Source organism: Burkholderia sp. KL41 (assembly GCF_057005415.2).
Genome location: NZ_CM174447.1, coordinates 2,347,555 through 2,805,601 on the forward strand (window position 1 = coordinate 2,347,555; position 458,047 = coordinate 2,805,601).

The 458,047-nt window shown below is 66.7% G+C and carries 397 protein-coding genes, 2 tRNA genes, 2 pseudogenes and 1 riboswitch (2 of these 402 running past the window's edge); of the genes and pseudogenes, 149 read left to right on the forward strand and 252 right to left on the reverse strand.

Translation table 11 applies throughout. The annotated features are described in order from the left end of the window. Window positions 1-2,913: the 5' portion of an ABC transporter ATP-binding protein/permease gene (locus PQB87_RS27910; protein WP_111942105.1), read on the reverse strand. Its footprint begins 627 nt before the window's first position; the window shows 2,913 of its 3,540 coding nt (coding positions 1-2,913); it begins with the start codon at window positions 2,911-2,913; the stop codon falls past the left edge of the window. A 119-nt stretch (window positions 2,914-3,032) separates the two neighbouring features. On the opposite strand from PQB87_RS27910, the gene PQB87_RS27915 reads away from it, so the two are divergent. Continuing rightward, window positions 3,033-3,986: a LysR family transcriptional regulator gene (locus PQB87_RS27915; RefSeq protein WP_059683083.1), complete on the forward strand. Its 954-nt coding sequence runs from the start codon at window positions 3,033-3,035 to the stop codon at window positions 3,984-3,986. Between the two features lie 42 nt (window positions 3,987-4,028). Here the strand turns inward: PQB87_RS27915 and PQB87_RS27920 are convergent, their stop codons facing one another. Continuing rightward, window positions 4,029-4,400 (reverse strand): MAPEG family protein, encoded by a 372-nt coding sequence (locus tag PQB87_RS27920; RefSeq protein WP_060085073.1) that lies wholly within the window; start codon window positions 4,398-4,400, stop codon window positions 4,029-4,031. 301 nt (window positions 4,401-4,701) lie between these two features. Between PQB87_RS27920 and alr the strand changes: the two genes are divergently transcribed. After that, on the forward strand, window positions 4,702-5,823 hold the full coding sequence (gene alr, locus PQB87_RS27925) for an alanine racemase (RefSeq protein ID WP_059623299.1): 1,122 nt from the start codon (window positions 4,702-4,704) through the stop codon (window positions 5,821-5,823). Between the two features lie 151 nt (window positions 5,824-5,974). On the opposite strand, the gene PQB87_RS27930 is transcribed toward alr, so the two are convergent. Further along, window positions 5,975-6,769, reverse strand: a complete 795-nt coding sequence (locus PQB87_RS27930) for an enoyl-CoA hydratase (RefSeq protein ID WP_059683810.1) — start codon at window positions 6,767-6,769, stop codon at window positions 5,975-5,977. Window positions 6,770-6,953: 184 nt separating this feature from the next. Then, window positions 6,954-8,375 (reverse strand): MFS transporter, encoded by a 1,422-nt coding sequence (locus tag PQB87_RS27935; protein ID WP_111942109.1) that lies wholly within the window; start codon window positions 8,373-8,375, stop codon window positions 6,954-6,956. 133 nt (window positions 8,376-8,508) lie between these two features. Here PQB87_RS27935 and PQB87_RS27940 point away from each other — a divergent pair, with 133 nt between their 5' ends. Next, window positions 8,509-9,390, forward strand: coding sequence for a LysR family transcriptional regulator (locus PQB87_RS27940; RefSeq protein ID WP_111942111.1), 882 nt, complete (start codon window positions 8,509-8,511; stop codon window positions 9,388-9,390). 16 nt (window positions 9,391-9,406) lie between these two features. Here the strand turns inward: PQB87_RS27940 and PQB87_RS27945 are convergent, their stop codons facing one another. The 10 genes from PQB87_RS27945 to PQB87_RS27990 form a co-directional block, all read right to left on the reverse strand. After that, entirely contained in the window at window positions 9,407-9,556 is a 150-nt protein-coding gene (locus PQB87_RS27945) for a hypothetical protein (RefSeq protein WP_226215729.1), read from the reverse strand. A gap of 71 nt (window positions 9,557-9,627) precedes the next feature. Then, complete coding sequence (locus PQB87_RS27950) at window positions 9,628-9,993, reverse strand: response regulator (protein ID WP_011355572.1); 366 nt, start codon at window positions 9,991-9,993, stop codon at window positions 9,628-9,630. A 35-nt stretch (window positions 9,994-10,028) separates the two neighbouring features. Beyond that, a complete protein-coding gene (locus tag PQB87_RS27955; protein WP_059683073.1) occupies window positions 10,029-10,988 on the reverse strand; it encodes a chemotaxis protein CheX in 960 nt (319 codons plus the stop codon). 32 nt (window positions 10,989-11,020) lie between these two features. Continuing rightward, window positions 11,021-11,602, reverse strand: a complete 582-nt coding sequence (locus tag PQB87_RS27960) for a hypothetical protein (RefSeq protein WP_111942113.1) — start codon at window positions 11,600-11,602, stop codon at window positions 11,021-11,023. Next, entirely contained in the window at window positions 11,599-12,339 is a 741-nt protein-coding gene (locus PQB87_RS27965) for a methyl-accepting chemotaxis protein (protein ID WP_407646452.1), read from the reverse strand. The genes PQB87_RS27960 and PQB87_RS27965 overlap by 4 nt, the downstream gene beginning before the upstream one ends. A 10-nt stretch (window positions 12,340-12,349) precedes the next feature. Further along, a complete protein-coding gene (locus tag PQB87_RS27970; protein WP_059485126.1) occupies window positions 12,350-14,722 on the reverse strand; it encodes an ATP-binding protein in 2,373 nt (790 codons plus the stop codon). A gap of 452 nt (window positions 14,723-15,174) precedes the next feature. Further along, complete coding sequence (locus PQB87_RS27975; protein ID WP_059683067.1) at window positions 15,175-16,905, reverse strand: cation acetate symporter; 1,731 nt, start codon at window positions 16,903-16,905, stop codon at window positions 15,175-15,177. Further along, a complete protein-coding gene (locus PQB87_RS27980; protein ID WP_059683065.1) occupies window positions 16,902-17,210 on the reverse strand; it encodes a DUF485 domain-containing protein in 309 nt (102 codons plus the stop codon). Before PQB87_RS27980 ends, PQB87_RS27975 begins: the two co-directional genes overlap by 4 nt. A gap of 224 nt (window positions 17,211-17,434) precedes the next feature. Beyond that, window positions 17,435-17,836, reverse strand: a complete 402-nt coding sequence (locus PQB87_RS27985; RefSeq protein WP_489243007.1) for a type II toxin-antitoxin system VapC family toxin — start codon at window positions 17,834-17,836, stop codon at window positions 17,435-17,437. Beyond that, the gene (locus PQB87_RS27990; protein ID WP_048025990.1) at window positions 17,833-18,075 is read right to left on the reverse strand and encodes an antitoxin; all 243 of its coding nucleotides are present in this window, start codon (window positions 18,073-18,075) and stop codon (window positions 17,833-17,835) included. Before PQB87_RS27990 ends, PQB87_RS27985 begins: the two co-directional genes overlap by 4 nt. A 260-nt stretch (window positions 18,076-18,335) precedes the next feature. Between PQB87_RS27990 and PQB87_RS27995 the strand changes: the two genes are divergently transcribed. After that, the gene (locus PQB87_RS27995) at window positions 18,336-19,019 is read left to right on the forward strand and encodes an alpha/beta hydrolase (protein WP_226215733.1); all 684 of its coding nucleotides are present in this window, start codon (window positions 18,336-18,338) and stop codon (window positions 19,017-19,019) included. Window positions 19,020-19,069: 50 nt separating this feature from the next. Here the strand turns inward: PQB87_RS27995 and PQB87_RS28000 are convergent, their stop codons facing one another. Both PQB87_RS28000 and PQB87_RS28005 read right to left on the reverse strand, forming a co-directional pair. Beyond that, window positions 19,070-20,581, reverse strand: a complete 1,512-nt coding sequence (locus tag PQB87_RS28000) for an amino acid permease (protein ID WP_489243008.1) — start codon at window positions 20,579-20,581, stop codon at window positions 19,070-19,072. A 106-nt stretch (window positions 20,582-20,687) separates the two neighbouring features. After that, on the reverse strand, window positions 20,688-22,094 hold the full coding sequence (locus PQB87_RS28005) for an aspartate ammonia-lyase (RefSeq protein WP_027791265.1): 1,407 nt from the start codon (window positions 22,092-22,094) through the stop codon (window positions 20,688-20,690). A gap of 141 nt (window positions 22,095-22,235) precedes the next feature. Between PQB87_RS28005 and PQB87_RS28010 the strand changes: the two genes are divergently transcribed. Continuing rightward, window positions 22,236-23,210: a LysR family transcriptional regulator gene (locus PQB87_RS28010; protein WP_027791264.1), complete on the forward strand. Its 975-nt coding sequence runs from the start codon at window positions 22,236-22,238 to the stop codon at window positions 23,208-23,210. A gap of 101 nt (window positions 23,211-23,311) precedes the next feature. On the opposite strand, the gene PQB87_RS28015 is transcribed toward PQB87_RS28010, so the two are convergent. Beyond that, window positions 23,312-24,376, reverse strand: coding sequence for an asparaginase (locus PQB87_RS28015; RefSeq protein ID WP_489243009.1), 1,065 nt, complete (start codon window positions 24,374-24,376; stop codon window positions 23,312-23,314). Between the two features lie 322 nt (window positions 24,377-24,698). Between PQB87_RS28015 and PQB87_RS28020 the strand changes: the two genes are divergently transcribed. Continuing rightward, window positions 24,699-26,939: a TonB-dependent receptor gene (locus tag PQB87_RS28020; protein WP_489243011.1), complete on the forward strand. Its 2,241-nt coding sequence runs from the start codon at window positions 24,699-24,701 to the stop codon at window positions 26,937-26,939. Between the two features lie 45 nt (window positions 26,940-26,984). Here PQB87_RS28020 and phnY read toward each other — a convergent pair whose 3' ends face one another. Beyond that, a complete protein-coding gene (phnY, locus tag PQB87_RS28025) occupies window positions 26,985-28,439 on the reverse strand; it encodes a phosphonoacetaldehyde dehydrogenase (RefSeq protein ID WP_489243012.1) in 1,455 nt (484 codons plus the stop codon). A gap of 59 nt (window positions 28,440-28,498) precedes the next feature. Next, a complete protein-coding gene (locus PQB87_RS28030) occupies window positions 28,499-28,837 on the reverse strand; it encodes a GNAT family N-acetyltransferase (RefSeq protein WP_060065685.1) in 339 nt (112 codons plus the stop codon). Between the two features lie 270 nt (window positions 28,838-29,107). On the opposite strand from PQB87_RS28030, the gene pdxR (PQB87_RS28035) reads away from it, so the two are divergent. The 6 genes from pdxR (PQB87_RS28035) (at window position 29,108) to PQB87_RS28060 (ending at window position 38,742) form a co-directional block, all read left to right on the forward strand. Continuing rightward, window positions 29,108-30,634 carry a MocR-like pyridoxine biosynthesis transcription factor PdxR gene (pdxR, locus tag PQB87_RS28035; protein ID WP_489243013.1) on the forward strand — a complete coding sequence of 509 codons (1,527 nt, stop codon included), beginning with the start codon at window positions 29,108-29,110 and terminating at the stop codon, window positions 30,632-30,634. Between the two features lie 525 nt (window positions 30,635-31,159). Beyond that, on the forward strand, window positions 31,160-34,054 hold the full coding sequence (locus PQB87_RS28040; protein ID WP_489243014.1) for a GH92 family glycosyl hydrolase: 2,895 nt from the start codon (window positions 31,160-31,162) through the stop codon (window positions 34,052-34,054). A 375-nt stretch (window positions 34,055-34,429) separates the two neighbouring features. Beyond that, the gene (locus tag PQB87_RS28045) at window positions 34,430-34,828 is read left to right on the forward strand and encodes a nuclear transport factor 2 family protein (RefSeq protein WP_059684225.1); all 399 of its coding nucleotides are present in this window, start codon (window positions 34,430-34,432) and stop codon (window positions 34,826-34,828) included. 160 nt (window positions 34,829-34,988) lie between these two features. Next, the gene (gene xsc, locus PQB87_RS28050) at window positions 34,989-36,806 is read left to right on the forward strand and encodes a sulfoacetaldehyde acetyltransferase (protein WP_021157638.1); all 1,818 of its coding nucleotides are present in this window, start codon (window positions 34,989-34,991) and stop codon (window positions 36,804-36,806) included. Between the two features lie 137 nt (window positions 36,807-36,943). Beyond that, window positions 36,944-37,978: a phosphate acetyltransferase gene (gene pta / locus PQB87_RS28055; RefSeq protein WP_489243015.1), complete on the forward strand. Its 1,035-nt coding sequence runs from the start codon at window positions 36,944-36,946 to the stop codon at window positions 37,976-37,978. Beyond that, window positions 37,975-38,742: a sulfite exporter TauE/SafE family protein gene (locus PQB87_RS28060; RefSeq protein ID WP_027791255.1), complete on the forward strand. Its 768-nt coding sequence runs from the start codon at window positions 37,975-37,977 to the stop codon at window positions 38,740-38,742. Before pta ends, PQB87_RS28060 begins: the two co-directional genes overlap by 4 nt. Window positions 38,743-38,818: 76 nt before the next feature. Here PQB87_RS28060 and PQB87_RS28065 read toward each other — a convergent pair whose 3' ends face one another. Together PQB87_RS28065 and PQB87_RS28070 are read right to left on the reverse strand one after the other, a co-directional pair. Further along, window positions 38,819-40,540, reverse strand: coding sequence for a cobaltochelatase CobT-related protein (locus PQB87_RS28065; protein WP_489243016.1), 1,722 nt, complete (start codon window positions 40,538-40,540; stop codon window positions 38,819-38,821). Beyond that, the gene (locus tag PQB87_RS28070; protein WP_489243017.1) at window positions 40,537-41,529 is read right to left on the reverse strand and encodes an AAA family ATPase; all 993 of its coding nucleotides are present in this window, start codon (window positions 41,527-41,529) and stop codon (window positions 40,537-40,539) included. Before PQB87_RS28070 ends, PQB87_RS28065 begins: the two co-directional genes overlap by 4 nt. Before the next feature lie 210 nt (window positions 41,530-41,739). On the opposite strand from PQB87_RS28070, the gene PQB87_RS28075 reads away from it, so the two are divergent. Further along, window positions 41,740-42,492 (forward strand): IclR family transcriptional regulator, encoded by a 753-nt coding sequence (locus PQB87_RS28075; RefSeq protein WP_489243018.1) that lies wholly within the window; start codon window positions 41,740-41,742, stop codon window positions 42,490-42,492. Between the two features lie 26 nt (window positions 42,493-42,518). Here the strand turns inward: PQB87_RS28075 and PQB87_RS28080 are convergent, their stop codons facing one another. From PQB87_RS28080 to PQB87_RS28110, 7 genes are all read right to left on the reverse strand, one after another. Further along, window positions 42,519-43,466 carry a dimethyl sulfoxide reductase anchor subunit family protein gene (locus tag PQB87_RS28080; RefSeq protein ID WP_059684232.1) on the reverse strand — a complete coding sequence of 316 codons (948 nt, stop codon included), beginning with the start codon at window positions 43,464-43,466 and terminating at the stop codon, window positions 42,519-42,521. Between the two features lie 37 nt (window positions 43,467-43,503). Further along, entirely contained in the window at window positions 43,504-44,250 is a 747-nt protein-coding gene (locus PQB87_RS28085) for a 4Fe-4S dicluster domain-containing protein (RefSeq protein WP_489243020.1), read from the reverse strand. 16 nt (window positions 44,251-44,266) lie between these two features. Beyond that, window positions 44,267-47,203 (reverse strand): molybdopterin oxidoreductase family protein, encoded by a 2,937-nt coding sequence (locus tag PQB87_RS28090; RefSeq protein ID WP_489243021.1) that lies wholly within the window; start codon window positions 47,201-47,203, stop codon window positions 44,267-44,269. 223 nt (window positions 47,204-47,426) lie between these two features. After that, window positions 47,427-48,851 carry an amino acid permease gene (locus tag PQB87_RS28095; RefSeq protein ID WP_027791249.1) on the reverse strand — a complete coding sequence of 475 codons (1,425 nt, stop codon included), beginning with the start codon at window positions 48,849-48,851 and terminating at the stop codon, window positions 47,427-47,429. Between the two features lie 188 nt (window positions 48,852-49,039). After that, window positions 49,040-50,455 carry an NAD(P)/FAD-dependent oxidoreductase gene (locus tag PQB87_RS28100; RefSeq protein WP_021157628.1) on the reverse strand — a complete coding sequence of 472 codons (1,416 nt, stop codon included), beginning with the start codon at window positions 50,453-50,455 and terminating at the stop codon, window positions 49,040-49,042. Between the two features lie 502 nt (window positions 50,456-50,957). Next, window positions 50,958-52,262, reverse strand: coding sequence for an MFS transporter (locus PQB87_RS28105; protein ID WP_111942141.1), 1,305 nt, complete (start codon window positions 52,260-52,262; stop codon window positions 50,958-50,960). A 128-nt stretch (window positions 52,263-52,390) separates the two neighbouring features. Continuing rightward, entirely contained in the window at window positions 52,391-54,046 is a 1,656-nt protein-coding gene (locus PQB87_RS28110; protein WP_489243023.1) for a GMC family oxidoreductase, read from the reverse strand. A gap of 189 nt (window positions 54,047-54,235) precedes the next feature. Here PQB87_RS28110 and PQB87_RS28115 point away from each other — a divergent pair, with 189 nt between their 5' ends. Further along, complete coding sequence (locus PQB87_RS28115) at window positions 54,236-55,060, forward strand: IclR family transcriptional regulator (RefSeq protein ID WP_027791246.1); 825 nt, start codon at window positions 54,236-54,238, stop codon at window positions 55,058-55,060. Between the two features lie 327 nt (window positions 55,061-55,387). On the opposite strand, the gene PQB87_RS28120 is transcribed toward PQB87_RS28115, so the two are convergent. The 4 genes from PQB87_RS28120 to PQB87_RS28135 form a co-directional block, all read right to left on the reverse strand. Beyond that, complete coding sequence (locus PQB87_RS28120) at window positions 55,388-55,711, reverse strand: hypothetical protein (RefSeq protein WP_124475747.1); 324 nt, start codon at window positions 55,709-55,711, stop codon at window positions 55,388-55,390. Window positions 55,712-55,826: 115 nt separating this feature from the next. After that, window positions 55,827-56,849 (reverse strand): DUF2891 domain-containing protein, encoded by a 1,023-nt coding sequence (locus tag PQB87_RS28125; RefSeq protein ID WP_059684689.1) that lies wholly within the window; start codon window positions 56,847-56,849, stop codon window positions 55,827-55,829. Window positions 56,850-56,868: 19 nt separating this feature from the next. Then, window positions 56,869-57,819 (reverse strand): DUF979 domain-containing protein, encoded by a 951-nt coding sequence (locus tag PQB87_RS28130; RefSeq protein ID WP_059684242.1) that lies wholly within the window; start codon window positions 57,817-57,819, stop codon window positions 56,869-56,871. Next, window positions 57,816-58,505: a DUF969 domain-containing protein gene (locus PQB87_RS28135; RefSeq protein ID WP_021157620.1), complete on the reverse strand. Its 690-nt coding sequence runs from the start codon at window positions 58,503-58,505 to the stop codon at window positions 57,816-57,818. Before PQB87_RS28135 ends, PQB87_RS28130 begins: the two co-directional genes overlap by 4 nt. Before the next feature lie 338 nt (window positions 58,506-58,843). On the opposite strand from PQB87_RS28135, the gene PQB87_RS28140 reads away from it, so the two are divergent. Then, window positions 58,844-59,068, forward strand: coding sequence for a hypothetical protein (locus PQB87_RS28140; protein ID WP_027791241.1), 225 nt, complete (start codon window positions 58,844-58,846; stop codon window positions 59,066-59,068). Between the two features lie 57 nt (window positions 59,069-59,125). Here the strand turns inward: PQB87_RS28140 and PQB87_RS28145 are convergent, their stop codons facing one another. Continuing rightward, complete coding sequence (locus PQB87_RS28145; RefSeq protein ID WP_059684244.1) at window positions 59,126-59,554, reverse strand: hypothetical protein; 429 nt, start codon at window positions 59,552-59,554, stop codon at window positions 59,126-59,128. Between the two features lie 338 nt (window positions 59,555-59,892). Here PQB87_RS28145 and PQB87_RS28150 point away from each other — a divergent pair, with 338 nt between their 5' ends. Both PQB87_RS28150 and PQB87_RS28155 read left to right on the forward strand, forming a co-directional pair. After that, complete coding sequence (locus tag PQB87_RS28150; RefSeq protein ID WP_027791239.1) at window positions 59,893-60,897, forward strand: chemotaxis response regulator protein-glutamate methylesterase; 1,005 nt, start codon at window positions 59,893-59,895, stop codon at window positions 60,895-60,897. Between the two features lie 55 nt (window positions 60,898-60,952). Continuing rightward, window positions 60,953-62,020: a response regulator gene (locus PQB87_RS28155; protein ID WP_059684246.1), complete on the forward strand. Its 1,068-nt coding sequence runs from the start codon at window positions 60,953-60,955 to the stop codon at window positions 62,018-62,020. A gap of 41 nt (window positions 62,021-62,061) precedes the next feature. Here PQB87_RS28155 and PQB87_RS28160 read toward each other — a convergent pair whose 3' ends face one another. Both PQB87_RS28160 and PQB87_RS28165 read right to left on the reverse strand, forming a co-directional pair. Then, a complete protein-coding gene (locus PQB87_RS28160; RefSeq protein WP_059684248.1) occupies window positions 62,062-64,311 on the reverse strand; it encodes a putative bifunctional diguanylate cyclase/phosphodiesterase in 2,250 nt (749 codons plus the stop codon). 593 nt (window positions 64,312-64,904) lie between these two features. Further along, window positions 64,905-65,798 (reverse strand): LysR substrate-binding domain-containing protein, encoded by an 894-nt coding sequence (locus PQB87_RS28165; RefSeq protein WP_060314603.1) that lies wholly within the window; start codon window positions 65,796-65,798, stop codon window positions 64,905-64,907. 200 nt (window positions 65,799-65,998) lie between these two features. Between PQB87_RS28165 and PQB87_RS28170 the strand changes: the two genes are divergently transcribed. The 3 genes from PQB87_RS28170 (at window position 65,999) to PQB87_RS28180 (ending at window position 68,630) form a co-directional block, all read left to right on the forward strand. After that, entirely contained in the window at window positions 65,999-66,637 is a 639-nt protein-coding gene (locus PQB87_RS28170) for a hydrolase (protein WP_489243024.1), read from the forward strand. Between the two features lie 204 nt (window positions 66,638-66,841). Continuing rightward, window positions 66,842-67,564: a haloacid dehalogenase type II gene (locus tag PQB87_RS28175; protein ID WP_489243025.1), complete on the forward strand. Its 723-nt coding sequence runs from the start codon at window positions 66,842-66,844 to the stop codon at window positions 67,562-67,564. Between the two features lie 124 nt (window positions 67,565-67,688). Further along, window positions 67,689-68,630 carry a hypothetical protein gene (locus tag PQB87_RS28180; protein WP_489243026.1) on the forward strand — a complete coding sequence of 314 codons (942 nt, stop codon included), beginning with the start codon at window positions 67,689-67,691 and terminating at the stop codon, window positions 68,628-68,630. Window positions 68,631-68,668: 38 nt separating this feature from the next. Here PQB87_RS28180 and PQB87_RS28185 read toward each other — a convergent pair whose 3' ends face one another. The 3 genes from PQB87_RS28185 to PQB87_RS28195 all read right to left on the reverse strand — a co-directional run bounded on the left by PQB87_RS28185 (window position 68,669) and on the right by PQB87_RS28195 (window position 71,067). Beyond that, window positions 68,669-69,166: an SRPBCC family protein gene (locus PQB87_RS28185; protein ID WP_059484229.1), complete on the reverse strand. Its 498-nt coding sequence runs from the start codon at window positions 69,164-69,166 to the stop codon at window positions 68,669-68,671. 59 nt (window positions 69,167-69,225) lie between these two features. Further along, window positions 69,226-70,017 (reverse strand): uracil permease, encoded by a 792-nt coding sequence (locus PQB87_RS28190; RefSeq protein WP_153489755.1) that lies wholly within the window; start codon window positions 70,015-70,017, stop codon window positions 69,226-69,228. Window positions 70,018-70,107: 90 nt separating this feature from the next. Next, window positions 70,108-71,067 (reverse strand): LysR family transcriptional regulator, encoded by a 960-nt coding sequence (locus PQB87_RS28195; RefSeq protein WP_027791230.1) that lies wholly within the window; start codon window positions 71,065-71,067, stop codon window positions 70,108-70,110. A gap of 157 nt (window positions 71,068-71,224) precedes the next feature. On the opposite strand from PQB87_RS28195, the gene PQB87_RS28200 reads away from it, so the two are divergent. The 3 genes from PQB87_RS28200 (at window position 71,225) to mmsB (ending at window position 75,091) form a co-directional block, all read left to right on the forward strand. Further along, window positions 71,225-72,544, forward strand: a complete 1,320-nt coding sequence (locus PQB87_RS28200; protein WP_021163346.1) for an MFS transporter — start codon at window positions 71,225-71,227, stop codon at window positions 72,542-72,544. A gap of 115 nt (window positions 72,545-72,659) precedes the next feature. Next, on the forward strand, window positions 72,660-74,186 hold the full coding sequence (locus tag PQB87_RS28205; RefSeq protein WP_489243027.1) for a CoA-acylating methylmalonate-semialdehyde dehydrogenase: 1,527 nt from the start codon (window positions 72,660-72,662) through the stop codon (window positions 74,184-74,186). Window positions 74,187-74,200: 14 nt separating this feature from the next. After that, entirely contained in the window at window positions 74,201-75,091 is an 891-nt protein-coding gene (gene mmsB, locus PQB87_RS28210; RefSeq protein ID WP_059495028.1) for a 3-hydroxyisobutyrate dehydrogenase, read from the forward strand. A 121-nt stretch (window positions 75,092-75,212) separates the two neighbouring features. Here mmsB and PQB87_RS28215 read toward each other — a convergent pair whose 3' ends face one another. Continuing rightward, window positions 75,213-75,545 (reverse strand): hypothetical protein, encoded by a 333-nt coding sequence (locus PQB87_RS28215; protein WP_111942161.1) that lies wholly within the window; start codon window positions 75,543-75,545, stop codon window positions 75,213-75,215. A 511-nt stretch (window positions 75,546-76,056) separates the two neighbouring features. Here PQB87_RS28215 and PQB87_RS28220 point away from each other — a divergent pair. Then, a complete protein-coding gene (locus PQB87_RS28220; RefSeq protein ID WP_060065639.1) occupies window positions 76,057-76,821 on the forward strand; it encodes a DUF4397 domain-containing protein in 765 nt (254 codons plus the stop codon). 94 nt (window positions 76,822-76,915) lie between these two features. On the opposite strand, the gene PQB87_RS28225 is transcribed toward PQB87_RS28220, so the two are convergent. Beyond that, window positions 76,916-77,473, reverse strand: coding sequence for a DUF3005 domain-containing protein (locus PQB87_RS28225; protein WP_153489759.1), 558 nt, complete (start codon window positions 77,471-77,473; stop codon window positions 76,916-76,918). A 185-nt stretch (window positions 77,474-77,658) separates the two neighbouring features. Here PQB87_RS28225 and PQB87_RS28230 point away from each other — a divergent pair, with 185 nt between their 5' ends. From PQB87_RS28230 to PQB87_RS28245, 4 genes are all read left to right on the forward strand, one after another. Continuing rightward, complete coding sequence (locus PQB87_RS28230) at window positions 77,659-77,946, forward strand: hypothetical protein (protein WP_489243028.1); 288 nt, start codon at window positions 77,659-77,661, stop codon at window positions 77,944-77,946. A 238-nt stretch (window positions 77,947-78,184) separates the two neighbouring features. Beyond that, window positions 78,185-79,735, forward strand: coding sequence for an NCS1 family nucleobase:cation symporter-1 (locus tag PQB87_RS28235; protein ID WP_489243029.1), 1,551 nt, complete (start codon window positions 78,185-78,187; stop codon window positions 79,733-79,735). 22 nt (window positions 79,736-79,757) lie between these two features. Then, window positions 79,758-80,486: an aspartate/glutamate racemase family protein gene (locus PQB87_RS28240; RefSeq protein ID WP_048025762.1), complete on the forward strand. Its 729-nt coding sequence runs from the start codon at window positions 79,758-79,760 to the stop codon at window positions 80,484-80,486. A gap of 61 nt (window positions 80,487-80,547) precedes the next feature. Continuing rightward, window positions 80,548-81,891, forward strand: a complete 1,344-nt coding sequence (locus PQB87_RS28245) for a LysR family transcriptional regulator (RefSeq protein WP_489243030.1) — start codon at window positions 80,548-80,550, stop codon at window positions 81,889-81,891. Between the two features lie 61 nt (window positions 81,892-81,952). On the opposite strand, the gene PQB87_RS28250 is transcribed toward PQB87_RS28245, so the two are convergent. Beyond that, complete coding sequence (locus tag PQB87_RS28250) at window positions 81,953-83,524, reverse strand: MFS transporter (RefSeq protein WP_175863164.1); 1,572 nt, start codon at window positions 83,522-83,524, stop codon at window positions 81,953-81,955. 100 nt (window positions 83,525-83,624) lie between these two features. Between PQB87_RS28250 and PQB87_RS28255 the strand changes: the two genes are divergently transcribed. From PQB87_RS28255 to PQB87_RS28275, 5 genes are all read left to right on the forward strand, one after another. Beyond that, on the forward strand, window positions 83,625-84,515 hold the full coding sequence (locus PQB87_RS28255; protein ID WP_060085037.1) for a LysR family transcriptional regulator: 891 nt from the start codon (window positions 83,625-83,627) through the stop codon (window positions 84,513-84,515). Continuing rightward, a complete protein-coding gene (locus PQB87_RS28260) occupies window positions 84,512-84,772 on the forward strand; it encodes a hypothetical protein (protein WP_489243031.1) in 261 nt (86 codons plus the stop codon). The genes PQB87_RS28255 and PQB87_RS28260 overlap by 4 nt, the downstream gene beginning before the upstream one ends. Window positions 84,773-84,789: 17 nt before the next feature. Next, window positions 84,790-85,776 carry an ABC transporter substrate-binding protein gene (locus tag PQB87_RS28265; RefSeq protein ID WP_060072326.1) on the forward strand — a complete coding sequence of 329 codons (987 nt, stop codon included), beginning with the start codon at window positions 84,790-84,792 and terminating at the stop codon, window positions 85,774-85,776. Window positions 85,777-86,065: 289 nt separating this feature from the next. Beyond that, window positions 86,066-87,145 carry a glycosyltransferase family 2 protein gene (locus PQB87_RS28270; protein ID WP_489243032.1) on the forward strand — a complete coding sequence of 360 codons (1,080 nt, stop codon included), beginning with the start codon at window positions 86,066-86,068 and terminating at the stop codon, window positions 87,143-87,145. Window positions 87,146-87,160: 15 nt separating this feature from the next. Beyond that, window positions 87,161-88,414 (forward strand): glycosyltransferase family 87 protein, encoded by a 1,254-nt coding sequence (locus tag PQB87_RS28275; protein ID WP_489243033.1) that lies wholly within the window; start codon window positions 87,161-87,163, stop codon window positions 88,412-88,414. Here the strand turns inward: PQB87_RS28275 and PQB87_RS28280 are convergent. The 13 genes from PQB87_RS28280 to PQB87_RS28340 all read right to left on the reverse strand — a co-directional run bounded on the left by PQB87_RS28280 (window position 88,387) and on the right by PQB87_RS28340 (window position 99,687). Then, window positions 88,387-89,427 (reverse strand): TadG family pilus assembly protein, encoded by a 1,041-nt coding sequence (locus tag PQB87_RS28280; protein WP_027791213.1) that lies wholly within the window; start codon window positions 89,425-89,427, stop codon window positions 88,387-88,389. The two genes, PQB87_RS28275 and PQB87_RS28280, sit on opposite strands and share 28 nt — an antisense overlap. Beyond that, complete coding sequence (locus tag PQB87_RS28285) at window positions 89,420-89,848, reverse strand: TadE/TadG family type IV pilus assembly protein (protein ID WP_021162502.1); 429 nt, start codon at window positions 89,846-89,848, stop codon at window positions 89,420-89,422. Before PQB87_RS28285 ends, PQB87_RS28280 begins: the two co-directional genes overlap by 8 nt. Continuing rightward, window positions 89,845-90,726: a tetratricopeptide repeat protein gene (locus PQB87_RS28290; RefSeq protein WP_489243034.1), complete on the reverse strand. Its 882-nt coding sequence runs from the start codon at window positions 90,724-90,726 to the stop codon at window positions 89,845-89,847. The genes PQB87_RS28285 and PQB87_RS28290 overlap by 4 nt, the downstream gene beginning before the upstream one ends. Further along, window positions 90,723-91,667, reverse strand: a complete 945-nt coding sequence (locus PQB87_RS28295; RefSeq protein ID WP_489243035.1) for a type II secretion system F family protein — start codon at window positions 91,665-91,667, stop codon at window positions 90,723-90,725. Before PQB87_RS28295 ends, PQB87_RS28290 begins: the two co-directional genes overlap by 4 nt. Further along, entirely contained in the window at window positions 91,664-92,641 is a 978-nt protein-coding gene (locus PQB87_RS28300) for a type II secretion system F family protein (RefSeq protein WP_489243036.1), read from the reverse strand. The genes PQB87_RS28295 and PQB87_RS28300 overlap by 4 nt, the downstream gene beginning before the upstream one ends. Continuing rightward, complete coding sequence (locus tag PQB87_RS28305; RefSeq protein WP_489243037.1) at window positions 92,638-94,062, reverse strand: TadA family conjugal transfer-associated ATPase; 1,425 nt, start codon at window positions 94,060-94,062, stop codon at window positions 92,638-92,640. Before PQB87_RS28305 ends, PQB87_RS28300 begins: the two co-directional genes overlap by 4 nt. Beyond that, window positions 94,059-95,282 carry a CpaE/TadZ family protein gene (locus tag PQB87_RS28310; RefSeq protein ID WP_113047815.1) on the reverse strand — a complete coding sequence of 408 codons (1,224 nt, stop codon included), beginning with the start codon at window positions 95,280-95,282 and terminating at the stop codon, window positions 94,059-94,061. Before PQB87_RS28310 ends, PQB87_RS28305 begins: the two co-directional genes overlap by 4 nt. 21 nt (window positions 95,283-95,303) lie before the next feature. Next, entirely contained in the window at window positions 95,304-95,684 is a 381-nt protein-coding gene (locus PQB87_RS28315; RefSeq protein ID WP_021164087.1) for a CpaD family pilus assembly lipoprotein, read from the reverse strand. A 15-nt stretch (window positions 95,685-95,699) separates the two neighbouring features. Further along, entirely contained in the window at window positions 95,700-97,082 is a 1,383-nt protein-coding gene (locus tag PQB87_RS28320; RefSeq protein WP_021164088.1) for a type II and III secretion system protein family protein, read from the reverse strand. Window positions 97,083-97,136: 54 nt separating this feature from the next. Next, the gene (gene cpaB, locus PQB87_RS28325) at window positions 97,137-98,156 is read right to left on the reverse strand and encodes a Flp pilus assembly protein CpaB (protein ID WP_489243039.1); all 1,020 of its coding nucleotides are present in this window, start codon (window positions 98,154-98,156) and stop codon (window positions 97,137-97,139) included. Window positions 98,157-98,176: 20 nt separating this feature from the next. Further along, complete coding sequence (locus PQB87_RS28330; protein ID WP_059684281.1) at window positions 98,177-98,650, reverse strand: A24 family peptidase; 474 nt, start codon at window positions 98,648-98,650, stop codon at window positions 98,177-98,179. A gap of 90 nt (window positions 98,651-98,740) precedes the next feature. Continuing rightward, window positions 98,741-98,923, reverse strand: a complete 183-nt coding sequence (locus PQB87_RS28335; protein WP_021162901.1) for a Flp family type IVb pilin — start codon at window positions 98,921-98,923, stop codon at window positions 98,741-98,743. Between the two features lie 371 nt (window positions 98,924-99,294). Further along, entirely contained in the window at window positions 99,295-99,687 is a 393-nt protein-coding gene (locus PQB87_RS28340; protein WP_489243040.1) for a hypothetical protein, read from the reverse strand. 99 nt (window positions 99,688-99,786) lie between these two features. On the opposite strand from PQB87_RS28340, the gene PQB87_RS28345 reads away from it, so the two are divergent. From PQB87_RS28345 to PQB87_RS28370, 6 genes are all read left to right on the forward strand, one after another. Further along, window positions 99,787-100,854 carry an ABC transporter substrate-binding protein gene (locus tag PQB87_RS28345; protein WP_489243041.1) on the forward strand — a complete coding sequence of 356 codons (1,068 nt, stop codon included), beginning with the start codon at window positions 99,787-99,789 and terminating at the stop codon, window positions 100,852-100,854. A gap of 14 nt (window positions 100,855-100,868) precedes the next feature. Then, the gene (locus tag PQB87_RS28350; protein ID WP_489243042.1) at window positions 100,869-101,720 is read left to right on the forward strand and encodes an ABC transporter permease; all 852 of its coding nucleotides are present in this window, start codon (window positions 100,869-100,871) and stop codon (window positions 101,718-101,720) included. Between the two features lie 39 nt (window positions 101,721-101,759). Beyond that, window positions 101,760-102,578, forward strand: a complete 819-nt coding sequence (locus PQB87_RS28355; protein WP_489243043.1) for an ABC transporter permease — start codon at window positions 101,760-101,762, stop codon at window positions 102,576-102,578. 33 nt (window positions 102,579-102,611) lie between these two features. Continuing rightward, a complete protein-coding gene (locus tag PQB87_RS28360; RefSeq protein WP_111943633.1) occupies window positions 102,612-103,457 on the forward strand; it encodes an ABC transporter ATP-binding protein in 846 nt (281 codons plus the stop codon). 148 nt (window positions 103,458-103,605) lie between these two features. Further along, window positions 103,606-104,559 (forward strand): TauD/TfdA dioxygenase family protein, encoded by a 954-nt coding sequence (locus tag PQB87_RS28365; protein ID WP_226215790.1) that lies wholly within the window; start codon window positions 103,606-103,608, stop codon window positions 104,557-104,559. A gap of 156 nt (window positions 104,560-104,715) precedes the next feature. Beyond that, window positions 104,716-105,663: a TauD/TfdA dioxygenase family protein gene (locus tag PQB87_RS28370; protein WP_021162895.1), complete on the forward strand. Its 948-nt coding sequence runs from the start codon at window positions 104,716-104,718 to the stop codon at window positions 105,661-105,663. A 90-nt stretch (window positions 105,664-105,753) separates the two neighbouring features. Here PQB87_RS28370 and PQB87_RS28375 read toward each other — a convergent pair whose 3' ends face one another. After that, window positions 105,754-107,415, reverse strand: coding sequence for an ABC transporter substrate-binding protein (locus PQB87_RS28375; protein ID WP_489243044.1), 1,662 nt, complete (start codon window positions 107,413-107,415; stop codon window positions 105,754-105,756). 265 nt (window positions 107,416-107,680) lie between these two features. On the opposite strand from PQB87_RS28375, the gene PQB87_RS28380 reads away from it, so the two are divergent. After that, window positions 107,681-108,088: a DUF427 domain-containing protein gene (locus PQB87_RS28380; protein ID WP_048026487.1), complete on the forward strand. Its 408-nt coding sequence runs from the start codon at window positions 107,681-107,683 to the stop codon at window positions 108,086-108,088. Between the two features lie 439 nt (window positions 108,089-108,527). After that, the gene (locus PQB87_RS28385; protein WP_489243045.1) at window positions 108,528-109,520 is read left to right on the forward strand and encodes a sulfonate ABC transporter substrate-binding protein; all 993 of its coding nucleotides are present in this window, start codon (window positions 108,528-108,530) and stop codon (window positions 109,518-109,520) included. Window positions 109,521-109,559: 39 nt separating this feature from the next. Here PQB87_RS28385 and PQB87_RS28390 read toward each other — a convergent pair whose 3' ends face one another. Then, on the reverse strand, window positions 109,560-110,144 hold the full coding sequence (locus PQB87_RS28390; RefSeq protein WP_489243046.1) for a putative glycolipid-binding domain-containing protein: 585 nt from the start codon (window positions 110,142-110,144) through the stop codon (window positions 109,560-109,562). Window positions 110,145-110,318: 174 nt separating this feature from the next. On the opposite strand from PQB87_RS28390, the gene PQB87_RS28395 reads away from it, so the two are divergent. Next, window positions 110,319-111,227 (forward strand): LysR family transcriptional regulator, encoded by a 909-nt coding sequence (locus PQB87_RS28395; protein ID WP_301860492.1) that lies wholly within the window; start codon window positions 110,319-110,321, stop codon window positions 111,225-111,227. A gap of 15 nt (window positions 111,228-111,242) precedes the next feature. On the opposite strand, the gene potE is transcribed toward PQB87_RS28395, so the two are convergent. Continuing rightward, complete coding sequence (gene potE, locus PQB87_RS28400) at window positions 111,243-112,628, reverse strand: putrescine-ornithine antiporter (protein WP_489243047.1); 1,386 nt, start codon at window positions 112,626-112,628, stop codon at window positions 111,243-111,245. Window positions 112,629-112,714: 86 nt separating this feature from the next. Next, window positions 112,715-115,015 carry an Orn/Lys/Arg family decarboxylase gene (locus PQB87_RS28405; protein ID WP_059684297.1) on the reverse strand — a complete coding sequence of 767 codons (2,301 nt, stop codon included), beginning with the start codon at window positions 115,013-115,015 and terminating at the stop codon, window positions 112,715-112,717. Between the two features lie 516 nt (window positions 115,016-115,531). Here PQB87_RS28405 and PQB87_RS28410 point away from each other — a divergent pair. Continuing rightward, window positions 115,532-117,712, forward strand: coding sequence for an ornithine decarboxylase (locus tag PQB87_RS28410; protein WP_181523113.1), 2,181 nt, complete (start codon window positions 115,532-115,534; stop codon window positions 117,710-117,712). A 100-nt stretch (window positions 117,713-117,812) separates the two neighbouring features. On the opposite strand, the gene PQB87_RS28415 is transcribed toward PQB87_RS28410, so the two are convergent. The 3 genes from PQB87_RS28415 to PQB87_RS28425 all read right to left on the reverse strand — a co-directional run bounded on the left by PQB87_RS28415 (window position 117,813) and on the right by PQB87_RS28425 (window position 120,261). Further along, on the reverse strand, window positions 117,813-118,970 hold the full coding sequence (locus PQB87_RS28415; protein ID WP_060279550.1) for an iron-containing alcohol dehydrogenase: 1,158 nt from the start codon (window positions 118,968-118,970) through the stop codon (window positions 117,813-117,815). Next, window positions 118,970-119,302: a putative quinol monooxygenase gene (locus PQB87_RS28420; protein WP_048026491.1), complete on the reverse strand. Its 333-nt coding sequence runs from the start codon at window positions 119,300-119,302 to the stop codon at window positions 118,970-118,972. The genes PQB87_RS28415 and PQB87_RS28420 overlap by 1 nt, the downstream gene beginning before the upstream one ends. 242 nt (window positions 119,303-119,544) lie before the next feature. Further along, on the reverse strand, window positions 119,545-120,261 hold the full coding sequence (locus PQB87_RS28425) for an SDR family oxidoreductase (protein WP_489243048.1): 717 nt from the start codon (window positions 120,259-120,261) through the stop codon (window positions 119,545-119,547). A gap of 133 nt (window positions 120,262-120,394) precedes the next feature. Here PQB87_RS28425 and PQB87_RS28430 point away from each other — a divergent pair, with 133 nt between their 5' ends. Continuing rightward, entirely contained in the window at window positions 120,395-121,399 is a 1,005-nt protein-coding gene (locus PQB87_RS28430; RefSeq protein WP_489243049.1) for a LysR family transcriptional regulator, read from the forward strand. An 8-nt stretch (window positions 121,400-121,407) separates the two neighbouring features. On the opposite strand, the gene PQB87_RS28435 is transcribed toward PQB87_RS28430, so the two are convergent. Then, the gene (locus PQB87_RS28435) at window positions 121,408-122,145 is read right to left on the reverse strand and encodes an SDR family oxidoreductase (RefSeq protein ID WP_060065567.1); all 738 of its coding nucleotides are present in this window, start codon (window positions 122,143-122,145) and stop codon (window positions 121,408-121,410) included. Window positions 122,146-122,248: 103 nt separating this feature from the next. Between PQB87_RS28435 and PQB87_RS28440 the strand changes: the two genes are divergently transcribed. The 3 genes from PQB87_RS28440 to PQB87_RS28450 all read left to right on the forward strand — a co-directional run bounded on the left by PQB87_RS28440 (window position 122,249) and on the right by PQB87_RS28450 (window position 125,626). Further along, complete coding sequence (locus tag PQB87_RS28440; protein WP_489243050.1) at window positions 122,249-123,205, forward strand: LysR family transcriptional regulator; 957 nt, start codon at window positions 122,249-122,251, stop codon at window positions 123,203-123,205. Between the two features lie 151 nt (window positions 123,206-123,356). Continuing rightward, on the forward strand, window positions 123,357-124,745 hold the full coding sequence (locus PQB87_RS28445; RefSeq protein ID WP_489243051.1) for a nucleobase:cation symporter-2 family protein: 1,389 nt from the start codon (window positions 123,357-123,359) through the stop codon (window positions 124,743-124,745). 455 nt (window positions 124,746-125,200) lie between these two features. Next, entirely contained in the window at window positions 125,201-125,626 is a 426-nt protein-coding gene (locus PQB87_RS28450; RefSeq protein WP_489243052.1) for an NUDIX hydrolase, read from the forward strand. Window positions 125,627-125,702: 76 nt separating this feature from the next. On the opposite strand, the gene PQB87_RS28455 is transcribed toward PQB87_RS28450, so the two are convergent. Then, the gene (locus PQB87_RS28455) at window positions 125,703-125,915 is read right to left on the reverse strand and encodes a hypothetical protein (RefSeq protein WP_059684698.1); all 213 of its coding nucleotides are present in this window, start codon (window positions 125,913-125,915) and stop codon (window positions 125,703-125,705) included. Between the two features lie 388 nt (window positions 125,916-126,303). On the opposite strand from PQB87_RS28455, the gene PQB87_RS28460 reads away from it, so the two are divergent. From PQB87_RS28460 to PQB87_RS28485, 6 genes are all read left to right on the forward strand, one after another. After that, a complete protein-coding gene (locus tag PQB87_RS28460) occupies window positions 126,304-127,284 on the forward strand; it encodes an AraC family transcriptional regulator (protein ID WP_230945299.1) in 981 nt (326 codons plus the stop codon). A 91-nt stretch (window positions 127,285-127,375) separates the two neighbouring features. Next, window positions 127,376-127,942 (forward strand): carboxymuconolactone decarboxylase family protein, encoded by a 567-nt coding sequence (locus PQB87_RS28465; protein ID WP_059684700.1) that lies wholly within the window; start codon window positions 127,376-127,378, stop codon window positions 127,940-127,942. After that, window positions 127,939-129,018, forward strand: a complete 1,080-nt coding sequence (locus PQB87_RS28470; RefSeq protein ID WP_059684314.1) for an acyl-CoA dehydrogenase family protein — start codon at window positions 127,939-127,941, stop codon at window positions 129,016-129,018. The genes PQB87_RS28465 and PQB87_RS28470 overlap by 4 nt, the downstream gene beginning before the upstream one ends. Then, window positions 129,015-129,779 carry an ABC transporter ATP-binding protein gene (locus tag PQB87_RS28475; protein ID WP_489243053.1) on the forward strand — a complete coding sequence of 255 codons (765 nt, stop codon included), beginning with the start codon at window positions 129,015-129,017 and terminating at the stop codon, window positions 129,777-129,779. Before PQB87_RS28470 ends, PQB87_RS28475 begins: the two co-directional genes overlap by 4 nt. A gap of 28 nt (window positions 129,780-129,807) precedes the next feature. Continuing rightward, complete coding sequence (locus tag PQB87_RS28480; protein ID WP_489243054.1) at window positions 129,808-130,998, forward strand: ABC transporter substrate-binding protein; 1,191 nt, start codon at window positions 129,808-129,810, stop codon at window positions 130,996-130,998. Next, window positions 130,970-131,818 carry an ABC transporter permease gene (locus PQB87_RS28485; protein WP_502291554.1) on the forward strand — a complete coding sequence of 283 codons (849 nt, stop codon included), beginning with the start codon at window positions 130,970-130,972 and terminating at the stop codon, window positions 131,816-131,818. Before PQB87_RS28480 ends, PQB87_RS28485 begins: the two co-directional genes overlap by 29 nt. Before the next feature lie 27 nt (window positions 131,819-131,845). Here the strand turns inward: PQB87_RS28485 and PQB87_RS28490 are convergent. From PQB87_RS28490 to fdnG, 7 genes are all read right to left on the reverse strand, one after another. Continuing rightward, window positions 131,846-131,941: transfer RNA gene (locus tag PQB87_RS28490), tRNA-Sec, on the reverse strand. Window positions 131,942-131,973: 32 nt separating this feature from the next. Further along, the gene (gene selB, locus PQB87_RS28495) at window positions 131,974-133,899 is read right to left on the reverse strand and encodes a selenocysteine-specific translation elongation factor (RefSeq protein WP_226147080.1); all 1,926 of its coding nucleotides are present in this window, start codon (window positions 133,897-133,899) and stop codon (window positions 131,974-131,976) included. Beyond that, window positions 133,896-135,335, reverse strand: a complete 1,440-nt coding sequence (gene selA, locus PQB87_RS28500) for an L-seryl-tRNA(Sec) selenium transferase (protein WP_489243056.1) — start codon at window positions 135,333-135,335, stop codon at window positions 133,896-133,898. Before selA ends, selB begins: the two co-directional genes overlap by 4 nt. Before the next feature lie 73 nt (window positions 135,336-135,408). Further along, window positions 135,409-136,344, reverse strand: a complete 936-nt coding sequence (gene fdhE, locus PQB87_RS28505; protein ID WP_174413210.1) for a formate dehydrogenase accessory protein FdhE — start codon at window positions 136,342-136,344, stop codon at window positions 135,409-135,411. Between the two features lie 108 nt (window positions 136,345-136,452). Then, window positions 136,453-137,079, reverse strand: coding sequence for a formate dehydrogenase subunit gamma (locus tag PQB87_RS28510; RefSeq protein WP_021162866.1), 627 nt, complete (start codon window positions 137,077-137,079; stop codon window positions 136,453-136,455). Continuing rightward, complete coding sequence (fdxH, locus tag PQB87_RS28515) at window positions 137,076-137,990, reverse strand: formate dehydrogenase subunit beta (RefSeq protein ID WP_060286045.1); 915 nt, start codon at window positions 137,988-137,990, stop codon at window positions 137,076-137,078. The genes PQB87_RS28510 and fdxH overlap by 4 nt, the downstream gene beginning before the upstream one ends. Before the next feature lie 10 nt (window positions 137,991-138,000). Beyond that, complete coding sequence (gene fdnG / locus PQB87_RS28520; RefSeq protein ID WP_153489787.1) at window positions 138,001-141,072, reverse strand: formate dehydrogenase-N subunit alpha; 3,072 nt, start codon at window positions 141,070-141,072, stop codon at window positions 138,001-138,003. A gap of 142 nt (window positions 141,073-141,214) precedes the next feature. On the opposite strand from fdnG, the gene PQB87_RS28525 reads away from it, so the two are divergent. The 3 genes from PQB87_RS28525 to PQB87_RS28535 all read left to right on the forward strand — a co-directional run bounded on the left by PQB87_RS28525 (window position 141,215) and on the right by PQB87_RS28535 (window position 144,592). Then, the gene (locus PQB87_RS28525; protein ID WP_124545689.1) at window positions 141,215-142,147 is read left to right on the forward strand and encodes a YihY/virulence factor BrkB family protein; all 933 of its coding nucleotides are present in this window, start codon (window positions 141,215-141,217) and stop codon (window positions 142,145-142,147) included. A gap of 403 nt (window positions 142,148-142,550) precedes the next feature. Next, a complete protein-coding gene (locus PQB87_RS28530; protein WP_059684331.1) occupies window positions 142,551-143,714 on the forward strand; it encodes a porin in 1,164 nt (387 codons plus the stop codon). Window positions 143,715-144,118: 404 nt separating this feature from the next. Next, window positions 144,119-144,592 carry a VOC family protein gene (locus tag PQB87_RS28535; protein ID WP_174413211.1) on the forward strand — a complete coding sequence of 158 codons (474 nt, stop codon included), beginning with the start codon at window positions 144,119-144,121 and terminating at the stop codon, window positions 144,590-144,592. Window positions 144,593-144,720: 128 nt separating this feature from the next. On the opposite strand, the gene PQB87_RS28540 is transcribed toward PQB87_RS28535, so the two are convergent. Together PQB87_RS28540 and PQB87_RS28545 are read right to left on the reverse strand one after the other, a co-directional pair. After that, window positions 144,721-145,533 (reverse strand): AadA family aminoglycoside 3''-O-nucleotidyltransferase, encoded by an 813-nt coding sequence (locus PQB87_RS28540; protein WP_489243057.1) that lies wholly within the window; start codon window positions 145,531-145,533, stop codon window positions 144,721-144,723. A 281-nt stretch (window positions 145,534-145,814) separates the two neighbouring features. Next, window positions 145,815-146,264 (reverse strand): HU family DNA-binding protein, encoded by a 450-nt coding sequence (locus PQB87_RS28545; RefSeq protein WP_011355701.1) that lies wholly within the window; start codon window positions 146,262-146,264, stop codon window positions 145,815-145,817. Between the two features lie 257 nt (window positions 146,265-146,521). Between PQB87_RS28545 and PQB87_RS28550 the strand changes: the two genes are divergently transcribed. Next, complete coding sequence (locus tag PQB87_RS28550) at window positions 146,522-147,640, forward strand: acyltransferase family protein (RefSeq protein WP_059484268.1); 1,119 nt, start codon at window positions 146,522-146,524, stop codon at window positions 147,638-147,640. A gap of 399 nt (window positions 147,641-148,039) precedes the next feature. Here PQB87_RS28550 and galU read toward each other — a convergent pair whose 3' ends face one another. Further along, entirely contained in the window at window positions 148,040-148,927 is an 888-nt protein-coding gene (galU, locus tag PQB87_RS28555) for a UTP--glucose-1-phosphate uridylyltransferase GalU (protein ID WP_021162860.1), read from the reverse strand. A gap of 230 nt (window positions 148,928-149,157) precedes the next feature. Further along, window positions 149,158-149,301: a hypothetical protein gene (locus PQB87_RS28560; RefSeq protein ID WP_006479318.1), complete on the reverse strand. Its 144-nt coding sequence runs from the start codon at window positions 149,299-149,301 to the stop codon at window positions 149,158-149,160. Window positions 149,302-149,518: 217 nt separating this feature from the next. Between PQB87_RS28560 and PQB87_RS28565 the strand changes: the two genes are divergently transcribed. Next, the gene (locus PQB87_RS28565) at window positions 149,519-150,694 is read left to right on the forward strand and encodes an acyltransferase family protein (protein WP_233342799.1); all 1,176 of its coding nucleotides are present in this window, start codon (window positions 149,519-149,521) and stop codon (window positions 150,692-150,694) included. A gap of 561 nt (window positions 150,695-151,255) precedes the next feature. Here the strand turns inward: PQB87_RS28565 and PQB87_RS28570 are convergent. Genes PQB87_RS28570 through PQB87_RS28580 form a run of 3 tightly spaced genes read right to left on the reverse strand, consistent with a single transcriptional unit; the run spans window position 151,256 to window position 157,418 of the window. Continuing rightward, complete coding sequence (locus tag PQB87_RS28570; protein WP_489243058.1) at window positions 151,256-153,736, reverse strand: glycosyltransferase family 4 protein; 2,481 nt, start codon at window positions 153,734-153,736, stop codon at window positions 151,256-151,258. Further along, entirely contained in the window at window positions 153,733-155,199 is a 1,467-nt protein-coding gene (locus PQB87_RS28575) for a flippase (RefSeq protein WP_060065527.1), read from the reverse strand. The genes PQB87_RS28570 and PQB87_RS28575 overlap by 4 nt, the downstream gene beginning before the upstream one ends. Before the next feature lie 26 nt (window positions 155,200-155,225). Further along, complete coding sequence (locus PQB87_RS28580; RefSeq protein WP_489244298.1) at window positions 155,226-157,418, reverse strand: NHL repeat-containing protein; 2,193 nt, start codon at window positions 157,416-157,418, stop codon at window positions 155,226-155,228. A 488-nt stretch (window positions 157,419-157,906) separates the two neighbouring features. Between PQB87_RS28580 and PQB87_RS28585 the strand changes: the two genes are divergently transcribed. From PQB87_RS28585 to PQB87_RS28595, 3 genes and pseudogenes are all read left to right on the forward strand, one after another. Next, on the forward strand, window positions 157,907-158,971 hold the full coding sequence (locus PQB87_RS28585; protein WP_059493468.1) for an acyltransferase family protein: 1,065 nt from the start codon (window positions 157,907-157,909) through the stop codon (window positions 158,969-158,971). Window positions 158,972-159,007: 36 nt separating this feature from the next. Next, the gene (gene gmd / locus PQB87_RS28590) at window positions 159,008-160,054 is read left to right on the forward strand and encodes a GDP-mannose 4,6-dehydratase (protein ID WP_489243059.1); all 1,047 of its coding nucleotides are present in this window, start codon (window positions 159,008-159,010) and stop codon (window positions 160,052-160,054) included. Beyond that, window positions 160,041-160,988, forward strand: a pseudogene (locus tag PQB87_RS28595) (NAD-dependent epimerase/dehydratase family protein); the annotation flags it as partial. The gene gmd and the pseudogene PQB87_RS28595, both read left to right, overlap by 14 nt. Window positions 160,989-161,117: 129 nt before the next feature. Here PQB87_RS28595 and PQB87_RS28600 read toward each other — a convergent pair. The 13 genes from PQB87_RS28600 to PQB87_RS28660 all read right to left on the reverse strand — a co-directional run bounded on the left by PQB87_RS28600 (window position 161,118) and on the right by PQB87_RS28660 (window position 175,291). Then, window positions 161,118-162,308, reverse strand: a complete 1,191-nt coding sequence (locus PQB87_RS28600) for an O-succinylhomoserine sulfhydrylase (protein WP_060065521.1) — start codon at window positions 162,306-162,308, stop codon at window positions 161,118-161,120. 247 nt (window positions 162,309-162,555) lie between these two features. Continuing rightward, window positions 162,556-164,088, reverse strand: coding sequence for an amidophosphoribosyltransferase (purF, locus tag PQB87_RS28605; protein WP_021158732.1), 1,533 nt, complete (start codon window positions 164,086-164,088; stop codon window positions 162,556-162,558). A gap of 51 nt (window positions 164,089-164,139) precedes the next feature. Next, window positions 164,140-164,634, reverse strand: a complete 495-nt coding sequence (locus tag PQB87_RS28610; protein ID WP_006491262.1) for a CvpA family protein — start codon at window positions 164,632-164,634, stop codon at window positions 164,140-164,142. Window positions 164,635-164,640: 6 nt separating this feature from the next. After that, a complete protein-coding gene (locus PQB87_RS28615) occupies window positions 164,641-165,477 on the reverse strand; it encodes an SPOR domain-containing protein (RefSeq protein WP_301860551.1) in 837 nt (278 codons plus the stop codon). A gap of 29 nt (window positions 165,478-165,506) precedes the next feature. Then, a complete protein-coding gene (gene folC, locus PQB87_RS28620) occupies window positions 165,507-166,817 on the reverse strand; it encodes a bifunctional tetrahydrofolate synthase/dihydrofolate synthase (protein ID WP_021158730.1) in 1,311 nt (436 codons plus the stop codon). Window positions 166,818-166,917: 100 nt separating this feature from the next. Beyond that, window positions 166,918-167,790, reverse strand: a complete 873-nt coding sequence (accD, locus tag PQB87_RS28625) for an acetyl-CoA carboxylase, carboxyltransferase subunit beta (protein ID WP_021158729.1) — start codon at window positions 167,788-167,790, stop codon at window positions 166,918-166,920. Window positions 167,791-167,854: 64 nt separating this feature from the next. Beyond that, window positions 167,855-168,670, reverse strand: a complete 816-nt coding sequence (gene trpA / locus PQB87_RS28630; protein WP_027791147.1) for a tryptophan synthase subunit alpha — start codon at window positions 168,668-168,670, stop codon at window positions 167,855-167,857. 40 nt (window positions 168,671-168,710) lie between these two features. After that, window positions 168,711-169,562: a DNA-methyltransferase gene (locus PQB87_RS28635; protein WP_027791146.1), complete on the reverse strand. Its 852-nt coding sequence runs from the start codon at window positions 169,560-169,562 to the stop codon at window positions 168,711-168,713. Between the two features lie 9 nt (window positions 169,563-169,571). Then, window positions 169,572-170,765: a tryptophan synthase subunit beta gene (gene trpB / locus PQB87_RS28640; RefSeq protein ID WP_027791145.1), complete on the reverse strand. Its 1,194-nt coding sequence runs from the start codon at window positions 170,763-170,765 to the stop codon at window positions 169,572-169,574. Between the two features lie 55 nt (window positions 170,766-170,820). Then, window positions 170,821-171,522: a phosphoribosylanthranilate isomerase gene (locus PQB87_RS28645; protein ID WP_059684347.1), complete on the reverse strand. Its 702-nt coding sequence runs from the start codon at window positions 171,520-171,522 to the stop codon at window positions 170,821-170,823. After that, window positions 171,519-172,331 carry a tRNA pseudouridine(38-40) synthase TruA gene (truA, locus tag PQB87_RS28650; RefSeq protein ID WP_027791143.1) on the reverse strand — a complete coding sequence of 271 codons (813 nt, stop codon included), beginning with the start codon at window positions 172,329-172,331 and terminating at the stop codon, window positions 171,519-171,521. The genes PQB87_RS28645 and truA overlap by 4 nt, the downstream gene beginning before the upstream one ends. Beyond that, window positions 172,331-174,484, reverse strand: coding sequence for a motility hub landmark protein FimV (locus PQB87_RS28655; RefSeq protein ID WP_489243060.1), 2,154 nt, complete (start codon window positions 174,482-174,484; stop codon window positions 172,331-172,333). Before PQB87_RS28655 ends, truA begins: the two co-directional genes overlap by 1 nt. A gap of 621 nt (window positions 174,485-175,105) precedes the next feature. Continuing rightward, the gene (locus tag PQB87_RS28660; RefSeq protein ID WP_146756376.1) at window positions 175,106-175,291 is read right to left on the reverse strand and encodes a hypothetical protein; all 186 of its coding nucleotides are present in this window, start codon (window positions 175,289-175,291) and stop codon (window positions 175,106-175,108) included. A gap of 38 nt (window positions 175,292-175,329) precedes the next feature. Between PQB87_RS28660 and flgE the strand changes: the two genes are divergently transcribed. Then, complete coding sequence (gene flgE / locus PQB87_RS28665) at window positions 175,330-176,574, forward strand: flagellar hook protein FlgE (protein WP_431208540.1); 1,245 nt, start codon at window positions 175,330-175,332, stop codon at window positions 176,572-176,574. A 105-nt stretch (window positions 176,575-176,679) separates the two neighbouring features. On the opposite strand, the gene asd is transcribed toward flgE, so the two are convergent. The 9 genes from asd to PQB87_RS28710 all read right to left on the reverse strand — a co-directional run bounded on the left by asd (window position 176,680) and on the right by PQB87_RS28710 (window position 183,578). Next, window positions 176,680-177,801 (reverse strand): aspartate-semialdehyde dehydrogenase, encoded by a 1,122-nt coding sequence (asd, locus tag PQB87_RS28670; RefSeq protein ID WP_027791140.1) that lies wholly within the window; start codon window positions 177,799-177,801, stop codon window positions 176,680-176,682. Window positions 177,802-177,882: 81 nt separating this feature from the next. After that, the gene (locus PQB87_RS28675; RefSeq protein WP_021158720.1) at window positions 177,883-178,002 is read right to left on the reverse strand and encodes a hypothetical protein; all 120 of its coding nucleotides are present in this window, start codon (window positions 178,000-178,002) and stop codon (window positions 177,883-177,885) included. A gap of 98 nt (window positions 178,003-178,100) precedes the next feature. Then, window positions 178,101-179,168, reverse strand: coding sequence for a 3-isopropylmalate dehydrogenase (gene leuB / locus PQB87_RS28680; RefSeq protein WP_021158719.1), 1,068 nt, complete (start codon window positions 179,166-179,168; stop codon window positions 178,101-178,103). A gap of 76 nt (window positions 179,169-179,244) precedes the next feature. Beyond that, entirely contained in the window at window positions 179,245-179,895 is a 651-nt protein-coding gene (gene leuD / locus PQB87_RS28685; protein WP_027782620.1) for a 3-isopropylmalate dehydratase small subunit, read from the reverse strand. A 68-nt stretch (window positions 179,896-179,963) separates the two neighbouring features. Next, window positions 179,964-180,110, reverse strand: coding sequence for an entericidin A/B family lipoprotein (locus tag PQB87_RS28690; protein WP_027791137.1), 147 nt, complete (start codon window positions 180,108-180,110; stop codon window positions 179,964-179,966). 3 nt (window positions 180,111-180,113) lie between these two features. Further along, window positions 180,114-181,523, reverse strand: a complete 1,410-nt coding sequence (gene leuC / locus PQB87_RS28695) for a 3-isopropylmalate dehydratase large subunit (protein WP_021158716.1) — start codon at window positions 181,521-181,523, stop codon at window positions 180,114-180,116. Window positions 181,524-181,727: 204 nt separating this feature from the next. Beyond that, window positions 181,728-181,904: a hypothetical protein gene (locus PQB87_RS28700; RefSeq protein ID WP_489243061.1), complete on the reverse strand. Its 177-nt coding sequence runs from the start codon at window positions 181,902-181,904 to the stop codon at window positions 181,728-181,730. 56 nt (window positions 181,905-181,960) lie between these two features. Further along, the gene (locus PQB87_RS28705) at window positions 181,961-182,722 is read right to left on the reverse strand and encodes a Tat pathway signal protein (RefSeq protein ID WP_489244300.1); all 762 of its coding nucleotides are present in this window, start codon (window positions 182,720-182,722) and stop codon (window positions 181,961-181,963) included. A 34-nt stretch (window positions 182,723-182,756) separates the two neighbouring features. Further along, window positions 182,757-183,578: a hypothetical protein gene (locus tag PQB87_RS28710; protein WP_174413221.1), complete on the reverse strand. Its 822-nt coding sequence runs from the start codon at window positions 183,576-183,578 to the stop codon at window positions 182,757-182,759. A 389-nt stretch (window positions 183,579-183,967) separates the two neighbouring features. Between PQB87_RS28710 and PQB87_RS28715 the strand changes: the two genes are divergently transcribed. Beyond that, window positions 183,968-184,291, forward strand: a complete 324-nt coding sequence (locus PQB87_RS28715) for a cupin domain-containing protein (RefSeq protein WP_059622071.1) — start codon at window positions 183,968-183,970, stop codon at window positions 184,289-184,291. Window positions 184,292-184,423: 132 nt separating this feature from the next. Continuing rightward, window positions 184,424-185,149, forward strand: coding sequence for a glutathione S-transferase (locus PQB87_RS28720; protein WP_489243062.1), 726 nt, complete (start codon window positions 184,424-184,426; stop codon window positions 185,147-185,149). A gap of 48 nt (window positions 185,150-185,197) precedes the next feature. Here the strand turns inward: PQB87_RS28720 and PQB87_RS28725 are convergent, their stop codons facing one another. Further along, the gene (locus tag PQB87_RS28725) at window positions 185,198-185,596 is read right to left on the reverse strand and encodes a hypothetical protein (RefSeq protein WP_027791131.1); all 399 of its coding nucleotides are present in this window, start codon (window positions 185,594-185,596) and stop codon (window positions 185,198-185,200) included. 15 nt (window positions 185,597-185,611) lie between these two features. Beyond that, complete coding sequence (locus tag PQB87_RS28730; protein WP_489243063.1) at window positions 185,612-186,997, reverse strand: MFS transporter; 1,386 nt, start codon at window positions 186,995-186,997, stop codon at window positions 185,612-185,614. Between the two features lie 200 nt (window positions 186,998-187,197). Between PQB87_RS28730 and PQB87_RS28735 the strand changes: the two genes are divergently transcribed. Continuing rightward, complete coding sequence (locus tag PQB87_RS28735; RefSeq protein ID WP_489243064.1) at window positions 187,198-188,112, forward strand: LysR family transcriptional regulator; 915 nt, start codon at window positions 187,198-187,200, stop codon at window positions 188,110-188,112. Between the two features lie 110 nt (window positions 188,113-188,222). Here PQB87_RS28735 and PQB87_RS28740 read toward each other — a convergent pair whose 3' ends face one another. The 5 genes from PQB87_RS28740 to PQB87_RS28760 form a co-directional block, all read right to left on the reverse strand. Continuing rightward, complete coding sequence (locus PQB87_RS28740; RefSeq protein WP_027791128.1) at window positions 188,223-189,755, reverse strand: amino acid permease; 1,533 nt, start codon at window positions 189,753-189,755, stop codon at window positions 188,223-188,225. Window positions 189,756-189,857: 102 nt separating this feature from the next. Next, complete coding sequence (locus tag PQB87_RS28745; RefSeq protein ID WP_059684359.1) at window positions 189,858-190,322, reverse strand: Lrp/AsnC family transcriptional regulator; 465 nt, start codon at window positions 190,320-190,322, stop codon at window positions 189,858-189,860. 98 nt (window positions 190,323-190,420) lie between these two features. Then, window positions 190,421-191,179, reverse strand: a complete 759-nt coding sequence (locus PQB87_RS28750; RefSeq protein ID WP_059684708.1) for a dimethylarginine dimethylaminohydrolase family protein — start codon at window positions 191,177-191,179, stop codon at window positions 190,421-190,423. 207 nt (window positions 191,180-191,386) lie between these two features. Continuing rightward, window positions 191,387-192,637: a DUF1479 domain-containing protein gene (locus tag PQB87_RS28755; RefSeq protein ID WP_489243065.1), complete on the reverse strand. Its 1,251-nt coding sequence runs from the start codon at window positions 192,635-192,637 to the stop codon at window positions 191,387-191,389. Between the two features lie 110 nt (window positions 192,638-192,747). Next, window positions 192,748-193,137, reverse strand: coding sequence for a VOC family protein (locus PQB87_RS28760; protein ID WP_021158706.1), 390 nt, complete (start codon window positions 193,135-193,137; stop codon window positions 192,748-192,750). 72 nt (window positions 193,138-193,209) lie between these two features. Between PQB87_RS28760 and PQB87_RS28765 the strand changes: the two genes are divergently transcribed. Then, a complete protein-coding gene (locus PQB87_RS28765; RefSeq protein ID WP_060065489.1) occupies window positions 193,210-194,175 on the forward strand; it encodes a helix-turn-helix domain-containing protein in 966 nt (321 codons plus the stop codon). 90 nt (window positions 194,176-194,265) lie between these two features. Here the strand turns inward: PQB87_RS28765 and gltA are convergent, their stop codons facing one another. The 7 genes from gltA to PQB87_RS28800 all read right to left on the reverse strand — a co-directional run bounded on the left by gltA (window position 194,266) and on the right by PQB87_RS28800 (window position 200,206). Continuing rightward, on the reverse strand, window positions 194,266-195,567 hold the full coding sequence (gltA, locus tag PQB87_RS28770) for a citrate synthase (RefSeq protein ID WP_011355741.1): 1,302 nt from the start codon (window positions 195,565-195,567) through the stop codon (window positions 194,266-194,268). Window positions 195,568-195,633: 66 nt separating this feature from the next. Continuing rightward, the gene (locus PQB87_RS28775; protein ID WP_011548107.1) at window positions 195,634-195,906 is read right to left on the reverse strand and encodes an FAD assembly factor SdhE; all 273 of its coding nucleotides are present in this window, start codon (window positions 195,904-195,906) and stop codon (window positions 195,634-195,636) included. A 12-nt stretch (window positions 195,907-195,918) separates the two neighbouring features. Then, window positions 195,919-196,620 (reverse strand): succinate dehydrogenase iron-sulfur subunit, encoded by a 702-nt coding sequence (locus PQB87_RS28780; protein WP_006479352.1) that lies wholly within the window; start codon window positions 196,618-196,620, stop codon window positions 195,919-195,921. 21 nt (window positions 196,621-196,641) lie between these two features. Further along, on the reverse strand, window positions 196,642-198,417 hold the full coding sequence (gene sdhA / locus PQB87_RS28785) for a succinate dehydrogenase flavoprotein subunit (protein ID WP_059684364.1): 1,776 nt from the start codon (window positions 198,415-198,417) through the stop codon (window positions 196,642-196,644). A gap of 3 nt (window positions 198,418-198,420) precedes the next feature. Then, window positions 198,421-198,789 carry a succinate dehydrogenase, hydrophobic membrane anchor protein gene (gene sdhD / locus PQB87_RS28790; protein ID WP_011355745.1) on the reverse strand — a complete coding sequence of 123 codons (369 nt, stop codon included), beginning with the start codon at window positions 198,787-198,789 and terminating at the stop codon, window positions 198,421-198,423. Between the two features lie 4 nt (window positions 198,790-198,793). Next, window positions 198,794-199,210 carry a succinate dehydrogenase, cytochrome b556 subunit gene (gene sdhC, locus PQB87_RS28795; RefSeq protein WP_021158703.1) on the reverse strand — a complete coding sequence of 139 codons (417 nt, stop codon included), beginning with the start codon at window positions 199,208-199,210 and terminating at the stop codon, window positions 198,794-198,796. A 171-nt stretch (window positions 199,211-199,381) separates the two neighbouring features. Continuing rightward, window positions 199,382-200,206, reverse strand: coding sequence for a GntR family transcriptional regulator (locus PQB87_RS28800; RefSeq protein WP_034196031.1), 825 nt, complete (start codon window positions 200,204-200,206; stop codon window positions 199,382-199,384). A gap of 288 nt (window positions 200,207-200,494) precedes the next feature. On the opposite strand from PQB87_RS28800, the gene PQB87_RS28805 reads away from it, so the two are divergent. The 5 genes from PQB87_RS28805 (at window position 200,495) to acnA (ending at window position 207,665) form a co-directional block, all read left to right on the forward strand. Further along, a complete protein-coding gene (locus PQB87_RS28805; protein ID WP_027791119.1) occupies window positions 200,495-201,481 on the forward strand; it encodes a malate dehydrogenase in 987 nt (328 codons plus the stop codon). A gap of 187 nt (window positions 201,482-201,668) precedes the next feature. After that, complete coding sequence (locus tag PQB87_RS28810; protein ID WP_489243066.1) at window positions 201,669-202,676, forward strand: HpcH/HpaI aldolase/citrate lyase family protein; 1,008 nt, start codon at window positions 201,669-201,671, stop codon at window positions 202,674-202,676. A gap of 229 nt (window positions 202,677-202,905) precedes the next feature. Then, window positions 202,906-203,421: a hypothetical protein gene (locus tag PQB87_RS28815; protein ID WP_027791117.1), complete on the forward strand. Its 516-nt coding sequence runs from the start codon at window positions 202,906-202,908 to the stop codon at window positions 203,419-203,421. A 22-nt stretch (window positions 203,422-203,443) separates the two neighbouring features. Beyond that, window positions 203,444-204,895, forward strand: coding sequence for a bifunctional 2-methylcitrate dehydratase/aconitate hydratase (locus PQB87_RS28820; protein ID WP_233342783.1), 1,452 nt, complete (start codon window positions 203,444-203,446; stop codon window positions 204,893-204,895). 52 nt (window positions 204,896-204,947) lie between these two features. Next, window positions 204,948-207,665 carry an aconitate hydratase AcnA gene (acnA, locus tag PQB87_RS28825; RefSeq protein WP_060065483.1) on the forward strand — a complete coding sequence of 906 codons (2,718 nt, stop codon included), beginning with the start codon at window positions 204,948-204,950 and terminating at the stop codon, window positions 207,663-207,665. Window positions 207,666-207,790: 125 nt separating this feature from the next. Here acnA and PQB87_RS28830 read toward each other — a convergent pair whose 3' ends face one another. The 3 genes from PQB87_RS28830 to PQB87_RS28840 are packed head-to-tail and all read right to left on the reverse strand — an operon-like array spanning window position 207,791 to window position 208,973. Further along, a complete protein-coding gene (locus PQB87_RS28830; RefSeq protein ID WP_059684371.1) occupies window positions 207,791-208,222 on the reverse strand; it encodes a DUF1801 domain-containing protein in 432 nt (143 codons plus the stop codon). After that, complete coding sequence (locus PQB87_RS28835; protein WP_233342781.1) at window positions 208,219-208,650, reverse strand: SRPBCC family protein; 432 nt, start codon at window positions 208,648-208,650, stop codon at window positions 208,219-208,221. The genes PQB87_RS28830 and PQB87_RS28835 overlap by 4 nt, the downstream gene beginning before the upstream one ends. Beyond that, a complete protein-coding gene (locus PQB87_RS28840; RefSeq protein WP_060065474.1) occupies window positions 208,650-208,973 on the reverse strand; it encodes an ArsR/SmtB family transcription factor in 324 nt (107 codons plus the stop codon). Before PQB87_RS28840 ends, PQB87_RS28835 begins: the two co-directional genes overlap by 1 nt. 646 nt (window positions 208,974-209,619) lie before the next feature. Here PQB87_RS28840 and PQB87_RS28845 point away from each other — a divergent pair. Further along, window positions 209,620-211,353 carry a S53 family peptidase gene (locus PQB87_RS28845; RefSeq protein WP_111942456.1) on the forward strand — a complete coding sequence of 578 codons (1,734 nt, stop codon included), beginning with the start codon at window positions 209,620-209,622 and terminating at the stop codon, window positions 211,351-211,353. A gap of 64 nt (window positions 211,354-211,417) precedes the next feature. On the opposite strand, the gene PQB87_RS28850 is transcribed toward PQB87_RS28845, so the two are convergent. From PQB87_RS28850 to PQB87_RS28870, 5 genes are all read right to left on the reverse strand, one after another. Further along, window positions 211,418-212,836, reverse strand: a complete 1,419-nt coding sequence (locus PQB87_RS28850) for an MFS transporter (RefSeq protein WP_081064675.1) — start codon at window positions 212,834-212,836, stop codon at window positions 211,418-211,420. Window positions 212,837-213,056: 220 nt separating this feature from the next. Beyond that, window positions 213,057-213,893: an ABC transporter permease gene (locus tag PQB87_RS28855; RefSeq protein ID WP_027791109.1), complete on the reverse strand. Its 837-nt coding sequence runs from the start codon at window positions 213,891-213,893 to the stop codon at window positions 213,057-213,059. A 37-nt stretch (window positions 213,894-213,930) separates the two neighbouring features. Then, the gene (locus PQB87_RS28860) at window positions 213,931-215,187 is read right to left on the reverse strand and encodes an ABC transporter permease (RefSeq protein WP_489244302.1); all 1,257 of its coding nucleotides are present in this window, start codon (window positions 215,185-215,187) and stop codon (window positions 213,931-213,933) included. 111 nt (window positions 215,188-215,298) lie between these two features. Next, on the reverse strand, window positions 215,299-216,345 hold the full coding sequence (locus PQB87_RS28865; RefSeq protein WP_021158689.1) for an ABC transporter substrate-binding protein: 1,047 nt from the start codon (window positions 216,343-216,345) through the stop codon (window positions 215,299-215,301). Between the two features lie 77 nt (window positions 216,346-216,422). Then, window positions 216,423-217,529 carry an ABC transporter ATP-binding protein gene (locus PQB87_RS28870; protein ID WP_027791107.1) on the reverse strand — a complete coding sequence of 369 codons (1,107 nt, stop codon included), beginning with the start codon at window positions 217,527-217,529 and terminating at the stop codon, window positions 216,423-216,425. Between the two features lie 108 nt (window positions 217,530-217,637). Here PQB87_RS28870 and pdxR (PQB87_RS28875) point away from each other — a divergent pair, with 108 nt between their 5' ends. Then, on the forward strand, window positions 217,638-219,161 hold the full coding sequence (pdxR, locus tag PQB87_RS28875; RefSeq protein WP_027791106.1) for a MocR-like pyridoxine biosynthesis transcription factor PdxR: 1,524 nt from the start codon (window positions 217,638-217,640) through the stop codon (window positions 219,159-219,161). 36 nt (window positions 219,162-219,197) lie between these two features. Here pdxR (PQB87_RS28875) and PQB87_RS28880 read toward each other — a convergent pair whose 3' ends face one another. The 5 genes from PQB87_RS28880 to PQB87_RS28900 all read right to left on the reverse strand — a co-directional run bounded on the left by PQB87_RS28880 (window position 219,198) and on the right by PQB87_RS28900 (window position 224,839). Beyond that, complete coding sequence (locus tag PQB87_RS28880; RefSeq protein ID WP_489243067.1) at window positions 219,198-220,232, reverse strand: lipase secretion chaperone; 1,035 nt, start codon at window positions 220,230-220,232, stop codon at window positions 219,198-219,200. Between the two features lie 3 nt (window positions 220,233-220,235). Further along, on the reverse strand, window positions 220,236-221,330 hold the full coding sequence (locus PQB87_RS28885) for a triacylglycerol lipase (protein WP_060155452.1): 1,095 nt from the start codon (window positions 221,328-221,330) through the stop codon (window positions 220,236-220,238). Window positions 221,331-221,558: 228 nt separating this feature from the next. Continuing rightward, complete coding sequence (locus PQB87_RS28890) at window positions 221,559-223,691, reverse strand: TonB-dependent copper receptor (RefSeq protein WP_060065465.1); 2,133 nt, start codon at window positions 223,689-223,691, stop codon at window positions 221,559-221,561. Between the two features lie 83 nt (window positions 223,692-223,774). Then, window positions 223,775-224,143, reverse strand: a complete 369-nt coding sequence (locus PQB87_RS28895; protein ID WP_489243068.1) for a DUF2946 domain-containing protein — start codon at window positions 224,141-224,143, stop codon at window positions 223,775-223,777. Between the two features lie 159 nt (window positions 224,144-224,302). Continuing rightward, window positions 224,303-224,839 carry a cytochrome b gene (locus PQB87_RS28900; protein ID WP_059684386.1) on the reverse strand — a complete coding sequence of 179 codons (537 nt, stop codon included), beginning with the start codon at window positions 224,837-224,839 and terminating at the stop codon, window positions 224,303-224,305. 230 nt (window positions 224,840-225,069) lie between these two features. Here PQB87_RS28900 and PQB87_RS28905 point away from each other — a divergent pair, with 230 nt between their 5' ends. Further along, on the forward strand, window positions 225,070-225,708 hold the full coding sequence (locus PQB87_RS28905) for a Pr6Pr family membrane protein (RefSeq protein ID WP_027791100.1): 639 nt from the start codon (window positions 225,070-225,072) through the stop codon (window positions 225,706-225,708). Window positions 225,709-225,765: 57 nt separating this feature from the next. Here PQB87_RS28905 and PQB87_RS28910 read toward each other — a convergent pair whose 3' ends face one another. Continuing rightward, complete coding sequence (locus PQB87_RS28910; RefSeq protein ID WP_233342774.1) at window positions 225,766-226,500, reverse strand: peptidoglycan DD-metalloendopeptidase family protein; 735 nt, start codon at window positions 226,498-226,500, stop codon at window positions 225,766-225,768. Between the two features lie 412 nt (window positions 226,501-226,912). Between PQB87_RS28910 and PQB87_RS28915 the strand changes: the two genes are divergently transcribed. Further along, a complete protein-coding gene (locus PQB87_RS28915) occupies window positions 226,913-227,233 on the forward strand; it encodes a hypothetical protein (protein ID WP_021160881.1) in 321 nt (106 codons plus the stop codon). A 128-nt stretch (window positions 227,234-227,361) separates the two neighbouring features. Here the strand turns inward: PQB87_RS28915 and PQB87_RS28920 are convergent, their stop codons facing one another. The 4 genes from PQB87_RS28920 to PQB87_RS28935 all read right to left on the reverse strand — a co-directional run bounded on the left by PQB87_RS28920 (window position 227,362) and on the right by PQB87_RS28935 (window position 230,951). Next, entirely contained in the window at window positions 227,362-227,706 is a 345-nt protein-coding gene (locus tag PQB87_RS28920) for a DUF4148 domain-containing protein (protein WP_021160880.1), read from the reverse strand. 200 nt (window positions 227,707-227,906) lie between these two features. Next, complete coding sequence (gene gnd / locus PQB87_RS28925) at window positions 227,907-229,319, reverse strand: NADP-dependent phosphogluconate dehydrogenase (protein WP_021160879.1); 1,413 nt, start codon at window positions 229,317-229,319, stop codon at window positions 227,907-227,909. Window positions 229,320-229,416: 97 nt separating this feature from the next. Beyond that, entirely contained in the window at window positions 229,417-230,058 is a 642-nt protein-coding gene (locus PQB87_RS28930; RefSeq protein WP_111942470.1) for a DUF938 domain-containing protein, read from the reverse strand. Further along, window positions 230,055-230,951: an NAD-dependent protein deacetylase gene (locus PQB87_RS28935; protein WP_489243069.1), complete on the reverse strand. Its 897-nt coding sequence runs from the start codon at window positions 230,949-230,951 to the stop codon at window positions 230,055-230,057. The genes PQB87_RS28930 and PQB87_RS28935 overlap by 4 nt, the downstream gene beginning before the upstream one ends. A 1,080-nt stretch (window positions 230,952-232,031) precedes the next feature. Here PQB87_RS28935 and PQB87_RS28940 point away from each other — a divergent pair. Further along, window positions 232,032-232,763, forward strand: a complete 732-nt coding sequence (locus tag PQB87_RS28940; protein WP_489243070.1) for a GNAT family N-acetyltransferase — start codon at window positions 232,032-232,034, stop codon at window positions 232,761-232,763. Window positions 232,764-232,784: 21 nt separating this feature from the next. Here PQB87_RS28940 and PQB87_RS28945 read toward each other — a convergent pair whose 3' ends face one another. Beyond that, window positions 232,785-233,183 carry a lysozyme inhibitor LprI family protein gene (locus tag PQB87_RS28945; protein ID WP_489243071.1) on the reverse strand — a complete coding sequence of 133 codons (399 nt, stop codon included), beginning with the start codon at window positions 233,181-233,183 and terminating at the stop codon, window positions 232,785-232,787. A 198-nt stretch (window positions 233,184-233,381) separates the two neighbouring features. On the opposite strand from PQB87_RS28945, the gene PQB87_RS28950 reads away from it, so the two are divergent. Together PQB87_RS28950 and PQB87_RS28955 are read left to right on the forward strand one after the other, a co-directional pair. Next, window positions 233,382-234,341 carry an LLM class oxidoreductase gene (locus PQB87_RS28950; protein ID WP_489243072.1) on the forward strand — a complete coding sequence of 320 codons (960 nt, stop codon included), beginning with the start codon at window positions 233,382-233,384 and terminating at the stop codon, window positions 234,339-234,341. Window positions 234,342-234,629: 288 nt separating this feature from the next. Continuing rightward, window positions 234,630-237,125, forward strand: coding sequence for a mechanosensitive ion channel family protein (locus PQB87_RS28955; protein WP_489243073.1), 2,496 nt, complete (start codon window positions 234,630-234,632; stop codon window positions 237,123-237,125). A 28-nt stretch (window positions 237,126-237,153) separates the two neighbouring features. Here PQB87_RS28955 and PQB87_RS28960 read toward each other — a convergent pair whose 3' ends face one another. Further along, window positions 237,154-237,993, reverse strand: a complete 840-nt coding sequence (locus PQB87_RS28960; RefSeq protein ID WP_489243074.1) for a CerR family C-terminal domain-containing protein — start codon at window positions 237,991-237,993, stop codon at window positions 237,154-237,156. 92 nt (window positions 237,994-238,085) lie between these two features. Between PQB87_RS28960 and PQB87_RS28965 the strand changes: the two genes are divergently transcribed. The 3 genes from PQB87_RS28965 to PQB87_RS28975 are packed head-to-tail and all read left to right on the forward strand — an operon-like array spanning window position 238,086 to window position 242,299. Next, window positions 238,086-239,219, forward strand: a complete 1,134-nt coding sequence (locus tag PQB87_RS28965; RefSeq protein WP_489243075.1) for an HlyD family secretion protein — start codon at window positions 238,086-238,088, stop codon at window positions 239,217-239,219. Next, a complete protein-coding gene (locus tag PQB87_RS28970) occupies window positions 239,212-240,798 on the forward strand; it encodes an MDR family MFS transporter (protein WP_059521446.1) in 1,587 nt (528 codons plus the stop codon). The genes PQB87_RS28965 and PQB87_RS28970 overlap by 8 nt, the downstream gene beginning before the upstream one ends. 13 nt (window positions 240,799-240,811) lie before the next feature. After that, the gene (locus PQB87_RS28975; RefSeq protein WP_153489824.1) at window positions 240,812-242,299 is read left to right on the forward strand and encodes an efflux transporter outer membrane subunit; all 1,488 of its coding nucleotides are present in this window, start codon (window positions 240,812-240,814) and stop codon (window positions 242,297-242,299) included. Between the two features lie 115 nt (window positions 242,300-242,414). Here the strand turns inward: PQB87_RS28975 and PQB87_RS28980 are convergent. Continuing rightward, window positions 242,415-242,534: pseudogene (locus PQB87_RS28980) on the reverse strand (APH(3') family aminoglycoside O-phosphotransferase); the annotation flags it as partial. A 668-nt stretch (window positions 242,535-243,202) separates the two neighbouring features. Here PQB87_RS28980 and PQB87_RS28985 point away from each other — a divergent pair. Then, on the forward strand, window positions 243,203-245,035 hold the full coding sequence (locus PQB87_RS28985) for a S53 family peptidase (RefSeq protein WP_059684404.1): 1,833 nt from the start codon (window positions 243,203-243,205) through the stop codon (window positions 245,033-245,035). Window positions 245,036-245,408: 373 nt separating this feature from the next. Here the strand turns inward: PQB87_RS28985 and PQB87_RS28990 are convergent, their stop codons facing one another. Continuing rightward, a complete protein-coding gene (locus PQB87_RS28990) occupies window positions 245,409-246,059 on the reverse strand; it encodes a pyridoxamine 5'-phosphate oxidase family protein (protein ID WP_301860616.1) in 651 nt (216 codons plus the stop codon). Between the two features lie 314 nt (window positions 246,060-246,373). On the opposite strand from PQB87_RS28990, the gene pdxR (PQB87_RS28995) reads away from it, so the two are divergent. Then, entirely contained in the window at window positions 246,374-247,840 is a 1,467-nt protein-coding gene (pdxR, locus tag PQB87_RS28995) for a MocR-like pyridoxine biosynthesis transcription factor PdxR (RefSeq protein ID WP_301860618.1), read from the forward strand. 22 nt (window positions 247,841-247,862) lie between these two features. On the opposite strand, the gene PQB87_RS29000 is transcribed toward pdxR (PQB87_RS28995), so the two are convergent. Beyond that, complete coding sequence (locus tag PQB87_RS29000; protein ID WP_175829215.1) at window positions 247,863-249,413, reverse strand: phospholipase D family protein; 1,551 nt, start codon at window positions 249,411-249,413, stop codon at window positions 247,863-247,865. A gap of 504 nt (window positions 249,414-249,917) precedes the next feature. Here PQB87_RS29000 and PQB87_RS29005 point away from each other — a divergent pair. The 3 genes from PQB87_RS29005 to PQB87_RS29015 all read left to right on the forward strand — a co-directional run bounded on the left by PQB87_RS29005 (window position 249,918) and on the right by PQB87_RS29015 (window position 251,451). Then, window positions 249,918-250,253, forward strand: coding sequence for a hypothetical protein (locus PQB87_RS29005; RefSeq protein ID WP_208218294.1), 336 nt, complete (start codon window positions 249,918-249,920; stop codon window positions 250,251-250,253). 40 nt (window positions 250,254-250,293) lie between these two features. After that, entirely contained in the window at window positions 250,294-250,464 is a 171-nt protein-coding gene (locus PQB87_RS29010; protein WP_489244303.1) for a hypothetical protein, read from the forward strand. Between the two features lie 498 nt (window positions 250,465-250,962). Next, window positions 250,963-251,451 (forward strand): hypothetical protein, encoded by a 489-nt coding sequence (locus tag PQB87_RS29015; protein ID WP_489243076.1) that lies wholly within the window; start codon window positions 250,963-250,965, stop codon window positions 251,449-251,451. On the opposite strand, the gene PQB87_RS29020 is transcribed toward PQB87_RS29015, so the two are convergent. The 5 genes from PQB87_RS29020 to proA all read right to left on the reverse strand — a co-directional run bounded on the left by PQB87_RS29020 (window position 251,448) and on the right by proA (window position 267,632). Beyond that, the gene (locus PQB87_RS29020; protein WP_489243077.1) at window positions 251,448-252,407 is read right to left on the reverse strand and encodes a hypothetical protein; all 960 of its coding nucleotides are present in this window, start codon (window positions 252,405-252,407) and stop codon (window positions 251,448-251,450) included. The two genes, PQB87_RS29015 and PQB87_RS29020, sit on opposite strands and share 4 nt — an antisense overlap. A gap of 808 nt (window positions 252,408-253,215) precedes the next feature. After that, window positions 253,216-256,506 carry a DEAD/DEAH box helicase gene (locus PQB87_RS29025; protein WP_489243078.1) on the reverse strand — a complete coding sequence of 1,097 codons (3,291 nt, stop codon included), beginning with the start codon at window positions 256,504-256,506 and terminating at the stop codon, window positions 253,216-253,218. A gap of 69 nt (window positions 256,507-256,575) precedes the next feature. Further along, entirely contained in the window at window positions 256,576-258,900 is a 2,325-nt protein-coding gene (locus PQB87_RS29030; protein WP_489243079.1) for an ATP-binding protein, read from the reverse strand. Window positions 258,901-259,014: 114 nt separating this feature from the next. Next, window positions 259,015-260,727, reverse strand: a complete 1,713-nt coding sequence (locus tag PQB87_RS29035; RefSeq protein WP_059905057.1) for an Ivy family c-type lysozyme inhibitor — start codon at window positions 260,725-260,727, stop codon at window positions 259,015-259,017. Between the two features lie 305 nt (window positions 260,728-261,032). Then, window positions 261,033-267,632: an anti-phage protein ProA gene (proA, locus tag PQB87_RS29040; RefSeq protein WP_489243080.1), complete on the reverse strand. Its 6,600-nt coding sequence runs from the start codon at window positions 267,630-267,632 to the stop codon at window positions 261,033-261,035. A gap of 1,190 nt (window positions 267,633-268,822) precedes the next feature. Here proA and PQB87_RS29045 point away from each other — a divergent pair. Further along, a complete protein-coding gene (locus tag PQB87_RS29045; protein ID WP_155630077.1) occupies window positions 268,823-269,047 on the forward strand; it encodes a hypothetical protein in 225 nt (74 codons plus the stop codon). Between the two features lie 62 nt (window positions 269,048-269,109). Here the strand turns inward: PQB87_RS29045 and PQB87_RS29050 are convergent. The 6 genes from PQB87_RS29050 to PQB87_RS29075 all read right to left on the reverse strand — a co-directional run bounded on the left by PQB87_RS29050 (window position 269,110) and on the right by PQB87_RS29075 (window position 275,963). After that, window positions 269,110-269,188: transfer RNA gene (locus PQB87_RS29050), tRNA-Ile, on the reverse strand. A 129-nt stretch (window positions 269,189-269,317) separates the two neighbouring features. Further along, window positions 269,318-271,738, reverse strand: coding sequence for an RNA polymerase sigma factor RpoD (gene rpoD, locus PQB87_RS29055; RefSeq protein WP_027791084.1), 2,421 nt, complete (start codon window positions 271,736-271,738; stop codon window positions 269,318-269,320). Window positions 271,739-271,826: 88 nt separating this feature from the next. Continuing rightward, window positions 271,827-273,704 carry a DNA primase gene (gene dnaG, locus PQB87_RS29060; RefSeq protein ID WP_059694334.1) on the reverse strand — a complete coding sequence of 626 codons (1,878 nt, stop codon included), beginning with the start codon at window positions 273,702-273,704 and terminating at the stop codon, window positions 271,827-271,829. 70 nt (window positions 273,705-273,774) lie between these two features. Then, window positions 273,775-274,221 (reverse strand): GatB/YqeY domain-containing protein, encoded by a 447-nt coding sequence (locus PQB87_RS29065; protein WP_021160855.1) that lies wholly within the window; start codon window positions 274,219-274,221, stop codon window positions 273,775-273,777. A 202-nt stretch (window positions 274,222-274,423) separates the two neighbouring features. Beyond that, window positions 274,424-274,636 (reverse strand): 30S ribosomal protein S21, encoded by a 213-nt coding sequence (rpsU, locus tag PQB87_RS29070; protein WP_006479415.1) that lies wholly within the window; start codon window positions 274,634-274,636, stop codon window positions 274,424-274,426. Window positions 274,637-274,742: 106 nt separating this feature from the next. Further along, window positions 274,743-275,963, reverse strand: a complete 1,221-nt coding sequence (locus tag PQB87_RS29075; RefSeq protein ID WP_489243081.1) for a BaiN/RdsA family NAD(P)/FAD-dependent oxidoreductase — start codon at window positions 275,961-275,963, stop codon at window positions 274,743-274,745. A gap of 130 nt (window positions 275,964-276,093) precedes the next feature. Here PQB87_RS29075 and tsaD point away from each other — a divergent pair, with 130 nt between their 5' ends. Further along, window positions 276,094-277,134 (forward strand): tRNA (adenosine(37)-N6)-threonylcarbamoyltransferase complex transferase subunit TsaD, encoded by a 1,041-nt coding sequence (gene tsaD / locus PQB87_RS29080; protein ID WP_042975834.1) that lies wholly within the window; start codon window positions 276,094-276,096, stop codon window positions 277,132-277,134. Between the two features lie 91 nt (window positions 277,135-277,225). Here the strand turns inward: tsaD and folE2 are convergent, their stop codons facing one another. The 4 genes from folE2 to PQB87_RS29100 form a co-directional block, all read right to left on the reverse strand. Next, window positions 277,226-278,035: a GTP cyclohydrolase FolE2 gene (gene folE2, locus PQB87_RS29085; RefSeq protein WP_021160853.1), complete on the reverse strand. Its 810-nt coding sequence runs from the start codon at window positions 278,033-278,035 to the stop codon at window positions 277,226-277,228. Between the two features lie 154 nt (window positions 278,036-278,189). Next, window positions 278,190-280,094, reverse strand: a complete 1,905-nt coding sequence (dxs, locus tag PQB87_RS29090) for a 1-deoxy-D-xylulose-5-phosphate synthase (RefSeq protein WP_021160852.1) — start codon at window positions 280,092-280,094, stop codon at window positions 278,190-278,192. 81 nt (window positions 280,095-280,175) lie between these two features. Further along, on the reverse strand, window positions 280,176-281,060 hold the full coding sequence (locus PQB87_RS29095; protein WP_489243082.1) for a polyprenyl synthetase family protein: 885 nt from the start codon (window positions 281,058-281,060) through the stop codon (window positions 280,176-280,178). Beyond that, window positions 281,057-281,350 (reverse strand): exodeoxyribonuclease VII small subunit, encoded by a 294-nt coding sequence (locus PQB87_RS29100; protein ID WP_059684416.1) that lies wholly within the window; start codon window positions 281,348-281,350, stop codon window positions 281,057-281,059. Before PQB87_RS29100 ends, PQB87_RS29095 begins: the two co-directional genes overlap by 4 nt. 270 nt (window positions 281,351-281,620) lie before the next feature. On the opposite strand from PQB87_RS29100, the gene PQB87_RS29105 reads away from it, so the two are divergent. Beyond that, window positions 281,621-282,727: an aromatic ring-hydroxylating oxygenase subunit alpha gene (locus tag PQB87_RS29105; protein WP_059684418.1), complete on the forward strand. Its 1,107-nt coding sequence runs from the start codon at window positions 281,621-281,623 to the stop codon at window positions 282,725-282,727. Window positions 282,728-282,844: 117 nt separating this feature from the next. Beyond that, entirely contained in the window at window positions 282,845-283,714 is an 870-nt protein-coding gene (locus tag PQB87_RS29110) for a sulfurtransferase (protein ID WP_059693931.1), read from the forward strand. A 43-nt stretch (window positions 283,715-283,757) separates the two neighbouring features. Here the strand turns inward: PQB87_RS29110 and PQB87_RS29115 are convergent, their stop codons facing one another. The 3 genes from PQB87_RS29115 to polA all read right to left on the reverse strand — a co-directional run bounded on the left by PQB87_RS29115 (window position 283,758) and on the right by polA (window position 289,406). Beyond that, window positions 283,758-284,633, reverse strand: coding sequence for a dienelactone hydrolase family protein (locus PQB87_RS29115; protein WP_021160848.1), 876 nt, complete (start codon window positions 284,631-284,633; stop codon window positions 283,758-283,760). A gap of 414 nt (window positions 284,634-285,047) precedes the next feature. After that, a complete protein-coding gene (locus PQB87_RS29120) occupies window positions 285,048-286,382 on the reverse strand; it encodes an NAD(P)/FAD-dependent oxidoreductase (protein WP_111942494.1) in 1,335 nt (444 codons plus the stop codon). A 270-nt stretch (window positions 286,383-286,652) separates the two neighbouring features. Next, the gene (gene polA, locus PQB87_RS29125) at window positions 286,653-289,406 is read right to left on the reverse strand and encodes a DNA polymerase I (protein WP_111942496.1); all 2,754 of its coding nucleotides are present in this window, start codon (window positions 289,404-289,406) and stop codon (window positions 286,653-286,655) included. Window position 289,407: 1 nt separating this feature from the next. Here polA and PQB87_RS29130 point away from each other — a divergent pair, with 1 nt between their 5' ends. From PQB87_RS29130 to PQB87_RS29145, 4 genes are all read left to right on the forward strand, one after another. Continuing rightward, window positions 289,408-290,166 carry an LOG family protein gene (locus tag PQB87_RS29130; RefSeq protein ID WP_048022163.1) on the forward strand — a complete coding sequence of 253 codons (759 nt, stop codon included), beginning with the start codon at window positions 289,408-289,410 and terminating at the stop codon, window positions 290,164-290,166. 391 nt (window positions 290,167-290,557) lie between these two features. Further along, window positions 290,558-290,866, forward strand: coding sequence for a hypothetical protein (locus tag PQB87_RS29135; RefSeq protein WP_489243083.1), 309 nt, complete (start codon window positions 290,558-290,560; stop codon window positions 290,864-290,866). A 230-nt stretch (window positions 290,867-291,096) separates the two neighbouring features. Continuing rightward, the gene (locus PQB87_RS29140) at window positions 291,097-292,089 is read left to right on the forward strand and encodes a GlxA family transcriptional regulator (protein WP_027791071.1); all 993 of its coding nucleotides are present in this window, start codon (window positions 291,097-291,099) and stop codon (window positions 292,087-292,089) included. Between the two features lie 149 nt (window positions 292,090-292,238). Continuing rightward, complete coding sequence (locus PQB87_RS29145; RefSeq protein ID WP_222155728.1) at window positions 292,239-292,802, forward strand: tautomerase family protein; 564 nt, start codon at window positions 292,239-292,241, stop codon at window positions 292,800-292,802. Window positions 292,803-293,412: 610 nt separating this feature from the next. Here PQB87_RS29145 and PQB87_RS29150 read toward each other — a convergent pair. Continuing rightward, window positions 293,413-294,939: an AMP nucleosidase gene (locus tag PQB87_RS29150; RefSeq protein WP_059684712.1), complete on the reverse strand. Its 1,527-nt coding sequence runs from the start codon at window positions 294,937-294,939 to the stop codon at window positions 293,413-293,415. Window positions 294,940-295,068: 129 nt separating this feature from the next. Between PQB87_RS29150 and PQB87_RS29155 the strand changes: the two genes are divergently transcribed. The 5 genes from PQB87_RS29155 to PQB87_RS29175 all read left to right on the forward strand — a co-directional run bounded on the left by PQB87_RS29155 (window position 295,069) and on the right by PQB87_RS29175 (window position 298,572). After that, the gene (locus tag PQB87_RS29155) at window positions 295,069-295,464 is read left to right on the forward strand and encodes a hypothetical protein (protein WP_021160838.1); all 396 of its coding nucleotides are present in this window, start codon (window positions 295,069-295,071) and stop codon (window positions 295,462-295,464) included. Window positions 295,465-295,564: 100 nt separating this feature from the next. After that, window positions 295,565-296,563 (forward strand): homoserine kinase, encoded by a 999-nt coding sequence (locus PQB87_RS29160; RefSeq protein WP_059684430.1) that lies wholly within the window; start codon window positions 295,565-295,567, stop codon window positions 296,561-296,563. Next, a complete protein-coding gene (locus PQB87_RS29165; protein ID WP_059684431.1) occupies window positions 296,554-297,363 on the forward strand; it encodes a BPSS1780 family membrane protein in 810 nt (269 codons plus the stop codon). Before PQB87_RS29160 ends, PQB87_RS29165 begins: the two co-directional genes overlap by 10 nt. 180 nt (window positions 297,364-297,543) lie before the next feature. After that, window positions 297,544-297,996, forward strand: a complete 453-nt coding sequence (locus tag PQB87_RS29170) for a MarR family winged helix-turn-helix transcriptional regulator (protein ID WP_027791066.1) — start codon at window positions 297,544-297,546, stop codon at window positions 297,994-297,996. Between the two features lie 156 nt (window positions 297,997-298,152). Next, the gene (locus PQB87_RS29175; protein ID WP_027791065.1) at window positions 298,153-298,572 is read left to right on the forward strand and encodes an organic hydroperoxide resistance protein; all 420 of its coding nucleotides are present in this window, start codon (window positions 298,153-298,155) and stop codon (window positions 298,570-298,572) included. A gap of 113 nt (window positions 298,573-298,685) precedes the next feature. Here the strand turns inward: PQB87_RS29175 and PQB87_RS29180 are convergent, their stop codons facing one another. Together PQB87_RS29180 and PQB87_RS29185 are read right to left on the reverse strand one after the other, a co-directional pair. Further along, on the reverse strand, window positions 298,686-298,862 hold the full coding sequence (locus PQB87_RS29180) for a DUF3563 family protein (RefSeq protein ID WP_021156289.1): 177 nt from the start codon (window positions 298,860-298,862) through the stop codon (window positions 298,686-298,688). Window positions 298,863-298,943: 81 nt separating this feature from the next. Beyond that, window positions 298,944-300,053 (reverse strand): extracellular catalytic domain type 1 short-chain-length polyhydroxyalkanoate depolymerase, encoded by a 1,110-nt coding sequence (locus tag PQB87_RS29185; protein WP_111939198.1) that lies wholly within the window; start codon window positions 300,051-300,053, stop codon window positions 298,944-298,946. A 248-nt stretch (window positions 300,054-300,301) separates the two neighbouring features. Between PQB87_RS29185 and PQB87_RS29190 the strand changes: the two genes are divergently transcribed. From PQB87_RS29190 to PQB87_RS29205, 4 genes are all read left to right on the forward strand, one after another. Next, complete coding sequence (locus PQB87_RS29190) at window positions 300,302-301,000, forward strand: phosphatase PAP2 family protein (protein ID WP_021156291.1); 699 nt, start codon at window positions 300,302-300,304, stop codon at window positions 300,998-301,000. A gap of 130 nt (window positions 301,001-301,130) precedes the next feature. Then, window positions 301,131-301,928 (forward strand): molybdate ABC transporter substrate-binding protein, encoded by a 798-nt coding sequence (gene modA / locus PQB87_RS29195; protein WP_048022276.1) that lies wholly within the window; start codon window positions 301,131-301,133, stop codon window positions 301,926-301,928. A 10-nt stretch (window positions 301,929-301,938) separates the two neighbouring features. Then, a complete protein-coding gene (gene modB / locus PQB87_RS29200; RefSeq protein WP_489243084.1) occupies window positions 301,939-302,616 on the forward strand; it encodes a molybdate ABC transporter permease subunit in 678 nt (225 codons plus the stop codon). A gap of 55 nt (window positions 302,617-302,671) precedes the next feature. Further along, window positions 302,672-303,373: a sulfate/molybdate ABC transporter ATP-binding protein gene (locus PQB87_RS29205; RefSeq protein ID WP_059684434.1), complete on the forward strand. Its 702-nt coding sequence runs from the start codon at window positions 302,672-302,674 to the stop codon at window positions 303,371-303,373. A 175-nt stretch (window positions 303,374-303,548) separates the two neighbouring features. Here the strand turns inward: PQB87_RS29205 and PQB87_RS29210 are convergent, their stop codons facing one another. From PQB87_RS29210 to PQB87_RS29220, 3 genes are all read right to left on the reverse strand, one after another. After that, entirely contained in the window at window positions 303,549-304,385 is an 837-nt protein-coding gene (locus tag PQB87_RS29210) for a TOBE domain-containing protein (protein WP_060274895.1), read from the reverse strand. Between the two features lie 76 nt (window positions 304,386-304,461). Then, the gene (locus PQB87_RS29215) at window positions 304,462-306,081 is read right to left on the reverse strand and encodes a CHAD domain-containing protein (RefSeq protein WP_489243085.1); all 1,620 of its coding nucleotides are present in this window, start codon (window positions 306,079-306,081) and stop codon (window positions 304,462-304,464) included. A gap of 129 nt (window positions 306,082-306,210) precedes the next feature. Continuing rightward, entirely contained in the window at window positions 306,211-306,594 is a 384-nt protein-coding gene (locus PQB87_RS29220; RefSeq protein WP_059684439.1) for a tautomerase family protein, read from the reverse strand. Between the two features lie 118 nt (window positions 306,595-306,712). Here PQB87_RS29220 and PQB87_RS29225 point away from each other — a divergent pair, with 118 nt between their 5' ends. The 5 genes from PQB87_RS29225 to PQB87_RS29245 all read left to right on the forward strand — a co-directional run bounded on the left by PQB87_RS29225 (window position 306,713) and on the right by PQB87_RS29245 (window position 311,418). Further along, the gene (locus PQB87_RS29225; RefSeq protein ID WP_021156298.1) at window positions 306,713-307,570 is read left to right on the forward strand and encodes a LysR family transcriptional regulator; all 858 of its coding nucleotides are present in this window, start codon (window positions 306,713-306,715) and stop codon (window positions 307,568-307,570) included. 41 nt (window positions 307,571-307,611) lie between these two features. Next, complete coding sequence (locus tag PQB87_RS29230; RefSeq protein WP_059684441.1) at window positions 307,612-308,535, forward strand: DMT family transporter; 924 nt, start codon at window positions 307,612-307,614, stop codon at window positions 308,533-308,535. 67 nt (window positions 308,536-308,602) lie between these two features. Continuing rightward, complete coding sequence (locus PQB87_RS29235; RefSeq protein ID WP_489243086.1) at window positions 308,603-309,382, forward strand: sensor histidine kinase; 780 nt, start codon at window positions 308,603-308,605, stop codon at window positions 309,380-309,382. Window positions 309,383-309,458: 76 nt separating this feature from the next. Continuing rightward, window positions 309,459-310,802, forward strand: coding sequence for a hemolysin family protein (locus tag PQB87_RS29240; RefSeq protein ID WP_059684444.1), 1,344 nt, complete (start codon window positions 309,459-309,461; stop codon window positions 310,800-310,802). Window positions 310,803-310,833: 31 nt separating this feature from the next. Continuing rightward, window positions 310,834-311,418: a thiamine phosphate synthase gene (locus PQB87_RS29245; RefSeq protein ID WP_489243087.1), complete on the forward strand. Its 585-nt coding sequence runs from the start codon at window positions 310,834-310,836 to the stop codon at window positions 311,416-311,418. Between the two features lie 70 nt (window positions 311,419-311,488). On the opposite strand, the gene PQB87_RS29250 is transcribed toward PQB87_RS29245, so the two are convergent. After that, window positions 311,489-313,141 (reverse strand): DUF3459 domain-containing protein, encoded by a 1,653-nt coding sequence (locus PQB87_RS29250; RefSeq protein WP_489244304.1) that lies wholly within the window; start codon window positions 313,139-313,141, stop codon window positions 311,489-311,491. Between the two features lie 305 nt (window positions 313,142-313,446). On the opposite strand from PQB87_RS29250, the gene PQB87_RS29255 reads away from it, so the two are divergent. Both PQB87_RS29255 and PQB87_RS29260 read left to right on the forward strand, forming a co-directional pair. Continuing rightward, window positions 313,447-314,154 (forward strand): class I SAM-dependent methyltransferase, encoded by a 708-nt coding sequence (locus tag PQB87_RS29255; RefSeq protein WP_489243088.1) that lies wholly within the window; start codon window positions 313,447-313,449, stop codon window positions 314,152-314,154. 153 nt (window positions 314,155-314,307) lie between these two features. Then, the gene (locus PQB87_RS29260; RefSeq protein WP_489243089.1) at window positions 314,308-314,976 is read left to right on the forward strand and encodes a glutathione S-transferase; all 669 of its coding nucleotides are present in this window, start codon (window positions 314,308-314,310) and stop codon (window positions 314,974-314,976) included. A gap of 24 nt (window positions 314,977-315,000) precedes the next feature. On the opposite strand, the gene PQB87_RS29265 is transcribed toward PQB87_RS29260, so the two are convergent. Further along, window positions 315,001-315,654, reverse strand: coding sequence for a DUF1345 domain-containing protein (locus PQB87_RS29265; RefSeq protein WP_111939188.1), 654 nt, complete (start codon window positions 315,652-315,654; stop codon window positions 315,001-315,003). Between the two features lie 137 nt (window positions 315,655-315,791). Here PQB87_RS29265 and PQB87_RS29270 point away from each other — a divergent pair, with 137 nt between their 5' ends. Further along, a complete protein-coding gene (locus tag PQB87_RS29270) occupies window positions 315,792-316,523 on the forward strand; it encodes a metallophosphoesterase (protein WP_042972649.1) in 732 nt (243 codons plus the stop codon). Window positions 316,524-316,571: 48 nt separating this feature from the next. Here PQB87_RS29270 and PQB87_RS29275 read toward each other — a convergent pair whose 3' ends face one another. Both PQB87_RS29275 and PQB87_RS29280 read right to left on the reverse strand, forming a co-directional pair. Then, window positions 316,572-317,267 carry an RES family NAD+ phosphorylase gene (locus tag PQB87_RS29275; RefSeq protein ID WP_027791046.1) on the reverse strand — a complete coding sequence of 232 codons (696 nt, stop codon included), beginning with the start codon at window positions 317,265-317,267 and terminating at the stop codon, window positions 316,572-316,574. A 2-nt stretch (window positions 317,268-317,269) separates the two neighbouring features. Further along, a complete protein-coding gene (locus PQB87_RS29280) occupies window positions 317,270-317,689 on the reverse strand; it encodes an MbcA/ParS/Xre antitoxin family protein (RefSeq protein WP_042972651.1) in 420 nt (139 codons plus the stop codon). A gap of 233 nt (window positions 317,690-317,922) precedes the next feature. Between PQB87_RS29280 and PQB87_RS29285 the strand changes: the two genes are divergently transcribed. Both PQB87_RS29285 and PQB87_RS29290 read left to right on the forward strand, forming a co-directional pair. After that, a complete protein-coding gene (locus tag PQB87_RS29285; RefSeq protein WP_021156310.1) occupies window positions 317,923-318,705 on the forward strand; it encodes an ABC transporter substrate-binding protein in 783 nt (260 codons plus the stop codon). Between the two features lie 1,132 nt (window positions 318,706-319,837). After that, window positions 319,838-320,224, forward strand: a complete 387-nt coding sequence (locus PQB87_RS29290; protein WP_153489848.1) for a GtrA family protein — start codon at window positions 319,838-319,840, stop codon at window positions 320,222-320,224. 28 nt (window positions 320,225-320,252) lie between these two features. Here PQB87_RS29290 and PQB87_RS29295 read toward each other — a convergent pair whose 3' ends face one another. After that, a complete protein-coding gene (locus tag PQB87_RS29295; RefSeq protein WP_059684457.1) occupies window positions 320,253-321,734 on the reverse strand; it encodes a sigma-54 dependent transcriptional regulator in 1,482 nt (493 codons plus the stop codon). A 453-nt stretch (window positions 321,735-322,187) separates the two neighbouring features. Further along, a complete protein-coding gene (locus PQB87_RS29300; protein ID WP_301860657.1) occupies window positions 322,188-323,105 on the reverse strand; it encodes a metal-dependent hydrolase in 918 nt (305 codons plus the stop codon). A gap of 581 nt (window positions 323,106-323,686) precedes the next feature. On the opposite strand from PQB87_RS29300, the gene PQB87_RS29305 reads away from it, so the two are divergent. The 3 genes from PQB87_RS29305 to PQB87_RS29315 all read left to right on the forward strand — a co-directional run bounded on the left by PQB87_RS29305 (window position 323,687) and on the right by PQB87_RS29315 (window position 326,603). After that, complete coding sequence (locus PQB87_RS29305; protein ID WP_027791040.1) at window positions 323,687-324,028, forward strand: FKBP-type peptidyl-prolyl cis-trans isomerase; 342 nt, start codon at window positions 323,687-323,689, stop codon at window positions 324,026-324,028. Between the two features lie 35 nt (window positions 324,029-324,063). Beyond that, complete coding sequence (locus PQB87_RS29310) at window positions 324,064-324,837, forward strand: AraC family transcriptional regulator (RefSeq protein ID WP_111939186.1); 774 nt, start codon at window positions 324,064-324,066, stop codon at window positions 324,835-324,837. 317 nt (window positions 324,838-325,154) lie between these two features. After that, window positions 325,155-326,603, forward strand: a complete 1,449-nt coding sequence (locus tag PQB87_RS29315) for an MFS transporter (RefSeq protein WP_489243090.1) — start codon at window positions 325,155-325,157, stop codon at window positions 326,601-326,603. 10 nt (window positions 326,604-326,613) lie between these two features. Here the strand turns inward: PQB87_RS29315 and PQB87_RS29320 are convergent, their stop codons facing one another. After that, on the reverse strand, window positions 326,614-327,549 hold the full coding sequence (locus tag PQB87_RS29320; protein ID WP_489243091.1) for a hypothetical protein: 936 nt from the start codon (window positions 327,547-327,549) through the stop codon (window positions 326,614-326,616). Between the two features lie 68 nt (window positions 327,550-327,617). Beyond that, window positions 327,618-328,088, reverse strand: a complete 471-nt coding sequence (locus PQB87_RS29325; RefSeq protein ID WP_489243092.1) for a winged helix-turn-helix transcriptional regulator — start codon at window positions 328,086-328,088, stop codon at window positions 327,618-327,620. A 153-nt stretch (window positions 328,089-328,241) separates the two neighbouring features. On the opposite strand from PQB87_RS29325, the gene PQB87_RS29330 reads away from it, so the two are divergent. Next, window positions 328,242-329,477 (forward strand): MFS transporter, encoded by a 1,236-nt coding sequence (locus PQB87_RS29330; RefSeq protein WP_489243093.1) that lies wholly within the window; start codon window positions 328,242-328,244, stop codon window positions 329,475-329,477. A gap of 264 nt (window positions 329,478-329,741) precedes the next feature. Here the strand turns inward: PQB87_RS29330 and PQB87_RS29335 are convergent, their stop codons facing one another. The 10 genes from PQB87_RS29335 to PQB87_RS29380 form a co-directional block, all read right to left on the reverse strand. After that, window positions 329,742-330,908, reverse strand: a complete 1,167-nt coding sequence (locus tag PQB87_RS29335; RefSeq protein WP_113047016.1) for a glycosyltransferase family 4 protein — start codon at window positions 330,906-330,908, stop codon at window positions 329,742-329,744. Continuing rightward, on the reverse strand, window positions 330,908-332,092 hold the full coding sequence (locus PQB87_RS29340) for a glycosyltransferase family 4 protein (protein ID WP_048022243.1): 1,185 nt from the start codon (window positions 332,090-332,092) through the stop codon (window positions 330,908-330,910). Before PQB87_RS29340 ends, PQB87_RS29335 begins: the two co-directional genes overlap by 1 nt. After that, window positions 332,089-333,555, reverse strand: a complete 1,467-nt coding sequence (locus tag PQB87_RS29345; RefSeq protein ID WP_048022241.1) for an O-antigen ligase family protein — start codon at window positions 333,553-333,555, stop codon at window positions 332,089-332,091. Before PQB87_RS29345 ends, PQB87_RS29340 begins: the two co-directional genes overlap by 4 nt. Before the next feature lie 10 nt (window positions 333,556-333,565). Continuing rightward, complete coding sequence (locus tag PQB87_RS29350; protein WP_489243094.1) at window positions 333,566-334,702, reverse strand: glycosyltransferase family 4 protein; 1,137 nt, start codon at window positions 334,700-334,702, stop codon at window positions 333,566-333,568. Between the two features lie 49 nt (window positions 334,703-334,751). Then, window positions 334,752-335,711: a glycosyltransferase family 2 protein gene (locus PQB87_RS29355; protein ID WP_059684468.1), complete on the reverse strand. Its 960-nt coding sequence runs from the start codon at window positions 335,709-335,711 to the stop codon at window positions 334,752-334,754. A gap of 64 nt (window positions 335,712-335,775) precedes the next feature. After that, window positions 335,776-338,001 (reverse strand): polysaccharide biosynthesis tyrosine autokinase, encoded by a 2,226-nt coding sequence (locus PQB87_RS29360; RefSeq protein ID WP_059684470.1) that lies wholly within the window; start codon window positions 337,999-338,001, stop codon window positions 335,776-335,778. A 50-nt stretch (window positions 338,002-338,051) separates the two neighbouring features. Then, window positions 338,052-339,230: a polysaccharide biosynthesis/export family protein gene (locus PQB87_RS29365; RefSeq protein ID WP_059684471.1), complete on the reverse strand. Its 1,179-nt coding sequence runs from the start codon at window positions 339,228-339,230 to the stop codon at window positions 338,052-338,054. Next, complete coding sequence (locus PQB87_RS29370; RefSeq protein ID WP_027791027.1) at window positions 339,224-339,667, reverse strand: low molecular weight protein-tyrosine-phosphatase; 444 nt, start codon at window positions 339,665-339,667, stop codon at window positions 339,224-339,226. The genes PQB87_RS29365 and PQB87_RS29370 overlap by 7 nt, the downstream gene beginning before the upstream one ends. Window positions 339,668-339,697: 30 nt before the next feature. After that, the gene (locus PQB87_RS29375) at window positions 339,698-341,110 is read right to left on the reverse strand and encodes a UDP-glucose dehydrogenase family protein (RefSeq protein ID WP_059684473.1); all 1,413 of its coding nucleotides are present in this window, start codon (window positions 341,108-341,110) and stop codon (window positions 339,698-339,700) included. A gap of 73 nt (window positions 341,111-341,183) precedes the next feature. Beyond that, entirely contained in the window at window positions 341,184-342,557 is a 1,374-nt protein-coding gene (locus PQB87_RS29380) for an undecaprenyl-phosphate glucose phosphotransferase (protein ID WP_027791025.1), read from the reverse strand. 428 nt (window positions 342,558-342,985) lie between these two features. On the opposite strand from PQB87_RS29380, the gene PQB87_RS29385 reads away from it, so the two are divergent. Beyond that, the gene (locus PQB87_RS29385) at window positions 342,986-344,512 is read left to right on the forward strand and encodes a mannose-1-phosphate guanylyltransferase/mannose-6-phosphate isomerase (RefSeq protein ID WP_111939180.1); all 1,527 of its coding nucleotides are present in this window, start codon (window positions 342,986-342,988) and stop codon (window positions 344,510-344,512) included. 126 nt (window positions 344,513-344,638) lie between these two features. On the opposite strand, the gene PQB87_RS29390 is transcribed toward PQB87_RS29385, so the two are convergent. The 8 genes from PQB87_RS29390 to PQB87_RS29425 all read right to left on the reverse strand — a co-directional run bounded on the left by PQB87_RS29390 (window position 344,639) and on the right by PQB87_RS29425 (window position 351,898). Beyond that, the gene (locus PQB87_RS29390; protein WP_059684474.1) at window positions 344,639-345,580 is read right to left on the reverse strand and encodes a DUF6566 family protein; all 942 of its coding nucleotides are present in this window, start codon (window positions 345,578-345,580) and stop codon (window positions 344,639-344,641) included. A 744-nt stretch (window positions 345,581-346,324) separates the two neighbouring features. Further along, window positions 346,325-346,906, reverse strand: coding sequence for a DUF3501 family protein (locus PQB87_RS29395; RefSeq protein ID WP_174413263.1), 582 nt, complete (start codon window positions 346,904-346,906; stop codon window positions 346,325-346,327). Between the two features lie 31 nt (window positions 346,907-346,937). After that, on the reverse strand, window positions 346,938-348,275 hold the full coding sequence (locus PQB87_RS29400; protein WP_027791021.1) for a heterodisulfide reductase-related iron-sulfur binding cluster: 1,338 nt from the start codon (window positions 348,273-348,275) through the stop codon (window positions 346,938-346,940). Between the two features lie 119 nt (window positions 348,276-348,394). Continuing rightward, complete coding sequence (locus tag PQB87_RS29405; protein WP_027791020.1) at window positions 348,395-348,817, reverse strand: rubrerythrin family protein; 423 nt, start codon at window positions 348,815-348,817, stop codon at window positions 348,395-348,397. Window positions 348,818-349,282: 465 nt separating this feature from the next. Continuing rightward, the gene (locus PQB87_RS29410) at window positions 349,283-350,551 is read right to left on the reverse strand and encodes an RNA polymerase sigma factor (protein ID WP_489243095.1); all 1,269 of its coding nucleotides are present in this window, start codon (window positions 350,549-350,551) and stop codon (window positions 349,283-349,285) included. Continuing rightward, complete coding sequence (locus PQB87_RS29415) at window positions 350,548-350,964, reverse strand: VOC family protein (protein ID WP_021164038.1); 417 nt, start codon at window positions 350,962-350,964, stop codon at window positions 350,548-350,550. The genes PQB87_RS29410 and PQB87_RS29415 overlap by 4 nt, the downstream gene beginning before the upstream one ends. Window positions 350,965-350,999: 35 nt before the next feature. Beyond that, window positions 351,000-351,419, reverse strand: coding sequence for a YciI family protein (locus PQB87_RS29420; RefSeq protein WP_027791017.1), 420 nt, complete (start codon window positions 351,417-351,419; stop codon window positions 351,000-351,002). Window positions 351,420-351,544: 125 nt separating this feature from the next. After that, window positions 351,545-351,898 (reverse strand): YciI family protein, encoded by a 354-nt coding sequence (locus PQB87_RS29425; RefSeq protein WP_021164040.1) that lies wholly within the window; start codon window positions 351,896-351,898, stop codon window positions 351,545-351,547. Between the two features lie 204 nt (window positions 351,899-352,102). Between PQB87_RS29425 and PQB87_RS29430 the strand changes: the two genes are divergently transcribed. From PQB87_RS29430 to PQB87_RS29445, 4 genes are all read left to right on the forward strand, one after another. Further along, entirely contained in the window at window positions 352,103-353,986 is a 1,884-nt protein-coding gene (locus PQB87_RS29430; RefSeq protein ID WP_489243096.1) for an ExeM/NucH family extracellular endonuclease, read from the forward strand. Window positions 353,987-354,271: 285 nt separating this feature from the next. Beyond that, window positions 354,272-354,658: an ElaB/YgaM/YqjD family protein gene (locus PQB87_RS29435; protein WP_021157600.1), complete on the forward strand. Its 387-nt coding sequence runs from the start codon at window positions 354,272-354,274 to the stop codon at window positions 354,656-354,658. 64 nt (window positions 354,659-354,722) lie between these two features. Further along, a complete protein-coding gene (locus PQB87_RS29440) occupies window positions 354,723-355,307 on the forward strand; it encodes a BPSL1445 family SYLF domain-containing lipoprotein (RefSeq protein ID WP_021157601.1) in 585 nt (194 codons plus the stop codon). A 250-nt stretch (window positions 355,308-355,557) separates the two neighbouring features. Further along, window positions 355,558-356,610 (forward strand): AI-2E family transporter, encoded by a 1,053-nt coding sequence (locus tag PQB87_RS29445; protein ID WP_027791014.1) that lies wholly within the window; start codon window positions 355,558-355,560, stop codon window positions 356,608-356,610. A 43-nt stretch (window positions 356,611-356,653) separates the two neighbouring features. On the opposite strand, the gene PQB87_RS29450 is transcribed toward PQB87_RS29445, so the two are convergent. The 6 genes from PQB87_RS29450 to PQB87_RS29475 all read right to left on the reverse strand — a co-directional run bounded on the left by PQB87_RS29450 (window position 356,654) and on the right by PQB87_RS29475 (window position 362,666). Further along, the gene (locus PQB87_RS29450) at window positions 356,654-357,169 is read right to left on the reverse strand and encodes a thioesterase (RefSeq protein ID WP_174413266.1); all 516 of its coding nucleotides are present in this window, start codon (window positions 357,167-357,169) and stop codon (window positions 356,654-356,656) included. A 207-nt stretch (window positions 357,170-357,376) separates the two neighbouring features. Continuing rightward, entirely contained in the window at window positions 357,377-358,393 is a 1,017-nt protein-coding gene (locus tag PQB87_RS29455) for an NADP-dependent oxidoreductase (protein ID WP_021157603.1), read from the reverse strand. A gap of 37 nt (window positions 358,394-358,430) precedes the next feature. Beyond that, a complete protein-coding gene (locus PQB87_RS29460) occupies window positions 358,431-359,219 on the reverse strand; it encodes an SDR family oxidoreductase (RefSeq protein WP_027791012.1) in 789 nt (262 codons plus the stop codon). Window positions 359,220-359,676: 457 nt separating this feature from the next. Further along, window positions 359,677-360,267, reverse strand: coding sequence for a phosphatase PAP2 family protein (locus PQB87_RS29465; RefSeq protein WP_489243097.1), 591 nt, complete (start codon window positions 360,265-360,267; stop codon window positions 359,677-359,679). An 81-nt stretch (window positions 360,268-360,348) separates the two neighbouring features. Then, entirely contained in the window at window positions 360,349-361,665 is a 1,317-nt protein-coding gene (locus tag PQB87_RS29470) for an Nramp family divalent metal transporter (protein WP_027791010.1), read from the reverse strand. Continuing rightward, window positions 361,614-362,666 carry a helix-turn-helix domain-containing protein gene (locus PQB87_RS29475; protein ID WP_059684485.1) on the reverse strand — a complete coding sequence of 351 codons (1,053 nt, stop codon included), beginning with the start codon at window positions 362,664-362,666 and terminating at the stop codon, window positions 361,614-361,616. The genes PQB87_RS29470 and PQB87_RS29475 overlap by 52 nt, the downstream gene beginning before the upstream one ends. Window positions 362,667-363,164: 498 nt before the next feature. Here PQB87_RS29475 and PQB87_RS29480 point away from each other — a divergent pair, with 498 nt between their 5' ends. Continuing rightward, window positions 363,165-364,088, forward strand: coding sequence for a LysR family transcriptional regulator (locus tag PQB87_RS29480; RefSeq protein ID WP_233342748.1), 924 nt, complete (start codon window positions 363,165-363,167; stop codon window positions 364,086-364,088). A gap of 215 nt (window positions 364,089-364,303) precedes the next feature. Next, window positions 364,304-364,705 carry an OsmC family protein gene (locus PQB87_RS29485; protein WP_413141804.1) on the forward strand — a complete coding sequence of 134 codons (402 nt, stop codon included), beginning with the start codon at window positions 364,304-364,306 and terminating at the stop codon, window positions 364,703-364,705. Window positions 364,706-364,810: 105 nt separating this feature from the next. Here the strand turns inward: PQB87_RS29485 and PQB87_RS29490 are convergent, their stop codons facing one another. Continuing rightward, the gene (locus PQB87_RS29490) at window positions 364,811-365,692 is read right to left on the reverse strand and encodes a Dyp-type peroxidase (RefSeq protein WP_021157611.1); all 882 of its coding nucleotides are present in this window, start codon (window positions 365,690-365,692) and stop codon (window positions 364,811-364,813) included. Window positions 365,693-366,181: 489 nt separating this feature from the next. Between PQB87_RS29490 and PQB87_RS29495 the strand changes: the two genes are divergently transcribed. Next, the gene (locus PQB87_RS29495) at window positions 366,182-368,044 is read left to right on the forward strand and encodes an ABC transporter ATP-binding protein (RefSeq protein ID WP_489243098.1); all 1,863 of its coding nucleotides are present in this window, start codon (window positions 366,182-366,184) and stop codon (window positions 368,042-368,044) included. A 208-nt stretch (window positions 368,045-368,252) separates the two neighbouring features. After that, window positions 368,253-368,966: a riboflavin synthase gene (locus tag PQB87_RS29500; RefSeq protein WP_048022213.1), complete on the forward strand. Its 714-nt coding sequence runs from the start codon at window positions 368,253-368,255 to the stop codon at window positions 368,964-368,966. Between the two features lie 14 nt (window positions 368,967-368,980). On the opposite strand, the gene PQB87_RS29505 is transcribed toward PQB87_RS29500, so the two are convergent. From PQB87_RS29505 to PQB87_RS29565, 13 genes are all read right to left on the reverse strand, one after another. After that, window positions 368,981-369,559, reverse strand: coding sequence for a hypothetical protein (locus PQB87_RS29505; protein WP_489243099.1), 579 nt, complete (start codon window positions 369,557-369,559; stop codon window positions 368,981-368,983). Then, the gene (locus PQB87_RS29510) at window positions 369,556-370,194 is read right to left on the reverse strand and encodes a shikimate kinase (RefSeq protein ID WP_301860688.1); all 639 of its coding nucleotides are present in this window, start codon (window positions 370,192-370,194) and stop codon (window positions 369,556-369,558) included. Before PQB87_RS29510 ends, PQB87_RS29505 begins: the two co-directional genes overlap by 4 nt. A gap of 43 nt (window positions 370,195-370,237) precedes the next feature. After that, window positions 370,238-371,479, reverse strand: coding sequence for a voltage-gated chloride channel family protein (locus PQB87_RS29515; protein ID WP_489243100.1), 1,242 nt, complete (start codon window positions 371,477-371,479; stop codon window positions 370,238-370,240). 79 nt (window positions 371,480-371,558) lie between these two features. Then, window positions 371,559-371,662: riboswitch (Fluoride riboswitch) on the reverse strand. A 97-nt stretch (window positions 371,663-371,759) separates the two neighbouring features. Then, a complete protein-coding gene (locus PQB87_RS29520; RefSeq protein ID WP_059684503.1) occupies window positions 371,760-372,779 on the reverse strand; it encodes a chemotaxis response regulator protein-glutamate methylesterase in 1,020 nt (339 codons plus the stop codon). Next, window positions 372,776-375,085, reverse strand: coding sequence for a hybrid sensor histidine kinase/response regulator (locus PQB87_RS29525; RefSeq protein WP_059484111.1), 2,310 nt, complete (start codon window positions 375,083-375,085; stop codon window positions 372,776-372,778). The genes PQB87_RS29520 and PQB87_RS29525 overlap by 4 nt, the downstream gene beginning before the upstream one ends. Next, complete coding sequence (locus tag PQB87_RS29530) at window positions 375,082-375,798, reverse strand: chemotaxis protein CheW (RefSeq protein ID WP_153489864.1); 717 nt, start codon at window positions 375,796-375,798, stop codon at window positions 375,082-375,084. The genes PQB87_RS29525 and PQB87_RS29530 overlap by 4 nt, the downstream gene beginning before the upstream one ends. Window positions 375,799-375,844: 46 nt before the next feature. Next, window positions 375,845-377,266 carry a CheR family methyltransferase gene (locus tag PQB87_RS29535; RefSeq protein ID WP_233342743.1) on the reverse strand — a complete coding sequence of 474 codons (1,422 nt, stop codon included), beginning with the start codon at window positions 377,264-377,266 and terminating at the stop codon, window positions 375,845-375,847. Continuing rightward, a complete protein-coding gene (locus tag PQB87_RS29540) occupies window positions 377,263-377,778 on the reverse strand; it encodes a chemotaxis protein CheW (RefSeq protein WP_059684507.1) in 516 nt (171 codons plus the stop codon). Before PQB87_RS29540 ends, PQB87_RS29535 begins: the two co-directional genes overlap by 4 nt. Beyond that, window positions 377,775-379,451 carry a methyl-accepting chemotaxis protein gene (locus tag PQB87_RS29545; protein WP_489243101.1) on the reverse strand — a complete coding sequence of 559 codons (1,677 nt, stop codon included), beginning with the start codon at window positions 379,449-379,451 and terminating at the stop codon, window positions 377,775-377,777. Before PQB87_RS29545 ends, PQB87_RS29540 begins: the two co-directional genes overlap by 4 nt. A 123-nt stretch (window positions 379,452-379,574) precedes the next feature. Then, the gene (locus PQB87_RS29550; protein WP_059684508.1) at window positions 379,575-380,708 is read right to left on the reverse strand and encodes a hybrid sensor histidine kinase/response regulator; all 1,134 of its coding nucleotides are present in this window, start codon (window positions 380,706-380,708) and stop codon (window positions 379,575-379,577) included. Between the two features lie 481 nt (window positions 380,709-381,189). Beyond that, entirely contained in the window at window positions 381,190-382,773 is a 1,584-nt protein-coding gene (locus PQB87_RS29555; protein ID WP_059684515.1) for a Na+/H+ antiporter, read from the reverse strand. A gap of 252 nt (window positions 382,774-383,025) precedes the next feature. After that, window positions 383,026-384,459 carry an aldehyde dehydrogenase family protein gene (locus tag PQB87_RS29560; RefSeq protein ID WP_060194943.1) on the reverse strand — a complete coding sequence of 478 codons (1,434 nt, stop codon included), beginning with the start codon at window positions 384,457-384,459 and terminating at the stop codon, window positions 383,026-383,028. A 29-nt stretch (window positions 384,460-384,488) separates the two neighbouring features. Next, on the reverse strand, window positions 384,489-386,129 hold the full coding sequence (locus tag PQB87_RS29565; protein ID WP_027790992.1) for an acetolactate synthase large subunit: 1,641 nt from the start codon (window positions 386,127-386,129) through the stop codon (window positions 384,489-384,491). A 360-nt stretch (window positions 386,130-386,489) separates the two neighbouring features. Here PQB87_RS29565 and PQB87_RS29570 point away from each other — a divergent pair, with 360 nt between their 5' ends. Beyond that, a complete protein-coding gene (locus PQB87_RS29570) occupies window positions 386,490-386,807 on the forward strand; it encodes a type II toxin-antitoxin system RelE/ParE family toxin (protein ID WP_021157289.1) in 318 nt (105 codons plus the stop codon). A gap of 3 nt (window positions 386,808-386,810) precedes the next feature. Then, complete coding sequence (locus tag PQB87_RS29575) at window positions 386,811-387,110, forward strand: addiction module antidote protein (protein ID WP_021157290.1); 300 nt, start codon at window positions 386,811-386,813, stop codon at window positions 387,108-387,110. Between the two features lie 56 nt (window positions 387,111-387,166). On the opposite strand, the gene PQB87_RS29580 is transcribed toward PQB87_RS29575, so the two are convergent. From PQB87_RS29580 to andAc, 5 genes are all read right to left on the reverse strand, one after another. Next, window positions 387,167-388,453, reverse strand: coding sequence for a DUF445 domain-containing protein (locus tag PQB87_RS29580; protein WP_060065763.1), 1,287 nt, complete (start codon window positions 388,451-388,453; stop codon window positions 387,167-387,169). A 211-nt stretch (window positions 388,454-388,664) separates the two neighbouring features. Beyond that, window positions 388,665-389,885 carry an anthranilate 1,2-dioxygenase system ferredoxin--NAD(+) reductase gene (andAa, locus tag PQB87_RS29585; RefSeq protein ID WP_489243102.1) on the reverse strand — a complete coding sequence of 407 codons (1,221 nt, stop codon included), beginning with the start codon at window positions 389,883-389,885 and terminating at the stop codon, window positions 388,665-388,667. After that, the gene (gene andAb / locus PQB87_RS29590; RefSeq protein ID WP_006479527.1) at window positions 389,875-390,201 is read right to left on the reverse strand and encodes an anthranilate 1,2-dioxygenase ferredoxin subunit AndAb; all 327 of its coding nucleotides are present in this window, start codon (window positions 390,199-390,201) and stop codon (window positions 389,875-389,877) included. Before andAb ends, andAa begins: the two co-directional genes overlap by 11 nt. Before the next feature lie 20 nt (window positions 390,202-390,221). Next, the gene (gene andAd / locus PQB87_RS29595; protein WP_059684523.1) at window positions 390,222-390,707 is read right to left on the reverse strand and encodes an anthranilate 1,2-dioxygenase small subunit AndAd; all 486 of its coding nucleotides are present in this window, start codon (window positions 390,705-390,707) and stop codon (window positions 390,222-390,224) included. A 17-nt stretch (window positions 390,708-390,724) separates the two neighbouring features. Continuing rightward, a complete protein-coding gene (gene andAc, locus PQB87_RS29600) occupies window positions 390,725-391,996 on the reverse strand; it encodes an anthranilate 1,2-dioxygenase large subunit AndAc (RefSeq protein ID WP_059694307.1) in 1,272 nt (423 codons plus the stop codon). Between the two features lie 212 nt (window positions 391,997-392,208). On the opposite strand from andAc, the gene andR reads away from it, so the two are divergent. Beyond that, complete coding sequence (andR, locus tag PQB87_RS29605) at window positions 392,209-393,168, forward strand: anthranilate 1,2-dioxygenase regulatory protein AndR (RefSeq protein ID WP_059684525.1); 960 nt, start codon at window positions 392,209-392,211, stop codon at window positions 393,166-393,168. Between the two features lie 195 nt (window positions 393,169-393,363). On the opposite strand, the gene PQB87_RS29610 is transcribed toward andR, so the two are convergent. Further along, window positions 393,364-394,254: a LysR family transcriptional regulator gene (locus PQB87_RS29610; RefSeq protein WP_021157296.1), complete on the reverse strand. Its 891-nt coding sequence runs from the start codon at window positions 394,252-394,254 to the stop codon at window positions 393,364-393,366. Window positions 394,255-394,345: 91 nt separating this feature from the next. Between PQB87_RS29610 and PQB87_RS29615 the strand changes: the two genes are divergently transcribed. Genes PQB87_RS29615 through catC form a run of 3 tightly spaced genes read left to right on the forward strand, consistent with a single transcriptional unit; the run spans window position 394,346 to window position 396,748 of the window. Continuing rightward, the gene (locus PQB87_RS29615; RefSeq protein ID WP_489243103.1) at window positions 394,346-395,479 is read left to right on the forward strand and encodes a muconate/chloromuconate family cycloisomerase; all 1,134 of its coding nucleotides are present in this window, start codon (window positions 394,346-394,348) and stop codon (window positions 395,477-395,479) included. Window positions 395,480-395,511: 32 nt separating this feature from the next. Next, window positions 395,512-396,414, forward strand: a complete 903-nt coding sequence (gene catA, locus PQB87_RS29620) for a catechol 1,2-dioxygenase (protein WP_048022403.1) — start codon at window positions 395,512-395,514, stop codon at window positions 396,412-396,414. 43 nt (window positions 396,415-396,457) lie between these two features. Next, a complete protein-coding gene (gene catC, locus PQB87_RS29625) occupies window positions 396,458-396,748 on the forward strand; it encodes a muconolactone Delta-isomerase (RefSeq protein ID WP_489243104.1) in 291 nt (96 codons plus the stop codon). A gap of 108 nt (window positions 396,749-396,856) precedes the next feature. On the opposite strand, the gene tssJ is transcribed toward catC, so the two are convergent. The 13 genes from tssJ to tssB form a co-directional block, all read right to left on the reverse strand. Next, window positions 396,857-397,390 carry a type VI secretion system lipoprotein TssJ gene (gene tssJ, locus PQB87_RS29630; protein ID WP_111939165.1) on the reverse strand — a complete coding sequence of 178 codons (534 nt, stop codon included), beginning with the start codon at window positions 397,388-397,390 and terminating at the stop codon, window positions 396,857-396,859. 13 nt (window positions 397,391-397,403) lie between these two features. Then, a complete protein-coding gene (gene tssG / locus PQB87_RS29635) occupies window positions 397,404-398,528 on the reverse strand; it encodes a type VI secretion system baseplate subunit TssG (RefSeq protein WP_111939218.1) in 1,125 nt (374 codons plus the stop codon). Next, entirely contained in the window at window positions 398,525-400,339 is a 1,815-nt protein-coding gene (gene tssF, locus PQB87_RS29640) for a type VI secretion system baseplate subunit TssF (RefSeq protein ID WP_111939164.1), read from the reverse strand. The genes tssG and tssF overlap by 4 nt, the downstream gene beginning before the upstream one ends. 9 nt (window positions 400,340-400,348) lie before the next feature. Continuing rightward, complete coding sequence (gene tssA, locus PQB87_RS29645) at window positions 400,349-401,932, reverse strand: type VI secretion system protein TssA (RefSeq protein WP_111939163.1); 1,584 nt, start codon at window positions 401,930-401,932, stop codon at window positions 400,349-400,351. A gap of 8 nt (window positions 401,933-401,940) precedes the next feature. Then, window positions 401,941-405,747 carry an ImcF-related family protein gene (locus tag PQB87_RS29650; protein ID WP_233342739.1) on the reverse strand — a complete coding sequence of 1,269 codons (3,807 nt, stop codon included), beginning with the start codon at window positions 405,745-405,747 and terminating at the stop codon, window positions 401,941-401,943. Further along, window positions 405,744-406,982, reverse strand: a complete 1,239-nt coding sequence (locus tag PQB87_RS29655) for a KPHS_23130 family T6SS system protein (protein WP_502063509.1) — start codon at window positions 406,980-406,982, stop codon at window positions 405,744-405,746. Before PQB87_RS29655 ends, PQB87_RS29650 begins: the two co-directional genes overlap by 4 nt. Window positions 406,983-406,985: 3 nt before the next feature. Further along, window positions 406,986-407,243, reverse strand: a complete 258-nt coding sequence (locus PQB87_RS29660; RefSeq protein ID WP_233342737.1) for a PAAR domain-containing protein — start codon at window positions 407,241-407,243, stop codon at window positions 406,986-406,988. A gap of 29 nt (window positions 407,244-407,272) precedes the next feature. Further along, window positions 407,273-407,929, reverse strand: coding sequence for a hypothetical protein (locus tag PQB87_RS29665; protein ID WP_233342736.1), 657 nt, complete (start codon window positions 407,927-407,929; stop codon window positions 407,273-407,275). A 214-nt stretch (window positions 407,930-408,143) separates the two neighbouring features. Continuing rightward, a complete protein-coding gene (locus PQB87_RS29670; protein ID WP_233342735.1) occupies window positions 408,144-408,692 on the reverse strand; it encodes a hypothetical protein in 549 nt (182 codons plus the stop codon). Next, complete coding sequence (locus tag PQB87_RS29675) at window positions 408,689-411,319, reverse strand: glycoside hydrolase family 19 protein (RefSeq protein WP_489243105.1); 2,631 nt, start codon at window positions 411,317-411,319, stop codon at window positions 408,689-408,691. The genes PQB87_RS29670 and PQB87_RS29675 overlap by 4 nt, the downstream gene beginning before the upstream one ends. An 8-nt stretch (window positions 411,320-411,327) precedes the next feature. Beyond that, complete coding sequence (locus tag PQB87_RS29680; protein WP_153489877.1) at window positions 411,328-413,667, reverse strand: type VI secretion system Vgr family protein; 2,340 nt, start codon at window positions 413,665-413,667, stop codon at window positions 411,328-411,330. A gap of 80 nt (window positions 413,668-413,747) precedes the next feature. Further along, on the reverse strand, window positions 413,748-415,298 hold the full coding sequence (gene tssC, locus PQB87_RS29685) for a type VI secretion system contractile sheath large subunit (protein WP_111939157.1): 1,551 nt from the start codon (window positions 415,296-415,298) through the stop codon (window positions 413,748-413,750). Between the two features lie 73 nt (window positions 415,299-415,371). Then, complete coding sequence (gene tssB / locus PQB87_RS29690; RefSeq protein ID WP_034185094.1) at window positions 415,372-415,884, reverse strand: type VI secretion system contractile sheath small subunit; 513 nt, start codon at window positions 415,882-415,884, stop codon at window positions 415,372-415,374. Window positions 415,885-416,459: 575 nt separating this feature from the next. Between tssB and tssK the strand changes: the two genes are divergently transcribed. From tssK to tssE, 6 genes are all read left to right on the forward strand, one after another. Further along, complete coding sequence (tssK, locus tag PQB87_RS29695; protein WP_489243106.1) at window positions 416,460-417,809, forward strand: type VI secretion system baseplate subunit TssK; 1,350 nt, start codon at window positions 416,460-416,462, stop codon at window positions 417,807-417,809. Then, on the forward strand, window positions 417,809-418,564 hold the full coding sequence (locus PQB87_RS29700; RefSeq protein ID WP_175829253.1) for a DotU family type IV/VI secretion system protein: 756 nt from the start codon (window positions 417,809-417,811) through the stop codon (window positions 418,562-418,564). Before tssK ends, PQB87_RS29700 begins: the two co-directional genes overlap by 1 nt. Further along, a complete protein-coding gene (locus tag PQB87_RS29705; RefSeq protein WP_489243107.1) occupies window positions 418,474-420,324 on the forward strand; it encodes an OmpA family protein in 1,851 nt (616 codons plus the stop codon). Before PQB87_RS29700 ends, PQB87_RS29705 begins: the two co-directional genes overlap by 91 nt. A gap of 94 nt (window positions 420,325-420,418) precedes the next feature. Further along, the gene (locus PQB87_RS29710; protein ID WP_006479553.1) at window positions 420,419-420,904 is read left to right on the forward strand and encodes an Hcp family type VI secretion system effector; all 486 of its coding nucleotides are present in this window, start codon (window positions 420,419-420,421) and stop codon (window positions 420,902-420,904) included. Between the two features lie 139 nt (window positions 420,905-421,043). Next, on the forward strand, window positions 421,044-423,758 hold the full coding sequence (tssH, locus tag PQB87_RS29715) for a type VI secretion system ATPase TssH (protein ID WP_489243108.1): 2,715 nt from the start codon (window positions 421,044-421,046) through the stop codon (window positions 423,756-423,758). Continuing rightward, complete coding sequence (tssE, locus tag PQB87_RS29720; protein ID WP_111939217.1) at window positions 423,755-424,177, forward strand: type VI secretion system baseplate subunit TssE; 423 nt, start codon at window positions 423,755-423,757, stop codon at window positions 424,175-424,177. The genes tssH and tssE overlap by 4 nt, the downstream gene beginning before the upstream one ends. A 10-nt stretch (window positions 424,178-424,187) precedes the next feature. On the opposite strand, the gene PQB87_RS29725 is transcribed toward tssE, so the two are convergent. Continuing rightward, complete coding sequence (locus tag PQB87_RS29725) at window positions 424,188-424,973, reverse strand: NAD(P)H-dependent oxidoreductase (RefSeq protein WP_489243109.1); 786 nt, start codon at window positions 424,971-424,973, stop codon at window positions 424,188-424,190. 86 nt (window positions 424,974-425,059) lie between these two features. On the opposite strand from PQB87_RS29725, the gene PQB87_RS29730 reads away from it, so the two are divergent. Then, window positions 425,060-425,953 carry a LysR family transcriptional regulator gene (locus PQB87_RS29730; RefSeq protein WP_489243110.1) on the forward strand — a complete coding sequence of 298 codons (894 nt, stop codon included), beginning with the start codon at window positions 425,060-425,062 and terminating at the stop codon, window positions 425,951-425,953. Window positions 425,954-426,091: 138 nt separating this feature from the next. Then, window positions 426,092-426,502 carry a DUF2471 family protein gene (locus PQB87_RS29735; RefSeq protein WP_059684533.1) on the forward strand — a complete coding sequence of 137 codons (411 nt, stop codon included), beginning with the start codon at window positions 426,092-426,094 and terminating at the stop codon, window positions 426,500-426,502. A 24-nt stretch (window positions 426,503-426,526) separates the two neighbouring features. Here PQB87_RS29735 and PQB87_RS29740 read toward each other — a convergent pair whose 3' ends face one another. Then, a complete protein-coding gene (locus PQB87_RS29740; RefSeq protein ID WP_489243111.1) occupies window positions 426,527-428,560 on the reverse strand; it encodes an oxidoreductase in 2,034 nt (677 codons plus the stop codon). Window positions 428,561-428,635: 75 nt separating this feature from the next. Here PQB87_RS29740 and PQB87_RS29745 point away from each other — a divergent pair, with 75 nt between their 5' ends. The 3 genes from PQB87_RS29745 to PQB87_RS29755 all read left to right on the forward strand — a co-directional run bounded on the left by PQB87_RS29745 (window position 428,636) and on the right by PQB87_RS29755 (window position 430,960). Continuing rightward, window positions 428,636-429,718, forward strand: coding sequence for an AraC family transcriptional regulator (locus tag PQB87_RS29745; protein ID WP_489243112.1), 1,083 nt, complete (start codon window positions 428,636-428,638; stop codon window positions 429,716-429,718). Between the two features lie 97 nt (window positions 429,719-429,815). Further along, window positions 429,816-430,361, forward strand: a complete 546-nt coding sequence (locus PQB87_RS29750) for a hypothetical protein (protein WP_489243113.1) — start codon at window positions 429,816-429,818, stop codon at window positions 430,359-430,361. Window positions 430,362-430,372: 11 nt separating this feature from the next. Continuing rightward, window positions 430,373-430,960, forward strand: coding sequence for a hypothetical protein (locus PQB87_RS29755; RefSeq protein ID WP_489243114.1), 588 nt, complete (start codon window positions 430,373-430,375; stop codon window positions 430,958-430,960). 20 nt (window positions 430,961-430,980) lie between these two features. On the opposite strand, the gene PQB87_RS29760 is transcribed toward PQB87_RS29755, so the two are convergent. The 3 genes from PQB87_RS29760 to PQB87_RS29770 form a co-directional block, all read right to left on the reverse strand. Further along, on the reverse strand, window positions 430,981-431,430 hold the full coding sequence (locus PQB87_RS29760) for an aconitase X swivel domain-containing protein (protein WP_060065303.1): 450 nt from the start codon (window positions 431,428-431,430) through the stop codon (window positions 430,981-430,983). After that, window positions 431,423-432,670: an aconitase X gene (locus tag PQB87_RS29765; protein ID WP_489243115.1), complete on the reverse strand. Its 1,248-nt coding sequence runs from the start codon at window positions 432,668-432,670 to the stop codon at window positions 431,423-431,425. Before PQB87_RS29765 ends, PQB87_RS29760 begins: the two co-directional genes overlap by 8 nt. Window positions 432,671-432,855: 185 nt before the next feature. After that, window positions 432,856-433,284, reverse strand: a complete 429-nt coding sequence (locus tag PQB87_RS29770) for a MarR family winged helix-turn-helix transcriptional regulator (RefSeq protein ID WP_027790974.1) — start codon at window positions 433,282-433,284, stop codon at window positions 432,856-432,858. Between the two features lie 91 nt (window positions 433,285-433,375). Between PQB87_RS29770 and PQB87_RS29775 the strand changes: the two genes are divergently transcribed. The 5 genes from PQB87_RS29775 (at window position 433,376) to PQB87_RS29795 (ending at window position 439,039) form a co-directional block, all read left to right on the forward strand. Further along, a complete protein-coding gene (locus PQB87_RS29775) occupies window positions 433,376-434,296 on the forward strand; it encodes a LysR family transcriptional regulator (protein ID WP_060065297.1) in 921 nt (306 codons plus the stop codon). A gap of 107 nt (window positions 434,297-434,403) precedes the next feature. Beyond that, window positions 434,404-434,835, forward strand: coding sequence for a MarR family winged helix-turn-helix transcriptional regulator (locus PQB87_RS29780; RefSeq protein WP_060065294.1), 432 nt, complete (start codon window positions 434,404-434,406; stop codon window positions 434,833-434,835). 68 nt (window positions 434,836-434,903) lie between these two features. After that, window positions 434,904-435,998 (forward strand): HlyD family secretion protein, encoded by a 1,095-nt coding sequence (locus PQB87_RS29785; RefSeq protein ID WP_059684546.1) that lies wholly within the window; start codon window positions 434,904-434,906, stop codon window positions 435,996-435,998. A gap of 13 nt (window positions 435,999-436,011) precedes the next feature. Continuing rightward, complete coding sequence (locus PQB87_RS29790; protein ID WP_027790970.1) at window positions 436,012-437,586, forward strand: DHA2 family efflux MFS transporter permease subunit; 1,575 nt, start codon at window positions 436,012-436,014, stop codon at window positions 437,584-437,586. Window positions 437,587-437,602: 16 nt separating this feature from the next. Then, on the forward strand, window positions 437,603-439,039 hold the full coding sequence (locus PQB87_RS29795; protein WP_489243116.1) for an efflux transporter outer membrane subunit: 1,437 nt from the start codon (window positions 437,603-437,605) through the stop codon (window positions 439,037-439,039). A gap of 50 nt (window positions 439,040-439,089) precedes the next feature. Here PQB87_RS29795 and PQB87_RS29800 read toward each other — a convergent pair whose 3' ends face one another. From PQB87_RS29800 to PQB87_RS29860, 13 genes are all read right to left on the reverse strand, one after another. Then, entirely contained in the window at window positions 439,090-439,272 is a 183-nt protein-coding gene (locus PQB87_RS29800) for a hypothetical protein (RefSeq protein WP_059649134.1), read from the reverse strand. Window positions 439,273-439,279: 7 nt separating this feature from the next. Beyond that, entirely contained in the window at window positions 439,280-439,903 is a 624-nt protein-coding gene (locus tag PQB87_RS29805) for a LysE family transporter (RefSeq protein WP_059484131.1), read from the reverse strand. A gap of 147 nt (window positions 439,904-440,050) precedes the next feature. Beyond that, entirely contained in the window at window positions 440,051-440,683 is a 633-nt protein-coding gene (gene yfcF, locus PQB87_RS29810; RefSeq protein ID WP_081062657.1) for a glutathione transferase, read from the reverse strand. A 144-nt stretch (window positions 440,684-440,827) separates the two neighbouring features. Next, a complete protein-coding gene (locus PQB87_RS29815; protein ID WP_059684556.1) occupies window positions 440,828-441,238 on the reverse strand; it encodes a TIGR02594 family protein in 411 nt (136 codons plus the stop codon). Between the two features lie 319 nt (window positions 441,239-441,557). Beyond that, window positions 441,558-441,782, reverse strand: a complete 225-nt coding sequence (locus tag PQB87_RS29820) for a hypothetical protein (RefSeq protein ID WP_021157316.1) — start codon at window positions 441,780-441,782, stop codon at window positions 441,558-441,560. Window positions 441,783-442,062: 280 nt separating this feature from the next. Further along, window positions 442,063-442,266, reverse strand: a complete 204-nt coding sequence (locus PQB87_RS29825) for a cold-shock protein (RefSeq protein ID WP_027790965.1) — start codon at window positions 442,264-442,266, stop codon at window positions 442,063-442,065. A 267-nt stretch (window positions 442,267-442,533) separates the two neighbouring features. Further along, window positions 442,534-442,989, reverse strand: coding sequence for a GNAT family N-acetyltransferase (locus tag PQB87_RS29830; RefSeq protein WP_489243117.1), 456 nt, complete (start codon window positions 442,987-442,989; stop codon window positions 442,534-442,536). Between the two features lie 181 nt (window positions 442,990-443,170). After that, entirely contained in the window at window positions 443,171-443,959 is a 789-nt protein-coding gene (locus tag PQB87_RS29835; protein ID WP_489243118.1) for a hypothetical protein, read from the reverse strand. 104 nt (window positions 443,960-444,063) lie between these two features. Continuing rightward, entirely contained in the window at window positions 444,064-445,926 is a 1,863-nt protein-coding gene (locus PQB87_RS29840; RefSeq protein ID WP_059649136.1) for a methyl-accepting chemotaxis protein, read from the reverse strand. A 158-nt stretch (window positions 445,927-446,084) separates the two neighbouring features. Further along, entirely contained in the window at window positions 446,085-446,756 is a 672-nt protein-coding gene (locus tag PQB87_RS29845) for an OmpA/MotB family protein (RefSeq protein WP_489243119.1), read from the reverse strand. 39 nt (window positions 446,757-446,795) lie between these two features. Further along, the gene (locus tag PQB87_RS29850; RefSeq protein WP_027790960.1) at window positions 446,796-447,560 is read right to left on the reverse strand and encodes a flagellar motor protein; all 765 of its coding nucleotides are present in this window, start codon (window positions 447,558-447,560) and stop codon (window positions 446,796-446,798) included. Between the two features lie 14 nt (window positions 447,561-447,574). Continuing rightward, entirely contained in the window at window positions 447,575-448,819 is a 1,245-nt protein-coding gene (locus tag PQB87_RS29855; protein ID WP_069254294.1) for a Crp/Fnr family transcriptional regulator, read from the reverse strand. A 237-nt stretch (window positions 448,820-449,056) separates the two neighbouring features. Then, a complete protein-coding gene (locus PQB87_RS29860) occupies window positions 449,057-449,719 on the reverse strand; it encodes a glutathione S-transferase family protein (protein ID WP_174413670.1) in 663 nt (220 codons plus the stop codon). 288 nt (window positions 449,720-450,007) lie between these two features. On the opposite strand from PQB87_RS29860, the gene PQB87_RS29865 reads away from it, so the two are divergent. Continuing rightward, on the forward strand, window positions 450,008-451,372 hold the full coding sequence (locus PQB87_RS29865) for a polyhydroxyalkanoate depolymerase (RefSeq protein WP_059684581.1): 1,365 nt from the start codon (window positions 450,008-450,010) through the stop codon (window positions 451,370-451,372). 106 nt (window positions 451,373-451,478) lie between these two features. Here the strand turns inward: PQB87_RS29865 and PQB87_RS29870 are convergent, their stop codons facing one another. The 9 genes from PQB87_RS29870 to PQB87_RS29910 all read right to left on the reverse strand — a co-directional run. Next, the gene (locus tag PQB87_RS29870; protein WP_489243120.1) at window positions 451,479-451,946 is read right to left on the reverse strand and encodes a DUF3761 domain-containing protein; all 468 of its coding nucleotides are present in this window, start codon (window positions 451,944-451,946) and stop codon (window positions 451,479-451,481) included. Window positions 451,947-452,007: 61 nt separating this feature from the next. Then, entirely contained in the window at window positions 452,008-452,145 is a 138-nt protein-coding gene (locus PQB87_RS29875) for an HHHH-motif protein (RefSeq protein WP_021157327.1), read from the reverse strand. Window positions 452,146-452,476: 331 nt separating this feature from the next. Further along, a complete protein-coding gene (locus PQB87_RS29880; protein WP_060083365.1) occupies window positions 452,477-452,911 on the reverse strand; it encodes a cupin domain-containing protein in 435 nt (144 codons plus the stop codon). Window positions 452,912-452,985: 74 nt separating this feature from the next. After that, window positions 452,986-453,753, reverse strand: coding sequence for an ABC transporter ATP-binding protein (locus PQB87_RS29885; protein WP_042973307.1), 768 nt, complete (start codon window positions 453,751-453,753; stop codon window positions 452,986-452,988). 43 nt (window positions 453,754-453,796) lie between these two features. Then, window positions 453,797-454,510, reverse strand: a complete 714-nt coding sequence (locus PQB87_RS29890; RefSeq protein WP_111939136.1) for an ABC transporter permease — start codon at window positions 454,508-454,510, stop codon at window positions 453,797-453,799. Continuing rightward, complete coding sequence (locus PQB87_RS29895; protein WP_027790953.1) at window positions 454,507-455,196, reverse strand: ABC transporter permease; 690 nt, start codon at window positions 455,194-455,196, stop codon at window positions 454,507-454,509. Before PQB87_RS29895 ends, PQB87_RS29890 begins: the two co-directional genes overlap by 4 nt. Before the next feature lie 175 nt (window positions 455,197-455,371). Continuing rightward, window positions 455,372-456,145 carry an ABC transporter substrate-binding protein gene (locus PQB87_RS29900; protein ID WP_174413668.1) on the reverse strand — a complete coding sequence of 258 codons (774 nt, stop codon included), beginning with the start codon at window positions 456,143-456,145 and terminating at the stop codon, window positions 455,372-455,374. A gap of 300 nt (window positions 456,146-456,445) precedes the next feature. Further along, entirely contained in the window at window positions 456,446-457,198 is a 753-nt protein-coding gene (locus tag PQB87_RS29905) for a response regulator (protein WP_021157331.1), read from the reverse strand. Continuing rightward, window positions 457,195-458,047 carry the 3' end of a DUF4118 domain-containing protein gene (locus PQB87_RS29910; protein WP_489243121.1) on the reverse strand. The gene runs 854 nt beyond the window's last position, so the window shows 853 of its 1,707 coding nt (coding positions 855-1,707); its start codon lies beyond the right edge, outside the window; it ends in the stop codon at window positions 457,195-457,197. Before PQB87_RS29910 ends, PQB87_RS29905 begins: the two co-directional genes overlap by 4 nt.

Genomic DNA, 458,047 nt, shown 5'->3' on the forward strand with positions numbered 1-458,047 from the left:
GCCGACCAGCGCGACCGTGCTGCCGGGCGCCATCTCGAAGCTCACGCGGTCGAGCGCGGGCACGCTGCGGCCCGGGTACGTGAAGGACGTCGCCTCGAAGCGCACCGCCGGATCGGCGGGCAGCGCATGCGTGCCGTCCGTCACCGGCACGGGCTCCTTCTCCAGCGCGCGCAGGCGGCGCGTCGACGCGATCGTGTCGGCGAGCTGGCGCGCGACCTGGCCGATTTCGGCAACCGGCATGAAGGCGGCCACCGCGACCAGCACCAGCAGCGGCAACGACTCGCGCGGAACCCAGCCGCGCGCGCACAGCAGCGCGCCGAGCGCCGCGACGACCAGCCCGCCGAGCCCGCTCGCGACTTCCAGGGCGGCGCTCTGCGTCGACAGGTCGTCGAGCAGCCTGGCGCGTTGCTTCCGGTACGCATCGACTTCGGCCACGAACGCTTCGCGCCGACGCGCGACGGCCTGGAACGCGGTCAGCTCCGCGAGCCCCTGGATCGTCTCGGTCAGGTGCGCGCCGAGCTGGCCGAGCGCTTCGCGCGCGCCGGTGCCGAGCCGGTCGACCTCACGCCGCGCCAGCACCGGTGCAAGCCCGGCCCACAACAGGAACGGCAGCAGCGCGAGCGCGAGCGGCCACGCGACCGACGCGAGCAGCACCAGCACGGCGGCCGGCACGAGCACCGCGACGAACGCGGGCGCCAGCGTATGCGCATAGAAATACTCGACGGTCTCGACGTCCTGCGTCGCGAGCGACACGAGATCGCCGGAACGGCGGCGCAGCAGCCCGGCCGGTGCGAGGCGTTCGAGCGTCGCGAACAGCGCGATGCGCATTTCCGCGAGCAGCCGGTACGCCATGTCGTGCGCGAGCCACGATTCGAGCCAGTGCAGCACGGCCGCCACCGGCGCGATCACGAGCAGCGCCGTGACGAGCGCCGGGCTCACATGGCCGCCCGGTACCGCACCGACCACCAGCGCGCCGATCACGCCGACGCCGATGAACGCGAGCACGCGGCCGATCCCGAACAGCACCGTCAGCACGACCTTGCCCGTCCACGGCCGCACGAACCGCAGCAGCGTCCGCAGCGTTTCCGGCCAGCCGATCTCCGCCGCATCGTCGTTCAGCGGCCGCACTTGCGGGCCGGACGACGCGCGCGCGGTCGCGCCGGCCGTCGTCGCCACGCCGGCCGATTCGGCGACCGCTTCCAGTTGCGGCCCCATCAGCCGGCGATACGGGCCGTCACGCGCGATCAGCGCCGCGTGCGTGCCCTCGTCGACCACCTGCCCCTGGTCGAGCACCAGGATGCGGTCGGCGCCGATCACGCTGGACAGCCGGTGCGCGAGCACGAGCGTGGTCCGCCCGCGCGTGAGCCGGTCGAGTGCCTGCTGGATCAACGCTTCGTTCTCCGCGTCGACCGACGACAGCGCCTCGTCGAGCAGCAGGATCGGTGCGTCGCGCAGCAGCGCGCGGGCAATCGCGAGGCGCTGGCGCTGGCCGCCCGACAGCATGAGCCCGCGTTCGCCGATGCGCGTCGCATAACCGTCCGGCAGCGCCGAGATGAAATCGTGCGCGTTGGCCGCACGCGCGGCGGCAATCATGTCCGCGTCGCTCGCGTCGGGGCGGCCGAGCCGCAGGTTGTCGGCGACGCTGCCGTCGAACAGCGTCGCATCCTGCGCGACGACCGCGATCATCTCGCGCACCTGGCCGGCATCGAGCGTCCGCACGTCGCGGCCGCCGATGCGGACCGCGCCGCCCTGCGCATCGTGCTGGCGCAGCAGCAGGCGCACGATGGTCGATTTGCCCGCGCCGCTCGGCCCGACGATGGCGACCGTCTCGCCTTCGCGAACCGAGAAGCTCAGCGCCGCATGCGCGTCGGCGCGACGCCCCGGATACGCGAAGCTGACGGCGTCGAACGCGATCTCCGGCCGCAGGCCCTGCACGCGCGGCGCATCGGTGGAAGGCGTGTGGCTCCGCGCGTCGAGCAGCGCGTGGATCGCATTCGCCGCCGACTGGCCGATCATCCCCTGATGCAACACCGAACGCAGGTCGCGCAGCGGCCGGAAGATCTCGCTGCCGGCCATCAGCACGATCAGCAGCGCCTCGAGGCTCATGTCGCCGTGCCGCACGCGCCACGCGCCGACCGCGATCGCGGCGGCCGCGCCGAGGCCGGTGCCGAGATCGGTGAAAAGCCGCGTCAGCAGGCCGAGCGCGAGCACCCAGAACGTGCTGTCGGACAGCGCGCGCGCCTTCGCGGCCAGCTTCGCGCCGAACGCCGTGCCTTGCCCGAACGCCTTCAGCGTCGGCAGGCCTTGCACCGCGTCGAGAAACTCCTCGCCGAACGCCTTGAACGCGGCCGAGCGCGCGAGCGCCGCGCGCTTGTCGGCACGATGCACGAGTTGCGGCAGCGCGAGCGTGACGAGCGCCGCGACCAGCAGGATGGCGGCCGTCGGCACGTCCCACCACGCGAGCACCGCGAAGATCATCACCGGCGCGCAGGCGGCGATCACGAGCTGCGGCAGGTAGGTGCCGAAAAAGGTCTGCAGCTGCTCGACGCCGTCGACGACGGCCAGCATCACGCCGCCCGTGCGTTCGCCGCTGAACCATGCGGGGCCGAGCGCCGCGATCCGGTCGAACAGCCGCGCGCGCAGCGTGGCCTGCACGCGCCCGGCCGTGTGCTGCGCGAGCACCGTGCGGCGATGGTCGAGCCACGCGCGCAGCAGCACGCAGGCCGCCGTTGCAACGACGGCTTCGCCGATGCTGCGCGCCGGCGCGCCGGAAAAGACCAGCGCCAGCACGCGGCCGAGGAACACGAAGCGCAGGATCCCGACACCCATCGCGAGCAGTCCGAGCGCGACGGCCGCGGCGACCCGCCAGCGCAGTCCCGCCATCATTGCCCATAGTCGTCGGTCGAAATACATGAAGCCCTCCGGTAGTGTCTGGTTGCATTTTTTCTTGACCGGATCGAGGCTACCCGCGCCGCCTGCGCGCGGCAAAAGATGATTTTTCAACGGGTGTTGAGTCAACTACAATACCCGGCATGTCGCACCTCCCTCCCCTCAGCGCGTTGCGGGCTTTCGAGGCGGCCGTCCGCCTCGGCGGGTTCGCGCGCGCGGCGGTCGAGCTGAACGTGTCGACGAGCGCGGTCAGCCACCAGATTCGCGCGCTCGAGGAATCGCTCGGCGCGCGGCTGCTCGAACGCAGCACGGGGCTCGGCGGCATCGGTCTCACGCCGGCCGGCGAGCGCCTGCTGCCGGCCGTCAGCGATGCGCTGTCGCGCCTCACCGATGCCTGCGCCGAGATTCGCGGCACCGCGCAACGGCTCACCGTCTCCGCCAACGCGCCGTTTTCGGCAATGTGGCTCGCACGGCGCCTCGCGGAATTCTCGTCGCTTCATCCCGACACGCCGCTGCACGCCGTCGTGCTCGACGACGAACCGGATTTCGCGCGCAGCGGCGTCGATCTGGCGATCGTGCACGTGCCCGCGCACCGGCTGCGGGACGACGACGACGTGCTGATCCGGGAGACGGTGTTCCCGGTGTGCAGCCCCGAGCTGTTTCCGTACGCATCGGGGCACGTGTGCCGCTCTCGGCTGCTGCAGGAGATGCACGAGGACAGCCCCGAGATCGACTGGCACAACTGGGCATCGGAATTCGGCTTGCCGGACGACTTCGAGACGAAGATCGTCCGTTACAGCAGTTTCAGCCAGGTGATCGGCGCGGCGGTCGGCGGCGCGGGCATCGCGCTCGGCCGCGTGCCGCTGATCGAGCCCGAACTGCGCAGCGGGCGCCTGGTGCCGCTGGTGCCGGGCCTCGCACGCGATGCGTCATGGCGCTTCGTGCTGCGTCGCAACCCGTCCGCGCGGCACCGGCTGCTCGATCCGTTGATCGCGTTCCTGCGTCGCGAAGCCGAAGCCGCGCCACCCGCCACGCTCGCGAAGATCGTTGCGCCCGCATCCAACGACAGTCACGCGCGCGGCGCGGGCGGCGCCTGACGGGCCGGCACACGAAGCCGGCCTCGCCTTGCCAGCCGGCGCCTACGGCGCAGCGAAGAACAACGCGACCACGCACGCCATCCCGCCGAACCACACGAGCGAACGCAGCGACGCCCAGTTCAGCAGGTACATCAGCATATAGACGATCCGGATCGCGACGAACGCCATCGCGAGCTGGTCGACGCGATGCACGTTCGCGCCGTTGTGCCATGCCACCACCAGCGCGGCCGTGAACAGCGCGAGCGCCTCCCATGCGTTCTGGTGCGCGGCCTGCGCCCGCGCGCGCCAGCCTTCGAGCTTCGCCAGGTAGTCGCGCGGCGCGCGGTTGTCGTAACCCTTGCGGGCCTTCGCGAGAAACGTCATCGTGAACGGCAACAGCGCGACGATGAACAGGCACAGCTGGGACGTCGTCATCAAAAGTCTCCTCCTTTATCGTTACATTGATCAATGACAAGATCGCCGAGAGCTTAGCATTGCGTCATGCCGTTCGCGCACCGGTTTTCTAGACGGGAGACTCGGCTGCGCGGCGTGTCGACAGCCGCGCCCAGCCGGGACGAACACAAAAATTTCCACCAAATCGTCGACAAATACGTTAATTAAAACTGGTCGAACACCAATAAGATAGCGCTCAACACTGGCCCGGCGTGTTTTCGCGCCGGACTGCCGAACCCACGCCGCCGCGCGCGCCCAACGACATCCGATCCGAGACATCGCCATGCCCCGCCCCATCGTCGCCCATATCCGCCCTGACGCCATCCGCCACAACCTCGACTTCATCCGCCGCACCGCCGCGCAATCGCGCGTGTGGGCCGTCGTCAAGGCCGACGCATACGGCCACGGCATCGAGCGGATCTATCCGGGCCTCGCCGCCGCCGACGGCATCGCGCTGCTCGACCTCGACGAAGCCGTGCGCGTGCGCGAACTCGGCTGGGACAAGCCCGTGCTGCTGCTCGAAGGGATCTTCGAGCCGGCCGACGTCGAGCTGGCCGACCGTCACCGGCTGACGGTGTCCGTGCACTGCGACGAACAGCTCGACCTGCTGATCGCGGCAAAGCCGCGGCAGCCGATCGACATTCAGCTCAAGATGAACTCCGGGATGAACCGCCTCGGCTACCGGCCCGACGTTTTCCGCGCGGCGTGGGAGCGCGCGGCCGGCGCGCCGTCGATCGGCAAGATCACGCTGATGATGCATTTCGCGAACGCCGACGAAGGCCAGGCCGACTGGCAGCTCGAACAGTTCGATGCGGCCACGGCGGGGATTCCCGGCGAACGCTCGACGTCGAACTCGGCGGCCGTGCTGTGGCATCCGCATGCGCACCGCGACTGGGTGCGGCCCGGCACGATCCTGTACGGTGCATCGCCGACGGGTGCGTCGCGGGATATCGCCGACACGCCGCTGATGCCCGCGATGACGCTGACGAGCAAGATCATCGGCGTGCAGACGCTCGCGCCGGAAGAAACCGTCGGCTACGGCCGCCGCTTCACGGCCGACCGGCCGATGCGGATCGGCGTCGTCGCGTGCGGTTATGCGGACGGCTATCCGCGCCACGCGCCGACCGGCACGCCGATCGCGGTGGACGGCGTGATGACGCGCGTCGTCGGCCGCGTGTCGATGGACATGCTGACCGTCGACCTGACGCCGTGCCCGGACGCGGGCATCGGGTCGAGCGTCGAGCTGTGGGGCGACCAGGTGAAGGTGGACGACGTGGCGGAAGCCAGCGGCACGATCGGCTACGAGCTGATGTGCGCGCTCGCGCGCCGCGTGCCGGTCGTGATCGTGCCGCCCGGTGCGTCGAGCGAACAGCCGGCGCTGCGGACCGGAAGCTACGGGCGCTGAAACGGGTCGCCGCGGCGGCGCGCGGCCGCGCGCTACGCCGCAAGTGCCGCTTCGGTTGCGGGCTGCCTCGGGCAGCCCGTTTGTTTTCCGGTGTACGGGACAGGCCCGGGTTACGGCCCTTCCGCGCCGTTCGCCGGCCTTCGCCGTCGCACTACGAACGCCACGTCGGCTTGCGCTTCTCGAGGAACGCGTCGATCCCTTCGCCCGCATCCTCTTCCATCATGTTGCGCGCCATCACGTCGCCCGCATACGCATAGGCTTCGTCGAGCGGCAGCTCGCGCTGGCGATAGAACATCTGCTTGCCGTAGCGTACCGCGGCCGGGCTCTTCGCGACGATCTCGGCAACCTTGCGTGCGACGGCCGCGTCGAGCGCGTCTTCGGGCACGGCCTCGTTGACGAGCCCCCACGCGGCGGCCGTCGCCGCATCGACGAAACGCCCGGTCACGAGCATGTCGAACGCGCGCTTCGCCGTGACGTTGCGGCTCAACGCAACGGCCGGCGTCGAACAGAACAGCCCGACGTTGATGCCCGACACCGCGAAGCGCGCGGTATCGGCCGCGATGGCCAGATCGCACGCGGCGACGAGCTGGCAACCGGCTGCCGTCGCGATGCCGTGCACGCGTGCGATCACCGGCACCGGCAACGCGCGCATCGCGAGCATCACGCGGCTGCACTGCGCGAACAGCGTGCGGTAGTAATCGAGCTCGGGCGTGCCGCGCATCTGCCGCAGGTCGTGGCCCGCGCAGAACGCCCGGCCTTCGGCGGCCAGCACGACGCAGCGCACGTGCGGATCGGCCGCCAGCGTATCGAACGCATCGTGCAGGCTCGCGAGCATCGCCTCGGATAACGCGTTGAATTGCTGCGGGCGATTCAGTCGCAGCGTGACGACGCCGTCGTGCGCGTCGCGCAACAGGATCGGCTCGGCAGTCTCTTGATCGGGTTCCATGATGATTCGCTCGACGGGGTTCGGCAGGGTTCGGCACGGCACGAACGGGCGGCAAGCTCGCACGCCCGTTCGCGGCATACCGCTGAAATGGTCCTCCACATTCCGTGCGACGTCCAGTCGCGCGGACGCGCGTGCATGCGCAGTAGCCGGCATGCCGCCGTGCAACAACCCGGCGACTCGCGCGTCAACCGCGCCGTTGCACGGCCCTCGCCGTGCCTGCCGTCCGCGCGGCAAGAGCGGCCGTCGCATAGGCGATACAACCGACCGCCGCGATCGCCCATAGGGCGGCGGTCGGATTCGGCAACAGTATCGTCGCGGCGCTGGCGATGGCCACACCGAACAGGCTGCCTGCCTGTCTCGCCGCATTGAGGAACCCCGACGCCACGCCCGCCGCGTCCGCGGGCACCTGTTCGAGTACGGTCGCGATCATCGGCGCCACGGACAGCGCGGTCCCGGTGCCGAACGCGGCCATCGCCGCCCAGGCCACCGGCCACGGCGCACGCAGCGTCAACGCGGCCGCGAGTGCCGGCATGGCCAGCGCCGCCATCCCGAGACCGTTCGCCATCAGCCGGACCGGATGGACACGGCCATGCAATTTTCCAGACAGCAGATTGCCGAGCGACAGGCTCAGCGCGAACGGCAACAGCGTCAGCCCCGTCTGCCGCGCGCTCATGCCGAAGCGCCCGTGCAGGTACAGGCTCAGGACGAACAGCAGGCCGAAGTACCCGACATAAACGAGGCTGCCCATCAGGTTCATCGCGACGAAGGTGCGATTGCGAAACCACGCCAGCGGAACCATCGGATCGCGAGCACGCCGTTCGATGATGACCAGCGCGCCGGCGGCAAGACCGGCGACCAGCAGCGCGCCCCGGACTTCCGCCGCACCCGGGCCGCGCGTCGGCAGTTCGATCACGGCAAAACACAGCGCACCGAGCGCGATCGCACCGACACACTGGCCGGCCCAATCGAAGTGGCGCGCATGCCGCGCGACCGACGCCCGAACGAGCACGGCCGCCCCGGCAAGAGCGACCGCGCCGGTCGGCACATTGATCAGGAATGCGCTGCGCCAGCCGAAATCGTCCACGAGGACGCCACCCAGCACCGGGCCCACGGCCACCGCGACCGACGCGATGCCCGCCCATACCGCAATCGCCCGCGCCCGCTCGGCAGGCACGTCGAAGGTGCTGCGCACGACCGCCAGCGACGCGGGTAAAAAGAGCGCGGCGCCCATGCCCTGCACGAATCGCGCGGCCACGAGGACGGCCACGGACGGCGCGAAGCCGCATCCGGCCGATGCCGCGACGAACAGCGCCAGCCCCGCGAGATAGACGTGTTTGGCACCGAACCGGTCGGACAGCGCGCCGCCCGCGAGAATCAGCGTGGCGAAACTGAGCGTATACGCGTCGACGATCCACGCGAGCGCCGCGACCGTCGCACCGAGATTCGCGCGCATCGCGGGCAGCGCAACGTTGACGATCGTCGTATCGAGTACCGCCATGAACATGCCGATCGCGACGAGCGCAAGCGTGAAGCGGCGTTCGCGGGCCGTCGGGCGGCATGCTGTCGTGATGGATACGGGAAGGGAAACGGGATGGCAATCGGGCATGAAACCTCCAGGCAGATCCCGGGAGTCTAGAAACGGCACGCGATGCAGAAAAGTGATAATTTCGCATTTGCCTGATGCAGATATGCATCTCCACTCCTCGCCGCCGCCCTGCCCGACGACACTGCCGACCCGTATGAACTGGGACAACACCCGCTTCTTCCTGGCCCTTGCGCGCACCGGCACGCTTCGCGGCGCCGCGGCGCAACTGAACGTCGATCAGGCGACGGTGGGGCGTCGGATCGCCGCGCTCGAAGACGAACTCTCGGCCCGCCTGTTTCTCCGAACCCCGACCCTCTATGTGCTGACGACCGCGGGCGAAGCGCTGCTCGAACCCGCCGAAACGATGGAACGGGCGTCGCTCACCATCGAGCGACGCGTGATGGGGCTCGACGAGCAGCTTGCCGGGTCGGTGCGCATCGCCACGACCGACTCGCTCGGCAAGCGTTTCGTGATTCCCGCCATCGCCAGCTTGCGGCGCAGGCACGCCGGCATCGACGTCGTGTGCGTGACATCGGCCGAAATCGCCAATCTCACGCGCCGCGAAGCGGATCTCGCGATTCGCACGTTGCGGCCGGAATCGCCGGACCTGATCGTCAGGCGGCTCGGGCATCTCGAAACGGGCATCTACGCATCGCGCCGCTACCTGGCCGAGCGTGGCGAACCGGTCGCAGGCGGTGCGTTCGAAGGACACGATCTGGTGATGTACCAGCAGCCGGTGGTGCCGACGATGTGGGATGCCCTGTGCGGCGAACCGACGTCGCGCGGCCGCGTGATGTTCCAGACATCGTCGACGATGATGCTGGTCGAGGCCGCGCTTGCGGGGCTCGGCATCGCGGAGCTGCCGTGCTTCCGCGCCGAAGCCGAGCCGGAACTGGTGCGCCTCATGCCCCGACGATGCAATCATTTCGACGTGTGGCTCGTCGCGCATGCCGATCTCTACAAGACCGCACGCGTGCAGGCGGTGATCGAAGCCGTCGTCGACGAATTCGCGAGCGCCGCGCCGGACGCCCGGTAACGAACGGGGGACCGCTTCAGCGCGCGACCGGGAGCCGCCCGCTGCGCCACGCGCGCACGCCCGACCGCAGATGCCCGACGCCACCGAGGAAAAAGACGGCACCCATGACGCCAATGGCCAGCACACCGCCCCGGATCGCGCCGAACGTATTCATCCGCGCAGTCATCGCGGGCGTCTCCGGTGCGGAGCGGACCTCGACCGCCGCACCGTCCTGCAAGCTGACGTCGCCGACGCGCGTCAGCCCGCGAGCTTCTTCAACGCGTCGAGCACCGCGTCGCCCTTGAACGGCTTCACGATCCAACCCTTCACGCCGGCGGCCTTGCCGCGCTCCTTCATCGCCGGGCTGCTTTCGGTCGTCAGCATCACGACGTTGACCGTCGAATTCGCCAGTTCGCCGCGGATCTTCTCGACCATCGTCAGGCCGTCCATGTTCGGCATGTTCACGTCGCTGATCACGAGGCGCACGCCGGGCGTCGCCTTGAGCTTCGCGAGCCCGTCCTTGCCGTCGACGGCCGTCGCGACGTCGAGCCCGTGATTGCGCAGGAAACCCGCGACCTCGTCGCGCACCGTGCCCGAATCGTCGACCACCAGAATCTTTGCCATGCTGTATTCCCCTTTCCTTGTTGCGACTTCAACATTCAAAACAGTTCGAGTTCACCCGATTCGACCATCGGCCCCACGTCCTGCACCGATTCGCGGAAATCCTCCGGCGACCAGCTCAGGCTGAACACGAAGCGCTGGTCGATGCAGACGGCGCGCCCCGATGCCGGGTCGGTCATCCGGTACTTGAAGCAGAGCTGCGGGCAGTCGCCGCCGAACGAGATGAACTTCTGCTTGTGATTGACAACGAGCGGCACCTGCACCGGATGGCGCGCCAGCGCCTCGGCGTCGCCGAGATAGCGGTTCTTGAACGCGCCCCACACGAGATTGGTGAGCTCGCCGAGCACGCTGTTCACGTCGCGGAAATCCGGCGCGCGGCCGGCGTCGCGCGTGCCGCCGAGCATGTCGAGCAGCGGCTGCTCGCTCGTCTGCAGCAGCATGTAGCCGCGGCACCACGCGCTTTCGAGCGCGATCAGGCTGAACACTTCGCCGAAGATGATCTGGTCGCGCACGATGCACGGCGTTTCGTGCTCGATCGTCATGCCCGGGAACAGGCCGTCGATGCGCGCCTCGGTGATCTCCGAGATGCCGCGCACGAGCGCGTTCGGGTAATCGCGGCCGAACAGGTATTCGTCGATCGCGCGCTTGAGCGGCGTCATGTCGTCCGCGACGTAGGCCGCACACGCGACGCGCGCGAGCGCCTCCGGCAACCCGTCGCGCGACGCATGCGAGTCGCGGCGCAGGATGATCGGCAGCTCGGGGCGCAGCGCATCGATCTGCGTCGCGATGATCGCGCTCTCGGCCGGCGAGCCGCCGTAATCCTCGGCCAGCAGGATCGCGCCGAGGTCGATGTTCGAGCGCAGCACCTTCAGCAGCCGGTTGCGCCGCACGGTCAGGCCGACCAGGTTGTGCTCGTCGCAGAAACGCTTGATCGCGTCGGCGTGCGCGCGACTGTCGTCCAGCACGAGCACCTTGCTGACGGGTTGGTCTACGGTCATCTCAAGGTTTCCTAATGGTCGGTCAGGGTCGGTCAGAACAGTTCGAGCTCGCCGCCGGTTTCCATCACGGCCGTTTCCGGCACATGGAAATCGACCGGCGCGTTCGCGCATACGCACAGCGTCGCGCCGACCCGCACGTCGCCGTCGAGCGTCAGGTCGTAAGCGGCCACGTGATCGGGCGAAAGCGCGCCCAGGTAATCGATGCTCGATCCGCTCAGCAGATAAGGCGTCGACATCCCCAGGTCGGGAAACGGGGCGGTCAGCGCCTGGTTGATCGCACCGCAGCACAGGTTCGCGACCTCCATGAACGCTTCGGGCAGCGGCCGCTGGCTGCCGGTGCCCGCGGTCGCGCCGGCGAAATGGCGGCGCGTCGCATCGTCGTCGCTGAAGCGCAGCGCGAGCAGCAGGCGGAAATGCAGCGCCGAGATCGTCAGCGCCGCGACGTGCTCGGGCACCTTCTGCTTCGCGCGCGACTTCGCGTGCGCGTGATCGTGCCCGTCATGCGCCGCGCCGGCGGACGGCCGGATGTCGCACGCACCGCCGGATGCGAGCCGCGTGCGCGCCGCATCGAAGAATATCCGCTCGAAACCGGCTTTCGCCTGCGCGCTGATCACGCCGCGCCTCCGTCGATCCGCGCGTGCAGTTGCCCGGCCAGCGCCTCGACGGTCGCCAGCGCGGCCGTGATCATCTTGCCGCCGGCCTGGATGTCCTGGAACGTCGCGGCCGTCACGAGATCGTTGCGGTTCAGGCTGTCGCGATAGCTGTTCGACAGCTGCTGCGAGCGCGCGGCCAGCCCGCGCACCTCGCTCGCGACGATCGAGAAGCCGCGCCCGGCCGTGCCGGCGCGCGCCGCCTCGATCGACGCGTTCAGCGACACGATCGACACGTGCGCGACGATCGCCGACAGTTCCTGGTTCTTCGTGCGCATGTCCTGGTTCTGCGTGGTCAGCGAGATCATCTGCTCGTGCCAGCGCTCGAAGGTGCCGGCGAGCCCGCGCAGGCGCGCGGCTTCGTCGGCGATCTTCTGCGCGTGCTGCGCCAGCGCGGCGCGATCGGCCGACATGGCCTGCAGCGCGTCACGCTGCGTGCCGGCCGCGGAAGTCTCGCGTGCCAGCGCATCCTCGAGCTGCGCCTCGCGGTGCGCCCATGCGTCGGCCGCCTCCGCGTGCGCGGCCGCCGCCTGTTCGGCACGCTCGCCGGCCGCGTCGAGCGCACCGCGCAACGCATGCGCATCGCGCTCCAGCGCCGCAACGAGCCGCTTGCGCATCACGCGAAATACGATCGCCGCCACGATTGCGACGACTGCGCCGCCCGCCAGCGCGGCGGCCATCTGGATCATCCACGCCTGCACGATCACTTCGTCACTCCACTGCGCCGACGTCCGCGCTGCGCGCGCGCTCGTGAGCGGCACCGTCCGCCGCGAAGCGGGCCGGCAACGACACGATCGTTTCGAATGCACGATACGGCGCGCCGACACGATCGTCGGTGAAGCGCAGCGCGATATCGCCACCGTCGCGCTTCAGGAAGTTGCGCACCGCGTCCATGCCGACGCCGCGCCCCGACACTTCGGTCACGGCACTCGCGGTCGAGAAGCCCGGGCGGAAGATCAGCTCGGCCACCGCGTCGTCGGACAGCGCCGCGTCGTGGTCGGCATCGATCCAGCCACGCTCGCGCGCGATGCCGCGAATCCGGTCGAGCGCGAGGCCGCGGCCGTCGTCGCTCAGCACGAACCACAGCTCGCCGCCGCCCACGCCGACCGCGATGTCGATCGTGCCGGATGCCGCCTTGCCGGCCGCGCGCCGTTCGTCGGACGATTCGATCCCGTGGTCGATCGCGTTGCGCAGCAGGTGCATGAACACGTTCTTCAGCGTCGCGACGATTTCGCTGCGCACGCGCTGGCCGTGGCTGTCGATATGCACGACGGGCGCCGGCTTGCCGAGTTCGGCGGCGAGCGACGGCAGCGACTCGATCACGCCGCCGAGCGCATCGCCGATCCCCTGCGTGCCGAGCTGGCTCAGCATGCGGCGTACGGCATCGCGTGCCGCGTGCCAGTCGGCCGCGTTCGCCGGATCGGCGCCGTCGAGCACGCGCAGGCTCTCGCTGATATGCGCGCGCTCGACCATCAGGAAGTCGGCGCCGCCCTGCACCGCGTCACCGCTGCGGCCCAACGTGACCGCGTTGATCGTCGCGTAGTGCTCGACGGCCTCGCGCACGCGCGCGAGATCGTCCATCAGCGCGTCGCGGTTCCACTCGGGGCCGCCGTCCGCGCGGCGCAGCGAGTCGTACGCCTGCTCCGCTTCGTGGACGATGTTCGTCAGGTGCTGGAGGCTGTACGTGCGTGCATTGCCCTTGATCGTGTGCATGTTGCGGAACAGCGCCGCGACGATCGAGTGATCGGCGCGCTCGTGCTGGCGGATCATCCGCTCGTTCTCGCTGAGGAAACCCTTCGCGCTGTGCACGAAGTCGTGGAACTTGTCCTGGCTGATCGACAGGATCTCGCCGATCATCTCGAGGCGGCGCTGCTGCTCGCCGGCCTGCGCGGTCAGCTCGCGGATCTCGGTCACGTCGCGCACGCACAGCATCAGGCGCACCACCGTGTCGGTCTCGTCGGTGATCGCCGACCAGCTCAGGTCGAGCCACTTCTCGCGGCCGTCCGGCATCCGCTTCGCGACTTCATTCACCAGCAGGTGCTCGTTGAACTCGAAGTTCATGCTGTCTTCGCCGAGGCACGCATGCACGGCCGCGTCGACCTGCGAACGCGCGTCGGCACCGATCGCCGAATCGTCGAACACGAGCGCCATCAGGTCGCGGCCGGCGATGTCGCTCGTCTCGAAGATGGTCTCGAGGTACGCCGAATACTCGGCATGCACGACGCCGCCTTCGACGACGGTCAGGATCCCCTGCTGCATGTTCTGCAGCATCGCCTGGATGTCCGCCGTCTTCTGCTTGAGCTGCGCGGCGTTCTCCTGGATCTTCTCGATCATCCCGTTGAACGCGACGATCGAGTGGCCGATTTCGTCCATCCGGCCCACCGGCACGCGGCGCGTGAAATCCTGGCTCGCCGCGATCTCGCTCATCGCCGTCTGCATCCCGATCAGCGGGCGCGTGATCTGGCGATACAGCAGCAAGCCGAGCGCGGTCAGCAGCACGATCACCGTGCCGGCGACGCCCGCGATCGCGGTCGCCGTCGTCGAGAGCATCCCGTTCAGCGCGCTGATCGCGACGTCCTTCTGGCGGTTCTTCTCGACGCGCAGCGTGTCGACGATGCTTTCGAGTTCGTCGCGATACTGCGCGACGTTCGCGAACAGGTACGCCTGCGCCATCTCCGGCTTGCCGTCGGCCTTCATCTTCACGGTGTCGTCGATCGCCGCGAAATAGTTCGCGGCGCTGTCCTTCGCCTGCGACACGAGCCCGACCTGCGCCTGGCCGACCGCCGACTTCGCCTGCACGTCGAGTGCGGCGCGCAGCGCGGCCTGCTTCGCCTTCAGCTCGTCGCGCGCCTGGGCGGCGGTATTCGCGTCGGGCGCGTAGACGAGCGTCATCGTCGCGATCTGGATGTTCTTCACATCGGCGACGAGATCGGCCGACGCGAGCGCGCTCGGCACGATTCCCTGGGTGACCTGACGCACCTCGGACGCGCTCTTGCGCGTCTGGTACACGGCATAGATGCCGATCGCGGACAGCGCGAAGAACGTCAGGACGACTAGCAGCGTAATGCGATGACGGATGGTCATGAGTACAGCTCCCCGCAGCGATCCGGCTTCGATCGCCGTTTGGTCTATTGAAAGAATGTGAGCGCCGAATTATCGGGGATGGTGTATGACGCTCCGATGACCGGAAATCAATCGTTCATTGATAAAAATGCAATGAATAATTGTGGCGAAAGAACCCTAAAGTATTGCCGGGATCTGCCGTTAACCCTCTGCCTCAAGGCTTCTGGCGGTGCCTGTGCGTGACCGGAAATCCGGGATTCGGATATTTTGTTTTTATTTATTCGATCCGCGAATTGACCGCTAAATGGATTTCGCAAAACGTTTGCGAATTATCGGCGAATCCGGTTGAATGCGCGATTTTTTATTGCCGGTGAATCATTGGACGGACGGATGAAAACGATACCGCCCGCGCCGGGGCCGACGATGCGATGAACTGCATCGTCGGCCGCGAGGCGGGCGTGACCGGCGGCCGGTCAGTGGCTGCTGGCGCGGGTCGCCCCCAGGCCCGTTTCCGAGCGCACCTGCTGCGCGGCGAACGCGCCCTTCTCCGACCGTGCGCGCGCGCTCGAGTCAAGCACCGAGAACAGCCACACGCCCACGAAGCCGATGGTCATCGAGAACAGCGCGGGCGACGTGTACGGGAACCACGCCGAACCCTTCGGATAACCAAGCGTTGCCTCCCACACCGACGGCGACACGATGGTCAGCCCCACCGACGAGACCAGCCCCAGGAACCCGCCGATGACCGCGCCGCGCGTGGTGCATCCCTTCCACATCATCGACAGGAACAGCACCGGGAAGTTGGCTGACGCCGCCACGGCAAAGGCCAGCGACACCATGAACGCGACGTTCTGCTTCTCGAACGCGATGCCCAACAGCACGGCGATCACGCCGAGCACCAGCGTCGTGATGCGCGACACCTTCAGCTCGTCGGCGCTGTCGGCCTTGCCGTTCTTGAAGACGGTCGCATAAAGATCGTGCGACACCGCGGAGGCGCCGGACAGCGTGAGCCCGGCGACCACCGCCAGGATCGTCGCGAAGGCCACGGCCGAGATGAAGCCGTAGAACACGTCGCCGCCCACCGTCTTGGCCACCAGCACCGCGGCCATGTTGGCCGTGCCCGCGCCGCCCTTGATCACGCCCTTGGCCACGTCGGACAGTTCCGGATTGGTCAGCACCAGCGTGATCGCGCCGAAGCCGATGATGAAGATCAGCACGTAGAAATAGCCGATCCAGGTGGTGGCCCAGAACACCGACTTGCGCGCTTCCTTCGCATCCGGCACCGTGAAGAAGCGCATCAGGATGTGCGGCAGGCCGGCGGTGCCGAACATCAGCGCCATGCCGAACGAGATGGCCGAGACCGGATCCTTGATGAACCCGCCCGGCGACATGACCGACAGCCCGATACGGGTCGCGTCGTCCGTCGATTTGCCGGCATTCGCGGCAATCGCGGTCTTGACCTCCACGGCATGGGCGAACAACGCCTCCGGGCTGAAGCCGTACTGCGCGAGCACCATGATCGCCATGAACGTCACGCCCGCGAGCAGCAGGCACGCCTTGATGATCTGCACCCAGGTGGTCGCGGTCATGCCGCCGAACAGCACGTAGACCATCATCAGCGCGCCGACGATCACGACAGCCACCCAGTAGTCGAGACCGAACAGCAGCTTGATGAGCTGCCCCGCGCCCACCATCTGCGCGATCAGGTAGAACGCCACCACCACCAGCGTGCCGACCGCGGCGAAACTGCGGATCGGCCCCTGCTCGAAGCGGTAGCCCGCGACGTCGGCGAAGGTGAACTTGCCGAGGTTGCGCAGCCGCTCGGCCATCAGGAACGTGATGACCGGCCAGCCGACCAGAAAGCCGATCGAATAGATCAGGCCGTCGTAACCCGACGTCATCACTGCTGCGGAAATGCCGAGGAAGGAGGCGGCCGACATGTAGTCGCCCGAAATCGCCAGCCCGTTCTGGAACCCGGTGATGCCGCCGCCGGCCGTATAGAAATCCGCGGCGGAACGCGTGCGGGAAGCCGCCCACTTGGTGATCCAAAGCGTCCCTGCCACGAACAGCGCGAACAGGACGATGGCCGTGGTGTTGGTCGCCTGCTTGGCGGTCTGCCCGACATCGCCGCCGCCCGCGACGGCCACGCCGCACGCGCTCGCGGCCAGCAGCGCAACCAGCATCGTCGAAAGTGTCTTCTTCATTGGGCGACGTCCTGCAGGATGTCCTGCGTCAGTTGGTCGTATTCGTTGTTCGCGCGGCGCACGTAGATGCCGGTGATGACGACGGTGAACACGATCACCGCCATGCCGATCGGCACGCCGACACTCGTCACGCCGGTGCTCACGGGCTTCGCGAGAAACGACTTGTCGAATGCGATCAATGCGATGTAGCCGTAGTAGACGATCAGCATCAGCACGGTCAGGAAGATGCCGAGCGTATTGCGCCGTCGCTTGAGCTGCGCATACTTCGGATGCGCTTCGATTTTTTTCACCAACCCATCATGCATCGCCTGTCTCCTGGTTTGCTTTTTGAATGAGTTCGGCGATTCTGAATAGCGAAGCTGACTGCGTGCTTACTCGATCTTGCGTGCGCGGCATTCCGGGCACTATGGTTTTCCCTAGCGGGTTCGGGCGTGGTGGCGGCAGGGTTCGCGCACGCGAGCGCGTGGCGAGACGGTTTCAGTTCAGCGGAGTCCGCTCCGGTCGCGGCATGACCGCAAGGCGGTCAGGGTCAGCTCGCGCCTGCGAGCCAATCCTCGACCTGCAGCCGCGGGACGCGCTCGAATTCCCGGATGTCATGCGTGATCAGCACCAGTTGCCGCGCGCGAGCCTGCCCTGCGATCAATGCGTCATAAGGGCCCATCGGCGTACCAGCCGCGATCAGATGTGCGCGAATTTCGCCGGCATGCTGCGCATCCTCGACATCGAACGATACGACCTCAAACTGAAGCGCCTCGACACGCGCCACGTTCGCGGCCACTCGCTGGCTTTTGTAGGCGCCGTAATAGAGTTCATGCGCGACGATCGCCGGTATCCCGAAATCGCCCGGCTGATGCGACCGCAGTCGGGACAGGATGGCCGGCTCGCCCTTGAGAATGGCGATCACCGCGTTGGTATCCAGCAGGAACTTCATTCGAATACGTCCAGATCCGGCCGCTCCTGCGCGGAGGGCTGCGTGGTCGCGGCAGCCTCGAAGTCGGCGTCGACCGGCCCGATCAGCGGCGTCAGCCATGCCCAGTCCTGCGGCACTGGCTCGAGAACGACCGACGATCCGTGGCGGCGAATCCTGACCTCGGCCGTGTCGAAACGGAAATCCTTCGGCAACCGGACGGCCTGCGATCCGCCATGCTTGAAGATCTTGGCAATGTCCATCTTCGCGCCCCTTACGTATCTACAAAATGTATCTATTTTAGCAACTGTACGTGAGGATAACGAGTCGGCCGATCGGCCTGTTGCCGGTGGATGCTTCGGTATTCAGGCCACACCAGGCGCCGCGATGACGGTGATTTGTCCCCGACATGATCCAACGCCGAATTCATTCCCGTCAGGAAACAATCAATCGCTCGCCGACGGTTCACCCGCCCGCCCGTACGCTCTAGACTGTCGCATCGTTCCCTTTCCGGATTCACGCAATGACCGACGTCCTGCCGCTGACCACCGATCCCGAGTCGGGCCTCCAATACCGGCTGCGCCCGGCCGCCGGCCGCCCCGTTGCCCGCCTGTTGCTGCTGCATGGCGTCGGCGGCAACGAAACCAACCTGCTGAACCTGGCCGGCATCATCGATTCGCGGATCGAGATCGCGTTCCTGCGCGCCCCGCTCACGTTCGGGCCCGGCCAGCACGCATGGTTTCCGGTGCGCTTCGGCCCGAGCGGCCCCGAAATCGACGCGGCCCGCGCGGACGAAAGCCGCATTCAGCTGATCACGCTGCTGCGTGCCTTCCGCGCCCGCGACGGCGCGGATTCCGCATTGCCGACCGTGATCGCCGGCTTCAGCCAGGGCGGCATCATGAGCGCGGGCGTCGGCCTCACGTCGCCGGAGGATGTCGCCGCCTTCGCGGTGCTGTGCGGGCGCATCCTGCCCGAAATCGATCCGCTGATCGCGCCGCGCGATGCGCTTCGCCCGCTCCATGCGCTGATCGTGCACGGCCGCTTCGACGACAAGCTGCCCGTCGCGTGGGCCGACACCGCCGACGCGAAACTCACGTCGCTCGGCGTCGCGCACGATACGCGGCTGTACGAAGCCGGCCACGAACTGACTGCGGAGATGGCCGGCGATTTCGGCCGATGGGTCGGCGAACGCGCCGGCTTGAACTGACCACACCGGCGCGCCGGGCGCGACCGCACCGGCGCACCCGGCGTGTCCCGTCAGGCGCCCCGCGCCGGATCGGCGACGGCACCCGTGGCCACGGACGCACGCGCATTCGCCGCCTGCTCTCGCGCGGCACCGCGCTTCGCCAGCTTCCAGCCCACCACGAGTGCGAGCACGACGACCGGAATCATCGCGATGGTCCACGTGCCGCCCGGATAGTCGAACGCCATCAGCACCAGCACGCCGACGAGGAAGGCCAGCGTGAGCCACGACGTGAACGGCGCGCCGGGCATCCGGAACGACACCGCCTTCAGCTCGCCGCGATCGACCGCGCGGCGGAACAGGATCTGGCACATGACGATGAAGCCCCAGGTCGTGATGATCCCGAGCGACGCCATGTTCAGCACGATCTCGAACGCCTGCGCCGGCACGATGTAGTTCAACGGCACGCCGATCGCGTTGATCGCGACCGTGATCAGGATCCCGCCGTACGGCACGCCGCGTGCGTTCATCCGCGACACGAAGCGCGGCGCCGATCCGCCCATCGCCAGCGAGCGCAGCACGCGCCCGGTCGAATAGAGGCCGGAGTTCAGGCTCGACAGCGCGGCGGTCAGCACCACGACGTTCATCACGGTGCCGACGTACGGCACGCCGAGCTTGCTGAAGAACGTCACGAACGGGCTTTCGTGCGAGCTGTATGCCGTCCACGGCAGCAGCATCGTCAACAGCACGACGGAGCCGACATAGAACAGCGCAATACGCCACATCACGCTGTTGATGGCTTTCGGCAGGACCTTGCGCGCATCGGCCGTCTCGCCCGCCGCGACGCCGACGAGCTCGATGCTCGCATACGCGAACACCACGCCCTGCACGATCAGCACGGCCGGCAGGAGCCCGTGCGGAAAGATCCCGCCGTGATCCGCGACCAGGTGAAGCCCCGGCATCTGCCCGGCGACCGGATGGCCGCTCGCGAGAAACACCGCGCCGACCGCGAGGAACACCGCGAGCGTCCCCACCTTGACGAGCGAGAACCAGAACTCCATCTCGCCGAACACCTTCACGCCGATCATGTTCATCACCGACACGATCCCGAGCGCACCGAGCGCGAAGACCCACTGCGGCACGTCCGTGAACACGGCCCAGTACTTCATGTAGATCGCGACCGCCGTGATGTCGACGATGCCGGTCGTCGCCCAGTTCAGGTAGTACATCCAGCCCGCGACGAACGATGCGCGCTCGCCCATGAACTCCCGCGCGTACGACACGAAGCTGCCGCTGGTCGGCCGGTGCATCACCAGCTCGCCGAGCGCGCGCATGATCAGGAAGGCGAACACGCCGCAGACGAGATACACGAGCGCGAGCGCGGGCCCCGCGCTCTGAAGGCGTCCACCCGCACCGAGAAAGAGGCCGGTGCCGATCGCACCGCCCATCGCGATCATCTGCACGTGCCGCGGCTTCAACTGCTTCGCGTAACCTGCTTCGTGCGACGCGAACATCGCGTCGGGGTCGGCATGACGGGAATCCGCGCCGCCGGCCGGACCGGCCGGGCGCTCGCTGCTGTGGTTCATCGTGAGTCTCCGTAGTTTCTTGATGTGTCGCGCCCCGCGCGGGGGCGCTGATGAAATGACGGCCCGCCTGGCGCTCAACGCGCGCGCCGGCGGCCTTCAGCCGGCGTCAAAGCACGCGCGGCCGGATCAGCGCTTCGGGCTGAAGCGCTTCGTCGACCTGCGCATCGGTCATCCACTGGCGTTCGAGTACGACCTCGCGAATCGACTTGCCGGTTGCGTGCGCTTCGGCCGCCACGGCGGTCGCGCGCTTGTAGCCGATGTACGGATTCAGCGCGGTCGCGAGCGCGACCGAGCGCTCCATCGTTTCGCGCAGCCGCTCGGGGTTCGCGGTGATCCCGCTCACGCAGCGCTGCGCCAGCGTCGTGCAGGCGGCCGTCAGGTGGCTGAAGCTGCGGAACAGCGCGCTGGCGATCACCGGCTCGAATGCGTTGAGCTGAAGCTGCCCGGCCTCGGCGGCGAAGGTCACGGTCAGGTCGTTGCCGAACACCTCGAACGCGACCTGGTTGACGACTTCCGGGATCACCGGATTCACCTTGCCGGGCATGATCGACGAGCCGGCCTGCACCGGCGGCAGGTTGATCTCGCCGAACCCCGCACGCGGGCCGCTCGACAGCAGCCGCAGGTCGTTGCAGATCTTCGACAGCTTCACGGCGATCCGCTTGAGCACGCCCGAGACCTGCACGAACGCGCCGCAATCCTGGGTCGCCTCGATCAGGTTCGGCGCGGTGCTCAGGTCGAGCCCGGTAATGCGCCGCAGCGCCGCCAGCGCCTTCTCCGCGTACTGCGGATGCGCGGTGATGCCCGTGCCGATCGCGGTCGCGCCGAGGTTGATCTCGCGAATCAGCCAGCCGGCTTCCTGCAGGCGTGCAATGTCTTCCGTCAGCATCACCGCGTAGGTCGAGAATTCCTGGCCGAGCGTCATCGGCACCGCGTCCTGCAATTGCGTGCGGCCGAGCTTCAGCAGGCCGGCGAACGCGTCGGCCCGCTCCGCGAACGCATCGCGCAGGCGCGCCATCGCTTCGAGCAGGTGCTCGAGCGCGAAGCAGGTCGCGACGCGGATCGCGGTCGGATAGACGTCGTTGGTGCTCTGCGCGAGATTGACGTGTTCGTTCGGATGCAGGTATTCGTACTGCCCGCGCGCGTGCCCCATGAGTTCGAGCGCGCGGTTGCAGATCACCTCGTTCGCGTTCATGTTGGTCGACGTGCCGGCCCCGCCCTGGATCACGTCGACGACGAACTGGTCGTGCAGGCGCCCTTCGCGAATCTCGACGCACGCGGCGGCGATCGCATCGCGGTACGGTCGCGGCAGCAGCCCGAGCTCGCAGTTCGCGTCGGCCGCGGCCTCCTTCACGGCGGCGAGCGCCATCACGAGGTACGGCAGCGACGCGATGGTGCGGCCCGAAATGTCGAAGTTCTCTTTCGCGCGCAGCGTATGGACGCCGTAATATGCGTCGTCCGGAATACTTCGTTTGCCTAAAAGATCCGCTTCGACGCGGAAGCCGTTTTCTGTCATCGTGCCCTCCTGGATGTCTCGTACCGCTCGCCGTTCGCCGCTTCCCGACGCGACGGGTTCGCATTCTATGCCTTTGCAAAAACAAGCTCGCTTATGTATTATCGAAAGCGGTTTTGCGTGGGACGCAACAGCGAGAATCGAATGAAAAAAGGCGCGAGAGAAACCGGCATCGATCACATGGGCGCGATGCGCGCGTTCGTGAGAGTGGTCGAAACAGGGAGTTTTTCGGCGGTCGCGAAGGAGATGCACGTGTCGACGTCGACGGTCGCGCGCAAGGTCACGGCGATCGAGGAGGCACTCGGCGTCGCGCTGCTGCACCGCTCGACGCACAGCGTCACGCTGACCGAGGCCGGCCACATCTACCTGGAACGCGCCGTCACGTTGATCGCCGATCTCGACGACACGCTGCGTGTCGTCGCCGAGCTGAATGCGCAGCCGAGCGGCCCGCTGAAGCTCACCGCGCCGGTTGCGTTCGGCCGCCGCCATCTCGCCCCGCTGGTCGCGCCGTTTCTCGCGCGCTACCCGACGATCCAGCTCGACGTGCGGCTCACCGACAACCACAACGACCTCGTGGCCGGCGGCTTCGACCTCGACATTCACGAAGGCGAGAACTACCTGGACAACCTCGTCGTCCACCGCCTGTCGCGCAACGACAGCATCCTGTGCGCGACGCCCGGCTATCTCGACCGCTGCGGGCGCCCGTCCACGCCGGACGACCTCAAGCAACACAACTGCCTGCGCTACGTGCACCCCGAAGGCGATCCGCGCTGGGAGCTCGTGAACGGCGACGCGCATCACAGCCTGCTGCCGGCCGGCAACCTCGTCACCGACCATTCGGAGCTGCTGCTCGAAGCGACCTGCGCGGGGCTCGGCATCGCGGAGTTCGAGATCTGGCTGGTGCGCGACCTGCTCGCGAGCGGGCGGCTCGAAGCCGTGCTGCCGCGCTACCGGCTGCTGAACCGGCTGACGGGCGAATACATCTACATCGCGTATCTGGCGAACCGGCGCAGCTCGGCGAAGCTGCGCGTCCTGAAGGACTTTCTCGCGGAACACCTCGCGCACATCGGCGAGCTGTCGGCGCTGGAGCTGGGGAAGATTCGCGGCGCGCGCACGTAGCGCCTGCGCCCGCGTTCATGCCCGCGCCGGCCGGCAGGCATGGGTCCGCCGCCGCGCACGGCCCGGGGCGCGGGCCGGCGGCAGCGGCGCATCCGCGCCGGTCAGGCCGGCTGCAATTCGAACGGGAACGTGGCGTGCCCGATCTCGACGCCCTGAGTGTTGCGCATCGGCGGCCGATGGAAAGCGGCCAGTTGCGCGCGCTGCCCGGCCGTGCCGATCTGCAGCCGCTCGAGGAGTTCGCTGACGACCATGTAGAGCACGTCGAGATTGCCGTCCTCGATCTTCACCGAGATGCCGAGCGCGCCATCGGCGCCCAGCTGCCGCGTGCGCGCCGACGCACGCACGCCGATCCCGTAGCACGCATCGGCGCCGAGCTTGCCGACCACCTGCCCGTCGAACGCTTTCATCAGCACCGTGCAATAGCGCCCGTCGCCGGCCACCAGTTCCGGATACGCGGTCATCGCACGATGAATCCGCGCCAGCGCGCGCACGCGATCGCTGATTGCGTCACCGCCCGCCTCCACCGTATCCACCCCGTCGGCCAGCGATGCGTACAGGCGCGCCAGCCGGTCCAGCGGAAACGCCGGCGTCGGCAGGTTGCACCCGTCGATCGCCCAGCCCACTTCGTCGTCGCGCAGCCCGCACGCATCGGCCATCACCTGTTTCACGCGCACCTGCATCGGATGCTCGGGCAGATGGTAATCGGCGATCGCGGCGCCGATCGCCTGCGCGCCGGCCAGCATCCCGACATGCTTGCCCGAACAGTTGCTGCATACGCCGGTCGGCGTGTAGTCGCGCTTGATCCACGCACGGTACACCGCGTCGGACAACGGCGGATGGCCGCCGCAACGCAAGTCCGATTCCTGCGCGGCGACTTTTGCGAGCATCGCGCGCGTGCGTTCGATATGCCGGTCCTCGCTGCTGTGCGACGCGCACATCAGCGCGATGTCCGCATCGTCGAAGCCGAAGCGCTCGGGCGCACCCGTCTCGATCACCGACAGCGCCTGGGCCGGCTTCGCCGCCGACCGCGCGAGCGTCATCCGGAACGGATCGCCGAACCGGGCCAGCAGCCTGCCGCGTGCGTCGACCACCGCCACATCGGCGACATGCGTGTTCTCGATCGCCTTGCCGCGGTACGTGACGACTGCTGCGCGTTGGGTGTCCATCTTATGTTGTCTCCATGCTCGGGGCCTGCTTGCCGGGGCCCATCCAACCGGTACGGCAGTGTAGCGAGTCGCCGCGCCACGCGCCGGCCCGGCCATGGAAAGCGGTGTTGCATATGACGCAAAGGCGATCGCGCCCCCACGAAGACCTGACCGAATTAGTACAAAAACCATTCAATCGTTTACAGAATTAGTACCAATCCGTACAATTGCGACCGCAAACGCGAATCATACGCATTTACATTGACGTTTTCCGATGTTCCGCACTGCCCGGCCTGCATCGAGAAGACGCGCCCGCTCACCGAACCTTCTGCTGCCTCTCGATATGCCCGCCCAGTTCAAGACGAGGCCTCGCGCCCTCGTGTCGACGCTGACCTGCTCCGTGTTCCTGACCCCGCTGCTCGCCTCCGCCGAAACGGTACCCTCTCCCACGCCCGCCGCCGACCAGCCGGCCCCGTCCGCCGACGTGCAGGTGACGCTGCCGACGATCACGATCCAGTCGTCCGCGCCGTCGGACATGCAGGTGAAGCAATCGCCGTCGTACAAGTTCACCGCGCCGCTGCTCGATACGCCGCGCTCGGTCACCGTGATCCCCGAGCAACTGATCAAGGAAAAGAACGTCACGTCGTTCGCGGACGCGCTGCGCTCGGTACCGGGCATCACGTTCCTCGGCGGCGATGCGGCCGCGAACCCGTCGGCCGACCGCCCGGTGATCCGCGGCTTCGAATCGCGCAACTCGATCTTCGTGGACGGGATGCGCGACTCGGGGCTGCAGAACCGCGAAACGTTCGCGGTCGAGCAGATCAGCGTGATCAAGGGCCCCGATTCGGTCTATGCGGGCCGCGGCTCGGTGGGCGGCAGCATCGACATCGTCACGAAGACGCCGAAGAACGACGATTTCATCAACAGCAGCATCGGCTTCGGCACCGACGGCTACAAGCGCGCGACGGTCGACGCGAACCGCAAGATCAACGACACGACGGCCGTGCGCCTGAACGTGATGGGTCACGACGCGAACCAGGCCGGCCGCAACGACGTGTACAACAAGCGCTGGGGTGTCGCGCCGTCGATCGTGTTCGGGCTGAACACGCCGACCACGGTCACGGTCAGCTATTACCACATGAACTCGTACGACATGCCGGACTTCAGCGTGCCGTTCCGCGCGTCGGGCGGCACGCCGGTGCCGACCGATCGCGGGCAGTTCTTCGGATTGAACACGCGCGACTACCGCTACGGGCAGACCGACACCGCCGAAGTGCGCGTCGAGCACAAGCTCAACGACGACTGGAAGCTGAAGAACACGACGATGTTCGGCCGCTCGACGCTCGATTACGTCGCGACGAACCCGCAGATCCTCGCGTCGAACCCGAACATGCTGAGCCTGCAGGCAAAGAGCGGCAAGTACGCGCTCAACGGCTTCTCGAACCAGACCGAGGTGACCGGCAGCGCGAGCCTGTTCGGCATGAAGCACACGATGACGGCCGGCGTCGAGTTCAGCCATGAACAGGCGCGCTACGAGGGCTACCTCGTGTCGGATTCGGCCGGTCACAACATCCGCTCGGGCGGCCCGTGCTCGGTGGCCGGCAACTGCACGCCGCTCGCGGGCGGCTGGAACCCGAACATGCCGTGGACCGGCAGCATCGTGCTGAACGGCGACAAGGGCTTCCCCGGCGCGACGACGAACACGCGCACCGACACCGTGTCGGCGTACATCTTCGATACCGTGAAGCTGTCCGAGCGCTGGCAGTTCAACACGGGGCTGCGCTTCGACCGCTACGACACGACCGGCAAGCAGGCCGGCGTCGCCGACCTGTCGAACACGTCGAACCTGTTCAGCTACCAGTTCGGCCTCGTGTTCAAGCCGGTGAGCAACGTGAGCCTGTATGCGTCGTACGGCACGTCGTCGAACCCGCCGGGATCGAACGGCGGCCTCGGCGGCGGCACCGACCAGATCACCGCGACGAACCAGGACCTCGCGCCGGAGCGCTCGCGCAACATCGAGATCGGCGCGAAGTGGGACGTGCTGCGGGATCAACTGTCGCTGACGTCGGCGCTGTTCCAGACCGAGAAGACCAATGCGCGCGTGAGCGACGGCCTCGGTCACACGGTCAACGCGGGCAAGCAGCGCGTGCGCGGTTTCGAATTCGGCTTCGCGGGCAACATGACGCCGAAGTGGCACGTGTTCGGCGGCTACTCGTACCTGAACGCGATCACGACCGACGCGGGCCCCGGCAGCCCGGGCGCATCGGGCCTGCCGATGGTGATGGTGCCGAAGCACAACTTCACGCTGTGGACGAGCTACGACGTGATGCCGAAGCTCACGTTCGGCGCCGGTGCGACGGTGATGAGCCAGACCTATGCGTCGGTATCCGCGACGACGAAGAAATGGACGCCCGGCTACGCGCGCTTCGACGCGGCCGCCACCTGGCGCGTGAACAAGACGATGGACGTCCAGCTGAACGTGCAGAACCTGTTCGACAAGAAGTATTACGCGAGCGCGTACCCGATCTACGCGACCTGGGCGCCGGGCCGTTCGGCGATGGTCACGCTCAACTTCTATCAGTAACGCGGTCGGCGGCGGGAGGGCGTGGTACGCCCCTCCTCGCCGCGCTCACCACGGCAGCGAATACGTCTTCACGTTCGTGAAGCTCTTCATCGCTTCCTGCACGCCTTCCTTGTACCCCAGCCCCGAGTCCTTCACGCCGCCGAACGGCGTCAGCTCGAGCCGGTAGCCCGGCACTTCGCGCACGTTCACGCTGCCGACTTCCAGCTCGGTGATGAAGCGCGTGATGTGATCGAAGCGGTTCGTGCACACCGACGACGACAGCGCATAGTCGGTGCTGTTCGACATCCTGATCGCTTCGTCGATGTCGCGGAAACGCATGATCGGCGACACGGGCCCGAACGTCTCGTATTTCACGAGCGGCATGTCGGGCGTCACGCGATCGATCACCGTCGGCGAATACAGCGCGCCGTCGCGCACGTTGCCGACCAGCAGCCGCGCCCCGCGCGCGATCGCGTCGTTCACCTGCTGCTCGCAGACCTTCGCGGCCGCTTCGTCGATCACCGTACCCATGTCCACCGACGAATCGGCCGGATTGCCGTACGACCACGCACGCGTTTTTTCGACGACCAGCTCCGTAAAGCGATCGGCCACCGACTCGTGCACGAGCATCCGCTTGATCGCCGTGCAGCGCTGCCCCGAGTTCCTGTACGAACCCGATACCGCGAGCGTGCTCGCTTCGTCGAGATCGGCGTCTTCCATCACGATGATCGGATCGTTGCCGCCGAGTTCGAGCACCGCGCGCCGGTAGCCCATCCGCGCCGCGATCGACTTGCCGATCGATACGCCGCCCGTGAACGTGATGAGGTCGATCGCCGGGTTCGTGATCAGCTCGTCGGCGATCTCCTTCGGGTCGCCCGTGAGCACCTGCAGCATCTGCGGCGGCAGGCCCGCTTCGTACAGGATGTCCGCGAACAGGTAGCACGACAGCGGCACCTTCTCGGACGGCTTCACGACGATCCGGTTGTTGGTCGCGATCGACGGCACGATCTTGTGCGCAACCTGGTTCATCGGGTGGTTGAATGGCGTGATCGCTGAAATCACGCCGAGCAGCGGATCGCGCTGCGTGTACACGCGGCGCTTCTTGCCGTGCGGGGTCAGGTCGCACGAGAAGATCTGCCCGTCGTCCTTCAGCACTTCGCCGGCGCCGAACGTCAGCACGTCGGCCACGCGGCCCGCCTCGTATGTCGAATCCTTGATGCACAGCCCGGCCTCGGCGGTGATCAGCGCCGCGATCTCCGCCGTGCGCGCACGCACGATGTCGGCCGCGCGGCGCAGGATCGCCGCGCGATCGTGGCGCGTGAGCGCCGGCCGGTATGCACGCGCGGCCGCGAACGCGCGCCGCACGTCGTCGAGCGTCGCCTTCGGCACGGTGCCGACCAGCGCACCGTCGTACGGGTTGCGCACTTCGATCACCGCGTCGCGCCACACGCGCTGCCCGTCGATGCGCAACGCTTCGTGCCGCACGTCGGAAGCGGGAATCGGCTTCAGGACCGTGCTCATGTCGTCTCCGTTGTCGTGATGCGTGATCGTGGCCACGCTAGCGGGTGCCGCGGCGCGCACTAGCGCACCACGACCAGCCCTTCGTATTCGAGGCAGCGGCACAACGTCGCCCATGCCGGCGAGTCGGGCCACTCACGCGCGCCGGTGTCGATGCGGATCGGCCGTCCGAATTCGCGCGATGCACACGCCAGCAGCGTGTGCGCGATGCCGCTGCGCCGATAGGCGGGTTCCACGTACAACCGCGCAAGCGACGGCGATCGCGCGGCACCGCCGCCGTCGTCGATGCCGAGTTCGCCGATCGCCTCGTCGTCGCGATACGCGACCGCCGTCGCGCGCGTGTCGTCGAACACGATGCGGATCACGCGCTCGCAGCGATCCCTGAACACGACGACGTGCATGGCCGCCTCCCTTCGCATCACGATGCGGGCGAACGCGATGCGCGCACGCCCCCCCGCGCCCACGTACCGGGGAGTTATCCGGATCGTCCAGGGGCGACGAGTTGAGTATCGTCTTGCCACGTCGGCGCGCAGTAGTGCCAGACGACACCTTTCATTGAGTCCACATCCGCGGCGCGACGCGCGTATTCTCGCGAAACCGCGCCTCTCGCGGGCCACGCGCACCCCAACGCGCACCGCCTCGCGTTCCCCGTACCGATCACAGGAGGAAGCATGCCGAGTCGTACCCCGACCGCCCTATGGGCCCAGCAGTTCCGGCGGTCGTCGGCGTCGAGCCTGCAGGACCAGATCCGGCGGATGCTCGTGGCCGCGATCCTCGACGGCCAGCTCGCCCCCGATGCCGCGCTGCCGTCGAGCCGCGAGCTCGCCGACCAGCTCGGCGTCGCGCGCAACACCGTCGTGCTCGCGTACCAGATGCTCGTCGAGGAGGGCTACCTGATCTCGCGCGAACGCAGCGGGCACTTCGTGAACCCGAAGATGCTCGAGGGCGTACCCGGCTTCGCGGCGGCCAAATCCGGCGAGAAACCGCACGGCAACGACGACACGCCGGGCCGCCCCGCATGGGAGAAGCGCATCGCGCATCCGCCGTCGAGGCAGCGCAACATCGTGAAGCCAGCGAACTGGCAGCACTACGAATTTCCGTTCATCTACGGGCAATTCGACCAGTCGCTGTTTCCGACCAACGACTGGCGCGAATGCTGCCTGAAGGCGCTGTCGGTGATGGAGATCCGCAACTGGGCGCCCGACCTGATCGAGCGCGACGACGAATCGCTGATCCAGCAGATCCGCACGCGCGTGCTGCCGCGGCGCGGCGTGTTCGCGATGCCGGACGAGATCGTCGTCACGAACGGCTGCCAGCAGGCGCTGTACCTGATCGCGGACCTGCTGTGCGGCAAGCACACGACGGTCGGCTTCGAGAATCCCGGCTATCCCGACGCGCGCAACATCTTCGAGAACCGCAACGCGCGGCTGCTGCCGCTGCCCGTCGACGGCCACGGGATCGCGCCCGATGCGCTCGCCGATACGCTGGCGCGCTGCGACTACGTGTACGTGACGCCGAGCCACCAGTGCCCGACCACCGCGACGATGCCGGTCGAGCGCCGCCGCGCGCTGCTCGACTGCGCGCGGCAGCACGATTTCGTGATCATCGAGGACGACTACGAGAGCGAGAACACGTTCTCCGGCACGCCGCATCCGGCATTGAAGAGCCTCGACACGGCCGACCGCGTGATCTACGTCGGCAGCCTGTCGAAGACGTTCGCGCCGGGGCTGCGGCTCGGCTACGTGGTCGGGCCGCGCGAGCTGATCCGCGAGTTGCGCGCGCTGCGGCGGCTGATGGTGCGCCATCCGGTCGCGTATATCCAGCGTGCGTTCGCAACCTTTCTCGCGCTCGGTCATCACGACGCGCTGCTGCGCCGGCTCGCGCATGCATACAGCGAGCGCTCGCAGGCGCTGATGGCCGCGCTCGATGCGCATCTGCCGGAAGCGCGTCATGTGCGTGTGACGGGCGGTGCGTCGTGCTGGGTCGAGGGGCCGCCGTGGCTCGATGCCACGCGCCTCGCGACCGACGCGCAGGCGGCCGGCATCCTCATCGAGCCGGGCGGCGTGTTCTTCATGGACGATACGGGCGACGCGCGACGCTGCTTCCGGATGGGGTTCTCCGCGATTCCGCTCGAGCGGATCGAGCCGGGCGTGCGGGCGCTGGCGCAGTGCGTGCGGGCGCAAAAGCCGGGCACCTGACCGGATGCGGAGAGGCGTCGCGCCACCGATTGCGTGATCGCCCTCGCCCCTCGTGCACAATCACGCATCCGGAAACGATCCCGGCTTTCGTTGCGCGGCAAGCATGTCGCCGGTGTCGCGCGCGTCGCTCCCGTGCGACGCGCGCAGGTGCCGATCGTAACGATCGATCGGGTTGCGCTGCCGGGCTGCAGGCTGCCTTCGGGTAGAGGTCGCGTTCACGTGCGCACGCAACGTGCGCCGCCCCCGATCGGCACGTTGTTTCTCGCCTTGTCGTAGAACCCTGCATTCGCCACGCGCTCGCCGAATCCGTTGCACCCGCCGATACCGTTCCACTGCCTGCCCGTCGTTTCCACTCGTTTAGTAAATCTAATAAAAACATTACAAATCCGTTATTCGGATTGACAGCGAATTCATACGAATCCTAGTGTTACGACGCATCACGACTGCAACAACCCACAGCGATCCCGTGATTCGATCGTCGGGATCGTCAAGGCAAAAAGGCATCTCCGACTGGAGGGGACGATCATGAGTCGATTCACGACGCTCGCGGCGTTGCTGGCCGCGGCGTGCGCATTGAGCGGGTGCGGAGGCGGTGACGGCAGCGATGGAACGGCGGCGTCGATACTGGCCGCACATCCGGCGGAATCGTCGGCCGGTGCGGCCGACACGACCAACCTCGACGACAACCGCAGCCTGTCGTTGACGCAGTATGTCGACCCGCTGATCGGCACGCTCGCGAGCAATTCGCCGAACCCGGTGCCGGCGGGACAGGCCGGCAGCGTCGTGCCGGCCGCCGGGCTGCCGTCGGGCATGGTGCAATGGGCGCCCGACACCAACACCACGCCGGCGCCGAACGACAGCAAGGAACCGAACTCGCCGGCCGGCTATTACTACGACCTCCATTCGATCCAGGGTTTCAGCGTCACGCACATGCCGGGTGCCGGCTGCAGCGGCAACAACGGTGAATTCCCGGTCATGCCGACCACCGACGCGACGCAGCTCGTTCCGACCTTCAGTCATGCGAATGAAACGGCCCGGCCCGGCTACTACTCGGTCTTGCTCGATTCACAGATCAAGGTGGAACTGACCGCCACCCTGCGCACCGGCTTCGGCAGGTTCACCTACCCGGCCGGAAAACCCGCGCTGCTGGTACTCGACGCGACGCGCACCAATACGAAGACCTCGACCACCGGCGCGATTACGCAGGTTTCCGGCAGCGCCCTCTCGGGCAGCACGATCGGCGGCGGCTTCTGCGGCAACTCGGTGCCGGTACCCGTCTACTTCTATGCCGCGTTCGACCAGGCGTTCACGTCGGCGTCGATCTCGCACGGCGTGGCGCAGCTCGGCTTCCGTCCCGGCCAGGCGGTCAGGATGAAGATCGGCATTTCGTACGTCAGCGTCGCCAATGCAAAGGCCAACCTCGACGCGGAAAATCGCGGCTGGGACTTCGAGGGCGTGCGCACGCAGGCAGACAGAATCTGGAACGACCGCCTCAACGCGATCCGCGTGGCGGGCGGGACGCTCGACGCGAAGAAGAAGTTCTACACGGCGCTCTATCACGCGCTGTGGGCGCCCAGCATCTTCAGCGACGCGAACGGCCAGTACATCGGCTTCGACAATACCGTGCACCAGCTCGCCAAAGGCCAGAACGCGCAGTATTCGTCGTTCTCGGGCTGGGACATCTACCGTTCGCTGATCCAGCTCAAGTCGATCCTCGCGCCGTCCGAAACCAGCGACATGATCCAGTCGCTGGTCAACGACGCCGATCAGTGCGGCGCGATTCCGCACTGGGTCAACGACAACGTCGAGGACGGCGTGATGCCGGGCGATGCCGGTTCGCTGATCGTTTCGAGCGCCTACGCATTCGGCGCGCGGCGCTTCGATACGCGCTCCGCGCTGCAGCACATGGTGAAGATGGCGAACATCCCCGGCACTGCCTGCAACAACGTGACCACCAACGGCGGCCGCGCGAGCTACCTGCAGGGCGGCTACATCACCGGCGGCGAGTGGGGGCAGGCTTCGTCGACGCTCGAATACACGAGCAGCGACTTCGCGATCTCGCGCTTCGCCGGCGCACTCGGCGATACCGCCACGCAGCGCATGCTGCTGAGCCGCTCGGCCTACTGGCAGAACCTGCTCAATACCGCGCTGACGCCGCCGCTGATCGCGGCGCGGCAATCGAACGGCGCGTGGATACCCGAAACGCCGGGCAGCGGCGACAACTACGTGGAGGGCAATGCCGAACAGTACACGTGGATGGTGCCGTACGACGCGGCGGGCCTGTTCGCGCAGCTCGGCGGCAACACGGCCGTGACGTCGCGGCTCGACCAGTTCTTCACGGTGCTCAATGCCGGCCTGAGCCTGCCGAATTTCTACATGGGCAACGAGCCGACCTTCGAGGTGCCGTGGCTTTACAACTGGGCCGCGCAACCGTCGGGCACGCAGCGCGTGGTGCAGCAGATCATGGCCAGCGCGTTCGGCACCGGCCCCGACGGCTTGCCGGGCAACGACGACCTCGGCGCCGTGTCGGGCTGGTACGTGTGGGGCGCGCTGGGCCTGTACCCGCAGATCCCCGGCGTCGCGGGCCTGGCGATCGGCAGCCCGCAGTTCCCGCAGATCGACGTGCGACTCGGCAACGGCCACACCTGGCGGATCCGTGCCGCAGGCGCGCCGGCCTCGAGCTACGTGCAGTCGCTGTCGATCAACGGTCGTGCCCACCCTGCCGCATGGGTCGCCTATGACGACATCGCCAATGGTGCGACGCTGCACTTCGCGATGGGCAGCGCACCGTCCCGATGGGGCGCCCAGGCACAGCCGCCGTCGTTCGGCGTACCGGTGGCGCTCAACACGGCCGACAGCTACAACAACCGCGGCTTCAGCATGGACGGTGCGACCAATACCGACGGTCAGGGCGCGGACTTCGACGGCAGCCTGTTCAGCTACTCGGTCAATGCGCTCGGCGCGGCGGGCGTGCAGCCCGGCAAGCCGTTCGCGGTGGCCGGCGCCACCGTGACGGTGGCGGGCGGGCCGCTCTCGCTCGACAACACCGTGACCGTCGGACAGACCGTGATGCTGCCGCCGGGATCGGCCGGCACCGGCGTCGTGGTGCTCGGTTCGTCCAACAACGGCCCGAGCAGCGGGATCGCGCAACTGAACTTCGCGGACGGGTCGAGTCAGGCCGTCACGCTGGCCTTCGACGACTGGACCCTGAACGGCGGCAGCGCGAGCCCACGCTCGACGGTGGCCGTCACGATGGCCTATCGCAATGCCGGCAACGGCCAGCAGGACAACGTCAAGACCTACATCTTCGCGCAGAAGATTCCGGTGCCGCCCGGCAAGGTGGTGACGAGTATCGTGCTGCCGCGGCAGGTCAGCGCCGGCAAGATGCACGTGTTCGGTATCGGCATGACGGCATCGTGATGCCCGCATGACCGGCGGGGGCGGCACATCGCGCGCGACGATGTGCCCCCCCGCCTCCTCCCGCTTGCCCGCGTCGCGGGTCCCGCCCCGATGGCGGCCGAAGCCCTCGTCCGCCATTTTCCGTGCACGCCGCGCTCGCCGACCTCGTTCGCCGTCGCGTCGTGCGAGACGGCACGACACCGGTTCAAGCCGTGCGTCCCGCCACGTCGGGAGGCCCGTGAACGCGCGAACGTGCCCGGCATCTGCCGCTGGCCCAACCGAATCCCCCGAACTGGCGCTACCGCCAGAAACGAGCGCTCACTAACGTGTCGATACCGCGTGCCGCATGCGCGCCAGCGCCTTGCGCACCGCCCACCATTCGACAGGAGACACGTTATGTCCGATACGCTCACCGCCCCCGTCACGGCCGCCACGCTCGCGGCGTTTTCCGACGCATTCAACCGGCATGACGCGCATGCGCTGATGGGCTTCATGACCGAGGACTGCGTATTCGACGCAGCCGGCGGCCCCGACATCCACGGCACGCGCTTCGTCGGCCGCGATGCCGTGCGCGCCGCGTTCGAAGCCGTGTTCAAGACCTTCCCCGACGCGCACTGGGGCCGCGGCCGCCACTACGTGACCGGCGAGCGCGGCGTGTCCGAGTGGGTGTTCACCGGCACGCACGCCGAAGGCTGGCGCATCGAGGCCGAAGGCTGCGACCTGTTCGAATTCCGCGACGGGCTGATCGCCGTCAAGCGTGCGTTCCGCAAGGAACGGCCGAAGCAGCCGGCCTGAGCGCACCACTCGGGGCCACCGTACCCGCGCGCATTTTGAAACGAATCATTTCATTTCATTCCACATTTCCCCGCAGCAGATGGAATGACTTGACCGGCTTTTCCCGGCAAATAGCATCTGGAACAAGACGTTCCGTTAATTGAACAATCGGAGACAACCCATGAGCGAACAATCCACTTCCCTGCGTGCATCGGCCAGCGGTCCGCAGGACATGACGCCGTCCGAAGCCTTCGTCGAAACCCTCGCGGCCAACGGCGTGACCGACATGTTCGGCATCATGGGCTCCGCGTTCATGGACGCGATGGACATCTTCGCGCCCGCCGGCATCCGCCTGATCCCGGTCGTGCACGAACAGGGCGCGGGCCACATGGCCGACGGTTATGCACGCGTGTCGGGCCGCCACGGCGTCGTGATCGGCCAGAACGGCCCCGGCATCAGCAATTGCGTGACGGCGATCGCCGCCGCGTACTGGGCACACAGCCCGGTCGTGATCGTCACGCCGGAAGCCGGCACGATGGGCATCGGCCTCGGCGGTTTCCAGGAAGCGAACCAGCTGCCGATGTTCCAGGAATTCACGAAGTACCAGGGCCACGTCACGCACCCGGCGCGGATGGCCGAATTCACCGCGCGCTGCTTCGACCGCGCGCAGGCCGAGATGGGCCCGACGCAACTGAACATCCCGCGCGACTACTTCTACGGCAAGGTCAAGGTCGAGATTCCGCAACCGCGCCGGCTCGATCGCGGCGCCGGCGGCGAACAGAGCCTCGACGATGCGGCCGCGCTGATCGCGCAGGCGAAGTTCCCGGTGATCATCTCGGGCGGCGGCGTCGTGATGGCCGATGCGATCGAGGAATGCAAGGCGCTCGCCGAACGGCTCGGCGCACCGGTCGTCAACAGCTACCTGCACAACGACTCGTTCCCGGCGAACCATCCGCTGTGGTGCGGCCCGCTCGGTTACCAGGGCTCGAAGGCCGCGATGAAACTGCTGTCGCGCGCGGACGTCGTGATCGCGCTCGGCTCGCGCCTCGGGCCGTTCGGCACGCTGCCGCAGCACGGGATGGACTACTGGCCGAAGGACGCGAAGATCATCCAGATCGACGCGGACCACAAGATGCTCGGCCTTGTGAAGAAGATCTCGGTCGGCATCTGCGGCGATGCGAAGGCGGCAGCCATCGCGCTCACGCAACGCCTCGAGGGCCGCACGCTCGCGTGCGACGGCTCGCGCGGCGATCGCGCCGACCAGATCGCGACCGAAAAGGCCGCGTGGGAAAAGGAACTCGACGACTGGACGCACGAGCGCGACGCATACAGCCTCGACATGATCGAGGAGCAGAAGCACGAGAAGCCGTTCAGCGGCGGCCAGTACCTGCATCCGCGCCAGGTGCTCCGCGAGCTCGAGAAGGCGATGCCCGAGGACGTGATGGTGTCGACCGACATCGGCAACATCAACTCGGTCGCGAACAGCTACCTGCGCTTCAACAAGCCGCGCAGCTTCTTCGCGGCGATGAGCTGGGGCAACTGCGGTTATGCGTTCCCGACGATCATCGGCGCGAAGGTCGCCGCACCGCATCGTCCGGCCGTGTCGTATGCGGGCGACGGCGCGTGGGGCATGAGCCTGATGGAAACGATGACCTGCGTGCGCCACAACATCCCGGTCACGGCCGTCGTGTTCCACAACCGCCAGTGGGGCGCGGAGAAGAAGAACCAGGTCGACTTCTACAACCGCCGCTTCGTCGCGGGCGAACTCGACAACCAGAGCTTCGCGGCGATCGCGCGCGCGATGGGCGCCGAAGGGATCACGGTCGACCGCCTCGAGGACGTCGGCCCCGCGCTCAAGCGCGCGATCGACATGCAGATGAACGAAGGCAAGACCACGATCATCGAGATCATGTGCACGCGTGAACTCGGCGATCCGTTCCGCCGCGATGCGCTGTCGAAGCCGGTTCGCATGCTCGACAAATACAAGGACTACGTGTGAGCCCGCGTCGCTGACGCAACCGCTTCAGGCCACGCGCATCGCCGCGCGGCCTGAACCCGGCCGGACGCCGTGCCCCGTGCGGGCCGCCGCATCCGGCCGTTTTTCCTTCCCGTTTTCCATTCCTCAGCGAGCGAACGATGAAAGCCCTCGACCGCATCCTCGAATCCGCGCGCCGCGCGCCGATGCGCATCGCGCTGTGCGAAGCGGACGATCCGCGCGTGCTGCACGCCGCCGCGCGCGCGACGCGCGACGGCATCGCGCGCATCGTGCTCGTCGGCAACCGTGCGGCCATCCACGCGGCAGCCGCGTGCGACGCGATCGATCTCGACGGCATGACGCTCGTCGATCCGGCCGACGCCCCGCAACACGATGCGTATGCCGACGCGCTGCATGCGCTGCGCGCCAAAAAAGGCATGACCGCCGACGCAGCGCGCGACGCGGTGCGCGATCCGTTGACGTACGCCAACCTGATGGTGCGGCTCGGCGATGCGGACGGCTCGGTCGCGGGCGCCGTGCATGCGACGGCCGACGTCGTGCGCGCGGCGATCCAGCTGATCGGCGTGGACCCGGCGTTCCGGATCGTGTCGAGCTTCTTCCTGATGATGCTGTGCGAACCGTTCCACACGATCAAGGGCGGGCTGATCTTCTCCGACTGCGCGCTCGTCGTCGATCCGGATGCCGGCCAGCTCGCCGAAATCGCGATGGCCGCCGCCGACAGCGCACAAGCGCTGCTCGGCGAGGCGCCGCGCGTCGCGATGCTGTCGTTCTCGACGAGCGGCAGCGCGCATCATGCGGCCGTCGACAAGGTGACGGCCGCGACCGCGCAGGTGCGCGAACGGCGCCCCACCCTCGCGATCGACGGCGACGTGCAGCTCGACGCGGCGATCGTCGCGGAGATCGCCGAGCGCAAGATCGCGCACTCTCAGGTGGGCGGCCATGCGAACGTGCTCGTGTTCCCGAGCCTCGAGGCCGGCAACATCGGCTACAAACTCGCCGAACGGATCGGCCGCGCGAAGGCCGTCGGGCCGCTGCTGCAGGGGCTGCGCCGGCCCGCGAACGACCTGTCGCGCGGCTGCGGCGCCGACGACGTGTATCACGTGATCGCGGCGACCACCGTGCAGGCGCAGGCGGCCGCGCGACGCGCCGCGACCGGCGAGGCCGCGCACGCATGACGGCCGACAAACTGGCGATCCTGATCGCGGTGATCGGCGCCGGCAGCTATTTCCAGACCGTCACCGGCTTCGGGCTCGGGATGATCGTGATGGGCGCGACGAGCGGCTTCGGGCTGGCGCCGCTCGCCACCGTCGCCACGCTGATGAGCGTCGTGTCGCTCGCGAACGGCGCGGCCGCGCTGCCGGGCCGGCTGCATCACATCGACTGGCGCGCGGTCGGCGCGGCGACGCTCGGCATCCTGCCGTCGGTGGTCGCGGGCGTGCTGCTGCTCGAATGCCTGAGCCGCTCGGCGGCCGACCTGCTGCAACTGATCCTCGGCGCGGTCGTGCTGTACGGCGGCCTGAGCGCGGCGCTGCGCCCGACGCCGCTCACGGCGCGCTCGGACAACCGCAGCTTCTTCGTCAGCGGCCTGTTCGGCGGGCTGCTGAGCGGCATGTTCGGCGTGTCGGGGCCACCGCTGATCTTCCAGTTCTACCGGCAGCCGTTGACGCTCGTGCAGATCCGCTGCGCGCTGATCGTGCTGTTCACGACGACCTCGGCCACGCGTGTGCTGTACAGCGCTTGCGAAGGCCAGATCGATCGCGACATCTGGCTGCTGGCCGCGATCGCGACGCCGGTCGTGATGCTGACGACGGTCGCCGCGCGCCACTATCCGCCGCCGCTGTCGCCGGTCGCGCTGCGCCGGCTCGCGTTCGGCGTGCTGATGGCGATCGGCATCGGGCTGATCGCGACGTCGCTGCCGCCGCTGCTGCGCGGCGTGTAGCGCCGCGCGGCGCTTGCCGCACCGAACCCTCCGACGCGCGGCATTCGCGCCGCGATGCGCACGCACAGTACTCGCTTCACCGCCGCGCGCCGATCCAGCGCGCGATTTCGACGAGCCGCTTCATGTCCGGCACCGACGCAAGATCGATCGCGAGCCGGTGCCGGTAGTACGGGCCGAGATCGAGCCCGACGCCGAGCCCGAGGACGTCGACGCGGCCGGCCGCCTCCTGGCGCGCGACCACCTGCTTCAGGTGATTGTCGAGGTAGAACGGATCGTTCGCGAGCGCCGTCGCGCCGTCCATCGGGCTGCCATCCGAGATCACGACGAGGATCTTGCGCGCCTCCGGCCGCGCCACGAGCCGCGCACATGCCCATTCGACCGCTTCGCCGTCGACGCCCTCGCGGAACAGGTCTGCCTTGAACAGCGCGGCGATGCCCGTGCGCGCATGCCGCCAGCGCGTATCCGCGTCCTTGAACACCAGGTGGCCGGTTTCGTTGAGCCGGCCCGGATGGCGCGGCTTGCCGCGCGCGAGCCAGTCCTGCCGCGCGCGGCCGCCGTTCCAGGCGAGCGTCGTGAAGCCGAGCACTTCGGTGGCGAGGCCGGCGGCATCGCCGGCGCGGGCCAGCGTGTCGACCATCAGCGCGACGCCGTCGATCCACGTCTTCATCGATCCCGAGCAGTCGATCAGGAGCGCGAGCGCGCAGTCCGCATGCGGCCGCACGCGTTCGAGCCGGAACAACCGCCGTTCGGCCGGCGAGCTGACGAGCTGCGCGAGCCGGCGGCCGTCGAGGCGGCCGTGCTCCTCGCCGAACGACCAGCCGTCGGCTTGCGGCACGACGAGCGCCGCGCGCAGCACCCGTGCGAGCCGCGTGACGTTGATCCGCTGCGCGGCGACCTGGCCGTCGAGCCGGTCGCGATACTCGCGCAGCAGTGCCGCGCGGATCTGCGCGGCCGGCCGGAGTTCGCGGTCGTAACGCGTCGTGTACGCGCGATAGACCGCATCGCCGCCATGCAGCACGACGCTGTCGCCCGTTTCCACGAGCGCCGGCAGGTCGATGCCCGTGTCGTCGAAATCGACCCATAACGAGAAATTCGTCAGCGCATCGTCCTGCTCACGTGCGTCTTCCGATGCCGTTTCGACGACGGCCGCGCGCGCGTCGCGGATCATCGCCGCAATCCGGCGCGCGAGCGTCAGCGCATGTTCCGCGAATGCGCGCTGATCGTGCCGGCAGCGCTTGAGCCCCGCGAGCGGCACGCCGATCTCCGGCACGATCGCCGCGCGCGATGCTTCGATCAGGTCTTCCGTTTCTTCGAGCACCGGCCAGCCGGTCAGCCGCGACCATGCGATCTGCACGACCGTGTACACGAGGATCCCCACATGCGTATCGGCCTGCCCCGACCGGTGAAACGCGCGCGACCAGGTTTCGAAACGATGGCGCAGGTTCTGCACGACGCCGCGCATCGCGGGTGGCGCGAGCGACTCGCAGCGCAGTTGCTCGAGCATTTCGAACAGCACGCGTTCGACCGGATCGTCGCCGGACAACACGCGATGCAGGCCGGCATCCGAATGCAGGATGCGCAACGCGGCGCCGTCGGCCGCGCCGCGCCACGACGCGAGATCGTCGTCGGCGGCCTGCGCGCGCAGGTGCGGCGCGTGGATCGGCAGCGGCCGCAGGTCGCGGCACACGCGGCCCGCACGGTAATGCAGCGCCGCATCGCGTGTCAGCGCACGCACGGTCGACGCGCCCAGCGCTTCGCGTGCCGACGCGCGGCGCGCGGCGTCGCGATCGGCGCTCACCGCCCGGCTCCCGGCGCGCCGCCGCCGCCGGCGCGCGACGCAACCGCCAGTTCCTCGCCGAAGCAGCGCTGGTAATACTCGGCGACGACGGGCCGTTCGGCGTCGTCGCATTTGTTCAGGAACGTGAGCCGGAACGCGAGCGCCGGATCGCGGAAAATCCGGCAGTTCTCGGCCCAGTTGATCACCGTGCGCGGCGACATCAGCGTGGACAAATCGCCGGTCGCGAAGCCGTTGCGCGTCAGCTCCGCGAGGCTCACCATCGATTCGAGCAGCGGGCGGCCGGCTTCGTCGGCGAGTTCGGGCACGCGCGCACGCACGATGCCGATCTCCTCGTCGCGCGGCAGATAGTCGAGCGTGGCGACCACGTTCCAGCGATCCATCTGCGCATGGTTGAGCATCTGCGTACCGTGATACAGCCCGTTCAGGTTGCCGAGCCCGACCGTGTTGGCGGTGGCGAACAGCCGGAACGACGGATGCGGATGGATCACGCGGTTCTGGTCGAGCAGCGTGAACTTGCCGTCGCGTTCGAGAATCCGCTGGATCACGAACATCACGTCGGGCCGCCCCGCATCGTATTCGTCGAAGATCAGCGCGACGGGCCGCTGCAGCGCCCACGGCACGATGCCTTCCTGGAACTCGGTCACCTGCACGTCGTCGCGCACGACGATCGCATCCTTGCCGACGAGGTCGAGGCGGCTGATGTGGCCGTCGAGGTTCACGCGCACGCACGGCCAGTTCAGCCTCGCCGCGACCTGTTCGATATGCGTCGACTTGCCGGTGCCGTGCATCCCCTGCACGAGCACGCGGCGGTTGCACGCGAAGCCGGCGAGGATCGCGAGCGTGACGTCCGGGTTGAAACGGTACGCGTCGTCGATATCGGGCACGTGGTCGTCGCGCGCGCTGAACGCGGGCACCATCAGGTCCGAATCGAACCCGAACCGTTCGCGGACCGACACCATGCAGTCCGGCTTGTTCGTCACCCCTTCCATTGCGTTGCGCTCCTGTCGTTGCCTGTCTTTGTCGGTGTTTGTCGGTGTTTTCGTGTCGCTACCTGATGCGCGGGCGTCGATCCTTGTTTACGGAACGATTCGTCCCATCGCCGGCAATCCGTGCCGGCTTGCCGCACCCGCCGCCCCGCGCGGCCGGCCTGTCGGGCCGTTCGGTACAATGGCCGCAGTCCAGTTTCCGGAACGCCTGCCATGCTGCCCGCGGATACGCCCACGCTGCGCGCCTTCGCGCTGCTCGAACATCTCGTCCAGGCCGGCGATGCCGTGTCGCTCGCCGATCTCGTGCGCGAGGTCGATATCCCGAAGGCGTCGCTGCACCGGATGCTCGCGTCGCTCGAAGCCGGCGGCCTCGTGATCCGCGAGCCGGGCCGCAAGAACGCGTATGCGATCGGCCCGCGCCTCGCCCGGCTCGGCACCGGCGTGATGCTGCATGCGGGCGCGCGCCGGCTGCGCCACGCGATCCTCGAACGGCTCGTCGCCGATCTCGGCGAAACCTGCAACCTCACCGCGCTGCACGACACGGAAGTCGTCTATCTCGACCGCGTCGAAGCCGACTGGCCGCTGCGGCTCGACCTGAAGCCCGGCTCGCGCGTGCCCGCGCATTGCAGCGCCAGCGGCAAGCTGCTGCTCGCGCTGCTGCCGCGCGACGAGCGCGCCGCGCTGGTGCGCGCGCTGGCGCTGCCGCGCTACACGCCGAATACGATCTCCGATCCCGAACTGCTCGAAGCCGAACTCGACCGCACCGCGCACAAGGGCGTCGCGATCGACAACGAGGAATTCGTCGCGGGCATCGCGTGCATCGCGGCACCGGTCGTCGGCGACGACGGCACGTGCATCGCCGCGGTCGCCGTGCATGCGCCCGTGTCGCGCGCACCGCTGTCGCGGCTGCTCGACTGCGTGCCGCGCCTGCAGGAAGCGGCCGGCGCGCTCGCGGCGACCTTCTAGCGCCGCGCGGCGGCACGCGCGCAACGTCATGACGCGCGCTGGTAGTAGATGTTCTGCGGATGCCGCGCATCCGCGAAGAAGAACCAGCGTTCCGCGACCAGCCCCGCATACTGGATCACGAATGCCGCGCCGAGCACGACGGCCGCCGCGACCGACGTCGGCGCGAGCGCACCCGCGCCGGTCAGCACGAACGGCACCGCGAATGCGCCGGTCAGGAAGCCGGCCTTCACCGCACGCAGCGTGCCGTTGCCCTGCCCGTGAAAGAACTCCCGCGTATTGAACGCGCTGGCCGTGAAACCGCGCGACTTCTGTTCGACCTTCTCGTGGCGAATGCCGGTCGCGCTCTGCACGGTCGACTTCGGCCGCAGCCGCGCATTGCGCGCGAGCGACGCCAGCCGTGCGACGCAGCCCGCGAGCGTCAGCACGCACGCGGCCGCCGCGAGCCGGCCGACCAGCGCCGGCGCGAGCCACGCGGCGCAAGCCGTCGCCAGCGTGCAGCCCGACGCGCAGCCGAGCAGCACGAAGTTCACGAGCGTCAACGGGCTCGCCCATTCCTGCAGGAAACGCAGGCACGCGTAGATCATCGCGGTACACACGAACAGCGCGACGCTCGCGAGCGCGCCGGCCGCGCCGATCAGCAACGTGCCGGGCCAGCCGAACAGGTGGGCCACGCCATACGCGAACGCGCACGCGAGAAACACCGGCAGCGCGATGCATTCGCGCGACAGCCACGACGTGCGCCACATCGCGATCGCGCGCCACGCGCGTTCGGGGTGGCCGAGATGGAAGAACGACGCGAACAGGCCGAGCACGCCGAGCGCGACCGACAGCGCGGCGCCCGTCACGTAGAACGCGGCGGCCACGTCGACGCCGGCCAGGCGCGCGAGCGCCTCGACGCTCACGAGCGTCAACAGCAAACCCTGTGCGGCGCCGCACAGCGTGGTGAGGAAAACGACCGAAAAGGCTGGGCGCATGGAAACTCCGTCTGGTTCTGGATGAAAAGCGCGGGGCTCAGCGCTGCGTCGCGAGCGACACGAGATCGACGTCGCCACGCGCCGCGCGGGCTTCGAACGAGTCGCTCTCGTCGCGGCCGGTCGACCCGCTGCCGCATCCGCCGCCGCTGCCGCATGCGCACGACGCTTCGGTCTTCACGCGCGGCAGGTAATGGTTCGACGGCCGCGTGCCCCATTCGGGCATCAACGCATAACCGCCGCGCTCGCGGATCGCGCGCGACACGTCCGACTCCGGATCGTGCACGTCGCCGAACAGCCGCGCCGACGTCGGGCACGCGAGCACGCACGCGGGTTTCCGGTCGCGTTCGGGCAGTGCGTCGTTGTCGATGCGGTCCGCGCACAGCGTGCACTTCGTCATCTCCTTGCGGCCTTCGTCGAGTTCGCGCGCGCCGTACGGGCACGCCCACGCGCAGTACTTGCAGCCGATGCACTTGTCGTAGTCGACCAGCACGATCCCGTCCGACTTGCGCTTGTAGCTCGCGCCGGTCGGACAGACGGGCACGCACGGCGGATCCTCGCAATGCAGGCACGACTTCGGGAAATGGATCGTGTCGGTCATCGGGAACACGCCCGCTTCGTACATCTGCACGCGGTTGAAGAACGTGCCGGACGGATCGTCGTCGTACGGGCGCAGATCGGCGAGACTGCCGGCTTCGCCCGACGTGTTCCATTCCTTGCAGCTCGTCACGCAGGCATGGCAGCCGACGCACACGTTCAGGTCGATGACGAGGGCCATCTGGGTCATGGTCGTGCTCCTTCGATCAACGGTCGTCAGGTTTCGGGCCGGCGGAAGTCGCGCGCCGCAGCCGCGCGGCGAATGCGCCGGTGCCCGCGAAATACGCCTGCACGCGCTGCAGCACGCGTGGCGTGCCGGGCAGCGCCGGCATCGGCGCGAACTGCGGCAGCGTGGTCGCCGCATCCGCTTCGGCCGGATAGATCCGCACCTGCACGTCGTACCAGCCGGCCTGCCCGGTGATCGGATCGGAGTTCGACATCCGCGCGCCGTCACGCGCCGCATCCGGCAGCTCGTCGGTGATCACGTGGTTCAGCAGGAAACCGCGCTGCGACTCCCCCGCCTGCGGCCCGAGATTCCACGCGCCGGCCGCCTTGCCGATCGCGTTCCACGTCCACACGGTGCCGGGCTCCACGGCCTCGCTGTAGCGTGCGCGGCAACGCACCTTGCCCCACGGCGATTCGACGTAGATCCACGCGCCGTCGTCGATCTGCTGCGCGGCGGCCGTCACGGGGTTCACGAACAGATGGTTCTCGCCGTGGATCTGCCGCAGCCACGCGTTCTGCGAATCCCACGAGTGGTACATCGCCATCGGCCGCTGCGTGATCGCCGCGAGCGGATAGCGGCCCGCGTCGGTCAACCCGCTTTCGAGCGACCGGTGCCAGAACGGCAGCGGATCGAAATAACGCGCGATGCGTTCGCGCAGATGGTCGGGCGGCTGGCGGCCCGACGTGCAGCCCTGCGCGGCGAGCCGGAATTTCTGCATCACGTCCGAGTAGAGCTGGATCACGATCGGCACGCCGAACTTGCGCATCCCGTTTTCGACCGCCCACTGCATGTAAGGCCCGTTGCAGTTGCGCATGTACTGCAGCGGCTCCGGCAACCGGTGGTGGTACACGCAGTTGTTCTCCGCGTAACGCTTCCACTGGTCGGGGTTCGGCTCGCCGACGACGGCCTTGTCGCCGTCCTTGCCGCGCCAGCCGATCAGGAAGCCGGTGCCCGAATCCGGGGCGGTCTGGAAGTTGATGACGAAATCCGGATAGTCGCGGTACTTGCGCTGCCCGTCCGCCGTCGTGAAGGCCGGAAACTTCAGCCGGCTCGCGAGCTCGATCAGCACCTCCTGGAACGGCTTGCACTCGCCGGTCGGCGGCACGACGGGCACGCGCACCGAGTCGACCGGGCCGTCGAATTCGGAGATCGGCCGGTCGAGCACCGACATCACGTCATGCCGTTCGAGGTAGGTGGTGTCGGGCAGGATCAGGTCGGCGAACGCCGTCATCTCCGACGCGAACGCATCGCACACGACCAGGAACGGGATCCGGTATTCGCCGTCGTCGCGCTTGTCGACCAGCATCTTGCGCACTTCCGTCGTGTTCATCGACGAATTCCACGCCATGTTGGCCATGAAGATCAGCAACGTATCGATCGGATAGGGATCGCCGCGCCACGCATTGGTGATCACCGAATGCATGAGCCCGTGCACCGCGAGCGGGTATTCCCAGGAGAACGCCTTGTCCAGCCGCGCGGGCGTGCCGTCCGGATGCACGAACAGGTCCTCGGGGCCGGCGGGCCAGCCGAGCGGGCCGGTCGCAAGCGGCGTGTTCGGCCTGATCTGGCCGGGATCGTTCGGCGGTTTCGCCGACGGCGGCACCGCGCGCGGATACGGCGCCTTGTGCCGGAAGCCGCCCGGCCGGTCGATCGTGCCGAGCAGCGACATCAGCACCGCGAGCGCGCGGATCGTCTGGAAGCCGTTCGAATGGGCGGCGAGCCCGCGCATCGCATGGAACGCGATCGGCACGCCCTTCACCGTCGCGTGTTCCTTGCCCCACGAATCGGTCCAGCGCACCGGCAGCTCGATCGCATGCTCGCGCGCGACCGTCTCCATCTCGCGGGCGAGGCGGCGGATCGTGTCGGCCGCGATGCCGGTGATGTCGGCCGCCCACTCGGGCGTGCAGCCGGCCACCTGCTCGCGCAGCAGCGTGAACGACGGCGCGACGGGCGTACCGTCGTCGAGCGTGTAGCGGCCGTCGAGCGCCGGTTCGGCGCCTTCCGTATGATGCAGCACCGCGCGGTTCGTCTTCGTGTCCCACCACATCCGGTTCTGCGGATACAGCGCGTTGACTTCCGGCGCACCGGCGTCCCGCACGAACAACCCGAACGTGTCGGCGCCGTCGCGCTGGTCGACCAGCTCGGCCGCGTTCGTGAAGCGCGACACGAATTCGAGGTCGAAGGCGTCGCGCGCGATCAGCTCGTGCATCAGCGCCATGAACAGCGCGCCGTCGGTGCCGGGGCGAATCGGAATCCATTCGTCGGCGATCGCCGCGTAGCCGGTGCGCACCGGATTGATCGCGATGAAGCGGCCGCCCGCGCGCTTGAACTTGCCGAGCGCGATCTTCAGCGGATTCGAATGGTGGTCTTCCGCGGTGCCGATCATGAAGAACAGCTTCGCGTGGTCGAGATCGGGCCCGCCGAATTCCCAGAACGAGCCGCCGATCGTGTAGATCATCCCGGCCGCCATGTTTGCCGAACAGAACCCGCCATGCGCCGCATAGTTCGGCGTACCGAACTGTTTCGCGAACAGGCCGGTGAGCGCCTGCATCTGGTCGCGGCCGGTGAACAGCGCGAACCGCTTCGGGTCGGTCGCGCGCAGGTGTGAGAGGCGCTTTTCGAGCACGTCGAACGCGACGTCCCACGACACCGGCTCGAACTGCGCGTCGCCGCGCTCGGCGCCCGGCTTGCGCATCAGCGGCTGCGTGAGCCGCGCGGGCGAATACTGCTTCATGATCCCCGACGAACCTTTCGCGCAGATGACGCCCTGGTTCAGCGGATGCTTCGGATTGCCGTCGATATAACGCACCTCGCCGTCGCGCAGGTGCACGCGGATGCCGCAGCGGCACGCGCACATGTAGCACGTCGTCGTCTTGATTTCGGCCTGTTCGTCGCGCTCGCGTGCCCGATGTTCCATCGTCTGTCCTCGTTCGCGGATGAGGGCGCCCCCCGCGGGGCACGCCCGTGAATCGATTCGTCCATGCTAGTCGCGCCGGCCGCCGACATAAAGTCGCATCCGCCGATCGGTTCTATCGCGCGGCCCGATAGTTGGCCCCACGATCCATCGGGCCGCCGCCGGCGCCCCATGCGCAAAGACCCGGCTTGCGTGCCGGGCCTTCGACGTCAAGCGTTACCGGGCATTACCGCGGCGGATACGCGAGCAGTTCGCTGTCGTCGAGATGCTCGCGGCGGCTGCGGCGCGTGAGCCCGTAAGCGACGACCAGCACGGCGAGGCTTGCGACGCCGAGCCACAGCGGCTTGCGCTGATCCGGGATGAACGCCATCGCGACGAGGATGCCGACCATGCCGACGATCGCGACCCAGGTGAGGTACGGATACGCCCACATCCTGACGCGCAGCTTGCTCGCGGCCACCGGGTCGAGACGCTTGCGCAGGCGCAGTTGCGAGAACGCGATCAGCACGTACACGAACAGCGCGACGGTGCCGTACGAGTTGACGAGGAACGCGAACACGGTATCGGGCGACACGTACGACATCACGACCGACACGTAGCCGAACACCGTGCCGAGCAGGATCGCGCGCACCGGCACGCCGCGCTTGTTGACCTTCGCGAGTGCGGCCGGCGCATCGCCGTGGCGGGTCAGTGCAAACAGCATCCGCGACGCCGCATAGAGGCCCGAGTTGAGCGCGGACAGCACGGCCGTCAGCACGATCGCGTTCATCACGTTGGCGGCGGCCGGCAGGCCCATCACTTCGAGCGCGCTGACGTACGGCGTGGCCATCTGATGCGAATTCCACGGCACCAGCGCGACGACGAGCGCGACCGAGCCGACGTAGAACACCAGCACGCGGGTGATCACCGAATTGGTGGCCTTCGCGACGGCTTTCGCGGGCTCCTTGGCCTCGGCCGCCGCGATCGTGACGATCTCGGCGCCGAAGTAGAAGCCGGTGGCCGCGACCGCCCCGCTCATCACCGGCCCGATGCCGAGCGGCATGAAGCCGCCGTGGCCGAGCAGCGTCGGCAGCACGGAAGTCGTGTGCATCGACGCGGGCCACAGGCCGAGCACGTAGAGGCCACCGAGGAACAGGAACACGATGATCGCGCCGACCTTGATCGACGAGAACCAGAATTCGAACTCGCCGTAGCTGCCGACCGAGATCAGGTTCGTGAGCGTCAGCACGACCAGCAGCGCGAGGCTGATGATCCACGCCGGTGTGTCGGGCAGCCAGAACTGGATCAGCTTGGCGCCGGCGACCGCTTCGAGCGCGACGACGATCACCCAGAAATACCAGTACATCCAGCCGGTGAGGAAACCCGCCATCTTGCCGGGCCCGCGCCAGTTGCCGAACGCGAGCCGCGCGTATTCGTAGAACGAGCCGACGGCCGGCATCGCGCAGGCCATCTCGCCGAGCATCCGCATCACGAGCACGACCAGCCCGCCCGTGATCAGGAACGACAGGATCGCGGCCGGCCCGGTCTGCTGAATCACCACGCCGCTGCCGACGAACAGCCCGGCACCGATCACGCCGCCAAGCGCGATCATCGTCATGTGGCGCTGCTTGAGCCCACACTTCAGGTCACTCTGGTTCATCGAGGGTTGCATGTCTTCTCCATATCCAGTTGTCCGGACGCCGCCCGCGCCACCGTCGGGTGAACGCGGGCGCCGCCGGCGACGGCGCGTACAGGGGCGCCTGCAGCCCCGGCCGCACGGATTTCCGTTGCTTTTCTTGTGTTGGACAGCCCGGCGCGCGTTGCATCACACCGGGCGATGTGCACTGCCTTCAGGGCTTTTCAGGGCTTTTCGTCGTTCCTGAAGTACGACAGGTAGAGCATCCGCTGCCCGATGCGCCGGAACGGCGCGAACGGGTGGCCGGGCAGCGGCGACGTGAAGATCGGCAGCGTCTGGCGTGCGCCCTTCCCCGCGATCTGCTCGGCGAGCCGGCGGCCGGCCTGCTGCGAATACGACACGCCGTTGCCGCCGTAACCGAGCGCGTAGTACACCGACTGGCGCGGATCGGGCTGGCACACGCGCGGCATCATGTCGTGGCTCACGTCGACCCAGCCCCACCACGAATAATCGATCTGCACGCCGCGCAGCGCGGGAAACTTGCGCGCCATCCCTTCCTTCAGCAATTCGACATGGCGCGGGTTCGGTGCATCGTCGCCGGTGATCGCGCTGCGGCTGCCGATCTGCAGACGGCGATCGGGCAGGAAACGGTAGTAGAAGCGCAGCGTACGCGTATCGGTCAGCACCTGCGTCGTGCGGAAATTGCACGCGTCGATTTCCGCGTCGGTGAGCGGGCGCGTGACCATCGAATTCGACAGGATCGGCATCACCTTGCTGCGCAGCGACGGATGCAGCGTCTGCGCCGTGTACGCACCGGTCGCGATGCCGACCGCGCGGGCCCGCACGACGCCGCCGGGTGTGCGCAGGTGGTGCACGCCGTCGATCGTCTCGAAGCCGAGCACGGGGCTGCTCGTATGCACCTTCGCGCCGGCTGCGCGCGCGAGGCGCAGGTAGCCGAACGCGAGCTTCAGCGCATGGATGCCGATGCCTTCCGGCTCGTGCAGCGCGCCGGCCGCCTCGTGGTCGTTGATGAATTCACGGCGGAAGGTTTCCGCGCTCAGCAGTTCGGACGGGTAGCCGAACACGTCCTTCCACACCTTCGCCTCGGCCGCGAGCTTCGCCATGATGCGCGGACGGTGCGCGATCAGGAAATGGCCGCCCGGCTGCGGATCGCAGTCGATTTCCGACACGAGCGACTTGAAGTGTTCGAAGCCTTCGAGGATCTCGTCGTGCATCTTCAGCGCGACGTCCTTGCCCCAGCGCTCGATCCACTGCGAGCGCGACAGCCGGCCCGACGCGTTCTGCCCCTGCCCGCCGTTGCGGCTGCTGCAGCCCCAGCTGGTGCGGTTGGCTTCGAGCACGACGGCCTTGATGCCATGGTCCCGCGCGAGGCACAGCGCGGTCGCGAGGCCCGTGTAGCCCGCGCCGATGATCGCGACGTCGACGTCGAGATCGCGCGTGACGGGGCCGTCGTCGGGCGGCGGGTTGCCGGCCGTCGCGACCCAGTAGGTCGGCGCGTACTGCTTGCCGCAACCTGGCCCCGGCGACACGAGCGGATCGTAGGTCGGGTCGTAACGCGTATCGTTCGACCGGCCGCCGGCGAAGCCGCTCGCGGTGCGTTCGATGGAAGGGGTCGACATGGTCAGACCTCCGATGCGGGCTTGCCTGCCGCGCCGCAACGGGCGCGCGAGGCGATTCGACTGACTGATGCGGGGCGTACGCTCGCCGGGCGGGCGAATGCTGCCGACTGCCTGTTGGTCATGCCTGTCTCCTGATCGTTCTCTTCGGGTCGATCGTGTGCAGATGCTTCAATGCGGCGATCTGTCGAGGAAAGTGTAGGCAGGCCGTTTTTTGGCAGGTAGGGCCAGTGGGCCGGATTCGCTTGGACCAGCGTACGAGGGTGTCGAACGGCGGGGAATGGCGGTGAATGGCGGGCGGGCGGCGGCAGTCGCGGCGCGGGCTCTCCCCCGGACAATCGGGAGCCCGAACGGCGGGCAGCAGCGGACGAGCGGTTGGCGGCAACGATCAGCGACGCGGGCGCGGACACGCGCGCGGGCGCGGCGCCGACCGCTGATCGACGACCGACGACCGCCCCGTCGAAACAGCCCCGCACCCCGCCCGCTCCATCCGCCCCGCCCGCCGTCACATCGCGCGCACCGCGACCTCGGCCACGCCGCCACGCTTCTCGATCGCCCGCGCGGACACGATCGACAGGAGTGCAGACAACATCACGTACACCCCGACGAGCCATGGCGCACCGCCGTTCACGCGCAGCAACGCGGTCGCGACGATCGGCGTCAGGCCGCTCGCGAAGATGCCCGACACCTGGTACACGAACGAAATGCCCGTGTACCGCACGTTCGCGTCGAACAGCTCCGCGAACAGCGCGGCCTCCGGCCCGTATGCCATTGCATAGAAGATCCCGAACGGGATCACCAGCGCGAGCCATACGGCGAGCAGGTTCGACGATTGCGTCTGCAGCAGCCAGAACGCGGGCAGCACCGACAGCCCGCACAGCGTCGCGCCCCACCGGTACACGCGCGCTCGGCCGAGCCGGTCGGACAGGCTGCCGAACACGGGGATGAACCCGCACATCACGACCGCCGCGCTCATCACGCCGAGCAGCGCATCGCCGCGCGAGATCGACAGGTTGCGCGTCATGTAGCCGATCGAGAACACCGCGAACACGTTGAAGAACACGCCGTCGATATAGCGCGCGCCCATCCCGAGCAGGATCGCCTGCCGGTAGTTGCCGAGCAGTTCGACCACCGGCAGCTTCGTATCGCGCCGCTGGCGCTTGAGCGCGACGAATTCGGGCGTATCGGCCACCCGCGTGCGGATGTAGAAGCCGACCGCGACGAGCAGCAGCGACGCCGCGAACGCCACGCGCCAGCCCCACGCGAGGAACGCGGCGTCCGGCAACACGCGCGACAGCGCCGCGACCACGCCGGCCGCGAGACACAGCCCGATGGCGAGCCCGATCTGCGGCAGGCTCGCGTACAGCCCGCGCCGGTGCGGCGGCGCATATTCGTATGCCATCAGCACCGCGCCGCCCCACTCGCCGCCGAGGCCGATGCCCTGCAGCACGCGCAGCGTCAGCAGCAGCACCGGCGCCCACATGCCGATCTGCGCGTAGGTCGGCAGGAACGCGACGCCGGCCGTCGACACGCCCATGATCAGCATCGTCAGGATCAACGCGGACTTGCGCCCGACACGGTCGCCGAGATGGCCGAACAACAAGCCGCCGAGCGGCCGCGTGACGAAGCCGACCGCGAACGTCGCATACGCGAGCATCGTCGACACGAACGCGTCGCCGGCCGGAAAGAACTGCTTGTCGAACACGATGCCGGCGACCACGCCGTACAGGAAAAAGTCGTACCACTCGACGGTCGCGCCGATCACGCTGGCCGCGGCCACGCGTCGGACGACCCGGGAATCGATTGCCATGCGAGCTTCTCCAAGTAAGGATGCGCCGCAACCTGCCCCGACGCCGTACCGGCGGGGGCATCGATGAACGCGCGGCGGCCGTCCGGGCGCAGGCGCACGGGCCACGCGGGGAAATGCGTGGCGAGGCGCTACGCGACGGCCTCGGCGGCCGGCGCGACGCTGCGGCCGCGATCGGCGGCGCGCGCGTCCTCGAGGATCATGTCGGACGCCTTCTCGGCGACCATCACGATCGGCACGTTGGTATTGCCCGATACGAGGGTCGGCATGATCGAGCAGTCGACCACGCGCAGCCCGCGCGTGCCGTACACGCGCAGCCGCTCGTCGACGACCGCGAGCGGATCGCTCGCGACGCCCATTTTCGCCGTACCGGACGGATGAAAGATCGTCTGCCCGTATTCCCGGCAGAACTCGAGCAGTTCGTCGTCCGTCTGCGCGTCCGCGCCCGGCCGCACCTCGCGCTTCATCAGCGGCGCCATCGGCTCGGTGGCCGCGACGCGTCGCGCGAAGCGCACGCCGGCCACCGTCGTGCGGCGGTCGCGCCCGGTATCGAGATAGTTCGGCTGGATCGAAGGCGCGTCGCGCGCATCGTCAGTGCGGATTCGCACGGTGCCGCGCGATTCGGGCCGCAGCTGGCAGATCGAATACGTGCAGCCGGGAAACGGATGCACGCTGCCGCCCGCCGAATCCGCCGACAGCGTCGAGAAATGGAACTGGATGTCGGGCGTCGCCGATTCGTCCGGCAGCGCACGGCAGAACATCCCGCCCTGGTTGATGCCGATCGCGAGCGGGCCGCCGCGGAACAGCGCCCACTGCAGCCCCATCTTCGCGCGGCCGACCCACGAATGCAGTTCGTCGTTGGTCGTGATCGGCTTCGTCACTTCATAGATCAGACGAATCTGCAGATGATCCTGCAGGTTCTCGCCGACGCCCGCCCGATCGGCGACGACCGGAATCCCGTGCCGCCCCAGCAGCGCGGCCGGCCCGACGCCCGACACCTGCAGCAGTTGCGGCGACTGCAGCGCGCCGGCCGCGAGGATCACCTCGCGCAGCGCACGCACGTCGTGAACCTTGCCGTGCCGGACGTACCGCACGCCGGACGCCTGCGTGCCGTCGAACAGCACCTTCAGCGCCTGCGCATCGGTTTCGACATGCAGGTTCGGCCGCCCGCGCGCGGGCTTCAGGTAGGCCACCGCCGTCGAGCAGCGCAGCCCGTTGCGCGTGGTGAGCTGGTAGTAGCCCACGCCTTCCTGGTCGCCCGTGTTGAAATCGTCGACGGTGCGCACGCCGAGCCGGTTCGACGCGGCGACGAACGCATCGACGAGTTCGTGCCGCTGCCGGATCGCGGAAGCCCACAGCGGGCCGCCGGTGCCGCGCGTCGGCCCTTCGCCGAGCGTGTTGTGTTCGAGCTTGCGGAAATACGGCAGGCACTCGCGCCAGCTCCAGCCGCGATTGCCGAGCGCGGCCCAGTGATCGTAGTCCTGCTGCTGCCCGCGCACGTAGATCAGCCCGTTGATCGAGCTGCAGCCGCCGAGCGTGCGGCCGCGCGGCCAGTACAGGCGGCGGTTGTGCATGTTCGGATCGGGATCGGTGTGGAAGCCCCAGTTGTACACGGGGTGGAACATCGTCTTGCCGTAGCCGATCGGCACGTGGATCCACATATAGCTGTCGGCGGGGCCGGCTTCCAGCAGGCACACCGTATGGCGGCCGCCGTCGGACAGCCGGTTGGCGAGGACGCAACCGGCCGATCCCGCGCCGACCACGACATAGTCGAAGCTGCGTGTCATTCCGTGTCTCCGTTCCGGGGTTTTGAAAAAATCCGGTATGTTTCGTCCAAATTTATTGAGCACACGGAACACGTACAAGGCGATTTATTGTCCACGCGGCGAATGTGGTACAAAAACCGTTCAATTCGTTTCATTTCCATCGCACACACACCATCCCGGGACGCACGCCGATCCCGACGGAGGAGACACATGCGCGAACCTGCCCCCGCGCTGCCCGACGGCGCGCCCGCCGACGACGCGCGCGTGCTGCGCGCCCTCGCCGTGCTCGAAGCGCTCGCGTCGGCCGGCCAGCCGTACACGCTGTCGCAGCTCGCCGCGCGGCTGCATATCCCGAAGGCGACGCTGCTGCGGCTGATCGAGTCGCTGGAGGCGCGCGGCTACGTGATCCACATGCCCGACTCGCGCGGCCACGACCGCGGCATCGCGCTCGGCCCGCGCGCCGCGCAGTTCGCGCTCGCGGCGCTGTCGAACAACACCTTCACGCGCGGTTGCCGCTCGGTGCTGCGCGCGCTCGTCGACGTGCTCGGCGAAACCTGCAACCTCACCGCGCTCGACGGCGACACGGTGCTGTACGTCGAACGTGTCGAGACGACCGAGCCGCTGCGGCTCGAGATGCGGCCCGGCATGCGCGTGCCGCTGCACTGCACGGCGAGCGGCAAGCTGTTCCTGTCGCAGATGAATGCGCTGGAGCGCAACGCGATGCTCGCGCGGCTCACGCTGAAGAAGATGACTTACCGGACGCTGACCGATGCGCAACTGCTCGCGGCCGAGCTCGACCGGCTCGCCGCGCGCGGCGTCGGCATCGACAACGAGGAATTCGTGCGCGGGATGGTGGCCGTCGCAGTGCCGGTGAAGGATGCAGCGAGCGGCCGCGTGCTTGCGGCGCTCGCCGTGCATGCGCCGACCGCGCGCGCGACGCTCAACGATTTGCTGGAGAACGTGCCGAAAATGCGCGACGCGGCAACGAGGCTCGCCCCGCTGCTACAGGCGGCCGATGGCGCACCGGCGGGATGAAGCGGCCGCGCGCGGTCATGCGGTCATGCGGTCATGCGGTCATGCGGTCATGCGGTCGTGCGGTCATGCGGTCGTGCGGTCGTGCGGTCGTGCGGTCGTGCGGTCGTGCGGTCGTGCGGTCATGCGGTCATGCGGTCGTGCGGTCGTGCGGTCGTGCGGTCGTGCGGTCGTGCGGTCGTGCGGTCACTCGGTCACGCCGTCACGCATTCACGCATTCACGCATTCACGCATTCACGCATTCACGCATTCACGCATTCACGCATTCACGCATTCACGCATTCACGCATTCACGCATTCACGCATTCACGCATTCACGCATTCAAGCATTCAAACGAGGTGATAACGCAGCCAGAAAGTTTCGCGGCACGCGTTGTCGAACGTGATCCGCGTCGGGCCGATCGGCTGCGCATCGGGATGGCGAAGCACGTCGTAGTCGATCCAGCACTCGGCGCACAGCAGGTCGGACGGCGCGCGGTCCTGCTCGACCGAGCGGCGCACGATCGCGCCGTTGTCGAAGCGGTATTCGGTTTCGTCGCGCGTGACCTCGACGTCGTCGTCGGTCCAGCGGTCGTGCGACGTGACATGCGACACGATCGACACCGGGCCCGCGAGCCCGTGGATCGCGGCGACGTAGGAAATGAGCTTGTCCATGGCGAGGCGGCGAACGGAAGGATGGCCGCCTCGCGCAACATGGATGGCACGAGGCGGCCCGAGCGGCGAGTATAGCCGCGCACCGATGACCTTGCCGCCCGTGGGGTTTCGCGCGCTACGCCTCCAGCGCGAGCAACGCGAACGTCGCGAGCCAGTGCTCGCCCATGTAGTCGCCGGCCACGTGCGCGAGCGCGCTCGCGAGGTGCCGGTCGGCCGCATCGAGCAGCTTCGCGCGCCGCGCGTCGCCTTCCGGCAGCGCGCCGGCGAGCGCGCGCTGGCACCACGCGCGGCTCAGGTTCAGCCCGTCGAGGTGGGCGATCTTGCCGTCGCTGCGATCGCTGACCGTCGCCGGCTCGAACAGCGTCGCCGGCTCGCCGCGCGCGAGATCGGGCAGGAAGCGCGCGAACCAGCCGTCGAATTCGGCGGCCGGCAGCACGCGCCGCATCAGTTCGGCCTCCATCAGCGCGGGCGACAGGAATTCGTCGCCCGACGGCTCCCACGCCTGGCACGCGACGTCGTTCAGGTGCCAGCGCTTCGCGGTATCGACGATCAGCGCCGCGAGCCCGTCGCGCTGCGTGTCGCGCGCGAAGTCGAGCGTGAGCGCCAGCGCGAACGCGGTGTTGAAGTGCGTGCCGACGCGCAGCGGATAGGTCGCTTTCGGCAGGAAGGTCTCGAAGCGCGACACGAACAGGTCGGTGAGCGGTGCCAACGTCTTCGCCCAGCGCGCGGCCTGCGGCAGCGCGCCCCTCAGCGCGAGCCGCTCGAGCTGCGCGGCGAGCGCGAGCAGCCACGCCCAGCCGTAAGGCCGCTCGAAGCCGCTGTTGTGCGGCAGCGCGAGGTACGCCCGCTCGCCGGCGACGTTCGCATCGGTGAAGTGCGCATCGACGATCGCGACGATGCGTTCGGCCTCCGGCAAGGCCGGGTAGCGCTCGAGCACGCGCAGCACGAGCCAGTAGCCGTGCACGCACGAGTGCCAGTCGTAGCTGCCGTAGAAGATCGGGTGCAGCGCGCGCGGCCCCTGCACGTCTCGCGGGCCGGCGAGCGAATGCGTGAGCTTGTTCGGATATTCGCGGGTCAGGTGCGCGAGCGCGAGCGACGCGAACTTCGACGCGAGTTCGGGGGTGAGTCGGTCGGTCATGAGGATCTCGTCCATCGAGTCAGAAGCGGAATGCGAACGCATACATCAGCAGCGTGTTCACGGCGAGCAGCAGCACGGCGGTCGGCCACTGCGCCTTGATCACGCCGTTCTTGTCCTTCAGTTCGAGCAGCGCCGCCGGCACGATGTTGAAGTTCGCGGCCATCGGCGTCATCAGCGTACCGCAGAAGCCGCTCAGCATCCCGATCGCGCCGACGATCGCCGGGTTGCCGTGGAACTGGTGGACGATCAGCGGCAGGCCGATGCCGGCCGTCATCACGGGGAACGCGGCGAAGCCGTTGCCCATGATCATCGTGAACAGCGCCATGCCGACCGTATAGGCCGCGACCACCGCGAACGGCGAATCGATCGGCACCCACTCCTTCACGAGCCCCGACACCACCCCGCCGACACCCGCGACCGCGAACAGCGCGCCGAGCGCCGCGAGCATCTGCGGCAGGATCGCGGCCCAGCCGACCGCATCCATCGTATGGCGTGCCTCCCTCACCGCATGCACCGGCGAATCGCGCAGCATCGCGAGCGCGACGACGAACGCGACGAGCGTGCCGAGCACGAGCGAGATCAGCGTCACGCTTTTCTGGTCGACGAACGGCACCCCCTTCAGCGCGAACGTCCCGATCAGCGTGACGACCGGAATCAGCAGCGCGGGCAGGAACAGCCGGTTGCCGAAACGCTGCGCGAGCGTCTCGCGGCGCACGGCCGCGGCTTCCCCGGCTTCGTCGGACTTGCCGCGCCCGAGCTTGCCCGAGCCGGCGAGCACCGCGAGCGCGATCGCGAGGCAGCCCGTCACGAAGTGCGGCAGCAGCGCGCCGAACAGGAACGTGACTGCGTAGATCGCCCAGAACGCGAAATTGACGACGCGGCGCGGGTTCGTGCGGTCCGTCAGGTTGAAGCACGCGAACGCGGCGAACATCAGCCCCGCGAGCGTGTACAGCGATTCGAGGCCGATCATCGCGCGCCCTCCTGCTTCACCAGGCCGAAGCCGCGCGTGAGCCGGCGGTCGAGCAGCGCGAGGCGCGTGCAGTGGATCAGCAGCGCGGCGATCGCGGTCGGGATCGCCCACACCGACAGGTGCAGTGGTTCGATGGAAATCCCGTTCTGTTCGAGAAAGCCCTTGATCAGCAGGATCGACTGGATCGCGATGAAGATGTCCTCGCCGAAGAACACGGCGACGTTGTCGACGCCCGACGCATGCGCGCGGATCTGCTGCCGCACCGCTTCGGGCAGCTCGCCGTGCCGGTTGACCGCGGCGGCCTCGGCCATCGGCGCGATCAGCGGACGCACCATCTGCGCATGGCCGCCGAGCGACGTGAGGCCGAGCGCGGCCGTCGCCTGGCGCAGCACGAAGTACAGCATCAGCACGCGGCCCGTGGTGGCCGCCTGCACACGCGAGATCATCCGCTTCGCCTGCTCCTTGAGCCCGTTGCGCTCGAGCAGCGCGATCACCGGCAGCGTCAGCCAGATGAGCCCCATGTAGCGGTTTTCGGTGAACGCCTTGCCGAACGCGCTGACGATGTCGACGAGATTCAGCCCGCCCGCCAGCCCCGTCGCGAGCCCCGCGATCGTGACCACCAGCAGCGCATTGAAGCGCAGCGCAAAACCGATCACGACGATCGGCACCCCAATCAGCACCAGCATTGCTCCTCCTTGTATCGGACGCGCGGCGCCTCGGCAACGCGCCGCCTGCCCGGTTTGGACCGGGCTCTGACGGCGCAATCTAGCACGAGACTTTATCGATAAAAAGTCGACAATTTGCTGCTTCGGGTAAACGTTGAAGTGTGCGGACACCGTGCCCGGGCCATGTGTCGGCGATGTTTCATCCGAGGAATCGGTGGCGGGCCGGCCGGCGCGGACGCACCGGTCGCGGCACGCGCGTGGCCGCCCCGGAGGGCGGCGTGCGACGGGCCGCCGCGCGTGGCGGAGCCCCGGTGCGCCGACTAAACTGGAAAGCATCGGCAACGGAAGGGAGAGCCGCCATGATTGACGTATTCCAGACCATCGGCAGCCGCGCGTTCTCCGCTCATCTGGCGAAGGACGGGATGGTGACGCTGATGGAGCAACGCCATGAGGTCGATCGCGTGACGCTCGCGACCGCGTATGCCGCGCTCGTCGAGGAAGCCGAGCAGGAAGACGACCTGCTCGACGCGACGGTCGAAGGCATGATGCGCGCGCTGATCCAGGGGTACGCGCGCAGCCATTGACGGCGCGGCCGGTTTCCTCCGGCGCCCGCCGAAGCGGACCACGGGCCTGCGCGGGCGCTACGCGGCCGGCGTCCCGGCGCCCATGTCGAACCACCGGCCCGCGCGCAGTTGCCGGTAGTCGGCCTGCGTGAAGATCCTCAGCAGGTTCGCGACCGCGCCGTTGCTGGCGCGGTCGAGTGCCGTCATGAAGGCTTCGACTTCGTCGCGGCCGGCAAACAGGATCGTGCGGAAGTAGCGTTCGCGCTCCGCGTCGGACAGGTTCGTCGCGCTCAGCTGGTATGGATGATGAAGCGCCGCGAACAGGAAGTAGTAGCGCTCGGCGTCGTCGCGCAGCACGCGCACCGCGTCGGGATCGACCGGGAAATCGCGGTGGAACGACGCATGTCCGCTCTCGATGTAGATCCGGTACAGCAGCCGGCCGTCATGCTCGGTCACGATCGGCGCCCACGGGTCGCGGCTGACGAGTACGGTGTCGGGCACGGCCATCCTGGATTCTCCCCGTCTTTTTCTTCGAAGCCGCCACGGTAACATGCCGGCTTCCGCGGCCTGCCGTGCCGAAACCGCACGACCGTGCACGCACGCGCGGGATGGCCCGATTCCGCCGCCCGCCGCACAGCCATAGAGGAAACGCACTGAATCGGCGCAATGCGCAAATTTTTCGATTGCCGCCGCCCGCGCCGCATGACAGCATTCGGGGCGTCGCCAACCGAAAAGAATGCCGTGCCGTCCGGCCGCCGATGCCGTCCGGCGGCGCCGAACAGGCCCCCTCCTTCCATGAACCCGGCCCACCCCCAGCATCACGAACCGACCGGAGAATTCCGCTTGTGAACATCGGCATCGTCAACGACCTCCCGCTTGCCGTCGAGGCGATGCGCCGCGCGATCGCGCGACGGCCCGAGCACCGCGTGCTGTGGGTCGCGACCGACGGCGCGCAAGCCGTCGAACTATGCGCCACGCAGCCGCCCGACGTCGTGCTGATGGACCTGATCATGCCGAAATTCGACGGGATCGAAGCGACGCGGCGGATCATGCGATCCGAACGACCGTGCGCGATCCTGATCGTGACGAGCTGCATCGGCGCGAATGCGTGGCGCGTGTTCGAGGCGATGGGCGCCGGCGCGCTCGACGCGGTCGATACGCCGCGGCTCGGCGACGGCTCGGCCGGCGACACGACCCGGCTGCTGCTCGCGAAGATCGACCAGATCGGCCGCCTGCTCGACGCGCCCGGCGGCTCGCGCCTCGCCGGCACGCCCCCGCGCACCGGCGGCGGACCGCTGATCGCGATCGGCGCATCGGCCGGCGGCCCCGGCGCGCTCGCGTCGGTCCTCGGCGGCCTGCCGGCCGATTTCAACGCACCGATCGTGATCGTGCAGCACGTCGACCGCGCGTTCGCCGAAGGCATGGCGCAATGGCTCGACGGCCAGACGTCGCTCGCCGTGCGCGTCGCGCGCGAAGGCGACCGCCCGCAGCCGGGCGTCGCGCTGCTCGCCGCGACCGACGACCACCTGCGCATCACGCGCGCCGGCACGCTCGAATACACGCGCGAGCCGGCCGCCACGCCGTATCGCCCGTCGGTCGACGTGTTCTTCAACAGCCTGACCGAGCACTGGCCCGGCCGCGTGATCGGCGTGCTGCTCACGGGGATGGGCCGCGACGGCGCGATCGGCCTAAAGGCGCTGCGGATGAAGGGCTACCATACGATCGCGCAGGACGAGGCGACGAGCGCCGTCTACGGCATGCCGAAGGCGGCCGCGACGCTCGGCGCGGCGCGCGCGATCCTGCCGCTCGGACGCATCGCGGGCGAGCTGGCGGCGCTCGCGCGGATCTGAGCCCGATGAACACGTGCAACACCCATGCCTGCCCTCGCAACAACCCGCATCGACCATGAGCATTGACCCGACTCACCCGCCAGGCGGCCCCTACGTGCCGCCCGCCGACGTGCCGGCGATGGTGCTGCTGGTCGACGACCAGACGATCGTCGCGGAAGCCGTGCGGCGCGCGCTCGTCGACGAGGAAGGCATCGATTTCCACTATTGCCCGCGTTCGGACGACGCGATGGCCACCGCGATCGAGACGCGGCCGACCGTGATCCTGCAGGACCTCGTGATGCCCGGCATCGACGGGCTGAGCCTCGTGAAGGCGTACCGGACGAATCCGGCGACGCGCGACGTGCCGATCATCGTGCTGTCGACGCAGGAAGAGCCCGTGATCAAGAGCGCCGCCTTCGCGGCCGGCGCGAACGACTACCTCGTGAAGCTGCCCGACCGCATCGAGCTCGTCGCGCGCGTGCGCTACCACTCGCGCTCGTACATGAACCTGCTGCAGCGCGACGAGGCCTATCGCGCGCTGCGGCAATCGCAGCAGCAGTTGCTCGAAGCCAATCTCGAGCTGCGGCGCCTCACGCATTCGGACGGCCTCACCGGGCTGTCGAACCGGCGCTATCTCGACGAATACCTCGCCGCCGAATGGCGGCGCGGCACGCGCGAGCGCAGCGAGCTGTCGCTGCTGATGATCGACGTCGACAATTTCAAGCTGTACAACGACACGTACGGCCACGTGTCGGGCGACAGCGTGCTCAAGCAGATCGCGTCGACCATCGAGCGCTGTCTCGGCCAGTCGGGGGATCTCGCCGCGCGTTTCGGCGGCGAGGAATTCGCGGTCGTGATGCCGGCCACGTCGCCGGGTGCCGCGCGGCTGCTCGGCGAGAAGATCCGCCTCGCGATCGAGGCGCTGCGGCTACGGCATGCGCATTCGTCGACGGGCAACACCGTGACGATCAGCATCGGCGGCGCGACCATCGTGCCGACGCCCGGCCTGCCGACGACCGTGCTGATCGAAGCGGCCGACCGCGCGCTCTATCGCGCGAAGCACGAGGGCAAGAACCGCGTCGAGATCGACGCGACGCCGACCCCGCCCGTCCCCGGCGGCTTCGGTGCGCCGCGCGCCGACTGAACGCTGAACGCTGAACGCCGAACGCCGGCCCGGCGCCTCGCTCACGCGGCGCCGAACCGGCGCGCGTAGTCGCTCGGGTCCAGCGGGCGGCTGAACAGGTAGCCCTGCTGCATGTCGCAGCCGATCTGCTGCAGGAACCACGACTGCGCCTGCGTCTCGACCCCTTCGGCCGTGACCTTCATCCCGAGCGAATGCGCCATCGCGACGACGGCCTGCGTGATCGCCACCGAATCGTGATGATCGGGCACGCCCGACACGAACGAGCGGTCGACCTTCAGGTTGTGCAGCGGAAAGCGCTTCAGGTACGCGAGCGACGAATAGCCGGTGCCGAAATCGTCGACCGAGATGCGCACGTTCATGTCCGTGAGCGCCTCGAGCATCGGCAGCACGGTGTCCGTGTCGTTCATCAGCAGTCCTTCTGTAATCTCGAGCTCGAGCGCGGACGGATCGAGCCGCGTCTGCGCGAGGCAGCGACCGACCGACTCGACGAGGCCTTCGTGGAACTGCCGCGGCGACAGGTTGACGGCCAGCACCAGGTCGGGCGCGATCGTGCGGCGCCATTCCGCCGCCTGCCGGCACGCGGTTTCGAGCACCCACTGGCCGATCGCGACGATCTGCCCCGTATCTTCCGCGACCGGAATGAACTCCGCCGGCGACATCGGCCCGAGCTCGGGGCTCGTCCAGCGCAGCAGCGCCTCGGCGCCGACGGTGCGGCCGCTGCGCGCGTCGACGACGGGCTGATACGCGAGCCGCAGCATGTCCGACGCGAGCGCGCGCCGCAGCGACTGCTCGATCGCGAAGCGGCGCTGCAGCCGCAGGTTGAGCTGCGCGGTAAAAAACGTGAAGTGGTTGCGGCCGCGCTGCTTCGCGTCGTACATCGCGGAATCGGCGTTGCGCATCAACGTGACGGCATCGTCGCCGTCGCGCGGCGCGACGCTGATCCCGATCGATACGCCGAGCCAGTATTCGTTGTTCGCGATCGCGAACGGCTTCGCGATCGCGTCGATCACCTCGCGCGCGAGCACCGCGAGCCGGTCGGGATCGTCGCAGTCGTCGACGAGGATCACGAACTCGTCGCCGCCGACGCGCGTGAGCGCATGCTGCCCGCCTCCGCATGCCGCGAGCCGCGCCGCGACGCTGCGCAGCAGCGCGTCGCCCGCGTCGTGGCCGGCCGTGTCGTTGACCTTCTTGAAGCCGACGAGATCGATGAACAGGATCGCGACGCGCGCGGGCCCGCCCGCCGCATCGTGGCCGCCGAACAGCTCGCGCATGCGGTCGCCGAGCCAGCGGCGGTTGTAGAGGCCCGTCAGCGCATCGCGCGTCGCCAGGTAGCGCAGCTGCTGCTGCGCTTCGCGCACGGGGCCGATGTCGTTGAATGAAACGAGCACCGAGTCGGCCTGCGTTTCGCCCGGCTTCACGATCGGCACCGCGTTGCCGCGCACCCAGATGGTGTCGCCGTCCGCCAGGCCGAAACCGACCGTGTAGTCGAGCATCGGCGTGGCCGTTTCGAGCGCGCGCCGGCTCGGCCAGTCGTCGGGCGCGATCGGCGTGCCGTCCTCGCGCAGCTTGCGCAGGATCACCGTCGACAGCCTGCGGCCGACGAGGTCGCCCTTCACGCGCATCATCCGGTTCGCACTCGGGTTGCTCGCGACCACGACGCCATCGCGCGACACGACGAGGATCCCTTCGTTCAGGCTGTTCACCACGAGCCGGTGATGTTCCTCGCTGCGCGCGAGCTGTCGCGCGATCCGGTCCTGGTGCACCGCGAGGCCGACGCTGTTGCCGATGTCGCGCAGCAGTTCGGTTTCCTCATCGCTCGGCCGGCGCGGCATGCGGTGATAGACGGCGAACGCGCCCAGCACGGCGCCCGCGTCGTCGAGGAACGGCACCGACCAGCACGCGCGCAGGCCCAGCGGCAGCGCAACCGCACGATAGTCGGCCCACAGGGGATCGGTTTCGATATCCTCGACGACGACCATCCGGCGCAGGTACATCGCCGTGCCGCACGAGCCGGCCACCGGCCCGATCGACGCGCCTTCGATCGCCGCGCTGTACTGTCCGGGCAGCGACGGCGCGGCGCCGACGTGCACGTGCACGCCGTCGATATCGAGCAGCAGGATCGTGCACGACGCACCGTCGCCGAGCAAAGCCTCGGCGCGCCGGCAGACTTCGACGAGCAGCTCCGGCAGCGGTGTGTTGCGCGTGATCAGCCTCAGCACGCTTTGCTCGGACGCGAGCACTTCCGCCGCGAGCCCGAGACTGTAACGAGAACTTTGCGGTTCGGTATTCAAGATGAATCCTGCCGTCTGTCCGATCGGGTCTGATGCGCCCGATTCGTTTTCGATCCTTCGTGCCGTTTTTCGCTCCGGGTATACGCCGATGCCCGGTGCGCCCCGTATTGCACGCGGTGCCAACGCGCGCCGAAATACATTTAACACCAATCCGTGGCAACCCGGGCGTCCATGCGCATCAGGGGTTACACGCGGTCGATGCGGCATGGGCGGCCGGCAGTCGGTCCGCCGGAAGACCTGCGCGCGGCGCGACCGCTCCGGGCAAGGCCGTGCGCCATGCGGGCCGCGTTCGAAAGCCATTCGTCAGCTTGCGGCGGCGCCCCGGCTCCGTTCGCGTTCGATCGTCCGCGCCGGGATCCGTGCGCGTGATCGCCTTTGATGCGTTGGTCGCGGCCGTGACCGCCATGCTCCAGGCGCCGCGCTCGGCGCCGATGCGTCGGGCGTCGGGCGTCGGGCGTCGGGCGTCGGGCGTCGGGCGTCGGGCATCTGGCATCTGGCATCTGGCATCTGGCATCTGGCATCGGGCATCGGGCATCGGGCATCGAGCCCGCACACGCGCCGGCCCAGCTTGCAGCGCGGCGCCGGTGCGAGCGTCAATCCTTCCGGATGTGTTCGGCCAGGAAATCGATCAGCAGCCGCACGCGCGGCAGCAGCCCGCGCCGCGACGGAAACACCGCGTGCACCACGCCGCCCTTCGGCGCCCAGCCGGGCAGCACGTCGACCAGCGTGCCGTCGCGCAGGTCGTCCTCGACGACCATGCACGGCAGCTGCACGATGCCGACGCCGTGAATCGCCGCATCGCGCAATGCGTGCATGTCGTCCGTGACGAAGCGCGGATGATGGCGCAGCTGCGCGTGCTCGCCGTTCGGCCCGACCAGCTGCCACACGTGATGCCGCGCCGGCCCCCAGTCGAGACTCGGCGCGCCGGCCAGCCCGGCCGGGTCCGACAGCGGCGCGCGCCCGTCCAGCCAGTGCGGCGCGGCCACCAGCCGCTGCGGGCTGTCGGCGAGCACGCGCATCACGAGATCGCTGTCCTCCAGCGGCGGGAAGCGCACCCGCAGCGCGAGGTCGAACCCTTCGCTCAGCAGGTCGACGCGGCGGTTCGTCGCCTCGAGATGCACCTGCACCTGCGGATGAATCGCCATGAAGCGCGCGACCAGTTCGCTCACGCGATATTCGAGCAGCGCGGTCGGGCAACTGACGCGGACGATGCCGCGCGGCTCCGCATGCCGGCGCTCGATCACCTCGCGCGCGGCGTCGGCCTCGACCAGCACCGCGAGGCAGCGCTCATGGAATTCGCGTCCGGTTTCCGTGACGGTGAAATGACGCGTCGTCCGCTGCAGCAGCCGCACGTCGTACTTCGCTTCCAGCGCGGCGATGCGCCGGCTCAGTGTCGATTTCGGCACGTCCAGCGCGCGCCCGGCCTGCGTGAACCCGCCGTGTTCGACCACCTTCACGAAATAGTAGAGGTCGTTCAGGTCATCCATGATTGTTCCACCCATAGAACACTGACGGCATTTTAAGGGACTGGAACGCCGGTTGTTGCACGCCTAGCATCCTGTTTCAGCGTGGATCGAGCGTGTCGCGGCAGCCGGGAATTCTCTCGACCGGCTCTTTCGCCCGACCCGACGGTTCACTAGACTTGGATTTACCCCCCTCACTTCCCGCATCGTCACTGGAGGCAACCATGGCAAGCGAACCGGTTCGCGACCCCGCGAACGACCACCTGCTCACCCCGCAGAACGCGGCGTTCATCGTCATCGATTACCAGCCGGTCCAGGTGAACTCCATCGCGTCGATGGATCGCCAGCTGCTGATCAACAACATCGTCGGCGCGTCGAAGGCGGCCGTCGCGTACAACCTGCCGATCGTCCACTCGACCGTGAACGTGAAGACGGGCCTGAACAAGCCGCCGATCCCGCAGCTGCGCGCGGCGCTCGAAGGTTATCCGACCTACGACCGCACCAGCATCAACTCGTGGGAAGACGTCGAATTCCGCAAGGCCGTCGAAGCGACCGGCCGCAAGAAACTGATCATGACCGCGCTGTGGACCGAAGCGTGCCTGACCTTCCCGGCGCTCGACGCGCTGAAGGCCGGTTACGAGGTGTACGTGGTCGTCGATGCGGTCGGCGGCACGTCGGTCGCCGCGCACGAAGCCGCGCTGCGCCGCATCGAGCAGGCCGGCGGCCAGATGATCAGCGTCGCGCAGCTGTTCTGCGAACTGCAGCGCGACTGGGCGCGCAGCGCCACCGTGCCGGCGTTCGTCAACCTGTTCATCGAAACCGGCGGCACCGCGGGCATCCAGTTCTCGTACGACAAGAGCTGACCGGCACGGCACGCGCGGCGGCCGGCGTGTCCGGCCGTCGGCGCGCGCCGCTGCCCTGCTTCTCCGTTCCGGCGCGGCCGGACTGCATCGCGGCAGGCAGGCCGCGTTTTCGTATCCGTGATTCAATGTCGATGGCTCCGGCGCCGCGCATCGCGCGCGGCACGGCGATGTGCACCCTCATCGATTGACCTTCACAGGATCACCATGACGAACCCTGCCGAAATCAAGGCGCTCGTTTTCGATGTCTTCGGAACGATCGTCGACTGGAGAAGCGGCGTCGCACGCGGCGCCGCCGCGTTCCTCGATCGCCATGCACCCGCACTCGACCCGCTCGAATTCGCCGATGCGTGGCGGGCCGAATATTCGCCGTCGATGGAAGAAATCCGCAGCGGGCGCCGCCGCTACGTGCGGCTCGACGTCCTGCACCGCGAGAACCTCGTGCGCACGCTCGACCGCTACGGAATCGTCGACGTGCCCGACGCCGACATCGACGCGCTCAACCTCGCGTGGCACAGCCTCGACCCGTGGCCCGATGCCGTCGCGGCGCTGCAGCGGCTGAAGCGACGCTTCATCATCGCGCCGCTGTCGAACGGCAACATCCGGCTGATGGTCGACATCGCGAAACGCGCGGGGCTGCCGTGGGATGCGATCCTCGGCGCGGAAGTCGTGCGCGCGTACAAGCCGTCGCCGCAGGTGTACAGCGATACCGTCGAGATTCTCGGCATCGAGCCGGCCGAGCTGTGCCTGGTCGCCGCGCACAACGGCGATCTCGCGGCCGCACGCCGGCAGGGGCTGTCGACCGCGTTCGTGCTGCGGCCGACCGAACACGGGCCCGGCCAGACGACCGACCTGCGAGCCGTTGATCAGTGGGACTTCGACGTCAAGGACCTGAACGAACTCGCGGACCGGCTGGGCTGCCCGGGTTGAAGGCCTCCGGGTCAAGGCGCGCGAGCGTGGCACTGGCGGCCGCGATGCGGGGCCGGTGGCACGGCGCGTCAAGCAGGACAAACGCGCCGACAGACGACTGGTAGACTCCGCAAACCCTGTCCCATTGCAGCCGCCTGCCCTTATGTCGTCACCCCTGCGTCTTGTCGAAGGCAAACTGACCGCGATGCGCTTTCTCGAGCGCCCCGACCAGGGCAGTGCCGGCAGCCGTCAGGTGCCGCCCGTCGACCCCGAAGCCCGCAAGAAGTCGCTCGGCTACTGGTTCACGCACACCCTGGTGCCGATCCTCGCGGCACTCACCGGCAACGAGGCCGCGGCCAATGCCCTGGTGTTTCAGCAAGCCGACGAGGATCTCGTCCTGGCCGAGTTGAACGCGGCGGCCGACAAGGTCGAGCATCCGGCGACGTGGTCGTACGCGAACCTGCGCGAAACCAGGACCTTCGCGTCGGCAAACGCGTTCGTGACCGTGGGGAAGAACGGCAGGATCCTGTTCGCGAAGCTACCGGTGGAAATCGAAATCGGCGGCGGGTCGTACCGCGGTTTCCTCGGCGGGCAGTGCTTCGACGTCGGCGACGACGTGGTTGCCGTGGTCGATCGCCGTGGCCGCCTGTTCGCGCTGTCGTCGCCGGACCGGCGCCGCACGGTCATGGATCACACGTGCAGCGACACGGGGCTGGCCGGCCTGACGCACGACATCTGGCTGGCGTGGAAATGGATGTTCATCGGCATGAACTGCTTTGTCATCCCGATCATGATCCTGCTGCTCTGGACCGGCGACGATGGCTTTTCCGACCTGGGTGCCGACCTGGCCATGCTGCTGGGCGGGCCGGCCGCGATCGGCGTCATGCTCGCGCTGCTCCTGGGCGTACGGTTGTCGTGGGCCGACTGGCTGCCGGCGTGGCGCACGTCGGGCATCCTGAAGGCGCTGGGCCGCCCGGATCTGTGCACGGTCGATTTCCTGGCTACGCGCACCGAGGCCGAACGCAACGGCGAGGTGCGCGACACGGATGTCGGGCAAATCTATTACGCGCCCGCGCCCAAGGCCTAGGGACTGTTCACGCCAATAACAACGGGCTTGCGCTGGCCCTAGCGCACCGCCTCCATCGCACCCGCCCGCCCCTGCGCCGCCATCGCGAGACGCCGCCAGTTGCGGGCCGCATACCGGTGCGCCTGCTGCAACGCGAGCCACAACCCGATCTGCCGCACCGGCCTGAAGAGGCCACGCGCGCTGAACACGGTGCGCCGTTCGACGCGCGTCCTGCCGCCTTCCACCGGTGTCAGCGTGAATTCGTCCTCAAGCAGGCCGACCCAGTCGCGACACCACACCGTCGACGCCACCATCCGGTAACGCAGCCGGCGATGCTCGTCGAGCACGAGGATGCGCTGGTCGATGGTGCCGCGATCGGTCGTGCACTGCCGCGTGTTGCCGACGGCCGGCACGCCTTCGAGCACGCGGCAGCTGACCGGCTTCGGCACGCCGAGGCGGAACAGCAACGGCCGCGTGTCGTCCATCCGGGCATGGAGGAAATGCGGCCAGACATGCTCGGGCCGGCAATCGAACGTCCACTGCGAATGAATTTCCACGACCGTCTCCTGGCGGTTGCCGGTGCGGGCATGATGACACAACCGCCCCGCCGCATTCGTCACTTCACGACCGCCCGCCACGCGGTTCGCGCGTAGATGAGCAGCAACGGCAGCAGCGCCAGCGCGAACAGCACGCCAAGCGCCAGCACCCACACCGGCCACTGTTCAGGATTCCCCCGCACCCAGTAGCGGTACGGCACGCTCAGGAACCCGATTTCCATCAGCAGCGCGCCGAGCGGCACGAGCGCGTTCATCACCGCGGCCACGCCGAATCGGGCCGCACCGTCGATGTTCTTCCCCGCACCGTACGCCGCGATCAGGTAGACGAAATACCCGATGATCGCGACCATCAGCGCGCCGCCGGCCAGCAGGCCGACACTGCGCACACTGCGTTCATGCAACTGGGTGGCCCCGGCCGGCAACACGACATCGATCTTCTCGCCGATCTCCGGCACGCCGCCGGATCGGATGTTGCCCGGCAGCACGACCCGCTCGCCATCCGGCATCACGGCTTCCAGGATCGACGTGTACTTGATGCACCGATATCGTTCGGTGCGCCCGCTGCTGTCGCGCCGCTCGCAGGTGTCCCACTCGGACTGGTAGGACACGACGGTCGCCTCGTATTTCGGCGACACGGCCAGTGCGTAGAGTTCGTCGCCGATCCAGTACGCGAACGGGAAAAACAGCGACACCAGGCAAAAGCACACGAGCCACCAGAAGGCGACCGCGCCGCCCGCCCCGCGCTTGCCGCCGGTCTGTCGGCGCACCATGCGCGACGCGAGCCAGTATGCGGCCACGCCGAATACCGCCACACAGACCACGAACACCTTGCCCGCCTGCGTCAACGCCATCTGCATTTCCCCCGATAACCGGCCGGATCTTCGTCGGCCATTTTTCCAATTCCGCTCAACTCGTTTGTCACCACCGCGCCCGCCATTCCGTCAGGCCGGCTCGCCGACGAATCTCAGCGTCCCCGATTCGCCCGACAGCAGCGCGCGATTCGCGTCCGCCGCCGCGCGCAGGTAATCCCACAGCGCGGTCACGCGCCGCAGCTTGCGCAGATCCTCGCGGCACGTCAGCCAGAAGCACCGCGTAACGACCACGTCGTCCGGCAGCACGGGCACCAGCGCCGGCTGCGTGGCCGCCATGAAGCACGGCAGGATCGCGAGCCCGCCGCCCTGCAGCGCCGCGAAATACTGCGCGATCACGCTCGTCGTGCGCAGCCCGGCCGTCGCGCCCGGCACCGCCCGGTCGAGGTACAGCAGCTCGTTGCTGAACGCGAGATCGTCGACATAGCTGATGAACGCGTGCTCCGCGAGATCGTCGGTACAGGTGATCGGTGGATGGTTCGCGAGATAGTCGCGCGTCGCGTAGAGCCGCAACTGGTAATCGCACAGCTTCGTGACCACGTAAGGCCCGCGCTCGGGCCGCTCGAGCGTGATCGCAAGGTCCGCCTCGCGCTTGGGCAGGTTGACGAAATGCGGCACCGGCAGCAGGTCGACCGTCACGTGCGGATGCTCGGCGCGAAACTGCGCGAGCTGCGGCGCGAGGAAAAAGCACCCGAACCCTTCGGTCGACCCGATCCGCACATGGCCCGACAGCGCCTCGCCCGTATTCGCGACCTGGTCGCACGCGGACTGCACGGTCGTCTCCATCGCATCCGCATACGCGACGAGCCGCTGGCCTTCGGCCGTCAGCGTGAAGCCGCCGGAGCGCGACTTGTCGAACAGCAGCGTGCCCATCGCCGCCTCGAGCGCACGGATGCGCCGCGCGACGGTCGTGTAGTCGACCCCCAGCCGCTTGGCGGCGCCGCTCGCCCGCTGCGTGCGCGCGACTTCAAGGAAAAAACGCAGGTCGTCCCAGTTCAGGTTGCCGGAAACCGGCTCGGTGGCATGTCGCATCGGCAAGGGAAAAAGGGGCTGGAGTCTCCGGGCCGGCCGTCGATATGCATAAATGCACATCCAACCGGTTTCTTTATCGGTACATGATGAATCTGCGCATAACTATACTCGACCGTGACCTGCGGACCACGAGCCGCGGCACCACCACGGAGACACCATGCAGACGCGATCCACCCTCGATGAGCATGCGACAGTCGCGGCACCTGCGCCCGAGCGCACCGCGAAGCACCACCTGCTGGCCGGCTGGGCCAGCATGGCCGGCACCACGATCGAGTGGTACGACTTCTTCCTCTACGGCACGGCCGCCGCGCTCGTGTTCAACCGCATCTTCTTCCCGTCGCTGGACCCCGTCGTCGGCACGCTCGCCGCGTTCGGCACGTTCGCGGTCGGCTTCATCGGGCGGCCGATGGGCGGCATCGTGTTCGGCCACTTCGGCGACCGCATCGGCCGCAAGTCGATGCTGATGATCACGCTGCTGCTGATGGGCGTGCCGAGCATGATCATCGGGCTGATCCCGTCGTACGACAGCATCGGCTACTGGGCCGCCGCGCTGCTGATCGGGATGCGGTTCCTGCAGGGGATGGCGGTGGGCGGCGAATGGGGCGGCGCGGTGCTGATGGCCGTCGAACACGCGCCGAAGGGCCGCAAGGGGCTGTTCGGCAGCCTGCCGCAGACGGGCGTCGGGCTCGGCCTGATCCTGTCGTCGGTCGCGATGGCCGCGGTGGCCGCGCTGCCGGAAGCCGACATGCTGTCGTGGGGCTGGCGCGTGCCGTTCCTCGCGAGCATCGCGCTCGTCGGCCTCGGCTGGTTCATCCGCGCGAAGGTGCCCGAGTCGCCCGACTTCGAGAAGATGCAGCGCCAGGGCAAGGCCGAGAAGTCGCCGGTGACGGCCGCGCTGCGCCGCCATCCGCGCGAGGTGCTGACGATCGTCGGCGCACGCGCCGCCGAGAACACCTGGTTCTACATGGTCGTCACGTTCGCGCTCGCCTACGCGACGCAGCAGCTGCATCTGCCGAAGGCCGAGATGCTGCACGCGATCACGGCCGGCGCCGCGCTGTCGCTCGTCACGATGCCGCTGTGCGGCCATCTCAGCGACCGCATCGGCCAGCGCCGGATGTTCGCGATCGGCCTCGTGCTGATGTGCGCGTTCGCCGCGCCGTTCTTCCTGATGCTCGGCACGCAGCAAACGTCGACCGCATGGTGGGCGATCGTGCTCGGCCTCGGCGTCGTGTTCCCGATTCTCTATGCGCCGGAATCGCTGCTGTTCGCGCAGCAGTTCCCGGCGGAGATCCGCTACAGCGGCATCTCGCTGTCGGTGCAGCTGGCCGGCGTGATCGGCGGCGGCTTCGCGCCGATGATCGCGACGTCGCTGCTCAAGGCCGGCGGCGGCCAGCCGCATTACGTGATCGCTTACCTCGTCGGCTTCGGCGTGTTCGCGCTCGTGTGTACCGCGTTGATGCGGCCGGCGCGCGCGTGAGCACGCCGCCGGCATCCGATCGATTTCAGTTCGTCCTGCCGTCAGCCGTGCGCGCATGCGCGGCGGCGGATACGGGCCGCCTTGTTTGTCATCACCCCGTTTCCCGGAGAGTTCCATGAACGCCGCAGTTCCCCAGACCACCCTCGCCCTGCCCACCGCCAAGCTGCTGATCGACGGCGCATTCGTCGAATCGCAAAGCGCCGAATGGGGCGACATCGTCAACCCCGCGACGCAGGAAGTGATCGGCCGCGTGCCGTATGCGACGCTCGACGAGGTCGACGCCGCGATCGCGTCCGCGCAGCGCGCGTTCCAGACGTGGAAGACGACGCCGATCGGCGCGCGCCTGCGCATCATGCTGAAGTTCCAGGATCTCGTGCGCCGCAATCTCGAACGGATCGCGCACACGCTGACGGCCGAGCAGGGCAAGACGCTGCCCGATGCGCAGGGCGACATCTTCCGCGGCCTCGAAGTGGTCGAGCACGCGTGCTCGATCGGCACGCTGCAGCAAGGCGAATTCGCGGAGAACGTGGCGGGCGGCGTCGATACCTACACGCTGCGCCAGCCGATCGGCGTGTGCGCGGGCATCACGCCGTTCAACTTCCCCGGGATGATCCCGCTGTGGATGTTCCCGATGGCGATCGTCTGCGGCAACACGTTCGTGCTGAAGCCGTCGGAGCAGGACCCGCTGTCGACGATGCAGCTCGTCGAGCTCGCGATCGAGGCCGGCGTGCCGCAAGGCGTGCTGAACGTCGTGCACGGCGGCAAGACGGTGGTCGACCGCCTCTGCACGCACCCGGACATCAAGGCGATCTCGTTCGTCGGCTCGACGCGCGTCGGCACGCACGTGTACAACCTCGGCAGCCAGCACGGCAAGCGCGTGCAGTCGATGATGGGCGCGAAGAACCACGCGGTCGTATTGCCCGACGCGCACCGCGAGCAGACGATCAACGCACTCGTCGGCGCGGGCTTCGGCGCGGCCGGCCAGCGCTGCATGGCGACGTCGGTCGTCGTGCTGGTCGGCGCGGCGCGCGACTGGCTGCCCGAGCTCGTCGAGAAGGCGAAGGCGCTGAAGGTCAACGCGGGCCACGAACCGGGTACCGATGTCGGGCCGGTCGTGTCGAAGGCCGCGCATGCGCGCATCACCGCGCTGATCGACGAAGGCGTGAAGGCCGGCGCGAAGCTCGAACTCGACGGCCGCGACGTGAAGGTGGCCGGCTACGAGCAGGGCAACTTCGTCGGCCCGACGATCTTCTCGGGTGTGACGACCGACATGTCGATCTATACGGAAGAAATCTTCGGGCCGGTGGTGGTCGTGCTCGAAGCCGACACGCTCGACGACGCAATCGCGCTCGTCAACCGCAACCCGATGGGCAACGGCGTGGGGCTGTTCACGCAGAGCGGCGCGGCGGCACGCAAGTTCCAGAGCGAGATCGACATCGGCCAGGTCGGCATCAACATCCCGATTCCGGTGCCGGTGCCCTACTTCAGCTTCACGGGTTCGCGCGGCTCGAAGCTCGGCGACCTCGGCCCGTACGGCAAGCAGGTCGTGCAGTTCTACACGCAGACGAAGACGGTCACCGCGCGCTGGTTCGACGACGACGCGACGGCCGGCGGCGTGAACACGACGATCGCGCTGCGTTGAGTGAGGGCCTGCACATGGAAATTGCATTCATCGGACTCGGCAACATGGGCGGCCCCATGGCCGCCAACCTGCTGAAAGCCGGCCACGCGCTGACGGTGTTCGACCTCGACGCGCACGCAGTCGACGTCGCGGTGCGCGCCGGCGCAACCGCCGCCGGCTCGCCGCGCGAAGCGGCCGCGCGCGGCGCGGTCGTGATCACGATGCTGCCGGCCGCGCAACACGTGCGCGCGGTCTATCTCGGCGACGACGGCGTACTGGCCGGCGCGCACGCCGGCGCAACGCTGATCGACTGCAGCACGATCGATCCCGGCACCGTGCGCGCCGTGGCCGACGCCGCCGCGCAGCGCGGCTTCCCGCTCGCCGACGCCCCCGTGTCGGGCGGCACCGGCGGCGCGCAGGCCGGCACGCTGACCTTCATGGTCGGCGCGGACGCCGCGCTGTTCGAGCGCATCCGCCCCGTGCTGCTCGACATGGGCAAGAACGTCGTGCATTGCGGCGGCACGGGCACCGGGCAGATCGCGAAGATCTGCAACAACCTGCTGCTCGGGATCTCGATGATGGGCGTCTCGGAAGCGATGGCGCTCGGCGCCGCGCTCGGCATCGATCCGTCCGTGCTGGCCGGCATCATCAATACGTCGACCGGCCGCTGCTGGAGCTCGGACACGTACAACCCGTATCCGGGCGTGAGCGACACCGCGCCGGCCGCGCGCGGCTACGCGGGCGGATTCGCGGCGAACCTGATGCTGAAGGATCTCGGGCTCGCGACCGAAGCGGCACGGAGCGCGCACCAGCCGGTGTGGATGGGCGCACTCGCGCAGCAGCTCTATCAGTCGATGAGCCAGCAGGGGCTCGGCACGCTCGATTTCTCCGCGTGCGTCAAGCTGTACGAGGCGCAGCCGGCGTAACCGCCGCAGCCGACGCCGGACGTGCGCCGACCCGCGATGTGCCTGTATGGCCTCGCGGGTCGCTTTGCATCGGGGAGAAGAAAGGAAAACGCAGGCGGCGGCGTGCGACGCCGCCGGTCGTTCAACCGCGCGGATTCGACGCCGTCTCGAAGGTCGGATGGCACTCGAACGCGAGTTCGGAGCGCGCGCCGACACGGCTGCCGCTGGTCAGCGCCTCCTGCTTCAGGCTGGCGCGCATGCCGCGCTGCGTGCAGTAGTTGGTGGCTTCGTCGACGGCCTTCGTATGGGCGTCGGCCCACGTCGTCGATACGCCGACCGTGCGCGTCGTCACGGTAAATACGTTCGGGTTCGACGTCGCGGTCACGTCGGAAGCGGTCGAACACGCGGCGAGCAAGCATGCAGTAGCCGCGACGGTCAACCATCGCAGGGTTCGAAAGGAAACTGGAGTGGACATGGGGGGCAAGCGCACGTACTTCGACGTGCATTGAGCAACATAGGCGACAGTATGCCTGCTCGATCGCCGGAGATCATGCCCCTTTCGGTGAACACATTGTTTCGAATGGTTAAACGATGACGGGTGCAGGCAAGATTTACAGCCCTCGCCGGCGGCCGGCTTCGGCCGACAGGTAGTTTCGCCCTGCCCGCACGCCGTTGCGGGCGCACTGGGCGGCGCGACGGCCGGGGCGAGCTCTGGCGGCCGGGTCGGCGCCGACGCGTCCCCGCGCCCGGCCCCTGCGACACCGCCCTTTTTACAACCCGCGCGTGCCCTCTCTCTCACACCTGACCGGCCCCGCCCCGCACCCGGCCGCCCGGCGCCCCGTCGTCAGACAGGCACATCGCTTGCGCCATCCACGCGCCCGCCGATCCGGCGGACAACATCCTTCCCGCAACCGGCGTTGCTCGCCACGCGACCTTCGCGGGGCGATCCCGCATCGCAAACAGGTTCCCCTGAACGAGAGGACAACATGAAATCAATACGAACGATAGCGGCCCTGTGCTCCATCGTTTCCGTGCTCGCGGCATGTGGCGGCGACGGCAACGACGTCGGCACCGAGCTCGGCATCTCGAAGCCGCAGGCGCGCTTCATCAACGCGGTGCCGGCCGGCCCGAACCTCGACTACTACCTGAACGCCAAGGTCGACCAGTCGGGTGTCGCGTACAAGGGCGTGACGCGCTATCACGACGTCGACTCGGGCACGCAGACCGCGAGCTACGACATCTCGGGCACGACCTCGACCATCGCGTCGCAATCGTTCAGCGCGGCGAACGGCCATCACTACACGACGATCGCGCTGCCGAGCACGACGTCGCTGATCTCCGTGATCGACGATCCGTACGACAAGGGCCTGCTGTCGGACAAGGCGCGCGTGCGCAGCTTCAATGCGTCGCCGAACGCGCAGAACATCGACATGTACGTCGTCCCGCCCGGCACCGACATCACGACGCAAAGCCCGACGCTCGCGGGCGCGGCCTACCAGAACGCGGTGCCGGCCACGACGCAGGATTCGATCTACCTGAACGGCGGCAGCTACCAGGTGATCGTCACGACGGCCGGCAGCAAGACGCCGATCCTCAAGACCGCGCCGGTCACCATCAACAACAACGCCGACTGGCTGCTGCTGACGATTCCGTCAGGCGGAGTCGGCGACGTGACGCCGAACGATATCCACGTGCTGGTTGCGCAAGGCAACGACGCCGATACGTCCGCGCAGGAACTCGGGCCGCAGTAACGGCCGAACACGGCGGCGGCGATCGTGGCGGCCGGTGCGCGTGCACCGGCCGCCCCACGCCGGGTACCGGTATCCGGCGGTATCAGCGGCGGTATCAGTCGATCCGCTCGAGGCAGATCACGTGCTCGGCGCGCGTACCGTCGCCGTGCTCGACGTCGACATCGCCGACATGCCGCACGCGCCAGCCCGGCCGCGTCGCGATCTGCGGCATGTTGCCGCCCGGCCGGCTCTCGATCCCGCCGAGCCCCTCGTCGGGCGTATCGACCGCATCGTCGAGCGACGCGTTCGAGTAGATCACGTTGTCCTGCAGCTCCGACGCGCCGGTGCGCGCCTCCATGCCCTTGCCGTCGACGTCGACCGTGTTGTCGGTCATCGCCATGTTCGCGTTGTCGAGCGTGACGATCCGGCCGGCCGCGCGACGCACGGGATCGCCGCTGTCGACCGCATGCGCGCCGACGTCGATGGGCGGCAGACCGGTCGGCGTTTTCGCCGCGACCGCCTCCGGCGTCAGCGGCCGCTTCACCGCCTCGGCGACCTCGGCGGCCTGGGTCGCCGCGTCGGGCATGTCGCCGGCTGCCGGGGTCTTCACCGGACTCTTCGCGATCTGTTCCTGCTGCTGTTGCGGGGTTGGATTCGATTCCGCGTTCTGCATCGCACCTCCTGTTCCGGACGGCGTGCGCCGGCGTGATGCCGGCGCCGGTCCGGGAATCGCTACAACGGTCCTTGCAAATCTTTCACGCGCAGGGACGGCACGCACGCGCGGCCTGCGGCGCCCGTGCCGCATGGGCATGCCGCACGACAGCGCACGGGCGACGAACCGGCGCACGCCGCGTGCACGTGCGCCGCCCGCCTGATGCCGGTCAGCCGCCGCTTGCGCCCGCCGGCGCGGAAGCCGCGCCCGGCATGCTTGCCGCGCCGCCCGTGGTCCCGCTGTCGGCCGCACCGCTGCCCGGCGTGCCCGACGGCGCGGCGGACGGCGGCGCGGTGGACGGCGCCGGCGACATGCCGCCCGTGGCGCTGGTGTCCGAACTCGCACCGGTACCGGTGTCGCTCTTTTTCTGGCAACCCGCACCCGCCGCCAGGCCGGCGATCAGGATGCCGGCGAAGACGGCTCGCGATACGTGACGAAGGGAATATCGCTGCATGACACCTCCGCTGATGTCGGTGGATGGAACCCTTCGGCGCGCAATCCCCGTGCCTCGCCATCGATCCCTCGCATTCATTTTTCAAATGGCGCCCAGCCGAATATTTAATTTCCCATCACCGTGCCGGCCACCCATACTCGCGAACAAATCCGAGACATAACGTCCACGGCGGCCGGGCCGTCGCAGCGTATACGCGCTGCCGGTTTCGCGCCCCGCACATGGAAGGAGACAACGGCGTGCAACTGGAAGCCACCCACCGCCCGGGCATCGTGCCCGGCGCGGTCGACGCATCGCATCGAACCGATTCGGCCGCGCGCGACCCCGCGCTGAGCCCGCGGCTGCACAACCCCGACCTCGCGCCCACCAAGGCCGAGGGGCGGACGTGGGGCCGCTACAGCATCTTTGCGCTGTGGACCAACGACGTGCACAACATCGCGAACTACTCGTTCGCAATCGGGCTGTTCGCGCTCGGCCTGTCGGGCTGGCAGATGCTCGCGTCGCTCGCGATCGGCGCGGTGCTCGTCTACTGCTTCATGAACCTCACCGGCTACATGGGCCAGAAGACCGGCGTGCCGTTTCCGGTGATCAGCCGGATGAGCTTCGGCATCTACGGCGCGCTGCTGCCCGCGATGATCCGCGCGGTGATCGCGATCGCATGGTTCGGCATCCAGACCTATCTCGCGTCCGTCGTGCTGCGCGTGCTGCTCACCGCGATCTGGCCGGGCCTCGCCGCGTTCGACCAGGACGCGATCTTCGGGCTGTCGACGCTCGGCTGGGTCACGTTCGTCGCGATCTGGCTCGTGCAGATCGGCATCCTCACGTACGGGATGGAAATGGTCCGCAAGTACGAGGGGCTCGCCGGCCCGGTGATCCTCGTCACGACGCTGTCGCTCGCCGCGTGGATGTTCAGCCGCACGGGCGGCCATCTCGCGATGTCGATCGGCAAGCCGCTGACCGGCCTGAAGATGTGGACGGAGATCTTCGCGGGCGGCTCGCTGTGGCTCGCGATCTACGGCACGCTGGTGCTCAACTTCTGCGATTTCGCGCGCTCGTCGCCGAGCGCGAAGACGGTGCGGCTCGGCAACTTCTGGGGCCTGCCGGTCAACATCCTCGTGTTCGCGACGATCAGCTTCGTGCTCGCGGGCGCGCAGTTCAAGCTGAACGGCCACATCATCCACAGCCCGACGGAAATCATCGCGACGGTGCCGAACAAGCTGTTCCTCGTGCTCGGCTGCCTCGCGTTCCTGATCGTCACGGTCGCCGTGAACATCATGGCGAACTTCGTCGCGCCGGCCTTCGTGCTGACGAGCCTCGCGCCGCACCGTCTGTCGTTCCGCCGCGCGGGCCTGATCAGCGCGACGGTCGCCGTGCTGATCCTGCCGTGGAACCTGTACAACAGCCCGATCGTGATCGTCTATTTCCTGTCCGGCCTCGGCGCGCTGCTCGGCCCGCTGTACGGGATCATCACGGTCGACTACTGGCTCGTGCGCAAGCAGCGCGTGAACGTGCCCGACCTCTATACCGAAGCGCCGACCGGCGCCTACTTCTACACGCGCGGCGTGAACCGCAAGGCCCTTGCGGCGCTCCTGCCGTCCGCGCTGATCTCGATCACGCTCGCCGTCGTGCCGGCCTTCAGCGCAATGACGCCGTTCTCGTGGCTGCTCGGCGCGGCCATCGCGGGCAGCGTGTACTGGCTGCTGGCCGATCGCAAACGGCAATACGAGGAGCGCTCGGGCGAACCCATCGCGGTCGCCTGCGCGCAACACTGAACACACGCATACGGAGTCAGCAATGAGGATCCTGGTAGTCAACGTCAACACGACCGAGTCGATCACCGACGCGATCGCCGCGCAGGCGCAGGCCGCCGCGTCGCCGGGCACGGAGATCGTCGGGCTGACGCCGCGCTTCGGCGCGGAGTCGGTCGAAGGCAACTTCGAGAGCTACCTCGCGGCGATCGCCGTGATGGATCGCGTGCTGAGCTATGACGAGCCGTATGACGCGGTGATCCAGGCCGGCTACGGCGAACACGGCCGCGAAGGCCTGCAGGAACTGCTGACGGTGCCCGTCGTCGACATCACCGAAGCGGCCGCGAGCGTCGCGATGCTGCTCGGCCATCGCTACTCGGTCGTCACGACGCTCGACCGCACGGTGCCGCTGATCGAGGATCGCCTGAAGCTCGCAGGGCTCGACGCGCGCTGCGCGTCGGTGCGTGCAAGCGGCCTCGCGGTGCTCGAACTCGAGGAGAACCCGGCGCGCGCGATCGAGTCGATCGTCGGCCAGGCGCAGCGCGCGGTGAAGGACGATCACGCGGAAGTGATCTGCCTCGGTTGCGGCGGAATGGCCGGCCTCGACCGGCAGATCGAGGAATGCACGGGCGTGCCGGTCGTCGACGGCGTATCGGCCGCGGTCGCGCTCGCCGAGTCGCTGGTGCGCCTGAAGCTGAAGACGTCGAAGGTCCGCACGTACGCACCGCCGCGCCCGAAGCGGATCGTCGGCTGGCCGGGCACCTTCGCGAAATGATGCGCCGCCGGCCGGCTGCAGCGTCGCGCTCGGGCATCGTGCCGCCGGGAGGCGTATCGGCATGCGGGACACGCTAGAACCGGACGCACTGCCCCGCCGCGCATCCGACGCCGCGGGCGCGCTCGACGTGCTCGATGCGCGGCTGATGCGCATCCTGCTCGTGCTGCTCACCGAGCGCACCGTGTCGCGCGCGGCCGTGCGGCTGAACATGTCGCAGCCGGCGACGAGCGCCGCGCTCAAGCGCCTGCGCACGCTGCTCGGCGATCCGTTGCTGGTGCGCAGCCGCTACGGGATGGTGCCGACCGAGTTCGGCGCGCGGCTGATCGAACCGCTGCGCAACGCGCTGCGCGTGATCGACTTCATCCGCATCCAGCAGCCGACGTTCGACGCGCGCACGTCGGTGCGCACCTACCGGATCGGCTGCCCCGACTACCTGAACGTGCTGTTCGTGCCGAAGCTCGTCGCGCTGTTCCGCGAACGCGCGCCGAACGCGCAACTCGTGTTCCATCCGCTCGGCGACGGCTTCGACGACGAGCGCGCGCTGGCCGACGGCGAACTCGACGTCGTGATCGACAATCGCCCGGCGCGCTCGTCACGGTTCCGGCAGGACGACCTGTTCGACGATCGCGTCGTATGCCTGATGCGCGCGACGCATCCGCTCGCGCGGCACGGCGCGATGACGGCCGCCGATTTTGCCGACGCGCCGCAGCTGTGCCCGACACCGTCGTGGCTCGAGGCGTCCGGCGCGATCGACCGGCAGCTCGAACGCGTGGGCCTGCAGCGGCGGATCGTCGTCACGCTGCCCCACTTCGAACTTGCCGCGCATGCGCTCGTGCGCACCGACATGCTCCTGACCACCACGTACCGGCTCGCGCGGCATTACGCGAAGCTGCTGCCGCTCGCCGCCGTCGCGCTGCCGGCGGAGCCGCCGGACATCGTGTACCGGATGACGTGGAACGAATCGGGCGCGTGCGTGGACGGCGTGCGCTGGCTGCGCGGGCTGATCGCGGAAGCGACACGGGCGTGGCTCGACGCCGAGGCGATGCTGCCGGCGGTTGCCGCGGTTCCCGCCGGCGCAGTTGCGGACGTAGGGAACAGCGTGCCGGCCGCGGCCGATATGTCCGATATGTCCGATATGTCCGATATGTCCGATATGTCCGATATGTCCGATATGTCCGATATGTCCGATATGTCCGATATGTCCGATACACCCGATACACCCGATACATCCGATACAGCCGATACAGCCGATACACCCGCTACGGCCGATGCACCCGCTACGGCCGCTGCGCCCGACCCGGTTCGACGCACGCGCCGCAGGCAGGCGACGCATTGCCGTGCATCGCACCCGCCGCGCGTCGCCCATGCGGCACGCATCCACCGTCACGCGACGAAGTCGCATTGACCGGCGCGACCGACAGGCGCGACAACGCGCCGCTCCATACGTCACACACCTTCACGCACCGTCACGCACCATCGCGCATCGGTTGCGCAAGCAGCTTGCATGCAACGACGGCCACGACGAGCGCGAGCACGCCGCTCACCGTCAGCGCGTCGGCAAACCCGCTCGCGAACGCGACGGGCGCCGCCTTCGCGAGCGCGCCAGCAGCCGACGGCGGCACACGCTCGAGCGCCCGCGCCAGGTCGCCGGCCAGCAGGCTCGACATGAACGGCGCATCGGCGAACGCGCGCAGGCCGGGCGCGGCGGACAGCAGCCGGTCGAGCCGCGCCTGCGTGCTCGCGGCCAGCACCGCGCCGAGCACGCCGACGGCCGTCACGATCGCCGAGAAGCGCGTCGTCGTGCTGATGCCCGACGCCATGCCGGTGCGGTTCGACGGCACGCACGCCATGATCGCCTTCTGCGTGTCGCCGTTCATGATGCCCGCGCCGCAGCCCGTCACGAACATGCCGATCGCGACGAGCCGGTAGTCGCCAGCGGCCGTCAGCGCCGCGGTCGCGAGGTTGCCCGCGCCGATCAGCGCGAGCCCGCCCGCCAGCACGCCGCCGGACGACACGCGCGCGGCCAGCGCCGCGCCGAGCGACGGCCCGGCGATCATCGCGAACGCGAACGGCAGCATCCCGAGCCCCGCGTCGATCGCCGACATCCCGAACGCGTTCTGCAGGTACAGCGGCAGGAACGTCATCATCACCTGCGCGCACGCCGCATAACCGAACATCGCGAGCACGGCGCCGACGAAGCGCGGCTGGCGGAACAGCGCGAGATCGATCATCGGCCGCGCCTGCCAGCGCTCCGCGCCGACGAACGCCGCGAACAGCGCGGCGGCGAGCGCGAGCCGGCCGAGCGTCGCGGCCGACAGCCAGCCGTGCGACGGTGCGCCGATCAGGGCCGCGATCGCGCACGCGAGCGCCGCGCCGAACAACAGGCTGCCGGCCGCATCCACGCGCTTCGCGTGCGGATCGCGCGACTCGTCGATCGCGACGCGCGCGCCGGCCGCGAGCAGCATGCAGACGGGCAGGTTCAGCAGGAACACCCAGCGCCACCCGATCCATTGCGTGATCGCGCCGCCGACGAGCGGCGCGACGGCCGTCGCGATCCCCATGCACATGCCCCAGATCGCCCACGCGCGCGCCCGTTCGCGCCCCTCCGGAAAGCGGTTCGCGATCACGGCGAGCGCGGCCGTCAGCAACAGCGCGGCGCCGCCGCCCTTCACCGCGCGCGCGGCGATCAGCCAGCCGGCCGACGGCGCGACGCCGCAGCCGAGCGAAGCGAGAAAGAACAGCGCGAGCCCCGCGCCGAGCATCCGCTTGCGCCCGAAGCGGTCGGCGAGCCCGCCGGCCGGCAGCAGGCAGGCGGCGAACGCGGTCATGTACGCGCTCACGACCCATTCGATATCGGCAAAGCTCGCGTGGAAACTGCGCGCGATGCTCGGCAGCGACACGGCGACGACGTTCGTGTCGAGCACGATCAGCGAGCAGGTCGCGGACGCGACGGCGAGCGTCGCGGCGGCGGGCATGCGGCCGCCCGTGCGCGGGGCGGCCGCCGCGCCCGCGCGCGACGCCGGTGAAGACTGGGACATCGGACACTCCGGAACAGGTTGAACGAACCGTATGCTAGGCTTGCCCGGTATTGCCCGTCATTGACACTCAGACGCTTTTTTATTGACGAAAACTGCAATCATGGATCGGCTCGAATTCCGTCACGTGCGCGCGTTCCTGAGCGTCGCGCAGCACCTGCACTTCGCCCGCGCGGCCGAGGCGCTCGACATGGCGCCGCCCGCGCTCACGCGGCAGATCCAGGAGGCCGAACGCGTGCTCGGCGTGCGCCTCTTTCACCGGTCGCGCCGCGCGGTCACGCTGAGCGCGGCCGGCGAGGCCTATCTCGCCGAAGCGCGCGCCGCGGTCGAACACCTGCAGCGCGGCCGCGAACTCGCGGCGCTGGCCGAGCGCGGCGAGCTCGGCCGGATCGAGATCGGCTACGTGTCGTCGGCCGTCTATTCAGGCACGCTGCAGCGCACGGTCGGCGCGTTTCGCGACGCGCACCCGCGCATCGAGCTGAACCTGCGCGAAGTGCCGATGGACGACGTCGCGAACCAGCTCGACACCGGCCGCCTCGACCTCGCGTACGTCCGCCCGCCGCTGCCGCTGCCCGGCGGCCTGCGGATCGTCACGCTGCAGCGCGACGTGTTCGTCGCGGCCGTGCCGGCCGGGTCGCGCTACGCGTCGATGGCCGCCGTTCGCGCGGCCGACCTCGCCGACGCGCGCTTCGCGGTGCCCGAACAGGAGCGCGGCACGCTCGAAGTCGCGCGCCGCGGCCGCTTCGCGCCGCTGGTCGCCGCCCGCCCGGGCGGCTTGCTCGCGGTGCTCGCATGCGTGTCCGTGAACGGCTGGGTCGCGGTGATTCCCGATGCGCTCGCCGGCTGCGTGTCGCTGCCGGGTGTCGTGTACCGGCCGATCGCCGGCAAGCCGATCACGTCGGAACTCGCGCTCGCGCACCGGCGCTTCGAAAAGGCGCCGGCGGTGCGCGCGTTCCTGCGGACGGTTCCGTCGGCCGCGCAAGACGCTGGATGAAACGCCCGCGTGCGGCGATGGCGGTGGCGGTGGCGGCGGTGGCGGCGGTGGCGGCGGTGGCGGCAGTGGCGGCAGTGGCGGCAGTGGCGGCAGTGGCGGCGATGGCGGCGACGGCGATGGCGGCGATGGCGGCGATAGCGGCAACGGCGGCCAGGCCGGCCGCCGCGGCGCGAATATGCATTGCACGATTCGATGTTTGTCGGCTGGAAACCGATTCCGTAACCTGCCCGGCAACCGCGCCGCCTGCGCGCGGGTAACCGAGGACACTCCGCCGATGAACCCAACCTCCGCCCCGCCGCGCCGCCGCGTGCTGCAGCGTCTTGTCGCCCTCGCCGCCGCGCCGCTCGCCGGCGGCGTCGCACTGCCCGCCCATGCGGCGGGTGCCGACCCGTCGGGCGTCACGCTCGTGCTCGGCGACCAGGCCGGCGGCCTGCGCGCGCTCGCCGAAGCCGCGCGCGTGCTCGACGGCACGCCTTACCGGTTCCGCTGGGCCAACTTCCAGGGTGCCGCGCCGCTGTTCGAGGCGCAGCGCGCGGGGGCGATCGATCTCGCGCCGGCCGGCGACCTGCCCGTGCTGACGGCCGCGCTCGGCGATCCGTCGTTGCGGATCGTCGCGACGCGCGTCGGCTCGGCGACATCGCTCGGCATCGTCGTCCAGCCCGATTCGCCGGTCCGCACCGTCGCCGACCTGAAAGGACAGACCGTCGTGGTGTCGTCCGCGCGCGGCAGCATTTCGCAGTACCAGCTGTACGGCGCGCTGCGCGAACACGGCCTCGCGCCGCGTGACGTCGACGTGCGCTTCGTGCTGCCCGTCGACGCGTTCGCCGCGTTCGAGGCGAAGCGGATCGGCATCTGGGCGACGTTCGACCCGTACTACGGGCATGCGGTACGACGCGGCGCGCGCGTCGTCCGTGACGGCAGCGGCATCAATTCCGGGTTGGCGTTCCTCACGTCGCCGGTCGAAACGCTCGACGATCGCGCGAAGCGCGCGGCGCTCGCGGACGTGCTGGCGCGGCTCGCCCGCGCGGGCCAGTGGGCGCTCGCGCATCCCGCCGACTACGCGACCGTCTATGCGTCGCTCACGCGCCTGCCGCCCGACGCAGCCACCGACATCGCGCGCCGGGCCGCGCTCGCACAGCGCAGCCTCAGCGGTGCCGACATCGACGTGCTGCAGCGTGTCGCCGACCGCGCGGCGGCCGACGCGATCCTGCCGCGGCGCGTCGACGTCGCCTCGATCGCGATCCGCAACGTGTCCGCCTGAACGGTGACGCGCGTGGCGGCGTTCAGCGTTCAGCGCGGCCGCGGCATGTCGAGCGGCGCGCCTGTCAGATCCCGGACTTGCATGCCCGTCATCGTCGTTATCGAATCGACATGCTGACCGTTGCATCCGCGGCGGTAGCGGTTCCCGAGCCCCCCACCGCGCCCCCATCAATTCGTGTTACGAATCCCCGATTCCTGCCTACAATGATCAGAACGCCTGTCGTCCGGCCTGCAGCGGACGACGACCTGATCCATACGGCGCAGCACGAGCCGGATCTCTCGGGGGACGTATGTCCGCGCACGCCAGAAGGCCGCTGGTATCGCTCGTCGTACCGTTCCACGACGAGGCGGAAACAATCGACGCATTCTTTGCGGCAACGCTGCCCATCCTCGAATCGGTCGATACGATCCGTTTCGAGATCGTCTGCATCAACGACGGCAGCCGCGACGACACGCTGGACAGGCTGATCGACGTCGCGGCCGGCGACCCGCGCGTGCGCATCGTCGATCTCACACGGCGCTTCGGCAAGGAGGCCGCGCTCACCGCCGGCATCGACGAAGCCGCCGGCACCGCCGTGATCCTGATCGATGCCGACCTGCAGGACCCGCCCGCTCTGATCCCCGCGATGGTCGAACGCTGGCTCGCCGGCGCCGAGGTCGTCGCCGCGAAGCGCACCGACCGCATGTGCGACCCACTGATGCAGCGCGTGGCCGCCGCGCTCTACTACCGCGTCCACAACCGCCTCTCCGAAGTCGGGATGCCCGAGAACGTCGGCGATTTCCGGCTGATGGACCGCCAGGTCGTCGACGCGCTGCGCGCGCTGCCCGAGCGGCGGCGTTTCATGAAAGGCCTGTTCGCATGGGTCGGCTATCGCACCGAGATCATCGAATACACGCGTGCACCACGCAGCGGCGGCCGCTCGAAATTCTCCGGATGGCGGCGCTGGAACTTCGCGCTCGAAGGCATCACGAGCTTCAGCACCGTGCCGCTGCGCGTATGGACCTACATCGGCCTCGCGTTCGCCGCCCTCTCGTTCATCTACGGCGCCTTCATCGTCATGCGCACGCTGCTGTTCGGTAACCCCGTGCACGGCTACGCGTCCCTCATCTCCGTGATGCTGTTCGTCGGCGGCATCCAGCTGATCGGTATCGGCGTCATCGGCGAATACCTCGGCCGCATCTATCACGAGTCGAAGCAGCGCCCCGTCTATCTCGTCCGGCGCCGTTACCGCGCGCAGCGGGACGCCGCCGCGCATCCTGCGTCGAAGCTGCTGCAGTTCCCGCTCAAGCGCACGCACGCGGCCCGCCGCCGGACGCCGCTCCCCTCGACTGCCGCCGGCCACGGTGCGCGCAAAGTCTCCGTCAAGTAACCGCGTACACGCCGCATGGATCTCCCCCGGGACACGACGCGATCGGCGGGCCATCCCGTCCGCGCATGGCTGACACCGCGGCGCGTCGTTGCGTACAGCGTGGTCGCGCTCGCGTGCTACGCGCTGTTCGCCGCGATCTGGGTATCCGTCGTCCGTCATGCGCCGGCCACCGCCCCGTCGCGCCCGGGCCCCGACTACGCGGTGTTCTGGACGGCGTCGTACGTGATGCTGCATGGCTCGCCATGGCAAGCGTACGATGTGCCGACCTTCACACGGCTGGCCGCCGACCTGTTCCCGCAGTTCCGCCGCGAAGACCTCGTCGCGTGGCTGTACCCGCCCACCAACCTGCTGCTCGTGACGCCGCTCGCGCTGCTGCCTTATGCAATCGGCTATCCGCTGTTCGTCGCGTTCGGTGTCGCCGTGTTCGGTTTCGCCGCATCGCGCGTATCGGGCCTCGGCGCGATTCCTGGCGCTGCGCGCGTCGGCGGGTTCGCGCTGGTCGCCGCCCCGTGCGTGTTCGTCACCGGGATGTTCGGGCAAAACGCGTTCCTGACCGCGTCGTGCGCGGCGCTGGCCGTCTGCTGGGCGGACCGCCGGCCGATGTGGGCCGGCCTCTGCATCGGCCTGCTGTCGGCCAAGCCGCAACTGGCGCTGCTGTTCCCGTTCGTGCTGGTCGCCACGCGCGCATGGCGCACGATCGCGTGGGCCGCGCTCGCCACCACCGCGTTCGCCGCATTGAGCGTCCTCGTCTGCGGCGTCGAGTCGCTCCATCGGTTCGTCGCCGGCACCGCGCTCGCGCGGTCGCTCCTCCTCGAGCAAGGTGTCGTGTTCTGGCTCGCGTCGCCGGCGCCGTTCGCCGCCTTCCGGCTCGCGGGCCTGACGCCCGGGCTCGCGTATGCCGCGCAGGCGTGCATCGCGGCGCTGGCGATCGCAGCCGCCTGCATCGTGTGGACCCGTTCGCGCGACCTCCGCATGCGTGCCGCCGTGCTGGCGGTCGCGACGCTCGCGGCGAACCCTTACGTGTGGCACTACGAGCTCGCGTGGCTCGGCATCGCGATCGCGTGCATGCTGGCGACCGGCTGGCAGGACGGCTGGCTGCGCGGCGAGCAGGCCGCGATCGCGCTCATGTGGCTGCTGCCGATCGTCGAATACCTGAACCCGTGGCTGCAATGGCCGCAGATCGGCCCGGCCGTGACGCTGTTCGCGCTCCTCGTCCTGCTGCGCCGCGCCGGCCCGCGTGCTCACAACGCGAGCCGCGGCGGCACGTAGACGCCGTAGTACGGCCCGACGCCGGTCCCTGAGCCCGACATCTTCACGCCGGCGACGAAGTGGCCCTGGATGTACTTGTACGTGCCGCCGAGCGACACATCGACATGGAACGGCGCGAACGCGACGATCGGCACGGTGGTGCTGGTCGCGGTCTGCGTGACGACCGGCAGCACCACCGTCGTGCCGACCGGCACCGACGTATAGAGCGTCGCCTTCACGCCGGTCGCGAGATTGATGCTGTCGCCGATGTTGAGCGCCGTCGGGTTGCCGGTCGCCATCAGGTTGCCCATCGTCGTCGTGTCGGTCGCGGTCGACTGGAACGAGGTCCACTGCCCGCCCATGCAGAGCAGGCCGTAGACCTGGCCGTTCGTGATCGAGAACTCGTACGGCTGGCCGGTCAGCGGATTGATCAGCGGCTGGTTGGTCGCGGCGTTCCAGTACAGGTTGTACACGCACTGGTCGATCGCAACCGGAAACAACGCGCCGGCCGCCACCCCGCCCGGCGCCGCCAGCACCGCCACCGCGGTCGCGCTGCCGGAGGCGCCGGGAATCCCCAGCAGCCCGCCGAGCAGCAGCGGAATCGAGCCGCCGTTCACGCCGGGCGCGCGCGACACGGTGACCTGCACCGCCGGCACGTCGTAGGTGCCGGGCGTGATGGTCGTCGGCTGCATCGACGCGGGATTGCGCGTCACGTTCCAGTATCCGGTGGTCACCGTGCCGGTCGACAGCGCCGCACCGGCCGCCGAGTTCCGCGCGATCACGCCGTTCGCCGCCGGCGCGGCCTGCGACCAGTTCACCGCGCCGCCGCTCGGCGACATCATCGCATCGGCCCCCGCGAGCGCGGCCGCATCGGCCGCGTTCTGCAACTGGTTGTTCACCGTGACCACCCACGCGATGTCGATCGCCAGTGCGCCGAACGACAGCAGCGGAATCAGGAACATCAGGAAGAACAGCGCGACCGAACCGCGCTGCCGCGCGGGGCCGGCGGGTTGCGTTGCGCGCACGTCATTCATAGAGCATCACCGAAGTCGCCGAAACCGTCACCGGGCCGGTGAGCGCGCTGAACGCCGAACCCAGCACGAGCCCCGTATACGTGTAGGTCACGGTCACCGTCAGCGCGGTGCCCGACGTCGTGCCGTTCGCCTGCGTCACGGTCACCGCCGGGGTGGTCGCGGTGCCGCCGGTGATCAGGCTGTTCTGCATCGCGTTCTGCGCGATGCCCGCGATCTGCGTCGTGGTCAGCATCGGCACGCGCAGCACGACACCGGCCCGCGCCGCCTCGCGGCTCGCGTTCGTGATGACAGCCTTGTCGCACAGGATCAGGCTCGTGTCGATGATGCCGATCAGCACCATCAGCAGGAACGGCAGCATCAGCACGAATTCGAGAGACACGACGCCGCGCGCGCGGCGGGCGCCGGTCGCCCCGCGTGTCATTTTGCGGCCCCCGCACCCGGCGGCGCGGCGCCCGGCTCCAGCGCCGCGCCGGACATCGGCGGCGCGGCACCGGCACCGGCACCACCTGCACTGCCGCCGCCCCCGCGCGACGCGAGCCGCGCGCGCACCGCCTGGTAGAAGCGCAGGTTGTCGGCCACCGCCGACGCGGGCAAATCCGCGGACAGCAGCTTCTTCGCCGAATCGGTATTGCCGAGCACGCCGTACGCGAACGCGAGGTTCTGGCGCGCCTGCCACGGCGCGGACGGCAGCCCGGCGACGTCGAGCAGCACGTTCACGCCCTCGCGCGGCCGGTTGCTCAGCACGAGCGACAGCCCGAGGTCGACGCGCAGCCCCTGCGCGTCCGGGTGCGCGCGCAGCGCGTCGCGATAGACGACCTGCGCATCCGCATGACGCCCCTGCAGGTCGAGCACGGTGCCGAGCCCTTCCGCCGCGAGCGGATGGTTCGGCTGCGCGGCCAGCAGGTCGCGATAGCGCTGCGCGGCTTCGTCGAGACGCCGCTGCCGCAACGCGACGCGCGCGAGCCCGAGCCGCGGGCCGAGCTCCGCGGGCGCCTGCCGCTGCGCCTCGTCGTAGAGAATCCGCGCGCGCTCCAGGTCGCCCGCGCGATAGTTGACGTCGCCGAGCCCCAGGCGCGCCGCGAGCGATTCGGGATGCTTCGCGAGCACCTTCTCGTACAGCGTCGATGCGAGATCGACGTTGCCGCCGGCAAGCGCGCTGTCCGCGATGCGCAGCTCGGCCTGCGGGTCGTCGCTCTTGTGCGACAGCACCGGCCGCGTCTGGATGCCCGGCGCGCAGCCGCCGGCCAGCACCGGCAGCACGGCCGCGAACGCGAACGCGCGTATGACGGATCGTGTCATCTGAATACCTCGAGCAGGCGAATCGCCGCCGGGCCCGCCGCGATCAGGCACACCGTCGGCAGGATGAACAGCATCATCGGCAACGTGATCTTCGGCGCCAGCTTCGCGGCCCGTTCCTCGAGCGCGACGATCTGCTCGGTGCGCTCGGTGCGCGACAGGGTGCGCAGCGCCTGCGTGATAGGCGTGCCGAAGCGCTGCGACTGCGTGAGCGTCGTCGCGAGCGACCGCGCCGACGTGAAATCGACGCGCGTCGCGAAATGCGCGAGCGTCGCGGACACGTCGCCGCTCAGCGTGAGCTCGTCCGCGCACACCGTCAGCTCGTCGGCGAGCGGCGGGCAGATGCGCGACAGTTCGTGTGCGACGCGCCGGATGCCCGACGCGAGGCTGTTGCCGGCCATCGTGCAGATCACCAGCAGGTCGAGCGCGTCCGGAAAGCACGCAGCGATGAGCCGCCGCCGCCGCCGGATCATCGCGCCGAGCACGTATTCCGGCACGATCACGCCGACCACGAACGCGGCGACCATCGCCAGCGCCCGGATCACGAAGTATTCGCCGAAGCGCGGAATCAGCGGGCTGAACACGATCGCGCCGCATGCGAACAGCACGCCGCAGCTCAGCTTGATCCCGATCATCGACGACACCGCGCGACGCTCGCGAAAGCCCGCGCGCGTCAGCTGCAGGCCGAGCTTCACGCGCTGCATCGGGTCGAGCACCGGCAACCGTTCGCCCAGCTGCGCGAGCCGGCGCGTCAGGTCCTGGCGAACGCCGCCCGGCTGCAGCCACCCCGTCACGGGTGCCGGCGAGTGCTGCCCGGCAGCCTGCCGCACACGCGCGGCGATCCGCTGGCGGGTGCCGCCGCCGGGTCTGCCGAGCGCCGCCGCGACACAGGCGAGCAACAGCAGCAATTCGAAGCCGCGGGCGGCCAGTATCGACATCGTCATCGCGCGGTATCCAGTTTCGAGATCTTGCGGATCACCAGCAGGCCGACCGTCAGCAACCCGGCCGCGATCGTCAGCATCGTGTGCCCCGCGTGCGTCGAGAACAGCAGCATCACGTAGTCGCGGTTCACGAGGAACAGCGCGCCGATCATCACGAACGGCACCGCCGAAATGATGTTCGTCGTGATGCGCCCCTCGGCGGTCAGCGCGCGGGTCTTCAGGCGGATGTCGCGGCGCGTGCGGATAATGCTCGACAGCTCGTCGAGCGTTTCGCCGAGGCTGCCGCCGGTCTCGCGCTGCAGCAGCAGGTAGACGGTGAAGAACGAGAAGTCCGCGATCATCAGCCGGTCGGCGGCCTGCGTCAGCACGTCCTTGAGATCCGCGCCGACGCGCAGGCTGTCGCCCATCGAACGGAACGTCGCGCGCACCGGCTCGGCCGCGCCGTCGCCGACCATGCTGATCGCCTGCGTGACCGGAATCCCCGCGCGCACGGCCCGCACGATCACGTCGATCGCGTCCGGGAACGCTTCGAGAAAGCGCACCCGGAAGCGGTCGACCAGCGCGCGGTAGCTGGCGCGCATCGCGACCAGCGGCAACCCGACATAGATCAGCGGACGCAGGAAGTCCGGCGGCCCGATCAGCTTCACCGCGACGATCGCCGCGATCGCACCGGCGATCGTGCTCGCGACGACGATCCTCACCCCGCCCTTGCCGCCTACCGCGCGCACCCGCGTCACGCGGCGTTGCAGCCATGCGCGCAAGCGGCCTTGCCGGCGCTCGAGGTTGAACAGCGCGACGCCGGGCACGGCGGACGCATGCCCGGCGTGCCCGGCGAGCGACGGCGACAGCTTGCGCATCCGTGCGCGGATGCGCTGCGCCGGGTGATGGCTCGCGCGATCGAACAGCGACGACAGCACGAGCCCGATCGCGAGGATCGTCACGAACCCGCCCACCGCGAACAGGTCGGCGGCCCTCATTGCCGGAAGACCTCGGCGAGCGCATCCTCGACGCCGTAATACGCGGCACGCGCCGCGAATCCCGGCCGCAACGGCGATGCCTCGAACACGCCCTTCACCGAATCGCGCGTCGTGTCGCCTTCCTGGCGGAACACGAACAGGTCCTGCGTGATGACCACCTCGCCTTCCATCCCGACGATCTCGGTGATCCGCGTCACGCGCCGCACCCCGTCGCGCATCCGCTCGATCTGCACGAACAGGTGCACGGCGCTCGCGATCTGGCGGCGGATCGACAGCAGCTGCAGGTTCGCGTTCGCCATCATCACCATGCTCTCGAGCCGACTGATCGCGTCGCGCGGCGAATTCGCGTGAATCGTCGTCATCGAGCCGTCGTGCCCCGTGTTCATCGCCTGGAGCACGTCGAACGCCTCGGGGCCGCGAATCTCGCCGAGGATGATGCGGTCGGGCCGCATCCGCAGCGCGTTGCGCACGAGATCGCGCTGCGAGATCCCGCCGAGCCCCTCGGTATTTTCCGGGCGGGTCTCGAGGCTCACGACGTGCGGCTGCAGCAACTGCAGCTCGGCGGCATCCTCGATCGTCACGATCCGTTCGTGCTGCTCGATATGCTGCGACAGCGCGTTGAGCAGCGTCGTCTTGCCCGAGCCGGTGCCGCCCGAGATCACGATGTTCAGCCGGCACGCGCACGCGACCTTCAGCACCTGCAGCATCGGATGCGAGATGTTGCCCTGCTGCGCCATCCGCGCGAGCGTGATGTCGCGCTTCGCGAACTTGCGGATCGAGATCGACGGGCCGCGCATCGCGATCGGCGGTAGCACGACGTTCACGCGGCTGCCGTCGGCGAGCCGCGCATCGACCATCGGGCTGCTCTCGTCGACGCGCCGCCCCACCGCCGCCGCGATCCGCTGCGCGACGCTCGCCACGTGCGCGTCGTCGCGGAACTTCAGCGACGTGAGCTCGAGCCGGCCCGCGCGCTCGACGTACACCTGGTCGGGCCCGTTGACGAGGATGTCGGTGACCGTGTCGTCGGCCAGCAGCGGCTCGATCGGCCCGACGCCGAACATGTCGTTCAGGATCGCATCGACGATCAGCACCTGCTCGCCGGCCGTGATCTTCAGGCGCTCGCGCTCGACCGTGTGCGCGGCCACCTGCTCGATGCCCGCGCGCACCTCGTCGCGCGTCTTCATCAGCGCCGCCGACATGTTCATCGACGTGAACACCGCGTGGCGGATCGCGTCGAACTTGCTCGACCGGATCAGCGCCTCGTGGGTATCGGCCGCCACGGGGGCCCGGGCCGATGCCGACGCGGGCGCAGGTGCTTCCGCCGGCGCCGGCGCCGGCGCCGGTGCCGGCTCGTGCGCCACGGCGGGCGTCGCGGCCGGCACGGGGTTCGCCGGCGGCCGGTTGCGGGTACCGAACGTCACGATCCCTTCCTCCACTTGACGAGCCGCGCATACCACGGCTCGGCGACGGCCATCGGCTCGCCGGTGATGCCGTTCGCGAGCTGCCGGATCTGATCCACGAAGCCGTGCCGCTTCGCGCCGTCGATCGGCTCGCCGAGATTCTCGGCGACGGCGAGCGTCTGCGGCTCGTGCGGCAGTTCGTGCAGCGGCGCGCCGCCGAACGCCTCCTCGAAATCGACCGGCTCGACCCGGCCCGCGACGGGCGCGAGCGGGTTGTTCAGCACCATCGACAGCAGCCGCTCGCCGGGCAGTTCCCGCACGAAACGCACGAGCCGCGCAGCCTCGTATGCGGCATGCACCGAGCGGTCGACCACGACATGGACGAGATCGGACGCGACGAGCGCGTCCTCGAGCAGCTTGCCGGCGCCGCTCCCGACGTCGAACAGCACGTAGTGGAAGCGGTCCTTCAGCATGTCGACCAGGCGCGCGACGGCCTCGTCGCCCACCGGGGCGTCGGCGCCATACGCCAGCTCGGCGGACAGCACGTGCAGCCGGTCGCCCTTCGTGACGAACATGCGCTCGAACAACGCGTCATCGGGGCGCTGGCCCATGTTCAGCAGTTCGATCAGCCCGTTGTTGCTGGACAGCCCGAACATCGAGTTCGCGCCGCCGCCATGCAGGTTCAGGTCGACATAGGCCACGCGGCGGCGCTTCTCGCCCGCCAGGAAGCGCGCGAGGCTCACCGTGATCGTGGTCGCGCCGACGCCGCCGCGGGCGCCGACGAAGCTGACGACCTTGCCGGTACGCGCCTGGACGACCGATTCCGTGGCCGTCAGCGCGCGCCGCATCAACTCGACGGTCAGCGGCTTGACGATGTAGTCCTGCACGCCGATGCCGAGCAGGTTGCGAAACAGCCCGACGTCGTTCTGCGTGCCGATCGCGATGACGCGCACCGACGGGTCGCACACGTCGGCGAGCCGCACCAGGTCCGACACCGGCAGCACCGAATCCGACACGTCGATGACCAGCTGGCGCGGCGAACGCTCGTACTGCTGCAGCAGCCGGATCGCATCGTCGCAGGTGCCCGCCTGCAGATGGGTGCGCGTGATCGACAGCTCCTGCGCGACGCGGCGTATCACGTCCTCGCTGCCCGGATCGGCGACGACCGCGACGAGATCGGCCGCTCCCGCGGACGCGGCGCGCCGGGTGTGCTGGCGATCGAGGAGGTTCATGGGCGGCATCGTGATGGCATCCGGGTCGGTTCAATGGCCGGGCGAGCCGGTCGTCAGCGTCTTGCCGGGCGTCGGCTGCTTCACGCGATCCTCGACGTAGCGGCGCACCGCGTCGGCCGCGGCCTGCGCGTCCGCGCCGCCGTAAGGCACGGGCGCGACGAGATCCTCCGGCCGCGCGAGCATCGCCGCGAGGTTCGAGTAGGTGGCGCAGCCGAACGGCACACCGGGCCGCGCGTAACCCGCGTCGACGAGATGCGACGGCTGCATCAGCGTCGCGCAATCGGGCGGCACCGCGCGCGCGCCGTCGAAGCCGATCGTCCGCGCATCGGGCAGGTTGACCGGCGGCGGCGCCGACAGGCAGCCCGCGAGCCCCAGCGGCAGCAGTGCGGCAACGATCGATCGGGTTCGCATGGGCGCGCCTCCGGTTCAGTACACGAAGCCCGCGGCGCCGACGAGGCGCGGCGTATCGCCCGACAGCAGGTCGAGCCCCAGGTTGCGCTGCACCGCGAACTCCAGGTCGCTGCTCGGCCGCGCGACCGTGTCGATCGCCTGCTCGAGCTGGCCGGGCCCGGCCGGCTGCACGATGTACGGCGTGACGATGACGACCACCTCGGTCTTGTTGTCCTGGAAGTTCTTCGACGAAAACAGCCGGCCGATGATCGGCAGCCGGCCGAGCCCCGGGATCTGCGACACGGTATCGGCCGTCTGGCTCTGCAGCAGCCCGCCGATCGCGAAGCTCTGCCCGCTCGACAGCTCGACCGTCGTCTCGACGCGCCGCACCGTGAGCCCCGGCACCTTGACGCCGCCGGTCGTCACGCTGTTGTTCGCATCGACCTCGCTCACTTCCGGCCGCACCTTCAGGCTGATCCGGTTGTCGGCGAGCACGGTCGGCGTGAAATCGAGCGACACGCCGAACGGCTTGAACTCGACCGTGATCGCGCCGGTCGACGAGCCGGCCTGCGCGACCGGGATCGGAATCTCGCCGCCCGCGAGGAAGCTCGCGGTCTCGCCGGACATCGCGGTGAGGTTCGGCTCGGCGAGCATCGTGATCAGGCCCTCCTGGTCGAGTGCGTCGAGCACCACGTCGATCGACCAGCGCCCCGCGCGGAACCCGCCGAGCACCGAGAACGCGCCCGTCGGCGACAGGTTGAACAGGCTGGTCGTCGGATCGAACAGCGTGCGCCCGTTGAACAGCCCGCCGACGAAGTTGCCGGCCCCGCCCAGCGAGCTCCAGTTGATGCCGAGCTGCTGCGTGATGTTGCGGCTCACCTCCGTCACCCGCACGCGCAGGTTCACCTGGATCGGGCGCGACAGCGTGAGCCGGTTGACGATCTTTTCCTTGTCGTGCAGGTACGGCGTGAGCGACTGCATCACGGCGTCGGCGTCGGCCGCGCTCGGCACCTTGCCCGACACCATCAGCGAGCCCGGCGCACCGGACACCGACAGCTTCAGTTGCGGAAAGCGGCTGTCGAGCACGCCCTGCAGCGACGCCGTGTCGACCTGCACGATCACCGTCTTGCGCAGGATCGGACGATGGTTCGCGCCGAGCGCGATCAGCGTGGTCGTGCCCGCCTTCTTGCCGAACACGAATACGGTACGCGGCGACGGCACCTGGATGTCCGCGATGGCGGGATCGGCGACGAACATCGCGGTCGCGGGCTCGGGCAGCGACAGCAGTTCCCCCTTGCCGGTCGCGATCGACAGCGCCGCGCCCGCGTCCGGCGCGCGCGCGACCTGCGCGGCGGCGCCCCCGGACGCGATGCCGCAGGCCAGGCCCAGGAAAGCGATCCAACGAACCATGCGCACCATGCGTGTTCCCGTCAAATGCCGGCCGCCGGACGGACGGCCCGAATCGTCAATCCGTCACTGCACCGTCGCCCCCGGCTGCTGCGCACCCGCCTGCGCCGCGACATTGGCACCGCCCGGAACCGCGGGCATCGCCGGCCACGACGGCAGCCCGGACGGCAGCGGCGGCAGGCCCGGCGTGCCGGTTCCGCCGCCGTGCGATCCGTCGTCGACCGACGAACCGCGATAGATCACGACCGCGTTGTTCCGCCACGCCGGCCGCGCGCCCGCATCCGGCCCGGCGGACGGCTCGCGTGCGGTCTCGCGCGCCGCGCGCGACACGTCGCCGGCCCACACCGGCTGGGTATCGGCCTCCTGCTCGTCGCCCCCCGCCGGCTGCCGCCGGTCGCTCGTCGCGAAGCTGCGCAGCGCGAGCGACAGCGAGCCGAGGCGGGTCGCCACCAGCACGACCTGCGCGGTGCGCGGCGCGACCTCGAGCGTGACCGTGCGCGCACGCGCCGTCGCGTCCGGCGCGCTCGCGGGCGCCTTCGCGCGCTGGAAGTCGGAACCGACCGCGAGCACGCGCGCGCGCCGCACCACCGTCTCCGCTTCGAACGTGCCCGGCGACGTCGCCGAGCCGCCGATCTGCTGCGTCAGCAACACGTCGACGAAGTCGCCCGGCTGGATCAGCCCCGCGTTGCCCGACACGTCGTCGACCGGCACCGAGATCGCGCGCATGCCGGGTTGCAGCGCGGCCGCGAGAAAATCCGGCGCGCCGGCCGGAATCACGTTCTCGACGCGAATCGGCGCGCCCGCGCCCACGTGATTGCGCAGCAGCGCGCCCTTCAGGTCCGCGCCCGGCTGCGACTCGACGAACGCGCCGGCCGGCACCTGCGCGCGCGGCATGCGTTTCCACGCGAGATCGTTGTCGCGCAGCAGCAGCCCTTCCGGCAGGTCGGCGGCGGCGACCCGCACGCGCGCCTGATCCGTTTCGGCGGGCACCGACGGCGTCGACGCGGCGACGTACAGTTCGCGCAGGATGAACGCACCGATGCCGGCGGCAACGACGAGCACGGCCATTCTCAGCGGTTTGGGCATGGCGGCGTGCGTCCCCCGGGCTAGGTAAGCGAAACCGTGTGTGGAAACGACGCCCAGACGGCCAGCGTGCCGCCGAGCGCGAGCGCCACGCCGTACGGCACGCCGCGCGCGTCGATCGCGTGCACCGGCGTGGCACGCCGCGACCGCGATACCAGCAACGCGACGCCGCACAGCGCACCGCCCGCGCCGACACTCGCCAGCACCGGAAACACCAGCGCCGGGCCGGCCCACAGGCATACCGCCGCAGCGAGCTTGACGTCGCCTCCGCCGATCCAGCCCGCGTGACGCATCGCGCCGAACAGCAGCAGCATCGCCGTGCCGATCGCGACATGCCCGGCCAGCGGTGCGAAGCCGTCGCACGCGAGCGCCGCCGCGACGAAATACAGCGCCGCGAACGCGAGCACCACGCGATTGGACAGCCGCCGGTCGCGCAGATCCTGCGCGGCGAGCGAGGCCAGCAAGACCGTGGCCACCGACTGCACGAGCGTGAGCATGGGAGAGCCGTCCGTCGACACGCACCGGCCGCGGACACGTTCTACCGCTGCGGATCCCGGTGTTCGTCGGTGGCGCGCGGGTTCAGCGGATCAGATCAGGCTCGTCACCTTGTTGATCAGCGTCGTGAATATGCTCGGCAAGCCGCCGCTGGTGCTGCTGAGGATCACGCCGACCGCCGCCAGCGCGACCACGACGATGCCGGCCAGCACTGCGTATTCGAGCGAGCTGACGCCGCGTTCGTCACGCAGCAGGGACTTGACGTATTGCAGCATGGCAACCTCCGAGTAACGGGTCGGTGACCGACCGTTGAACGCAAAGACGCACCCTTGCTCCGGCGGTTGCGCAGGACATTCGCCCATTGCGATGCGTGCGGGCGCCCCTGGCACTGGGTCGTTCGCATCCCCCGGAATACTCTCGATCACGACAACACGCGGCGTGCAACGATGACTTCGACCGTTGCGTGCCCGCATCCCTGGTGCGGTCTTCCCGCACGATGCAACCGCGCTGATTCGTCTAGGGTATAGACAATTTTTCAGGCGAATTCAAATGATTTAGCGTCGGAGTGCATTTATGGATTTCATGCTGCAACGATGAAAGCCATATCACTCATTTGCCTTCATTTTTCTCGCGGCATTTCGCATGGTTAACCTATCTGAACAGGCATTGCCACTGTTGCGGCGCATGATTTTCCGACCGGCCGCCGAACCGTTTCCATTCGATTTATCGGCATGCCGGATCGATCGACAGTGGCTCGTTTCTCCTTATCCGGCCTGACTTCCCGGCAAAATTGACCGGCCCGCATCGCATTTCCCCGATTACCGGCCTCCGTCTTTCCGCCCGGATTCGTCCAGCGATCCTTACGCGAATCCACCCACGTCGCCATTGCGATTTTCAAATCGACGATTGCCCGATTCGACATCCGGCCGCAATCGACATGATGGGAATCCTGAATGAATCTCCAATGCATGTGAATACGGTTCTCCGCCGCAAAGAACGGAACGCGCGGCGCGGCAACCCGCAAGGCGGCGATAAGCATAGTTCAAATCGTTTCTTGTCCGGCCCCGGCACGTCATCGAGAATGCCCCGACGGGCTGCGGCCCTGCCTTGTTCCTCAACGTTCCGGACCCGTCGATTCATGCTTCCACTGCGCCTGCTGCGATCGCTGCTCATTGCGTCCCTCATTGCGTTGCCGGCCGCCGCCGCGCACGCCGACAAGCCCGCCACCATCCGCATCGGCGTCGCCCAGCAAGGCGCCGGCGATCCGCCGACGTTCGGCGGCTCGAGCGCCGCCACCGCGCAGTTGCAGCAACAGGTCGAAAAGGAGTTCGCGGCAGACGGCATCAAGGTGGAATGGCTGTTCTTCAAGGGCGCGGGGCCTGCCGTCAACGAGGCGATCGCCAACAAGGCGCTCGACTTCGCGTACCAGGGCGACCTGCCCGCCGTGCTCGCGCGTACGAACGGGATCAAGACGCGCCTGCTGCTCGCCGCGAGCGTGCGCTCGGGCGTCAAGATCGCGGTGCCGCCCGACTCCACGATCCGCTCGATCAAGGACCTGAAGGACCGCCGCGTGTCGATCTTCCGCGGCACCAACCTGCAGCTCGTCGCCGACAACGCACTCGCGAAAAACGGCCTCGGCGAACGCGACCTGCGCGTGATCAACCTCGATTCCGCGAGCTCGCTCGCCGCGCTCGCGTCGAAAGGCATCGACGCGTCGGTGGGCGACTACCAGCTGTACAAGCTGCGCGACGCGGGGCTCGCGAAGATCATCTACGAATCACAGAACGACGGCCCGCAGTTCACGCGTCAGACCCACCTGCTCGTGCTCGACGATTTCGAGCGCGCGCATCCGGACATCGTGCAGCGTGTCGTCACCGCGATCGTCAAGAGCGCGCAATGGTCGTCCGACGAGGCGAACCGCGATGCGCTGTTCAAGCTGTGGGCGAAGAGCGGCGTGCCGGTTTCGTCGTGGCAGGCCGACTATGCGAACCAGCGCCTGAAGGACCGGTTGTCGCCGCTGATCGATCCGTTCTTCGTCGCGCGCTACAAGTCCGTCGCGCAGGATGCGCTCGCGTTGAAACTGATTCGCCAGCCGGTCAACGTCGACGGCTGGTTCGAGCCGAAGTATCTCGACAACGCGCTGCGCACGCTGAAGCTCGAAAACTACTGGCAACGATACGACGCGGCCGGCAAGCCCCTTTCCTGACCCGGACTTTCCCGATGAGCGACACCGCGTTTTCCGTCCCGTCATCCGACACTCGCACGCCCGCCGCGCTCGCCGCGCAGCCGCACCCGGCGGCGCACGTGAAACGATGGTCGTGGCGGCTCGCGCCATGGCTGCTGCCCGCGCTGCTGTTCGCGCTGTGGAGCGTCGGCAGCGCGCGCGGCTGGATCGCGCCGCAGATCCTGCCGCCGCCGGAACGCGTGTTCGACGCGCTCGCGGATCTCGCGACGAGCGGCGATCTCGTGCGTCACACGCTGATCAGCCTGCAGCGCGTGCTGGTCGGGTTCGCCGCCGGCACGCTGCTCGGCTTCGCGACCGGCGTCGCGCTGGGCCTGTCGCGCACGCTGGAAGCCTACGTGCTGCCGAGCTTCAACGCGCTCGTGCAGATTCCGGTGCTCGGCTGGTTGCCGTTCCTGCTGCTGCTCGTCGGCGTCGGCGAACCGCTCAAGTACCTGCTGATCGCGCATGCGGCGCTCGTTCCCGTCACGCTGAGCACGCTGCAAGGGTTTCGCCAGACACCGCCCGCGCTCGACGAAGTCGCCCGCGTATTCGGCTACACGCGCCGCCAGCGCATCGTGCACGTCGTGCTGCCCGCCGCGATCCCGACGCTCGCGACCGGCGTGCGGCTCGCGTTCACGAAGTCGTGGCTCGCGCTCGTCGTCGTGGAGCTCGTCGCGTCGTCCGAAGGGCTCGGCTACCTGATCGTGTACGGGCGGCAACTGTTCCAGCTCGATCTCGTGATGGCCGCCGTGATCGTCGTCGGGGCGGTCGGCCTGCTGATCAACCGGCTGCTCGACGCGCTCGAGGCGCGCCTGCGCCGCGGCGTGCCGTCCGCCTTCCAGGGCTGAGCCACACACCATGCCCGCGCAACCGAAGGAGATTCTCCCGTGACGCATTCCGCTTCGCCGGACGCCGCACCGCCGGCCGTCACGGCCGCCCGCCGCCTGCGTGCGCCCGACTGGCGCGGCTTCGTCCTGCCGCTCGTCGCGCTCGCGCTGTGGTGGGCCATCGCATCCGCGCACCTCGTGAACAGCGGCCTGCTCGTCGGCCCGGCCGACGTGTTGCGCACCGCATGGGCGCAAGCCACGAGCGGCGCGCTCGGCCGCGCGCTGTCCGCGTCGCTCGCGCGCGAAGCCTGCGGTTTCGCGATCGGCGCGGCCGGCGGGCTGCTGCTCGGCACCGCGCTCGGGTTGTCGCGCCTCGCCGCGCGGATGGTCGGCCCGAGCTTCGACACGTTCAAGCAGATCTCGCTGTTCGCGTGGATTCCGCTGATTTCCGTATGGTTCGGCCTCGGCGACGTCGCCAAGGTCGTGTTCCTGTCGCTCGCCGCGCTGCTGCCCGTTGCCGCGCACACCTGCGACGGCATTCATGCGGTGCCGCGCGCGTATGTCGACGTCGCCCGCGCGCTGCGCTACTCGCGGCTCCAGCTCGTGCGCCACGTGATCCTGCCGGCGGCGCTGCCGTCGATCTTCACCGGGCTGTATCTCGGCCTGATCTATTCGTGGCTCGCGACGCTCGGCGCCGAATACCTGCTGGTCGCCGGCAGCGGGATCGGCAACACGCTGATCGACGGCAGCGAGCAGTTCCGGATGGATCTCGTGCTGTTCGGGATCATCGTCGTCGGCGTGACCGGCTGGGCCCTGAACGCGGTCGCACGCGCGATCGAGCGCAAGGTGCTGGCCCGGCGCGGCGACCTGCCGCGCTGATCGCCCTTCCTTTCCCCCTTCCTCAGACCCGCCATGACGACCCTCGCCTCCGATTCGCTCGACATCCTCCACGTGAGCAAGCACTACGCGCAACGCGGCGCCGCGCTCGCCGTGCTCGACGACGTGTCGCTGCACGTGCGCGCCGGCGAGTTCGTCACGGTCGTCGGCGCGAGCGGCTGCGGCAAGTCGACGCTGCTGCGCCTGATCGCCGGGCTCGACACCGACTACGCGGGCGAGATCCGTGCCGGTGCCGAGCGCGTCCGCGACACGTCGCTGCAGCGCGGGATCGTGTTCCAGGATCACCGGCTGTTCCCGTGGCTGACCGTCGCGCAGAACATCGAGGCCGCGCTGCGCAACGCGCCGCTCGACGCGGCCGCGAAGCGCCGCGCGGTCGCCGATCACGTCGCGCTCGTCGGGCTGAACGGCTTCGAGCATGCGTATCCGAACCAGTTGTCGGGCGGGATGGCGCAGCGCGTCGCGATCGCACGCGGCCTCGTGAACCGCCCGCGCGTGCTGCTGCTCGACGAGCCGTTCGGCGCGCTCGACGCGCAGACGCGCGCGCGGATGCAGAACGAGCTGCTGCGCATCTGGGAACAGGAGCGCATCACGATGATCCTCGTCACGCACGACGTCGACGAAGCCGTGTATCTCGGCGACCGTGTCGTGACGATGGCGCCGCGCCCCGGCCGCATCGAGCGCATCGTCGACGTCGCGCTGCCGCGCCCGCGCCGGCGCGATTCACCGGAATTCGCACGGCTGCGCGACACCGTGCTCGCCGGTTTCGACGACGGCGAACCGCCGGGCGACGATCACCCGCGCGGCAAGCGTATCGACCCGCCGCGCCCGCACCGGATCGGCGAATGGCGGCTTGCGTGGTAGCACGCATGGCGCTTCGATTTGCTCAGCACGACGACGCATATCGATCGTCGCCGCGCGCACGCTAAGGTTGTGACGATTCATCGGTTCCGGTTGCGCACGGTCCCTGCTTGAATGGAGACTCGACCGACCCGACTCCAGGAGACTCCCGATGTCCGAAGTCCAGCACGCCGCTCACCCGTCTTCGCATGCTTCGCACGCCGCGCCGCGCACGGCCGCCCCCCCGCTCCAGCTTCGCCAGGTCGCCGGCCGGATCGGCGCCGAGATCGCCGGCGTGCGGCTGTCGGGCACGCTCGACGACGCGACGTTCGACGCGATCCAGGCCGCGCTGCTGCGCCACAAGGTGCTGTTCTTCCGTGGCCAGCACCACCTCGACGACACCGCGCAGGAAGCGTTCGCACGCCGCTTCGGCGAGACCGTCGCCCACCCGACCGTGCCGTCCGTCGACGGCAGCGCGCACCTGCTCGAACTCGATTCCGCACACGGCGCGCGCGCCAATTCGTGGCACACCGACGTGACGTTCGTCGATGCGTACCCGAAGGTCTCGATCCTGCGCGCGGTCGTGATTCCGCCGTTCGGCGGCGATACCGTGTGGGCCAACACGGCCGCCGCCTACGCGAACCTGCCCGACCCGCTGCGCGCGCTCGCCGACACGCTGTGGGCGCTGCATACCAATGCATACGACTACGCGTCGACGCACGTGCACGCCGACGCTGCGCAACTGAAGCGCTACCGCGAAGTGTTCACGTCGACCGTCTACGAAACCGAGCACCCGGTCGTGCGCGTCCATCCGGAAACCGGCGAACGCACGCTCGTGCTCGGGCATTTCGTGCAGCGGCTCAAGGGGCTGTCGGCACAGGATTCCGCGCACCTGCTGCAGGTATTCCACGAACATGTGACGCGTCTCGAGAACACCGTGCGCTGGAACTGGCAGGAAGGCGACGTCGCGATCTGGGACAACCGCGCGACGCAGCACTACGCGATCAACGACTACGGCGATGCGCGCCGTGTCGTGCGCCGCGCGACCGTGCACGGCGACGTGCCGGTCGGCATCGACGGCCGCCGGAGCGTCGTGCTGAAGGGGCCGGGCGCGACGCTGCAATAACGCCCGCGTCACGCGGCGGCGCCGTTCCGTGCGCGCCGCCGCACCTGCCTCCTCCGCCACCGGACACCCGACCATGCCCATCCCGCCACCGGACCGACGCACGCACGCGCAACGATGTCGGCCCCGCACCCCGTTCACTTCCGCCAGGAGCGTCGCATGAGCGCCTTACTCGAACCCGCCGCCGAGCCAATCGACGTGATCCCGCTGTCCGCCCATATCGGGGCGGAAATACGCGGCGTCGACCTCACGCAACCGTTGACCACGCCGCAGATCTCGGCGATTCGCGCCGCGCTGCTGAAATGGCGCGTCATCTTCTTCCGCGAGCAGTTCCTCACGCACGAGCAGCACGTCGCGTTCTCCGCGCAGTTCGGCGAGCCGACTGTCGGCCACCCGGTGTTCGGGCACGTCGACGGGCATCCCGCCGTGTACTCGATCGCGAAGCACCGCAAGGCAACCCGCTTCGAAGGCGAACCGGTGCGCCGCCCGTGGACCGGCTGGCACACCGACGTGACGGCCGCCGTGAACCCGCCGTGGGCGTCGATCCTGCGCGGCGTGACGATCCCGCCTTACGGCGGCGACACGCACTGGACCAACCTCGTGCGCGCGTACGAAACGCTGTCCGCGCCGCTGCGCGGCTTCGTCGACGGCCTGCGCGGCCTTCATCGCTTCACGCCGCCGGCCGGCGCGCGCGCAACCGATGCGTTCGACGACGCGGTCGAACGCCGCCCGCTCGTGACCGAACATCCGCTCGTGCGCGTGCACCCGGAGACCGGCGAACGCGCGCTGTACGTGAGCCCGAGCTTCCTGAAATCGATCGTCGGACTGACGCCGCGCGAGAGCCAGGCCCTGCTCGAACTGCTGTGGGAACACGTGACGCGGCCCGAATTCACGATCCGCTTCAAGTGGGAGCCGCGCAGCATTGCGTTCTGGGACAACCGCGCGACCGCCCACCTCGCGCCGGTCGACATCTTCGATCTCGACTTCGACCGCCAGCTCTATCGCACGACGCTCACCGGCGACGTGCCGGTCGGCCCCGACGGCCGGCCGTCGGTCGCGCTCGAAGGCTCGCCGGTCGAGGCCGCGGCGGCGATCGCGCTCAACTGAACCGGCGGCAGCCGGCGCACCGGCTTTTCCGTCACTTCCGTCACGTCATGCCGATGAATGCGCGGGCCGCGCGTGTGCGCGGCCCGTCCGTCAATCCAGCCAGACCCCGTCGAAGCGGTGCCCGCCGAGCGGCGAGAACGTCAGCCCGTGCACGCGCTTGGACACGGGCAGCGACACGATCGACGTCGCGATCGGCGTGAACGGCACCTGGTCCTTGAACACGACCTGCGCCTGTTCGTACAGCGCCGTGCGTTTCGCGACGTCCGCATTGGAACGCGCGGCGTCCACCAGCCGTTCGAAATCCTGGTTGCACCATTTCGCGAGATTGCTGCCGTGCACCGCGTCGCAACCGAGCAGCGTGCCGAGCCAGTTGTCGGGATCGCCGTTGTCGCCCGACCAGCCGTACAGGATCGCGTCGTGCTGCCCTTCGAGCTTCGCGCGGCGGTTGTATTCGCCCCATTCGTAGCTGACGATCTTCGCGCGCACGCCGATCTTCGCCCAGTCCTGCTGGATCAACTGCGCCATCAGTTGCGCATTCGGGTTGTACGGGCGCTGCACGGGCATCGCCCACAGCGTGAGGTCGAAGCCGTTCGGGAAACCGGCCTGCGCGAGCAGCGCCTTCGCGGCCGCCGGATCGCGCGGCGCATCCCTCAGGCGCGGGTTGTACGACCATTGCGCGGGCGGCATCGGGTTCGTCGCGATCTTCGCGTCGCCGTTGAACACGGTCTTCACGATCGCCGACTTGTCGATCGCGATGTCGAGCGCGCGCCGCACGTCGACGCGATCGAGCGGCGCATGCTGCGTGTTGTACGCGACGAAGCCGACGTTGAAACCCATTCCCGAGAACAACGACAGCTTCGGGTCGCGCCGCACCGTGTCGAGGTCGGCCGGCCGCGGGAACACCGACACCTGGCATTCGCCGGACACCAGCTTCTGCAGGCGCGCGGCCGGATCGGGCGTGATCGCGAACACGAGACGGGCGAGCTTCACGTCGTCCGGCTTCCAGTAGTCCGGATTCGCGTCGTAGCGGATCAGCGCGTCCTTCTGGTACGTGCGCAGCAGGAACGGCCCCGTGCCGACCGGGAACTGGTTGATGTCGGCCTCGCGGTGACGCGCCGCGAGCTGCGACGCGTACTCGGCCGACAGGATCGACGCGAACGCCATCGCGAGATTGCGCACGAACACGACGTCGGGCGTCTTCAGCACGAAGCGCACCGTGTAGTCGTCGACCTTGTCGATGCGTTCGATGTTGCGGTCGAAACCGAGATCGCTGAAATACGGGAAGCTGACCGGATAGGCCTTGCGGAACGGATCGTCCCGATCGAGCATCCGGCGGAACGTGAACACGACATCGTCGGCCTGGAACGGCCGCGTCGGCTTGAACCACGCGGTCGTCTGGAACTTCACGCCGCGCCGCAAATGGAACGTGATCGTGCGCTGGTCGGGCGACACGTCCCAGCTCGTCGCGAGCGACGGTTCGAGATCGAGCGTGCCGCGCTTGAACTGCACGAGCCCGTTGTAGATCGTGAACGTGCTCGCGTCGAAATCGGTGCTCGTCGTGTGCTGGCCCGGATCGAAGCCGGCCGGGCTGCCTTCGGTGCAGTACACGAGCGTCTTGCCGGCGGGCGCGGCAAGCGCCTGCGTGGCCGCGCCGGCGAGCAGCAGCGACGCCGCGATGCAGCGCAGGGCCGTCGCGGCGCGCGGCGGTTTCCGCACGCGAGGCGCGGCGGGCGAAACGAAAGAGGTCTTCATGGTGGCGGAATCGGTGGCTGTCATGCAGATGACGACGGCCGATCTTCGCGCGTCGCCCGCCGATCGCTTACCAATTAATTTCGCGTTGCTTATCGCTGGATCGGCATCCCGCCGCCGCGGCACGGGGATGTCCGTGCGAGCGTCGGGCACGTGGCCCGCGCGGTCTCTTCCGGCCCCGTGCAGGTTCGTCGAAATGGGCGCATCGTATCGGCTGGCCAACGCCGGCGCGCATCCCGTCGCGCCGCCGATTCCAGGAGGACACACCATGCCTGTCAGCCCCGATACGCCTGCTCGCCCGGTGAAGACGCCGGGCCCCGATCACCCGATCACGATCGAATCGCACCCGCGGCGGGTCGTGGTCAAGGCGGCCGGCCGGATCGTCGCCGACACGCGCCGTGCGCTGGCGCTGCGCGAAGCCGCCTACCCGGCCGTGCTCTACATCCCGCGCGAGGACGCCGACCTGACGCTGCTGCTGCGCACCGATCACGCGACCTACTGCCCGTACAAGGGCGACTGCGCGTACTACTCGATCCCGGTCGGCGGCGAACGCGCGGTCAATGCCGTCTGGACCTACGAGGCGCCCTATCCGGCCGTCGACGCGATCCGCGGGCATCTCGCGTTCTATCCGGATCGCGTCGATTCGATCGAGGAAAGCCCGACCGGCTCCGATTGAGCGTCGCGGCAGCGGTTCAGGCAGCGGCTCGTCGAACGCCGGGCGGCCACGCGTGTGAGGCGGCGATTTTTCCGGGGCGGCCTGCCATGCCGCGCCGTTCCGGCCGGGTTTTGGCCGGGTTTTGGCCGGGTTTTGGCCGGGTTTTGGCCGGGTTTTGGCCGCGTTTTGGCCGCGTTTTGGCCGCGCTTTGGCTCGTCGCTGCGCGTTCCGGCTCGTCCCGGCGGGTTTTTGCACCGATCGCCGGAGCGAACGCCCGCAACGCGTCCACCGCTGATTTGCATATGCGCATTCGTTGGTTGGCCGCCGGTGCAGGCGGACGTATCGTCACGAGTCCGGCGCGGGCCGGCCCGTGGCGTGCAGCGCCCGCATCCAGCCCCGCCCTGCGCCGACCGCGTCGCCTTTCGCGCGCGGCCCGCTCCTTCGCCCGCAGGACGCCTCGATGAACGACACACCGCACGCAGACGTTGAACCGACACCGGCGAACCCGCATCGCCGCCAGTGGCTGCAAGGCGCGGCCGCCGGGCTGGCCGGGCTCGCACTCGGCCCGCTCGCCGGCCTGCCCGCGCACGCGCAAGACAGCGGCACGCGGCTGCGCGTCGGCTTCCAGAAATACGGCAACTTCGTCGTGCTCAAGGCACGCGGCACGCTGGAAAAGCGGCTCGCGAGCCAGGGCGTCACGGTGCAATGGCTCGAATTTCCGGCCGGCCCGCAGTTGCTCGAGGGCCTGAACGCCGGCGCGATCGACGTCGGCACGGTCGGCGAGACGCCACCGATCTTCGCGCAGGCGGGCGGCGTCGATTTCGTCTACATCGGCAACGAGCCGCCCGCGCCGCAGGGCGAGGCGATCGTCGTGCTGCCCGATTCGCCGATCCGCAACGTCGCGCATCTGCGCGGCAAGAAGGTGGCGTTCAACAAAGGCTCGAACGTCCACTACCTGCTCGTGAAGGCACTCGAACACGCGGGCCTGACGTATGCCGACATCCAGCCGATCTACCTGACGCCCGCCGACGCGCGCGCCGCGTTCGTGCAGCGCAACGTCGATGCGTGGGTGATCTGGGATCCGTACCTGGCCGCCGCCGAGCGGCAGATCGGCGCGCGCGTGATCGCGAACGGCGAAGGGCTCGTGCGCAATACGCAGTACTACCTCGCCGCACGAAAATACGCGGCCGCTCATCCGCAGGTGCTGCGCGCGCTGCTCGACGAAGTCGACGCGGTCGACCGCTGGGCACGCGACCATGTGGCGGAAGTCGCCGCGCAACTGTCGCCGCTCGTCGGCCTCGACGCGACGACGCTCGAAGTCGCGCTCAAGCGCGCCGGTTATGGCGTGCAGCCGATCAGCGACGCGACGCTCGCGTATCAGCAGAACATCGCCGACGCGTTCAGCGCGCTGAAGCTGATTCCCGGCAAGCTGTCGGTGGCCAGCGCACGCTGATGCACTGCCGCCGCCGGCGCACGATGCGGCCCGCGTGCGTCAGCGCGCGGGAGCCGCGCCGATGCGTCGCCATTCGTCGTAGTCGGTGACGAGGCCCGCTTCGTCGACCGCGAAATCGGCCGCATACGTGCCGCTTTCGTAGCGGTACACGTGTTCCGCCGTGCGGGTATAACGCTGCTCGCCGCGCACGAACTCGAATTCGGGGAAGCGCAGCCACGCGGTATGGATCACGGCCGCCTCGCCGACGGCCAGCCCGAGCCGCCGGATCGGCAACGTGTTCGTCGACGGGCTGAAACCGAGATCGATATCGGTCGCGCCCGCGAGCGCCGGTACGTCGACGCCGTCGATCGTCCAGCGCCCTGCGTCGCACGCGATATCCCGCTGCCGTGGCGGCTGCGTGCCGCCCCACTGCGTGATGCGTGCCGCGCGCGTGAGCCAGTCGGCGCTGCACGAGATCGCGTAATCGACACGAAACGGCGCGCCGTCGATCGCGCCCGACACCGACCCCGACAGGCCGACTCCCGTTCGCGACTCGACGAGCCTGCACCATTCGGCCGCCTGCCAGGTCTGCACGATCTGCCATGCGACGCAGCGCGTGCGCACCGCTTCATCCTGTTGCGTCATGTCGTCGTCTCCAGTCGATCGCACGGAAGCCGATTGTCGCCCATCGCACCGGCGAACACACGCGGCTTGCGCAACCGATGGTCAGTATCGGGTCGCTCCACACCTGCATTCAGCCGTGCTTTGGTACCATCCGTCGATCGGCATCAACCGGAACCGGACAAGGGGCGCGACTTCATGGATTTGCTGGCGACGATGCGCATCTACGTCAGGGTCGTCGAGCGCGGCACGATGTCCGGCGCGGCGCGCGATCTCGACATGGGCCAGCCGGCCGTCAGCGAGCGCATCGAACGGCTCGAGAAGCATCTCGGCACACGGCTCCTGATGCGCAGTGCGCGCACCCTCGTGTGCACGGAAGAAGGCCGGATCTTCTACGACCGCAGCAAGGCGCTGCTCGAAGCGGCCGACGACGCGGTCGCTTCGGTCTCGAAGACGGAAACCGCGCTCGACGGCACGATCCGGCTCGCGGCGCCGCAATGCTTCGGCGAGGTCGTACTGCCGGGCGTGCTGATGCATGTCCGCACCGCGTATCCGGGCCTGCACATCGATCTGGTCCTGAACGACGACATCGTCGATCCGGTCACGGAAGGCGTCGACATCTCGATCCGCGTCGGACAGCTCGGCGACGGCGGGTTCGTCGCGCACGCGGTCGGCGCGGTAGGCCGCCGGCTCGTCGCCGCGCCGTCGTATCTCGACCGGTGCGGCCCGATCGACACGGCGGCCGATCTGGCGAACCATCCGTTCATCCGCGTGAAAGGCGTCTTCGCGAGCGAACGGCTGCCCGTGCAGCAAGACGGCGGCCCGCTCGAATACGCGCGCATCCGCACGATCATGACGACGAGCCACTGGCGGCCGATGTTCGACACGATCGCGGCGGGCGGCGGCATCGGCGTGGTCCAGCACCCGGCCTGCGCCGACGCGCTCGCGGCCGGCACGCTCGTCGAGCTCCTGCCGCGCTACACGATTCCCGACTTCGCGCTCAACGTGCTCGTCCACGCGCAGCGGCCGCTGCCGCCGCGCGTGCGGGCCGTCGTCGATCTGCTGAAGCAGGACATCCCGCCGCTGCTGGCCCGCGCCGCCCGCTGACGACGGCGGCCGCCGTCAAGCCTGCAGCGACTTCCCCGGCTCCTTCACGTGCGCGTCGACTTCCATCTGGTAGAAGCGCGCGCTGACGAAACCGAACAGCGTCCAGCCCAGGAACACGCACAGGCCGCCGAGCATCAGCGCCTGCTCGCCCGAGCTGAACAGCGCATAGAAGCTGTACGCGGTAGCCACCATCGCGATCACGTTCGTCAGCAGCGCCTTCGCCGGCGGCACCTTCGCGACCTTCTGGATCGTGATCAGCGCGGCCATCGACATCACGTAAGGCACGAGGTTCGTGACGACGGCCAGATCGACGATCTTCTGGAACTGGCTGCTCAGTTCCGGGCTGATCGTCATCAGCGCGAGCGCGACCTGCGCGACGAGCAGGATCACCATCCCGACGATCGGCGTGCCGGTGCGGGTCGCCTTCGCGAACACCGGCAGGAAATAACCGACGTCCGCCGAACTCTTGAACACCTGCGCGACCGTGAACTGCCAGCCGAGCAGCGAGCCGATGCACGCGATCACCATCAGCGCGGTGACGATCGTGCCGACCGTCGGCGTGAACATCGTCGCGAACGCGATGCCGAACGGCGCGTTCGACTTCGCGAGGATCGCGTTGGGCACGATCCCCGCGATCACGTTGGTCGACACGATGTAGAAGATCGCCGACGCGATCGTGCCGCCGAGTACGGCGACCGGCACGTTGCGCTCCGGATTCTCGACCGCGTCCGAGTTCGCACACGCGGATTCGAGCCCGAGGAACGCCCACAGCGTCACCGCGATCGAGCTGCTGACGGCCGGCCCGAACGGCAGGTTGTTCGGATTCCACGCGGCGCCCCAGGTCGCGCCGCTGAACCAGAACCAGCCGATCAGCGACACGGCGACGACCGGAATGATCACGCCCCACACAGTCACCGCGCCGATCCGGCCGGTGATGCGCGAGCCGCCGAAGTTCGCGACCGTCGTCAGCACGAGCAGGAAGATCGTCCACAGGCACGTCTGCAGCGGCGACAGCGTCGCGTCGAACAGCACGGTGCCGTAGCCGACTGCCGTCACGCCGATCGCGACGTTGGCGATCACCAGCGACAGCCCGTACGTGTAGTTCGCCATGTAGTTGCCGGCCTTGCCGAATGCGTATTCCGCGTAGCCGCCCATCCCGCCCGGCTTGCGGCTCAGCATTCCGCAGCGCGCGAACGCATAGGCCAGCGCGAGCGAGCCGCCGGCCGTGACGATCCACGACAGCAGCGAGATCGTGCCGACCTGCGCGAGCTTCGACGGCAGCAGGATGATGCCGGAGCCCATCATGTTGACCGCCGTGAGGATGGTCAGCTGCCAGACGTTCATCCGGTTCTTCGGCGCGGCCGCCGTGGCCGCGTCGGACATGCGCGCTGCGTTTTCCATGATGTCGATCCTTCGATGTGAGGCCGCCGCGCGGCCGGTCGCCTGCTCGCGTGTTCGCGTGTTGACCCGCTCGCCCGGCCGGATGCTCAGGCCGTCAGGCAGTACACGCGGTACGTGCCGTCCTCGACTTCCACGCCGTGGGTGTCGTGCGCGAAACCCGGGAAGCGCCGGTCATACGCCTCGAGCGCCTTCAGGTAACCGAGCACCGGGCCGCCGGCCGGCCCCGCGTTCTCGCCGGGCATCAGCAGCGGAATGCCCGGCGGATACGGCACGACGCCGGTGGCGACCGTGCGTCCGGCCAGCTCCTCGAGCGTGACCTGCTCGACACGGCCCTGCACCAGATGCTCGTACGCGCGCACCGGGCTCATCTCCGGCTTCGGCAGGATCGAGAAGGCTTCCGACATCAGCCGCGTCGTGCCGAGCTGCTCCATCGCCGCGAACATCGTGTCGGCCAGGTCCTTCAGCCCCATGCCCGCATAGCGCGAACCATGCGCCTTCGCGAGCGACGGAATCGCCATGTCGAGCGGCAGGTTCGCGTCGTAGTCGCGCTTGAAGTCGCACAGCGCGCTGACGAGCGAGCCCCACTTGCCTTTCGTGATGCCGATCGAGAACAGGAACAGGATCGTGAAGTCGGTCGTCTTCTCGACGACGATCCCGCGCGCATCGAGATACGCGGTCAGAACGCTCGCCGGAATGCCGACCGGCATCAGGCCGCCGGCCGGCGCGACACCCGGCGTGACGATCGACACCTTGATCGGATCGAGCATGCAGTAGCCGTCCTCGATGTTGCCGAAGCCGTGCCATTGCGCGCCGGGGCGCAGCACCCAGCACGACGGATCGCTCGCGAGCAGCTCGGGCGGCGCATCGTGGAACGGGAGCGTGCGGCCCGTGCGCGTCTCGAGCACGGTGTCGGGCTGCCAGCATTCGAAGAACCAGTCGCCTTTCGCGCCGAACTCGCTGTTCATCCGCGCGATCATCTGCCGGAACGCGACGGCCTCCTCGATCGACTCGTGCGTGAGCGCCGCGCCGCCGGGGCCGTCCATCATCGCGGCCGCGACGTCGTTCGACGCGATGATCGCGTAGTTCGGCGACGTCGACGCGTGCATCATGAATGTTTCGTTGAACTGGCCATGCGGGATCGGGTTGCGGCCGTCGCGCACGTGGATGTACGACGCCTGCGACAGCGCGGTCAGCAGCTTGTGCGTCGACTGCGTCGCGAACACCGTCGGGCGGTCCGCATGGTGGTCGCGCGGGTCGCCGTGCATCGCGTGGCGATCGCGGTAGAGCGGATTGAAACGCGCGTAGCCATACCAGGCCTCGTCGAAATGCAATCGATCGACGCTCGCGCCGAGCAGTTCCTCGACGCGCGCGACGTTGTAGCACAGGCCGTCATACGTCGAGTTGGTGACGATCGCATGCTTCGGCTGACGATCGGCGAGCCCTGCCGTGAGCGGGTTCGACGCGATCGCCTCGCGGATCGCCGTCTGCGTCAGGCGCTCGGACGCGATCGGCCCGATGATCCCGTAGCGGTTGCGCGTCGGCACGAGGTAGGTCGGGATCGCGCCCGACATCGTCATCGCGTGTTCGGCCGACTTGTGGCAGTTGCGGTCGCACAGCGCGATCTGGTCGCGGCTCACGCTCGCCATCAGGATGATGCGGTTCGACGTCGACGAGCCGTTCGTCACGTGATACGTGCGATGCGCGCCGAACACGCGTGCCGCGTAGCGCTCGCTCTCGCCGATCGGCCCCGAGTGGTCGAGCAGCGAACCGAGCTCGCCGACCGAGATCGACAGGTCGGAACGGAACAGCGCTTCGCCGAAGTACTCGAAGAACGCGCGGCCCACCGGCGATTTCAGGAAACCCGTGCCGCCCGTGTGGCCGGGTGTATGCCATGAGTATTCATAGACGCGCGAGAATTTCGCGAGCGCGCCGAACATCGGCGGCAGCACGGTGGCGCGATAGCGTTCGATCGCCGCATGGATGCGCCCGCCGATGAAGTCGGCGGTATCTTCGAGCAGCCACACGAAATCGTCGACCTGGCCCATCACCGCGGACGGCACCGTCGATGCGACGCTGCGGTCGGCCAGCAGGAAGATCGGCACCTTGCCGTTGCGATGGCGGACCGCGTCGACCACGGCCTCGGACGGCCCGTGGCCGTCCACGCCGAGATCCCAGTCGAGCAGCACGCACTGGATCGACGGATCGGAACGGATCAGCATGATCGCATCGTCGGCCGAGGTTGCCGTGAGCACGTCGATGTCGCGCTGCGCGAGCTCCGCGCTCAGCGTGCGGACCGCGCGCCCGGTCGCCGTTTCCTGCGTGATCTCGTCGTCGACCAGAAGCGCGCGCATGCCGAGACGACGAATGCCACCGACGGACGTATTCATGTTGTTGCCCTCGTTGTTCCGATGCTTCGTTAGTGTGATCCGTCTCACGAGCACGCGGACAGCAGGCCACGGGCCGCGGCGTGAGACGCTCGCCAATCCGGTTTGATTCGCCATCCAATTCGGAGCCGACTATGCCATAGATGCCTTTTGATGAAAAGCAGACGATTCGGTGAAACTGTCGGCCATTTTCAAATCGCATTTCACGCCCGGTTCATTTTGATGTGCATTGCAACACGCGCATTCCCGGTGATTCGATTGTTTTCATCCGGCAACCGGATCGGCGATTCCGGTCGATTGAATTCGCACGGTTTTGTTGCTACGATCGGCTGCGCCGTGCGTTGACCGGCGTCGGCTGTGCCGCGCCGCGCAAGGCTTCTCCGCACGGCGCGCCGTGCGTCATTCGGCATTCAGCATTCGCGGGAGCATTTCAATCGGCTGCGGCGCGTGCCGGATTATGCGGATTACGCGCCCATGCGAATGCGGCTCCCGTTTCAGCACATTTACGGGAGAATTCGCGTGAGCCTGTTGAAAATCGCAGTCGAGCCGGCGCTGATCGGCGCCTTCCTCACCACGCATGAACAGGTCGATGTCTATCAGACCGATTTCACGAATATCGCGGCAATCGTGGTCGGAATCGATTCGGCGCAACAGGTGCTGAAAACCGTCGAACGAACCGGGTTCGCGATTCCGTTCTTCGTCGCGGTCGAGCCCGGCCAGGAAGTGCCGCCGTCGGTCCTGCCGAGCGCGAGCGGCGTGATCCAGCTCCGTCATGGCGGCCGCCACTACTACGGCCGGCAGATCTCCGCCGCCGCCGACATCTACAGCGAGAGCCTGCTGCCGCCGTTCTTCAAGGTGATGCGCGAATACGTGCAGCGCGGCTATGTGGAGTTCGACTGCCCCGGCCACCAGGGCGGCCAGTTCTTCTCGAATCATCCGCTCGGCCGGATGTTCTTCGACTTCTTCGGCGAGACGATCTTTCGCGCCGACCTCTGCAACGCGGATGTCCGGCTCGGCGACCTGCTGATCCACGAAGGCCCCGCGCTGGAAGCGCAGCGCAATGCCGCGCGGATCTACAACGCGGACAAGACGTATTTCGTGCTGAACGGCACGTCGACGTCGAACAAGGTCGTCACGAGCGCACTGCTCGCCCCCGACGATCTCGTGCTGTTCGACCGCAACAACCACAAGTCGGTGCATCTCGGCGCGCTCGTGCTGTCGGGCGCGCGCCCGGTCTACCTCGAAACCGCGCGCAACGCGTGGGGCCTCATCGGCGGCGTCGACAGCGCGGCGCTCGACGAGGCGCGCATTCGCGACGCGATCCGCGACGTCGCGCCGGAGCGCGCCGACCGGCCGCGCCCGTTCCGGCTCGCGGTGATCCAGCTCGGCACCTACGACGGCACGATCTACAACGCGCGCGAGATCGTCGACCGGATCGGGCATCTGTGCGACTACATCCTGTTCGATTCGGCGTGGGTCGGCTACGAGCAGTTCATCCCGATGATGCAGGACTGCTCGCCGCTGATGCTCGCGCTCGGCCCCGACGATCCCGGCATCTTCGTCACGCAGTCGGTGCACAAGCAGCAGGCCGGCTTCTCGCAGACGTCGCAGATCCACAAGAAGGACAGCCACATCGAAGGCCAGAAACGCTTCTGCGATCACCGGCGCTTCAACAACGCGTACATGATCCATGCGTCGACGAGCCCGTTCTATCCGATGTTCGCGGCGCTCGACGTCAACGCGCAGATGCACGCGGGCCCGGCCGGCAAGCGCCTGTGGCGCGACTGCGTCGCGCACGGCGTCGACGCGCGCAAGCTGCTGCTCAAGACCTGCCGCCAGATCCGTCCGTTCGTGCCGCAGAACGTCGACGGCCGCCCGTGGGCCGACTACCCGACCGAGCAGATCGTCGACGACCTGCGCTTCTTCCGCTTCCACCCGGCCGACACCTGGCACGGCTTCGAGGGTTATGCGGACGACCAGTATTTCGTCGACCCGTGCAAGCTGCTGCTGACGACACCCGGCATCGATCGCGACACGCACGAGTACGCGCCGTTCGGCGCGCCGGCGCCGATCCTCGCGCGCTATCTGCGCGAGCACGGCGTCGTGCCCGAGAAGGCCGACCTGTACACGATCCTATTCCTGCTCACGCCGTCGGAAAGCTTCGGCAAGCTGCAGCACCTGGTCGCGCACCTCGCGCAGTTCGAACGGCATCTCGACCAGGACACGCCGCTGCGCGAAGCGATTCCGTCGCTGTGCGAAGCGTATCCGGAGCTGTACGGCAACATGCGCCTGCGGCAGCTGTGCCAGCGGATGCACGACTTCTACCGCAGCCACGACATGAAGCATCTGCAGAAGCTGATGTTCCGGCGCGCGCGATTTCCGAAGCAGGCGATGCTGCCGCAGGCCGCGAACGCCGAGCTGATCCGCAACAACGTCGAACTCGTCACGCTCGATCGCATCGAAGGCCGGATCGCGACGGAAGGCGCGTTGCCCTATCCGCCCGGCATCTTCTGCGTGGTGCCCGGCGAAGTCTGGGGCGGCCCGGCGCTCGACTACTTCCGCGCGCTCGAAGCCGGGATCAACGCGCTGCCGGGTTTCGAGCCGGAGATCCAGGGCGTCTATCTGCAAACGCAGCCGGACGGCACGAAACAGGCGTCGGCGTACGTGGTGGCGGCCGGCGCCGACGCGTCGAGCGCATAACCCGGCGGGCAGTGCGGCAGCTGTGCTTCGGGACTGCCGGACGGAGCGGGCATCGTGACGTGAATGCATTGCGGGCGGCGCGACGCGCACGCCCGCCCCGTCACCACGCCTGCCGGTAAATCTCGAGCGCGTCGGCCTCCGTCACCTCGCGCGGATTGTTCACGAGCAGGCGCGTCTGCAGCATCGCGTCCGATGCCATCCTCGGCAGGTCGGCCTCGCCGATACCGACCTCGCGCAGCGTGCGCGGAATGCCCGTCGCGGCGATCAGCCGGTCGATCTCGCCGATCAGCGCGTGCGTACGCGCTTCGTCGCTGCCCGTCGCCGACGGCGCGACGATCGCCGCGAGTTCCGCATACAGCGGTGCGGCGGCCGGTGCGTTGAAACGCAGCACGTGCGGCAGCACGAGCGCATTCGACAGCCCGTGCGGCACATGGAAGATCCCGCCGACCGGATAGGCCAGCGCGTGCACGGCCGCAACCGGCGCATTCGCGAACGCCTGCCCCGCGAACATCGCGCCGACCAGCATCGCCTCGCGCGCGTGGCGGTCGTGGCCGTCGTCGCACGCCGCGAGCAGGTTGCGTGACAGCAGCGTCAGCGCGTGCACGGCCAGCATGTCGGACACCGGGTTCTTCAGCCGCGCGGACGTGTAGGCCTCGATCGCATGCACCATCGCGTCGATGCCCGTCGCGGCCGTCGCCGCGCGCGGCAGGCCGAGCGTCAGTTCGGCGTCGAGGATCGCGACATCGGCGAACAGGTGCGGCGACACGACGCCCATCTTGCGTGCCTCGCCGACCGTGACGATCGACACGGCCGTCACTTCGGAGCCCGTGCCGGCCGTCGTCGGCATCTGCACGAGCGGCAGCCGCGCGCTCGTGACCTTGTCGACGCCGTACATGTCGGCCAGCGCCTGCTGCCCCGTCGCGAGCACCGCGATCAGCTTCGCGACGTCCATCGACGATCCGCCGCCCAGGCCGAGCACGATCTCGGCATCGGCCGCGACGGCCCGCTCGGTCGCGTCCAGCACCACGTGCTCGGGCGGATCGGCGATCACGTCGTCGATCACGGTGACCTGCCAGCCGTGCGCGGCGAGGCTCTCCAGCGCCGGCGCGAGCACGCCGCTGCGATGCAGGAACGCATCGGTGACGACGCACAGCCGCACGAGCGCCGGAAAGCGTTCACGCAACAACGCGCCGAGCCGGCGCGCGGCGCCGAATTCGACGACCTGCGTCGGCACGGTGCGGAATTGAAACGGGTTCATCAGGCACCTCCCGGCGACGTCGCCGTGCCGGTGTCCGGCTGCACCATGAAGCGCAACACGTCGCGGCGATCGAGCAACGGAAAGATCGCGCCGACACCGATCCGCTGGAAATGCGGCGTGTCCCGATGCACGTCGAGGCCGTCCGCGTAGCGGTAGCGTTCGAGGATCACGATGTGGTCGGGGTCCTCCGCCGACCGGAAATACGCGTAGTCGAGGTTCTGCGGCTCGGTGCGCGTCGCCGGCGCGAGTTCCGCGAGCAGTTCGAGCACGCGGTCGCCGTTGCCGGGTTTGGCGAAGAAATGCGCGATGACCTGCAGGTAGGGTTCGTTCATGTTGCGCTCCGTGTTCGACTGGGGGCCGTCACGACGGGGACGCACACGATGCGCGGCGAACCGGGGGATTCGAACGCGACGGCGCAACGCCGTGTCACTGGCTTGTCGTCGCATTGTATTGAATCCGCACGGTCTTCGCAGAGCCGGCATCGGGCCGCAAAAGGCCCGGCGAATCCCGTGCCCCGTTCACGGCACGGCGGATCGCAACGGGCCGCCACCCGCGCGCTGCATCGCCGCGACGATTACCACGGCACCGTCCGCCCCAGATAGTCGAGATACTCGAGCCCCGGGCGCGCCCGCTTGGCGACCAGCACGTCGACGAGGCTCGGCACGCTTTCCTCGATCGTCAGGCGCGCATCCGGCCCGCCCAGCTCCGTGCGGACCCAGCCGGGTGCCATCAGCACCATCGCACGCCGCGTATCGGCCTGGCGCGCCGCGAAGCTGCGCATGAACTGGTTCAGCGCGGCCTTGCTGCCGCGATAGACCTCGCGCATCCCGCTGACGTTGTTCGCGACGCTGCCCTGCCCCGACGACATCGCACCGATCAGGCCGTCCGCGGTCACGCGATCCTGCAGCGTCTCGATCACGCGCATCGGCGCCAGCGCATTCGTGACCATCACGCGCACGAACTCGTCGGTCGTCACTTCGCCGATCGTTTCGGTCGGCTCGTTCGTCGTTCCCGCATTCACGAACAGCATGTCGAAGCGCCGGCCCGACAGCCGCTCGCGCAGCGCCGCCAGTTGCGCCGGCTCGCAGATGTCGAGCGTCTCGATGTCGAGCCGGCCGTCGAACCGGTCGGCAAGATCGTGCAGCCGCGTGCGCCCCGCGCCTTCCCGCACGGTGCCCGTGACGCTCCAGCCCTTGCTCAGGAATTGCTCCGCCATCGCGAGCCCGAGGCCGCGCGAGGCCGCGACGAGCAGGATCGTCGGTGCGTTTTTACTCGATACAGTCGATTGCATGGTGTCCGCCTTTGCCGGGTTGCGTCATGCAGCCACTATAGGTGTGCATCACGACAGGCACCAGACGCACCCGACTCAAAGCATAGTTGCACCGAACGCCATGTCATGTCGTGCCGTGGCGTATCCTGTCGCCATGGAAGACATCGACCTGAACCTCGTCACCGCGCTCGACGTGCTGCTGTCGGAAGGCAGCGTGACCGGCGCCGCGCGCCGGCTCGGCCTGAGCACGTCCGCGATGAGCCGCACGCTCACGCGGCTGCGGATGTCCACCGGCGATCAGCTGCTCGTGCGCGCCGGGCGCAAGCTCGTGCCGACGCCGCACGCAGCCGCGTTGCGCGACCGCGTGCACGCGATCGCAACCGATGCGCGCGCGGTGCTGCGGCCGGCGACGGCCGACGTGGATCTGGCGACGCACGCGTCCACGTTCACCATCCGCGCGGCCGCATCGTTCATGGAAATGCTGTCCGGCCCGGTGGTCGCCGCACTCGGCGAAATCGCGCCGCAGGTGCGCATCCGCTTCGTCCCGAAACCCGACCGCGATCCGCAAGCGCTGCGCGACGGCGCCGTCGATCTGGAAATCGGCAAACGCGGCGACGATGCCCCCGAACTGCACACACGCATGCTGTTTCACGACTGGCACGTCGCGGTGGCACGCGCCGGGCATCCGCTGTTCGCATCGGGCAGGATCACGCCCGCGCGTTATGCGGCCTGCCGTCACGTGATCGCGTCGCAGCTCGGCGATTTCGGCGGGCCGGCCGACGACCCGGCCGACAGGGCCGGCCAGGGCGACACCGTGCACGTCGTCGTACCGGGCTACCCCGATGCGATGCGTGTCGCGGCCAGCACCGACCTGATCGCGCTCGTGCCGCGCTCGAGCCTCGGCAACGCGTTCTCGCCGGGGCTCACGGACGCCCTCGGGCTGCGCAGCTTCGAGATCCCGGTGCGCCTGCCCGGGATCCTCGTTTCCGCGCTGTGGCATCCGCGCATGCACGGCGACCCCGTGCATCGCCGCCTGCGCGATGCGGTCATCGCCGTCTGCCAGCGCGCGTATCCGGATTCCCGCACACCGCACACATCGCACACATCGCACACATCACGCCCGCCGGCGCGCCGCACCGGCCCGCGCGCCGCAGGCTGACACGCAGTTCAGACCAGCCGGCCGCCGCCGTCGATGTGCAGGATCTCGCCATTCATGAAGCCGTTGCCCAGCAGGAACGCGATCGCCTCCCCCACTTCATCGGCGCGCCCGACCCGGCCGCCGGGCAAAGCCGACGCCGCACCCGCGAGAATCGTGTCGCGCGCTTCCGCGCCGAACGCGTCGTACAGCGGCGTCTCGACGAAGCCGGGCGCGACGACGTTCACGCGAACCGGCTTCAGTTCCAGCGCGAGCGACTGCGCCAGCGCCTCGACGCCACGCACGGCGGCGGCTATGACGGACGTGCCGTGCGCGGCCGGACGATCCGACAGTTGTCCGCCGGTCAGCACGATCGAGCCGGTCGCCGGCATCAGCGGCAACGCGGCCCGGATCGCGTAGACCGGCCCGGCGATACGTTCCTGCAGCGCGGCGAGCAGGTGATCGGGATCGGTCTCGTTCAGCTTGCCCGCAATGAACCGGCCGGCCGTGACGACCAGGTGATCGACGCGCGTGAGCGAGTCGAATACGGCCTGCACCGCCTGCCGGTCCGCGATGTCGGCCACCGCGATGCGCGCGCCGCCGATCGCTTGCGCGGCGGCCTCGAGCTTCGCGCGGGTCCGGCCGACCAACGTGACGCTCGCGCCTTTCGCCTTCGCGGCGGCCGCGGCCTCGAGGCCGATTCCGGAGCTTCCGCCGAATACCACGACGTGCGCACCGTCCAGTGCCGAAGATTGCGTTGCCTCGTTCATGTCGACTCCTCGTCAGGGATTGAAGGTTCGCGAACGTTAGGTCATTCTCCATTGCGCAGGAACGTGGGAGACTTGAATAAGGTTCATTCCCAAAAGGAATAAGATGGAATCGCTGCGATCCATGCGCGTGTTCGTCCGCGCCATCGAGCTCGGCAATTTCTCGGCGGTCGCGCGCGAGGAAGACACCGGCCAGCCGACGATCAGCAAGATCGTCGCCGCGTTCGAAAAGGAACTGGGCGTCCGCCTGCTCGAACGCTCGACCACAAGCCTCGCGCCCACCGACGAAGGCCGCCGGTTCTACGACCGCTGCAAGCGCGTGATCGACGAATACGCGAGCGCGGTGGCCGAGGTGCGCGGGCAAACGGTGCGGCCGGTCGGCAAGCTGGTCGTCAATGCGCCGCTGGGGCTGGGCGAGCTAAGGCTGAATGCGCTCGTGCTCGAATTCCTCGCCGCATGGCCGGAGATCGAGGTCGAGCTGCAATTGACCGACCGTGTGATCGACTTGGTCGAAGAAGGCGTCGATGTCGCCATCCGCCTCGGCCACCTGCTGCCGCCGGATGCCGTGGCGCGCCCCATCGCATCGTCGCCCCGCCTGCTGGTCGCCACGCCGAAGTACGTCGCGCAGGCACCGAGGCTCCGCCGGCCGGAAGACCTGGCGCGGCACGAGTACGTCGGCTACGCACGCGCGGACATCGGCAACGAACTGGCATTCGCCCGCGGCGACGAGCAGGTCGCCGTTCCGGTGCGCGGCCGGTATCGCGTAAACAGCTCGATGGCGCTGCGGGAATGCTTTCTCGCCGGGAACTCGGTGGGCAGCGGGCCGGCGTGGCTGGTTCAGGACCTGATCGACAGCGGGCAACTCGTCCGGTTGCTGCCGAAGTGGGACATGGTGCCGCCGCATGCGCTGCACCTCGTGTATGCGTCGCGCCGGTATCTGCCGCTCAGGACCCGCACGTTCCTGCAGTTCATGGAGCAGCGGATTCCCGGGCTGCCCGGGTTCCATGCGACGACCGCCGCGACCGCCAACCCGGCCGCGCGCGCATCGCGGCAGCCCCGCTGACCGGCGGGCGTCGCGGTCACGGCCGGCCCGGGTGCCGATCCGCCACCGTTTTCCCGATCCGCCGGATTCCCGCTATTGCGGCGCCCCCGGCGGCGGCGGCAGGCCGTTCGGCTAAAATGCCGCACTTTCCACCTTGTCCGGCCCGCTCGCCATGCAACCCGCCTCCTCCGCCCAACCCGCCGCCCATGGCGCCGACGCCGCAGATGCGGCCCGCGACCTCGTCTACGGCCCGAACGACCGGCCGGCGCCGATGGTCGCCTTCGTCGCAGCGCTGCAGCACCTGCTGGCGATCATCGTGCCGATCGTCACGCCCGGCCTGCTGATCTGCCAGGCGCTCGGCGTGTCCAGCCGCGATACGACCCTCATCGTGTCGATGTCGCTGGTGATTTCCGGCATCGCCACCTTCGTCCAGTGCAAGCGCTTCGGCCCGCTGGGCGCCGGCCTGCTGATCGTCCAGGGCACGAGCTTCAACTTCGTCGGCCCGCTGATCGCCGGCGGCAGCCTGATGGTCAAGCAAGGCACGCCGGTCGAAACCGTGATGGCCGCGATCTTCGGCGTCGTGATTGCGGGGTCGTTCGTCGAAATGGGCGTGTCGCGCATCCTGCCGTTCGTGAAGCGCCTGATCACGCCGCTCGTCACCGGCATCGTCGTGCTGCTGATCGGCCTCACGCTGATCAAGGTCGGCCTCATCAGCATGGGCGGGGGCTTCGGCGCGATGGCCAACGGCACCTTCGCGAGCGCGGAGAACCTGACGCTGTCGGGCCTCGTGCTCGGCACGATCATCCTGCTGAACCGCGTGCCGATCGTGTGGGTGCGCAGCACCGCGCTCGTCATCGCACTCGTCATCGGTTATCTCGCGGCCGCGTTCCTCGGCCGCCTCGACTTCACCGGCATGCACCAGGCCGCGCTGTTCCAGGTCCCGACGCCGCTGCACTTCGGCATCGGCTTCTCGTGGTCGCTGTTCGTGCCGATGCTGATCATCTACCTCGTCACGTCGCTCGAAGCGATCGGCGACGTCACGGCCACCAGCAAGATCTCGAACGAGCCGGTCGAAGGCCCGGTGTGGATGCAGCGGATCAAGGGCGGCGTGCTCGTCAACGGCGCGAACTCGCTGCTGGCCGGTGTGTTCAATACGTTTCCGAGCTCGGTGTTCGCGCAGAACAACGGCGTGATCCAGATCACCGGCGTCGCCAGCCGCCACGTCGGCATCTGGATCGCGGGGATGCTCGTGGTGCTCGGCCTGTTCCCGGTCGTCGCCGGCGTGCTGCAGGCCGTGCCGGAACCCGTGCTCGGCGGCGCGGCGATGGTGATGTTCGGCGCGGTGGCCGCATCGGGCATCAACATCCTCGCGGGCGTCCACCTCGATCGCCGCGCGCTGCTGATCATCGCGGTGTCGCTCGCGCTCGGCCTCGGCGTGTCGCAAGTGCCGGACATCCTCAACAGCCTGCCGCACGCGCTGAAGAACGTGCTGGAATCGGGCGTGGCGACGGGCGGCATCTGCGCGCTCGTGATGAACTGGTTCCTGCCGGAAAAGAAGTAAGCGGATGATCCGCACGACGCGCGGTGCGCCTGACGGGCCGCACCGTGTGTCGTACCGGCCGGCACCCGCGGCGCCCGGTGCGGGCAACGCGATCGGCGTATCGCCAACCGGCCGACTCCGCTCGCGCCACCCGTTGCCCCGATTCCACGCTGCGCCGCGTCGCGCCTGGAACCGCCCGTCCGCTATCGCCGGCATCACCGGTTCCCGCACGAACGCGGCATCGGACAATTGCAGCAGCGTACGCACGACAGCCGCCACGTCGTGAACCGGCACCAGCGCGCCATCGCAAGGGCGTCCGGCGCGGCACACGCCACACGTCACACGCCACGAGACGCGCACGCCGAACTGCGCTTTCGACGCGCCCCGGGGTTATCGACCCCGTGTGGGCGGCGATCAAAGGTCAAACCCGGTCACGCCGCCTTGGCCGATCGATTTGTGCTGGTTAGAATCACGACATGCCCCGAGCCCCCGCCCCCGACAACGCCCCCGAGACGCCCGCCGTCCCCGTCAAGGAACGCGCGACCGTCGTCTGCTACCGCGGTGAACGAGTCCTGCTCGTCGCCCGCGCGGCGTCGCGCTGGGCCCTTCCCGGCGGCACGATCAAGCGCGGGGAATCGCCGCTCGAAGCCGCGCATCGCGAGTTGTCCGAAGAAACCGGCATAACCGGCCAGACTCTCGTCTATTCGATGCAGTTCACCGGGCTCGCAAAGATCCATCATGTGTTCTTCGCGGAAGTCGGTCTGGACCAGACGCCGCAAGCGAACAACGAGATCGAGAAATGCAAGTGGTTTCCGATCGACGGCGTCGACGGATTGCGCGCAAGCATTCCGACGAAGCGAATCGTCGAACTCGTCCATCAACACGAAATCCGCAAGGCGTAGCGCGCGACAGACGAGAGCATGCGTCGGCCGGCGGCCGGATCGAGTCGCTGGTCGTGAACCCGCGACGCACGACCGCTCAGTGCATGCGCTTCCTGCGCAATTCGCGCGTGGAATAGACGACGACGAAGATGCCCAGCATCGCGGCACCGGACGCCATGAAGTCGTTTGCGCTACCCGAACCGTGCAGGGACGTCGGGAATATGCCGAGACTCAATCCTGCGGCCGCGAGAAGCAATCCTGCAGCCACGCCCCAGATCGGCCCGGCGGTCTTGTCGATTTTATTTTTCATGCAGCACCCGTCTACAGTCATTACCTGAACGGTATCGGCCAAGCACGCCGCGTCTACCTTCAGTGATTCCACTATAGCCCGGAAAAAAATCATTGAAGCTTTAGTGCTTCTACCGATCAAGTTTTATCGATCGCGGCCGCCCGGGCGGGCTGTTGTGAACGATGCCGCTCCGGATTGCAGTCCCGGTGTTCCGGGAACGTGCCCGGTATCGCCGACGTCGGCATGCACACCTCCGCGAGTGGCCGGAATGGATCGGCAATCCGGCTCGGCCGAGCCGGCGCCGGCCACCGAAGAACGCATATGCCGCACGCCCATATGCATTCCACGATCGCTTGTTTTACCGCACAACGTCGCGGCGCTAAGCTCGGAACCCGCCGTCGACTTCCCAATGGCTTCCCCGCCTCCGCCCACCATGCCGAACTCCGCCGAACAGGCCGCCGACTGGCTGCTCTCCGGACTCGAACTGCGCAGCACGCTGTTTCACGTGGGCCGGTATTGCGGCGTCTATCGCGCATCGACGGCCGGCCATCAGCGCGCGAGCTTCCACCTCGTGCTCGAAGGCGCATGCTGGTTGCACCTGCCCGCCCGGAACGGCCGTGCCGCGCACAGCACGCGCCTCGTCGCCGGCGACGCGGTGTTCCTGATGCACGACATGACGCATTGCCTGACGCCCGACGCGGTTGCGCCGTCCGACGACGAATACACGGTACGGATCGGCACGATGACGCCGCTTGCCGAGCCTGCGTCGTCACCGGGCGACGTCGCGCTGGCATGCGGTTTCTTCGAGTTTCGTTCCGATCTCGGCGACGCGATCGCCGGCCTGTTGCCCGACCACCTCCTGGCGCGCCACGACGACGCGAAGCTGGCGGGCGCACGCACGCTGTTCGACCTGATCCGCACCGAAGCGGCGCGTGCCCAGGATGCACCGTCGCCGCTCGTCAATCGTCTGACGGATGCGCTGTTCTTCTATGCACTGCGTGCCGTCGCGAGCAGCGACGATTTTGCGCCGGGCCTGTGGTCGGTCATGCGGCGCGCCGAATTTACGCCGCTCGTCGGCGCGATCATCGAGAAACCCGGCGACGACTGGACCACGCACACGATGGCCGCGTTTTGCCACATGTCCCGCGCGCGCTTCTGCAAGCAGTTCGCGCAGGCATGCGGACAGCCGCCTGCGCAGTTCCTTGCGCTGCTGCGCATGAAGGTCGCGGCCGAGATGCTGCGGCAGGGAGCATCCACGCTCAGCACGGCCGAGCATGTCGGCTATCAGTCGGAATCCGCCTTTGCGCAGGCATTCAAGCGCGTCACCGGCCTGCCGCCCGGCACCTGCCGCCGCGCCCCGGAGCGCACCGGCGCGACACCCGTGCATTGACGCGAGACAAACGCGCATGAAACAGAGACGGCCGCGCATTGCCGGCTCGACCGGCGCCGCCAACAATGACGGCTTTCCGATCGAGGATGCCATGAGCCGCCTGCCCCTCCAAACCGTCGAAAGCGCGCCCGAAGCCAGCCGCCCGTTTCTCCAGAAGTCGCAAGCCGCCAACGGCTTCCTGCCGAATCTTGTAGCCGCACTCGCCAATGCACCGGTTGCGCTCGAAACGTACCTGACCGTCGGTGAAATCAATTCACGCAGCGGCCTCACGCTGGCCGAGCGCGAAATCGTGCAGATCACCGCCGCCGCCGTTCATGGCTGCGGTTTCTGCGTGGCCGGCCATACGGCGGTCGCGCTGAAGAAGGCGCAATTGCCCGCCGCGCTCGTCGACGAGGTCCGCGCCCAGCGCCCGCTGTCCGACGCGCGCCTCGAGGCGGTCGCCACGTTCACGCGCGACGTGATCGCGACGCGCGGCGCCGTGTCCGACGAAGCGCTCGCCGCGTTCAAGGCGGCCGGCTACAGCGATGCCGGCGCGCTTGAAGTGGTACTCGGCGTGAGCCTCGCGACGCTTTGCAACTTCGCGAACAACCTGGCGCGCAACGAACTGAATCCGCAGCTCGAAGCGTATCGCTGGGAGCCGACGGCGCGCGCAGCATGACCGCGCCGGCGAGCTCCGATGCGTTCGACGCATGGCTCGAGGCCAATGCCGACGCGCTCGACGTCGACCCGTCGCGTGCGGCGGACATCCTGCCGCAGCTGGTGCGCTCGCGCACCGTCGCCGTCGGTGTGCCGGAGGTCATGGGCGGCACGGGCGGCACGATCGCGGACGCGATCGACACGGTGGCCGCCGTCGCGCAACGCTCGTTGACGGCCGCATTCGTGCTGTGGGGACATCGCACCTTCATCGAATACGTACTGCAGAGCGACAACGACGCGCTGCGTGCGCGCTGGCTGACGCCGCTGCTCGACGGCGAAGTGGCGGGCGCCACCGGTCTTTCGAACGCGATGAAGTATCTGTCCGACATCGAGCCGTTGCAGATGCACGCGGCCCGCAGCGGCGACGCGTTCGTGCTGAACGGCAGCCTGCCGTGGATCACGAACCTGCGGCGCGAAGGCTTCATCGCCGCCGCCGCGTTCGATCACGACGACGGTACGCCGCCGTCCGTCTTCGCGATTCCGCATGACGCGCGGGGCGTCGAGCGCAGCGACGATCTCGACCTGATCGGCCTGCGCGCGAGCAATACGGCCGCGCTGCGCGTGAGCGATACCGTCCTCGACGAATCGTACCGCCTCGCGGCCGACGCACCGGCCTGGCTCGCGCGCGTGCGCCCGGCGTTTCTCGGCTTGCAATGCGGGATGTCGATCGGGCTGGCGCGGCGCGCGTTGCTGGCCACGCTGGATGCCAGCGAGCCGTCGCGCGCGTCGATCGGCGCGGAAATTCGTGAACTCGAAACGACGCTCGCCGATCAGGCCGCGCAGTTGAAGCGCGGCGTGATCGACGGCACCTTCCTCCACGCGCCCGCGACGATGTTCGAACTGCGCATCGCGCTCGTCGAGACCGTCTCGCAGGCGGTCTCGCTCGAAGTGCAAGCCACCGGAGGGCGCGGCTATCTGCGCGGCCAGAGCGGCAGCGCGCGGCGCGTGCGCGAAGCGTCGTTCATCCCGATCGTGACGCCGAGCCTCGTGCAGTTGAAATCGCAGCTCGCGCGGCATCGACGGGCGGCGGCAGCATGACGCAAGGCGCGCACATCGTCGCGAACGGCGTCACGTTGCGGTACGGATCGCGCAGCGTGCTGAACGGCGTCGACCTGTCGGTTGCGCCCGGCGAACTCGTTGCGCTGCTCGGGCCGAGCGGTTGCGGGAAGTCGTCGCTGCTGCGGGCCATCGCCGGCCTGACGCGAACCGCATCCGGCACGATTCGCGTCGATGGCGAGCCCGTCGACGGCCCGCGCCCGGAGGTCGCCCTCGCGTTTCAGGACCCCTGCCTGCTGCCGTGGCTCACGGTCGAGCGGAACGTGGGATTCGGGCTGACCTTCGCGCGTCAACCGCACCTGACACGTGCAGACCGCAAGGAACGCGTGACGAGCGCATTGGCCGCCGTCGGGCTCGACCATGCACGGCACGCGCTGCCTTCGCAGTTGTCGGGCGGCATGGCACAGCGCGCGGCGCTGGCGCGCTGCCTGGCGCGGGCGCCGCGCGCGCTGCTGCTCGACGAACCGTTCGGCGCGCTCGACGAAGTGACCCGCGCCGACATGCAGCAGCTCCTGATTGCCGCGGTGAGCAACACCGGCGCGTCCGCGCTTCTGGTCACGCACGATATCGACGAAGCGCTGCTCGTCGCCGATCGGATCGTGCTGCTCGGCAGGCGCGGCACGCTGGTCGGACGCTGGACCGTCGAACTGCCGCAGCCGCGGCACACGCAAGTGCGCTCGCTCGGCGAGCTGCGCATCTCCATTCTCCAGGCGCTGCAGAACTCGATTTCAGCAGCCGCCTGAATCCGGCCGATACCAGCGGGGAATCCTCATGTGCAACGTACCGATGTCACGACGCGAATGGCTGAAGCTCGCGTCGCTCTTTACCGTCGCGGGCGCGGCGCCGCTGCTGAAAGCATCCGGCGCACGCGCGGCAGCCGATCCGAATGCGCCCGTGCGCATCGGCTACCTGCCGATCACCGATGCGGCGCCGCTGCTCGTCGCACACAACAACGGCTACTTCGACGCGGCCGGCATCCAGGCGGAGAAGCCGACGCTGCTGCGAAGCTGGGCGCAGCTGGTCGAGGCGTTTCTGTCGGGACAGGTCAACGTCGTGCATCTGCTGTCGCCGATGACCGTGTGGGCGCGCTATGGCAGCAAGGCGCCCGCGAAGGTCGTCGCATGGAATCACGTGAACGGCTCTGCGCTGACGGTTGCGCCCGACGTGAACACCGTGGCAGACCTCGGTGGCAAGACGGTTGCGGTGCCGTTCTGGTATTCGGTGCACAACGTCGTGCTGCAGGACCTGCTGCGCGCGCAGGGTCTCGCGCCCGGACTCAAACAGTCGGGGCAGCCGGGGCCGAAGGAAGTCAACCTGGTCGTGATGGCGCCGTCCGACATGCCGCCCGCACTGGCGTCGAAAAAGATCGCGGGATATATCGTCGCCGAGCCGTTCAACGCGGCCGCCGAGCAGCTGAACATCGGCAAGATTCTCCGCTTCACGGGCGACGTGTGGCGCAACCACGCGTGCTGCGTGATCTTCATGCACGAGCAGGACCTGACGCAACGCGCGGCGTGGTCGCAGAAGGTCGTCGATGCGATCGTCAACGCCCAGCTGTGGACGCGCGCCCATCCGCAAGAGGCGGCCAGGCTGCTGTCGAAGGAAGGCCCGAACCGCTACACGCCGCATCCTTCGCAACTGCTCGCACGCGTGCTCGCGCCGCAAGCCGCCGATCAGGGGCGCTATCTCGGCGATCGCGCGATCCAGCACGCGAACTGGGGCGTGAAGCGCATCGACTTCCAGCCGTATCCATATCCGAGCTATACGGAAGAACTCGTGCGCCGGTTGAAAACGACCCAGGTGGAAGGCGCGAGCCAGTTCCTCGCGTCGCTCGATCCGAAACGGGTCGCCAGCGACCTGGTCGACGACCGGTTCGTGAAGAAGAGCATCGAAGCGCTGGGTGGCTTGTCGGCGTTCGGCCAGGAAGGCGGTTATGCACGCAAGGAGACGATCGTTGTCTAGCGTGCTCGTTCGGGAAACGTCGGCGGCGGCGCGGCGTCCGGTGCCCGCGTCCACGCATTGGCGCAGCATCGTGCTGGGCGGTGCGGGGCTGGCGGCCGCCCTGGCGCTGTGGTGGCTCGCCGTCACGCTGCTCGCGGGCCACAACGCGATGGCCGCGCAGTTCGCGCCGCAGCGTGCGTTCGAAGCGCTGCCGTCGCTCGTCGCCGAGGACCAGCTGCTCGTGCATGTGGCGACCAGCCTCAGGCGCATCGCCGTCGGGCTGGCGTGGGCGCTCGTGGTCGGCGTGCCGTTGGGATTCGCGATCGGCCGTCTGCGCTGGCTCGAACGGACGCTGTCGCCGACGCTGCAGTTTCTTCGCATGATCTCGCCGCTTTCGTGGATGCCGCTTGCGGTGATGTCGCTCGGCGTCGGCGATCGCGCGGTGTATTTCCTGCTCGCTTTCGCCGCGGTGTGGCCGCTGGTGATGAGCACCGCATCGGGTGTCGCGCATCTCGACCGGCGCTGGGTCCAGCTTGGCGAAAGCCTTGCCGCCACGCGCGCGGAAATGCTCTGGCACATCTACGTGCCGGGTATCGCCGCGCATGTGCTCACCGGCGTGCGCCTCGCGATCGGCATCTTATGGATCGTGCTGGTCCCGGCGGAAATGCTCGGCGTGAGCGCGGGGCTCGGCTACCTGATTCTCGACACGCGCGACCGGCTCGCGTATTCGGAGCTGACGGCCGTGATCCTCGTGATCGGCATGCTCGGTTTCCTGCTCGATCTGGCCGCGCGCGCAGTCGCGGCCCGGCTGTCGAGCGATATGTCGGGGGGTGATCGGTAGATTCCGGAGAGTCGGGGATGCGTTGAGTGGCGGAAGGCAGCAGGAGTCGAACCTACCCGGGAGTGTCTGACACCCCCAACTGGATTTGAAGTCCAGCCGTACCACCGGATACGAATGCCTTCCGTCGTGGGAAAAAAACAAAGAACAACGAGCGCCTACGCCTGAATACCCGCCCAACCGCTGTCAGGCCGCAGGAAGTGAAGATCGCGGTGGAAGCGAGTATACCCAACCCGGTCGAAGAACTCGAGAATCTGGATCGCACGCTTGCGGCCGAGCCCCGTCGCGTCGCGGAACGTCGCGGCATCGAGCCCGCCGTCGCGCGACGGCGCGAGATGCGCAACCAGTTCCGCGAGTTCGCGCACGACGTCCGCGTGATAGAACAGGTCGCGCACGACCTGGTGCACGTCGCCGCGCCGTGCGAGCTTGCGCAGCACGGTACGCACCGCGTCCTCGGCCGCCCCCGTGTCGCGGGCCAGGTCGCGCACCCACGGCGGATCGAAGCGCCCCGCATGAATCAGCGGCAGCAGTTGCTGCGCCAGCGCTTCCTCGCGCGGCTCGAGGCTCACCGAATGCGACGGCAGGTGCAGCCACGGCCCGCTTCGCGCCACTTCGCCGCCGGTCACCAGCGCATCGACGAGCGCGCGCCACAGCGCATCGCCGGCGAGCGGCGCCGCCATCCGCCGCAGCCGCGCGGCGTCGAGCCCCTGCTCGTCGGGCATGCGCTCGTGATACGCGCGCAGCGTATCGATCGCCCGCGTCTGCAGCGCACGCCAGTGCGCATGCGCAATCACCGCTCCGTCATTCGACGCGGCGTCGCGCTGCCCGATCGCCAGCGCGTCATCCGGCAAAACCAGCGCGTTCGGCGCAAAACCCGTCAGATGCGTGAGCATCGCGCGCGGGACGCCGAGCGGCGCCTGCGCGAGCAGCGCATCGAGACGCCCTGCGTCGAGCCATTCGGCCAGCGCGTCGAGCCACGCGCGGCGCTGGGGCGTACGACGCTTGCGCGCCGGCCCGAACGGGTCGAGCACGCGGCCGCCGCCGACCGTGCGCGTCGCCTGCGGATTGCGGACGATGAAGCGGTCGCCCGGCAACGCAAACACCGGTTCGTCGAATACCAGTTGCACGCGCATCCGCTGGCCGGCCGCAAGCGTATCGCCGTCGAGCAGCGCGACATGCGCGACGCGATGCAGCGTGCCGAGATGCACGTGCAGCGGTGCCCAGTGCGTGAGCGTCAGCCCCGCATCCGCGAGCAGCGTCAGTTCGACGTCGAGACGCGGCGACGTCGCGACGAGCCGCGCATCGGCCACGGTATCGCCGCGCTCGACATCGGCCTTGTCGACCCCGGCCAGGTTCAGTGCGCAACGCTCGCCCGCGCGGCCGGCCTCGACCGGCCGGTTCTGCGCATGGATGCTGCGCACGCGCGCCGCGCCGCCCGTGCGCACGATCGCGAGCGTATCGCCGGTCGCGACGCGGCCCGCGAACGCGGTGCCCGTCACGACGGTGCCCTGCCCCGAGAGCGTAAACACACGATCGACCGCGAGCCGGAACAGCCCGTCGTCGCGGCGTGCGCGCCACGCGATCGCCGCGTCGGCCAGGTGACGCTTCAACGCGGCGACACCCGGATCGTCCACGGCCGTCGCCCGCGTTTCGAAGATCGGCACGCCGGCCAGCGTCGAATCGTTCAGCCACGCGGCGATCTCGTCGCGCACCTCGGCCACGCGCGCGGCGTCGACGCGATCGCACTTCGTCAGCGCGACGGCGCCATGCGTGACGCCGAGCAGTTGCAGGATCGCGAGATGCTCGCGCGTCTGCGGCATCACACCGTCGTCGGCGGCAATCACGAGCAGCGCGAAGTCGATACCGCATGCGCCGGCCGCCATCGTGTGAATCAGCTTCTCGTGGCCCGGCACGTCGATCAGGCCGAGCACGTCGCCGTTGTCGAGCGGCGTATACGCATAACCGAGTTCGATCGAGATGCCGCGCGCCTTCTCTTCCTTCAGGCGGTCGGTATCGACGCCCGTCAGCGCGCGCACCAGCGTCGTCTTGCCGTGGTCGATGTGTCCGGCGGTACCGACGATCATGCAGCGGGCCCCGCGAGCGGCACGCATTGCGCGATGAACGCCGCCTCGTCGGCCGCTTCGAGGCAGCGCAGGTCGAGCCGCAGCGCGTTGTCGGCCACGCGGCCGATCACCGGGCGCGGCCATTCGCGAAGCTGCTTCTCGAGCTGCGCGAGCGCGCGGCCGCCGCGCTTGCCGTCCGCCGTGCGCACGACGAGCCCGGCGCTCGGCAACTGGTCGACCGGCAGCGCACCGCTGCCGATCTGGCTGAACATCGGCTCGACCGCTACGTCGAAACCGCCGCCGAGCGCGGCCTGCAGCGCCGGACGCACGCGTTCGGCGGCCTCGGCGATCTCGCCGTGCGGGCGCGTCAGCAGGCGCAGTGTCGTGAGCCGGTCGCGCAGGAACTCGGGGGACTGGTAGAGGCGCAGCACGGGTTCGAGCGCCGCGAGCGTCAGCTTGCCGACGCGCAGTGCGCGCTTGAGCGGATGTTTCTTGATCTTCGCGATCAGCGCGCGATCGCCGACGATCAGGCCGGCCTGCGGCCCGCCAAGCAGCTTGTCGCCGCTGAACGTGACAACGTTTGCGCCGGCGGCGACGGTTTCCTGCACGGTCGTCTCGTGCGGCAGGCCCCATTGCGTCAGGTCGGCGAGCGTGCCGCTGCCGAGATCGACGGCGACCGGCAGCCCGTGCTCGCGCGCGAGCGGCGCGAGTTCGGCGAGCGACGTCTCCTTCGTGAAGCCGCTGATCGCGTAGTTGCTGCAGTGCACCTTCATCAGCAGCGCGGTGCGCGGGCCGATTGCCTCCGCGTAGTCGCGCAGATGGGTGCGGTTGGTCGTGCCGACTTCGCGCAGCCTGGCGCCTGCGCGGCTCATGATGTCGGGGATGCGGAATGCGCCGCCGATCTCGACCAGCTCGCCGCGCGACACGACGACTTCCCGCTTCGTCGCCAGCGCCGACAGCGCCAGCAGCACGGCCGCCGCGTTGTTGTTGACGACGGTCGCGGCTTCCGCGCCCGTCAGTTCGCACAGCAGATCGTCGATCAGGTCGTCGCGATCGCCGCGGCGGCCCGTGGCGAGGTCGAATTCGAGGTTGACGGGGCGCGTGAGCGCGTCGACCACCGCGCGCACCGCGTCGTCGGGCAACAGCGCGCGCCCGAGGTTCGTGTGCAGCACGGTGCCGGTCAGGTTGAACACGGTGCGCACCGCGCCCGTGCTCTGCGCGGCCAGCGCGCGCGCGACGGCCGCGGCGATGCGCGGTTCGTCGAGCGGTTCGGCCCCCGCCGGATCGTGCTGCGCGGCGGTACGCCAGCGTTCGAGCTCCGCGCGCACGGCGTTCAGCACGCGCGTGCGGCCGTAGTCGGCGAGCAGCGGTTGCAGCGGCGCCGACGACAGCACGCGCTCGACCGACGGCACACGCGCCAGCACGGCATTCAGTTCATTCAAACCGGGTTCGGTCACGTCGTGGTGGCTCCAGTCTCATGCTTCGCAGTCGGCCGGCGCCGGCGCTCGCGCGCCGCCCCGGCCGATGTCGTCAATCCGCTTCCTGCGCGACGTCCGGCCACAGCAGCGGGTTCGGCGAACTGCGCTGGTAACCGGCCTCGTTCATCAGCAGGTCGAGCGTGAGGCTCGCGAGATCGTCCGCCAGCGGCTCGAACTCGTAGTCCTTGTCCTGATAACCGATCTTGCGATAGGTCTTGCACTCGTCGCACGATTCGGCCTTGACGGCTTCGCTGCCGCCCTCGATCCCGTGATACGCGATGCCTTTCGTCGAATCGCAGTGCGAGCACTTCGTGCGCACCATGTGCCACTCGGTCGTGCACAGCCCGCACTGCAGGAAACGGTAGCCCTGGTACTGCCCGCCGACCCGCACGACGCTCGCGACCGGGTGCGTGCCGCACACGGGGCACAGCCCCGGCTGGTCGAGGTACGGGACGTCGGCCGGCGCAACGCAGCTTGCGAGATCCGTCCAGACGACCTGCAGCGCGGCCATCAGGAACGGCGCGGTGGCCGGATCGACTTCGGCGAAGCGCAGTGCGAGGATCGCGTCGGCCTGCGCGTCGAGTTCGGCGGGCGCCATCAGGCGCAGCCGGTCGAGCAGCTTCGCGAGCTGCGGGTTGACGAGCCCGGCACCTTCGACGCGGTCGAGCAGTTCGTACAGCACGGCACGCCATTGCGGGTTGCGCTCGCCGTCGAGCGCCGGTATGAGCGGCATCGAATGCTGCTGTGCAAGCGCGATCGCTTCCTTCGACGGCAGCGGCAGTTCCAGCGTCTGCAGCGTCGCGTGCTGCGCATCGGCGACGGTGGCCATCAGCCGCAGGTAGCCGCTGATCGGGTTCAGGTCGGCCAGCTTGCGCAGCCGCGCGGCGCGCGCCGAGAACGCGGTGGCGCGCTCCGGCAGGCGAAAGCGCGGGATGGCCGAATGATCGAGTGTCGATATCTCGGTCGGTTCGAGGATGCGTTGTGTCACAAAAATGTCTTCCAAATAAACAAGCGCCGACGCATCGGCGCTTTCGGCAGTTCCAGCGAAGGAACGGAACGCCCCGCCGTGGCCGGCGAGCCGCCCCGCCCCGGTGCGTTATTTCACGCTTTCACGGAACCACTTCGGGTGATGCTTGCGAGCCCAGCCCAGCGTGACGGTGCCGCGCACCATCGCGCCGATCGAGCCCTTCACCCACAACGCCGCGTAAATGTGCACGATGATGCTCGCGATCAGCACGAAGGCCGCCACGGCATGCACGACAGCGGCCGCGCGGATCACCCCGATCGGGAAGTAGAACGAGAAGTAACGCCGCCAGATCACGACTCCCGACAGCAGGAGCAGCAACAGGCACGCCACCAGCGTGAAGAATAGCAGCTTCTGCCCGGCGTTATAGCGCCCGACGGGCGGCAGCTTGTCTTCCTGGTTGGTCAGCACGTCGCCGATCTGCTTCAGCCATTGGCGATCGTCCGCGTCGAGCGCATTGTGGTGCCAGAAACGCACGACCAGGATCGCGAACGACACGAACATCACGAGGCCGACGAACGGATGCAGGATCCGCGTCCACTGGCCGCCGCCGAACAGCGCGGTCAGCCAGAACATCGACGGATGAAACAGCGCGAGGCCGGACAACGCGAGCAGCACGAACGTGATCGCGGTGATCCAGTGGTTCGTGCGCTCGTTCGGCGTGTAGCGGACGATCAGGTTGGGGTCGTCGTGGTTCATTTCGCGTCCTCCTTGATGCGTCGCGCTTCGTCGCGCGCGGCCGATTCTTCCTCGTCGCTCACCTCGTTCGGACCGACCCGGACGTAGTGGAAGAACCCGGCAAGCGCGGTCAGCGCGATGCCGGCCACCGCGAGCGGTTTCGCAATGCCCTTCCACAGCTTCACCATCGGGCTGATCGACGGGTTGTCGGGCAGCCCGTGGTACAGCGACGGTTTATCGGCATGGTGCAGCACGTACATCACGTGCGTGCCGCCGACGCCCTGCGGGTCGTACAGCCCCGCATGCTCGAAGCCGCGCTCCTTCAGGTCCTCGATCCGCTCGGCCGCGTGCTGCTTCATGTCCTCCTTGGTGCCGAACACGATCGCGCCCGTCGGGCAGGTCTTCACGCAGGCCGGTTCCTGGCCGACCGCGACGCGGTCGGAACAGAGCGTGCACTTGTACGCGCGATGATCCTTCTTCGAGATCCGCGGAACGTTGAACGGGCAGCCGGTCACGCAATAGCCGCAACCGATGCAGTTCTCCTCGTGGAAATCGACGATTCCGTTGTTGTACTGCACGATCGCGCCCGGCGACGGGCACGCCTTCAGGCAGCCCGGATCCTCGCAGTGCATGCAGCCGTCCTTGCGGATCAGCCACTCGAGGTCGCCCGCCGGGTTCTCGTATTCGGCGAACCGCATCACCGTCCACGAGTGCTCGGAGAGGTCGGCCGGGTTGTCGTACACGCCGACGTTGGTGCCGACCTCGTCGCGCAGGTCGTTCCACTCCATGCATGCCGTCTGACATGCCTTGCAGCCGATGCACTTCGATACGTCGATCAGCTTCGCGACGCTCCCGGTCACCGGTTCGCGCACCGTGGGCGGTGGCGTCGTGGTGGCCGAGACGCGCTTGATATCCAGCGATTGCAATGCCATCTCTTTCCCCTTACGCCTTTTCGACCTTCACCAGGAACGACTTGAATTCCGGTGTATAGGAGTTGCCGTCACCCACGGACGGAGTCAGGGTATTCGCGAGATAGCCGGGCTTCGTCAGACCCTTGAAGCCCCAGTGCAACGGGACACCGACCGTCTGGACCTTCTTGCCGTCGACCATCAGCGGCTTGATCCGCTTCGTGACGAGGGCGACCGCGATGATGTAGCCGCGCTTGGACGACACCTTCACGCGCTCGCCATGCGCGACGCCGACTTCCTTCGCGAGGTCTTCGCCGATCTCGACGAATTGCTCGGGCTGGATGATCGCGTTCAGCCGTGCATGCTTGGTCCAGTAGTGGAAATGCTCGGTCAGCCGGTACGTGGTCGCCGCGTGCGGGAACTCCGGTGCCTGGCCGAACGACGCCCGGTCGTCCGGGAACACGCGGGCGGCCGGGTTGTTCAGCGCCAGCGGGTTGTTCGGGTGCAGCGGGTTCGTGCCGATCGGCGTTTCGAACGGCTCGTAGTGCTCGGGGAACGGGCCTTCGTTCATCCCCGCACGCGCGAAGAAGCGCGCGACACCTTCCGGATTCATGATGAACGGCCCCATCCCGTTTTCGGGTGGTTCGTCCGCCTTGAAATCGGGGATGTCGGCGCCCTTCCACGCGCTGCCGTTCCAGCCGATCAGCTTGCGGGTCGGGTCGAACGGCTTGCCGCTCACGTCGCACGATGCGCGGTTGTACAGGATCCGCCGGTTCGCCGGCCAGGCCCACGCCCAGTTCAGCGTCTGGCCGATGCCGGTCGGATCGGAGTTGTCGCGCCGCCCCATCTGGTTGCCGGCCTGCGTCCAGGCTCCGCAGAAGATCCAGCAGCCGCTCGCGGTCGTGCCGTCGTCCTTCAGCTGCGCGAACGCGGCCAGCTGCTCGCCTTTCTTCACGAGCGTCTTGGCCGGATCCTTCGGATCGGGCTGGTCGGCGAGCGCCTTCCCGTTGAATTCCATCGCGAGTTCTTCGGGCGTCGGGCTTTCCGGGTTCGCGTACGGCCAGGTCAGGTTGACGATCGGGTCCGGATACTTGCCGCCGTCCGTCTGGTACATCTTGCGCATGCGCAGGAACAGCCCCGACATGATCTCGAGGTCGCTACGCGCTTCGCCCGGCGGCTCCGCGCCCTTCCAGTGCCATTGCAGCACGCGGCTCGAACTCACGAGCGAACCGTTTTCCTCCGCAAAACACGTGGTGGGCAGACGGAACACCTCGGTCTGGATCTTCGACGCGTCGACGTCGTTGTAGTCGCCGTGATGCTTCCAGAACTCGGACGTCTCGGTCGCGAGCGGATCCATGATCACGAGCCACTTGAGCTTCGCGAGCCCTGCCGCCGTCTTCACCTTCGACGGCGCCGCCGCGAGCGGGTTGAAGCCCTGGCAGATGTAGCCGTTCATCTTGCCGGCATTCATCAGCTCGATCGCCTGCAGCAGGTCGTACTGCTTGTCCAGCTTCGGCAGGTAATCGTAGGCCCAGTTGTTCTCGGCGGTCGCCGCGTCGCCCCACCAGGACTTCATGAAGCTGACGTGGAAGGCCTTGTAGTTCTTCCAGTAGCTCAGCTGGTTCGGCCGCAGCGGCTGCTGCACGCGCTTCTTGATGTAGCCGTCGAAATCCTGCTCGGCCTGCATCGGCAGCGTCATGTAGCCCGGCAGCAGGTTCGACATCAGCCCGAGGTCGGTCAACCCCTGGATGTTCGAGTGGCCGCGCAGCGCGTTCATCCCGCCGCCGGCGATGCCGATGTTGCCGAGCAGCAGCTGCACCATCGCGCCGGTGCGGATGATCTGCGCGCCGATCGAGTGGTGCGTCCAGCCGAGCGCGTACAGCACCGTGCCGGCGCGGCCGGGAACGGCGGTGGTCGCGAGCATCTCGCACACCTTCAGGAACTTCTCCTTCGGCGTGCCGCAGACCTGCTGGACCATGTCCTGCGTATAGCGCGCGTAGTGCTGCTTCAGCAGGTTGTACACGCAACGCGGGTGCTGCAGCGTCGGGTCGACCTTCACGAAGCCGTCGTCGCCGCGCTCGTAGTCCCAGCTCGACTTGTCCGGGTACGCGTGTTTCTCCGCGTCGTAGCCGGAATAGATGCCGTCGTTGAACGCGAAATCCTCGCGCACGATGAACGAGAAGTCCGTGTAGTTCTTCACGTACTCATGCTGGATCTTGTCGTTCGTCAGCAGATAGTTGATCACACCGCCCAGGAAGACGATGTCGGTGCCGGTGCGGATCGGCGCGTAGTAGTCGGCCACCGAGGCCGTACGCGTAAAGCGCGGGTCGACGACGATCAGCCGCGCCTTGCGGTGCGCCTTCGCCTCCGTTACCCACTTGAAACCGCACGGATGGGCCTCGGCTGCATTGCCGCCCATCACGAGAATCACGTCCGCGTTCTTGATGTCGACCCAATGGTTCGTCATCGCTCCACGGCCAAACGTCGGGGCAAGACCTGCCACCGTCGGGCCATGTCAGACACGCGCCTGATTGTCGAATGCGAGCATCCCGAGACTGCGGACCGTCTTGTGCGTCAGGTAGCCGACCTCGTTGCTGCCCGCCGACGCGGCCAGCATGCCGGTCGTCAGCCAGCGGTTGACCTTCGCACCGTCCTCCGCCGTCTCGACGAAGTTCGCGTCGCGGTCGGCCTTCATCAGCTTCGCGATCCGGTCGAGCGCGTCGTTCCACGAGATCGGTTCCCACTTGTCCGAGCCGGGCGCGCGATACTCGGGGTGCGTCAGGCGGTTCGGGCTGTGGATGAAGTCGATCAGGCTCGCGCCCTTCGGGCACAGCGTGCCGCGATTGACGGGATGGTCGGGATCGCCTTCGATGTGGATGATGCTCGGCTGCGCGTTCTTCGCGCCGTCTCCGAGGCTGTACATCAGGATGCCGCAACCCACTGAACAGTAAGGACAGGTGTTGCGCGTTTCGACGGTGCGCGCCAGCTTGTACTGTCGGACTTCGGCGAGCGCTTCGGACGGAGAGAAGCCCATCAGGGCTAGACTCGATCCGGCAAGCGACGTAGCCGTCACCTTCAGGAACTGGCGCCGGGACATTTGGAGCATGGCTGGTCTCGGCGTTATTGTGGGGGTGAGGAAACTGAAAGGAATTATAGACAGTTCGCGCAACTATGTTCGAATCTTCGGATCAATACTGAATTGTCTGATTACCAACGATGATCCGCGTTCCGCGCGCCACCGAACCGTCATGAAACGACAGATCACCTCCGAAGCCACCCGTCTCGCGCAACAACAGGCCAACTGGGCCCTCACGGCGTTCAAGCGCTTCTCGGCCGACCGTTGCTCCGCGATGGCCGCGGGCATTGCATTCTTCTCCGCGTTCTCGCTCGCGCCGATGCTCGTGATGGTGATTGCCGTGGCCGGCTGGTTCTACGGCGACGACGCCGCGCGCGGCCAGGTGTTCGAACAGGCGCACCAGCTGATCGGCGACGACGCGGCGGCCAGCATCCAGACGATCGTGCAGAACGCGCACCGCGCGGGCGAGCGCGGCGGCCTCGCCACCCTGATCTCGTTCGCCGCGCTGGCCATCGGCGCGTCGGCCACCTTCGCGTCGCTCAGCGCCGCGCTCAGCGTGATCTGGCCGGCCACCGAGAACCGCTGGTCGAGCATGCTCGGGCTCGTGCGCGTGCGGCTGATCTCGTTCGGGCTCGTGCTCGGCGTCGCGTTCCTGCTGATCGTGTCGCTCGTGCTCGACACCGCGATCACGTTCGTCGGCACCTGGCTGCTGGGCAATTCGCCGTACGTGGTCGTCACGAACCTCGTGCAGTTCTTCGTCGGCATCGCCGTGCTCGCGGCCGCGTTCGCATCGCTGATGAAGTTCCTGCCCGATGCGCGCGTCGCGTGGCGCGACGCCGCGATCGGCGGCATCGTGTCCGCGATCCTGTTCTCGGGCGGCAAGAAACTGTTCGCGCTGTACCTCGCGCACGCGGGCACCGCCAGTGCATTCGGCGCGGCCGGATCGTTCGCGGTCCTGCTGATGTGGCTGTACTTCTCGGCGATCGTGCTGCTGCTCGGCGCGGAGTTCGCGGCGGCCCGCGGCAACGCGCATCGTCTCGCCGGTACCGCACCGGCCGTGTCCGCTCAAGCCGACCGGCCCGTCGATCGCATGCGCGACGACTAATTCACGCTGTTAGCAACGTCGCGGCGCGACCCCGCACACCCGTCTGCCCTCCTGCAACCAGGCAGTCCGCCGCGCATTCGCGTGACGTTGATACGTTCTTTGCATGCCCCGGCTTCGTTGCCGCAACCGCAAACGTTTGCAGGCATCCATTTCTGTCCGCCAACGGGCCGAAACAGGCTGCCTGCCGCAATGCGCGTCAACTTTTGAAACAATCGCGCCGCAGCAAATGTCAACTATTTCAAAAATGGGAACAGTCGTTGATGTGCTTGATATATATGGACTTTTTCGCGCTGTTACCTTTTCGAGACACTTTATTTTTTAGGCTTTCTTGCGTCTACGGCACTGAGCTATTCTCCAATCCGCAACAAATAACGATGAATCACTTGCGTGGAGAAACTCAACGATGAAGAAACTTGCTCTCTCGACCCTCTCGCTCGCCCTGCTGGGCGCCGCCGGCGCTGCTCAGGCACAGTCGAGCGTGACGCTGTACGGCGTGATCGACACGTCGATCACCTATGTTCACGGTAACGCAGGTCAAGGCAACAATTCGTGGTCGATGGGTAGCGGCAACCTGCAAGGCAGCCGTTTCGGCCTGAAGGGTTCCGAGGACCTCGGTGGCGGCCTGAAGGCGATCTTCCAGTTGGAAAACGGCTTCAACTCGGCATCGGGCGCACTGGGCCAGGGTGGCCGCATGTTCGGCCGCCAGGCATTCGTCGGCCTGCAGAGCGACCAGTACGGTACGGTCACGCTCGGCCGCCAGTATGACCCGCTCGTCGACCTGGTCCAGGCAGTCACGGCAGACAACTATTTCGGCAGCGTGTTCGCCACGCCGGGCGACGTCGACAACAACGACAACAGCCTGCGCGTCAGCAACGCAGTGAAGTACACGTCGCCGGTCTGGGCAGGCCTGCAGGTCGAAGCGATGTACGCATTCGGCGGTGTTGCAGGTTCGACCGGCAAGGGTCAGACGTGGGCAGCAGCAGCAGCGTACAACAACGGCCCGCTCGGCCTGGCTGCCGGCTACTTCCACGCGAACAACGCATCGGCACTCAGCGCCACCGGCACGCGTAGCGGCTGGGCCGGCTCGTCGGACGCGATCTTCGACGGCGATTCGGGCACGACCTTCATCAACAACGCGTTCACGTCGTCGACGTCGATCGGCATCGCGCAAGTGGCTGGCCAGTACGCATTCGGCCCGGTGACGGTCGGCGCCGGTTACAGCAACGCGCAATACAAGGCAGACGGCAACTCGGCGTTCGGCACGAACCAGAAGTACAACACGGGTCGCGCGTTCGTCACGTATCAGGCATCGGCACCGCTGCTGCTCGGCCTCGGCTACATCTACACGAAGGGCAACGGCGACAACAACGGCAAGTACCATCAGGTTTCGCTGGGCGCCGATTACTCGCTGTCGAAGCGCACGGACATCTACCTGGTTGGTGCGTATCAGCACGCAAGCGGCAAGAACGCGGACGGCACCGATGCGCAAGCGTCGATCGGCTCGTACGGTATCGCCGGCAAGAGCTCGCAAGAGCTGGTCGCACTCGGCCTGCGCCACAAGTTCTAAAAACGACGTACCCGGCGTGCATGGCGTCTCCGACGCCTTGCCGCCGAACTGGAAAGCCAGTCCCCGGTTTCGGCCGCGGCTGGCTTTTTTTTCGTCCGTTGCCGGTTGGTCTGCACGGCCCGCACGGCCTGCACGGGCCGACGGCCGATGCACGGGTACCCCACCCGCTCGTCACCCGGCCGGCAGCGGCGCCTGACGGCCGCAACGCGCCGGAAACGCGGTTTCCTGATGCCGGGCTCGCTCGCCATGGGTGCGCCGGACGACTACCATCCGCACTGTCGTGCCACGACCCCGGAGCGACGGCCGTTCGCCCCGGCGTGTCGATTTCGAAGGCCTTCATCCGTCGTACAGAGGTCGGCACGCGATTTGCGCCCCGGCCAATCCATACAGACAGGAGATTCGCCATGACGATTCAGAAGATCACGCCGTTCCTCTGGTACGCGGCGGAAGCCGAAGAAGCCGCCACCTTCTATGCAGGCATCTTTCCGGATTCGCGCATCGTGCGCGTCACGGCGGTGCCCGGCACCGACGGCACGCGGATGGTCGAGTTCGAGCTGTTCGGGCAGCCGTTCTTCGCGATGAGCCACCCGCGCACCGACACGTTCAACCACGCGATCTCGCTGCTGGTCAGCTGCGCCGACCAGGCGGAACTCGACCGCTACTGGAACGCCCTGCTCGACAACGGCGGCACGGCCGACGCCTGCGGCTGGCTGCGAGACCGCTACGGCGTCTCGTGGCAGATCGTTCCGGAAGCGCTGATCCCGATGATGTCCGACCGCGACACCGTCAAGGCCACGCGCGTGGCCGCCGCGATGATGCAGATGGTCAAGCTCGACGACGCCGTGCTGAAGGCCGCTTTTGCCGGTACGGCCGGCTGACGATGCACATCGCATAAGCGCGTGCGAATGATGCGCCGGGTCGCCGGACAGGCGTCCGGCTCGACGGCAAACGCGTGCGACAGCGTCGCAAACGCCCGTGATCCTCGTCGGTCCCGCACGCAAGCCGGCTACGTTCGCGGCATCTGCGGCGACGTCGACAGCATCGATTCGACCGTTCGCCGCGCGTAGCCGATGAATGCGGCGAGGGGTTCGCCCGACAGGATCGCCGTGCCTTCCTCGCCGCCTAGATAGGCGGCGCGCGCCGCCGCTACAACCGGACGGTACGTTTCCGGCAGACGCTCCAGCGCCCATGTCGCGGCGACGTCCTTGGGCGCGATCCTGCCGGTCGCGGCGCTGTACCAGATGCGCGCGAGCGCGAGCACCACGTTGCACTCATCGCCGCGCCAGCCCGGTTCGGCATGCCACTGCGCGACGGTCGCCAGCAACGCGGCGACAAAATCCCCCGCGGGCACCGGCTCGAGCAACGCAGCAGCCGGCGGACCAACCAGCGCGACACTGTGCTGCCGCACCTTCGTCAACAGGATCGCCAGATCGTGATCGACGAGCGCCGGCTCGACGATGCCGGCTTCGAGATCGTGACGCAGCCACTCGCCGAACTGCAGTTCGCGCCGCGCCGGATGACGCCACGGCACGATTTCGTCGTGCGCGACGACGGTCACTTCCAGTGCGCGCATGCCACCTGCGCGGCCGGGCGGCGTCGACACGGCGAGCAGGCCGAGCATCAGCGCACGCCGCGTCGGCTCGTCGGGCCGGGCCGACACCGTCGCCAGCAGGTCGATGTCGCTGCGCGGTTTCAGTCCGCCGTCGAGCGCCGAGCCGAACAGGTGGATCGCGTTCAGCGTCGCGCCGAGATGCCGCTCGATCGTGTCGCATGCGGCGGCGACCTGCGCCGCGATTTCGTCGGGAATGGTTTCAGTCACGATGCGCGTGTCTCGCGACGCGTACGCAACAGCCGCAATCGGCGCGGCGAGCGCGAGCCCGTGTGAGTGGATCGCCGTTCGTCATGGCGCATGCACGACACGGCGTCGAGCGTGCATCACGCGTCGAAACGGACTTTCCGCCATTTCGCTTCTGCACTTCTGCACTTCTTCGCGGCCGCGCGCTTTGCGCAGCGCAATAAAAATCCCCGCACGCTTTCGCGTACGGGGATCGTCGGACTTCGCAACGGCTGCCGAATGCATTCGGCAGCCGCCGCGCGGCATTACGCTGCCGCGTCCTTCAGCTTCTTCAGCGCACGTGCCTTCACGCGCACGCTGGCCGGCTTCGCCGGGAACCAACGCTCTTCGCCCGTGAACGGATCCTTGCCGAAGCGCTTCTTCTTCGCCGGCACGACTTGTGCCGTGATCTTCAGCAGACCCGGCAGCGTGAACTCGCCCGCGCCCTTCTTGTGGACCGAGCCGAGCACGACGTTCTCGAGTGCGACGAGCACTGCCTTGACCGCCTTCACTTCGACAGCTGCGCGCTCAGCGATGTGCGTTGCGAGCGATGCCTTCGTGAACTTGTCCTTCAGCGGCGTCGGAGCGGCCGGTGCCGCCTTCGCGACAACCTTCTTTGCCACTACTTTCTTCGCGGGCGCAGCCTTTTTGGCAGCCACTTTCTTGGTGGCGGGTGCGGCAGCCTTCTTGGCCACCTTTTTTGCGGAAGTCGCCATGTTTCTCCTACCAGGTGTGGTCGTTGGATACACGAAGCGTGCAACGCGCGCGCTTCAACGCCGGATTCTACAAGCGCCGTGACGCTTCGTGCAGTACTTTTGTGCGTTTTCGCGGGGTTTCCCGCAGGTTTTTTTGCATGCGGGCGGTTTCATCGACGCTCCAGCATCAAAAAACGCCTTCACGTATGCATCCGAACGCGAATTACGTTCGATATTTGCGCACCTATACTGGGCTCGCTCAATGCCCGGATGCCTCCATGCGCGAAGCCCGATACGTCAAAGGACTCGACGGCCTGCGAGCCCTCGCCGTCATCCTCGTTTTCCTGTCCCACAAGGGCCACGTCCTTGCCGTCGACGTCGGCAAGCTTGGCGTGTGGACGTTTTTCCTCATCAGCGGATTCCTGATCGTCGGCGAGCTGCATCGCAATCGCCAGGCGGTCGAATGCGGCACCATGACGCGCCGCCATGCGCTCGCACTGTTCCTCGCGAAGCGCGCGCTGCGGATCTTTCCCGTCTATTACCTGCTGCTCGCCGCGCTCGCGATCGCGCACGCGCTGTTCTACCAGCGCGGCGTCAATCTCGGGCTCGCGTGGCACGCGGTGTTCCTGTCGAATTACTGGATCGGCGTCGTGAAGGACGGCTGGCCGGGCTCCACGTCGCACTTCTGGAGCCTCGCGGTTGAACAGCAGTTCTATCTGATCGCACCGCTCGCGCTGCTCGCGGTGCCGGCCGCGCGACACGTCGCGCTCGGCATCGCGGCCGTCGTGCTGTGCGCGCTCGCGCATCTCGCGCTCTACCTGTGCGACGCGTCGCCGGTGCTGATCTACGCATTTTCCCCGTGGAATTTCGCGCTGATCGCGCTCGGCGGCGTCGGCGCGATGGCGCTTGCCGGACGCGGCGCGGCCGCCGTGCGCCGCGTGCCGCCCGGCTGGCTCGGCGCGGCCGGCGTCGTGTTCTTCCTCGTGCTGCCCGCATGCACGGCACTCCCCGACGCGATCGCGGGGCTCGCGGATCTCGGCCTGTCCGCGTCGCTCGGCGCGCTGCTGCTGTGGATCGTCAGCGAACCCGAGCATCCGGTCGTGGCGCTGCTCGACTGGGCGCCGCTCGTCTATCTCGGCACGATCAGCTACGGCTTCTACCTGTTCCACAACCTGATTCCGACGCGCTTCGGCGTGCTGCCCGCACACTTCGCGCACGGGGCAATACCGGAAATCGTCCGCGAAACGCTGCCCGAGATGCTGCAGTTCGCGCTCGCCGTGCTGCTCGCGCACCTGTCCTGGCGCTACCTCGAAAAGCGGCTGCTCGACTTCAAAAAGCCGGTCGCCGCGATGCTGGCCCGGCGGTTCGTCGCACAGCCGGGCACGTCGGCACGTTGAACGCCGCACCGATACGGATACGATCGAACGGGAAAACCGCGATTCGGGCCACACCCGGAAGCCGACACCTGGCCAGCGTGGCGTGGCGCCCCGTCATCGACCGGCACCGGCAGAACCGCTGCGGCACCGAACATCGACGTGCAGCGCGCAATCGAATCGCGACAGAGGCCGCACGGTCGCCCGCCGCGGCACCGGTTTCAGGCGTGACGCCCATGCTTGCCCGAGCGCCCGGCTCCGCACGCGGCAACGCTCGCGCGGCAAACCCGCCACCGCACTCACGTCGACGGTGCGCACCGGAATCACGCATCCGCTCGCCCGTATACGCAAAAAAGCCCCGGCGCGCGAGCGGCCGGGGCCAACGGAACAACCACCACCTGAAACAACGGAGCGCGAGGCTGCTTAGGCGACAGCAGCCAGCGCGGGCAAGCAGGTACGCAGGTAGGCCTCGAATTCGCGGCTCACTTCCGGATGCTGGAGCGCGAGCTCGACGGTGGCCTTGAGATAGCCGATCTTGCTGCCGCAGTCGAAGCGCGTGCCGTAGTAGCGATACGCGAGCACCTGCTCGTTCGCGAGCAGCGACTGGACCGCGTCGGTCAGTTGCAGCTCGCCGCCGGCGCCCGGCTTGAGCTTGCGCAGGTGATCGAAAATCGTCGGCATGAACACGTAGCGGCCGACCACGCCGAGATTCGACGGCGCATCCTCGGGCGCGGGCTTCTCGATGATGCCCGACAGCTTGATGATGTCCTCCTCCCATTCGCGGCCTTCGACGACGCCGTACGAACGGCTGTCGTCGCGCGCGATCGTCTCGACCCCGATCACCGAGCTGTGATAGTGGTCGAACACGTCGACGAGCTGCTTCAGCACCGGCTGTTCGCCGTGCAGCAGGTCGTCGGCGAGAATCACCGCGAACGGCTCGCCGTGCACCAGCTTCTCCGCGCACAGCACCGCGTGGCCGAGGCCGAGCGCTTCCGGCTGGCGCACGTAGAAGCAGTTGACGTGGCTCGGCTTGATGCCGCGCACGAGCTCGAGCAGCTTTTCCTTGCCGCGCGCCTCGAGCTCGGCCTCGATCTCGTACGACTTGTCGAAGTGATCCTCGATCGCGCGCTTGCTGCGCCCGGTGACGAAGATCATCTCGGTGATACCGGCGTTGATCGCTTCCTCGACCGCGTACTGGATCAGTGGCTTGTCGACGACGGGCAGCATTTCCTTCGGGCTCGCCTTCGTTGCCGGGAGGAACCGCGTGCCGAGACCGGCAACGGGGAACACGGCCTTGGTGACTTTCAACATGTTCGCATCCTGATTGCGTTGACTGCGCCGCGTCGACCAGCGACCCGGCGCGATTGTGTTCCGAACGGCATATCGAGAATCGACGGTACTGCCAATTCGACTCCGCTCATTATCGATATGGACTGATTGCCCAATGATTCCGGAAAAAATATAATCCTTTCAACCCGGTCGATATTGCCGAACCGAGTGCCGAGGCAGAAACAAATTACCGATTTTCCAGATACAAATTCTTACGATTCGAATTCCTCGATATAGGGCACGCCGCCCCGTTCGAGCCCCGGGCGAATCGGTTCGTTCTTCAGCGCCTCGCGGTACGCCGACAGCACGGCCATGACCAGCAGTACTGCAGCGCTCGCGATCCAATGCATGTCCATCTTGCCGCTCCTTGCATCAATCAACTGGAGCTTCAAACTATCAGAAAAAAATCGGTAAATAATTGACCCGCCTCGCGGAACCGCTTTCCGAACGCGATAAACCCATGATGTGGAATACCGATATTTCCCGGTGAGATTTTTTTATTCATTGATCGAATTCTTGCGCATTACGATTGGATGAAACTTCCCGTCCATCCGTCGCAAGGAATCGAATCGCATGCAAGCTTTCAGCGGATCGTCTCTGACCGCGCCGCCCGTCGCCGACCACAAGGAACACGTGATCGACGCGATGCGCGGCTTCGCGGCGCTGCTCGTCGCCTATTTCCACTGCCGGCAGGTCGTCTGGGTCGGCATGCAGAGCTTCCATCACGCTTACGGCCATGCGCTCAACCCGGGCGCGATCGCCGGCTACCTGACCTTTCCGTTCGCGTGGGGCTCCGCCGGCGTGCCGATCTTCTTCGTGATCAGCGGCTACTGCATCCACCGCAACGCGGCGCTCAAGCTCGCGGCCGATCCCGCGTACCGGCTCGACGCGCCGAACTTCTGGATGCGCCGGTTCGCGCGCATCTACCCGGTGCTGCTCGCCGCGCTGCTGTTCACGCTCGCGCTCGACTCGGTCAGCCTGCAGATCGAGCCCGTCAGCCACAAGATCCGCGACGTCGGCCTCGTCGCGTTCCTCGTGAACCTGTTCTCGCTGCAGGGCGTCGCCGGCTACACGTACGGGTCGAACGGCGCGCTGTGGACGCTGTCGCTCGAAGTGCAGTTCTACGCGATCTACCCGCTGCTGTTCGCGGTACGCCGGCGCATCGGCATGCCGGCGGTCGTGGCCGCGGTCGCGCTCGTCAACGTCGCGTCGGCGTGGCTGCTCGAACGGCACGACCTGCAGTTCTTCACGTCGTACTGGCTGTCCTGGACGATCGGCGCGTGGATCGCCGACGTGCGCGCGCAGTCGCCGCGCGACGCGGCCGCCGCGCCGTCGCGCGCGTGGTACGGCGCGGCCGCCGTGCTGCTGGCCGCCGGCTGCGGCGCGTTCCATTTCGGCCAGTACGGCGCGTTCCAGCTCTGGTCGGCCGGCTTCGCGTGCTTCCTGTACCGCGCGCTCGCCCGCCCGCCGCGCACCACGCCGCCGCTGCGCGTGCTGAGCTGGTTCGGCGATTTCAGCTATTCGCTGTACCTGATTCACCTGCCGCTGTTCGTCTGCCTCGGCTCGGTGCTGTTCCATTCCGAACTGCAGTTGTCGATCTGGCCGTCGTTCGCGTTCATGGCCGCCGCGATCCCGGTCGCGTACCTGTTCTACCGGATGTTCGAACGGCCCGCGATGACGTGGTCGGCCAGCTTCAAGCCGTCCCGCCCCGCCCGCGTCGTCGCGACGGCGCCCGAACGGGCCGCCTGACCCGGCCGGCCCGGGTTTCCGAGCCCCCGCGTGGCGCCCCGCCGTGCGGGGGCTTTATCGTGGCCTGAGCGCGTCGGCACGCCGGGTTGACCGGATGGGCAGGCCTCCGGCGTCGGGCCGCGCCACGACCCGCCTGGGCCGTCCTCGGCCTGCTTTCGCTGCGCGGGATGCCTTGGGCACCGTCTTCTCGGGTCGTCTTCTCGGGTCGTCTTCTCGGGTCGTCTTCTCGGGTCGTCTTCTCGGGTCGTCTTCTCGGGTCGTCTTCTCGGGTCGTCTTCTCGGGTCGCCTTCTCGGGTCGCCTTCTCACGCCGCCTACTCGCGCTTACTTCTCGCGCTTACTTCTCACGCTGCCTTCTCGCGCCGCCCTCTCACGTCGCCTTACCCCGCCGCCGTCTCGCATCGCCCGCCGCTCGCCCAACGGCGATCGTGCAAGCACGCGCCCGCCACGCTACACATCGCCCTGCCCGCCACTCGCCCGACCAGGCTCCCGCGCGGAAAAGCAAAGCCCCCACGCAGCGCATTGCCGCATGAGGGCTGGTTCCCGGGGCGACTCGCGCCGGCTACTGTTTTTTCGCGTTCGCGGCCTTCGCCGTGTCCGCGAGAATCTTCTCGACCCGCTCCACGTAGGTTTCGGTGCCGAACCGGCGCACCGCCGTCGCCCGCCCGCTCGCGACGAGCCGCTCGCGCAGCGCCCCGTCGCGCTTCAGCGTATCCAGCGCCCCGGCCAGCGCGGCCGCATCGCCCGGCGTGCAGAGCAGCCCGTTGTCGCCGTCCTCGATGATCTCGACGACGCCGCCCGCGCGGGCCGCGACAACCGGCCGGCGCGCGAGCATCCCCTCGACGATCACGCGCCCGAACGGCTCGGGCGTGATCGACGTATGCGCGACGACGTCGACCGCCGTCATGCACGCGGCCACGTCGCGCTGGAACCCGAGGAAATGCACGCGCTCGCCCATCCCGTGCCGGGCGACGAATTCGTGCAGTTGCGCCGCGTATTCGTCCTCGCCGAACAGCGGTGCGCCAACCAGCACCACGTGCATGTCGGGATGCCGTGCGGCGGCCTCCAGCAGCACGTGCTGCCCCTTCCAGTGCGCGAGGCGGCTGAACGAGCCGACGAGCCATGCGTGCTCGGGCAACCCCAGCCGCGCGCGCAGCGCGGCCTGGCTGACACCTTCCAGCGCATCGAACGGCTCGGCCGAAATGCCGTTGAACACGACGTCGACGTGCTGCGGCGTGAAGCCCGTCAGCGCGCGGAACGCCTGCGCGGACGCGTCGGAGTTCGCGATCACGCGCGTGACGCCGAGCCGCGCGCAGTACTTGATCGCCAGCAACTGCTTGCTGCCGAAATGGTCGGTGCTGACGATGTCGCGCAGGTGCCACACCACCGGCTTGCGCGCGAGCCGCCCGGCCAGCGCGGCGACCACCATCGCGCGCTGCGTGTTCGCGTAGATCACCTCGGCGCGGCGCGCCCGCCGCGCCACATCGCGCACGAGCCGCACGAGCTGCTTCACCGCGCCGACCGACACGCCGCCCTGCTTGCGCACGCCCGCGAGCGCGCCCTGGTCGACCACGTCGACGCGCGCGCCGATCTCGTCGAGCGCCGCACGGAACGGGCCGTCGTCGAACAGCAGCACGTCGGCGTTCGCGCGCATGTGCTTCATGATCTCGAGCAGCGACAGCTCGGCGCCGCCAAGCACGCCGCTCTGGTCGAGCACGAGTGTCGCCGGGCCGCGCGCGGCCGGCAGCGGCGCGACGGCCGTACCGCGCTGCGCGGTCGAGCCGGGCAGCGCGGCTTCCACGTAGTCGAGAAAGCGCCGCCGGAACGTATCGGCGGAAAAACGCTCCGCGTTCGCACGGCATGCGTCCGGCGTGAAGCGCTGCGGCGCGCGCTCGAAATCGTCGACGGCCGCGACGATCGCGTGCGGCGTCTGTTCGTCGAAGAAGAGCCCGGTCGGATTCCGGTTCGACTGCGGGTCGAGCACGGTTTCGAGCGCGCCGCCCTTGCCGTAGGCGATCACGGGCGTGCCGCACGCCTGCGCCTCGACGACCGAGATCCCGAAATCCTCCTCGGCCGCGAACACGAACGCCTTCGCGCGCCGCATCCGGTCGTGCAGTACCGCGAACGGCTGGTAGCCCATGATCTCGACGTTCGGGCCGGCTTTCGCGCGGATCTTCTGCATCTCGGGGCCGTCGCCGATCACGACGAGCTTGCGCTCGGGCGTCTTCGAGAATGCCTCGACGATCAGGTCGATCTTCTTGTAAGGCACCATTCGCGACGCGGTCAGGTAGAAATCGTCCTTCTCCGCGTTCAGCGAAAACGCGTCGACGTCGACCGGCGGGAAGATCACCGCCGCGTCGCGGTGGTAGACCTTCCTGATGCGCCGCGCGATGAACGCGGAGTTCGCGACGAAACCGTCCACCGCGTTCGCGGTGCGCGTATCCCAGTTGCGGATGTAGTGCAGGATCATCCGCGCGAGCAGCGATTTCGGCCCGCGCGTGAGGTTCGACTGTTCCAGGTACTGGTGCTGCAGGTCCCACGCATAGCGGATCGGCGAATGCACGTAGCTGATGTGCATCTGGTCCGGCCCCGTCAGCACGCCCTTCGCGACCGCGTGGCTGCTCGATATCACCAGGTCGTACTCCGACACGTCGAGCTGCTCGATCGCGAGCGGCATCAGCGGCAGGTAGCTGCGGTACTTGGTGCGCGCGAACGGCAGCTTCTGGATGAACGACGTCGTCACCGGCTTGCCGCGCACGAACGCTCGGTCGTCGAGGAAGTCGACGAGGCTGAACAGGTCGGCGTCGGGAAAACACGCAACGATCTGTTCGAGCACGCGCTCGGCGCCCGCGTAGGTCACGAGCCAGTCGTGGACGATTGCCACGCGCAGTGCGCGCGACGGTTGCCGCGCGCTGGCGCGCTCGGCCGGCACGGGCCGGCGCAGTGCGGCGACATCGCCGGCTTCGGCCGCGGCGGCATCGGCCGCGGCGGCATCGGCCGTGGCGAGATTCAACAAGGCGTGTTCCGCCAGATCGCGATTCATGCTGTTCTCCTCGCATTGAGACGGACAAACAGGTCACGCACGAGCGCGCGCAGCCCCGGCGTCATCGTGAGCGACCACGCGACGTTCAGCAGCAGCACGACCGCGCACATGCCGATCGACTCGACGAGCCCCGGCCATGCCTGCGCCAGAAACAGGCTCGCCAGCAGGAACGCGAGGTGCGCGAGCATGTCGAGCACGATCGCGCGCATCCGGATCGCCGACAGGTACAGCAGCACGCCGTAGTCGACGAACGCGCGCGCCGCGACGACCACCGCCGCGCCGATCAGCCCGAAGTGATGGATACCGAACCACAGGCCGCCGACGAAGAACGGCATCTGGACGAGCCCGGCAAAGGCCGCGCGGGACGGATTGACCTGCGACTGGATCAGGATGCGCGTGACGCTCGCCTGGCCGACGAGCCACACGCTGATCACCAGCACGCGGCCGACCGGCGCCGAATGCGCGGCGAGATCCGCGCCGACCCACAGCGTGAGGAACGGCGCGAGCGCGAAGATCGCGACGATGCCGACCGGCGTGAACACGCCGTTGAGGAATTCGAGCGACTGGCGCGCGAGCGTGTCCGCGTGATCGCGGCCGACCGCCGACAGGCGCGGGAACAGCGTGCGCACGAGCGCGTTCGGCAGCATGTTCAGGCGCGTGACGAGGTTCTGCGGCACCGTGTAGTAAGTGACGAACTTCGCGCCCATGCCGGCGCCGAGCATCACGCGGTCGAGCGTGTCGGCGATCATGCTCGTCGTGCTCGCGATCAGCATCCAGCCGCCGAAATTGAACAGCCCTTTCGCGGTGCCCCATTGCGGCGGATCGATGCGCCGGATCCCGAGCACCTTGATGCTGGCATGGCCGAGCATCACCGCCGCGATCAGGCGCGCGACGACCGCCGCGGCGAGCACCGTCTGCAGGTTCGGCGCGATCCACCACGCGGCGCCGAGCGGCAGCAGCTGGAACAGGAACGTGCCGATCGTCTGGTTCGTGTTGAACACGCCGAAACGTTCGGCGCCGTTGATCGCGCCGGCGAACACCCACGACACGTTCGCCAGCGGAATCGCGAGCGCGAGCCACGGCAGCGCGAGATACACCTCGTGCTGCATCGCCGCCGACACCTTCGTGAAGTAAGCGGTGTAGACGAACGCGCCGAAATAGATCAGCAGCCCGCCCACGATGCCGGTGCCGAGGTTCAGCCAGAACGCGCTCCAGAACACGCGCGCGCTTTCGTCGTCGTTGCCGCTCGCGAGCGCCTTCGAGATGTGGTTCTGCGCGGCCATGCTCATCCCGAGATCGAGGATCCCGAAATAGCCGATCAGCGTCCACACGAGGCTGACGACGCCATAACGTTCGACGCCGAGCGCGTGGATATACGCGGGCACCGTCACCAGCGACACGAAGGTCGGCAGGATCAGCCCGATGAAGTTGATCGAAACGTTCTTGAGTATGCCTTTGTCCATGCTTCTGCCTTGTGTGACGTCGTCCGTCACGGTTTCCAGCGATACATCAGCACCTTGCCGCGCGCGTCTTCCTCGACGAACACGAGGTACTCGCCGTTCTCGCGCCGGAACGCACTGATGCCGAACGGCACGTCGACCCAGCCGGATGCCTTGCCGACTTCGGCGCCCGGGCTCATCACGCCCACTTCCTTGCCGGTTTCCTTGTCGTACACGTGGATCTTGCCGACCGGCTCCACCCCGAACAGGTAGCGGCCCTCGGCCGTGATCCCGATCAGGTCGAAGATCGGCTTCGCGTCGAGCTGCCACGGCAGCGCGACCTGGTAGCGCACGACCGGCGAGCCCGTCGACCACTTGTCGAAGCGGACCAGCACACGGCCCACTTCCTTGTTGATGCCCGGCTGCGGCGGCGCGTCGGCCGTGTAACCGGTCACGTACAGCGTGTCCGTCTGCGCGTCGTAGATCGAGCGGCGCAGCTGCGTGAACGGCTGCGGCATCGGATAGGTCGTGACCTTGTCGTACGAGTAGATCGGGTTGCCGGCCTTGTCGACGCCGCCGTACTGGAAGCGGTGGATGCCGCGCACGTCGCTCGTGCGCCAGATGTCGCCCTTCGTGTCGACCCACCAGCCCCAGCCGCCCGCCTTCGCCTTGCCGGTGGTATTGATCTCGAACTCGTCGGCATCGAGCCGGCCGTTGCCGTTCGCGTCGCGCCACAGCCAGTCGCCGCCCGGCGGCTTGTTCGGCACGTTGTCGACCGGCCGCGCGCGGCCCGCGATCAAACCGGACGGAATCGCGACTTCGCCGTCGCGCTTCGCGTCGAAGCGGTAGATCTTCAGGTGATCGGCGTACATGTCCGTCAGGTACAGGAACGTGCGGCCGTCAAGGCGCCGCGCGATCGGCATGCCGGGCCACTGGTCCGTATGGAACACGGGGTCGTCGGGATACTTGAAGCGGTTCGACAGGAAGCCGACGTATTTCCAGTCCTGGCCCGGCGGCTTCGACAGGTCGAGCTCGAAGCGCTTGTTGCCCGTGTACACGCTGTTCGGCCGCGCCGGGTCGAGCCATGCGCCGTCGACGAACAGCAGCCCCTGCACCTGCCAGCGCAGCTTGCCGTCCGGCGAGTAGCTTTCGAGCACGGCGCCGAGCCCCGCACCGATCGTGTCGTGACGCGGCCCGATGCCGTTCATCGACACGTAGATGTTGCCCGTCCGGTCGACACCGACCCCCGTCAGCCCGTTGAAACGCTGCGGCCCGGGCCGGCCCGGCACCGGGCCCGCGAAGATGCCGCCGCGCTCGCCGAGCGTGCCCGACTGCGCATAACCCTTGCCGCCTTTCGAGAAGATCAGGATCTGCTGGCGCGGCCCGTTGTCCGCGACGAGCACGCGCCCTTTCGCGTCGACTGCCACGTCCACCGCGTCGGTGCCTTCCGGCAGCGCGGGGGCGTCGTCGAGCTTGCGGCCGTCGGCGCGCACGTGCGCGAGGTGCGCGGGCCCCTTGATCGTGTCCGTGAGCAGCCACAACGTGCCGTCGCCCGCGAGCGCGATGCGGCCCGGCTCGTGCGCGTTCCACGTGCCCTTCTGCTGCATCGTCTCCGCGTCGTACACGTCCACCGCGTCGCGCGTCGGATTCGTCGCGAACAGCGTCTTGTCGTCGGCCGCGAGGCCGCCGACTTCCGCCTTCTGCTCGCCCGTTTCCGAGCGCGCGGGCGCCGCCACCTCGTTCATCATCATGAAGCTCGCGGCCATCCGCGCGCGGCCGGCATCGGCACGCCCGCCAGGAGCCACCTGCGGCGCCGCGCGGAACGGCGCCGGCTGCTTCATGTCGCCGATCGTGCGGCGCGAGATGCCGAACCACTGCTTGCCCTTGTCCGGCCAGATGCCGGGCGACTGCAGGTGGCCGCGCTCGTTGCCGACACCGATCGCGACGTACGCATATTTGCTGTTCACGGCGATCGCGCTGCCGCCGAGGTTGCCCCAGCCGTGCGTGCCGCCGGCGAAGCCGAGCATCTTCCCGTCCTGGTAGACGCTCGCTTCGGCGCCGCTCTCGTCCCATGGCGCATTCGTATACACCTTGCCTTCAGGCGTCACCGCGATCGCGCGGATGTCGATCTGCGTCCAGCTGCCGTCGCCATAGCCGAACGTATTGCCGATCCACGACGTCGTCGCGGGCAACACCGTTTCGGCCGGTACGGCGCTCGTCAGCAGCGTCGCGCATACCGTCATGCCTACCAGAATCAGACGTCGCAATGCGCTTCTCCAGACTTGATGCAAGAGCGACCGGCACCGCTGCCGGCGCACCCTGTCGCTAAATGGGTTTCAAACGTCGCGATGCAGGTTACAAGTAAAAATAATCACAAGAAATTTGGAAATATTTGGGGATGTTTCCGCCTGAAATATCGAACCGGAACAGACGCGCAAAGACACCCGAAAACGGCAATTACGACCGTGTTTCGCTTTCCGGTCTGTAGAAAATGCCGCTTTTCACCGCCTGGCGGGGCCTCCCGGGCGGCGACCGTTCATCCCTCGACCGAAATAACCGGCATTTGAATGTTTGTCGTCGGATAAATGACGCGCGTTTTTTTGCCGATTTCTTTTCCCTAGAATCGATTTCGATTCGATATTTCATTTAATGGCATGCATTACGTTCACGTTTACGCATCGGATGTGCGACCCGCCCCGGCTCAGGCCGCGCGTCTCGAAGGAGCGGCGCGATGACGGGCCTCTCGCGACCCGCGGCCCCCACGCCGCCGCAACACGGCCGCATCGTGCAGCTCGACGGGCTGCGCGCGATCGCGGTGGGCGCCGTGTTCCTGCAGCACGCGCTGAAGGCGCCGCTGTGGATGGGTGTCGACCTGTTTTTCGTGCTGAGCGGCCTGCTGATCACCGGCATCCTGCTCGATCGCAAGGCGCGCGGGCAGTCGTACTTCAGCCACTTCTACGCACGCCGCGTGCGCCGCATCCTGCCGCCGTACGTGTTGCTGCTGGTGGTGTCGACGATCCTGTTCGGTGCGGGCTGGCTGCCGCACTGGCCGTGGTTCGCGTTCTTCTCGACCAACATCGGGCTGTCGCTCGGCAGCATCGGCCACGACAGCCTGAACGTACTGTGGTCGCTCGCGGTCGAGGAGCAGTTCTACATCTTCTGGCCGTTCGTCGTGCTGTGGTGCTCGGAGCGCGCGCTGCTGTGGGTCGCCGCCGCGCTGATCGTCGCGGCCCCCGTGCTGCGCGCGATCGCGACGCCGTGGTTCGACTCGTTCTGGCCGATCTACTACCTGACGCCGTTCCGGATGGACCTGCTCGCCGCCGGCGCGCTGCTCGCGATCGTGCTGCGCCGCGACCGGCGCGCGCTCGAACCGTTCTATCCGCTCGCGATCGTCGGCGCGCTCGTGTCGCTCGCGATCCTCGGCTGGCTGCACCTGTCGTTCCCGCGTTTCCGCGCCGCGAACACGCCGCTGTCGAACGCCGCGCTCTACAGCATCTCGCTGCTGCTGTGCACGTCGATCGTCGTGATCGCGCTGCGCGGCCGCGGCCTCGTGCAGCGCGTGCTGACGAACCCGATGCTCGTCTACGTGGGCACCGTCAGCTACACCGTGTACCTGATCCACCTCAGCGTGCTGTACGCGCTGTGGCCGCTGCACCTGAACCGCTTCGTCACGGCCGCGCTGGCGCTCGCGATCACGCTCGCGTACGCGACCCTGAGCTGGTACGGCTTCGAACGGCGCCTGACGCGCGGCCCGGCACGCCGCGCGCTGCCGGCCGCCGCCGGCACGACCGCCTGATTCTCTCCGTTCAACGATTTCGACAAGGACAACGCCATGACCCAAACTCGCAGAAAAGCCATCATCACGGGAATTACGGGACAGGACGGCGCCTACCTGACCAAGCTACTGCTCGACAAGGGCTACGAGGTGACGGGGACCTACCGCCGCACCAGCTCGGTCAACCTGTGGCGCATCGCCGAGCTCGGTGTCAACGCGCACCCGAACCTTACGCTCGTCGAGCACGACCTGACGGACGCCGGCTCGAGCATGCGCCTGGTGGAACGCACTCAGGCCGACGAACTGTACAATTTGGCCGCCCAAAGCTTCGTCGGGGTTTCGTTCGAGCAGCCGTCCACGACCGCCGACGTCACTGGCATCGGCCCACTGCACCTGCTCGAGGCGATTCGTCTCGTGAGCCCGAAGACCCGCTTCTACCAGGCATCGACGTCCGAGATGTTTGGCAAGGTACAGTCGATTCCGCAGACGGAAGCGACCTCGTTCTATCCGCGCAGCCCGTACGGTGTCGCGAAGTTGTTCGCGCACTGGATGACGGTGAACTACCGCGAGTCGTACGGCCTGTTCGGCAGCAGCGGCATCCTGTTCAATCACGAATCGCCGCTGCGCGGCCGCGAGTTCGTCACGCGCAAGATCACTGACACGATCGCGAAGATCAAGCTCGGCAAGGCGACCCGCCTCGAGCTCGGCAACCTCGACGCGAAGCGCGACTGGGGTTTTGCACTTGAATATGTCGAAGGCATGTGGCGCATGCTGCAGGCCGACGAACCCGACACCTACGTGCTCGCGACCAACCGCACCGAGACCGTGCGCGATTTCGTACGGATGGCGTTCGCGGCGGCCGGCTACCAGATCGAATGGACCGGCAAGGGCGAACAGGAGCGCGGCCTCGATGTGGCGACGGGCAACGTGCTCGTCGAAGTGAATCCGAAGTTCTATCGTCCCGCTGAAGTCGACCTGCTGATCGGCTGCGCGGACAAGGCCAAAAGCAAGCTCGGCTGGGCGCCGAAGACGACGCTCGAACAGCTTTGCCAGATGATGGTCGAGGCAGATCTGACGCGGAATCAACACCATGACACGTTCTGATACCGAGCACACCCGGCGCCGTGCATTCGTCACGGGCCTGACGGGCTTCACCGGCCGCTATATGGTGCAACACCTCGAGGCGGCCGGCTACGACATCTGGGGCACGGTCGCACCGGGCTCGCCACCGTCGGACGATCCGATGTTCGTGAACTGCACGCTGTTGCCCGTCGACCTGCTCGACGCGGATGCGGTACGCGCGGCCGCGGCCGACGCGCGCCCCGATGCAGTCGTGCATCTCGCCGCGCGCGCGCATGTCACCCAGGACGATCCGGCGCAAACCTACGCGGTCAACGTTGTCGGCACGCGCAACCTGCTGGCCGCGCTCGCGGGACTCGACCGCCGCCCGTCGGCCGTGCTGCTCGCCAGCAGCGCGAATATCTACGGCAACTCGACAGCGGGCGTGCTCGACGAAAGCGTCCCGCCCGACCCCGCGAACGACTACGCGATCAGCAAGCTCGCGATGGAATATGCTGCAAAGCTGTGGGCCGACCGGCTGCCGATCGTGATCGCACGGCCGTTCAACTACACGGGCGTCGGTCAGAGCGACTCGTATCTGCTTCCGAAGCTCGTCGCGCACTACGCACGCAACGAACCGCGCATCTCGCTCGGCAATCTGGACGTACGCCGCGATTTCTCCGATGTGCGCGATGTGACGGCCGCTTACGTACGGCTGATCGAAACCGCGCCTGCCGGCGAGATACTCAATGTCTGTTCGGAGCGCGCGTATTCGCTGAAGGAAGTGCTGGCGATGCTGTCGCGCATCGCCGGATACGTGATCGACGTAACGATCGATCCGCGCTTCGTGCGGCCCAACGAGGTGAAGAGCCTGAGCGGATCACGCGACAAGCTGCGGCGCGCAGTAGGTGAGCTACCGGTCACGCCGCTCGACGAAACGCTGCGATGGATGGTGAGTGCGATGCGGGACGACACACCGCCGCCCGCCCGCCCGCTGAACGGGTCGCGCACGCGCGACGGTGTGCGCCGGGACTACGCCGCTGAAGGCGACAGTTCATCGTCGCCGGCGCGCCCGGTCGCATCGCTATGAGGGCGCCTGGCGCCCCGCTCAGCCTTCCAGCCCGCGCGCGAGATCCTTGCGCAGGTCGCCCGCATCCTCGAGGCCCACCGACAGGCGGATCAGCCCTTCGCTGATCCCCGCTGCCGCGCGCGCCTCCGGCGTGATGCGGCCATGCGTGGTGGTCGCCGGATGTGTAATGGTCGTACGCGTGTCGCCGAGGTTGCCGGTGATCGAGATCAGCTTCGTGTTGTCGATCACGCGCCAGGCATTCGCACGCTGCTGTTCGGGCGTGTCGCCCTTCAGCTCGAACGACAGGATCGCCCCGCCCGCCTTCTGCTGACGCTTCGCGAGCTCGTGCTGCGGGTGCGATTCGAGGCCCGGATGAAACACGCGCGCGACGGCCGGATGCGAATCGAGCCAGCGCGCGATCTCCAGCGCGTTCGCCGATTGCTTCTCGACGCGCAGCGACAGCGTCTCCATCCCCTTCAGCAGCACCCACGCGTTGAACGCCGACAGCGTCGGGCCCGCGCTGCGCACGAACGGGAACACCTTGCCCATGATGAATTCCTTCGAGCCGACCAGCGCGCCGCCGAGCACGCGGCCCTGGCCGTCGAGGAATTTCGTCGCCGAGTGCATCACGACATCCGCGCCGAGCTTCAGCGGCTGCTGCAGCACCGGGCTGCAGAAACAGTTGTCGACGACGAACAACGCATTCGATGCCTTCGCGATCTTGCCGATCGCCTCGATGTCGGCGAGTTCGGTCAGCGGGTTCGACGGCGTCTCGAGGAAGAACATCTTCGTTTCCGGACGCACGGCGTCCTTCCACGCGTTCAGGTCGGTCGGGTCGACGAAGGTCGTCGTGATCCCGAACTTGTTGAAGATCTGCGAGAACATTCCGAGCGTCGAGCCGAACAGGCTGCGCGAGCTGACGAGGTGGTCGCCGGCCTGCAGCGCGGCCATCACGACCGACATGATCGCGGCCATCCCGGAGGCCGTCGCGATGCACGCCTCGCCGCCTTCGAGCGCCGCGAGACGATCCTGGAACATCGTGACGGTCGGGTTCGTGAAGCGCGAATAGGTGAAGTAGTCTTCCGAATTCGCGAAGCGCTCGGCCGCGTCGGCCGCGCTCTGGAAGCAGAAGCTCGACGTGAGGAACAGCGCTTCCGAGTGCTCGTTGAAGTCGCTGCGCAGCGTGCCCGCGCGCACGGCAAGCGTGTCGAAGTTGAGGGAGTCGTCCATGTTCCGTTTTCCGTATCCGATGGCCACGCGCGTCGCGCAGGCCAGATCAAAACCAGGCCAAAAAACAAAAAGCCCGCTATGCGTCGGCATCAGCGGGCTTCGGTGCGGTACGACAGCGATCGACTCGGGCCGGTTGCCACCGGCCTTCGCTTTAGCTGTTTTGGGAAGTCGCCCCGCGTCCGCAAGCTGATATCAAATCGACGCAAGGCCACATCCTATCACGCCTCGATAAAAGCGTGCGCCGGTGTCACTCGACCGACAGTTGCAGGTTCATCTGCGAACGCTCGGTGTCGCCGGCCGTATCGCGATCGGCCTGCGACGCCGGCGTGAGGCGCGCGCGCTCGATCGCATCGAGATACTCGGGCGTCACGTCGCCGGTGATGTAGTTGCCGTCGAAGCACGACGCCTCGAAGCGTTCGAGCTTCGGGTTGATGTCGCGCACCGCGCGGCGCAGGTCGTCGACGTCCTGGTAGATCAGGTGGTCGGCGCCGATGATCTTCGCGACGTCTTCGTCGGTGCGGCCGTGTGCGACGAGCTCGCCGCGCGTCGGCATGTCGATGCCGTACACGTTCGGGAACTTCACGGGCGGCGCGGCCGACGCGAAGATCACCGACTTCGCGCCCGCGTCGCGCGCCATCTGCACGATTTCATGCGAGGTCGTGCCGCGCACGATCGAATCATCGACGATCAGCACGTTCTTGTCCTTGAACTCGATGCTCATCGCATTGAGCTTCTGGCGCACCGACTTCTTGCGCACGGCCTGCCCCGGCATGATGAAGGTGCGGCCGACGTAGCGGTTCTTGAAGAAGCCTTCGCGGTACTCGACGCCGAGCTTCGCGGCGACCTGCATCGCGGCCGGGCGCGACGAATCGGGAATCGGCATCACGACGTCGATCGGCACGTTCGGCAGTTCGCGCTTGATCTTCTCGGCGAGATAGTCGCCCATGCGCAGCCGCACGTTGTAGACCGGCACGCCGTCGAGGCACGAATCCGGACGCGCGAGGTACACGTATTCGAACATGCACGGGTTCAGCGTCGGGTTCTCCGCGCACTGCTGGCTGTGGAAGTTGCCGGCCTTGTCGATGAAGATCGCTTCGCCCGGCTCCAGGTCGCGCACGAATTCAAAACCGATGCCTTCGACCGCGACCGACTCCGACGCGACCATCCATTCGGTGCCGTGCTCGGTCTCGAGCTTGCCGATGCAGAGCGGGCGGATGCCGAACGGGTCGCGGAACGCGAGCAGGCCGTAGCCGGCGATCAGCGACACGATCGCATACGAACCCTGCAGGCGGCGATGCACGCCCGAGACGGCCTTGAACACCGAAGCCGGATCGAGCTCGAGGCCCGTGGTCGACAGTTGCAGCTCGTGCGCGAACACGTTGAGCAGCACTTCGCTGTCGGAATTGGTGTTGATGTGCCGGCGGTCGATCCGGAACATCTCGTCCTTCAGTTGCTGCCAGTTCGTCAGGTTGCCGTTGTGCGCGAGGATGATCCCGAACGGCGCGTTCACGTAGAACGGCTGCGCCTCGGCTTCGCTCGACGCCGAACCGGCCGTCGGGTAGCGCACCTGGCCGATGCCGTAGGTGCCGGGCAGGCTGCGCATGTTGCGCGTGCGGAACACGTCGCGCACCATGCCGTTCGCCTTGTACATGTGGAAATTGCTGCCGTCCGCCGTCGCAATGCCCGCCGCGTCCTGACCGCGATGCTGCAGCAGCAGCAGGCTGTCATAGATCAGCTGGTTGACCGGGGATTGGGAAATAACGCCTACGATGCCGCACATGGCATGTCCTTCAGAATGACAAAATCGGTTCCGTCCTGCCCAGCCGCGTCGTCACACGCGTACGTACTGGGCCATGCCGTCGGGCAGGAGCTGCTTCAGCTCGTGCACGCCCTGTTCGGCGAAAGGACGCAATAGCGCATTGCGCCAGAAATCCTGTTTGGGCAGTTCGGTCAGCCCGGCCGCCGCGACCAGCAGCACCACCAGCACACAGCCGCGGACGAGCCCGAACATCATGCCCAGCGAGCGGTCGACGCCGCCCAGGCCACTGGCCTGCGCGATCCGCGACAGCAGCGCGTTCGCGACGCCGGCGACCAGCACCACACCGATCACGACCAACGCGAAGGCGATCACCCACTGCGTCAGCGCACCGCCCGGCCAGTTCGCCGGAATATACGGTACGACCAATCCGACGTAGCGGCCCGCGATCACGATCGCCGCGATCCAGCCGATCAGCCCGAAAATCTCGGACACGAAGCCGCGCCACGCACCACGCAGCGCCGACAACACGATCACCGCCAATACAGCGTAGTCGAAAGCCGTCAGCATCGTGCGTTACTGCGTCAGACCGGCTTCGCGCACCTTCGCGATCGCGGCGGAAGCCGCCGCGCGATCCGCGAACGGGCCTGCACGCAACAGTGTAGCCGTGCTGCCATCCGACTGCTTGCGATGCTCGACATATGCGGGCACGCCCGCCGATTTCAACTTGGTGGCCCACGAACGGGCCGTCGCGTCGTCCTTGAACGACCCGAGCTGCACCGCGAAGCGCGCACCGGCCGGCGACGACGGCGACGACGCGTCGCCGCTGTCCGGGCTCGCGGCGTCGGCCTTCGCGACGGCCGCGGGTGCGGGTGCGGGTGCGGGCTTCGGCGCAGCCGGCTTCGCCGCGGGCGCAGCCGGTTTCGGCGGCGTCACGCTCGCCGTGGTCGTGGTATCGGGTTTCGCGGCCGGCTTGGCGGCATCCTTCGGCGCGGGCGCCGGTGCGGCCGCAACGGCCGTGTCGGATGCCGGCGGTTCGTCATGCGCGACGCCGGCCTGCACGTCGGACACATCGTCGTCGCGCGGCGCGACCGCCTGGTGCGCGGGCCGGTTCGGGATGTCGATCGCGATGTCGTCCGTCACAGGCTTCGGGTGCGAATCGAGCACCATCGGCAGCACGATCACCGCGGCGACGACGAGCGCGATCGCGCCGACGAGGCGACGGCGCGCACGTTGCTTTTCTGGAAGGGTCGGATCGAGGAGCAGTGCGTCCGATTCCGGACGCTCGGTGCGGCGCGAGCGTCGCTCGACGCGTTCAGTGCGCTCCGTGCGCACGTTCCGGGAGGCCCCGGTGCGACCGCCGCGCCGCGGGGGCGCGTCGTCGTCTTTCTTGCCGAACGAGAAAATTCCCATGAATGGCTGAGTCCGAAACTGCCCGTCAGTCAGTGTTGCTGCGATTTACGGTAGGCCAGCACGCCGGCAACCGTATGGAAACTGCCGAAAACCACGATTCTATCATTCTCGGATGCTCTTTTTAGTGCATCGCGAAACGCTTCGGCGGGCGACGTGTAACGCGTGACGCTCGAATCGGGCCCCTCCTCCACGCCGGCCTTGCGCAGCGCGGCTTCGAGCTGCTCGGCGGTGGCCGCACGCGGCAGCGGCAGGTCGGTCACGCACCAGTGGTCGATCTCGCCCTTCAGGTGCTGCAGCACGCCGTCGATGTCCTTGTCGTGCATCGCGCCGAACACCGCGTACGTGTACGGGAAGAAACCCATGTTGCCGAGGTTCTGCTCGAGCACGGCCGATGCATGCGGGTTGTGCGCGACGTCGAGCACGATCGCGGGCTTGCCGGGCAGCACCTGGAAGCGCCCCGGCAGCTCGACGTTCGCGAGGCCGAGCCGGATGTCCTGCGCCGACACCGGCAGCACCGGGCGCAGCGCCTCGAGCGCGGCAAGCGCGGCCGATGCATTGATCAGCTGATTCGCGCCGCGCAGCGCCGGATACGCCAGCGCCGGATAGCGCTTCTCGCGACCGAGGTAGCTCCACTGCTGGCGCTCCGCGCCCGCCTGCGCCTCGTAGCGGAAATCGCGGCCGACGAGCCACAGGTCGGCGCCGATCGCTTCCGCGTGGTCGATCAGCGTTTGCGGCGCGGCCGGATCGCCGCAGATCGCCGGCTTGCCGGCACGGAAGATCCCGGCCTTCTCGAACGCGATCTTCTCGCGCGTGTCGCCGAGGTATTCGGTGTGGTCGATGTCGATGCTCGTGACGATCGCGCAATCGGTATCGATGATGTTGACCGCGTCGAGCCGGCCGCCGAGGCCGACTTCGAGGATCACCGCGTCCAGTCCGCGCGACGCGAACAGGTGCAGGATCGCGAGCGTCGTGAATTCGAAGTACGTGAGCGACACGGGCTCGGGCAACGACGTGCGCGCGGCTTCGACGGCCTCGAAGTGCGGCAGCAGTTCGTCATCGGTGACGTTCTGCCCGTTCACGCGCGCGCGCTCGTTGAATTCGAGCAGGTGCGGCGACGTGTGGCAGCCGACCTTGTAGCCCGCGCGCACGAGGATCGTCTCGAGGAACGCGCAGGTCGAGCCCTTGCCGTTCGTGCCGCCGACGGTAATGACGGGGCACGCGAATTCGAGCTGCAGCGCCGCCTTGACCTGCCCGATGCGGGTCAGGCCCATGTCGATGCCGACCGGGTGCGCGCGTTCGAGATGCGAAAGCCACGCGTCGAGAGTGGGAAAAGTGCTCATCGGTTCAAATCTGGATCGGTACCGCCACTACGCCAAAAAACGAAGCGCGTCGCCTGACGCGGAAGCCAGGCGACGCGCAGAGTTCACAACCTTGCGCCGGTCAAGCCAGCGCGTCGGCCGGCTGTCGCTGCAGCAGCGCGAGCAGTTGCGCGATCTCGTCGCGCATCTTGCGACGGTCGACGATCATGTCGATCGCGCCCGTCTTGATCAGGAATTCGGCGCGCTGGAAGCCTTCCGGGAGCTTCTCGCGGACCGTCTGCTCGATCACGCGCGGGCCGGCGAAGCCGATCAGCGCCTTCGGTTCGGCGATCACGACGTCGCCGAGGAATGCAAAGCTCGCCGACACGCCGCCCATCGTCGGGTCGGTCAGCACCGAAATGAACGGCAGCTTCGCTTCGGCCAGCTTGGTCAGCATCGCGGTGGTTTTCGCCATCTGCATCAGCGACAGCAGGCTTTCCTGCATCCGTGCACCGCCCGACGCGGTGAAGCAGATGAACGGCACCTGCTGTTCGAGCGCGTTCTGCGCGCCGCGTGCGAAGCGCTCGCCGACCACCGAGCCCATCGAGCCGCCCATGAACGAGAACTCGAAGCAGGCCGCGACCACCGGCAGCGTGTGGATCGCACCGCCCATCACGACCATCGCGTCGGTCTCGCCCGTGTCGTCCATCGCTTCCTTCAGACGATCGGGGTACTTGCGGCTGTCCTTGAACTTGAGCGTGTCGACCGGCACGACTTCCTGACCGATTTCATAACGGCCTTCCGGATCGAGCAGCCCGTCGAGGCGCTCACGCGCGCCGATGCGCATGTGGTGATCGCATTTCGGGCAGACGTGCAGGTTCGCGTCCACGTCGTTGCGGTACAGCACGGCCTCGCAGGACGGGCACTTGACCCACAGGCCTTCCGGAATGCCCTTGCGGCTTTTCGGGTCGGTCTGCTTGATCTTCGGCGGCAACAGTTTGTCGAGCCAGCTCATCGTATGGTTTCCTGTTCCGTGGCGGGCCGGGCCGACCGGCCCGTTCCCGCTTCCTGTGTTGTATTTATCGCGCCGTCTTGCCCGCGCCGTCCAGGGCGGCGCGCAGCTCGGCAATGAAAGTCTTCAGCGCGGCGGCGGCACCCTCCGGCGCAGCGCTTTCGAGCAGCTGCACGAGGCGGCTGCCGATCACGACCGCGTCCGACACCTCGGCCACCGCGCGCGCCGTTTCGGCGTCGCGGATACCGAAGCCGACGCCGACCGGAACCGGCACGCGCGACTTGATGGCCGGGATTTTACCCGCAATGCTCGAAACATCCAGATTTCCTGCGCCGGTCACGCCCTTGAGCGACACGTAATACACGTAGCCGCTCGCGATCTTGCCGACGTCGGCGATACGTTCGTCGGTCGACGTGGGCGCGAGCAGGAAGATCGGATCGATCTGCGCGGCGCGCATTTTCTCGGCGAACACACCCGCCTCTTCCGGCGGATAGTCGACGACGAGCACGCCGTCGACACCGGCCGCCTGCGCTTCGGCCGCGAACGCGTCGACGCCCATCCGCTCGATCGGGTTCGCATAACCCATCAGCACGACGGGCGTTTTGGGGTCGGTTTCGCGAAAGCGCTTCACGTCGGCGAGCACGCTTTTCAGCGTGACGCCGCGCGCGAGCGCGCGTTCCGACGAGCGCTGGATCACGGGGCCGTCGGCCATCGGGTCCGAGAACGGCACGCCGAGTTCGATCACGTCCGCGCCGCCTTCGGCGAGCGCGTGCATGAATTCGACGGTTTTCGCGGGATCGGGATCGCCGGCCGTGATGAACGGGATCAGGCCCTTACGGCCTTGTTCGGCGAGCGCGGCGAAGGTTTGCTGAATACGGGACATGGCAATTTTCCTCAATGCTTCGGCGAGGCGGCGGCGCGATTCACGCGCACGCCGGCGCAGCGAGCGCGCTCACGCGCTCGTGCGCGATCGCACAATAGCTTTCGTTGATCTCGTAGCCGACGAAGTCGCGCCCCTGCCGTGCGCAGGCCACCGCGGTCGTGCCGCTGCCCATGAACGGATCGAGCACGCGGCCGCCCGGCGGGCAGCTTGCGAGCACCATCCGCTCGATGATTTCCAGCGGCTTCTGGGTCGGATGGTCGACGCGCTCCGCGTGCTGCCGGTGCAGGCGCGAGACCGACCAGACGTCCTTCGGGTTGTAGCCCATCTCCAGCCACTTGCTGCCTTCGAACAGCTTGCGCGAGCGGGCCTTCTTCGTGTCGGCGTCGTACGGGATGCGGACCGGATCGAGATCGAAGTAATACGCCCTGGAAACCGCGAAAAAGCCGATGTTGTCGTGCACCGACGTGAAACGGCGCGTCGTGCCGCCCATGCTCGGCACGCGCCGGTCCCAGATGATCTCGTTGACCATCGTGAGCTGCGTCTTCAGGAAACTGAAGATTTCCGGCGCGTACTGCCACGTGCAGAAGATGTACATCGACCCGCTCGGCTTCAGCTTCGGAATCGCGAGCTCGAGCCACTCGCGCGTCCACGCGAGAAAGTCGTCGCCCGAACGCTTGTCCGAGTCGTTGCCGTAGTCCTTGCCGAGCCCGTACGGCGGATCGGCGACGATCAGGTCGATCGACGCGTCCGGCAGGTGCGCGGCATCGGTCAGGAAATCGCGGTTGTGCAGTTCGATCCCGGACGGCAGCGCGCGCGGCACGGCGGCGGCGGGCTGAACCGCCCCCGCCTCGCTCGCGGCACCGCCGCCCGGTTCTTCGATCAGGTCACGCATCGGTCGGGGTCAGAGCTCGATGCCCGATCGCTCGGCGACCGTGTGCATGTCCTTGTCGCCGCGGCCCGACAGGTTGACGAGCAGGATCTTGTCCTTCGGCAACGTCGGCGCGAGCTTCACGCCATACGCGATCGCGTGGCTCGACTCGAGCGCGGGAATGATCCCCTCGATCCGGCAGCAGTCGTGGAACGCCTTCAGCGCTTCCTCGTCGGTAATGCCGACGTACTGTGCGCGGCCGCTGTCCTTCAGCCATGCGTGCTCGGGGCCGACGCCCGGATAGTCGAGGCCCGCCGACACCGAATGCGTCTCGATGATCTGGCCGTTGTCGTCCTGCAGCAGGTAGGTACGGTTGCCGTGCAGCACGCCCGGGCTGCCGGCGATCAGCGACGCCGCGTGATGACCCGTGTCGAGGCCGTCGCCGGCCGCTTCGACGCCGATCAGCTGCACCGATGTGTCGTCGATGTACGGATAGAAGATGCCCATCGCGTTCGAGCCGCCGCCGACGCAGGCGATCACCGCGTCCGGCTGCCGGCCCGCGAGCTCGGGCATCTGCACCTTGCACTCGTCGCCGATCACGCGCTGGAAGTCGCGCACCATCATCGGGTACGGGTGCGGGCCCGCGACCGTGCCGATGATGTAGAACGTGCTTTCGATGTTCGTGACCCAGTCGCGCATCGCTTCGTTCAGCGCGTCCTTCAGCGTGCGCGAACCCGATTCGACCGGCACGACCGTCGCGCCAAGCAGCTTCATCCGGTAGACGTTCGCGGCCTGGCGGCGCACGTCTTCCGAGCCCATGTAGACGACGCACTCCATCCCGAAGCGGGCGCAGATCGTCGCGGTCGCGACGCCGTGCTGGCCGGCGCCCGTCTCGGCGATCACGCGCTTCTTGCCCATGCGCTTCGCGAGCAGCGCCTGGCCGATCACGTTGTTGATCTTGTGCGCGCCCGTGTGGTTCAGGTCTTCGCGCTTCAGGTAGATCTGCGCGCCGCCGAGCGTCTCGCTCCAGCGCTGCGCGTGATAGATCGGCGACGGGCGGCCGACGAAATGCTTCAGCTCGCGCTCGAATTCGGCGACGAAATCGGGATCGTTCTGGAATTTTTCATACGCCGCGCGCAGTTCGTCCAGCGCGTGAATCAGCGTCTCGGCGACGAACACGCCGCCATACGGGCCGAAGTGGCCGCGGTCATCAGGAAGGTTGTACATGGTGTCTCTCTCGATCGGTCGGGGCGCCCCGCTTTCGGGGCCGCGCCGGCTTGCATCACCCGGCGTCCGCTTCGCGCACCGCGCGTACGAACGCCGCCATCCGGGCGTGATCCTTCACGCCCTTCGCGCCCTCCACTTCGATGCCACTCGAGACATCGACAGCAAACGGGCGCAACTGGCGAATCGCATCACCGACGTTTTGCGCGCTCAAGCCACCACTCAAAACGGCCCGATGCGCGAGCTCTGCGGGAATAAGAGACCAATCGAAGACCTTGCCGCTACCGCCGTAATCCGGCACCAGGGTGTCGAACAGGAGGCCGCGCGCTTTCGAATAATGAAGTGCCGATTCTACCAAATCGGCCGGCTGCGTCGAGGGGCCGACGCGCACCGCGCGCAACCACGGCAGGCGTGCCGCGCGGCCGAGGGCATCGCACTGCGCGGGCGACTCGTCGCCATGGAACTGCAGCAGCGTGAGCGGCACGTCGCGCACGACGGCCTCGATCTCGGCTTCGGTCGCATTCACGAACAGCCCGACCACCGACACGAACGGCGGCGCGAGGCGCGCCAGCTCGGCCGCCTGCGCGATCGTCACCGCGCGCGGGCTCTTCGGGTAGAACACGAGACCGATCGCGTCGGCGCCGAGCGCCGCCGCGTGCAGCACGTCCTCGGGGCGCGACAGCCCGCACAGCTTGATGCGCGTGCGCGGCGGGAGGCCGGCCGCGGCGGGAGTCGAAGGAGACACGGCGTGATCCGTCATGGTTGAGGGTCCAGGTCGGCCCAGACGCTGCTCCACGGCACGCTGCCGAGCTGCGCGGGCGGGACGGCGAATTCCGCCGGGTAGCCGACGTGGGCGAGGTACAGCCCGTCGGCCATGAACGTGGGCGCGGCGAGATTGCGGTCGCGCCCGGCCAGCACGTCGGCAAGCCAGTCGGCCGGATAGCGGCCGCGGCCGACCGCGACGAGGCAGCCCATCAGGTTGCGCACCATGTGGTGCAGGAACGCGTTGGCGCGGAACCGGAAATGAATGAAATGGCCCACGCGCCGCACGTCGATCTGGTACAGGTGTTTGACCGGCGTCTTCGACTGGCATTCCGACGACCGGAACGACGAGAAGTCGTGCTCGCCGATCAGGTGCGCGGCGGCGGCGCGCATCGCGTCGTCGTCGAGCGGCGTGTGGATCCAGCCCGCGCGCCCCGCCAGCATCGGCGAGCGCACGGGATGCACGTACAGCGCGTAGTAATAGGTGCGCTCGAACGCCGAGAAACGCGCGTGAAACGTCTCCGGCATCGGCTTCGCCCATTGCACCGCCACGGTCGGCGGCAGGAACGCGTTGGTCCCGCGCACCCACGAGAACACCTCGCGATCGAGGTCGGTATCGAAATGCACGACCTGCCCGAGCCCGTGCACGCCCGTGTCGGTCCGCCCGGCCACCGTCGTATGCAGCGGCACGCGCGCGAACTCGGCCAGCGCGTGCTCGAGCCGGTCCTGCACCGTCTTGCCGTGCGGCTGCGCCTGCCAGCCGCAGAACGCCGCGCCGTCGTACTGAATGCCGAGCGCGATCCGCATCACGCCTCGTCCGCCAGTTTCGCGAGCAGCGCCCGCGCATCGTCGCGCGTCGCGGTGTCGTTCGCGTCGACCACTTCCTGCAGCAGCGTCCGTGCGCCGGACAGGTCGCCCAGCTCGACGTATTCGGTCGCGAGGTCGAGCTTGTTGCGCGCGATGCGGGCAAGTTCGCCCGGCGTCAGCGCCGGCAACGCGGCGCCCGGCGTCGACGGAAGATCCAGATCGAAGTCGAGCTTCAACGCGCCGAACTGCGCGCCGCCGAGCGGCGGCAGCGACGACGTCGCGAACGGGCTGCCCGCCTGGCCGGCAGGCGTCGCCGCGTCCGGATCCCAATCGAACTCGTCGTCCTGATCGGCCGGATGTGCGGGGGCCGGATCGATCGCGCCAATCGGAAGGCGCGGGTCGGCTTGACCGTTAGTTGCGACTTTATCGGTGTCGGACTGCCCTGCTCGCGCCAGAGACTCATCCGTCGCCAGCGACGGCTCGTCCTGCGTGCGCGGCGGCAGCGGCATGTCGAGACTGTTGAGCGCGCTGATCGCGTTCTGCATCAGCGCCGCGTGCTGCGTTTCGGCGGCCGCGGGTGCGATCGGCGTCTCGGCAGGCTGCTCCGCAGGCTTCTCGGCAGCGATCTTCTCTACCGGCTCGGCATCGTGCGGAGCCGGAGCCGCCTCGCTCGCGGTCGGCACTGCGGCGTGCACGGCCGGCAATTCGGGCTGCTCGTCATGCGGCTGCACCACTTCCGGCGCCGGCGACACATCCGTGTCAGGCGTCTCGACCGTCTCCGCCGCTGCGGCAGTGGCCGCGGCAAGGCTCAAGTCGGAAGCCGCGTCGCGTGCAACCGGCATCTCGGGCCGGATCGGCAGTTCCGGCTCGACGGACGGCGCGGCTTCGGCTTCTGCCGCCGCAGCCGCGGACCCGCCCGCGACGACCGCAGCAGCCGTCGCGCTCGTACCCGCATCACCCGTTTCTTCCGCGCGCCGGCCCTTCCGGCGCTTGCGCCACGCAAAACCCGCGGCGAGGACGATCACGGCCGCACCGGCCACCGCGGCCGGACGCCAGTCCATCTGCCCGGTACTGTGCGCAGGTGCAGCCACCGGCGCGGCCGGTTGCGCGGGCGCCGATACCGATGCCGGCTGCGCTGCGCTGGCAGCAACGCCGGACGCGGTTTCACCTGCCGTCGGCACGGCAGCGGACGCGCCCGTTTCGTTCGCGGCCGGACGCGGCGCAACAGGTGCCGGCACGGGTGCCGGCGTGACCTCGTTCGTCGTGGCCGGCTTGCCGATGCCGTGCTTCTGCAGCTCCATCAGCACGCGGTTCTTCAGCGCCAGCAGTTGCTGCAGGCTCGACGGCCGCGGCTGCGACGCGCCCGTGGCAGGCGCCGCGCCGGCCGGTTCGTTCATGCCAGAAACCTGGCTGCCCGCAACAGGCGGAAGCGCGGCACCGCTCGCGGACGACGGCACCGACTGGATCGCGCCGCTCCACACATGCGGACCGCTTGCACCGGCAACGGGCGCCGCCGGCTGCATGCTTTCGACGGCCGATGCGCCGTGTGCCGCAGAAGCGCCGAGCGATGCCGCCGCACCGGCGGCCGTCGCGACACTCGCGCCGCTCACCGGAGCCGCATGCACGGCCGGCGCCACCGGCGCGGATGGCACGGTCGCCGCCGGGGTCGACCCCGGATGCGGCGCCGACGCACCATGCTGCGCGACCGCCGTGCCGCCGGATGCCGCGGCGGGCGCGGACGCTGCCGCCGTACCCGATGTGCCGGATGCAGCGGATGCACCGGATGCACCGGCCGGCACGAGTGCCGCGCCTGTCGCATCGAGCGCCGGCACGGTCAGCGTCGCACCGACTTTCAGGCGGCTCGCGTCGTGCTTCATGAACGCCTGCGGATTGGCGTCGAACAGCGCGCGGCCGGCGCGCGCGAGCACACCGGGATCGCGCGACTGCGTGGCCGCTTTCGCGATGTCGTTCAGCGACTGGCCGGGCTGGACCGTCACGGTAAGCGGCACTGCACCGCCGGCGGCGGACGCCGGCAGTTCGCCGGTGCCGGCCGCCCAGGCCGATGCGGTTGCGCCGAGCGCCAGGATCGCCAGCGCGCCACGCACGGCGCGCGACAGACGGGACTGACGCGGAAACAAGGAAATTCGGGACATCGTTGGCTCTATCGCCGCGCGCGGGCGCGGCTCGGATTCGCGGTTGAAAGCGTCAATAAAGTTGCCGCAGAAATGCAAAAGCGTCGCGTTGAACGCGACGCTTTCGGCGGGTCTGTGCGTCGTAACCGCGTAGTTTACTTCACGTGATCGGGTTCGGGCCGAATTCGTCGCCGATGGGTGCAACCGGCCGCGTTCGCGCGTCCGCGCACCCGCCGGCCGGGCCGCTGGAATGCCCGGGTTCACACGGTGCGACCAGCGTTCCCGATCGATCGGAAGCGCACCTCCCTCGACTGAAAAACGCCCGGCCGCATCCCGTCCCGAACGAATGGCGCGCCCCTTGCCGCTCACCCGGCGGCCTGCCCACTCCAGGGCTCGATGCCGCGCCACGACCGCAAAATCGGGCACGTTTGCTCAATAAATCGCGCCACCTGCCGTTAATGGATTAACAATCTCCAATAAAAAAATCCCGCCGATCACCCAATCCATTCAAATAAATTTCAATTGATCGATAAGAGGCCAATTCCCCTCTCTTATCGTCGAATTGGACATTTCCATCCCCAACCCCCCCGCCGTACAAGGCTTCCAAGCCTCACCCCCGTTTCATTTCTCATACGAAATCAATCATTTCGACAGCAATTCAATTACATTACACAAAATTACACAGATCGAATAATTGCCGTCGTTACGATCGTCTTCAAACAAGAATCGGCGCAGTTCGACCATCGCGCACGCACCTGCCGGAAAGGCAGGCACGCGCCCGGCCGGGCTGACATCGTGAGGTGCCAGGGAGGCATCGCGCAGTCGCACGACTGCATCTACTTACCAGCTCGTTACGGGGATCGAACATGGGCTATCAGCAGGGTTTGAGCGGGTTGGCCGGCGCGGCGAACCATCTCGACGTGATCGGCAACAACATCGCGAACGCAAACACGGTCGGCTTCAAGCAGGGGCGCGCGAACTTCGCCGACATGTACGCGAATTCGGTCGCGACGTCGACCAACACGCAGATCGGCATCGGCACGCGGCTCGCGTCGGTGCAGCAACAATTCGGCCAGGGGACGATCAACACGACGAAGTCGTCGCTCGACATCGCGATCAACGGCAACGGCTTCTTCCAGATGTCGAACAACGGCGTGACGACGTACTCGCGTGACGGCGTATTCCACCGCGACAAGAGCGGCGCCATCGTCGATTCGCAAAACCGCAACCTGATGGGCTATGCGGCAGGCCCGGGCGGCGCGATCAATACCGCGGCGACCGTGCCGCTGCAGGCGCCGACCAACAACATCGCCCCGCAGGCGACGACGAAGATCACCGGCCAGTTCAACCTGAATTCGCAGGACAAGGTGCCGGCCAAGACGCCGTTCAACCCGGGCGACAACACGACGTACAACTACAATTCGTCAATCCAGGTGTACGACACGCTCGGCGGCTCGCAGCAGGTGTCGATGTACTTCACGAAGAACGCGGCCGGCACCTGGCAGGCCTACGCGGGCGTGCAGGGCCAGACGCCGACGAATCTCGGCACCGTCACGTTCGACACATCGGGCCGGATCACCTCGACGACGTCGGCCGCCACCGGCCAGCCGACGCCGAGCCTCGGTCAGTTCGCGTTTTCGATCCCCAACGCGTCGGGCGGCGCCAATCCGCAGAACCTGACGCTCGACCTGGGCGGCACGACGCAGTTCGGCGGAAAGAGCGGCGTGACCAACCTCGCACAAGACGGCTTCGCGAGCGGCACGCTGACGACGTTCTCGATCGGCACCGACGGCAAGCTGACCGGCAACTACTCGAACGGCCAGAGCGCGGTGCTCGGCCTGATCGCGCTCGCGAACTTCAACAACCCGAACGGGCTCGAGAACATTGGCGGCAATCAGTATGTGGAAACCGCCGCGTCGGGCGTGCCGCAGATCTCCGCGCCGGGCAGCACGAACCACGGCACGCTGCAGGGAAGTGCGCTGGAAAACTCGAACGTCGACCTGACGAGCGAGCTCGTGAACCTGATCAAGGCGCAGCGCGATTACCAGGCCAATGCGCAGACGATCAAGACCCAGCAGACCGTCGACCAGACGCTGCTGAACATGCGCTGACGCGCACATGAAAAACGCGCCGCGCCGGCCTTGATATCGTCAAGGCCGGCGCGGCGCGCCATCTTGTGCAACGCGGCCCGCGCATCGCGGGCCGGACACACGAGCTTACTTGTCGAGCAGGATGCGCAGCATGCGGCGCAGCGGCTCGGCCGCACCCCACAGCAGCTGGTCGCCGACCGTGAACGCCGACAGGTATTCGCCGCCCATCGCGAGCTTGCGCAGGCGGCCGACCGGCACCGTCAGCGTGCCCGTGACGTTCGCCGGCGACAGGTCGCGCATCGACGCTTCACGCTCGTTCGGCACGACCTTCACCCAGTCGTTCGCCGACGCGAGGATGCCGTTGATCTCGTCGAGCGGCACGTCCTTGTTCAGCTTGATCGTCAGTGCCTGCGAGTGGCAGCGCATTGCGCCGATCCGCACGCACAGGCCGTCGACCGGGATCGAACCCGGCTCGCCCATCGCCGGCTTGCCGAGGATCTTGTTGGTTTCCGCGCCGCCCTTCCACTCTTCCTTCGACATCCCGTTACCGAGATCCTTGTCGATCCACGGGATCAGCGAGCCGGCGAGCGGCACGCCGAAGTTGCTGGTCGGCATCGCGTCGCTGTTCATTGCGGCCAGCACACGGCGGTCGATGTCGAGGATCGCGGATGCCGGATCGGCGAGCTGCTCCTTCACCGCGCCGTTCAGCGTGCCCATCTGCGACAGCAGTTCGCGCATGTTCTGCGCGCCCGCGCCCGATGCGGCCTGGTAGGTCATCGCCGTCATCCAGTCGACGAGGTTCTCGCGGAACAGGCCGCCGAGCGCCATCAGCATCAGGCTGACCGTGCAGTTGCCGCCGATGAAGTTCTTCGTGCCCTTGACGAGCGCATCCTTGATCACGTCGAGGTTGACCGGATCGAGGATGATGACCGCGTCGTCCTTCATCCGCAGCGACGATGCCGCATCGATCCAGTAGCCGTTCCAGCCTGCCGCGCGCAGCTTCGGGAACACGTCGTTCGTGTAGTCGCCGCCCTGGCACGTGATGATCACGTCGCACTTCTTCAGCTCGTCGACGTTGGTGGCGTCCTTGAGCGTAGTCTCGTTTTTCGCGAACGACGGCGCTTTGCCGCCCGTGTTGCTGGTGCTGAAAAACACCGGTTCGATCAGGTCGAAATCGCCCTCTTCCTGCATGCGCTGCATCAGGACGCTGCCGACCATGCCGCGCCAACCTACGAGACCTACGTTCATGACTAACCCTTTGATGGAGCTTCCCCGCCATTTCCGTCCCCGGTGTGACCGCGCGGGGAAAGAGGCGGGCACGACGGACGATCAGCGTTTAATGATCGTTTTCGTGGTAATGGTTTTCGTGATGACGATGGCGCGCGCACCCGCACGGGCAATGTTGCCGTGGAGTTTCAAGACCGGGGAGATCAGGGAAATTTGCGCCATCGTTCGAGTCTACACAAAGCCGGTTGCCCGCACAACGGCCAACCGCGCGCGAACCGGCCGATTTCGCGGCCCGTTCGCGCCCTTTCTACTTGCTTGCGTTACAGCGCCGCGACCACCGCGTCGCCCATCGCCGTCGTGCCGACCTGCTTGCCGCCCGGCGTCGCGATATCGCCCGTGCGGTAGCCCTGTTCGAGCACCGTTTTCACCGCGCGCTCGATGCGATCGGCCTGCTCCGCACGATTCAGCGAGTAACGCAGCATCATCGCGGCCGACAGGATCGTCGCGAGCGGGTTCGCGATGCCCTTGCCCGCGATGTCCGGCGCCGAACCGTGCGACGGTTCGTACAGGCCCTTGTTGTTCTTGTCGAGCGACGCCGACGGCAGCATGCCGATCGAGCCCGTCAGCATCGACGCTTCATCCGACAGGATGTCGCCGAACATGTTGCCGGTGACGATCACGTCGAACTGCTTCGGCGCCTTCGCGAGCTGCATCGCCGCGTTGTCGACGTACATGTGCGACAGCTCGACGTCCGCGTACTCCTTCGACACGTCGATCATGATGTCGCGCCAGAACTGCGACGTTTCGAGCACGTTCGCCTTGTCGACCGACAGCAGCTTCTTCGCGCGCTTGCGGGCCGCCTGGAACGCGACGTGCGCGATGCGGCGCACTTCCGGTTCCGAATAGCGCATCGTGTCGAAGCCTTCGCGTTCGCCCGCGAACAGGCCGTCCGGTGCGGCACGCACGCCGCGCGGCTGGCCGAAGTAGATGTCGCCGTTCAGTTCGCGCACGATCAGGATGTCGAGGCCCGCGACCAGCTCGGGTTTCAGTGGCGACGCATCGACGAGCTGCGGGTAGCAGATCGCCGGGCGGAAGTTCGCGAACAGCTCGAGATGCTTGCGCAGCCCGAGGATCGCCTGCTCGGGGCGCAGCGCGCGTTCGAGCGAGTCGTACTTCCAGTCGCCCACGGCGCCGAACAGGATCGCGTCGGCTTCCTTCGCGAGCGCCAGCGTCGCGTCCGGCAGCGGATGACCGCTTGCCTCGTAGCCCGCGCCGCCGACCGGCGCCTGTTCGAGTTCGAACTTCTCGTCGAGTGCGTTCAGCACCTTCACCGCTTCATTGACGATTTCCGGACCGATGCCGTCGCCGGGCAGCACTGCAATCTTCATGCGAAATTCCTGACTGGATAGGTTTTATGAGGCAGGCCGGCGAGCGCGCCGCCGGCACGCCCGCCCGAAAGGCACGTCAGCCGACCAGCTTGGTATTGAGCCACGGCTGCTTCACGAGGCGCTCGGCCTCGAACTGGCGAATCTTGTCCGCGTGGCGCAGCGTGAGGCCGATGTCGTCGAAGCCGTTCAGCAGGCAGTACTTGCGGAACGCGGCGATCTCGAACGGATATTCGCGGCCGTCGCCCGCACGCACGACCTGCGCGTCGAGGTCGATCGTCAGTTGAAAACCGTTGAACGCAGCCGTCTCGTTGAACAGGTGATCGACCTGCTGCTCGGTCAGCACGATCGGCAGCAGCCCGTTCTTGTAGCAGTTGTTGAAGAAGATGTCCGCGAAGCTCGGCGCGATGATCGCGCGGAAACCGTACTGCTGCAGTGCCCACGGCGCGTGCTCGCGCGAGCTGCCGCAGCCGAAGTTCTTGCGCGCGAGCAGCACGGATGCACCCTGGTAGCGCGGCTGGTTCAGCACGAAGTCGGGATTCAGCGGACGCTTCGAGTTGTCCTGGCCCGGCTCGCCGTGATCGAGGTAACGCCATTCGTCGAACGCGTTCGGACCGAAGCCCGTGCGCTTGATCGACTTCAGGAACTGCTTCGGGATGATCGCGTCGGTGTCGACGTTCTCGCGATCGAGCGGCGCCACGACGCCGGTATGTACTGTGAATTTTTCCATGATCCGTCTATCCGGTTGGAGGGCCGGCGTTCAGCCGGCGCACATCGACAAATTCTCGGCGGGAATCGTCACTCCGCGGCGCGCTTCAGCGCATTGCCGGCGGCGTTGACGTCCTGCCCGAAGCCCTGGACGGTATTGCAGCCCGCGAGACCGAAACCCAGCCCCGCGAGCGCCAGCGCGGCAACCAGCCGCGTGATGACCTTCGATGCCGTCATGCGTTACCCCAGCTTGCGAATGTCGACGAAGTGACCTTCGATCGCCGCGGCCGCCGCCATCGCGGGGCTCACGAGGTGCGTGCGACCGCCCGCGCCCTGCCGGCCTTCGAAGTTGCGGTTCGACGTCGACGCGCAGCGCTCGCCCGGATCCAGCCGGTCGGCGTTCATCGCGAGGCACATCGAGCAGCCCGGCTCGCGCCATTCGAAACCGGCATCCGTGAACACCTTGTCGAGCCCTTCGCGCTCGGCCTGCGCCTTCACGAGGCCCGAGCCCGGCACGACCATCGCGAGCCGCACGTTCGACGCGACGCGACGGTTCAGCTTCTTCACGACGTACGCGGCTGCACGGATGTCCTCGATGCGCGCGTTCGTGCACGAACCGATGAAGATCTTGTCGACCTTGATCGACTCGATCGGCGTGTTCGGCTCGAGCGCCATGTAGGCCAGCGCGCGCTCCATCGCGTCGCGCTTGACCGGATCCTTCTCGCGTTCGGGATCGGGCACGCGACCGTCGATCGACGTGACCATTTCCGGCGACGTGCCCCACGTGACCTGCGGCACGATCTCGGCCGCGTTCAGCTCGACCACGCGATCGAACTGCGCGCCTTCGTCCGACTTGAACTGACGCCAGTATTCGACGGCCTGATCCCATTCTGCGCCGGTCGGCACGAACGGACGGCCCTTCAGGTAATCGATGGTCGTGTCGTCCACCGCGACCATGCCCGCGCGCGCGCCGGCTTCGATCGCCATGTTGCAGACGGTCATGCGGCCTTCCATCGTCAGCGCGCGGATCGTCGAGCCGCCGAATTCGATCGCGTAGCCCGTGCCGCCGGCCGTGCCGATCTTGCCGATGATCGCGAGCACGATGTCCTTCGCGGTACAGCCGCGCGGCAGCGCACCCTCGACCTTCACGAGCATGTTCTTGCTCTTCTTCTGCAGCAGGGTTTGCGTGGCGAGCACGTGCTCGACTTCCGACGTGCCGATGCCGTGTGCGAGCGCGCCGAACGCACCGTGCGTCGACGTATGCGAATCGCCGCACACGATCGTCATGCCCGGCAGCGTCGCGCCCTGCTCCGGCCCGATGATGTGGACGATGCCCTGGCGCACGTCGTTCATCTTGAACTGCGTGATGCCGAACGCATCGCAGTTCGCGTCGAGCGTGTCGACCTGCAGCTTCGAGACGGGATCGGCAATGCCGTGGCTGCGATCGGTGGTCGGCACGTTGTGGTCCGATACGGCCAGGTTCGCGCTGATGCGCCACACCGGACGCTGCGCGATCTTCAGCCCTTCGAATGCCTGCGGGCTCGTGACTTCATGCAGCAGCTGACGGTCGATGTAGAGCAAAGTCGTGCCGTCTTCCTCGGTGTGGACCACGTGGGTGTTCCACAGTTTGTCGTAGAGAGTCTGTGCCATGGGTATGCGGGGTCGTTGTGACTACAAGCCTTGCGGATGCGGTCGATTATGCCACGCAGAACGCGTCACGGCGCGGGCCGCACGCGAAAAAACCCATTAAAAACAGTGGTTTGGCTGGTAGTGCCAATACCTGTATCGGCATTACCCGGCAAATGCGGACGCGCACGGCGCGGCGGCGGTTGCAGCCGTCGCGTGGGGTGCGTGTCACGGCGACACGCGCCGGCCGGCTGCCTTCGCGGGGTCGGTATCGCGCTGCACGCAGAAGCGCTGCGCGTCCTCCGGCGAGTGGAAGCGGCCGTTGCGGAACAACACCCTTCGCTGCGACGTGCCGTGCAGCGAAGGCGTCTTGAACGGCCGGTAGCTCGCGATTGCGCCGCACACCGGACGCCCGGAACGTGAAGCCGTTCGGCAGCGGATGCCGCGAGTGCCCCGCAGCGTCAGCCGTTCGGGTATTCGCGGGTGATCAGGTCGAGCCGCAGCATCCCGAGTTGCACGCCAACGTTGCTCAGCAGGTAAAGATCGCGGCGGCGCAAGGCCGGCATCTGCGCGGACGCGTCGTAGAGCGACGGCAGCGTCAGGCCCGCCGGCACCGCGGCCTGCATCCCCGCGGCATTCGACACGCGCACGGCAATCGACGCCTGATCCGAATGCGTGACGACACCGACGTTGCCGAGTGCCGACGCCGAGCCGGCCTGCCTGACGATCGCGGTTACGACGCCGTCGGGCGTCGGTATCGGGCTGCCGGCGGCCGGCGCCGGTGTCGCGATCGACGTCACGCCGGCCGTCAGCCCGTATTTCGACGCGAGCACGCTCGCGACTTCCTGCTGCGCAAAGATCCGCGCGGCAACCTTCTGGCGCAGCAGGAACACGGCGTCGGCAATCGCCTCGTTCACGGGGCCGGGCACGGGCGCGGCGCCGGACGACGGCGCGGCGCGACTGCCGAAGCCGAATGCGGCAATCGTGTTGATGGCCGTGGCCTGGACGGTCGGCGGCGTCCACGAGAAAAACGTCTCGAACAGGTAACCGGCCTCGTCGGCGGCGGCTGCGCGGTCGTTCAGTTCGTTCGTCAGCTTGCCGAGCATCTGGCGTTGCAGTTCGGCATCTGAAACGGGAGCGTCGCCGGCGAAGCCCGGCGTGCTGGCGGCACCGGTCGCGGCAAGCGCGGCAGCGGAAGCGAGGAAATGGCGGCGGGTCTGCATGGTCATCGGAATCGGGAGGGAAAAAGAAAGTGCGTCAGCCCTTCGGGAACGCCTGCATCGTCGCGCCGACCGCGCGGGCGAGCATCTGCGCATACATGTCGTGCACGAGGTACAGGCTGCGGTTGCGCGTCCACGGCTGGCCCGACTGCGGGTCGTAGCGCGTCGGCAACGGCACCTCGGCAACCGCGGCCGCCTTCATGCCCGCCTGCTGCGAGGTCTGGATGCAGCGCTTCGCGTGATCCCGATGGCCGACCACCGCGACGCTGCCCATCGCTGCCGCGCCGCCCGCGCGCGACACGGCCTCGGCGGCCACCCCGGCCGTGCTGAGGTACACGATCGTGCCGTCGCTCGCGATCACGGGCTCGATCGACGACAGCACGTCGGCGCCCATCCCGTATTTCGACACGAGAAAACGGGCGATCTCCCACTGCGCGTAGACCTTGACCGGCTTCAGTTGCCGAATGCGGTAGACGGCGTCCGCGAGCGCTTCGTTGACGGGCCCCGGATCGGGCAGCGCGGACTGGTTGACGCCCGTGCTCGACGTATTGCCGCTCGCCGCGTTGGGGCGATTGCCGAAGCTGTACGCGACGATCGCGCCGGCCTGGGCCGCCGGCATCGTCGGCAGGTCCCAGGCAAACCCGACGTCGGTCAGCGCCGGCTGGATCGCGCCGACCGTCGCGGCATCGCCGAGCTGCGCATTCAGCTTCGCGGACATCTGCGCGGCCAGCGCGGCGTCGGTAACGGGCATCGACGTGACGTCGTCGCCGCCGCATGCGCTCAGCAGCGGCACCGCCGCGACGGCCGGCGCGGCGGCCAGGAATTTTCTGCGTGAAGAAGCCAGCGGATTCAGTTTCATGAGAAATACGAAATGATGCGAATGACGTCGACGCGATACCTCGGCGTCGCATTCACGGTCACGGGAAATCGCAATCGGGCGAGTCGCGCAAGTGGCGACGGACGGCAGTACCGCAGCGCGGACCGAATCGCCGCGCTTCCGTCGATTGACGAGCCCGGATCGTAGTCGGCGTTTGTTAAATTGCGGTGAAGCTCGCGAGCCAATACGCGCAATCTCGTCGTCGTTTCGCGGATGGATGCCTGCGTTTCACATAGGGTGAGCGCCTGCGCGATTCGTTCCACGGATGGCGATCATGCGCCCCGCGCTCCGCGCGACTTCCCCGCATGACGCGCTACGATGGCGCAACGCACATGGGCAATCCCCACGACCCGGACCCGGAGTACACGACGATGAAGCTCGGCCTGAACGAATCGCTCGCCCGTCTCGACGAAGCAGGCACGCTGTTCACGACGCTGTTTCGCCACGGCACGCTCGACGTCGAGCTGTACCGGCCGCGCATCGAGGACAAGCAGAAGCCGCACACGCGCGACGAGGTCTACGTGATCGCCACCGGCACGTCGCACTTCGTCGTCGACGGACGCGAATGCGCGGTCGCGGCCGGTGACGTGCTGTTCGTCCCGGCACACGCCGACCACCGCTTCACCGGCTTCTCCGGCGACTTCTCGACCTGGGTGTTCTTCTACGGCCCCGAAGGCGGCGAACGCGGCGCGTAGCGCGCGATCGCGATGCGCGGCACTTTTCCCGCGATCGCCTAGACTGTCTATTCGCAGCGGGCGGCGCGCGATGCGCGGCCGCCCGATCGTCACGATGCCGGTGGCGGCCGCTTCAACGAACGGGAAAACAGCATGCGATACGAACTGTATTACTGGCCCGAGATCCAGGGCCGAGGCGAATATGTGCGGCTCGCGCTCGAAGCGGCGGCAGCCGACTACGTCGACGTCGCGCGCGAATCGGGGCGCGGCATGGGAGTGCCGGCGATGATGCGCATGATGGACAGCGCGAAGGCGGAATGCGTGCCGTTTGCGCCACCGTTCCTGAAAGCCGGCGACCTGGTGGTCGGGCAGACCGCGAACATCCTGCTGTTTCTCGGCGCGCGGCTCGGGCTCGCGCCGGACGACGAAGCCGGCCGGCTGTGGGTGCACCAGCTTCAGTTGACCGTGGCCGATTTCGTCACCGAGATCCACGACACGCACCATCCGATCGCAAGCGGCCTCTACTACGAGGACCAGCAGGCGGAAGCCGCCGAGCGCGCAGCCGATTTCCTCGAGAACCGGCTGCCGAAATTCCTCGGTTATTTCGAGCGCCTACTCGGCCAGAACCCGCACAAGAGCGGCTACATCGCCGGCCACGCACTCAGCTACGCGGACCTGTCGATGTTCCAGTTGATCGAGGGGCTGCGTTACGCGTTTCCGAAAGCGATGAAGCGCGCGGAGCGGAAAATCGCGGCGCTGGTCGCGCTGCACGACCGCGTCGCAGAGCATCCGCCGGTGGCGCGTTATCTCGCGTCGGAACGGCGCATCCCGTTCAACGACATGGGCATCTTCCGGCACTATCCGGAGCTGGACAAGTAACGCCGGCACCGCATCCGCGCCGCTTCAGGCAGGGCGCCGATGCCCCGCTCACGCGACGACCGGCGTCTCGTGCAAATGGCGCCACACGATCAGCCCGTCCGCCTCGCGCCGGAACACGACCGTCGAGCGCCGCACCGTGCGCTGCCCTTGCGCGTCGGTCTGCGTCTCGCGATAGCCGATCGTCGCGCCATCGGACCACACGGCAAGCCCGCGCAACTCGTCAATGTCGATCACCAGCCCGGGGCGCGCGCCGTGCCCGTGTGAAAACAGCGCATCGATGCCCGCGTAATCGAGCACCGTGCCCGACATCGTGATCATCGAAAATCCCGGCGAAAAGCGCGCCATCAGCGTCGCGAGCCGCTCGGGGCCGGCACGGCCGGACAACCAGCACGCGATGTCGGCAACGGTGTCGACGACTTCCTTGAAATACGGGTTCGGCAAATTCATAAGGCTCTCAGGTTCTCACGAGTGGGATGAAACGGGTTGCGCGACCGGCGCACGGTGTGCGGGAAGCCGCGCAATCAGGCCCAGCGGCAGCAACGTCAGCACGACCGCCAGCCCGAAGCACCAGCGGTACGGCGCGAGCGACGGCCCGTTCGCGTCGAACGCCAGCAATGCATTGAGTGCGCTGCCGAGCACGGCCACGCCGACGCAGAAGCTCAACTGGCGGTTGATGTTCCACAGCGCGCTCGCGTCGCCCATCCGGTCGGCAGGCACATCGACGAACGCCGCGCTTTGCGACGTGCTCGTGCACAGGCTCGCGCCGAACCCCATCGCCGCGAATGCCGCGATCCGCATGGCTTCGACGCCGGCCCAGGGCGTCGCGAGCAGTGCGATACCGACGCAATCGATCGCGATGCCGCCCGCGAACAAGGGTTTCGCGCCGTGGCGCGCGAAGCAGCGGCGCGTGGTCGCGATCGCGAAGCACGCCGCGATCGCCCACGGCAGCATCAGCGCGCCGGCATGCGCGGCGCTCAATCCGAGCGCGTTCTGCAGATAGAGCGACGCGACGAGGTTGACGCCCGTGAAGATGCCCGGCACGCACAGATAGACCACCACGCCGGTTCGCAGCAGCGGCTGGGCGAGCAGGCGCAGGTCGACGACCGGCGACCGGGCGCGACGCGCATGCGCCGCATAGCCCGCACCCGCCGCGCTCGCGACGGCCAGCATCGCGAGCGGGAATGCCGCGCCGCCGGGCTGCCCCGCGGCGGTCAGCCCGAGCAGCAGCGCGACGAGCGTGACCGCACTCAGGCCGAGCCCCGGCCAGTCGAGCCGCGGCGGCCGGTCGCGCGCGCCGTCGCGCGGCAGCCATACGAACGCGAGCGCGCAGGTCGCGGCCGCGATCGGCAACATCGCGAAGAAGATCGCGCGCCACGAACCGCGATCGACGATCGCCCCGCCGATCGCCGGCGACAACGCCGGCACGAGCAGCGCGACCATCATCACGACGGACGTGAGCCGCGCCCGCGCCTGCGGCGGATACGCGCGATAGGCCATCGTCTGCCCGACCGGAATCAGCAGCCCGCCGCCGAGCCCCTGGACCAGCCGCCACGCGAGCAGCGTCTCGATCGACGGCGACGCGCCGACGCCGGCACTGCCGAGCCCGAACAGCAGCAGCGATGCCGCGAACACGCACCGCTCGCCGCAACGGCGCGCGAGCCACGTGCCGAACGGAATCACGACGGTCAGGCCGAGCACGTACATGTTGCCGACCCACGCAAGCTGCGCGACCGACGCATGCAGCTCGCGCTGCAGCGCCGGATACGCGGCGTTCAGCATGAACATGTTCGCGAGGTCGATCGCGAAGCCGAGCAGGTAGACGGCGGCGATTCTGGAACGGTCTGACATGGCGGCGGGAACATCACGAAACGCCGCAGTGTAGAAGCCGGCACGCGTATCGGTAAGCGGCCGGATGCGACGAGTCCCGTCGCAATTTTTTGACAATCGGATCACGCCGCCCCGACGCCGTAGCGCCGTAACGCCGTGCGGCCGCACATTCGGGTACCCTTCGAGCGATCCAACACCCAGACAGGACCCACGCCCCAACCATGGTGAGCCTCGATCGTTTCGCCGTTTTCCGTGCCGTGGTCGAAGCCGGTTCGTTCACGGCCGCCGCCACCGCACTGAACCAGGCGCGGGCGGCCCTCAGTTTCAACGTGAAGCAGCTCGAAGCCGAGCTCGGCGTCACGCTGCTCACACGCACGACCCGGCGTGTCGAGCTGACCGACGCCGGCGAGCGCTTCTACCAGCGCTGCCTGCGCGTGCTCGACGAAGCCGAAGGCGCGATCGACGAGGTGCGCGGCGAGCACGGCGGGATGCAGGGCATGCTGCGCGTGACGTCGACCGTCGAGTATGCGGCGCGCGTCCTCGCACCGATGCTGCATGCGTTCACCGCGCAGCATCCCGCGTTACGCGTGCGGCTCGAAACGCATACGTCGCAGGCCGATCTCGTGCGCGACCGCTTCGACGTCGCGATCCGGCTCGGACGCCACGAGCACTTTCGCGACCTGCCCTATCGCGGCGTCTGCCTCGCCACCTACGACGTACTCGCCGTGATGGCGCCTGACCTGCCGGCGAAGGCCGGACACCCGAAACCGGCGTCGCCCGACGACCTCGCCCGCCTGCCGCAGCTCGGCCACAGCCGGCTCGAGCGAATCGCCGAATGGACGCTCACCGATCGCGCGGGCAACGAACATGCGTTTCGACCGGCCGCGAAGCCTCGCGTCGTCGTCGACAACGCATCGGTGTTGAGTGAACTCGCGCGCCAGGGCAGCGGCGTCGCGCTGCTGCCCGAATGGCTCGTGCGCGACGATCTCGAAAGCGGCACGCTGGTCGATGCGCTGCCCGCGTACCGGTTTCCGCAGCAGAACGTCTACGCGCTGTACGTCGCGACGCGGCACGTGCCGCAGAAAGTGCGCGCGTGGGTGGACTTCATGAAGGCACGGTTGCAGCACGCGCACTGAGCGCGGTTTGCGCGCGCCGCCGCGCGCGGGCCGTCGTTGCGGAGCCGGCCGTCCGATACGACCGGCTTCCGTTGCCGCGCTATCGACACCGCGCCTTCAATACCGACAAGTCAGTGCGGGTGCCCGTGCTGCGTGGCCGCCGCATCGACGGCCTCGACCGAGCGCGTCAGCCACGGCCCGATGTCCATCTCCTCGTAGCGCACGAGCCGGCTCTTGCGCGCCCGGCGATATGCCCACCAGATCGCGACGAACAGCGGAATCCACACGTAGATCGACAGCACTTCCATCCAGTCGATGCGGGCCGCGAAGAACGCCTGGTAATCCTGCCCGAGCGAGATCACGATGCAGATCGCGATCGCGAACAGCGGCCCGAACGGAAACCATTTCGCGCGGTACGGCAGCTGATCGAGCCGGTAGCCCTGCTTCAGGAACCCCTTGCGGAACCGGTAATGGCAGACCGCGATGCCGAGCCACGCGATGAAGCCCGTGATGCCGACCGTGTTCAGCAGCCACAGATAGATGCTCTGGTTGTTGGTCAACGACGTGAGGAAGCACAGCCCGCCGACGGCCATCGTCGCGTACAGCGCGTTGCGCGGCACGCCGCCCGGCGACAGCGTCGCGAACATCGCCGGCGCACGCCCTTCCGCCGCGAGGTTGTACAGCATCCGCGTCGCCGCGTAGGTGCCGGAGTTGCCGGCCGACAGCACGGCCGTCAGGATCACGAGGTTCATGGCGCCGGCGGCGAGCCGGAAACCCGCATGGCTGAACACCAGCGTGAACGGGCTCACGCCGATGTCCGTCACGTCGCTCTTCAGCAGGTTCGGGTCCGTGTACGGCACCAGCAGGCCGATCACGAAGATCGCGAACACGTAGAACAGCATGATCCGCCAGAAAATCTGCTTCACCGCGCGCGGGATCGTCTTGCGCGGATTCTCCGATTCGCCGGCGGTGATCCCGACCAGCTCGGTACCGAGAAACGAGAATCCCGCGATCAGCGCGACGCTCATCATCGCGTGCACGCCGCCGACAAACGGCGCGTCGCCGGTCGTGAAGTTGCGCAAGCCGACCGGATGCCCGTTCCCGATCAGGCCGGCGGCGATCAGCAGCCCGGCCGCGATGAACGCGACCACGGTCACGACCTTGATCAGCGAGAACCAGTATTCCGATTCGCCGAAACCGCGCACCGACAGCGTATTCAGCAGGAAGATCAGCACGAGGAAGCCCGCGCCCCACCAGATGCCGGGTATGGTCGGAAACCAGTAGCGCATCACGATCTGCGCGGCGACCAGCTCGATCGCGATCGTCACGGCCCAGCTGTACCAGTAGGTCCAGCCGAGCGCGACGCCGAAGCCTTCGTCGACGTACTTCTCGCCGTAGATCGCAAACGACCCCGACACCGGCATCAGCGCGGCCATCTCGCCGAGGCCCGTGACGACGAAGTACACCATCAGCCCGATCGCGATATACGCGGCGATCGCACCGCCCGGCCCCGCCTGCGCGACCGACGCACCCGACGCGACGAACAGCCCCGTGCCGATCGAGCCGCCGATCGCGATCATCGCGATGTGGCGGCCCTGCAGACGGCGCTTCAGCGTCGTTCCCGACGGCGCGGCCGTCTCCACTGCCGCTTGCATAGCATCCATAGTGTTCACCCTGATTGGATTCGGGCCGGACAATTTGATTCGGAATACAAATCGTCAGGCCCGGTCATTCGCGTCGAAACCGGCCCTTCCCGGCCGGCCGCATCACACGACGGTGCGCTTGATCGCCTGCAGTTCGGCCGTCGTCACGATCTTCTCGATCCGGAATCGCGGGCTTTCCAGCCACACGTTCGCGATCCGCCGGTACTCGTCGAGATCCTCGCACGCGAGCCGCACGAGAAAATCGAACGTGCCGCTCACGAGCCAGCAATCGAGCACGGCCGGATTCGCACGCATCTCGTCTTCGAACGGCGCCTGCGAACGCCCGTGGTCGGCCAGCACGATCTGCGCGATCACGACGATCGGCTTGGTCGCGCGCGGCGCCTTGATCACCGCACGGTAGCCCTCGATCACGCCGAGCGCCTCGAGCCGCTCCACGCGCGCCTGGCACGGCCGCGGCGTGAGGTTCACGAGCTCCGACAGCTTCCGGTAGGAAATGCGCCCGTCGGTACGCAGGATGTCGAGGATCCGGAGATCGATCTTGTCGAGCTGCATCTTCTTGTCGGTCATCCGCGTTCGCTCCGGTCGGGTCGTGGCTGGTGCGCGGAACGTCTCCTGTTCCGCGCGGGGGCCACATTATCCGGCCGAAGCGGCCGCGCGCCAATCGGCTAGAACCGCAGCGACAGGCAGGTCAGGCCGCCGTCCATCTTGCGGAACTCGCTCGTATCGATCACGTGCAGCGGCAGCCCGAGCGACGCGATCGCGTCGTGCACGCGCGGGTAGCCGGCCGGCGTGATCAGCGTGCCGTTCACGCGCAGCGTGTTGCCCGCGTATTCGTCGGCGGCCGAGATCGCGATCCGGCGATAGTCGGCGAATGCCGGATGCGCGGCCAGCGCTTCGGTCACGAGCAGCGTGTCGTCGCCGAGCGCGTTGACGACCGACTTCAGATGCAGGCCGGCACCCACCGGAACCGCGACGACCGAATAGCCGTAGCGCGACACGAGCGATTCGAACGCGGCGATGCCTTCGGCGTCGGTACGGCCCGTCAGGCCGATGTAGAAGCGCTTGCCGACCAGCATCACGTCGCCGCCGTCGAGACGGCCGTCCTGCATCGGCAGCAGGTCGCGATGCGCGGCGAGCACCGCTTCGATATGCGCCGTCTCGCCGCGCCGGGCGGGCGCACCGGGGCGCGTGATCACCGCGAATTCCGGCGTCACGACCGCGACGTCCTCGACGAAGTGCGAATCGGGAAACGCGTCCAGCGGCGGCAGTTCGGTCAGCTCGACGCCCAGCGTACGCAGCGCGTCGCAGTATGCGTGGAACTGCGTGAGCGTCTTGTCGTAGTCGGGCGCGCCGAGCGCGGCAGTGGTCAGGCCCGCGCCACAGGACGGCGCGGGGCGGCGAACGATCGCTTGCGTGAATTGCATCGACTCCTCCATGGTCAGCGCCACACCCGTGCGGCACACGGGGCGGCTGCGTTGTGTCCGGACCATTATCGGAAGCCAAATTGCGCAATTCGCGTCGATTTCGGCTGCGCCGACAGCCGATTGCGTCGAATTGCGCGCAGCCCGCAGCGGATTCGGCAGACGGCCGTTCACCGCGTGGCGAACGGCCGCTTTCCCGTGCGACGCGGGCTAAGCGCCCGGCCCGAACCCCATCTGCGAACGGCCGAGCGCCGAGAGATCGCCCTCCCCGCCCCGTCCGTCGAATTCGACCTCGAAATGGTCGGCCGGGAAATCGGGCGGGCTCTCGCCGCGCAGGAACGCGGCCCGCTGGCGCAGCAGGTACGCGTCGTTCTTCGCGCAACCGGGCGCGGCCGCGATGTACATCACGTTGCTGTCGCCGCTGCCGCGGTGCGCATCCTCGACCGCGTGCACGACGTCGCCATGCCAGAACACCGCGTCGCCCGGCTCCATGTGCGGGATCGGCACCAGCGCATCGAGCAACAGTGCGTGCCATTCAGGCCGGATCGACAGCGCGCGACCCGGACGCGCGCCGCACAGGTCGTCGTCGGCGACATCGTCCTGCAGCGCGCGCAGCACGACATAGGCCATCGCGTTCGCAACCGGGATCAACTGCAGCGTGCCGTCGCCCGGCCCCTGCGGCGTGAGCGCGGTCCAGCCCTGGAACGTGCGGAACATCGAGCACACGGCCGGCGACGGAATCTCCTCGACGTCCGGACGGAACGCCGCATCGAACGGGTCGTAATCACGCCAGCGGCCGGCCAGCACGTGACGGTAGACCTGGCGGAAGTTCGCGCCGAGCCAGCGTTCGACGGAACCGCCGTCGACATGCGGCGACAGCCCGAGCGACGTCGAGCCGGGCGGGCGGCGGCGAATCCGGTCCGCATAGGCCGGCACCTGGTCGGGGTCGAAGTGCGTACGCCCGCCGTCGGCGTGCCGCCACAGGCGGTTCAGGAACACGCGCGCCTGCGTCAGCGCCGGCGACTGGCGCGCAGCCACCTGCGGCTTCGACCAATAAACGCCGTAGATCTGCGGCTTGCCCGACGCAAGGTTGCCGAAATAGCGGTCCTCGGCGCGCGCATCGAGCCGCTCGGCGAAGCGGTTCGCGCCAAGGTAAGCGCCGATCTCGTCGTTCCAGTCGCGCGCCTGCCGCGCATCGAATACGCGACGGATCACGACCGCGCCATGCGTGCGGATCGCTGCGACCACGCGCAGATCGACGGTCCCGCCCGCGATGTCCGCGAACGGCACCACCGGAATCACGTCGTGGCCATGCGCATGCGCGCGGTGGATCGCGTCGACCTGCCGCGCGATGTCGCCCTCCAGCTCGCGGAATGTGGCCGCATAACCGGGCAGGTCGGCGCGCAGCCGCTTTTTCGCGTCGCGAATCGCGGCTGGCAAATCGTCAATCGTCAGTTGCATCGTGGTCTCCTCGCTGACAGGTGTCGTGATGTGCCGTCAGCGTACGGCCGGCGCGCAGCCGAGATCACCGTTATCCGGCCAACTATCGATACAATCCTGACAACCCTGGATCACTCGGGACGATGGCAGACCACGCACAGCTTGTTGCCGTCCGGATCGCGGAAATAGGCGCCGTAGTAATCGCGGTGATAGTCCGGCCGCAGGCCCGGCGGCCCTTCGCAGGTGCCGCCGTGGCGCAGCGCGAGCGCGTGGCAGCGATCGACGTGCGCGCGCGTCGGCGCAACGAACGCGATCGTGTGGCCGTTGCCCGGTTCGGGCGCGCGGCCGTCGAGCGGCTGGCCGAAGAAGAACAGCGGCCGGTCGGCGTCGGCCGGCATCCAGCCCGACCAGCCGTCCGGCTCGCGGAATTTCAGGCGCAGCCCGAGTTCCGCGAACAGCGGCGCGTAGAAATCGTAGGCGCGCGCTGTGTCGCTGACGCCCACGCAAACATGTGAAAACATGGCACTGCTCCGTCGTGACGATCGCCCTCGATCATGCCATGGCGCGATGCCCGCCCTCTCCCGGAGGCCGCGATGAAACCGCAGTACGAACACGTGACGTTCGCCCCCGGCTGTTCGATCCGTGTCTATCACCGCCAACTCGCGCGCATTCCGTTCGAATGGCATCGCCATCCCGAGTACGAACTGACGCTGACGCTCAACAGCCGCGGCCGGCGCTTCATCGGCGATCACGTCGCGCACTATGCGGACGACGACCTGGTGCTCGTGCCGCCCAACCTGCCGCATACCTGGTCGTCGAACGCACGCATCGATCGCGATGCGCCCGAGGTCGCGGTCGTCATCTGGTTCGACGGCGACTGGGCGCGGCGGCTGGCCGACTGTTGCCCCGAATACGCGCCGCTGCGTTCGCTGCTGCGGCGTGCCGCACCGGGCCTGCGCTTCGACACGGACACAGCCCGCGCGATGCGGGCACGGTTGCCGCACTTGCTCGATCCGTCGCCGCGCACCAGGCTCGCGGCCGCGCTCGACACGCTCGCCGATCTCGCGGAAGCCGGCGGCGAGCCGCTCGCCACCGCGCACGCGTACGACCGGACCGAACGCACGACACCGCACGCCGATACGGCCGCCCCCGAAGCCGAGCGCCTCGACCGCGTGCTCGACGCGATCGACCGGCACTTCCACGAACCGCTGCGCATCGACGCGCTCGCCGCCGCTGCGCATATGTCCGAACGCACGCTGCAGCGCCTGTTCGTCCGGCATCTCGGCGAAAGCGTCGGGCGCTACGTGCAGCGGCTGCGGCTCGCGCACGCGTGCCGCCATCTCGTCGGCACCGACTGGCCGATCGCGACCGTGGCCGCGCGCTGCGGCATTCCGAACGCCGCGAACTTCAACCGCCAGTTCCTTGCCGCACGCGGGATGACGCCCGGCGCCTACCGGCAGTTCTTCGTGCGGCACGGCCACGCGCCCGATGACGACGCGCCCGCACTCGACACACGCCCGCCGTCGCTGGAGCATCGCGCCGATCCGGCGCGCAAATGAAAACACCCCGACGGGATGACCCGTCGGGGTGTCGTGGCGTTGCGATTGCCCGACGCGAGCGACCTGCCGGCCGTTCGCGCCACACACGGCTTAACGTGCGTTGAGCGGCTTCGCTTCGCGCGGCGTGTCGCCGATGAACAGCTGACGCGGACGGCCGATCTTCTGCTCCGGATCGCCGATCATTTCGTTCCACTGTGCGATCCAGCCGACCGTACGTGCCATCGCGAAGATACACGTGAACATCGACGTCGGGATGCCCAGCGCGCGCTGAACGATGCCCGAGTAGAAGTCGACGTTCGGGTACAGCTTGCGCGACACGAAGTATTCGTCTTCCAGCGCGATCTTCTCGAGCTGCATCGCGAGCTTGAACAGCGGGTCGTCGTGCAGGCCCAGTTCGTTCAGCACTTCGTAGCACGTTTCGCGCATCAGCTTCGCACGCGGGTCGTAGTTCTTGTACACGCGGTGACCGAAGCCCATCAGCTTCACGCCCGAATTCTTGTCCTTCACCTGCTTGATGAATTCGGGGATGTTGTCCGGCGAACCGATCTGCTCGAGCATGTTCAGCGCGGCTTCGTTCGCACCACCGTGCGCCGGGCCCCACAGACACGCGATACCGGCCGCGATACATGCGAACGGGTTCGCGCCCGACGAGCCGGCCAGGCGGACGGTCGACGTCGATGCGTTCTGCTCGTGGTCGGCGTGCAGGATCAGGATGCGGTCGAGTGCACGGACGAGCACGTCGTTGACCTTGTACTCTTCGCACGGGTTCGAGAACATCATGTGCATGAAGTTCGCGCTGTACGACAGCGAGTTCTTCGGATACACGAACGGCTGGCCGATGCTGTACTTGTAAGCCATCGCGACGAGCGTCGGCAGCTTCGCGATCATGCGGATCGCCGACACTTCACGGTGACGCGGATCGTTGATGTCGAGCGAGTCGTGGTAGAACGCCGACAGCGCGCCGACTGCAGCGACCAGGATCGCCATCGGGTGCGCGTCGCGGCGGAAGCCACGGAAGAAGAAGTGCATCTGCTCGTGCACCATCGTGTGCTTCGTGACGGTGTCGACGAATTCCTTCTTCTGCGCTGCGTTCGGCAGTTCACCCTTCAGCAGCAGGTAGCAGCTTTCGAGGAAGTCCGCGTTTTGCGCGAGGTTGTCGATCGGGTAGCCGCGGTACAGCAGCTCGCCCTTGTCGCCGTCGATGTACGTGATCGCCGAATTACAAGCTGCCGTCGACATGAAACCCGGGTCGTACGTGAACTTGCCGGTCTGGCCGTACAGCTTGCGGATGTCGATCACGTCCGGGCCCATCGTGCCCTTGTAGATCGGCAGTTCGACGCTCGGCGAGTTGTCGCTGAACGATAGCGTGGCTTTAACATCAGACGGAGTCATGGCACATCCTCAATCGAAATAAAGAAACGGGATTCGATAACGGGCACAACGTGTCACACCTTGGCGTTACACGTTGCGCAGCATCTCCAACAGCCGGTGAATATCCGGGCTGTCTAGGTCGCCTTCTGGTTCCTTGCGCGCGAGGAGCAAGTCCATCAGGTCGTTGTCGCTCAGATCGAGCAGGCGCGACAACGCGCCTACGTCTGCATCGGTGAGGTCATGCTCGTATCTGCCGAAGAAACGCTCGAATACGATGTCGTTTTCCAGCAGACCCCGCCGCGCGCGCCAGCGAAGGCGCGCGCGACGGTGCGGGTCGGATTGATGCGAATCGTCGCTCATTGCAGCCCGGCCTTAAACCGCGCGGCGAACCATCAGTTCCTTGATCTTGCCGATCGCCTTCGTCGGGTTCAGGCCCTTCGGGCAAACGTCGACGCAGTTCATGATCGTGTGGCAACGGAACAGACGGTACGGGTCTTCCAGGTTGTCGAGACGCTCGCCGGTAGCGGTGTCGCGGCTGTCCGCGATGAAGCGGTAAGCCTGCAGCAGGCCGGCCGGGCCGACGAACTTGTCCGGGTTCCACCAGAAGCTCGGGCACGACGTCGAGCAGCTCGCGCACAGAATGCACTCGTACACGCCGTCGAGCTCGTCGCGCTCTTCCGGCGACTGGAGGCGTTCCTTCTCCGGCGGCGGCGCGTCGTTGATCAGGTACGGCTTGATCGAGTGGTACTGGTTGAAGAAGTGCGTCATGTCGACGATCAGGTCGCGCACGACGGGCAGGCCCGGCAGCGGGCGCAGCACGATCTTCTGCGGCAGGTCGTTCAGGTTCGTCAGGCACGCGAGACCGTTCTTGCCGTTGATGTTCATCGCGTCCGAACCGCACACGCCTTCACGGCACGAACGGCGGAACGACAGCGTCTCGTCCAGTGCCTTCAGCTTCACCAGTGCGTCGAGCAGCATGCGCTCATGCTGGATCTCGAGCTCGTACGTCTGCATGCGCGGCGCTGCGTCCTTGTCCGGATCGTAGCGATAGACTTCAAAAATGCGTTTTGCCATTTCGGATTCCTTTGACTCGGCTTAGAACGTGCGCGGCTTCGGCGGCACGGAGTCGACCGTCAGCGGCTTCATTTGAACCGGCTTGTAGTCGAGGCGATCGCCTTCGCTGTACCACAGCGTATGGCGCAGCCAGTTCTCGTCGTCGCGGTGTTCGTAGTCGCTGTGTGCGTGCGCGCCACGGCTTTCCTTGCGCGCTTCCGCCGACACCATCGTGGCGCGGGCCACTTCGATCAGGTTCTCCAGCTCGAGCGCTTCGACGCGCGCGGTGTTGAACACCTTCGACTTGTCCTTCAGGTGGATGTTTTCCACGCGCGCCTTCAGGCCGGCCATCTGGTCGACGCCTTCCTTCAGCAGCTCCGACGTGCGGAACACGCCTGCGTGCTTCTGCATCGTCGAACGGATGTCGTTCGCGACGTCCTGCGTGTATTCGCCCGAGGTCGACTTGTCAAGCTTCGCCAGGCGCGCCAGCGAGAATTCGCCTGCATCGGCCGGCAGCGGCTTGTGTTCCTTCTGGTTCTTCACGTGCTCGACGATGTGGTTGCCGGCCGCACGGCCGAACACCACGAGGTCCAGCAGCGAGTTCGTGCCGAGGCGGTTCGCGCCGTGCACGGACACGCACGAGCATTCGCCCACTGCGTAGAAGCCGTTGACCGGATCCTTGTGACCGCGCGACGTGCCGACGACCTGGCCGTGGATGTTGGTCGGGATGCCGCCCATCTGGTAGTGGATCGTCGGGACGACCGGGATCGGTTCCTTGATCGCGTCGACGTTCGCGAACTTCAGCGCGATTTCGCGGATCGACGGCAGACGCTTCATGATCGTCTCGGCGCCGATGTGCGACAGGTCGAGCAGCACGTGATCCTTGTTCGGACCCACGCCGCGGCCTTCCTTGATTTCCTGGTCCATCGAACGCGACACGAAGTCACGCGGCGCCAGATCCTTCAGCGTCGGTGCGTAGCGTTCCATGAAGCGCTCGCCGTTCGCGTTGCGCAGGATACCGCCTTCGCCACGCACGCCTTCGGTGATCAGCACGCCCGCGCCGGCCACGCCGGTCGGGTGGAACTGCCAGAACTCCATGTCCTGCAGCGCGATGCCCGAACGCGCGGCCATGCCGAGGCCGTCGCCGGTGTTGATGAACGCGTTGGTCGATGCCGCGAAGATCCGGCCTGCGCCGCCCGTCGCGAACAGCGTCGTCTTGCCTTCCATGATGTAGACGTCGCCCGTCTCCATCTCGAGGGCCGTCACGCCGAGCACGTCGCCTTCCGCGTCGCGGATCAGGTCGAGCGCCATCCATTCGACGAAGAACTGCGTCTTCGCTTCGACGTTCTGCTGGTACAGCGTGTGCAGCAGCGCGTGACCGGTACGGTCGGCGGCCGCGCAAGCGCGCTGGACCGGCTTCTCGCCGTAGTTCGCGGTGTGGCCGCCGAACGGGCGCTGGTAGATCGTGCCGTCCGCGTTGCGGTCGAACGGCATGCCGAAGTGTTCGAGTTCGTACACGACGTTCGGCGCTTCACGGCACATGAACTCGATCGCGTCCTGGTCGCCGAGCCAGTCGGAGCCCTTGATCGTGTCGTAGAAGTGGAAGTGCCAGTTGTCTTCGCTCATGTTGCCGAGCGACGCACCGATACCGCCCTGCGCGGCCACCGTGTGCGAACGCGTCGGGAACACCTTCGACAGCACGCCGACCGACAGGCCCGCGCGCGACAGTTGCAGCGCTGCGCGCAAGCCGGAGCCGCCCGCGCCGACGATCACGACGTCAAACTTGCGGCGCGGGAGATTAGTTTTGATTGCAGCCATTCTTTACACTCTCCAGAGAATCTGCGCGGCGTAGCCCGCACATGCGAGCAGCCAGACGATGGTCAGCGATTGCAGCAGCAGGCGCACACCGACGGGCTTCACGTAGTCCATCCAGATGTCGCGCACGCCGACCCATGCGTGGTAGAAGAGGGAAAGCAGCATCACGAAGGTCGCGAGCTTCATCCATTGCGCGGCGAAGATCGATGCCCAGCCTTCGTACGAGAAATCGTGCGCGCCGAAGAACAGGACGAGCAGAATGACCGTGTAGACCGCCATGATCGTGGCGGTGATGCGCTGCGCAAGCCAGTCGCGCAGGCCGTAATGTGCGCCGACGACGAGGCGCTTCGAGCCGATTCGGTTATTGGCTGCCATTTTCTTAGAATGCTCCGAACAGTTTGAGTGCCATGGCGATCGTCAGGGCGATCGAGACGACAAAGACGACGACTGCCGTCCGCTTGCCGCCTTCCTTCGTGACGGCGTCGTGGTTGACGTCCATCAGCAGGTGGCGAATGCCGGCGCAGAAATGGTGGAAGAAGGCCCACGACAGTGCGAGGACGATCAGCTTGACGATGATGTTGGAGAGGAAAGCCTTGAAGACTTCGAAGCTGAGCTCGGACGTGAGGCTCTGGTCGAAGAGGAACAGCAGGAACGGCAGGAACAAGAACAGCAGCGCGCCGCTGACTCGATGGAGAATCGACAATATCGCTGCCAGCGGCATGCGATATTTCATCGTGATATCGGCGAATCCGATGTTCCGGTATTCCGGCCTCGGCTTTCTTACTGCATCAGTCATGCTAGACCCCTACTATGTTGTCACACTAATCCGCGATTTTAGCGCCTTTTTATATCGCGCTGCAGCGAAAGTCTGCTCTGGATAGTTGCGCGAACTAGAACAAAAGGCGGCCCGAAACGTGCTTCGCGAGCGTGGGAAACGCGAACGCACTCGGCTTGAGCCGAAACTCCGTCAACTCAAGTCATTCTGATAGTAGTACCCGGTTGTGACATACCAGCCGCGACGCACCTCCACCGGCCGGTCACCATATGTATAGGACACGCGCTCGACAGACAGCAACGGAAAACCCGCCGGCACGTGCAGCAGGTCGGCCACCGCCGGCTCCGCCGCCACCGCGCGGATCTTCTCCGTCGCGCGGATCATCCGCGTGCCGAACTCCGTCTCGAACATCGCGTAGAGCGGCCCCTTGTACTCGCTCAGCCGCTCGAACGTGAGCCCGCGGAACATCGCGCCCGGCAGCCAGATCTCGTCGAGCACCGTCACTTCGTTCTCGAACTCCAGCAGGCGGCGCACCTGCACGACCGGATCGGCCGGCTTCAGGTCGAGCTGCCGCGCGATCTCGGCCGGCGCGCGCAGGCGCCGGCATTCGAGCAGGCGGCTCACGTGCGGATGCTCGGCACCGTCGTCGGCCAGCAGGCGCAGGAAGCGGAACTGCGCGCGATCTTCATTGTGCGTCGCAACAAAAGTACCCTTGCCCTGCCGCCGGACCACGAGGTTTTCCGCGGCCAGTTCGTCGATCGCCTTGCGGACGGTGCCCTGGCTGACCTTGTAGCGGGCAGCGAGCTCCACCTCGCTCGGGATGATCTCGCCCGGCTTCCATTCACCGGATTCGAGACTTTGCGTGATCAATGACTTAATCTGCTGGTATAACGGGCTGAACGTCGGCGACGGCGGCGCCGCAGGCGAAGGTGCGGGATCGCTCGCGCCCGGCTGCCCTGGGCCGCCTGCGCCGGTCTGATTCGCGGTATTCGCCTGGTTCGATGTCATGGCGCGCATTTCATCACAAACCGCACTTTTTCGTCCACTCAATTTCCGCAAAACATCTGTCTTATATAAGACATATGATACCGTTTGACTTTGCGCGTGACGGCTCCTACACTCCCGGTCGAGCAAGGGTTCGCGGGTGCAAAAGCGCGTCCCCGGCTACGTGCCACGGCCGTCTCCAGGTTCACCGCGTCTGCCATCGCGAGTCCTCCGCCCTGCTTCAATGCAACGCTACGCACAACGCGCATAGAATGGCGTTTTCGCTAGCGTCCAACGCTTCACCCGTCCTGGAGATTTTCAATGGCTAAGCCCGCAAAGCGCGTTGCCGTCACCGGCGCCGCAGGTCAAATCGCTTACTCCCTGCTGTTCCGCATCGCGAACGGCGACCTGCTCGGCAAGGACCAGCCGGTCATCCTGCAACTGCTCGACCTCCCGCAAGCCCAAGCCGCCGTCAAAGGCGTCGTGATGGAACTCGACGATTGCGCGTTCCCGCTGCTGGCGGGCGTCGTGATCACCGACGATCCGAAGGTCGCATTCAAGGATGCCGACGTCGCACTGCTGGTCGGCGCACGTCCGCGCTCGAAGGGCATGGAGCGCAAGGACCTGCTGTCGGCGAACGCCGAAATCTTCACGGTTCAGGGCGCTGCGCTGAACGAAGTCGCCAGCCGTGACGTGAAGGTGCTGGTCGTCGGCAACCCGGCGAACACGAACGCGTACATCGCGATGAAGTCGGCGCCGGATCTGCCGAAGAAGAACTTCACGGCGATGCTGCGCCTCGACCACAACCGCGCGCTGTCGCAGCTCGCAGCGAAGTCGGGCAAGCCGGTCGCATCGATCGAGAAGCTCGCCGTGTGGGGCAACCACTCGCCGACGATGTACCCCGACTTCCGCTTCGCGACCGCCGAAGGCGAATCGCTGCTGAAGCTGATCAACGACGACGTGTGGAACCGCGACACGTTCATCCCGACCGTCGGCAAGCGCGGCGCGGCGATCATCGAAGCGCGCGGCCTGTCGTCGGCAGCGTCGGCAGCCAACGCGGCGATCGACCACGTGCGTGACTGGGTCCTCGGCACGAACGGCAAGTGGGTCACGATGGGCATCCCGTCGGACGGCTCGTACGGCATCCCCGAAGACATCATCTACGGCGTGCCGGTCGTGTGCGAAAACGGCGAGTACAAGCGCATCGAAGGCCTGGAAATCGACGCGTTCTCGCGCGAGAAGATGGACGGCACGCTGGCCGAGCTGCTCGAAGAGCGCGATGGCGTTGCCCACCTGCTGAAGAACTAAGCATCACGTGCCTTTGCCGGGCGGCTCTCGGGCCGCCCGGTTCCGGCCCGGGCCGGCGCCAGCCGCCGGCCCTGCCGAACGATCCGATCCGCGCCCGTTTTGCCGCCCCGCGCCCGCCGCGCACCGGCCCAGAACGCGCCCGAATCCGATTTTCTCCACGTTGACCCGCTTCCCTGACGTAGACGAGATGGCTGCGCTCACTCCTGCACAAGTGCTGTACGACGGGGCGTCCCCGCCCGCGGTCCTGCCCTGTTGCGATCACTACGCGGGCAGCGAAAAGCTGATGCGCAAGTCGCTCGCGCTGCAGGCCGAAACGGGCCCCGTGTTCGACATCACGCTCGACTGCGAAGACGGCGCGGCCGTCGGCCAGGAAGCCGCGCACGCGGCACTCGTCGCCGACATGCTCGGCAGCGACGAAAACCGCTTCGGCCGCGTCGGCGTCCGCATCCACGACTTTTCCCATCCGCACTGGCGCGACGACGTGCGCATCGTGCTGCGCGCGTCGCGCGCCCCCGCCTACATCACGCTCCCGAAGATCGCGAGTGCCGCCGACGCAGCCGAAATGACCGCGTTCATCGAAGGCACGCGCCGCGAGCTCGGCATCGCGCAGCCGATCCCGGTCGACGTGCTGGTCGAGACGCACGGCGCGCTCGCGCAGGCGGCCGCCCTCGCCGCGCTGCCGACGGTCGGCACGCTGAGCTTCGGGCTGATGGATTTCGTCTCCGCGCACCATGGCGCGATTCCCGATGCCGCGATGCGCTCGCCCGGCCAGTTCGAGCACCCGCTCGTGCGCCGCGCGAAGCTGGAAATCGCCGCGGCCTGCCACGCGCACGGCAAGACGCCGTCGCACAACGTGACGACCGAGGTGCGCGACATGAGCATCGTCGCCGCCGATGCACGCCGCGCGCGCGACGAATTCGCCTTCACGCGGATGTGGAGCATCCACCCCGCGCAGATCCGCCCGATCGTCGACGCATTCGCGCCGCGTACCGACGAGGTCGCGCTGGCCGCCGAGATCCTGCTGGCCGCGCAGGCCGCCGACTGGGGGCCGACACGCCACGGTGATACGCTGCACGATCGCGCGAGCTACCGGTATTACTGGTCGGTGCTGCGTCGCGCGCGGGCCACCGGCCAGCCCGTACCGGCCGAGGCTGCGCCGCTGTTCGGCCCGGCCGCCGCGGGCAGCGCGCCGTAAGCGCGCGGCGCCGGCCGATACACGAGTTTCATGCATTCGACGACCCGCGAACCGGATAGAGGTTTGCGAAACGACAAAAAACGTAACGGAGCCCGAAAACCTGATATGTACGCGGCCAAATAGGTGAAAATAGCGGCCGCTGCGCGCTTTCGGGGCGCGTGCAGTTTCAAACCGGCCGGCAATTCGATTGCCGGCCCTTGTCAACTGATTATCGAAAGGTTCTGACTCCATGAAGAAACTCCTGATCGCTACCGCCATCGGCGCCTTGTCCGCCACGATGCTGGTGTCGGCTCCGAGCGCGTTTGCCCAGGGTACGACCACGACGACCGCGAAGAAGGCAACGGCCAAGCGCCCGGCGCCGGCCAAGCGCATCATCCCGCGCAGCAAGAAGGCACAGGCACGCGCCGCAGCCAAGGTCGATCCGGTACCGGACGGCGCGGTCAAGTGGTCCTGCAAGGAAGGTCTGTCGTTCGACCTCGCCGGTGACATGAAGCGCGACCAGGTGGTCACGGTTCACTGGGCGAAGAAGAACTACAAGCTGCCGCGTCAGGCCACGACGACGGGCGCGGACACGTTCTACGATCCGGCAGCAGGCTTCAAGCTGATCGTGATCCCGACCAAGGCGATGCTGTTCTCCGACGCAAACGGCGGCGAGCGCCTCGCGGACGAATGCGTGACGCCGGAAATGGCACAAGGCACGCCGGCACCGACGCAGTCGAACGAGCTGAAGCCGGCAACGAACTAAGCGCGTTCCCATCGGCCCCTCGATGTCCGCCCCGATCTCCAACGTCCGCCCTGCTCCGGATACGGTACTCGTCGATATCGTCGACTACGTGCTGAATGCCGGCATCGACAGCGCGCTCGCGCTGGAGACGGCGCGTCATTGCCTGATCGACACGCTCGGATGCGGACTCGAGGCGCTGTCCTACCCTGCCTGCACCAAGCTGCTCGGCCCCGTCGTGCCCGGCACGATCGTGCCGAACGGCGCGAAGGTGCCCGGCACGTCCTTCCAGCTCGATCCCGTCCAGGCCGCGTTCGGCATCGGCGCGATGATCCGCTGGCTGGACTTCAACGACACCTGGCTCGCCGCCGAATGGGGCCATCCGTCCGACAATCTCGGCGGCATCCTGGCAACGGCCGACTGGCTCTCCCGCACGGCCGTCGCGGCCGGCAGGAAGCCGCTCACGATGCGCGACGTGCTGGTCGCGATGATCCAGGCCCACGAGATCCAGGGCTGCCTCGCACTCGAGAATTCGTTCAATGCGGTCGGGCTCGACCACGTGCTGCTCGTGAAGGTCGCATCGACGGCCGTCGTCGGCCGGCTGCTCGGGCTCACGCGCGACGAGCTGATCAACGCGGTGTCCAACGCGTTCGTCGACGGCCAGGCGCTGCGCACCTACCGCCACGCGCCGAACACGGGCTCGCGCAAATCATGGGCGGCTGGCGACGCGACCTCCCGCGCGGTGCGCCTCGCGCTGATCGCGAAAACGGGTGAAATGGGCTACCCGTCGGCACTCACCGCAAAGACCTGGGGCTTCTACGACGTGCTGTTCGACGGCAAGCCGTTCCGCTTCCAGCGCCCGTACGGCACGTACGTGATGGAAAACGTGCTGTTCAAGATCGCGTTCCCTGCCGAGTTCCACGCGCAAACGGCCGCCGAGGCCGCGCTGCAGCTGCATGCGCAGCTCGCCGCCGCGGGCCGCACGACCGACGACATCAGCCGGATCACGATCCGCACGCATGCGGCCGCGATCCGCATCATCGACAAGCAGGGCCCGCTCGCCAATCCGGCCGACCGCGACCACTGCATCCAGTACATGGTCGCCGTGCCGCTGCTGTTCGGCCGGCTGACCGCGGCCGATTACGAAGACTCGGCCGCCACCGATCCCCGCATCGACGCGCTGCGCGCGAAAACCGCGTGCGTCGAGGATCCGCAGTTCACGAAGGATTACCACGACCCGGACAAGCGCTCGATCGCGAATGCACTGACGATCGAGTTCACGGACGGGTCGAAGCTTGCCGAGGTGGCGGTCGAATACCCGCTCGGCCATCGGCGGCGGCGTGCGGAAGGCATCCCGCTCCTGGTCGAGAAGTTCAGGACCAACCTTGCCCGCCGCTTCCCGGCAAAGCAGCAACAAGCGATTCTCGACGTGTCGCTGGACCAGGCAAAGCTCGAAGCGATGCCGGTCGATGAGTACGTCGACTTGTATGTGATATAGCCGTCAGATACAGGACTGTTTGTTTCCTAGCCTTAAACCCAGGAAAATCACCATGGCCCACAATCTCCACAAGACCCTCAAGGAATTCGACAGCGGTTCCGGCAAAGGCAAGTTCTACTCGCTGCCGCAGCTCGGCAAGGAACTGAAGACGAAGATCGAACGCCTCCCGGTGTCGATCCGTATCGTGCTCGAGTCCGTGCTGCGCAACTACGACGGCAAGAAGATCACCGAAGAGCACATCGAGCAGCTCGCGAACTGGAAGCCGACCGCGAAGCGCGTCGACGAGATTCCGTTCGTGGTGTCGCGCGTCGTGCTGCAGGACTTCACGGGCGTGCCGCTGCTCGCGGACATCGCGGCCATGCGCGGCGTCGCGGAGCGTACGGGCAAGAACCCGAAGAAGATCGAGCCGCTGGTTCCGGTCGATCTCGTCGTCGACCACTCGGTCCAGATCGACTACTTCCGCCAGAAGGACGCGCTCGACCTGAACATGAAACTGGAATTCCAGCGCAACAACGAGCGCTACCAGTTCATGAAGTGGGGCATGCAGGCATTCGACACGTTCAAGGTCGTGCCGCCGGGCGTCGGCATCGTCCACCAGGTGAACCTCGAATACCTCGCACGCGGCGTCCACAAGAAGGCGGACGGCGGCGACACCGTGTACTACCCGGATACCCTCGTCGGCACGGACAGCCACACGACGATGATCAACGGCATCGGCGTGGTCGGCTGGGGCGTGGGCGGCATCGAGGCGGAAGCCGGCATGCTCGGCCAGCCGGTGTACTTCCTGACGCCGGACGTCGTCGGCGTCGAGCTGAAGGGCAAGCTGCGCGAAGGCGTGACGGCCACCGACCTGGTGCTGACGATCACCGAAATGCTGCGCAAGGAGAAGGTCGTCGGCAAGTTCGTCGAGTTCTTCGGCGAAGGCACGAAGTCGCTGTCGCTGCCGGATCGCGCGACGATCGGCAACATGGCGCCGGAATACGGCGCGACGATGGGCTTCTTCCCGGTCGACGAAAAGACGATCGACTACTTCGAAGGCACGGGCCGCACGAAGGCGGAAATCGCCGCGTTCGAAAACTACTTCAAGGCGCAGAAGCTGTTCGGCATCCCGAAGGCCGGCGACATCGACTACACGAAGGTCGTGACGCTGGACCTGACGACGGTCGCCCCGTCGCTGGCCGGCCCGAAGCGCCCGCAGGACCGCATCGAGATCGGCAACGTCAAGTCGACGTTCACCGACCTGTTCTCGAAGCCGGTCGCGGAAAACGGCTTCGCAAAGAAGGCGGACGACCTCGGCACGCAGTACACGACGAGCAACGGCGTCGACGTGAAGAACGGCGACATCCTGATCGCCGCGATCACGTCGTGCACGAACACGTCGAACCCGAGCGTGCTGCTGGCCGCCGGCCTGCTCGCGAAGAAGGCGGTCGAGGCCGGCCTCACGGTCGATCCGAAGATCAAGACCTCGCTCGCGCCGGGATCGCGCATCGTCACCGAGTACCTGACGAAGACGGGCCTGCTGCCCTACCTGTCGAAGCTCGGTTTCGAAGTCGCGGCGTATGGCTGCACGACCTGTATCGGCAACGCGGGCGACCTGACGCCGGAGCTGAACGAAGCGATCACGAAGAACGACATCGTCGCGGCAGCCGTGCTGTCGGGCAACCGTAACTTCGAAGCGCGTATCCACCCGAACATCCGCGCGAACTTCCTCGCGTCGCCGCCGCTCGTCGTCGCTTACGCGATCGCCGGCAACATCACGCGCGACCTGATGACCGAGCCGGTCGGCAAGGGCAAGGGCGGCCGTGACATCTACCTCGGCGACATCTGGCCGACGAGCGACGAAATCCACGCGCTGCTCAAGTTCGCGCTCGATCCGAAGAAGTTCGAGGACAACTACTCGAAGCTGACCAAGAAGGGCGACCTCTGGAGCAAGATCGAGGGCGAATCGGGCCAGGTCTACGACTGGCCGAAGTCGACCTACATCGCCGAGCCGCCGTTCTTCGGCAGCGACTTCTCGATGGAGCCGGCTGCATCGATCCCGACGGTCAAGGGCGCACGCGCACTGGGCATCTTCGGTGACTCGGTCACGACCGACCACATCAGCCCGGCAGGCTCGATCAAGGAAGACTCGCCCGCGGGCAAGTGGCTGAAGGAAAACGGCGTGCAGAAGGCCGACTTCAACAGCTACGGCTCGCGCCGCGGCAACCACGACGTGATGATGCGCGGTACGTTCGCGAACGTCCGGATCAAGAACCTGATGATCCCGGCGAAGGCGGACGGCACGCGCGTCGAAGGCGGCCTGACGATCCACCAGCCGAGCGGCGAACAGCAGTCGATCTACGACGCGGCGATGCAGTACGTCGGCGCCGATACGCCGACCGTCGTGTTCGCGGGCGAAGAATACGGCACGGGCTCGTCGCGCGACTGGGCCGCGAAGGGCACGCAGCTGCTCGGCGTGAAGGCCGTGATCGCGCGCAGCTTCGAGCGTATCCACCGCTCGAACCTGGTCGGCATGGGCGTGCTGCCGCTGCAGTTCAAGGGCTCGGACAGCGTCCAGTCGCTCGGCATCACCGGCGACGAGACGTTCGACATCGAAGGCCTCGGCGACGACTTCAAGCCGCAGCAGGACGTCACGCTCGTGATCAACCGCAAGAACGGCGAAACGCAGCGCGTGCAGGTCCTGCTGCGCATCGATACGCCGATCGAAGTCGACTACTACAAGCACGGCGGTATCCTGCCGTTCGTGCTGCGCTCGCTGCTCGCAGCGTAAGCGCCCTGCCTTTTGCAGGTGCCGCAGCCGCCTCGCGGCGGTTGCGGCCGATTTGGATGCCCGACCTCGTGTCGGGCTTTTTTTTGCCTGCGCGCGTTACGCAATGTTGCCGATTGTCAGGCTCGTCACGCCGCCTTGTCGCCGCGCGCCTTTGCGCCCGCTCCTCGTGCGTTCTTCTTCAAGTGGGTGCGGTTGTATTCGATCGCCGCGCGCACGAGATTCTTCAACGCCCGCTTGTCGAGCCGGTCGCCTTCGAAGAAGTCGATCGCGCGTCGCGCATTGCCGTCGAGGCCGTCGTTGAACAGCTTGTCGGGATCGGGCAACTGCGCGCCGTGCATGAAGGTCAGCTTCACCTTGCCCTTGTGCGCGTTCGCCACCGCGATCATCCCGTCGCACGACCATACGGGGCTGCCCATCCACTTCCATTCCTCGACGATGCCCGCTTGCGCGGCGAGGATCGTCTGGCGCAGGTCGGCGAAGGTCTTGCCGCGCCAGTCGGCGATGCCGGCGATCAGCGCGTCGATGCGCTCCGACGGCGTGAGGTCGGTCGTGCTCATGCGCGAGCCTCCGTGCCTTCGTCGGGACGCGCCAGCGCCTGTTCGAGCGCATCGAGGAACCGCACCCAGCCGTGCTGCGCACCGCGGTATGCCTGCTCCTGGTCCGTGCGGAAGCCGACCTGCTCCATCCGCAGGTGCGTGCCGGCCGGCGTCGGCGTAAGCGTCCACGTGACGACGCTTTCGAGGCCGTACGCGGCCCACGTATAGGACAGCACGCGCGGCGGCTCGATCGTCAGGACCTTGCAGTCGACCGAGCCCCAGTCGGCGCGGAAGCTGAAGGCGCGGCCCGCGACGGGTTCGAAATCGCTTTTCATCAGCCACGCCTCGATCAGGTGCGGTTGCGTGAGCGCGCGCCAGATCTTCTCCGGCGGATGCGGCAGCTCGCGGTCGACGACGACGGAACGCGTTTCGGTGGTTGTCTGGTTCATTACTGGTCGATCCTTTTCAGAAGATCTTCGAGGGCGTCGAACCGGTTCCGCCAGAAACCTGCCATCTGGCTCGTCCAGTCGATCAGCGGGGCCAGCGCTTGCGGCTGTGCGCTGTAGTGCGTCTGCCGGCCTTCGTGACGGTCGTTCACGAGCCCGGCCTGCTTCAGGACACCGAGATGCTTCGACACGGCCGGCTGCGAGACGCCCGCATGGGCCGTCAGCGCGGCAACCGTCAGCTCGCCGTCCGCGCACAGCCGCTCGAACAGCGCGCGGCGGGTGGGATCGGCAAGGGTTCTGAAAAGCATGTCGTGTGTGTTCTGCATGTCGTTCAAAATTCATAACTCGCTGGTTATGGATTGAAGGATAGCCGCCGATCGATGCGCGTCAAGGCGGAATTTCACGGGCCGCGTCGTGCAATCCGGTGCGGGTCTGCCGCCCACCCACCGGCGCGCACCCGCGCCCGGATTCGAGCGTTTCCTCTAATCCGCATGGGCGACACGCGATCCGAAAGCCGCCTGCAAGACTGCCCGACGCGCTGTTCCACAGTTCGGGAAACGTTTGCGTTCGACCGGCCCCGTTCTTGTGCACGCGCGAATCCGTTCCTGCCGCATCGCTTCGTTTGACCACATAGTGCGACGCGACATGCGAAAACGACCGATCGCGTGCCACGCGTTCACGCGTCGATCCACTCCGCGATCGCGCACGTTCCGGCGCGGCGACGAGCGACTCGTGCGTGCGAACGTCGCGCTTTGCCGCGCCGTCGTGCCGCGAACCGGTTCCGTTCGCCACGCCCACGATCGCCTGCGCATACGACGCTGCGCGTGCACGCCCACACCCCGATGTCAGAACTGACAGCTATGGAAACTGGCAGCTACCTGAACGGTAGCGACGCCCTACGCTCGTCACCGCTCGCGACCCCACAAGGGTCGAGGGCTCCAGCAACGTCGTCTCTCCTAAAAAGGACTCCCGATGAAAAGGAACGCCTGGTTTGCCCTGCCCCTGCCGTCGCCCCGCCGCCTTGCGTGCGTGGCCCCCCTCGTGTTCGCTGCCGCTGCGGCGCATGCGGCGACGGACTGGGTCGATACCCATACGAAGGCCTTTCTGACCGGCCCGCAGTTGATGGCGCGCAGTGCGGCGCCGTCGCTCGAACTCGCGGCCGGCGAAACGACCGACGTCGTCGTCAGCCTGAAGCTGCGCAATGCCGCGCAGCTCAAGCAACTGGCGCGCGACGTGAACCGGCCCGGCAGCGCGCATTACCGCCAGTACCTCACGCACGAGCAGTTCCTCGCCAACTACGCGCCAACCGATGCGCAGGTGAAGTCGGTCGTCGACTATCTGCACAAGAGCGGCTTCGTGAACGTCGAGGTCGCACCGAACCGGTTGCTGGTGTCCGCACGCGGCACGGCCGGCACCGTGAAGACCGCATTCAACACGTCGCTCGTGCACTTCGAATACGCGGGCCGCTCGGGCTTCGCCAACACGTCGACCGCGCAGGTGCCGCGCGCGCTCGGCGACGTCGTCGGCTCGGTGCTCGGGCTGCAGAGCGTCGCACACGCGCGGCCGCTGCTGCGCATCGGCAACGTGTCGAAGCCGCAGGCGCTCGCGGCCGGCACGGCGACCGGCCATTATCCGAAGGAATTCCCGGGCCTCTACAACGCGACCGGCGTACCGACCGCAGCCGGTGTCACCGTCGGCATCATCACGATCGGCGGTGTGTCGCAGACGCTGCAGGACCTGAAGCAGTTCACGTCGAGCAACGGATACGGCACGGTCTCGACGCAGACCGTCAAGACCAACGGCTCGGGCGGCAGCTACACCGACGACCAGGACGGCCAGGGCGAATGGGATCTCGACAGCCAGTCGATCGTCGGCTCGGCCGGCGGCCAGGTCGGCAAGCTCGTGTTCTACATGGCGGACCTCAACGCCAGCGGCAACACGGGGCTCACGCAGGCGTTCAACCGCGCGGTGTCGGACAACACCGCGAAGGTGATCAACGTGTCGCTCGGCTGGTGCGAAACCGACGCAAACGCGGACGGCACGCTCGACGCCGAGGAACAGATCTTCACGACGGCAGCGGCGCAAGGCCAGACCTTCTCGGTGTCGTCGGGCGACGAAGGCGTGTACGAGTGCAACAACCGCGGCTATCCGGACGGCTCGAACTACACGGTGTCGTGGCCGGCTTCGTCGCCGCACGTGCTCGCGATCGGCGGCACGACGCTCTACACGACGTCGTCGGGTGCGTTCTCGAACGAGACGGTGTGGAACGAAGGGCTCGACGACAACGGCAAGCTGTGGGCAACGGGCGGCGGCGTCAGCACGATCCTGCCCGCACCGTCGTGGCAGTCGGGCAGCAACCGCCAGTTGCCGGACGTGTCGTTCGACGCCGCGCAAAGCACCGGCGCGTACATCTACAACTACGGCCAGTTGCAGCAGATCGGCGGCACGAGCCTCGCCGCGCCGATCTTCACGGGCCTCTGGGCACGCCTGCTCGCGGCGAACGGCACGGGCCTCGGCTTCCCGGCCGGCAATTTCTATGCGGACATTCCGTCGCGTCCGTCGCTCGTGCGCTACGACGTCGTGTCGGGGAACAACGGCTATCAGGGGTATGGTTATAACGCAGGCACCGGCTGGGATTACCCGACCGGCTTCGGCAGCCTGAACATCGCGAACCTCAACCAGCTGATCAAGTCGGGCGGGTTCTGAGCGACGCTTGAAGGCCGGTGCGCGGTGGCTGGTTGCCGCGCGCCGGCTCGTGACTTGCCCTTGCCTATTCCGCCGCGCGCTCGCTCACGCGCTCGGACGCCGCCGCCACGCCGGCCCGATGCGACGGCGCAAAGAGCCGCAACCCGCTCGCGACACTCGCCGCCCCGGCGAACCCCGCACCGAGCATCAAAGCAAGCGTCGGCCCGTGGCGCCCCGCGATCCCGAACGACAGCGCGACGAGCGCCGCGCCCGTCGCCTGCCCGATCAGCCGCGCGGTCGCGATGATCCCGCTCGCGCCGCCGCTGCGCTCGGGCGGCGCGCTCGACATCAGCGCCTTCAGGTTCGGCGACTGGAAGAAACCGAAGCCCGCGCCGCACAGCATCATCCTCCAGCCGATGTCGATCACGCCCGGCGCCGCCGGCAACGCGGCGAGCGACACCATGCCCGCGCTCAGCAACGCAAGACCGATCGCGCCGAGCAGGCCCGGCGGATAACGATCCGACAACCGCCCCGCGATCGGCGCGGCAAGCGCGACGATCGCCGACCACGGCGTCATCAGGAACCCCGTCTCGACCGCGTTGCGATGCAGGACGGTTTCGAAATAGAACGGCAGCGACACGAACGCGAGCCCCTGCGCGGCGAACGCGCACACGGCGGTCAGCGCGGACAGCGTGAACACCGGCCGGCGAAACAGGTCGACCGGCAGCATCGGCGCCGGGTGCCCGGTCTGGCGGCGAATCAGCAGCCAGCCGAATGCGAGCGCGACCGCGGCCGACGCGAACACGATCGAAAGCGGCCCGCGCTGCGCGAATTCGCCGAGCGCGAAGATCAGCGACGCGAACGTGATCACGTTGAACAATGCGGCGACCGGATCGAATACGTGCTTGCCGCGCGCCGTCTGCGGCAGCGACGGAATCGCCACGGCCAGCGCGAACACGCCGAGCGGCACGTTCACCGCGAACAGCCACGGCCACGCGGCGACCGACAGGATCAGCGACGCGATGGTCGGCCCCACCGCGAACGACACGCCGACGACGAGCGCGTTGAAGCCGACGCCGCGCCCGAGCCGGTGCGCGGGGAACAGGCCGCGGATCAGCGCGACGTTGACGCTCATGATCGCGCTCGCGCCGAAGCCCTGCACGATCCGCGCGGCCGTCAGCATCGGCAGCGTCGACGCGAGCGAGCAGCCGAGCGACGCGAGCGTGAACACCGCGAGCCCGGCGATATACACGCGCTTGTGGCCGACGATGTCGCCGAGCGACGCGAACGGCAGCAGCGTCGCGACCATCGCGAGCTGGTATGCGTTGATGATCCATACGGACGCGGCCGGCGACGCATGCAGGTCGGCGGCGATCGCGGGCAGCGCGGTGTTCGCGATCGCGGTGTCGAGCGTCGCGAGCGCGACGGCCAGCAGCACGGCGGACATCGCGCGCCAGTTGACGGCCGGCTCATGCGCGCCGGCGGGGGTAGCGAATTCGGACAAGATAACGCTCGGCTGACGAGCGACGCGTGGCGCCGCGTCGCGGATTGGACTCGCGGCGGCGTTCCGGTCGCACCGCACGGAACGCGCGCCGCCGCGCCCCGTATTGTTGCAGAGCCGCATCGAACGTGCAGGCGGCCGCTTCGTCAGTCAGCGAAATGAAAGCAATGCGTGGCCACGCATGACACGTGGCGACTCGGGTGCCGGGGGCAAGCCCGCCCGCTCAGCTCACCGCGCGCCGCGCATTGCGTCCGCGCAGCCATTCGAGCGCAAGCAGCAGGCTCGTCGAGAAGATGATCAGGATCGTGGCGAGCGCGGCGATCGTCGGGCTGATGTTCTCGCGGATGCCCGTGAACATCTGGCGCGGCAGCGTGGTCTGGTCCGCGCCGGCGAGGAACAGCGTGACGACGACTTCGTCGAACGACGTCGCGAACGCGAACAGCGCACCCGACATCACACCCGGTGCGATCACCGGCAGCGTCACGCGGAAGAAGGTCGACACCGGATTCGCGCCGAGCGACAGGCTCGCGCGCACGAGGTTCTGGTTGAAGCCCTGCAGCGTCGCCGCGACCGTCGTCACGACGAACGGCACGCCAAGCGCCGCGTGCGCGGCGATCAGCCCCGTGTAGGTGTTCGCGAGCCCGAGCGGCGCGAAAAACAAATACATGCCGACGCCGACCACGACGACCGGCACGATCATCGGCGACAGCAGCACGGCCATCAGCAGCCCCTTGCCGCGGAAGTCGGCCTTCGTGAGACCGATCGCGGCGAGCGTGCCGAGCACCGTCGCGACGACGGTCGCCGACGGCGCGACGATGAAGCTGTTCTTCGCGGCCATCCGCCACTCGTCCGACGCGATCAGGTTCTCGTACCAGCGCATCGAGAAGCCCGGAATCGGATAGACGAGGAACGTGCTCGACGAAAACGACAGCGGCACGATCGCGAGCACCGGCAGGATCAGGTACAGCAGCGTCAGCACGACGAGCACGCGCAGCGCGACGTACCACGCGCGCTCGACGAACGACATGTGCGGCGCGAACAGCGGCCTGGCGAGTTTCATGGTCGGATTCCCCTTTCCGTTTCGTTGTGCGCGGCGCTCAGCCGAGGCTCACGTTCGTGCGCGTGAAGCGCCCGTACACCGCGTACAGCACCAGCGTCGCCGCGAGCAGCAGCCCGCCGAGCGCGCACGCCATGCCCCAGTTGATCGTCACGTTCGTGAAGTACGCGACGTAGTAGCTCACCATCTGGTCGTTCGGCCCGCCGAGCAGCGCGGGCGTGATGTAGTAGCCGATCGCGAGGATGAACACCAGCAGCGCGCCCGCGCCGACGCCCGGGTAGGTCTGCGGCACGTACACGCGCCAGAACGCGGCGAACGGATGGCTGCCGAGCGACACGGCTGCGCGCTGGTAGGTCGGCGGAATCGACTTCATCACGCTGTAGAGCGGCAGGATCATGAACGGCAGCAGGATGTGGGTCATCGAGATGTACACGCCGACGCGGTTGAACAGCAGCGTCAGCGGATGCGAGATCAGCCCGCTGCCGATCAGCGCCTTGTTGACGAGCCCTTCGCTCTGCAGCAGCACGATCCACGCGGCGACGCGCACCAGCACCGACGTCCAGAACGGAATCAGCACGAGGATCATCACGAGGTTCGCGCGGCGCTCCGACAGCGTCGAGATCCAGTACGCGAGCGGATAGCCGAGCAGCAGCGCGAACAGCGTGACGGCAACGCCGATCACGAACGTGCGGCCGAAGATCGCCAGATAGATCGACTGGTCCGGATCGGCCTGCACGATGTGGCCGAAGCCGTCCTGCTTGTGGTCGAGCGCGGCGAGCAGGTAGAACGGCGACACGGTGCTGCCGTTCTTCGCGATCGACTGCCAGTACGCGACGTCGCCCCAGCGCGCATCGAGGTCGATCAGTTTCACACGCGTCTGCGCGGGCGTCAGTGCCGCGTCGTTGTCGCCCTTCAGCGGCATCGCACGCGCCGTCTTCGCGACGAGCGAGCGATAGCCGGGAATCTCGGTGTTCAGGCGCCGCGCGAGCGCACCCATCGCCTCGCTGTCGGCCACCTTCGTCATGTCGGCCGCGAGCGCGACATACGCGGCATCGGCCGGCGGTGCCTTGCGGTCCCAGCCCGACAGCGCGGCGACCGTGCCCGGCAACGCGGTCGCGATCTCCGGGTTCTGCACCGCGCGCGTGAGCAGCGTGCCGATCGGCACGACGAAAATCAGCAGCAGGAAAATCGCGAGCGGGGCGACCAGCAACAGCGCCATCGTGCGCTTGCGGGCTTCGGCGGCCTTCAGCTCGCGCTTGAGCGCGGCGGTCGACGGCGAGGAAGACGCGATCGTCATCGTATTCAACGTTTCTCTCCGGCCGGGGACGATCCGGCGGAAGGCCGCGCGACGCGATCGACGCGCCGCGCGGCAGGTTGCATCAGGGCACCTTTCAGGATGCCTGACCGGTTACTTCGTCGCCCATGCGGCGAAACGCTGCTCGAGCTCGTCGCTGTGGTCGGTCCAGAAGCCGATGTCTTCCAGCACGGCGTTCTTGCCGTTGGCCGGCGAGTTCGGCAGGTTCGCGAGCGTCTTCGCGTCGAGCGACTTGATCGCCGCGATGTTCGCAGGGCCGTACGCGATGTGCTGCGCATAGCCTTGCTGCGGCTTCGGCGTCAGCGTGTACGCGATGTACTGCTCGGCCAGCGCCTTGTTCGGCGAGCCCTTCGGAATCGCCCAGTAGTCGAGGTCGTAGATGCTGCCGTTCCACACGACCTTCAGGTTCTTGCCTTCCTTCTGCGCGGCGTCGATGCGGCCGTTGTACGCGGTCGACATCACGACGTCGCCGGCGACGAGGAACTGCGGCGGCTGCGCGCCCGCTTCCCACCACTGGATATACGGCTTCAGCTCGTCGAGCTTCTTGAACGCGCGATCCTGGCCGGCCTTCGTGCCGAGCACCTTGTAGACGTCCTTCGGCGCGACGCCGTCGGCCATCAGCGCGAATTCGAGGTTGTAGCGCGCGCCCTTGCGCATGCCGCGCTTGCCGGGGAATTTCTTCACGTTCCAGAAATCGGCCCAGCCGGTCGGGGCCGACTTCAGCTTGTCCGCGTTGTACGACAGCGCCGTCGACCACACGAAGAAGCCGACACCGCACACCTGCGGCGATTCCGGAATCAGGTCGGATTTCTTCGCGATCTTCGACCAGTCGAGCTTCTCGTACAGCCCTTCGTCGCAGCCGCGATTCAGGTCGCCCGACTCGACTTCGACCACGTCCCAGTTGACGTGCTTCGCCTCGACCATCGCCTTCACTTTCGCCTGCTCGCCGTTGTATTCGACGGCGGTGACCTTGTTGCCGGTCGCCTTCTCGAACGGCTGGTTGAACGCGGCCTTCTGCGCGTCGCCGTTCGCGCCGCCGAAGTTGACGACCGTGAGTTCGGCAGCCGATGCCGATACGCCGACGACGGCGAGCGCGAGTGCCAGCGCGGTACGACGCGCGGTAATGCTTGCTCGGTTCATGGTGGTTCCTCTCCTCTCGTGGTGGAAGTGGGCAGTTGTTGTTGACGACGTACAGCGGAAAATCGGGAAAACCCTGCTCAAGCGAACACGCGCAGGTGTTCGGGTGCGAACGCGAGCGCGACCGGCGCGCCGGGCGAGAACGCGTCGAGCGCGCCGGTGCCGAGCGGCACCTTCACGAAGCACTCGTCCTGGCCCGGCAGCGCGCAGCGCATGCGCACGTGATCGCCGAAATAGATGAGGCTGCGCGCCTCGCCGCTCAACCGGTTGGCGGCCGCGCCGTTCGCGTGCCCGTTCGCGCCGTGCGGGGCGAGGCTCATGCGTTCGGGGCGGATGCACGCGACGGCCGGCGCGCCCTCGGCCGCATCGCCGATGCGGCGGCCGACGAGCTGCGTGCCGTCGTCGAGCCGGAATTCGCAGAATTCGCCGTCGACGCGCGCGATGGTGCCGCGCAGCCGGTTGCTGTCGCCGATGAAGTTCGCGACGAATTCGTTGCACGGCGACTCGTACAGGCGGTCGACGGTGTCGAGCTGCTGCACGATGCCCTTGTCGAACACGGCGACGCGATCGGACATCGTCAGCGCCTCGCCCTGGTCGTGCGTCACGTACACGAAGGTCACGCCGAGCTTTTCGTGCAGCGCCTTCAGTTCGTACTGCATGTGCTCGCGCAGCTGCTTGTCGAGCGCGCCGAGCGGCTCGTCCATCAGCACCAGCTTCGGCTCGAACACGAGCGCGCGCGCCAGCGCGATGCGCTGCTGCTGGCCACCCGACAGTTGCGCCGGGTAACGTTTCGCGAAGCGCTCCATCTGCACCATCTTCAGCGCATGCGCGACGCGTTCCGCACGCTCGGCGGCCGGCAGCTTGCGCACGGTCAGCGGATACGCGACGTTCTGCTCGACCGTCAGGTGCGGAAACAGCGCGTAGTTCTGGAACACCATGCCGATGTTGCGCTTGTGCGGCGGCACGTTGTTCAGCAGTTCGCCGTCGAGACGGATCTCGCCGCCGGTCGGGAATTCGAAGCCGGCCAGCATCATCAGGCAGGTCGTCTTGCCGGAGCCCGACGGCCCGAGCAGCGTCAGGAATTCCCCGCGGTGGATATCGAGGTCGAGCGATTTGACCACCAGCGTTTCGCCGTCGTAGGTCTTCCGCACGCCGCGAAAGCTGACGATCACATCATCGGACTTCATCGTGGCTGTCCCCTTGCTTCGCGACAATTGATTTTGAGATGCGAGCCACTATACGGCGCCCACGGTTCTACAATAGGGAACCATTTCAATATTACTAGTAGGACCACTTTGGATACCGTGATCCTCGCCGACTGGCTCTCCGCCCGTCTCGACCGTAGCTCGCCCGAGCCGATGTACCGGCAGTTGCTGCAGCTGATGCAGCAGGCCATCCTGACCGGAGAATTGGGGCCAGGAACCAAGCTGCCGAGTTCACGCACGCTCGCGGCCGACCTGTCGATCGCGCGCAATACCGTGCTGCACGTGTACGACCAGCTGACCGCCGAAGGCTACGTGCTGACGACCACCGGCAGCGGCACCTATGTGGCCGACACGCGGCCGGATGCCGCCGCGATCCACGTGCCGGGCGCCGCGCCGCCGCCGTCGAGCGCCGATGCGGCGCCGCAGCCGGACGCGCAGGGCGGCCTGTCGATGCGCGGCCGGCAACTGATCGAGCATGCGGGGGTATCGCGACGCCAATGGGGCGCGTTCATGCCGGGCGTGCCGGACGTGTCGGAGTTCCCGAGCCGGACGTGGAGCCGCCTGCAGGCGCGGCTGTGGAAGGAAGCGAACCCCGAGCTGCTGACCTATGCGCCGGGCGGCGGCTACCGGCCGCTGCGGCGCGCGCTCGCCGATTACCTGCGCGTCGCGCGCTCGGTCAAGTGCTCGCCGGACCAGGTGATCATCACGACGGGCATCCACCAGTCGATCGATCTCGCGGTGCGGCTGCTGTCCGACATCGGCGATCGCGCGTGGGTCGAGGAACCGTGCTACTGGGGTGTGCGAAGCGTATTGCAGGCGGCGGGCCTCACGCTGACGCCGGTGCCGGTCGACCAGGAAGGGCTCGACCCGCGCGCCAGCGACATGCAGCATCCGCCCCGGCTCGTGCTCGTCACGCCGTCGCACCAGTACCCGCTCGGGATGGTGATGAGCCTCGCACGGCGCCGGATGCTGCTCGAATACGCGCGGCAGCACCGCTGCTGGATCATCGAGGACGACTACGACAGCGAGTTCCGCTACGGCAGCCGCCCGCTCGCGTCGCTGCAGGGGCTCGACGACGGCGGCCGCGTGATCTACGTCGGCAGCCTCGGCAAGATGCTGTTCCCGGGGCTGCGGATGGGCTACATGGTCGTGCCCGAGCATCTGGTCGACACGTTCCGCACCGGCTTGTCGGAACTGTACCGCGAGGGCCAGTTGATGCAGCAGGCCGTGCTCGCCGAATTCATCATGGACGGCCACCTGACTTCGCACGTCAGACGGATGCGCACGCTGTACGGCGAGCGTCGGCAGCTGATGATCGACGCGATCCGCGCGCGCTTCGGCGACGCGCTGCCCGTGATGGGCGACGAGGCCGGCCTGCATCTCGTGCTCGGCCTGCCCGACGCCTGCGACGACCGCGCGGTCACGCAGAGCGCGTTCGATGCGGGCGTGATCGTGCGCCCGCTCACCAGCTACTACAGCAACCTCGATACCGCGCGGCGCGGCCTGTTGCTCGGTTATGCGTGCGTCGCGCACGAAGGCATCCGGCCGGCATTCGACACGCTCGCGAATACCATCGAACAACACCTGCCTCGCGATCTCACGCGCGCGGCATAACGACCGTCATGCGCCGCGCCGCCAGCGCCGCCCGTGTTACTGCGCGCTGCCCGCCCCGCGGTCGAGCGACGCCGCGCGCACGGCTTCGCCGGGCTTCGTGAACACGCGCTGCCGCAGCGCGGCGATCTGCGCGTCGCGATCCTGCGGCGACAGGCCGGCCGACTCGATCTGCGCACGCTGCGCCGCATAGTCCGCGTAGCGGCTCTGCCACGATGCGTCGTCCTGCTGCATCTGCGCGACGCGCGCGGCCGCTTCGGGGCCGAGCGTCTGCGTCAGTTGTGCGCGCATCGCATCGGGCGTTGCCCCGCTCTTCTGCAATTGCGCGATCTGGTCGATCGCCGCGCGCTGCCGGTCGACGCGCTGCTGCGCGGCGCGTTCGTCGGCCGGCATCTGCTGTTCGAGCGCCGCGAGCCGTTCGGCCTTCTGCGCATCCGTCAGCGCGGGGTCCTGCGCGATCTTCAGCCGCGCGAGGTCGTAGCGCTGCCGCCATTGCTCCGCTCCGAAGAACGGCTGGCTCCAGTCGCCGAGCGTGCGGTACGCGATCGACGCGCGCTGGTCGAGCGCGAGCTGCAATGCACCCAGGTCCGACTTGTCGACGGTGCCGGCATCGCGCAGTTTCGCGAGTGCGTCGAGATACGCGCGATACCGGTGCCACACGTCGAGCGCCTCGGCCTGCGCAACGGTCCCGTCGAGCTGTGCGGCAATCTCGCGCACGACGAACGCATCGAGCCCGGCCGCACTCAGGTCGCTCTGCGCGGTCAGGCAGTAGTCGAAGAAATCCCGCACCGCGCGCGCCTTCGCGAGATGGCCGCCCGCATCGAGCGGCAAGCGGGGCGCGCTGGAGCCGGCGAGCGACGGCGGCAGGTCCGTGCTTGCCGGCACGGCGGCCTGCGGCAGTGCGGCAGCCGGTCCGCGTGCCGCCGACGCATCCGGCGGCTCGCCGGATGCGCCCGTCCCGCCATGCCGGCCCGCGCCGCTCCACATCGCCACGCCGGCAATCGCCGCCAGCCCCACGACACCATAGACCACGGCGCGGCGCGCCAGCGGCGCGCGTCCTCCTCGTGCCGTCATCGATTACACGCCCGCCAGCTTCAGCCGGTTCGCATGCGTGCGGATCACCGCGACCGGATCTTCCGCATACGCGCCGCGCACGCCGAGCAGCTGGTTGATCTCGTCGAGGTGGTTCCACTTGTAGCTCGTGCTCAGCACCTTGCCGTACAGCGCACTGCACTTCGACACGAGCCCGTCGTTCTGCCCGGAGCCGCGGTTGATCATCACCGTGCCGGTGCCGAACAGCGCGAGCGTCGACAGGTCGAGCACGTTCGCCGGATCGACGAGCGGAAGCGTGCTCGTGTCCGTCGCACCCGTGACGCCGAACACGGAGAGCGTCGGCTGGATCGCCGTGCCGGCCCACGAATACAGCAGGTGCGTGTTGCCGCCGACGGTTTCGGTCGGCGCCCCGGTTTGGCAACTGCCCGGCGCACCCAGGCCCGCGCTCGGATAGTTCTGGTTGTACGTGGCGGCCCGTGCGGTGGTCAGCGTCTGCAGTGCGGCGAGCGCGTCCTGGTTGGTGTTGTGGCTGCTGCTCGTCAGGATTCCGAACACATTGACGAACGCGGCGATCACCGATGACGAAAGCCCGGTCGGATCGTACGCCAGCACGTTCTGCACGAAGTCGGCGAATTCGGAGCCGCGATGCGGCGTGCCGATCGTCGTCACCGACGCAACGAGATCGGGCGCGACGGCAGCAACATAGCGCGACGAGAGGCCGCCCTGGCTGTGGCCGACGAGATTGACCTTGGTCGCCCCCGTCGCCGCGAGCACCGTCTTCACGTAAGCGAGCAACTGTTCGCCGCGCCCGTTCGGGCCGTCGTCGCTCTGGAAACCCGACAGGTTCGCGACGTAGACGGTCGCACCGTTCTGTTGCAGGTCCTCCTGGATGCCGTACCAATACTCGAGCACGCCGGCGTACTTGTCGGTACCCGAGAGCCCGTGCACGAGGATGATCGGGTAACGCGTCGCCGCGTAGCCATCGGCGGGCGCGGTCGCCGCCATTGCCGCGTGCGTCGTCGCGAGCGTCATCACCGCGGTCGTCCCCGCGAACGGCGCGATGCTCATCGCGCATGCCACTGCCCCTGCCACCACCCTGGAACGCATCGTCCTGGCCATGCATGTTCTCCTGATTATTGTGCTGCCGGTGCGAATGAAGCCGGATCGACACACACCCTGCATCGCGAACGTCGCGCGCACCGTGTGCGTCGAATGCGGGAGTGAATCACGACTCGTGAACGTTTGCGCCCTGACTAGACACGGTTCTCTAATCGGTTGACGCGCCCCGCCCGTTCAGGCGGGGCCGCGTTCATGCGTGCGCATGCTGCAACGCACACGCGTGATGCGTTACAGCTTCGCGCTCACGCGCACCCAGGCGGTCCGGCCCGGCTCCATCACCGGCGAGTTCGCCGGATAGCCGAAGCCCGCGTTGCCGGCGAGGTTCAGGTGCTCGGTATAGGCCTTGTTCAGCACGTTGTCGACGCCCACCGATACCTGCACGGTCTTGCTCACGTTGTACTGCGTATGCAGCGAGAGCACGCCGAATCCGGCGCTCGGGCCGAAGTCCTTGCCGACCACGTTGCCCTCGTTCAGTGCATAACGATGCTGCGGCGCAACGATGCGCCACAGGCCCCCTGCCGACCACGCACCACGCGTGTATTCGAGCCCGATGCGTGCCTCGAGCGGCGGCATCTGCGGCAGCGGATCGCCGCTTGCCACGTTGCGCCCCCACGCATACGCGAGCGACGTCTCGACGCGCAGCGGCGCAACCGGCCGCCACGACACGCCCGCCTCGCCGCCCATGATCTGCGCATTGACGTTGGTCGCCTGCGTGGTCGGGCCCATCATGCCGGCCGAATAGTTGAACAGGATGAAGTCCTGCACGTAGCCCGCGTAGGCCGACACCCATGCATCGAGCCGGTCGCTCTTGTATTGCGCGCCGATGTCGAGCTGCGTGGTCTTCTCCGGCTGCACCGCCGAAAACGCGTTGACCGAACCGGCCGGCCCGCGCTTCGCGGAGAACAGCTCCCAGTAATCGGGATAACGCTCCGTATGGCCGATCCCCGCGTACCACGTGACGGGCAGCGAGGCGAGATCGCGTTCGTAGCGGATGAAGCCGCTCGGCAGCACGCGCGTGCGATCGTCGTCGAAGGTCGGATTCGGCTTGCTCTTCATCATGCCGCTCGTCGTCGCGCGCTTGTCGCGTGCGCTCGCATAGTCGGCGCGCACGCCGCCGATCACGCGCGACACTTCGCTCGCGTACCACGTCAGTTCGCCGAACACGCCCGCGTTCCACATCGTCGCCTGCGCATCCCACGGCTGGTCGCCGTAGTTCTGCCGCCCCATCGCCGAGCGCGAGTCGAGCCGGTTCGATTGCGCATCCACGCCCGTCACGAGCTTGAAGTCGCCGGCGAAACGGAACGTCGCGGCTGCGCGCGCGCCGACCGTGCGACGCCGCACTTCCGACGCCATCCGCATCGGCATGCTGCTGGTCGGGTCGGGTTGCCGCAACGTGTAGTTGTCCATCACGTGATCGGCTTCGTTGTAGTACACGCGCGCCTCGATCCGGTCGAGCACGTCGCCGATGTGCTTCTTGTCGAACGACAGGCCGAACGTCTCGCGGCGGAAATGCGCGCCGTCCATTCCGCGCCCCGCGTAGCGCGCATAGCCGTCGCCGGTGCCGGCGGTCAGCTCGACGCGCGTGTGGTCGTCCGGCGTCCAGCCGAGCGCCGCATCGGCGTTCCATTTGTCCCACTGCGACGGCACGGTGTTGCCGTTGCCGTCCTTGTAGTCCTGCGAATGCGCGTGGTTCGCGGTCACGCGGCCATAGACATCCGGCGTGCCGGCCGTCACGTCGATGTTCTGGTCGTTGCGGCCGAACGACCCGCCGACCAGGCTGCCCTCGAAGCGCATGCCGGGCTTGTCGAATCGCGGCGTCACGCGCTCGAACAGCACGGTGCCGGCCGATGCGCCGGGGCCGTACAGCACGGTCTGCGGCCCCTTCAGGACGGTGACCTTGTCATAGCTTTCCGGTGCGATATACGACGTCGGCGCATCCATCCGGCCCGGGCATGCGCCGAGCGTCGACATCCCGTTCGCCAGGATGTTCAGCCGCGAGCCGAACATCCCGCGCAGCACGAGGTCGCCGTTGGTGCCGCCGCTGCGGATCGACGTGAAGCCGGGGATCGTCTTCAGGTAATCCGCGCCGTCGCTGGCGGGCAGCGGCTGGCGCGGGGTCTTCGGATCCGTGACGACGACGAGCGGCGTCGTCAGCGGCGATGCGACGACTTCGATGGCCGGCAGCGGCGCGGCCGTATCGTCGGCCGGCGCGCCGGCCGCGCGCGCCGTTTCGGCTGCCGCTGCGCTCGCGGCCAGTGCGCCGGCCGCGAGCGCGGGAACGGTGAGTTTCAGCACGCGCGGCATGCGCCGCGCACAGGCATTGCGCGACGCCCGCGGCGCACGCAACTGGAAAATGGTCATGATCGAAAGCCCGAGTGACGCCCTCCGCACGGCCTCGACGGGTCGCACGGATATCGGCGGTGAAAAGAACGGAAAACAGCGCGTCAGGCGCGCTCGGGCGGTGCGCGCGGGTACGCGCGCGGATAGCGGTCGGTGCGCGCCGCGACGGCAGGCGGCGCGACGGCGGAGACGGAAACGACGGGAACGGAAGCGAGTGCCGCGACGGCAGGCCCGCCGATCGCGGGACTGTGCGCGAAGAAACCGCAGTAGCCGCACGCATCGAGATGCAACGCGTGATCGTGCATGCGGCCTGCATCGGGTGACCGATGCGCGCCATGCTCTGCACTGCAGACAATTGCGTCGGGCGTGGCCGTCTGCGCGACGCGCCACTGCGACACCAGCGGCGCCGCGATCGCGAACCAGATCGCGAGCACGCCAAGCCAGGCGGTCAGGTGACGATGTCGGTGCAGCATGCGCGGCGCAGAGTAAGCGGAATGTAAAAACAGCCGAGATGTTACAGAATGTTTAACGCGCTGACCAGCGCAGATGGCGGTAAACGGACCGGGGGCGCATGGTTGTCAACACAACCATGCGCCCCCGCCTGCTGCATGCTTCCGGAACGAACGTGCCGCTCAGGGCGCCATGCGCCGCAGTACGTCGTCGCGCCGGATGAAATGATGGTAGAGCGCGGCCAGCGCGTGCAATCCGATCACGAAATAGAACGCGTTGCCGATCAACTCGTGCGCTTCCTTGATCGTCGGCCGCAGCGCCTTGTCGGGGCCGAACAGCGTGAACGACACGCCGAGCCAGTCGAGCGACACCGGCTTTCCGCCCAGGTTGATCATCATGATGCCGAGCAGCGGCTGCGCGATGATGAATACGTAGAGCGCGAGATGCGCGAGCTTCGAGAGCCAGCGCAGCAGCGCCGTTTGCGGAATGGCCTCGGGCACGCGGCTGACGACTCGCCACAGCACGCGCAGCACCGACAGCACGAGCACGAGCGAGCCTGCGGTAAGGTGCACGTTCATCCAGAACACCCGGCTGTCGCTGCCTTTCGGCCCGCGGATCTCGATGGCCAGGTAGGCCAGCGCCACCAGCGCGAACACGGCCCAGTGGAAGAAGATCGCGGGCGAGCTGTAGCGCGTCTGTTTCGCGAGGATGTTTCTCATGCTTCGTCTCGTGTTGTATGCGGGGATGGGCGCATGCCGCAATCGGCTCGGCAGCCCGGCAAAGCTGCCACGATTGTAGCCGCACGTGCGTCCGGTTTTGTGCGGCAAGGTCAAATATCGGACGAATCGTCAGCGCACGCGCCGCGCGGGCCGTCATATGGAAAATCCGCATCGCGCCCGTAAACGGCTGTGGCACGATGAAGCTTTGGTGTCGACGTTGCGCGCGCATCATGAGCAAGGCGTTCTTCGTTGCGGCCTATCGGCTGACCGCCGCGTTGCTCGCGGTGTCGACGACGTTGCACAGCATCGCCGGCTACTGGGGCATGCCTGCATTCGAGCTCGGCAACTTTCTCAGCTACTTCACGCAACTGAGCAGCCTCTACGCGGCCGCGATGCTCGCCGCCGGGCTCTGGCGCATCGCCCGCCCCGGCTCGGCTCGCTACGAATCGATGCGCGGCGCCGCGGTGCTGTACGTCCTGATCACCGCGATCGTCTACGAGCTCCTGCTCGCACGGCTCGATGCGCTGCGCCACGTCACGCCGGCGTTCAACAACTGGGTACTGCACCGGATCGTGCCGCTCGTCGTGCTGTGCGACTGGCTGTACGTGGAGCCGCGCCTGCCGATCCCGCGGCGCAGCGCGTTCGCGTGGCTCGCCTTTCCGGTCGTCTATCTCGGCTATACGCTCGTGCGCGGCGCGCTGGAGAACTGGTATCCCTACCCGTTCGTCGATCCGCGGCCGCATGGCTACCTGCCGGTCGCGATCCAGTGTTCGCTGATCGCGATCGGCGCGGCGGCGCTCGCACTGGGCATTCGCTGGCTCGGCAATCACGCGAGACAGTCGGGCGCGGTGACGCTCGGGAAAGGATGAAGGCGGGAAACGCCGGAACGTGTGCGCCGCCCGGCGCACACGGGGTGAGGCGGGCCGTCAGCCGCCGTTGCGCGGCAGGAAGTTGATCGGATCGACGACCTTGCCGTTCTGGCGCACTTCGAACTCGAACGTCGAACGGCCGCTCGCGTCGGTGCCCATTTCGGCGACCGGCTGGCCCTGGCGCACCGCGTCGCCTTCGTTGACCAGCAGTTTGCCGTTGTGTCCGTAGGCCGTGATGAGCCCGTTCTCATGCTTCAGGATCACGAGCGGGCCGTAGGCCTTGACGCCGGACCCCGCATAAACCACGCGTCCGGCCGCCGCGGCCCGCACCGAATGGTCGGGGCCGGACGCCGCGATCACGATGCCGCGCGTCCTGCCGGCCGCGAACGGCGTCGCCACGACACCGGTGGCCGGCCAGGCGAGCGAGCCCGGCTGCGCGGCCGCCGAGGGCGGCTGCCCGAGCGACGTCGCCGCAGGCGGCGGCGCGACGCGCAGCACCTGCCCGGGATACACGGCATCGGTCGGCGCCATGTGGTTCCAGCTGGCCACGTCCTGCACGCGCTGCCCGTACGCGTTCGCGACGCCCGCGAGCGTATCGCCCGGATTCACGCGGTAATAGCCGGCGATCACGCCCGGCGTCGCGGCCGACGCGGGTGCCGACTGGCGCGCCGGCTGCCAGCTGTCGGTCCACGGCGTCATCGTGCAACCCGTCAGCGCGATGGCCGCGGCAACGAGTGCCGCCTGCGGCAGCCAGCGCGTCGGCGCATCGTGGATGGGAATAGTTTCTCTCAAGGGTCCTCCCGGATTTGCGTCGTTGCGCCGCCCACCGCCCCCCGGCGCGCGACGCACGATGTCCGGCCGAAGGGCCGGACCAATCAGTATCCGACCGCTCTCGCGGCCGTCAGTTTCCACAGCGGAACATCGGCGCGATGGGCTCACCGGCCCCTTTTTCGCGCCGTTCCGATCGGCAAAGATACCATTTGTGGCGGTCAAGGCCGCGACCGATGCCTGATCCGGCAACAATCTTGCGGTGCCGCAGCAGCGAGCCGGCCGCCTGCGAGCCCCGCCGGGCGGGCCTGCCGCGGATCTTCCGCACGCCTCGCCACCCGCGCCTGCCGTATCGATCCCGTCACATTCTCCCCTTCGATCGCCACCTATACTCGGTGATGCACTGCGCGATCCAACGACAACGAGGAGCATGACAATGAACAACGCGACGTTTCTTTCCGTGCAGCTCAACGCCGACGATTTCTCCGGCTCCAGCGGCCTGGTCGAATTGCTCAACCGGCACCTGCTGTTCGCGACCGACGTCGCCGAGGCGGCCGATGCGCTCGTCCAGCTGGCGAGCGTCGCGCACATGACCGGCGCCACGCGCCACAGCGTCGAGCTGCCGGTCCTCGCGATCGAGCGGCTGCGCGACGCGCTCGACACGCTGAGCGGCTACGACGAAACGTGGCTGCAGGTGCTGGAACCGGCGGAAGCGCTGTTCCGGGATATCGGGCGCGGCAGGCGCCCGCTGCACTGAACCGACGGTCGGCGCGATACGCGCCACCAATGAAAACAGCCCGTCGTTCCGCTATCCGGAACGACGGGCTGTTCGTACTTCAGGGGATGGATCAGGCCGCCAACGCGGCCGCACCGACCGAACCCCCATTAACGGCCCTTGTAGATCGGCGCGTCGTCAGCGATGCGCTTGACTTGCCAGCCGGTCTTGGCCTTGGCCGGTGCGCCGGATTCCTGCGCGGCAGCCGGTTGTGCGCCATAGCCGGTCGTGTCGGCAGCGGCAACGTTCTGTTGCGGGTTCAGGCGGGCTTCAGCGGCCTGAATGCTTTCCGGGTAGTTCGTACGGTCGCTGCCCAGCTTGTAGCCGGCCTGTTGGACGGCGACCAGATCGGCCTTCACCTGTGCACGGGTGACGGGCGCATTCTGTTGGGCGAACGAGACGGCGGGAACGGCGAGAACGGCAGCTGCGGCGAACGTTGCGATCAGCGATTTCATGATTACCTCCGGGATTTTTTTGCTCCGCCGCACACACCATGTCTGCAGCGATGGAACAAAGTTTAGTCCCGGGAACACCTAGGGAAAACCATGAAAGAACGAAAACACTGTTTCCCCGGAGCCAACAATGTCGGCATCCGGGATAGAAAAACCCTATTCAAAGAATAGATTTTCGCAACAATGCCGCCCCCGCCGGCCGGTCAGGACCAGTTCGCGTGGAAGCTGCCCGGCTTGTCGGTGCGCTCGAACGTGTGCGCGCCGAAGAAGTCGCGCTGCGCCTGCACGAGGTTCGCCGGCAGCCGCTCAGAGCGATAGCTGTCGAAGTACGCGACGGCCGACGCGAACGCCGGTACCGGCACGCCTGCCTTCACCGCGGCCACCACGACGTCGCGCAGCGACGCCTGGTAATTCGCGGCGATGTCCTTGAAGTACGGATCGAGCAGCAGGTTCGCGAGCGCCGGATCCTTCGCGTACGCGTCCGTGATCTTCTGCAGGAAGCGCGCGCGGATGATGCAACCGGCGCGGAAGATCTTCGCGATCGTCCCGAGATCGAGGTTCCAGCCGTATTCTTCGGATGCCGTGCGCAGTTGCGCGAAGCCCTGCGCGTACGAGATCACCTTGCTCAGGTACAGCGCGCGGCGCACCGCTTCGACGAACGCGGCGCGATCGCCGTCGAACGGCGCGGCGGCCGGGCCCGACAGGATCTTGCTGGCCGCGACACGCTCCGTCTTCAGCGACGACAGCACGCGCGCGAACACCGACTCGGTGATGAGCGGCAGCGGCACGCCGAGATCCAGCGCGTTCTGGCTCGTCCACTTGCCGGTGCCCTTCTGCGCGGCGCGATCGAGGATCACGTCGACGAGGTGCTTGCCGGTCTCTTCGTCCTTCTTGCCGAAGATCTTCGACGTGATCTCGATCAGGTAGCTGTCGAGTTCGCCCTGGTTCCATTCGGTGTACACCGCGCCGAGTTCGTCGTTGGTCAGGCCCGCGACGTCCTTCAGCACCGAGTAGCTTTCGGCGATCAGCTGCATGTCGCCGTATTCGATGCCGTTGTGGACCATCTTCACGTAGTGGCCCGCACCGTCCGGGCCCATGTAGGCGACGCACGGCTCGCCGTCCGACGGCGCCTTCGCGGCGATCTGCTTGAGGATCGGCTCGACGAGGTCGTACGCGTCACGCTGGCCGCCAGGCATGATCGACGGGCCGCGCAGCGCGCCCTCTTCGCCGCCCGACACGCCGGTACCGATGAAGTGCAGGCCCGATTGCGCGAGTTCCTGGTTGCGGCGGATCGTGTCGGTGAAATGCGTGTTGCCGCCGTCGATCAGCACATCGCCCTTCTCGAGCAGCGGCTTGAGCGATGCGATCGTCGCATCGGTCGCTTCGCCGGCCTTCACCATCATCAGGATCCGGCGCGGCGTTTCGAGCGACGCGACGAATTCCTCGAGCGTATAGGTCGGCACCAGGTTGCGGCCGGGGAATTCGGCGATCAGTTCGTCGGTTTTCTCGCGGCTGCGGTTGTACACAGACACCGCGTAACCGCGGCTCTCGATATTGAGTGCGAGATTGCGGCCCATCACCGCGAGCCCGATCACACCGATTGCTTGTTTGCCCATTAGTCAATTCTCCGGAAAAAACGGGGCGCGACCCGAACCGGGTCGCGCGCACAGGCGAAAGGATAGTGGAAACCCGGCGGCGATGCGCGCTTGCGTGTCACTGCTCCGCGTGCGGCAGCCGCCGGAACACGACGCTCAGGTTGTTCGCCGGCATCTCGACCACCTCGATGCAGTCGAGCCCGCGATCGAGGCCGAGCGCGACGACGGTTTCGAGATCGCGCACGCCCCACGACGGGTCGCGGCTGCGCAATTGCAGGTCGAATGCCTCGTTCGACGGCGCCGTGTGCCGGCCCTCGCGGCGATACGGCCCGTACAGGAACAGCACGCCGCCCGGCCGCAGCAGGCGCGACGCGCCCGCGAACAGCGCGTCGGTGCAGGCCCAGGGCGAGATGTGGATCATGTTGATGCAGACGATCGCGTCGAGCGCGTCGACCGGCCACGACGCGTCGCGCACGTCGAACGCCAGCGGCCCGGCAACGTTCGCGAGGCCCGCATGGGCAACCCACGCGGCGATCGAGCGGCGCGCCTGCGCATCGGGATCGCTCGGTTGCCAGTGCAGGCCCGGCAGCGCCTGTGCGAAGTGGACGACGTGCTGGCCCGTGCCGCTCGCGATTTCGAGCACGCGGCCGCTCGCCGGCAACACGCGGCGCAAGACGTCGAGGATCGGCCCGCGATTGCGTTCGGCTGCCGGCGCCGACAGCCGCGCGGACGGATCGGGCGAAGCGGTCGGATCGATCACGATGCGTGCTCCGGTGCGTGGCCCCCGAGGCCCAGCCGCGCGGTGAGTGCGTCGAGCGCGGGTGCGCAGCGCGCCTCGACCTTCAGCGTCAGGATCGGATCGGCGCGCGTATGGCCGAGATTGAGCGCAGCGACCGGCTTGTGCTGCGCCTGCGCCCACACGCAGAAGCGGTAGCCGGAATACACCATCAGCGACGAGCCGACGACGAGCAGCGCATCGGCCGCATCGAGCGCCTGCGACGCGAGCGCCACGCGCTCGCGCGGCACGTTTTCGCCGAAGAACACGACCGCCGGCTTCAGCAGCCCGCCGCACGCGGGGCACTCCGGGATGCGGAACGTGTCGAGCGCCGCCCATTCGAGATGCGCGTCGCCGTCCGCGGCAGGCTCGGCCTGCGCGCCCAGCAGCTCGGGATTATCGGCCTCGAGCATGACCTGGATCGTCGCGCGCGCATGATGCGCGCCGCAGTCGAGACACGTGACGCCGTCGATGCCGCCGTGCAGCTCGATCACGTCGCCGCTGCCCGCGCGCTGGTGCAGGCCGTCGACGTTCTGCGTGACGAGACGCTCGATCCGCCCCGCGCTGCCGAGCCGCGCCAGCGCAACGTGCGACCCGTTCGGCTGCGCGCGGCCGACGACGGGCCAGCCGATCATGCTGCGCGCCCAGTAACGCCGCCGCGCGGCATCGGAGCCGAGGAATTCATGGAGCTGAATCGGCGGCGAGCGCATCCACTGGCCGTTGCGGTCGCGATAGCCGGGAATGCCGGAGTCGGTGCTGATGCCCGCGCCGGTCAGTACCAGCAGGCGCGGATGACGTTCGACGAACGTCTGCAGCGCATCGAGGGCGGCCGGATCGATGCCGGCGGTCGAGGGGTCGTGCAGGGCTGTGTCGTTCATGTTGGCAATGCGTGATCGGGTGCGCCGGCAAGCCGTGCGCCCGCACGGGCAGCCAGGCACGCCAGCACATGATACAGAACGCCGCGCGATCGGGCCGATGGCCCGCGTCGCAAACCGGCGCACAAAAAAAGACGCCCATCCGCCACTCGGCGATGGGCGCTTCAACAATTGATCCATCGGGGTAGTGGATCAACTGACAGCACAATTTCGCGGCGCCCGCCATGCCGCGGCCGGCGAACGCTTCCCCTGGACTGCACGTATTCCGCGGTGCCGGACACATCGATGCGCTGCCGGCTTTCCGGTGCGATCCGGTTCGGGCCCGTCGCGCCGACGCGAGACACGGCGCACGAACACCTGCGCCGCGCGACGACTCGCGTTGCGCGCGCCAGCATGACGATCCGGGTTCCGGGCCGGGCCATCCACAGATAATCGAAGTTCGTCCCCGACGGCCGACCGGCACCAGTCGGCCTCGTGCGTCACACCTGCACGTCGTCGTTCAGAACAAACCCGATTGCTCGGATGGAACGGAAAGCCGCGCGCTCACGTCGCCTCGATCAACGGCGAAGCGAATACCCAGGCAGGTCGGCGATTCATGTTTGCAACACGCCATGTTGCGATTCGGTCTGTTTTCATTCTCTTGTCCCCGTCTCCGATACGTCCGACCCACTGAAGCGATCGCCGGACCGACTGCGTCCGCGACCGCGCTCACGGCCCGTACAGATATGCAAGGAGCGCACCATGCTTCACGCCGCAAGGCCGCGCGGGCCACAGCGGGGCCATCGCGGCGAATTGCGCACCGGCAAGCAGCGCGAACGTTTCGAAACTGAAACGCGTGCCGGATCCGCGACCGTCGGCCAGGCATGCCGCGATGCCGTCATGCCGTCATGCCGTCATGCCGTCATGCCGTCATGCCGCGCCGGCACGGCCCGCGCCGATGTCGTGTCGTTGCATCCGCGCGCGATTGCCGACCGGCTTACAATCGCCCCACAGTGCCGCTTGCGCACGAACGAACGCGCAGGCCCGCCCCGGCCTGCTTCACGCAACTCGCCGCCACCTGACGGGAGCCCCCCTGCCCGACCTATGCCTGACTCACACGACTGGCTGGATATCGACTACCGGACGCTGTTCCGGCTGCATCCGGATCGCCGGATCGAACGCGAGAACGATCCGGACTGCTCGCCCGGGCCCCGCTTCTGGCTCGGCAGATGCGCGGAACGCAACCTGGCGGGCGTACGCGCCGACGTGCCCTTTCCTGTCGCAGAACAACTGGCGCGCCTGGCCGACAGCGAAACGCCGTCGGCGGACTTCACGCAGCCCGCGCATCTCGAACGCTATCTGTCGCTGCTCGCTCCCGTTCCGCACTGGAACATCGGCCTCGTCTACGCGCTGCCGCACGCACTCGGTTTCGACACCGGCGCACACGTCGAACTGATCGACGGCGACAGCGACGCGGGCCGGCATCTGCTGCACGCACTGTCGACGCGCGGGATGCCCGAAGGCCTGTTCTCGATGGGGTTTCAAGGCGCCGCCGATCTGTGGGCGCCGTGGTGCGCGGCCGTCGTCGACGGAGAAGTCGCCTCGGTCGCATTCGCCGCGCGGCTGTCCGAAGTCGGTGCCGAGCTCGGTCTCGCGACGGCCCCTGCATTCCGGGGGCGCGGCCTCGCGGCCGCCGTGACCGCCGCGTGGTCGCGGCTGCCGTCGCTTCGAACCCGCACGCTGTTCTACAGCACCGACAGCGACAACCGCGCGTCACGACGCGTGGCGTCGCGCCTCAGCCTCACGCTGCGCGGCACGACGCTGCGGGTGGCATAGCGCCGGGGCCTGCGCGACACCTCAACGAAAGGCCTCGATGACCTTGACGCGGCGTTCGGTTTCGCCGACGAAGCAACTGTCAACCTCCACGAGCCCGAGCGTACCGCCGGCATCGGGCTGCCGCGATTCGGCGCAGGCGGCATCCCGCGCCTTGAGCCAGCGGCGCTCGTCGTCGCGCAACCGCGCCTTGCCCTGTGCATCCAGGCTCGCCATCTTCGTCTTGTAGACGGCATTCAACCGTCGGTCGGCCTCGTCGTATTTCAGCCGCAGGCAATTGCGGATGTCGGCCGTATAGCCCGTTTCCTCGGCGGTCTTGCAGATAGCGGTGCGCTGCGCATCGTCCGCGCGTGCGTCGGACGCAACCGTGAAAAGCACCGCGCTCGCCGCCAGACCGATCACCGCGTGTTGAAGCGTATTCATCCGGATTCGCCGTTCTCAATGATCGAAGGCACCGATTATGCCCGGCCCGCTGCCCGCATGGCTCTCGTTACCTCGACGTCAGCGGTCACGCCCGATCGGGCGCTGCGGATGCCGTGCCGCGCAGCCGGCGCGCAAACACGCTAGCATTCGGACACGCAACGTCGCGCGCCCGCTTTGCCCCGCCTCCAAGGACCCGACATGACCACGCCCGCCCCTGCCCGCCCCGACGTCGCGCATCGCGTCTTTTCGGCCGGGCAGTTGTCGATCGGCCTCACGTTGCCGCTGCTTCGCACCGGCCATGTCGTCGCCGACTTCGACGAGCAACTCGAACTCGCGGCGCTGGCCGACACGCTCGGCTTTCGCGCGCTGTGGATTCGCGACGTGCCGCTGAACAGCGCCGACTATCCCGACCCGGTCGGCCACCTCGACCCGTGGGTCCTGCTCGGCGCACTGGCGTCACGCACGCGCCGGATTGCACTCGCCAGCGGCGCGATCGTGCTGCCGCTGCGCCATCCGCTGCATATCGCGAAAGGCGCGCTGTCGGTCGCGACGCTGTCGGGCGGACGCTTCATCCTCGGGCTCGGCTCCGGCGACCGGCCGCCCGAATATGCGGCGTTCGGCGTCGACGCGGAAACGCGCCGCGACCGGTACCGCGCGCACTGGGACGTCGTCGCGGCCGCGCTCGGCGTGCCATCGCGCGTGCTGCCCGACGAAGCGCCGCCCGATGCGCCCGACTTCACGCTGCTGCCTCGCGGCGCCGACGCGGTGCCGATGCTGGCGGTCGGCTCGGGCGGGCAAAGCGTCGACTGGATCGCGCGTCACTCGATCGGCTGGATGACGTACCACCGCGATCCGGACACGCAGCGCGCACGCTATTCGATGTGGCGGGCGGCGGTTGAAAGGCTCGCGTCGCCGGCCTTTCGCGCGTTCGGCGTGTCGATGCGCGTCGACCTCGTCACGGATCCCGATGCGCCGGCCACCGCATTGCCGCTCGGTTATGCAACCGGACGCCACGCATTGATCGACATCCTGCGGGACATGCGCGCGGCAGGCACGCATCACGTCACGCTGAATCCGGGCTCGGACCGGCCCGTGCGCGACGTCATCGAAGAAATCGCGGAACACGTCCTGCCGGTTTTTCACAACGGGGAAGCGTGATTTGGCAGGATTCCGGATGAATTCGGCGCGATGCGCGCGGCGCTCGCCGTTGCCCGCAAGCGGGCATTACACGCCGGCAATCGAGTCGCCTCACCTTCCCTGCCTCACCTTCCCTGCCTCAGCCACATGACCGCGGAAACGCGCCGCAAACGGCCGCGCCGCGTCGTGCATGCCCGATTCGAATGATCGTCGACGGAACTATTCGGTTCCGGGCGCGATCATGTTAACTTCCCGTCCATCGTTCAGCCCGGCGGGCCGCGCGCCGATGCGCGCCCGCATGCCCACTCCATGCGACATATCCTCCTCGGCTGGCTGCTTGCCGCCGTCGTCACGGCCGCTCACGCGGCCGCTCCCGCTCCGGCCGCCGCGTCGGCCGCTTCCGGCACCGCGCCCGCGCTGACGCCGCAACAGGCTCGGCAGGCACTCGACGTGCTCGAAAATCCCCGCGATCGCGCGCAGGTCGAAACGACGCTGCGTGCGATCGCGGCCGTCGGCGCGCTGAGCGCACCCGCGGTCGTGGCAAGCGATGCGGCGGCGGCCAGCGGCGCACCAGCTGCCGCGGCCCCGGGCGCGCTCACGTCGAACGGGCTCGCGTCGATGCTCGTCCGGCAGGGATCGCGCTGGGCCACCGAAATCGGCGGCGCGCTGAAGGAGTCGCTGCACTCGCTGCTCGATGTCGGCTCGGTCGGAAGCTGGTGGCACGACAGGCTGGTGCGAGCCGACGAGCGCGCGGATCTCGCGCACGCGTTCTGGATCATCGTCGCCGTGCTCGTGCCCGCGCTCTTCGTCGAATGGTTGGCAAAGCGGCTGTTGCGACGTGCGCTGGCCGCAGTGGCCGCACGGCGTGCCGACACGTCGCGCCGCACCGCGCCGGACTCCGCCACGCCCGATGACGACGACGCACCGCCGGACACCCTCGCCAAACCCGACACCGCCGATCCCGCCGATGCCCCTGACACCGCCCCCGCATCGTCACCAGGCCGAGGCCACGCGCGCCGCCACACCACGCTGCTGCACCGGATGCCGCGCGCGCTCGTCAGCCTCGCGTTGCGGGCCGTGCCGCTGCTCGTGTTCGTCGGTGTCGCGAGCCTGACGATGTCCGCGATCGGAGAGACGGGCATCCCGATCGAATCCGCGCTCGAAGCGCTGATCGACATCTACGTGATCTGCCGGCTCGTCACGATCGTCAGCCGGCTGCTCTTCCAGCCCGATGCGCGGCAATTGCGGTTGCTGCACATCAGCGATGCGTGGGCCGATTTCGCGCAACGCTCGATCGCGCGAATCGTGATCGTGGTCGGCGCCTGCACGGCCGCTGTCGAGATCGCCGCGAGCTTCGGGCTCAGCGAGGCCGGTCATGTCGCCCTGCTGAAAGCCGTCGCGCTCGTCGGGCACCTGATGGTGTCGGCGCTGATCCTGCGGTGCCGCCAGCCGGTCGCCGCGCGGATCCGCGCGGCCGGCGACGACCGTGCGTCCTTCGAGATGGTCGCGAATGCGCTCGCGGACGCGTGGGCCCCCGTGTCGGTATTCATCGTGATGGCGCTGTGGTTCGTGTGGGCGCTCGACGTCCACAACGGCTACCGCGTGCTGATCACGCTCGGCGGCCGCTCGATCGCCGTGATGATCGGCATGCGGATGGTCTCGATCGTCGTGTTCGGCGCGCTCGCGCGACTGTTCCAGGGCCGCGACGAAGACCGCACGCTCGTCCACCTGCACGCGTACCGCTACTACCCGCTGCTGCGCCAGATCGTGTCGGGCGCGATCGGCATCGTGACCGTCGTGTTGCTGCTGCAGATCTGGGGCGTGCCGATCTTCCGCGCGTTCGAAACCGGCACCATCGGCCACCGCCTCGCGTCGGCGCTGGTGACGATCGCGATCGCGGCCATCGTCGCGCTCCTCGTGTGGGAAGCCGCGAACATCGCGATCGAGCGCCGCCTTCAACGATGGACACGCGAAGGCAATCTCGTGCGCGCGGCGCGACTGCGCACGCTGCTGCCGATGTTGCGCTCGCTGCTGTTCGTGATGATCGCGCTCGTCGTCGTGCTGACGGGCCTCAGCCAGCTCGGCGTGAACGTCGGCCCGCTGCTTGCCGGCGCGAGCATCTTCGGTGTCGCGCTCGGCTTCGGCTCGCAGAAGCTCGTGCAGGATTTCATCACCGGGATCTTCCTGCTGATGGAAAACGCGATGCAGGTCGGCGACTGGGTCACGCTCGCCGGCGTGTCGGGTACGGTCGAGTACCTGTCGATCCGCACCGTGCGACTGCGCGCGGGCGACGGGTCGCTGTACACGATCCCGTTCAGCTCCGTGACGACCGTCAACAACACGAATCGCGGGCTCGGCAACGCCGCCGTCAAGATCAGTATTGCCTACGGCGAGGATATCGATCGCGCGATCGCGACGCTGAAGGAGATCGGCGCGGCGTTGCGCGACGATCCGAAATACCGCGACGGCATCCTGTCGGACTTCAGCTACTGGGGGATCGACCAGGTCGACGGCGCGGCACTCGCGCTGGCCGGACAGATGCAATGCACGGACGCGACGCGCTGGAGCGTGCAGCGTGAATTCAACCGGCGGATCGCGGAGACGTTCCGCGAACGCGGCATCCGGATCGCCGATCCGCAGCGCAGCGTCGTCGCCTATGCGGACGGATCGTGGCCTGTCGTCGAAGGCGAAAACGGCGGCAATGGCGACAATGGCGGCGACGGTGACAACAGCGGCAACGGCCATGCTGCAGAACCGGCGGCCCGGCCGCCGTCGCCCGCCGAACCGGAGCGCAAGCCGGGTTGACCGGCCCGGGGGCGATGCCGCCCCGCGCTCAACGCGCGGCGGGCTTGTTCACGCGCCGCGTGCTTTTCGCGACGGACGCCGATGCCCCCGCCTTCGCCTTGGCCGCACGTTTCGCCGCCGCGCCCTGCCCGCGCTTCGCGCCGGCTTCCGGATCGGCAGCCGATACGTCGCGCTGCGCATGCCATTGCTCGAGCAGCAGGCGTGTCTGGTCGGCGATCGTGTCGACCAGCAATGCCGCGCGCTCGCCCTCGAACGCCTCCCATTCGAGCAACTGCAGCGCCGAACGCTGCGCGATGTGGAACACCGTGATCTGCCCGAACAGGCTCAGCGCGCGCAATCGGGTGACGGGATCGTTGGCCGGCCGGCCCGAGATACGGCCGATCAGTTCGGCGCTCACGTCGTTGAGCGGCTTGCGCATGCGCTTCATCAGGATCTCGCTCGCGCTCGCCGGCTCCTGGCCGCCTTGCTCGCGTGCGAAGAACATCCGCTGGTTCATCGTCTTCGGCGCGGTGAACATCCGGTCCGACAGCGCGCGCAGCAGCCCGATGAACGCGTCGATCAGCACGTCGACGTCCGCGTCCGCATCGAGCATCGCCCTCGCATGGCCGACCGACGGTGCGAACACTTCCCTGCCGTTCTCCGCGATCGCCTCGACGCACGCGCGGTACACGCCCTCCTTGTTCTCGAAGTAGTACTGGAGCGCCGGCGCGTTCACGCCGGCCATCGCGGCGATCTCGCGTGTCGATGCACCCGCGAACCCGCGCTCGCCGAACAGTTCGATCGCCGCCTCGATGATCCGCTGGCGCGTTTCGTCGCCGCGGGCGTAGCCGCCCGCCGACGTCCGGCGCAGCTTCTTCGCTTCGTTCATGCCTTCCCCGTCATTCGATCGATCGATATTCTACTTGACACAATTTTATCAACTGGAATAATTCTTCCACTTGGAATAAATTGGACACCGGAATGTCGACGCCGCAAGACCCGCCACTGCAAGCAGATCATCAGGAAAACGGAACAACACCGCGAAACGGAAGCAAATCCGGAAACGGATCGAAACGGCGCATCCTGCTCGTCGTCGCCGTGCTCGCGGCGATCGGCGGCGCCGTCTGGCTCGGCCGCTGGTGGACGGTCGGCCGTTTTATCGAAAGTACCAACGACGCGTACCTGCAGGCGGACAGCATGACTGCCGCGCCGAAGGTCGCCGGCTACGTGACCGATGTGTATGTCCGCGACAACCAGGCCGTGAAGGCCGGCGATCCGCTCGTGCGACTCGACGTCCGCCAGTACCAGGTTGCGCTCGCGCAATCGCTTGCGACCGTCGATGCGCGCCGCGCGGATATCGCACGCGCCGAGGCCGACATCAGCCAGCAGCGTGCGAATCTCGAACAGGCCGACGCGCAGGCGAAGGTGTCGCGGATCAATGCGCAGCACGCCGGCGACGAATACGCGCGTTATGCGCCACTCGCGGCGACCGGTGCGGAGACGCACGAACGTGTGGCAGACCTGAAGAGCACGCGCGATCAGGCGGTCGCGACGCTCGCCGCGAACAATGCGTCGATCGCGGCCGCACGCACGCAGATCGCGTCGTTCACCGCCCAGCTCCAGCAGGCGCGCGCGCAGCTCGAAGCCGCGCAGGCCAGTGCCGCACAGGCCCAGCTCGACCTCGACAACACGATCGTGCGCAGCACCCTCGCCGGCCGCGTCGGCGATCGCACGGTGCGCGTCGGTCAATACGTGCAGCCCGGCACGCGCCTGCTGACCGTGGTGCCCGTCGATTCGATCTACCTCGTCGCGAACTTCAAGGAAACGCAGATCGGCAACATGCGTATCGGCCAGCCGGTCGAACTGCACGTCGACGCATTGCCGGACGGTGCGCTGTCCGGCGTCGTCGACAGCTTCGCACCCGGCACCGGCGCGCAGTTCGCCCTCCTGCCGCCCGAGAATGCGACCGGCAACTTCACGAAGATCGTCCAGCGCGTGCCGGTGCGCATCCGCCTCGCCGCGAACGCCCGCGCGCAGCGCATGCTGCTGCCGGGGCTGTCGGTGACGGTCGACGTCGATACGCGCTCGGCCCGCGACGAGTCGCATCATGGCTGAACCGTCCGCCACGATGCCCGCGCCGCCGCATGAAGGCCGTGCGAGCGTGACCGACTGGATCGCGGTCGCGGCCGGCGCGCTCGGCGCGCTGATGGCGACGCTCGACATCTCGATCACGAATTCCGCGCTGCCGCAGATCCAGGGTGAAATCGGCGCGACCGGCACCGAAGGCACGTGGATCTCGACCGGCTACCTGATGTCGGAGATCGTGATGATCCCGCTCGCCGCGTGGCTCACGCGCGTGTTCGGGCTGCGCAATTTCCTGCTGACGAATTCCGCGCTGTTCATCGCGTTCTCGATGATGTGCGGCTGGTCGCATTCGCTGCCGATGATGATCGCCGGCCGGATCGGCCAGGGCTTCACCGGCGGCGCGCTGATCCCGACCGCGCAGACCATCATCCGCACGCGGCTGCCGCTGTCTCAGTTGCCGGTCGGCATGACGCTGTTCGGCCTGATCGTGCTGCTCGGGCCGCTGTTCGGCCCGGTGCTCGGCGGCTGGCTCGCGGAAAACGTGAACTGGAGCTGGTGCTTTTTCCTGAACCTGCCGGTGTGCCTGCTGTTGATGGGGCTGCTGTGGTTCGGGCTGCCGTCCGACCGTCCGCAATGGAGCACGTTCTTCAACGCGGACTGGCTCGGGATCGCCGGCCTCGCGATCGGGCTGAGCTCGCTCACCGTCGTGCTCGAGGAAGGCCAGCGCGAACGCTGGTTCGAATCGCAGATGATCGTCACATTGAGCCTGGTGTCGCTCGCCGGGATGATCCTGATCGCGCTGTCGCAACGCTTCGCGAAGCGGCCGATCATGCGGCTGTCGCTGATGCGCAACCCGCGCTACGCGAGCGTGATCGTGATCGTGTCCGCGGTCGGTGCCGGCCTGTACGGCGTGTCCTACCTGCTGCCGCAGTTCCTCGCGATCGTCGCCGGCTACAACGCGGAACAGGCGGGCGCAATCATGCTGCTGTCGGGGCTGCCGGCCTTTCTCGTGATGCCGATCCTGCCGCGCCTGCTCGGCAAGGTCGATTTCCGCATCCTCGTGATCTCCGGGCTGCTGCTGTTCTGCCTGAGCTGCATGCTCGACATCAGCCTGACCGCGCAGAGCGTCGGCCACGACTTCGTCTGGTCGCAACTGATTCGCGGCGTCGCGCAGATGCTCGCGATGATGCCGCTCAACCAGGCATCGATGGCGGCCGTCGCACGCGAAGACTCCGGCGATGCAGCCGGGCTCTACAACATGGCACGCAACCTCGGCGGCTCGATCGGGCTCGCGATCATCGGCACCGTGATCGACCGGCGCACGACCTTCCATACGGCCGCGCTGCGCGAATCGGTGACGGCGAACTCGCTGATCGGGCAGGACCGGCTGTCGGCCTACGCGGCCAACTGGTTCGCACACACCGGCGATCTCGCGTATTCGAACATGCGCGCGCTCGGACAGCTGGCGCAGCAGATCCAGGTCCAGGCCGTCGTGATGACCTATTCCGAAACCTTCTATCTGCTGGGCCTTGCACTGCTCGCCTGCGTGCCGCTCGCGCTGCTGCTGAGAACGCCGCGCGGGCCGCAGCCGATGTCGTCGGGCCACTGAACCGTCTTACGCGATGAAACCCTTCTCCCTGCCCCGCCGCCCCGTGCTCACGCTGTGTGCGGCCGCGTGCCTGCTCGCCGGCTGCACGGTCGGCCCCGACTACCGCGGCGCGCCCGCCGCACCGGATGCGCCGATCTTCGTGCGCGCGCCGGCCTCCGGTGTCGACACCGCCGCGCCCGCGCCAAGCGCGTGGTGGCACGCGCTCGACGATCGCCAGCTCGACGACCTGATCACTGCGGCGCTCGCGTACAACCCCGATCTGCACGCTGCGCAGGCACGCTTGCGCGCATCGCGCGCGCAGCTCTCGCAACAGCGCGCGGCGCAGTTGCCGAAATCGTCCGCCACCGTCGCCGCCATCCGCATGCGCGAGCCGGACGTCGGCGCACTCGGTTCGCTGCTGCCGTCGAACGACTCGAACCAGTCGGGCAGTGCATCGCCGTCGCTGGGCGGCTCGGGTCCGCTGCAGCTCTATTCGGCAGGCTTCGACGCAACCTGGGAAATCGACCTGTTCGGCGGTACGCGCCGGGCGGTCGAAGCCGCGTCCGCGCAAGCGGAAGCAGTCGACGCCGATCTCGCCGACACGCAGGTGTCGATCGCGGCAGAAGTCGCGAACGCGTATGTCGACCTCCGCGATCAGCAGCAGCGGCTTGCGCTGTCGCGACGCACCGCCGAGTTGCAGCAGAAGATGCTCGAACTCACGCAGCAGCGCCGCGCGCGCGGCGTCGCGGCCGATACCGACATCGAACGCCTGACGACACAGGTCGAGAACACGCGAGCCTCGCTGATCCCGCTCGACGCGCAGGTGACGGAATCGCTCGACCGGCTCGCGATCCTGACGGGGCGCGCGCCGGGTGCGCTCGACGCGACGCTGACGACACCGGCCGCGCCGCTGCCGACGCTGCCCGGCAGCGTCGCGATCGGCGATCCGGCCACGCTGCTGAAGCAGCGCCCCGACATTCGCGCGGCCGAGCGCCGGCTCGCATCGAGCAATGCGCAGATCGGCGAGCATGTCGCCGATTACTTCCCGAAGGTGACGCTGCTCGGCGATCTCGGCTTCAGCGCGACGGACCCGGGCCACCTGCTCCGCAAGCAGAACTTCACGTGGGTCGGCGCGCCGTATCTGCAATGGAACATTCTCGACTTCGGGCGCACGCGTGGCGCGGTGCGCGCGGCCGAAGCATCGCGCGACGAAGCGGAAGCGAACTATCAGAAGGCGGTGCTCGGTGCGTTGCAGGATGCCAACACGGCATTGCAGCGCTACGGACACCAGCGCGAGCACGTCGTTGCGCTCACCAGGGTTCAAACCTCCGCCGTGCATTCGCGATCGCTGATGGATGAACGCTATCGCGCGGGCGTCGCATCGATGATCGACCTGCTCGATACGCAACGCGAAGCGCTTTCCGCGCAACAGAACGTGATCGCCGGGCAGGCCGAACTGATCAAGGACTACGTGTCGGTGCAGAAGAGCCTCGGGCTCGGGTGGCAGGCGGGCGCGGGTTGACGGTGAGTCGAGCGGTGCCGTGCGGCCGGGTTTGTCGCGGCTGCAACCGCATCGACAACAGCGATGCGCGGAACAGAAAAACCGTTTCGCGCGCCGCCCGTGACCACCCGATGAATCAGAAAAACTCGTCGAGCAGCCGGTAGAAAGCGATCCGGCCCGGATCGGGCTGCCCGATTCCGTACCGGCCGAAGAAAGGCGCGCCCCATTCACTGCCGAGATCGGCTTCGATATCTCGCCTCGGCGATTCGAGTCGCGCCTCGAACACGGTCGACGCAGTCGCGCCAATTACGCATCGAACCGGAAACGATCGGCGAACCGCATTCAGCATTACTTTCTTCGTTGGCGTCGAATATTACAAATTACTGCCAATATTTTCAAAAACATTGCATTTATTCGCTTTAAATTTGTTTCATATAACCAAAAAAAGTTTGACACCCCGCTTTCGTTCTTGATACCGTCCGATGCAAGCAATCTGACAAATTGCTCACTGCGCAATCGCTTCCGCTCCACGTTTTTTTCGTTTCCGCCGCACCGAAGTGCCAGCCGCCGGCCGTATCGTTCGCGCGCCGGCCATGCGACATCCCGATGCATTTCATTGGACAACTGCCATCCGGCAGCGGGCCGAAGGATCGAATCAAATGAGCAGGACAACGAAACTGTTGCTCTAGCAATCCCGCCCGCGCCCAGTCCGCGCGACTGCGCCGTATCGCGACGCAGCCCTCTCGCTACCGCATTTTCCGAATTTCGCCCCCCGAGAAAAAACACCTTTCCGGATCGGGCGAAAGGCCCTGTCGCGTCCGCGCCATCCGCACGCATGCGACAGAAATCGGCGGTGCACGATCCGCACCGCTGTCGACCGTTGTTGTTCGTGCCGTTCGATGTTCAACCGGAGGGGTAATTCAAATGAATCAGGTTGCAGACAAGAATCAAAAGCACAATCGCTTCATCAAGCTCGCCTTCGCCGCCGCGGCAGCCGCATCGTTCGGCATCGCGACCGTCCACGCCGCGCCCGCGGCCGGCTGGACGGAAACGCGCACCAAGGGCTTCCTGCCGCTCGTGCAGCAGAGCGAAGCCGGTACGGCCGGCGCGCCTGCCGCAAGCACGGCCGCCGCTGCCACGGCAGCCATCGAGATGGCACCCGGCGAATCGGTGGACATCGTGCTCGGGCTGAACCTGCGCAACGAAGCACAGCTCGACCAATACCTGCACGACCTGCATACGCCCGGCTCGCCGCACTACCGGCAGTTCCTCACGCCGGCGCAGTTCGCCGCGCAATATGCGCCGACCGACCAGCAGGTCGCCTCGGTCGTCGCGCACCTGCGCAAGGAAGGCTTCGTGAACATCGTGGTCGCACCGAACCGCCTGCTGGTATCGGCGTCCGGCACCGCGGCGACCATCAAGTCCGCGTTCCGCACGACGCTCAAGCGCTTCACGCGCAACGGCCGCAGCGTTTATGCGAATACCGACGCCGCGCAGGTGCCGAACGCGATCGGCGGCGTCGTGGGCGCGGTGCTGGGCCTGCAGAACGTCGAACTGATGCACACGGGCGCGGGCAGCAAGCCGCAAGGCAACACCAGCAACCTGACGATTCCGGCCGGCGCATCGGCGGTGCCGCACAACCCGACCGAGTTCTCGTCGATCTACGGCGGCAACGGTACGCCGACGGCCTCGCAGACCACCGTCGGCATCATCTCCGAAGGCGACCTGTCGCAGACGGTGAGCGACCTCAACACGTTCGCCGCAAACAACAGCCTCGGCACGATCAGCAGCAGCATCGTGAAGACGGGCCCGTCCGGCAGCTCGTACACCGACACCGACGGCACCGTCGAATGGAACCTCGACAGCCAGTCGATCGTCGGCGCGGCCGGCGGCAGCGTGAAGCAGGTCGTGTTCTACGTCGCACCGTCGATGACGCTCACGGCGATCACCGCCGCGTACAACAAGGCCGTGACCGACAACGTCGCGAAGGTAATCAACGTGTCGCTCGGCGTGTGCGAATCGTCCGCGAACAGCACCGGCTCGCAGGCAACCGACGACACCATCTTCAAGCAGGCGATCGCGCAAGGGCAAACCTTCTCGGTATCCGCCGGCGACCACGGTGCATACGAATGCGCGGGCGGCACGCCGTCGCGCTCGACCTACACGGTGAGCGAGCCGGCAACGTCGCCTTACGTGATCGCAGTAGGCGGCACGACGCTGTTCACCAATACGTCGACCAACGCTTACAACAGCGAGATCGTCTGGAACGATCCGAGCTGGCAGCCGGGCACCGTGTGGTCGACGGGCGGCGGGTACAGCAAGTACGAAGCCGCGCCGTCGTGGCAATCGTCGAGCCTCACGGGATCGACCAAGCGCGCGCTGCCCGACGTCGGCTTCGATGCCGACCTGCGCACCGGCGCGATTCTCGTCGTGAACGGCCAGACGTCCGACACGCTGTGGGGCTCGGGCTACCTGAACAACGAAGGCGGCACGAGCCTCGCCGCGCCGATCTTCACGGGCATCTGGGCGCGGCTGCAGTCCGCGAACAACAATGCGCTCGGGTTCCCCGCGTCGAGCCTCTACAAGTACTTCCCGAGCAACGCGGCGCTGCTGCACGATGTCACGTCCGGCAACAACGGCAGCGGCACCTACGGCTACAAGGCGAAGGCCGGCTGGGACGCGACGACGGGCTTCGGCAGCGTGAACATCTCGAAGCTGAACGCGTTCATCCAGAGCACGCCGGATTTCGCGCGCTGATGGACCGATGACTGCCCCGGTTCCGCGTACGCTCCTGAGCGCACGTCTGGAACCGGATGTGGTCGTTCAAATAACCCGCGAGGGCTGCCAGGCCGTCGCGGGTTTTTTTGCGTTCCGCGCGTTCTCGCGGGCAGCAGCCGGTGCGACGACGCATTCGTCGACCTTGAAATCGTTGCGCACGCACCTTTCATGTTCATTACCCGAGCATGAGCATCGCACCGAGTGAAACGCACCCCGTCACGGCAGCGCGGTATTCACGCTGCCTGCCGGCGAAACGCGCGTCGTGCCGCCATGCGACGCGAGCACGCCCCATACGCCGTACCCCGCCGTACCACGCCGACTTCCGCGAAGCCGCGCGGCCTTGCCGCACAACTCACTCGGCCCAGTTCCGGACGTAGTCCGGCACCGGCATGTTGCCGTCGGCATGAACCGGTGCGCCGCGCGTCGTCTTCAGCGGCAGGACTCCCGTCCAGACAGCAAGCGTAAGATCTTCATCCTTGTCGGAAGGCAGCGAATCGCTGACTTTCACCGCCGCTTCCGCAAGCGCAATCCGCAGCACGCTGGTCGCATTGATTTCCTTCTCGTTGCCGGGCCGCGCGTCATGCTTGCGACCGGGTGCGATCTTGTCCATCAACGCATCCAGCGCCGCCAGCTTGTCGTCACGGCCCGCCACGACGTCGAACCGCCCGTAGATCACCGCGGATCGATAATTCATCGAATGGTTGAAGGCCGACCTGGCCAGCACGAGCCCGTCCAGCAACGTAATCGCGATGGAGGCCGGCGCGCCCGCCGACAGCGCCTTGATCATCCGGCTACCGTTGGACCCGTGAATATAGAGGTCATCGCCCCGTCTCCAGTGCGCGGTCGGGATGCAATGCGTGTCGTCGCCTGCACCGAACGCGATGTGGCAGACGTAGGCTTCGTCCACGATGCGATGAAGCATCGTGCGATCGCGATTCGCCAATTCCGGCAGGCGGCGAATGGTGGTGCGGGGTGTGGAAGCGATGACGGTCTGGTCTTTCATGTTTCGTTTTCCTGTTCGCGCGCCCTTGCGCACATCGAGCGACCCGCGTTCCGGCAGGGCTCAATGATCCGCCCGGAATACATTTGTACTGCGAAGTTAATCGAATTGAACGCGTGCGACTTCCACGCCTGAACGACCGATCGATCACCCCATCGACAGCCGCGCTTCAAATCGATCAAAATACGCGCATGCCGCAATCGGGGACGATCGCCGGAAGGCCCCGCGCACCGGCCGGCACCGCGAGAACGTGAACGATACGATGCGCGCCGAATCTTCAAAAGAACCAGCTCACCGAAAAATTCTGGAACCAGCCCATGGATCTCGCGCTGCTCCTCTCGTCGCTTTCCAGACAGGAGGGCACGACACGCCACAGCCAGCAGGAAGCCCTCTACCGGAGCCTGCGCAACATGCTGCTGGACGGGCACATCCCGTCCGGCACACGGCTCGTGTCGACCCGCGTGCTCGCGGCGGAATTGGGCATCGCGCGCAATTCGGCGGTCTATGCGTACGAGCGCCTAGCCGAGGAAGGCTTCGTGGCGGCCACGCGCAACGGTACGATCACGCGCTGGGACGGATGCGGCCGTCCGAGCACCGGGCTCGAGAGCGGGCCGGCCACGGTTCGCCTGTCCGAGCGCGTGCACGGGCTGGAAAACGCCGATCCCGAACCCGAACGCATGCTGCCGTTCGTCCCCGGTCTTCCGTCGCTCGATGAATTCCCCGTTGCCCAATGGCGCCGTTGCATCGAGCGTGCATGGAAAGTCATCAAGCCCGCGCAGCTCGCATACGGTCCGGTCGAAGGGCTGCCCGAACTGCGGCGTGCCGTGGCGGCCTATATTCGCGTCTCACGAGGCGTGCGCTGCGAAACAGGCCAGGTATTCATCACCGACGGCACGCAAGGCAGCCTCGAGCTGTGCGCGCGCATGCTGGCGAATCCCGGCGAACCCGGCTGGCTCGAGAACCCCTGCTACAACGGCGCCCGTACCGCATTCCGCTCGACCGGCCTCGATATCGTGCCGATCGAGGTCGACCGCGAAGGAATGGCGCCCACCGACGAACAGTGGCGCACCCGGCCGCCCCGGCTGATCTATACGACGCCGTCGCATCAATACCCGCTCGGCGCGCTGATGAGCCCCCGGCGACGAGCGGCGCTCGTCGAGCACGCACGTGCGTGCGGCGCGTGGATCATCGAGGACGACTACGACAGTGAGTTCCGCCACGACGGCGAGCCGCTGCCCGCGATCCAGGGCCTGCATGCCGACGCACCGGTCTGCTATCTCGGCACCTTCAGCAAGACGATGTTTCCTGCCCTTCGGCTCGGCTTCATGGTGGTTCCGCCGGTTCTGGTCGAACGCTTCACCCGGACGCTGCGCGAACTCGTTCATCGCGGCCACTCGGCCGATCAACTCGCGATGGCCGAGTTCATCGACACCGGCCTCTTTGCGCGGCACCTGCGCAGGATGAGGACGCTGTATGCCGAGCGGCGGAACAACCTGGAAACGGCACTCGCCCGTCACCTCGGCACCGCGCTGAGCGTTCGGGAAAGCCCGGGCGGCATGCATCTGTCGGCGGATCTCGCGCTCCCGCTGCGCGATACCGACGTCGCCCGCGCCGCAGCCGCGCGTGGCCTGCTGCTTCAGCCGCTGAGCAGCTACCGGGTCGGCGACGGCCGGCCGTACAACGGCTTCGTGCTGGGATACTCCGGGCTGAGCGATGCGACGATCGAAACCGCGACGATGCAGCTCGCGGCCGTCATCGACGCGCAGGGCCGCACGCGTGACTGAACGTCACGCGCGGCATCCTCGCTCACAGTTGCGACTCCAGCGGAAACAGCCCGAGAAACCAGACTTCCATCCGCCGCCCGGCCGACACTTCCGGTTCGTGATCGAGCTCGGTGACCTTCCCGTCCGAATCGGTCTGAATCCACTTGAGCTGCCCCTTGCCCGCCGCATCGGTCCTCGGCTCGACGCGCCACGCGATTCGATCGAGCCGCGCTTCCAGATCGTTCGCCACCTGCGACGCAATCGCCGGGCTCTCGCAGTAAACGCCGATCTCCGTATTGAGGTTCAGCGAACGCGGATCGAGATTCATCGATCCGATGAAAATGCTCTTGTGGTCGAACACGTAGGTCTTCGCATGCAGCGACGCACGCGACGACCCGACGAGGACCTGCTTCGAGATGCTCTTGTCGCCCGACGGCCGCCGTTCGTAAAGCCGCACGCCGGCAGCCACGAGATCGCTCCGGTAATGCCGGTAGCCCGCATGCACGGCCGCCACGTCGGTCGACGCGAGCGAGTTGGTCAGCACCGTGACGCGCACGCCGCGCGCCGTGAGCGCGCGCAGCCGCTCGACGACATCCTTGCCCGGCACGAAATACGGCGACACGATCAGCAGGTCATGTTCGGGCTGCAACGCGAGCGCCCGCAGTTGCGGCATCAAATGCCCGTCGCTGTCCTTCGGCGCGCGCGCGATCTTCGACGGATCGTCGTACAGCACCGTTGCGCGCCCCCACGACAGTTCCGTGCCCTGCCCGTGAACGATCCGGTCGAGTCGCTGCCTGGCCTCGAGCACGTACGGATTGTCCTCCATGGCCCTCAGGTAGTCGCGCAACCGTTCGCGCTCGCGGTCCAGCCCGCCGGGTGCCGCCTCGTGCCCGACCAGCGCGCTGATCGGATACGCGTACGGGGAATTCCAGAACGTGTCGAATTCGGTCGAGATGTCCTTCACGACCGGGCCGTGGACGACGACATCGAGATCGCCGAACTCCAGCATCGACGATGCGCCGAAATACTCGTCGCCGATATTGCGGCCGCCGACGATCGCCGCCTGGTTGTCCGCGATCATCGCCTTGTTGTGCATGCGCCGGTTGACGCGCGAGAACTCGAACACCGTGCCGATCTTCTTGAACCGCCGCGTGGCGACCGGATTGAACAGCCGGATCTCGATGTTCGGGTGCGAACTGATCTCGAGCAGCTTGCGGTCGTCCGCGTTCGTGCCGAGATCGTCGAGCAGCGCACGGACGCGGACGCCGCGATCCGCCGCGCGAATGATCGCGTCGGCCAGTTCGTGTCCGGTCAGGTCGTCGTGCCAGATGTAGTACTGAAGGTCGAGCGACCGGTCCGCGCGATCGGCAAGCAACACGCGCGCATCCAGCGCGTCGACCGGATCGGTCAGCAGGTGAAACGCGTCCTGCCCGGGATGGGCGCTGGCTTGCTGCCGGAACGCTACGCCCAGCCGTGTGTTGTCCGTATCGGTGTACGCGTGCGTCGGTGCGCGATCGGCCTGCGGCGGCAGGCTCGCGCATGCGACGAGCGCCAGCAACGAAAGAATCGCACCCCACGAACGCAGCATGGTCATGATTGCCGTCCCGCTCCCGGCCGAAGTCTGTTTGTTCTCGCCGCCGGATGGATCGCGGGGCTGCCTGGTTTTCGTTCGGCCGTACCCGGTGTCGCGTGTGGAACGGCCGCGCTACAGCATACTTCGATTGACAGCGGCGCGGCACCCTCTTGGTACTTTCCCGATCGCGGCACGCGTCCATACAAAGAAAAACCCGCGACGCATGAAGCCATCGCGGGTTCTCGGCATTGTGCCGTTAGTCGTAACCTGCCCGCGGAAAAAAGCATAAGCTGTCCACGGATAGCAACTCTATCTTCCGCCCCCCTCACCGCGGTAAACCATAAGCTGGCCCTTCGGTAGGAAGTAAAGCATAAGACGTCCCCGAAAATCACCGATAAAACAGTCTACGTTTTCCGTTTTGACGCAACAAAGTTGCGATTAGCATGGAAGAACCGCTTGAGGAAGCGGTGCCGGAGGGGAAGCCCCAATCCACGCTGACAGCCCGCCGGGAACACGGAGATTGCCATGCCAATCTGGACACTCACTTCTGTGACCGCCGAGCCCGAGGTCGTGTTATCTCGGTGGAGAATTCTCGAGACAGCCGAAGCGACTCGGCACTTCGTCGGCGCCGACGAGCGAGACTTGACGGGCCGCGTCAGTTCCGAGGTCGTCACGTTCGACCGCCTCACCTTGCGAGGCCAGACGCAGTCCGGGCGCGTCTATCAGCTCATTGGACAACCCGGTTGGTCGAGCAATGCGGAATATGTCTGGAAGTGCTGGTGCAAGGTGAACGGCGTGGCATCGTACGCCGACGTCACCAAGCAGCTACTGGTTGAGGCAAAAGATGACAACCGCATATGAGCGCACGAAATCCGTCATCGAAACGCGCAAGTTCTTGCAGATGCTCACGTCTGCCGACGACTTAGCCAGCCGTAGCCACGTTCAATCAGTCGCGGCATGCCTGCTCCGGCACTACCCGCTCTATATCGACCTTGAGGTGTCCGCTGCAGCATTACCTGGAGTTTGGGCCGCCCCTGAACGCCAACAAAGTGGCGCGGCAGGTATCGCGTAGAAGACCGCTCGTCATTTATAGCAAGCCGGCAAAATGGAACTCAATGATGTGCCGGAAGGATTTCCACGCGACTCGGTGCCTACTGTCGTGCCGGGTGCGCAGCCGAAAATTTGCGTCGTGCGGTCCGACGGGCGCTATGTTGCGGGGCAAACAGCCGAGGCGCGCTACGAACGCTGGCTCATCTCCGAAGACCTGGCCGGCCAGTTCGCCCCTATCACTCGAAACGACACAGCTGCGCATCCCGAGCACTCGTCGAACAAGACCCGCAGCCGATGGATTGTGCCCACGCTTGGGACGGGTTCGATTTCCTGGCCAGAGACAGGTAGCGTTGGCCGAATTGCGTTTTCAGCACGGACGTCACATACATCTTAACCGACACAGCCACCTATCAGCACTCCGGATTAGAAACGTTCCCGTCTCCACATCTCGTTGCGCACCATCATTGCGTTTAGCACTATACGTCGAGACAAACGCTCAGGGGAGCCGAGGAGCTGAAGGATGGATTTAATCGCAACATCGTCCCATATTGGGCGCATGGAAGTAGAAGGGTTTCCACACTCACTCACGGAGGCTCTTGCCGCGATGGAGCCAATCACTCCTCATCGCGATGACGACTGTGCGACCTTGTCGCTTACGGTATGGATTTCGGAGGATGGCGGGTATGTTGATAAGGTCGACATGGCACGGTGGCGCTTTCGATACATCGAAGACCGCTGGGTTCTGCTCGAATATGAGCCTTACTCCTCGAGTCAATCAGTGAACGCTGAGTTGATGCTGTTCGAAGAGCAACTCCTCGCCGTACTAGCGTCAAAGCGGCACGTCAACGCGCCGGTTTATATCGGTGACGCCGAGAAAGAGACGTACGCGAGCTATCTAGTCGATTTTCCCGAAACGAAAGAAGACGTGCTAGCTGCGTACATCCCCTCTGCCTTGGTCGAGCCATACAAGCAGCGAGCGAGGGAGCTTGGCTACGAGGTGATTTCCTAGTAGACCGCGAAGTGGTTGGGCTGCGTGACGGTTAGCTCATAGGCGGCTCCTGCGGCATTCAACGCTAATTCTCCGTAGGAGCACCACGATATCGAATACGGTTTCGTACCGGCGATAGTGCCGCTGGCTGCATTCAGCTCATCTATCGTGCTTTGTTCCATACGATTGACCGGATTTGCTCTATCGCATATCACCAGGATGTGCACGGGCACCGGTGGTCCGGCAGGAACTGCATTGGGAACCAGGTTGAGAGACGTCAGAACGAAGCCATTAGGAGAGACTGCGACGTTAGCGGTTCCGTAGTAGATAAAGCTTCCGGCCCACGGCACATGGCTCGTTTTATGAAACGCACTGTCATAGTTCGACGGGCTCCCGTAGACCTCAAGTGGGATTTTTTTCAGCTCAGCGAAAACTGCGGGCGTCTGCTTTGCAGCCGCCAGCTTGGCAATTTTGGGAAGCTTGTATATTTCTTTGATAGCGCGCTTGCGCGCGGCGACGAGCGTCTTCAGCAGGCTCGTGGTGTATTGATTGGGAATCGTTGAGGTCGCCGCGAGGCCGTTGACCCTTTGCCGGATGACAACCGGGGTGGCAAGGCCGGCGGGCTTGTTCCGTCCCGGCGCTGCAACCTGCCTTGGCTGTCTAGGCGAGACGAGCTTTTCCGGAAGGTCCACCTTGAACTGATGGGCCTGAGGCTGCGCAACCGTAATTCCATATTGCGCGAACCCGGCCGTGCTATAGGGGCAGTCGGCGGCATGGCTGCTAGAATTTTTATCAAATAGTGAAAAGTATGGCCGCTTCTTGAAGGAAGTCCCGTAGACGGCTGCCGGCGTCACCTCAATGTCGCAAAATGCACACACCCACCAAGCAAATTTCGGGCGCCCAGTACGGAGATAGTCATCACGCAGTTCATGCGCCGTCCACTCGTCTCCTTGGTCGTTTCTTGCCAATTCACTCATCAGTAATGTCCGTGGTCTCGTCGCTGGAAATAAGAAAGTTGTATCGAATTTTTCCTTTGATTACAGGTTTGCGTCTCAATACCGCACCGCAATCATTGATGTCCAGCCTATGAGTTTCCACCGAAGTTGCAAGCTAGCCTCTCCGCCGCCATGAGGTCAGCAATCCTGGACATAACAGCATCCTGTGCCCGCTCCACGCTGTTGACGAGTGGGTCACGCTCGATGTCTTCCAGCAAGTGCGAGGATTGTTCGATTGGACTACTCCGTGACATCTGCTCCCGCCTTTCATTATGCAAACTTTTCCAATCACCCCATAGAGAAGCAATGAGCTCGTCGTGCGTCTTACACCAAGCCATCTGAGCAGCTCTATTGTTGACGGCAGCCGTGAGGCGGACGTTCTCCGCTTCCGATTTTTCGAGTTGGGTCTGCCGAGCTGCGGCCAATGTCTGCCACTGTCTTGCCGTGTCAAGCTCGGACTTCCGTGCCACGACGTAAGGCCCTCCAGACATAAAGCCACTCCAGGTCGGTAGCTCTATGACCAGTCCCGCAGCCAGCAGGGCACCCGCGGCGAAAGAGACAGGGCTCACACGAAATGCACGAAAAATAAATTTCTTAAACCAATTTGCCTCAGCCATCAAAATCGCTCAATTAGTAGGTCATCATTCGTTGACTATCGGCAAAAATGTCACTTTCTTTAGTTCGACTTCGTTTTCCTCGCAGGCGTCGGTAAGCAAACGCGGGCAAATCTCGTAAAGTGCAGCGATAGTCCGGGCCGCCTCCGGCCGACGGCCCACCAAACAATAGCCGTCTAGGCGCTTCCAACGACACCGAACGGAACACCGTAAGTCTCGAGCAAGAAGTTCTCGGTGACGCTCAGAAGAGAAAGTTGTTCGGGAGTGGCCTTGGAACGCGACAATCCTGGCTGGACGATGAACACGCGCAACTTCAAAACCGCCGTTCGACTGCGATTCCTGATAACTGCGAGAGTATCTCGGTCGCCAGTCTGATACCTCGACAGTTCTTTGCCTTTACGAACCTTGGGGTCGCGTCGGAGCAGGTGGACAAAAAGCTCGGTGTGACGAAGCTGGTTCTGGAGCCAGCTTATGCTTTTCTGCGCCTGTCCACAAACCTCGTACAAGTCGCCGACCCGCCCCCCGGCTGAGCTATCCTGCGAATACTTGCAATGATAGAAGTCGACTTCGATTGTTGTGCGCGTGTCGTCTTCAGTAAGTTTGATGGTAACGACGTCAGCCGCCTCTCCAGAGCCGTCATCGTCGTAGATGATGTCGTATTCTCCAACCTTCTTGAGGTCTTCGATGACCTTGAACTGGATGGAATCCGGCTCTCGCGTCGCACCCTGTGCTTCCTTCTTTATGTCAACGCCAGACCAGTCCCATACGGCAATCTGCTCGCGGTCATACGGTGCATAGATGTCTGGCAACGCTACGAGCAGGTTGCCCTCTAGGTATGAACCATCTGCAAAGGTGATAAGGGGTGGGTTCTCGTCGAAGAAATCGGAAAGCGCCCATGAGTTCTGGCGTTTTGTCAACGTCCCAGCGGGACCTACTGATACAAAGCGATAGGTCGAGACGGTCTCGTCATCGACTGGTGTCACTTCAAGCCGCAGCACCGCCTCTGACGAATCGCTGAATACCCTAAACACGATTTCCCCCGTCTCCGCGGGATTCACCAGTTCGATACCGAGCCTCCAGAATTCAGTTGCCGCAGCAGCTCCTAGCTGTATCGAATACACGCTCTCCTGTTCCTGGTAAATGCAATCCGGCCACTCGACGGTGATTGGCATTACGTCTGGACGCTCCTTCACAAGCCTCGGGATAAGCGTTCCTTTGAGCACGTCTTCAGGGTCTATGGTTTCGTCAATGACCTTCGCACCAATGTGCTTGCACCATCGAGCGAAGGACTCGAGACGCAATCGTTGAAATGACCAGACACGACCACGCTTCGTTGCTCCAATGGTTGCCGTTGCTCCCTTCTCGAACCCTACTCCCGATATAACGGCACGACGCGCAGTCTTTCTGGATGACTCCGACAGTCGAGCGGCGACGTCGGCACCCATACGGGCAATATATCGAATCTGGCGACCGAACTGCTCATTCATGCCAAGGTTCGTGAGCAGTAAACGTTTGACGCCGTGGAAACAGCGATATAGGTCCGGGTCCTGGATAAGCTGCACGTCCTCGCCACATAAAACCTTGGCCATCGTTCTATATTCCCCGCTCTTGGAGGACCCGTGGATATATAGTAACTCCCTCTCCTTGTCCCAGATTGCGACGAGCAATTCCCACTCCCAATCTCGGACCGCTTCAATCTCGGTCCAGGAGACAGGCTTACTGCTCCCAACAACAACCACGAGCATGTTTTCGTTTTGGTTGATTGTATGGCGGACCTTGTCTGACGGCGTTAGGCCCTGCAGTCCCTTGCGAAAATCCTTTGGCTTCCAGACGCTACAGCGGGTGCGATATATGACCATGCTTGTAGCCGGTTTGATTTCCTGAATTGGGATTTCACCGGAAAAGGGTTCGAAGCCCTCGAGAAAGCTTCTAGACTCGACTTGATTGTCTATCGCCGTGTCGGTCAACTCTGGAAGCAGTTCGTTCCAGTCAGGGTCCTGACTGTAGAGCTTTTCGAGCTCCTCGCGAACGCCAGGATTCGCTACGTTTGCGATGAAGGTTGCGTTTCCCAAGTCCGGGCGAGCACGGGTGAACCGCCCAGCAAGCTGAAGCGTGACGGGCAAACTTTTCCGAGTGTCATGAAATGCTGCAATCTTCAGTTCCGGCATATCAAAACCTTCACCGAGCATGTCAACGCAGACCACAAGTCTCGATTGCCCAGACATCAATTTTTCCAGAGCGTCTCGCCGCTCCGCGGTTTTGAGCTTGCTATGAAGCAGAATCGGGTTGTAGCGACCAATTTCCTCATAGATTTCGAATACCTGTTTCGCACGAGGAATATCCAACGCGCGAGCCATCGCAACATGAAGGCCAGTTGTATCGTTGTCGAGTTCGCGAATAGTCGCTTTGGCAATAGCTCTGTCGGCCTTGCTTTCGTTAAACTCGAAAACAGACCGGAAAGTGATAGGTCGGAAGTATCCGTCTCGCTGGGCTTGGCGGAGTGGATAGCGATAAATTATCTTCCCGTCGATAAACCGGTCGTCATCCCGGAACGGGGTAGCAGTAAATTGAAGCACTCGGCGTTTGCTGAATTGAGCCTTGAATTTTTTCCACGTCGGAGCTTCCGAATGGTGTGCCTCATCAATAAAAAGATGAGTGCACAACTCGGCGATGCGCGCCTGGAATTCAGGTGAGAATTGTCCTGCAATGTGGCTGGTAGTGACAACCACATTGCATCTCTCGAAGAATGTAGTTAGGACGTCAAGAGCACCAATGTTATGCTCGAGTACGCCGACGACCGGATAGTGGGTGCCCTTGGAAAGGATGGTGCTGCCTGGCGCTTTTAGCAGACCTAGCGTCAGGAACTTGTTCGCAATTTGTACGCGCAATGCGTCTGTTGGGACTACGACAATGACCCGCTCGCAACCGGCTGAGGTCAAGACGCCGAGCATGGTCTCTGTTTTCCCGGTGCCAGTCGGCAGGACCACAGATGCGACTTCATCACTCACCGACCAGTGTGCGTGTACCGCATGCAAAGCACCAGCCTGGGGAGGACGCAAGCCAATGACACCGGTCGACTGGTCCTCTTGGATATATGCGAATGCGCCGCGCCACGAAGCAATGGCGGCTTTCGCGTTCGAATCGGTCGATGCTCGGTTAGCGACAGCCAGCGAGGGATGCTGTAACCAGGTTCCTGTTGACGCGTCCAGAACCCCATCCACGACTGTAGCAGTCGGGTATCTGAGCACCGCAGCTTCATCACAAGCTGGCAACTGACGAGGTGTGCTTTGGAGGATTCGAACAGGTATTGGCAAGGAGATGGAGGCAACTTCGAATCCCTCGGCTCCGTCTGTGACGAACCGAACTACCTCCGCATCGACTTCCTGCTCGGCGCACGCTAGCTGACGAATCCAGTTTTTTTCAATTTTCTCATGAACCGCATATACCTCAGGAAGCCGCACCTTCATCTGGTCATACCTTCTTGACAATTGTAGAGAGCTGTCAACGACACCAAGCAAAGCGCACAGTGCTTGCAACTATGCCAACGCCATCATCGCCTCGTAGTGCTTCTCGTCATTGCGTTTGATAAGCACGAGCAAGTCTGCGAGAACTGCTGGGGCTTCGGAAAGAACTGATAGGTCATGTTCGGGTTCGGAAATCTGTTCCATGTGCGAGTGAGTGTGCAAGAACCGGATAATTCGCGAAATCATCTCGGGCTCGCCTTCGAGCTCTTCCAATTGTCGCTTGAGGTCCCCCGCATGGCCGGGAACCCTGAACGACAAAAACGACTCAAGTAGGCGCCGCGCGACGTTCGGCAGGCCATACACGTCTGCCAAGCTATTCGGTTGAGCCATCGCGGCACCATCCTTTACTAGCTTGAACAGGTAGTGATACTCAGACTCGTACTCGTGAAGCAATGGGTCCAACGTCCGCAGATACGCATTGCGCCGTCCGTCCTCCGTTTTCACTGAGAGCATATAAAAGTGACAGATTGTCGAAGTCTCCGGTTTGTATACGCCCTTCTTCAACTTCCCGGCAAAGTTGAACCAATTCTTCACTTGCCTGAAGAACCCGAAGTTGTGCGTCAATACGAAGAGCTGCTTCGCGTCCTTGGTTCGCTCTTTCATATAACCGAACGCACTGAATAGCGAATTCGCATCAAGGCTCGACACCGGGTCGTCAATCACAACGATGCCATCTTTGAGTTTGAAATCGGAATCTTCAAGCGTCTTGAGGAAGTACATAAACGCGATGGCCATGCGCTCGCCTTCACTCAAATGCATCGCGGCTGTCTTACCCCGCATGATGGTGTAGCCATTATCTCGCGGCTCAAAACTCAGTTCATCACGGCCGAGGTAAGCCGCTAGTTCTCTTGTCAGCTCTTCTGCCGGCTGATGATGCTGGCGAATCTCCCGCTGAAGTTCCGCAATCTGCCCTCCCAAGGGAGTAAGCTTATCTTGCAACAACTTGATGTTGCCAGTCAGCTCAACGACGCGAGTCTGGTGGACCGACCATTGGGGGAACGCTTTCAATCCCTCATCGAGTTCGAGCTTCGTACGCGCCTCTGCTGCTGTCCTCTCGAAATTTTCCGAATACTCATTGTGAGTTTCGACGAGTTCGGAAATGGTCTGCATCGCCAACACCCCTGAGCTGACACCAACCGTGTTGATACCATCAACTAGTAACGCTACGAATGCCCAGAAACCAGTTGCCCCTTCGCCACCACTTGCCAGCAGATAGTCCGACAGCTTCAGCTCAGAAAATGGCTGTCCTTTCTTTTCCTCAATTGCGCGCGCAAGGCCATCGAGATACATCTCAACATTCAGAGAATGCTGCTCCAACTTTTTCACTGCGAGGTCGAATTGTTCGACAAGGTGCGGATATAGTGCAGAGTGCTCAGGAATTTGGCGTTGCCGAGCAGTTTTTCGCAGCGATTCAACTTCGGACGATAGCGACTTCAGCCGGTTTTGCTGAGCGTTGAAATGGTCGTTGAAGTGTGCCGACAACGTTGCGAGACGTCCGGGACGGAGCTCCTGCTCACAAAAGTGGCAATGTGTCTGTCCATCCGAATGAAGGTGCAAACCGCGTTCAACCCACGCGGCAACTTCAGGCTTGTCGACAAGCGCCTGAATTGTGCTTGCCACGACGGTCGTCGTAAGCTCAGTCGCCACTCTGCCAGCCAAGTCGGCCAGGTCTATCTGACCAAACTCAGGCACTTTCAGTTTGGCTAGAGCTTTTCCGACGATTGCGTTCTCCGCCTCGGCTCGCATGTCGTCAGTCAAGGTGGCTTGCGGCACCTTGGTGGAAGATAAGGTGCGCATCAGCTCCTTGAACCGCGGCGCCTCATAATTGTTATAGCGCACATCACCCAACAGGAGATTTCGAATGCTCCGTGCCTGACTGGTACAGAACGTATTCTGCGAGGACGTCTCCGAGTCCTTGTACGCAGTGAGTTTCGCCAGCTCCTCGGCGAGCGCGTCCTTCTCCTCTTGTAAAGCGACTATCGCCCTCTGTTTCTCAGCACTATCCTCACCAAGATAGAACACTGGAGGCAGCGTTACGCCTGGCGTCTCAAAAACGTTGCGGTCAACGAAGTCGCGATTGAACACGCGAACGGAGGGCGCTTTCCCGCTAGCAAAGTCCGTCCCTGTGACCACATTGCCGTCAATTACCAACTCAACAGCCCCTGTCTCAAGGGGCTGTTGTCTTTGCAAGAACCTGAACACCGACGATAGGGACGTCTTTCCAGCACCATTCCAACCGTATATCAGGTTGTATCGCCCGAAGTCTGGCAAACCATCCCAAGTGAAGTCCCGAAATATCCGATAACCTTGCAATTTTTGGATACGCACAATCGCCACGCTGACCCTCTGTCTGATTCTTGATAACGATGGCCACCCGCACCGTGATTACGGCCTGCCTACTCTTTAGGCCACATAGGCGGTGCTCCCCACTGCTGCGTCCCAGAACGGAAACTATTCGGCTGCCGCATTGCCTGTCTCAGCGATATGCTGAAGCACGGTTCTTTGGTCCGCATACCACCTTGCCAGACATTCGCGGTCGTGACAGGCTTTCTCGCGGTAGTTCCACTGCTCCAGCGTTCGCGCCTTGAAAGCTACCTGGTCCGTGACAGCCGCCTTTGCTTTGGTATATATGGCAGCCAGCTCGACGTCAGCCGCAGCCAGCTGGGCATCAGTGCAAATGAGGTGTTCAGCATCCGAATGCGCCTTGCTGCAATCGAAGCTTGTCCGCAGGGTCGATTGCGCCGGAGCGAGTGCAGCTGTGTCTGAAGCCGCTTCGGTCTCCGTCGAGTGCACCCATTCGGCGAGCGGAGTTGAATCCAGCGGCAGGTCCTTCCATGTCACCCTTTTGATGATGGCCTTACCGGATGCGGGGTCGACAGTTTCCCGAAACGCAAAATCGCCCTTACCCGTAGACGCATCAATTGCAAACGCGGCGGCATCCGAACCACAAGCACCTGCCTTACATCCTTGCCCTACTAGAAAGCCGTCTCGCAACTCGATGCCCCTGGAATTCGCGACCGCGAGCCGGTCAACGAATCGCTTCCAGTCTGCCTTGGAAGCGTGGTTGAAGGTCGCGCGAAACCGCTTATCGGTAACCACGTCGACCGGTAGCTTTCCGACCATCCAACCGAAGTCGAGTTGCTTTCCGTCCCCCTGTGCCGTGTCGGCGGCCACGCTCGACGTCGATGCGACAGCTTTCTCGGCACCTTGCGTCGCTGTCGCAGGCTGATAAGCATTCGGTGTTCGATACGACCACGCAACTGCAGAAACGGCTACAAGCAGAACGCCGAAGCCGATTGCCTTGACATGCGTGTTGTCCCGGACCTCACCAAGTGCCGGGCGCCCGGACACCTCGACAGCCAACAACGCGTCGAACCGCTCGTTGGCATCCGCAATCGTGTTTGCAGCAGCAGTTTTTTTCTTGCTGAACGATACGAAGCTGAAGCCTCCAAATGCAAGCGCGACCAGGAGCAGAATTAGGCCGGCGACAATGCCACCCATGAACAGGAGAAACGCTGCTATGAGCCCCACAACCAACGGGGCCATTAACGTGGGGGCCACCGGCCACGAGCGCACCACGCTTGCAAGGGTGGCGGCTTCGTTCGCCAGTTGCCCTCTATCGCCGAGGTTTTCTGAACACTTGCGCTCGACTTCATAGACCGCAAGCATCGCCTTCTCTTTCTCGGCGAGCGATATCGAGCCGATGTCGACAGCCAACTTAATTGCCTTGGTCGTAGCTTCAAACTCAAGGGCGAGCGTCTCGACGAATCCTTGATGCTCCTCAAGCGTTACGGCATCCGTCAAATCCTCTCGTCGAACGTAGACACCGTGCGACATGAAGTACAGCAACAGCGCATTCGCCGTGCGCTCCTGCACCTGGGCCACGAAGTCTCGAGCTGCCTGCTCCCGCTTCGAGAGACGTTCCGTGCTCGCGGAATCGATGCGACCACTTCCGGCAACCACGGAGCGTACCGGATTCGATGTACGTGTTGCGTAGGTGTTCTGGGTAAAGCGAATACCCGTGCCAGGAATACTAGCGGTCACACGGCCGCGCGAATTGTAGGTAAATCCTTTGCCACCAATCGACGTACTGACACCGCTCTTGCTCACGTTCAGACGAACGCCAGGCGCAATCTTTATGCTCTTCCTGAAACCCCAGCCCATTTTTAGCCCCGTATTGTCTCAATTCGTTTCGTCAGCTGGAGCTACCCATCAAGCCCCCGCTTGTACAGACGAGCGCGTTAGTGGGCCTCCAGTGAAGTCCCACCCACGACGTTCGACCAGACTCTCTCCAGGCGAGCCTTACTCACTGCAGAGACCTTGCTCAGACCAATCGCGTGCCATCGCGATAACACCCGACTCGTATCATGGCCTACCTACTGCATTTCTATAGCAAGCGCCTTGAGCTCGTCTAGCGAGATTCGTCAACAGAGCGTGCGGTGCTATCGGCGGCCCGTCTGAACTCAACGTTATTCACATCGCCATGCTTGCTCCAAACGCTCCCTGCTCGCGCCGCGCAGTCGAAGGAGGCCCAACTCTCGACTCATGGCGTTGAGCCCTGACTCCTCGTCATGCCCCTCGGCTTGCAGTTTCGTCGCAAGCGTTCTCAGCTCTGCGATTGAAACCTCATCTACCGGTCGTGTAGCTCCGGGCAGCGGACTTCTGAACGCTAAAGATGCCTTATCACCGACAGTCTTAGGCCAGATAAACAGGCCAACATCTTCAGTCTCTGCATCGAAGTGCTTCGACGCGAGGTCGACCACGCGACTCAGAATGCGAGAGCCGGTTCGGGACCATCCATGCGCGCGAGCAATACGTCTTGCCAGAACCTCGTCGCGCACGGGTCCCTCGACGTTGACGACTGCTGTAATCATCGCGAGCAGACGCTCGTCGTAAGTGTGAGCGAAGAACAGCTCCGGGTCACGCTCGTGGTCGGAAATCGTCAAGTCAACTTCAACGAATATCGCCTCCTCGCGCTCAATGGATATCGGCGTTGACGCGGCGCGAGCGTACATGACCGGCGCTTCATCTTCGGAGACTGCGGCTTTCGACACCACCTTCGGCACAACATCTTCTACCGCATTTGCGTTGCTGAATCCGCTGCCTGAACCTGATTTTGCCGCGGCCAGGACCTCTTCCGCGATTGCTGCAGCGCTCTGCATCTCCGCTGCCTCTGCTTCTCGTCTGACCGCAAGCAAAGCTCGCAGTTGACTATCCACCTTCTCGAGGGTGCCCGGCATGTCAACCCACCAGTCGGTCGACCAGATTCGGACGATTTCCCAACCAAGTCCTCTCAGAACCTGCTCGCGCAGCTTATCGCGGTCACGAGCCGTCGCTGAGCGATGGTAGGTCGCGCCATCACATTCAACGCCTGCCAGATAGCGGCCAGGAGCATCGGGGTCCACCACGCCAAGGTCAATACGAAACGCCGACACGCCCACCTGAGGATGAACCGTCCAGCCCCTCTCCGCCAGTGCCACACACACTGCCTTCTCAAACGGGCTATCGAAGTCGCCAATGCTGCCGGCAACGGCTTCACCCAAAGCGCGAGCTCCCCGCTCGGCAAACTCGAGGAAGTGCTTCAGGTCTCGAACACCCAGCGCCTGCGTTCGGGACAGGTCCATTTTCTCTGGCTTGAAGCTGCCAAACACACGCAGTTCCTGGCGGGCACGCGTGATAGCAACATTGAGGCGCCGCTCCCCACCTTGCTGGTTCATCGGACCGAAGTTCATTGGCATCGTGCCATCAATGCCAGGGCCGTAGGTAATCGAGAAGTACATAATGTCCCGCTCGTCACCTTGAACGCTTTCCAAATTCTTGACAAACACCGGCTCAAGCGCTGACTCGGCAAAGTGCGGCTCAATTGACGGGTCCTTGCGACGCTCCTCGTCAAGGAGGTCTTCAATCAGGCGCTGCTGCTCGGCATTGAACGTGACGACACCGACCGTCATCCGACTGTCGACGAATCCCGGGGACTTCAGTCTGCCGACCAAGTCGGCCACAAGCGCCTTCGCCTCTGGTTTGTTGGTACGGGCTCCACCGCGCTCGTACTTGCCATCAGTCACGAGATTGAAACTGACAGCCCTGTCGTTGGTGACAGGACTCGGGAATGTAACCAGGTCGCCGCTGTAGTACCGGTAGTTCGAGAAGGCAATAAGGCTCTCGTGCCGGCTGCGGTAGTGCCACGACAGTTTCATCGTCGGCAGGTTCGCTCCGATACATTCTTCCAGAATGCTCTCGAGTTCCGCCTCGACATCCGTATCGTCGACGTCAGATTCCGCACGGTCGAAGAAGCTGGTCGGCGGGAGCTGCTTCGGGTCACCGACCATGATGACTTGCCGCGCCCGCGCCATCGCACCAATCGCATCCCAGACCGGAATCTGAGAAGCTTCGTCGAAGACCACGACATCAAAGTCTGAGGTCTCAGCCGGTAGATACTGGGCAATCGACAGCGGGCTCATGAGCAGACAAGGAGTCAATCTGAGAATTGCACCGGAAGCCTTCGACATAAGTTCGCGCAACGGAAGATGTCGCGTCTTCTTCTGCATCTCATAACGCAGGAGCCCCCACTCGGAGCCCAGTGCGACCCTCGCCGGCGAAGGAAGACCGGACGAAAGTTGCGCTCTGACCCAGGCCCGAGTCAGAGCGACGAACTGCTCATCAAGCTCGCGGAAATCCTGGATGCGTTTCTCGTGCTCGGCGGACACAAAGTTACGCAGAACATCATCGCCATCCACGACAGCATTCAACCACCAGCGGCAGTAGTTGGTCTCAAAAACTGCCTTCACCTGACCACGCTGAATATTGCCGTCTTCGATACCTGAAACCAATGGGGCCAATCCCAGCGAAAGCGCATGCTGACGGACTTTCCGCCAAGCGCACCAGAGTTTCAGCCGGTTAGCATTCTGCACCACCAGCCTAGCGCGTTCCGCTACTTGCCCGGGGAGAAGCGAATGAAGAGTCGCGTGTTCCGAAGATGCCAGCCCGCTGGCAGTAGCAAATTGAGCGACAGCTTCATTAAACGACTGCAGCGTTTCGGCATAGGTGGATCTCGTACGAGCAACGATGCCTGACGGCTCAAGCAGAATATTGCTGTCGCCAAGCAGAAGGGCGACCGGGGCTTTGACCGCTGCAAGCAGTTCCGGTGTATTCGCGAGATTTGCCAGTGCGGCCGACAGAGACTCGAAAAACTTGAGGGCCGGCTCAATGCCATCAATCTTGGTTTGTAGACCGCTCCACAGACCGGACGTCTTGCCTGACAGGTCTGCGAACTCCTGAATTCTGGCATGCAACGAAACCAACTCGCGCATGTTTCGTATATCGGTAGCCGCGGTTGAGCCAGCGCGTCCAGACTCGATTACCGTATATCCGTCATCCACCCAGTGGGTTTCTGCTCGTGCAGCAGAGAGCGCTCCTTGAAAAAGCACATATGCTTTCGCAACTACAACATCAGTTTTGTAACCGACCCAGACATTGCCTGTCTCGATTTCCAGATGAGCGAGGCTCGCAATAACGTGGTCGATTTTCCGCAACTCACGCATCCGCTGCAGGTCATCTTGAGCAGCATCGCCGCATTGCCCTCGGCTGACCGGGTCAAGGCCCACGTCATCCCAGTTCGAGCGCTCACGAGCACGCTCGAGGGCCGTCTGGAATGACAGGAGTGCACAAACTACATCAAGGTCTGTTTTGAGCCCCATCCATACGCTCGAAGTGAGCGAGAACAGGTCACCATATTCCTTGATTTCGTTATTGAGGGCGTCAATTCGCGCAAGACACTCGATATCACCGTCGATGTTCGGTTCGCCACCGTTTCCGCCTGCCAGCTCCCTGAGCTTCTTCGTCAAAGTCCGTTTGCGCATCATGCTCATCGGCCAGCCCGAGTCCTTGAGCTCACGTAGGTCAGACTGCAACTCGGCAATTGTCCTTGTCTGGATGCCCTCCTTGTATGGAATCGAAAGCTGGCCGAGAACGTCAAGTCGGGTGCGCAGCAGTTCGATACCTTTGGCGAGGCGAGCGCGCAGTGTTTCGCTCCAAGGCACGGAAAGAGCTGCATCCAATTCCGAACCGCGTTGCAAATGGCTAATGCCTACTCGCAGGTCCTCGAGTGTCTGATTCGAGCAAGGCGTCGACAGCGTGCCGAGCAATTCCCGGTACCGCTGCAACATTGGTGTTGCCTGGCGCAATCCATCCGCAATAGCCTTTGCATCCGGACGTAGCGCAAAACGCCAGTCGTAACCAGACGCGGACGACAGGACCGCGGCGAGCATCCGCATACCATCGCGTACCCGGGGGTCCAACGGCAGATCCGGCAGCCCTATAGCCTGGCGCAGGTCAGCCGCTGCTTTTTCGAAGCGCACCGCAACGTCTGGTACCGCGCGGGCAGCGTCGTCCAGCGCGGCCGCCCAGAGAGGCGACCAATCGGTCTGAGCCACATGCGCCAGCGGGGTTGACGTCAACTTCTCTTCACCGAAAGCCTTGGCATTGACATCGAGCAGTTCGGCGGTTTCGCGAAGGCCCCGCATCGCTTCCATGCCATGCGCGTGGGTAGACGACCACGTCAGCCGGAACGCTGGCAGGTCATGACCGCCGACGACTCGACCGATTGCCTCATAGACGCTCAGGCCATTCGAGTGCCGAAGATGGAGTCGTTCAACATATCCATTCAGCTGGGACCTCAGTCCTTCAAGCCGAACCGCTTCTGCATGCCATTGCTCAGGCGCGAGGACGGCGGATGAATCCCATGACGTTTTCAACTGTTCAAGAACGTCAGTCTTTCGCGCCTTGCTGGAGTGAAGCTCGAGACAGAAATTTGCAAGGCCGACGTCGGCGAGGCGCCGGTAGACGACATCCAGCGCGGCCATCTTCTCGGAAACGAACAGAACGCGCTTCCGCTCGGCGAGGCATTGCGCAACGAGATTTGCAATCGTCTGGCTCTTTCCGGTGCCCGGTGGTCCAATCAGAACAAAATCCTTGCCCTTGCTGCCCGCGACCACGGCGGCAAGCTGCGACGAGTCTGCTGGTAGAGGGCAGAACGTCTCCTTCACAGGCAGCTCGATGTCCAGCCGCGTGACATCAGGGAACTCCACCGTACTTTGGTACGAATCGCGCGGAGTATCGATGAGGTGACGAACTACCGCGTTCTGTTTGAGCTGCTCGGTACGTTCGGTGAGGTCCCGCCACATCAAGTATTTGGCAAACGAGAACGAAGCCAGAACGACTTCTTCCACGACCTCCCAGCCCTTGATGTCCTTGATAGCATGGGACACGGTTTTCCAGATTCCGGCAACATCGAGGCCTGAGTCATCCTTGGGCAGCTCGACGTCGTTCACACCGAGTTCGAGCTCGAAGTCCTGACGCAGCATTTCAATGAGCGTCGGATTGAATCGGGCCTCTTCGTCGTAAAGCTTCAGACTGAAACCAGAGCGCGCACTGCGACGCTCGAGTGTGACAGGTACGAGGATGAGAGGTGCACGATATTTCTTGTCGTCTTTGTCGTCGCGCGTCCACGATAGGAAGCCGAGCGCGAGGTACAGTGTATTCGAACCACCCTCCTGCAAGGTGGTCCGGGAATTCCGGAACAATTCAGTCAGGCGAGAATCCATCTCGTCCTGCGGCAACCCGATAAACACTTCCTTGCGCGTCAACGCGTCGAGGGCGTGCTGGCGGCGAATGTGTTCGCGCTCGCGCGCCTCATGGATAGCCTGGCTGCGTGGGTCCGAACCGTCCATGAGGTCCGGACGGGTCAGCAGCTTTAGCGCATGCCCCTCCGCCAGAACATCCTCAAGCAGTCCTGGCTCAGGCGCGTCGAGCTTCAGGGACTTCTTTCCCGACTTGAAGCTCAGCAGATTGTTCCTGAGTGACAGGTCGAGGAGCCTTCGCTGCCAGCGTGTAAGACGGTCCTCCGGCCGCTCCTGCCCGTCGTCTGAATGCGCGTCTTCGAGTTCCTCCAAAAACTCTGGGGCATCCTCCCACCGCGGAGTCAGGTCCTCGGTCACCCCGGTGCCAGCCGTGCCACGAACTACAGCGTGTTCGCTAGCAAGCGGTTTGATGCGCTGCAGGCGTGCGCGCCGAATATCAATTGCCAGCTCGAACTTCGGCTCTTCATCTTCGGAGATGTGCTCCTCACCTTTGGCCGTAGTGAAACTGAAAGTCGGCAGAGGCCTCTGTGCAAGGAGGGTCGACTCGAACAGGACCATCTCTTTGAGCTTCACCCGCTTCCGCAGAGCTGTGATGTCGTCAATGACGGTGGTCGAGAACTCTTCGGGCTTCAGCCAGACGCCGGGAAAAGCGTGCCCCTGCTGGAAGACGAGAACTGGATTCAGTCCCGCCTGCTCCAGTGCCGCGCAGACGAACAAAGCCAGGTCGAGACAGGTAGCGAGTCCAGATTCCGCAATCTGGCTGGGCCCGCGCACTTTCTGTCCCTCCAGCTCGAAGCTCGCGGGAGGTACGGCATAGTCGAGTCCCATCGCTCCAATTGCATTCCAGATAGCAGAAGCGAGTTCCCATGCGCGCTTTGCACCTTCCTGGTAGCCATTGATGCTGCCGGGCTTCCCCGCTTTGCGTAGCACCTCCGCGGCCTGCTTGAGCACACGTTCGACTGCCTGCTCGTTCGGCTGAACGAAGGCCGCAATCATGTCCGGCAACGACGACAGGCCGCCCCACTGATTCCTTGGAAGAAGCTCGACTGTCTGCTCGGAAATTGCAACCTGGGCTGACTCTCGGTTTGGCGCAGTGAGTGTGAGTGTGACCACCGACTTTTCCGACTCAGTCAGGCGGCCAAGCAGCGGACCGTCGAGAGACAAATCAAGGTCCGTGATACGGAGGGTCTGCCCCGCCGCCAGATGGTCTAGGTGCCAAGTCTTGGGCTTGAGGAATGGTGGGTCAGAAATCGCGGTGAGCTTCAGGTCCCGGAATGCGTCTTCCGTTTCGTTAACTATGGAAAGCTCCCGAACCACGGGCACCGCGTTCTGGAAGTCCGCCAGATTGACCCGTCCAGCGACGGTCGTCTGAATCTGGACGCAATAAGGCTTTGCCGATTCATCCGTCGGCCCGACAACCCCGGTATCCATCAATGGTCTCCAGCTACAACTAACTATTCGTCTAGACGTGTTGCCACGAACGCTCGCTTCCTCCGGAAACATCCGTGCCAACCGTACTTTCTAATCCCCGTCCAAGCGGCACAGAAGCTTCCACTTGGCGAACCCACCAGCGCGTCCAATAACAGTCAGACCTCGGATGCGAACGGCTGCGGGGAACTTAGAATACCAGTGGCAAGACGTATTACAAGGACAATAAATGTCACCAGAATGCTTAAAGCAATAAAGTCGGTGCTGGGCACATCTGATGACCGCGCGGAGCTGTGTGGGTCCAGTCGCCTTATCTTGCTTCATCGCTAAACCAAGTCCTTGACCTTGCCCGTGTTTCCCCGAAGCAGACAATTATTACTAGGGATATTTGGCTATTGACTCATCACGCGTACGACGGTTGCCAATCCTGTGCGCAGCGATAGAATTCCGCCCCGAGCTTGCAAAGCATAGCTCCATCTAGGTTACAAAACGTTGCAGCATCAACTTGAGGTGAAGGCCTCTTGATTCCATTTTGCTTTACCGGTGTAACCACACCTTGTCGGCAGATGGTAAAGAAACGGTAGCCATAAAAATCCTTGCACCTAAGGCTCAGCCCTGAGCATTTCCGCGGGTCCGGGCACGGATGGCGAGGTTGGGCCCCCGCCCTCTCTATGGCAATTGCATAGGACAACCCTCCACTCAGCCCCCTGATCCGCCGTGTATGGAGTCGCTTTGCCCGCGCCTGTGTGCGCCCTCCGGGACGCTAGCTTCGCCATCCGGTTGCCTAAATCTCAGTCGCTATCCCCTAATCTCAGGCATCCCCGCACAGTGGTGGATCCCCCCGTCCGTGCAAACAGCTACCCACAGAAACCCGCCAGTTGGACGGGCAATACGAACTTCGAGCGGCTCTTTGCTCGGCCGATGCACGGCACAAGCAAGCCTCTATCGAAATGGAGACCAACACCGGAACGATTCCGGCCCTCTTCGGCCGCGCCTGCCTTTGGTTAGAACAATTTCTTGTAGATACTCTTGTGTCACCAAATTCTCACTCAGATTGGTGATGCCTCCAATTTATCGAAAGCGACTTATGGCATTTACCCACATTCGGGATGCATGGTGCGGCCGCGCGGTGCCAGTTCCTCGTTATTGACGAAGCTGCTCGCGGCTATCACCAAACACGCGGCAGTTCCAAGATGGAGATTCCGCTCGATACCCTGAAGTCGTTGGTGAACCAGTGCTGCACTCCGATGGCGCTGGTCGGTTCATATGAACTGTCAGTGTCTCGCCAGCTTGCGAGGCGCTCGCCGACGGAAAAGCCATTAATCAGTGAGAACTCAACGCTCGCACCAAAGGAAGGTCTGGGGAGCATCCGCGGCGGAGTAGACGCGCTTCAGGAGGTCAGGGAGGTGCTCGCGTGAACTAGACGCGGTACTTCAGCAACGAAAAAGCCGACCCAGTGGGTCGGCTTTTTTGTCCATTTTGGTGGGCCCCCCGGGAGTCGAACCCGGCACCAACGAATTATGAGTTCGCTGCTCTAACCAAGCATGAGCTAGGGGCCCAGATGAGAAGCAAGGCGTGTCACACGCTGCCCCGGCAAAGAAGCCGGGCCGGCATTGTAACAACAAAGGAGACAAACGCCACCGGCATCACGTGGATACCGGCGGCGTTCGCAGGAGAGACGCTGGAAATCAGTTCCCTTCGAGGAACGACTTCAGCTTGTCGGAACGGCTCGGGTGACGCAGCTTGCGCAGTGCCTTGGCCTCGATCTGACGGATCCGTTCACGCGTGACGTCGAACTGCTTGCCGACTTCCTCGAGCGTGTGATCGGTGCTCATCTCGATACCGAAGCGCATCCGCAGCACCTTCGCCTCGCGCGGCGTCAGCGAATCGAGCACGTCCTTCACGACGTCGCGCATGCTCGCATGCAGCGCGGCATCCGCCGGCGCGACCGTGTTGGTGTCCTCGATGAAGTCGCCGAGATGGGAATCGTCGTCGTCACCGATCGGCGTTTCCATCGAGATCGGCTCCTTCGCGATCTTCATGATCTTGCGGATCTTGTCTTCCGGCATCTCCATCTTCTCGGCGAGCGTTGCCGGATCCGGCTCGAGACCGGTTTCCTGCAGGATCTGCCGCGAGATGCGGTTCATCTTGTTGATCGTCTCGATCATGTGAACCGGAATACGGATCGTGCGCGCCTGGTCCGCGATCGAGCGCGTGATGGCCTGGCGGATCCACCACGTCGCATAGGTCGAGAACTTGTAGCCGCGACGGTATTCGAACTTGTCCACCGCCTTCATCAGGCCGATGTTGCCTTCCTGGATCAGGTCGAGGAACTGCAGGCCGCGGTTCGTGTACTTCTTCGCGATCGAGATCACGAGACGCAGGTTGGCCTCGGTCATTTCACGCTTCGCCTGGCGCGCCTTCAGTTCGCCGGCCGCCATCTGGCGGTTGGTTTCCTTCAGGTCCTTCAGCGGCAGCACGACACGCGCCTGCAGGTCGAGCAGGCGCTGCTGCTGTTCGCGGATCGCCGGAACGTTACGCGACAGCACCGCGCTGTACGAATGGCCTTCGGCCATGATCTTCTCGGCCCAGTCGAGGTCGGTTTCGCTGCCCGGGAAGCGCGCGATGAATTCCGAACGCGGCATGCCGCACTTGTCGACGACGATGTGCAGGATCTGGCGTTCGACCTGACGCACTTCGTCCACCTGCGCACGCAGCGTGTCGCACAGGCGTTCGACGGTACGCGCGGTGAAGCGGATCGTCATCAGTTCGGTCTGGATCGTTTCCTGCGCCTTCAGGTAGGCCTTCGACTTGTAGCCTTCCTTTTCGAACGCGCGGCGCATCTTGTCGAACCACTCGCTGATCTGCGAGAACTTCTCGAGCGACGCACGCTTGAGGGCTTCGAGCTGGGCGGCGTTGGCCGATGCCTGTGCGGCACCGTCATCTTCCTCCTCTTCCTCTTCTTCCTCTTCCTCTTCGGCTTCCTCGTCCTCGTTCTCGATGGCTTCCGCTTCCTTCGCGGAGAAGCCGTCGGTATCGGCGGAGTCCGAAGCATTCGGATCGAGCAGGCCGTCGACGAGCTCGTCGACGCGGATCTCTTCGTTCGCGACGCGTTCGGCCATCGCGAGGATGTCGGCGATCGTCGTCGGGCACGCGGAGATGGCCATCACCATGTGGCGCAGGCCGTCCTCGATCCGCTTCGCGATCTCGATTTCGCCTTCACGCGTGAGCAGCTCGACCGTGCCCATTTCGCGCATGTACATCCGGACCGGATCGGTCGTGCGGCCGAATTCCGAATCGACGGTGGACAGCGCGACTTCCGCTTCCTCTTCGACTTCATCGTCCGACGACGCGGCGGGCGCGTTGTCGTTCAGGAGCAGCGTTTCCGCGTCCGGCGCCTGCTCGTAGACCGCCACGCCCATGTCGTTGAACGTGCCGATGATGCCTTCGAGGGCTTCGGTCTCGGTGAAGTTGTCCGGCAGGTGGTCGTTGATTTCGGCGTACGTGAGGAAGCCGCGCTCCTTGCCGAGCTTGATCAGCGCGCGCAGTTTCACGCGGCGCTCTTCGAGCTCCTCGGCCGTACCCGGCGTGCTCGTCGCGAACGCTTCCTTCAGCAGCGCCTTTTCCTTGGCGCGACGGTCGCGCACCTTGGATTTGCCCGGTGCAGCCGCTGCTGCTGCGGGCTGCTCGTCGCTCTGATTTGCGTCGTCTTCGACGGATACTTCGTTCAGCTTTTTGGTCATGGAGTTCGCCGTACCGGCTATATCGACTCGCGGCTGCTGGACGACAGCCGGTTGAACCGTGGGTGCATGAGTAGTACGTACTGCCGTTTCGTCCGCGGCGGCAGTCGTGTCCCTTGCGCTTTTCGCACTTGCCCGCTTCGCCGCCGGCTTGGCCGGCCCGGAGTCGGGTCTGGCGGCAGCCCGTGTTCTGGCTGCCGGCGCCGGCGCAGCCTGAGCAGTGCCGGCCGCGGTTTTTTTTCCTGCCGGGGCTGACGTGGCTGAAGACGTTGTCCTGGTGGAAGAAGCAGACTTGGCCGCTGTGACCTTCTTGGTCGGCTCCGTCGAGCCCTTGCCTGTTGCTTTCTTTCCGCCTGTCGTCTTTGCCATCGCGATTCTCGCCTCTGCTTAGAAAACAAACCGCTGGAAACCTTATATTATAGCACGCTGGGGAACCCTCTCTAAGCTCCCCGGCCGCCTAGAGCCCGAGCCGACGCTTCATGTCGGTTCGCTGCTGGTTCAATTCCGTCAATTCGGCCAATTCCTCGGGTGTGAAGGTGGATTGCCGCGCCAGCCTGTCAAGCCGGTCGCAGCAGGCGTCGTAACGCATCTTGAGCACCGCGGCCTGCAACTCCTCCCCCGCGATCCGTTCCTGCTCACGCTGCCGCTCGGGCACCGTCTCGTCTTCCGGATTCTGTAACAGCAAATCGCGGACGTTTTCATCATAGTCCAGAATTTCGCGGAAGATTTCCTCGTAAGTCGCTCCATTCGAGGACGTCCGCAGGACATCGGAAAGCAGCCGGAACTCCGCGCCGTCGCCCAGCGCGCGGGCATGGTCGACGACCTCCGCGAACAATTCGCCGATGCGCGGCAACGCACGCAGGGTCGCAAGCTGTTCATCGTCGAGCTGCGACGCGATGCGCGGATGCATCACCAGCGTGCGCAACGCACGCTTTTCGCTGTCCGTCACGCGGCGCCGCTCGCTGCGTGCAGGCGCCTGGCGCGGCGGTGCCGCGATCCGCGTATCGACGTCGGACAGCCCCGCGACCTCTTCGAACGGGATATCGAGGCGGTCGGCGAACATGTGCATGATCTGCGCGCGCAACGCGTTCGCGGGCAGCGCCTGCAACATCGGCTTCGCATCGAACAACGCCTTCGCGCGGCCTTCCGGCTGATCGAGCGCCTTGCCGGCAATTGCTTCGTTCAGCAGAAATTGCGACAGCGGCATCGCGCGCTCGACCTGTTCGGAGAACGCATCCGCGCCGAATTCGCGCACGTAGCTGTCCGGATCGTGCTCGGCCGGCAAAAATAGGAACCGGATCGTACGGTTGTCGCCGGCATGCGGCAGGCATGCCTCGAGCGCGCGGCGAGCCGCCCGCCGCCCGGCCGAATCGCCGTCGAAACTGAAAATGACCGTATCGGTCTGGCGCAGCAGCTTCTGCACGTGAATCGGCGTACACGCGGTGCCGAGTGTCGCGACCGCATTCGGGAACCCGAGCTGCGCAAGCGCGACGACGTCCATGTAGCCTTCGACGACCAACACGTACTTGCGCTCGCGAATCGCGAGCCGCGCCTCGAACAGGCCGTACAGCTCGCTCCCCTTGTTGAACAACGGGGTTTCAGGCGAGTTCAGGTACTTTGGCTCGCCGCTGCCGAGCACGCGGCCGCCGAAGCCGATCACCTGCCCCTTCACATTGCGGATCGGGAACATGATCCGCTCGCGGAACCGGTCGTAGCGGCGCGCGACGCCCTGCGCATCGGTCTTCTCGCTGACGATCACGAGCCCCGACTCGACGAGCGACTCGTCGCGATAGTCGGGGAATGCTGCCTCGAGGTTCTGCCAGCCGTCCGGCGCATAGCCGAGCCCGAAGCGCGCGGCGATCTCGCCGGTCAGGCCCCGGTTTTTCAGGTACTGGATCGCGACGGTCGCGCCACGCAACTGCTTGCGGTAGTAGTCGCACGCGGCGGTCATTGCATCGGACAGCGCGGTCGCAACCGATTTCGACACCGGCGCCGGATAGTCGCCGCCACCGCCTCCACCCCCACCGCCGCCACGCATCGACGGCTCGTGCGGCACGGTCAGGCCGACCGACTGCGCGAGCTCCTGCACGGCTTCCGGGAACGTGAGCCCCGCGTGTTCCATCAGGAAGCCGATCGCCGTGCCGTGCGCGCCGCAGCCGAAGCAGTGATAGAACTGCTTGGTCGGACTGACCGTAAATGACGGGCTTTTCTCGTTATGGAACGGGCACAGCCCCATGAAGTTGGCGCCGCCCTTCTTGAGCTGCACGTACCGGCCCACCACGTCGACGATATCGACGCGGTTCAGCAAATCCTGCAGGAACGAATGCGGAATCACCGTGGGATCGAGCGAAAAAAGACAATACGACACCCCGGCGCACGCACCGCGCGCGCCGGGGAGACAGGTGTTACTTCGAAAGCGCGGCCTTGACCAGTGCGGAAATGGCCGTCATGTCGGCACGGCCGGCGAGCTTGCCCTTCAGGACGCCCATCACCTTGCCCATGTCCTGCGGGCCCGCCGCGCCCGTCTGCGCAACCGCGGCCTGGACTTCGGCGGCCACCTCGGCCTCCGACAGCTGCTCGGGCATGTAGCCGCTCAGCACGACCAGTTCCGCCTGCTCCTTCGCGACGAGGTCGTCACGGCCGGCGGCCTGGAACTGGCTGATCGAATCCTTGCGCTGCTTGATCATCTTGTCGATCACGGCCGTGATGCCCGCGTCGTCGAGGGTGATCTGATCGTCGACTTCGCGCTGCTTGATCGCGGCCATCAGCAGGCGAATCGTTGCCAGGCGCTCGCTTTCCTTCGCGCGCATCGCGGCCTTCATGTCTTCGCTGATCTGCTCTTTCAAACTCATCTTTCACCCGGGAAGGAAACGTGAATCCGACGCCCGCCATACGGGCGTCAACACAAAAACCCGCTTGGGACTGTGTCTCAAGCGGGTTGCTCGAATCCGGCATCGGCGGCTCGCCTGATCGGTCGCACGATCATGCTCGATCTTCCGCGATCGCCCGGAGTCGCCGGTGCGCCGCTCAGCGAACCGCGCGGCGCCCAATCGTTCAGTACAGCTTCTTCGGCAGCGTCTGGCTGCGGATACGCTTGTAATGACGCTTCACCGCTGCCGCCTTCTTGCGCTTGCGCTCCGCGGTCGGCTTCTCGTAAAACTCGCGCGCGCGAAGTTCGGTCAACAACCCGTTCTTCTCGATCGTGCGCTTGAAGCGACGCATTGCAACTTCGAACGGCTCGTTCTCTTTAACGCGAATGATCGTCATGATCCGACACGAATAAAGGTTTGCAGGGAAAGACTACCGAGTATAGCAGAGCGATTGCCCAAAGGCACGGGGCCCGGTCCCGCCAAAACGGCGTCGGCCCGGCATGTCAGGCGCCACGCGAATACTCCGCGGCAGCCTGCCCGGCCGCCGTGCCGGACGCCCACGCCCACTGGAAGTTGTAGCCGCCGAGCCAGCCCGTCACGTCCACCGCCTCGCCGACGAAGAACAGCCCCGGCACACGCGCGCTCATCATCGTCGCCGACGACAGGTCGCGCGTATCGACCCCGCCCTTCGTCACTTCGGCTTTCTTGTAGCCCTCGGTGCCGTTCGGCGTCAGCGTCCAGCCGGACAGCGCGTCGCCGATCTGGCGCAGCGTCTTGTCGGGCAGGTCCGCAAGCCGCGCATCAGCCGCGACGCGATGCGTGTCGAGCCACGCATGCGCGAGGCGCGACGGCACCCAGTCCGCGAGCAGCGAGCCGATCTGGCGCTTCGACGTGCGCTTCGCGTCGAGCAGGTCGGCCACCGTATCGCGTTGCGGCAACAGGTCGACGCGAATCGGGTCGCCCGGCTGCCAGTAACTCGAAATCTGCAGGATCCCTGGCCCGGACAGGCCGCGATGGGTCAGCAACAGGTCCTCGACGAATTCTCCGCCGCGCTTCTTGTCGCCGGTCGAAACACGCACTTCGAGCGATACACCGGACAACGCCGCGAACGGCTCCCAGTCCTGCTGCGCGAACGTCAGCGGCACGAGCGCGGGCCGCGTGTCGATCAGCTTGTGGCCGAACTGCTTGGCGAGCCGGTAACCGAAGTCGGTCGCGCCGATTTTCGGAATCGACAGGCCGCCGGTCGCGATGATCAGTGCGCGCGCGCCGATCGTCCCCGCCTGCTGCGTGTCGAGCGCGAAGCCGTCGGCCGGCGCGTGGCGCACCGAGTCGACGACGACGGGCCTGCGCCACGCGATGCCGCCCGCGTCGCACTCGTGCTTCAGCACGTCGATGATCGCGTCGCTGCCGTGGTCGCAAAAGAGCTGGCCCTTGTGCTTTTCGTGCCAGGTCACATGATGGCGCTTGAGCAGCCCGAGGAAGTCGCGCGGCGTATAGCGCGCCAGCGCCGAGCGCGCGAAATGCGGATTCGCCGACAGATAATTGTCGGGGCCTGCGTAAAGATTCGTGAAGTTGCAGCGGCCGCCGCCCGAGATGCGGATCTTCTCGGCGAGCCGCGGCGCGTGGTCGATCAGCACGACGCGGCGGCCGAGCTGCCCGGCAACCGCGGCGCTCATCATCCCGGCGGCGCCCGCGCCGATCACGGCGATGTCATAGGTTTCCATGGCGCGGATTGTACCCGCCCGGCCTCCGGCCCGGGCTGCCTGCGGCGACGACCTGCCCCCGCCTGCTATAATTTCCGGTTACGTTGACCTTCCTGCGGCGCGCTCGATACGGCGCGCCCTGCCCGCACCCATGCTCGTTCTCGGCATCGAAAGCTCCTGTGACGAAACCGGCCTCGCGCTCTACGACACGCAGCGCGGCCTGCTCGCGCACGCGCTCCATTCGCAGATCGCGATGCACCGCGAGTACGGCGGCGTCGTGCCCGAGCTCGCGTCGCGCGACCACATCCGCCGCGCGCTGCCGCTACTCGAGGAAGTGATGGCGCAAAGCGGCACGCGCCGCGACGACATCGACGCGATCGCGTTCACCCAGGGCCCCGGCCTCGCCGGCGCGCTGCTGGTCGGCGCGAGCATCGCGAATGCGCTCGCGCTTGCATGGAACAAGCCGACCGTCGGCATCCATCACCTCGAAGGCCACCTGCTGTCGCCGCTGCTCGTCGACGAGCCGCCGCCGTTCCCGTTCGTCGCACTGCTGGTGTCCGGCGGGCACACGCAACTGATGCGCGTAACCGACGTCGGCGTGTACGAGACGCTCGGCGAAACGCTCGACGACGCGGCCGGCGAAGCATTCGACAAGACGGCCAAGCTGATCGGCCTCGGCTACCCGGGCGGCCCGGAAGTCTCGAAGCTCGCCGAAACCGGCACGCCGGGTGCGGTCGTGCTGCCTCGCCCGATGCTGCATTCGGGCGATCTCGACTTCAGCTTCAGCGGCCTGAAGACGGCCGTGCTCACGCAGATGAAGAAGTTCGAAGCGGCGAAGCTGGAGGGCGTTGCGCTCGAACGCGCGAAGGCCGACCTCGCGCGCGGCTTCGTCGATGCGGCAGTCGACGTGCTCGTCGCGAAGTCGCTCGCCGCGCTGAAGAAGACGAAGCTCAAGCGCCTCGTGGTCGCGGGCGGTGTCGGCGCGAACCGCCAGTTGCGCGCCGCGCTGTCGGCCGCCGCGACCAAGCGCGGGTTCGACGTGCATTACCCCGACCTCGCGCTCTGCACCGACAACGGCGCGATGATCGCGCTCGCGGGCGCATTGCGGCTCGGCCGCTGGCCCGAGCAGGCGAATGCCGACTATGCCTTCACGGTGAAGCCGCGCTGGGATCTCGCGTCGCTCGCACGCTGAGCGACGCCCCGCGACACAACGCCACACCGACAAGCGAAAAGGCCGCTCATACGAGCGGCCTTTTTCATCGGCGCGGCAAAACGACGCAGCGTTATGCAGCCTGCCGCTTGTCGCGCTCGATCAGCGCATACGCGCTGTGATTGTGGATCGACTCGAAGTTCTCGGCTTCGAGCACATACGCGACCACGCGCTCGTCCGCGTCGAGACGCTGCGCGACGTCGCGCACGAGATCCTCGACGAACTTCGGGTTCTCGTATGCGCGCTCGGTGACGAACTTCTCGTCCGGACGCTTCAACAGGCCCCACAGCTCGCACGACGCCTCTTCCTCCGCGATGCGGATCAGCGCCTCGACCGGCAGGTCGGCCGCGAGCTCCGCGTCGATCGTCACGTGCGAGCGCTGGTTGTGCGCGCCGTATTGCGAGATCTTCTTCGAGCACGGGCACAGGCTCGTCACCGGCACGAGCACCTTGAGGAACAGGCGCGTGTCGCCGTTGCGGCTTTCGCCCGCGAGCGTCACTTCATAATCAAGCAGGCTCTGCACACCCGACACCGGCGCCGTCTTGTTCACGAAGTACGGGAACGTGACCTCGATGCGGCCCGCCTCGGCTTCCAGCTTCTCGAGCATCGACGCGAGCATCGCGCGAAAACGCTCGACCGTCAGCGGCGCGCGGTTCTCTTCGAGCAGCGCGACGAAGCGCGACATGTGCGTACCCTTCTGGTCGGCCGGCAGGCGGACGTCGAGATTCCAGACGCCGACGGTCGGCTGCACGTCGCCGCCTTCGGTACACACCGTCAACGGATGCCGGACCGCCTTCACGCCCACGCGCTGAATCGGAATCTGGCGGGTATCCACCGTGCTCTGCACGTCGGGCATCACGAAGGCGGGATTCATCTGGTTCATCTTGTTCAATCCTTGTAAGCCGCGCGTTCGATGACGCGCACGCCGCGTCATGCGGCAGCCGGAAAAGCAACATGGGCCCGCAGGCCCATGTTTTCCGCATCAATGAAGACCGGTCGCGCCAGTCGCACCGGCACCGCCCGCGGGCGGTGCCAGCTTATGCGACGCGCTTCGCCTGACCGGCGACATCGGCCGCCGGATTCAGAAAGCGTTCGCGAATCGATTTCGCGATACCCGCGCCGTCGAGGCCGCATTGCGACAGCAGCTTCGCGGGGTCGCCGTGATCGATGAACAGGTCAGGGAGGCCCAATTGTAGTACGGGTCGGATAACCCCACTCTCCATCAGGGCTTCCACGCAGGCCGAGCCCGCGCCGCCCATCACGCAACCTTCCTCGACCGTGACGAGGTAGTCGTGCGTCTCGGCGAGTTCACGCACGAGCGCCGCGTCGACCGGCTTCACGAAGCGCATGTTCGCGACGGTTGCATCGAGTTCCTCTGCGGCGGCAAGCGACGGTGCGACCATCGTGCCGAACGCGAGGATCGCGACGCGCTTGCCTTCCGGCTGCGACGTGTGGCGACGCACTTCACCCTTGCCGAGCGGGATCTCGGTGAACTCCTTCACCGTCGCCACGCCCGTACCCGCGCCGCGCGGATAACGCACTGCGGTCGGGTTCGGCTGTTGCAGCGCCGTGTGCAGCATCTGGCGGCATTCGTTCTCGTCGGATGCGGCCATGATCGTCATGTTCGGGATGCAGCGCATGAACGCGAGATCGTACGCGCCCGCATGCGTCGCGCCGTCCGCGCCGACGAGGCCCGCGCGGTCGATCGCGAACACGACCGGCAGGTTCTGCAGCGCGACGTCGTGGATCAGCTGATCGTACGCACGTTGCAGGAACGTCGAGTAGATCGCGACGACCGGCTTGAGCCCTTCGGTCGCGAGGCCGCCGGCGAACGTCACCGCGTGCTGCTCGGCGATGCCGACGTCGTAGTAGCGATCCTTGAAGCGCTTCTCGAACTCGACCATGCCCGAGCCTTCGCGCATCGCGGGCGTGATGCCGACGACGCGCGTGTCGCGCTCGGCTTCATCGCACAGCCACTCGCCGAACACCTGCGTGTACGTCTTCTTCGCGGGCGTGGCGGACGGCTTGATGCCTTCGGCCGGATTGAACTTGCCCGGGCCGTGGTAGAGCACGGGATCGGCTTCGGCGAGCTTGTAGCCCTGGCCTTTCTTCGTCACCACGTGCAGGAACTGCGGGCCGCGCAGTTCGCGGATGTTCTGCAGCGTCGGGATCAGCGAATCGAGATCGTGACCGTCGATCGGGCCGATGTAGTTGAAGCCGAACTCTTCGAACAGCGTGGCCGGCACGACCATGCCCTTCGCGTGCTCCTCGAGCTTGCGTGCGAGTTCGAGCACCGGCGGCGCAACGCTCAGCACGCGCTCGACGCCCGCGCGCGCAGCCGCGTAGAAGCGGCCCGACATCAGGCGTGCGAGATGGCGATTCAGCGCACCGACCGGCGGCGAGATCGACATGTCGTTGTCGTTGAGGATCACGAGCACCTTCGCGTCTTCCGACACGCCCGCGTTGTTCATCGCCTCGAACGCCATGCCGGCCGTCATCGCGCCGTCGCCGATCACGGCGATCGAGAAGCGGTCGTCGCCGTTCAGCTGGCTGCCGATCGCCATGCCGAGCGCGGCCGAGATCGACGTGCTCGAGTGCGCGGTGCCGAACGTGTCGTATTCCGACTCCGAACGGCGCGGGAAACCCGAGATGCCGTCCTGCTGACGCAGCGAATGCATCTGGTCGCGACGCCCCGTCAGGATCTTGTGCGGGTAGGTCTGGTGCCCCACGTCCCAGACGATGCGATCGTTCGGCGTGTTGAACACGTAGTGCAACGCGATCGTCAGCTCGACCGTCCCGAGGTTGGACGACAAATGGCCGCCCGTCTTCGACACACTGTCGAGCACGAACGCGCGCAGTTCATCCGCGAGCGGTTGAAGTTGGCGACGATCGAGGCGGCGCAAGTCCGCCGGGTCGTCGATGGTTTTCAGCAAGTCGTACATCGTCGTTCCATTGTAGGAAATCAAACGCGCCCGCATTCTGTTGCACGCACCGTAGCATGTGCGCGGCGGCGGGCTTTCGCGTCAGCTGACCCGGTTCACTACCAGGTCGGCAAGTTCGGCGAGACGCTGAGCGCGTGCGCCGAACGGTTTCAGCGCGTCGTGCGCTTCGGCGCGCAGCTGTGCTGCGAGCTCGCGCGACGCCTCGAGGCCGAGGATCGATACGTAGGTCGGCTTGTCGTTCGCCGCATCCTTGCCGGCCGTCTTGCCGAGCGTCGCCGAATCGGTCGTGACGTCGAGAATGTCGTCGACGACCTGGAAGGCCAGACCCACGGCCCCTGCATACACATCGAGCGCCGCCATCGTTTCCGCCGACGGCGTCTCGCCGGCCAGCGCGCCCATCCGCACGGCCGCGCGCAGCAGTGCGCCCGTCTTCATCCGGTGCATCGTCTCGAGCTGCTCGCGCGTCAGCTTGAGGCCGACGCTCGCCAGGTCGATCGCCTGCCCGCCGGCCATGCCGATCGAGCCGCTCGCCAGCGCCAGCTCGCGCACGAGCGCGGCCTGCTGCACCGGCGACAGCGCAGCGGCGTCGGTCAGCGCAACGAACGCCTGCGACTGCAGCGCGTCGCCGACCAGCAGTGCCGTCGGCTCGTCGTACTGCACGTGCACGGTCGGCTTGCCGCGACGCAGTGCATCGTCGTCCATGCACGGCATGTCGTCGTGCACGAGCGAGTAGACATGGATCATCTCCAGTGCCGCCGCCGCCGCATTGCGCGCCGCTTCCGTCGCGCCGGTCAGTTCGCCTGCTGCATGGCACAGCAGCGGGCGAACGCGTTTGCCGCCGCCGAGGACCGCATAGCGCATCGCCTCGTGGAGTTTCACCGGCACCGCGGCTTCAGCGGGCAAATAGTGGCCGAGTGCGTCCTCGACACGGTCAAGCACGGACCGCATCCATTGTTCGAATGTCATAGATCGTCGTCTTCGCCGTCCGTGGCGGCCGTTCCGGACGAAAGCGGCTTCAGCGTCGCGCCGTCGAGCACGCGAACCTGCTGTTCCACTTTCTCAAGCTGCTGTTGGCAAAACGCAACGAGGGTCGCGCCGCGGCGATACGCCGACAGCGAATCCTCGAGGCTCAACGCGCCGCCTTCCATCCGGGCAACCAGCGTCTCGAGCTCCGCGAGCGCCATCTCATAATTGTCCGGCAACGGTTCGGTGCCATTGCCGGGCGGCGTGGCGCCTGGGGATGCGGTTTTCGCCATGGACGAGGGTGTCAAATTTCAAAACAAGTCGGACATTCTACGGCAAAAGAGAATTTTCCGACCTGCCGTCGTGGGCGCCCGCGCACAATTCCGGCCCCATCTACGATGCACAGTGTGCGCCTTTCGGCGGTCGCCCGACAAAAAATTGACACAAATCAGGCACTTAATCCTAGCCTTGCGAGGCGAACCGGGTATAATTCCCCGTTTCCCTAAATCGATTTTTCGATGGTTGGGTTGTTCACTGCTTTCACGCTAACACCGGGAGTGGGAATGTCCAATCTGAGCGATGCGCTTCAGTTGAAGTCGGCCCACAGCCAGCTTCCAGTCACTGCATACTTCGATGAGGCGCTACTCGAGCGCGAGATCGAAACCCTCTTCAAGAAAGGACCTCGTTACGTCGGGCACGAGTTGATGGTGCCCGAGGCGGGGGATTATTTTGCGCTGCCGTCCGAGAAGGAAGGTCGCGTGCTGGTCCGCAACCCCGCGAACCAGATCGAACTGCTGTCGAACGTCTGCCGCCACCGGCAGGCGATCATGCTCAACGGGCGTGGCCACACGCAGAACATCGTGTGCCCGCTGCACCGCTGGACGTACGACCTGGAAGGCCAGTTGCTCGGCGCGCCGCACTTCCCCGACAAGCCGTGCCTGAACCTCGGCAAGAGCCCGCTGCAGAACTGGCAGGGGCTGCTGTTCGAAGCCGAAGGCCGGAATGTCGCGCGCGATCTCGCCCATCTCGGCACGAAGCATCACTTCGACTTCTCCGAATACCACTTCGATCACGTCGAAGTGCACGAGTGCGATTACAACTGGAAGACGTTCATCGAGGTCTACCTCGAGGATTACCATGTCGTCCCGTTCCATCCGGGCCTCGGCAGCTTCGTGTCGTGCGACGACCTCAAGTGGGAGTTCGGCGACTGGTACAGCGTGCAGACGGTCGGCGTGCACAACGCCCTCGCTAAACCGGGCAGCGCGACTTACCAGAAATGGCACGAGCAGGTGCTCAAGTTCCGCAACGGCGTGCCGCCGGAGTTCGGCGCGATCTGGATGGTCTACTACCCGGGCCTGATGATCGAGTGGTATCCGCACGTGCTCGTCGTGTCGTGGCTGATCCCGCGCGGCCCGCAAAAGACGACCAACATCGTCGAGTTCTATTACCCCGAGGAAATCGCGCTGTTCGAACGCGAATTCGTCGAGGCGGAACGCGCCGCCTATATGGAAACGGCCGTCGAGGACGACGAGATCGCGATGCGGATGGACGCAGGCCGCCGTGCGCTGATGGCACGCGGCGAGTCGCAGGTCGGCCCATACCAGAGCCCGATGGAAGACGGCATGCAGCACTTCCACGAGTTCCTGCGCCGCCACCTCGGCGACATCTGACAGCCGGTGCGGCGCTTTGACGCCGCACGACATCCGGCAGACGAAAAGACGGGCTTCGGCCCGTCTTTTTTTGTTTAGACTTGGAATGTCAGGCCATTCGCACTCCAGGGAGCCGTCATGCCACACACCCACTACACCACGCTCATTTCCGCCGCCAATCTCGCCGAGCGCCTGGCGGCGGCGCCCGGCAGCGTCGCACTGTTCGATTGCCGCTTCGATCTCGTCGATCCCGCCGCCGGCGAAGCCGCATATGCGGCCGGCCATATCCCCGGCGCACAGTATCTTCATCTCGACCGCGACCTGTCGGGCCGCAAGACGGGCACCAACGGCCGCCATCCGCTGCCGACCCGCGACGCACTCGCCACGCTGCTCGCGAGCCGAGGCCTCAAGCAGGGCCAGCAAGTCGTCGCGTATGACGCGCAGGGCGGCGCCTATGCGGCGCGCCTGTGGTGGCTGCTGCGCTGGCTCGGCCACGATTCGGTCGCCGTGCTCGACGGCGGCCTGCAGGCCTGGGAAGCAGCCGGCCAGCCTCTGGCGACCGACGTGCCGCACCCGGCCGCCGGCGATTTCCGCGCGGCAGCGCCGCTCGAATCGACGGTCGACGCGGCAGCCGTGCTCGCCAACGTGAGCACACCCACGCGTGTCGTGATCGATGCACGCGCACCCGACCGCTACCGCGGCGAAAACGAAACGATCGATCGTGTGGGCGGCCACATTCCCGGTGCGCGCAACCGCTTCTTCAAGGACAACCTCGCCGCGGACGGCCGCTTCAAGACCGGCCATGAACTGCGCGAAGCGTTTTCCGCGGTGCTGGCCGGCACCGAACCGAACCGCGTGATCCTGCAATGCGGCTCCGGCGTCACCGCCTGCCACAATGCGCTTGCACTGGAGGTGGCGGGCCTGCATGGCGCGTCGCTGTATCCGGGCTCGTGGAGCGAATGGAGCGCCGATCCGTCGCGACCGATCGCAACCGGCCCGACACCGTAAGCGCGGTCGCAACGCAGCGGCGGCATGTGCCGCCGCTTGCCGTTTACATCACGCCGTACTTGTGGAACCACGCGATCGCGCGCTTCCAGCTTTCCTCCGCATCGGCCTTCACATAGCTCGGCCGGTAATCGGCAAAGAACGCGTGGCCGGCATCCGGATACACGACGATCTCCGATTCGCGCGCGAGCTTCGAATCGCTCGCCTGAATCGCCTTGCGCATGTCCGCGAGCGATGCCTGCGTGATGTTCGCGTCCTTCTCGCCATAGAGCCCGAGCACGGGCACCTTCAGCAACGATGCATGATCGACCGGGTTGAACGGCGTCATCTCGTCGGTCTTGCCTTCGACGAACCCGTACCATGCAACGGCCGCACGCACGTGCGGGTTGTGCTCGGCATACAGCCAGCTCTGCCGGCCGCCCCAGCAGAACCCGACCACGCCGAGACGCGACAGGTCGCCGCCGTTCTTGCCGGCCCACGCGACGGTCGCATCGAGATCCTCGGTCACCTGCCGGTCCGGTACCTTGCTGATGATGTGCTCGGACAGATCCTTGATCGTCGGATACTTCGCCGCATTGCCCTGCCGTACGAACAGGTCGGGCGCGATGGCGAGATAACCGAGCTTCGCGAAGCGGCGGCAGACGTCGGCGATGTGCGCGTGCACGCCGAAGATCTCGTGAATCACGATGACGACCGGCAGGTTCGTCTTGTCCTTCGGCTGCGCGCGATACGCGGGCACGCTCGCGTCTCCAGAGCGGATCTCGACGGTGTCGACGTCCAGCCCTTCGCTGTCGGTCGTGACCGTCTGCGCCGACACGGGCAGCACCGCCGCTGCGAAGGCACCGCCCAGCGCGGCCTGCATGAACTTGCGGCGCGAGAACGGAACGTGGGGAACCAGGCTGTCGACTTCGGGTTTCAACATGAATGCACTCCTCGATTGGGCGCCGCCGTCACGATCGCGGATACGGCATGACGTGGCATCGCGCCGGCATGCGGCGCGGATGTCGCGGCGGTTGGCACCCCGCCGCAAACGGAAACCCGGACAAGATGCCCAATAATCCGTTGTCACGTCAACTGTCGGATATGTAAGACTCGATTACGGCGCGTTGCTTCGACACGCCGATCGCCGCGCAAAAACCGCAGGCGCCCCATCGAATCGCGATGCAACAAGCCGCATGTCGATCGCCGTCGAGCGATCGGATGCTGGCGAATTGAAACGAAAAACACGCGGCCGATGTTGCCCGTCACACGCCGGGACGGCAGCCCGAAAAAAAACGACGGGCAGGGACTGCGCACGACGTGCGCTCCCCGCCCGCTTTCCCGCGCGAACGCGCGCTCAGTGCAACTTGACGCGCGGCAGCGTCGTGCGCCGCAGCCAGTGCGCAACCGTGTCGAGCATCATGCGCGGATAGCCGTGCAGCGCGGCGATGTGCATCCGGTACAGCGACATGTACATGAAGCGCGCGAACAGCCCTTCGATCAGCATGTTGCCGCCGATCAGCCCGCCCATCAGGTTGCCGACCGCGCTGAAATGGCCGAGCGACACGAGCGAACCGAGGTCGCGATAGGTGAATTCGGGCAACGGGCGCCCGTCGAGCCGACAGCCGATCGCCTTCAGCAGGAAGCTCGCCTGCTGGTGCGCGGCCTGCGCGCGCGGCGGCACGTTGCGTTCGTTGCCGGGCCATGCGCATGCCGCACAATCGCCGAGCGCGAACACGTTGTCGTCGGTAAAGGTCTGCAGCGTGCGGCGCACGTCAAGCTGGCCGAGCTTGTTGACCTGGAGGCCATCGAGATTGGCGAGCACGGACGGCGCCTTGATGCCCGCGGCCCAGACCGTCAGGTCGGCGCGCACCGTCTTGCCGCTCGCCGTATGGACGGCCCCGGGCGCCACCTCGGTCACGCGCTCGGCAAGCATCAGCCGCACGCCGATCTTTTCGAGCAGTTCGGCCGTCGCCGACGACACGCGCTCCGGCAACGCCGGGAGAATTCGCGGCCCCGATTCGATCAGCACGATGCCGACGTCGTGCCGCGGGTCGAGCTTGTGCAGCCCGTAGGCCGACAACACCTGCGCGGTGTTGCGCAACTCGGCGGACAACTCGACGCCCGTCGCGCCGCCACCGACGATCACGACCTGGATGCGCGGCTCGGCCGCCTCGCCCGGCGCGGTCGGCGCCGGCGCCTGATGTTCCGCGCGCATGCACGCGGCGATCAGCCGCTTGCGGAAACGCTCGGCCTCGCCGACCGTATCGAGCGCGATCGCGTTTTCCGATGCACCCTGCACGCCGAAGAAGTGGGTCGTGCTGCCGATCGCGATCACGAGCGTGTCGTATTCCAGCTCGCGCGCCGGCAACAGTTCCTCGCCGTCGCTGTCGTTGATGGGTGACAGCGTCAAGCGTTTCGCCGTGCGGTCGAGCCCGGTCAGCTCGCCCTGCTGGAATTCGAAGCCATGCCAGCGCGCCTGCGCCGCATATTCGAGCTCCTGCGTGAACGGATCCATGCTGCCGGCCGCGACCTCATGCAGCAGCGGTTTCCAGATGTGGGTCGGATTGCGGTCGACGAGCGTGACAAGCGCACGCGCGGGACGACTGCCGCGCGCGCCGTAACGGTCGCCGAGCCGCGTCGCCAGTTCAAGGCCGCCCGCGCCTCCGCCTACGATGATGATCCGATGCATCTGTTCCCCCTTTGCGATTCGAAACTGCTGCCGCCGGACAGTGCGAACGCGATGCATTCGCGCCACCCGTTGGATTAACCGGTTCGGACATCATCGATGTGCAGTTCGAAGCACTTCGATGCAACCGCCCCGGGAACGCGGGGCGCGCAAGCCCCGGGTCCATGACATGCATTGTCCGGGAGCTTGCGCGTTGACCACAAGCAAACCATCTCGATATTCAGCATCCCTGCAACAATATGCCGCAGGAATCGGGAACCGCGTGGCGGTGCGTCAGTGTGCCTCTTCCCAGTTCGCGCCGGCACCCACTTCGGCGACGAGCGGCACCTTGAGCTTCGCCACGCCGCACATCATCTCCGGGAGTTTCTCGCGCACCAGCGACAGCTCGCCGTCGGGTACCTCGAGCACCAGTTCATCGTGTACCTGCATGATCATCCGCGACGCGAGCTTGTCGCGCGTGAGCCAGTCGTCCACCGCGATCATCGACAGCTTGATCAGGTCGGCCGCCGTGCCCTGCATCGGCGCATTGATCGCCGCCCGCTCGGCTGCCTGGCGGCGCGGCCCGTTGCCGCCGTTGATCTCGGGCAGCCACAGGCGGCGACCGAAAACGGTTTCGACGTAACCCTTCTCCTTCGCCACCGAGCGCGTGTCTTCCATGTACTGCGCGACGCCCGGATAACGGGCGAAATACCGGTCGATATAGAGCTTCGCCGCATCGCGCGTAATGCCGAGGTTCGACGCGAGCCCGAACGCGCTCATCCCGTAGATGAGCCCGAAGTTGATCACCTTCGCGATCCGGCGCTGGTCGGAATTGACCTCCAGCGGCGTCACGCCGAACACCTCGGCGGCCGTTGCGCGGTGAATGTCCTCGCCCTGCGAGAATGCGCGCAGCAGCGAAGCATCGCCCGAGATATGCGCCATGATCCGCAGTTCGATCTGCGAATAATCGGCCGACACGATCCGGTGGCCCGGCGAGGCGATGAACGCCTCGCGGATCCGCCGGCCCTCGGCCGTGCGCACCGGAATGTTCTGAAGATTGGGGTCGTTCGACGCGAGACGGCCCGTGACCGCGACGGCCTGCGCGTAGTTCGTGTGCACGCGGCCCGTGGACGGGTTCACCATGCGCGGCAGCTTGTCGGTATAGGTCGACTTCAGCTTCGACAGCCCGCGATGCTCGAGCAGCAGCTTCGGCAGCGGGTAGTCCTCGGCCAGTTTCTGCAGCACTTCCTCGTCGGTCGACGGCGCGCCGCTCGGCGTCTTTTTCACGACCGGCAGCTGCAGCTTTTCGAAGAAGATCTGCCCGATCTGTTTCGGCGAGCCGAGATTGAATTCGCCGCCGGCCAGTTCGTACGCCTGCCCTTCGAGTTCGATCAGGCGCGTTGCGATTTCGGTGCTCTGCGCCTGCAGGCGCGCATCGTCGATCAGCACGCCCGTGCGTTCCATCTTGCGCAGCACGAGCGACACAGGCATTTCGATCTCGCGATACACGCGCTCGAGGCCCGGTTCGCGTGCAACCTGCGGATACAGCGCGTGATGCAGCTGCAGCGTGATGTCCGCATCTTCGGCCGCGTATGCGGCGGCCTCCGCAAGCGCCACTTCGTCGAAACCGATCTGCTTCGCGCCCTTGCCGGCCACGTCTTCGTACTTGATCGTCTTGACGCCCAGATGACGCAGCGCGAGGCTGTCCATGTCGTGCGTGCGGTGCGATTCGACGACGTACGATTCGAGCAGCGTGTCGTGCTCGATGCCGTTCAGTTCGATGTCGTAGTTCGCGAGCACCTGCGCGTCGTATTTCAGGTGCTGGCCGACCTTCTTACGATCGGCCGATTCGAGCCACGGCTTCAGGCGCGCGAGCACCTCGTCGATCGGCAGTTGCTCGGGCATGTCGGGGCCGCGGTGCGCGACCGGCAGGTATGCCGCCTTGCCCGGCTCGATCGAAAACGACAGGCCGACGAGCCGCGCGAGCATCGGGTCGAGCGAGGTCGTCTCGGTGTCGAACGCGGTCAGCGCGGCCGCGTCGATCTTGGCGAACCACGCGTCGAACTGCTCCCAGGTCTGAATCGTGTCGTATTCGCGGACGATGTCGGCTGCCACCACCGGTGCCGGCTCGCCTTCCGGCGCATCGGCGCCGCCACCTTCGGCCGGTGCGCTGTCGACTTCGCGCAGCCAGGTCTTGAAGCCGTAGCGTGCGAAGATGTCGCGCATCATGTCGCGGGCTTCGCCGTCCGTCTTCAACGACGCTTCGATCGATTCGAGGTGCGGCGCGAGATCGCAGGCCGTCTCGACGGTCACGAGCTTGCGGCCGAGCGGCAGGAAGTCGAGCGCGCGACGCAGGTTGTCGCCGACCACGCCCTTGATGTCGCCCGCATGCTCGATCACACCGTCGAGGCTGTCGTATTGGGCCAGCCATTTCACGGCCGTCTTCGGCCCGCACTTCTCGACGCCCGGCACGTTGTCGACGGTGTCGCCGATCAGCGCGAGGTAATCGATGATGCGCTCGGGCGGCACGCCGAACTTCGCGATCACGCCGTCGCGATCGAGCGTCTCGTTGGTCATCGTGTTGACGAGCGTGACGCGGTCGGTCACGAGCTGTGCGAGGTCCTTGTCGCCCGTCGACACGATCACGTTCATCCCGTGCCGCTCGGCTTCGCGCGCGAGCGTGCCGATCACGTCGTCGGCCTCGACGCCTTCGACCATCAGCAGCGGCCAGCCGAGCGCACGCACGGCGCCGTGGATCGGCTCGACCTGCAACGCAAGATCGGGCGGCATCGACGGACGGTTTGCCTTATAGTCGGCATAAAGGTCGTCACGGAACGTCTTGCCCTTTGCATCGAACACGCAAGCGCTATACTCTGCACTGACTTCCTTGCGCATACGGCGCAGCATGTTGATGATTCCGTAGAGCGCTCCGGTCGGCTCCCCGCCAGGGCCACGCAAATCAGGCATCGCATGGTAAGCCCGATACAGATAGCTCGAACCGTCAACCAATAGCAGGGTCTTACCTTCCAGATTTCGTTCTTCAGGCATTATGAACAAGAGAAAAGTGATTCCGAGTCTGCGTTCACTCGCAGATCAAGAGCGCGCGACGGCCAAGAAGGCCCGCGCATCGTGGCAGATGTTCACGATTATGGCAGAGTTTATCGAGGCGACCGAGTACCTGTCGGAGATCCGCCCGGCCGTCAGCATCTACGGTTCTGCCCGCCTCAAACCCGACACGCCGCACTACAAGCTGGCCGCGCAGATCGCGCGCAAGCTGTCCGATGCAGGCTTCGCCGTGATCTCCGGCGGCGGCCCCGGCATCATGGAAGCCGCGAACAAGGGCGCGCACGCCGGCAAGGCGCCGTCGGTCGGCCTGAACATCGAGCTGCCGCACGAACAGGCCGGCAACCACTACCAGGACATCTCGCTGCGCTTCCGCCACTTCTTCACGCGCAAGGTCACGTTCGTGAAGAATTCGGATGCGGTGATCGTGATGCCGGGCGGCTTCGGCACGCTCGACGAGCTGTCGGAAGTGCTCACGCTGATCCAGACGAAGAAGTCGCGCCTCGTGCCGATCATTCTCGTCGGCAGCGAGTTCTGGAAGGGGCTGCTGCAGTGGTTCCGCGACCAGCTGATCCCGATGGGCCTCATCAACCCGGAAGACATGAACCTGATGCAGGTGATCGACGATCCCGACCAGGTGCTCGACGCCGTGCTCGCGTTCTACGAGGACAGCGGCGAGGAAGAAGGTTCGGACGACGATGGCCATCCGCCGCGCCCCGAAGAAGACCGGATGTTCTACCTGTAACCGGTCGATGAAGACCGCCGGCCCGAGGGCCGGCATCCCGCTTTCCGCGCGGCAGGCGTGGCGATCCCGCCACCTGCCGCGTATCACTTTGTAACGCGCCATTAATCGCACTTGGCGCGCCGTTCGCCGTCGAATGTCAAATTCGCGAGGCCGGTGCCGTGCGACGCGCGCAATCATCCGCAAACGCGGGCCGCCATTGTCAAATGACGCGACCCGGCGCCTGTACCCTGCCCCTGCGGGCTGCCAATCCGCCGTAACAAACCCGCCTCGCGTTTTCCGTCGCGCACCAGCACACTACATGTGTCGGTGCGGCGTTTCCCCCGGTGGAACGATCCCCCCTCGCTTCCATCGCGTCGCGCCGGCCTTTTACAACGACATCACGGAAAAGAACATGCAACGCTCGCTGATCGCCCTTGCCTTCGCCGGCCTCGGCCTTTCGCTGTCCGGCCTCGCTCACGCCGTCAACGTCGACGTCAACATCGGCACGCCCGCACCGGTCGTCGTCGCGCCCGCGCCCGTCGTGGTCACCCCGGCGCCCGCGGTCATCGTCGGCTGGCACGGCGACCGCTACTGGGACGGCCACCGCTACTGGGAACGCCGCGAATGGGAAGATCACCAGCGTTATCGCGGCCGCGAACACGGCCCGGATCGCCGCGGCTATCACTGCCCGCCGGGGCACGCGAAGAAGGGCGAGTGCTGAGCGACAGCGCACTCGCCTGACCGGCAAGGCCGCCCGTGCGCTTCAGCGCCGGGCGGCCTTGTCGCTTTCAGCGGCGCGCTCCGTGCCATCCCTGCCCCCACCGGCGATGCAAGCGGCAAGCCCGACTGCCGCGCACGCCGCGGGCCGGCGCATCGCGTGCCTGCAACCGCCTCCACGACCGCGGGCACCGATGGTAGGATCGACCCTGTCCATGGCCATTCCCGCCACCCATGCCACTCATCCGGATCTGGGCTGTCGACCATGCCCTTGCATCTGGCATCGCCGCGCCGACCGACATCTTCACGGCAGCCAATCATCTCGCCCCGTCATTACGTATCGGCCGGCCGCAGGCCCCGTTTCGCTGGCGCATCGAATCGATCGACGGCAAGCCGGTGCGCACGGCTTCCGGCCAGGCCGCCGCGGTCGACGGCACGATCGACGGTCACGGCACCGCCGATGCGATCTGGCTCACCGCTCCGTTCGTCGCCGATCTCGAGCGGCTGCTCGCCCGGCCCGCGTCACTCGCACCGCTGTTCGACGCGCTGCGCCGGCAACATGCGCGCGGCACACTGATCGCGACGTACTGCACGGGCGCGTTCCTGCTCGCGGAAGCCGGGCTGCTCGACGGCCGCGTCGCCACGACGCACTGGTCGAAAGCATCGAGCTTCCGCGTACGCTATCCGGACGTGGCATTGCGCGCGTCGGACGTCCTGACCGAACAGGACGGCATATTGTGCGGCGGCGCCGTCACGTCGTATCAGAATCTCGCGTTGCGGGTCGTCGACAAACTGGCGAACGCGCGCCTTGCCGCGGCCGTCGCCAAGGTCATGCTGATCGACGTGAACCGCGTGTCGCAGGATTCATTCATCGATCTCGGCCGGATGGGGCATGACGGGCACGACGATGCGGCCATCGCACGCGCCCAACGCTGGATGGAAAAGCATCTGCGCGAGCCGTTCAGCCTCGCCCGGCTGAGCGATCACGTCGCGATGAGCGAACGCACGCTCCATCGCCGTTTCAGGGACGCCGTGGGCGCGCCGCCGCTCAGGTACCTGCAGACGCTCAGGATCGAAGTCGCGAAACGGCTGCTCGCGGAAACGACGCTCGCGATCGACACCGTCTGCGAGCGCGTCGGCTATGCGGACATCAGCGGCTTCCGGCAACTGTTCAAGCGCGAGACCGGCATCTCCCCCGGCGAGTATCGCCGTCGCTTCACGCGATAAGCGCGCGCAACCGTCGTCGGGTGCGGTGTCGGAAATGGCATCGTCGAATGGCAGTTTCGCCACTCCGCGTGCCGGCATGCGGTTCGTACACTGGATTCACGTCGCCCGGCATCGGAGCGACGCCATCCTCACCGAACCAGGACACCATCATGCCGATGATCGACGTCTACATTCCCGAAGGTGCGCTCGCACCGCAGGCCGAAGCCCAACTGATGGAAGAACTGACCGGAACGCTGATCCGTCACGAGGGACTCGATCCCGACAATCCGCGCACGCGGGACGTGACCTGGATCTTCGTCCATCGGCCGGCAGCCGTGTATCGCGCCGGTGCTGTCGCGCCTGCGCCGATCTACCGGATCGTGCCGACCGTGCCGGAAGGTCAGTACACGGATGCCGCGCGTGCCGGTCTGATCGCGGACGTGACCGCTGCCGTCGCGCGCGCGGAGGGCCTGCCGGTCGATGCCGTCGCGACGCGCGTGTGGGTCTTTCCAACGGAAATCGACGACGGCTGCTGGGGCAGCCGCGGCGTCGTGCGCCGCCTGCCGGACATCATGGAATATTTCGGCGGCGCCGAACTGCGGGCGCTCGGGGAATGGCGGCTGGCGATCAAGCGACAGGCGGATGCGGGTCGGGTCGTCGATGCGGTGCGAGATTCGATGTTGGAAACGGCTCGGAGTGGATCGCTCGAACCGGCCGCCAAAGCCGTACGCTGACGCCGGCGCGCAGTTGCTTGTCCGACACGCACGGCAGCGTGCCGGACGGCACGAGAAAGCAATACACGGGCGAGATGCGCCCAAGGGCGAGCGCACCCGTTTAATCACTTATTCGGTCAATAGCACGGACACTTTTTGACAGGGCCGGGGCCAATCACCGCGACGGGTTTGCAGGGGTTGGACGGGCCGATTACTGCGACGGGTGCACAAGGATTGGACGGGCCGATCACCGCGGTTCTGGCCATTGCCGACAGAGATGTGGTGAACATCAGGGACGCCAGCAAGAAATTGATTTTCATCAGGTATGCCCTCTTTCAATTTGACAGGAATCGATCGGATCGACTGTTCGCCGTTCCTTCGTACGGGCGTCGAACAACGCCACGCAGGAGAGCATATTCTCGACGACTAGGGCAACCAATAGGACAACTTCCAAATTGCAGAAAATGATCGCGTTCCAGTACTAAGGCCGCGACGCGGCCGTCGCGAGTGGCTACGCACGGCGAGACGGAGAGGTACAAGTGCACGCCAGCCGCCTTGAAGCCCGTCATGCCCCGGTTCGCGATTGCGCCTGACGTCGCGACGCACACCGCACCCGGGGCCGCCGTTCACATCACTGGAACGCCACTTCCGCAAAGCTCCGCAGCTTCCGGCTATGCAGCTTGTCGAGCCCGTTCGTGCGCAGGATCTCCATCGCCTTCACGCCGATCTGCAGATGCTGGTCGACCTGCCCGCGATAGAACGTGTCGGCCATGCCCGGCAACTTGAGCTCGCCGTGCAGCGGCTTGTCCGACACGCAGAGCAGCGTGCCGTACGGCACGCGGAAGCGGAAGCCGTTCGCGGCGATCGTCGCGCTTTCCATGTCGAGCGCGATCGCGCGGCTCTGCGACAGGCGCTGCACGGGTTCGCGATGATCGCGAAGCTCCCAGTTGCGGTTGTCGACGCTCGCGACGGTACCCGTGCGCATCACGCGCTTCAGTTCGACGCCATCGAGCCGCGTGACGTCGGCCACCCCGCGCTCGAGCGCGAGCTGCACTTCGGCGAGCGCCGGAATCGGCACCCACAGCGGCAGGTCGGCATCCAGCACGTGATCCTCGCGCACGTAGCCGTGTGCGAGCACGTAGTCGCCGAGACGCTGCGTATTGCGCAGCCCCGCGCAGTGACCGAGCATCACCCATGCGTGCGGACGCAGCACCGCGATGTGATCGGTGATCGTCTTCGCGTTCGACGGGCCGACGCCGATGTTGACCATCGTGATCCCGCTGCCGTCCGCGCGCTTCAGGTGATACGCGGGCATCTGCGGCAGGCGCGGCGGCGCGGCGCCCTCGGCCGGCTCGCTGCCGAGGTTCGCGTTGTAGGTCACGACATCGCCCGGCTCGACGAACGAGCTGTACTGGCTGCGATACGCGCGCACCTCGGGATCGTCGCTCTCCGTCATCACCGTGCGGCCCAGCTTCACGAACTCGTCGATGTAGAACTGGTAGTTCGTGTAGAGCACGTAGTTCTGGAAATGCGTGGGCGACGTCGCCGTGTAGTGGCGCAACCGGTGCAGCGAGAAGTCGACGCGCGCGGCCGTGAACAGCGCGAGCGGATGCGGCTCGCCCGGCGCCGGCTCGAACGTGCCGTTGACGATGCGATCGTCGAGATACGACAGGTCGGGCGTATCGAAGATGTCGCGCATCGCGAGCAGGCGGTCGCGGTCGAGCTCGCCCTCGAGATGGATGCCTTCGGGAAAAGCGAAATGGATCGGAATCGGCTGCGACGACACGCCGATCTCGATCTTCACATGGTGGTTCTTCGCCAGCAGGCGCAGTTGCTCGCGATAGTAGTTCGCGAAGAGGTCGGGGCGCGTGACCGTCGTCTCGAACACGCCGGGGCCCGCGACGAAACCGTACGAGCGGCGCGAATCGACGTGCGTGTTGACATCGGTGCGGATCCGCACGAACGGGTAGCACGCGCGCACGTGCTCGGTGATCGGCTCGTGGCGGCGATAGCGCGCGAATGCGTCACGCAGGAAACCCGTGTTCGTGTCGTAAATGGCGGACAGCCGCGCGACGGCGGCGATCGGATCGTCGAAAGCCTCGACCGACGGGCTCTCGGGCGTCAGCACACGGTGCCGGCGGCTCAAATCGTTCTTCATTTTCATCACCTCGTCTGATCCGACGACATTACCACGGAACCCGGTCGCCCTTGTGGCTGCCCCCACGCACGCGAGGGCCGGATGGTGCGCAGTATTTGCTAAAATCGGTGGGTTCACTGGAGACTCATCATGAAGCCGCTCATTCTCGTCGTCGCTGCCGCCGCGTTTGCCGCCGCCAGCGCCGCTTACGCCGCCGGCGGCACGCCTGACGCCGACGCGCAGGCACGGGCCGAGGCCAACGAGGCCGCCGGCCTGCCCGATCTCCGCAAGATCAACCGGCCGGGCGCCGAAGTCACGTCGAAAGTCGACTTCGCCGACATCCGCCGCACGCCGAGCTTCCACGAAAAGAGCAAGAACGGCACCGAAGTCACCGAGTACCGCGATCGCGGCAAGCCGGTCGAGATCGACGTGAAGTCGAATTTCGGCACGCGCTACCAGATGAGCTCGACGCCCGACACGTCGCCGAAGCCGCACGACGCGGGCATCCCGATCACGCGCCTGCCGTCGCTGAACCTGCGCTACTGATTCCGTGGCGCGCCGCACGAACGCCGCGCGCCGCCTTCCTTCACCTGCTGTCGCGACGCACGCCGCCCGCGTGCCGACACCCTGACCTGACGCATCCCGCATGGCCGTTTTCACAGCTGTTTCCGACTCCGATCTCGCGCAATGGATGCGCCACTACGAACTGGGCGACGTGCTTGCGTTCCGCGGCATTCCGTCCGGTATCGAAAACAGCAATTTCTTCCTGACGACGACGCGCGGCGAGTACGTCCTCACGATCTTCGAAAACCTGACGGCGCAGCAACTGCCGTTCTACCTCGACCTGATGCGCCATCTGGCCGGCCACGGCGTACCGGTGCCGGATCCGATCCCGCGTGACGACGGCGCGCTGTTCGGCGAGCTGCACGGCAAGCCGGCCGCGATCGTCACGAAGCTCGACGGCTCGGCCGAACTCGCGCCGGGGGTCGAACACTGTATCGAGGTCGGGCAGATGCTCGCGCGCATGCACCTGGCCGGCCGCGACTATCCGCGCAACCAGCCGAACCTGCGCAGCCTGCCGTGGTGGCAGGAGAACGTGCCGGCGATCTCGCCGTTCATCACCGACGCGCAGCGCGCGCTGCTGGAAAGCGAACTCGCACATCAGGCCAGCTTCTTCGCGTCGGACGATTACGCGGCGCTGCCCGCCGGACCGTGCCATTGCGACCTGTTCCGCGACAACGTGCTGTTCGCGCACGCGGCGCCCGGCACCGGCCATGACGTGCGGCTCGGCGGCTTCTTCGACTTCTATTTCGCGGGCTGCGACAAGTGGCTGTTCGACGTCGCGGTCACGGTCAACGACTGGTGCGTCGACCTCGCGACCGGCGTGCTCGACGTCGCGCGCGCCGATGCGCTGCTGCGCGCGTACCAGACCGTGCGGCCGTTCACGGCCGAGGAGCGCCGCCACTGGAGCGACATGCTGCGCGCGGGTGCGTACCGCTTCTGGGTGTCGCGCCTGTACGACTTCTACCTGCCGCGCGCGGCCGAGATGCTCAAGCCGCACGACCCCGGCCATTTCGAACGCATCCTGCGCGAGCGTATCGCGCATACGCCCGCGCTTCCCGAGATCCAAACCGCATGCAACTGATCGAAGTGCCCGCGAAAACGGGCTATGTCTGGTTCCGCCAAGGCATCTGGCTGTTCCGCCGGAACCCGCTCGCGTTCATCACGCTGTTCTTCACGTACCTGCTGGCGATCACGCTGGTGTCGCAGGTGCCCGTGATCGGCTCCGCGCTGCCGCTGGTGTTCATTCCCGGCATCGCGGTCGGCTTCATGGCCGCATGCCGCGATACGGTGGCAGGGAAGCACGTGATGCCGACGATCCTCATCGACGGCTTCCGCTCGTACGGCACCGTCGCGACCCAGCGGCTGCTCGTGCTCGGCGTGATCTACGTCGCGTCGATGGTGCTCGTGTTCGCTGCCTCGTCGTTCGTGGACGGCGGCGCGCTGTTCCACGTGATGATGGGCGCGGCCGACGAAGCGAGCGCGACGCCGGAAACGCTCGCCGCGCAAGGCACGTTCGGCGCGCTGATGTTCGCGACGCTGCTCTACCTGCCGGTCGCGATGCTGTTCTGGTTCGCGCCGGTGCTGGTCGCGTGGCACGACGTGCCGCCCGCCAAGGCGCTGTTCTTCAGCGTCGTCAGCTGCTGGCGCAATCGCGGCGCGTTCGTCGTGTATGGCGCGCTGTGGTTCGGCGTCGCGCTCGGCACGTCTCTCGCGCTGTCGCTGCTGCTGCAGGCGCTCGGCGCCGGCGCCTATGCGCTGACGATCATGATGCCGGTGACGATCGTCATCGTCACGATGCTGTACTGCTCGTTCTACGCGACCTATCGCGGCTGCTTCGGCGTGCAGGAGCCGGGCGCGACGACCACCACGTCCGGCCGCTGAAGTCTCCCCGGCCGGCGTGTGTCGCCGGCCCGCCGCGCTCGCGCCGGGTTGCCGCCCGGCGCCTCCCCCCGCCTCCGTCGGCCACCGCCCCGCGCCGGCCGCCCCCTGTTCATCCCGATCTTTTGCGCGCAAAATGATTTGCGTACAAATTGTTCGCGCGTTCGACGCGCCGCCCGAATGATGGACCGTCCGCCCCCGCTGCCCCAGACGCTCGACGAGCAACTCTGCTTCGCCCTCTACTCGACTTCGCACGCGATGACGAAGGCGTACAAGCCGCTGCTCGACAAGCTGTCGCTGACCTATCCCCAATATCTCGCGATGCTCGTGCTGTGGGAGCGCGACGACATCGCCGTGAAGGACATCGCCGCGCGGCTGGACCTCGACCCGGCCACGGTCACGCCACTGCTGAAACGGCTGGAGGCGCTCGGCTACGTCGAGCGCGTGCGCAGCGCGGCCGATGAACGCGTCGTGAACGTGCGCGTGACACAGGAAGGCCGCGCACTGAAGGAGCGCGCGCGCTCGGTACCCGCCGATCTGTTCTGCGCGATGCAGCAGTCCCCCGAGTTCCTGGTCAGGCTGCGCGCCGATCTCCACCAGTTGCGCGACGCGCTGTCGGCCGCCAACGAACGCTGACGGGAAAGCCATCGGCGAACCGGCCCGGCACTGCCGGGCCTTTTCTTCAAAATTTCATTTGCACACTAATCATTTGTGTTCTATATTTTACTCGTGGCCGACGACACCCCGTTCGACCGGGCCGCTTTCCCCCCTTTTCCCGACAGGAGCTGCACGATGAACATTCTGTACAAGACCAGTGCCACGAGCACGGGCGGCCGCGACGGCCGCGCGGTATCCGCCGACAACAAGCTGGAAGTGAAGCTGGCCGCGCCGCGCGAACTCGGCGGCACGGGCGCGGAAGGCACGAATCCGGAGCAGCTGTTTGCCGCAGGGTACTCGGCCTGTTTCCTGAGCGCGATGAAATTCGTCGCCGGCCAGGACAAGAAGGCGCTGCCGGCGGACACGCAGGTCACGGCGGAAGTGGGCATCGGGCCGAACGACGCAGGCGGCTTCGGGCTCGACATCGAGCTGCGCGTGTCGCTGCCGGGGCTCGACAAGGCCGACGCGCAAGCGCTGGTCGAAAAGGCGCACCACGTGTGCCCGTATTCGAACGCAACGCGCAACAACGTACCGGTGCGCCTGACGGTCATCTGACGCGACGCAACGCCACGCATGCAAAAAGGGCGCGTGCGGCATGTAGCCGCACGCGCCCTTTTCTGCTGCGTGACTCGCCGGAATGGCGGACCGGCCGGCCCGCCCTGCGCTGCTTAGCGCGCGCCGAACGAATACGGGCGGTTCATCGCCGATTCGCGATCGATCTTGCGCATGCGGAATTCGAGATCGTAGATATCGGTGGCTTCAGACAGGTACGCCTCGGCGCGCTCTTTACGGGCCGTTTCAGCGTTCTTGGTCAGCATCAGGAAGAGGTGGCTCAGCAGGTACATGGTCGATCTCGCAATCCAAGGGTTCTTTGACTAGGGTTTTCCCGTATTATAGGGAAAACCCTAGTTCTTGGCCAGCGTCGATCAGACGATGCGTCGTTCGGTCGCCACAGTGCGCCGCTGTGCCTCGAAAAAGGCCCAGATCATCGCGCTCGCATCGGGGCCGACCGCCGCATGAAACGGCACGGCTTCATCGCCGCCGGCCCACGCATGATCGAGCCCCTTCACATGACAGAGCCGCACGACAGGCTCGCCGTCGCGACAGACATCGGTGATCTGCACGCCCGCGTCGCGCGTCTCGACCCGCTCGCCGCCGCGCAGTGCGCCGCGGCTGTCGGCAAGCCCGTTCAAGCGCATGAACTGAACCGTCAGCTGGTCGGCATTCTTCGGGGCGACCACGTGGTCGCCGTCGCCCTGGACGATCAGCGCGGGCATACCCGGATACGCGGCGGCATCGACCAGCGCATCGACGGCCGCAGCCGGGTTCTGACGCACGCCGCGCCGCATCACGTCCATCGCGGTAATGCCGGAATTCGCCTCGCCGAGCGCGGGGCCCGAGTGCAGCGCCACCGCCGCGAAGCGGTCGGGATGGTGCAGTGCAAGAAGCGACGCGAGACCCGCGCCGGCCGACAGTCCCGCGACATAAACACGCGATGCGTCGAAACCGTGTTCGTCGACGAGCGCGTCGACGAGCGACGCCACCGCGTTCGCCTCGCCGCGGCCCGCTCGGTCGGTATCTTCATACCAGTGCCAGCAGCCATGTGCGTGCGCGCGCAGCGACTGCTCCGGATACAGCACCGCGAAACCATGCTTGTCGGCCAGCAGGTTCATCCGCGTGCCTTGCGCGAATTCGTCGACGGACTGCTGGCAGCCGTGCAGCATCACGACGAGCGGCATCGCGCCGCGCCGGCGGCCGGGCGGCACGTAGAGGCCGTAAGCGAGATGCTGGACGAGGCGCCCGAGCGCGGGTGCCATCGGATGTTCGCCGCGCGTCCATTCACCTGCCGCCCATGCGGCCGCGCGCGGGCGCACGCGCGATTCGCGCGGCGGGGACGGATCGGATACGGCAGGAGACGCCGCTGCCTCGAGTGCGTCGCGTGTGATGCGCTGCGCATCGCGCGCCGCGCGTTTGGCGGCCGGAGACAGCATGCGTTTCATGCCGCCCAGCCACACCTTGGTCAGACTTTTGGTCATCGATCGGGCTCGCAGTCAGGAAAAATAGGGGCACCACAGCGGATGCAGCGTTCGACTTTGTGCAATGCACCATAACATTGTTTCCGGGATTTTTCCTGCACGCGGATATTTCCCGGCCGCGCAAAAAACGGGGCTCGGGCGCACGCGGCGCTATACTGGGGCTTCGCCGCTTGTATCCGTTGTAGTCGTTCTTTCCGGCTCGCGCGTTGATTTAAGCATCTTCCCCGCCTTCGTTCGTCCCCTTCCCGATGTTCGACCTGTCGTCTCACCTGTGGATCATGATCACCGCGTTCGGCGGCGCCGGCCTGACCTTGCCGCTCGCGATCACGATCGCCGTCTGGCTCGCGCTCGGCTACTCGTGGCAGCGCGCGGCCGCGTGGCTCGGCGTGCTCGCGGCCGCGATCGGCGTGGTCGCGCTGACGAAGATCGCGTTCCTCGGCTGGGGCATCGGCATCCGCAAGTGGGATTTCACCGGGTTCAGCGGCCATGCGATGCTGTCGACGTCGGTTTATCCGGTCGCGATTTTCCTGGCGCTGATCCGCACGCGCACGCCGGTGCGGCTCGCCGGCATCGCGCTCGGGCTCGCGGCCGGCGTCGCGGTCGGCGTGTCGCGCGTCGCGCTCGACGCGCATTCGCCGTCCGAATCGATCACCGGCTGTATCGTCGGCGCGATCGCCGCGCTCGCGTTCATCGCGGGTTCGTGGCGCGCGGTGCCGCACCGCTGGTCGGTGCCCGCGGTCGTCGCGAGCCTCGCGCTCGTCACCGTGGCGCTGCACGGCATCACGGTGCCGTCGCATCGCTGGGTCACCAAGGTGGCGCTGCAGCTGTCGGGCCACGAGCGCCCGTTCGTCCGCGCGCGCTGGAAGGCCAACCCGAACTACCGCCCCGCATCGCAGCCGTCGTCGCTGCAGCGCACCCAGTCGTCGTCGCAGACGCTCCGTACGTGACCGGCCACCCGGCCGGCCCTCCTTTTCAGGTCTGACCATTACATGCGCGCCGTCGCATGTGCGGTATGTCGAGCGTTATAACCCGCCCTATATTACGATTACGGTTTCCACCCATTCAAACGAACTCGCCATGCGCTCAACCGTCCGTCCGCTTCGCCGCACCCTGCTTCGCCTGCTGCCGATCGCCACGCTTGCCGCCGGAGTCGCGTTCAGCGCGCCCGCTTCCGCCGCCGGTGAACTCGTCGTGTCGGCCGCCGCCAGCCTGACGAACGCGTTCAAGGCCGTCGGCGATGCGTACGAGAAGCAGCATCCGGATACCAAGGTGCTGTTCAACTTCGGCGCGTCGGACGTGCTGATGCAGCAGATCGCCAAGGGCGCGCCGGCCGACGTGTTCGCGTCGGCCGACCAGAAGGCGATGGATCGTGCGGCCGACGAAAAGGTGATCGTGCCCGGTACGCGTCGCGATTTCGCGGCGAACTCGCTCGTGCTGATCGTGCCGGCGGACAGCCACGCGGCCGCGCCGACGTCGCTGAACGACCTGACCGCATCCGGCGTGAAGCGCATCGCATACGGCGACCCGGCGTCGGTGCCGGTCGGCCGCTACACCGAAGGCGCGCTGCGCGCGGCCGGTGTGTGGGACGCCGTCAGCGCGAAGGGCGTACTGGCCGCCAACGTGCGCCAGAGCCTCGATTACGTCGCACGCGGCGAAGTCGACGCAGGCTTCGTGTTCGGCACCGACGCGGCGATCATGCCGGGCCGCGTGAAGGTCGCCCTGACGGTGCCGACCAAGACCGCCATCACCTACCCGATCGCCGTGGTCAAGGACAGCCGCCACGCCACGCAGGCGCAGTCGTTCATCGACTTCGTCGCGTCGCCGCAAGGCCAGGCCGTGCTGTCGACGTTCGGCTTCAAGCCCGCGGGCAAGTGAGCGTAACGCGATGCAAGACGCCTGGGTCCCGCTGCTGCTGTCGCTGAAGGTTGCCGGCTGGGCGACCGCGCTCGACATCGTGCTCGGCGTCGCGGCCGCGTTCATGCTCGCGCGCTGGCGCTCGCCGCTGCGCGACGTCGTCGATTCCGTGCTGACGCTGCCGCTCGTGCTGCCGCCGACGGTGCTCGGGTATTACCTGCTCGTGCTGCTCGGCCGGCGCGGCGTGTTCGGCGCGTGGCTCGACAGGCTCGGCATCGAACTCGTCTTCACGTGGCAAGGCGCGGTGATCGCGTCGATGGTCGTCGCGTTTCCGTTGATCCTGAAATCGGCGCGGGCGGCATTCGAAGGCGTCGATCCGCATCTCGAACGCGCCGCGCGCACGCTCGGGCTCGGCGAAGCGGCGGTGTTCTTCCGCGTGACGCTGCCGCTCGCCACGCGCGGCATTCTCGCGGGCGCGCTGCTCGCGTTCGCGCGCGCGCTCGGCGAGTTCGGCGCGACGCTGATGATCGCGGGCAACCTGCCCGGCCGCACGCAGACGCTGTCGGTCGCGATCTACGCGGCCGTGCAGGCCGGCGACGACAGCACGGCCAACTTCCTCGTGCTGGTGACGTCGATCACCTGCGTGCTCGTACTGCTCGCGACCTGCTGGCTCGTGCCGTCGCGTGCCCGGCGGAGCCAGCTGACATGACGCGCCTGCCTCGCCCATCGTCTTGCGTGGCCGGCCGGCTTCGACGGAGGCCCGCATGAGCCTCGTCGTCGACATCCGCAAGACCTACGCGAATGCCGAGCGCCGCTTCACGCTCGACATGTCGTTCACCGCGACGATGCAGCGCGTCGTGCTGTTCGGGCCGTCCGGCGCGGGCAAGAGCATGACGCTGCAGGCGATCGCCGGCCTGTTGTCGCCCGACGAAGGCACGATCGTGCTGAACGGCGAACCGCTGTTCGATGCCGCGCGCCGCATCGACGTGCCGACCCGCGAACGTCGCGTCGCGTACCTGTTCCAGGACTACGCGCTGTTTCCGCATCTGAACGTGCGCCAGAACATCGCATTCGGGCTCACGCCGGGGCTGCGCAACCCGCGCGCGAAAGCAGTGCCGCCGGAAGTCGCGTACTGGCTGCAAGCGTTCGATCTCGAGGCGCTCGCAGGGCAGTATCCGTCGCAGTTGTCCGGCGGGCAGAAACAGCGCGTCGCACTCGCGCGCGCACTGGTCGCGCAGCCGCGAATCCTGCTGCTCGACGAACCGTTCGCCGCACTGGACGGCGCAATGCGCCAGCGCATGCGTCACGAGCTCGCCGAGCTGCAGGCGCGGCTCGATATCCCGATGGTGCTGATCTCGCACGATCCCGACGACGTCGCCGCGTTCGGCGACCAGGTCGTGCAGTTGAGCGAAGGACGCGTGCAGGCGACGACGCCGCACGCCGAGTGGCCGACGCGCGTCGCCTGAGCGCGCGAGGCCGTGGTCGTGGTCGTCGTGGCAAGCACGTTGGAGCCTGAGAGAAGCCGCCAGCAGCGGCACAAGCGGAAAGCGGAAACGAAGCCGGCGCCGTACCGATACAGCGGCGACGCCGGCTTCGCTCCGTCCGTCACACAACGGCCGAAGCGCGCCGGTACGCCGCCGCTCAGCCCGTCACCGCAAGAATCACGCTCGACGCCTTGAACAGCGCGATCGCGCGCCGGCCGGCACCGAGCTGCAGCGCATCGACGCTGTCGTTGGTCACGACGGCCGTCAGCGTCCCGCCGCCGTCGAGCGCCAGTGTCACCTCGCTGTTCACCGCGCCCGCTGCGACGGTTTCCACGCGGCCGCGCAGCTGGTTCCGCGCGGACACCTTCAATGCGTGCTCGCCATCGTCGGCCGCGAGCACGACCCAGGACGCCTTCACGAGCGCGCAGGCATCCGCGCCAACCTGCAGGCCGAGCGCATCGGCGCTCTCGTGCGTCAGCACGGCAACGACCGGCTGTCCGCCGGGCAGCGTGAGCGTGACCTCGTCATTGACGGTGCCGCGCACGATCGCCGCGACCTTGCCGAACAACTGGTTGCGCGCGCTGGTCTTCATCCCGATCCGGCCGATCAGCGCCCAGTCGACGTCGAACCCGGCCACGGCCGCGCTCGCGGCCTCGATGAACCGGCGATGCTCGCGCTCGATCGTGCGGAACGCGGCGATCAGCGACGTCGCGCGCGGCGTCAGCGTCGTGCCGCCGCCGCCCTTGCCGCCCGTCGAACGCGCGACGAGCGGTTCGCCCGCGAGATTGTTCATCGTGTCGACGGCATCCCACGCGGCCTTGTAGCTGAGGCCGACGGCCTTCGCCGCGCGCGTGATCGACCCGGTGTCGCCGATCGCCGCGAGCAGCGCGATGCGCGTGGCACCGCCGAGCGTCTGCTCGCCGGCGCGCAGCCACAGCTCGCCGCCCAGTTCGAGCGGTTCGGCGGACGGGGAAGAATGCGGTGCGTCGGTCATCGGGATACGTGCGGGAATTCGACCGGAACCGGAATCGGGCCGGAATCAGGCGGCCATTATAGTCGGCGCGTGCCGCTCAACCCGGCTTGCCGTCGAGCTTCGGCGGCCGCAGGCTGGCAAGCAGCGTCTCGGCGTCGCGCGCCGCGCGCTGCTCGAGCGCCGCGCCGTAGCCGCGCACGAAACCGAGCTGGTACGGCGGCGCCGCCAGTTTCTCGAGATGATGCAGCGCGACTATCGTGTCGTTGGCTTCGCCGAGCACGCTCTGCACGCGCGCGAGCGTCTTGACCGTCTCCGTGCGCGTGCGGCGCGATGCCAACGACGCGAAGAATTCGAGCGCATAGCGCAGCCGCTTCGCATCGATCCGCACCTGGTGACGCGCAGCCGTGTCGAGCGACGTGAGCGATGGCGACGCGTACAGATCGCCGAACAGCCGCCGCACGCGCTTCGTCGCGTGGCGCCGCAGCGAGGGTGCATCGCCGTCTTCGGCGTGCGGCAGCGCAAGCGAGCCCAGCCATTCGAGCCAGCCGAGCGTCAGCCGCGCGTAGCGGGCCGAATGCAGCGCCTGCCGCAGCTCGCCCCGTGCCGCGACACACTGCGCGCGCGCGGCGTCGAGCGTGCCGTTCCATTCGCCGTCGCCGCCGTCGGCTGCGATCAGCGCGGGCAGGCTTTCGGTCGCGAACACGTCCCAGTCGCGCACCGTGCCGAGCAGCGCGGCAAGCCAGTGCATGTCTACGCCGAGCGTGTCCCGCCACTGGCGGTCGGCAAAGCGCGGGAAGAAGCGCATCAACGTGCGCAGGCGGCGCAGCGCGACCCGCATCTGGTGCACGAATTCGGGATCGTCGTACTCGAGCACGCCGCCCTCGTTGCCCAGCCATTGCGCGGTGATGTCGCCGGACAACGCGAACAGCGCGGCGCGCTGCGTGCGCACGCCGGTCAGGTCGACGGGCTGCGCCTTGACGGGCCCACTGGCGGCCGGCTCGGCCGCGCATGCGCGATCGATCACGCTCGTCAGCTGGACGAATGCGGGCCACGCGCCGCTCAGTTCGCGCGCCGCGGCAAACAACGCATGCAGCGCGGCCGTGCGCGCGGCCAGGGTTTCCCAGTCCGGCGCGGCAAGACGCAGTTCGACGTAGCGGCGCGGCGGCTCGCCGCCGCGATGCAACGTGACGTCGTCGAGCGTCATCTCGACCACGACGCCGCTGTCGTCGGCCCACCGCCCGCGCCGCCGCTCGCTGACGAGGCGCAACGCCGACGATTCCGGCTGCATGCCGGCCTCCGGGCGCCCGGTCGTATCCGGCGCGACGCCGTCGACTTCGCCCGTCGCTGCGCCTGCCGCCTCGGGTACGGGCAACGGCATCGCGACGACGATGCCCGCATGCTCCGCGTCGAACAGTTCGCGCATCGTGACCCCAGGCGCAAACACCTTCGTGCGCGACGCAACGACCCGCCTTCCATGCGCATTCGACTCGACCCACGTCCACCAGCTTGCGCCGGGGCTCGGCTCGGCCTCCTCGATCTGGCACGGCTCGATCGTCACGCGCTCATGGCCGCGGCGCATCCGGACCTGCGGGCAGATCCGCCACGCGCGCACGAGTTCGGCACCGAAATCACGCTGCGCGCCGCGGGCGCGACCCGCGACCTTGGCCGGCCACCCTTCCAGCGACAGCGACAACACGATTTCCAGCACACGCGACATGGAGGCTCCTGCACATGAAGAAGCGCCGGCGGTCTTCCGATCGCGCCGGCGTCGTCCGTGAAGCTGCTTCCATAGTACACGCCGCAAAAACGCGCGGGCAACGATCTGGCCCTGTCGCCCTGTCGCAGGTCAAACGGCGTACTGCGCGAGGCCGTTGCCGAACGACCAGTTCTCCTTCAGCACCTCGACGAGACTGATGAATACGTCCTGCTGCCGCACGCCGGGCTGCTGCGCGAGGTTGTCCGCGATCGCCCGGTACAGCGCGCGCTTCTGCTCGAGCGTGCGCGTGTTGTTTGCGGTGATCTGGATCATCACGAGATCGTCGCTGCGTTCGATGTCGAGGTAGTGGCGGCCGAACACGAAGTTCTCGGCCGCATGCTCGGTGACGACCATGAAGATGTCGTCCTCGGGCACGTTGAACGTGTGCATCAGCGCGCGATGCACGCCGTCGACGAGCGCCGCGCGGTACGCGGCCGGTTTGCCTTCGCGGACTGCGATACGGGTGAATGGCATGGTCCTGCTCCTGTCGGTGAAGTTGACGTTGACGTTGAACGAAAACACAGCGTCAGGTTAGGCGCGCCGAACTATAATGAACAGTCATTGATGAATATTTCATCCATTTACATATAAAATGAAAGTCCTCGACCTCGATGCCGTACGCGCGTTCGTGCTGGTCGCCGATCTCGCCAGCTTCACGCGCGCCGCCGACGCGCTCGGCACCACGCAGTCGGCCGTGAGCCTGAAGCTGAAACGGCTGGAAGCGCACCTCGGCAAGCCGCTGCTCGCGCGCACGCCGCGCGTGGTCAAGCTGGCCGCCGACGGCGAGAATTTCCTGCCGGCCGCCCGCGCGCTGCTCGACGCGCACGACCACGCGCTCGGCGCGATCTCGGCCGGCACGCACCGGCTCGCGCTCGGCGTCAGCGAGCATGTCGCCGTGCCCGACCTGCCGGCCGTGCTCACGAGCCTGCATCGGCAGGACCCGGGGCTGTCGCTCGAAATGCATCTCGGGACGTCGACGAACCTGCTCGCGCAATACGACGAACGCCGGTTCGATGCGGTGATCGTGCGGCACGAGCCGGGCGAGGACCCGCCGCGCGAAGACGGCACCTTGCTGTTTTCCGAGCCGCTGGCCTGGCTCGCCGCGCCTGACTGGGCACCGCGTGCGGGCGAACCGCTGCCGCTCGCGGTGCTGGCCGGCCCGTGCGGCGTGCGTGCGGCCGCGCTGCGCGCCCTCGATCATGCGGGGCGGCCGTGGCGAGAACGCTTTACGGGAGGGGGTGTTGCGGCGGTCACGGCCGCCGCCGCCGCGGGGCTTGCCGTCTGCCCGCTCGCACGGCGTGTCGCGCCGCGCACGCTGGTCGACGTCGGCGCGAAATTCGGGCTGCCGCCGCTGCCGCTGTCACAGGTCGTGCTGTACTCGCGCGTGCGCGACCCACGGGCCGCCGCCGCGCTGCGCAGGTTTGCCGACAGCCTTGCAATCTCGGCGTAAACTGACGGGTTTCGCCGCCCGCAATCTCCAGAAGAATTCCAATGAAGCCCGAAGCCCGCAAGCACCTCCGTGCCAACCTGCTGATGCTCGCCGCCGCCGCGATCTGGGGTTCGGCTTTCGTCGCGCAACGCCTGAGCCTCGACGTGATCGGGCCGTTCCTGTTCACGGGGCTGCGCTTCCTGCTCGGCGCGCTGGTGCTGGTGCCGCTGCTGACGCTGAACACGGCGTCGCGCGCGCAGCTCGCGGCGATCCGCCGTGCGCCGGCGCTGCTGCTGCCGGGCCTCGCGCTCGGCGGGCTGCTGGCGGTATCGATATCGCTGCAGCAGATCGGCCTGCAGTACACGCGCATCGCCAACGCGGGGTTCATCAGCTCGCTGTACGTCGTGATCGTGCCGCTGATGGGTGTGTTCGCCCGTCACCGGATCGGCGCGGGCACGTGGTTCGGCGCGCTGCTCGCGGCGATCGGCCTGTATTTCCTCAGTATCGACGAGCACTTCTCAGTGCTGTACGGCGACTGGTTCCAGCTCGCCGGCGCCGTGATCATCGCCGCGCACGTGATGGCCGTCGGCCATTTCGCCCAGCGCCACGATCCGCTCGTGCTCGCGTTCCTGCAATTCCTCGTGTGCGGCGTGGCGTGTCTCGCGGTCGGTCTCGCCGTCGAGCCGGTCAGCGGCGCCATGCTGCGCGGCGCACTGCCGACGCTGCTGTACGGCGGCCTGTTGTCGGTGGGCGTCGGTTATACGCTGCAGGTCGTCGCGCAACGCGACGCCGCGCCCGCGCACGCAGCCGTGATCTTCAGCATGGAAGGCGTGTTCGCGGCGATCGCCGGCTGGGCCGCGCTCGGCGAAACGCTGACGCTGCGCGCGCTCGTCGGCTGCGCGCTGATGCTGGCCGGCCTGCTCGCATGCCAGTTGCTGCCGAACGGCGACGCCCGGAAAAAGGACGAGGACGCACTGCCGGCGTGACACGCACCGTCCCTATAATGGCGGTTCGCGTGATAACCACGCCAACCGCTTCCGACAGGCCCGCTCCGTGACGTCCACTTCCGTCGATCCCGCCGCCGACCTGCTGCGCGAACGCGCAGCGCACTACGCCACCCAGGCGGCGCTGTTCCTGCGCGACCAGGCACTCTCCACCGCGTCGCACGACCTGCGCAGCCCGCTGAATGCCATGCATAGCTGGGCATACGTGCTCGAGCGCCAGCTCGCCAACGCCGATCCGAACCTGCAGCGCGCGCTCGCGGGCATCCGCACCGGGATCGACCAGCAGGTCGCGCTGATCGACGACGTGCTCGATGCGCCGCGCGCGGAAACGCGCACGCTCGCACTCGCGCCGCAGCCGTTCGCGCTGCGCGCGCTGCTCGACGACACGCTCGCGCTCGTCCGTTTCGCGCTCGCCGACGCACGACAGGTCACGCTCGACGCGACGCTGCCGGACGGCGAACCGACGCTGACCGCCGACCGCGAACGCATCGCGCAAGCGCTCTGGACGATGCTGACGGTCGCGGTCGAAGCCAGCGCCGCCGGCGGCCACGTGACGTTCGCGTGCGCGCGCGACAGCGTGCAGTTCACCGCGCGCGCCACATGCACCGTCAACGCCGACACGCTCGCCGATCCCGCGCAGCCGCACGCGTTCGAATCGTTTGCACGACGCGAGCTGCTGCGCGAGCGCGACGCGAAACGCGTCGCGTGGGCGCTTGCGCTCTGCCAGCGCGTCGCGCTCGCACACGGCGGCACGTTCTCGCACGACGCGTTCGCCGATGGCGCAACCGCCACCGTCACGTTCTCCGTCCCCGGCGAGGCGCCGGTGTAAGCCATCGGCCGCCCGATACATTACGAATTCCTTTCTGGCTCTATACTGACGGGCCTGTCATAACCGGAGTGATTCTTTGTTACAGATCTTCGCGCTCATCGGCGCGTTGTTCCTGGTGGCCCTGAACGGGTTCTTCGTCGCGGCCGAATTCGGCCTGGTCAAACTGCGCGCCACGCGCGTCAAGACACTGGCCCGCAAGCACGGCCTGCGCGGCCGCATCCTCGGCATCGTGCACGGTCGGCTCGACGCGTATCTTTCCGCGTGCCAGCTCGGCATCACGCTCGCGTCGCTCGGCCTCGGCTGGGTCGGCGAACCGGCGTTCGCGCAACTGCTCACCCCGCTGCTCGACCTGATCGGCGTGCAGTCGGAGCGCGTCGTGCACCTGATCTCGCTGGTGTTCGCGTTCTCGCTGATCTCGTTCCTGCACATCGTCGTCGGCGAACTGGCGCCGAAGTCGATGGCGATCCGCCAGTCGGAGAAGGTCGGCCTGTGGGTCGCGCTGCCGCTCTATGCGTTCTACTGGGCGATGTACCCGGCAATCTGGGTGCTCAACAACAGCGCCAACGCGGTGCTGCGGCTCGCCGGGCTGTCGGCCGACCATGGCGGCGACGCGCACTACTCGACCGACGAATTGAAGCTGATCCTGCGCAGCCGCCGCAGCACGGCCGGCAACACCGCGCAGCCGGCGCGCGGCACGTACAGCAACGACGAGTGGAACACGCTCGCGCATTCGCTCGATTTTTCGTCGATGACCGTATCGGACCTGATGCGGCCGGCCCATGAAATGATCGGCCTGCGCCGCGACCTGCCGCTGCCCGACAACATGGAGATCGTCGCGCGGCACCGCTTCAGCCGCTATCCGCTGTTCGAGGATGCGTCGCGTGAACAGGTGAGCGGGCTGATCCACCTGAAGGACCTGCTGCTCGCGCGTCACGCGGGCGCCGCGCTCGAAGACCTGTCCGACTACGTGCGCCCCGTGCAGTACGTGAAGCCCGACACGCCGGCCCTCGACCTGTTCCGCCGTTTCCGCAAGGGCGCACCGCACTTCGCGCTGGTCGGCAACAAGGGGGAGAAGCCGATCGGCTTCCTGACGCTCGACAACCTGCTCGGCGCGCTGGTCGGCCAGATCCACGACGAGTTCCGCCAGGGCGACGCCGACTGGAGCCGCCTCGACGACGGCACGCTGATGGGCAAGGGCAGCCTGCCCGTCGTGTCGCTCGAACAGGCGCTCGGCATCGACATCGACGAAGGCCGCGCGGAATCGGTCGGCGGCCTCGTGATCCAGGCACTCAGCGACCTGCCGACCGAAGGGCAGCGCGTGTCGTTCGACCGCTTCGACGTCGTCGTGAAGAAGATGAACGGGCCGCGCATCGTGCTCGTGCGCGTCTACCCGAAGATCGCGAAAGAGGCCGACGAATGACGGCCGCGCGTGGCTGCCGCCGGCGCACGCGATGAACGCGACGCTGCCGCGCTGCTGCGTGATCACGCCCGAGCCGGCGTCCGCGTCGGCCGCCGATTGCGCGGCGTTCCTCGACCGGCTGTCGGCCGTGCTCGCGCGCGGCGCGACGCTCGTGCAACTGCGCGTGAAATCGCTCGACGCAGCCGCGTTTGCGCAGCTCGCCGCCGCGGCGCTCGCGCGCTGCGACGCGGCCGGCGCACACCTGATGCTGAACGGCCCGATCGATGCAGCCGGCGTGATGCGGCTCGACGGCGCCGGCTGGCATCTCGACGGCCCCGCGTTGCGCGCCGCCGCGCAGCGGCCGTTGCCGGCCGGAAGATGGGTGTCCGCGGCCTGCCACACGCGCGACGACCTGCTGCTGGCCGCACGCGCCGGCGCGGATTTCGTCACGCTGTCGCCGGTGTTGCCGACGCTCAGCCATCCCGGTGCGCCGACGCTCGGCTGGACGCAGTTCGGCACGCTGGCCGCCGAGGCCGCGATGCCCGTCTTCGCGCTCGGCGGCATGAAACGGTCCCACCTCGACGAGGCACGCCGCCACGGCGCACACGGCATCGCGGGCATTCGCGGGTTCTGGTAGTCCGGGGATTTCCGGCGACGCAACCGGGCGCAGATGCGCCCGGCCGTTCGGACATTACCGCCTCACGTCGTCATGCGTTCAGGTTCGGGCGCATTCCGCGCCACGCGCCGTCGTCGATGCGACGCGCATCGTGCGTGAGTGCATACCGGTTGACGTCACCCGTCAGCCACGCGACGAGCGAGTACGGCGGCAACTCCCCATCATCGACCCGGTCGCGCGCACGCGCCGGCGTCTCGAACACGACCCGCCCTCTCGGCGCATCGAACGGCACCGCCTCGGGCGACAGATTCAACGCGATCGTCAGCGTCTCGTCGTCGGCAAGCCGCCATGACGCAAGCAGCGCGTCGGCATCGCCGTCGCCGTCCGACTTCAGCGCACGCGCATCCTGCGGCCGGCAATCGGACAACCTCGGCGCGATCAGCTTCGCGCGCACCGCCAGCGCCGACTGCACGAAATGCGCGCGATCGGCGTCGCGCGCGGTTTCGTCGAAGATCAACGGGATCTGCGGCGTGAGCAGCGACAGCGCAAGCGCGGCCAGACCGGCCTCCTGCCCGTGGTCGCCCTGCCCGCTGTCGCGCCACGCGCCATCGGACAGCACCAGCGACGTCAACGACAGCCCGCTGTCGGCAGCCATGCCATCGCCCGACCCGGCCGGCTGGAATGCGGCCCCGGCCGCGGTCAGCGCGCGGGCGAGCGTGTGGATCGACTGGTGCGCGGAAATGCCTTCATGAGCCGACGTGTCGCGGCCCGTCAGCCGGTGCAGCGCGCGTTCGCCGCACCCGTTCCACTGCGCATCGAAATGGGTATCGGCAAGATGCGCGGGATGTCGCTCGCTGCCGAGTACGAGATGGATGAGCCGGTCGGCCGGCACCGCCGCGCGCACGCGGTCCGCGATCTCGCGCAGCCACGACACGCCGATCCGGTCGGCTTCGCGCAGGCGCAGCCCGTCGCAACGGTATTCGTCGATCCAGTACAGCGCGTTGTCGCAGAAGAAATCGCAGACTTCCGGATGATCGAGCGCGAGCGGCGACGCCTGCAGCGGATCGTCGCGCGTATGGAAGAACGGCGCCGCATAGTGGCGCAGCGCATCGGTGCCGCTGCCGAAGCGCGCGTAGTCGAGTTCCAGCAGCACCGCGAGACCGTAGCCGTGCGCATCGTCGATCAGCGCTTTCAGCGCGTCGGGGCCGCCTTCGGCCGCGAGCGGCGCGAACGGCAGGCTGTCGTGCGGCGACGCGAGCAGCTCCAGCGCGGTCACGCCGAGGCGCGCGAGTTGCGGCAGGCGCCGGCGCACGCCGCCGAAGCCGCCCACCGCGTGCGGGCGAATCGCATAGAGCGAGATGTCTTCCCATGCGCGCCCGCGCCAGAACGTGTTGCGCCACGTGAACGCGCGCGGATCGACGACCTCGCTCGGGCCGTTGAGCCCCTCGGGTTGCGAGCGCGATGCGGGATCGGGAATCGATACCGTATCGTCGAGGCGATAGCGGTAAAGCGCCCCCGCGCCGCAATCGGCAAAGACTTCGAACCAGTTCGTGCCGGCAGCCGTCATCGGAACGAGCAACGGGCCGAAACCGGTGTCGAGTTCGAGCTGGACCTGCGTGCTGCCCGGTGCCCACACGCGAAAATGCGTGCGCGGCGTCGCGCAGAGCGCGCCACAGGGCTGTGCGCCGAACGGCAGGCAGTGAATGTAGTGCTGCGCATACGGGTCGTGCGGACAATCGGACATCATGCGCTCCTCGTGCGTACCGAGCGGCATGGCCGCGCCAGCGGCGCGGCACATCGGGGCCCGGCATGCGACGGCCAGGCGGGGGGAGAAACGAGTATGCGCCGGATTCGCCATCGCAATGCAACGTCCCCGGACATTATTAAATGCGAATCGACCCCTGGAAAACCCGCGGTCCGGCAAGCGCCGGCGAGGCAGGTAGCCCGCATACCGGAATGCCTGCTCGCCTTGTTGCACCGGCCGTGCACGCTTACGCTCTGCGCGATGCTCGTGGACACACCGTCCGCGCCCGACCCGAGGAACCCGCCATGTCGCTTCCCGCCAGTGCCGCCAAATTCGATCCGGCACGCGCACACGAATACGCCGAGCAATCCCGCATCGCACTCGCCGGCTACGATGCCTGCCATGAACTCACCGCGTGCATGCTCGCGTCGGCAATCGCTGCACCCGATGCGCGGATCCTCGTCGCGGGCGCGGGCGGCACGGGGCAGGAAATCTGCGTGGCGGCCGCGCTCGAGCCGGGCTGGCGGTTCACGGCCGTCGACCCGTCCGGGCCGATGCTCGCGCTCGCGCGCTCGAACGTCGAGGCCGCGGGCTGCGGCGCGCGAACGGCGTTCGTCGAGGACGGTGTCGATGCGTTGCCCGACACGCCCGCGTTCGACGGCGCGACGCTGATCGGCGTGCTGCATCACGTCCCGGGCGACGAAGCGAAGGCGGCGCTGCTGCAGGCGATCGCGCGACGCCTGAAACCCGGCGCGCCGCTCGTGCTCGCCGGCAATCATCGCCGCTACGCGGACCACCCTCGCCTGCTCGACGCATGGCAGCAGCGCTGGCGCATGAAAGGCGCGACGCCCGACGCGGTGCGCGCGCAACTCGCGAAGATCCTGAAGGGCGCCGATCCGCCCGCGTCCGAGGAAGCCGTGTTCGCCCTGATGCGCGATGCGGGCTTCGATGCACCGCTGCGCTTTTTCGCGAGCCTGTTCTGGGGCGCGTGGATCGCCGTCCGGCGCGCGTGATGGATCGGGGCGGTCGGCCAGACGCGGTCGGCTAGACGCGGTCGGCCAGACGCGGTCGGCCAGACGCGTCGCGCCACGTCGCGCGACGCGTTTCGCTTGTGCGCCACCCGCGCTGGGTATGATGTCGTTCCCGCCCCCACTTCCGGCGTCGACATGCTCACCGTCCATCACCTGAACAACTCGCGCTCGCAGCGCGTGCTCTGGCTGCTCGAAGAACTGGATGTGCCCTACGAGATCGTGCGCTACGCGCGCGACCCGAAGACGATGCTCGCACCGCCCGAGTTGCGCGCAATCCATCCGCTCGGCAAGTCGCCGGTCGTCACCGACGAGGGCCGCACGTACGCCGAATCGGGCGCGATCATCGAATACCTGGTCGAACGCTACGGCAACGGGCGCCTGGCGCCGCCGCCCGGCACGCCCGAGCGGCACGACTACACGTACTGGCTGCACTACGCGGAAGGATCGGCGATGCCGCCGCTGCTGCTCAAGCTCGTCGCGCTGCGGATCGCGCATGCGCCGATGCCGTTCTTCGCGCGGTCGATCGCGCGCAAGATCGCCGACACGCTGCAGTCGGGCTTCGTCGATCCGCAGATCTCGCTGCATCTCGGCCATGTCGACGGTGCGCTGCAGCGCACCGGCTGGTTCGTCGGCGACAGCTTCAGCGCGGCCGACATCCAGATGAGCTTTCCGCTCGAGGCCGCGACCGCGCGCGGCGGCGACGGCCGGCATCCCGCGATCGAGCGCTTTCTCGCCGCGATCCACGCACGGCCGGCATACCGGCGCGCGCTGGAGCGCGGCGGCCCGTACGAGCTTCTCAAATGACGCAGCGCACGACCGTGGCCCGCGTCAGCTCAGCAGGCCGGCTGCCACGTTGATCGACAGCCCGAGCACGGCCATGTTGAAGTAGAACGACAGGATCGACTGCGCGAGCACCGAGCGCCGCGCGGAGCGGTTCGCCAGCGACACGTCGGCCGTCTGCGACGCGACCGCGAGCGTGAACGCGAAATACAGGAAATCCCAGTAATCGGGTTCCGGATTGCTGTCGGGGAAGCGCAGCGCGCGGTCGTTGGATGGCGAGCCGTAATAGAGGCGCGCGTAGTGCAGCGTGAAGATCGTCGGGATCAGGAACCATGCGCCGAACAGCGTCGCGCCCGTCACCGCGTAATGGCCGAGCCCCGCGCGAAACCCGACACCCTTGGCCGTCGCCAGTTCGATCGCGATCGCGGCCACGCTCGCGACCGTCGCGAGGCAGACGACCGTCAGCACGGTCGTCGCGTTTTCATCCTCGCGGATCGCGATTTCACGCACCTTGTAATGGTGCGCGGTGACCATGCGCACCCACATCAGCGCGAGATACAGCCAGATCGCGCAATCCCAGCCGATCAGCGCACGCACGGTCGGACGCAGCGGAAACGGCAGCAGCACCGCGCACAGCACGCCCGCGACGAACGCCGCGACCATGCGCGGCCGGTTGCGTAATACCTGCGGATAAAACGTCATTGTGTGATTCCGAAAGCAGATGGAAAGGGTTCGGCCGACGCGCGGGACACCCCGCCGCGCCGCACCGGCGGGTAGCGCCCCGATTATCGTCATTCCGTCGTGACGTGGCGATGGGCGCGAGCGCCTAAGATAATGGGATGACTGCCACCGCCCCCCTCTGCCACCATCCCGCGAATACGGCCGGCCGTGACTTCGTCGTCGGCGACCTGCACGGCTGCGTGGATGTGCTGCGCGCGCTGTTGCACGACACCCGCTTCGATCCGGCTCGCGACCGCCTGTTCTCGGTCGGCGACCTCGTCGACCGCGGCCCTGCATCCGAAACCACGCTCGACCTGCTCGACCGCCCATGGTGCCACGTCGTGCGCGGCAATCACGAGGAAGTGCTGAGCCTCGTGGCGCGCGGCAAGCTGTCGCCCGACGCGTGGCGCGGAATCGGCGGCGACTGGGGCGCCGACCTGCCGGCGGAACGGCTCCACGCGCACGCGGCGCGCGTCGACGCGCTGCCGCTGGTGCGCGTGATCGGCGACGGTCCCGGGCGCTTCAACGTGCTGCATGCGGAATTCTTCGGCTCGGACGCCGATCTCGACACGGGCAACTATTCGCACGACGTGCGCGAACGGCTGATCTGGGGCCGCGATCTCGTCCAGGGGCTCGCCGATCCGGCGCGGCAGGCCGGGCTGTCGCTGACCTGCACCGGGCACACGCCGGTGCGCGCACCGCAGCGGATCGGCGCGCAGTGGTTCATCGACACGGGTGCGTTCGCACCGGCCGGGCGGCTCACGCTCGTCGAGCCGCGCACCGGGCGCACCTGGTCGATGACGCAGGCCGAGGCGCGCGAACGCCACGCGGGCGACTGGCCGCTGCCCTGATGCCCTGATGCCCTGATGCCCTGATGCCCTGATGCCCGCGAGCGCACGTTAGCCGACCTGGTTCAGTTCGAACACCGCATCGACGGCCGAGCCGTTCCAGTTGTATTCGAGGTAGGCCGCGTGATGGCAATCGCGCAGCAGCGCGGTGCGGAACGCCGCCAGGCACTCGCCGCGCGGGTCGCGCACCGACGGATAGACGATCCCCGCGCCGCCGGCATTGCGCACCGCGCGGCCGAGTGCCTGCCCGGCGCTGTAATCGAGCGGGTGCAGCAACGCCGGATCGCGTTTCGGCCACATGCGCACGTCAGCCACGTCGCCTTGCGCGATCACCGTATAGAGCCGCATCTGCTGGCGCATCGGCGGCTCCTTCGTCGCCGCCAGGAACAGCGCGCTGTGATAACGCGTTTCGGCGATCGCCGTATCGCGCGAGCGCGCGCAGTAGAACACGCCGTAGCTGCCGTCGGAAAAACGGCTGCCCTGCGGATTCAGGTGCGTGAACGCGGCCATGATCGGCCCCCAGCCCAGCCCGTAACGACGTTCGGCGGGCGGGACGAGGTCGAGCGTGCCGACTTCGTTGCGAATGCGGTCGTTGGTCAGCGATTCGAGCGCGTACAGCGCGTCGAAATCGTCCGCCGACGCAACGCGGTCGAACAGGTTGATTGCCGGGAAACGGGTGGGGATCACGCGATAGGCAGGCGCCCAGTCGACCGCGGTCGTGGGCCATTGTTGTGCTTGGATCGGCATCGTCACGCCCAGCCACCTCGCATCGCGTCGAGATATTGGCGGACGGCGACCAGATCGCCGACGTTGCCGGCGAGCATCCGGTCGAGTGCGCGCTTGCCGCCGAACGGCGCCGCGTCGTTGGGCCGCTTGACCCACGCATCGGCCGCGGCCGGCTGCGGCAGCAGGATCTGCAACGCCTTGTAGATGCCGAGCAGCAGCGATAGCCGCTCGAGCGTATCGCGCGGCAGCCGTGCCGATTCCGGCGTGGCCTTCCACTTGAAGAACGTCGAACGGCCGGGCGACCCGAGCAGCACGATCTGTTCGTCGATCGTCAGCTCCCAGTCGCGCGCGATGTTGAAAAACGCACGCAGGCCGGCCGCCGACATCTGCGCGACCGAGGCCTGCGGCGGGGAGGAGTGCGATTCGTAGGCGGGCTGTGACATGATCGTTAGTCTCGAAACGAATTTACTAACAAGATTAGTCCATTTTCGTATTTTTGCAAGGGTCGGCACCCGGCGACCGATTCACGCATCCGGCAAAACGATATTTTTTGTCCATTCTGGACTCTTATTTCATTTTCTGCGTTAATGGCCGTGCGGACACCGCGCGCAGATGCGGCTCGGGTCCGTGAAACCGTGTCGCACAGAACCGGAAGCACCCCGCCAAGGAACGCACCATGAAGAGACTGATTGCCGCTGTTTCGATCGCCCTGCTCGCGGTATCCGCAGGCCCCGCCGTCGCGAAGGACTGGACCACCATCCGCTTCGGCACCGACGCCAGCTACGCGCCGTTCGAGTCGAAGGCGCCCGACGGCAAGCTCGTCGGCTTCGACATCGACCTCGGCAACGAGATCTGCGCGCGCCTGAAGGCGAAGTGCGTGTGGCTCGAGAACGATTTCGACGGGATGATTCCGGCGCTGAAGGCGAAGAAGTTCGACGCGGTGCTGTCGTCGATGTCGATCACGCCGCAGCGTGCGCAGCAGATCGGCTTCACCACGAAGATCTACAACCAGCCGACGCGGCTCGTCGTGAAGAAGGGCTCGCCGCTGCTGCCGACGGCCGAATCGCTGAAGGGCAAATCGATCGGCGTCGAGCAGGGCACGACGCAGGAAACGTACGCAAAGGCGTACTGGGGCAAGCAAGGCGCGAACGTCGTGTCGTACCAGAACCAGGACGGCGTGTACGCGGACCTGACCTCGGGCCGCCTCGACGCGGCGCTGCAGGATGAAGTACAGGCCGCGATCGGGTTCCTGAAATCGTCGCGCGGCGCGAACTACACGTTCGTCGGCCCGGAGCTCGTCGACGAGAAGGTGCTCGGCATCGGCGCCGGCATCGGGCTGCGCAAGGAAGACACCGACCTGAAGGCGAAGATCGACGGCGCAATCCTCGACATGGTCAAGGACGGCACCTACAAGCGGCTCGCGTCGAAGTACTTCGACTTCGACATCTACGGCGGCTGAAACGGCGTCGCGCGCGTACGGGCGCCACTCCCGTCGCGCGCGTCCGACCGCCCCTCCCCTCACCACCGGACGGCAACGGCATGACGCCGTTTGCCGTCGCATCGAATGCATCATCCGTCGCACGCGCGGCAAGACCCTCGTGCTTCATTCGGATTGCAGATCAATCGTCCGCGGCGACGATGCCCGGCGCGAACGGATATCGTGCGGCTTCGGTCAATAGGCGAAGACCGGGCGTCGAGGTACCGGCGCCCGAGCGCACATGCCCTTGCGAATCGGGTTCGCGTGCAGGAAAGTACCGACCCGGCGTGGATGACCGGCAATCAGCCGGATCCGCCTCGCACCGGGCGCGGAGAGATGGCCTGTCGATGCATGCCGGCCGGCCGAGAGAACGACATGCGACCGGCAATGCTCCGCATCACTGCGATCGCGGCCTGCCGGCCGCGGCGTGTGGCGATCGATCATTTTTCTACCCCGTATCAGTCTGATGGTTGTTCCGGCAACCGGACCAGGCCGGTGCCCCGACGATCAGGCGACGACGCTCCGTGCTCGCCGGAACGCGGCTGTTGCGCCGCGCTCCGCCGCCGCATCCCCGCGGACCGTGTCCTGGCCGGTACTGACAGGGTTCGCTGCCGAACCGGACGGACCGTGCATCGTCGACCTTCGCACGCCCACATTCGCAAGGAGCGGGCCAGCTTCGCGCGAGCCCGTCCGGACAAGGGGCCGGCCGGGCAGCGTGGCGGCCGGAACGGGTGCCGAATGCGGGAAGTTACGAAACTGAAACACGCGGCGCGCGGCACGCGCCGGCCGCGTGGCGGCCCTGCCTTGCCGGATAAGGCTGAACAATGAAGCACGGCATTTTTACCGATGGACGGCCGGTCGTTCACGTCGATTCACCACGCAAATTCGCATGGCCGCCGACGCGAAATGTTTCACGCGCTTTACATGCCGTCGGCAGCACGCGGGCCGCGGGTTGCCCGCGCTAACCATCCGCCGGTGCCGGGCCGGCCGGGCGCACGGCTATACTGCGAAACCGGCGGGCGTCGTGTTCGCATCGGCGCCTCCGGCCGGCGGATGCCGTGCCGCACGACGACGCCCCGCACGCCGCCACACCGCCCGAACGATCGCCCCGCCGATGATCCGTACCCTCTATATCGCCGAACGCGCCAGACTGATTCGCTTCGGTGTGTCGGGCCTCGGTTCGACCGCGCTGCATGCGTTGATCGCGGCCGCGATGTTCGCGCTGTCCGACGCGACGCCCGTGACCGCGAATGCGGTCGCGTTCGCCTGCTCGACCGCGTTCTCGTATCTCGCCAACACGCTGTGGAGTTTTTCGTCGCCCGTGACGTGGGGCAACTTCATGCGCTTTCTCGCCGTCGCGATGGTCGGCCTCGTCGTGACGATGCTGCTTGCGCACGGCGCCGTGACGCTCGGGCTGGCACGCGCGTGGAGCGTCGTCGCGGTCGTGCTGTGCGTACCGCCCGTCACGTTCGTGCTGCACCGGCTCTGGACCTATCGCTGAACCGGCTCACGCGTCGCGCGTGCGCCGCTCAGCCGACCCGCTGATGCCCCGCGTCGCCGGACGGCGCACCGTCGTGCCCGCCGTTGTCGCCGTTCCCGCCGTTGTTGTCGTGATCGTTCAGCCCGTGCTCGATCATCATCCGGTAGAGCGTCACGCGCGAAATGCCGAGTTCGGCGGCGGCCTTGTTGATCCGGTGATCGTTGCGCAGCAGCGCATTCTCGATCGCGGTGCGCTCGGCGAACGCCCGCGCCTGTTCGAGTGTCACGGGTTCGGTTTCGCCCGGCGTATCGAGCCCGAGATCGTGCGGCGTCAGCAACCGGCTCTCGGCCATCACGATCGCGCGCCGCACGCGGTTGATCAGCTCGCGCACGTTGCCGGGCCACTCGTAGCGCCGCATCGCGTCGAGCGCGGCCGACGTGAAGCCGCTGATCTTGCGGCCGCTATCGGCCTTGTACTTCTGCAGCACGTAGTGCGCGAGGATGTCGATGTCCTTGCCGCGCGCGCGCAGCGGCGGCTCGTGGATGCGCAGCACGCACAGGCGGTGATACAGGTCGGCGCGAAAGCGCCCGGCCTCGACCGCGCCGTCGAGATCCACGTGGGTGGCCGAGATGATCCGTACGTCGACCGGAATCGATTCCTGCCCGCCGAGCCGCTCGATCTTCCCTTCCTGCAGGAAGCGCAGCAGGCTCGCCTGGCTTTCGACCGGCATGTCGCCGATTTCGTCGAGAAACAGCGTGCCGCCGTTCGCCGATTCGATCCGGCCCGCGCGACGCTGGTTCGCGCCGGTGAACGCGCCGCGCTCGTAGCCGAACAGTTCCGACTGCAGCAGGTGATGCGGAATCGCGCCGCAATTGATCGCGATGAACGGCCCCTTGCCGCGGCCGGAACGCTCGTGAATCGCGAGCGCCGTCAGCTCCTTGCCGGTGCCCGACTCGCCCGAAATGAACACGCTCGCGTCCGTCTTCGCGACCTTGCGGATCGTGCTGAACAGCTGCTGCATCGCCTCGCAGTTGCCGATCATTCCGTGTTCGCCAATCGACGCCGCGTAGGCCGCGCCATCGACGCGATCGAGCGCGGCCATCCCGCGCGCGTGGCCGAGCACGTGCGAAATCCACTCGTACGGCAACGGAAGGGTCACGTAGTCGAAGCAGTAGCTGCGGATCAGCTCGCGCACGGCCGGGCCGATCGTGACACCGGCCTGGGCGATGGAAATCCAGCCGATCGACGGCTGGCTCAGGCATGCCTTCAGCGCGGGATACTCGCGCGACGTGAACCCGGAGAAATCGACCAGCCCGGCGGCGACGCTCACGCCGGACGTCATGTTCTGCGCGGCGCCGGCGGTCTTCGCGACGGAGATTTCCCAGCCCAGCCCGCGCAGTTGTGCAAGCAACGGCTCGTCGGGCGAACGCATGATCACGAACAGCTTGCGTCCATCCTCGGGCGCGGTGACGGACACATGCGTCATCTCGGGCACCGTGTGCCCGTTTGCCTCAGGTGACCTAGCAACCATCGTTGTTCCCCGCTTGGCATTGGTATCGCGCGCCCGGCTCGCCGCCGCGTGCGACGAACCTCGATCGAACCGACATATTGGCCGCATTTCCGTCCGAATAAAATCCCCCCGTGCATGAATCGCGCGTGAGGTGGACAGTGTCATCAACGGTATATCGATGTGGCCGGCGCGCGGCTAGATGGGTGTTATCCCGGTGGCGTGCGCGGCGCGGGCGGTCCACGGGTGGCCACGCGACGCGCAAAGCCGCGCCGGTGCTGGCGCACGGAGTTCGCGGGCGATGCGGCACCGACAGGATCGGCCCGGCCGCGCATGCGTGCGCGGCCGGTCGACCGGCCGCCGGGACGCCCGCCCGGCCGGTTCGAATTGATTTCGGTCAATCGTCAGAGGAAGCCGGCTGATGCAGGAACGCAACATGCTCGGCCCGATCCCGCGCACGCCGGCGCAGCGGCGGGGTCAACGTCCCGATGCGAGCGGCGCCGGCGCGTTCGCACGGCCACGGCCGGCCGGCGTGCCGCCGTGTTCGCCGTAGGTGGCGGCAAGCGCGTCGACGCGCGCGAGATGGTGATGATTGTCGTGATCCCACGGATGGAAGCCCGGCCGGAAGAAGCTCAGCCATTCGCCGGCGATGCGCGGGAACAGCCCGCGGCGCGGCCCGTACAGGAACGCGATCATCCGCAGCATGCCGCGCACGTGATGGCCGGCGCCGCGATCACGCCACAGCAGCGTCGCGTGCATCAGGAACACGGTCGGCCAGAACGTCAGCGTCGTCAGCAGATACACGCCGATGCGGATCAGGTAACGACGCAGCCCCGGCGCCATCGCGGTGTTCCACACGTCGAACGACACGGCCTTGTGCTCGGTTTCCTCGAGCGCGTGCCAGATCCACATCTGGCGGTAGCCTTCGACCGAGCCCTCCAGGCGCGTCGGGTCGCGCAGCAGCCAGTCGGCGAGCATCGCCGTGTAGTGCTCCGCCGCGACCGTGTGCGCGAGCTGCACCGAATGCGGCAGCTTGCGCTTCATGTAGCCGAGCACCGCCCACACGCGCTTGTCGAGCTTGCGCGCGGGCAGGCGGTTCGCCTGCATCAGCTCGTTGTACTCGATGTGCTCGCGCGTGTGCATCGCCTCCTGGCCGATGAAGCCGAGCACCTGCTGCTTCAGCACGGGATCGTCGATCCGGTCGCGATAGTTGCGCACCGAATCCATGAAGAAGCGCTCGCCGGCCGGGAACAGCAGCGACAGCGCGTTGAAGAAATGGGTCACGTGCGACCCGAGGCCATGCCAGTCCTTCGCGCGTTCGACCGGCAGGTCGAAGCGCAGGTCGCGGCGCACCGGCATGATCCCGGCTGCGGTGGCGGAAGCGGCTGACTTCATGTTCATCGTTCTCCTGGTTCCGGAGCGGCCCGGCGCGTCGTCCGACGCGGCCGGCGCGGGCCCGGGCGGCGCATCGCGCACCGCCAAAATCTTGACATCGACAGCTGTAAAGATAGGCCGCCCGCGGCGACGCGCGCAAGCCGCGCGGTAGATGCGCGCTTCCAAACAGGGCACGGTCGAAAAGGCGGAAAAAATGGCGTTCGAGCGGCGCCCGGACACGGCGGGATTCGAACGCACGCGACCGCACACGAGCCATTCGCGGCAGTTGGCCGTGCATCGCAGCGGTGGCCCGGAAGCCCCGCGTGGCGGGCATTTCACGGAATCCGGCAACCCAGCGCGGCATGCGGCCGAGCACCCCGGTAGCACCGATTCATACACGCGTCGCACTCGCACGGTGCAACCTCGGTCGCGGGGCTGGCCGGAAATTCAAACGCGCGTTCCATTTGCGTTCCGCGCGATCGCGGCCGCGACGGCCCGACGCCGCCCGCGATACGCGTGCGACCGGCCGAAAGCCATGAGCGGCGGCCCGCTGCGCGCTCGCCTACAATAGCGGTTTTACCCATCCTTTTTCAGGAGAAGTCATGTCTGTCATCACGACCGAATCGGGCCTCAAATACGAAGACCTGACCGAAGGCACCGGCGACGTAGCGCAAGCCGGCCAGACCGTCAGCGTCCACTACACGGGCTGGCTGACCGACGGTCAGAAATTCGATTCGAGCAAGGATCGCAACGACCCGTTCGCGTTCGTGCTCGGCGGCGGCATGGTCATCAAGGGCTGGGACGAAGGCGTGCAGGGCATGAAGGTCGGCGGCGTGCGTCGCCTGACGATCCCGCCGCAACTCGGTTACGGCCCGCGCGGCGCAGGCGGCGTGATTCCGCCGAATGCGACGCTCGTGTTCGAAGTCGAACTGCTCGCCATCTGACACGGCACACGAGCCCCCGGCTGACGCCCCGCCCCATGGCACACCTTCCGTCCCCCACCGTCGCGCTGCAACGCTACGACGCGCTCGAAGCGTCGGACGTGCACGACTTTCACCAGATCGTGCTCGGCATCGACGGCGCGATGGTGATGGCGGTGAACGGCGTCAGCCAGCGTCTCGACCGGCACCGCGCCTGGCTGGTTCCGGCCGGCGCGCGCCATGATTACGCGGGCCTCGGCGAGAATCGCCAGCTCGTGCTCAATCTTCCCCTCGCGTCACTCGCGGTACCGCAGCGGCTGTTCGACAGCGCGCGCGCCGTGGCAATCGATCCGGCCCTGACGTCACTGGTCGCGCAGATCGCGGCGGCGGCCGCGCAATTCGAAGCGCCTGCCGCCGACGCGCCGCACGCGGCCGCGCACCGTTTCCAGTGGCAGGCCGCCGCCCGGCTGTGCGGCGCGCTGCTCGACGAACGCGACATCGCCGCGCCCGCATCGGGCCTCGATTTCGCACGCATCGACCGCTGGTTGCGCGCGCGGCTCGCCGAGCCGCTGCGCATCGCCGATCTCGCCGCGCACTGCGGCTACGGGATGCGCCGCTTTCATCAGCTGTTCGTCGATGCGTTCGGCGAAACGCCGCATCGCTACCTGCAGCGACTCAGGCTCGACGCGGCCGTGATCCTGCTCGCGGATGGCCGGTATCCGCTCGTCGATATCGCCGGGATGGTCGGCTTCGCGGATCAAAGCACGTTGACGCATGCGTTCACGAAGCGCTTCGGCGTTGCGCCGGGTCGCTGGCGCGGCGAGCGGCATTGAACGCAGCCAGGGTTCCGCGCTGAGCGCGCGTCAACACGGGTCGTAGCGGCACGGTTGGGCACGCAGCGCTCACGTCGGCCCACGCGCAACATTCTTCGCTCCTTCTTCGCTCCTTCTTCGTCCCTGCTTCGTCCCTGCTTCGTCCCTGCTTCGTCCCCTGCTTCGTCCCCTGCTTCGTCCCCTGCTTCGTCCCCTGCTTCGTCCCCTGCTTCATCCCCGCTTCGTCCCCCTCGCCGCCCTGCTGCTTCGCCCCCGGCGCTTCGACGCTTCACGTCCCGCTGAAACATCACCGGCCGGCCGCGCCCTACGATTGGCGCATGGACACGACCATCCCCTCCTCCGCCTTCCCGCCCGCGCTCGCCCGCGTCGTCGCGACCGTCAGCACCGGTTTCGTCGTCACGCAGCTCGACGTGACGATCGTCAACATCGCGCTCGCGCATCTCGCCGGCGACCTGCGCTTGCCCGTCGCCGGCCTGCAATGGGTCGTCGATGCGTACACGCTCGCGTTCGCGGTACTGATGCTGTCGGGCGGCGCGCTCGGCGACCGCTTCGGCGCGCGCCGCCTGTACATCGCCGGCCTCGTGTTGTTCGCGCTTGCGTCGCTCGCATGCGGCGCCGCGACCGCGCCCGCGATGCTGATCGCGGCGCGCGCACTGCAAGGCGTCGGCGCCGCGGCGATGCTGCCCAATTCGCTTGCCCTGCTCAACGACGCGTGCCGGCACGACCCGCGCCTGCGCGCGCGGGCCATCGGCTGGTGGACGGCGGCCGGGTCGATTTCGATCGCGGCCGGCCCGGTCGTCGGTGGCCTGCTGATCGCGGCGTGGGGCTGGCGCGGCATCTTCCTCGTGAACCTGCCGCTGTGTGCGGCCGGGCTGGCGGCCGCCTTTGCGTGGATACCCGCGCGCCGTGCGGCGGCAACGCCGGCCGCGCCATCCCGCTCCGTCCGCGCACTCGACCTGCGCGGCCAGCTCATCGCGATCGCGATGCTGACCGCGTTGACCGGCGCCGTGATCGAATGGCGTCCGCTCGGCTTCACGCATCCGGTCGTCGCCGGCGGTTTCGCGCTGGCGACGCTCGCCGCGCTCGCATTCGTCGCGGTGGAAACGCGGACGGCCACGCCAATGCTGCCGCTGTCACTGTTCCGCCATCGCACGTTCAGCGCGGCCGTGCTGTTCGGGATCTGCGTGAACCTCACGTACTACGGCACCGTGTTCGTGCTCGCGCTGTACCTGCAGCGCGCACGCGGCGAGTCGGCGTTGCAGGCCGGCCTCGCGTTCCTGCCGCTGACGGGCGGCTTCCTGCTGTCGAACCTCGCGAGCGGCCGCGTCGTGGCGCGTCACGGCCCGCGCGCGCCGATGCTGGCGGGCGCACTCGTCGCCGCGCTCGGCTACGGATCGCTGCACTTCATCGACGCGTCGACGCCGCTGGCCGTCCTGCTCGTGCCGTTCCTGCTGATTCCGTCGGGCATGGGTTTCGCGGTGCCGGCGATGACGACCGCCGTGCTCGCGTCGGTCGCGCCCGAACGGGCCGGCATCGCGTCGGCCGTGCTGAATACCGCGCGGCAAGCCGGCGGCGCGATGGGCGTGGCCGCGTTCGGCGCACTCGCCGGCGGCGGCGGCGCGGCGCAGGTCGTGGACGGGTTGCGGATCGAAACGGCCGTGTCGGTCGCGCTGCTGGTCGCCGCCGCGCTGCTCGCGATGCTGGTGCGACCCGATGCGCATCGCGGCGCATCGTCCGTGCGTCAGGCCGTGCCGGCGGCCGATTGAACGGCTGCGGTCATGCGTCGCCGGGGTCCCGCTGGATCAGGTGACGCCACGGAAACACGTTGTCCTTGAAGTGACTCACGTAACCGCCGCTGCCGGCCTGGATCACCATGAACGACAGCCGCGGATGCAGCGCCTGCAGCGCTTCGAGCGCCTCCCGGTCGAGACAGGTGTTTCTCAGCGTCAGCCTGCGGAGCCGCTGGCCGGCACGGCTCTTCAGCAGGCGCTCGTAGGCGTCGAACGACGTCACGCTGTCGGCGTCGCGCTCGCGCTTCCACGTCGAATGCAATGCGGTCGACTCGGAGAAATCGAGCCAGCCGAGCGACGGCAGGTTGTCGCAATCCGCCAGACGATCGATGAACTGCTGCGTGTCGTCCCCGCCGCCGATGCGCAGCCACTCGAGATGCGCAAGCGGCACATCGAAGAAGCGCGCATCGGGCGCGTTCGGCACCGTCAGCTCGGCGAGAAACGGCGCCTTCGCGGCAAAGCGGGCAATCTCGCCGCCCTCCTGCATGATCAGGTCGCGACGCACGATCATCGACTGGTTGTGATCGGCCGGCTCGGTCGGCCGCACATACAGCGAGCGCAGCATCGGGAAGCGCGCATCCGAATCGAGCAGCGGCCCGAAATCCCATTCGCGCGTACCGTTCGCCCCTTCGTCGATGCCGCTGAACGCGAGGTCGGTCACGAGATCCGCAACGTCCCGCAACGCCAGACACTGCAGCGTCCAGTCGAACGGTTCCTCCCAGGCGCCGCCGAAGTACCGGACGTGCAGCCCCGCCCGCATCGGCGCGACCGTGACATGGTTGAAATCGGTCTGCCACAGCGGCTCCGCGGGATCGGCATGGTCGCGCCCGTCCTCGGCGCCCTCGCGCTCGCAGAAGTCGTGAATGCGCCGCTGCAGGTCGAGCAACAGCCGATAAGCGGCGGAATCCAGCGGATGGGACATGGCGATGCAGTTCCGGTCGGCGACGATCGCGACAGTCTATCCGACCGTGCAGCCGTCGCGCACGACGCTCATCGCCGCCGTGCGCCCGCTTCTTCGCCGACCTTCTTCACGACCGTCTCGCCCGCCTTCACCGGCCGGCCGTCGTCGTGGCGCAGCGCGAGCTTGCGGATCGCGCGCCCAGTGTGGCGGTCGACCAGCACCGAATGCGGCTCGCCTCGCGCGAACAGGTTCGCCTCGCCCCACTGCCGCAGCATCACGATCACCGGGAACAGCCCTTCACCCTTCCTGGTCAGCACATACTCCTGATACGCGCTGCCGTCCGACGCCGGCACGACGTCGAACACGCCCGCATCCACGAGCATCCTGAGCCGGTCGGACAGGATATTGCTCGCGACGCCGAGGCTCGCGCGGAAATCGCCGAACCGGCGCACCCCGTCGAACGCATCGCGCACGATCAGCAATGCCCAGCGATCGCCGACGATATCGGTCGCCCGTGCCACCGGGCACGGCGAATCCGCAAGACTTTTCTGCCTGGCCATGTGCCTCTCCGCAATCGTGCCGGCCGCCTTCGCGGCAACGCCGGCCATCCGTGCACAGACGTTTCGCCCGCCGCACAACAGGTTGCATTTTAAAACTACTTTTCCTACACTCACACCAGTTTCAATTTGCAACTACTTTGCGCGAGGAAATCCATGGCGTCTTCCTGTCGTTCCGGCACCGTTGCATCGAACGCATCCGCGCCCGCCGCGCGTCCGGCCGCAGTCGGCACCCTGTCCACGGCGCGCGTCGCGTCGCTGGCCGTCTGCTGTGCGGCCAGCGTCGCGAATGTCTACTACGCGCAGCCGCTGCTCGATTCGATCGCGCGGGATTTCGGCGTGTCGCAGGCGGCGGTCGGCGGCGTCATCACCGCGACGCAGCTCGGCTGTGCGCTCGCGCTGCTGTTCGTCGTGCCCCTCGGCGACCTGCTGAACCGCAAGCGCCTGATCGCCGTGCAGCTTCTGCTGCTGACGGCGGCCTGCATCGGCGTCGCCGCATCGTCGACGCGCATCGCGCTGCTGGCAGGGATGGTCGCGGTCGGGCTGCTCGGCACCGCGATGACGCAAGGGCTGATCGCATGCTCGGCCGCGCTCGCGGGCGCCGGCGAACGCGGGCGCGTGGTGGGTGCCGCGCAAGGCGGTGTCGTGGTCGGGTTGCTGGCCGCACGCTCGCTGGCCGGCGTCGTCACCGACATCGCGGGCTGGCGGGCCGTCTATCTGGTATCCGGCGCGCTAGCGATCGCCATGCTCGCCGTGCTGTCGCGACTGTTGCCGGACGAGAACGGGCCGCGCGAGCGCATCGGCTACGCGGCGCTGCTGCGATCGATGGTGTCGCTGCTGCGCGACGAACGCGTGCTGCGCGTGCGCGGCGCGATCGCGCTGCTGATGTTCGCGGCATTCAGCATCTTCTGGAGCGCACTGGTGCTGCCGCTGAGCGCACCGCCGCACGCGATGTCGCATACGCAGATCGGCGCCTTCGGCCTCGTCGGCGCACTGGGCGCGGCGGCCGCCGCCCGCGCGGGCCGGCTCGCGGATCGCGGGCGCGGCGAAGCGACGACCGGCGCCGCGCTCGCGCTGCTCGCGTGCTCGTGGCTGCCGCTCGCGTTCGGCGATTCGTCGATTGCATGGCTGGTGGTCGGCATCGTGCTGCTCGACGTCGGCGGGCAGGCCGTCCACGTCGTCAACCAGAGCATGATCCTCGGCACGCGGCCCGATGCGCACGCGCGCCTCGTCGGCTGCTACATGCTGTTCTATTCGGCCGGCAGCGGGCTCGGCGCGATTGCATCGACGATGATGTATGCGCGCGCCGGATGGGCGGGCGTCTGCGTGCTCGGCGCGGTCGTGAGTGTGGCGGCGCTCGGCGTCTGGGCCGCGACGCTCAGGCGCGCGTGACGCGTGCCGGCGTCGCGCATCGGACGGGGAGAACCAGCCGGCCCCGCGCAGGCGGCCGGCACGCGAACCGGCCGCGCATGCGCGCCGGTTCGGCTTCCCCGTTCGGCTTCCCCGTTCGGCTTCCCGTTCGGCTTCCCGTTCGGCTTCCCGTTCGGCTTCCCGTTCGGCTTCCCGTTCGGCTTCCCGTTCGGCTTCCCGTTCGGCTTCCCGTTCGGCTTCCCGTTCGGCTTCCCGTTCGGCGCGCAGATTGCGCGCCACGGGCGCTCAACCTGCCGCCTGGATCGCCTCTTCGTACACGCCGGCCACGCGCCGCGCGATCACCGCGTTGTCGAAATGATCGCGCGCATAGCGCTTGCACGCGGCCTCGTCGGGCAGCGTGATCGCGCCCGACAGCGCGGCACCGAGCCCTTCCGCGATCGCGTCCGCGCCGGTGGACGGCAGCACGAGATCATCGGACAGCCCGGCCACCGCCTCCGGCAACCCGCCGACCGGCGTGACCAGCACCGGCGTGCCGGACGCGAGCGATTCGACGGTGATCAGCCCGAAGCCTTCGAGCGCGACCGTCGGCACGACGCTGACCGTCGCCGCGCGGTACAGCGCGGCGAGATGGTTGTCCGGCACGAAGCCGAGCAGCTTCACGTTGTCCTGCAGGCCTGCCGCATCGATGCGCTGCTGCAGTTCCTCGCCGATCTTGCCCTTGCCGGCGATCAGCAGCAGCACGTCCGGGTGACGGTGCTTGAGGAGGCCGATCGCGTCGATCAGGTCCTCCAGCCCCATGCGCCGCACGAGCCGGCGCACGGCCAGCACGATCGGCCGGTCCTGCGGCAGTTGCAGCTTGTGCCGCGCCTCGGCGGGCGTGAGCGGCGTATCGAACTGCGCGGTATCGACGCAACCGGGAATCACGCGCACACGCGACGGATCGATCCCGTAGCGGTTCGTCAGGATCTGGCCGAACGCCTGCGACAGCACGATCAGCCGCGACGATCGCGTATAGACGGCCTGCTCGAGATAACGCTTCGCGCGCTGGCCGAGCGACGCGGCGCCCTCGACCTGGCTTTCGTCGGCCCACGGCCCCTGGAAGTGCGACACCTGCGGAATCCCGCGCGTAACGTCGAGGCCCGGGAACGTGTACAGCGCGAAGTGCGACGAGATCACGTCCGGCCGCTCGCTGCGGATCTCCTCGCGCAGCGCGCGCCGCGCGGCGAGCATGCGGCGTGCGAGCGGCTCCGATGCGGGGCCGAAGCCCTGGATCGCGCCGCCCGTGTCGTCGGCGACCTTCTGCGAGCCGGCGACGAGCCCGCGCACCTCGACGCCCGCGCCCGGCAGCGCCCCGACGAGCGAGTAGTACATCCGGTCGAGGCCGCCCGCGCGTTCGGGGAACCAGTGCATGCCGATCTGCAACGATTTGATCGGCCGGGAAGAGTGGGACATTACGATTGCTCCTGCGTCACTGCATGCTCGACCCGCTCGAAGGCGGACGGCTGCGTGGGTTGGCCGATGCGCCGGTAGAGCGCGACATACTGGGCGCCCATGTGCGCCCAGCCGAAACGGGTCATCAATTCGCGGGCCGCGTCGCCCATCGCGCGGCACGTGTCGCGCGACGCCGCGAGCGAGCCGATCGCCTGCGCGAGCGCGGCCGGATCGTCCGGGTCCTCCAGTACGATCCCGCATTCGCGCGTGATGATTTCGGCGCCGCCCGCCGTGCGCGCGGTGACGACCGGCAACCCGGCCGCCATCGCTTCCAGCAGCGACAGGCTCATCGCTTCGTAGCGCGACGGGAACACGTAGGCGTCGACCGAGCGCATCAGCGTCGGCATGTTTTTCACGAGGCCGAGGAAATGCACGCGCGCATCGATGCCGAGCGCGCGCGCCTCTTCCGGATACGGGCTGCCGGGCAGATAACCGGCCACCGCCAGGTGCACGTTCGCGGGCAGCTTCGTCAGCGCCTTCAGCACCGTGCCGAGGTTCTTGCGCGGCGTGCGCAGGTCGCCGACGAACAGCAGCAGGAACGCGTCGTCCGGCAGCTTGAACGCCGCGCGGTCGGCCTGCGCACCGGCGAATGCGCTGCCGTCGACGCCGTTGTAGATCACGCTGATCTTGCGGCTGTCGATGCCGAGCCCGGCGATCTCGTCGGCCACCTTCTGCGACACGGCGGTGATCGCGCGCGACCGCTTGTAGGCCCAGCGCTCGAGCGTGGTGTTCACGCGCGTATAGACGTACTGATAGGCCGACCACAGCCCCTTCGTCGGCCCGAACGGATAGTACGGACTCTTGAACCAGCCGCCGTGCACGAAGTGCGCGGTATTCACGTCGGCCTTGATCCACGAGATGAAGCCGTTCACGTGCAGCACGTCGTATTCGCTGCGGTGCGCGCGCAGCCAGGCCGCGCTCTTCAGCGCGAACACCTGCTGCTTGACGAGATTCGACGGCCAGAAGCCGCCGACCTTCACCGGCACCCAGCGCACGCGCGGGTCGGCCAGCAGCTCGGGCGCGACGTGCGACGCGACCAGCGTGACCTCGTAGTTCTCGGCCAGCGCCGCGCGCGCGATTTCGTAATTGACGCGGCCCTGGCCGTCGTTATGTCGCACGACGTGCGTGACGATCGCGATTCTCAATGGTCGCCTCCCCGTGAATGCGCGGCGGCCAGCAGGCGTTGTGCCTTTTGCCAGTGCGCCGCGGCTAGTATCGAAAAAATGGCTGTGAACATCAGCAGGCCGCCCGTGCCGATCAGCGAATTCGTGAACACGAGCATCGCGAAGGTCGACAGGCACAGGCTCAGGCACGCGCCGACGAACTTGTCGTTGCGCAGCTTGAATGCCGCCCGCAGCGTGCGGCCGAACAGCATCACGACGCCCGAGAGATACAGCAGCGTGCCGGGCCAGCCGAGCACGAACGGCACGTTCATCACGCCGCTGTCGAAGCTGCCGTACTTGCCGAGCTCGCCGCTGTCGCTCGACAGCTTCGTGGATGCACCCGTCGCGCCCATCCCCTCGCCGGCGACGTCGGTGAACGCCGTCTGCGCGAAGGTGGCGTAGAACTTGTTGCGGTCGTCGTAGCTGCGGTCGTCCTTCAGGTTCGTGATCGACTGCAGACGCGCGCCGAGACGGTCGGCCACCGGCCCGACGGTCAGGAGCGGCACGCACAGGCCGACCAGCACGACGCCGCTGATCAGGATCCGCATCCGCACGCGGTTGCTCGACTGCACGAGCTGGATCGCGAGCGCGATCACCCAGCCGCCCCAGGTCGAGCGCACGAGACACAGCGCGAACGACACGAAGCCGGCCGCGCCCGCGAACCAGCGGATCTTCTGCGGCGCGGCGAACACGAACACCAGCGCGCCCATGATCGCGAACGCGAACGGCCCGGACGAATTCATCGTGCTGAACACGCGCACGCCGTAGGGCACCGGCTCGCCCTGCGAACCCATGTCGGAGCCGATCATCCACAGCACGTCCCACTGCGGCATCACGAAGTACTGCACGACGCCGTACAGGCCCATCACGAGCATGCCCCACATGAACGTGGACAGCAGCACGTCGCGGTATTCGGGATAGTCGCGGGCGTTGACCATGATGTGAAAACCGATCAGCACCGGGTACACCCAGTTCGCGAGGTCGTAAGTCGCGGCCATCACGCCGCTCGACACGATCCCGACGAGGTACGCGTACGCGAGCCCGAACAGCATCAGCAGGATCGGGATGCCGCGCCGCTGCGCGAGCACGCGGTAATGCCGGATCAAGCCCAGGCCGGCGATCATCGTCACCGCGAGCGGCGCGACCTGGATCAGGCTCGTCGGCGTGAACGCGCCCTTCGACCAGTCGGCGAGACGCCGCACTTCCGGGCTCAGGAACCACACCCACCACATGAAGCCGACGTAGCGCGCCGGACTCTTGAAATACAGCCAGATGCCGACCGCGATGGCCAGCACCGGAAACGCGAGCGTCAGCACCTTGCCCTGATGAATGGCAATCAGCGCGGCGGTGAAGGACCACAGCCCGGCCTGTCCGACCCAGTGCTTCCGCTCGGGCAGCCAGCTGCGGTGGCGCGACGGTGCGCGTTCGGCGGCAATCGTACTCATCGATCCGCTCTCACCGCGACGACGGGCGCGAATCCGCGAGCGGCATCGCGAGGCCCGCCGCCGCCGGCGTCCGGCGCCGGCGCAGCATGTCGCGCGTGATCCGCACGTGCTGCTCGGCGAACGCCTGCGTGGTCAGGTCGCGCTCGCGCAGGCACGCGGCGGCGGCCCGCGCGCAGCCCAGCGCCGCGACCGGATCGGCCGCGAAGCGATCGGCGGCCTGGCGCATCGCCTGCGCGTCGAAGGCCGGCACGTAGGCGGCCGTATCGTGCGGGAAGTAGTCGCTGAGGCCGCCGACGTCGGATACGATCATCGGCTTGCCGACCGCGGCCGCCTCGAGCATCACGGTGATGCCCGACGCGTGGAAATTCGGCCGCAGCGGCACGACGATCACGTCGGCCCATGCATACAGTTCATGCTGCTTTGCGAGCCCCGACGCCGAGCCGATCTTCACGTTCGGCGCATGCCACTCGCGCGGCACGCGGCGCCGGGTGGCCAGCCGCACGTCGTAGCGCGCATCGCCGCCGAACGCGGCGAGGAACGTGCGCCAGTCGCGGTCGCGGTCGTTGCCGATCGCCGCGATCCGCAGCGGCCGGTTCGGTTGCCATTGCTGCGGCTCGACGATCGGGAAATCCTGCGTGTTCAGCCCGTAGTAGACGAACTCGGCTTCGCGGCCGAGATAACGGCGGCACAGGTCGGCGTTGTCGCGGGCCAGCGTGGTCAGCGCGTCGGCGCGCGCGATCAGCTTGCGGTACAGCCAGCGGCGCGGGCCGCCGAAGCTGCCCCACTTGTCGAACAGCCACACGCTCTGCGCGAGCAGCAGCGGACGTTTGCCCTGCTCGCCGGCCAGCTTCAGGATCAGCGACGCCGCGAGGTGCTCCTGCTCCGTGTGCGTCCAGATCACGTCGGTGTTCAGCAGCGCGGCACGGTTGCGCCATGCATGCACGACGTCGAAGCCGAGCGCCGCCTTCAGCGCGCGGCGCGCGAGGCTGGCGATGCGACTCTCGCCGCCGTCCTGCGAATAGGTCAGCCGGAATTCGTCGGATTCGGCGTGGTGATAACCGTACAAGCAGCCGATGTTCTCGCCTTTCCGGTAGGTACGCGGATCGGCGCCGTGGAACAGATGGACATGAACCTTGGTTGCAGTCATTCGAGCCCTTCTCCGGGTTCGGCCGCGCGGCGTTGCGCGCGCGGCTCGTTCAAGACGTCACCGGCGGCATCGCCGCACGGTGGGGGGCAAGGTTCGCGCGGCGGGCATCGCGCGCGCCGCGGCGCACCGCGCGCCACTGCTCGCGGATCCGCTCGCGCTTCGCCGTATGCAGCGACAGCAGCACGTGCGCGAGGCCCGGGTAGACGCGCGTACCGACCAGCGTCCACCACCACCACGCGATTTCGCGCCGCACGGGCGGCAGGTGCTCGCGCAGGATCAGGTGCAGGTTGTACGCGCCGTTGCTGATCGCATTCAGCGACGCGGCATCGCGCCGGTCGTCGTCGAAGCGTTCCGCCGGAAAATGATCGACCGCGATCGCCGGGTCGTAGACGAGCTTCCAGCCGTCGCGCTGCACGTGCATGCTGAAACCCATGTCGTTGTGCACCTGCGCACCGGCGCCGCGCAGCCGCGTGTCGAAGCGCAGCCGCTCGATCGCGGCACGGCGGTAGCTCATGTTCGCGCCTTTCAGCATGTCGACTTCGCGCATGCCGCCGACGCCCAGGTGATGGTTGCCGACGATCTTGCCGGACAGCGTGAGCTGGCCGACGAGCGCGCGCGATTCGTCGAGCACGCGGCCCTTCTCGTGCACCCAGTCGCGCCCGCCGACCGCGCCCACGCGCGGGTCGGCCTCGAACGCCGACTCGACGCGGGCGAGCCAGTCGGGATGCGGCGCCGCGTCGTCGTCGGTGATCGCGACAATGTCGCCGTTCGCCGAGTCGAGCCCCTTGTTCAGCGCGGCGACCTGGCCCGGCACATCGACCGGCACGATGCGCAGCGGCAGCGCGCCGCCGACCGCCGGATCGGCGAGCCGTTCGTGCGTGGCATCGTCCTCCGGGCGCGCGACGACGATCACCTCGTCGGGCAGCCGCTGCTGCCGCTGCAGCGCCAGCAGGCAGCGCGCGAGGTCGGCGGGGCGCCGATAGGTCGGAACGAGCACGGAAATTTTCATCGTTGGTTCTCCTGTCGACCGGGCAGGCGGCACGCGCGGCCCGCCCGGTTACGTGCGATTCGGATCAGGCGCTCAGGTATTCATGCACGGCCGCATAACCGCGGCCGTAGCCGCGCGCCTTCGGCGGCACGCCGTTGAAGATCCCGCCTTCCAGATCGACGCCCGCGGTACGCAGGCGCTTGATCGCGTCGGCGATCTCGCCTTCGGTATGCATGCCCGAGCGCAGCACGAGGAACGTCGAGCCGGCCATGCGGCCGATGATGGTCGCGTCGGTCACCGCCAGCACCGGCGGCGAATCGATCAGCACGACGTCGTAGCGCTTGCCGAGCCCTTCGAGGTATTGCGGCAGGCGCGTCGACATCAGCAGCTCCGACGGGTTCGGCGGGCGCGTGCCGGCCGAGATGAACGACAGGCCCTGCACCGGCGTCTCGCGCACGGCGTCCTCGAGCGCCGACTGGTCGCTCAGCAGCTCGGACAGGCCCGGCTGCGAAGTGAGGCCGAAGTAGCGGTCGAGCAGGCCGCGACGCATGTCGGCGTCGATCAGCAGCACGCGCTTGCCCGAATGCGCGAGCAGCACCGCGAGGTTGACCGTCAGGAAGCTCTTGCCGATGCCGGGCGTCGGGCCCGTCAGCACGATCACGCGGTTCTTCGCGTCCATCATCGCGAACTGCATCGCGGTGCGCAGGCTGCGCAGGCTCTCGACGCTCAGATCCTTCGGCCGCAGGCTCGCGAGGATCGGCCGTGTGCGGCTGCCGCTCTTCTCGGCCGCCGCGTCGAGCTTCACCTGTTCGGCGCTTTGCGGCACCAGCCCGTACAGCGGCAGGTTGAACGTGCGCTCGATGCGGTCGGGGTCCTCGATGCCCTGGAACAGGTTGCGGCGCAGGAACACGACGCCGGTGCCGAGGATCAGCCCGAGGAACACCGCGGCCGACAGGATCAGCACCTTCTTCGGCTTGACCGGGTCGCCCGGACGCAGCGCGGAGTCGACGAGGTGGATGTTGCCGCCCGTGCCGGCCTTCTGCACCGACAGCTCCTGCACGCGGTTCAGCAGCAGCACGTAGATGTCCTCGGCGACCTTCGCGTCGCGCTGCAGCTGGACGGCCTTCACTTCGGTGGCCGGCAGGCTGCGGAAGCGGTTGCTGAACTTGTCCTTCTCGCCCTGCAGCTCGGCGAGCTGCTGCTTCGCGGCGATCACCATCGGGTGCGAATCGGTGAAGCGCTGCGCGAGCGACGCGAGCTGCAGGCGCTGCGCGGCGATCTGCTGCTCGTACTGCACGCTGCCTTCGAGGTAGACCTTCGCCTCGTCGCTCGCGTTGATCGAGCCCGACGTGCGCTGGTACTGCGTCAGCGCGGCTTCCGCCCGTTCGAGGTCGGCCTTCAGGCGCGGTTCCTCGCCCTTCAGGAAGTCGAGCATCTTGGTCGCCTCGGCCTGCTTCGCGACCACGTGCTGGTTCAGGTACGACTGCGCGAGCGCGTTCGCGATCGCGGCGGTCTGGTCCGGGTCCTTGCCTTCGAGCGAGATCTGCACGACGCCCGTCTGCTTGCCCTGCTCGGTCACCTGGATGCCGGCCTGGAAGCCGCTGATCGCGTCGAGATCGTTGTAGCGGACCACCGTGAACTGCGTGCCGGGGCGCGCGACGAGCTTCGACACGAGCAGCGTCACGCCGCCGCCCTGCGTCGATTCGCCGACCTGGCCCGACAGCAGCCGCGTGCCGTTCTGGTCGACGAGCGAATAGGTGCCGTTCGGGCCGGCCGTCAGCGTCAGCTTCTTGCCTTCGAGCGCGGGCACGACGCTGATCGAATCGACGTCGGCGACTTCACCGCCCCATGCATACGATTTCAGGCCGAGCCACGGCCGCGACGGCGTGCCCGGCGTCGCGACACGCGCGGCGAGGCTGCCGATCAGCGGCAGCGTCTTCGGCACGACCGAGAAATTCAGCTTGAACTGGTCGACCACCGGCGCGACGACGCCGCGGCTCTTGATGATCTCGATTTCCGCGTCGGTCTGCGCCTGCTGCGGACCGCTGTTGATCGTCGCGCCGGTCTGCGTCTGCGTGAGCGCCTGCGACGTGTTGTCGTTGCTCTCGACCCGCACGTGCACGTCGGCCTGGTACACCGGCTTCGCGACGTAGCAGTAGAGGCCGGCGAGCGCGACGACCGTCACCGCGATGCCGAGCAGCAGCCAGATGTCGTCCATGATCACCTGGAGCAACTGGCCGAGGACGACGTCCTCTTCCTCGGTTTTCACGGACAGATCCGCGTAGGAGTGTTTCGCTTGCGTGTTCACCATTCGTTCCCGCTTGAGTGGTGCCGGGGCGGAGGTGCCGCCCCGGCGGGCTATCAGCGCGTGATTTGCCGCATGTAGAAGATCGTCTGGATCGTCGGCAACACCTGCTGCAGCACACGGTTGAACTGCACCGAGCTGGCCGTGCTGACGTAGACCACATCGAGCGGCTGAAGCGGGAAGCGGCTCGACAGCATCAGCGCATCGGGCTGCGTCATGTCGAGGCGGAACACTTCAGGCTTCGTCGGGTTGTCGCGCATGCCGCGCATCACGTAGATCTTGCGCGGGTTCGCATCGGTGTCGAGGATGCCGCCGCCGGCCGTCAACGCATCGGCGATGGTCAGCTTGCCCTTGAGCATCGGCACCGTGACCGGCGTCTTGACCTCGCCCATGATGAACACGCGGCTGTCGCTGCGATCCGGCACGTTGATGATGTCGCCCTGCTGCAGCATCACGTTCTGCCGCACTTCGCCGCGGTCGAGCACGCCGTTCGCGTCGAGCGTGTAGAGCTTGCCGTCGCGCGTCAGGCGCACGCGCTGCAGATCGGCGTCGGTGGTCGAGCCGCCCGAACGCGAGATCGCGTCGACCAGCGTCAGCGGCACGTCGCTCATCGCGAGCGGGCCCGGCGTCTTCACCTCGCCGGTCACCTGCACCTTCTGGCTGCGGAACGACAGCACGCGCACGTCGAGCTGCGGATTCTTCACATAACGCGCGAGTCGCGTGGCCAGCTCGTCACGGGTCTGCGCGATCGTCTTGCCCGCCACGTGGATGCGGCCGACGAACGGGAAGAAGATCGTGCCGTCGGCAGACACCGTCTGGCCATAAGGATCGGCCTGGCCCGGCAGCGACGACGAATAGGGTTGCTGCAGCGCGCCCGCGATCGTCTGCGTCGTGTTGCCGCCGCTCGAGAACGACTGGCCCTGCGGCGTCGTCAGCTCCGGGTGGTCCCAGACGGTGACGCCGAGGATGTCCTGCGGCCCGATGCGGTACACGTATTGCGACGGATCGGTATAGCGTCCGGGCGGCAGCGGATGATCGACCTGCGCTTTCTGCAGCTGGTCCATCACCACTTTGGCGTCGATGTAATGAACCGGATAGGTCTCGGCCGCTTGCTGCCGGCCTTCGTCCTTCAGGTTCGACGAGTCGAGGTAGTTGCCGGGCGCGGTTGCACAGGCTGACAGGAAGGTCGTCAGCGCGACGGCAAGCGCCACCGGGCGCATCGGGCGTTTCAGCATAGTTTCTGTAGCCATCCTTGAACCAGACGTTCGATCAGTGAGTAGCTCTCGCGGTAATCGGCCTCGGGGCCGCCGTGCGGGTCGGCAATCTCGGCCCCTTCCCACTTGCCGAGCAGGTGGACCTTGCCGCGCGCGAACGGATCGACCTTTTCGACGGCCGCGATCTGTCCGCGCTCGCTGACGAGAATCAGGTCGGCGTCGCGCACGATCCGGCGCGACAGCCGCCGCGAGCGATGGGTCGTCGCATCGACGCCCCGCTCGGCGAGCAGCTGCCGCATCACCGGATCGATGCCGTCGCCGTCGTTCGCATGCACGCCGGCCGAATGGAACGTCGGGCGCGGGCCGCCGCGCGACGCGGCGTGCGACTTGAACAGCATTTCCGCTGCCGGGCTGCGGCAGACGTTCGCGTGACAGACGATCAGGATGTTCCGGAACATGGCGTCTCGTAACGAGTGACGGGAAACGGGTTACGCGCTCGCGGGCGCGGTGCCCGGTACACGGGCGGCGACGGCCTGGCGCGAACCCGGCCGGCCGATCGGGTGGTATTCGATGCCCTGCTCGCTCATCGTCTCCGGCTCGTACAGGTTGCGGCCGTCGAAGATCACCGGCGCTTTCCACAGGCGGCCGAGCGCGACGAAGTCGGGGCTCTTGAAGATCTTCCATTCGGTGACGATCACGAGCGCGTCGGCATCGCGCGCGGCCTGCGCCTCGTCGTCGACGAAGCTCAGGCGCTCGAGCCAGCTCGGGTGATCGGCGAGATCGAGCGCGATCACGCGGCGCGCTTCCTCCTGCGCGACCGGGTCGTACGCGGCGATGCGCGCCCCGCGCGACAGCAGCTCGGCGATCAGCTCGCGGCTCGGCGCTTCGCGCATGTCGTCGGTGTTCGGCTTGAACGCGAGGCCCCAGATCGCGAACGTGCGGCCGGTCAGGTCCTCGCCGAAGCGGGCGACGATCTTCTCGGCGAGCACGCGCTTTTGCGTGGCGTTGACCGACGACACGGCCTTCAGGATCTGCAGTGCCTGCCCGTGCTCGTCGGCCGTGCGGATCAGCGCCTCGACGTCCTTCGGGAAGCACGAGCCGCCGTAGCCGCAGCCGGCATACAGGAAGTGATAGCCGATGCGCGGATCGGAGCCGATCCCGCGGCGCACGGCCTCGATGTCCGCGCCGAAACGGTCGGCGAGGTTCGCCAGCTCGTTCATGAACGAGATGCGGGTCGCGAGCATCGCGTTCGCCGCGTATTTCGTGAACTCGGCCGAGCGCACGTCCATGTACAGCGTGCGTTCGTGGTTGCGGTTGAACGGCGCATAGAGCTTCTTCATCAGCTCGCGGGCGCGCTCGCCCGGCACGTCGTCGTCGCAGCCGATCACGATGCGGTCCGGCCGCGTGAAATCGTCGACCGCCGCGCCTTCCTTCAGGAATTCCGGATTCGACACGACCGAGAACATCTGGTCGCTGCCGCGCTTCGCGAGTTCTTCCGCCACCGCCGCGCGCACGCGCTCGGCCGTGCCGACCGGCACCGTCGACTTGTCGACGATCACCTTGAAGCCCGTCATGTAACGGCCGATGTTGCGCGCCGCCGCGAGCACGTATTGCAGGTCGGCCGAGCCGTCCTCGTCGGGCGGCGTGCCGACCGCGATGAACTGCACGTCGCCGTGCGCGACCGCGGCCTCGATATCGGTCGAGAAGCGCAGGCGGCCCGCCGAGCGGTTGCGCGCGATCACTTCCTTGAGGCCCGGCTCGTGGATCGGCACGCCGCCGTTGTTCAGGATGTCGATCTTTGCCTGGTCGACGTCGAGACAGAACACGTCGTGCCCGATGTCGGCGAGACAGGCGCCGGTGACAAGACCTACGTAACCGCTGCCGATGATAGTCAGATTCATGATGTGTCGGACCTCTTGACCAATGATTCGAAATTCGTAAAACCGCGATGCCTGCGTGGCGCGGCCTCGGTACTCAGTACGCGTTGCTGCCGGTGAAGCCTTTCCAGAGCGTCAGCACGACGATCTTGATGTCGAGCCAGAACGACCAGTTCTGCATGTAGTACAGATCGAGCTTCACGCGCCCCATCATCTTCTCGATCTGGTCGGTCTCGCCGCGAAAGCCGTTGATCTGCGCCCAGCCGGTGATGCCCGGCTTGATCCGGTAGCGGAACATGTAGCCCTTGACGAGATCCTTGTAGATGTCGTCGTGCGCGAGCGCATGCGGGCGCGGGCCGACGACCGACATCTCGCCCTTCAATACGTTGATGAACTGCGGCAGCTCGTCGAGGCTCGTGCGGCGCAGGAACCGGCCGACCGGCGTCACGCGCGAGTCGTTCTTGGTCGCCTGCGTGACCTGCCCGGCCACTTCCTGGTGCACCTTCATCGAGCGGAACTTGTAGATCTCGAACTCGTGCCCGTCGATGCCCTTGCGCTTCTGGCGGAAGAACACCGGCCCGCGCGACGTCAGCTTGATCAGGCCGGCAATCAGCACCATCACCGGCGCGAGCGCGGTGAGCGCGGCCAGCGCGAACAGCCGGTCGAACACGAACTTCGGCAGGATCCGCACATCGGTGATCGGCGACGCCGCGAGGTTGATCGCCGGCACGCCGAGCACCTCGACCACTTCCTGGTTGAAGAACGACAGCGTGCGCACGTCCGGGATGAAGCGGATGTTGACGAAGTCGTGGCGGAACACGGTCACGATCTGGTGAATCCGGCGTTCCTCCGTGATCGGCAGCGTGAGCCACAGCTCGCTGATCGCGCGGCTGCGCACCAGCCACACCAGCGATTCGAACTGCCGCTCGATGCGCACGTCGTCGAGCGCGACCTCGCCCGGCGCTTCGCTTTCGTCGTATACGCACACCGGGTTGAAACCGGCTTCCGGCCGCGCCCGCATCTGCGCGATCAGCCGCCGCGCCGCCGGCGTACCGCCGACGATCGCGACCGCCTTCAGGTTGTAGCCGCCGCGGCGCAGCTGCCGCAGCACGACGTGCACGCAGGTTTTCGAGCCGGCGAGCAGCGCCATCGTCACGAGCGCCCAGTAACCCAGCCACAGCCGCGACAGGTCGCCCGACTGATGGAAGCTGAAGCTCATCAGGATGCCCGCGAGCTCGACCACGAGCCATGCGAACGCAACCCGGCCCACCAGCCCGACGAGACGCTTGCCGCGCCACGACTGGTAAATGCCGATGGCCGGAAAGAACACGACGACGAGCAGGCAGTCGAACAGCACCGTCGTGCGCTGCAGGTCGTTGAGCCAGATGCTGCCGTCGTGCAGTGCGGCGGCGATCAGCGCCCCCGCTACGACCATCGCGATATCGATGACTCTCGCCAGCACGCTCAACATGTCTGCTTCCTCTTTGAACAGGCGTTTGCCGAACAGCTCCTTGTGCGACCCGTGCCGCACATTCGATTCAAACGTTGCATGACGCTATTGAAGCGGTAAGAAAATTCCGCCTCAAGCGCACAAGTATTTCGAAAAATAATCGGAAATTCTTGCTGCGTAGTTTTTGAATTAAATCGGCATGTTTTCCCGAAATGATCGCGAATCGGGAATTTTTCGGAAGCTTTCCGGTTTCCGCTCACCCTTTGCGGGCGGTCAACACCAGCCGATTTACCGATTTATTTTTTATTTTTTTATTTGCACCGGATGCTGGCGTGGAAAATTCTTCCCGGTGAATGCCCGGCGAATATCAGGCAATGGGCCCGGTTTTATTGTCGATTTACTTCATGCTACAACGGCAGGCACTGACTTCAACCGTGGAGAGTGTCAACATGAATGCTCCGGCCGTGGCTGCCGAAACGCGCCATTCCCCTTCCGCCGCACCCGCCGCCGGCACGCGCGTCGCCGTGCAACCGGTGATTCTCGCCGGCGGCTCCGGCACACGCCTGTGGCCGATGTCGCGCGAGCGCTTTCCGAAACAGCTGATCGGCTTGCTCGGCGAACATTCGTTGCTGCAGTCGACCGCGCTGCGCCTCGACGGCCTGGCGGGCGATCATCCGCTGACCGACGACGTGCTGATCGTATGCGGCGAGGATCACCGCTTCACGACCGCCGAACAGCTGCGCCTGACCGGCAAGTCCGCGTCGATCATGCTCGAGCCGATCGCCCGCGACACCGCACCCGCGCTGACGCTCGCCGCGCTGCGGCTCGTCGCCGACGGCAACGACGCGATCATGACCGTGATGCCGGCCGACCATGCGGTGGCCGACCTGCCGCGCTTTCACGCCGCGGTCGCGGCCGGCGTGCACTGCGCGAAGCAAGGCCGGATCGCGACGATGGGCATCGTGCCCAAGCACGCGGAAACCGGCTACGGCTACATCCGCGTCGGCGCGCCGCTCGGCGACGCCGCGACGGGCAGCCTCGACGTGCGCCGCCTCGATCGTTTCGTCGAGAAACCGCATCTCGAACTCGCTCAGCAGTACGTCGCATCGGGCGAATACTGGTGGAACAGCGGGATCTTCATCGTGCGCGCATCGGTGTGGCTGAAGGCGATCCGCCAGCTCGAACCCGCGATCTACGCGGCCTGCGAACAGGCCGTCGCCCAGGGCAAGGCCGATGGCGATTTCTTCCGCGTCGATCGCGATGCATTCGCCGCGTCGCCGTCGAACTCGATCGACTACGCGGTGATGGAGCCGCTCGCGAGCCTGCCGCAACTGTGCGAGAGCGTCGTCGTGCCGCTCGACGCGGGCTGGTCGGACGTCGGCTCGTGGGATGCGATCTGGCAGATCTCGGAGAAGGACGAAGCCGGCAACGTCGGCCGCGGCCACGTGCTGCTCGAAGGCGCGGAATCGACGTTCGCGCATTCGGAAAGCCGGCTCGTCGCCTGCGTCGGCACGCAGAACCTCGTCGTCGTCGAAACCCCCGACGCCGTGCTCGTCGCGGACAAGTCGCGTGTGCAGGACGTGAAGAAAATCGTCGGGCGCATCAAGGCGCAACGCGGCGCGGAAGCGTCCGATCACCGCAAGGTGCATCGCCCGTGGGGCCACTACGACTCGGTCGACATGGGCGAACGCTTCCAGGTGAAACGCATCGTCGTGAAACCGGGTGCGCGGCTGTCGCTGCAGATGCACCACCACCGCGCCGAACACTGGATCGTCGTGCGCGGCACCGCGCGCATCACGCGCGGCGACGAAACGTTCCTGCTGTCCGAAAACGAATCGACGTACATCCCGCTCGGCGTGTCGCATCGCCTCGAGAACCCGGGCAAGATGCCGCTCGAGCTGATCGAAGTGCAGTCGGGCGCGTATCTCGGCGAGGACGACATCGTCCGCTTCGACGATACCTACGGCCGCCAGTAACACACATGCGCCCGGGGCGCCGCTTCGACGGCGGCGCCCCGGGCGATGCAGGCAGGCATGGAAAGACGGAGCTTCCGCGCGGGCGTCGTGGCACACGACGGCCCGCCCGTTTCACCGGTGCGGCGATCAGCCTACGCGGTACACGTATTCGCGACGCTCCTGCTGCACCGGATCGTTGCGGCTTTCGGACAGCGCGCTCGTGTGACGCTCGGCGATGAAGCGCTTGATGTCCGACTCCGCACGCGCGAGCGCGGACAGGCCGGCCAGCACCTCGCCTTGCGGCGCGCGTGCCGGTTCGTCGCTCGCGCCATGGCGATCGATCCACTGACGTGCCCAGTCGAGCGCGAACTGCTCGGCTTCCTCGGCATCGGTGAAGCGCGGGCCGATCAGGCCCGAACGCTCGACGCGCCGCTCGTCCTGCGAGATCTCGGCCCACGCGCGATACATCAGGTTCTGCACGGGCTGCGCGATGCCGCGGATCGTATAGCCGCGATACTCGTCGACTTGCGGTTCGGCCGCGGCGAAGCTCGCCGACGACGCACGCGCATGGCGCAACTCCACCGACCGCGCGCCCGGCACCACGAACGACGCGTCGGACGGCCGCGCCTCGGCGTCGTCCTGCATCGACGACTGCGACGCGCCTTCGCCATCCCAAACGTTTGCGTGCGCGACCGGCAATTGCCACGACTCGGGGTTTTGCCAGAACACGCCGCGCAAGCGATCGTTGTCGGGCACGGGCTCGGCACGGCGTGCGGGCACGACCGGCACCGGCGGCGGCGGGATATACGCGAACGTGCGCCCGCTGAACTGGGTCAGCACGTCGATCATCTGCAGCAGCGTGCCGGACGCCAGCCATTCCTCGTAACGGCGACGGCACGTCGGCCCGGACGGATAACGACCGGGCAGCTTCGACCAGGCTTCACCGGTCGTCAGGATCCAGAGCACCGCGTTGGCGACGACGCGCGGTTCGGCACGCGGACGCCCACGACGGTTCAGCCGGATGGGTTCATCGGCGATCAGCGTTGAAAGACGAAACCACTCTTCATCGTTAAGCTCATCGAAGAACATAGTAGATTTCTCCACGCAGCCAGGCCGGGGCTGCGATTGGCGGCGCCATCGCGACACATCGCGTCGCAGGGCGGCCAGGTTGCACATTATGCTTATCCGGTGTTGTGCATGCCGGTGCGACACCGCACTTTCACGGTGCCGCCATTCCCGGCAATGGCGCACAAATCACGGTCTCACTCCAATGTGGGAATTTTTGTGCACGAAGCATACCATCCCTAGGGTTTATCTCAATATGACAATGACTTAATGTTACGCACTGAAACAACCTGCCAAGGGTGCGTAATGTATTTACGCTTGAATTTTTTTGCGGGATCTTTATGCCCGACGCTGCAAAGGCCCGCCTGGCGGGGCTCTACAGCGTATGAAGAATGCCTGCGAATGGGCATTTTCGGGTCGCTCCGCCCCCTGCCGGCAACAATCCCGCGCATTGCTGCCCAACATCGGTAAATCAGGGAAAAAAGCGTAACAAGATATTCACGAATCGGTAAATCATTCAAATTCCGCCGATTTTAATTATCTCCGTGCACAATCTTTTTATTGTTTCTCTGCGAGTGATGAAAGCACGGTGACGTGCGATGCACGTCTTTCGCTGCATGCAAGTTCGTGACGCCTGTTACATCTTCGCGGCGGCAGGCGAGCGATGGTTCCGCATCATGTGCGGCGGTACCGTTTCGGGTCGGAACGGAAAAATGGAAACCGGTGCGCGGGACGCACCGGACGTGCGGCGGACGTGCGGCGGATGCGTCAGCGCAGATCGCCGGCCAGCGATGCGGTCACGTCCGCGTCCACGCGCTGCGCCGGCATCGTGTAGGCCGGGTGATCGCAGCCGATCGACAGCGCCGCCCCGCCCTTGAGCGCCGCGCGCATCGGCGCGTCGAGTTCGAAGCGCACGAAGTGCACGGCCGACGTCTTCTCGGCGTTGTCGCGCTCGAGATCCTCGTCGGCGATCGCATAAATGCGCGCGTACCCGTCGACCTGCAGGTACACGCGATCCTCGACACCGATCAGCCGCGCGAGCGCCGCGCGCCGTTCGACCTCGTGCTCATACTCGATCTGCATCGTCGCCTTCAGGTTCGTGCCGTCGGGCACGAGCGGCAGATACGCTTCCAGCTCCCCTTCGATGCCGGCCTGGTCGAAGATCTTCTCGATGTGCAGCATCTCCTGGATCTGATAGCGGATCGTCGTCTCGTCCTCGAACAGGAAGCGCAGGTGGTTGCCGAGGGCCACCGCGCGGCGGCGCTTGTACGCGACGAGCCGCGCGTGCTCGGCCTTGCGGATCTTCGCGTACGCTTCGAGCGTCAGCAGGGAGTCGCGGGTCAACGTCATGGGATGTCCTCGTGGGTCGGCCGGCGGCGGCTCAGATGCCGTATGCGCGGCGCAGCAGCGTGAGCGGATGCGCGAGCGGCGCGGACGGCAGCCCGTTGTCGTCGATGCCCTGCACGATGTGATGGCCGGCCAGCGCGCAGTCCGACGACACGAAATCCGGCTGCGGCTCGGCCATCGCCTTGAACACGGGCCCGCCGATCCGCATCGCGTCCGCATGAAACTCCTTTTTCACGCCGAACGTGCCCGCGTGGCCCGAGCAGCGCTCGACGACGTTCACGCGCGTATCGGGCACGAGCGACAGCGCGTCGGCCGTCTTGCGACCGATGTTCTGCACGCGCGCATGGCACGGCACGTGATACGACACGGTGCCGAGGCCCGTCTTGAAATCGGTCTTCAGCAACCCGTCGCGATGCCGCGCGATCACGTATTCGAACGGATCCCAGAATGCGTCGGCCACGGCACGCACCGCGTCGTCGCCGGGGAACATCAGCGGCAGCTCGCTCTTGTACATCAGCACGCAGCTCGGAATCGCGCCGATCAGTGCATAACCTTCGCGCGCATAGCGTTCGAGCACGGGCAGGTTCACGTCCTTCTTCGCGGCCACGCCGGCGAGATTGCCCTGCTCGAGCAGCGGCATTCCGCAGCAGGCTTCGCGCGTGACGAGCTCGTAAGGGATGTCGTTGTGCGCGAGGATCGCGAGCAGGTCGTGGCCGATGCCCGGCTCGTTGAAATTCACGTAGCAGGTCGCGTAGATCGCGACCTTGCCGGGCGTGCGTTCGCCGTCGCGCACGGGCAGGCCGTCCGACGGTTTCGCCGCGCGCCGGAACTTGCGCGGCGCGAATTCCGGCAGCCACGCATGGCGATCGACGCCGAGCGTCGCTTCGAGCGCATGACGCGCGGGCGGCGTACGGTTCACCGCGTTCACCGCCTGCGTGACGATCGGAATGCCGGCAAAGTGACCGAGGGCGTCGGTGTTCGACAGCACCTTGTCGCGCAATGTCGCTTCGCCGCGCTTGTAGCGCGCGGCCTTGCCGCGCAGCATCAGGTGCGGGAAGTCGACGTTCCATGCGTGCGGCGGCACGTACGGGCATTTCGTCATGTAGCAGAGGTCGCACAGGTAGCACTGGTCGACGACCTTGCCGAACGCCGCCTTCGGCACTTCCTCGATATCGCCCATCGGCGTGTCGTCGACCAGGTCGAACAGCGTCGGAAACGCGCCGCACAGCGACACACAACGCCGGCATCCGGCACAGATGTCGAACACGCGCGTCATTTCCGCGTCGATCGCGGCCTGGTCGTAGAACGCATCGGACTGCCAGTCGAGCGGATGCCGGGTCGGGGCTTCGAGACTGCCTTCCTTGTGGGGCATGGGGCGCTCCAGCGTGGCGCGCATGCGCGCCAGCGCCGCCCGCGCGATGCGGGCAGCGATGAACGAACAGCCGGCCGCTTGCCGGTCGCACGGCCTGCCGTGCGGCCCGCGGCGGCCCGTCAGTCGACGAGACTGTCCAGCGCCTTCGTATAGCGGTTCGCGTGGCTGCGTTCGGCCTTCGCGAGCGTCTCGAACCAGTTCGCGATTTCGTCGAAGCCCTCGTCGCGCGCCGTCTTCGCCATGCCCGGATACATGTCCGTGTATTCGTGCGTTTCGCCGGCGATCGCCGATTCGAGATTCTGTCGCGATGAACCGAACGGCAAGCCCGTTGCCGGATCGCCGACGGCTTCCAGGTATTCGAGATGGCCGTGCGCATGGCCGGTTTCGCCTTCGGCGGTCGAGCGGAACAGCGCGGCGACGTCGTTCTGGCCTTCGACGTCAGCCTTCGAAGCGAAATACAGATAACGCCGGTTCGCCTGCGATTCGCCCGCGAATGCGGCCTTCAGGTTCTCTTCGGTTTTGCTGCCCTTGAGCTGAGCCATTTGCGCCTCCGTTCGAGTCGGCGCGGCCGCGTGCGAAGCCGGGCCGATCAGGTATGTGGGGAACGATGCGTGCGCCGCGGCGCGCGTATCGCGTTCTTCAATCTAGGCGCTCGCGTTCGCATCCCCCAATAGGCTTTTTCAATCCGGACGATAGTCGGCGCGTTGCGGGGTGGGGTGCGATGCGTTGCGGGGTGGTGCGCGGGGTACGCGTGTGACGGGTGCGCGTGTGCGGGGTGCGGGGTGCGGGGTGCGGGGTGCGGGGTGCGGGGTGCGGGGTGCGGGGTGCGGGGTGCGGGGTGCGGGGTGCGGGGTGCGGGGTGCGGGGTGCGGCCTGCGCGTGTGCGTGTGCGTGTGCGTGTGCGTACTGCGTGTGCGTACTGCGTGTGAGTGCTGCGTGTGAGTGCTGCGTGTGCGTACTGCGTGCTGCGTGCGTGCCGCATGCATGCCGCGTACGTGCCGCGCGCCTCACGCGTCGGTCGCACGCCTGAGCAGCAATTCGCGTTCGCGCTCGTTGCGCGTCAGTTCCGCCGCGCGGCGGAATTCGGCCTTGGCCTCGTCGGCGCGGCCGAGCTTCGCCAGCAGATCGCCGCGCACGCTCGGCAGCCAGTGATAACGCGCAAGCGCCGGATCGTCGCGCAGCACGTCGACGAGTTCGAGCGCCGCAGCGGGCCCGAACGCCATCCCGACGGCCACCGCGCGATTCAGTTCGACGACCGGCGACGGCGCGACCTCGGCGAGCGCGTCGTACAGCGCGACGATCTGCGCCCAGTCCGTGTCCGCCGCCTGCCGCGCACGCACATGGCAGGCGGCGAGTGCAGCCTGCAACGCATACGGCCCGCGCACGCCGCCGAGCTTCGTCGCCTGCTCCAGCGCCGCGAGGCCGCGCCGGATCAAGAGCGGATCCCAGCGGCTGCGATCCTGGTCGAGCAGCAGGACGGGCCGGCCCTGCGCGTCGGTGCGCGCGTGCATGCGCGACGCCTGCAGTTCCATCAGCGCGACGAGCCCGAGCACTTCGCTCTCGTCCGGCGCCAGCCCGGCCAGCACGCGGCCGAGCCGCAGCGCCTCGTCGCACAGCGCCGGGCGCGTCCAGTCGTCGCCCGCGGTCGCCGCGTGGCCTTCGTTGAACACGAGATAGATCACCTCGAGCACCGACGCGAGCCGCGCGGGCCGCGCATCGGCGGCCGGCACCTCGAACGGCACGTGCGCGGCCGCGAGCGTGCGCTTGGCGCGCACGATCCGCTGCGCGATCGTCGGCTCGGGCGTCAGGAACGCGCGCGCGATCTCGCCCGTCGTCAGCCCGCCGAGCAGCCGCAGCGTCAGCGCGACGCGCGCATCGGTCGACAGCACCGGGTGGCACGACGTGAAGATCAGCCGCAGCAGATCGTCGCCGATGTCGTCGTCGCTCGCGTCGGCGAGCGCATCCACGATGTCGGGCACGACATGCGCTTCGAGCGCGTCCATCTCGTGGCCGAGCTGGTCGCGCTTCGCCGCGTGGAGCGACTCCTGCCGGACCCGGTCGAGCGCGCGGCGCTTCACGGCCGTCATCAGCCACGCGGCCGGGTTGTCGGGCACGCCGTCGACGGGCCAGTGCTCGAGCGCCGCGACGAGCGTGTCCTGCGCCAGCTCCTCGGCCACGCCGACGTCGCGTACCACGCGCGCGGCGCGCGCGATGATCTTGGGCGCCTCGATCCGCCAGACCGCTTCGATCGCACGGTGAGTCGCCTCGAGCGTCACGACGCCTGCCCCTGGGCGGACGCATCCAGCGGCATGGCCATCAGCTCCCATGCATGGCCGTCCGGATCGTCGAACCCGTGGCCGTACATGTTCGGATACTCGCGCGGCGCCTGCGGCGCGGACCCGCCGGCCGCGAGCGCCTTCGCGACGATCGCGTCGACCTCGGCGCGGCTGTCGCACGACAGGCACGTCAGCGCCTGCACCTGCGTCGCCGGATCGACGATGGTCTTGCCGGTGAAGGTCTGGAAAAACGGCCGCACGAGCAGCATCGCGAAAATCGTGTCGCTGATCTTGATGCAGGCGGCCTGTTCGTTGGTGTAGGCCGGCACGACCTCGAAACCGAGTGCCTGGTAGAACGTCTTCGCGCGCGGCAGGTCGGCCACGGGCAGGTTGATGAAAACCATCTTGTGCATGACGGATGCTCCGGTGAGATTGGATTCGGGTGGATTCAGGCCTGGGTGCGACCGACGTGGAGATCGCGGAACCGCTCGACCGCGTCGCTCGGGGTGAGGTCGTCGAGCTCGAACAGCGGCCGCACCTCGATCTCGCAGTCCATTTCGGCGCCGAACGGCGCGGGGAACCGGCGCGTCCATTCGAGCGCCTCGTCGCGCGAACGCACCTGGATCAGCGTATAGCCGGCGATCAGTTCCTTCGTTTCGGCAAACGGGCCGTCGATCACCGTGCCCTTGCCGCCCGTGTAGCGCACGCGCCAGCCGCGCGCGCTCGGCCGCAGCCCGTTCGCGTCGAGCAGCACGCCGGCCTTGGCCAGTTCCTCGTGGTAGACGGTCATGGCTTCGACCAGCCGGTTGTCCGGCAACGCGTCGGATTCGCTGACGGCGTTCGCCCGGATCATGATCATGAATCGCATCGTTTACTCCTTGTCATCGGTGGCAGGCGGCGCCCGTTCGGCGGCGCCTTATCCGGACGACGGCCGGAAGACGCGCGGATCGACACGTTCCGCGACCAATCAGGGTAAATACCGAGTCGCGGCATTCACAGGAAGCACGGGCCGACCGCGCGCACCTCGACCGTGCACCATTGCGCGGCCGGGCACTGGCGCGCGATCTCGATCGCTTCCTCGCGGGTGTCGACGTCGACGAGGAAGAAGCCGCCGACCATCTCCTTCACCTCCGCGAACGGGCCGTCGAGCAGGCGCGTCTCGCCGTCGCGCACCTGCACGCGCGTGCCGCGCTCGGAACGCTCCAGCGACTCGACACCGCGCAGCACGCCGCGCGCCTTCAGCGTCTCGGCGAAATCGACCATCCGCGCGTACAGCGCCTGGCCTTCGTCGAGCGTGCGCTCGGCGCGCTGGTCGGTCGGCTCGACAATCAACAGCATGTAAGACATGGATTTCTCCTGTGGGAACGGGGCGCGGCAGCGTGTGCTGCGCGATCGGGATGCGCCGTCGATGCAAAAGCGTAACAGCCGTCATGCGCCTTGCATCGTCGGCCGATCGGCACACTGGCCGGACGGCCAATTTGGCCGCTTCCTGACATTTTGCCGTCAAGATGCTTTCCCGAATCGTCGGATTTTCTTCCTGTGGACCGCCCCATGTCACGCCTGCTTTCGCCGCCTGCCGTTGCAGCGTTCATCGCCCTCTCCGCCCTCTCCGCCCTCTCCGCCCTCTTCGTCCTCCTCGCCGGGCCCGCCGCGGCCGCGCCGCCGGTCAGCGCCGGCTGCGGCGGCGCAACCACGCCGATTGCCGACCTCCGCGGCGCCGGCGGCCCGTCGCCGCTGGCCGGGCAAACGACCTCGATCGAAGCGGTCGTCACCGCGGCATTCACCGGCGCCGACGGCCTGGGCGGCTTCTTCGTCCAGCAGGCCGACGCGCAGCGACGGCACCGGCCGGGCGTCCCGGAAGGCGTGTTCGTGTACGCACCGAACGCGCGTGCTAAGGCCGGCGATCTCGTGCATCTCACGGGCCGCGTCGACGAGCGCTACGGCCGGACGCAGTTCACACTGTCGGGCGGCATGACCGTCTGCGCAAGCGGGCAGACCGTCACCCCGGCGACGCTTACGCTGCCGGTCGCCACGTTATCCGTGCTGGCCGCGCATGAGGGCATGCGTGTGCGCCTGCCGCAAACGCTGACGGTCAGCGATACCCACGCGCTCGGCCGCTACGGCAGCGTCGTCCTCAGCCACGGCCGGCTGCGCATCCCGACCCACATCGCACCGCCGGCCGAGGCCGCCACGCTCGCGGCAGCCAACGCACGCAACCGCATCGTGCTCGACGACGGCTCGAACCGCCGCGATCCCGCAACCGTGCGCTATCCGCCACCCGCGCTCAGCGCCGCCAACACGCTGCGCGCGGGCTACACGGTGCGCGGCGTCGAGGGTGTGCTCGAACTGCGCTACGGCGCATGGCGGCTGCAACCGGTTGCCGGCGCGGCGCCGGTCTTCGATGCCGCCTCGAACCCGCGTACCGATGCGCCGGCCCGTCATCCCGATGCCGACGCGCGCATCGTGTCGTTCAACGTATTCAACTATTTCAATGGTGACGGGCACGGCGGCGGATTCGATGCCCCGGCCGGCCGAGGAGCGAAAACGCCCGCCGTGTTCGCGCGGCAGGAGGCGAAGATCGTTGCGGCATTGCGCGCGCTGCGTGCCGACGTGATCGGGCTGATGGAAATCGCGAACAACGGCCATGGCGACACGAGCGCCGTGCGGCGTCTCGCCGCGCAGCTTGGCGAAGGCTGGCGCGCGGTCGATCCCGGCACCGCGCGCCTCGGCCGCGATGCAATCGCGGTCGCGCTGCTGTACGACAGCCGCACGGTCGAGCCGGTCGGCCGCGCCGCGACCGTCTCGCTCGGCGGCCGGCATCGCCCGCCGCTCGCGCAGACATTCCGGCGCATCGGCGGCACGCGTGCGTTGACGGTCGCGGTCAATCACCTGAAATCGAAGAACTGCCCGGACGCGACCGGCGCCGATCTCGACCAGTCGGACGGCCAGGGCTGCTGGAACGCGGCGCGCACGCGGGCCGCCGTGCGCATCGCCGACTGGCTCGCCGGATCGCCGACAGGCGCCGCGGCCGATGGCGTACTGCTGGTCGGTGACCTGAACAGCTACGCGAAGGAAGATCCGGTTCGCGCGCTCGAGTCGCGCGGCTACGCGAACCTGGTGGCGCGCTTCGCCGGCGATACTGCGTACAGCTACGTATTTCGCGGCGAGGCCGGCAGCCTCGATCACGCGCTCGCGACGCCGGCCCTGACCGCACGCGTCAAAGCCGTGCACGTCTGGCACATCAACGCCGATGAACCGTTTGCACTGCAACCCGTGCCCGATTACAAAACGGCCGCACATCGGTCGTCCTATTACGCACCCGACGCGTATCGATCGTCGGACCACGATCCCCTCGTCGTCGACCTCGCACTGGACAACGGCTCGCGAATGCCGGTCGCAGGCACAAACCCTGCTCGCCCGTACAGCGTCGATTAGTGCATTTGCATCAGCCCATCGCCTGCAATGGCACTATTTACCTGGTACCCCGGGCGACGCCATATTTACCGGGCATTCACTTCGTATCGCTTCTTGTTGCACGCGTTTCGCCCATTTGAGAATTTTTTTCAATCTTCGCGCGGCCCCGCGTGGCGGGGCTTCCCGGCAATTCCGCCAACGAATTGAAAATTTGTCTCGAAACTCAACCGGGCCAAGCGAATCACATTAGTTGCTGGGATTCGTCTTATCTTCAAATTGGCCTTGAATCGAAGGAGGATAAACACCATGGCGCTCACTGACTCGATCGAACACAAGCTGGACCGCGGCCTGTCCGACATTCGTCGCACGGGCCGGCGCGTGGGACGCACGACGCGCTCGGCCGCCCGCGACCTGCATGCCGACGTCACCGACGATCTGCGCGGGCTGGTAGATGAACTCGAAGATCTGCTGAAAAACGACGGCGACGGCGATATCGCCGCGCTGCGCAAGCGCGTGCAATCCAGGCTCGATGAAGCACGCGGCGCGCTCGACCATGCGTCGGGCAGCGCAGCCGCCCGGCTGCGCGATTCCGCCGAACGCGTGTCGCAGGTCGTGCAAGACAACCCGTGGCAAACCGCCGGCGTCGTTGCCGGCCTCGCGTTCGTTGCGGGCCTGCTCCTTGCCCGCCGTTGAACGGAGCCGGCCGTCCCGCCGCCCGCCCCGTCCGTCATCAATCAGACAAAGAAGGAGAAACGCCATGCAGAAGACCTTTGCCATGAAAGCCGCCGCCGCCGTCCTGCTCGGCAGCCTCGCGCTCGCCGGCTGCACGACCACCCCGGACAAGCCGGAAGGCGCCGCGGCCAGCGCGTCGAAGCGCCAGTCGATCGACGCCAGCGTCAACGCGACGCTCTCGCGTCTCTATTCGACGGTGCCGGGCTCGCGTGAACTCGTCGCGAAATCGCGCGGCGTGCTCGTGTTCCCGAGCGTGCTGCAGGCCGGCTTCATCGTCGGCGGCCAGTCCGGCAACGGCGCGCTGCGCGTCGGCGGCAGCACGGTCGGCTACTACAACACGTCGTCGCTGTCGGTCGGCCTGCAGGCCGGCGCGCAGTCGAAGGCGGTCGTGTTCCTGTTCATGACGCAGGATGCGCTCGACTCGTTCCGCAAGTCCGAAGGCTGGTCGGCCGGCGCCGACGCGTCGGTCGCGGTCGTGAAGGTCGGCGCGAACGGCGCGGTCGACTCCAACACGGCCACCGCACCGGTCGAGGTGCTGATCCTGACCAACGCCGGCCTGATGGGCGACCTGTCGGTGAACGGCACGAAGGTCACGAAGCTCAACATCTGACGATGCGGCACGCGGCGTTGCGCCGCGTTTGCTTCCCGGCAGCGCCGCGGCCCCGGCCGCGGCGTTTTCGCATGTGCCGCGCGTAGCCGCTATGATGGCGGCACCTTTGCGGGCATACTCCGGTTCGGGCCGCCCGGCGGATGGCCGCCCGCAGCGCGTTGCGCCGTGAACCCGTGACGATCGCGAACCGATCGCGCACGGGGCAACGAGATTCAATCAAACCACGCATCAATCTGCGCGAATGTCATCCATGGATAGCGGACACGACCACCAAAAATTCTTCTATTTCCTGCTGGCCGCGGTCACCGTCGGACTCTGCTGGATTCTCACGCCGTTTTCCGGCGCCGTGTTCTGGGGCACCATACTTGCGATCCTCTTCCAGCCCGTGCAGCGGTGGCTCGCCGCACGCTTCGGCAAGCGGCGCAACCTGGCCGCGCTCGTGACGCTGTCGCTGATCGTGCTGATCGTGATCCTGCCGCTCGTGTTCGTCGCCGCGACGCTCGTGCAGGAAATCGCGTACGTGTACCAGGAAATCAAGACCGCGCAGCCGAACTATTCGCAGTACTTCCAGGACATCATCCACGCGCTGCCTACCTCGATCCAGCACCTGCTGCAGAAATACGGCCTGAGCAACCTCCCGGGCATCCAGAAGAAGCTGACCGATGGCGCCGCGCAGATCAGCCAGCTCGCGGCAACCCAGGCGCTCAGCATCGGCCAGAACACCTTCCAGTTCGTCGTGAGCTTCGGCGTGATGCTGTACATGGTGTTCTTCCTGCTGCGCGACGGCGGCGAGATCGGCCGCCGCGTGCGCCGCGCGCTGCCGCTCGACGACGAGCACAAGAACCTGCTGCTGGCCAAGTTCACGACGGTCGTGCGCGCGACGGTGAAGGGCAACATCGCGGTCGCGCTCGTGCAGGGCGCGCTCGGCGGCCTGATCTTCTGGATCCTCGGGATCGAAGGCGTCGTGCTGTGGGGCGCGCTGATGGCGTTCCTGTCGCTGCTGCCCGCGATCGGCGCGAGCCTCGTATGGGTGCCGGCCGCGCTCTACTTCCTGATGATCGGCGCGGTGTGGAAATGCGCGATCCTCGTCGCGTTCTGCGTGGGCGTGATCGGCCTCGTCGACAACCTGCTGCGCCCGATCCTCGTCGGCAAGGACACGAAGATGCCCGACTGGGTCGTGCTGATCTCGACGCTCGGCGGGATGGCGCTGTTCGGCATCACCGGCTTCGTGATCGGGCCGCTCGTCGCCGCGCTGTTCATGGCGAGCTGGGACATCTACGCACGCGCCGAACAAGGCGAATGACGCAACGCGTGGCCACGTGCCACGCCCCAGCGGACATTCGCCGTCACGGATGACGAATGCGGATCACGACGGGCGCCACGGCGCCCGTCGCGTCATCCGCCGCGAGCGTCATCACGCCGCCATGCGGACCCACACGATACGAGTGGCCCGATACCAGCGGCATGCTTCGATCGTCGTGCGCATCGCGCCACGTTGCGCGCACACCCGACGCGGCATCCGGTACGAACGGCGCGCCGTCGGGCCCGACCAGCGCCACATGAGCCCCCGGCAAGCGCCGGCCATGTGCATCGAACCGCAGCGTGGCCACCGCCCCGCCGCTCTCCGCCTCGCGTCCCGGGGCCACCACGCCCGACCGCGCGTCGAGCGTCACGTCGTAGAGATCGACGAGCGCGCCGGCAAACCGCACGATACCGCCCGGCGCGGCATGCCCGGCCGCCATTGCATGCGACATCGCAAATGCAGCACCAAGCCCGATCGCGATCCTCGGCACAGGACTGGCGCGCCGCACCGTTCGATTGCGCGTCGCCGCCGATGCCGCCCGCTTCGCGTCGTTTCGCATGTTCACGCTCCTCTTCCGTGTAACCAGAAAAAAAGGCGACGTGACGCATCGGTCACGCCGCCATCTGCTGGCAATCACTTTAGGGAGACATGCCCCCACAATATATGAGACAAGTCCGAAACTTAGGCCCGGTTGATCGAACGCCTCGCAGTCGACACCCCCTCGCGGCAGCGTGCGAACGACATCGCACGCCGTGCCGCGGGCCGGTCACGCGTCCGGATCGACGCGCAGTACGAGCTTGCCGCGATGATCGCCGTCGAACAGGCGATTCAGCACGTCGGGCGCGTTTTCGAGACCGTCGGCAACCGTCTCCTCGGCCTTGAGCCGGCCGTCGCGCAGCCAGCCCGAGAGCGTCTGCACGGCCTCGCGGCTCTTGCGATAGTCGAGGATCAGGAAGCCGCGCATCGTCAGCCGCTTCGAGATCAGCACGCCGACGTCGTCCGCCGCCCGGCCGCTGTTGTAGTTCGAGATCACGCCGCACAGCGCGACGCGCCCGCCGATCACCATCCGCGACAGTACCGCGCGCATCACCTCGCCGCCGACGTTCTCGAAATTCACGTGCACGCCGTCCGGCGTCGCGGCCTTCAGCTGCTGACGGAAATCGTCGGCCTTGTAGTCGACGGCCGCATCGAAGCCGAGCGTCTCGGTCAGGTAGCGGCACTTGTCCGCGCCGCCCGCGATACCGACCACGCGCGCGCCGTGGATCTTGCCGATCTGGCCGGCGATCGAGCCGACCGAACCGGCTGCCGCCGACACCACGAGCGTCTCGCCCGGCTGCACCGGCGCGATGTCGGTCAGCCCGTAATACGCGGTCAGTCCGCTCATCCCGCACGCGCCGAGCAGCGTCGGCAGCGGCAGGCCCGACTGCGCGGGCAGCTTCACGAGCTGCGCGGCCTGGTCGGCCGGCACGACCGCGTAGTCCTGCCAGCCGACGAGCCCCTGCACGAGATCGCCTTCCGCGAAACCCGCGTTGCGCGACGCCACCACGCGCCCGATGCCGAGCGCGCGCATCACCTCGCCGATCGCCACCGGCGGCAGGTATTGCGGCACGTCGCTCATCCACACGCGGTTGGTCGGGTCCATCGACAGGTACAGCACGCGCACGAGCACCTCGCCGTCCGCAAGCGCCGGCACGGGCGCTTCGACGAGCGAGAAATGTTCGCGGCCGACCCGCCCTTCCGGGCGCGTCTTCAGCAGCAGTTGGCGGTTCACGGGTGTGGACACGATGTTCTCCTCCGGTCGTTGGTGTTCGGGATGCGCGTCAGACCGCGCACATGCCGCCGTCGATCACGAGTTCGGCGGCCGTCACGAAGCGGCTCTCGTCGGACGCGAGGTAAACGGCCGCGTGCGCGACGTCGTCCGGCTCGCCGAGCCGGCGCAGTGGAATGCCGCGCGCGAGCTTGCGCGTCGCGTCGCGTTCGCCGAGTGTCTGGAACAGCGGCTCGACGATGCCCGTGCGGATGAACGCCGGGTGAATCGAGTTGCAGCGCACGTCGAGCTCGCGGCGTGCGCAGTCGATCGCGACCGACTTCGTGAGCGACGCGACGGCCGCCTTCGACGCGTTGTACGCGGTGAAATCCGGCTCGACCTTGAACGCGGCGACCGACGAGATGTTGATGATCGATGCGGGATGGCTTTCCGCCAGATACGACAGCGCATGCTTGCAGCCGAGCACGATGCTCTCGACGTTGATCGCCATCACGCGCCGCCATTCGTTCAGCTCGATTTGCGCGGGCGAACCGATCGAGCCGACGCCCGCGTTGTTGACGAGCACCGACAGCCCGCCCATCGCGTCGACCGCCTGCGCGAGCAGCGCCTGCCAGCGCGCTTCGTCGCGCACGTCCTGCGTCGCGGCGAACGCGACCGGCGTCGCATGGCCTGCGTTGAGTTCCTGCGCGAACGCGTCGAGCACCGCCGCGTCGGCGATGTCGGTCACGAACACGCGTGCGCCCTGCTCGACCATCCGGCGCGCGATCGCGCGGCCGAGGCCGCCCGCGGCGCCCGTGATGTATGCGCACTTGCCGGCAAGGCGCGAAGAAACGACTGTCATGTGACCTGCTCCTATCGTGAATCGTCGTCGCGGAACGCTGCCGCGACGGATGTTCCGTGCCGGTTTCCGCCAGCGCGGGCCGGTTGACCGTGCGTCGCCATCACGAGGCGCCGCACGGTTTCCGCGAGTATATCGAGATGAGCGTGACGCGCGCCGGACACGCCGGGCAGCCTGCCCCGGTTGAACGACAGCCAGCGTACGCGAATGCCGCCGATCGATGAAATGAATCTTCGTTATGCCCGGTCATAGGCCCGGCTCATGACCTTCGCGTATCGGCACGCACGCGCAAGCCGCGCGGCCGGTCACGCTGACCGGCCGGTTCGTCGAATCGTGTCATGGCGAGGGTCGCGTTCCGCGCAGGCGAGGAAGCAATCGGGAAGACGGGCGGCGTGGAATCGTGCAACCGCCGGGGGAATGCGGCAGGAAAGCGGCGCGGGGGCGCCGCGGCCGGCGACCGTCAGAAGCCGTCGCCCGACGGCGCGCGCACGAACGCGCAGAGTTGCGGCGAATGCGTGTCGATCATCTGCTGGAACGGCGCGCGGTGCCCGTACGCGATGCCGGACACGAGCAGCAGGCAGACGGCCGCGACGCGCCGCGAGAATGCGCGCTGCCGCACACCGTCGTAGCCGCGCAGGAACACCAGCGCGACCAGCGCGCCGAGCATCCAGCCGACGATCACTTCAGGAACGGTATGCGAATGATCGAACACGCGCGCGACGGCCGTGACCGCGCCGATGGCCAGCCCGGCCGCGATGCCGGGCACCTTGCCCGGCCGGAACGCCTGCCACAGCATCGACAGCGCGACGGTCCACACCGACGTCGACAGCATCGTATGGCCGCTGATCACGCGGAAATCGAATTGCGGAAGCTCGATGCCGCACCCGGCATACAGGATCTTCGTGGCGCCGACGACGCTCATGCCGGCGGCGAGCAGCACGCCCCAGCGGGCGGCGAGGCGCCAGTCGGTCAGCGCGAGCCAGGCCGCGCAGGTCAGCGCGATCGGCAAGGTCAGCGCGGCATCGCCGATGTTGCTGATTTCACTCCACATAACGGACTTCGGACGACGATCGAAAGGCCGCAGTTTACCGCATGCACGCCGCGCGACTGTGTCAGCCTGTGACAGGCTGTATCAGCCCGCGACACCAGTAATCAGCAGCAGGTTCGTACCGGTGATGACGACGAACAGCGCCCACGCGGCGGCCTGCATCCCGCGCCCGATCGTGTGCTCGCCCATCGTGTTGCGATCGCTGACCGAGCGGATCAGCGGCCACATCGCGAACGGCAGCTGCAGGCTCAGCAGCACCTGGCTCCACACGAGCAGTTTCCCGACCGAGCCGTCGCCGAGCCACAGCACGCCGATCAGCGCGGGCACGAGCGCGAGCCCGCGCGTGATCAGCCGGCGCTGGTAGCACGGAATCTTCGTATGCAGGAAGCCGTCCATGATCACCTGGCCGGCGATCGTGCCGGTGAGCGTCGAGCTCTGCCCCGACGCGAGCAGCGCGATGCCGAACAGCAGCGCGGCCGCGCCGCCCGCGATCGGCGTAATCAGGTTGTAGGCTTGCTCGATGTCGGTCACGTTGTGCTGGCCCGTCGCATGGAACGCCGCGCCCGCGACGATCAGGATCGCCGCGTTGACGAGCATCGCGACGAACAGCGACACGCAGGTATCGATGCGCACCAGCGCGAGCGTGTCGCGGATCACCCCGCGCGCGCCGCCGACCACGCGCCGCGTCTGCACGACCGACGAATGCAGGTACAGGTTGTGCGGCATGATCGTCGCGCCGACGATGCCGAGCGCGAGCACGATCGCGTCCTTGCGGTCGTGGCCCGGATCGCCCGGCACCAGCCCGCCGGCCACCGCGTGCCAGTCGGGCGGCGTGATCGCGACCTGCGCGACGAAGCAGAACGCCATCGTCGCGATCAGCGCGAGCACGATCGCCTCGATCTGCCGGAACCCCTTGCCCTGCAGGCCGAGCACGATCACCGTGTCGAGCGCGGTCAGCACGATCCCCCACGCGAGCGGCACGCCGAGCAGCAGCTTGAACGCGAGCGCGCAGCCGAGGACTTCCGCGATGTCGCACGCGATGATCGACACCTCGGCGGTCACCCACTGCACGATGCGGCCAAACCGCCCGTAGCGGTCGTAGCTGGCCTGCGCGAGATCCCTGCCCGCCACGAGGCCGAGCCGCGCCGCGAGCATCTGCAGGAAGATCGCCGCGAGGCTCGAGAACGCGACGACCCACAGCAGCGAATAACCGAACTGCGAGCCGGCCTGGATGTCGGTCGCCCAGTTGCCGGGGTCCATGTAGCCGATCGCGACCAGCAGGCCGGGGCCGAAGAAGCGCTTGAGCTTCTGCCAGCGCGGCGCACCGGCATCGATCGTGATGCTGCCCTTTACTTCCGACGGGCAGAAAGGGGCGGTGGCGGTGGTGGGGAGGAAGGACATGGAAACCGGGGATCGAAATCGCGACAGGACGATTCTACGGGTATCCGTCCGGTTTTTTCCCGCGCGGTGGCACACGTGGTGCATTGCCCCCCGGCGCCGTCGCAGGCCTCCCCGTGCGCATCGGGCGTCGGCGCGCCGCGGGTGAGGATCCGTTCTCGCTCGGAAACGCGAAATTCGGTCGGCGACATCAGCATGCGCTGGCGGAACAGCTTCGCGAGCCGCTCGCCGCTGCCGAACCCGGTGCGGCGCGCGACCTTGTCGGCCGGCAGCGTCGTGTGGACCAGCATGTGGCAGGCGCGCTCGAGCCGCACGTGCTGGACGAATTCGGTCGGCGTCACGCCGATCTCCTTCTTGAAGCGCCGCAGGAAATTGCGCTCGCTCATCGCGGCGGCCTGCGCGGCGTTCGCGATCGAGATGCGGCTCACGCTCTGCGCGCGCAGCCGCTGCGCCGACATCCGGATCGACGGGCTCGCGCTCAGCTCGCGAAAGGCCCACATCGACTGCGCATAGCGTTGCTCGACCGGCCGCAGCATGTTGCTGGCGATCTCCTGCGCGGCGCCGTCGCCGAGATCGACGCGGAACATGTCGAGCACCGCGGCGAACACGTCGGCTTCGCCGGCCTGCAACTCGACCGTCGTGGCGACCCGGCGGCCGGCCCGGCCCGGCCGCCCTTCGATCGCCGCCGACGGTCGCTGCATGGCCGCGAGCGTCGGCAGGTCCATCGCGTCGACGATCCAGCGCGCATGGCGGCGAATGTCGGTGAGGCGACGCTGCAATGCGTCGTCCCAATTGACGGCCGCACGGTCGCCGTGAAGATGAAAGAACGCGAGCGCGCGGCGACCGTGCTCGTCGCCGAGTGGATCGGCCGCGATGCTCACGCCGGACGACGACTGCAACAGCCCCCCGCTTTCGGATACGTACTTCAACTGGTAGTCAGCACTGTATGCGTGCAGACGATTCGCCAGGTTGAAAGCCTCGCCAATACGCGCGGCCTGGGCCAACGAAAACCCCGTACTCAAATAGATAACGACCCACCTCTGATCTGCTGCATTCACTGGCCAAGCCCCCGACTTGTTTCGACTTCTTCTAATACCGTCGAACTGTCAGGCTTATATTTGGTTTGAATGCGTGCGACAGGACGGCTATCCCGAAATATGAAGCGACGGCATCTTAGCCGAACGGGTCGCGGCTTTGGCGCGAAATGGCCGACGTGGACAGCATGATGGCGGATTACTACAGGCTGCCAGGGGTTGCTGGCGGGCCGGTGCGGAATTGCACGGGCCGATATCGCCAATTGTTGCGATCGTGTACATCGAAATCCGCGCATTTTCATGACGACGAATTGCGGCGGTTATCCGGATAAATGCACAGCCGAATATCGGCGCAACCGATATCCCCATGTATTCAATGCCGTCGATCGCCACGCAGGAAAGCCCGCGTATCCGTTGCCTGCTCATCCTTTAGAATCGCTCCACCATTCATCACGCCACCCGCGCCCCGTGCCCGCCGACCATCGTCTCGACCTGAACCTGTTTCGCGTGCTCGACGCCGTCTACGTGCATGGCGGCATCGGCGCGGCCGCCCGCGCGCTGCATCTCACGCAGCCGGCCGTCACGCACGCGCTCAACCGGCTGCGCGCGCATTTCGACGATCCGCTGTTCGTGCGCCAGGGCAACCGTGTTGTCGCAACCGAACGCACGCGCTCGATCATCACGGACGTGCAACTGCATCTGAAGGGCCTGCAAGGCACCGCGCGCGCGCCGTCGGCATTCGATCCCGCGACGCTCGACCTGAGCATCGCGGTGGGCATTCGCGACGTGCTCGAATCGATCGCGCTGCCGCGGATCGTCGCGGCGTTCGCCGACGAAGCGCCGGGCCTGCGGCTCGTGAGCCGGCGCATCGCGGTAGCCGGGATCGAACGCGAACTCGCATCGGGCAATCTCGATCTCGCCATCGATCGCCGCGTGCCGACCGGCCCGCGCATCGCCACCGAACACCTGCTCGACGATTCGCTCGTCGTCGCACTGCGCCGCGATCATCCGCTTGCGCGCGAGCCGTTGCGGCGCGGCGACTATTTCGCGGCGCGGCATGTCGCGGTGTCGTCGCTCGGCGAGCCGCAATCGCTCGACGTGCTGCTCGGCAACGACGGCCGCTTTCGCGATATCCGGCTCACCTGTCAGCACTATTTCGCCGCGTGCCAGATCGCCGCGACCGGCAACCTGCTGGTCACGCTGCCGCACACCTATGCGTTGCGGATGGCCGCGATGCTGCCGATCGTCGTGCGACCGCTGCCGTTGCGGCTCAAGCCGTTCCCGCTCCTCGCGTACTGGCACGAATCGCGCGACGCCGATCGCGCGCACCAGTGGGTACGCGAGCGCATCGCCGCGCTCGTGCGCAGCAGCGCCGGCGGCGCGGACGCGTAGCCGCATCGCGCGCGCGCGCCGTAGCCGTAGCCGTAGCCGTAGCCGTAGCCGTAGCCGTAGCCGTAGCCGTAGCCGTAGCCATCGCCATCGCCATCGCCATCGCCATCGCCATCGGGGCGGTATGCTGACGGCTGCGCGCCGCCGCGCGGCGCCCACTTTCCGCTTCCCGGCTCCCTTATTCCCTTTTTCCTTTTCCCGCTGACCGGAGACTTGCCATGTCGCTCATCCACGCCGCCGCCGTCCTCGACGCCGATGCGCCCGATTACGTCGTCCAGCTTCAGGCCGGCACCCACGCGCTGACCGGCGACGAAGCCCCACGCGAGGGCGGCCAGGATCGCGGGCCGGCGCCCTATGAATTCGTGCTGGCCGGCCTCGCGCAATGCACGGCCGCGACGCTGCGCATGTACATGCAGCGCAAGGCGTGGCCGGCCGTGCGTATCGACGTGCGCACCGAGCTGCATGCCGATCGCGACGGCACGCAGTACGTGCGCCGTGTCGTGACGCTCGACGGCCCGCTCGACGATGCGCAACGCCAGCGCCTCGCCGAAATCTGCGAGAAGACGCCGGTCACGCAGTTCATCAAGCGCGGCACGCGGATCGACACGACGTTGAACTGACACGCAACGCACACGACACACGAGCGCCGCGCAAACCGCCGCGCAAAAGGAAACGGGGGGCCGCGCACGATGCGCGGCCCCCCGTTCGTCGATTCCGCCAGGCGCTTACAGTCCGAGCGCGGACAGGTCGAGCTTGCCGTCCTTCATCGGCGGGCACCAGAAATACGCGCCCGTCAGCGGCCGCGTGAAGCGGAACAGGCCGTCGACGATCCCGTCTTCCGCGCCGCTCATCCGGCGCATCTGCACGTCGAACGCGCGGAACGAGCAGCCGAACGCCACGAAGTAGAGGCCCGCGCGGCGCGCGTCCGACCACGGCGACGAACGGCGCAGCATGAACGCTTCGGGCTCGAAGCTTTCCTGCGCGGTGCGCTTCACGTGCGCGAACTCGGGTGCGTCGTCGAGTTCTTCGTTGTCCGAGCGGCGGCGCCCGATGATGTTGTCCATGTCGCCCGACGGAATGCGCTCCATCTGCTCGAAGTCGTGCAGCCATTGCTGGACCGCGACGAAGCTCGCACCGTCGAGCCCCGCGCCCTGCCCGGTCACGATTGCCGCGGCCACGGCTTCGTCACCTTCGGGGTTCTCGGTGCCGTCCTCGTAGCCGGACAGGTCGCGATCGTTCGAATAGCGGAAACCGTCGACCGCATCCTGCAACGCGAACGCCGGCGCCAGCGCGCGTTCGATCGCCCGCGCGCGCAGCACGATCTCGCCGCGATCGTCGCCGCGCAGCCAGACCCACACGTCGGCCGGCGTCGCCGGCAGCGTGCGGTCCTTCACCGCGAACGCCGGGAATCCGGTCAGGCCCGGCACCGGGTGCCCGAGGTGCGCCGCCAGCGCATGCCCGAACCCGACGACCGTGTCGCGTCCGTCGACGATCTCGCGCAGCGCGGCCAGCGCCGCCGCCACATTGCCGTCGTTCGACATCGTGAAAGTGAGGTATCGGGCCGCCGTATCGATCGGGGTCAGGATGCCTTGCTGAACGTCGCTCATCGTTTCCTCAGGAATGTATCGTGGTGAATCTGCGAGGGCCGCGGCGCGGTGCGCCGCAAACGTCGAAGTGTAATCGATGCGTGTGTCGGCCCCTGCGCTGCCGCACTGTGGAAGGCCCGCAAAAGAAGGGCCAAAGCCCTGAATACTAACCGTATCGACGCTGCAACGCCGCATTCGTCAGACGTTGCGGGGCGCCCGGCACTGCTGATAGAATCTTTCCACGTCTTTTCGGCGTCCTTTCAACCGTTCACTTCAGGGGAGGTGCAGATGTTCCGAATGCCAGCAACCTTCCCGAACGTGGTCCCACGGCGCAGCTGATCCAGCCCGCCGTCCGCGCCGGCTCCCGAGTTTTCCGCTAACCCGTCAGCCGCGCCGTTTCCCGACAGCCCGTTTCGTTTCGCCGCACGGTTTCCGCGCGGCCCGGCTGTTGCGTTTTCGATGTTCGCCCAACCGGAAAGCCCCGTCGCGCGATGCGCCGGGCAACGATAAATGACCAGAAAAACCCCCCATCTGGGCGGCCAGGCATTCCAGGCCGTCTTCGGCTTCACCTTCCGTTACTGGCGCAAGCAGCCGGCCCGCACCGCCACGGTCGCGAGCCTCGCGCTGCTCGCCGCGCTCGCCGACGTGCTCACGCCGCTGTTCGCCGGCCGCCTCGTCGACGCGCTGTCGACCGGGCTGACCGACCGCGCCGCCGCGTGGCATGCGGCCCTCGTCGCATTCGGCACGCTCGCCGCGCTCGGCCTCGGCGCGACGGTGCTGCGACAAGGCGTCTACCTGAACATCATCACGCTCACGCTGAAGATGATGAGCGAGATCGCGGCCGCGTCGTTCCATCGCGTGCAGCGCTTCTCGACCGACTGGCACGCGAACAGCTTCGCGGGCTCGACCGTGCGCAAGATCACGCGCGGCATCTGGGCGCTCGACCTGCTGAACGACACCGTGCTGATCGCGCTGTTGCCGTCGGTCACGATGCTCGTCGGCGCAACCGTGCTGCTCGGCACGCACTGGCCCGTGATGGGGCTCGTCGTCGGCGCGGGTTCGCTGCTGTACATCACGGTGACGGTTGCGGTGTCGCTCGGCATCGTCGCGCCGGCCGCCCGGCTCGGCAACCTGTGGGATACGCGCATGGGCGGCGCGCTCGCCGATGCCGTGAGCTGCAACGCGGTCGTGAAGGCGTTCGGCGCGGAAACGCGCGAGGAAGCGCGGCTCGCCCGCGTGATCGGCAAATGGCGGCAACGCACGCGCCGCACGTGGGTGCGCGGCACGCTCAACGGCGGGTTGCAGGGCGCGATGCTCGTCGCGATGCAGGCGGCGATGATCGGCGTCGCGCTGCGGCTGTGGGCAAACGACGAGGCGAGCGTCGGCGACATCGCGTTCGCGCTGACGATGTTCTTCATGCTGCAGGGCTACCTGCGCGACGTCGGCATGCACATCCGCAACCTGCAGCGCTCGGTGAACGACATGGAAGAACTCGTCGCGCTCGAACGCCAGCCGCTCGGCATCGACGATCGTCCCGGCGCGCCGGCCATCCGGATCGGGCAAGGCGAGATCCGCTTCGAGCACGTGACGTTCCGCTACGGCAATCATCCGGTGCCGCTGTACGACGATTTCTCGATGCGCATCGCGCCGGGCGAGCGGGTGGGCCTCGTCGGCCACTCGGGGTCGGGCAAGACGACGTTCATCAAGCTGATCCAGCGCCTGTACGACGTGTCGGGCGGCCGCATCACGATCGACGGCCAGGACATCGCGCAGGTCCGGCAGGATTCGCTGCGCAGCCAGATCGCGATCGTCCAGCAGGAGCCCGTGCTGTTCCACCGCACGCTCGCCGAGAACATCGCGTATGCACGCCCCGACGCGAGCCGGGCCGACATCGAGCGCGCCGCGCGGCTCGCCAGCGCGCACGACTTCATCGCCGCGCTGCCGGACGGTTATGACACGCTGGTCGGCGAACGCGGGATCAAGCTGTCGGGCGGCGAACGCCAGCGGGTCGCGATCGCGCGCGCGTTCCTCGCCGATGCGCCGATCCTGATCCTCGACGAAGCCACGTCGAGCCTCGACAGCGAAAGCGAGCTGCTGATCCAGCAGGCGATGGAGCGCCTGATGGTCGGTCGCACGACGCTGGTGGTCGCACACCGGCTGTCGACCGTGCGCGCGCTCGACCGGCTGCTGGTGCTCGACCGCGGCAAGGTGATCGAGGAAGGCAGCCACGACGCGCTGATCCGGATCGACGGCGGCATCTATCGCCGGCTGTTCGAGCGGCAGGCGCTGGAACTCGCGAAGGGGCTCGCCGATTCGCCGCGACGCACGGCGGACAATCATGCCGGGCCGCTCGGCGAGCCCGCCGAGGCGTGACGCAAGAAGGGCGCGACGCGCGCCGGTGGTGCGGCCATCACCGCCGGCGCGCGTCGACAAATGGATCCGGATCGAGGCCGTGCCAGGTGCACGGCCTTTTTTTCGGCCGCGAATTCCGCCCGCCCCGCCGGAAGCCGCGCGCCGCAAGGCCGCCTCTCCCGGTATCCCTTATCATGTGGGCCAGCAAGTTTGCGACAAGGGATCGACCATGTTTACAGGAATTGTCCAGGGCGTTGCCACCATCAAGACCATCGCCGACCACGGGGAACTGAGAACCTTCAGCATCGAATTCCCGGAACGGTTTACCGACGACATCGAGATCGGCGCCAGCGTCTCGGTCGACGGCGTCTGCCTGACGGTGACGACCATCCATTCGCCGGAACTGATCGACTTCGACGTGATGCTGCCGAGCCTGAAAATCACCACGCTGGCCGACCTCACGACAGGCGCGCGGATCAACGTGGAGCGGGCCGCGAAGGACGGCGCGGAGATCGGCGGGCATCCGCTGTCCGGCCATGTCGACTTCACCGGGACCATCCGGCACATCGCATCGTCCGAGCATAACCGGATGGTGCGCATCGGCGTGCCGGACGCATTCAAGCGGTACGTGTTCGCAAAGGGCTATATCGCGATCAACGGCTGCAGCCTGACGGTGTCCGACGTCAACCGCGACGAAGGCTGGTTCGATGTCTGGCTGATTCCCGAAACGCGACGCGCGACGACCTTCGATGCGAAAGGCGTCAACGACACGGTCAACATCGAGATCGAACGCAGCACGCAGGTGGTCGTGGACACGATCCGGGAATCGGTCAAGGAAACGCTCGGCGAACTGAACGGTGTCGTCACGGCGTTGCTGGCCGAAAAGGGCATCGATATCGAGGAACTGCTGGCGCGCCATGTCGCGCGCCTGCCGAAGCCGTAACGGATGCCGGCGCGCTAGGTGATCCGCTGGATCACCGAGTACCGGCCGCCGTCGGAAAACACCTCGACCCACGGCTCCGCTTCCTCGAACGTCCAGAGGACGAGATCGAGATCGACCGGTTCGTCGTCGTCGGGCCAGTGCATGTTCCACCCGCCCACGACAGCGACCACCCCGCCCGTGTAGAGCGGGCATTGCGCCATCCACTCACGCTCGTAGTCGTGTGCCGCGATGCCCTTGAAGTTGCCGTTGAATCCCCAGTCGCGTTGCCAGCCGTGCACGTCGAGATAGGCGTCGATCGCGGCTGAGCCGAAGCGGAACACCGCTTCGACCGGCGGGAGCGACGTAGCGTCGGACCGGCACAGCGGGCGTTCCGACCGCACGGGTTGCGCGGCGGGTTCCACGCGGCCCGATGTCCCGCCTTCGTCGAGATACACGTTCAGCCAGATGCCGTCCCGCTCGACGGAAACGCACGGCGCGCCTGCTTCAACGCCATGCCAGTAGCCGGTGACGGGTTCACCGCCACTCGCGAAGCGGTATTGACGGCATGGCCTGGCGAGGCGCCGCGCTTCGATCAGAAAGTCTTCCAGCGTCATTGAATGTCGTGCTCCCGGTTTCCGGCACCGCGGGTGCCGCATGGATGCGTCGGGCCGTCGCCCGCGACCGGACACGGATCATGTTCACTCGACGGCATCGACGCCACGATGAAGCGTTCGATGTCGCCCGCCACGTGTTCGGGCGTGCCGTCGCTCGAGAACCGCCTGCAGTTCAGGCGCATGAAGGCGGGAAACCGGTCGCGGATCTTGCGCATCTCGTCGGCTTCGTTCGCGTTCAGATAAGGCCGGGACATTTGCCGGGCCACGATCGTTTTCGCGCAGCGCTCGAGATCGAACGAAGGCAACAGGAGCGCGGTCAAGCCGTCCTCCTCGATGTCACGGCGAAGTGCCGGATAGGCCGGCGCGACATCGTCCGGATACAGCATGAACCCGGACGACACCGCGCAGATCGCAGGCGCCGACAGGTCACGCTTGAGTTGCTCGTACAGCCGGACGTTGTGCGACGCATACTCGGCATAACCGCGCTCCCGGATGAAATCGGCAATGTTCCCGTGCTCCGCCAGGAAGCATCGATCCACATCGACGAACCGCCAGTTCAGGCGCTCCGCGACGATCGCGCCGACCGTGGTCTTGCCGGCGCCGCCCGGTCCGATCAGATGTACCAGCAACGACACCTTCCCCCTCCCGCAAGCACCGCATCACCTTTCCTCGCCCGTGTCATTCGGCTTCGGCCTGCGCGCCCTTGCCCACCGCCACGCGCTGCGCGCGATAAATCCCCGCGTGCCCCGAGAACAGGTACGCAACGACACACGCGACGATCGCATACACGCCGATATCCGCCCCGAACAGTTCGATCGCCATGATCGTCGACGCGATCGGCGTGTTGGCCGCGCCCGCGAACACCGCGACGAAGCCGAGCCCCGCGAGCACGGGCACCGGCAGCGCCAGCACCTGGCCGAGCGCGTTGCCGAGCGTCGCGCCGATATAGAACAGCGGCGTCACTTCCCCGCCCTTGAACCCCGACGCGAGCGTGACGACGGTGAACGCGAACTTGCCCGCGAAGTCGTAGAGCGGCAACGGGCCGTGAAACGCGGCCTCGATCGTCGGGATGCCGAGGCCGAGATACTGCGGCACGTTCAACGCGGTCGCAGCCGCGGCGACCAGCAGGCCGCCGAGCACCGGCTGCAGCTGCGCATAACGGATGACGCGGCGGAACCACGCGGTCAGCGCATGCGTCGCGAACGCGAACAGCCGCCCGACCACGCCGAACGCCACGCCCGCGACGACCGTCACGGCCAGCCCCGTCGCCGACACGGCCGGCACTAACGGAATCGCATAGGCCGTGTGATGCACGCCCCACGCGCGACACACGACGTCCGCGACGATCGCCGACGCGACACAGGTCAGCAGCGCGTCGTACCGCACGCGCCCGATCGCCAGCACCTCGAGCCCGAACACGGCGCCCGCGAGCGGCGTGCCGAACACCGATGCGAAACCGGCCGCGATGCCGCCCATCAGCAGCACGCGGCGATGTTCGCGATCGAGACGGAACACGTGCGTGACGCGATCGGCGAGCGCGCCGCCCATCTGCACGGCCGTGCCCTCGCGGCCGGCCGAGCCGCCGAACAGGTGCGTGACGACGGTCGCGACGAGCACGAGCGGTGCCATCCGTTTCGGCACGAGCGCCTTCGGGTCGTGGATCTCGTCGATCAGCAGGTTGTTGCCGCGCGCGACGGACTGGCCGAAGCGATGGTAGATCCAGCCGGTCGCGAAACCGGCCGCCGGCAGCCCCCACAGCAGCCACGGATGCGCGACGCGCGTGCCGGTCGCCCAGTCGAGCGCGATCAGGAACAAGGCGGAAGCCGTGCCGGCCAGTGCGCCAAGCAGGGCCGAGAGCGCGAGCCAGCGGCATACGTAGCGCACGGTCGCGAGAAGATCGGCAGAAGTCGTGAAGAACATGATTTCCAGATTCGACGGAACATCAAAACCTGGGCGGCAGAATACCGCATGGACGGCCTGCGACCTCCTGACGACCCAGGAACACGCAGGCATCATCAGCCGGGCTTACCGGCGGTTGAGGGCCGCACCGTGCGCAACGCGCCGCGTACGACCGCAGGGAGGCATGCCATCTCCGCAGGCCGCCATTGTACGCGAGTACGCGACGCCCCGCGCCGCCCGCAATGCGGCCGCCGGCGCAGCGGAACGGGACGGGACGGCGTCGCCGGCCCGTTGAACGCCGTCAGTCGCGCAGCGGACGCGTGATGCGTGAGATCAGCTGGGGCGCAATCCGTTCGAGCGGCAGGATCGCCGACGCCGCCCCGATCGCGGCGGCCGCCTTCGGCATTCCGTACACGGCGCTCGTCGCTTCGTCCTGCGCGATCGTGTGGCAGCCCTTCGCGCGCATCGCCTTCAGGCCGAGCGCGCCGTCGCGCCCCATGCCCGTCAGCAGCACGCCGAACGCTTCGCCCTGCCAGCCGTCGGCGACGCTGTTGAAGAACACGTCGATCGACGGCCGGTACGGTGTCTCGACCGGATGCCGCGTATAGCCGAGCACGCCGCGCGGCGACAGGTAAAGGTGATCGTTGGTCGCCGCGAGCAGCACCTCGCCGGCCTGCGGCACGCTGCCCTGCCGCGCGACGCGCACCGGCAGCCGCGTATAGCCGTCGAGCCACTCGGCCATCCCGAGCGCGAACGCCTGGTCGACATGCTGGACGATCACGATCGCCGCCGGAAAGTCGGCCGGCAGCGCGCGCAGCAGCGCCGTCAGCGCGGTCGGCCCGCCCGCCGACGCGCCGATCGCGACGAGCGTCGGCTGGCCGCGCTCGGGCGCGGGCCCCGGCGGCACGAGCGCCGCGGAACGGCTTTCGAGCAGCCGGCCGATCTGGTCGATCTTCGCGAGCAGCGCCTGCGGCGACCCGTCGGCCGACAGCCCGAGCGCGAGCGTCGGCGTGTCGACCGCGTCGAGCGCACCCGCGCCCATCGCCTCGTAGACCGACGACGTGTTCGCGCTGACGCTCGCCGTCACGATCAGGATCGCGCAGGGCGCGCGCGCCATGATCCGGCGCGTCGCCGCGACACCGTCGACCTTCGGCATCACTAGATCCATCAGCACGAGATCGGGCGGATGCGCGACGCAGAAATCCACCGCCTCGTCGCCGTCGGTCGCGACCCACAGCACGCGATGGTCGGTGCGCAGCGCGATCACGCGGCGCAGCGCCTCCACGGCCAGCGGCAAGTCGTTGACGATGCCGATGTTCATCCTCGCGCGTCCCCGATCAGGTCGTGCACGGCGTCGAGCAGCGCCTCGTCGTGGAAGCTGCTCTTCGCGAGGTAGTAGTCGGCGCCCGCATCGAGCCCGCGACGGCGATCCTCGTCGCGATCCTTGTACGACACGATCATCACCGGCACGCGCTTGAGCATCGGATCGCCCTTGATCAGCGTGACGAGTTCGATGCCGTCCATGCGCGGCATGTCGACGTCCGTGACGACGAGATCGAACGCATCGCTGCGCACCGCGTTCCAGCCCTCCATCCCGTCGACCGCGACCGTCACGTCGTAGCCGCGCTTTTCCAGCAGCTTGCGTTCGAGCTCGCGCACCGTCAGCGAATCGTCGACGACGAGCACGCGGCGGCGCCGGTCGGCCAGCGCCAGTTGCGGGTCGCGCGTGAGCCGCGCGAGCTGCCCGCCGCGCACGAGCTTGTCGACCGAGCGGATCAGGTCCTCGACGTCGACGATCAGCACCGGGTCGCCGTTCTCGAGCAGCGCGCCGGCCGCGATGTTCTGGATCTTGTGCAGGCGGCTGTCGAGCGGCTGCACGACGAGCATCCGCTCGCCGAGGAAGCGGTCGACCGCGACGCCGTACAGCTCGGGTTCCCCGCCGACGACCACGACCGCCGTGCTCGTGCGCGCGACGTCGGGCTCACCCGCGTCGAGCAGCTGATGCGCGGCGACGAGGCCCGCGCGCCGGCCGTCGAACGGGAAATGCGGCTGCCCTTCGAGCACGTCGATATCGTCGTGCGAGAGTTCGAGCGTGCGGCGCACGTGCGCGAGCGGGAACGCATACGGCTCGCCACCGACCTCGACGAGCAGGCTGCGGATCACCGACAGCGTGAGCGGCAGCTGCAGCACGAAACGCATGCCCGCGCCCGGCTCGTTGAAGATCCGCACCGCGCCGCGCACGCCGCGCACCATCTCCTGCACCGCGTCGAGACCGACGCCGCGGCCCGACACGTCGGTCACCGCATCGCGCATCGAGAAACCCGGCAGCAGCAGGAACTCGAGCAGTTCGGGATCGGACAGCCGCGCGGCCGTCTCGTCGTCGGTCAGGCGCTGGCGCACGACGGCCGCGCGCAGCGCGTCCATGTCGACGCCCGGGCCGTCGTCGATCACGCTGACCAGCAGCGAGCCGGCACTGTGGCGCGCCTCCAGCGTCACGCTCGCCTCGGCCGGCTTGCCGCGCGCGCGCCGCGCCTCCGGCGAATCGACGCCGTGGTCGATCGCGTTGCGCAGCAGGTGGCCGAGCGGCGCGTCGAGCAGGTCGAGGATGTCTCGGTCGACCTGCGTGCCCTCGCCGACGATCGAGAAACGCACCTGCTTGCCGAGCGAACGCGCGAGATCGCGGACGATGCGCGGGTACGCACGCGTCGCGTCGCCGAACGGCCGCATCCGGCATTGCAGCGCCTCGTCGTACAGCTGCTCGGCGATATGCGTGCTGCGCCGCTCGAAGCGGTCGAATTCGTCCATGCGCTCGGCGAGCGAGCGCTGCAGGTCGTTCAGCATGTGCCGGACTTCGTTCATCGACGCGAGCATGCCCGCGTCGAGATCGTCGGCGAACTGTTCATACATCAAATCGAGCGAGCGGGCTGCGTCGCGCTGGGCGCGCTTCACGCGCAGCATCGATTCGGCGAACGGCTTGAGCCAGCGCGATTCGACCAGCGATTCGCCGGACAGGCTCAGCAGCCGGTTCAGCGTATCCGCGCGCACGCGGCGCATCGCGCCGGCGCCGGCCACGCGGCCGGCCTGGGCCGGATCGGGCACCGCGCCCGAGACCGCAAGCGGCGGCACCGCGGCACTCGCCCCGACGGGCTCGTTCGCGGCACCGTCGTGTTCGCGATACGGCACGACCGTCGGCGGCGCCTGCGGCGGGACGGCGCCCGACACCTGCATCGTCTGCGCGCCGTCGGCGCCCGTGAGCGCCGCCGCGAACACGTCGATCTCCGTCTGCGTCACCGGCTGCGCCTGCGGATCGCCGACGCGCACCAGCAAATCGACGCCCGCCAGCAGCACGTCGACGTGCGTGGCCGTCAGCGCGATCGTGCCGGCCTGCGCGGCGACGAAGCACTCCTCCATCCGCCCCGCGATGTCGACGCCGAGCGGCACGCCGACGATGCGCGCGGCCCCCTTCAGCGAATGCGCGGCGCGCATGCATGCCTCGAGCGCGACGGAATCGGGCTCGCCCGATTCGAGCGCGAGCAGCCGCTCGGACAGCGCCTGGGTCTGCGTGCGCGTCTCCTCGCGATACAGCTCGAGCAGCGACAGGTGGCTCAGGTCGTCATCGCCGCTCATCGCATGCTCCGTGTGACTGCGTCGAACAGGCGGTCGTCGTCGAGCAGGCCCACCGACTTGCCGCGCCACGACAGCACGCCGCGCGACAGGCCGGCGCTCGCGCGCCCGACCGTGGCCGGCACGGGCACCCAGTCGGATGCGCCGAAACGCAGCACGCCCTCGACTTCGTCGACCGGAAACACGACCGGCTCGCCCTGGTGCGCGGCGACCAGCAGCCGCGTGAAGCGGCCGTCGTCACTGCCCTTGCCGCCCTTGCCGCCCTTGCCGACATCGAGTCCGAGCAGCGCGCCGATCGAGATCGCGATGCGCAACGTGCCGCGGATGTTGACCACGCCGCGCACGGCCGAATTGCGGCGATGCGGCAGCGAATGGATCGGGCGCGTGCCGGCGATCTCGCGCAGCACGCCGATCGGCAGCGCGAGCCATTCGTCGGCCACGCGGAACGCCAGCGCCGCATGGCGCGTATCGGCGTCGGCGTCGCGCACGTGCGGCGCGCCGGGCGCGCTCATCCGGCGCGTGGCGTCGGCCATCTCGGCCGCGTCGAGCGGGCGCTCGAGCAGCTTCGCCGCGTGATACGCGTACACCGGGCAGTTCAGGCAGCGCAGGCACTCGTTCAGCCGCTCGCACGTGCGGTCGCCGCGCGTGCCGATCCGGTTCCAGCAATCGTCGACGTCGATCGTCGTCTCGTCAATGGCAGCGGCGGCGCGGTTCATGAATTCCTCTGGTCATCGCGGTGTCGGTCCCCAACCCGTAGTCTTGTCAGCCGGCCGAGCGCCGTGCACGCTCGAGCAGCCATTGCGCGCCCGCGCGATCGCCGCCGACGTCGAGCAGCGTCGCGAGATGGGTCAGCGCTTCGTGATGCGTGGGCCGCAGGTACAGTGCCTTCCTGTAGAAGTCGCCGGCTTCCGATGCTCGCCCGCGCGCATCCGCGATCAACCCGTTCAGGTAGAACGCATCGGCATGCGGCCCGACGCGCGCCGAGAACTGCGCGAGCACGCGCTCGGCCTCGTCGAACGCGCCGGCATTCGCCAGCGCCTGTGCGTCTTCCAGCGTCGGCGCGGGGCCTTCGGCCACCGGTGCGCCCGTTGCAACGGGCGCAACCGGTTCGGCCGCCACTGCCGGCAGCTCGGCCCGTGCGTCGAACGCGGCCGCGTGCATGGCCGGCGGCGCTGCCGCGAACGGCTCGCGTGCGTCGCCGAGCCAGGCCCGCGGCGCGACCGCCAGCACCGGGCGTGTCGCCGCGGGCGGCGCGACCGTGAAGCGCTCCGCGCGCCGGTACGGCGCCGCCGCCACGGACAGCGGCGCCGCCGGCCGGGCCGCGTAGGCATCGGGCGCCGCGCCGGCGGGCTCGCGATGAAACGCGAATGCCAGCGGCACGCGCGCCGAGCGCATCCCGTGCCGCATCGCGACCCCCGTCTCGGCCGGCCCGACGAACAGCACGCCGTCGTCGGCAAGACGCTCGCCGAGCGAGCGGATCACGCGATCCTGCGCATCGCGATCGAAGTAGATCAGCACGTTGCGGCAGAACACGAAATCGTAGCGAAGGCCCGTGTCCACCGCCGGTTCGACGAGGTTCGCCTGACTGAACTGCACACAGGCGCGCACGCGCTCGTCGAGCAGCCAGCCCTCGCGGGTCGGCGTGAAGTGCCGCGCGCGAAACTCCGTCGCGGTGCCGCGGAACGCGTTGCGCCCGTAACAGCCGAGCCGCGCCTGCTCGATCGCGCGCGTGCTGAGGTCGATCGCGTCGATCGTGAAACTGGCCGGGTCGAGCCCCGCGTCGAGCAGCGCCATCGCCGCCGAAAACGGTTCCTCGCCCGTCGAGCACGGTGCGCTCAGCACACGGATCACGCGGCCGGGCAGCGCCGCGAGCCGGTCGGCCGCGAGCCGCGCGAGCGTCGCGAAGGCCTCGCGGTCGCGGAAGAACCAGGTCTCGGGCACGACGAACAGCTCGATCAGCGCACGCCGTTCGTCGGCCGATGCGTTGAGCTGCTGCCAGTAGGCGTCGAGCGCGTCCTGCGTCACGGGCGGCCGCGCCGCCGACGACAGGCGCTCGCCGTCCGCCTGCAGCGCGTGCACGCGCTCCGTGAGCGCGCGGGTCAGGAAATCGTTGCCGAGCGAATCGGGGTCGATGCCGGTCTCGCGCAGCAGCCAGCCGCGAAATCGCGATTCGGACTCTTTCATGCGGACTCCCCCCTGTGGCCCGGCAGGCCATCGTCGAACAGATACAGGCGTGCAACGTCGTCGATCAGGTCGGCAACCGATACCTGCTGCACGACGCCGTCGGGCGTATTCGCGACGGGCCCGAGCCAGCGCGTGCGCGCGGTCGAGATGCCGCTCGCGCGAAACGCCGCGCGATCGATCCGCATCGTCTGCGTCGCACGCTCGACGATCAGCCCGATCGTGCGCTCGCCGCCCGCCTCGTGCGCCCGGTAGCGGACCATCACGAGCCGCGTCGAGCGCAGCGCATGCGCGCGGCGCCCGAGCGCCAGCATCGGCACGTCGATCACCGGCACCGGCTGGCCACCGCGCATCAGCAGCCCGGCAATCCATTCGGGTGCGCCGGGCACGGCCTTCGTGACCGCGAGCGGCAGCACCTCGTCGATGCCGGCCGCGTCGAGCGCATAGCGTTCGCCGTCGAGCTCGAACATCAGGAACAGCGCATGCGCGCCGTTCTGCGTGTCGGCGCGCGTCACGCGTCGACCTTGAAGCGCGACACGCTGGTGCGCAACTGGTTCGCGACGAGCGTCAGGTCGTCGATCGCCTGCGACGACTGGCGCAGCGACTCGGCCGTCTGCTGCGCGGCCTCCGACAGCTGCGACAGCGCCTGCGTGATCTGCTCCGCGCCGTTCGCCTGCGTCTGCATCCCTTCGTTGACCATCTGGAAGCGCGGCGAGAGCGTCTGCACCTCGGCGATGATCTGCGACAGCTGCCCGCCGACCTGCTGCACGTCGAGCATCCCCCGGCGCACTTCCTCGGAGAACTTGTCCATCCCCATCACGCCCGCCGATACCGCCGACTGGATTTCCTTCACCGTCTGCTCGATATCGTAGGTCGCGACCGCCGTCTGATCGGCGAGGCGGCGGATCTCGGTCGCGACGACCGCGAAGCCGCGGCCGTATTCGCCGGCCTTCTCGGCCTCGATCGCGGCGTTCAGCGACAGCAGGTTGGTCTGGTCGGCCACCTTGGTGATGGTCGCGACCACCTGGTTGATGTTCAGCGCCTTCTCGTTGAGGATCGCGAGCTTCGCGTTCACCGAGCCGGCCGCGTCCATCACGCTGCGCATCGTCTCGCCCATCCGCGTGAGCCCGCTCTGGCTCACGCCCGCGAGTGTGGCCGACTGCTCCGCCACGCCGGCCACTTCGTTCATCGTGCGCACCAGGTCGCGCGACGTCGCGAAGATTTCGCGCGAGGTCGCGCCGATCTCGGTCGTCGTCGCCGCGGTTTCGTTCGCGGTCGCCTGCTGCTCGCGCGACGTCGCCGCGATCTCGGCGACCGACGTCGTCACCTGCAGCGACGACTGCTGCGCACGCGCGACGAGCTCGGTCAGTTCGTCGGCCATCCGGTTGAAGCCCGTCTCGAGCGTGCCGAATTCGTCACGGCGGCGCAGGTCGAGGCGGCGCGTCAGGTTGCCGGTACGCATCACGTCGTGCACCTCGACGAGCCGCGCCATCGGGACGGTGACCGAACGGTACAGCATGTTGCCGAACCCGAGCGCGGACAGCAGCATGATCGCCAGTGCGGTCGCGAGCACCACCTCGGTGTCCTGCACGGATTCACGGATCAGCTTCGCCGACTGATCGGCGAACTTGCGGTTTTCCTGCACGAGGATATTCGCATTGCGCACGACCTCGGCCCATGCGGGCTGCACCTTCACATACCCGGCGACCGCATCGTCGTGCGATTGACGGTGCCGCTGCACCGCTTCGTTCAGCAGCGGCAGGTAGTGGTCGTAGGTGCCCCGGAAGGTCGCGAAGCGCTGCCGGTCGTCGTCGCGAAATATCGAGTTCTGGTACTCGACCGACAACGAATCGATGTCCTTCGCCGCCTCGGCGATCTTCGCGAGATCGCGCTGGACGCTTTCGGGATCGGTCTCGACGAACGTCGCCTGCTGCAGCAGCATGAACGATTCATTCACTGCGCCGCGCAGCGACGACGCGAGGTAGACGCCGGGCAGCGAATCGCGCTCGATGCTGACGGCTTCGCTGTTGATCGCACGCAATCGCTCGTAGGACACGCCGGCTGTCACCAGCATCAGCACGAACAGCACGCCGAAGCTGAGCAGGATGCGATTGCCGAGCGTCAGCCGGGCAGCGCCGATCGTCGGATGCAGGCTTTCATTGGTCGCGCGGGGCGTCACGGTGGCCATGTTCGTTATGGGCTTTCTAATATCAGCGTTGAAAAAATCCGCGCCCGCCTGCGCGCCGGACGGCGCGCCACGAGCGCATCAGGGCTTGCGGGCAGCGCGGCGCCGGCAGGCCGCGCCGCGACATCACCGCTCCGCTTGCGCCGGCAGCCGAAGCGCGACCATGAAGCCGCGCGCCGTATTGCGCATCAGGATCTGGCCGCGATGCCGCGCCGCCGTCGCGCGGACGAACGCGAGCCCGAGGCCGAAGCCGCCGCGCGCCGCGCCATGCGCGGATTCGAGCTGCACGAACGACTCGGTCGCGGCCGTGCGCTGCTCCGGCGCGATTCCCGCGCCGGTATCCTCGACGCCGATCAGCCATGCACCGTCCTCGCCGCTCAGCGTGCAGCGCACGTCCGTGCCGGCCGGGCCGTACTTCAGCCCGTTGTCGATCAGGTTCGCGACCGCGCGCGTCAGCATCATGCGGTCGCCCATCGTCACGCACTCGGTATCGGGCACGTGCGCGGTGACCCGGCTGCCGAGCCCGGCCGCCTTCTCCCACAGCTGGTCGACCGCGTCGAGCACGATCTCGTTGAGGTTCACGACCTCGTGCGCGCGGCGCTCAGACCGCGCGCGGGTCAGGTGGATGAAGCCGTCGGCAAGCGCGAGCGCGCGCCGCGCATGGCCGGCAATACGTTCCATGATCGCCGGCATCTCGCCGTGCTCGGCGCGGTAGACGTCGAGCAGCGCGAGGATCGACGTCTGCGGCGAACGCATGTCGTGCGACAGGAAATCGAGCGCCTCGTCGCGCTGCCGGGACATCAGGTACGAATTCGAGTGATAGCGGATCCGCGCGGCCAGTTCCATCGCGTCGGGGAGCTTCACCAGATAGTCGTTCGCGCCGGCGATGAACGCCTCGCGCTTGACGATCGGCTCCTCCTTCGCGGACAGGACGATGATCGGCACGCGAGCCGTGCCGGCGTCCGCGCGCCACGCACGGACGAGATCGAGGCCGTCGATCTCCGGCATCACGAGATCCTGCAGGATGACCGTCGGCTTCACGTCGCGCGCGACCGCCATCGCCCGGTGCGCGTCGGTGCACACGTGCAGGTCGATGTCGTGTTCGCTGCGCAGCGCGCGGCGGATCACCTCGCCGACGAACGGTTGATCGTCGACGAGAAGGACCGATAACCCCGATTCAAGACAATCCGAGGCATTATCAACGCTCGATTCTTTCATAAATACAGTTTCAAACGCCGATTCTCCAATCGATTCTTTCATAGGAGTTGTTTATCAGACTTGGACGCTATCTTAATTCGGCGGTTGAAAAAACCGCCCGATTCCGCCGATTTGGCCTGTCGGCATTGGCCTTGCAGGGCTCCGGACGCCGATTTCTCCCCGTTGGCGGCCGCATTACCTCCGCATCCTTTCTCTCAATAAACATAACCGGCTGATTCTAAATGAAATTAGAACACAGCATCTATCTCCTTCCGGTTTAGTTTTGCCAAATATGCAGAAAGAGACGGAATCAGTTAAATCAGATCATTTCCGGATTCGAAAGACGATAACGTTTGCGAGACCGGCGCCATAAGGTTTGCATGCGCTGCAAGGCTGGTTGTCCACCACATTTGGGGCCGGATGGAAATGTGCCGAATCGGCGGGCGCGAGGAAGAAAAAAGCGCGCCGGGCAACGATCGGCCCATGCGCGCTTCCGGTCGCCGGCACCGGCCGCTGGATGACGGCATGACGGTGCCGTGCAGCCTTATCCGCGCGCGTGCTGCGCGGACACTTCCTGCAGGTCGAGGTCGCGTTCGAGCGCGTGCAGCATTTCGTCGTGGATGCGGCCCGAACGGTGCAGGCGCAACAATTCGGCGCGCCCGGCCCTGATCGCGGCCAGCACGACGTCGTAGTGCGCGGTGCGCACTTCCGCCGGGTACGCCGGCTCGTCCTTCGCCCGCTCGGTCAATTCCGCGCGATACGTGTACTGCTCGAGCAGGCGCGGATGGATCACGACCCCGTGCTCGTCGCGCACGAGCGGCTGGATCGCCGCGAGTTGCGCGGCCTCGACGTACGCCCACGTCTGCGGCTCGGTCAGGTGGTGCGCCGCGCGTTCTTCGCGCTGCGGCAGGCGCAGCAGCCGGATCAGCGGCCCGATCGTCGTGCCTTGCAGCAGCACGGTGACGAGGATCACCGCGAACGACGCGACCAGGATCACGTCGCGACCGGGCATCGCCTCGGGCAGCGACAGCGCGATCGCCAGCGTGACGACGCCGCGCATCCCGGCCCAGCTCATGATCGTCGCGGCCTTCCAGTCCGGCGCCTCGCCGCGCCGCGCGATCCCGCGCACCGGCCACTTCAGCGCCTCGACCGCGTAGATCCACACGAAGCGCGACACGATCACCGCCGCCAGCACCGCGAACATCGGCGGCACCATCGTGGCGAGCACCTGCTCGAAGCCGCCGAGCCGGTGGATCGCGCCGCGCAGCGACAGCCCGATCAACACGAACACCATCGCTTCGAGCAGGAACACGATGACCTGCCAGAACGCGGTGCCGCGCGTGCGCACGGCCGCCGAGAACACCTCGTGCTGATGCCAGCCGACGATCATGCCGGCCGTGACGGTGGCGATCACGCCGGATACCTCGACCATTTCGCCCGCGATATAGGCGATCCAGCCGGTGATCACCGCGACGGTGATCACGAGATAGTCGTCGTCGAGCTGCTTCAGGAACCACACGACGAGCTTGCCGACCACAAAGCCGATCGCCACGCCGCCGAGCCCGAGCTCCGCGAAGCGCACGACCGCGTGCTCGAGGCTGAACGCGCCGGTGAGCGCGGCCGCGACCGCGAAGCGGAACAGCACGAGGCCGGCCGCATCGTTCAGCAGGCTCTCGCCTTCGAGCAGCACCATCAGCCGGCGCGGCAGCGCGACGCGTTCGAGCACGGCCTTCGCCGCAACGGCGTCGGGCGGCGACACGATCGCGCCGAGCGCGAAGCACGCGGCCCACGGCAGCGACGGCGCCACCCAGTGCACGGCAAAGCCGACCGCGAACGTCGTGAACACGACCGCGCCGATCGCCAGCAGCAGGATGCCGCCGACGTTGCGCTTGAACTCCTCCCACACCGAGAAGTACGCGCCGTCCATCAGCAGCGGCGGCAGGAACACCAGCAGCACCAGTTCGGGATCGAGATTGATCGGCGGCAGGCCGGGGATGAACGCGATGCCGATGCCGCCGATCAGCAGCGCGGCCGCGGGCGGCAGCCGCAGCCGCTTGGCGAGGCATTCGAGCGCGACGATCGCGAGAAATGACAACAAAACCAGCTTGAATGCCGAGACGGGAGACATGAATCGACCTCGTGAAGAATGAATTCGCGCTTTCCGGCGTCGTACCCCGGTCGGCAGTTTCGCGCGATTACATCACGAGGCGAGTCCCGCAGTCGAGCGTGTTCCGGCAGCCCGCCACGCGACGCGGGCACGATACCGGCGCGATGCGGGCCCGGCGCCGGCCCGCTGCGCGCGACGCCATGAAAAACGGCACGCGGGCCGGCCTAGTCGCCCACCCGCGTGCCGTCGCGGCACTACGCATCCCGCCCCGCGTTACCGGCGCCGCACGACCATCAGCCGCGGCTCGGTCATGTCCTCGATCGCGTAGCGGACCCCTTCGCGGCCGAGGCCCGAATCCTTCACGCCGCCGTACGGCATGTTGTCGACGCGGAACGACGGCACGTCGTTGATCACGACGCCGCCGACCTCCAGCTCGTCCCACGCGCGCTGCGCATGCGTGAGCGAATCGGTAAACACGCCGGCCTGCAGCCCGAAGTCGCTGTCGTTCACGCGGGCGAGCGCATCGTCGAACCGGTCGAACTTCTCGAGGATCGCGACGGGGCCGAACGCCTCCTTCCGGTACAGGTCCTGCTCGTGCCCGACGTTTTCCAGCAGCGTCGCTTCGAACATCGCGCCGTCGACCTTGCCGCCCGCGACGATCTTCGCGCCCGCCGCGACGGCCGCGTCCATCCATCCCGACAGCCGGCGGGATTCCGATTCGGAAATCATCGGCCCGACGAACGTCGACGGGTCCTTCGGATCGCCCATCTTCAGCGAACGCGTCTTTGCGATCAGCTTCTCGCGCAGCGCGTCGTACAGATCGGCATGGACGAGGATCCGCTGCACGCCGATGCAGCTCTGGCCCGACTGGTAGTACGCGCCAAACGCGAGGCGCTCGACCACGTAGTCGAGCCGGTCGCGTTGATCCGCATCGACGATCGCGGCCGCGTTGCCGCCGAGCTCCAGCACGACCTTCTTCTTGCCGGCCTTTTCCTTCAGCGCCCAGCCGACGGCCGGCGACCCCGTGAACGACAACAGCTTGAAACGCTCGTCGGTCGTGAACAGGTCGGCGCCGTCGCGATGCGCGGGCAGCACCGAGAATGCGCCCTTCGGCAAGTCGGTTTCGGCGAGTACCTCGCCGATGATCAGCGCGCCGATCGGCGTGCGGCTCGCGGGCTTCAGCACGAACGGACAGCCGGCCGCGAGCGCGGGCGCAACCTTGTGCGCGGCGAGGTTCAGCGGAAAGTTGAACGGCGAGATGAACGAGCACGGGCCGACCGGCACGCGCTTCGTGTAGCCCGTATAGCCCTGCGCGCGCGCGGAGATCTCGAGGTTGATGATCTCGCCGTCGATGCGCACCGACTCCTCGGACGCCACGCGGAACGTGTCGATCAGCCGCGTCACTTCGCCCTTCGAATCGTTGATCGGCTTGCCGGCCTCGATGCACAGCGCCTCGGCCAGCTCGTCGAAGCGCTCGCGAAAACGCGCGACGCAATGGTCGAGCACGGCCTGCCGCTTGTAGGCCGGCAGCTCGCGCATCGGCTTCGCGGCGTCGACCGCCGCGCCGATCGCCGCGTCGATGGCCTTCGCGTCGGCCAGCGCGACGCGCGTCGCGACCTTGCCGCTGAACTTGTCCGTCACATCCAGATCGGTGTTCGCGTAGACGGCTTCGTTGGCGAGGTAGTACGGATAGGTTTCCTTCAACATGGAACGACTCCTTCCTGTGGACGGGACATTCAGAGTTGCGCCGACAGGCGCTTGATCTCGCGGTTCAGCACGCGCTCGTTGTCCGAATAGTCGATCGGCACGTCGATCACGTGCACGCCCGGCGTAGAGAAACACTCGCGCAGCAACGGCTCGAGATCGTCCGCCGATTCGACGCGGTGCCCGTGCGCGCCGTAGCTTTGCGCATACGACACGAAATCGGGGTTCTGCAGCGTCATCGCGAAATCGGGGAAATTCATGTTCTCCTGCTTCCAGCGGATCATCCCGAAAGCGTCGTCGCGCAGGATCATCACGACGAGGTCGAGCTTCAGCCGCACCGCCGTTTCGAGCTCCTGCGAATTCATCATGAAGCCGCCGTCGCCGCACACGGCGATCACCTTGCGCTGCGGGTGCACGATCTTCGTCGCGATCGCCGACGGCAGGCCGGCGCCCATCGACGCGAGCGCGTTGTCGAGCAGCAGGGAATTCGGCTCGTGCGCGCGCCAGTAACGCGCGAACCAGATCTTGTACATCCCGTTGTCGAGACAGACGATGCCGTCGACCGGCAGCGCGTTGTAAAGATCGTTGACAATCCGCACCGGGTACATCGGGAAGCGCGGATCGTGCTGGCCCTTCTCCAGATGGGCGTCGAAATGCGCCTTGATCATCGTGAAGCGCGAGAAATCCCAGTGCGGCTGCGGTGCGAGCGCCTCCTTCATCTGCCACACCGCGTTCGCGATGTCGCCGACCACCTCGATCTGCGGGAAGTAGACGGGATCGACCTGTGCGCCGAGGAAGTTCACGTGGATCACGGTCTTGTCGTCGGTACGCATGAAGAACGGCGGCTTCTCGATCACGTCGTGGCCGACGTTGATGATGCAGTCCGCATGCTCGATCGCGCGGTGGACGAAATCGCCGTCGGACAGCGTCGCGTTGCCGAGCCACAGCGGGTGCGTCTCGTCGATCACGCCCTTGCCCATCTGCGTCGTGAAGAACGGGATGCCCGTCTTGTCGACGAATTCGAGCAGCATCTTGCAGGTGGTCTTGCGGTTGCCGCCCGCACCGATCATCAGCAGCGGATGGCGCGCGGCCTGGATCGCGTCGACCGCATGCGCGATCGCCTTTTCCTCCGCCACCGGCCGCCGGCTGTAGCTGCGCGGGATCGGCTTGCCGTCGCCCTCCTCGTGCGCGATGTCTTCCGGCAGCTCGAGGTGCGCGGCGCCCGGACGCTCCTCCTCCGCGCGGCGGAACGCCTCGCGCACGGCCGACGGGATGTTGCCGATCGACACGATCTGCCGCGTGAACTTCGTGAGCGGCTGCATCATGTCGACCACGTCGACGATCTGGAAGTGGCCCTGCTTGCTGGACTTGATCGGCTTCTGCCCGGTGATCATCAGCATCGGCATCCCGCCGAGCTGCGCATACGCGGCGGCCGTCACGAAGTTCGTCGCGCCGGGCCCGAGCGTGGCGATACACACGCCGGTACGGCCCGTCAGGCGGCCGTAGGTGGCGGCCATGAACCCGGCCGCCTGCTCGTGCCGGGTCAGCACGAGCTTGATCTTCGATCGCCGCAGCGATTCGAGCAGATCGAGGTTTTCTTCGCCGGGAATGCCGAACACGTACTCGACGCCTTCGGCTTCCAGCGCCTTCACGAACAGATCCGATGCTTTCATGGGGGACTCTCGGTTGATGCCGCCTGCCCGGCCTACGGACACGCAGCGTTCAGAACGCGCGCCGGCCTACGGCACGCGGACGCTTTACCTACTGGACACAAACCACGGCACTGCCCGCCGCGCAACGAGCGATGCGCGGCGGCGCCTCCGGATAGCGGAGGACAAACGGATCCGCCCGCGCGCGGCAAGCGCGCACGGGCGGCAAAGACGTGATTGATTGTAGACGGATTCGCAGAACTCCGACTTCGGCCGAATGGCCATTTGGCACGCAAACGAAGCGGGCAGCCCTAATGTAGCGGCTACCGAATAGCCCGACCCAACCCGACCCACCTGTGAACCATGGTTGACATACCGCAATCAATGCCCTACAGTGCGCCTACGTTCAGCATCCGGACCACCGACGTCTTCGACGCATGGTTTGCCGGCCTGCGGGATCGCGTCGCGAAGCGCCGCATCCAGGCACGCATCGACCGCCTGTCGATGGGCAATCCGGGCGACTGGAAATCCGCGGGCTCGCCGGTCGTCGAAATGCGGATCGACCACGGCCCTGGCTATCGCGTCTACTACGTCCGGCGCGGAACGATCTGGGTCATCCTGCTCTGCGGCGGCGATAAATCGACGCAACAGGCCGACATACGCGCCGCGCACGCGATGCTCGCGCACCTCGACATGGAGTAATCGATGGACAAGATCAGCACCCGGCCGTGGGATTCGGCCGACCATCTGAAGACCGAAGACGACATGGCCGACTACTTCGAAGCGTGCCTGCAGGAAGCCGGCGACGATCCGGCCTTCATCGCGCACGCGCTCGGCGTGATCGCACGCGCACGCGGCATGTCGCAGGTCGCGCGCGACGCGGGCCTGTCGCGCGAAGGGCTGTACAAGGCGCTGTCGCACGACGGCAACCCCAGCTTCGGCACCATCCTGAAGGTCATCAAGGCGCTCGGCCTGCAACTGCACGGCGCAAAAGCGCACGCATGACGCGCGGGCGCGGCCCGTCGCACCCTCCGCGCCCTCCCGCGATACCCGTGGCCGCGTCAGTGCAGCCAGCCGGCCGCCCAGCGCGGCACCAGCGACACCAGATACAACCCGAGCCCGATCAGCCCGCCGACCAGCGTGCCGTTGATGCGGATGTATTGCAGGTCCTTGCCGATGTTCAGCTCGATCTGCCGCGACATCTCGCGCGCATCCCAGTTGCGCACCGTGTCGCGGATATGACGCATCAGGAAATCCGCGAAATCCGGCGCCATCTCGTGCACCGCCTTCTCGACATGCTCGTTCAGCGACGCGCGCAATGCCGGACTCTCCGCCAGCCGCGCACCGAGCCAGCCGCCGAGCGTCGCGGCCTGCCGGTGCAGCGCCGAATCGGGGCGCGCGAGATCGGCCTTCAGCCACGCGCGCAACTGATCCCACAAGTCGCGGACATACTCGTTGAACGCGGCGCCGTCGCGAACGTAACGCTTGATCTCCTCGCCCTTCGCGATGAACGCGGGATCGTGCTTCAACCGCTCGGTCAGCCGCACGACCGTCCGGTCGAAGCGCTGCCGCAACTCGTGCTCGGGGTCCGCCGCCACGCCTTCCAGCACGCGGCTCACCGCGCTCGCGAGCATCCGCGCGCCGTTCTCGCCGAACCACTGCGTCGGCATGATCTTCTCGACCTTCGGGTACTGCGTCTTCAGCCATTCGACGATGAAGCCCGCGATCACCTCGCGGTTTTCTTCCTTGTCGAGCACGTCGACCACCTGTTCGATCGCGTCGTCGAGCAGCACCTGGTGGCGGCCGTCCTTCGTCAGCGTATCGAGGATCGCGCCGGCCGATTGCGACAGGTCGACCCGGTCGATCACCGCGCGAAACGCATCGTGGACGAACGACTGGATCCGCGCGTCGTCGGTCATGTCGAGCGCGAAACTCATCAGCTTCGTCACATAGCCGCCGAGCGCGTCAGTGTTTGCCGGCTCGCCGAGCCAAGCGCCGAGTTTCTGCGCGGGATCGTGCTGGCGGATCTGCGCGGCGAGCGCGTCGGGGCCGAGGAACTTCTCGCGCACGAACACCGCGAGGTTGTCGGCGATCTTGTCCTTGTTCTTCGGAATGATCTCGGTATGACGCGACACGAACGGGATCGGCACACGGCGGAACAGGGCGACGACCGCGAACCAGTCGGCGAGCGCGCCGACCATCGCGGCTTCGGCCACGGCCTTGAAGCCGTCGACCCACGGGCCACGCGGCAGCAGGATCGTCGCGACGAACACCGCGACGGCGGCCAGCAGCAGCCACAGCGCGCGGCGCTTGCTGCGTTTCAGTTCGAGGGCTTTGTCTGGCGTCATGGCGGCAGGCGAATCGGCGATGCCGCTAATATCCCCGATTTCGCACCGGCCGACAAACGCGCGGCATGAAACGCGACGGCCCCGCGCGACCGCCACCGGGCATGACGTCACCCGCCACGTCGTGCGATCGTCCGGCAAGCGCGCGGCCGGCGACGTCGTCGCCGACGTCATCCGTCCACCGCGCCCGCCATACTCGCCGCGCCTGCCGCCGTTACAGGAACGTCTTCAAATTCACCGTCGGATCGGCGAGCTTCACCGGATCGGGCACCGCCCCGGCCGCGATCAGCCGGCGCGATGCGCCGATGTCGCGCCCCTGGTTCGCCGCGGCCACCGCGACGATCCTGCCGTCGTCCCCCAGCCCGAACACCGTGAACGGCCCGTTCGCCGGATCGCCGCGCACGACGATCGTGCGTTCGCTGCCGAACAACCCGAGCATCTGCAGGTTGCAGTCGTACTGATCGGACCACAACCACGGCAGCTCGGCATAGGTTTCGTCGGCACCGAGCAGGTTCGCCGCCGCGACGGCCGGCTGGTTTTCGGCCACCTGCCACGATTCGATCCGCACGTGACGCCCAAGCAACGGATTGAAGTGCATCGTCACCTCGCCCGCCGCGAAGATCGCGGGATCGACCGTACGGCAGCCCGCGTCGACGCGTATCCCGTTGTCGACATCGAGCCCCGCTGCCTGCGCGAGCTCGACATTCGGCACCACCCCGATACCGACCACGACGAGATCGGCCGGCACGTCGCCACGATCGGTCTCGACGATCGCGCCGCCGCCCGGCGCGCGACGGATCGCGCGCGGCAGCGTCGCCATCCGGAAGACCACGCCGCGCGCGTCGTGCAGCCGATGCGCATACGCGCCGACGACTTCCGGCAACGCACGCTGCAGCAGGCGCGGCGCCGGATCGATCACCGTCACGTCGCAACCGAGCTGGCGCGCCGCCGCCGCGACCTCGAGGCCGATGAAACCGCCCCCGAGCACCGCCACGCGGCGCCCCGGCGCGAGCTGCGCGCGCAACGCACGCGCATCGTCGACCGTGCGGACGTAATGCGGCGTGACGCCTTCGTCGATCTCACCGCCAAACGTGCGCACCCGCGAGCCCGTGGCCAGCACGAGCCGCGCATAAGGCAGCGTCGTGCCGTCGCCGAGCCGCACGCGCAACGCATCGCGCTCGATCGCCTCGACACGCGTGCCGAGCCGCAGCTCGATGCGCTGCGCGTCGTACCACGCGGCATCGCGCACGAACGCACGCTGCTCGCCGCCCTCGCTCAGCAGCGCATCCTTCGACAGCGCGGGCCGGTCGTACGGCAGCTCGCGTTCCGCGCCGATCATCACGATGCGCGCCGCGGCGTCGCGCTCGCGCACCGCTTCGGCCGTGCGCCGCGCCGCGTGGCCGGCGCCGACGATCACGAACGGATCAGCCGACATTGACTTCCACCTGCCCGTCGACGATCCGGATCGGATAGGTGCGCACCGGCTCCGTGATCGGCGCGCATTTCGGCGCGCCCGTGCGAATGTCGATCAGCCCCTGGTGCAGCGGGCATTCGACGCAGCCGTCCTCCACATACCCCTCGGACAGCCGCGCATGACCGTGCGTGCAGAGATCGTGCATCGCGAACAGTTCGTCGCCGATCCGGAACACGGCGATCGGCTTCTGGCCGGCGACGCGCGCCGCCGGTTCGTCTTCGGAGAATTCGTCGAAAGCGCCGAGCGGATGCCACTCGGCGAGCGTTGCTTCAGTCATGACTGTTCCTTGCTTCCGTATCAGATCGGGGTCGCGAGCAGCGTCTGCACGCGCGACGTGTCGTAGATCACCCGCTTGGTCTTGTAGCGCAGCCCGTCCGGCGTGCGCACGACCGTGTCATAGTACTTGCCGGCCTGGTACACGTTCGACTCGCCGTTGCTGCGTGTCTGCACGACGACGTAGTTGCTCTCGGTGTCGATCTCGCCGTCACGTTCCGCGACGATCGTCAGGCCCGACGTCATGTGCCGGTACGTATGCTCTTCGTAGATGTTCGCGTGCCGCAGCGACACCACGCGGTCGCGCAGCATCCGCTGGTTCGTGCAGTGGACGATCCCGACCGGCAGCCCGAGGTCGGCGTTCTCCTTCGGCACGATTTCGTAAGTGCAGTCCTCGGTGAACATCGTCGGCCATTGCTCGAGCCGGTTGTTGTCGAGGTGCCCGATATAGCGGTTCTGGAGCATGTAAATCTCGAACCACGTCTTCATGTCTTCCGTCAGGTTTTCCATCGTTCCGTGCTCCCGCTTCAATAGCCCATCAGCTTCTGGTAGCCGACCCAGAACTTGCGGATCAGGCTTTCGGTGATCACCGTGTCCTGCTGGTCCGGATTGCCGCGCGACATCTCGATCACCGACGTCGCGTCGCCGTCGCGCACCGTGCCGCGCTGCACGAGCTCGGTCGCCTCCGTGTCCTCCATCGAGATATAGCCGGCCGGCCCGACGAGGTTCGCCTGCTTGATACGCAGCGCGCGCAGCTCGGGCGTATCGTCCGCGTAGCCGAAGAAGTGGAAGATCAGCTCGAAGTTGTCGGGGCCCTTCGGCAGGATCTGGCGTGCGACCAGCGTGTTGTGGATCTGCTGGATCACGAGCTGCGGGAAGATCGGCTGGATATGGTTCGTGCAGTCCTCGTCGTATTCCGACACGAGATCGAGAATCGATTCGTCTTCCAGATGGAAACCTTCGTCGAACGAGCGAATGTTCTGCTGCTTGTACGCGGCCGACGTATCGTCGCCCGTCTTCGTCACCGTGATGATGCTGTGCAGCCCGTGGTTCGCATCCGGAATCGAGCGCGCCTTCATCCCGACGCGGAAGATGTTGAAGGTCGTATGGAACAGGTGCAGCATGCTCGCGTGATACGGGTCCTTCACGTTCTCCATGTACAGCTTCCAGTTCGACTTCGAATACTGGCGCGTACAGCCGAGATACTCGATCGGCTTGTGGAAGATCCGGTCGATCCACGGGCGCATCTGCTCGCCGAGGTAGTCGGGCAGCGGCATCACGTCGTCGCTGAAGGTGGCGAACACGAGCCCGCGATAGCTGTCGACACGCAGCTTGCGCAGCCCGTGCTGCTTCGGGTCGAAGTCGGCCGGCATCCCGGACATCCCCTTCTGGCCGCGCCGGAACGGCACGCCGAGCAGGTTGCCCGCGTTGTCGAAGCTCCATTGGTGATACACGCACGTGTGCGAGCTCGCGTTGCCGCGCGACTTGCGGCACACCTGCGCGCCACGGTGCGCGCAGCGGTTCACCCACGCGGAAAGCGCGCCGTCCTCCGTGCGCGTGACGACCACCGGCGTATCGCCGACGAACGTGCTCTTGAAATCGCCGGCGTTCGGGATTTCCGCTTCCAGCGCGACGAAGTTCCACGTCGGGCCGCGAAAGATGCGTTCCTGCTCGCGTTCGTAGACGGCCTGCGAGCTGAACACCTTGTACGGCACGCGCGAGCCGTCGTCGTGCGGAAAGCTCACGTCGGACGCGTCGTCGCGCGAGGCGAACACGACGGGCGATTCTGTCTGCTCCATGTCGGACTCCTTGTGGTTCCGTTCGTTAACAAGATGGAGTCCATTTTTGAAAGGCTAATATTCCCCGTCTATCCGGAAAGTGCGATTGCGGCGGCGCAATATCCACTTTCGGCGGATTTCTGAGCTAGCATGACGGCACACACGACCCTGCGCACGATCGCGACCCATTCATCGGATCGAAGCGCGCGTCGCTCATACAAAGGCTGAGGCCCATGTCCCCAACGTCGTTCGAGCCGCTCGCGCTGCGCGCGCACCGGCTGTTCGAATCCCGCGATCTCGACGAGACGCGCGAGCGGATCTCGCGCGTGATGCAGCCGCATGCGCTGCTGCCGACCGGCCGCACGCATGGCGCGTCGCACATGGATTTCGTCAGGCTCGGCGGGCTCGGGATCGGCACGATCGCATTCGGCGACGCGATGCGCGTGCAGGTCGACGCGGTCGACGGCTACTACCTGCTGATGTTCTGCCTGTCCGGCCAGGCCGAGGTGCGCGCGATGGGGCGGCAGCTCGGCGTCGACGGCCAGACCGGCGTGCTGTGCGCGCCCGGCGAGCGCTTCGACGCGGTGCTGTCGGCCGATTGCGAGCAGTTCGTGCTGCGCATCGACGCGGCGACGGTCGGCTCGCTAACGGGCGACCCGCGCGCGACGCTCGACCCAGTGCTGCATGTCAGCGACGCCGCGCTCACCGCGTGGCGCCAGCAACTGATGCTCGTCGCACGCTCGCCCGAGCTGCTGGAGCGCGCGAACGCGAACCCGCGCGTCGCGTCACAGCTCGAGCACCTGCTGATCGACCTGCTGATCGAAGGCCACCCGCCTTCCGTGCTGCACGCCTCGCACCGCGACCCGGCGCCGGGCTTCGTGCGGCGCGCCCAGGAGTTCGTGAACGCGCACTACGCGCAGCCGCTGCAACTCGCCGATATCGTCCAGGCCGCCAACGTGCCGGAACGGACGCTGCGCGACGCGTTCCTGCAGTTCCGGGGAATGAGCCCGATGCAATACCTGCGCGCGACGCGGCTCGACCATGCGCGCGAGCTGCTGCGCGGCGCGGCGTCCGACCGGCGGATCGCCGATGTCGCGCTCGATTGCGGGTTTACACACCTTGGCCGGTTCGCGATCGCGTATCGGGAAAAGTTTGGCGAATCGCCGTCGGAAACGCTCGACGTGAAGCGATAGCGGCGTGCACGCTGGCGCGGCCCGTGGCCCGTGGCCGGTGGCTTGTGGCTTATGGCTTATGGCTTATGGCCTGCGACCCGCAAAGCCGGCGCGGCACTTGCATCGACGCGCGTGACATTACGACACCCCCTCCGCATCCACCGCCGCCCGCCGAAACAGACCGTTAGTTGCGATGCCTGAAAGCGGCGATGCCCTTCAGGCCGACGCCCCGATCATCTCCCGCGCAATCGCGCAGAACGCGGCCGTGGCGGCGCTTTCGCCGTGCAGCCGGCGGCTCATGATGATCGGCGACGTCGCGGCCGGCTCCGGCAACCGCCGGTAAACCACGCCCTTCACGCGCACGCCCTCCACGCTCTCCGGCACCAGCGACACGCCGACCTGCGCGGCCACGAGCCCGAGCGCCGTCTGCAGCTCGCGCACCTCGTGCACGGCCGCCGGCACCAGCGCGCCGTCGCGCAGCGCCGACAGCTGCTGATCGGCGAAGCTCGGCCGCGGCGTGCTCGGATAGACGATCAGCGTCTCGTTAGCGATATCCGCGAGCGCGAGCGGCCGATCGGGATCGGCGAGCGGATGCCCGACCGGCAGCGCGGCGATCAGCTTTTCCTCGATCAGCGCCTCGCGCACCAGCTGGTCGTCGTCGAACCGCAGGCGGCCGAACCCGACGTCGATCCGCCCGCCCTTCAGCGCGCCGAGCTGTTCGAGCGTGAACATTTCGATCAGCGACAGCTCGACGTCCGGCTGCGCCTCACGAAACGCGCGGATCACGTCCGGCAGCGCGCCGTACAGCGTCGACGGCACGAAACCGATCACGATCCGCTCCGACAGCTGCGCGAGCCGCCGCGTCAGCGGGCCGAGCTCGTCGGCCTGGTCGACGAGGCGCTTCGCCTGCGCGTAGAACACGCGCCCCGCATCCGTCAGTTTCAGCGGCCGCGCGCCGCGCTCGAACAGCGGCAGCCCGATCTCGTCCTCGATCGCCTGGAGCTGGCGGCTCAGCGGCGGCTGCGTCATGTGCAACCGCTCGGCCGCCCGCGTGATGTTCATTTCCTCGGCGACGGCGATGAAGTAGCGGAGCTGGCGCAATTCCATTTCATGCCTCAAAGGTATGGAAGTAGTCGGAAAGAGTGTTGGACGACGCGGGGCGGGAATTCCTACCATGTGCACCAACAGGAGGAATCGCATGATAGCAACTGCCGCCACCATCGACCGCATCGAGACTTTGCTGGTCGACGTGCCGACGATCAGGCCCCACAAATTGTCGGTCGCCACGATGAATTGCCAGACCCTCGTGCTGGTTCGTGTTCGATGCACGGACGGTATCGAAGGCGTCGGCGAGGCGACGACCATCGGCGGTCTCGCCTACGGCGAGGAAAGCCCCGAAAGCATCAAGGTCAACATCGACACCTACTTCGCGCCGCTGCTGCAGGGCATGGACGCGACCCGCCCGGGCGCCGCGATGGCGCGCGCCCGCAAGGTGTTCCAGGGCAACCGCTTCGCGAAGTGCGCGATCGAGACCGCGCTGTTCGACGCGCAGGCGCGCCGCCTCGGCGTGCCGCTGTCGGAACTGTTCGGCGGCCGCCGGGCCGACGCGGTGGACGTCGCCTGGACGCTCGCGAGCGGCGACACGCAGCGCGACATCGCGGAAGCCGAAGCGATGCTCGACGCGCGCCGCCATCGTGCGTTCAAGCTGAAGATCGGCTCGAACGCGGTCGCCGACGACGTCGCGCACGTCGTCGCGATCAAGCGCGCGCTCGGCGAGCGCGGCGACGTGCGGGTCGACGTGAACCAGGCATGGAGCGAAACCGACGCGATCTGGGCCGGCGCACGGCTCGCGGAAGCGGGCGTGAGCCTCGTCGAGCAGCCGATCGCCGCGACCAACCGCGCGGGGCTGAAACGCCTCACGCAGCTCGCGCAGGTGCCGATCATGGCCGACGAGGCGCTGCACGGCCCCGTCGATGCGTTCGCGCTCGCGCAGGATCGCGCGGCCGACGTGTTCGCGGTGAAGATCGCGCAATCGGGCGGCCTGCAGGGCGCGGCGAGCGTCGCGTCGATCGCGGCGGCGGCCGGCATCGAACTGTACGGCGGCACGATGCTCGAGGGCGCGGCCGGCACGATGGCGTCCGCGCAACTGTTCAGCACGTTCGACTCGCTGAAATGGGGCACCGAGCTGTTCGGCCCACTGCTGCTCACCGAGGAAATCCTCGTCGAGCCGCTGCGCTACGAGGATTTCAAGCTGCACCTGCCGGCGACACCCGGCCTCGGCATCACCTTCGACTGGGCCCGCATCGAACGCATGAAGCGCGACGCCCGCTGATCCCCACACGACAACCGAAACCGGAGACACACATGGACAAGCAAGCCATCGACGCCCTGCTGAAGACGTTCGACGACGCCGCGGAGAAGCCCGGCAACCCGCGCGTGCGCGCGATCGTCAACCGGATCATGAAGGACATCTGCTACACGATCGAGGATTTCGACGTGCAGCCGAGCGAATTCTGGACCGCGCTCAACTACCTGAACGAAGCGGGCAAGGAGCTCGGCCTGATCGCCGCGGGCCTCGGCCTCGAGCGCTTCCTCGACGTGCGGATGGACGAAGCCGAAGCGAAGGCCGGCATCGAGGGCGGCACGCCGCGCACGATCGAGGGGCCGCTGTACGTTGCCGGCGCGCCGGAATCGGTCGGCCATGCGCGCCTCGACGACGGCACCGATCCGGGCCAGACGCTCGTGATGCGCGGCAAGGTGCTCGGCCACGACGGCGCGCCGATCGCGAACGCGCTCGTCGAGGTGTGGCATGCGAACCATCTCGGCAACTACTCGTACTTCGACCAGTCGCAGCCCGCGTTCAACCTGCGCCGTTCGATCCGCACCGACGCGGAAGGCCGCTACAGCTTCCGCAGCGTGGTGCCGGTCGGCTACAGCGTGCCGCCGGGCGGCAAGACCGAGCAACTGCTCGACCAGCTCGGCCGCCACGGCCATCGTCCGGCGCACATTCACTTCTTCGTTTCGGCGGACGGTTATCGTAAGCTGACGACGCAGATCAACATCGAAGGCGATCCGCACCTGTGGGACGACTTCGCATTCGCAACGCGCGACGGGCTGATCCCGGCAGTGAAGCAGGCCGAAGGCGCGGAAGGCAAGCCGTACGGCGTCGACGGGCAGTTCGCGCTGATCGACTTCGATTTCTCGCTGCTCAAGGAAAAGCAGGACGTGCCGGCAAGCGAAGTCGAGCGAGCCCGCGCGCAGGCGTGAGCGGCCTTCCCGTTCGACGAATCGACAACGCAAGGAGTGCAGGATGCTGTTTCATGTGGAAATGACCGTCCGTCTGCCGACGGACATGGATCCGGTCAAGGCGGCCACGCTGAAGGCGGAAGAAAAGGCGATGTGCCAGCGGCTGATGAACGAAGGTATCTGGCGTCATCTGTGGCGGATCGCGGGGCAGTATGCGAACGTCAGCATTTTTGATGTCGAGAGCGTGCAGCAACTGCATGATCTGCTCAGCCAATTGCCGCTGTTTCCGTATATGGAGCTCGAGGTGCGGGCACTGTGCCGGCATCCGTCTTCGGTGCGGGAAGACGATCGGTAATTCCCCAAGCGGCCCATGCTGCCGGTTACCCGGCACATGGGCCCGCGCGGGGACTGAAACGCCCTGCGTTTGCACGCGATATCAGCTCTCTATCGCCGTCTCCGCAGCTCATCTAGAAGACGCTGACTTCGTGACTTCTCCTGCCACCTGTAGCCCGTTCAGCGACAGATCCATTCGGAGCGGCTTATCCGGATCGAGCTTCTTTTTCTCAATCACCCGCTTCCAATCTCCTGACGCTCCGGGGGCGCGGTACAACGCAACGATCGCCACGTACTTCGTCTCGCGTTGCATGGGCTGCGACAAACTCGACGACGCGCCAGGATTCACAACCGTCGACATATCTGCCTGCAGATCCGGCGCGAGAACAGTCCGATCGCTCTTCAACAGGTCCGCGTACGTTGCTTCATCGAATATCTTGCGATCCTTCAACTGATACACGCGAACGGCCACCGATGTCGCTCGCCCCGCCTCATCCGGATTCAGTGCAGCCCGTGCCGTGAAATCGACATTCAGCACCTTCACCTGCTTGAAAAACACTGCACGATAGGCATTCGACGATGCATCCGAGACGGACTGCCAGGCACCGCAGCCCGACAAAAGCACTGCTGCGGCAACGGTTGCCGCGCTCATTCGATTGAACATGAAGACTCCGGAATCAGATCGTGCGTGGCACGGGATGCGAGTTCGATTGACGTGTCGGAAATGCCTCGTAGACACCGAGCGGGATATCGATCAAGCGCGCGTCCCCGGAGGGCAACACCGTAGTCCAGCCGAGACGCGGCGCAGGATCTGCACGCCCTGCCCCGACAACCGGACTCGGAACGAAGCGGGACGACACTTCCATTCGCAAATGCACATCGGCTTTCACGCCGACATACAACCGAATGAATGCCATCAACTCGCGATGCAACGACGCGCCTGGCAACAGATCATGCGCCTGCTGCACATCGTCAGGACGCAGCGTCACACGCACCGCACGGCTGCGATACGCGATGCGCCTGCCGAGCACGTAACCCCCGCCGAGACCGACACGCCGGTCGTCCCGTGAAGCTGCAATCGCCGCGCGTGTCGACGTCAGCGGTCTCGGCTGGCCGGCGCTCGTCTTCACAGCCCAGAACTCGTCGACGCGAACGCCGACGCGCGGCGCGGCAAGCGCAATGACGCCGGCCAGCCCTTCGGATGTTCGCGTGCGCTGAATCAGGAGACCGAGCAGCGCCAGCATTCGCGATGCCGGCAAACCGGCGCGCGCGGGCTTGTCGCCCCATCCGAACCCTGCCAGACACAACAGGCTCCGGGAATAATCGTCGACACCGCCGGCCTGAAAACGCTCGGGATAGCGGTATTTCTTCCATGTGCGGTACAGCAGCGTCGCGATGCGATGATTGAACGGGTCGAGAAACGCCTCGACCGCTTCATGCCCCTCTTCGCGAAGCGCGATCTCGTCGATCGTATGCGACGGCATCGCCGCATCGACCCCGTACAGCCCCATGAACGTCGTGCGGATGGTCGGTGGCGCATCGCCATCCTCGTCGTCGATCTCGACCACCGCCATCTCGCCGGCCGGAAAGCCCAAACGAGGACGCGGCCGGAATCGCACCGGCTCGTGTTCCGGCGTATCGCGCGTGCCGAATTCGGGCGCGTCGGGATCACCAGCTTCCAGCAGCCGACAGAACTGCATGAAGCTCATCTTCGGCGCACGCGCCAGCAGGCTCCCGACGATTGCCGGAAGCGCTTGTGCATCGGTCGCTTCGATGCCAACCCGATTGAATGACCGCCTCATAATGCCGCCCTCTGCACCTTGCCGCGCGGCCACTCGGTCCGAAGCTGGGACGGCAGGCTGACGATCGCCAGCTTCGTAAAGAGGTTGATCTCCGCATATGCCTCGAAGAACCGATGCAGCAATTCCCCGAACAGCATCACGTCGCCTTCGCCGGAAAACGCGTGCGAGTCGAGCGTGATCTCGATCAGCACGCCCCGCTCGACCGCACCGCCCGACACCTCTTCGATCAATTCCTGCGACACATGCAGAATGCCCGCGAGCCGTCGACGGTTCAGCTCGTCGCTGGTCCAGTCGTAAAGCGCCAGGGCGCCGCGCAACACTTCCGCGTTCATCATCGACAGGAAGTTCGGCGCCAGATGCGACAACACGCGCCACTGAAAGCGATCCTCCGTCGGCGGATACAGCGGCAACGTCGGCGACACGAGATTACGCACGCCGGCAACACTTTGCGTGCTGACCGCGATCTCGTTGAGACTTGCCTCGCGCAAACCCTTGCGCGGCAACATCCCGTTCGTGCCGGTCACCCGCAAGGACAGGCTCTCCTCCGGAAGCGTATCCATCGTTTCCCATGCATGGCCGCCGAGAATCACCCAGGTTTCGTACAGCCCCGACACGCCGGGACGCACGCGCGTATGGAAATAGCGCTCGGGGGCCTCGTGCCGCAGCATGCCGCCGCGGTGACGGAACGTGGCGAACGGCACGTACTCGTATCGTTCGGCCGTATCGTGGTCGAATGTCGCGATCGCATCGACCGAATACGTTTCGACATGCTCGCCCTGATGGCCGGCCGGCACGACGCGATATTCGGTTTCGTGATGATCGATCTCGATCGGCTCGGCATCGAGTTCGAACAGGTTGATGACCGGCGTGCAGAACAGCCGCACGTTATCCGCGCTGAAACGCTGGTCCGACGGATACGCGTGCTTCAGCACGATTTCGAGTTCGAAGCGGGTCGCACCTTCTGGAAGCTTCGCGACATCAAGCCCGCACAAGTCGACGAACAGGAACTTCTCGCGGAACGTGAAGTACTCGAGCAGGAGCTGATATCCGGAGAACGCAGCATCGGCCTTGGGCCACAGCCGCTCTTCCGTCGAGAAGCCCGCGGGCTCGATCGTGACATCCGCGAGCGGCACTGGTTCACCGTCGCGAATTTCCGGGACGCGCCAGTAGATCGTGTCGACCTGCCTTGTGAGCGCGAGATGCATCGCGAATGCGGTCGGAAGATCCGCGTTCAGATGCACACGCAGGCGCGACAGGTTCGTTTCGTTGCGGAGTGCGGATCCCTCCAATGCGAAGCCGATCCTGATCACCGACCGGCCGTCATGGCGCACGGCCGGACCGGCGTGGGTAATCGTAACCGGCTGAAGCGCGACGGGTTGTGTGGTCCGATACAGACACTGGATCGTTCGCAGCGCCGAACCCTCGACACCGCCGGGCGACGGGATATTGATCGGTGCCGACCTGACGGGTGCGCCGGCCGGCACCACTTCGGTCTTCTGCAGTTTCTCCGCGAACGGCATCAACTCCACGATCGACAGCGACGGAATCATCCGTAGATAGTGCGGCCACAACAGGCTGACGAGCCCTTCGGTCAGTTCGGGCAATTCGTCGTCGAGTTTTTGTCGGAGCCGGCCGGTCAAGAACGCGAAACCCTCGAAGAGCCGCTCAACGTAAGGATCTCGATCACCTACGCGATCGAGATTGAGCAGACGCGCGCGATCGGGATGCGCCTTCGCGAACTCCTTGCCGGATTCGCGCAGATAGCGCATTTCCGCTTCGTAGTAGCGCAGGATGGAATCGTTGTTGTCCATGAGAATCCGTTACGAAAGAGTCAAGGCGCGAGCGGGATCGAGCACGGTGAGTTCGGCCTGCAGTTCAGCAACACGACGCATGAGCGCCGGCTTGTCGGCGTCTTTGCGGCTGCTCATCGTTTTCAATGCCTTGACGAGTTGTTGCTTGACTTCGAACGTCAGTGCCGGCTCCCAGCGCATCAGCGGCAGTGACCGCGACGATGCATCGAGCTCGGCAAGCAGCGCGAGCGCCGCATCGGGACGGCCGCCATGATCCGCCAGCCGTGCCATCACGAGCCGCTGAAGGTAGCGATGCCGATCGGTTTTCATGCCGGGCAGCGCTTCAAGCCAAGCGAAGGCCGTCTCGATACCTTCGCGCGCAGCAAGTTCGCGTGCCTGGGTCTCGATTTCAGGCCAGTCGCCAGCGGCGTCGCCGTCGCTATCCGCGGAGACCGGCAGCGGCGCCACCGTCTCGCCCGCCTCCAGGTCGCGCACGACCGCGTGCCGGGCGATCCATTCGAGCGTCGTGTCGTCGGCGAACGGCGTGCCGTCGCTGAATGCCAGTCGTTCGATGCCCGGAAGTCGTTCGAGAAACAGCGCAAAGTCGGCGCGCAGCAGTTCGCGCCACGCGCTGTACGGCGTGCCGACGTGATCGAGCGCGACATGCTGGAAGTACTGCAGATCGAACCACAGGTGATTCACGCCTTCCATGAATGCGCCCTCGACACGCTCCAGCAACTCGTGCCAGTGCTTCTGCAGCACAAGGCGCTTCATCTGCTGGCGCAACTCGGCGCGCGGCGGCGCCAGACGCGTATGCGATGCGGCATCCGACGGCGGTACGTCATGCAAGGTGTCCCAGCGAACGCTGCGCACGAGGCGCACCGACGGCAAATAGCCGTTTTCCTGATCCCGCAGCCACGTCGACATCGAACGTGCCTGATCGAGCAGGTCGCGCGTCGACGCGATCGCCCCGCTCGACACGGAAACCGAAGCGATCTTTTGTGGCGGGACCACGCCCGGATTCGCACCGCGAGTTGGTTCCTCCTTGCGCTCGAAACGGGTAACCAGCGGCTGCAGATTCGGCCGCGCGGCTTCCGGCCAGTTTCCCGTTTGTTCGACGAGCACGTCGAGCGCAGCAAGCGCACGTTCGAGATCGGCCGGCGCAAAGTCGCCGCGGCTGTCCAGCGTCTCGATCATGCGCGACGTCGCCAGCATTTCCAGCGCCGCCCGCTTCGCCTCGGCCCGCGCGGGCAGCACAGCCTCGCCGAACCGGTCGACTAGCGAAGCAGCCAGTTCGAGTCCGTCGGCAAAGCCGGCCGGACCGTCCTGCCGCAACCTCGCAAACGTGTAGTAGCCGACCAGACGCAGATCCTTCCCGGTTTCCTTAAGCAATTGCTCGCAGGTGCGGACGATCAGGCCATCGTCGATTCCCGACAGCTTGTTTGCCTCGTCCTTCAATTCGAAGAACGCATCCTCGTAGCCGGGATCGCGTCCGCACGCGTGTTCGCCCGGTATCGGGGCCAGCCATGCCGCCCAGGTGGTCTGTCGAGATTCCTGCAGCGAATCAACGCGAGGTCCGCCGACGAGTGTCTTTACGAAATTGGCAAGCGTCATGGCAGGTCTCAGAACGTAAATGCGTCGCCGAGCAAACGGAGGGCGTGTCCGAACGGTTTGGTGGAGGCATCGGAAGATGTGGAATTCGTCGCCAGCGAAGACACCGCCATTCGCGGATCGCCCTTTGGTGGTTTCTCGACGGGCGCGCTCGGACGCGCTTCCGCTATCGCGGTCGTCTCACGGGGCGCCTTCCTGGACTCCACCGGCATCGCTTCATCCGGCCACGTCATCGCACCCGGCAGCCCCGGTGGCAACGGAACGGCAGCGTGCCTGGCTGCGGCAATCGCGGCAGCCGGCAACGGCGGCGGACTGGCCATCGACACCTTCGGCCCGGCGCTTGCCGCCCCGGTCACGAAAATCCGTGCAGGCAGCACGAAGTTGCGCAACTGGAGAACGTCGAGCGGGCCGGCGCCCGCCTCGCTGCGCAGTTGCACCTTCAGCGGGATGCCCTGGCTCGTATCCGGCGTCCAGGTCAGCAGGTAACGTGCGTTGTCCTGTTGCGTGACCTTCGCTCGCTCGAACAGGCGCACCAGTCCGAAGCGCCCCTGCGAATCGAGCGCCGTCCGCAAGCCACCCTGCTCCGTCTGCCATTCGATATGCGACAGGTTTTCGAGCGACTGGCCGGGCCATTCGAACGACGTCCATTCCTGCTTCTGGTTGAAGTAGTGCAATTCGCGGCCGGACAACACGAATCGCATGTCGGTGACGCCCGGCGTCGGCACCGCCTGCAACTCGTAGCGCACGCGTGCATCGCCGGACGGGAACAGCACCGTCGAAATGCGCGTGAGTTTGTTCAATCCGCTCAGGAAGCCCGGATCGATCGTCAGCGCGCCGGAATCGGTGCCCTGTGCGGGCACCCAGCGGTCGCCCTGCCGCTCGATGACGCCGGCGAGCTGCGTCGTCACGAATTGTGTGATCACGCCGCCATCGGGCCGCATGAAGCGCGCCATTTCGGGCAGCGACGCGTCGTTGTCCGAATCCGCGAACGGATAACGACCGCCGAACGACTTGTTCCAGTCGGCCACGATCGCCGCGCGCCAGATCTCGTTCAGGCTCGACGCGGCCGGCTGCACGATGACCTGCCATGCCTGATCGAACGGCGCCCGGAACAGTGCGCCGAAGCCGGACCATTGCTCGCCGAGGCTCGCGGCGACCCGGCTCGCATAGTCGCGGCTGTCGGCGATGTCGGATGTCTTGCCCTGCAACACCGACTGGGCGGCCAGTCGCGCAACCGCATCCGGATCGGCGCTGGAGACGATCTGCGACGTCTTCAGGCGCATGGCCGTGATGCGCTCCAGATAGCGGGCGAGGCTCAGGTCGCCTGTCGCGGCCATTTGCGCGGCGGCGGTTTTGCCGTTGGCCGGCACGCCGGAGACGAGATCGCTGCCGGTCAGACGCAGGATCGGGCCGAACGCAGCCGCCAGCGGCGCGAGTTGCGGTTTGACCTGCTTCGACGGATCCTTTTCGTCGGCGCCGACGAGCTGCTGCGCCTTGCTGATCAGCGTGTCGGACAGCGACTGTGTGTTGGCTCCCGTTCCCGCCTGATAGACGATCGCGTTCATCAGCGCGACGAGCGGCGAACGTTGCGGATCGCCCAGCAAGGTCAATTGATCGGCCGTGGCGGAAAGCGTCGGGGCCGGTTGCCAGCGCACGCTGTTGAGGAACAGTGCCCAGGCGCGTGCATAGTCGTCGAAATAGCGTTGGCGCAGTTCGTCCTTTAGTGTCGACGAAGGCTGGCCTTCGGCCCTGGTGTCGGAAAGCACCCAGTCGCTTGCCACGTCGTGTTGCTCGCCGGCTTCGTCGACGGCCTTGGCGATCCGTTCGTCCCATGCTGCGCGCGTGAATACGCCCGGTATGGTCATGGTCGTGTTGAACAAACCGCGGCTTGTTGCGCCACCGGCACCGGATTGGGATGCCGCGTCACCCAGCAGCGTGGCGAGCGATATCGGCGGATACTTCGGCGTCGCTTCGTCGAGGATCTGCTGGTAGACCGCGTCCCGCGAATTCTGAATGCCGCGCACACCGATCACCGTCTGGCGAGTCGCTGCGATCAAGGTGCTGTCCGGGACGATTGCCAACGCAGCCGCCGTCGATTTCGCACCGGGTCCCAGATGGTTCGTGAAGAATGTAATGGCTTGCTGCCGCAAGTCCTCCCATCTGCCCGGCGACAACGATGAATTGACAGGGCGCGCCGGCATGGACGTCGCAACGAGCTGGGGTGTCAGGAATGCAGCCACCGCGCGCTCCGGCTTCGCGAGCATCAGATAGGTCTTGAGCGTGTCGTACGCGGCCTGTACTTGCGCATCGCCGCCGCTGGCGATTTCTGCGTCGGATAGCGACGCCAGTTGATGCAATCGCGCCTCGAGCTGCCGGCGAATCGGACCGACGAAAATGCGGTTTGCCGCATCGGCATAGTGCGGCCAGAGGGCATCGAGCAATGCGTGGTCACGATTCAGGCCGAAGCGGGCACTCAGCGGTGCGCGGGTGCGCTGGTAAATTTCAAGTGTGTCGATCTGTCGTTCAAGATGGGTAAGCGTCTGCAGGGACCGTGTCGGATCCTTGGCTTCCTTGAGATTCACGACCGTATCTGCCGCACTCCCGATCGCTGCGCGGTTGACGAATCCGGACAGCATCGTGCCGGCAATCCAGCAGCCGATCACGGCTGTCGCCATCCACGCTGCCGTGGACGACAGCGAAAAGCCGACTCGGCGACCATGAACCTTGCGGCAGTGATCGGCGACGGTTTGCCAGATCGTTCGATGTCGAGGATCGAGTGGCGAGTCGTCGTCGCTCGTATCGCTTGATAACGGCAGTTCGAGTTCGCGCTCCTTGAACAACGGGGCGAACAGCAGGCCGTGAACCCCATGTTTCCAGATACGGGATTGGTTAGCTTCCAGCACGAGCCCCGTCAACGCAGAGTGCAGATTGCCAATATGCTGAGACAACTCGACGGGATAGCGATCGCGTGCGTCTTTGGTGAGGCGTACAACTCCCGTGCTCGCCAGATCGTAGGTGAGATCTTGCAGCGACGAATCGATACCGTCTGCGTTCAGGTGCGCCTTCGACCAGGTAAAGCCGATTGCTTCATCCGGGCTTGATGTCATGCCGCCGAAATCGGTGGCGTCGAGCAGATATGCGGGCGCCGCCCAGCGCAGGGCACGCGCGTGACGCGCCAGTTGCCGGCAAACGCCATCGACGTCGAACGGCGCGTCCGCGGAACTGCGGTTGCGTGTCACCGTCACGATCGCGTCAATCGGGCGGTAGTGGCGCAGACGGCGGATCTGATCGAGCCATTCCGTCTCGAGCGTGTCGCGGGTTTGCCTGGCGTACAGCAGGATCGTATCGCCGTTGATTACGTACCCCGTGTCGGCAAGTCCCGGTGCCAAGCGCTTCACCAGCGGCAGGTCACCGGCGACTAGCACCCATCGTTCACGATAGCGCCAACGCCAGCCGTGACGGTCACGCAGGAGATTCCGCAGCGCCGTAGCTCTGTCGACCGGCCCCGGTGGACCGCTCTGATCGTTGTGGTTGACGGACGCTGCGCGTTTTCCGGCATCGTAACGAGCAAACCAACGGGATGCTCTCAGCGAGGCAATCGAAAGCAGCACAAACTCGAAGTACTTGATCGACAGGATCACTATCAGCAAACCCACCACCAGCGAAAGCTCGATGATGATCCGGGTATCGCGCGACCATCCGTGACGGGGCCCCTCTATCCATACCGCGCTACTCAGCGCCAGAAAGACGATCAGCGCCGCGATACCTATGAAGAGGCCTGCCGGCCGAGTGTTGTTGTCGTTCTTGTTATCGTTCATGTCTGCTTTCTGCACATGAGGGCGATCAGTTCTTCACCTTCGCCACACAGCACTAGTTGCGGGTCGCCCGTTGTCCAGGCACTTTCTGCAGCAAGGGCGGCAGCCAACCACGACCCTGCGCCGGAACAGTCGCCCACCGACGTCTCGAGCGAGAGCCATCGCGTTTCGTCGGGAAACGATGCGGCTTGCCGAACTGCACCGACTCTCTCGCCGGTCAGGCCATGCGTCCACACTGTGCGCAGACGGTCGCGCGAGGTTTGTCCCCAGCGCGCGGCAAGCTCAAGCGTTCGGGCGGCGGTATCGAGCGAGCCTCTGGCGGGGCGATGCAACCGCAACCCGACTGGCATGGTCGGTGACTCAAGGCGCGGGTGTCCGACGAGCAGCGCGACACCCGCCTCTGCAACGCCATCGGACAGGACAGAACTGATTGCATCGCGAAGCTCAACGGCGACCAGCAGGTGGACCGTATTCACAGCTCGGTTGTCCAGCCAAGCGTCCGTTCGGAAGAGCGAAATCGTGTGCTCACCCGGTGTGACGTCCACCTTCAACGCAGGCACTCGTTCAGTGAGCACTTCCCGTAGCCGGGTCTCGAAAACCTCGGATTTCAGCCTCGATCGATGATGAAGCTCGATCTGAAGCGTCGTTCTCGGTGGAAGCGTATTAAGCTGCGGCAGGAGACGGTCTATCAAGCGTTCGAGCAGCCACGTACACACGGCATGATGCCGAGCATGTTCAGTGAGTTCGTTACCCGGATGAAAATGCATCTCCGGGATGTCGAGCCAACGTGCATTGACTTCACTATCCGCGACTGCGCCGCTCGGCCGAAGCTTCGCCAATTCAGTTCCCGTCAGTATTCCTTCAAGCGAGTTTTCCGAATCGTTCGCGGCGAAGCACCATGCATGGCCCAGTATCGCAAGCGGTCCGCTCGACATCGCGTGACATGCCTGCTCGGCTTCATCACTAACGCGGTTCATCGCGATCGCCTGATTGCGACCGGTGTAGCCATACGCGAGCCACGCGAATAGCAGGAAAGCCCAGACCAGGAAGGGATAACCAACGACACAGAGCCAGAACCACAGCGTATTCGTCGTGCGGTCCGTTGGCCAAAATGTGATCGTCAGTCCTGCCCCGGCCCCCATGACGAGCACCAGCAAGGGCGTCCAGACGATCATCGAGGCTCGGGGCGGAGGCGGCACATCCACACGCGGCGGTACGCGATTGAAATCGACGGGCATTGCTTACTTAACCTGAGCTCCGGTCGACGAGGCAATGAGGGCCGCCCCACACCGCGTGCGATCGCCATCGCGCGATAGCGGCGTGGTGCCATCCTTCATCCTGCCGCTGCCTTCGACGATTTCGTTGTCGCCGTGGATCGGACACGAGACTTTGTCACCCACACGGGCGGCCCGGCGACCCTTTACCTTGATGCGATCCGAACCGGTCAGGATCTTTCCGCCGTGGCTCGTTGCGTCACCTTCGTATGCGAGATTTTTCATTTTGCGTTTTCCCTTGTGGCTACATACAATCACTTAGCACAAAAATCAATTTCCGAGCACTCAATCCATTTATTAAGACGACGCCCGTTTTTCGTCAGAAATTCAATTTTCCAAAATTTTAAATTATCAGATATCTTGACCACCCTTACTGAATCACCCTTGACCACATAGGCACGACTTACTTGCGATTTTGATGGAGAATCGTACAAAAATGCCTTTCTTGCCACAACCTTTCTCTCAACAGAGCGATATCCCAACGAAGTTTCCCTGTGCATTTCAGCTCGAAGGGGACCGTAGTAATCTCCGCCCTGCGGCTGCTTAACAACATTCCATAGCAGTCGATCACCACTCACTACAATCTCCGCCACCCCACCTACCGCACCAAAAAATGAATAAAAACTAACACGGGCCTTATTTTCCACCAATCCAGAACGACCATTTAAGTTATTCTCTCCATCTGGACTACAATCTATCCTGCCACCATTGCGAGTAACAAAACAATACGAGCCTGAAATATTTCCAGCGTTATCCTCACCGATCCTGATGACAAACGTAGAGTATGGCTTACTTCTCCCCGCAACATCTTCCCTGGATGACCAAACCCCAGAGAATGATTGATCGTTTGCAAACGCAAACACAGGCATCAACATCATATAATTAACTGAAATCCAGAGCAGATATTTCATATTCATGCCTCAAACCTCATACCAAATCATCATTTACGAAAATGATATACCCCCCAATCGCACTTAGCCCCGAGCCGCCAACGTAAGACCAATTCATGACCATGTCGAATTACGATGCGGATACTGTTTGTCGATGCGCTGCCTCTGTTCGTGTGCCAAACTAGACAACATCATCAACTTCTCTACATCGCGAATCCGAACCTGGGACAAGTAATTATCGGTGTTTTCTGCGCAAATATTTCTTGACATCCAAAGCCGTTCTGTATTGAAACCTAGACTCCCTACCTTCGACATAACCCTCGATTCCCGTCATCGCCCCATCCTCAGAAATACGCTTATTCTCTACCAACTCTCCACTTTCATCAAAATGATAAGCATAAACATGATAAAGTCGCCCGTAAGTTCCCTCCCCTCGATTGTTTATATTCCATGAAACAATCAACACCACATTAGGTCGCTTATTAAAATTTATAAAAAACACAGATTCAACCGTCGGCGCCCCTCCTTCAACCGAATATTGTGCAAATTCCTCTTTTTTACATCCACCTTTTGTTGGCCTGTAAAAATCCAAAATCAATGGATATTCGGCCGCGCCACTCTCAATAGAAATTCGAGAATTCTTTACCAACGGAGATGCATCGAATACGTTGTTCTCCACACTTTCCACTGGGCAATTAGCGACATACTCAGCCCCATATCCGCCGCGCGCAAAAACAAACAACATCGCACTCGCCACCAACAATTTGCAAGCAAGCATTTTCATGCTACCTCCTTAGGAAGCCCAAGAATTTGAGCCACATTGTTGTATGCAATCAAGCGCTCCGAATAACCAATATCACCGCCATTTACCTTTGCCGAAACCGCACGAACACTCCCAGAGTCCGCAACTCTATTTATATTTCTAGTGACAGCCCAAAAAACAAAAGCCGACTCAATCCCATACTCCAGATTACTAAGTACAAGATCTGGATTTTCAACAAAATCACGCTGATCATCCGGGAAACGTCGATTATGCTCATCCGTGAGCACCATGTAGTTGCTTTTAAACGTAGTTTGTATCAGACCTCTGCCACGATATTTGTAGCCATCACCGGATTCCTCGTTTCCATTTTTATTCCGGTCTGCATAGACATAGCTTGCAAGGTTCTTGGGGTTGCGTTCGTATTTGCTTGTTTCTGTCCACAACTTGTCGCGCTTACGCCCATAATTACAAACGATATCACCCGATACTTCGGCATACTGCTTTTTCCCTTTTGGCGGAAGGTTGCACCCAAAAATCACTTTCATTCGCTCTGATGAATACGAAAGCCCTTCTTCAATATTCTTAAATCCACTCTCAACGGCTATCTGCGAGAGGAAATGAGCAACTCTCCTCGGAGTAGTTACTTGATAACCTTTCGCATATTTGTTGAGTGACGGGAGGATCTGTCGATGATAAGACTCACTACCATTCGGATCAACCGCCGCAAGCATTTCAAGTGTGATAATTTCAGGTTCGAACCAAAAATTCCCGATTAAGCTAATGGGATCGATATGATAGACATTTGACCCGGGGAAACCTGGTGTTCCGACCGTTATGTCGTCCCACCACGCGAGCGCTTCGATCCGCTTTTGCTCTTCTACATGCTGCAGTTTCGGCCCCGTCTGCTTTTCCAACGCGGCGATCAACTGCTTCCATTTCGACGGAATCGCCCACTCGCTCTCGTGTTTCACGATCAGCCGAGACGCCGCCTGCATCAACCATGGATATCCGCCGCGCTCGGTCTGAGACAGCATGCATAATTCATCAACTGCTCGCTTGCCATCTCCTGCCGTAAACAGCGCGTCATACACCTTAAGCATCAACGGACTGAGCTTCGAACGCGAAGCAAGATCGTCAACATTGGCGCCGCTCGCATAATCAACCCACGCCTGCGTTGTCGCAAAGATCGTATGCGCCGGATCATGGGCATCCGCGAGGCACTCGAAATCAATCCACTTCTGTGCGAATTCTCGGGTCACCTGGCCGCCCGCGTGGTTGAAGTCACACACCCAACCGTCAATCGGTTGACCTTGCGCATTCACACCGTCAACGTGCCACCAGTTCACCGGATAGCCCGGATTGGGATTCGGGCGCGGCTCGGCTACTCGTCGCTCCGGGTCACGCGCCAGTTCGGCAAGCGAATACACCTGAACGGCGTCCGTTTTTCTCAACTGTGGGTCAACACCAGGGATAAATTTTTTCTTGTCTTGAGTACGTTGATACAGCACCGTGCCCGGCGCGATCCGCAGGATCGTCGGCTCGGATGGCAGACCAAGTGCCATCCAGTCCTCCTTGTTCGGACCGTGTTGATTGACCCATGCACGCCCTTTTTCGAGGAACGCCTGGATGCTGTCATCGCAGAAGACTTCGATGTGTGCCATTCGGGTTCCCGAACTACACTCGTTCAGAGAGTCGTAGCGCCCCAAGTGCCCAATCAGGTCTCCTGCCTTGACTGGAATGCCTGGCATGTCGCCTGCCGCGCCTTGGCCCGTCGTTACGACGACCCGATCAAATATAGAGTCCTCAACAGTCTCTTCGGCAACCGGGCCACCGTTTTCCTGCCCGAGAAAGACCCACTTGCCGATCGCACTCGACGGCTCGACATATTCACCTGCTTTCTGTGGATACGGTGATGTCCCACGAAGATCCGTCAACTGCCCCCACGGCTTTCCGTTCTTCGTCTCAATCTTCCCGATGCCGACGTTGGCTCCTTGCGGCAGAATCGCGATGGGGCTACCGCCCGGAGTCTTGCGAACACGTAGCCCCTGCTGTGCCGGATCGGGAGCCTGCCCGCTTCGGCCAGACGCTTGCTTGTCCTGCGCATATTGCGTCACCAGCCATTGCCGCGGCCAATACGACGGCTTTTCCCGCTTTGGGAAGTTTGCGTAGTCTTCCCATGACATCAGGTGCATGTATAGGCTGTAAAACGTCAGCTTCGTGTCCCGTGGGAACTCCATCGTGTGCCGCACCAGCGCAAAGGCCGTGCTATACGGTGCCTCGTACGGCGATCCACCATCTGCCGTTGCAACCTCGCTGACTGGATAGGCCTTATTGGCGCGAAACGCGATCAACACGCCATCGGCGATGCACCGCAATCCTCCGTCGAGGTCCAGCGACTGCCCAGCACCAGCCTCCGTGATATGAATGCCGCCATGCCACATGCCGTTACTGCTCGCGAGATAGGTACCGGACGACTCACGCTCGGCCAGCAACCGATAAATGTCATGCTCGTTGGTGAATCGAGTGGATGCCTCGGACTCCCCCTGCCCTTTGCGCAAAAACGGAAACGCGAACGACAATTGCTGCAAACCGGCTTTGGCAGGCTGCTGCGGCGTCGGTGATTTCTTCGGTGCGGCTTTGGTCGCCATGGTCGGGCTTACTCCGAAAATCCGAAATTCAATGTGTTCTTCACATCGTTGAGCGGCACCGTGGACCAGGTCGGAAATTTGAAACTACCGCCGGCGGCGTCGTTCACGGTCAGGTTGCCTTTCAATTCGATCTCGCCCGCAGGACTCCCGAGAATGATCTTTCCGCCTGCCAGCTTGATATAAGCGCCCGCGCCGTCACCAATCGTGACGCCCTTTCGACCCGTTATCGTGACTTCTCCGTCCGACGAGCTCATCAGCATGTCCTGCATCGCCATCAGCTCCATGCCGTCGCCTTGTGCCTGAATCTGTACCTTGCCCTTTGCCGCGAAGAGCCGGATTCCGAACTTTGCTGCGAGGAACGACATCGCTTCGCCGGCCGCCACCGTGATGCGTTTCATCACGCCGATGTCGAGCCCTTCACCGGCCGTAACAAACATCTGTTTGCGCGCAGCGATCTGAACGTGCTGCCCACTGGCGATGCCAACACCTTCTGGAGCACTCGCAACAATGACTGGCTTCTGGAGGCGGCTAAGCTTTTGCTCGATCAGCACACGTTGCTGGTTAGCCTCAGCCTGTAGTGCCTTGGCCGCGTTCGCGGCGTCATTGAGCGAACGCAGAATCTCTTTGGCCTGCGCGAACGTCGCGTCCGCACTCTGCATGGCAAGCTGCTCGCCGGCCGCGCCTGGCTGTGCCTCGGCCGATACGAGCACCCCGTCTGCCGCCCTGATCGACGCGTGTCCATCGGTGGCAAGTTCGGCACCCTTTCCGCGCGCTTTGCGATCGATATCCACCATGAAGCCGAGATTCAGTTGGCTCGCGCGGAACGGCGTGATCAGATGGACGTGTTCGTTGCTTTCCTTATCCTCCATCCGCAACTCATTCTGAGCGGCGGTACGAATCAGGTTCCGCGTATGGTTCAGGTTGTTGACCAGATCCGGATGCACGCTGTCGTGCATCGCCCCGATGATCACCGGCCGATTCGGATCGCCGTCCGTATGGACAATGGCCACTTCCGCGCCATCGATCAGCGGAAAGTGATGTCCATAGTTGTCGCCGCTATACGGCTTCGCAAACCGCACCGGGCGGCTCGTCCCACCCGGGCTCCATTCATCGAGATCGAACGGCAGCTTGATCACGTACCAGCCCTGCTCGGTCAGATACGCATACTTGTAATTGCCCGGCGACGTAATCCGTGCAGGCAAGATCCCGTCGACCACCGGCCGCGAAACCGACGCCATAGGCGTGCGCCATACCCGATCCGACGGAATCCCCTCGAACGCCACCCAATACGCCTCACTGCGCCCGCCGTGCGACTCGACCGACGTCACGAAAATCCCGTGCTTCGCATCGACCGGATTCGGCTCGACCCGCATCACCTCGCCGGCTTCGAGCCAGAACGGATTGCCCGTCCCCTTGAAGATGATCTGTCCGGCCAGATAAGCCTCGTGCCGCAACCGAGCCACGCGCTTGCCTTCCTCCGGCGTCTCGTAGTGCTCGCCCCAGCGATAATCGACTGCGTTCGTCGTCTTGTCGTCACGCGCGACGTTTTCCTCGACCAGTAGCGACACCCCGGCCTGCCGATGGTTGTAGTCATGCAATCGCACCGTTTCCGGCACACGCTGCATTTCACGCCCAAGCGTCTTGATCGCATCGGCCCCGACGCTCTCCAGCCCCGAATCGCGACGATAGGGAACCGTGCGCTGCTTGCGCGAATAGGCATCCAGATCGTCGCCGAACACAACCACCGCACGATCCTTCTTCTGTTCCCACCGGAACCAAATCCCAGCCTCGGCGCAAATCCGCCGGATGAACGCGAACGTGGTCTCTCGATACTGCGTCATGTACTCGCGACGCTTGTACTCGCCTCGCAACTGGAACTGAAAATCGACGCCCGCGCGATACCCGTAATGCCGCAACGTATCGGTCACGATCTCTTCGACCGATTGCTTCTGAAACAGCCGGCTGGTCACCCCGCGATCGAGATCGGCCAACGTCGGCTCCAGCACGACCCGATAGCGCGTCTCGTCAGCCGACGCCCCGAGCTCATCGAACCGGGTGATGATCCCGTGCACCGTGTATGCCGGTGGCTTCGTGCTGAATTTCCCGGCGTTCTCCCCGAACATCTTCTGCAGATATCCCATGTCCGGATCGACCGGATCGACGATGAACTTCGCCGGCCGGCCCAGCACTCGATCCATCGGAATGCCCGCGACCGGGCTCGTGAATTCGATCTCGTACCGGTAAAGCTGGCTGATCCGGTCCAGCCCGGTGAACGTCAGGATCGAGAACGGCGCCGGTTGCGGCGCCAGTTTCAATTCATAAGCCTGCGAAGGCAGAATCATCGACATGGGATCTCTCGGTTGCGCGAACATGCGGCACGCCGGGGCGACTCTCGCCACCCCGGGCGCCTCACACGACTAACGCCTGATCAGTTCTTGGCCTTCGGCATCTGCGACACGAGCGACAGCCCGATGTCCATCCCTTCGACCTGGAAGTGCGGCACGATGAACAGCTTGATCCGGAAGAAACCCGGGTTGTCGTCGATATCCTCGACCGTCACCTTCGCGTCGCGCAGCGGGTGCGATGCCTGCAGCTCGTCGCCCGGATCCTTCATCTCGGTCACGAGCCCCTTGATCCAGCCGTTCAGTTCGAGTTCGAGCAGACGGCGATCCTTGGTCGTGCCGATGTTTTCGCGCTGGATCAGCTTCAGGTAGTGCGCGATGCGCGACAGCAGGAAGATGTACGGCAGCCGCGCGTTGATGCGGCTGTTCGCCGTGGCTTCCTTGGTCTCGTACAGCGCAGGCTTCTGCGTCGAGCTCGCGGAGAAGAAGCACGCAAAGTCGTGATTCTTGTAGAACGACAACGGGATGAAGCCGAGATTCGCGAACTCGAATTCGCGCGTCTCCGGGATCAGCACTTCCGTCGGAATCTTCGGCTGATAACCGGTGCCGAGGTCGTACAGGTGAACCGGCAGATCCTCGACCTTGCCACCCGCCTGTGGCCCGCGAATCTGCACGCACCAGCCGTTGCTCACGAAGCTGCGCACCATGTTCGCCGCGAACGCAAACGATGCGTTCACCCACAGGTATTTGTTGTGATCGGGGCCCTTGACCGCTTCCTCGTAGTTGAACGCCCGCACCGGCGCCGTATCCTTGCCGTACGGCAGCCGGCCGAGCACGCGCGGCATCGTCAGGCCGACGTAGCGCGCGTCGTCGGTATCGCGGAAGCTCTTCCACTTGATGTATTCGGCGCGATCGAAGTAATTGCCGATGTCCTGGATCGCCGCCACTTCCTCCATCGACTGCTTGCCGAAGAACGCCGGCCCGACCGAGCCGATGAACGGCATGTGCGCGGCGGCGGCGACCTTCGAGATGTTCCGCAGCAGCGCAACATCCATCGGCGAATTTGCAAACTCGAAGTCGCTGATCATCGCGCTGATCGGCTGGCCACCCGGCGTGTCGTATTCCTCGATGTACGTCAGGCGATACAGGCCGCTCTGGATCAGTTCAGGCGTGTCCTCGAAGTCGCGCTGCAGCGCATCCTTCGACACGTCCAGCACCTCGATTCGCGCGTTCTTGCGGAAATCGGTACGGCTCACGAGCATCTTCAGGCCGCGCCAGCGTGCTTCGAGCGCCTGGAATTCCGGCCCATGCATCACCGCGTCGAGCTGGCGGCCGATCTGCCGGTCGATCTGGCCGATATGGAAGTCGAGCAGAGACTTGTCCAGCCGGTCGACCGGCTGGCTCGCCTTCGCGACGAGTTCGAGAAACGCGCCCATCCCGCGCGCGATGCGCTCGTCGGCCGACGCCTCGGACAGCATGTCGTTGTCGCGGAACGCCTCGAGCGGGCGCGCTTCGTTGACGGGCTTCAGGTTGATCTTGCTGCACAGCGATGCATAGACGCTGTCGATATCCCCGTGCGGGGCGTCCAGCACGACGGTCTCGGTCGCGCTGGCGTGCTGCGTTTCAGTGGGTTTCATCTCGGGTCCTGTCTGCGATCGAATCGCTACGATGTTGCGGAATGCGCTGAACGCGCGCTTTGCCCAGCGTCGCTCACGCATGCCCTTCCGGCTGCGTCGCGGCGGTCGCGATCTGCGCGAGTTCGCCACGAAGCTTCGCGGACAGGCGGTCGTCCTTCAGCACCTTCTCGAACTCGCGACGGAACGTGCCGTTGTCGAGCAAGTTCGACTTGAGGTCGCGCAACAGATTGCGCATCGCGAGCAGCGCCTGAAGCTCCGGAATCTGGCGCGCCACCTGCTCGGGCTCGAAATCCTTGATCGACCGGAACGACAGGTTGACGGGCAACTCCGAACCATCGCCGGCCAGCGTGTTGTCCGCAGCGATCTTGAGATCCGGTGCGTAGTCGGCCAGTACGGCATCGAAGTTGTTCTTGTCGATGTTCACTTTCTTCCGCTCGGCCAGCGGCGCCTGCTCGCGGCCGGCGCTGAAGTCGCCCGCCACCAGCAGCTTCAGCGGCAGCTCGACCTTCTTTTGCGCCCCGCCCGTATGCAGATCAAGGGTGATCGACACCCGGCTCTTCGGGATCTCTCGCTGAAAGCTATCCAATTCGTTCTCCTTATCTAAGGAAGCTTGAAGACTCCGCGATGCGCACCCGCAACCGCCGGTGCACTGTCGTGCACGTCACCTTTGCTGAACCCCGCAACACGTATTGACGGACGACCGAATCGGATATTCGCGGCACGACATCCGATTCAGGCGGCAAAAAATATCACGCCATTTCACATGAAGTAAACCACCAAAATCAAAAAAACGATCACTAACCGCGCGCGGAATTTCCGGAATAAGACTAGTCCAAATACGAAATCCAGCCCCCACCCCACCGGGCCGAGACCAGCCCAAACAGGCAACCAGTCTCAAATAATAAAACATGCCACGCAAGCGATTGATGTTTATGAAAAAATACCAACCACGCCGATCACATTCATCTCAATAAAACAGCTCACCCATAACCCGCACGCGCAAACCATTCACCCACCCAAAAAATCTCAAAATTAATCACCCTCTTGTCTCAATATAAACGACACATTCTTTAAAGAATCGCAAAATCACGGGGTATACGAAATCAGGAAATGCTGTATAGAATCGGCGCCTCATAATTCCTAATCGATATAGACCACACCATGCGGATCGAAAAGCCGCTCTGGCATGAAGGGCTGATTCTTACGCAGCAGCATTTCCAGCAGCAGGACCGCTGGAACGGGTTCGCGCTGCAACAACTGGCGTCGGCCATCGCCGTATCGCCATGGGGAACGCTGAACATCGACGTCGACGAAGAAGCACTGGCCTCCGGCCGCCTGAAGCTCACGCGGCTGCAACTGCGCTTCCCGGATGGCACGCCGCTCGACACGACCATCGCAGACGCACTGCCGCCCGCTCGCGACCTCGTCGGCGAAATTCCTGCCGATACCCAGACCGTCGAGGTGCTTGCCGCACTCGCGCTGCCCGATGCGAACGGCAGCAACTGCCGTTTCGACGAAACGGCGCTGGCCCGCCCGCGTCGCGCGTACCGCGAATTCGTGAAGGTGACGGACCTGAACGGCACGGCGGAAACCGAAATCGCCGCCGAGCGCCACGCGGTCCGGTTGCTGTACGGCTATGAATCGCACGCGGACGATACGGCATGCGCGATTGCCCGCCTGACGCGCACGACGAGCGGTCAGTTCCAGATCGATCGCGGCTATGTGCCACCCTGTCTGTCGCTGTCGGGTCATGCACTGCATATCGAGCGCATCCGGCGGCTTGCGGATATCCTCGCCGCCAAAAGCGCGCTCCTCAGCGCGCGTCGCAGCGAGCGGATCGAGCAGGTGGCCGAATACGGCGTCGCCGACGTCCAGCTCTTCTGGCTCCTGCACTGCATTCATCAAGCGTGGCCGCAATTGCGCTTCCTCGCGTCGCATCCGGCGCAGCCCACGGATCGCCTGTACCAGGTACTCGCCCAGTTGGCAGGATCACTGACCACGTTTTCGACGCGCGTGTCGCTGACCGACATTCCGCCCTACGACCATGCCGGTGCACATGAGGTCTTCGCGACGCTCGAATCGCTGATCCGCGATCTGCTGGACGCGATCATCCCGTCGCGCGTCGTGTCGATCGGGCTTTCGCACACGACACCGACAACCTGGGCCGGCCAGTTCCGTGACGAGCGCATCATCGAAGGCTCAGCGGACTGGTACCTGTCCGTCAACGCCGCGCTGCCGGCATTCGAGCTCGTCGAACAGTTTCCGCGCCTGTGCAAGATCGGCGCGCCGGACGACGTCGAGCACATCGTCAATTCCGCGGTGGCCGGCATTCCGCTCAAGGCGGTGTCGCGAGTGCCGGGCGCCATTCCGGTCCGGCTGGACAACCACTATTTCGCGCTCGATGCGCATGACGCCGCTCATGCGCGGATGCTCGCCGCACGCGCGTGCCAGATCTACCTGCCCGCGTCGATTCCGGACGCGTCGATCGAACTCTATGCGGTGCTGCGCTGATGAATGCCATCGTCTCCACTCGTCACGAATCCGCGCTGCTGGCGCGGGAGCCATCGTCCGGCCGCTCGCCCCGGCCTTCGATGCGGGCGCTGCTGCGCGATACCGCGCTGCTCGTTACCCACCTGTCGAACGGTGGGCAGATCGACAGCCAGGAGAACCTGCGTCAGCAGTGCATCAGGCTCATCGCGCAGTTCGCGACGGCACTCGATGCGCAAGGGATCGCCGCCGATATCCGGGACGACGCCGTCCTCGCCCAATGCGGGCTGATCGATGAAGCGGCATTGCGTTACCTTCCCGCGTCGGACAAGGGGAACTGGGAGTCCCGACCGCTGCAGGTCGAGCGCTTCGGCACTCACGACGCGGGAACCCGCATCTACGAGCGCCTCGATCACCGGATGCGCGAACCCGCCCCGAACGTCGACCTGCTCGAATGCTATGCGGCCGTGCTCGGCCTCGGGTTCCGCGGCCGTTACGCTGCCCGTTCGGGCCTCTCGGCGGAAGCCCACGACGGCGAAGCGAAACGTCAGGCCGTGATCGCTGCGTTGGTCACTCAGATCGATCAGTTGCGACCGGTCGCGCAGCCGGGGTTCGTCACCGACCGCTCGAACGCGCGGCTGATCGATCGGCTCAGACGCCTGTCGCCGTGGGCGATTGCGGGGACGGCATGCGTGATCGCGATATGCGTGTGGTTCGCGTGGGATCGCATCCTCGACGCGGAACTGGCACAACTCGTCCAGAAAGCGAAGCGGCCGTGACTTCCGATACTGTTCTCCCGCCGGCGGCAACACGCGCCGACTCCGATGCCGCCCGCGCGGCCCTGTCGGGCCTCGGCTACCCGCTGCGCACGGTCGTGATGATATCGGCCGCATTGGCCCTTGCCGTCATCGGATGGGTTTTGCCCGTCGACCGCGGCGTCATGTGGGGATGGGTTGCGATCGTCGTCGCGCTTTCTGCGCTGATCGTCTGGTTGCGTTCGCGCAGGTTGACGCATACTCGCGAACGGAACGTGCACGTGCTTGGGCAACTCGGCGCGGCGACCGCCGACCTGCCCGTCGCGCTGCGCACCAGGATGCCGCTCGCCCTCGTCACCGGGGACGGCCTGCCCGCCCTGTTCGATCGCGACGCAACCCGGTCGCGTTTCGTCCACGTCGGCGACGGCGCCATCTGGTTGCGGGCCGATCGCCCCCAGGATCTTCCCCGTCTCGCCGTCGCCGTCCGCCAGTGGCGGGACGGTCATGCGCCCGATTGCGTCGTGTTGTCGGTCGCGCCGGGACTTCATGCGAACGACGATGTGGTGTCGCAAACGCTGCGCGTCATCCGGCAGGCGGTTGCAGACACGTCGCGCCTGCTTGGCGCGTCGCTGCCGGGCTACGTCGCGATCTATCAGCGGCTCTCCGATTCAGCCGTTTCAGCGGGGCCTGCGCCCCAGTGGTATGGCGTATCGGCAGGCTCGCCGATCGCGGACATGCACCGTTTCGACTCCGCGATCGACGCAGCCGAATCCGATGCCCTCCATGCCGACGGAAGCCACTCAGTCGCGGCACGCGCCGCCGGCATCGGAGCAATAATCGGATGGACTCGCCGAATCGTGTTCGACACGCTGACGGACCGACGCCAGCCTGCGACGCCCTGGCCGTTGTTCGGCGCCGGCTGGATCGACCATGGCCCCGCGACGGGCCCCGGCAAGCCATGGGAACGTGAAGTCCGATCTCGCACCGGCATCGCACCAGCCGCGCTACCTGCATCGCCTTCTCCATGGCCGCTGCCGCAGCCGCTGATCGATGCGATGCCGCGCCGGTCGTGGCGATCACCACGCATCACCGCAGTCGCGCATGTCGTTGCGATCGCTGCCTGCGCGGCCATCGCCGCCGTCAGCGGCGCCGCGAAAAACAACGAAACGCTGATGACCCGAATCGGCGAACACGTCGAGCGCTACAACCGCCTCCCCGCTGCGCAAGACGCCGCGAAGTGCGCCGCACTCAAATCCCTTTCGTCGGACCGCGACGAACTCGACCGGTATGCCCGCATCGGCGTTCCACTCCGACTGTCGTTCGGCATGTATCGCGGCGCTCGACTGCTGCCGATGCTCAACGACGCGATTGCCTCCTACGAACCGCCCGCGCCACCGCCCGCCGTCGTCACGCTGGACACCATGTCGCTGTTCGACAGCGGCAAAGCGCAGCTGAAGCCGGGTACCACGCGCGCGATGGTCGATGCGCTTGAACTGATCAAGGCGCATCCCGGCAAGCGCGTGCTTGTCGCCGGTTATGCGGACGATCAGGGCCGCCCCGACCGCAACCTGAAGCTGTCGATCGACCGCGCGACCGCCGTGCGCGACTGGCTCGTCGATGCATCGGGCTTGCCGACGACGCAATTCGCGATTCAGGGCTATGGCGATACGCGACCGGTGGCGGACAACGCGACACCCGAAGGGCGGGCGAAGAATCGTCGGGTCGAAATCACGCTGGTGCCCGATATCCCGGCACCGTCCGCTTCGATCCGCACCGCGATGTAACACGCGTTTTGGTTCCCGGGGCATCCGCCCCGGGTTTGTCAGCGCCGGGCTCCGGTTCCGGCGATTCGCAGTACGAAGAATAAGGAGTGAACAAATGGCAATTCCGGCCTACATGTGGCTCAAGGACGACGGCGGTGCGGACATCAAGGGTTCGGTGACCGTCCAGGATCGCGAAGGCAGCGTCGAACTGGTCGCGTTCGATCACGGCGTGCACATTCCGACCGACGGCAACACGGGCAAGCTCACCGGCACGCGCGTGCACAAGCCGATCACGCTGACGAAAGAGACGGACGCGTCGACGCCCTATCTGTACAAGGCCGTGACGAGCGGCCAGACGCTGAAGTCGGTCGAGATCAAGTGGTACAAGATCGACGACGCGGGCAAGGAGAAGGAGTACTTCAACACGAAGCTCGACAACGTGAAGATCGTCGCCGTGAAGCCGAAGATGCTCGACATCAAGAACCCCGACTACGAGAAACACAATCATCTCGAAGACGTCGAACTGCGCTACGAGACGATCACGTGGTCGTACAAGGACGGCAACATTATCCACAAGGACACGTGGAACGAACGTTCCTGATGCGTTGACCGACTGGCGGAATCCGGCACGCCCGCGCGCCGGGTTCCGCTCTGCCGATCGCCCATTCTCAGTCGCACCCTTCGGTTCGCATTGGCACCGCCCGATGCACGCCTTCCTCCCTTCCTGATCCGCTATCGACATGACGCCGCCTATCCGGGACGCCTCCCATCTCATTCGCCGACTCAATCCCCATTGCACGCGCGCGCTCGAAGCCGCCGCGAGCCTGTGCCAGACCCGGCTCGCGGACGAAATCTCGGTCGAGCACTGGGTGCTCAAACTGATCGAAGCGGAAGACGGCGACATTCCGGCGATTCTGCGCCACTACGATCTCGATATCGATGCGGTGTGGGATGCGTTGATCGACGTGATCGACCGCATGCCACGCACGTTGCGCGGCATGCCGGCGCTGTCACGGCAACTCGCCACGGTGATCGAGGATGCGTGGACGCATGCGATGTCGGACGAATCCGACGGCACCATTCGCTCGGGCCACCTGCTGCAGGCGATCGTCGACGCGCCACACGTCTTGCGCACGCAACGTGCGTGGCCGCTGTTGTCGGTTTCAAGTGCGCAGATCCGGCGCGTGCTGCCCCGGATCGGGCGACGTTCATCCGAGAACGCGTCCGATGAAATGACGTTGCAGCCGAAAACGTCGCCAACCGTCGATCATGCCAGCCATGCAGAGTCGGAAACCTCCATCGATCGTCACGATCGGCACGCACCATCTCGCGCCACCGACGACAACGCCCTCGCGCGCTTTGCGCTCGACCTGACCGAAAAGGCCCGCCGTGGCGAGATCGACCCCGTCTTCGGCCGAGACCGGGAGATCCGGCAGATGATCGACGTGCTGTCGCGCCGCCGCAAGAACAACCCGATCCTCGTTGGCGAGCCTGGCGTCGGCAAGACCGCGCTGGTCGAAGGGCTCGCGTTGCGCGTGATCGAAGGCAGCGTTCCGGAAACGATCCGCGACACGCGCATCCTGACGCTCGACCTCGGCTTGCTGCAGGCCGGCGCAGGCGTGAAGGGCGAATTCGAGCAACGGCTGAAGAACGTGATCGACGAGGTGCGGACATCGACGACACCCATCCTGCTGTTCATCGACGAAGCACATACGCTGATCGGCGCGGGCAACGCGGCGGGTGGCGCCGACGCCGCCAACCTGCTCAAGCCGGCGCTGGCACGCGGCGAGTTGCGCACGGTCGCGGCAACCACGTGGGCCGAGTACAAGGAATATTTCGAACGCGATGCCGCGCTCGAACGGCGCTTCCAGGTCATCAAGGTCGACGAGCCGGACGACCACACGGCCTGCCTGATGCTGCGCGGGCTCGCAAGCCGCTATGCGAAGCATCACGACGTCCACATTCGCGACGAGGCGATCGTCGCGGCCGTGCGGCTGTCACGCCGCTACATTCCGGCCCGGCAACTACCGGACAAGGCCGTCGATCTGATCGACACGGCGGCCGCGCGCGTGCGCATGGCGCTCGACGTGCCGCCAGTGGAGCTGCAGCAGGCACGCGCGACACTGACGGCACTCGAACTGGAACGCGCCGCGCTCGATGCGGATTCCCGTGCCGGGATCGGTGACATCGCCGAGCGGCGCACCACGATCGACGCGGAACACGACGCCGTGCGCGACACCACAGACACGCTGCTCGGCCAGTACACGCGAGAACGCGAACTCGTCGACGTCTTGCGCACCCTTCGCGGCGCGACCGACCCCGCGCCTGATCCAGCGGCCATTTCCAATGCCATCGATGCGCTGTCGACCGTTCAGGGCAAGTCGCCGATGATCGCCGCCGACGTTGACGCGCAATCCATCGCGCGCGTTGTCGCTGAATGGACCGGTGTGCCGGTCGGCAATCTCGTCGACGACGAACTGCGAAGCCTGCTCACGCTCGAAGCGACGCTCGCTGCGCGCGTGGTTGCGCAGGACGATGCGATCGGCGCGCTGGCGGAGAGCCTGCGCACCGCCAAGGCCGGCCTGAAGAACGAGCACGCACCGCTCGGCGTGTTCCTGCTCACCGGGCCGTCCGGCGTCGGCAAAACCGAAACCGCGCTGGCACTCGCCGACCTGTTGTTCGGCGGCGAAGCCGCACTGACGACGATCAATTTGTCCGAGTACCAGGACGCGCATACGGTATCGCAGCTCAAGGGCTCGCCGCCCGGCTACGTCGGTTACGGACGCGGCGGTGTCCTGACCGAAGCCGTGCGTCAGCGTCCGTACAGCGTCGTGCTGCTGGACGAAGTGGAGAAAGCGCATCGCGACGTGCTCGACATTTTCTATCAGGTGTTCGACCGCGGCACGATGCGCGACGGCGAGGGACGCGAGATCGATTTCCGCAATTGCGTGATCGTGATGACGTCCAATCTCGGCAGCGCGCAAATCGACGATGCAACGGCCGAGGATCCAGCAATCACGCGCGAAGCGCTGCGCGAAGCCGTTCATCCTCAGCTGGTCGCTCATTTCCAGCCTGCACTGCTCGCACGCTTTCAGACACTCGTCTATCGGCCGCTCGGCGCGGCGGCACTCGCGCCGATCGTGCGGATCAAGCTGGACAGGATCGCCGAGCGCCTCCATCGGAATCACGCGGTGACACTGACATGTGCGGACGATCTGATCGAATCGATCGCACAGCATTGCGTGTCGCGCGAATCCGGCGCACGCAGCGTCGACGCGTTCCTGAACCAGCGCGTGCTGCCGGTCGTGTCCCGCGAACTGCTCGGACGGATGGAATCCGGCACTGCGCCACGGCAAATCCTGTTGTCGGCCACCGCCGAAGGATCGTTGACGATCGACTTCATCGACGCGCCGGCGGCCGGCGATACCGGCACTACACGATGGAGCGACCGATGACCGCCGGCCCCTCGCTCTACGACATGCTGCTCGGCCAGATCGGCGGCGAACCGATCGGCGCCTACGACGACCGGACGCTCGAATGCCTGAGCGTGCAGCAGAACGTACGTCGCATTCTCAATACGCGGGCCGGTGCGCTCAAGCACCTGCCCGACTACGGGCTACCCGATCTCACGAACATCTACAAGGCACTGCCCGCATCCGCGCACTTGCTCAAGCAGCAGATGGAAGCGACGCTGCTGAAATACGAGCCGCGCATTCGCTCGATCGACGTCGGGATCGTCGACAATCACGATCCCGGGATCCTGGTCAGCTTCGAGATGACGTGCCACCTGAAGAACGCCGGGCTCGTGCGTTTCGGCACCTACTTCGAGCCGCCGGGCCGCCTGCGCGTCGAACGACGTATCGACCGGTCATGATCGCGCGCAATCAGTGCCCGTGCGCAAGATGCGCCCCAAACCCCACCGCCCCCGGCACGATCTCCTCCTTCAGCGTCAACGCCGGAATCTCGTAATCGCCCGCGTTCTGTCGCCGGAACGGAATCGGCTGCGCGGTCCACAACGCATCGAGACGCTTGCCGAGCGCCGCACGCGTTTCGTCGAAGCGCGCGTCGTTCATCTTGCCCGTCCGGTAGATCACGAACGGCGGCAGCACGTCGAACCCCGGGTAATACAGGATCCCGTGCTGGATCGGAAACAGCACGTCGTCGATCGGCCCGTTGATGCCGCGCGCACTGTAGTGCGATTCCCACCCGCCTGCCGTGACGATCAGCATCGCCCGCTTGCCGGCCAGCGCCCCTTCGCCGTAGCGGTTGCCCCAGCGCGTCTCCGAATGCTCGCCGACGCCATACGCAAAACCGTACGCATACACACGCTCGACCCAGCCCTTCATGATTGCCGGCATCGAAAACCACCACAACGGAAACTGCAGGATCACCGCGTCGGCCCACTTCAGCTTCTCCTGCTCGCGCGCGATATCTTCACTTTGCGTGCCGGTCGCGAATGCGTGCTTCGAGTCGAGCGACGGATCGAACCGCGCATCGGGCGCACGACCGGTCACGTCGTTCGCGTCGAACGCCGCCTTCCAGTTCATCGCATACAGATCCGTCACCTGCACCGCGTGGCCGGCTGCTTCGAGATGCTCGACGGCAAAGTCGCGCAGCGCGCCGTTCAGCGAACGTGGTTCGGGATGGGCATAAACGATCAGCACATTCATGTTCGTCACTCCTTTGATTGAATGACTACAGGATGCCGCCGCCAAAGGTATATTTGAAATGAATTCCTGATATTCCAGGTATAGCCATGAATAATCTCAGACGACTCGACCTGAACCTGCTCGTCACGCTGGACGTGCTGCTTGCCGAGCACAACGTCACGCGCGCGGCCGAGAAGCTGAACATGTCGCAGCCGTCGGTGAGCGTGCAGCTGCAAAAACTGCGCGACCTGTTCGGCGACCCGCTGCTGTTGCCGGGGCCGCGCGGGATGCGGCCGACCGCGCGCGCGGAAACGCTGCGCGAGCCGTTGCGCGATGCGCTCGAAGCCGTCGAACGCGCGGTGGTTCCTGCCACCCCGTTCGATCCGGCGACCGCGACGAACACGTGGCGCGTGGCCGCGACCGACTACGGCGAATCGACGATCGTGCTGCCCGCGCTGCACACGCTGCGCTCGGCCGCGCCCGGTACGCGGCTCGCCGTCGTCGAACTCGCGCCGCCGCGCATCGAGCAGGATGCCGAACGAAACGGCATCGACCTCGCCTTTCATACGACAGAAGGGTCGCCGGCCGGCATGCGGCGCCTGCCGCTGTTCGTCGAGCGTTATGTGCTCATCGGCCGCGCCGGGCATCCGAAGCTGAAGCGGCGCCCCACGCTCGCGCGGTTCGGCACGCTCGAACACGTGATCGTGTCGCCCGATGGCGGCGGCTTCTTCGGCGTGACGGACGAAGCGCTCGCGAAGGTCGGTGCCGTGCGGCGCGTCGTGCTGTCCGTGCCGCACTTCCTGTTCGTGATGTCGGCGGTCGCGAGCACCGATCTCGTCGCGATGCTGCCCGAGCGACTGGTGCGCGACGTGCCTGCGCTGCGTGTGGTGGACGCACCGGTCGAGGTGCCCGGCTATGAAATGTCGATGCTGTGGCACGAGCGCGTGCATCGCGATCCGGCGCATCGGTGGCTGCGGGAGACCATCGCGGCGGCGGTCTGACACGGCCCGGTTGCCGGACGGCTGCCATCTGCTGTCATCGGGGGCTTGAAAGTGCGCCGATCACTGTATATATTTACAGTGTTTCTGCGTCATTTGACCCGAATTCCGTCCCCCGAGACGGTCTTTAGTGAGGCGACCATGTTCCAGTCATCCGCATTCGATCCCGAGCAACCCGGCTTCAATCCCGTCCACTTCGAGCGCGCCGCGCGGCAGGCGGTCGTCGATCTTCAGCGTGTCGTCGGCGGCCCCGCGCAGCGGGCGCTCGGCTTGCGGCGCCGCAGCCATCCGGCCGCCGTCCGCACGATGAGCTGGCAGGCGCTGCTGAATGTCGAGGAGCTGGCGTTCTCGAACTCCGGCTTCCTGAACCGCAACGATCCGACGGTCGTCGACGCCTTCATCCGGCTGCGCGACAGCCGGATGGTCGCCGCGGACGTCGAGGAAGCCGTCGACTGGAAGCGCGACGACGAAGATTTGCCCGCCGTTTACCTGATCGTCAAGGCGATGCTCGAAGCGGAAGAGCGCGAGACGCAACACGCCGAGATGGAGTGACGGCGGCGACGCGCGGCCGTCCCGTTACAGCCGCGCCGCGAGGCGCGCACCCTGATCGATCGCGCGCTTCGCGTCGAGTTCGGCGGCCAGTTCCGCGCCGCCGATCAGGTGCACGGAACGCCCGGCCGCCTGCAACGGCGCGAGCAACGCACGCTGCGGCTCCTGTCCCGTGCAGAGCACGATCGTGTCGGCTTCGATCAGCTCGTGATCGGTGCGCTGCTCGCCGTACGACACGTGCAGCCCGCGCGCATCGATCAATTCGTAGTTCACGCCGCCGATCATCTTCACCAGCTTCATCTTCAGCGTCGCGCGGTGAATCCAGCCGGTCGTCTTGCCGAGCCCCTTGCCGAGCGGCGCGGCCTTGCGCTGCAGCAGCGTCACTTCACGCGCGGGCGGCGTGACCTGCGCACGCGTCACGCCGCCACGCGTCGCGGCCGGGTCGGTCACGCCCCACTCGGCCTTCCACTCGTCCAGATCGAGCGCCGGCGATTCGCCGTCCTGCACCAGATACTCGGCGACATCGAAGCCGATCCCGCCCGCGCCGACCACCGCGACACGCCGGCCGACCGGCTGCCTGCCCGCGAGCACGTCGATGTAGCTGAGCACGTTCGGCCCGTCCTGCCCCGGAATCTTCGGGTCGCGGGGCGCGACGCCCGTTGCGAGCACGATTTCGTCGTAGCCGCCCGCGATCAGGTCGCTTGCGTCGACGCGGCGGTTCAGGTGCAGGTTCACGCCGGTCAGCTCGACCTGGCGGCCGAAGTAGCTCAGCGCTTCGTGAAACTCCTCCTTGCCCGGAATCCGCTTGGCCATGTTGAACTGGCCGCCGATCTCGGCCGCGCCGTCGAACAGGTCGACCCGATGGCCGCGCTGCGCGAGCACGGTCGAGCACGCGAGCCCGGCCGGCCCCGCGCCCACCACCGCGATGCGCTTCGGCTGCGGCGCGGGCGTGTATTTCAGCTCCGTCTCGTGGCATGCACGCGGATTCAGCAGGCACGACGCGATCCTGTTCTTGAACGCGTGATCGAGACACGCCTGGTTGCAGCCGATACAGGTGTTGATCTCGTCGGCACGGCCCTGCGCGGCCTTGACCACGAACTCGGCATCCGCGAGCAGCGGGCGTGCCATCGACACCATGTCCGCGCAGCCGTCCGCGAGGATCTGCTCGGCCACTTCGGGGCGATTGATCCGGTTGGTGGTCACGAGCGGAATGCCGACCTCGCCCTTCATCTTCTTCGTCACCCACGCGAACGCACCGCGCGGCACCGACGTCGCGATCGTCGGCACGCGCGCCTCGTGCCAGCCGATCCCCGTGTTGATGATGGTCGCGCCCGCGCGCTCGACGGCCTTCGCGAGCTGCACGGTTTCGCTCCAGTCGCTGCCGTCCGGAATCAGGTCGAGCATCGACAGCCGGTAGATCAGGATGAAATCGCGGCCGACCGCTTCGCGTGTGCGTTCGATGATCTCGATCGGCAGCCGGATGCGGTTCTCGTACGACCCGCCCCACTGGTCGGTGCGCTTGTTCGTATGCATCGAGATGAACTGGTTGATCAGGTAGCCTTCGGAGCCCATGATCTCGACGCCGTCGTAACCGGCTTCACGCGCGAGCTTCGCGCAACGGACAAACGCGCGGATCTGCCGCTCGACCCCGCGCGCGCTCAGCTCGTGCGGCGTGAACGGCGAAATCGGCGACTTGATCTTCGACGGCGCGACCGCGAACGGGTGATAACCGTAGCGGCCCGTATGGAGGATCTGCAGCGCGATCTTGCCGTCCTCCGCATGCACGGCGCCGGTGATCTCGCGATGGCGCCGCGCGGCGGCCGACGTCATCAGCGTGCCGCCGAACGGCTTGGTCCAGCCGGCCACGTTCGGCGCGAAGCCGCCCGTCACGATCAGGCCCACGCCGCCGCGCGCGCGTTCGGCGAAATATTCGGCGAGCCGCGGCAGCGTCTTGCGGCTGTCCTCGAGGCCCGTGTGCATCGAGCCCATCAAGACGCGGTTCTTCAGCGTCGTGAAACCGAGATCGAGCGGCGCGAGCAGGTGGGGAAAGGGTGTCGTCATGATGATCGTGCCAGTAAGCGATGCGTGACATCGTAGGCGCGCGCCGCCTTGAACGTGAGGGGGCAAACAGCCATAATGCTTGTCATTTCCGGCCAAGACGACATGACTTCCCCTCTCGCCAAGGACCGCCTCGGGCTGCGCCGGCCGACGATTCCGGTCGCCTACACGCGCCTGCTGCTGCAGGCGCTGGCCGCGCGCGGTGTCGACCTGGCCGCCGTGCGCGCCGGCACGGGCCTGCGCGATGCGGTGCTGGCCGAACCGGACGCGCGCGTCGCGCCGTCGCAATGGGGGCGGCTCGTGCTCAATGCGATCGAGATCGGCGGCGATCCGGGCATCGGGCTCGCGTTCGGGCTGCTGCTGAAGCCGACCGTGCACGGCTTTCTCGGCTACGCGACCCTGACCGCGCGGGACATCCGCGAGGCGCTATCCGTCACGCAGCGCTACTTCCGGATGCGCAACCGCCAATATCGCCTGACCCATGAAGAAGACGAACGCGGCGCGACGCTCGAACTGCACGGCGTGCAGGCGAGCCCCGTGCTGCAGCATCACGTGATGTTCGAATTCGTGCTGACCGGGCTCGCGCAGAACATCTCGCAATGGGCCGGGCGCGCGTCGCCGTCGATCGCGCTGCAATTCACGTGGCCGGAGCCGCCCTATTTCGCACGCTATCGCGACCAGTTGCCGCCGGTCGAATTCGGCTGCGCGGCCAACGCGCTGTGGATCGCGCACGACGTGCTCGACTGGCCGCTGCCGCTCGCCGACGAAGTCGCGCATCGGCAGGCGCTCGTGCAGGTGGAGCGTGAGTATGCGCAGGTGCGCCAGGAGGAAGGCGATCTGGTCGAACGCGTGCGTGCGGAGCTGGCACGCGGGGCCGGCGATTACCCGGGGCCGGGGACGCTCGCCGATGCGCTGCTCGTGTCGACACGCACGCTGCGGCGCCGGCTCGAGGAAGCCGGGTCGAGCTATCGGCAGTTGCTCGACGAAGCGCGGTTTCGCGACGCGAAGCAGTTGCTCGCCGCGTCGGATCTTGACCTGAAGACGATCGCCGAGCGGCTGCAATTCACCGACCCGGCGAATTTCACGCGCGCGTTCCGGCGCTGGGCCGGGCAGACGCCGAGCGCCTATCGGGAGGCGGCTGCGGGCACGGCACGCGATTGATGCAGGGCCGCGACCGGCACGAGGTGCCGGCCCGTGATTTCATCGGTATGATCAATCCCACGCCCAAGCGGCGCCGACCGGCGCACTCTCCCGCCCCATGCCCAATCACACCACGCTGATCGAGTCGACGATCGACCGTATCGATACGAACCTCGTCCGGATCAAGGCCGACATCAGGAAGGCGCCGCTGTATCGCCTGACGATGCGGAACGCCTGCTACTTCATCGCCGCCGACGATTTCGACGCGGAGGCATTCAAGCAGATCGATCGATTGAAGCCCGGGATGGCCGTGCGCGCGTGCATCTTCAACGATCGCGGCCGTCACCGGATCGCGTGGCTCAGAAGCAGCGACTTGGCGATCGCGCCTTACGATGCGCTCGGACAAAGGGACGGCAACCTGAGGCTGCTCACATGGGCGTCGATCGTCTTCGTGCTGAGCCTGCTGATCGGTGCCGCCGTGTTCAGATCGGGCTGGGCGTTCGTCGGCGTCCTGGCCTTGCTCGCGGGCATCATCAGCCTGCTGGGCATCCTGCTCGCGATCGCGGGGCTGTCCGATCTGGTATTCCGGCCTCAGCGTCGCGAGGCGCAGGAAAAGTGGCGGTACGAACCCGCCGGGTTCACGACGGAACGGAGCAACGGATGACCGGTCGCACCATGCAAATCGCATCCGGCCGCGTGACGTCCGTCAGCCAGAAGACGATCACTACGCAGGTCTGGAGCAACAATCTCGGCTGGACGACGCAAGGCATCGAGGAGATCGCGCTGCAGCTCGACACGTTCGACGCGCCGCTCACGCTCGTGACCGGCGCCTCGCGCAGCCTGTTCATCGTCGCGGGCGATCGGCTGGAGGTGGCATACGCCGAAGGCCCGGATCGCCCGGCCATCTACGGCATCCGCAACGCGACCGACGCCTCGGTGTATCTGGTTCGACCCGCGAAAGTCGCCGGGGCCCGCATCGATGTGTTCGCGACGCTATTCCTGCTGGTCGTCGTCGTCTTCGTTCTCGGCATCATGTCCGCGGTGTCGCGCAGCCTCGACGGGATGCTCGACACGTTCGCGTGGTTCGCAGGGGGCGCGATCGGGTTCTTCCTGCTGAGCACGATCCTGCGCACCGTGTTCGGCGTGGTCGTGTGGCCCGAGATCCGGCGGCTCAGGCAGCCCGGCGGCAAGCGCGAGATGAACGCCGCGAGGCAGGCGCTGTCGCTCGCGAACGACGATACGCCGAACATCCGTTTTCTCTGACGCGATACGCGCGCGACGCGTCAGCAGCCGACGACGATCCGCGCCCCGCCGTCACCCTCGCCCGCCTCGATCCGCACCTCGCCCGTCGCGGCGACGATCGCGTCGTACACGTCGTCGCTCACGCACACCACCGGCACCGCGATCGCATACAGCTCGGCCGCCACGATCGCGCCGATCGAGATGATCAGGTCGCGCTCCTTCAGCACGATCCCGACCGGCCCCGTGCCGTTGCGCACGGCTTCCGCGAGCACGCTGCTGCTCGAACTCGAGCCCTTCGCGTGCGGCATCACCATCACCTTGCCGGCGAGGCTCGCACCGGCCTGCGGATGCCCGCGATCGACGATCTTTCCCGCGCCCGAATCGTAGCCGCCCCAGAAACTGAGCGGCTTGTCGAGCACGAACGCGCGCGCGCATGCGCTGCCCGGCACGAGCGTGTCGCCCGTCAAGCCCTTGCCCGTCGCTTCAGTCATCGAATCGCACCTTTCCTTCGAACGCCGACCGCACGCATTCGCGCATGCTGCCGTACGCGACCGTCACGCCGATGTTCGCGGGCGCATACGACGCCCATTTCCCCGAATTGGTCATCACCAGCCCTGACAGTTGCTTCATCACCGGCGTGATGTACGTGCAGGTGTCGACGACGATCTGAATGCCGCGTGCGGCGAATTTTTCCGCGAGGCCGGCTTCCTCCAGTTCCCACAAGATGAAGCGGCTCGTGTTCACGTAGAAATCGCAGGCCGGCTTGCCGTCGAACGCGTCGAGCAAGGTGCCGAGCGTGCGGAATTCGGCCAGCGAGAAATGCGGCGTGCCGAGCGCCACCGCGACGAGTGCGTCGCCGGCCGCGCCGTGGTTCAGCGTGCGGCGAATCTCGTCGAGGTCGGCCATCGCGACATCGACCGTGCGTTGCGCCGCCTGCCCGTGCAACGCCGCATCGAGCGTCGGCGCCTCGGGTGTGATGCCCACCGCATGGAACAGCGCGACGGCGCCGCTCGATGCGGCCGCCGCGCCCAGCGCCTTGAGTTCGTCTTCGGTGGTATCCGCCGGCAACCCGACGATCGCCGGCACGACCGCACCCGCAATCCTGCCGATCAGCAGACCGAGCGCGGCGAAATAAATGTCGCGCGACGGCAGGCGGTTGAAGTCCGGCGCGTTGAACACGATCCGCGCGGCGCGGTTCGCTTCGACGTGCAGCCCCGCATACGGCGCGCGCCCGGTGATCGCCGCAGCCAGGTCGAGAAAATCGCCATACCGGCTCGTGCGCGCGCCGAGCACCGAGTTCGCGAACACGATCGCGTTCGATTCGGCCCACGCGATCTGCTCGCCTTTCACGGGACGGTTCTTCAGTTGATACGGCGCGCACGTGAAGCTCGATTCGCAGCCGAGCTGCAGATGCGCGTCCATCAGGCGCTGCGCGTCGCGCTGGATCGTGCGGTCGCCGTGGTACAGCTCGGGATGGATCAGGTCGAGCGACCCGACGTTCAGCGTGGTCGGCACCGCGACCTTCGCACCGGTGTCGACGAAATATTCGACGAAGTCGAGGCTCGTCCGGCCGTGGTAAAGGCAGCCGTCGATATGCGCGGACGTGATGTCGATCAGGTGCGGCGCGGACATCACCTGCGCCGTGCGTGCAACGATCCGCATCGCGCGCGCGACGCCATCGCCGTAATCCCCGCGCAGCATGGCGCTGTCGCGGTCACTCAACTGCAGCATCGGTTGCTCCTCTGACGCGTGCCGGCGGCGCCGGCCCGTGAAATCCGTCAGGGGACTCTACAACTGGAAATAAAAACTGTCCAGATACACGTCGATCCGGACAGTTTAAAAAACCAATTTCAGCCTTACAGCATTACCGAAGTGGACAATGGCTCGAATTCCGCTCCAGTTTGCCGCCGGTTCGTCTAGCGTTCCGCAGTCACGCTGAACAGCTCGTCGCGCAGCGCCTTCGCGCGGTCGCGTCCGAACTGCGTCTCGAATTCGTCCTGCGCGGCCTGCCACGCAACCAGCGCCCGCGCGAACGTGCGCTCGCCCGGCTTCGTGAGGCTCAACGCATGCGCACGCGCATCGTGCTCGGACGCGGCCGTCGCGACGAAGCCGTCGCGCTGCAGCGGCTTCAGCGCGCGCAGCAGCGTCGTGCGATCCATCACGAGGCTATCGGCGAGTTCGCTCATCAGCAGGCCGGGCCTGCGCGTCAGGTTCGACATGATCGAGAACTGGGCGGGCGTGACGCCAACCGGGGCCAGATGGCGTTCGTACAGTTGCGTGACGAAACGCGCCGCCTGACGCAGCGCGAGACAGTTGCACGCCTGGGCAATCGAGGTGTCGTTCATGTCTCGCAATTTATATGTGCATATGCATAAAGTCAATGTACACTCCGCCGTAACCAGGCCGGTGGCCGGCCCTCGCGTCAAGGAGACGGACATGGACTACATCGACAAGCTGAGGATCTTCCGGTCGGTGGTGGAGCTGCGCAGCTTCACGCGCGCTGCCGACATGCTCGGCCTCGCCCGGCCCGTGGTGTCGCGCGCGGTCGCGGATCTCGAAGCGCGCTTCGGCAGCCGGCTGCTGCACCGGACCACGCGCCAGGTGTCGCTGACCGAAACCGCCGAGCGCATCTACGAGCGCTGCGCGGCCGTGCTGGACGAGCTCGACTCGCTCGAAGCGGAAGCGCAGGCGTCGACGCGCGAGCCCGAAGGCCTGTTGCGGCTCGTCGCGCACACGACGGCCGCGCTGAACCGGCTGGTACCGCTGATCGCCGGCTTCAAGGCCGCGCACCCGAAGGTGCGCCTCGACGTGACGCTGACCGAGCGCCCGGTCGATCTCGTCGGCGAAGGCTACGACATCGGCATCGTCGTGCCGTACATGCTGACGAGCGAAACGACCGTCGTGCGGCTGGTCGAACGCATTCCGGTCGTGATCGTCGCGACACCCGCGTACCTGCGCGCGCATTCGCATCCCCAAGCGCCGGCCGATCTTGCCGACCATCCGTTCGTGCCGATGTCGCCGTCGCTGCGGCGGCCCGCCTTGTCGTTCCGCATCGACGGCGACACGCTGACCGTGCCGTTCCGCTTCGACATCTCGTCGAACAGCCCCGTCTTCAACCGCGAAATGGTGATGCACGACTTCGGCATCGGCGTCGTGCCGAAAACGCTCGTCGGGGCCGAACTCGCGTCGGGCGCGCTCGTGCAGCTGCTGCCGGACGCCGATCTCGTCGATGCCTTCGTCGAGATCAAGCTCGCGTACGCGAACCGCGCGCTGCTGCCCGCGAAGGTCAAGGCGTTCATCGACTACACGGCCGCCTACTGCGACCGCGAAGGCTGGATCGTTCCGGCGGCGGCCTGACCGGGCGCACGAACGCGCCTCGTTGCAGCCGATTGGTACAGCCACGACACCAATCTGATCCCGCCCCGCCCATCGCTTCACGCGATCCCGCGCCCTAACATGTGCACATGCACAAGACCACGCTCACCGACGACGATTGCTTTGCGGTCCGGCAAGCCGCCCGGCGAATCTCGCAGTTCTACGAGCGCTATCTGTCGCGCGCGGGTGTCACGCCATCGCAATACAGCATTCTCGCGCTGCTGCGCGACCGGCCCGGCCTGACGATGGCGACCTTGTCGAGCGTGCTGGTGATCGAACGCACCGCGCTGCTGCGCGCGCTCAAGCCGCTCGTCGGCGCGGCGCTGGTGGCGGGCCGGATCGAGCCGCCGTGCCGCGGCCAGACGTTCGCGCTCACCGCGCACGGCGAAACCAAGGTCGCCGACGCGCACGTGCACTGGCTCGCCGCGCAGGAAGCATTCGAGCGGTGTTTCGGATCGGCGCAGGCGGCCCGCCTCAGAGACGAATTGTTCCGGATCACGCACAACCTGCCGGAACGCTGATTGACGACTTCCCCGACGGACGGCACGCCGTCTTTCGTTTTGATACGTGCATATACATAGGTGAATCGATGGAAACGACCCAAGCCGCTGCCGCGTCACGCGAAGCAGCCACAACCGACCAACCCGCGAAGCAACAGCGCCGCGTGCCGTGGATGCGCATCGCGGTGGGTGTCGTCGTCGTCGTCGTGGCCGCCGCCGCGCTCGACTGGCTGTTCGTGCTGCGCTTCCAGGAAAGCACCGACGATGCCTATGTCGGCGGCGACGTAACGGTGCTCGCACCGAAGGTCAACGGCTTCGTCGACAAGATCCTCGTGACCGACAACCAGCGCGTGAAGGCCGGCGACGTGCTCGTGCAGCTCGATGCGCGCGACTACGACGCGAAGCTCGCGCAGGCCAGCGCCGAAGTCGACAGCGCGCGCTCCGCCGTGACCGAACTCGAGGCGAAGCAGCAACTGCAATATGCGGTGATCGGACAGCACGCAGCGGACAAGAACGCTTCGTCGGCCGAGCTGACACGCGCCGCATCGGATCGTGTGCGCTACCGCGAGCTCGTGAAATCCGACGCGGTGTCGAACCAGATCGTCGAACGCGCGGACGCCGATTATTCGAAGGCCGGCGCCGCCGTCGAACGCAGCGACGCCGCGCTGCTCGCGTCGAAGCGGCAGCTCGACGTGCTCGGCGCGCAGCTCGCCGACGCGCGGGCGCGCGTGAACACCGCGCTCGCCGCGCAGCGCGTCGCCGCGCTCAACGTCGAATACACGACGATCCGCTCGCCGGTCGACGGTTACGTCGGCAATCGCACGGGCCGCGTCGGGATGCTCGCGAACGTCGGCGTGCCGCTGCTGACGATCGTGCCGGCTTCCGGACTGTGGATCGACGCGAACTTCAAGGAAGACCAGCTGCGCAAGATGCACGCGGGCGATCGCGTCGACGTGTCGCTCGATGCGTCGAGCACGCGCCTGCACGGCCGCGTCGACAGCCTCGCGCCCGCGACCGGCGCGACCTTCAGCGTGCTGCCGCCCGAGAACGCGACCGGCAACTTCACGAAGATCGTCCAGCGCGTGCCCGTGCGCGTGCATCTCGATCCGCAGCCGGGCCTCGAGCACGTGCTGCGCCCCGGCCTGTCCGCGGTCGTGACCGTGCATACCGGCCGCGCGAGCTGAACGGGAGACGACGATGACCACCGCGTTTTCCGGCGACCCGGCGTCGCAACCGACGAAGCAGCGCGTCTTCGCCTTCGCGCTGATGTGCGTCGGCTTCTTCATGGCGACGCTCGACATCCAGATCGTCGCGTCGTCGCTGCGCGACATCGGCGGCGGCCTGTCCGCCAGCCAGGACGAATTGTCGTGGGTGCAGACGGCCTACCTGATCGCCGAGATCATCGTGATCCCGATGTCGGGCTGGCTGTCGAAGGTGATGTCGACGCGCTGGCTGTTCGTCGCGTCGGCCGTCGGCTTCACGATCACGAGCATGCTGTGCGGGCTCGCGTGGGACATCAACTCGATGATCCTGTTTCGCGGGCTGCAGGGCGCGCTCGGCGCCGCGATGATCCCGACCGTGTTCACCACCGCATTCGTGCTGTTCCCGGGCAGGCAGCGGCTGATCGCGTCGACGACCATCGGCGCGCTCGCGTCGCTCGCTCCGGCGATCGGCCCTGTGATCGGCGGCTGGATCACCGATCAATGGTCGTGGCACTGGCTGTTCTACCTGAACCTCGTACCGGGCATCGCGGTGGCCGCACTCGTGCCGCGCTACGTGCATATCGACGAACCCGACCTGAGCCTCATCAAGCGCGGCGACTACCTCGGCATCGTGCTGATGTCGGGTTTCCTCGGCTGCCTCGAATACGTGCTGGAGGAAGGCCCGCGCAAGAACTGGTTCGGCGACGATGCGATCGTGATCTGCGCGTGGATCTCCGGCATCTGCGGCTTCCTGTTCCTCGTGCATGCGCTGACCGCGAAAGATCCGATCGTCGACCTGCGCGCGCTCGCCGTGCGCAACTTCGGGATCGGCAGCCTGCTGTCGTTCGTAACCGGCATCGGGATCTTCGTGACCGTGTTCCTGACGCCGCTGTTTCTCGCGCAGGTGCGCGCGTTCAGCTCGCTGCAGATCGGCATCGCGCTGCTGTCGGTCGGTGCGTTCCAGTTGGTCGCGCTCTGCGCGTATGCGTTCGCCGCGCGTTTCTTCAGCCTGCGTGCGCTGCTCGTGTTCGGGCTGATCTGTTTCGGCCTCGGCTGCTACCTGTACACGCCGATCACGCACGACTGGGGCTGGCGCGAATTGCTGCTGCCGCAGGCACTGCGTGGCATCGGCCAGCAGTTCAGTGTGCCGCCGATCGTGACGATGGCGCTCGGCTCGCTGCCGCAGTCGCGGCTGAAATCGGCGAGCGGCCTGTTCAACCTGATGCGCAATCTCGGCGGGGCGATCGGCATCGCGGTGAGCGCGACGATGCTCAACGACCGGCTGAATTTTCACTACCTGCGGCTGAACGAGCATGTGAGCGCCGGCGAACCGCAGATCGCGTCGCTGCTCGATCGACAGGCGGCTTACTGGGGCTCGGTGGCCGGCAATACGCTGAATACCGCGCAGGCCGGGCTCGCGAACCTGCATCGGCTGATCTATCGAGAGGCGCTGACGCTCACTTATGCGGATGCGTATTACGTGCTGTCGCTGTGTTTCGTCGTCGCGCTGTTTGCCGTCGTGTTTTCCAAACCCATTACGTTGAACGCGCCGCCGCCGGACGCGCACTGAGGCCAGGGTCATCATCATGAAAAAGCTACTCGTCGCGCTGGCTGTCAGCGCATTTGCCGCCGGGTGCGCGGTGCAGCCCGCGCAGCATCCGGCGCTGTCCGAATCCGTCCAGACGCTCGCCCCCGCCGCATGGGATACCGACGTGCCGCGCGCGGACATCGACGCCGCCGCCTGGTGGGCGCAATTCCACGACCCCGTGCTCGACCGCCTGATCACGGCCGTGCTCGACGGCAACCTCGATCTGCAGGCCGCCGCCGAACGCGTGAAGCAGGCGCAGGCGCTGACCGTGCAGAAGCGCGCGGTGCTGCTGCCCGAACTCGACGCGACCGCGCATGCGGCCGACGCGCGGCAGAACACGCCACCGCCGCTCGGTTATGTGCGGCAGGCCGGCGCGGGGCTCGCGCTGAGCTGGTCGCCCGACGTGTTCGGCGGCGAGCGGCTCGACCTGCTCGCCGCGCAGGCGGAACTCGTCGGCCAGAAGCATGCGGAAGATGCGATGCGGCTCGCGCTCGCAGCGGATGCGGCGTCCGCGTATGTCGATCTGCGCTGGGCACAGCAGGAACTGAAGATCCTTCAGGACAACGCGAAGATCCGGCAGCATGCGCTCGAACTCACGCGCAAGCGACAGGCGTTCGGGCTGTCGACGGAACTCGACGTCACGCGTGCGCAGAACCAGCTCGACGCGCTCGAAGCGCGGATTCCGCCGACGCAGGCGCAGATTTCGCATCAGCTCAATCTCATTGCCGTGTATTCGGGGCGCACGCCGGAATCGGTCGATCGGCTCGTGCTCGCGCAGGCCGGCGACATTCCCGCGCCGCCGGCTGGCGCGCCCGGTACGTTGCCTTCGCAGGCGTTGCTGCGGCGGCCCGATGTGCTGACTGCGTATGCGCAGGTCGAGCGGCGGGCGGCGCAAGTCGGCGTGGCGAAGGCCGAGCGGTATCCGAAGTTTTCGTTGAACCTGACGGACGGGATTCTCGCGGCTTCCTATCTCGGGTTGCCGACGTTGACCGACAACCTGTTCAGCGCGGCGTTGAGCGCGACGAGCCCGATCTTCAATGCAGGGCGGATTACGGCCGATATCTCGCAGAGCGAAAGCCGGATGCGCGAGTCGGAACTCGGGTTACGGCAGACGATGCTGCAGGCGTTGCGGGAAGTCGAGGATGCACGTGCGAATCTCGTCAGCGCCGACGAGGCGACGCGGCGGCTCGATAGCGCGCTCGCTGCGTCGGACAAGGCGCTCGGGCTGGCGAATCAGCTCTACAAGGGTGGCGCGACGGATTTTCTGGATGTGCTGTCGGCGCAGGAGGTGTATCTGCGGGATTCGGATTCGCTCAACCAGGTCAGGCGCGAGCATGCGCTGGCGGCGGTCGCGCTTTATCGGTCGCTCGGGGGCGGGTGGAGCAGGAACGACGCGGCGGGTGGGCCGACGGTGGAGGCGGTGGCGAAGAACTGAACGTGATCACGATACGACGCCGGCCTCAACACTTGCCGGCGTCCCGCTCGTCAACCGCACGACCCCAGACATTTGACCGACGACAACGCGATCAGGTAAACCGCCAGCCACGCAATGCCCAGCCCCGCGATGACGGTGACGATACGCGTGATGAGCTTGTGCCAGAACCGGATCGCAGCGAACACTCCGGCAGCCAGCAGGAGCCCGATGAGGATCGGGCCGAGCACGTTCATCGCAGCGTTACCGATCCAGCGCCAGCTTCGCGCCGAGCCCCAACAGGATCGTCCCCATCACCGCATCGATCGGCTTGCGCAGTTTCGCGTAACCCGTCTGCACGCGGTTCGTCGAGAACAGCACGGCCACCGTGCAGAACCATGTCAGCGATACGGCGACGACCACGGCCAGCGTCGCGCCATGCACCCATGCCGGCGCATGCGCGGGCAGCAGCGTGACGAACAGGCTGCCGAAGAACGCGGCGGCCTTCGGGTTGGTCAGGCCGACCAGCAGCCCTTTCCGGTATGCATGCACGCCGCCGCGAACGATCGGCTGGCTTGCCGCTTCAGCCTGCCGTGCCGACTGGCGCAGGCCCGACAGCGTCCTGATGCCCAGGTAAATCAGGTACGCCGCACCGGCGATGCGAATCGCCTCGTACAGCCACGCGAGCTTCGCGACGATCAGCCCGAGCCCGAAAATCGCCATCGCCGCCCACACGGCATGCGACGACGCAATGCCCAACGCGGCCAGCAGACCCGCACGGCGATTGCCGAGCGCATGGGACGAAACAGCGATCAGGTCGGGGCCGGGGCTGACGCACGCCAGCAACATCACGCCGCCGACTGCGGCGAGTTGGGGAAGATAGCTCATGGCGGTTCGGGAGGATTCAGGTGAGGAGGAATGCCGGCTTACTCTAGCACGCCGACTTTGGTTGCATGCGGGACGATCTGAAACGCGGCGCGCCGGCAGCCGGCACACGTTTTCTCAAGCCGTCGCCGCGCGCCTTGCACCCGCGTATTACAGCGGCGGCCGCTTCAGCTTCACCCAGCGCTGCACCGACGGCCGCTCCCACTGCGCACGCGCATAGTCGGCGAGGCGCTGCGGCACCGGATCGTCATTCAGCACCAGGCGGTTCAGCATCACCGCCAGGTCGACATCCGCGATACTCCACTCGCCGAACAGGTTTGCCGCACCCGGTGCGAGCAGCTTGCCGGCGGCCGCGAACAGCTTCTGCGCGGCAGCCTGCGCCAGGCTCGACAGCGGCTCGCTCGACGGCCCGTAGAACAGCACTTCGGTCGACCGCTCCGTGCGGATCGCCATCAGGTCGCTGCGCAGCCACGCCTGCACCTGTCGCGCCTGCGCGCGCTGGCGCGGATCGGCTGGATAGAGCCGTGTGCCCGGGAAAATCTCGTCGAGATACTCGGTGATCGCCGACGATTCCGACAGCGCGAAATCGTCGTGCACGAGCGTCGGTACGCGTTGCGTCAGCGACGTCGCCGCGTAGTCGGGTGCGAAATGCGCGCGGTTGCCGAGATCGACGGTCACCAGTTCGTAGGTCAGCCCTTTTTCCTCGAGGGCGACGAACACCGACATCGCGTAAGGGCTCGCGTATTGCGTATCCGCATAGAGACGGAGATTTCCGGTTTGCACGACAGGCTCCTTGTCAGGGCGGAGATCGGCGACCGTGCGGCAGGCGCATCGGCAGGCTCCGTGTGAATCGATGCGGCATGTGCGACAGATCAGCCGCCGCTTGAAAAGCGATGTTCGAAGTTTTGTTTGCGTCGCGGCGGTTGGTCAGACGGCGTGGGGCCAGCGGTAGCCGATCACTTCGTTCAACGGGTACGCGAGTTCGCGCACCTCTTCCAGTTGATTGCCGCCGAACAGATGTACGTGCTCGTCGTCGTGACGCAGGTAGAAGCCGACATGCCCTTTCCAGCTCGCGGGATCGTCGCGCGTCAGGATCGCGATGCAGCCGTACACCGGGCGCTCCAGCGGCCGGCCCCATTCGAGCCACGAACGCGCGAGCGCGGAGCCCGTCCCGCGAATGCCGGCGTGCGTCATGCACCAGTTGACGAACGACGAGCACCAGGAAATCTTGTCGTCGTAGCCGACCAGGTTCGTCTGATTGTTGTATTCGACGATGCGCGGATTGATGCTGCCGGGCGGATGGCGGCGGATGCCGAGTTCCGCCATCGCGACGGGCATCCAGGGCGGGTGGGCGGTGTCCGGTTTGCTCTCGGGGTTGAATGGGGCCACGTCGTTCTCGGGCGAGTGTGATGTGCAATCAATCTTCGCACGAATGACGCGAGGCGACGAGCACCTGTACGCGTGGCCTCGCGTTGTACGGGCGCGTTCAAGTGCCTGCCGACCATGCTCGGCGACAGGCCAGCTTCGGAACCGGGAGAGCGTGGCGCGCCGATCGAATCGAAGCCTGACGAATCGATCGCGCGAGGGTTGGACGCGCCTTGTCGTGCGCGCCCGGGTGACTCATCTGCGTTGGGTCTCGGGTACCGCGGCGTTACCTTTAACCGCGTGTGTCGATCCAGCGACGTGCCCAGCGGGCCGAGTGCCGCAGTGCCTGTGCTTCGCTCGCGAAGTAATCGAGCGAATAGAACTGGTAGCGGCCTTCCGCGGGTGTGCTGTCGGTACGTTCGAGCACCAGGTTGGATGAAAAACTACCGTCGGGCAAACGATGCGCCGAGGGTTGGACGGCATAGCCGTTGTATTGTTGAATTCGTTTGTTTTGCATTTTTAATTTTAATCATGTTCGAGTGCGCGCATGCCGTGCGCAATATGCACGGACGCGCCGATTCAAAGCCATTGCCAGCTGAATCTGAAGCTTTCGGAAAGCGAAAGTGCGGCGTTGCTGCCGGAGGGGGGAATGAAGTGCAACGAGGCGTGTGGCGCTTGGCGAGCTGCTGAATGAACAGATGCAGCTAAGAGCAATCGCGCCAACTTCAGGAGACGAAGCTCCGTGGGGGTGTCGCTGCGACCCGGCGTCCGTCGTGAGAAGCCGGGCCCTTCAAACTTTACAGCGGCGTGATGTTGGCCGCTTGCAGACCCTTCGGGCCCTGCTTCGTTTCGAAGCTCACTTTCTGGTTTTCAGCCAGCGTCTTGAAGCCGTCGGCACGAATTTCGGAGAAGTGGGCGAACAGGTCGTCACCGCCGTTATCCGGCGTGATGAAACCAAAACCCTTGCTGTCGTTGAACCACTTGACGATACCGGTATCCATGAAGATTCCTTGAGAAAAAAATAGAGAGATTTGCGCCGTTGAAGAGCGCGTGAAGCGTCAAGGAGGGAGAGGACAACGAATACCGCTGTGGAAAGCGAGCAATTGATGAACAGCAATCGGACTTCTTGGACTTCGATGCGTACACTAACCGCCGGGCTGGCGCGCGTCAACTGCTAACTTGTAACTGTTTCTCCTGGCGCCCCGTTTTTTCGGACAAAACGATGCGACCCTACAGGTCGCCATGACCTGACCGTACGAACCGAACGCTCAAGCCGCGATGGGTTTTTGCATGAACACGCTCAACGGGTCATTCGCGTAACCGCCGAACGGCCCGCGGCGCTGATACCCCGCGGATGCATATAAAGCCAGCGCCTCGTGTTGACAGGGGCCGGTTTCGAGCGTGAGCAACGTGCACCCGAGATCGATCGCCCGTGACTCGAGCAGCGCCATGAGTTTCCTCGCAACACCCTGCCCGCGACCTTGCGGGCTGACATACATCCGCTTCAGTTCGCCGAATTCAGGGTTGAGGACAACCGCGCCGCAACCAATTGCTTTGCCGTCGCTATCCCGCGCGACGGCAAACAGCACATTGGATTGATTCAGCGACGCGAGATCCAGAGCGTGCCGGCTCTCGGGCGGGTACAGGGTGTCCTGGTACGCATCGAGATCGGCGATGAGGGCGATCACGTCGGGTTGATCGGGGGACTCGAAGGCGATGGTCATGGCTGACGAAGCTGGGCACAGAAAAGGGAAATTGAAGTACCCGGCGACGAAGCTGTATTCGACATCGATGGCTGCCTGATCTTCAGTCGCCGATTGTCGGCGATGCTTCCGGTGCTGTCGAACGTGTCAAAAAGCGGGCGAATTCGATCGCCTCGCGATTCCGAGGCAATCGCATTCCGTCCTATTGAACGACGGCATCGACCATCGCCTGTGCTTCGGAAAGAAACCGCGAATAGCGCCGCTGTTTGGGCAATTGCTGCGCGAAGCAGGCTGGCCGCTGTTCCTCGGACACGTGCTCCGCGCTGCAGGCGACGATCTTCGGCAATGTCGCGTCCCGCCACAGGATATAAATCCGCGCGCCTTGCCTGATCGACACGGCCAACGTATTCGGCCCGTCCGGCATTCCGTCCTGGCTTTCCCCGAGCAACAACGCCTTCACCACCGCATCGGCCGGCTTCCGCTTCACCGGCAATTCGGCGAACCGGAATGCCGCGGCGTCATGACCGAACACGTCGGTGTAAAACGTCGCGTTATCGAAAATCGACGCGACATCATCCGTCGACCTGATCCCCGCATCCGCCGTCCTGGCCCAGGCCGTCAAAAGCGGAACCGTCGTCACGACGAGGTTCACCTTGCCGTCACCCGACTTCAGGAGCAGCCCATCCGGCCCGGGCGTCGTCCCGTCGTCGATGGAGAGGCCGTCGACGGTGCTCCCCGCCGTCGCGGAGAAGCCTCTCGCCCTGACCTTCCCGACAAGCCTGGCCAGCCGCGCATTCACCTCCGACGTGTACTTCCTGTCCAGTTCCGCCTTGTCGTCCGGTTTCGCCGCCTCGATCGCGTCGACAGCCTGCTTCCGATACGCCAGGTAGGAATCGGTCGGCGACGCAATCACCTTCGCCCCCACCCCGGCGATCACCGCAACGAGCACCACCGCCCCCACCCCGATCTTCCACCTGGAAAAACGCTTCATTTTTATGGACGTCACCGAATCCCGCATCGACATGCAAAACGGCTGCCGTGAACCCACGGCAGCCGTCCCTCAGAAACGCTCCATTCTAAAACGCGAATCAGCCTTTATTCATCCACCTTGAAAGCCGAAACGAGCCTCGTCAATTCCGCCGCCTGCTGTTTCAAGCTCGCCGCTGCCGCTGCGCTTTCCTCGACCAAAGCCGCATTCTGCTGCGTCATCTGATCCAATGACTGCACCGCATCGCCGATCTGATCGATCCCGGCGCTCTGCTCCAGGCTGGCTTCGGCGATCTCGCTCATCATCGCGCTCACGCCCTGCACCTGCGACACGACATCGCTCATCACCTTCCCCGCCTCGCTGACCAGCCGCGATCCGGTATTCACCGTGCCCGCGCTGTGCTCGATCAGCGCCTTGATCTCCTTCGCCGCCTGCGCACTGCGCTGCGCCAGATTCCGCACTTCCGAAGCGACGACAGCAAACCCACGCCCCTGCTCCCCCGCCCGCGCCGCCTCCACCGCAGCATTCAGCGCCAGAATATTCGTCTGAAACGAGATACTGTCGATCATCACGATGATCTCGGAGATCCGCTGCGACGCGTGGCTGATCTGCTCCATCGTCGTCACGACCTCACCCACCACCTGGCCGCCGCGCGCCGCCGTATCCGACGCGCCGTTGATCATCTTCGCGGCCGTCGTGGCTGTCTCGGTGTTGTTGCGCACCACGGCCGTGATCTCTTCCATCGACGAAGCCGTCCGCTCCAGGTTGCTCGACTGCCCTTCGGTACGTTCGCTCAGATCAGCATTCCCCGACGCAATCTGCGCCGAACCCGTGGCAATCGACGCGGACGCCGCGCGAATGCTGTGCACCAGCGTCGACAGCGACGACACGAACCGGTTGAACGCATCCGACAACTGCCCGATTTCGTCCTGGCTCTCGACCGTCATCCTGCGCGTGAGGTCGCCCTGGCCGCTGGCGATCTCCGACAGCAGCGTCGCCGCGCGGCGGATCGGCGCGGCAATCGCGCGGCCCACCAGCCAGATCACGAGCAGCGCGACCGCGAGGCCCACCACCGCCGCGACCAGCGCCGCGCTGCGGATCGCGCGCGTCACCGGCCCGAGCAGTTCGGCCTGCGGCACCTCGACGACGACATACGCGTTCAGTTCCGGAATGAACGACGTCGCGATGAAGCGCGCGCCGCCGTCGCCGTCGTAGCTCAGGTACGCATACGGCTTGCCGGCCAGCAGCGTCGACGACGCATCGCCGGGCAACCCCTGCTGGTCCTTCATGAAATGCTTGCCGTCGATCAGCGACGAATCGCGATGCATCATGATCGCGCCGTCGGGACGCACGAGATACGCGAACCCGGTCTCGCCGATCCGGTAGGCGGCGATCCCCTTCGCGAGCGCATCGACGGACAGGCTCATGCTGGCCGCGCCGATCGGCACGCCGTCGAGCTCGACGCGGCTGTTGATGAACATCATGTAGCCGCCGACCGTCACCTCGCGATCCATGTTCACGTCGAACGCCTTGCCGGACGACAGGAAGCCGGTCAGCCACTGATCCTTGTCGGTCACCTTCCGCTGCAGGCCGGATTCGTTGTAGTAGTTGCCGCTCTTCACGGACACCCACTGCACCGACGCGGCCTTCTGCTCGTCCTTCACGTTCTTCGCGAGCTGGATCCAGTTGCGCGTGCCGGCGTCGGGTTCGCCGTCGGCTTCCCATTGCAGCAGGAACGCGTCGCGCGCGAGAATCCGCGACGCGGCGATCGGCCCGGCCATCTGCCGCTGCACGTCGGCGCGGATGCCGTTCACGGCCGTCGGCAGCTCCTCGCGGACGACGCGATCGCGCACCGCGTTGCCGATCAGACGGATGCTGAGTCCGCTCGAGATCGCGACGAACACGAGCAGGCAACTCGTCATGCTGAGAATCAGCTTGTTCTGAATGGAAAGCTTGCGCCAGAAATGCATGGGGAACCCTCGGTAACCGCTCGGTCTGAGCCAGTTTGGGTTATCGGCATGCACGCGCGGAACCGCATCGCGGATTTCAGATGTTCATCATGCGAGATTCGTTATGTTGTTGTCAGGCGGACATAGCCGGCCGCCTGTCGACTCGCGATCAGCGCAAATCAGTATGCAACGAAGATCGTCACCCGCCGATTCCGCGCCCGCGAAGCCGCATCGTCGCCCGCGACGAGCGGCTGCGTATCGGCCCGCCCGATCGCCGCCAGGCGATGCGGCGCCACGCCGCGCTCGGTCAGGTAGCGCACGACGCTCCCCGCACGCGCCGACGACAGCTCCCAGTTCGATTCGTATTTCGCGTTCGCGATCGGCAGGCTGTCGGTATGCCCTTCGACGAGGATGTCGCCGGTCGCGTGCTCGCTCAGCGCCTGCGCAATCTGGTTCAGCACCGGCGACGAATCAGGCAGCAAGCGCGCATCGCCGACGTTGAACAGGATCTTCGCGTCGATGCCGATCTCGACACCGTGCGGCGCCTTCACCAGCGAAATCCGGCCGTTCGACTTCAACGAATCGAGCAACGCGAGCCACGGCGGCGCAGAGTCGGGCGTAGCCGCATCGGCAGCGCTCGCGGCACCGCCCGCCTGCCGCGCAAGCGTCTGGTACCGCGCGTCGAGCGCGTTGTACTTCGCGAGCTGGAGCACGTACAGCGCGAGAAACAGCACCATCAGCGTCGTGATGAGATCCGCATACGAAATCAGCCAGCGGCCGGACTGCGCGCCTTCGAGTTCGTCGTCGCGATCGGCGGCGGAGGCGGAGGCACCGTCAGTTCGAGCAGTCATGCTGTTGGAAATCCCGGTTGGTCGTCCGACACACGCTCGTCACGCAAGCGATTCCACCGCGCGCCCGCGCACGTCGCCGGTCAGGCGCGTTTCGATCGTATGCGGCGATTCCTTGCGCGATATCGCCAGGAAACCGTCGAGATACAGCTTGCGAAACCGCAGCTCGCTGTCGATCTGCGCGCGCAGCTTGCCGTAAAGCGGCAGGAACACGAGGTTCGCGAACGCCAGCCCGTACAGCGTCGCGATGAACGCGACCGCGATGCCCGGCCCGAGTTGCGCCGGTTCGAGCATGTGGCTCGTGACCTGCACGAGCCCGAGCACCGACCCGAGAATGCCGAACGTCGGCGCATATCCGCCCGCCTGCTGCCACACGCGCGCGGCCGCGAGGCGGCTGCGTTCGTAGGCATCGAGTTCGCGCTGCAACGCGTCCTCGAGCACGGCGGTCGACACGCCGTTCGCCAGCAGTTCGAGCCCGCGACGCGCGAACGGATGGATGCCGCTCACGTCCATCGATTCGAACGCGAGCAGCCCGTCGAGCTTCGCGCGGTCGCCCCATTCGAGCAGGTCGGACAGGTTCTTGCGATCGACCTCGCGCGCCCGCACGAACGCGAGCCGCAACTGTTTCACCGCGTCGAAGAAGCGTGCCCAGGTGTTCTGGATCATCACCGCGCCGAGCGTGCCGCCGAGCACGATGACGAGCGCCTCGAACTGGAACAGCATCGGGAAATGCCCGCCTTCGAGCGCGAAGCCGAACACGATCGCCGCGCCGCCAAGCACCACACCGGCCAGGGTCAACAGATCCATGCGCGCCCCCTTGGTCATGCATCCGATGCCGATGCGACGGGCGTGGTGCCCGCCGCCGGCGCCTTCGCCGCGCGAACGGCATCCAGCACGCGCCGCTCGATGTCCTCGATCTCGACCGGATCGAGCTTGAGCTCGCGACGCATCACCCACGACACCTCGTTGCGCCGCGCCTCGGTCATCACGGAGAACAGCTTGTCGGCCACTGCGCGATCGTCGAGATTCGCGATCAGCTTCGCGAGATCGTAGGTGTCGAACGCGCTGATGACGTCGAACAGCGTGCGCGGGTCGATCCACACGAGATCCTCCAGCGCGCGCACGTCGCCGCCGCGACGCGCATTGCGCCGCGAGAAGTACGCGACGCCCTTCTGCTCGACATAACTGAGCACCTTCGATTTGCGGAACGCGAACACTTCGTCGGCAATCTCGCCGTTCGACAGCTTGTTGAGCAGCATCGTCTTCTCGACGCCGATCAGCGATTCGAGATCGGCGAGCTCGATGAGCTCGAGTTCGCTGTTGATCGACAGGTCGAGATCGTGATCGGCCACCTGCTGCGCGCGATCGATCACGCGCGCGGCATCGAACGTGACGACCTGGCGCGCATCCGACGACGCCGCATAATCGGCCGCCCCGCCGGCGTGGTCCGCCTGCGCCGCTTCGATCGTGACGAGATTGAGCTTCTCCATGCGTCGCAGCATCGCGAGCACGTGCGGCCGCGAGTGGCCGGCGATCGCGCGGCATTTGCGGATCACTTCGGCGAGCGGCACCGACGTTTCGGCCGCATGCGCCTGCATCGGCCGGCGCGTCCACGCGTCGCCGGTTTCGCGTGCATCGGCGCCCGCCATCAGCGCCAGCACGTGCGCATACGACAGCACGCCCGGCATGAAGTCGGCATGCGTATAGGTCGCGAGCTGGTCGTCCTTGCGCTTCACGCGGCGGATCATCGTGCGCACGATATGACGCAGCAGTGCCGACACACGCTCGATTTCCTCGTCGAGCATGCCGGCCGGCACGACCGTCAGCTGGCAGAATGAAAGCGCCTTCGCGGTATGGGCACGCGGCTCGGCCGCGAGCAACGCCGATTCACCGAAGAACTCGCCCCGACCGAGCGTCGCGACGACGACGCGCTTGTCGTCGCATCGCGTGGACAGTTCGACCTTGCCGTCGGTGATCAGAAAGATGACGGGCTCGCCCGCAAAACCCTCGGAATAAATGATTTCCCCGGGCGCCGCCGTACGCGTCCACGATTGCTGACGATTCAAGTCGATTCCCCTGCTGCGCTGATTGTTGCGGACTGCGCGTCGCACGTCGGAAGCATGCGATCGCGAGTCGTCCCCGTGACTCGTTTACGTCATCGCGCTCAACATCCTTTAGGGCATTCGTCCTCGTGTCGAACCGAAATCAAGGTAAAACGTTTGCGCGTTACGCCGCCGGATCGAAACGTTCGTTTCGATGCCGGTGCGTGTAGTGCAATTGAAAGCGACGTGCGATCCCGCGCGTCAGAACTCCATGTCGAGTTCGTCGATGTCTTCGTGCTCCGCCTTCGCCGCATCGATCCACTCCGCCACGAACGGATGCGCGAGCACCTGCATGCAGTACTCGGCGATATCGGGCTCCAGCTTCACGTCGTAGGTCAGGAAGCGGGTGACGACGGGCGCATACATCGCGTCGGCGATCCCGATCTCCGCGCCGAACAACCAGGGGCCGCCGTACGCGGCCAGGCACTCGCGCCAGATCGTCACGATCCGCTCGATGTCGTGCTGTGCGCGCGACCAGATCCGGAAGCCGGGGAAATGCGCGCGCAGGTTCATCGGCAACGCGGACCGCAACGCGCTGAAACCGGAATGCATCTCGCCGCAGATCGACCGGCAATGTGCGCGCGCCTGCCGGTCCTCGGGCAGCAGCCGCGCCTGCGGCCGGATCTCGTTCAGGTATTCGGCGATCGCGAGCGTGTCCCACACCGTGTTGCCGTCGTGCTTCAGGCACGGCACGAGAATCGACGGCGACAGCAGCAGCAACTCCGCGCGCGACGCGGCATCGATCGGCACGCTGACCGTCTCGAACACGAGCCCGCTCAGCTTCGCGAGCAGCCAGCCGCGCATCGACCACGACGAGTAATTGCGGCTGCTGATGGTCAGCGTCGTCTGTCCGGTGACTTCCATGTCGCTCCCCTGTCCAAAACCGTTCGTGCCCCTGCACCGAAAACGGACGCCACGCGGCTCACCCGCACCATGCCGGTGCCGCGGATTCGCCGAACCGGCGCAGCCCCGCGCGCTGTCGCGGCACGCTGCGCACACCGAACCGGCGCGGCAACGCATCGCACGCGGCTGCCGGTTCTCGCGTGCCGCCTGCGGCGCCGCGCTTCCGAACCGCGTGCAACGCGCGTGCCAGCCACGGGCTGGCACATGGCTTGCCTCGTTCGATGCAATGCGGCACAACGAGCAACGGCCATGAATCTGCTTGCCTATCCGTTCTATCAATGGTCTGCCGAATGCGTGCGCCCGGCGCGCGCATGGGCCGCGGCCGCCCGCGCGACGATGTCGCTGTGGCCGCCCTCCACCGCGACGCCGACCGGCCGCATGCTCGACGCGCTGTGCGAACTGCTCGAATGCTGCGCGTTCTCGCACCGGCGTCCGCCGTTCGGCATCGCGTCGATCGTCGTCGACGGCAAAACGGTGCCGATCGTCGAGGAAGCCGCCGCGGCCACCCCGTTCGGCACGCTGCTGCATTTCCGCAAGGCGCTGCCGGTCGCGCCCCAGCCGCGTGTGCTGATCGTCGCGCCGATGTCCGGGCATTTCGCGACGCTGCTGCGCGGCACGGTGCGCACGATGCTGGCCGATCACGACGTGTACATCACCGACTGGCACAACCCGCGCGACATCCCGCTGACGGCCGGGCGCTTCGGCTTCGACGAATACGTCATGCACGTGATCGACTTCATCCGCCAGATCGGCCCGGACGCGCACGTGCTCGCGATCTGCCAGCCGACCGTCGCCGCACTCGCGGCGGTCGCGCTGATGGCCGCCGGCGGCGATCCGGCGCAGCCCGCGAGCCTGACGCTGATGGCGGGGCCGATCGACTGCCGCGTGAATCCGACCAAGGTCAACGCGCTCGCGACGAGCCAGCCGATCGAATGGTTCGCGCGGAACCTGATCAGCGTCGTGCCGGCGGGCTTCGTCGGCGCGCAGCGATGCGTGTATCCGGGTTTCGTGCAGGTCGGCGCGTTCATGTCGATGAATCCCGATCGCCACGCGGCGTCGTTTGCCGACCTGTATTACGAGCGCGCGAAAGGCGACCCGGCGAAAGCCGACACGCTGCGGCACTTCTACGACGAATACTTCGCCACCGCCGACCTCACCGCGGAGTTCTATCTGGAAACGGTCGAGAAGGTGTTCCAGCAATACGCGCTCGCGCGCGGCGAGCTGACGGTCGGCGACCGGCTCGTCGAGCCGGCGGCGATTCATCGCACCGCGCTGTTGACGATCGAAGGCGAGAAGGACGATATCTGCGCGGTCGGCCAGACGGTCGCCGCGCAGGAGCTGTGTTCGGGATTGCCGTCGTACCTGAAGACGCACCACGTGCAGACCGGGGCGGGCCACTACGGCGTGTTCAACGGCAGCCGCTGGGAAACGCAGATCTATCCGATCGTGCGCGCGACGATCCATGACAACGAGCCGTACGATCGCACCGCGGGCGCGGAAGGCGACGCGGACGGCACGCACTACGTGACGCTGCGCGCGCTGCTCGACGCGCGCGCAGCGGCGCACGACGGCGCGACCGATACGACCGCCGCGGCGTCGGATCAAGCCCGCTGAAACCGGACGGCGCTGAAAACGAATCGCCCCGCCGAGGTTGGCGGGGCGTGAGTGGCCGCAGCGTGCGGACGACGCGCGACGAAGCGGGCTCGCGCGTCGGCCTGCGTTACGAACAGACCTTGCCGTGCGACGCGTGGTAGCCCTTCGCCTTCGCATCGGCTTCCGACATGTAGCTGCCGTGCTTCGTCTTGCCGTAATACTTGTCGGTCGAGCAGTGATAGACCTTCGTGCTGTCGTTGACCCACACCTTGCCCGGGCCGCCGCCCGGCGCTGCCGCCGCGGTCGTCGCGGCCGCGCTCTTCGCCGGCGCGGTGCCGGATGCAGCGGCAGCGGAGGCCGCCGTTGCCGGCGCTGCGGCCGGTGCGCTCGCGGCTGCCGCCGACGATGCGCCGTACCAGGTCTTCACACCCTTGTGGCCCGCGCATGCGCCCTTCTTCGACGCGCCCGAGTAGAACGAGCCGTCCTTGCACAGACCGGTCGTGCCGGCCGGCGCGCTGGCCGGCACTTGCGCGAACGCACCGATCGACAACCCCATGCCGGCGACCAGCGCGGCGATCAACATCGTTTTTTTCATGGTCCTCTCCTGATTTGCCTGACTGAAGAATGCGTTCCGGGTCGCCCCGGAAAACTCGCGCTTACCGCACCCAGCGGCACACGCGATGGTGGTGATGATCGACGTGGCACACACGATGCGAATGCGCTTCGGCAAGCGCCGGAACAAGAACCGCACATGCCACTGCGGTAGCCGTCAGGATCTTCGCGATGCGCTTCATGAAACTCTCCCGGGTAGGTCAACCGGCGATCCGGCTGGTACCTCCTTAACGCCGGTCGTCGGCAGGCCGTGCACCGCCTCCCCGCGCAATTGACGATCTTTGACATCGCGGCGCGGCCAGCGCCTCGAAGCTGACGAATGTCTTTCTTTTCTTTCCGGATCTTCAGCTTCCCAACCGTTCGGAATTCGAAAGAATGTTGCCGGGGAAGGGGAAACGTGCCGCAGGCGTCATCGGTACGCATGGAGGCTTACGGGGAGCGCGCAACAAAAAACCGCCCGAAGGCGGTCTGATGCAGGCGTGCACGTGGCACGCGCCGAGGGCAACCGGGCAGCTACGCGCCCGCCTCCCCCCACGGCGTCGGCGGCGGCACGGCGCACGGCCCGTCGACGTCGATCGACTTGAAATCGGCGGGCCCGACGATCTCCAGGTATTCCATGTCGGGCGAGTAGTCGAACAGGTAGTGGACGATCCCCGGCGCCTGATGCACGCAGTCGCCGGCCGCCACCAGCGTCTCCCGTTCGCCGTACATGAAGCGCGCCCAGCCCTTCAGCATGATCACGATATGGAACTCGGCCTCGTGACGGTGCCAGCCGGTGCCCGCCTCCGGTGCATGATTCGCCCTGACAAGCTGCGCGACGACCTTGCCGTTCGTCGCGGCCGCGATGCCAAGATCGCGATACAGGAAGAAGTCGCGCAGGCCTTCGCCGCGATACGCGGTGTCCTGCGGCTTCACGTGGGAAAAAGCGGTGGTGGTCTGCTCGCTCATCGCGGTGCTCCTTCATCGAAAGGATTCCGCGTGACAAGCATTTAGCGTTCCACCCTGCACCACCGCCTGCCTGCTTACTTCAACCGCCCCGACAAAAACTGCCCGAGCCGTTCGCTCTTCGGATTCACGAGAATCTCCTGCGGATTCCCTTCCTCCTCGATCTTTCCCTGATGCAGGAAGATCACGTGATTCGACACGTTGCGCGCGAAGCCCATCTCGTGCGTGACGACGACCATCGTGCGGCCTTCCTCGGCGAGCTTCTGCATCACCTTCAGCACTTCGCCCACCAGCTCCGGATCGAGCGCCGACGTCGGCTCGTCGAACAGCATCACCTCCGGCTCCATCGCGAGCGCGCGCGCAATGGCCACGCGCTGCTGCTGGCCGCCCGACAGGTGCGACGGATACATGCCCTCGACGCGCGGCGCGAGCCCGACCTTCTCCAGGTACTTGCGTGCGCGGGCGATCGCTTCGTCCTTGCCGATCCCGAGCACGGCCATCGGCGCTTCGATCACGTTCTCGAGCACCGTCATGTGCGCCCACAGGTTGAAGTGCTGGAACACCATCGACAGCTTGGTGCGCATCCGCTGCAGTTGCTTCTGGTCGGCCACGCGCAGCGAGCCGTTGCGGTCGCGCGTGGTCTGGATCGGCTCGCTGCCGATCGTGATCTGCCCCGAGCACGGCTGCTCGAGGAAGTTGATGCAGCGCAGGAACGTGCTCTTGCCGGAGCCGCTCGAGCCGATGATGCTGATCACGTCGCCGGCCTTCGCCTTCATCGACACGCCCTTCAACACCTCGTTGTCGCCGAACTTCTTGTGCAGGTTGTCAACGGTAAGCTTGTACATGCTGGGTCCTTCCTTGCGAATCTTGCGAATGCGTTAATGGCCGTTAATGGCCGCGCGGCGAGAGGTACGCGAGCCAGCGCGTCTCGAGCTTGCGGAACGCCCAGATGAGCGTGAACACGACGACGGCGTACAGCACGGCCGCGATGCCATAGGCCTGGAACGACATGTACGTCGCCGAATTGACGTCGCGCGTGACCTTCAGGATGTCGGGCACGGTCGCGGTGAACGCGAGCGTCGTCGCGTGCAGCATCAGGATCACTTCGTTGCTGTAGCTCGGCAGCGAACGGCGCAGCGCGGACGGCAGGATGATCCGCGTATAGAGCTTGAAGCGCGACATCCCGTAGGCCATGCCGGCCTCGATCTCGCCGGCCGACGTCGCCTTGATCGCGCCCGCGAAGATCTCCGTCGCATACGCGCATTCGTTCAGCACGAACGCGAGCAGCGTGCAGTTCATCGCGTTGCGGAAAAACGTGTCGAGCAGCACGTGGTCGTGCACGACCTGCAGGCTGTAGATGCCCGTGTAGCACATCAGCAGCTGCACGTAGAGCGGCGTGCCGCGGAACACGTACGTATAGAGCCACACCGGGCCCGAGATCCAGCGGTTCGACGACGCACGCGCGATCGCGAGCGGCACGGCGAGCGCGAAGCCCAGCGCGATCGACACGACCAGCAACCACAGCGTGATCGCGAGGCCGCTGAAGCGGTAGCCGTCGGTGTAGAGATAGCTTTGCCAGTACTGGCTGACGAGTTCGATCACAGTGCGAGCCTCCGGACGCCGACGGAATAACGCTTCTCGAGGTGATGCAGCACGACGTTGGACACCGTCGTGATCGCGAGGTAGATCGCGCCTGCCGCAAGCGTGAAGAAGAAGAAATCGAGCGTGCTCTTGCCCGCGTCCTGCGACGCCTTGACGACGTCGGCGAGGCCGATGATCGACACGAGCGCGGTGGCCTTCACGAGCACCTGCCAGTTGTTGCCGATGCCGGGCAGCGCGAAGCGCATCATCTGCGGGAACAGGATGCGGCGGAACACGCGCCAGCCGCTCATCCCGTATGCGAAGCCCGCTTCGAGCTGGCCGCGCGGCACCGACAGGAACGCACCGCGGAACGTCTCGGTGAAGTACGCGCCGTAGATGAAGCCGAGCGTGATGACGCCCGCCACGAACGGGTCGATGTCGATCTGGTCCCAGCCGAGCATGTCGGTGAAGTTGTTCAGCAGGATCTGGATCCCGTAGAACAGCAGCAGCATCAGCACGAGATCCGGCACCGCGCGGATCAGCGTCGTGTAGAAGGTGCCGATCGACTTGAGCACGCGGTTCGTCGACAGCTTCGCGCTCGCACCGATGAGGCCCAGAACGAGCGACGCGGCCAGCGACAGCACCGCGAGCTTCACGGTCTCGACCGTGCCGGCCCACAGAAGCGGGCCAAATCCTTGGAAGATCATAGAAGGGATCCAGAACGAAGTGGCTGGATTGTCAATAGCCATTAACCGCGCATCAAACGATATCTGCGCACTACCTGATGCGACCAGCTCATCAAGCCGGGTGCATCCCGCGAAGCGGATTGCACCCGGCAACGGATGCGGCGCGCGCCGCAGGCGATGCGCGCCGCACGAAAGGTCAGCCGCCGTAGACGTCGAATGCGAAGTACTTCTTCTCGAGCTTCTTGTACGTGCCGTCCTTGATGATGTCGGCGATCGCGTGGTCGATCTTCACCTTCAGGTCGGCGTCGTCCTTGCGCAGCCCGATGCCGGCGCCGTTGCCGAGCGTCTTCGGATCGTCGATGTCCTTGCCGGCGAAGTCGAAGCTCGCGCCGCGCGGCGTCTTCAGGAAGCCGATGTCGGCCTGCACCGCGTCCTGCAGCGCCGCGTCGAGGCGGCCCGACATCAGGTCCTGGTACACGCCGTCCTGGTTCTGGTAAGGCACGACCTGCACGCCCTTCGGCGCCCAGTACGTCTTCGCGTAGGTTTCCTGGATGGTGCCCTGCTCGACGCCGACCGACTTGCCCTTCAGCGATTCGGCCGTCGGCTGCAGGTTCGCGCCCTTCTTCGCGACGAGGCGCGTCGGCGTGTTGAACAGCTTGTCGGAGAACGCGATCTGCTCGGCACGCGCCGGCGTCATCGACATCGACGACAGCACGCCGTCGAACTTCTTCGCCTTCAGCGCGGGAATCATCCCGTCGAAGTCGTTCTCGATCCACACGCACTTCGCCTTCAGGCGGGCGCAGATCTCGTTGCCGAGATCGACGTCGAAGCCGACGACCTTGCCGCTTGTGTCCTTCGATTCGAACGGCGGATAGCTGGCGTCGACGCCGAACCGGATCGTCGACCAATCCTTGGCGTGGGCACCGACCGCGATGCAGGCAAGGGCAATACTGAGCGCGAGTTTCTTCATGGCGTTCCTGTCGTGGACGAACTGGGCAAGGGTCCCGTCGGACAGCCCGCACCGGCGCGGCCGGCACGGCGCCCCGCCGTGAACCCTTCCAACCCGGGCATCGCCTCCTCCGGCGACCGCCCAAGTTGTACATACAACTTTGCCCGCGCAGGCGCACCACCAGCAATCCGTGTTTATCTCTAATTGTCGGCGGATTATGGCCGTGGGTCGCAAATTTCCTTCAATTTCAATTAATTACGAATTACATCGAGCTAAACGACAGCTTTCTCCGCGTGCAGGTTGGTGGCCGGGAGCGGGTTTTCACCTGTCTAGACCTGTCGACGCCGCATCACGCTGCCCGTCCGTCATGCCGACCGTTTCCAGACCGACCAGCCGGTAGCCGAACTGCAGTTCCGTCAACAGGTGCCGCGGGCGCGCCGGCACCGGTTCGAGCTTCTGTCGCAGGTTCGTCATGTACACGCGCACGTAGTGCGCGCGCTCCGCGTCGTGGATCCCCCACACCTCGGCCAGCAATTGCCGCGCGGCGACCACGCCGCCGCGCGCGCGAATCAGCGCGGCGAGCAGCCGGAATTCGAGGCGCGTCAGATGAACCGGCTCGCCGCCGCGGGCGACTTCGTGCTTGCCGAGATCGACGGTCACGTCGCCGAAGCGCACGATCGACGACGATTGCCCGTCGGCCGACACGAACGCCGCGCGCCGCAACTGCGCGCGCGCCCGCGCGAGCAGTTCGGGCACGCCGAACGGCTTCGGCAGGTAATCGTCCGCGCCCGCGTCGAGCGCCGCGACCTTCTCCACCTCCTGCTGCCGCGCCGACAGCACGATCACCGGCACCGTCGACCATTCGCGCAGTTCGCGGATGAACGTCTTGCCGTCGTCGTCCGGCAGCCCGAGATCGACGATCACGAGATCGGGCTTGCTGCTCGACGCGTACATCCGCGCCTCGCGGGCCGTCGACGCCTCGCAGGTGTCGAGCCCCTCCTGTTCCAGTGCCATCCGCACGAAACGGCGGATGTCCGATTCATCCTCGACGACAAGTACGCGCGATCTGATCATGTCCGGCTCTCGTGTTCGATGTCGGGTGGCGCACCCAGTGGCAGGCGAATCTCGAACCGCGCGCCGTGCGGATCGAGCGGCACCGCGCGGATCGAGCCGCCGTGCGCGTTGACGATGCTGCGGCACAGCGCGAGCCCGAGCCCCACGCCGCTGATCGACGATTCCTTGCGCTCGCGCTCGAACGGCTCGAACAGCGGCTCGGTGTTGCGCGCGACGAAGCCGGGCCCGTCGTCCTCGACGAACACGTACAGCGTTTCGCCGAACACGCGTGCGCGCACCGCCACGGCCGCCTCCGCGCCCGCGTACTTCGCCGCGTTGTCGAGCAGGTTCATCAGCACGCGCTCGATCAGCAGCGCGTCGACGTCGATCAGCGGCAGGTCGGCCGGCAGGTCGGCGCTCACGTCGCGGCCGGCCAGCACGCCGGCCGAATGCGCGAGCGCGCTGCCGACGATCTCGTCGAGCATGTGCCACTCGCGATTCAGCCGCACGCCCTCGCTCTGCATGCGCGCGAGGTCGAGCAGGTTCACGACGAGCCCGTGCAGCGCCTCGGCCTGGTTGCGGATGCCGTGTGCGAGCGCGGCCGGCTGCCCGTCGGCCAGCCGCTCGGGCCGCTCCAGCGTCTCGGCGAGCCCGCGGATCGCGGTCAGCGGCGTCTTCAGGTCGTGCGACACGGCGGCGAGCAGCGCGTTGCGCAGCCGCTCGCCTTCGATCCGGACGAGCGTGTGCTGCGCGACGCCGACGTAGTGCACGCGCTCGAGCGCCATCGCGATCGACGAACACAGCGCGTCGATCAGGCGGCGATCGTCGGGGTCCGTGGGTACCGGCTGCGCGTCGCCGAACAGCACGAGC

What these genes read in the sequence shown, in the direction of transcription:
- PQB87_RS28250 (WP_175863164.1), bottom strand. Translation starts at nt 83,524, where the DNA reads ATGTCCCAGTCTTCACCGGCGTCGCGCGCGGGCGCGGCGGCCGCCCCG.
- PQB87_RS29310 (WP_111939186.1), top strand. Translation starts at nt 324,064, where the DNA reads ATGGCACACCTTCCGTCCCCCACCGTCGCGCTGCAACGCTACGACGCG.
- andAc (WP_059694307.1), bottom strand. Translation starts at nt 391,996, where the DNA reads ATGGAGCAGACAGAATCGCCCGTCGTGTTCGCCTCGCGCGACGACGCG.
- PQB87_RS28085 (WP_489243020.1), bottom strand. Translation starts at nt 44,250, where the DNA reads ATGACCCAGATGGCCCTCGTCATCGACCTGAACGTGTGCGTCGGCTGC.
- PQB87_RS29225 (WP_021156298.1), top strand. Translation starts at nt 306,713, where the DNA reads ATGAAAGTCCTCGACCTCGATGCCGTACGCGCGTTCGTGCTGGTCGCC.
- PQB87_RS28805 (WP_027791119.1), top strand. Translation starts at nt 200,495, where the DNA reads ATGGCTAAGCCCGCAAAGCGCGTTGCCGTCACCGGCGCCGCAGGTCAA.
- PQB87_RS28165 (WP_060314603.1), bottom strand. Translation starts at nt 65,798, where the DNA reads ATGGATGACCTGAACGACCTCTACTATTTCGTGAAGGTGGTCGAACAC.
- PQB87_RS28450 (WP_489243052.1), top strand. Translation starts at nt 125,201, where the DNA reads ATGCCCCGAGCCCCCGCCCCCGACAACGCCCCCGAGACGCCCGCCGTC.
- PQB87_RS28380 (WP_048026487.1), top strand. Translation starts at nt 107,681, where the DNA reads ATGCCTGTCAGCCCCGATACGCCTGCTCGCCCGGTGAAGACGCCGGGC.
- PQB87_RS28965 (WP_489243075.1), top strand. Translation starts at nt 238,086, where the DNA reads ATGTCGACGCCGCAAGACCCGCCACTGCAAGCAGATCATCAGGAAAAC.
- PQB87_RS28040 (WP_489243014.1), top strand. Translation starts at nt 31,160, where the DNA reads ATGAGTCGATTCACGACGCTCGCGGCGTTGCTGGCCGCGGCGTGCGCA.
- PQB87_RS28830 (WP_059684371.1), bottom strand. Translation starts at nt 208,222, where the DNA reads ATGAGCACGACCGACCTCACGCCGTCGGAGCGCATCGACGCGCTGATC.
- PQB87_RS29835 (WP_489243118.1), bottom strand. Translation starts at nt 443,959, where the DNA reads ATGAAGCGTTTTTCCAGGTGGAAGATCGGGGTGGGGGCGGTGGTGCTC.
- PQB87_RS28350 (WP_489243042.1), top strand. Translation starts at nt 100,869, where the DNA reads ATGAGCGACACCGCGTTTTCCGTCCCGTCATCCGACACTCGCACGCCC.
- PQB87_RS29135 (WP_489243083.1), top strand. Translation starts at nt 290,558, where the DNA reads ATGCAACGCTCGCTGATCGCCCTTGCCTTCGCCGGCCTCGGCCTTTCG.
- PQB87_RS29650 (WP_233342739.1), bottom strand. Translation starts at nt 405,747, where the DNA reads ATGAACGATAACAAGAACGACAACAACACTCGGCCGGCAGGCCTCTTC.
- pdxR (WP_489243013.1), top strand. Translation starts at nt 29,108, where the DNA reads ATGCCGAGTCGTACCCCGACCGCCCTATGGGCCCAGCAGTTCCGGCGG.
- PQB87_RS29150 (WP_059684712.1), bottom strand. Translation starts at nt 294,939, where the DNA reads ATGAAGAACGATTTGAGCCGCCGGCACCGTGTGCTGACGCCCGAGAGC.
- PQB87_RS29565 (WP_027790992.1), bottom strand. Translation starts at nt 386,129, where the DNA reads ATGAAAGCATCGGATCTGTTCGTGAAGGCGCTGGAAGCCGAAGGCGTC.
- PQB87_RS28920 (WP_021160880.1), bottom strand. Translation starts at nt 227,706, where the DNA reads ATGAAATCGCTGATCGCAACGTTCGCCGCAGCTGCCGTTCTCGCCGTT.
- PQB87_RS28960 (WP_489243074.1), bottom strand. Translation starts at nt 237,993, where the DNA reads ATGAACGAAGCGAAGAAGCTGCGCCGGACGTCGGCGGGCGGCTACGCC.
- PQB87_RS27920 (WP_060085073.1), bottom strand. Translation starts at nt 4,400, where the DNA reads ATGACGACGTCCCAGCTGTGCCTGTTCATCGTCGCGCTGTTGCCGTTC.
- PQB87_RS28860 (WP_489244302.1), bottom strand. Translation starts at nt 215,187, where the DNA reads ATGACGATCGCGTCTTCCTCGCCGTCGACCGCCGCGCTCAAGCGCGAG.
- PQB87_RS28390 (WP_489243046.1), bottom strand. Translation starts at nt 110,144, where the DNA reads ATGACGCAACAGGATGAAGCGGTGCGCACGCGCTGCGTCGCATGGCAG.
- PQB87_RS28950 (WP_489243072.1), top strand. Translation starts at nt 233,382, where the DNA reads ATGACCACGCCCGCCCCTGCCCGCCCCGACGTCGCGCATCGCGTCTTT.
- PQB87_RS28190 (WP_153489755.1), bottom strand. Translation starts at nt 70,017, where the DNA reads ATGGCGTTGACGCAGGCGGGCAAGGTGTTCGTGGTCTGTGTGGCGGTA.
- PQB87_RS29880 (WP_060083365.1), bottom strand. Translation starts at nt 452,911, where the DNA reads ATGAGCGAGCAGACCACCACCGCTTTTTCCCACGTGAAGCCGCAGGAC.
- PQB87_RS28195 (WP_027791230.1), bottom strand. Translation starts at nt 71,067, where the DNA reads ATGCGACATGCCACCGAGCCGGTTTCCGGCAACCTGAACTGGGACGAC.
- PQB87_RS29005 (WP_208218294.1), top strand. Translation starts at nt 249,918, where the DNA reads ATGCCAATCTGGACACTCACTTCTGTGACCGCCGAGCCCGAGGTCGTG.
- PQB87_RS28470 (WP_059684314.1), top strand. Translation starts at nt 127,939, where the DNA reads ATGACCGCGCCGGCGAGCTCCGATGCGTTCGACGCATGGCTCGAGGCC.
- PQB87_RS29520 (WP_059684503.1), bottom strand. Translation starts at nt 372,779, where the DNA reads ATGAACATCGGCATCGTCAACGACTTGCCGCTGGCCGTGGAGGCGCTG.
- andAb (WP_006479527.1), bottom strand. Translation starts at nt 390,201, where the DNA reads ATGACTGAAGCAACGCTCGCCGAGTGGCATCCGCTCGGCGCTTTCGAC.
- PQB87_RS28320 (WP_021164088.1), bottom strand. Translation starts at nt 97,082, where the DNA reads ATGGTGCGCATGGTTCGTTGGATCGCTTTCCTGGGCCTGGCCTGCGGC.
- PQB87_RS29375 (WP_059684473.1), bottom strand. Translation starts at nt 341,110, where the DNA reads ATGAATCTGACTATCATCGGCAGCGGTTACGTAGGTCTTGTCACCGGC.
- PQB87_RS29905 (WP_021157331.1), bottom strand. Translation starts at nt 457,198, where the DNA reads ATGATCAGATCGCGCGTACTTGTCGTCGAGGATGAATCGGACATCCGC.
- PQB87_RS29315 (WP_489243090.1), top strand. Translation starts at nt 325,155, where the DNA reads ATGGACACGACCATCCCCTCCTCCGCCTTCCCGCCCGCGCTCGCCCGC.
- PQB87_RS28835 (WP_233342781.1), bottom strand. Translation starts at nt 208,650, where the DNA reads ATGAACCAGACAACCACCGAAACGCGTTCCGTCGTCGTCGACCGCGAG.
- PQB87_RS29425 (WP_021164040.1), bottom strand. Translation starts at nt 351,898, where the DNA reads ATGTCTTACATGCTGTTGATTGTCGAGCCGACCGACCAGCGCGCCGAG.
- PQB87_RS28970 (WP_059521446.1), top strand. Translation starts at nt 239,212, where the DNA reads ATGGCTGAACCGTCCGCCACGATGCCCGCGCCGCCGCATGAAGGCCGT.
- rpsU (WP_006479415.1), bottom strand. Translation starts at nt 274,636, where the DNA reads ATGACGATCATTCGCGTTAAAGAGAACGAGCCGTTCGAAGTTGCAATG.
- PQB87_RS28765 (WP_060065489.1), top strand. Translation starts at nt 193,210, where the DNA reads ATGAAACCGCAGTACGAACACGTGACGTTCGCCCCCGGCTGTTCGATC.
- PQB87_RS28575 (WP_060065527.1), bottom strand. Translation starts at nt 155,199, where the DNA reads ATGGACAAAGGCATACTCAAGAACGTTTCGATCAACTTCATCGGGCTG.
- PQB87_RS28075 (WP_489243018.1), top strand. Translation starts at nt 41,740, where the DNA reads ATGCTGCCCGCGGATACGCCCACGCTGCGCGCCTTCGCGCTGCTCGAA.
- PQB87_RS27915 (WP_059683083.1), top strand. Translation starts at nt 3,033, where the DNA reads ATGTCGCACCTCCCTCCCCTCAGCGCGTTGCGGGCTTTCGAGGCGGCC.
- truA (WP_027791143.1), bottom strand. Translation starts at nt 172,331, where the DNA reads ATGCGGATCGCGCTCGGCATTCAGTACGACGGCGCGGCGTTCTGCGGC.
- PQB87_RS29220 (WP_059684439.1), bottom strand. Translation starts at nt 306,594, where the DNA reads ATGCCATTCACCCGTATCGCAGTCCGCGAAGGCAAACCGGCCGCGTAC.
- PQB87_RS29400 (WP_027791021.1), bottom strand. Translation starts at nt 348,275, where the DNA reads ATGCCCCACAAGGAAGGCAGTCTCGAAGCCCCGACCCGGCATCCGCTC.
- PQB87_RS28580 (WP_489244298.1), bottom strand. Translation starts at nt 157,418, where the DNA reads ATGACGGTATGCGCGACGCTGCTGACGAGCGCCGTACCGGCCGAAACG.
- PQB87_RS28120 (WP_124475747.1), bottom strand. Translation starts at nt 55,711, where the DNA reads ATGGACAAGCTCATTTCCTACGTCGCCGCGATCCACGGGCTCGCGGGC.
- PQB87_RS28775 (WP_011548107.1), bottom strand. Translation starts at nt 195,906, where the DNA reads ATGAGCGACGATTCGCATCAATCCGACCCGCACCGTCGCGCGCGCCTT.
- PQB87_RS28845 (WP_111942456.1), top strand. Translation starts at nt 209,620, where the DNA reads ATGAAAAGGAACGCCTGGTTTGCCCTGCCCCTGCCGTCGCCCCGCCGC.
- tssE (WP_111939217.1), top strand. Translation starts at nt 423,755, where the DNA reads ATGACCGCCGGCCCCTCGCTCTACGACATGCTGCTCGGCCAGATCGGC.
- PQB87_RS28870 (WP_027791107.1), bottom strand. Translation starts at nt 217,529, where the DNA reads ATGAAGTCCGATGATGTGATCGTCAGCTTTCGCGGCGTGCGGAAGACC.
- PQB87_RS27935 (WP_111942109.1), bottom strand. Translation starts at nt 8,375, where the DNA reads ATGCCCGATTGCCATCCCGTTTCCCTTCCCGTATCCATCACGACAGCA.
- purF (WP_021158732.1), bottom strand. Translation starts at nt 164,088, where the DNA reads ATGTGCGGCATCGTAGGCGTTATTTCCCAATCCCCGGTCAACCAGCTG.
- PQB87_RS29345 (WP_048022241.1), bottom strand. Translation starts at nt 333,555, where the DNA reads ATGAGTACGATTGCCGCCGAACGCGCACCGTCGCGCCACCGCAGCTGG.
- PQB87_RS28800 (WP_034196031.1), bottom strand. Translation starts at nt 200,206, where the DNA reads ATGCGCGCCATGACATCGAACCAGGCGAATACCGCGAATCAGACCGGC.
- PQB87_RS28915 (WP_021160881.1), top strand. Translation starts at nt 226,913, where the DNA reads ATGAACAACGCGACGTTTCTTTCCGTGCAGCTCAACGCCGACGATTTC.
- PQB87_RS28975 (WP_153489824.1), top strand. Translation starts at nt 240,812, where the DNA reads ATGAAACCCTTCTCCCTGCCCCGCCGCCCCGTGCTCACGCTGTGTGCG.
- PQB87_RS29610 (WP_021157296.1), bottom strand. Translation starts at nt 394,254, where the DNA reads ATGGAATTGCGCCAGCTCCGCTACTTCATCGCCGTCGCCGAGGAAATG.
- PQB87_RS28715 (WP_059622071.1), top strand. Translation starts at nt 183,968, where the DNA reads ATGAAGCTCGGCCTGAACGAATCGCTCGCCCGTCTCGACGAAGCAGGC.
- PQB87_RS29545 (WP_489243101.1), bottom strand. Translation starts at nt 379,451, where the DNA reads ATGGCCACCGTGACGCCCCGCGCGACCAATGAAAGCCTGCATCCGACG.
- andR (WP_059684525.1), top strand. Translation starts at nt 392,209, where the DNA reads ATGTCCCCAACGTCGTTCGAGCCGCTCGCGCTGCGCGCGCACCGGCTG.
- PQB87_RS28510 (WP_021162866.1), bottom strand. Translation starts at nt 137,079, where the DNA reads ATGAACCACGACGACCCCAACCTGATCGTCCGCTACACGCCGAACGAG.
- PQB87_RS27930 (WP_059683810.1), bottom strand. Translation starts at nt 6,769, where the DNA reads ATGGAACCCGATCAAGAGACTGCCGAGCCGATCCTGTTGCGCGACGCG.
- PQB87_RS28140 (WP_027791241.1), top strand. Translation starts at nt 58,844, where the DNA reads ATGATTGACGTATTCCAGACCATCGGCAGCCGCGCGTTCTCCGCTCAT.
- tssA (WP_111939163.1), bottom strand. Translation starts at nt 401,932, where the DNA reads ATGACGCTTGCCAATTTCGTAAAGACACTCGTCGGCGGACCTCGCGTT.
- PQB87_RS29100 (WP_059684416.1), bottom strand. Translation starts at nt 281,350, where the DNA reads ATGGCGAAAACCGCATCCCCAGGCGCCACGCCGCCCGGCAATGGCACC.
- cpaB (WP_489243039.1), bottom strand. Translation starts at nt 98,156, where the DNA reads ATGCCCAAACCGCTGAGAATGGCCGTGCTCGTCGTTGCCGCCGGCATC.
- PQB87_RS29730 (WP_489243110.1), top strand. Translation starts at nt 425,060, where the DNA reads ATGAATAATCTCAGACGACTCGACCTGAACCTGCTCGTCACGCTGGAC.
- PQB87_RS29820 (WP_021157316.1), bottom strand. Translation starts at nt 441,782, where the DNA reads ATGCAAAACAAACGAATTCAACAATACAACGGCTATGCCGTCCAACCC.
- PQB87_RS28570 (WP_489243058.1), bottom strand. Translation starts at nt 153,736, where the DNA reads ATGAATCGCGATCTGGCGGAACACGCCTTGTTGAATCTCGCCACGGCC.
- PQB87_RS28340 (WP_489243040.1), bottom strand. Translation starts at nt 99,687, where the DNA reads ATGCTTATCGCCGCCTTGCGGGTTGCCGCGCCGCGCGTTCCGTTCTTT.
- PQB87_RS28815 (WP_027791117.1), top strand. Translation starts at nt 202,906, where the DNA reads ATGAAGAAACTCCTGATCGCTACCGCCATCGGCGCCTTGTCCGCCACG.
- PQB87_RS29285 (WP_021156310.1), top strand. Translation starts at nt 317,923, where the DNA reads ATGAAGAGACTGATTGCCGCTGTTTCGATCGCCCTGCTCGCGGTATCC.
- PQB87_RS28265 (WP_060072326.1), top strand. Translation starts at nt 84,790, where the DNA reads ATGAACCCAACCTCCGCCCCGCCGCGCCGCCGCGTGCTGCAGCGTCTT.
- PQB87_RS29775 (WP_060065297.1), top strand. Translation starts at nt 433,376, where the DNA reads ATGGACTACATCGACAAGCTGAGGATCTTCCGGTCGGTGGTGGAGCTG.
- PQB87_RS28255 (WP_060085037.1), top strand. Translation starts at nt 83,625, where the DNA reads ATGGATCGGCTCGAATTCCGTCACGTGCGCGCGTTCCTGAGCGTCGCG.
- trpB (WP_027791145.1), bottom strand. Translation starts at nt 170,765, where the DNA reads ATGTACAACCTTCCTGATGACCGCGGCCACTTCGGCCCGTATGGCGGC.
- PQB87_RS29160 (WP_059684430.1), top strand. Translation starts at nt 295,565, where the DNA reads ATGGCCGTTTTCACAGCTGTTTCCGACTCCGATCTCGCGCAATGGATG.
- PQB87_RS28475 (WP_489243053.1), top strand. Translation starts at nt 129,015, where the DNA reads ATGACGCAAGGCGCGCACATCGTCGCGAACGGCGTCACGTTGCGGTAC.
- PQB87_RS28135 (WP_021157620.1), bottom strand. Translation starts at nt 58,505, where the DNA reads ATGCTGGTGCTGATTGGGGTGCCGATCGTCGTGATCGGTTTTGCGCTG.
- PQB87_RS28585 (WP_059493468.1), top strand. Translation starts at nt 157,907, where the DNA reads ATGACGGGCCTCTCGCGACCCGCGGCCCCCACGCCGCCGCAACACGGC.
- PQB87_RS28615 (WP_301860551.1), bottom strand. Translation starts at nt 165,477, where the DNA reads ATGGGAATTTTCTCGTTCGGCAAGAAAGACGACGACGCGCCCCCGCGG.
- selB (WP_226147080.1), bottom strand. Translation starts at nt 133,899, where the DNA reads ATGATCGTCGGTACCGCCGGACACATCGACCACGGCAAGACGACGCTG.
- PQB87_RS28740 (WP_027791128.1), bottom strand. Translation starts at nt 189,755, where the DNA reads ATGGATGCTATGCAAGCGGCAGTGGAGACGGCCGCGCCGTCGGGAACG.
- PQB87_RS28200 (WP_021163346.1), top strand. Translation starts at nt 71,225, where the DNA reads ATGCAGACGCGATCCACCCTCGATGAGCATGCGACAGTCGCGGCACCT.
- PQB87_RS29295 (WP_059684457.1), bottom strand. Translation starts at nt 321,734, where the DNA reads ATGGTTGCTAGGTCACCTGAGGCAAACGGGCACACGGTGCCCGAGATG.
- PQB87_RS29330 (WP_489243093.1), top strand. Translation starts at nt 328,242, where the DNA reads ATGGCGTCTTCCTGTCGTTCCGGCACCGTTGCATCGAACGCATCCGCG.
- PQB87_RS28735 (WP_489243064.1), top strand. Translation starts at nt 187,198, where the DNA reads ATGGTGAGCCTCGATCGTTTCGCCGTTTTCCGTGCCGTGGTCGAAGCC.
- PQB87_RS28485 (WP_502291554.1), top strand. Translation starts at nt 130,970, where the DNA reads ATGCACGCAAGGAGACGATCGTTGTCTAGCGTGCTCGTTCGGGAAACG.
- PQB87_RS28345 (WP_489243041.1), top strand. Translation starts at nt 99,787, where the DNA reads ATGCTTCCACTGCGCCTGCTGCGATCGCTGCTCATTGCGTCCCTCATT.
- flgE (WP_431208540.1), top strand. Translation starts at nt 175,330, where the DNA reads ATGGGCTATCAGCAGGGTTTGAGCGGGTTGGCCGGCGCGGCGAACCAT.
- PQB87_RS29740 (WP_489243111.1), bottom strand. Translation starts at nt 428,560, where the DNA reads ATGACGACACCCTTTCCCCACCTGCTCGCGCCGCTCGATCTCGGTTTC.
- PQB87_RS28810 (WP_489243066.1), top strand. Translation starts at nt 201,669, where the DNA reads ATGGCTGCGCTCACTCCTGCACAAGTGCTGTACGACGGGGCGTCCCCG.
- PQB87_RS28525 (WP_124545689.1), top strand. Translation starts at nt 141,215, where the DNA reads ATGAAACGACAGATCACCTCCGAAGCCACCCGTCTCGCGCAACAACAG.
- PQB87_RS29580 (WP_060065763.1), bottom strand. Translation starts at nt 388,453, where the DNA reads ATGACGCCAGACAAAGCCCTCGAACTGAAACGCAGCAAGCGCCGCGCG.
- tssG (WP_111939218.1), bottom strand. Translation starts at nt 398,528, where the DNA reads ATGAGGCGGTCATTCAATCGGGTTGGCATCGAAGCGACCGATGCACAA.
- asd (WP_027791140.1), bottom strand. Translation starts at nt 177,801, where the DNA reads ATGAACGTAGGTCTCGTAGGTTGGCGCGGCATGGTCGGCAGCGTCCTG.
- PQB87_RS29010 (WP_489244303.1), top strand. Translation starts at nt 250,294, where the DNA reads ATGCTCACGTCTGCCGACGACTTAGCCAGCCGTAGCCACGTTCAATCA.
- PQB87_RS28145 (WP_059684244.1), bottom strand. Translation starts at nt 59,554, where the DNA reads ATGGCCGTGCCCGACACCGTACTCGTCAGCCGCGACCCGTGGGCGCCG.
- PQB87_RS28945 (WP_489243071.1), bottom strand. Translation starts at nt 233,183, where the DNA reads ATGAATACGCTTCAACACGCGGTGATCGGTCTGGCGGCGAGCGCGGTG.
- PQB87_RS28890 (WP_060065465.1), bottom strand. Translation starts at nt 223,691, where the DNA reads ATGACCATTTTCCAGTTGCGTGCGCCGCGGGCGTCGCGCAATGCCTGT.
- PQB87_RS29360 (WP_059684470.1), bottom strand. Translation starts at nt 338,001, where the DNA reads ATGGTGAACACGCAAGCGAAACACTCCTACGCGGATCTGTCCGTGAAA.
- PQB87_RS29785 (WP_059684546.1), top strand. Translation starts at nt 434,904, where the DNA reads ATGGAAACGACCCAAGCCGCTGCCGCGTCACGCGAAGCAGCCACAACC.
- catC (WP_489243104.1), top strand. Translation starts at nt 396,458, where the DNA reads ATGCTGTTTCATGTGGAAATGACCGTCCGTCTGCCGACGGACATGGAT.
- gmd (WP_489243059.1), top strand. Translation starts at nt 159,008, where the DNA reads ATGACCCAAACTCGCAGAAAAGCCATCATCACGGGAATTACGGGACAG.
- PQB87_RS28095 (WP_027791249.1), bottom strand. Translation starts at nt 48,851, where the DNA reads ATGCAACCCTCGATGAACCAGAGTGACCTGAAGTGTGGGCTCAAGCAG.
- PQB87_RS29035 (WP_059905057.1), bottom strand. Translation starts at nt 260,727, where the DNA reads ATGGGCTGGGGTTTCAGGAAGAGCATAAAGATTGCGCCTGGCGTTCGT.
- PQB87_RS28880 (WP_489243067.1), bottom strand. Translation starts at nt 220,232, where the DNA reads ATGACGGCACGAGGAGGACGCGCGCCGCTGGCGCGCCGCGCCGTGGTC.
- PQB87_RS29170 (WP_027791066.1), top strand. Translation starts at nt 297,544, where the DNA reads ATGGACCGTCCGCCCCCGCTGCCCCAGACGCTCGACGAGCAACTCTGC.
- PQB87_RS29815 (WP_059684556.1), bottom strand. Translation starts at nt 441,238, where the DNA reads ATGCCCGTCGCGATGGCGGAACTCGGCATCCGCCGCCATCCGCCCGGC.
- PQB87_RS28710 (WP_174413221.1), bottom strand. Translation starts at nt 183,578, where the DNA reads ATGAAACTGAATCCGCTGGCTTCTTCACGCAGAAAATTCCTGGCCGCC.
- PQB87_RS28895 (WP_489243068.1), bottom strand. Translation starts at nt 224,143, where the DNA reads ATGCTGCACCGACATCGTCACCTGACCGCCTGGCTTGGCGTGCTCGCG.
- PQB87_RS27970 (WP_059485126.1), bottom strand. Translation starts at nt 14,722, where the DNA reads ATGACCATCCGTCATCGCATTACGCTGCTAGTCGTCCTGACGTTCTTC.
- PQB87_RS28420 (WP_048026491.1), bottom strand. Translation starts at nt 119,302, where the DNA reads ATGAACGAACCCTACCTGCAGGTCATCGCGCATTTCTTCGCCAAACCC.
- sdhC (WP_021158703.1), bottom strand. Translation starts at nt 199,210, where the DNA reads ATGACTGATGCAGTAAGAAAGCCGAGGCCGGAATACCGGAACATCGGA.
- PQB87_RS29245 (WP_489243087.1), top strand. Translation starts at nt 310,834, where the DNA reads ATGAACGCGACGCTGCCGCGCTGCTGCGTGATCACGCCCGAGCCGGCG.
- pdxR (WP_301860618.1), top strand. Translation starts at nt 246,374, where the DNA reads ATGGATCTCGCGCTGCTCCTCTCGTCGCTTTCCAGACAGGAGGGCACG.
- PQB87_RS28565 (WP_233342799.1), top strand. Translation starts at nt 149,519, where the DNA reads ATGCAAGCTTTCAGCGGATCGTCTCTGACCGCGCCGCCCGTCGCCGAC.
- PQB87_RS28940 (WP_489243070.1), top strand. Translation starts at nt 232,032, where the DNA reads ATGCCTGACTCACACGACTGGCTGGATATCGACTACCGGACGCTGTTC.
- PQB87_RS29325 (WP_489243092.1), bottom strand. Translation starts at nt 328,088, where the DNA reads ATGGCCAGGCAGAAAAGTCTTGCGGATTCGCCGTGCCCGGTGGCACGG.
- PQB87_RS29830 (WP_489243117.1), bottom strand. Translation starts at nt 442,989, where the DNA reads ATGACCATCGCCTTCGAGTCCCCCGATCAACCCGACGTGATCGCCCTC.
- PQB87_RS28295 (WP_489243035.1), bottom strand. Translation starts at nt 91,667, where the DNA reads ATGACGATGTCGATACTGGCCGCCCGCGGCTTCGAATTGCTGCTGTTG.
- PQB87_RS29300 (WP_301860657.1), bottom strand. Translation starts at nt 323,105, where the DNA reads ATGAAGTCAGCCGCTTCCGCCACCGCAGCCGGGATCATGCCGGTGCGC.
- PQB87_RS28725 (WP_027791131.1), bottom strand. Translation starts at nt 185,596, where the DNA reads ATGAATTTGCCGAACCCGTATTTCAAGGAAGTCGTCGACACCGTTGCC.
- PQB87_RS28445 (WP_489243051.1), top strand. Translation starts at nt 123,357, where the DNA reads ATGCAACCCGCCTCCTCCGCCCAACCCGCCGCCCATGGCGCCGACGCC.
- PQB87_RS28080 (WP_059684232.1), bottom strand. Translation starts at nt 43,466, where the DNA reads ATGCGCCCAGCCTTTTCGGTCGTTTTCCTCACCACGCTGTGCGGCGCC.
- potE (WP_489243047.1), bottom strand. Translation starts at nt 112,628, where the DNA reads ATGGAAAACGCAGCGCGCATGTCCGACGCGGCCACGGCGGCCGCGCCG.
- modB (WP_489243084.1), top strand. Translation starts at nt 301,939, where the DNA reads ATGCAAGACGCCTGGGTCCCGCTGCTGCTGTCGCTGAAGGTTGCCGGC.
- PQB87_RS28070 (WP_489243017.1), bottom strand. Translation starts at nt 41,529, where the DNA reads ATGGAAGGGGTGACGAACAAGCCGGACTGCATGGTGTCGGTCCGCGAA.
- PQB87_RS29165 (WP_059684431.1), top strand. Translation starts at nt 296,554, where the DNA reads ATGCAACTGATCGAAGTGCCCGCGAAAACGGGCTATGTCTGGTTCCGC.
- PQB87_RS29025 (WP_489243078.1), bottom strand. Translation starts at nt 256,506, where the DNA reads ATGAAGGTGCGGCTTCCTGAGGTATATGCGGTTCATGAGAAAATTGAA.
- PQB87_RS28310 (WP_113047815.1), bottom strand. Translation starts at nt 95,282, where the DNA reads ATGCCGCCCATGAACCTCCTCGATCGCCAGCACACCCGGCGCGCCGCG.
- PQB87_RS28905 (WP_027791100.1), top strand. Translation starts at nt 225,070, where the DNA reads ATGAGCAAGGCGTTCTTCGTTGCGGCCTATCGGCTGACCGCCGCGTTG.
- PQB87_RS28550 (WP_059484268.1), top strand. Translation starts at nt 146,522, where the DNA reads ATGCGCGAAGCCCGATACGTCAAAGGACTCGACGGCCTGCGAGCCCTC.
- PQB87_RS29700 (WP_175829253.1), top strand. Translation starts at nt 417,809, where the DNA reads ATGAATGCCATCGTCTCCACTCGTCACGAATCCGCGCTGCTGGCGCGG.
- PQB87_RS28545 (WP_011355701.1), bottom strand. Translation starts at nt 146,264, where the DNA reads ATGGCGACTTCCGCAAAAAAGGTGGCCAAGAAGGCTGCCGCACCCGCC.
- PQB87_RS28005 (WP_027791265.1), bottom strand. Translation starts at nt 22,094, where the DNA reads ATGACAGAAAACGGCTTCCGCGTCGAAGCGGATCTTTTAGGCAAACGA.
- PQB87_RS29210 (WP_060274895.1), bottom strand. Translation starts at nt 304,385, where the DNA reads ATGACCGACGCACCGCATTCTTCCCCGTCCGCCGAACCGCTCGAACTG.
- PQB87_RS29805 (WP_059484131.1), bottom strand. Translation starts at nt 439,903, where the DNA reads ATGAGCTATCTTCCCCAACTCGCCGCAGTCGGCGGCGTGATGTTGCTG.
- PQB87_RS28635 (WP_027791146.1), bottom strand. Translation starts at nt 169,562, where the DNA reads ATGCGTGACCTGATCGAAGAACCGGGCGGCGGTGCCGCGAGCGAGGCG.
- PQB87_RS28460 (WP_230945299.1), top strand. Translation starts at nt 126,304, where the DNA reads ATGGCTTCCCCGCCTCCGCCCACCATGCCGAACTCCGCCGAACAGGCC.
- andAa (WP_489243102.1), bottom strand. Translation starts at nt 389,885, where the DNA reads ATGTCGGCTGATCCGTTCGTGATCGTCGGCGCCGGCCACGCGGCGCGG.
- PQB87_RS28240 (WP_048025762.1), top strand. Translation starts at nt 79,758, where the DNA reads ATGAGGATCCTGGTAGTCAACGTCAACACGACCGAGTCGATCACCGAC.
- PQB87_RS29870 (WP_489243120.1), bottom strand. Translation starts at nt 451,946, where the DNA reads ATGAAAAAAACGATGTTGATCGCCGCGCTGGTCGCCGGCATGGGGTTG.
- tssK (WP_489243106.1), top strand. Translation starts at nt 416,460, where the DNA reads ATGCGGATCGAAAAGCCGCTCTGGCATGAAGGGCTGATTCTTACGCAG.
- PQB87_RS29215 (WP_489243085.1), bottom strand. Translation starts at nt 306,081, where the DNA reads ATGTCGCGTGTGCTGGAAATCGTGTTGTCGCTGTCGCTGGAAGGGTGG.
- PQB87_RS29140 (WP_027791071.1), top strand. Translation starts at nt 291,097, where the DNA reads ATGCCACTCATCCGGATCTGGGCTGTCGACCATGCCCTTGCATCTGGC.
- PQB87_RS28855 (WP_027791109.1), bottom strand. Translation starts at nt 213,893, where the DNA reads ATGAAACTCGCCAGGCCGCTGTTCGCGCCGCACATGTCGTTCGTCGAG.
- PQB87_RS29460 (WP_027791012.1), bottom strand. Translation starts at nt 359,219, where the DNA reads ATGACAGTCGTTTCTTCGCGCCTTGCCGGCAAGTGCGCATACATCACG.
- PQB87_RS28285 (WP_021162502.1), bottom strand. Translation starts at nt 89,848, where the DNA reads ATGACACGCGGGGCGACCGGCGCCCGCCGCGCGCGCGGCGTCGTGTCT.
- PQB87_RS29405 (WP_027791020.1), bottom strand. Translation starts at nt 348,817, where the DNA reads ATGGCTCAGCTCAAGGGCAGCAAAACCGAAGAGAACCTGAAGGCCGCA.
- PQB87_RS29705 (WP_489243107.1), top strand. Translation starts at nt 418,474, where the DNA reads ATGCGTGATCGCGATATGCGTGTGGTTCGCGTGGGATCGCATCCTCGA.
- phnY (WP_489243012.1), bottom strand. Translation starts at nt 28,439, where the DNA reads ATGAGCACGGTCCTGAAGCCGATTCCCGCTTCCGACGTGCGGCACGAA.
- PQB87_RS28275 (WP_489243033.1), top strand. Translation starts at nt 87,161, where the DNA reads ATGGATCTCCCCCGGGACACGACGCGATCGGCGGGCCATCCCGTCCGC.
- PQB87_RS29735 (WP_059684533.1), top strand. Translation starts at nt 426,092, where the DNA reads ATGTTCCAGTCATCCGCATTCGATCCCGAGCAACCCGGCTTCAATCCC.
- PQB87_RS28755 (WP_489243065.1), bottom strand. Translation starts at nt 192,637, where the DNA reads ATGCAACTGACGATTGACGATTTGCCAGCCGCGATTCGCGACGCGAAA.
- PQB87_RS29015 (WP_489243076.1), top strand. Translation starts at nt 250,963, where the DNA reads ATGGATTTAATCGCAACATCGTCCCATATTGGGCGCATGGAAGTAGAA.
- PQB87_RS28610 (WP_006491262.1), bottom strand. Translation starts at nt 164,634, where the DNA reads ATGCTGACGGCTTTCGACTACGCTGTATTGGCGGTGATCGTGTTGTCG.
- PQB87_RS29465 (WP_489243097.1), bottom strand. Translation starts at nt 360,267, where the DNA reads ATGTGGAGTGAAATCAGCAACATCGGCGATGCCGCGCTGACCTTGCCG.
- PQB87_RS29275 (WP_027791046.1), bottom strand. Translation starts at nt 317,267, where the DNA reads ATGCCGATCCAAGCACAACAATGGCCCACGACCGCGGTCGACTGGGCG.
- PQB87_RS28365 (WP_226215790.1), top strand. Translation starts at nt 103,606, where the DNA reads ATGTCCGAAGTCCAGCACGCCGCTCACCCGTCTTCGCATGCTTCGCAC.
- PQB87_RS29155 (WP_021160838.1), top strand. Translation starts at nt 295,069, where the DNA reads ATGAAGCCGCTCATTCTCGTCGTCGCTGCCGCCGCGTTTGCCGCCGCC.
- tssF (WP_111939164.1), bottom strand. Translation starts at nt 400,339, where the DNA reads ATGGACAACAACGATTCCATCCTGCGCTACTACGAAGCGGAAATGCGC.
- PQB87_RS29290 (WP_153489848.1), top strand. Translation starts at nt 319,838, where the DNA reads ATGATCCGTACCCTCTATATCGCCGAACGCGCCAGACTGATTCGCTTC.
- PQB87_RS29765 (WP_489243115.1), bottom strand. Translation starts at nt 432,670, where the DNA reads ATGCTGCAGTTGAGTGACCGCGACAGCGCCATGCTGCGCGGGGATTAC.
- PQB87_RS29660 (WP_233342737.1), bottom strand. Translation starts at nt 407,243, where the DNA reads ATGAAAAATCTCGCATACGAAGGTGACGCAACGAGCCACGGCGGAAAG.
- PQB87_RS28425 (WP_489243048.1), bottom strand. Translation starts at nt 120,261, where the DNA reads ATGCAATCGACTGTATCGAGTAAAAACGCACCGACGATCCTGCTCGTC.
- gnd (WP_021160879.1), bottom strand. Translation starts at nt 229,319, where the DNA reads ATGGGCAAACAAGCAATCGGTGTGATCGGGCTCGCGGTGATGGGCCGC.
- andAd (WP_059684523.1), bottom strand. Translation starts at nt 390,707, where the DNA reads ATGGAAAACCTGACGGAAGACATGAAGACGTGGTTCGAGATTTACATG.
- PQB87_RS28395 (WP_301860492.1), top strand. Translation starts at nt 110,319, where the DNA reads ATGGATTTGCTGGCGACGATGCGCATCTACGTCAGGGTCGTCGAGCGC.
- PQB87_RS27975 (WP_059683067.1), bottom strand. Translation starts at nt 16,905, where the DNA reads ATGAAGAAGACACTTTCGACGATGCTGGTTGCGCTGCTGGCCGCGAGC.
- PQB87_RS29825 (WP_027790965.1), bottom strand. Translation starts at nt 442,266, where the DNA reads ATGGATACCGGTATCGTCAAGTGGTTCAACGACAGCAAGGGTTTTGGT.
- xsc (WP_021157638.1), top strand. Translation starts at nt 34,989, where the DNA reads ATGAGCGAACAATCCACTTCCCTGCGTGCATCGGCCAGCGGTCCGCAG.
- leuD (WP_027782620.1), bottom strand. Translation starts at nt 179,895, where the DNA reads ATGGAAAAATTCACAGTACATACCGGCGTCGTGGCGCCGCTCGATCGC.
- PQB87_RS29205 (WP_059684434.1), top strand. Translation starts at nt 302,672, where the DNA reads ATGAGCCTCGTCGTCGACATCCGCAAGACCTACGCGAATGCCGAGCGC.
- PQB87_RS28360 (WP_111943633.1), top strand. Translation starts at nt 102,612, where the DNA reads ATGACGACCCTCGCCTCCGATTCGCTCGACATCCTCCACGTGAGCAAG.
- PQB87_RS29370 (WP_027791027.1), bottom strand. Translation starts at nt 339,667, where the DNA reads ATGTTCCGGAACATCCTGATCGTCTGTCACGCGAACGTCTGCCGCAGC.
- PQB87_RS29470 (WP_027791010.1), bottom strand. Translation starts at nt 361,665, where the DNA reads ATGTCCTTCCTCCCCACCACCGCCACCGCCCCTTTCTGCCCGTCGGAA.
- PQB87_RS28280 (WP_027791213.1), bottom strand. Translation starts at nt 89,427, where the DNA reads ATGAATGACGTGCGCGCAACGCAACCCGCCGGCCCCGCGCGGCAGCGC.
- PQB87_RS28675 (WP_021158720.1), bottom strand. Translation starts at nt 178,002, where the DNA reads ATGGCGCAAATTTCCCTGATCTCCCCGGTCTTGAAACTCCACGGCAAC.
- PQB87_RS28330 (WP_059684281.1), bottom strand. Translation starts at nt 98,650, where the DNA reads ATGCTCACGCTCGTGCAGTCGGTGGCCACGGTCTTGCTGGCCTCGCTC.
- PQB87_RS29555 (WP_059684515.1), bottom strand. Translation starts at nt 382,773, where the DNA reads ATGTCTCCCGTCTCGGCATTCAAGCTGGTTTTGTTGTCATTTCTCGCG.
- PQB87_RS29725 (WP_489243109.1), bottom strand. Translation starts at nt 424,973, where the DNA reads ATGAATGTGCTGATCGTTTATGCCCATCCCGAACCACGTTCGCTGAAC.
- PQB87_RS28990 (WP_301860616.1), bottom strand. Translation starts at nt 246,059, where the DNA reads ATGAAAGACCAGACCGTCATCGCTTCCACACCCCGCACCACCATTCGC.
- modA (WP_048022276.1), top strand. Translation starts at nt 301,131, where the DNA reads ATGCGCTCAACCGTCCGTCCGCTTCGCCGCACCCTGCTTCGCCTGCTG.
- PQB87_RS28720 (WP_489243062.1), top strand. Translation starts at nt 184,424, where the DNA reads ATGCGATACGAACTGTATTACTGGCCCGAGATCCAGGGCCGAGGCGAA.
- PQB87_RS28955 (WP_489243073.1), top strand. Translation starts at nt 234,630, where the DNA reads ATGCGACATATCCTCCTCGGCTGGCTGCTTGCCGCCGTCGTCACGGCC.
- PQB87_RS29840 (WP_059649136.1), bottom strand. Translation starts at nt 445,926, where the DNA reads ATGCATTTCTGGCGCAAGCTTTCCATTCAGAACAAGCTGATTCTCAGC.
- PQB87_RS28385 (WP_489243045.1), top strand. Translation starts at nt 108,528, where the DNA reads ATGAACGACACACCGCACGCAGACGTTGAACCGACACCGGCGAACCCG.
- PQB87_RS29525 (WP_059484111.1), bottom strand. Translation starts at nt 375,085, where the DNA reads ATGAGCGGCGATGACGACCTGAGCCACCTGTCGCTGCTCGAGCTGTAT.
- PQB87_RS28440 (WP_489243050.1), top strand. Translation starts at nt 122,249, where the DNA reads ATGGAATCGCTGCGATCCATGCGCGTGTTCGTCCGCGCCATCGAGCTC.
- PQB87_RS29875 (WP_021157327.1), bottom strand. Translation starts at nt 452,145, where the DNA reads ATGAAGCGCATCGCGAAGATCCTGACGGCTACCGCAGTGGCATGTGCG.
- PQB87_RS28015 (WP_489243009.1), bottom strand. Translation starts at nt 24,376, where the DNA reads ATGGACACCCAACGCGCAGCAGTCGTCACGTACCGCGGCAAGGCGATC.
- PQB87_RS29750 (WP_489243113.1), top strand. Translation starts at nt 429,816, where the DNA reads ATGCCCAATCACACCACGCTGATCGAGTCGACGATCGACCGTATCGAT.
- PQB87_RS29335 (WP_113047016.1), bottom strand. Translation starts at nt 330,908, where the DNA reads ATGTCCCACTCTTCCCGGCCGATCAAATCGTTGCAGATCGGCATGCAC.
- PQB87_RS29445 (WP_027791014.1), top strand. Translation starts at nt 355,558, where the DNA reads ATGGATAGCGGACACGACCACCAAAAATTCTTCTATTTCCTGCTGGCC.
- PQB87_RS29320 (WP_489243091.1), bottom strand. Translation starts at nt 327,549, where the DNA reads ATGTCCCATCCGCTGGATTCCGCCGCTTATCGGCTGTTGCTCGACCTG.
- PQB87_RS29665 (WP_233342736.1), bottom strand. Translation starts at nt 407,929, where the DNA reads ATGAAATATCTGCTCTGGATTTCAGTTAATTATATGATGTTGATGCCT.
- PQB87_RS29190 (WP_021156291.1), top strand. Translation starts at nt 300,302, where the DNA reads ATGTTCGACCTGTCGTCTCACCTGTGGATCATGATCACCGCGTTCGGC.
- PQB87_RS29000 (WP_175829215.1), bottom strand. Translation starts at nt 249,413, where the DNA reads ATGACCATGCTGCGTTCGTGGGGTGCGATTCTTTCGTTGCTGGCGCTC.
- PQB87_RS29380 (WP_027791025.1), bottom strand. Translation starts at nt 342,557, where the DNA reads ATGTTGAGCGTGCTGGCGAGAGTCATCGATATCGCGATGGTCGTAGCG.
- PQB87_RS27985 (WP_489243007.1), bottom strand. Translation starts at nt 17,836, where the DNA reads ATGAAGTTCCTGCTGGATACCAACGCGGTGATCGCCATTCTCAAGGGC.
- leuC (WP_021158716.1), bottom strand. Translation starts at nt 181,523, where the DNA reads ATGGCACAGACTCTCTACGACAAACTGTGGAACACCCACGTGGTCCAC.
- mmsB (WP_059495028.1), top strand. Translation starts at nt 74,201, where the DNA reads ATGGAAATTGCATTCATCGGACTCGGCAACATGGGCGGCCCCATGGCC.
- accD (WP_021158729.1), bottom strand. Translation starts at nt 167,790, where the DNA reads ATGAGCTGGCTCGACAAACTGTTGCCGCCGAAGATCAAGCAGACCGAC.
- PQB87_RS28820 (WP_233342783.1), top strand. Translation starts at nt 203,444, where the DNA reads ATGTCCGCCCCGATCTCCAACGTCCGCCCTGCTCCGGATACGGTACTC.
- PQB87_RS28020 (WP_489243011.1), top strand. Translation starts at nt 24,699, where the DNA reads ATGCCCGCCCAGTTCAAGACGAGGCCTCGCGCCCTCGTGTCGACGCTG.
- polA (WP_111942496.1), bottom strand. Translation starts at nt 289,406, where the DNA reads ATGCCTGAAGAACGAAATCTGGAAGGTAAGACCCTGCTATTGGTTGAC.
- PQB87_RS29265 (WP_111939188.1), bottom strand. Translation starts at nt 315,654, where the DNA reads ATGACGTTTTATCCGCAGGTATTACGCAACCGGCCGCGCATGGTCGCG.
- PQB87_RS29175 (WP_027791065.1), top strand. Translation starts at nt 298,153, where the DNA reads ATGAACATTCTGTACAAGACCAGTGCCACGAGCACGGGCGGCCGCGAC.
- PQB87_RS27980 (WP_059683065.1), bottom strand. Translation starts at nt 17,210, where the DNA reads ATGCATGATGGGTTGGTGAAAAAAATCGAAGCGCATCCGAAGTATGCG.
- folC (WP_021158730.1), bottom strand. Translation starts at nt 166,817, where the DNA reads ATGAGCACTTTTCCCACTCTCGACGCGTGGCTTTCGCATCTCGAACGC.
- PQB87_RS29675 (WP_489243105.1), bottom strand. Translation starts at nt 411,319, where the DNA reads ATGGCGACCAAAGCCGCACCGAAGAAATCACCGACGCCGCAGCAGCCT.
- PQB87_RS29615 (WP_489243103.1), top strand. Translation starts at nt 394,346, where the DNA reads ATGATAGCAACTGCCGCCACCATCGACCGCATCGAGACTTTGCTGGTC.
- PQB87_RS29515 (WP_489243100.1), bottom strand. Translation starts at nt 371,479, where the DNA reads ATGTTCTTCACGACTTCTGCCGATCTTCTCGCGACCGTGCGCTACGTA.
- PQB87_RS29575 (WP_021157290.1), top strand. Translation starts at nt 386,811, where the DNA reads ATGGACAAGATCAGCACCCGGCCGTGGGATTCGGCCGACCATCTGAAG.
- PQB87_RS28205 (WP_489243027.1), top strand. Translation starts at nt 72,660, where the DNA reads ATGAACGCCGCAGTTCCCCAGACCACCCTCGCCCTGCCCACCGCCAAG.
- PQB87_RS29020 (WP_489243077.1), bottom strand. Translation starts at nt 252,407, where the DNA reads ATGAGTGAATTGGCAAGAAACGACCAAGGAGACGAGTGGACGGCGCAT.
- PQB87_RS28115 (WP_027791246.1), top strand. Translation starts at nt 54,236, where the DNA reads ATGCGCGAACCTGCCCCCGCGCTGCCCGACGGCGCGCCCGCCGACGAC.
- PQB87_RS28935 (WP_489243069.1), bottom strand. Translation starts at nt 230,951, where the DNA reads ATGAACGACACAGCCCTGCACGACCCCTCGACCGCCGGCATCGATCCG.
- PQB87_RS29045 (WP_155630077.1), top strand. Translation starts at nt 268,823, where the DNA reads ATGGAGATTCCGCTCGATACCCTGAAGTCGTTGGTGAACCAGTGCTGC.
- PQB87_RS28045 (WP_059684225.1), top strand. Translation starts at nt 34,430, where the DNA reads ATGTCCGATACGCTCACCGCCCCCGTCACGGCCGCCACGCTCGCGGCG.
- PQB87_RS28760 (WP_021158706.1), bottom strand. Translation starts at nt 193,137, where the DNA reads ATGTTTTCACATGTTTGCGTGGGCGTCAGCGACACAGCGCGCGCCTAC.
- PQB87_RS28985 (WP_059684404.1), top strand. Translation starts at nt 243,203, where the DNA reads ATGAATCAGGTTGCAGACAAGAATCAAAAGCACAATCGCTTCATCAAG.
- leuB (WP_021158719.1), bottom strand. Translation starts at nt 179,168, where the DNA reads ATGAAGATTGCAGTGCTGCCCGGCGACGGCATCGGTCCGGAAATCGTC.
- PQB87_RS29065 (WP_021160855.1), bottom strand. Translation starts at nt 274,221, where the DNA reads ATGAGTTTGAAAGAGCAGATCAGCGAAGACATGAAGGCCGCGATGCGC.
- galU (WP_021162860.1), bottom strand. Translation starts at nt 148,927, where the DNA reads ATGTTGAAAGTCACCAAGGCCGTGTTCCCCGTTGCCGGTCTCGGCACG.
- PQB87_RS29490 (WP_021157611.1), bottom strand. Translation starts at nt 365,692, where the DNA reads ATGAGCGACGTTCAGCAAGGCATCCTGACCCCGATCGATACGGCGGCC.
- PQB87_RS29075 (WP_489243081.1), bottom strand. Translation starts at nt 275,963, where the DNA reads ATGGAAACCTATGACATCGCCGTGATCGGCGCGGGCGCCGCCGGGATG.
- folE2 (WP_021160853.1), bottom strand. Translation starts at nt 278,035, where the DNA reads ATGAACCAGATGAATCCCGCCTTCGTGATGCCCGACGTGCAGAGCACG.
- PQB87_RS28535 (WP_174413211.1), top strand. Translation starts at nt 144,119, where the DNA reads ATGACGATTCAGAAGATCACGCCGTTCCTCTGGTACGCGGCGGAAGCC.
- PQB87_RS28105 (WP_111942141.1), bottom strand. Translation starts at nt 52,262, where the DNA reads ATGGCAATCGATTCCCGGGTCGTCCGACGCGTGGCCGCGGCCAGCGTG.
- PQB87_RS29280 (WP_042972651.1), bottom strand. Translation starts at nt 317,689, where the DNA reads ATGTCACAGCCCGCCTACGAATCGCACTCCTCCCCGCCGCAGGCCTCG.
- PQB87_RS29885 (WP_042973307.1), bottom strand. Translation starts at nt 453,753, where the DNA reads ATGTACAAGCTTACCGTTGACAACCTGCACAAGAAGTTCGGCGACAAC.
- PQB87_RS29435 (WP_021157600.1), top strand. Translation starts at nt 354,272, where the DNA reads ATGGCGCTCACTGACTCGATCGAACACAAGCTGGACCGCGGCCTGTCC.
- PQB87_RS29430 (WP_489243096.1), top strand. Translation starts at nt 352,103, where the DNA reads ATGTCACGCCTGCTTTCGCCGCCTGCCGTTGCAGCGTTCATCGCCCTC.
- PQB87_RS29845 (WP_489243119.1), bottom strand. Translation starts at nt 446,756, where the DNA reads ATGACTGCTCGAACTGACGGTGCCTCCGCCTCCGCCGCCGATCGCGAC.
- PQB87_RS28170 (WP_489243024.1), top strand. Translation starts at nt 65,999, where the DNA reads ATGGCAAGCGAACCGGTTCGCGACCCCGCGAACGACCACCTGCTCACC.
- PQB87_RS28900 (WP_059684386.1), bottom strand. Translation starts at nt 224,839, where the DNA reads ATGAGAAACATCCTCGCGAAACAGACGCGCTACAGCTCGCCCGCGATC.
- PQB87_RS28235 (WP_489243029.1), top strand. Translation starts at nt 78,185, where the DNA reads ATGGAAGGAGACAACGGCGTGCAACTGGAAGCCACCCACCGCCCGGGC.
- PQB87_RS28270 (WP_489243032.1), top strand. Translation starts at nt 86,066, where the DNA reads ATGTCCGCGCACGCCAGAAGGCCGCTGGTATCGCTCGTCGTACCGTTC.
- PQB87_RS29710 (WP_006479553.1), top strand. Translation starts at nt 420,419, where the DNA reads ATGGCAATTCCGGCCTACATGTGGCTCAAGGACGACGGCGGTGCGGAC.
- PQB87_RS28100 (WP_021157628.1), bottom strand. Translation starts at nt 50,455, where the DNA reads ATGTCGACCCCTTCCATCGAACGCACCGCGAGCGGCTTCGCCGGCGGC.
- PQB87_RS29670 (WP_233342735.1), bottom strand. Translation starts at nt 408,692, where the DNA reads ATGAAAATGCTTGCTTGCAAATTGTTGGTGGCGAGTGCGATGTTGTTT.
- PQB87_RS28840 (WP_060065474.1), bottom strand. Translation starts at nt 208,973, where the DNA reads ATGCAGAACACACACGACATGCTTTTCAGAACCCTTGCCGATCCCACC.
- PQB87_RS29390 (WP_059684474.1), bottom strand. Translation starts at nt 345,580, where the DNA reads ATGTTCTTCGATGAGCTTAACGATGAAGAGTGGTTTCGTCTTTCAACG.
- PQB87_RS29395 (WP_174413263.1), bottom strand. Translation starts at nt 346,906, where the DNA reads ATGACGTTGACCCGCGACTCCCTGCTGACGCTCGAAGCGTACGCGAAG.
- PQB87_RS28260 (WP_489243031.1), top strand. Translation starts at nt 84,512, where the DNA reads ATGAAACGCCCGCGTGCGGCGATGGCGGTGGCGGTGGCGGCGGTGGCG.
- dxs (WP_021160852.1), bottom strand. Translation starts at nt 280,094, where the DNA reads ATGTACGACTTGCTGAAAACCATCGACGACCCGGCGGACTTGCGCCGC.
- PQB87_RS28690 (WP_027791137.1), bottom strand. Translation starts at nt 180,110, where the DNA reads ATGACGGCATCGAAGGTCATCACGCGGCTGGTTGCCGCGCTGGCGCTC.
- PQB87_RS28290 (WP_489243034.1), bottom strand. Translation starts at nt 90,726, where the DNA reads ATGACACGATCCGTCATACGCGCGTTCGCGTTCGCGGCCGTGCTGCCG.
- PQB87_RS29415 (WP_021164038.1), bottom strand. Translation starts at nt 350,964, where the DNA reads ATGCACAAGATGGTTTTCATCAACCTGCCCGTGGCCGACCTGCCGCGC.
- PQB87_RS28405 (WP_059684297.1), bottom strand. Translation starts at nt 115,015, where the DNA reads ATGAATACGTCCGTCGGTGGCATTCGTCGTCTCGGCATGCGCGCGCTT.
- PQB87_RS29860 (WP_174413670.1), bottom strand. Translation starts at nt 449,719, where the DNA reads ATGGAAGTCACCGGACAGACGACGCTGACCATCAGCAGCCGCAATTAC.
- fdxH (WP_060286045.1), bottom strand. Translation starts at nt 137,990, where the DNA reads ATGGCATTGCAATCGCTGGATATCAAGCGCGTCTCGGCCACCACGACG.
- PQB87_RS28560 (WP_006479318.1), bottom strand. Translation starts at nt 149,301, where the DNA reads ATGGACATGCATTGGATCGCGAGCGCTGCAGTACTGCTGGTCATGGCC.
- PQB87_RS29185 (WP_111939198.1), bottom strand. Translation starts at nt 300,053, where the DNA reads ATGACCAAAAGTCTGACCAAGGTGTGGCTGGGCGGCATGAAACGCATG.
- PQB87_RS29250 (WP_489244304.1), bottom strand. Translation starts at nt 313,141, where the DNA reads ATGTCCGATTGTCCGCACGACCCGTATGCGCAGCACTACATTCACTGC.
- PQB87_RS29120 (WP_111942494.1), bottom strand. Translation starts at nt 286,382, where the DNA reads ATGCATCGGATCATCATCGTAGGCGGAGGCGCGGGCGGCCTTGAACTG.
- PQB87_RS29850 (WP_027790960.1), bottom strand. Translation starts at nt 447,560, where the DNA reads ATGGATCTGTTGACCCTGGCCGGTGTGGTGCTTGGCGGCGCGGCGATC.
- PQB87_RS28745 (WP_059684359.1), bottom strand. Translation starts at nt 190,322, where the DNA reads ATGACCGACAAGAAGATGCAGCTCGACAAGATCGATCTCCGGATCCTC.
- PQB87_RS29440 (WP_021157601.1), top strand. Translation starts at nt 354,723, where the DNA reads ATGCAGAAGACCTTTGCCATGAAAGCCGCCGCCGCCGTCCTGCTCGGC.
- PQB87_RS28125 (WP_059684689.1), bottom strand. Translation starts at nt 56,849, where the DNA reads ATGACCGACCGACTCACCCCCGAACTCGCGTCGAAGTTCGCGTCGCTC.
- PQB87_RS29900 (WP_174413668.1), bottom strand. Translation starts at nt 456,145, where the DNA reads ATGAAGAAACTCGCGCTCAGTATTGCCCTTGCCTGCATCGCGGTCGGT.
- PQB87_RS28430 (WP_489243049.1), top strand. Translation starts at nt 120,395, where the DNA reads ATGGAAGACATCGACCTGAACCTCGTCACCGCGCTCGACGTGCTGCTG.
- PQB87_RS29115 (WP_021160848.1), bottom strand. Translation starts at nt 284,633, where the DNA reads ATGTTGAAACCCGAAGTCGACAGCCTGGTTCCCCACGTTCCGTTCTCG.
- PQB87_RS29180 (WP_021156289.1), bottom strand. Translation starts at nt 298,862, where the DNA reads ATGTACCTGCTGAGCCACCTCTTCCTGATGCTGACCAAGAACGCTGAA.
- PQB87_RS28300 (WP_489243036.1), bottom strand. Translation starts at nt 92,641, where the DNA reads ATGAGGGCCGCCGACCTGTTCGCGGTGGGCGGGTTCGTGACGATCCTC.
- PQB87_RS29760 (WP_060065303.1), bottom strand. Translation starts at nt 431,430, where the DNA reads ATGACTGAAGCGACGGGCAAGGGCTTGACGGGCGACACGCTCGTGCCG.
- PQB87_RS29260 (WP_489243089.1), top strand. Translation starts at nt 314,308, where the DNA reads ATGCTCACCGTCCATCACCTGAACAACTCGCGCTCGCAGCGCGTGCTC.
- PQB87_RS27940 (WP_111942111.1), top strand. Translation starts at nt 8,509, where the DNA reads ATGAACTGGGACAACACCCGCTTCTTCCTGGCCCTTGCGCGCACCGGC.
- PQB87_RS29110 (WP_059693931.1), top strand. Translation starts at nt 282,845, where the DNA reads ATGCCACACACCCACTACACCACGCTCATTTCCGCCGCCAATCTCGCC.
- PQB87_RS29655 (WP_502063509.1), bottom strand. Translation starts at nt 406,982, where the DNA reads ATGCCCGTCGATTTCAATCGCGTACCGCCGCGTGTGGATGTGCCGCCT.
- PQB87_RS28780 (WP_006479352.1), bottom strand. Translation starts at nt 196,620, where the DNA reads ATGGCAAAACGCATTTTTGAAGTCTATCGCTACGATCCGGACAAGGAC.
- tsaD (WP_042975834.1), top strand. Translation starts at nt 276,094, where the DNA reads ATGCTCGTTCTCGGCATCGAAAGCTCCTGTGACGAAACCGGCCTCGCG.
- PQB87_RS28130 (WP_059684242.1), bottom strand. Translation starts at nt 57,819, where the DNA reads ATGATCGGCCTCGAATCGCTGTACACGCTCGCGGGGCTGATGTTCGCC.
- PQB87_RS28220 (WP_060065639.1), top strand. Translation starts at nt 76,057, where the DNA reads ATGAAATCAATACGAACGATAGCGGCCCTGTGCTCCATCGTTTCCGTG.
- rpoD (WP_027791084.1), bottom strand. Translation starts at nt 271,738, where the DNA reads ATGGCAAAGACGACAGGCGGAAAGAAAGCAACAGGCAAGGGCTCGACG.
- PQB87_RS28000 (WP_489243008.1), bottom strand. Translation starts at nt 20,581, where the DNA reads ATGAACCACAGCAGCGAGCGCCCGGCCGGTCCGGCCGGCGGCGCGGAT.
- PQB87_RS29550 (WP_059684508.1), bottom strand. Translation starts at nt 380,708, where the DNA reads ATGAAAGAATCGATTGGAGAATCGGCGTTTGAAACTGTATTTATGAAA.
- PQB87_RS28600 (WP_060065521.1), bottom strand. Translation starts at nt 162,308, where the DNA reads ATGGACGACTCCCTCAACTTCGACACGCTTGCCGTGCGCGCGGGCACG.
- PQB87_RS28010 (WP_027791264.1), top strand. Translation starts at nt 22,236, where the DNA reads ATGAAAAAAGGCGCGAGAGAAACCGGCATCGATCACATGGGCGCGATG.
- PQB87_RS28060 (WP_027791255.1), top strand. Translation starts at nt 37,975, where the DNA reads ATGACGGCCGACAAACTGGCGATCCTGATCGCGGTGATCGGCGCCGGC.
- PQB87_RS27990 (WP_048025990.1), bottom strand. Translation starts at nt 18,075, where the DNA reads ATGGACATTGCCAAGATCTTCAAGCATGGCGGATCGCAGGCCGTCCGG.
- PQB87_RS28705 (WP_489244300.1), bottom strand. Translation starts at nt 182,722, where the DNA reads ATGCAGACCCGCCGCCATTTCCTCGCTTCCGCTGCCGCGCTTGCCGCG.
- PQB87_RS29305 (WP_027791040.1), top strand. Translation starts at nt 323,687, where the DNA reads ATGTCTGTCATCACGACCGAATCGGGCCTCAAATACGAAGACCTGACC.
- PQB87_RS29500 (WP_048022213.1), top strand. Translation starts at nt 368,253, where the DNA reads ATGTTTACAGGAATTGTCCAGGGCGTTGCCACCATCAAGACCATCGCC.
- PQB87_RS29505 (WP_489243099.1), bottom strand. Translation starts at nt 369,559, where the DNA reads ATGACGCTGGAAGACTTTCTGATCGAAGCGCGGCGCCTCGCCAGGCCA.
- PQB87_RS28335 (WP_021162901.1), bottom strand. Translation starts at nt 98,923, where the DNA reads ATGCTGCAATACGTCAAGTCCCTGCTGCGTGACGAACGCGGCGTCAGC.
- PQB87_RS28865 (WP_021158689.1), bottom strand. Translation starts at nt 216,345, where the DNA reads ATGAACCGAGCAAGCATTACCGCGCGTCGTACCGCGCTGGCACTCGCG.
- PQB87_RS29535 (WP_233342743.1), bottom strand. Translation starts at nt 377,266, where the DNA reads ATGAAAGAGTCCGAATCGCGATTTCGCGGCTGGCTGCTGCGCGAGACC.
- PQB87_RS29530 (WP_153489864.1), bottom strand. Translation starts at nt 375,798, where the DNA reads ATGAACCGCGCCGCCGCTGCCATTGACGAGACGACGATCGACGTCGAC.
- PQB87_RS28375 (WP_489243044.1), bottom strand. Translation starts at nt 107,415, where the DNA reads ATGAAGACCTCTTTCGTTTCGCCCGCCGCGCCTCGCGTGCGGAAACCG.
- PQB87_RS28435 (WP_060065567.1), bottom strand. Translation starts at nt 122,145, where the DNA reads ATGAACGAGGCAACGCAATCTTCGGCACTGGACGGTGCGCACGTCGTG.
- PQB87_RS29570 (WP_021157289.1), top strand. Translation starts at nt 386,490, where the DNA reads ATGCCCTACAGTGCGCCTACGTTCAGCATCCGGACCACCGACGTCTTC.
- pta (WP_489243015.1), top strand. Translation starts at nt 36,944, where the DNA reads ATGAAAGCCCTCGACCGCATCCTCGAATCCGCGCGCCGCGCGCCGATG.
- tssH (WP_489243108.1), top strand. Translation starts at nt 421,044, where the DNA reads ATGACGCCGCCTATCCGGGACGCCTCCCATCTCATTCGCCGACTCAAT.
- PQB87_RS27955 (WP_059683073.1), bottom strand. Translation starts at nt 10,988, where the DNA reads ATGACCGTAGACCAACCCGTCAGCAAGGTGCTCGTGCTGGACGACAGT.
- PQB87_RS28750 (WP_059684708.1), bottom strand. Translation starts at nt 191,179, where the DNA reads ATGCAATTCACGCAAGCGATCGTTCGCCGCCCCGCGCCGTCCTGTGGC.
- PQB87_RS29385 (WP_111939180.1), top strand. Translation starts at nt 342,986, where the DNA reads ATGAATGCTCCGGCCGTGGCTGCCGAAACGCGCCATTCCCCTTCCGCC.
- PQB87_RS29485 (WP_413141804.1), top strand. Translation starts at nt 364,304, where the DNA reads ATGTCGCTCATCCACGCCGCCGCCGTCCTCGACGCCGATGCGCCCGAT.
- PQB87_RS28885 (WP_060155452.1), bottom strand. Translation starts at nt 221,330, where the DNA reads ATGGCCAGGACGATGCGTTCCAGGGTGGTGGCAGGGGCAGTGGCATGC.
- PQB87_RS29420 (WP_027791017.1), bottom strand. Translation starts at nt 351,419, where the DNA reads ATGCGATTCATGATCATGATCCGGGCGAACGCCGTCAGCGAATCCGAC.
- PQB87_RS29865 (WP_059684581.1), top strand. Translation starts at nt 450,008, where the DNA reads ATGAATCTGCTTGCCTATCCGTTCTATCAATGGTCTGCCGAATGCGTG.
- PQB87_RS28370 (WP_021162895.1), top strand. Translation starts at nt 104,716, where the DNA reads ATGAGCGCCTTACTCGAACCCGCCGCCGAGCCAATCGACGTGATCCCG.
- PQB87_RS28645 (WP_059684347.1), bottom strand. Translation starts at nt 171,522, where the DNA reads ATGACGGATCACGCCGTGTCTCCTTCGACTCCCGCCGCGGCCGGCCTC.
- sdhD (WP_011355745.1), bottom strand. Translation starts at nt 198,789, where the DNA reads ATGGCAGCCAATAACCGAATCGGCTCGAAGCGCCTCGTCGTCGGCGCA.
- sdhA (WP_059684364.1), bottom strand. Translation starts at nt 198,417, where the DNA reads ATGGCTGCAATCAAAACTAATCTCCCGCGCCGCAAGTTTGACGTCGTG.
- PQB87_RS27945 (WP_226215729.1), bottom strand. Translation starts at nt 9,556, where the DNA reads ATGACTGCGCGGATGAATACGTTCGGCGCGATCCGGGGCGGTGTGCTG.
- PQB87_RS29755 (WP_489243114.1), top strand. Translation starts at nt 430,373, where the DNA reads ATGCAAATCGCATCCGGCCGCGTGACGTCCGTCAGCCAGAAGACGATC.
- PQB87_RS27950 (WP_011355572.1), bottom strand. Translation starts at nt 9,993, where the DNA reads ATGGCAAAGATTCTGGTGGTCGACGATTCGGGCACGGTGCGCGACGAG.
- tssC (WP_111939157.1), bottom strand. Translation starts at nt 415,298, where the DNA reads ATGAAACCCACTGAAACGCAGCACGCCAGCGCGACCGAGACCGTCGTG.
- PQB87_RS29450 (WP_174413266.1), bottom strand. Translation starts at nt 357,169, where the DNA reads ATGCGAAACGACGCGAAGCGGGCGGCATCGGCGGCGACGCGCAATCGA.
- acnA (WP_060065483.1), top strand. Translation starts at nt 204,948, where the DNA reads ATGGCCCACAATCTCCACAAGACCCTCAAGGAATTCGACAGCGGTTCC.
- PQB87_RS29680 (WP_153489877.1), bottom strand. Translation starts at nt 413,667, where the DNA reads ATGTCGATGATTCTGCCTTCGCAGGCTTATGAATTGAAACTGGCGCCG.
- PQB87_RS29800 (WP_059649134.1), bottom strand. Translation starts at nt 439,272, where the DNA reads ATGAACGTGCTCGGCCCGATCCTCATCGGGCTCCTGCTGGCTGCCGGA.
- gltA (WP_011355741.1), bottom strand. Translation starts at nt 195,567, where the DNA reads ATGACTCCGTCTGATGTTAAAGCCACGCTATCGTTCAGCGACAACTCG.
- PQB87_RS29105 (WP_059684418.1), top strand. Translation starts at nt 281,621, where the DNA reads ATGTCCAATCTGAGCGATGCGCTTCAGTTGAAGTCGGCCCACAGCCAG.
- PQB87_RS28090 (WP_489243021.1), bottom strand. Translation starts at nt 47,203, where the DNA reads ATGGAACATCGGGCACGCGAGCGCGACGAACAGGCCGAAATCAAGACG.
- catA (WP_048022403.1), top strand. Translation starts at nt 395,512, where the DNA reads ATGGACAAGCAAGCCATCGACGCCCTGCTGAAGACGTTCGACGACGCC.
- alr (WP_059623299.1), top strand. Translation starts at nt 4,702, where the DNA reads ATGCCCCGCCCCATCGTCGCCCATATCCGCCCTGACGCCATCCGCCAC.
- PQB87_RS29355 (WP_059684468.1), bottom strand. Translation starts at nt 335,711, where the DNA reads ATGAAAATTTCCGTGCTCGTTCCGACCTATCGGCGCCCCGCCGACCTC.
- PQB87_RS28245 (WP_489243030.1), top strand. Translation starts at nt 80,548, where the DNA reads ATGCGGGACACGCTAGAACCGGACGCACTGCCCCGCCGCGCATCCGAC.
- PQB87_RS28730 (WP_489243063.1), bottom strand. Translation starts at nt 186,997, where the DNA reads ATGTCAGACCGTTCCAGAATCGCCGCCGTCTACCTGCTCGGCTTCGCG.
- trpA (WP_027791147.1), bottom strand. Translation starts at nt 168,670, where the DNA reads ATGTCCCGTATTCAGCAAACCTTCGCCGCGCTCGCCGAACAAGGCCGT.
- PQB87_RS29130 (WP_048022163.1), top strand. Translation starts at nt 289,408, where the DNA reads ATGAACAAGAGAAAAGTGATTCCGAGTCTGCGTTCACTCGCAGATCAA.
- PQB87_RS29255 (WP_489243088.1), top strand. Translation starts at nt 313,447, where the DNA reads ATGTCGCTTCCCGCCAGTGCCGCCAAATTCGATCCGGCACGCGCACAC.
- PQB87_RS29495 (WP_489243098.1), top strand. Translation starts at nt 366,182, where the DNA reads ATGACCAGAAAAACCCCCCATCTGGGCGGCCAGGCATTCCAGGCCGTC.
- PQB87_RS29365 (WP_059684471.1), bottom strand. Translation starts at nt 339,230, where the DNA reads ATGCTGAAACGCCCGATGCGCCCGGTGGCGCTTGCCGTCGCGCTGACG.
- PQB87_RS29270 (WP_042972649.1), top strand. Translation starts at nt 315,792, where the DNA reads ATGACTGCCACCGCCCCCCTCTGCCACCATCCCGCGAATACGGCCGGC.
- PQB87_RS29770 (WP_027790974.1), bottom strand. Translation starts at nt 433,284, where the DNA reads ATGAACGACACCTCGATTGCCCAGGCGTGCAACTGTCTCGCGCTGCGT.
- PQB87_RS28480 (WP_489243054.1), top strand. Translation starts at nt 129,808, where the DNA reads ATGTGCAACGTACCGATGTCACGACGCGAATGGCTGAAGCTCGCGTCG.
- PQB87_RS28465 (WP_059684700.1), top strand. Translation starts at nt 127,376, where the DNA reads ATGAGCCGCCTGCCCCTCCAAACCGTCGAAAGCGCGCCCGAAGCCAGC.
- PQB87_RS28155 (WP_059684246.1), top strand. Translation starts at nt 60,953, where the DNA reads ATGAGCATTGACCCGACTCACCCGCCAGGCGGCCCCTACGTGCCGCCC.
- PQB87_RS29790 (WP_027790970.1), top strand. Translation starts at nt 436,012, where the DNA reads ATGACCACCGCGTTTTCCGGCGACCCGGCGTCGCAACCGACGAAGCAG.
- PQB87_RS28225 (WP_153489759.1), bottom strand. Translation starts at nt 77,473, where the DNA reads ATGCAGAACGCGGAATCGAATCCAACCCCGCAACAGCAGCAGGAACAG.
- PQB87_RS28175 (WP_489243025.1), top strand. Translation starts at nt 66,842, where the DNA reads ATGACGAACCCTGCCGAAATCAAGGCGCTCGTTTTCGATGTCTTCGGA.
- PQB87_RS29745 (WP_489243112.1), top strand. Translation starts at nt 428,636, where the DNA reads ATGCTTGTCATTTCCGGCCAAGACGACATGACTTCCCCTCTCGCCAAG.
- PQB87_RS29145 (WP_222155728.1), top strand. Translation starts at nt 292,239, where the DNA reads ATGCCGATGATCGACGTCTACATTCCCGAAGGTGCGCTCGCACCGCAG.
- PQB87_RS29780 (WP_060065294.1), top strand. Translation starts at nt 434,404, where the DNA reads ATGCACAAGACCACGCTCACCGACGACGATTGCTTTGCGGTCCGGCAA.
- PQB87_RS28415 (WP_060279550.1), bottom strand. Translation starts at nt 118,970, where the DNA reads ATGAACCCGTTTCAATTCCGCACCGTGCCGACGCAGGTCGTCGAATTC.
- PQB87_RS28215 (WP_111942161.1), bottom strand. Translation starts at nt 75,545, where the DNA reads ATGTCCACTCCAGTTTCCTTTCGAACCCTGCGATGGTTGACCGTCGCG.
- PQB87_RS28110 (WP_489243023.1), bottom strand. Translation starts at nt 54,046, where the DNA reads ATGACACGCAGCTTCGACTATGTCGTGGTCGGCGCGGGATCGGCCGGT.
- proA (WP_489243080.1), bottom strand. Translation starts at nt 267,632, where the DNA reads ATGGATACCGGGGTTGTCGGGCCGACGGATGAATCGGCAAAGCCTTAT.
- PQB87_RS28030 (WP_060065685.1), bottom strand. Translation starts at nt 28,837, where the DNA reads ATGCACGTCGTCGTGTTCAGGGATCGCTGCGAGCGCGTGATCCGCATC.
- PQB87_RS28455 (WP_059684698.1), bottom strand. Translation starts at nt 125,915, where the DNA reads ATGAAAAATAAAATCGACAAGACCGCCGGGCCGATCTGGGGCGTGGCT.
- PQB87_RS28315 (WP_021164087.1), bottom strand. Translation starts at nt 95,684, where the DNA reads ATGCGAACCCGATCGATCGTTGCCGCACTGCTGCCGCTGGGGCTCGCG.
- tssJ (WP_111939165.1), bottom strand. Translation starts at nt 397,390, where the DNA reads ATGTTCAATCGAATGAGCGCGGCAACCGTTGCCGCAGCAGTGCTTTTG.
- PQB87_RS29230 (WP_059684441.1), top strand. Translation starts at nt 307,612, where the DNA reads ATGAAGCCCGAAGCCCGCAAGCACCTCCGTGCCAACCTGCTGATGCTC.
- PQB87_RS29895 (WP_027790953.1), bottom strand. Translation starts at nt 455,196, where the DNA reads ATGATCTTCCAAGGATTTGGCCCGCTTCTGTGGGCCGGCACGGTCGAG.
- PQB87_RS28530 (WP_059684331.1), top strand. Translation starts at nt 142,551, where the DNA reads ATGAAGAAACTTGCTCTCTCGACCCTCTCGCTCGCCCTGCTGGGCGCC.
- PQB87_RS29350 (WP_489243094.1), bottom strand. Translation starts at nt 334,702, where the DNA reads ATGACTGCAACCAAGGTTCATGTCCATCTGTTCCACGGCGCCGATCCG.
- PQB87_RS29795 (WP_489243116.1), top strand. Translation starts at nt 437,603, where the DNA reads ATGAAAAAGCTACTCGTCGCGCTGGCTGTCAGCGCATTTGCCGCCGGG.
- PQB87_RS28655 (WP_489243060.1), bottom strand. Translation starts at nt 174,484, where the DNA reads ATGTCCCGAATTTCCTTGTTTCCGCGTCAGTCCCGTCTGTCGCGCGCC.
- PQB87_RS29560 (WP_060194943.1), bottom strand. Translation starts at nt 384,459, where the DNA reads ATGTTGAAGGAAACCTATCCGTACTACCTCGCCAACGAAGCCGTCTAC.
- PQB87_RS27995 (WP_226215733.1), top strand. Translation starts at nt 18,336, where the DNA reads ATGACCGACGTCCTGCCGCTGACCACCGATCCCGAGTCGGGCCTCCAA.
- PQB87_RS29095 (WP_489243082.1), bottom strand. Translation starts at nt 281,060, where the DNA reads ATGACATTCGAACAATGGATGCGGTCCGTGCTTGACCGTGTCGAGGAC.